319 protein-coding genes, 8 tRNA genes and 4 pseudogenes are annotated in these 340,303 nt (G+C 71.7%); 207 read left to right on the forward strand and 124 right to left on the reverse strand.

Annotation, left to right across the window (positions count from 1 at the left end):
• Window positions 1-444 precede the first annotated feature (444 nt).
• From ACFY8U_RS27965 to ACFY8U_RS28010, 10 genes are all read left to right on the forward strand, one after another.
• The gene (locus ACFY8U_RS27965) at window positions 445-1,488 is read left to right on the forward strand and encodes a ParA family protein (RefSeq protein WP_229818740.1); all 1,044 of its coding nucleotides are present in this window, start codon (window positions 445-447) and stop codon (window positions 1,486-1,488) included.
• The gene (locus tag ACFY8U_RS27970) at window positions 1,485-1,970 is read left to right on the forward strand and encodes a hypothetical protein (RefSeq protein ID WP_389575404.1); all 486 of its coding nucleotides are present in this window, start codon (window positions 1,485-1,487) and stop codon (window positions 1,968-1,970) included. The genes ACFY8U_RS27965 and ACFY8U_RS27970 overlap by 4 nt, the downstream gene beginning before the upstream one ends.
• 47 nt (window positions 1,971-2,017) lie before the next feature.
• Window positions 2,018-3,334 carry a segregation/condensation protein A gene (locus tag ACFY8U_RS27975; RefSeq protein WP_389575053.1) on the forward strand — a complete coding sequence of 439 codons (1,317 nt, stop codon included), beginning with the start codon at window positions 2,018-2,020 and terminating at the stop codon, window positions 3,332-3,334.
• Window positions 3,331-3,939, forward strand: coding sequence for an SMC-Scp complex subunit ScpB (gene scpB, locus ACFY8U_RS27980; RefSeq protein WP_389575055.1), 609 nt, complete (start codon window positions 3,331-3,333; stop codon window positions 3,937-3,939). Before ACFY8U_RS27975 ends, scpB begins: the two co-directional genes overlap by 4 nt.
• The gene (locus ACFY8U_RS27985; protein WP_361608319.1) at window positions 3,939-5,054 is read left to right on the forward strand and encodes a pseudouridine synthase; all 1,116 of its coding nucleotides are present in this window, start codon (window positions 3,939-3,941) and stop codon (window positions 5,052-5,054) included. The genes scpB and ACFY8U_RS27985 overlap by 1 nt, the downstream gene beginning before the upstream one ends.
• A gap of 134 nt (window positions 5,055-5,188) precedes the next feature.
• On the forward strand, window positions 5,189-5,842 hold the full coding sequence (gene pnuC, locus ACFY8U_RS27990) for a nicotinamide riboside transporter PnuC (protein ID WP_361608317.1): 654 nt from the start codon (window positions 5,189-5,191) through the stop codon (window positions 5,840-5,842).
• Window positions 5,839-6,918, forward strand: a complete 1,080-nt coding sequence (locus tag ACFY8U_RS27995) for an AAA family ATPase (protein ID WP_389575058.1) — start codon at window positions 5,839-5,841, stop codon at window positions 6,916-6,918. The genes pnuC and ACFY8U_RS27995 overlap by 4 nt, the downstream gene beginning before the upstream one ends.
• Window positions 6,915-7,664, forward strand: a complete 750-nt coding sequence (locus ACFY8U_RS28000) for an NUDIX domain-containing protein (protein WP_389575061.1) — start codon at window positions 6,915-6,917, stop codon at window positions 7,662-7,664. Before ACFY8U_RS27995 ends, ACFY8U_RS28000 begins: the two co-directional genes overlap by 4 nt.
• On the forward strand, window positions 7,661-8,695 hold the full coding sequence (locus ACFY8U_RS28005; RefSeq protein WP_389575064.1) for an ADP-ribosylglycohydrolase family protein: 1,035 nt from the start codon (window positions 7,661-7,663) through the stop codon (window positions 8,693-8,695). The genes ACFY8U_RS28000 and ACFY8U_RS28005 overlap by 4 nt, the downstream gene beginning before the upstream one ends.
• A 23-nt stretch (window positions 8,696-8,718) precedes the next feature.
• Window positions 8,719-9,489, forward strand: a complete 771-nt coding sequence (locus tag ACFY8U_RS28010; RefSeq protein WP_389575065.1) for a DNA polymerase beta superfamily protein — start codon at window positions 8,719-8,721, stop codon at window positions 9,487-9,489.
• Here ACFY8U_RS28010 and ACFY8U_RS28015 read toward each other — a convergent pair.
• Genes ACFY8U_RS28015 through ACFY8U_RS28025 form a run of 3 tightly spaced genes read right to left on the reverse strand, consistent with a single transcriptional unit; the run spans window position 9,469 to window position 11,032 of the window.
• Complete coding sequence (locus tag ACFY8U_RS28015; RefSeq protein WP_389575068.1) at window positions 9,469-10,158, reverse strand: DNA polymerase beta superfamily protein; 690 nt, start codon at window positions 10,156-10,158, stop codon at window positions 9,469-9,471. The two genes, ACFY8U_RS28010 and ACFY8U_RS28015, sit on opposite strands and share 21 nt — an antisense overlap.
• A gap of 10 nt (window positions 10,159-10,168) precedes the next feature.
• Window positions 10,169-10,651: a Rieske 2Fe-2S domain-containing protein gene (locus tag ACFY8U_RS28020; protein ID WP_389575071.1), complete on the reverse strand. Its 483-nt coding sequence runs from the start codon at window positions 10,649-10,651 to the stop codon at window positions 10,169-10,171.
• 45 nt (window positions 10,652-10,696) lie between these two features.
• Entirely contained in the window at window positions 10,697-11,032 is a 336-nt protein-coding gene (locus ACFY8U_RS28025; protein ID WP_389575074.1) for a DUF952 domain-containing protein, read from the reverse strand.
• A 382-nt stretch (window positions 11,033-11,414) separates the two neighbouring features.
• Here ACFY8U_RS28025 and aroH point away from each other — a divergent pair, with 382 nt between their 5' ends.
• The 5 genes from aroH to der all read left to right on the forward strand — a co-directional run bounded on the left by aroH (window position 11,415) and on the right by der (window position 15,917).
• Entirely contained in the window at window positions 11,415-11,777 is a 363-nt protein-coding gene (aroH, locus tag ACFY8U_RS28030; RefSeq protein ID WP_361439259.1) for a chorismate mutase, read from the forward strand.
• A complete protein-coding gene (locus ACFY8U_RS28035) occupies window positions 11,774-12,862 on the forward strand; it encodes a prephenate dehydrogenase (protein WP_389575079.1) in 1,089 nt (362 codons plus the stop codon). The genes aroH and ACFY8U_RS28035 overlap by 4 nt, the downstream gene beginning before the upstream one ends.
• 208 nt (window positions 12,863-13,070) lie before the next feature.
• The gene (gene cmk, locus ACFY8U_RS28040; RefSeq protein ID WP_361439255.1) at window positions 13,071-13,757 is read left to right on the forward strand and encodes a (d)CMP kinase; all 687 of its coding nucleotides are present in this window, start codon (window positions 13,071-13,073) and stop codon (window positions 13,755-13,757) included.
• A gap of 53 nt (window positions 13,758-13,810) precedes the next feature.
• Window positions 13,811-14,398 (forward strand): lysophospholipid acyltransferase family protein, encoded by a 588-nt coding sequence (locus ACFY8U_RS28045; protein WP_389575405.1) that lies wholly within the window; start codon window positions 13,811-13,813, stop codon window positions 14,396-14,398.
• A gap of 70 nt (window positions 14,399-14,468) precedes the next feature.
• Window positions 14,469-15,917 (forward strand): ribosome biogenesis GTPase Der, encoded by a 1,449-nt coding sequence (gene der, locus ACFY8U_RS28050; RefSeq protein WP_361439253.1) that lies wholly within the window; start codon window positions 14,469-14,471, stop codon window positions 15,915-15,917.
• Between the two features lie 82 nt (window positions 15,918-15,999).
• On the opposite strand, the gene ACFY8U_RS28055 is transcribed toward der, so the two are convergent.
• Window positions 16,000-16,317 (reverse strand): hypothetical protein, encoded by a 318-nt coding sequence (locus tag ACFY8U_RS28055; protein ID WP_389575083.1) that lies wholly within the window; start codon window positions 16,315-16,317, stop codon window positions 16,000-16,002.
• A 128-nt stretch (window positions 16,318-16,445) separates the two neighbouring features.
• On the reverse strand, window positions 16,446-17,228 hold the full coding sequence (locus tag ACFY8U_RS28060) for a hypothetical protein (RefSeq protein ID WP_361439249.1): 783 nt from the start codon (window positions 17,226-17,228) through the stop codon (window positions 16,446-16,448).
• A gap of 194 nt (window positions 17,229-17,422) precedes the next feature.
• On the opposite strand from ACFY8U_RS28060, the gene ACFY8U_RS28065 reads away from it, so the two are divergent.
• Window positions 17,423-17,992 (forward strand): transglycosylase family protein, encoded by a 570-nt coding sequence (locus ACFY8U_RS28065; RefSeq protein ID WP_389575086.1) that lies wholly within the window; start codon window positions 17,423-17,425, stop codon window positions 17,990-17,992.
• Here the strand turns inward: ACFY8U_RS28065 and ACFY8U_RS28070 are convergent.
• From ACFY8U_RS28070 to ACFY8U_RS28080, 3 genes are read right to left on the reverse strand one after another with little or no spacing between them, the layout of a single operon-like run.
• The gene (locus tag ACFY8U_RS28070) at window positions 17,976-18,635 is read right to left on the reverse strand and encodes an ATP-binding cassette domain-containing protein (RefSeq protein WP_389575089.1); all 660 of its coding nucleotides are present in this window, start codon (window positions 18,633-18,635) and stop codon (window positions 17,976-17,978) included. The genes ACFY8U_RS28065 and ACFY8U_RS28070 overlap by 17 nt on opposite strands.
• Window positions 18,632-21,193, reverse strand: coding sequence for an ATP-binding cassette domain-containing protein (locus ACFY8U_RS28075; protein ID WP_389575092.1), 2,562 nt, complete (start codon window positions 21,191-21,193; stop codon window positions 18,632-18,634). The genes ACFY8U_RS28070 and ACFY8U_RS28075 overlap by 4 nt, the downstream gene beginning before the upstream one ends.
• Window positions 21,181-21,579, reverse strand: coding sequence for a hypothetical protein (locus ACFY8U_RS28080; RefSeq protein WP_389575095.1), 399 nt, complete (start codon window positions 21,577-21,579; stop codon window positions 21,181-21,183). Before ACFY8U_RS28080 ends, ACFY8U_RS28075 begins: the two co-directional genes overlap by 13 nt.
• 145 nt (window positions 21,580-21,724) lie before the next feature.
• Here ACFY8U_RS28080 and ACFY8U_RS28085 point away from each other — a divergent pair, with 145 nt between their 5' ends.
• The 4 genes from ACFY8U_RS28085 (at window position 21,725) to ACFY8U_RS28100 (ending at window position 25,935) form a co-directional block, all read left to right on the forward strand.
• On the forward strand, window positions 21,725-22,246 hold the full coding sequence (locus ACFY8U_RS28085; RefSeq protein ID WP_389575098.1) for a hypothetical protein: 522 nt from the start codon (window positions 21,725-21,727) through the stop codon (window positions 22,244-22,246).
• Window positions 22,224-23,513 carry an ABC transporter substrate-binding protein gene (locus tag ACFY8U_RS28090; RefSeq protein ID WP_389575101.1) on the forward strand — a complete coding sequence of 430 codons (1,290 nt, stop codon included), beginning with the start codon at window positions 22,224-22,226 and terminating at the stop codon, window positions 23,511-23,513. Before ACFY8U_RS28085 ends, ACFY8U_RS28090 begins: the two co-directional genes overlap by 23 nt.
• A gap of 132 nt (window positions 23,514-23,645) precedes the next feature.
• A complete protein-coding gene (locus ACFY8U_RS28095; protein ID WP_389575104.1) occupies window positions 23,646-24,923 on the forward strand; it encodes a glycosyltransferase in 1,278 nt (425 codons plus the stop codon).
• Between the two features lie 49 nt (window positions 24,924-24,972).
• A complete protein-coding gene (locus ACFY8U_RS28100; RefSeq protein WP_389575106.1) occupies window positions 24,973-25,935 on the forward strand; it encodes a helix-turn-helix transcriptional regulator in 963 nt (320 codons plus the stop codon).
• On the opposite strand, the gene ctaD is transcribed toward ACFY8U_RS28100, so the two are convergent.
• Entirely contained in the window at window positions 25,889-27,592 is a 1,704-nt protein-coding gene (gene ctaD, locus ACFY8U_RS28105; RefSeq protein ID WP_389575108.1) for a cytochrome c oxidase subunit I, read from the reverse strand. The genes ACFY8U_RS28100 and ctaD overlap by 47 nt on opposite strands.
• Before the next feature lie 329 nt (window positions 27,593-27,921).
• Here ctaD and ACFY8U_RS28110 point away from each other — a divergent pair, with 329 nt between their 5' ends.
• Window positions 27,922-28,125: an I78 family peptidase inhibitor gene (locus ACFY8U_RS28110; RefSeq protein ID WP_361439229.1), complete on the forward strand. Its 204-nt coding sequence runs from the start codon at window positions 27,922-27,924 to the stop codon at window positions 28,123-28,125.
• 89 nt (window positions 28,126-28,214) lie between these two features.
• Here ACFY8U_RS28110 and ACFY8U_RS28115 read toward each other — a convergent pair whose 3' ends face one another.
• Window positions 28,215-29,261: a phosphatase PAP2 family protein gene (locus tag ACFY8U_RS28115; protein WP_389575110.1), complete on the reverse strand. Its 1,047-nt coding sequence runs from the start codon at window positions 29,259-29,261 to the stop codon at window positions 28,215-28,217.
• A 406-nt stretch (window positions 29,262-29,667) separates the two neighbouring features.
• On the opposite strand from ACFY8U_RS28115, the gene ACFY8U_RS28120 reads away from it, so the two are divergent.
• Window positions 29,668-31,446 (forward strand): MFS transporter, encoded by a 1,779-nt coding sequence (locus ACFY8U_RS28120; protein ID WP_389575112.1) that lies wholly within the window; start codon window positions 29,668-29,670, stop codon window positions 31,444-31,446.
• 90 nt (window positions 31,447-31,536) lie between these two features.
• On the opposite strand, the gene ACFY8U_RS28125 is transcribed toward ACFY8U_RS28120, so the two are convergent.
• A complete protein-coding gene (locus ACFY8U_RS28125; protein WP_361439223.1) occupies window positions 31,537-31,971 on the reverse strand; it encodes a cell division protein SepF in 435 nt (144 codons plus the stop codon).
• A gap of 333 nt (window positions 31,972-32,304) precedes the next feature.
• On the opposite strand from ACFY8U_RS28125, the gene ACFY8U_RS28130 reads away from it, so the two are divergent.
• The 5 genes and pseudogenes from ACFY8U_RS28130 (at window position 32,305) to ACFY8U_RS28150 (ending at window position 38,388) form a co-directional block, all read left to right on the forward strand.
• Complete coding sequence (locus ACFY8U_RS28130) at window positions 32,305-33,588, forward strand: DUF5685 family protein (protein WP_389575114.1); 1,284 nt, start codon at window positions 32,305-32,307, stop codon at window positions 33,586-33,588.
• A 121-nt stretch (window positions 33,589-33,709) separates the two neighbouring features.
• Window positions 33,710-35,494 (forward strand): annotated as a pseudogene (locus ACFY8U_RS28135) (FAD/NAD(P)-binding protein).
• A 123-nt stretch (window positions 35,495-35,617) separates the two neighbouring features.
• Complete coding sequence (locus tag ACFY8U_RS28140) at window positions 35,618-36,406, forward strand: DUF1684 domain-containing protein (protein WP_361608267.1); 789 nt, start codon at window positions 35,618-35,620, stop codon at window positions 36,404-36,406.
• Window positions 36,407-36,675: 269 nt separating this feature from the next.
• The gene (locus tag ACFY8U_RS28145; RefSeq protein WP_389575116.1) at window positions 36,676-37,566 is read left to right on the forward strand and encodes a S1 family peptidase; all 891 of its coding nucleotides are present in this window, start codon (window positions 36,676-36,678) and stop codon (window positions 37,564-37,566) included.
• A gap of 117 nt (window positions 37,567-37,683) precedes the next feature.
• The gene (locus ACFY8U_RS28150) at window positions 37,684-38,388 is read left to right on the forward strand and encodes a hypothetical protein (protein ID WP_389575118.1); all 705 of its coding nucleotides are present in this window, start codon (window positions 37,684-37,686) and stop codon (window positions 38,386-38,388) included.
• On the opposite strand, the gene ACFY8U_RS28155 is transcribed toward ACFY8U_RS28150, so the two are convergent.
• The 3 genes from ACFY8U_RS28155 to ACFY8U_RS28165 form a co-directional block, all read right to left on the reverse strand.
• Complete coding sequence (locus ACFY8U_RS28155) at window positions 38,367-39,257, reverse strand: alpha/beta fold hydrolase (protein WP_389575120.1); 891 nt, start codon at window positions 39,255-39,257, stop codon at window positions 38,367-38,369. The genes ACFY8U_RS28150 and ACFY8U_RS28155 overlap by 22 nt on opposite strands.
• 43 nt (window positions 39,258-39,300) lie before the next feature.
• A complete protein-coding gene (locus ACFY8U_RS28160) occupies window positions 39,301-40,251 on the reverse strand; it encodes a GNAT family N-acetyltransferase (protein ID WP_389575122.1) in 951 nt (316 codons plus the stop codon).
• 113 nt (window positions 40,252-40,364) lie between these two features.
• A complete protein-coding gene (locus ACFY8U_RS28165; RefSeq protein ID WP_389575124.1) occupies window positions 40,365-41,411 on the reverse strand; it encodes a DUF3533 domain-containing protein in 1,047 nt (348 codons plus the stop codon).
• 151 nt (window positions 41,412-41,562) lie between these two features.
• Between ACFY8U_RS28165 and dnaE the strand changes: the two genes are divergently transcribed.
• From dnaE to ACFY8U_RS28180, 3 genes are all read left to right on the forward strand, one after another.
• On the forward strand, window positions 41,563-45,795 hold the full coding sequence (gene dnaE / locus ACFY8U_RS28170) for a DNA polymerase III subunit alpha (RefSeq protein ID WP_389575126.1): 4,233 nt from the start codon (window positions 41,563-41,565) through the stop codon (window positions 45,793-45,795).
• On the forward strand, window positions 45,792-46,751 hold the full coding sequence (locus ACFY8U_RS28175; RefSeq protein WP_389575128.1) for a hypothetical protein: 960 nt from the start codon (window positions 45,792-45,794) through the stop codon (window positions 46,749-46,751). The genes dnaE and ACFY8U_RS28175 overlap by 4 nt, the downstream gene beginning before the upstream one ends.
• Window positions 46,752-46,934: 183 nt before the next feature.
• Entirely contained in the window at window positions 46,935-47,828 is an 894-nt protein-coding gene (locus ACFY8U_RS28180) for an esterase/lipase family protein (protein WP_389575130.1), read from the forward strand.
• Here the strand turns inward: ACFY8U_RS28180 and ACFY8U_RS28185 are convergent.
• A complete protein-coding gene (locus ACFY8U_RS28185) occupies window positions 47,825-48,826 on the reverse strand; it encodes a lytic polysaccharide monooxygenase (protein ID WP_389575132.1) in 1,002 nt (333 codons plus the stop codon). The two genes, ACFY8U_RS28180 and ACFY8U_RS28185, sit on opposite strands and share 4 nt — an antisense overlap.
• A gap of 174 nt (window positions 48,827-49,000) precedes the next feature.
• Here ACFY8U_RS28185 and ACFY8U_RS28190 point away from each other — a divergent pair, with 174 nt between their 5' ends.
• Complete coding sequence (locus ACFY8U_RS28190) at window positions 49,001-49,807, forward strand: DUF72 domain-containing protein (RefSeq protein ID WP_389575134.1); 807 nt, start codon at window positions 49,001-49,003, stop codon at window positions 49,805-49,807.
• Here ACFY8U_RS28190 and ACFY8U_RS28195 read toward each other — a convergent pair.
• Window positions 49,789-50,457, reverse strand: a complete 669-nt coding sequence (locus ACFY8U_RS28195) for a response regulator (RefSeq protein WP_389575136.1) — start codon at window positions 50,455-50,457, stop codon at window positions 49,789-49,791. The genes ACFY8U_RS28190 and ACFY8U_RS28195 overlap by 19 nt on opposite strands.
• A gap of 121 nt (window positions 50,458-50,578) precedes the next feature.
• On the opposite strand from ACFY8U_RS28195, the gene ACFY8U_RS28200 reads away from it, so the two are divergent.
• The 5 genes and pseudogenes from ACFY8U_RS28200 (at window position 50,579) to ACFY8U_RS28220 (ending at window position 54,540) form a co-directional block, all read left to right on the forward strand.
• On the forward strand, window positions 50,579-51,562 hold the full coding sequence (locus tag ACFY8U_RS28200; protein ID WP_389575138.1) for a Bug family tripartite tricarboxylate transporter substrate binding protein: 984 nt from the start codon (window positions 50,579-50,581) through the stop codon (window positions 51,560-51,562).
• Window positions 51,559-52,095 (forward strand): tripartite tricarboxylate transporter TctB family protein, encoded by a 537-nt coding sequence (locus ACFY8U_RS28205; RefSeq protein ID WP_389575140.1) that lies wholly within the window; start codon window positions 51,559-51,561, stop codon window positions 52,093-52,095. Before ACFY8U_RS28200 ends, ACFY8U_RS28205 begins: the two co-directional genes overlap by 4 nt.
• Before the next feature lie 2 nt (window positions 52,096-52,097).
• The gene (locus ACFY8U_RS28210; RefSeq protein ID WP_361601327.1) at window positions 52,098-53,594 is read left to right on the forward strand and encodes a tripartite tricarboxylate transporter permease; all 1,497 of its coding nucleotides are present in this window, start codon (window positions 52,098-52,100) and stop codon (window positions 53,592-53,594) included.
• Window positions 53,591-54,053 (forward strand): annotated as a pseudogene (locus ACFY8U_RS28215) (GNAT family N-acetyltransferase). The gene ACFY8U_RS28210 and the pseudogene ACFY8U_RS28215 overlap by 4 nt, the downstream one beginning before the upstream one ends.
• 73 nt (window positions 54,054-54,126) lie before the next feature.
• Entirely contained in the window at window positions 54,127-54,540 is a 414-nt protein-coding gene (locus tag ACFY8U_RS28220; RefSeq protein WP_389575142.1) for a DUF6299 family protein, read from the forward strand.
• Here the strand turns inward: ACFY8U_RS28220 and ACFY8U_RS28225 are convergent.
• The gene (locus ACFY8U_RS28225; RefSeq protein WP_389575144.1) at window positions 54,527-55,027 is read right to left on the reverse strand and encodes a DUF402 domain-containing protein; all 501 of its coding nucleotides are present in this window, start codon (window positions 55,025-55,027) and stop codon (window positions 54,527-54,529) included. The genes ACFY8U_RS28220 and ACFY8U_RS28225 overlap by 14 nt on opposite strands.
• Window positions 55,008-55,928, reverse strand: a complete 921-nt coding sequence (locus tag ACFY8U_RS28230) for a GNAT family N-acetyltransferase (protein ID WP_389575146.1) — start codon at window positions 55,926-55,928, stop codon at window positions 55,008-55,010. The genes ACFY8U_RS28225 and ACFY8U_RS28230 overlap by 20 nt, the downstream gene beginning before the upstream one ends.
• Window positions 55,929-56,001: 73 nt before the next feature.
• Here ACFY8U_RS28230 and ACFY8U_RS28235 point away from each other — a divergent pair, with 73 nt between their 5' ends.
• The gene (locus tag ACFY8U_RS28235; protein WP_389575148.1) at window positions 56,002-56,376 is read left to right on the forward strand and encodes a GntR family transcriptional regulator; all 375 of its coding nucleotides are present in this window, start codon (window positions 56,002-56,004) and stop codon (window positions 56,374-56,376) included.
• A gap of 78 nt (window positions 56,377-56,454) precedes the next feature.
• Here the strand turns inward: ACFY8U_RS28235 and ACFY8U_RS28240 are convergent, their stop codons facing one another.
• The 4 genes from ACFY8U_RS28240 to ACFY8U_RS28255 all read right to left on the reverse strand — a co-directional run bounded on the left by ACFY8U_RS28240 (window position 56,455) and on the right by ACFY8U_RS28255 (window position 60,404).
• Window positions 56,455-57,687, reverse strand: a complete 1,233-nt coding sequence (locus ACFY8U_RS28240; protein ID WP_389575150.1) for a DUF5925 domain-containing protein — start codon at window positions 57,685-57,687, stop codon at window positions 56,455-56,457.
• A gap of 82 nt (window positions 57,688-57,769) precedes the next feature.
• Window positions 57,770-58,543 (reverse strand): polysaccharide deacetylase family protein, encoded by a 774-nt coding sequence (locus ACFY8U_RS28245; protein ID WP_389575406.1) that lies wholly within the window; start codon window positions 58,541-58,543, stop codon window positions 57,770-57,772.
• A gap of 20 nt (window positions 58,544-58,563) precedes the next feature.
• Window positions 58,564-59,580 carry a glycosyltransferase family 2 protein gene (locus tag ACFY8U_RS28250; protein ID WP_389575152.1) on the reverse strand — a complete coding sequence of 339 codons (1,017 nt, stop codon included), beginning with the start codon at window positions 59,578-59,580 and terminating at the stop codon, window positions 58,564-58,566.
• On the reverse strand, window positions 59,577-60,404 hold the full coding sequence (locus ACFY8U_RS28255; RefSeq protein WP_389575154.1) for a glycosyltransferase family 2 protein: 828 nt from the start codon (window positions 60,402-60,404) through the stop codon (window positions 59,577-59,579). The genes ACFY8U_RS28250 and ACFY8U_RS28255 overlap by 4 nt, the downstream gene beginning before the upstream one ends.
• A gap of 610 nt (window positions 60,405-61,014) precedes the next feature.
• Between ACFY8U_RS28255 and ACFY8U_RS28260 the strand changes: the two genes are divergently transcribed.
• Entirely contained in the window at window positions 61,015-61,821 is an 807-nt protein-coding gene (locus tag ACFY8U_RS28260; protein WP_389575156.1) for an SGNH/GDSL hydrolase family protein, read from the forward strand.
• Here ACFY8U_RS28260 and ACFY8U_RS28265 read toward each other — a convergent pair.
• Window positions 61,805-63,403, reverse strand: a complete 1,599-nt coding sequence (locus tag ACFY8U_RS28265; protein WP_389575158.1) for a serine/threonine-protein kinase — start codon at window positions 63,401-63,403, stop codon at window positions 61,805-61,807. The two genes, ACFY8U_RS28260 and ACFY8U_RS28265, sit on opposite strands and share 17 nt — an antisense overlap.
• A 336-nt stretch (window positions 63,404-63,739) precedes the next feature.
• Here ACFY8U_RS28265 and ACFY8U_RS28270 point away from each other — a divergent pair, with 336 nt between their 5' ends.
• Window positions 63,740-64,003, forward strand: a complete 264-nt coding sequence (locus ACFY8U_RS28270; protein ID WP_361439168.1) for a hypothetical protein — start codon at window positions 63,740-63,742, stop codon at window positions 64,001-64,003.
• Between the two features lie 152 nt (window positions 64,004-64,155).
• Here ACFY8U_RS28270 and ACFY8U_RS28275 read toward each other — a convergent pair whose 3' ends face one another.
• The 3 genes from ACFY8U_RS28275 to ACFY8U_RS28285 form a co-directional block, all read right to left on the reverse strand.
• Window positions 64,156-65,352, reverse strand: coding sequence for a CaiB/BaiF CoA transferase family protein (locus ACFY8U_RS28275; RefSeq protein ID WP_389575160.1), 1,197 nt, complete (start codon window positions 65,350-65,352; stop codon window positions 64,156-64,158).
• A 63-nt stretch (window positions 65,353-65,415) separates the two neighbouring features.
• Complete coding sequence (locus ACFY8U_RS28280; protein WP_389575162.1) at window positions 65,416-66,192, reverse strand: ABC transporter permease; 777 nt, start codon at window positions 66,190-66,192, stop codon at window positions 65,416-65,418.
• Window positions 66,189-67,127: an ATP-binding cassette domain-containing protein gene (locus tag ACFY8U_RS28285; RefSeq protein ID WP_389575164.1), complete on the reverse strand. Its 939-nt coding sequence runs from the start codon at window positions 67,125-67,127 to the stop codon at window positions 66,189-66,191. The genes ACFY8U_RS28280 and ACFY8U_RS28285 overlap by 4 nt, the downstream gene beginning before the upstream one ends.
• 62 nt (window positions 67,128-67,189) lie before the next feature.
• Between ACFY8U_RS28285 and ACFY8U_RS28290 the strand changes: the two genes are divergently transcribed.
• Window positions 67,190-67,906 (forward strand): TetR/AcrR family transcriptional regulator C-terminal domain-containing protein, encoded by a 717-nt coding sequence (locus tag ACFY8U_RS28290; RefSeq protein ID WP_389575166.1) that lies wholly within the window; start codon window positions 67,190-67,192, stop codon window positions 67,904-67,906.
• A gap of 30 nt (window positions 67,907-67,936) precedes the next feature.
• Here ACFY8U_RS28290 and ACFY8U_RS28295 read toward each other — a convergent pair whose 3' ends face one another.
• The 3 genes from ACFY8U_RS28295 to hmgA form a co-directional block, all read right to left on the reverse strand.
• On the reverse strand, window positions 67,937-69,151 hold the full coding sequence (locus ACFY8U_RS28295) for a type ISP restriction/modification enzyme (protein WP_389575407.1): 1,215 nt from the start codon (window positions 69,149-69,151) through the stop codon (window positions 67,937-67,939).
• 50 nt (window positions 69,152-69,201) lie between these two features.
• Window positions 69,202-69,951, reverse strand: coding sequence for a GntR family transcriptional regulator (locus tag ACFY8U_RS28300; RefSeq protein ID WP_389575168.1), 750 nt, complete (start codon window positions 69,949-69,951; stop codon window positions 69,202-69,204).
• Window positions 69,952-70,075: 124 nt separating this feature from the next.
• Window positions 70,076-71,398 carry a homogentisate 1,2-dioxygenase gene (hmgA, locus tag ACFY8U_RS28305; protein WP_389575170.1) on the reverse strand — a complete coding sequence of 441 codons (1,323 nt, stop codon included), beginning with the start codon at window positions 71,396-71,398 and terminating at the stop codon, window positions 70,076-70,078.
• Between the two features lie 161 nt (window positions 71,399-71,559).
• Here hmgA and ACFY8U_RS28310 point away from each other — a divergent pair, with 161 nt between their 5' ends.
• The 11 genes from ACFY8U_RS28310 to ACFY8U_RS28360 all read left to right on the forward strand — a co-directional run bounded on the left by ACFY8U_RS28310 (window position 71,560) and on the right by ACFY8U_RS28360 (window position 86,122).
• Window positions 71,560-73,683 carry a right-handed parallel beta-helix repeat-containing protein gene (locus ACFY8U_RS28310; RefSeq protein ID WP_389575172.1) on the forward strand — a complete coding sequence of 708 codons (2,124 nt, stop codon included), beginning with the start codon at window positions 71,560-71,562 and terminating at the stop codon, window positions 73,681-73,683.
• Entirely contained in the window at window positions 73,680-74,702 is a 1,023-nt protein-coding gene (locus tag ACFY8U_RS28315) for a hypothetical protein (protein ID WP_389575174.1), read from the forward strand. Before ACFY8U_RS28310 ends, ACFY8U_RS28315 begins: the two co-directional genes overlap by 4 nt.
• The gene (locus ACFY8U_RS28320; protein ID WP_389575176.1) at window positions 74,699-75,976 is read left to right on the forward strand and encodes a hypothetical protein; all 1,278 of its coding nucleotides are present in this window, start codon (window positions 74,699-74,701) and stop codon (window positions 75,974-75,976) included. Before ACFY8U_RS28315 ends, ACFY8U_RS28320 begins: the two co-directional genes overlap by 4 nt.
• Before the next feature lie 24 nt (window positions 75,977-76,000).
• Window positions 76,001-76,852 (forward strand): TetR family transcriptional regulator, encoded by an 852-nt coding sequence (locus ACFY8U_RS28325; RefSeq protein WP_389575178.1) that lies wholly within the window; start codon window positions 76,001-76,003, stop codon window positions 76,850-76,852.
• A gap of 130 nt (window positions 76,853-76,982) precedes the next feature.
• Window positions 76,983-79,181: a molybdopterin oxidoreductase family protein gene (locus tag ACFY8U_RS28330; protein ID WP_389575180.1), complete on the forward strand. Its 2,199-nt coding sequence runs from the start codon at window positions 76,983-76,985 to the stop codon at window positions 79,179-79,181.
• Between the two features lie 157 nt (window positions 79,182-79,338).
• Window positions 79,339-80,802 (forward strand): CitMHS family transporter, encoded by a 1,464-nt coding sequence (locus ACFY8U_RS28335; protein WP_389575408.1) that lies wholly within the window; start codon window positions 79,339-79,341, stop codon window positions 80,800-80,802.
• A gap of 146 nt (window positions 80,803-80,948) precedes the next feature.
• Window positions 80,949-81,926: a hypothetical protein gene (locus ACFY8U_RS28340; protein WP_389575182.1), complete on the forward strand. Its 978-nt coding sequence runs from the start codon at window positions 80,949-80,951 to the stop codon at window positions 81,924-81,926.
• On the forward strand, window positions 81,913-82,710 hold the full coding sequence (locus tag ACFY8U_RS28345; RefSeq protein ID WP_389575184.1) for a class F sortase: 798 nt from the start codon (window positions 81,913-81,915) through the stop codon (window positions 82,708-82,710). The genes ACFY8U_RS28340 and ACFY8U_RS28345 overlap by 14 nt, the downstream gene beginning before the upstream one ends.
• Before the next feature lie 199 nt (window positions 82,711-82,909).
• Window positions 82,910-83,407: a DUF3574 domain-containing protein gene (locus ACFY8U_RS28350; protein ID WP_389575186.1), complete on the forward strand. Its 498-nt coding sequence runs from the start codon at window positions 82,910-82,912 to the stop codon at window positions 83,405-83,407.
• A 156-nt stretch (window positions 83,408-83,563) separates the two neighbouring features.
• Entirely contained in the window at window positions 83,564-84,955 is a 1,392-nt protein-coding gene (locus ACFY8U_RS28355; protein WP_361601395.1) for an aldehyde dehydrogenase family protein, read from the forward strand.
• An 87-nt stretch (window positions 84,956-85,042) separates the two neighbouring features.
• Window positions 85,043-86,122 (forward strand): Zn-dependent alcohol dehydrogenase, encoded by a 1,080-nt coding sequence (locus tag ACFY8U_RS28360; protein ID WP_389575409.1) that lies wholly within the window; start codon window positions 85,043-85,045, stop codon window positions 86,120-86,122.
• Here the strand turns inward: ACFY8U_RS28360 and ACFY8U_RS28365 are convergent.
• From ACFY8U_RS28365 to ACFY8U_RS28380, 4 genes are read right to left on the reverse strand one after another with little or no spacing between them, the layout of a single operon-like run.
• Window positions 86,119-87,045: a DMT family transporter gene (locus tag ACFY8U_RS28365; RefSeq protein WP_389575188.1), complete on the reverse strand. Its 927-nt coding sequence runs from the start codon at window positions 87,043-87,045 to the stop codon at window positions 86,119-86,121. The genes ACFY8U_RS28360 and ACFY8U_RS28365 overlap by 4 nt on opposite strands.
• Window positions 87,046-87,077: 32 nt before the next feature.
• Entirely contained in the window at window positions 87,078-87,773 is a 696-nt protein-coding gene (locus tag ACFY8U_RS28370) for an ArsR/SmtB family transcription factor (protein ID WP_389575190.1), read from the reverse strand.
• A gap of 18 nt (window positions 87,774-87,791) precedes the next feature.
• Window positions 87,792-87,983: a hypothetical protein gene (locus tag ACFY8U_RS28375; protein ID WP_389575192.1), complete on the reverse strand. Its 192-nt coding sequence runs from the start codon at window positions 87,981-87,983 to the stop codon at window positions 87,792-87,794.
• The gene (locus tag ACFY8U_RS28380; RefSeq protein ID WP_361646578.1) at window positions 87,950-88,627 is read right to left on the reverse strand and encodes a TetR/AcrR family transcriptional regulator; all 678 of its coding nucleotides are present in this window, start codon (window positions 88,625-88,627) and stop codon (window positions 87,950-87,952) included. Before ACFY8U_RS28380 ends, ACFY8U_RS28375 begins: the two co-directional genes overlap by 34 nt.
• Window positions 88,628-88,700: 73 nt before the next feature.
• On the opposite strand from ACFY8U_RS28380, the gene ACFY8U_RS28385 reads away from it, so the two are divergent.
• From ACFY8U_RS28385 to ACFY8U_RS28395, 3 genes are all read left to right on the forward strand, one after another.
• A complete protein-coding gene (locus ACFY8U_RS28385; protein WP_389575194.1) occupies window positions 88,701-89,852 on the forward strand; it encodes an acyl-CoA dehydrogenase family protein in 1,152 nt (383 codons plus the stop codon).
• A gap of 70 nt (window positions 89,853-89,922) precedes the next feature.
• The gene (locus ACFY8U_RS28390; RefSeq protein WP_389575196.1) at window positions 89,923-90,210 is read left to right on the forward strand and encodes a YiaA/YiaB family inner membrane protein; all 288 of its coding nucleotides are present in this window, start codon (window positions 89,923-89,925) and stop codon (window positions 90,208-90,210) included.
• Window positions 90,211-90,274: 64 nt separating this feature from the next.
• Window positions 90,275-90,901, forward strand: coding sequence for a TetR/AcrR family transcriptional regulator (locus tag ACFY8U_RS28395; protein ID WP_361439126.1), 627 nt, complete (start codon window positions 90,275-90,277; stop codon window positions 90,899-90,901).
• Here ACFY8U_RS28395 and ACFY8U_RS28400 read toward each other — a convergent pair.
• A complete protein-coding gene (locus ACFY8U_RS28400; RefSeq protein WP_361601413.1) occupies window positions 90,892-91,353 on the reverse strand; it encodes a MaoC family dehydratase in 462 nt (153 codons plus the stop codon). The genes ACFY8U_RS28395 and ACFY8U_RS28400 overlap by 10 nt on opposite strands.
• Window positions 91,354-91,454: 101 nt before the next feature.
• Between ACFY8U_RS28400 and soxR the strand changes: the two genes are divergently transcribed.
• Window positions 91,455-91,919, forward strand: coding sequence for a redox-sensitive transcriptional activator SoxR (soxR, locus tag ACFY8U_RS28405; RefSeq protein WP_361439122.1), 465 nt, complete (start codon window positions 91,455-91,457; stop codon window positions 91,917-91,919).
• A 199-nt stretch (window positions 91,920-92,118) separates the two neighbouring features.
• Here the strand turns inward: soxR and ACFY8U_RS28410 are convergent, their stop codons facing one another.
• From ACFY8U_RS28410 to ACFY8U_RS28420, 3 genes are all read right to left on the reverse strand, one after another.
• A complete protein-coding gene (locus tag ACFY8U_RS28410) occupies window positions 92,119-93,189 on the reverse strand; it encodes an RNA ligase (ATP) (protein ID WP_389575199.1) in 1,071 nt (356 codons plus the stop codon).
• Between the two features lie 145 nt (window positions 93,190-93,334).
• On the reverse strand, window positions 93,335-94,069 hold the full coding sequence (locus ACFY8U_RS28415; protein ID WP_389575200.1) for a 3-keto-5-aminohexanoate cleavage protein: 735 nt from the start codon (window positions 94,067-94,069) through the stop codon (window positions 93,335-93,337).
• Window positions 94,070-94,119: 50 nt separating this feature from the next.
• Entirely contained in the window at window positions 94,120-94,731 is a 612-nt protein-coding gene (locus ACFY8U_RS28420; RefSeq protein WP_361760707.1) for a hypothetical protein, read from the reverse strand.
• A 123-nt stretch (window positions 94,732-94,854) separates the two neighbouring features.
• Here ACFY8U_RS28420 and ACFY8U_RS28425 point away from each other — a divergent pair, with 123 nt between their 5' ends.
• Entirely contained in the window at window positions 94,855-96,267 is a 1,413-nt protein-coding gene (locus ACFY8U_RS28425) for a hypothetical protein (protein ID WP_389575201.1), read from the forward strand.
• A 1-nt stretch (window position 96,268) separates the two neighbouring features.
• Here ACFY8U_RS28425 and ACFY8U_RS28430 read toward each other — a convergent pair whose 3' ends face one another.
• The 3 genes from ACFY8U_RS28430 to ACFY8U_RS28440 all read right to left on the reverse strand — a co-directional run bounded on the left by ACFY8U_RS28430 (window position 96,269) and on the right by ACFY8U_RS28440 (window position 100,349).
• The gene (locus ACFY8U_RS28430; protein WP_389575202.1) at window positions 96,269-97,480 is read right to left on the reverse strand and encodes an alpha/beta hydrolase; all 1,212 of its coding nucleotides are present in this window, start codon (window positions 97,478-97,480) and stop codon (window positions 96,269-96,271) included.
• A gap of 111 nt (window positions 97,481-97,591) precedes the next feature.
• Entirely contained in the window at window positions 97,592-98,920 is a 1,329-nt protein-coding gene (locus tag ACFY8U_RS28435) for an erythromycin esterase family protein (protein ID WP_389575203.1), read from the reverse strand.
• A gap of 169 nt (window positions 98,921-99,089) precedes the next feature.
• Complete coding sequence (locus ACFY8U_RS28440; RefSeq protein WP_389575204.1) at window positions 99,090-100,349, reverse strand: exo-beta-N-acetylmuramidase NamZ domain-containing protein; 1,260 nt, start codon at window positions 100,347-100,349, stop codon at window positions 99,090-99,092.
• 151 nt (window positions 100,350-100,500) lie between these two features.
• Here ACFY8U_RS28440 and ACFY8U_RS28445 point away from each other — a divergent pair, with 151 nt between their 5' ends.
• From ACFY8U_RS28445 to ACFY8U_RS28455, 3 genes are read left to right on the forward strand one after another with little or no spacing between them, the layout of a single operon-like run.
• Complete coding sequence (locus ACFY8U_RS28445) at window positions 100,501-101,265, forward strand: SDR family oxidoreductase (protein ID WP_389575205.1); 765 nt, start codon at window positions 100,501-100,503, stop codon at window positions 101,263-101,265.
• The gene (locus ACFY8U_RS28450) at window positions 101,262-102,911 is read left to right on the forward strand and encodes an AMP-binding protein (protein ID WP_389575206.1); all 1,650 of its coding nucleotides are present in this window, start codon (window positions 101,262-101,264) and stop codon (window positions 102,909-102,911) included. Before ACFY8U_RS28445 ends, ACFY8U_RS28450 begins: the two co-directional genes overlap by 4 nt.
• Before the next feature lie 42 nt (window positions 102,912-102,953).
• On the forward strand, window positions 102,954-103,547 hold the full coding sequence (locus ACFY8U_RS28455) for a TetR/AcrR family transcriptional regulator (protein ID WP_361601442.1): 594 nt from the start codon (window positions 102,954-102,956) through the stop codon (window positions 103,545-103,547).
• A 5-nt stretch (window positions 103,548-103,552) separates the two neighbouring features.
• Here the strand turns inward: ACFY8U_RS28455 and ACFY8U_RS28460 are convergent, their stop codons facing one another.
• Complete coding sequence (locus ACFY8U_RS28460; protein ID WP_389575207.1) at window positions 103,553-104,767, reverse strand: acyl-CoA dehydrogenase family protein; 1,215 nt, start codon at window positions 104,765-104,767, stop codon at window positions 103,553-103,555.
• A 6-nt stretch (window positions 104,768-104,773) separates the two neighbouring features.
• Window positions 104,774-105,796 carry a phosphotransferase family protein gene (locus ACFY8U_RS28465; RefSeq protein ID WP_361601448.1) on the reverse strand — a complete coding sequence of 341 codons (1,023 nt, stop codon included), beginning with the start codon at window positions 105,794-105,796 and terminating at the stop codon, window positions 104,774-104,776.
• A gap of 139 nt (window positions 105,797-105,935) precedes the next feature.
• Here ACFY8U_RS28465 and ACFY8U_RS28470 point away from each other — a divergent pair, with 139 nt between their 5' ends.
• A complete protein-coding gene (locus ACFY8U_RS28470) occupies window positions 105,936-107,186 on the forward strand; it encodes a glucarate dehydratase family protein (protein ID WP_389575208.1) in 1,251 nt (416 codons plus the stop codon).
• 6 nt (window positions 107,187-107,192) lie between these two features.
• On the opposite strand, the gene ACFY8U_RS28475 is transcribed toward ACFY8U_RS28470, so the two are convergent.
• The 3 genes from ACFY8U_RS28475 to ACFY8U_RS28485 form a co-directional block, all read right to left on the reverse strand.
• Window positions 107,193-108,668: a DUF4157 domain-containing protein gene (locus ACFY8U_RS28475; protein WP_389575209.1), complete on the reverse strand. Its 1,476-nt coding sequence runs from the start codon at window positions 108,666-108,668 to the stop codon at window positions 107,193-107,195.
• 159 nt (window positions 108,669-108,827) lie between these two features.
• On the reverse strand, window positions 108,828-109,739 hold the full coding sequence (locus tag ACFY8U_RS28480; RefSeq protein WP_389575210.1) for an MBL fold metallo-hydrolase: 912 nt from the start codon (window positions 109,737-109,739) through the stop codon (window positions 108,828-108,830).
• 85 nt (window positions 109,740-109,824) lie between these two features.
• Complete coding sequence (locus ACFY8U_RS28485) at window positions 109,825-110,121, reverse strand: hypothetical protein (RefSeq protein WP_389575211.1); 297 nt, start codon at window positions 110,119-110,121, stop codon at window positions 109,825-109,827.
• Window positions 110,122-110,249: 128 nt separating this feature from the next.
• Between ACFY8U_RS28485 and ACFY8U_RS28490 the strand changes: the two genes are divergently transcribed.
• Window positions 110,250-111,215 carry an NADP-dependent oxidoreductase gene (locus ACFY8U_RS28490; RefSeq protein WP_389575212.1) on the forward strand — a complete coding sequence of 322 codons (966 nt, stop codon included), beginning with the start codon at window positions 110,250-110,252 and terminating at the stop codon, window positions 111,213-111,215.
• Here ACFY8U_RS28490 and ACFY8U_RS28495 read toward each other — a convergent pair whose 3' ends face one another.
• Genes ACFY8U_RS28495 through ACFY8U_RS28515 form a run of 5 tightly spaced genes read right to left on the reverse strand, consistent with a single transcriptional unit; the run spans window position 111,216 to window position 113,883 of the window.
• On the reverse strand, window positions 111,216-111,536 hold the full coding sequence (locus ACFY8U_RS28495) for a DUF202 domain-containing protein (RefSeq protein WP_361760672.1): 321 nt from the start codon (window positions 111,534-111,536) through the stop codon (window positions 111,216-111,218). It abuts the gene before it with no gap.
• On the reverse strand, window positions 111,533-111,928 hold the full coding sequence (locus tag ACFY8U_RS28500; RefSeq protein WP_361439087.1) for a DUF202 domain-containing protein: 396 nt from the start codon (window positions 111,926-111,928) through the stop codon (window positions 111,533-111,535). The genes ACFY8U_RS28495 and ACFY8U_RS28500 overlap by 4 nt, the downstream gene beginning before the upstream one ends.
• A 9-nt stretch (window positions 111,929-111,937) precedes the next feature.
• Complete coding sequence (locus ACFY8U_RS28505) at window positions 111,938-112,453, reverse strand: NUDIX domain-containing protein (protein WP_361601469.1); 516 nt, start codon at window positions 112,451-112,453, stop codon at window positions 111,938-111,940.
• Window positions 112,454-112,465: 12 nt separating this feature from the next.
• Complete coding sequence (locus tag ACFY8U_RS28510) at window positions 112,466-113,248, reverse strand: glucose 1-dehydrogenase (RefSeq protein WP_389575213.1); 783 nt, start codon at window positions 113,246-113,248, stop codon at window positions 112,466-112,468.
• Window positions 113,245-113,883, reverse strand: coding sequence for a TetR family transcriptional regulator (locus ACFY8U_RS28515; RefSeq protein WP_389575214.1), 639 nt, complete (start codon window positions 113,881-113,883; stop codon window positions 113,245-113,247). Before ACFY8U_RS28515 ends, ACFY8U_RS28510 begins: the two co-directional genes overlap by 4 nt.
• A 94-nt stretch (window positions 113,884-113,977) precedes the next feature.
• On the opposite strand from ACFY8U_RS28515, the gene ACFY8U_RS28520 reads away from it, so the two are divergent.
• Complete coding sequence (locus ACFY8U_RS28520; protein WP_389575215.1) at window positions 113,978-115,633, forward strand: FAD-binding dehydrogenase; 1,656 nt, start codon at window positions 113,978-113,980, stop codon at window positions 115,631-115,633.
• Window positions 115,634-115,749: 116 nt separating this feature from the next.
• Here the strand turns inward: ACFY8U_RS28520 and ACFY8U_RS28525 are convergent, their stop codons facing one another.
• The 3 genes from ACFY8U_RS28525 to ACFY8U_RS28535 all read right to left on the reverse strand — a co-directional run bounded on the left by ACFY8U_RS28525 (window position 115,750) and on the right by ACFY8U_RS28535 (window position 118,383).
• Entirely contained in the window at window positions 115,750-116,175 is a 426-nt protein-coding gene (locus ACFY8U_RS28525) for an ASCH domain-containing protein (protein ID WP_389575410.1), read from the reverse strand.
• Between the two features lie 126 nt (window positions 116,176-116,301).
• Window positions 116,302-117,699, reverse strand: coding sequence for a GntP family permease (locus tag ACFY8U_RS28530; protein WP_389575216.1), 1,398 nt, complete (start codon window positions 117,697-117,699; stop codon window positions 116,302-116,304).
• Between the two features lie 159 nt (window positions 117,700-117,858).
• Window positions 117,859-118,383 (reverse strand): gluconokinase, encoded by a 525-nt coding sequence (locus tag ACFY8U_RS28535; RefSeq protein WP_389575217.1) that lies wholly within the window; start codon window positions 118,381-118,383, stop codon window positions 117,859-117,861.
• Between the two features lie 140 nt (window positions 118,384-118,523).
• On the opposite strand from ACFY8U_RS28535, the gene ACFY8U_RS28540 reads away from it, so the two are divergent.
• A complete protein-coding gene (locus ACFY8U_RS28540) occupies window positions 118,524-119,225 on the forward strand; it encodes a FadR/GntR family transcriptional regulator (protein WP_389575218.1) in 702 nt (233 codons plus the stop codon).
• Between the two features lie 193 nt (window positions 119,226-119,418).
• A complete protein-coding gene (locus tag ACFY8U_RS28545) occupies window positions 119,419-120,888 on the forward strand; it encodes an amino acid permease (protein ID WP_389575219.1) in 1,470 nt (489 codons plus the stop codon).
• Window positions 120,889-120,987: 99 nt separating this feature from the next.
• Here the strand turns inward: ACFY8U_RS28545 and ACFY8U_RS28550 are convergent, their stop codons facing one another.
• Window positions 120,988-121,932 (reverse strand): RluA family pseudouridine synthase, encoded by a 945-nt coding sequence (locus tag ACFY8U_RS28550; protein ID WP_389575220.1) that lies wholly within the window; start codon window positions 121,930-121,932, stop codon window positions 120,988-120,990.
• 87 nt (window positions 121,933-122,019) lie between these two features.
• Window positions 122,020-122,107: transfer RNA gene (locus tag ACFY8U_RS28555), tRNA-Leu, on the reverse strand.
• 208 nt (window positions 122,108-122,315) lie between these two features.
• On the opposite strand from ACFY8U_RS28555, the gene ACFY8U_RS28560 reads away from it, so the two are divergent.
• From ACFY8U_RS28560 to ACFY8U_RS28570, 3 genes are all read left to right on the forward strand, one after another.
• On the forward strand, window positions 122,316-123,641 hold the full coding sequence (locus ACFY8U_RS28560; RefSeq protein ID WP_361601502.1) for a M20/M25/M40 family metallo-hydrolase: 1,326 nt from the start codon (window positions 122,316-122,318) through the stop codon (window positions 123,639-123,641).
• Window positions 123,642-123,784: 143 nt separating this feature from the next.
• Window positions 123,785-124,018, forward strand: coding sequence for a chaplin ChpH (gene chpH / locus ACFY8U_RS28565; RefSeq protein ID WP_329122503.1), 234 nt, complete (start codon window positions 123,785-123,787; stop codon window positions 124,016-124,018).
• Window positions 124,019-124,172: 154 nt separating this feature from the next.
• Window positions 124,173-124,958: a chaplin gene (locus tag ACFY8U_RS28570; RefSeq protein WP_389575221.1), complete on the forward strand. Its 786-nt coding sequence runs from the start codon at window positions 124,173-124,175 to the stop codon at window positions 124,956-124,958.
• Between the two features lie 59 nt (window positions 124,959-125,017).
• On the opposite strand, the gene ACFY8U_RS28575 is transcribed toward ACFY8U_RS28570, so the two are convergent.
• Window positions 125,018-125,206 (reverse strand): DUF5703 family protein, encoded by a 189-nt coding sequence (locus ACFY8U_RS28575; protein ID WP_100106356.1) that lies wholly within the window; start codon window positions 125,204-125,206, stop codon window positions 125,018-125,020.
• Between the two features lie 47 nt (window positions 125,207-125,253).
• Here ACFY8U_RS28575 and ACFY8U_RS28580 point away from each other — a divergent pair, with 47 nt between their 5' ends.
• Window positions 125,254-125,901, forward strand: coding sequence for a hypothetical protein (locus ACFY8U_RS28580; protein WP_389575222.1), 648 nt, complete (start codon window positions 125,254-125,256; stop codon window positions 125,899-125,901).
• Window positions 125,902-125,988: 87 nt separating this feature from the next.
• Here ACFY8U_RS28580 and ACFY8U_RS28585 read toward each other — a convergent pair whose 3' ends face one another.
• Window positions 125,989-128,217, reverse strand: a complete 2,229-nt coding sequence (locus ACFY8U_RS28585) for a helix-hairpin-helix domain-containing protein (RefSeq protein WP_389575223.1) — start codon at window positions 128,215-128,217, stop codon at window positions 125,989-125,991.
• The gene (locus ACFY8U_RS28590; RefSeq protein WP_389575224.1) at window positions 128,214-129,200 is read right to left on the reverse strand and encodes an aldo/keto reductase; all 987 of its coding nucleotides are present in this window, start codon (window positions 129,198-129,200) and stop codon (window positions 128,214-128,216) included. Before ACFY8U_RS28590 ends, ACFY8U_RS28585 begins: the two co-directional genes overlap by 4 nt.
• Before the next feature lie 130 nt (window positions 129,201-129,330).
• Between ACFY8U_RS28590 and ACFY8U_RS28595 the strand changes: the two genes are divergently transcribed.
• Together ACFY8U_RS28595 and ACFY8U_RS28600 are read left to right on the forward strand one after the other, a co-directional pair.
• Complete coding sequence (locus ACFY8U_RS28595; protein ID WP_361439054.1) at window positions 129,331-130,380, forward strand: LLM class F420-dependent oxidoreductase; 1,050 nt, start codon at window positions 129,331-129,333, stop codon at window positions 130,378-130,380.
• A gap of 227 nt (window positions 130,381-130,607) precedes the next feature.
• A complete protein-coding gene (locus ACFY8U_RS28600) occupies window positions 130,608-131,393 on the forward strand; it encodes a ferritin-like domain-containing protein (RefSeq protein ID WP_389575225.1) in 786 nt (261 codons plus the stop codon).
• Between the two features lie 48 nt (window positions 131,394-131,441).
• Here ACFY8U_RS28600 and corA read toward each other — a convergent pair whose 3' ends face one another.
• Window positions 131,442-132,434, reverse strand: coding sequence for a magnesium/cobalt transporter CorA (gene corA, locus ACFY8U_RS28605; RefSeq protein WP_389575411.1), 993 nt, complete (start codon window positions 132,432-132,434; stop codon window positions 131,442-131,444).
• A gap of 71 nt (window positions 132,435-132,505) precedes the next feature.
• Here corA and ACFY8U_RS28610 point away from each other — a divergent pair, with 71 nt between their 5' ends.
• From ACFY8U_RS28610 to ACFY8U_RS28630, 5 genes are all read left to right on the forward strand, one after another.
• Window positions 132,506-133,195, forward strand: coding sequence for a histidine phosphatase family protein (locus ACFY8U_RS28610; RefSeq protein WP_361760631.1), 690 nt, complete (start codon window positions 132,506-132,508; stop codon window positions 133,193-133,195).
• A 77-nt stretch (window positions 133,196-133,272) separates the two neighbouring features.
• Window positions 133,273-133,863: a DUF3090 domain-containing protein gene (locus ACFY8U_RS28615; protein WP_361601523.1), complete on the forward strand. Its 591-nt coding sequence runs from the start codon at window positions 133,273-133,275 to the stop codon at window positions 133,861-133,863.
• On the forward strand, window positions 133,827-134,663 hold the full coding sequence (locus ACFY8U_RS28620; RefSeq protein WP_389575226.1) for an SCO1664 family protein: 837 nt from the start codon (window positions 133,827-133,829) through the stop codon (window positions 134,661-134,663). Before ACFY8U_RS28615 ends, ACFY8U_RS28620 begins: the two co-directional genes overlap by 37 nt.
• A 144-nt stretch (window positions 134,664-134,807) precedes the next feature.
• Window positions 134,808-136,037 (forward strand): cysteine--1-D-myo-inosityl 2-amino-2-deoxy-alpha-D-glucopyranoside ligase, encoded by a 1,230-nt coding sequence (gene mshC, locus ACFY8U_RS28625; RefSeq protein WP_389575227.1) that lies wholly within the window; start codon window positions 134,808-134,810, stop codon window positions 136,035-136,037.
• Window positions 136,038-136,170: 133 nt separating this feature from the next.
• Window positions 136,171-139,209: an NPCBM/NEW2 domain-containing protein gene (locus ACFY8U_RS28630; protein WP_389575228.1), complete on the forward strand. Its 3,039-nt coding sequence runs from the start codon at window positions 136,171-136,173 to the stop codon at window positions 139,207-139,209.
• Between the two features lie 81 nt (window positions 139,210-139,290).
• Here ACFY8U_RS28630 and ACFY8U_RS28635 read toward each other — a convergent pair whose 3' ends face one another.
• The 5 genes from ACFY8U_RS28635 to ACFY8U_RS28655 all read right to left on the reverse strand — a co-directional run bounded on the left by ACFY8U_RS28635 (window position 139,291) and on the right by ACFY8U_RS28655 (window position 145,572).
• Entirely contained in the window at window positions 139,291-140,325 is a 1,035-nt protein-coding gene (locus ACFY8U_RS28635; protein WP_389575229.1) for a PAC2 family protein, read from the reverse strand.
• Window positions 140,326-140,506: 181 nt separating this feature from the next.
• Complete coding sequence (locus ACFY8U_RS28640; RefSeq protein WP_389575230.1) at window positions 140,507-142,111, reverse strand: FAD-dependent oxidoreductase; 1,605 nt, start codon at window positions 142,109-142,111, stop codon at window positions 140,507-140,509.
• Between the two features lie 6 nt (window positions 142,112-142,117).
• Complete coding sequence (gene glpK / locus ACFY8U_RS28645) at window positions 142,118-143,674, reverse strand: glycerol kinase GlpK (RefSeq protein WP_389575231.1); 1,557 nt, start codon at window positions 143,672-143,674, stop codon at window positions 142,118-142,120.
• A gap of 35 nt (window positions 143,675-143,709) precedes the next feature.
• Entirely contained in the window at window positions 143,710-144,495 is a 786-nt protein-coding gene (locus tag ACFY8U_RS28650; RefSeq protein ID WP_389575232.1) for an MIP/aquaporin family protein, read from the reverse strand.
• A 312-nt stretch (window positions 144,496-144,807) separates the two neighbouring features.
• Window positions 144,808-145,572: an IclR family transcriptional regulator gene (locus tag ACFY8U_RS28655; protein WP_389575412.1), complete on the reverse strand. Its 765-nt coding sequence runs from the start codon at window positions 145,570-145,572 to the stop codon at window positions 144,808-144,810.
• A 301-nt stretch (window positions 145,573-145,873) separates the two neighbouring features.
• Here ACFY8U_RS28655 and metH point away from each other — a divergent pair, with 301 nt between their 5' ends.
• The 4 genes from metH (at window position 145,874) to ACFY8U_RS28675 (ending at window position 153,959) form a co-directional block, all read left to right on the forward strand.
• Window positions 145,874-149,383 (forward strand): methionine synthase, encoded by a 3,510-nt coding sequence (metH, locus tag ACFY8U_RS28660; RefSeq protein ID WP_389575233.1) that lies wholly within the window; start codon window positions 145,874-145,876, stop codon window positions 149,381-149,383.
• A 134-nt stretch (window positions 149,384-149,517) separates the two neighbouring features.
• On the forward strand, window positions 149,518-150,216 hold the full coding sequence (locus ACFY8U_RS28665; RefSeq protein WP_389575234.1) for an HAD family hydrolase: 699 nt from the start codon (window positions 149,518-149,520) through the stop codon (window positions 150,214-150,216).
• Window positions 150,217-150,716: 500 nt separating this feature from the next.
• Complete coding sequence (locus tag ACFY8U_RS28670; protein WP_389575235.1) at window positions 150,717-152,306, forward strand: ABC transporter substrate-binding protein; 1,590 nt, start codon at window positions 150,717-150,719, stop codon at window positions 152,304-152,306.
• 78 nt (window positions 152,307-152,384) lie between these two features.
• Entirely contained in the window at window positions 152,385-153,959 is a 1,575-nt protein-coding gene (locus ACFY8U_RS28675; RefSeq protein WP_389575236.1) for an ABC transporter substrate-binding protein, read from the forward strand.
• Between the two features lie 111 nt (window positions 153,960-154,070).
• Here the strand turns inward: ACFY8U_RS28675 and ACFY8U_RS28680 are convergent, their stop codons facing one another.
• Window positions 154,071-154,742, reverse strand: a complete 672-nt coding sequence (locus ACFY8U_RS28680; RefSeq protein WP_361439024.1) for a response regulator transcription factor — start codon at window positions 154,740-154,742, stop codon at window positions 154,071-154,073.
• 242 nt (window positions 154,743-154,984) lie between these two features.
• Window positions 154,985-155,848, reverse strand: a pseudogene (locus tag ACFY8U_RS28685) (RecB family exonuclease); the annotation flags it as partial.
• Between the two features lie 241 nt (window positions 155,849-156,089).
• Here ACFY8U_RS28685 and ACFY8U_RS28690 point away from each other — a divergent pair.
• The 3 genes from ACFY8U_RS28690 to ACFY8U_RS28700 all read left to right on the forward strand — a co-directional run bounded on the left by ACFY8U_RS28690 (window position 156,090) and on the right by ACFY8U_RS28700 (window position 158,902).
• A complete protein-coding gene (locus ACFY8U_RS28690) occupies window positions 156,090-157,223 on the forward strand; it encodes a site-2 protease family protein (protein WP_389575413.1) in 1,134 nt (377 codons plus the stop codon).
• 18 nt (window positions 157,224-157,241) lie between these two features.
• Window positions 157,242-158,129, forward strand: coding sequence for a tRNA (adenine-N1)-methyltransferase (locus tag ACFY8U_RS28695; RefSeq protein WP_019884997.1), 888 nt, complete (start codon window positions 157,242-157,244; stop codon window positions 158,127-158,129).
• A gap of 197 nt (window positions 158,130-158,326) precedes the next feature.
• Window positions 158,327-158,902: a hypothetical protein gene (locus tag ACFY8U_RS28700; protein ID WP_389575237.1), complete on the forward strand. Its 576-nt coding sequence runs from the start codon at window positions 158,327-158,329 to the stop codon at window positions 158,900-158,902.
• Between the two features lie 4 nt (window positions 158,903-158,906).
• On the opposite strand, the gene ACFY8U_RS28705 is transcribed toward ACFY8U_RS28700, so the two are convergent.
• Complete coding sequence (locus ACFY8U_RS28705) at window positions 158,907-159,218, reverse strand: ferredoxin (protein ID WP_361439018.1); 312 nt, start codon at window positions 159,216-159,218, stop codon at window positions 158,907-158,909.
• Window positions 159,219-159,475: 257 nt separating this feature from the next.
• Between ACFY8U_RS28705 and arc the strand changes: the two genes are divergently transcribed.
• The 6 genes from arc (at window position 159,476) to prcA (ending at window position 165,202) form a co-directional block, all read left to right on the forward strand.
• Complete coding sequence (arc, locus tag ACFY8U_RS28710) at window positions 159,476-161,242, forward strand: proteasome ATPase (protein WP_361601562.1); 1,767 nt, start codon at window positions 159,476-159,478, stop codon at window positions 161,240-161,242.
• 167 nt (window positions 161,243-161,409) lie between these two features.
• Window positions 161,410-162,921 (forward strand): depupylase/deamidase Dop, encoded by a 1,512-nt coding sequence (gene dop / locus ACFY8U_RS28715; protein WP_361439014.1) that lies wholly within the window; start codon window positions 161,410-161,412, stop codon window positions 162,919-162,921.
• Window positions 162,922-163,079: 158 nt separating this feature from the next.
• Window positions 163,080-163,292, forward strand: a complete 213-nt coding sequence (locus tag ACFY8U_RS28720; RefSeq protein WP_175439096.1) for a ubiquitin-like protein Pup — start codon at window positions 163,080-163,082, stop codon at window positions 163,290-163,292.
• A 33-nt stretch (window positions 163,293-163,325) separates the two neighbouring features.
• Entirely contained in the window at window positions 163,326-163,604 is a 279-nt protein-coding gene (locus ACFY8U_RS28725) for an endonuclease domain-containing protein (protein ID WP_389575238.1), read from the forward strand.
• On the forward strand, window positions 163,556-164,395 hold the full coding sequence (gene prcB / locus ACFY8U_RS28730) for a proteasome subunit beta (protein WP_361439010.1): 840 nt from the start codon (window positions 163,556-163,558) through the stop codon (window positions 164,393-164,395). The genes ACFY8U_RS28725 and prcB overlap by 49 nt, the downstream gene beginning before the upstream one ends.
• 45 nt (window positions 164,396-164,440) lie before the next feature.
• Complete coding sequence (prcA, locus tag ACFY8U_RS28735; protein WP_361439008.1) at window positions 164,441-165,202, forward strand: proteasome subunit alpha; 762 nt, start codon at window positions 164,441-164,443, stop codon at window positions 165,200-165,202.
• A 146-nt stretch (window positions 165,203-165,348) separates the two neighbouring features.
• On the opposite strand, the gene ACFY8U_RS28740 is transcribed toward prcA, so the two are convergent.
• The gene (locus tag ACFY8U_RS28740) at window positions 165,349-166,365 is read right to left on the reverse strand and encodes a LacI family DNA-binding transcriptional regulator (protein ID WP_389575239.1); all 1,017 of its coding nucleotides are present in this window, start codon (window positions 166,363-166,365) and stop codon (window positions 165,349-165,351) included.
• Window positions 166,366-166,490: 125 nt separating this feature from the next.
• Here ACFY8U_RS28740 and ACFY8U_RS28745 point away from each other — a divergent pair, with 125 nt between their 5' ends.
• The 14 genes from ACFY8U_RS28745 to ACFY8U_RS28810 all read left to right on the forward strand — a co-directional run bounded on the left by ACFY8U_RS28745 (window position 166,491) and on the right by ACFY8U_RS28810 (window position 181,605).
• Window positions 166,491-167,813, forward strand: a complete 1,323-nt coding sequence (locus tag ACFY8U_RS28745; RefSeq protein ID WP_389575240.1) for an MFS transporter — start codon at window positions 166,491-166,493, stop codon at window positions 167,811-167,813.
• A gap of 9 nt (window positions 167,814-167,822) precedes the next feature.
• A complete protein-coding gene (pafA, locus tag ACFY8U_RS28750) occupies window positions 167,823-169,184 on the forward strand; it encodes a Pup--protein ligase (RefSeq protein WP_389575241.1) in 1,362 nt (453 codons plus the stop codon).
• Between the two features lie 118 nt (window positions 169,185-169,302).
• Window positions 169,303-170,241 carry an FKBP-type peptidyl-prolyl cis-trans isomerase gene (locus ACFY8U_RS28755; protein ID WP_389575242.1) on the forward strand — a complete coding sequence of 313 codons (939 nt, stop codon included), beginning with the start codon at window positions 169,303-169,305 and terminating at the stop codon, window positions 170,239-170,241.
• 60 nt (window positions 170,242-170,301) lie between these two features.
• A complete protein-coding gene (locus ACFY8U_RS28760; RefSeq protein WP_361439000.1) occupies window positions 170,302-170,682 on the forward strand; it encodes an FKBP-type peptidyl-prolyl cis-trans isomerase in 381 nt (126 codons plus the stop codon).
• Window positions 170,683-170,808: 126 nt separating this feature from the next.
• Window positions 170,809-171,765: a WYL domain-containing protein gene (locus ACFY8U_RS28765; RefSeq protein WP_361601580.1), complete on the forward strand. Its 957-nt coding sequence runs from the start codon at window positions 170,809-170,811 to the stop codon at window positions 171,763-171,765.
• Window positions 171,766-171,782: 17 nt separating this feature from the next.
• On the forward strand, window positions 171,783-172,739 hold the full coding sequence (locus ACFY8U_RS28770) for a WYL domain-containing protein (protein WP_361438996.1): 957 nt from the start codon (window positions 171,783-171,785) through the stop codon (window positions 172,737-172,739).
• Between the two features lie 123 nt (window positions 172,740-172,862).
• Entirely contained in the window at window positions 172,863-173,120 is a 258-nt protein-coding gene (locus ACFY8U_RS28775; RefSeq protein ID WP_361438994.1) for a hypothetical protein, read from the forward strand.
• Between the two features lie 109 nt (window positions 173,121-173,229).
• Window positions 173,230-173,427, forward strand: a complete 198-nt coding sequence (locus ACFY8U_RS28780) for a hypothetical protein (RefSeq protein WP_361438992.1) — start codon at window positions 173,230-173,232, stop codon at window positions 173,425-173,427.
• 252 nt (window positions 173,428-173,679) lie between these two features.
• Entirely contained in the window at window positions 173,680-173,961 is a 282-nt protein-coding gene (gene tatA / locus ACFY8U_RS28785) for a Sec-independent protein translocase subunit TatA (RefSeq protein ID WP_352186430.1), read from the forward strand.
• Between the two features lie 107 nt (window positions 173,962-174,068).
• Window positions 174,069-174,980: a twin-arginine translocase subunit TatC gene (tatC, locus tag ACFY8U_RS28790; protein WP_389575414.1), complete on the forward strand. Its 912-nt coding sequence runs from the start codon at window positions 174,069-174,071 to the stop codon at window positions 174,978-174,980.
• Between the two features lie 42 nt (window positions 174,981-175,022).
• Window positions 175,023-175,937: a diacylglycerol kinase gene (locus ACFY8U_RS28795; protein ID WP_389575243.1), complete on the forward strand. Its 915-nt coding sequence runs from the start codon at window positions 175,023-175,025 to the stop codon at window positions 175,935-175,937.
• Window positions 175,938-175,981: 44 nt separating this feature from the next.
• Entirely contained in the window at window positions 175,982-178,810 is a 2,829-nt protein-coding gene (locus ACFY8U_RS28800; RefSeq protein WP_389575244.1) for a DEAD/DEAH box helicase, read from the forward strand.
• Between the two features lie 247 nt (window positions 178,811-179,057).
• The gene (locus tag ACFY8U_RS28805; protein WP_389575245.1) at window positions 179,058-180,443 is read left to right on the forward strand and encodes a cytochrome P450; all 1,386 of its coding nucleotides are present in this window, start codon (window positions 179,058-179,060) and stop codon (window positions 180,441-180,443) included.
• A 19-nt stretch (window positions 180,444-180,462) separates the two neighbouring features.
• Window positions 180,463-181,605, forward strand: a complete 1,143-nt coding sequence (locus ACFY8U_RS28810; RefSeq protein WP_389575246.1) for a winged helix DNA-binding domain-containing protein — start codon at window positions 180,463-180,465, stop codon at window positions 181,603-181,605.
• Between the two features lie 20 nt (window positions 181,606-181,625).
• Here the strand turns inward: ACFY8U_RS28810 and ACFY8U_RS28815 are convergent, their stop codons facing one another.
• The 3 genes from ACFY8U_RS28815 to ACFY8U_RS28825 all read right to left on the reverse strand — a co-directional run bounded on the left by ACFY8U_RS28815 (window position 181,626) and on the right by ACFY8U_RS28825 (window position 184,130).
• Window positions 181,626-182,624, reverse strand: coding sequence for an ADP-ribosylglycohydrolase family protein (locus tag ACFY8U_RS28815; RefSeq protein WP_389575247.1), 999 nt, complete (start codon window positions 182,622-182,624; stop codon window positions 181,626-181,628).
• 157 nt (window positions 182,625-182,781) lie between these two features.
• Window positions 182,782-183,231, reverse strand: coding sequence for an ABA4-like family protein (locus ACFY8U_RS28820; RefSeq protein WP_389575248.1), 450 nt, complete (start codon window positions 183,229-183,231; stop codon window positions 182,782-182,784).
• Window positions 183,228-184,130 carry a hypothetical protein gene (locus tag ACFY8U_RS28825; RefSeq protein WP_389575415.1) on the reverse strand — a complete coding sequence of 301 codons (903 nt, stop codon included), beginning with the start codon at window positions 184,128-184,130 and terminating at the stop codon, window positions 183,228-183,230. Before ACFY8U_RS28825 ends, ACFY8U_RS28820 begins: the two co-directional genes overlap by 4 nt.
• A gap of 177 nt (window positions 184,131-184,307) precedes the next feature.
• Here ACFY8U_RS28825 and ACFY8U_RS28830 point away from each other — a divergent pair, with 177 nt between their 5' ends.
• Window positions 184,308-184,940 (forward strand): MerR family transcriptional regulator, encoded by a 633-nt coding sequence (locus tag ACFY8U_RS28830; RefSeq protein ID WP_361760562.1) that lies wholly within the window; start codon window positions 184,308-184,310, stop codon window positions 184,938-184,940.
• A 169-nt stretch (window positions 184,941-185,109) separates the two neighbouring features.
• Here ACFY8U_RS28830 and ACFY8U_RS28835 read toward each other — a convergent pair whose 3' ends face one another.
• Together ACFY8U_RS28835 and ACFY8U_RS28840 are read right to left on the reverse strand one after the other, a co-directional pair.
• Window positions 185,110-185,946, reverse strand: coding sequence for a siderophore-interacting protein (locus ACFY8U_RS28835; protein ID WP_389575249.1), 837 nt, complete (start codon window positions 185,944-185,946; stop codon window positions 185,110-185,112).
• Window positions 185,947-186,020: 74 nt separating this feature from the next.
• Window positions 186,021-186,926: a 5'-3' exonuclease H3TH domain-containing protein gene (locus ACFY8U_RS28840; protein WP_389575416.1), complete on the reverse strand. Its 906-nt coding sequence runs from the start codon at window positions 186,924-186,926 to the stop codon at window positions 186,021-186,023.
• A 376-nt stretch (window positions 186,927-187,302) separates the two neighbouring features.
• On the opposite strand from ACFY8U_RS28840, the gene ACFY8U_RS28845 reads away from it, so the two are divergent.
• From ACFY8U_RS28845 to ACFY8U_RS28860, 4 genes are all read left to right on the forward strand, one after another.
• Window positions 187,303-188,376: a glycine betaine/L-proline ABC transporter ATP-binding protein gene (locus tag ACFY8U_RS28845; RefSeq protein WP_389575250.1), complete on the forward strand. Its 1,074-nt coding sequence runs from the start codon at window positions 187,303-187,305 to the stop codon at window positions 188,374-188,376.
• The gene (locus ACFY8U_RS28850) at window positions 188,369-190,174 is read left to right on the forward strand and encodes an ABC transporter permease/substrate binding protein (RefSeq protein ID WP_389575251.1); all 1,806 of its coding nucleotides are present in this window, start codon (window positions 188,369-188,371) and stop codon (window positions 190,172-190,174) included. The genes ACFY8U_RS28845 and ACFY8U_RS28850 overlap by 8 nt, the downstream gene beginning before the upstream one ends.
• Window positions 190,175-190,380: 206 nt before the next feature.
• Window positions 190,381-190,932 (forward strand): XRE family transcriptional regulator, encoded by a 552-nt coding sequence (locus ACFY8U_RS28855; protein ID WP_361438968.1) that lies wholly within the window; start codon window positions 190,381-190,383, stop codon window positions 190,930-190,932.
• Window positions 190,929-191,660 carry a helical backbone metal receptor gene (locus ACFY8U_RS28860; RefSeq protein WP_389575252.1) on the forward strand — a complete coding sequence of 244 codons (732 nt, stop codon included), beginning with the start codon at window positions 190,929-190,931 and terminating at the stop codon, window positions 191,658-191,660. Before ACFY8U_RS28855 ends, ACFY8U_RS28860 begins: the two co-directional genes overlap by 4 nt.
• On the opposite strand, the gene ACFY8U_RS28865 is transcribed toward ACFY8U_RS28860, so the two are convergent.
• A complete protein-coding gene (locus ACFY8U_RS28865; RefSeq protein WP_389575253.1) occupies window positions 191,587-192,741 on the reverse strand; it encodes a TDT family transporter in 1,155 nt (384 codons plus the stop codon). The two genes, ACFY8U_RS28860 and ACFY8U_RS28865, sit on opposite strands and share 74 nt — an antisense overlap.
• 70 nt (window positions 192,742-192,811) lie before the next feature.
• On the opposite strand from ACFY8U_RS28865, the gene ACFY8U_RS28870 reads away from it, so the two are divergent.
• Window positions 192,812-193,747, forward strand: coding sequence for a LysR family transcriptional regulator (locus tag ACFY8U_RS28870; protein WP_361760544.1), 936 nt, complete (start codon window positions 192,812-192,814; stop codon window positions 193,745-193,747).
• 91 nt (window positions 193,748-193,838) lie between these two features.
• Here ACFY8U_RS28870 and ACFY8U_RS28875 read toward each other — a convergent pair whose 3' ends face one another.
• From ACFY8U_RS28875 to ACFY8U_RS28885, 3 genes are all read right to left on the reverse strand, one after another.
• Window positions 193,839-194,516, reverse strand: a complete 678-nt coding sequence (locus ACFY8U_RS28875; RefSeq protein WP_389575254.1) for a gamma-glutamyl-gamma-aminobutyrate hydrolase family protein — start codon at window positions 194,514-194,516, stop codon at window positions 193,839-193,841.
• 29 nt (window positions 194,517-194,545) lie between these two features.
• Window positions 194,546-196,006, reverse strand: coding sequence for an ethanolamine permease (eat, locus tag ACFY8U_RS28880; RefSeq protein WP_389575255.1), 1,461 nt, complete (start codon window positions 196,004-196,006; stop codon window positions 194,546-194,548).
• A gap of 156 nt (window positions 196,007-196,162) precedes the next feature.
• A complete protein-coding gene (locus ACFY8U_RS28885; RefSeq protein WP_361438956.1) occupies window positions 196,163-196,891 on the reverse strand; it encodes an FCD domain-containing protein in 729 nt (242 codons plus the stop codon).
• Between the two features lie 79 nt (window positions 196,892-196,970).
• Here ACFY8U_RS28885 and ACFY8U_RS28890 point away from each other — a divergent pair, with 79 nt between their 5' ends.
• Genes ACFY8U_RS28890 through ACFY8U_RS28905 form a run of 4 tightly spaced genes read left to right on the forward strand, consistent with a single transcriptional unit; the run spans window position 196,971 to window position 201,451 of the window.
• Entirely contained in the window at window positions 196,971-198,335 is a 1,365-nt protein-coding gene (locus ACFY8U_RS28890; RefSeq protein WP_361601631.1) for a glutamine synthetase family protein, read from the forward strand.
• An 8-nt stretch (window positions 198,336-198,343) separates the two neighbouring features.
• Window positions 198,344-199,717 carry an aldehyde dehydrogenase family protein gene (locus ACFY8U_RS28895; RefSeq protein ID WP_389575256.1) on the forward strand — a complete coding sequence of 458 codons (1,374 nt, stop codon included), beginning with the start codon at window positions 198,344-198,346 and terminating at the stop codon, window positions 199,715-199,717.
• Window positions 199,714-200,496, forward strand: coding sequence for a 3-oxoacyl-ACP reductase (locus tag ACFY8U_RS28900; protein WP_389575257.1), 783 nt, complete (start codon window positions 199,714-199,716; stop codon window positions 200,494-200,496). Before ACFY8U_RS28895 ends, ACFY8U_RS28900 begins: the two co-directional genes overlap by 4 nt.
• A 43-nt stretch (window positions 200,497-200,539) precedes the next feature.
• Window positions 200,540-201,451, forward strand: coding sequence for a DUF2510 domain-containing protein (locus ACFY8U_RS28905; RefSeq protein ID WP_389575258.1), 912 nt, complete (start codon window positions 200,540-200,542; stop codon window positions 201,449-201,451).
• Between the two features lie 9 nt (window positions 201,452-201,460).
• Here the strand turns inward: ACFY8U_RS28905 and ACFY8U_RS28910 are convergent, their stop codons facing one another.
• Window positions 201,461-202,663, reverse strand: a complete 1,203-nt coding sequence (locus tag ACFY8U_RS28910) for an amino acid deaminase/aldolase (RefSeq protein ID WP_389575259.1) — start codon at window positions 202,661-202,663, stop codon at window positions 201,461-201,463.
• Window positions 202,664-202,788: 125 nt separating this feature from the next.
• Here ACFY8U_RS28910 and ACFY8U_RS28915 point away from each other — a divergent pair, with 125 nt between their 5' ends.
• Window positions 202,789-204,351, forward strand: a complete 1,563-nt coding sequence (locus tag ACFY8U_RS28915) for a hypothetical protein (RefSeq protein ID WP_389575260.1) — start codon at window positions 202,789-202,791, stop codon at window positions 204,349-204,351.
• A complete protein-coding gene (gene mycP / locus ACFY8U_RS28920; protein WP_389575261.1) occupies window positions 204,348-205,529 on the forward strand; it encodes a type VII secretion-associated serine protease mycosin in 1,182 nt (393 codons plus the stop codon). The genes ACFY8U_RS28915 and mycP overlap by 4 nt, the downstream gene beginning before the upstream one ends.
• On the opposite strand, the gene ACFY8U_RS28925 is transcribed toward mycP, so the two are convergent.
• Complete coding sequence (locus ACFY8U_RS28925) at window positions 205,504-206,232, reverse strand: serine hydrolase (RefSeq protein ID WP_389575262.1); 729 nt, start codon at window positions 206,230-206,232, stop codon at window positions 205,504-205,506. The two genes, mycP and ACFY8U_RS28925, sit on opposite strands and share 26 nt — an antisense overlap.
• A 218-nt stretch (window positions 206,233-206,450) precedes the next feature.
• Between ACFY8U_RS28925 and ACFY8U_RS28930 the strand changes: the two genes are divergently transcribed.
• Window positions 206,451-207,185: an SseB family protein gene (locus ACFY8U_RS28930; protein WP_389575263.1), complete on the forward strand. Its 735-nt coding sequence runs from the start codon at window positions 206,451-206,453 to the stop codon at window positions 207,183-207,185.
• A 36-nt stretch (window positions 207,186-207,221) separates the two neighbouring features.
• Here ACFY8U_RS28930 and ACFY8U_RS28935 read toward each other — a convergent pair whose 3' ends face one another.
• Window positions 207,222-207,581, reverse strand: coding sequence for a DUF1844 domain-containing protein (locus ACFY8U_RS28935; protein WP_361438936.1), 360 nt, complete (start codon window positions 207,579-207,581; stop codon window positions 207,222-207,224).
• 390 nt (window positions 207,582-207,971) lie between these two features.
• On the opposite strand from ACFY8U_RS28935, the gene infC reads away from it, so the two are divergent.
• The 10 genes from infC (at window position 207,972) to ACFY8U_RS28985 (ending at window position 219,100) form a co-directional block, all read left to right on the forward strand.
• On the forward strand, window positions 207,972-208,628 hold the full coding sequence (infC, locus tag ACFY8U_RS28940) for a translation initiation factor IF-3 (RefSeq protein WP_260230413.1): 657 nt from the start codon (window positions 207,972-207,974) through the stop codon (window positions 208,626-208,628).
• A gap of 122 nt (window positions 208,629-208,750) precedes the next feature.
• A complete protein-coding gene (gene rpmI, locus ACFY8U_RS28945; RefSeq protein WP_019884943.1) occupies window positions 208,751-208,945 on the forward strand; it encodes a 50S ribosomal protein L35 in 195 nt (64 codons plus the stop codon).
• Between the two features lie 107 nt (window positions 208,946-209,052).
• A complete protein-coding gene (rplT, locus tag ACFY8U_RS28950; protein WP_017241732.1) occupies window positions 209,053-209,439 on the forward strand; it encodes a 50S ribosomal protein L20 in 387 nt (128 codons plus the stop codon).
• A gap of 145 nt (window positions 209,440-209,584) precedes the next feature.
• Complete coding sequence (locus ACFY8U_RS28955; RefSeq protein ID WP_389575264.1) at window positions 209,585-210,424, forward strand: TrmH family RNA methyltransferase; 840 nt, start codon at window positions 209,585-209,587, stop codon at window positions 210,422-210,424.
• Between the two features lie 82 nt (window positions 210,425-210,506).
• The gene (locus ACFY8U_RS28960) at window positions 210,507-211,655 is read left to right on the forward strand and encodes an ATP-binding protein (protein ID WP_389575265.1); all 1,149 of its coding nucleotides are present in this window, start codon (window positions 210,507-210,509) and stop codon (window positions 211,653-211,655) included.
• Between the two features lie 138 nt (window positions 211,656-211,793).
• A complete protein-coding gene (gene pheS, locus ACFY8U_RS28965) occupies window positions 211,794-212,921 on the forward strand; it encodes a phenylalanine--tRNA ligase subunit alpha (RefSeq protein WP_361438928.1) in 1,128 nt (375 codons plus the stop codon).
• Complete coding sequence (gene pheT / locus ACFY8U_RS28970) at window positions 212,921-215,449, forward strand: phenylalanine--tRNA ligase subunit beta (protein WP_389575266.1); 2,529 nt, start codon at window positions 212,921-212,923, stop codon at window positions 215,447-215,449. Before pheS ends, pheT begins: the two co-directional genes overlap by 1 nt.
• Window positions 215,450-215,830: 381 nt before the next feature.
• The gene (locus tag ACFY8U_RS28975; RefSeq protein WP_389575267.1) at window positions 215,831-216,910 is read left to right on the forward strand and encodes a PP2C family protein-serine/threonine phosphatase; all 1,080 of its coding nucleotides are present in this window, start codon (window positions 215,831-215,833) and stop codon (window positions 216,908-216,910) included.
• A gap of 267 nt (window positions 216,911-217,177) precedes the next feature.
• Window positions 217,178-218,518: a transcriptional regulator gene (locus tag ACFY8U_RS28980; protein WP_361767722.1), complete on the forward strand. Its 1,341-nt coding sequence runs from the start codon at window positions 217,178-217,180 to the stop codon at window positions 218,516-218,518.
• A gap of 51 nt (window positions 218,519-218,569) precedes the next feature.
• Complete coding sequence (locus ACFY8U_RS28985; protein WP_361438914.1) at window positions 218,570-219,100, forward strand: NUDIX domain-containing protein; 531 nt, start codon at window positions 218,570-218,572, stop codon at window positions 219,098-219,100.
• Between the two features lie 81 nt (window positions 219,101-219,181).
• Here ACFY8U_RS28985 and ACFY8U_RS28990 read toward each other — a convergent pair whose 3' ends face one another.
• Complete coding sequence (locus tag ACFY8U_RS28990; protein ID WP_389575268.1) at window positions 219,182-220,042, reverse strand: 3-hydroxybutyryl-CoA dehydrogenase; 861 nt, start codon at window positions 220,040-220,042, stop codon at window positions 219,182-219,184.
• A gap of 170 nt (window positions 220,043-220,212) precedes the next feature.
• Between ACFY8U_RS28990 and ACFY8U_RS28995 the strand changes: the two genes are divergently transcribed.
• Window positions 220,213-221,487, forward strand: coding sequence for a glycoside hydrolase family 10 protein (locus tag ACFY8U_RS28995; protein WP_389575269.1), 1,275 nt, complete (start codon window positions 220,213-220,215; stop codon window positions 221,485-221,487).
• 10 nt (window positions 221,488-221,497) lie between these two features.
• Here ACFY8U_RS28995 and ACFY8U_RS29000 read toward each other — a convergent pair whose 3' ends face one another.
• Window positions 221,498-221,692, reverse strand: a complete 195-nt coding sequence (locus ACFY8U_RS29000) for a DUF1918 domain-containing protein (protein ID WP_352186468.1) — start codon at window positions 221,690-221,692, stop codon at window positions 221,498-221,500.
• Between the two features lie 149 nt (window positions 221,693-221,841).
• Window positions 221,842-222,765, reverse strand: a complete 924-nt coding sequence (locus ACFY8U_RS29005; RefSeq protein WP_389575270.1) for a DMT family transporter — start codon at window positions 222,763-222,765, stop codon at window positions 221,842-221,844.
• On the opposite strand from ACFY8U_RS29005, the gene ACFY8U_RS29010 reads away from it, so the two are divergent.
• The 3 genes from ACFY8U_RS29010 to ACFY8U_RS29020 all read left to right on the forward strand — a co-directional run bounded on the left by ACFY8U_RS29010 (window position 222,764) and on the right by ACFY8U_RS29020 (window position 226,239).
• Window positions 222,764-224,200: a PLP-dependent aminotransferase family protein gene (locus ACFY8U_RS29010; protein ID WP_389575271.1), complete on the forward strand. Its 1,437-nt coding sequence runs from the start codon at window positions 222,764-222,766 to the stop codon at window positions 224,198-224,200. The genes ACFY8U_RS29005 and ACFY8U_RS29010 overlap by 2 nt on opposite strands.
• A gap of 221 nt (window positions 224,201-224,421) precedes the next feature.
• Window positions 224,422-224,997, forward strand: coding sequence for a histidine phosphatase family protein (locus ACFY8U_RS29015; RefSeq protein ID WP_389575272.1), 576 nt, complete (start codon window positions 224,422-224,424; stop codon window positions 224,995-224,997).
• A gap of 42 nt (window positions 224,998-225,039) precedes the next feature.
• The gene (locus tag ACFY8U_RS29020; RefSeq protein WP_389575273.1) at window positions 225,040-226,239 is read left to right on the forward strand and encodes a methyltransferase; all 1,200 of its coding nucleotides are present in this window, start codon (window positions 225,040-225,042) and stop codon (window positions 226,237-226,239) included.
• Here the strand turns inward: ACFY8U_RS29020 and ACFY8U_RS29025 are convergent.
• The 4 genes from ACFY8U_RS29025 to ACFY8U_RS29040 form a co-directional block, all read right to left on the reverse strand.
• Window positions 226,184-226,927, reverse strand: a complete 744-nt coding sequence (locus ACFY8U_RS29025) for a DUF2071 domain-containing protein (RefSeq protein ID WP_389575274.1) — start codon at window positions 226,925-226,927, stop codon at window positions 226,184-226,186. The two genes, ACFY8U_RS29020 and ACFY8U_RS29025, sit on opposite strands and share 56 nt — an antisense overlap.
• A gap of 111 nt (window positions 226,928-227,038) precedes the next feature.
• Complete coding sequence (locus tag ACFY8U_RS29030; RefSeq protein ID WP_389575275.1) at window positions 227,039-228,640, reverse strand: ABC-F family ATP-binding cassette domain-containing protein; 1,602 nt, start codon at window positions 228,638-228,640, stop codon at window positions 227,039-227,041.
• A 269-nt stretch (window positions 228,641-228,909) separates the two neighbouring features.
• Window positions 228,910-229,794 carry an RNA polymerase subunit sigma-70 gene (locus ACFY8U_RS29035; RefSeq protein ID WP_389575276.1) on the reverse strand — a complete coding sequence of 295 codons (885 nt, stop codon included), beginning with the start codon at window positions 229,792-229,794 and terminating at the stop codon, window positions 228,910-228,912.
• A gap of 7 nt (window positions 229,795-229,801) precedes the next feature.
• Window positions 229,802-230,629: a YqjF family protein gene (locus ACFY8U_RS29040; RefSeq protein WP_389575417.1), complete on the reverse strand. Its 828-nt coding sequence runs from the start codon at window positions 230,627-230,629 to the stop codon at window positions 229,802-229,804.
• Between the two features lie 49 nt (window positions 230,630-230,678).
• On the opposite strand from ACFY8U_RS29040, the gene ACFY8U_RS29045 reads away from it, so the two are divergent.
• Together ACFY8U_RS29045 and rox are read left to right on the forward strand one after the other, a co-directional pair.
• Entirely contained in the window at window positions 230,679-231,119 is a 441-nt protein-coding gene (locus ACFY8U_RS29045; protein ID WP_389575277.1) for a helix-turn-helix transcriptional regulator, read from the forward strand.
• Window positions 231,120-231,447: 328 nt separating this feature from the next.
• The gene (rox, locus tag ACFY8U_RS29050; RefSeq protein WP_389575278.1) at window positions 231,448-232,875 is read left to right on the forward strand and encodes a rifampin monooxygenase; all 1,428 of its coding nucleotides are present in this window, start codon (window positions 231,448-231,450) and stop codon (window positions 232,873-232,875) included.
• 49 nt (window positions 232,876-232,924) lie between these two features.
• Here rox and ACFY8U_RS29055 read toward each other — a convergent pair whose 3' ends face one another.
• Entirely contained in the window at window positions 232,925-233,203 is a 279-nt protein-coding gene (locus ACFY8U_RS29055; RefSeq protein WP_389575279.1) for a dihydrofolate reductase family protein, read from the reverse strand.
• Complete coding sequence (locus ACFY8U_RS29060) at window positions 233,200-233,514, reverse strand: hypothetical protein (RefSeq protein ID WP_389575280.1); 315 nt, start codon at window positions 233,512-233,514, stop codon at window positions 233,200-233,202. The genes ACFY8U_RS29055 and ACFY8U_RS29060 overlap by 4 nt, the downstream gene beginning before the upstream one ends.
• 125 nt (window positions 233,515-233,639) lie before the next feature.
• On the opposite strand from ACFY8U_RS29060, the gene ACFY8U_RS29065 reads away from it, so the two are divergent.
• Window positions 233,640-234,413: a VOC family protein gene (locus ACFY8U_RS29065; protein WP_389575281.1), complete on the forward strand. Its 774-nt coding sequence runs from the start codon at window positions 233,640-233,642 to the stop codon at window positions 234,411-234,413.
• 160 nt (window positions 234,414-234,573) lie between these two features.
• On the opposite strand, the gene ACFY8U_RS29070 is transcribed toward ACFY8U_RS29065, so the two are convergent.
• The 5 genes from ACFY8U_RS29070 to ACFY8U_RS29090 are packed head-to-tail and all read right to left on the reverse strand — an operon-like array spanning window position 234,574 to window position 238,283.
• Window positions 234,574-235,542 (reverse strand): S-4TM family putative pore-forming effector, encoded by a 969-nt coding sequence (locus tag ACFY8U_RS29070; RefSeq protein WP_389575282.1) that lies wholly within the window; start codon window positions 235,540-235,542, stop codon window positions 234,574-234,576.
• Window positions 235,539-236,405 carry a CBASS oligonucleotide cyclase gene (locus tag ACFY8U_RS29075; protein ID WP_389575283.1) on the reverse strand — a complete coding sequence of 289 codons (867 nt, stop codon included), beginning with the start codon at window positions 236,403-236,405 and terminating at the stop codon, window positions 235,539-235,541. The genes ACFY8U_RS29070 and ACFY8U_RS29075 overlap by 4 nt, the downstream gene beginning before the upstream one ends.
• Window positions 236,406-236,429: 24 nt before the next feature.
• Complete coding sequence (locus ACFY8U_RS29080; protein WP_389575284.1) at window positions 236,430-236,933, reverse strand: hypothetical protein; 504 nt, start codon at window positions 236,931-236,933, stop codon at window positions 236,430-236,432.
• Window positions 236,930-237,349, reverse strand: coding sequence for a hypothetical protein (locus ACFY8U_RS29085; RefSeq protein WP_386394031.1), 420 nt, complete (start codon window positions 237,347-237,349; stop codon window positions 236,930-236,932). The genes ACFY8U_RS29080 and ACFY8U_RS29085 overlap by 4 nt, the downstream gene beginning before the upstream one ends.
• A 46-nt stretch (window positions 237,350-237,395) precedes the next feature.
• The gene (locus ACFY8U_RS29090; protein ID WP_389575285.1) at window positions 237,396-238,283 is read right to left on the reverse strand and encodes an AAA family ATPase; all 888 of its coding nucleotides are present in this window, start codon (window positions 238,281-238,283) and stop codon (window positions 237,396-237,398) included.
• Window positions 238,284-238,544: 261 nt separating this feature from the next.
• On the opposite strand from ACFY8U_RS29090, the gene ACFY8U_RS29095 reads away from it, so the two are divergent.
• Window positions 238,545-239,660, forward strand: a complete 1,116-nt coding sequence (locus ACFY8U_RS29095) for a helix-turn-helix domain-containing protein (RefSeq protein WP_389575286.1) — start codon at window positions 238,545-238,547, stop codon at window positions 239,658-239,660.
• 6 nt (window positions 239,661-239,666) lie between these two features.
• On the opposite strand, the gene ACFY8U_RS29100 is transcribed toward ACFY8U_RS29095, so the two are convergent.
• The 7 genes from ACFY8U_RS29100 to ACFY8U_RS29130 form a co-directional block, all read right to left on the reverse strand.
• Window positions 239,667-240,104 (reverse strand): hypothetical protein, encoded by a 438-nt coding sequence (locus tag ACFY8U_RS29100; RefSeq protein ID WP_389575287.1) that lies wholly within the window; start codon window positions 240,102-240,104, stop codon window positions 239,667-239,669.
• A 99-nt stretch (window positions 240,105-240,203) separates the two neighbouring features.
• Window positions 240,204-240,599 carry a hypothetical protein gene (locus tag ACFY8U_RS29105; RefSeq protein WP_389575288.1) on the reverse strand — a complete coding sequence of 132 codons (396 nt, stop codon included), beginning with the start codon at window positions 240,597-240,599 and terminating at the stop codon, window positions 240,204-240,206.
• A 309-nt stretch (window positions 240,600-240,908) separates the two neighbouring features.
• The gene (locus ACFY8U_RS29110) at window positions 240,909-242,744 is read right to left on the reverse strand and encodes a TniQ family protein (protein ID WP_389575418.1); all 1,836 of its coding nucleotides are present in this window, start codon (window positions 242,742-242,744) and stop codon (window positions 240,909-240,911) included.
• Window positions 242,745-242,758: 14 nt separating this feature from the next.
• Window positions 242,759-243,979: a TniB family NTP-binding protein gene (locus tag ACFY8U_RS29115; RefSeq protein WP_389575289.1), complete on the reverse strand. Its 1,221-nt coding sequence runs from the start codon at window positions 243,977-243,979 to the stop codon at window positions 242,759-242,761.
• A 62-nt stretch (window positions 243,980-244,041) separates the two neighbouring features.
• Window positions 244,042-244,626 carry a hypothetical protein gene (locus ACFY8U_RS29120; protein WP_389575290.1) on the reverse strand — a complete coding sequence of 195 codons (585 nt, stop codon included), beginning with the start codon at window positions 244,624-244,626 and terminating at the stop codon, window positions 244,042-244,044.
• Between the two features lie 75 nt (window positions 244,627-244,701).
• A complete protein-coding gene (locus ACFY8U_RS29125) occupies window positions 244,702-246,330 on the reverse strand; it encodes a transposase (protein WP_389575291.1) in 1,629 nt (542 codons plus the stop codon).
• Window positions 246,330-247,151 carry a hypothetical protein gene (locus tag ACFY8U_RS29130; protein WP_389575292.1) on the reverse strand — a complete coding sequence of 274 codons (822 nt, stop codon included), beginning with the start codon at window positions 247,149-247,151 and terminating at the stop codon, window positions 246,330-246,332. The genes ACFY8U_RS29125 and ACFY8U_RS29130 overlap by 1 nt, the downstream gene beginning before the upstream one ends.
• A 210-nt stretch (window positions 247,152-247,361) precedes the next feature.
• On the opposite strand from ACFY8U_RS29130, the gene argC reads away from it, so the two are divergent.
• From argC to ACFY8U_RS29155, 5 genes are read left to right on the forward strand one after another with little or no spacing between them, the layout of a single operon-like run.
• A complete protein-coding gene (gene argC / locus ACFY8U_RS29135) occupies window positions 247,362-248,390 on the forward strand; it encodes an N-acetyl-gamma-glutamyl-phosphate reductase (RefSeq protein WP_389575293.1) in 1,029 nt (342 codons plus the stop codon).
• Window positions 248,387-249,553: a bifunctional glutamate N-acetyltransferase/amino-acid acetyltransferase ArgJ gene (gene argJ, locus ACFY8U_RS29140; RefSeq protein ID WP_389575294.1), complete on the forward strand. Its 1,167-nt coding sequence runs from the start codon at window positions 248,387-248,389 to the stop codon at window positions 249,551-249,553. The genes argC and argJ overlap by 4 nt, the downstream gene beginning before the upstream one ends.
• On the forward strand, window positions 249,550-250,458 hold the full coding sequence (gene argB / locus ACFY8U_RS29145) for an acetylglutamate kinase (protein WP_389575295.1): 909 nt from the start codon (window positions 249,550-249,552) through the stop codon (window positions 250,456-250,458). Before argJ ends, argB begins: the two co-directional genes overlap by 4 nt.
• Window positions 250,455-251,714: an acetylornithine transaminase gene (locus tag ACFY8U_RS29150; protein ID WP_389575296.1), complete on the forward strand. Its 1,260-nt coding sequence runs from the start codon at window positions 250,455-250,457 to the stop codon at window positions 251,712-251,714. Before argB ends, ACFY8U_RS29150 begins: the two co-directional genes overlap by 4 nt.
• A gap of 7 nt (window positions 251,715-251,721) precedes the next feature.
• Window positions 251,722-252,258, forward strand: coding sequence for an arginine repressor (locus ACFY8U_RS29155; protein ID WP_361438879.1), 537 nt, complete (start codon window positions 251,722-251,724; stop codon window positions 252,256-252,258).
• Here ACFY8U_RS29155 and ACFY8U_RS29160 read toward each other — a convergent pair.
• Window positions 252,255-252,905: a pyridoxamine 5'-phosphate oxidase family protein gene (locus ACFY8U_RS29160; RefSeq protein ID WP_389575297.1), complete on the reverse strand. Its 651-nt coding sequence runs from the start codon at window positions 252,903-252,905 to the stop codon at window positions 252,255-252,257. The two genes, ACFY8U_RS29155 and ACFY8U_RS29160, sit on opposite strands and share 4 nt — an antisense overlap.
• Window positions 252,906-252,910: 5 nt before the next feature.
• The gene (locus tag ACFY8U_RS29165) at window positions 252,911-254,224 is read right to left on the reverse strand and encodes a hypothetical protein (RefSeq protein WP_389575298.1); all 1,314 of its coding nucleotides are present in this window, start codon (window positions 254,222-254,224) and stop codon (window positions 252,911-252,913) included.
• A gap of 116 nt (window positions 254,225-254,340) precedes the next feature.
• Between ACFY8U_RS29165 and ACFY8U_RS29170 the strand changes: the two genes are divergently transcribed.
• Together ACFY8U_RS29170 and argH are read left to right on the forward strand one after the other, a co-directional pair.
• Window positions 254,341-255,534, forward strand: coding sequence for an argininosuccinate synthase (locus ACFY8U_RS29170; RefSeq protein ID WP_389575299.1), 1,194 nt, complete (start codon window positions 254,341-254,343; stop codon window positions 255,532-255,534).
• A gap of 82 nt (window positions 255,535-255,616) precedes the next feature.
• Window positions 255,617-257,044 (forward strand): argininosuccinate lyase, encoded by a 1,428-nt coding sequence (argH, locus tag ACFY8U_RS29175; protein WP_361670880.1) that lies wholly within the window; start codon window positions 255,617-255,619, stop codon window positions 257,042-257,044.
• 11 nt (window positions 257,045-257,055) lie between these two features.
• On the opposite strand, the gene ACFY8U_RS29180 is transcribed toward argH, so the two are convergent.
• Window positions 257,056-257,565: an HAD domain-containing protein gene (locus ACFY8U_RS29180; protein WP_389575300.1), complete on the reverse strand. Its 510-nt coding sequence runs from the start codon at window positions 257,563-257,565 to the stop codon at window positions 257,056-257,058.
• Between the two features lie 85 nt (window positions 257,566-257,650).
• Between ACFY8U_RS29180 and ACFY8U_RS29185 the strand changes: the two genes are divergently transcribed.
• Together ACFY8U_RS29185 and ACFY8U_RS29190 are read left to right on the forward strand one after the other, a co-directional pair.
• Window positions 257,651-258,202, forward strand: a complete 552-nt coding sequence (locus ACFY8U_RS29185; protein ID WP_361438867.1) for a helix-turn-helix domain-containing protein — start codon at window positions 257,651-257,653, stop codon at window positions 258,200-258,202.
• On the forward strand, window positions 258,199-259,743 hold the full coding sequence (locus ACFY8U_RS29190) for an MFS transporter (protein ID WP_389575301.1): 1,545 nt from the start codon (window positions 258,199-258,201) through the stop codon (window positions 259,741-259,743). The genes ACFY8U_RS29185 and ACFY8U_RS29190 overlap by 4 nt, the downstream gene beginning before the upstream one ends.
• A 103-nt stretch (window positions 259,744-259,846) precedes the next feature.
• Here ACFY8U_RS29190 and ACFY8U_RS29195 read toward each other — a convergent pair whose 3' ends face one another.
• Window positions 259,847-260,518 carry a lysophospholipid acyltransferase family protein gene (locus ACFY8U_RS29195; protein WP_361438863.1) on the reverse strand — a complete coding sequence of 224 codons (672 nt, stop codon included), beginning with the start codon at window positions 260,516-260,518 and terminating at the stop codon, window positions 259,847-259,849.
• Window positions 260,519-260,743: 225 nt separating this feature from the next.
• Between ACFY8U_RS29195 and ACFY8U_RS29200 the strand changes: the two genes are divergently transcribed.
• The 3 genes from ACFY8U_RS29200 (at window position 260,744) to ACFY8U_RS29210 (ending at window position 263,129) form a co-directional block, all read left to right on the forward strand.
• Window positions 260,744-261,919, forward strand: a complete 1,176-nt coding sequence (locus tag ACFY8U_RS29200; RefSeq protein ID WP_389575302.1) for a glycerophosphodiester phosphodiesterase — start codon at window positions 260,744-260,746, stop codon at window positions 261,917-261,919.
• 164 nt (window positions 261,920-262,083) lie between these two features.
• Window positions 262,084-262,629 carry a sigma-70 family RNA polymerase sigma factor gene (locus tag ACFY8U_RS29205; RefSeq protein WP_389575303.1) on the forward strand — a complete coding sequence of 182 codons (546 nt, stop codon included), beginning with the start codon at window positions 262,084-262,086 and terminating at the stop codon, window positions 262,627-262,629.
• Window positions 262,630-262,646: 17 nt separating this feature from the next.
• A complete protein-coding gene (locus ACFY8U_RS29210; protein ID WP_361767792.1) occupies window positions 262,647-263,129 on the forward strand; it encodes a GNAT family N-acetyltransferase in 483 nt (160 codons plus the stop codon).
• Between the two features lie 15 nt (window positions 263,130-263,144).
• On the opposite strand, the gene ACFY8U_RS29215 is transcribed toward ACFY8U_RS29210, so the two are convergent.
• Both ACFY8U_RS29215 and ACFY8U_RS29220 read right to left on the reverse strand, forming a co-directional pair.
• Entirely contained in the window at window positions 263,145-263,555 is a 411-nt protein-coding gene (locus tag ACFY8U_RS29215; RefSeq protein ID WP_389575304.1) for a hypothetical protein, read from the reverse strand.
• The gene (locus tag ACFY8U_RS29220) at window positions 263,555-263,917 is read right to left on the reverse strand and encodes a hypothetical protein (RefSeq protein ID WP_361438853.1); all 363 of its coding nucleotides are present in this window, start codon (window positions 263,915-263,917) and stop codon (window positions 263,555-263,557) included. Before ACFY8U_RS29220 ends, ACFY8U_RS29215 begins: the two co-directional genes overlap by 1 nt.
• Before the next feature lie 71 nt (window positions 263,918-263,988).
• On the opposite strand from ACFY8U_RS29220, the pseudogene ACFY8U_RS29225 reads away from it, so the two are divergent.
• The 9 genes and pseudogenes from ACFY8U_RS29225 to ACFY8U_RS29265 all read left to right on the forward strand — a co-directional run bounded on the left by ACFY8U_RS29225 (window position 263,989) and on the right by ACFY8U_RS29265 (window position 276,245).
• Window positions 263,989-264,681 (forward strand): annotated as a pseudogene (locus ACFY8U_RS29225) (HAD-IA family hydrolase).
• Between the two features lie 346 nt (window positions 264,682-265,027).
• Entirely contained in the window at window positions 265,028-266,128 is a 1,101-nt protein-coding gene (locus ACFY8U_RS29230) for an ATP-binding cassette domain-containing protein (RefSeq protein ID WP_361601759.1), read from the forward strand.
• The gene (locus ACFY8U_RS29235; protein WP_389575305.1) at window positions 266,125-266,793 is read left to right on the forward strand and encodes a methionine ABC transporter permease; all 669 of its coding nucleotides are present in this window, start codon (window positions 266,125-266,127) and stop codon (window positions 266,791-266,793) included. The genes ACFY8U_RS29230 and ACFY8U_RS29235 overlap by 4 nt, the downstream gene beginning before the upstream one ends.
• A 91-nt stretch (window positions 266,794-266,884) precedes the next feature.
• Window positions 266,885-267,742, forward strand: a complete 858-nt coding sequence (locus ACFY8U_RS29240) for a MetQ/NlpA family ABC transporter substrate-binding protein (RefSeq protein WP_361767801.1) — start codon at window positions 266,885-266,887, stop codon at window positions 267,740-267,742.
• Between the two features lie 214 nt (window positions 267,743-267,956).
• Window positions 267,957-268,592 carry a GNAT family N-acetyltransferase gene (locus tag ACFY8U_RS29245; RefSeq protein WP_361438845.1) on the forward strand — a complete coding sequence of 212 codons (636 nt, stop codon included), beginning with the start codon at window positions 267,957-267,959 and terminating at the stop codon, window positions 268,590-268,592.
• Window positions 268,593-268,662: 70 nt separating this feature from the next.
• Complete coding sequence (cbiE, locus tag ACFY8U_RS29250) at window positions 268,663-269,868, forward strand: precorrin-6y C5,15-methyltransferase (decarboxylating) subunit CbiE (protein WP_361438843.1); 1,206 nt, start codon at window positions 268,663-268,665, stop codon at window positions 269,866-269,868.
• Between the two features lie 331 nt (window positions 269,869-270,199).
• Window positions 270,200-273,835, forward strand: a complete 3,636-nt coding sequence (gene cobT / locus ACFY8U_RS29255; protein WP_389575306.1) for a nicotinate-nucleotide--dimethylbenzimidazole phosphoribosyltransferase — start codon at window positions 270,200-270,202, stop codon at window positions 273,833-273,835.
• A 276-nt stretch (window positions 273,836-274,111) separates the two neighbouring features.
• Complete coding sequence (cobA, locus tag ACFY8U_RS29260) at window positions 274,112-275,353, forward strand: uroporphyrinogen-III C-methyltransferase (RefSeq protein ID WP_389575307.1); 1,242 nt, start codon at window positions 274,112-274,114, stop codon at window positions 275,351-275,353.
• A gap of 73 nt (window positions 275,354-275,426) precedes the next feature.
• Window positions 275,427-276,245 (forward strand): RNA methyltransferase, encoded by an 819-nt coding sequence (locus ACFY8U_RS29265; RefSeq protein WP_260230355.1) that lies wholly within the window; start codon window positions 275,427-275,429, stop codon window positions 276,243-276,245.
• Window positions 276,246-276,285: 40 nt separating this feature from the next.
• On the opposite strand, the gene ACFY8U_RS29270 is transcribed toward ACFY8U_RS29265, so the two are convergent.
• Window positions 276,286-277,446 carry a serine/threonine-protein kinase gene (locus tag ACFY8U_RS29270; protein WP_389575308.1) on the reverse strand — a complete coding sequence of 387 codons (1,161 nt, stop codon included), beginning with the start codon at window positions 277,444-277,446 and terminating at the stop codon, window positions 276,286-276,288.
• A 195-nt stretch (window positions 277,447-277,641) separates the two neighbouring features.
• On the opposite strand from ACFY8U_RS29270, the gene ACFY8U_RS29275 reads away from it, so the two are divergent.
• From ACFY8U_RS29275 to ACFY8U_RS29290, 4 genes are all read left to right on the forward strand, one after another.
• Complete coding sequence (locus ACFY8U_RS29275) at window positions 277,642-277,875, forward strand: hypothetical protein (RefSeq protein WP_361438833.1); 234 nt, start codon at window positions 277,642-277,644, stop codon at window positions 277,873-277,875.
• 185 nt (window positions 277,876-278,060) lie between these two features.
• Window positions 278,061-278,228 (forward strand): hypothetical protein, encoded by a 168-nt coding sequence (locus ACFY8U_RS29280; RefSeq protein ID WP_361438831.1) that lies wholly within the window; start codon window positions 278,061-278,063, stop codon window positions 278,226-278,228.
• 194 nt (window positions 278,229-278,422) lie between these two features.
• Window positions 278,423-279,373 (forward strand): phosphotransferase family protein, encoded by a 951-nt coding sequence (locus ACFY8U_RS29285; RefSeq protein ID WP_389575309.1) that lies wholly within the window; start codon window positions 278,423-278,425, stop codon window positions 279,371-279,373.
• Window positions 279,374-279,413: 40 nt separating this feature from the next.
• A complete protein-coding gene (locus ACFY8U_RS29290) occupies window positions 279,414-279,701 on the forward strand; it encodes a zf-TFIIB domain-containing protein (RefSeq protein WP_361438827.1) in 288 nt (95 codons plus the stop codon).
• A 61-nt stretch (window positions 279,702-279,762) separates the two neighbouring features.
• On the opposite strand, the gene ACFY8U_RS29295 is transcribed toward ACFY8U_RS29290, so the two are convergent.
• The 5 genes from ACFY8U_RS29295 to ACFY8U_RS29315 form a co-directional block, all read right to left on the reverse strand.
• Window positions 279,763-279,834 (reverse strand) — tRNA-Val (locus tag ACFY8U_RS29295).
• A 46-nt stretch (window positions 279,835-279,880) separates the two neighbouring features.
• Window positions 279,881-279,952: transfer RNA gene (locus ACFY8U_RS29300), tRNA-Val, on the reverse strand.
• A 39-nt stretch (window positions 279,953-279,991) separates the two neighbouring features.
• A tRNA-Val gene (locus tag ACFY8U_RS29305) sits at window positions 279,992-280,063 on the reverse strand.
• 1 nt (window position 280,064) lies between these two features.
• Window positions 280,065-280,138: transfer RNA gene (locus ACFY8U_RS29310), tRNA-Cys, on the reverse strand.
• A 39-nt stretch (window positions 280,139-280,177) separates the two neighbouring features.
• Window positions 280,178-280,250: transfer RNA gene (locus ACFY8U_RS29315), tRNA-Gly, on the reverse strand.
• A 233-nt stretch (window positions 280,251-280,483) separates the two neighbouring features.
• On the opposite strand from ACFY8U_RS29315, the gene ACFY8U_RS29320 reads away from it, so the two are divergent.
• Genes ACFY8U_RS29320 through ACFY8U_RS29330 form a run of 3 tightly spaced genes read left to right on the forward strand, consistent with a single transcriptional unit; the run spans window position 280,484 to window position 283,245 of the window.
• Window positions 280,484-281,536 carry a chorismate-binding protein gene (locus ACFY8U_RS29320; RefSeq protein ID WP_389575310.1) on the forward strand — a complete coding sequence of 351 codons (1,053 nt, stop codon included), beginning with the start codon at window positions 280,484-280,486 and terminating at the stop codon, window positions 281,534-281,536.
• A complete protein-coding gene (locus tag ACFY8U_RS29325; protein ID WP_389575311.1) occupies window positions 281,533-282,363 on the forward strand; it encodes an aminotransferase class IV in 831 nt (276 codons plus the stop codon). Before ACFY8U_RS29320 ends, ACFY8U_RS29325 begins: the two co-directional genes overlap by 4 nt.
• A 42-nt stretch (window positions 282,364-282,405) precedes the next feature.
• On the forward strand, window positions 282,406-283,245 hold the full coding sequence (locus ACFY8U_RS29330) for a GNAT family N-acetyltransferase (protein WP_389575312.1): 840 nt from the start codon (window positions 282,406-282,408) through the stop codon (window positions 283,243-283,245).
• Window positions 283,246-283,264: 19 nt separating this feature from the next.
• Here the strand turns inward: ACFY8U_RS29330 and ACFY8U_RS29335 are convergent, their stop codons facing one another.
• On the reverse strand, window positions 283,265-283,780 hold the full coding sequence (locus ACFY8U_RS29335; protein WP_389575313.1) for a DsbA family protein: 516 nt from the start codon (window positions 283,778-283,780) through the stop codon (window positions 283,265-283,267).
• Window positions 283,781-283,947: 167 nt separating this feature from the next.
• Here ACFY8U_RS29335 and ACFY8U_RS29340 point away from each other — a divergent pair, with 167 nt between their 5' ends.
• Both ACFY8U_RS29340 and ACFY8U_RS29345 read left to right on the forward strand, forming a co-directional pair.
• Complete coding sequence (locus ACFY8U_RS29340; protein ID WP_389575314.1) at window positions 283,948-284,382, forward strand: hypothetical protein; 435 nt, start codon at window positions 283,948-283,950, stop codon at window positions 284,380-284,382.
• A 79-nt stretch (window positions 284,383-284,461) separates the two neighbouring features.
• On the forward strand, window positions 284,462-284,629 hold the full coding sequence (locus tag ACFY8U_RS29345; protein WP_389575422.1) for a hypothetical protein: 168 nt from the start codon (window positions 284,462-284,464) through the stop codon (window positions 284,627-284,629).
• Between the two features lie 16 nt (window positions 284,630-284,645).
• Here the strand turns inward: ACFY8U_RS29345 and ACFY8U_RS29350 are convergent, their stop codons facing one another.
• Both ACFY8U_RS29350 and ACFY8U_RS29355 read right to left on the reverse strand, forming a co-directional pair.
• Window positions 284,646-285,203 (reverse strand): CGNR zinc finger domain-containing protein, encoded by a 558-nt coding sequence (locus ACFY8U_RS29350; protein ID WP_361438813.1) that lies wholly within the window; start codon window positions 285,201-285,203, stop codon window positions 284,646-284,648.
• A gap of 287 nt (window positions 285,204-285,490) precedes the next feature.
• Window positions 285,491-285,904, reverse strand: coding sequence for an SsgA family sporulation/cell division regulator (locus ACFY8U_RS29355; RefSeq protein WP_015032345.1), 414 nt, complete (start codon window positions 285,902-285,904; stop codon window positions 285,491-285,493).
• Window positions 285,905-286,114: 210 nt separating this feature from the next.
• Between ACFY8U_RS29355 and ACFY8U_RS29360 the strand changes: the two genes are divergently transcribed.
• A complete protein-coding gene (locus ACFY8U_RS29360) occupies window positions 286,115-286,540 on the forward strand; it encodes a TIGR02611 family protein (protein ID WP_389575315.1) in 426 nt (141 codons plus the stop codon).
• 54 nt (window positions 286,541-286,594) lie between these two features.
• Window positions 286,595-286,669: transfer RNA gene (locus ACFY8U_RS29365), tRNA-Val, on the forward strand.
• Between the two features lie 68 nt (window positions 286,670-286,737).
• Here ACFY8U_RS29365 and ACFY8U_RS29370 read toward each other — a convergent pair.
• A complete protein-coding gene (locus tag ACFY8U_RS29370) occupies window positions 286,738-289,236 on the reverse strand; it encodes an SCO7613 C-terminal domain-containing membrane protein (protein ID WP_389575316.1) in 2,499 nt (832 codons plus the stop codon).
• Window positions 289,237-289,319: 83 nt separating this feature from the next.
• Between ACFY8U_RS29370 and ACFY8U_RS29375 the strand changes: the two genes are divergently transcribed.
• Both ACFY8U_RS29375 and ACFY8U_RS29380 read left to right on the forward strand, forming a co-directional pair.
• The gene (locus ACFY8U_RS29375) at window positions 289,320-289,769 is read left to right on the forward strand and encodes an SRPBCC family protein (RefSeq protein WP_389575317.1); all 450 of its coding nucleotides are present in this window, start codon (window positions 289,320-289,322) and stop codon (window positions 289,767-289,769) included.
• 39 nt (window positions 289,770-289,808) lie between these two features.
• Window positions 289,809-289,880: transfer RNA gene (locus ACFY8U_RS29380), tRNA-Val, on the forward strand.
• 63 nt (window positions 289,881-289,943) lie between these two features.
• Here ACFY8U_RS29380 and ACFY8U_RS29385 read toward each other — a convergent pair.
• On the reverse strand, window positions 289,944-290,669 hold the full coding sequence (locus ACFY8U_RS29385; RefSeq protein ID WP_361438805.1) for a 3'-5' exonuclease: 726 nt from the start codon (window positions 290,667-290,669) through the stop codon (window positions 289,944-289,946).
• Window positions 290,670-290,788: 119 nt separating this feature from the next.
• Between ACFY8U_RS29385 and ACFY8U_RS29390 the strand changes: the two genes are divergently transcribed.
• From ACFY8U_RS29390 to thrS, 3 genes are all read left to right on the forward strand, one after another.
• The gene (locus ACFY8U_RS29390) at window positions 290,789-291,355 is read left to right on the forward strand and encodes a DUF4365 domain-containing protein (protein ID WP_352186515.1); all 567 of its coding nucleotides are present in this window, start codon (window positions 290,789-290,791) and stop codon (window positions 291,353-291,355) included.
• Complete coding sequence (locus ACFY8U_RS29395) at window positions 291,355-292,626, forward strand: hypothetical protein (protein WP_389575318.1); 1,272 nt, start codon at window positions 291,355-291,357, stop codon at window positions 292,624-292,626. Before ACFY8U_RS29390 ends, ACFY8U_RS29395 begins: the two co-directional genes overlap by 1 nt.
• Before the next feature lie 233 nt (window positions 292,627-292,859).
• Window positions 292,860-294,836: a threonine--tRNA ligase gene (thrS, locus tag ACFY8U_RS29400; protein WP_389575319.1), complete on the forward strand. Its 1,977-nt coding sequence runs from the start codon at window positions 292,860-292,862 to the stop codon at window positions 294,834-294,836.
• 42 nt (window positions 294,837-294,878) lie between these two features.
• On the opposite strand, the gene ACFY8U_RS29405 is transcribed toward thrS, so the two are convergent.
• Window positions 294,879-295,556, reverse strand: coding sequence for a potassium channel family protein (locus tag ACFY8U_RS29405; RefSeq protein WP_389575320.1), 678 nt, complete (start codon window positions 295,554-295,556; stop codon window positions 294,879-294,881).
• 66 nt (window positions 295,557-295,622) lie between these two features.
• Between ACFY8U_RS29405 and ACFY8U_RS29410 the strand changes: the two genes are divergently transcribed.
• Complete coding sequence (locus ACFY8U_RS29410) at window positions 295,623-296,195, forward strand: HIT domain-containing protein (RefSeq protein ID WP_361601824.1); 573 nt, start codon at window positions 295,623-295,625, stop codon at window positions 296,193-296,195.
• Between the two features lie 72 nt (window positions 296,196-296,267).
• On the opposite strand, the gene ACFY8U_RS29415 is transcribed toward ACFY8U_RS29410, so the two are convergent.
• Window positions 296,268-297,926, reverse strand: a complete 1,659-nt coding sequence (locus ACFY8U_RS29415; protein ID WP_361601827.1) for a hypothetical protein — start codon at window positions 297,924-297,926, stop codon at window positions 296,268-296,270.
• A 182-nt stretch (window positions 297,927-298,108) separates the two neighbouring features.
• Window positions 298,109-300,316, reverse strand: coding sequence for an elongation factor G-like protein EF-G2 (locus ACFY8U_RS29420; RefSeq protein WP_389575321.1), 2,208 nt, complete (start codon window positions 300,314-300,316; stop codon window positions 298,109-298,111).
• 252 nt (window positions 300,317-300,568) lie between these two features.
• On the opposite strand from ACFY8U_RS29420, the gene pgsA reads away from it, so the two are divergent.
• From pgsA to ACFY8U_RS29500, 16 genes are all read left to right on the forward strand, one after another.
• On the forward strand, window positions 300,569-301,243 hold the full coding sequence (pgsA, locus tag ACFY8U_RS29425; RefSeq protein ID WP_389575322.1) for a phosphatidylinositol phosphate synthase: 675 nt from the start codon (window positions 300,569-300,571) through the stop codon (window positions 301,241-301,243).
• Window positions 301,240-302,166, forward strand: a complete 927-nt coding sequence (locus ACFY8U_RS29430) for a phosphatidylinositol mannoside acyltransferase (protein WP_389575323.1) — start codon at window positions 301,240-301,242, stop codon at window positions 302,164-302,166. The genes pgsA and ACFY8U_RS29430 overlap by 4 nt, the downstream gene beginning before the upstream one ends.
• Window positions 302,163-303,326: a glycosyltransferase family 4 protein gene (locus tag ACFY8U_RS29435; protein WP_389575324.1), complete on the forward strand. Its 1,164-nt coding sequence runs from the start codon at window positions 302,163-302,165 to the stop codon at window positions 303,324-303,326. Before ACFY8U_RS29430 ends, ACFY8U_RS29435 begins: the two co-directional genes overlap by 4 nt.
• A gap of 90 nt (window positions 303,327-303,416) precedes the next feature.
• Window positions 303,417-304,058, forward strand: a complete 642-nt coding sequence (locus ACFY8U_RS29440) for an MBL fold metallo-hydrolase (RefSeq protein ID WP_389575325.1) — start codon at window positions 303,417-303,419, stop codon at window positions 304,056-304,058.
• An 11-nt stretch (window positions 304,059-304,069) separates the two neighbouring features.
• Window positions 304,070-304,612, forward strand: coding sequence for a hypothetical protein (locus ACFY8U_RS29445; RefSeq protein WP_361438783.1), 543 nt, complete (start codon window positions 304,070-304,072; stop codon window positions 304,610-304,612).
• Between the two features lie 188 nt (window positions 304,613-304,800).
• Window positions 304,801-305,649, forward strand: a complete 849-nt coding sequence (pdxS, locus tag ACFY8U_RS29450; RefSeq protein ID WP_389575419.1) for a pyridoxal 5'-phosphate synthase lyase subunit PdxS — start codon at window positions 304,801-304,803, stop codon at window positions 305,647-305,649.
• Between the two features lie 6 nt (window positions 305,650-305,655).
• A complete protein-coding gene (gene pdxT / locus ACFY8U_RS29455; protein ID WP_361438779.1) occupies window positions 305,656-306,246 on the forward strand; it encodes a pyridoxal 5'-phosphate synthase glutaminase subunit PdxT in 591 nt (196 codons plus the stop codon).
• A gap of 62 nt (window positions 306,247-306,308) precedes the next feature.
• A complete protein-coding gene (locus ACFY8U_RS29460) occupies window positions 306,309-307,061 on the forward strand; it encodes a YebC/PmpR family DNA-binding transcriptional regulator (protein WP_158985482.1) in 753 nt (250 codons plus the stop codon).
• Between the two features lie 131 nt (window positions 307,062-307,192).
• Window positions 307,193-307,735 (forward strand): crossover junction endodeoxyribonuclease RuvC, encoded by a 543-nt coding sequence (gene ruvC / locus ACFY8U_RS29465; protein ID WP_389575326.1) that lies wholly within the window; start codon window positions 307,193-307,195, stop codon window positions 307,733-307,735.
• A complete protein-coding gene (gene ruvA / locus ACFY8U_RS29470; RefSeq protein ID WP_389575327.1) occupies window positions 307,732-308,364 on the forward strand; it encodes a Holliday junction branch migration protein RuvA in 633 nt (210 codons plus the stop codon). Before ruvC ends, ruvA begins: the two co-directional genes overlap by 4 nt.
• A 262-nt stretch (window positions 308,365-308,626) precedes the next feature.
• Entirely contained in the window at window positions 308,627-309,706 is a 1,080-nt protein-coding gene (ruvB, locus tag ACFY8U_RS29475) for a Holliday junction branch migration DNA helicase RuvB (protein WP_389575328.1), read from the forward strand.
• A gap of 176 nt (window positions 309,707-309,882) precedes the next feature.
• On the forward strand, window positions 309,883-310,350 hold the full coding sequence (gene yajC / locus ACFY8U_RS29480) for a preprotein translocase subunit YajC (RefSeq protein ID WP_361438771.1): 468 nt from the start codon (window positions 309,883-309,885) through the stop codon (window positions 310,348-310,350).
• A 145-nt stretch (window positions 310,351-310,495) separates the two neighbouring features.
• Window positions 310,496-312,286, forward strand: coding sequence for a protein translocase subunit SecD (gene secD, locus ACFY8U_RS29485; protein WP_389575329.1), 1,791 nt, complete (start codon window positions 310,496-310,498; stop codon window positions 312,284-312,286).
• A gap of 1 nt (window position 312,287) precedes the next feature.
• Entirely contained in the window at window positions 312,288-313,379 is a 1,092-nt protein-coding gene (gene secF / locus ACFY8U_RS29490; protein ID WP_361609294.1) for a protein translocase subunit SecF, read from the forward strand.
• Window positions 313,376-313,927 (forward strand): adenine phosphoribosyltransferase, encoded by a 552-nt coding sequence (locus ACFY8U_RS29495; protein WP_389575330.1) that lies wholly within the window; start codon window positions 313,376-313,378, stop codon window positions 313,925-313,927. The genes secF and ACFY8U_RS29495 overlap by 4 nt, the downstream gene beginning before the upstream one ends.
• A 227-nt stretch (window positions 313,928-314,154) precedes the next feature.
• Window positions 314,155-316,632, forward strand: coding sequence for a RelA/SpoT family protein (locus ACFY8U_RS29500; protein ID WP_389575331.1), 2,478 nt, complete (start codon window positions 314,155-314,157; stop codon window positions 316,630-316,632).
• Window positions 316,633-316,703: 71 nt separating this feature from the next.
• Here ACFY8U_RS29500 and ACFY8U_RS29505 read toward each other — a convergent pair whose 3' ends face one another.
• Complete coding sequence (locus ACFY8U_RS29505) at window positions 316,704-317,933, reverse strand: DUF349 domain-containing protein (protein WP_361438761.1); 1,230 nt, start codon at window positions 317,931-317,933, stop codon at window positions 316,704-316,706.
• A gap of 187 nt (window positions 317,934-318,120) precedes the next feature.
• Window positions 318,121-318,918 carry a peptidylprolyl isomerase gene (locus ACFY8U_RS29510; protein WP_389575332.1) on the reverse strand — a complete coding sequence of 266 codons (798 nt, stop codon included), beginning with the start codon at window positions 318,916-318,918 and terminating at the stop codon, window positions 318,121-318,123.
• Window positions 318,919-319,070: 152 nt separating this feature from the next.
• Here ACFY8U_RS29510 and ACFY8U_RS29515 point away from each other — a divergent pair, with 152 nt between their 5' ends.
• From ACFY8U_RS29515 to rpsD, 5 genes are all read left to right on the forward strand, one after another.
• Window positions 319,071-319,778: an MBL fold metallo-hydrolase gene (locus ACFY8U_RS29515; RefSeq protein WP_361609286.1), complete on the forward strand. Its 708-nt coding sequence runs from the start codon at window positions 319,071-319,073 to the stop codon at window positions 319,776-319,778.
• 10 nt (window positions 319,779-319,788) lie between these two features.
• Window positions 319,789-321,051: a histidine--tRNA ligase gene (gene hisS, locus ACFY8U_RS29520; protein ID WP_361438755.1), complete on the forward strand. Its 1,263-nt coding sequence runs from the start codon at window positions 319,789-319,791 to the stop codon at window positions 321,049-321,051.
• A gap of 151 nt (window positions 321,052-321,202) precedes the next feature.
• On the forward strand, window positions 321,203-321,814 hold the full coding sequence (locus ACFY8U_RS29525) for a vitamin K epoxide reductase family protein (RefSeq protein ID WP_389575333.1): 612 nt from the start codon (window positions 321,203-321,205) through the stop codon (window positions 321,812-321,814).
• Window positions 321,815-321,888: 74 nt separating this feature from the next.
• Window positions 321,889-323,241, forward strand: coding sequence for a replication-associated recombination protein A (locus ACFY8U_RS29530; protein ID WP_361609282.1), 1,353 nt, complete (start codon window positions 321,889-321,891; stop codon window positions 323,239-323,241).
• A gap of 355 nt (window positions 323,242-323,596) precedes the next feature.
• On the forward strand, window positions 323,597-324,211 hold the full coding sequence (rpsD, locus tag ACFY8U_RS29535; RefSeq protein WP_158985446.1) for a 30S ribosomal protein S4: 615 nt from the start codon (window positions 323,597-323,599) through the stop codon (window positions 324,209-324,211).
• A 53-nt stretch (window positions 324,212-324,264) separates the two neighbouring features.
• Here rpsD and ACFY8U_RS29540 read toward each other — a convergent pair whose 3' ends face one another.
• A complete protein-coding gene (locus ACFY8U_RS29540; protein ID WP_389575334.1) occupies window positions 324,265-326,445 on the reverse strand; it encodes an ATP-binding protein in 2,181 nt (726 codons plus the stop codon).
• 170 nt (window positions 326,446-326,615) lie between these two features.
• Between ACFY8U_RS29540 and ACFY8U_RS29545 the strand changes: the two genes are divergently transcribed.
• The 15 genes from ACFY8U_RS29545 to nusB all read left to right on the forward strand — a co-directional run bounded on the left by ACFY8U_RS29545 (window position 326,616) and on the right by nusB (window position 340,148).
• A complete protein-coding gene (locus ACFY8U_RS29545; protein WP_352186545.1) occupies window positions 326,616-327,044 on the forward strand; it encodes a DUF948 domain-containing protein in 429 nt (142 codons plus the stop codon).
• 6 nt (window positions 327,045-327,050) lie between these two features.
• Complete coding sequence (locus ACFY8U_RS29550; RefSeq protein WP_389575335.1) at window positions 327,051-327,404, forward strand: DUF6167 family protein; 354 nt, start codon at window positions 327,051-327,053, stop codon at window positions 327,402-327,404.
• A complete protein-coding gene (gene alaS, locus ACFY8U_RS29555) occupies window positions 327,404-330,073 on the forward strand; it encodes an alanine--tRNA ligase (protein WP_361438743.1) in 2,670 nt (889 codons plus the stop codon). Before ACFY8U_RS29550 ends, alaS begins: the two co-directional genes overlap by 1 nt.
• 2 nt (window positions 330,074-330,075) lie before the next feature.
• Window positions 330,076-330,540 carry a Holliday junction resolvase RuvX gene (gene ruvX / locus ACFY8U_RS29560; protein WP_361439319.1) on the forward strand — a complete coding sequence of 155 codons (465 nt, stop codon included), beginning with the start codon at window positions 330,076-330,078 and terminating at the stop codon, window positions 330,538-330,540.
• A 100-nt stretch (window positions 330,541-330,640) separates the two neighbouring features.
• Window positions 330,641-332,332, forward strand: a complete 1,692-nt coding sequence (gene mltG, locus ACFY8U_RS29565) for an endolytic transglycosylase MltG (RefSeq protein WP_389575336.1) — start codon at window positions 330,641-330,643, stop codon at window positions 332,330-332,332.
• Window positions 332,332-333,159 carry a shikimate dehydrogenase gene (locus tag ACFY8U_RS29570; protein ID WP_389575337.1) on the forward strand — a complete coding sequence of 276 codons (828 nt, stop codon included), beginning with the start codon at window positions 332,332-332,334 and terminating at the stop codon, window positions 333,157-333,159. The genes mltG and ACFY8U_RS29570 overlap by 1 nt, the downstream gene beginning before the upstream one ends.
• Window positions 333,156-333,332: a hypothetical protein gene (locus ACFY8U_RS29575; RefSeq protein WP_389575338.1), complete on the forward strand. Its 177-nt coding sequence runs from the start codon at window positions 333,156-333,158 to the stop codon at window positions 333,330-333,332. Before ACFY8U_RS29570 ends, ACFY8U_RS29575 begins: the two co-directional genes overlap by 4 nt.
• 154 nt (window positions 333,333-333,486) lie before the next feature.
• On the forward strand, window positions 333,487-334,671 hold the full coding sequence (aroC, locus tag ACFY8U_RS29580) for a chorismate synthase (RefSeq protein WP_389571480.1): 1,185 nt from the start codon (window positions 333,487-333,489) through the stop codon (window positions 334,669-334,671).
• Window positions 334,668-335,186 carry a shikimate kinase gene (locus ACFY8U_RS29585; protein ID WP_389575339.1) on the forward strand — a complete coding sequence of 173 codons (519 nt, stop codon included), beginning with the start codon at window positions 334,668-334,670 and terminating at the stop codon, window positions 335,184-335,186. The genes aroC and ACFY8U_RS29585 overlap by 4 nt, the downstream gene beginning before the upstream one ends.
• Window positions 335,183-336,277, forward strand: a complete 1,095-nt coding sequence (aroB, locus tag ACFY8U_RS29590; protein WP_361649534.1) for a 3-dehydroquinate synthase — start codon at window positions 335,183-335,185, stop codon at window positions 336,275-336,277. Before ACFY8U_RS29585 ends, aroB begins: the two co-directional genes overlap by 4 nt.
• Window positions 336,274-336,720: a type II 3-dehydroquinate dehydratase gene (aroQ, locus tag ACFY8U_RS29595; RefSeq protein WP_361609744.1), complete on the forward strand. Its 447-nt coding sequence runs from the start codon at window positions 336,274-336,276 to the stop codon at window positions 336,718-336,720. Before aroB ends, aroQ begins: the two co-directional genes overlap by 4 nt.
• A gap of 122 nt (window positions 336,721-336,842) precedes the next feature.
• Window positions 336,843-337,913, forward strand: a complete 1,071-nt coding sequence (locus ACFY8U_RS29600) for an AAA family ATPase (protein ID WP_389575340.1) — start codon at window positions 336,843-336,845, stop codon at window positions 337,911-337,913.
• 78 nt (window positions 337,914-337,991) lie between these two features.
• Complete coding sequence (locus tag ACFY8U_RS29605) at window positions 337,992-339,098, forward strand: M24 family metallopeptidase (protein WP_389575341.1); 1,107 nt, start codon at window positions 337,992-337,994, stop codon at window positions 339,096-339,098.
• A 49-nt stretch (window positions 339,099-339,147) separates the two neighbouring features.
• Window positions 339,148-339,714, forward strand: coding sequence for an elongation factor P (efp, locus tag ACFY8U_RS29610; protein WP_361445999.1), 567 nt, complete (start codon window positions 339,148-339,150; stop codon window positions 339,712-339,714).
• 2 nt (window positions 339,715-339,716) lie between these two features.
• Window positions 339,717-340,148 (forward strand): transcription antitermination factor NusB, encoded by a 432-nt coding sequence (gene nusB / locus ACFY8U_RS29615; protein WP_352186558.1) that lies wholly within the window; start codon window positions 339,717-339,719, stop codon window positions 340,146-340,148.
• Window positions 340,149-340,303: the final 155 nt, after the last annotated feature.

Genomic DNA, 340,303 nt, shown 5'->3' on the forward strand with positions numbered 1-340,303 from the left:
GCGCACGGCCTCGAGCACGTCGAGCTGGCGAGCCTCCTGGGCTGACCTTCTTGGACGTCGCGTCAACTCGCGCCGTCAACCTCACGCATCCGGCCACTTCCGGGGCGCCGAGCAACTCGCCTCGAACGTAACCCTTTAACCGTTTCGCACACCCCCGAAACGTGCGGATGCATGCCTGCGCACCCTTGACAGAGAGGTGTTCGGTTGCCGACACATCGGGCCGGGTCCGGCGGATTGTGTTGCTGCGGAGCGGTGACACGCCATAGAGTCGCCAACCGTCGGCATGGTGCCACGCTGACCTATCGATAAATGTTCCTGGTCACATCCAAGGAGGTAAGACGACTTGTGAATGAGTCGACATTTACTCCCGGGGGCGGACAGCCAGGAATCCCTGTCGGCTCCGTCGCTGTCCGCACCTTCGCGACCAACGCGACGCATCAGCCCATGACGACAGCCCACACGATGAAGATGATGGACGGCCTACACGTGAACGCCACGGCCGGCAACGAGAGTGGCCGAGAGTCCACCCACTTCGCCGCCTACGACGAGGTGCCCGAGGGGCACTTCTACGACCCTGACGCCGAGTACGAGCCCGACCCGGAGTACGCGGCCACCCTCGCACCCGACGCTGCCCGCCAGCGCCGCGAGCGGATCGGCCCGACCGGACGGCCCCTGCCGTACTTCCCGATCCCGGGTCCGCTGACCGATCACGGACCCGCGAAGATCATCGCGATGTGCAACCAGAAGGGCGGCGTCGGCAAGACCACGTCGACCATCAACCTGGGTGCGGCGCTCGCGGAGTACGGACGGCGGGTGCTGCTCGTCGACTTCGACCCGCAGGGAGCCCTGTCGGTCGGTCTCGGTGTGAACCCGATGGAGCTCGACCTCACCGTCTACAACCTGCTCATGGAGCGGGGCATGTCGGCGGACGAGGTGCTGCTCAAGACCGCCGTGCCCAACATGGACCTGCTGCCGAGCAACATCGACCTCTCGGCGGCCGAGGTGCAGTTGGTCAGCGAGGTGGCGCGCGAGTCTACGCTCCAGCGTGCCCTGAAGCCGCTGATGAACGACTACGACTACATCGTGATCGACTGTCAGCCCTCGCTCGGCCTGCTGACCGTGAACGCCCTGACGGCGGCTCACAAGGTCATCGTGCCGCTGGAATGCGAGTTCTTCGCGCTGCGCGGTGTGGCCCTGCTGACCGAGACGATCGAGAAGGTCCAGGAGCGGCTCAACCCGGAACTGGAGCTCGACGGCATCCTCGCCACGATGTACGACTCCCGTACGGTGCACAGCCGCGAGGTGCTGGCGCGTGTGGTCGAGGCGTTCGACGACCACGTCTACCACACGGTCATCGGCCGTACCGTGCGCTTCCCGGAGACCACGGTCGCCGGTGAACCGATCACGACGTACGCGTCGAACTCGGTGGGTGCCGCCGCCTATCGTCAGCTCGCCAGGGAGGTGCTCGCCCGGTGTCACGCCGAGTGAGTCTGCCCGGCGCCGACGAACTGTTCCGTACGACCGGGGGGATGGCGCTGCAGTCCTCCTCGCCCCGTGGCCGGGTGCCGGCTCCCGCGGGCGAGAGCGACACGGAGGCGGCGGAGGGCTCGGGCTCCGGCTCGGGTTCCGCCGAGCACTCGGCGGCGCAGCCCGCGGAGCAGGCGGAGCCGCGGGCCCGCGCGACGGAGCCCGCACCGGCGTCGGCCGCGGCTCCCGCCCCGGCGCGTCGGCGCGGCCGGTCGCCGAACCGGCGGCCCAGCGGGCGTGAGCGGCACGACGAGAAGATCACGGTCTATGTCTCCGCGGAGGAGCTGATGGACCTGGAGCACGCCCGCCTGGTGCTCCGGGGGGAGCACGGCCTGGCCGTGGACCGGGGGCGGATCGTCCGCGAGGCGGTCGCGGTGGTCCTGGCGGACCTGGAGTCCCGGGGCGACGCGAGCATCCTCGTGCGCCGCCTGCGCGGCCGCTGAGGGTAGCCTGCGGGCTGCCACGCCCCCTTGCTCCTCCCTGGACCCCGATGCCCCCACCCCCTGCCGAAACGTCCCGCCCGCCGCAGCGCCGTGCCCTGGGCCGGGGCCCAGGCGCGAACCCGGCCCCGGGCCGCCAGGTGCCGGAGGAGCCCACGGAAGCGGCGGGCGCCGACGGCGAGCCGAAGCCCCTGGGGGACCCGCCGGCCGCGGAACCCCCTTCATCCGCCGCGCCCACGGCCTCCGGCCCCGTCGCGAACGCCCCCGGACCGCCCGCCGAACCTGACCTGGCGCCCGCCCCCCGCGAACCTGCCGCCGAACCCGACGCGCCTGCCGTCTCGGGCGCCGCCGCCGGACCCGACGCGCCTGCAGACGCGGGCGCGGACGCCTCCGGACGGGGCGTCGGCCCCAGCGAGGTGTCCGGCCGTGAACCGGCCGCGGGCCCCGACGCGCCCGCCGAACCCGGCACGCCCGCCGACGCGGCCGCCGCCCCCGGACCCGGCATGCCCGCCGACGCGGGCGCCGCCGCCGGACCCGGCGCGCCCGCCCGCCCCCGTACCCCCGCCGAGGCCGGTGACGACGGGCGGTTCACCGTGCGGCTGGCCAACTTCGAGGGGCCGTTCGACCTGCTCCTTCAGCTCATCTCCAAGCACAAGCTCGACGTCACCGAAGTCGCCCTCTCCAAGGTCACCGACGAGTTCATGGCGCACATCCGTGCCATGGGACCCGACTGGGATCTCGACCAGACCACCGAGTTCCTCGTCGTCGCCGCCACGCTGCTCGATCTCAAGGCCGCCCGGCTGCTGCCCGCCGCCGAGGTGGAGGACGAGGCCGATCTCGCGCTCCTGGAGGCGCGGGACCTGCTCTTCGCGCGGCTCCTCCAGTACCGCGCGTACAAGCAGATCGCCAAGATCTTCAGCGAGCGGTGGGAGTCCGAGGGCCGCCGGCACCCCCGGACCGTCGGTCTCGAGGCCCACCACGCCGAGCTGCTCCCCGAGGTCGTCATCTCCATCGGCGCCGAGGGCTTCGCCAAGCTTGCCGTGAAGGCCATGCAGCCCAAGGCCAAGCCGCAGGTGTACGTCGACCACATCCACGCCCCCCTCGTCAGCGTCCGCGAACAGGCCGGCATCGTCGTCGCCCTCCTGCGCGAGCGCGGGAGCGTCAGCTTCCGCGAGCTCGCCGACGGCGCCGACGACACCCTCACCGTCGTCGCCCGCTTCCTCGCCCTCCTGGAGCTCTACCGGGAGAAGGCCGTCGCCCTCGACCAGGACGACGCCCTCGGCGAGCTGACCGTCACCTGGACGGGCGGCGACCAGGAGACCCAGGTCACCGACGAGTTCGATCAAACCGTGGAGGAGAAGGCATGAGCGACCTCAAGCCCGCCCTCGAAGCCGTCCTGATGGTCGTCGACGAGCCGGCCACCGAGGCCCATCTCGCCAAGATCCTGGAACGGCCCCCCCGCGAGGTCGCCGACGCCCTGCGTGAGCTCGCCGACGAGTACACCGTCCAGGGCCGAGGCTTCGAGCTGCGGCTCGTCGCCGGCGGCTGGCGCTTCTACTCCCGCCCCGAGCACGCCGCCGCCGTCGAGGCCTTCGTCCTCGACGGGCAGCAGGCCCGCCTCACCCAGGCGGCCCTGGAGACCCTGGCCGTCGTCGCGTACCGCCAGCCGGTCAGCCGCTCCCGCGTCTCCGCGGTCCGCGGAGTGAACTGCGACGGCGTCATGCGCACCCTCCTCCAGCGCGGTCTCGTGGAGGAGGCGGGCGCGGAACCCGAAACAGGTGCGATCCTGTACAGGACGACGAACTACTTCCTGGAGCGGATGGGCCTGCGCGGCCTGGACGAGCTCCCGGAGCTCGCGCCCTTCCTCCCCGAGGCGGACGCGATCGAGGCGGAGACGCTGGAAGGGGTTCCGTCGTTCGATCCGGACCTTCCGGATCGCGAAGACGCAGACGACAAGACGACGGACATTTGATGCGAAGCAGCAGCGGCAGGAACAGCGGAAACAACGGCGGGAGCCGTGGTGGCAACAGCGGTGGCCGCGGCAATTACCGGGGCGCCGGCAACAGCCGTGACGACCGGCAGGGCGGCGGCAGCGGCAGCGGCCGGCCCCGCAACCCCCGCCCCGAGGAGCGCAAGTACGACGTGGGCGGCTCCGGCGGCCCCTCCGACGGACCCAAGCGGGGCCGTGGCGCCGCGGCCCGTGGTGGCGCCAAGGGCGGACCGAAGCAGTCGCCGCAGCGCGGTGGCGGCCGTACGGCCCCGGCGCGCTCGCGGGAGTACGACGCCCGTACCGAGGAGCGCAACCGGGAGCGGTACGCGAACAAGCCGGAGGTCAAGACCCCCAAGACCTTCCCCGGCGCCGAGCAGGAGGGCGAGCGGCTGCAGAAGGTGCTCGCCCGCGCCGGCATGGGCTCGCGCCGCGCGTGCGAGGAGCTGATCGAGCAGGCCAGGGTCGAGGTCAACGGCGAGATCGTGCTCGAGCAGGGCATGCGCGTGGACCCGGAGAAGGACGAGATCAAGGTCGACGGCCTGACCGTCGCGACCCAGTCGTACCTCTTCTTCGCGCTGAACAAGCCGGCCGGTGTCGTCTCCACGATGGAGGACCCCGACGGCCGTCAGTGCCTGGGCGACTACGTCACCAACCGCGAGACCCGGCTCTTCCACGTCGGCCGGCTCGACACGGAGACCGAGGGCATCATCCTCCTCACCAACCACGGTGAGCTGGCCCACCGCCTCACGCACCCGAAGTACGGCGTGAAGAAGACCTACCTGGCCGCCATCACCGGCCCGCTGCCCCGCGAGGTCGGCAAGATGCTCAAGGAGGGCATCCAGCTGGAGGACGGCTACGCCCGCGCCGACCACTTCCGGGTCGTCGAGCAGACCGGCAAGAACTACCTGGTCGAGGTCACGCTGCACGAGGGCCGCAAGCACATCGTGCGCCGCATGCTGGCCGAGGCCGGCTTCCCGGTCGAGAAGCTGGTCCGCACCGCCTTCGGCCCGATCGGTCTCGGCGACCAGAAGTCCGGCTGGCTCCGCCGCCTGACCAACACCGAGGTCGGCATGCTGATGAAGGAAGTCGGCATGTAACCCTCTCGCCGTACGCGACGAAGAAGCCCGTGACCGCCCGCCCCGGCGGTCGCGGGCTTCGTCGTGTGCGCGTCCGTACTTGTGGAGCCGACCCCCCGCCCTTTATAGTCAACATGACTCTTAAGGAGGCGGGCGTGAGCCTCGCAGACGTTCTGGAACCCTTGCAGCGACCTCTCTTCACCCTTCTGGACACCCCGGTCAGCTGGACCGAGGTCCTCGGCTTCGGCAGCGGTGCGCTCTGCGTCTGGCTGGTCGCCCGCCAGCACCTCGCCAACTGGCCCGTCGGCATCGCCAACAACCTCTTCTTCATCCTGCTCTTCACGCAGGCGGGGCTGTACGCCGACGCGGGCCTCCAGATCGTCTTCATCACCCTCGCCGTGTACGGCTGGTGGACCTGGACCCACGGGGGTGGACCAGGTTCCGACACGCTCCCGGTGCGCCGCACCACGCGCACCGAGTGGACATGGCTGCTCACGGCGGGGGTGGTGGGGACCCTCGCGCTCACCCTGCTGCTCGACCGCGCCACCGACTCGACCGTCCCCTTCTGGGACGCCGTGACGACCGCGCTCTCCCTCATGGCGACCTACGGGCAGTGCCGGAAGCGGCTGGAGTCCTGGTGGCTCTGGATCGCCGCCGACGTCGTGTACATCCCCCTGTACGCGTACAAGGAGCTGTACCTCACCTCCCTGCTGTACGCCGGCTTCCTGACGCTCTGCCTCCTCGGCCTGCGCAACTGGAACCGCGACCTCACCGCACGGCGCGCGCTCCCCGTGGAGGCGACGGCATGAAGGACTACGGACACGGCCTGGTCCTGGGCAAGTTCTATCCGCCGCACGCCGGCCACCACCATCTCGTGCGCACCGCCCGCGATCGCTGCGAGCGCCTCACCGTGCTCGTCTGTGCCTCCTCCGTGGAGAGCCTGGCCCTGGAGGACCGCGTCGCCTGGATGCGGGAGATCCACCCGGACGTCCTGGTCGTGGGTGCCGTCGACGACATTCCCGTCGACCTCCACGATCCCGATGTGTGGGCGGCCCACATGGCCGTCTTCCGGGCCGCGGTGCCCGAACCGGTCGACGCCGTCTTCACCTCGGAGTCGTACGGCGAGGAGCTCGCACGCCGTTTCGGCGCCGCGTCCGTCTGCGTCGACCCGGACCGTAGGCTCTTCCCCGTCTCCGGAACCGCCGTCCGCAAGGACCCCGTCGGCTGCTGGGACCTCCTGGAACCGCCCGTGCGCGCCGCGCTCACCCGGCGCGTGGTCGTCCTCGGCGCCGAGTCCACCGGCACCACCACCATGGCCCGGGCCCTGACCGACCACTACCGGTCCAGGGGCGGAGTCTGGGCCCGCACCCGCTGCGTTCCGGAGTACGGCCGCGAGTTCAGCGAACTCAAGCTCGCCGAACTCCGCGTTCTGCGTCCCGACGCCACCTGGGAGGACGTCACCTTCCACTCCGAGGACTTCCCGCTCATCGCCCTGCGCCAGGCCGAGCTGGAGGAGGCAGCCGCGCGGACCGGCTCGCCGGTGCTCTTCTGCGACACCGACGCCTTCGCCACCACCATCTGGCACGAGCGGTACATGGGCACCGCCAGCCCCGCCGTCGGCGAGATCGCGGCGCATGGCCGGCAGCACCTGTGGCTGCTGACGGACCACGAGGGCGTGGCGTTCGAGGACGACGGGCTGCGGGACGGGGAGCACCTGCGGCCCTGGATGACGGCACGCTTCCACACCCAGCTCGCCCACACAGGCCGCCGTACGGCCGCGCTCACGGGGCCGCACGAGGAGCGGCTCGCGGCGGCGATCACCGCCGTGGACGCCCTGCTCGCCGAGGGCTGGGACCTCGCCGACCCCCTTCCGGAGCGCCGATGACCCCGCCCAAGGCCCCCGAGGGCTACGACCCGCACGCCTTCGAGCCGTTCGCCGTCACCGTCGACCTCGCCGTCTTCACCCTCCGCGAGGACCGGCTCCACGTCCTGCTCGTCGAGCGCGGCCAGGAGCCGTACGCCGGGGCATGGGCGCTGCCCGGCGGCTTCGTCCGGCCCCGCGAGTCCGCCGAGGCCGCGGCGCGCCGCGAACTGGCCGAGGAGACCGGCCTGTCCGTGGACACCGTCGCCGGACTCCACCTCGAACAACTGCGGACGTACAGCGAGCCGGACCGCGACCCGAGGATGCGTGTCGTCTCGGTCGCCTTCGCCGCACTCGTCCCGGACGCACCCGAACCGCGCGGCGGCGGCGACGCGGCGCGGGCGCGGTGGAGGCCGTACGGGACGGGACGCACGGACGGAGCGCTCGCCTTCGACCACGACCGGATCCTCGCCGACGCGCACGAACGGGTCGGCGCCAAGCTCGAGTACACCTGCCTCGCCACCGCCTTCTGCCCGCCGGAGTTCACCCTCGGCGAGCTGCGGCAGGTGTACGAGACGGTCTGGGGCGTCGAGCTGGACCGCCCCAATTTCCGGCGCAAGGTCCTCGCCACGCCCGGCTTCGTCCAGGCCGTGGAAGGACCGCCGCGCCTCACCGGCGGACGGGGGAAACCGGCCGCTCTCTACCGGGCGGGCGAGGCCACGGCCCTCCACCCGCCGCTCCTGCGACCGGAAGGACGATCCACCCCATGACGATCCACCGCACGACGATCACCAAGCAGGCCGCCACCGGCTCCCTGATCGGACTCGCGCTCGGGGACGCGCTCGGCTTCCCGACCGAGTTCAACGACGTGCCGTCCATCCTGGCGAAGTGCGGCCCCTGGCGGCAGATGGAGCTGCCGGTGAGAGGCGGCACGGCGTACATCACGGACGACACGCAGATGACGCTCGCTTTCGCCCGCGGCATCCGCACGGCGATGGACCGGGGCGTGCTCGCCCCGCTGCGCCTCGCCCGGCCGGTCCGAGAGGAGTTCGTAGACTGGTACCACTCGCCGGAGAACAATCGCGCGCCGGGACGGACCTGCATGGTGGCCTGCCGGCTCCTCGACAGCGACCGGCCCTGGCAGGACGCCAGCCAGGTCCACTCCAAGGGCTGCGGCGCCAACATGCGGGTCGCGCCCATCGGTCTCGTGCCCGGCCTGAGCGAGGAGCAGCGGGCCGGCGCCGCCCAGCTCCAGTCGGCGCTCACCCACGGCCACCCCACCGCCCTCGCCGCCTCCGACCTGACGGCCCGTGCGGTGTACCTGCTGACCCAGGGCGTCGACCCGACCGGACTCGTCGGCCACCTGCGCTCGTACGCGTACGAGAACCGCTCCGTGTACCGCGAGAGCTGGCTGGGTGACCTGTGGACCCGCTCCCAGGACCCCTCCGCCCGGCACTTCATCGAGCGCGGCTGGGACGAGTGCCTGGCGGTCCTGGAGAAGCTGGACGCCGTGCAGCGTACGGCCGACCCGGAGCTCGACCCCTGCACGTACACGGGCGACGGCTGGATCGCCGAAGAGGCACTCGCCACCGGCCTCCTCTGCTTCCTGCTCTTCCCCGAGGACCCCGTCACGGCCCTCCGCCGCGCCGCCTGCACCCGTGGCGACTCGGACTCGATCGCCTGCCTGGCGGGCGCCTTCGCGGGTGCCCACCTCGGCGCGAGCGCGTGGCCGAAGGAGTGGGAGGAGCGGATCGAGCACCGCAGTGAACTCCTGACCCTGGGCGCCCTCTGGGACGCGTGAGCGCGCCCTGAGAAGCTGGGGCCATGACCGTCACTCTCGTACCCGAAGTCGACCTCTCCACCGTGGTCGCCGAGCAGCCCGACCCCCTGGTCTTCGCCACCGTCTCAGGAGCCCACCTCTACGGGTTCCCCTCCCGGGACTCGGACGTGGACCTGCGCGGCGCCCATCTCCTGCCGGCGGAGAGCCTGATCGGGCTGCGTGAGCCCGAGGAGACGCGCAGCCGCATAGGGGACCGGGCCGGCGTCGAGATGGACCTCGTCACGCACGATGTGCGGAAGTTCGTCCGGCTGATGCTGCGCCGCAACGGTTACGTGCTGGAGCAGCTGCTCTCCCCGTTGGTCGTCCACACCTCCGACGCCCACGCCGAGCTGGTCTCCCTGGCGCCGCGTGTGCTCACCAGCCACCACGCGCACCACTACCGTGGCTTCGCGGGGACACAGTGGCGGCTGTTCGAGAAGACCGAGGAGCTGAAGCCCCTGCTCTACACCGTCCGGGCGCTGCTCACCGGCATCCATCTGATGCGCTCGGGCGAGGTCCAGGCCCATCTGCCCACGCTCCTCGGGGAGGTCGCCGAGGCGCCCGGGTACGTGGGGGAGCTGATCGAGGCGAAGGCGGCCGCCGAGCACGGTCCTGCGGAGGTCGACCCGGCGCGTGTCCGGGACGACGTGGAGGCGCTGCACGGCGTCCTGGACGCCGCACAGGCGGCGACGGCGCTCGGCGGGGAGGCCGCGGGGGCGCTGGACGCCCTGCACGACTTCGTCGTGCGCCTCCGGCTACAGGGCGCGCAGGGCTGACGCGCGGCGGGCGCGGATCAGGAAGTCCTCCACGCGCGCGTGGTCCGGAACGGCCGGGAGCGGGGAGCGGCCGGCCGCCGCGTCCGCCTCCTCGGTGAGGCGGGCCATCCAGGACTCGACCTCCGTCCACGGGACCTCCCCGCGCTTGACCGCCAGCAGGCGGTCGCGGTCGGTGCCGACGTGGATGGTCAGTTCGCCGGTGCGCAGCAGATCGCGGCAGCTCATCAGGAGCCGCAGCAGATGCATCGCGTGCTTCCAGCGCGGGTGGCCGTACTGGCGGACGTCCGCGTCGAGCTTCCTGCGCTGGCCGCCCGCGTACCGGACGAAGGTCTGGTGCGCCTGACGGGAGAGGAACGCCTCGCGCAGCGCGACCAGTTCGCGGCCGGTCTCGTCGATGTGCTCGACGACGGGGGAGTGCAGACACTCCAGGACGTTCGGGTTCGCGCGCAGGGCCAGCTCGCAGAACCGTTCCAGCTCCCAGCTGAACTGCTCCTCCGCGGGCCCCTCCACCTGCGCCGGCGGCTTGTCGAAGCGCCAGAAGAGCGGGGTCGGCGCGAGGAAGACGCCCCGGCGATCGGTGTCACTGTCCTCGGTCTCCAGACCGAAGGCGCGCGACCCCATGACGCAGGAGTAGATCGTGTGGTCGCGCACCAGGTCTGCCGAAGTCATGCGGGCCAGGCTACGCGAGGCTGATGGAGTCCCCCGACACCGTGATCTCCTCGGCCGGGAGCGGGCGGGTGGCGGGTCCGTTGACCACCGAGCCGTCCGTGATACGGAACTTGGAGCCGTGGCACGCGCAGTCGATCGTGCCGTTCTCGACCTTGGCGACGATGCAGCCCTGGTGGGTGCAGATCGCCGAGAACGCCTTGAAGTCGTCGGCCGTCGGCTGGGTGACGACGACCTTCTCCTCCTTGAAGATCGTGCCACCGCCGACCGGGACGCCGGACTTCTGGGTGAGCGCGTCCGCGGCCGGCGCCGACGGGGACTCGGAGGGCTCCTCCGCCGATGTCGGCGGCTCGGCGGTGTCCGTGTCCGGTGCCGTCGGGCTGGCGGTCGTATCACCGTCCGAGTCGCCGTCGGAGCCGCACCCGGTGGCCAGGGCGGCGACGGAGCCCGCACCGGCCATCAGCACGGTACGGCGGGGCGTGGTGTCAGGAGTCATGCCCTACAGCTTGGTCACGCGGCCCGCCCTCGGTCCGCAACACGCCTAGATCCAGGGCGTCAGCTCCCTCGCACGGCCGTCGGGGTCACGGCGCACCTCCCAGACCGCCGTGACGGCCGCCCGCTCGATCGCCCCGTAGACGTGGGGGAAGAGCACGTCCTCCGAACCCTCCCAGCGCACCTCGGAACTCAGCCGGGTCTCGTCGATGACCAGGACGAGGAGCGGACCTGGCACACCCAGGTAGTGGGCGTCCGCGACGGTCAGGGCCGCCGTCTCGTCCGGCGAGCAGTGGACGAAGCCCTCCGAGGCCAGCGAGGGCGGGGCGTAGGGGCGATCGGGATCGGCGGACCATTCGTCCAGCGGTACGACGTGCAGCAGCATGCCGACAGTTGTATCGCGCCCGCCCGCACCCCTGACCACCCCGAGTGGCGGCATGGTCGGGTCCGGGTGACATTGGCCGTGTTCGTCACCGCACGAAAGGCAGGACGAGGCCCTGGGCCGGCACCGGTCGGAACCAGCCCGTCAGCGGTGATCGGATAGCCCAGGTCCTGCCGCAGGCCGTGGACAAGCTGACCCCCGCCGGACAGGTGCCCACGGAATCCCTGGAGGACATCATCCGCCGGCAGCGGTTGTGACGACCCGACCCACCCGGCGGCGGCCCCCTTCGTCTCGGAGGGCGGTCGCCGCGGCGCTGTGTCCGCGGGGCTGACTAGGCTGATCGGAGCACTCTCGCAGGGTTCGCAGGTCAGGTAAGGAGCACGACGTGGCGGTACGAGCGGTCCGAGGCGCCGTCCAGCTGGAACGGGACGAGGCCGGACACATGAGCGAGCGGGTCGAGGAGCTGCTCACCACCGTCCTGGAGCGCAACGGGCTGGAGCCCGACGACCTGATCAGCGTCTGGTTCACCGCCACGCCCGATCTGCACAGCGACTTCCCGGCCGCCGCCGCACGCCGGATCGGCATCGTCGACGTACCGCTGATCTGCGCGCAGGAGCTGGACATCGAGGGTGCCATGCCGAGGGTCGTACGCCTCCTCGCCCACGTCGAGTCGGAGCTGCCCAAGTCCGCGATCGCGCATGTGTACCTCGGTGCCGCGGCCGCCCTGCGCAAGGACATCGCCCAGTGAGAACCGCGCTCGTCATCGGAACCGGCCTGATCGGCACCTCGGCCGCGCTCGCGCTCGCCGGGCGCGGCATCGCCGTCCACCTCCGCGACCACGACCCGGCACGCGCGCGTACGGCGGCGGCGCTCGGCGCCGGCACGGACGAGGCGCCCGAGGGCCCCGTCGACCTCGCGATCATCGCCGTTCCCCCGGCGCACGTGGCCACCACGCTGGCCGCGGCGATGCGGGAGAGGGCCGCGCGCGGCTACCTGGACGTGGCGAGCGTCAAGGGCGGCCCGAAGCGGGAGCTGGAGGAGCTGGGCCTCGACCTCACCGCGTACATCGGGACCCACCCGATGTCCGGCAAGGAGCGCTCCGGCCCGCTCGCGGGGAGCGCGGACCTCTTCGAGGGACGGCCCTGGGTCCTCACGCCGACCCGCGACACCGACACCGAGGTCCTGAACCTGGCCCTGGAGCTGGTCGCGCTCTGCCGCGCCGTCCCGGTCGTCATGGACGCGGACGCCCACGACCGGGCGGTCGCGCTCGTCTCGCACACCCCGCAGCTCGTCTCCTCGATGGTCGCCGCGCGCCTGGAGGAGGCGGACGAGACGGCGGTACGGCTGTGTGGGCAGGGCATCCGTGACGTGACCCGGATCGCGGCGTCCGACCCGCGCATGTGGGTCGACATCCTGTCGGCGAACCCCGGTCCGGTCGCGGACGTCCTCTCCGGGGTCGCGGCGGACCTGGACGAGACGGTCCGGGCGCTCCGCTCGCTCCAGTCCACGGACGAGGAGAAGCGCCGCGAGGGCACGAGCGGTGTCGAGGACGTCCTGCGCCGCGGCAACGCGGGGCGCGCACGGGTCCCGGGCAAGCACGGAGCGGCTCCGACGCAGTACGAGACCGTCGCCGTCCTCATCAGCGACCAGCCCGGCGAGCTGGCCCGCATCTTCGCGGACGCCGGCCGGGCGGGCGTCAACATCGAGGACGTCCGCATCGAGCACGCGACGGGCCAGCAGGCGGGCCACGTCCAGCTGATGGTCGAGCCCGCGGCCGCCCCGACGCTCGGCGCGGCACTGAGGGAACGGGGCTGGGCGCTCAGGACGGGGTGACGAACGAGCGGGACGGGGTGACGAACGAGCGAGGCCGCCTCGCCCCGCAGGCCCGCCCCGGGCCCGCCCCGTGGGTCGGCCCCTGATCGCTCCCCGGGCACCCGCCCGCGGGGCGTCCGCGACCGCTCGGCCGAATGGGTTCCCGGGACTCGGTAACCTTGTGTAGGCCGCGCATGTCCGCGAGGCCGCACCCGCTGACCCCAGGAAGGTGTTCCCCACCGTGGAAACCGTGATCGTCGCCATCGACGGGCCCTCCGGCACGGGCAAGTCGAGCACCTCGAAGGCGGTTGCCGCCAAGCTGGGGCTGAGCTATCTGGACACCGGTGCGCAGTACCGGGCGATCACCTGGTGGATGATCAGCAACGGCGTCGACATCGACGACGCCGAGGCCGTGGCCAACGCCGCCGCCAAGCCCTTCATCGTCTCCGGCACCGACCCGGCCCGGCCGACGATCACCGTCGACGGCGCCGACGCCGCCGGGCCGATCCGTACCGAAGAGGTCACCTCCAAGGTCAGCGCCGTCAGCGCCGTCCCCGAGGTACGGGCCCGGATCACCGAGCTGCAGCGGTCCATCGCCAAGGAGGCCAAGGGCGGCATCGTCGTCGAGGGCCGCGACATCGGCACCACGGTCCTCCCGGACGCCGACCTCAAGATCTTCCTCACCGCGTCCCCCGAGGCCCGTGCCGCCCGCCGTTCCGGCGAGCTCAAGGGCGTCGACGTGGCCGCCACCCGGCAGGCCCTGATCAAGCGGGACGCGGCCGACTCCAGCCGCAAGACCTCGCCGCTCGCCAAGGCGGACGACGCGGTCGAGGTCGACACGACCGAGCTCACGCTGGACCAGGTCATCGAGTGCGTCGTGACGCTCGTGGAGGAGAAGAGGGCGGCCGCGCAGTGACAGAGCCCTCTCCCAAGGGCGCCGCGGTCGGGCGTGGCATCGGCATCGGGCTGATGTACGGCCTGTGGAAGCCGCGCGTCCTCGGCGCCTGGCGGGTGCCGGCCGCCGGACCCGTCATCTTCGCCGTCAACCACGCGCACAACATCGACGGCCCCATGCTCATGGGCACGGCCCCCCGCCCGGTGCACTTCCTGATCAAGAAGGAAGCGTTCGTCGGACCCCTGGGACCGTTCCTCGAAGGCATCGGGCAGGTCAAGGTCGACCGGGACAGCACCGACCGTACGGCGATAGCCAACGCGCTCGCGGTCCTGGAGCAGGGCGGCGTCCTCGGGATCTTCCCCGAGGGCACCCGGGGCGAGGGCGACTTCGCCTCCCTGCGCGCCGGGCTCGCCTACTTCGCCCTCCGCAGCGGGGCGCCCATCGTTCCGGTGGCCGTCCTGGGAAGTTCCGAGCGCCGCGGACGGTTGGTCAAGGCACTGCCTCCGCTGCGCAGCCGCGTCGACGTCGTCTTCGGTGAGGCCTTCGAGGCCGGCGACGGCAGCGGCCGGCGCACCCGCAGTGCGCTGGACGACGCCACCGTACGTATTCAGGAGCGGCTGACCGCCCACCTGAAGAACGCCAGGCGCCTCACCGGGCGCTGAGCGAGACTCTGAGTAGTGGGCCCCGGGGCTCGGGGACCCACCGACCACGAATGATCAAGGAACGGACTTCATGAACGACCAGCACGACCACGGGGCACTTGGCGACGCCGAGTACGCGGAGTTCATGGAGCTCGCCGCGGAAGAGGGCTTCGACATCGAGGAGGTCGAAGGTGCGATCGAGGAGGCAGGGCACGGCCCGCTCCCCGTTCTCGCCGTCGTCGGCCGCCCCAATGTCGGCAAGTCGACCCTGGTGAACCGGATCATCGGCCGCCGTGAGGCCGTCGTCGAGGACAAGCCCGGCGTCACCCGCGACCGCGTGACCTACGAGGCCGAGTGGGCCGGCCGCCGCTTCAAGGTCGTCGACACCGGCGGCTGGGAGCAGGACGTCCTCGGCATCGACGCCTCCGTCGCCGCCCAGGCCGAGTACGCCATCGAGGCCGCCGACGCCTGTGTCTTCGTCGTGGACGCCACCGTCGGCGCCACCGACACCGACGAGGCCGTCGTCAAGCTGCTGCGCCGCGCCGGCAAGCCCGTCGTCCTCTGCGCCAACAAGGTCGACGGCCCCTCCGGCGAGGCCGACGCCACCGCCCTGTGGTCCCTGGGCCTCGGCGAGCCGTACCCGGTCTCCTCGCTGCACGGCCGCGGTACGGGCGACATGCTCGACGCCGTCCTGGAGGCCCTGCCCGAGGCCCCCGCGCAGACCTTCGGCAACGCCGTCGGCGGCCCCCGCCGTATCGCGCTCATCGGCCGCCCGAACGTCGGCAAGTCCTCGCTCCTGAACAAGGTCGCCAACGAGGACCGCGTGGTCGTCAACGAGCTGGCGGGCACCACCCGCGACCCGGTCGACGAGCTGATCGAGCTCGGCGGCAAGACCTGGAAGTTCGTGGACACCGCCGGTATCCGCAAGAAGGTCCACCTCCAGGAGGGCGCGGACTACTACGCCTCCCTGCGTACCGCCGCCGCGGTCGAGAAGGCCGAGGTCGCCGTCGTCCTGATCGACACCACCGACAACATCTCGGTCCAGGACCAGCGCATCATCACGATGGCGGTCGAGTCGGGCCGCGCGCTCGTCATCGCCTACAACAAGTGGGACGAGCTCGACGAGGAGCGGCGCTACTACCTGGAGCGCGAGATCGAGACCGAGATGCAGCAGGTCGCCTGGGCGCCCCGGGTCAACGTCTCCGCCAAGACCGGCCGGCACATGGACAAGCTCGTCCCGGCCATCGAGACCGCGCTCGCCGGCTGGGAGACCCGTGTCCCCACCGGCCGGCTGAACGCCTTCCTCGGCGAGCTGGTCGCCGCCCACCCGCACCCGATCCGTGGCGGCAAGCAGCCCCGCATCCTCTTCGGTACGCAGGCGGGCACCAAGCCGCCCCGGTTCGTGCTCTTCGCCTCCGGCTTCCTGGAGGCGGGCTACCGCCGCTTCGTCGAGCGCCGCCTGCGCGAGGAGTTCGGCTTCGAGGGCACGCCGATCCACATCTCGGTGCGGGTCCGCGAGAAGCGCGGCCGCAAGAAGTAGTCGGTTCGGCGAGTACGACAACGGCTGAGGGCCGGGGCGATGTGCCCCGGCCCTCAGCCGTTCCTGTGTCCCCTCCAGACGCCTACAGGCCCCTGCGGGGTCCCGGCGGGAGCGCCGCCGGAACGTGGTGCTGCGCCGACCACGCCACCGGGTGCGCGGTGTGCCGGTGTCCGTAGCTCCCGTAGAGCCCGCTGCTCACCGGCGTCCCGAAGGCCCGGAAGCCGAGATCCTCCTCGCCGCTGCGGTCACCCGGCAGCGTGCGGAAGGACCGGCGGTACTCCGAGTACAGAGCGTCGTAGATCGGCGTGGCCGACTGGCCTGCCGTGACGTCCTGCGCCGGGCGCATGGACGGGATCTGACTCGGATGGGGCTGGCGGGGGGGTGGGTCGTAAGTGTGCACGTATCTGCCAACGACCCCGCCCTCCGTCGGATGCGGGCGGCTCTCCGAAAGAGAAGGCCGCCGGGGCCTGGGCACGGTCGGACCTCCCGGAACGTACGCCGGTCCTATGCCCGTACGCCCGTGACCCGTCACGTGCCGGCCAGCGGCATCGCGGCGGCGACCAGACGGCCGTTGGCGGCGGCCTTCTCCAGGGCGTCCCGCAGCAGGTCCTCGCGCGGCTGCTGGCCGATCGACCCGACAGGGGCGGCGAAGACCAGGACCGTGTGCGACTTGTTGGCCGCCGCGCGCCAGCCCTCGGTGACCTGGAGCGGCTGGTGCGCCTGCCACCAGGCGGCCTGACCGGTGCCGCCCGTGCCCGGCTGGAGCACGGAGTGCAGCTGGCCCATGGCGACGAGCACGGACCAGCCGGGGAGGGTGCCCGGCTTCTGGTTCACGTCGGCGATCGGCTGGAAGCCCTGCTCGATCAGGAGCGGCAGGAACTCGTCGCTCAGGCCGTCCGTGCCCGGGCGGGCGACCGGCGCGGTCGGTTCGACGACCAGGGCCGGGTGCAGTTCGCCCTCGATCAGGACGAGGCCGCTGGTGACGCCCAGGACCGCCTGCTCGGGGTGGGCGGCGCTCAGCTCGTCCGCCGCGTCGGTGGCCGCGATGGAGCGGACGGCGCCCTGGAGCTGTTCCTCGGCGACCTTGACCACCTGGGACGGGATGCAGCTGGCGTGGGCGAACGCCAGGACGGCGGTCTCCTCGCCGACGAACAGCACCGTGCTCGTGCGCTCCTGCTCGGAGTCGCCCGGCGTGCGGCAGGAGGTGCAGTCGTAGCTGCCCGGGGCGTTGTCGCCGGCCAGCAGCCGGTCGGCTTCTTCGTCGCCGATCTCGGCGCGTACGTCCTCGCTGACGTCGAGCATGCGCGGCACGGGGGACTCCCTGGACTCGGTGCGTGCGACGCCGGGCGGTTCCCGGCTCGTCTCATGCCGAGTTCAACGGGGAAGGCTCGGCCGGGGTCACGCGTCCGGGTGCGGCAACTTGTGTGACTCCGACCGGGTGGGTGATGCGCGTCCTCCCGCGCGGCACGGGTCCGGCGGGGCCGTCCACTGCCTAGCCTGCCGCGATGTCGAAGATCAGATTGTGGGCGGCCGGTGCCTCCGCCGCGGCGCTGATGGCCCTCGTCCCCGCGCCGGCCCAGGCACAGGCCCCGCACGTGTCCGCCGCCCGCGCCCACACCCCCGGCCAGGTCCCCGCGTACGCCTGCGCCAAGGACCAGTGGCCGTGGGGCTGCGTCGCCGAGTGCGAGAGCGGCGGCCGCTGGCACATCAACACCGGCAACGGCTACTACGGCGGTCTCCAGTTCTGGCAGCCGACCTGGGAGGAGCACGGGGGCCTGCGGTACGCGAAACGGGCCGACCTGGCGACCCGGCAGCAGCAGATCACCGTCGCGGAGCAGGTCCTGCGCACCCAGGGGTGGGCGGCCTGGCCGGTCTGCTCCAAGCGGTACGGGCTGAGCGGGCGGGCGCACGTGGTCCAGCCGGGCGACACCCTCAGCTCGATCGCCCGGCGGTTCAAGATCGCGGGCGGCTGGCAGGCGCTGTACAAGGCGAACCGGAGCCTCATCGGGGCCGACCCGAACCGGCTCCTCGTCGGAACGATGCTGCGGATCGCCCCGCTCACCGCCGCGCGGTGAACCCGGCGGCTTCCCCGCTGAAGGCGAGGGAGCCACGGCGCAGTTCGTGCAGCAGCGTGCCGGGCGGCAGCCCGGGCGGGGGCCGCTGTTCGGCGAGCACGACGGCGGCGCCGCCCGGCCGGGCGAGGGCGGCCAGAAGCTGGTACGTACGCGTGGCCACCGCGGGCGACATGCCGAGGGAGGGCTCGTCGACCAGGACCACGCGGGCGGGGGTCACCAGGGCCCGGGAGAGCGCGAGCATCCGGCGCTCGCCGCCGGAGAGGGTGCCGGCGGGGCGCGCGAGCAGGGGGAGGAGCTCGGGGTACGCCGCGAGCGCCTTCTCCCGGTCCCCGGGGGCCAGGTCCAGGTTCTCGGCGACGGTGAGCGTGGCGTACACCGCCCGCAGATCCGGTACGAAGCACAGTCCGCGCCGCGCACGGGCGTGGGCGTGGAGGCGGGTCACGTCGTCGCCGCGCCACAGGACCCGGCCGGAGGCCAGGGGCACGGTGCCGGCGAGTGCGCGCAGGGCGGTCGTACGGCCGGAGCCGTTACGGCCGACGAGGACGGTGATCGTCGCGGTCGGGACGGGCAGGTCGAGGCCGTGCAGGGCTTCCAGGGGGCCGTAGCGGACGCGGGCGGCGCGCAGCGCGATCTCGACGCTCATGACACGATCCGGCCTCCCTCCATGGTGTGCACGGTGTGGGCGATGCCGGCGACGAGGTCCGTGTCGTGCTCGACGAGGAGGACGGTGAGGCCGTCGGCGGCGAGGGCGGCGAGGATCCGGGCGAGCGCGGTGGTCTCCTCGGTGTCCAGACCGGCGGAGGGCTCGTCCAGCAGCAGGGTGTGCGGGCCGCCGGCGAGGGCGCGGGCCAGCTCGACCCGGCGGAGGGTGCCGGTGGGGAGGTCGGCCGCGGGGTGATGGCGGACGGAGCCGGAGAGGCCGAGGAGACGGAGGGCCTGTTCGGTGTGGGCGGGGGACCGGTGACGGCCCTGCTCGGCGCCGAGACGGACGTTGTCCTCGACGGTGAGGGACGGGAAGACCGCGAGCTGCTGGAAGGAACGGGCGACGCCGAGCCGGGTGCGGGCGTGGGCGGGTCGGGAGGTGATGTCGGCGCCGTCGAGCGTGACGCGTCCCCCGGTGGGGCGGAGGGTGCCGGCGAGGCAGTCGAAGAGGGTGCTCTTGCCGGCGCCGTTGGGGCCGACGAGGGCGGTGACGTGGCCGGGGGTGAGGGCGAGGGTGACGTCCGTGAGGGCGGTGAGGCCGCCGGGGTAGGTGAGGGTGAGGCGGTGGGCGGCGAGGCGGGCGGGCCTCGCGGGGGCCGGTGGGGGTGCCGTGCGGTGGGCCGGGGACGGCCAGTGGGGGTGCGCCCGTCCTTCGTCCGGCCTGGGGCTCCCACCCGCACCACCAGAAGGGGACCCGCCTGCGGGTGGTGGACCGCCGTCGGCGGCCGCAGATGTCCGTCCTCGTGTGGGGAGCCAGGACGTCAGCGGGGGTACCCGGCCCACCAGGGCCGCCAGGACGCCTACTGCCGCCGCTGCCACGCCGCCCCTCGTGCCCGCGTCCAGGCCTACCAGGAGGGCCGCGGCCGCCAGGGGGGAGAGGAGGCTGTCGGCGCCCAGGACGACGATTGCGGCGAACCAGAGCAGGCCGCGGACCGGGTCGTACGCCTCCGGGTCGAACGCGCGCAGGCCCATGCCCAGGAGGCCGCCGCCCAGGGCCGCCAGGGCCGCGCCCAGGACGAAGGCCAGGACCTTGAGCAGGCCCACCCGCACCCCGGACGCCTCCGCGCCCCCCTCGTGGTCGCGCAGGGCGGCGAGCGCCCGGCCCGTGCGGCCCCGGCGCAGGGCCGCGACGAGGACGAGGCAGCCGGCCAGGACCACGAGCTCCAGCGCGTAGTAGCGGCGGTCGTCGGCGAAGCCCGCCGGGCGCCCCAGCTCCAGGCCGGCCGTCGCGTACGGCTGCGCGAAGACGAACCGGCTCACCGCCACCCCGACGGCCAGCGTCACGAGCGCCAGGGCCAGGCCGTGCCGCCGGATCGCCGGCCACCCCGTCAGCAGGCCCAGCGGGGCCACGATCAGCACGGCCAGCGCGAGCGCGAGCAGTTCCGGCAGACCGCCCGCCGCGAGCAGCGCCGTGAAGAGCGCGCCCAGACCCGCGTACGCCGCCTGGCCGAGCGCGATCTGCCCGCCCCGGCCCGTCACCACCACCAGCGAGAGAAGCACGATCGCCAGCGCGGGGACCTGGACCGCCGTATGCAGATCCGTACCCGCGAAGCCCAGAGGAAGCAGGAAGAGCACACCGACCGTGAACCACACGCCCGGCGGCGTGCGGGGAGCGACGCTCGGCGGCGGCAGAGCGTCCTGGCCACGCCCGCCGACGCCCGGCATGACCAGCGCGGCCACAAGGAGGGCCAGCACGAAGAGGTTCGCCCCCACCGCCTGTACCAGCGGCCCCGCCCAGCCCTCCGGGTGAAGTCGGGTCAGCTGCGCCTGCGCCACACCCAGCGCGAGAGCCGTCACGATCGCGACCGGCAGGCTCCGCATCCGGGCCACCACCGCGACCGCGATCACCTCGACGACGAGGAGGGGCATCCCGTACGGGTCGAGCCGTACGTACGGGGCGAGCAGCACCCCCGTCAGGCCCGCCGTGAAGGCGCCGAACGCCCACCCCGCCGCCGACACCCGGTCCGCGTCGATCCCGCCCAGCATCGCCAGCGGCCGGTTGTCCACCACGGCCCGCAGCTCCCGCCCGAACCGGGTCCAACGGGTCACCGCCCCCACCGCCACGGCCAGCAGGACCACCGCCGCGAGTTGCGCCCACGGGTCGTCACCGAGCAGCACCGGCGCGTCCGCCCGCGCCCCGGTGCCCCACACCAGCGCCGCCCCGCCCACCAGCAGCACGAAGACACCGATGGAAGCCACCAGCGTCTGCGCCGGGTTGGAGCCGAGGAGCGCCAGCGGCCGGAACACCGCCCGGTCGAGGGCGAGGCCGATCCCGGGCGCGACCACGAGGAGCGTCACCGGCGCGGCCAGGGAGAGCGGCCAGTCCCACTCGACCACCAGTTGCCGCAGCACGTACGCGCAGACCATGGCGATCGCCCCGTGTGCCAGGTTGAGCACGCCGGTCGCGCGGTACGTGACGATCAGTCCGATGCCGGTGAGCGCGGCGGCGCTGCCGACCGCGAGCCCGGCGAGCGTGAGGTCGTACGTCAGAGAGGCCACGGCTCACACACCGGACACGGGTCGAGCTCCGCGTCCCCGGCCGGTTCGGCGTCCGCCCGGCCCGCCACGAGCGGGCAGTCGGGCCGGTGGGCGAGCGTCCCGCCCGGCACCCGGACCGGTGGCTCGTCCGACGAGGGCGGGCGCGTGTCCTCCGCGGCCTCGGCGGGCGGGGCGGTCCTGCGCACCGGAACCCGGCCGGCCGCCGCGACCAGCACCGCCCCGGCCACGATCAGCGCCGCCCCCGGCACCGTGCACGAGGCGAGGAAGGGCAGTTGCCGCTCGGCGAAACGCTCGCCGGAGATCCCGTACCACCCCAGGACGCAGAGCACCGCGCCGCCGGCGGCCGCCGCGAGGCCGGCCCACATCAGTACCCGGGATGTCGGCACGGGACCTCCTCGCCTCTGCCCCCGAACTCGCCCGACCCTCGAGCGACTCGCCCTTGATGTCACCTTCCTTGCACTATGCCCGTAATCGGCCCACCCTGGAATCATCAGGGCGCCCGGCCCCGACGGACACCCGGTGGTGAGCCAGATGGTTCTCAAGCGACGCGGTGGACGCCCGCGCTCTCGTATCGCGGCCCTGGCGGCCGCCTCGGTCCTCGTGCTCGGACCGGCCCTCGTGGCCTGCGGCGACGACGGCGGCGACGCGGACTCGGCCGCCACCGAGTCGGCCGCCACCGAGACGGCTGCGGCCGAACCGGCCGACCCTGCCGCCGCACGGGCGGAGATCACCAAGAACTGGACCGCGTTCTTCGACCCCAAGACACCGGTGGCCGAGCGCGCGGAGCTGCTGGAGAACGGCGAGCAGATGCGGCCGGCCCTGGAGGCGCTCCTGGGCAACGAGGCAGCCGCAGCGGCCACGGCGAAGGTCAAGACGATCGAGTTCACCTCGCCGAACGACGCGAACGTCACCTACGACCTGCTGGTCTCCGGATCCCCGGCCGTGGCCGACTCCAAGGGCACGTCCGTCTTCCAGGAGGACACGTGGAAGGTGTCCACGAAGACCCTCTGCGGCCTGGCGCAGCTCAGCGGTGCGACCGTTCCGGGTTGCTGAGACAGCAGGCACGCTGCTCCTCGCGGGGCTGCTCGCCCTGACCGCCGCATGCGGCAGCCGGCTCCCGGAGCGCGCCTTCGAGACGCGGCCCACCGCCACTGTCCCCTCCGGCGGTGAGCCGCTCCGGATCGGCATCATCACCAGCGCCACCAGCCCCGTCGGGGGCGACGCGTTCTCCGGCCCGCGCGACGGCGCCCGCGCCTGGTTCGACGCCCTCAACGCCCGGGGCGGGATCAACGGGCGCCGGGTCGAGGTCGTCACCTGCGACGACGGCGGCAGCGGAGTCGGCAACAACGAGTGCGTGCACCGGCTGATCGACGAACGGAAGGTGTTCGCGCTCGTCGCCACCACGGCGCTCGACTACGCGGGTGCCCCGCTCGTCGCGAAGGCCGGTGTCCCCGACATCGGAGGCCAGCCGCTCACCCCGGCGTACGAGACCTATCCGCATCTGTACGGGATCTACGGCAGCCTCGCCCCGCGCACCGGCACATCGCCCGGCTGGGACGGAGTCCTGTACGGCGGGACAGAGGTCTACCGCTGGTTCAAGCGCGAGCACGGCGCCCGTACCGCCGCCGTCGTCGCCTACAACCAGGCCGCGTCGACCGCGTACGCCCGGCTGATCTCCGACGGGCTGCGGGCCGAGGGGTACCGGGTGGTCGAGGAGCAGGTCGACTTCGCCCTGCCCAACTTCCGCGCCGTCGCGGCCGATCTGCGGGCCCAGGGCGCCGACCTGGTCTTCGACGCCATGGACACCCATGGCAACGTCCGGCTCTGCGAGGCGATGGAGGCGCTGGGCGTCGAGGTCACCGCCAAGGTGACCAATGTGCAGAACTGGTCCTCGACCGTGCCGCGCGACTACGCCGAGTCGCCCGGCTGCCGCGCCTCGCTCTTCGTCACCGGCTCCAGCCGCAACTACGAGGAGACCGGGCACGCGGCGGTACGGGACTTCCGGAAGGCGATGGGCGACCGGCCGCTCTCCCAATGGCAGTTGGAGGGCTGGGCGGCCGCCATGTGGTTCACGGACGCGGCGCTCTCCTGCGGGGACCGGCTCACCCGTGCCTGCGTCGAGGAGTTCATGAACCGGCCGGAGCCGTACACCGCCCGCGGCCTGCTCCTGCCCGTCCGGTTCGAGAAGCTCGCCGAGCCGCCGAAGACCCGCGACACCTGTCTCTCCGTGGCCCGTTGGCAGGACGGGAAGGGCTGGGTCTCCCAGGGCGACATGAACACGGACTGTGCCTCCGTTCCCCAACTCGGCTACCGACCGTGAGCCCGGTGCGGCGAGGGCAGTACAGTCGCACTGACCGACCATCACCATGCGACCGACCATGCGACCGACCATGGGACCGCCCATGCGACCGACCAATTGACCGACCATTCGACCGGGGGAACCGGCAGTCCGATGCGTATCTCGTTCCTGCTTCACAACGCCTATCACATCGGCGGAACCATCCGGACGACGTTCACCCTGGCCCAGGCGCTCGCCGAGCGGCACGAGGTGGAGATCGTCTCCGTCTTCCGGCACCGGAACGAGCCGATCCTGAGCATCCCCGCCGGGGTGACCCTGCGTCATCTCGTGGACCTGCGCAAGGACAGCCCCGACTACGACGGCGAACACCCCGACATCGCCCGCCCCGCCCGGGTCTTTCCGCGCGGCGACGGCCGGTGGAAGCAGTACAGCGCGCTCACCGACGCCCGGATCGGCGCGCATCTGGCGTCCGTCGAGGCCGACGTGGTGGTCTCGACCCGCCCCGGCCTCAACGTGCACCTCGCGCGGCAGACCCGGCGCGGCCCGGTCCTCGTCGGCCAGGAGCACCTGATCCTGGACGGTCACACCTACCGGCTGCGCCGTGAGATCGCGCATCGGTACGCGGTCCTCGACGCCGTCACCACGGTCACCGAGGCCGACGCCCGTTCGTACCGCACCAGGCTGCGGCTGCCCGGCGTACGGATCGACGCCGTGCCCAACAGCGTGCCCGCGCCGAGCGTCCCGCCGGCCGACCCGGCCTCGAAGACCGTCGTCGCGGCCGGGCGGCTCACCCCGGTCAAGCGGTACGACGTGCTGGTCGCCGCCTTCGCCGAGGTGGCCGCGGCCCACCCGGACTGGAAGCTGCGGATCTACGGCACGGGCGACCACTTCGGCAATGTGAAGCAGTCGCTGGCCCGCCAGATCGAGAAGCTCGGCCTGGGCGAGAACGTCTTCCTCATGGGCACGGCCAACCCGATGGAGCCGGAGTGGGCCAAGGGCTCGATCGCCGCGGTCACCTCGCGGCGCGAGTCCTTCGGCATGACCATCGTCGAGGCGATGCGGTGCGGTCTGCCGGTCGTCTCCACCGACTGCCCCCACGGTCCCCGCGAGATCATCGAGGACGGTGTCGACGGCCGTCTCGTGCCCGTCGACGACGTCTCCGCGGTGGCCGGGGCGCTGCTCGAACTCGTCGAGGACGACGAACTGCGCGCCAAGACCGCCACGGCCGCGCTCACCGCCTCCGAGCGCTTCGACCCGGTCCGGATCGCGGCCCGCCACGAGGAGATCTGGGCCGAGCTCGTCGCCCGGGGCGCGAGCGGCCGCACGCACGGCGCGTTCCGGGAAGCCCGCCACCGCGCGGTCGGCACCGTGGTCGACGCCGTGTACGGGCTCAAGCGCCGGGCCGGAGTCCTCGTACGCCGCTTCCGGTGAACCTCGTCGAGGACAGTAACTGTCCTCGACGGCTGGCAGACTCGGACCCATGTTGGAGACCTCCGCACGCCTGCTCCGCCTGCTCTCGCTGCTGCAGGCCCACCGTGAGTGGTCCGGCGCCGACCTCGCGGAGCGGCTCGGGGTCACCACCCGGACCGTACGGCGGGACGTCGACCGGCTGCGCGAGCTCGGCTACCCGGTCGACGCAAGCCCCGGCACGGGCGGCGGGTACCAGCTCGGCGCGGGAGCCGAACTGCCGCCGCTGCTGCTCGACGACGACGAGGCCGTCGCCGTCGCGGTCGGACTGCGCACCGCCGCCGGGCAGGGCGTCGAGGGCATCGGTGAGGCCTCCGTACGCGCCCTGGCCAAGCTGGAACAGGTCCTGCCCGGCCGGCTGCGGCGCCGGGTGAGCACCCTCAACGCCTTCACCGTGCCGATGCTCCGCACCCCGGCCACGCGGGTCGACCCGGCGGTCCTGACCGAGCTCGCGAACGCCTGCCGGGACAGCGAACGGCTCCGCTTCGAGTACCGCGACCACGGCGGCACCGCGACGCGCCGCACGGTCGAACCGCACCGGCTGGTCTGCACGGAACGGCGCTGGTACCTGGTCGCCTGGGACGTGGACCGTGCCGACTGGCGGACGTTCCGGGTCGACCGGATCGACCCGAAGCCGCCCCACGGTCCCCGCTTCCCGCCCCGCGAGCCGCCCGCCGCCGATCTCGCCGCCTATGTCGCGAAGGGCGTCTCGGGAGCGGCCTACGCGGCCGAGGCGACGGTCCGGCTGCATGTGCCGCTCGCCGAGGCCGCCACGGTCGTCGGCCCGATGGACGGCGTCCTGGAGCCGGACGGCGACGACGCCTGTCTGCTGCGCGCGGGGGCGGGCAGCCTGCAGGGAATGGTCGTCCACGTCCTGATGCTGGGGCTCGAGTTCGAGGTCGTCGCCCCGCGGGAACTCGACGACCGGGTCAGGGCTCTGAGGGATCGGCTTTCTCGCGCCGTGGATCGCTCGTAGCGGTGAGCCGCATCCGCTCGTAGGCCACGAAGTCCGGATGGTGCAGATCGAAGGCCGGGGCCTCGGAACGGATCCTCGGGACGGCGTCGAAGTTGTGGCGGGGCGGCGGGCAGGACGTGGCCCACTCCAGGGAGCGGCCGTACCCCCACGGGTCGTCCACCTCGACCTTCGGCGCGTATCTGGCGGTGTCCCAGACGTTGTACAGGAACGGCAGCGTGGAGGCGCCGAGCAGGAACGCGCCGATGGTCGAGACCGTGTTGAGCGCGGTGAACCCGTCGGCGTCCAGATAGTCGGCGTACCGCCGTGGCATGCCTTCCGCGCCGAGCCAGTGCTGCACCAGGAACGTCAGGTGGAAACCGACGAAGAGGGTCCAGAAGTGGATCTTTCCCAGACGTTCGTCGAGCAGCCTTCCGGTGAACTTGGGCCACCAGAAGTAGAAGCCGGCGAACATCGCGAAGACCACCGTGCCGAAGACCGTGTAGTGGAAATGCGCGACGACGAAGTACGAGTCGGTGACCGCGAAGTCCATCGGCGGTGAGGCGAGGACGACGCCGGTCAGCCCGCCGAAGAGGAAGGACACCAGGAAGCCGACCGACCAGAGCATCGGCGTCTCGAAGGAGAGCGAGCCCTTGAGCATCGTGCCGGTCCAGTTGAAGAACTTCACCCCCGTCGGCACGGCGATGAGGAACGACAGCAGGGAGAAGAAGGGCAGCAGGACCGCCCCGGTGGCGAACATGTGGTGCGCCCACACGACCACCGAGAGCCCGGTGATCGTCATCGTGGCGGCGATCAGGGTCGCGTAGCCGAAGATCGGCTTGCGGGCGAAGACCGGGATGATCTCGCTGATGATGCCGAAGAACGGCAGCGCGATGATGTAGACCTCGGGATGGCCGAAGAACCAGAACAGGTGCTGCCACAGCAGCGCCCCGCCGTTCTCCGGCTGGAAGACCAGCGAGCCGAAGCGCCGGTCCGACTCCAGCACGAGGAGCGCCGCCGCCAGGACCGGGAAGGCCATCAGGACCAGGATCGCGGTGAAGAGGACGTTCCAGGTGAAGATCGGCATCCGGAACATCGTCATGCCGGGCGCCCGCATCCCGACGATCGTCGCCAGGAAGTTCACCGAGGTGAGGATCGTGCCGAAGCCGGAGAGCGCGAGCCCCATGATCCACAGGTCGGCGCCGATGCCGGGCATGCGCTCCAGGCTGTTGAGCGGGGCGTAGGCGGTCCAGCCGAAGGCGGCCGGGCCGCTCGGCACGACGAGGGAGGCGATCACCATCAGGCCGCCGAAGAGGAACAGCCAGTACGAGAACATGTTCAGCCGCGGGAACGCGACGTCGGGGGCGCCGATCTGGAGCGGCACCAGCTCGTTGGCGAAGCCGGCGAAGGTCGGCGTCGCGAAGAGCAGCAGCATGATCGTGCCGTGCAGGGTGAACGCCTGGTTGAACTGCTGGTTGTCGATCAGCTGCTGCCCGGGGCGGGCCAGCTCGGCGCGCATCAGCATCGCCATCACCCCGGCGGCCAGGAAGAAGAGGAACGAGGTGACCAGGTAGAGGTGGCCGATCTTCTTGTGGTCGGTCGTGGTGAGCCAGTCGATCAGGACCCGCCCATGCCGTTCCCGAGGTGATTCGACGGCCGCGTGCGCGGTGTCGATGCCCATCGATGCCTCCGGTTCCGAATCGTCCGGACATGATGCGCGCCCATGGGGCGAGGACACGGGAGGCCGCCGGGAGCGCTGCTCCGGTCGGCCGAACGTGTGCGCGTCATGCGGGGAAATCGTGAATGCCGTGAGGTCGTCGCTCGACCCTGAATTCCCCTGACCAGGGCGTGGGGCGGAATTCCGGAACCCTTCGGAAGAGCCGTCCGAACAGGCCCGGAATTACCGGGGAATCGGCTGGAAACTGCTCTTTCGAGTGACGCAGCTCGTGTCAAACATATGTCGAGAAGCTGTGACACAAGCGTGACCGGTAAGGGACTAACGTGAGGCACATGACACCGAAGCCGACGTTCCCCGTACCGCCCGAAGACTATGTGGGGCTCGACCAGGAGCAGGCCGAACGGCTCGCCCGTGATCACGGCTGGAGCGTGGTCCGTTCCCTGCCTCCGGGCTCGATCATCACGATGGAGTACCTGGAGGGCCGGATCAACTTCGAGGTGACGGACGGTTCCGTCACCCGTTGTTGGCTCGGATAGGCGCCGGCTCGCGCGGCACCACGAGGAGGCGCGCGCCACGAGGAAGGGCCCCGGCTTCGGCCGGGGCCCTTCCTCGTACGGTCGTGCGCTCAGCCGCCTGTCAGCGGCCGCGAGTGCGGCGGGCGGCGGCTGCCGGCCGGGGTGACCGGCGTCCGCTCCGAGCGCGGGGTGTGTCCCGCGTGTCCGGCGTGCCCTCCGTGTCCGGCGTGCGCCGCGTGCGGCCGCGGGGCCGTGAGCGGCGGGGTGAGCCGGCCGTCGCCGCGCGTGGCGGCGGCCCGCCCGCTGCGGGCACCGACGATCTCCCGGACCGGCTCCTCGGCCGCCGCCGGACGCTGCGGGTACATCGCCGGCCGCGGCCCACCGGTCGCGACGGGCAGCGACGGGACCAGCCTGCGGCGGGCCCGCAGCTGCTCGCGCAGCCGGTCGCGCGCGCTGAGGACCATGGCCTCCACGCGGCTGATCAGCGGCTCGCACCAGGGCAGCGCCAGCAGGATGAGCAGCCCCGCCGCCCAGCCGAGCAGCACATCGCTCAGCCAGTGCGTACCGATGTAGACGGTGGTCAGGCCGACGCCGAGGGCGACCACGGCGGAGAGGGCCGACAGATAGCGCCGGGCCCGCGGAGTGGTCGCCAGATAGGCCAGGATGCCCCAGGTCACGACCGCGTTGGCGGTGTGGCCGGACGGAAATATATCGCCGCCCGCGAAGAGCTCGGCCGAGCCGATCTGCGTCGCGTAGTGGGGACCGAGGCGGCCGAGTCCGAGCTTGACCGCGCCGACCGTGACATTGAGCAGAAGAAGCGCGGCGCCGAGGGTGAGCAGCGGGCGCAGGGTGTGCTGGCGCCAGGAGCGCCAGCCCAGCCAGGCCGCCACCATCACGGCGGTGGGACCGCGCTGGCCGAGGACGACGTAGTAGTCGAGGAAGGCGTGCAGGTCCGGCCACTGCTGATAGGGCCGGAAGAGCATGATCTTCCAGTCGAGGGTCACCAGCCACGTCGAGAGCAGCACGGCCACGACGATGGCGAGATAGAACGCCAGCGTCCCGCCGAAGAGGGCGAGACGCGTGCGGGTCATCCGCGGGACCTCTATCTTCGGCGGTTCCGGCTCCCGGTCCAGCCGGGCAAAGATGTCGGTACGCACCCAATCGACGTTACAGGGAGTGAGTGTCGACCTTGGTCGATCCGGTGTCTTCGTGATGACGATGTGATGTGGAGTAGGTCTCAGCCGGGGGGTTATTCCTGGCGTCTGTCGGAGAATCCGATGACCTTCCGCCCTATTGCCGGAGGGTGACTTTCCGGAAGCCTGTTTGTGCGCCGGGGAAATGCGTCAAACGGTTGTGCGGGCGGAATTCGAGGAGGCGCGCGGGGCGGACGGAGTGGCGTACGCCACACACGGCGGCCCGCCGGGGTGAGAGGTGCGCCACGCGCTCGGGCCTTGAACTCGCGTACGCTGACGGCTCACTCGCCCGTCGATGCCGGGCCGCCCCGAGGCCCCGAACCCCGGCCGGCGCCCGCCGAGCGCGAGAGCTTCACTGGGAGGTACGTACATGCAGCGGACGATCACGGCCGGAGCACGACTCCGTGCCGCCGCCGGCGGTGCCAACCGCTGGGTCGTCCTCGTCGTTCTCTGTGTCAGCCTGCTGCTGGTCGCGCTGGACGCCACCGTGCTCCATGTCGCCGTCCCCTCCCTCACGGAGGACCTGCGCCCCAGCTCCACCGAGCTGCTGTGGATCGTCGACGCCTACCCGCTGATCTGCGCCTCGCTGCTGATCCTCTTCGGCACGCTGGGCGACCGGGTCGGCCGCCGCAGAGTGCTGCTCCTCGGTTACGCGCTGTTCGGTGTCGCCTCCGCGGTCGCCGCCCTCTCCACCGCCCCCGGAGTCCTGATCGGCGCCCGCGCCCTCCTGGGCGTCGGCGGCGCGATGATCATGCCCGCCACCCTCTCGATCCTCCGGGCGGTCTTCCCCGACCGCCGCGAGCGGGCCACCGCGATCGGCATCTGGACGGCGGTCGCCGCGATCGGCGCCGCCACCGGGCCGGTGCTCGGCGGCTTCCTGGTCGAGCACTACTGGTGGGGCTCGGTCTTCCTGATCAACATCCCGCTCATGGCGCTGATCCTGCCGCTCGGCCGCTGGCTGCTTCCCGAGTCCAAGGGGCGCGGCGACGGCCCCTGGGACGTCCTCGGCGCGCTGATGGCCGCGGCCGGTGTCCTCGGCATGGTCCTCGGGGTGAAGCGGATCGGCGCGGGCGAGAACCTGCTCGAACCCGCCACCAGCGCACCGCTGCTCCTCGGCGCGGCGCTGCTGATCCTCTTCGTACGACGGCAGAGGCGCCGGGCGCATCCGCTGATCGACATGCGGCTGTTCTCCCGGGCCGCCTTCACCACCTCCGTCGGCTGCATCGTGCTCGCCATGCTGGCCCTGGTCGGCCTTGAGCTGATCGCCGTCCAGTACCTCCAGCTCGTCCTCGGGCTCAGCCCGCTGGAGACCGGGCTGCGGCTCCTGCCGCTCACCTTCGCCGCCATGGCGGCCGGCGCCACCGGCTCGTACACCCTGCGCCGGATCGGTCCGCGCCGGATGGTCGGCTGGGGCTTCGTGCTGACCGCCGCGGCCGTGCTGCTGCTCGTCCTGATGGGCCAGCAGGACCGGCCGCTGCTGCTCACCTGTGGCTTCGTCCTGCTCGGCTTCGGGCTCCAGACCACCCTCTTCTCGGCGTACGAGTCGATGCTGAGCGAGGCCCCGCCGGAGAGCGCGGGCGGCGCGGCGGCCATCGGCGAGACCTCGTACCAGCTCGGAGCGGGCATGGGCATCGCGCTCCTCGGCAGCGTGATGAACGCGGCGTACGCGCCCGGTCTGGCCGCCGTCCCCGGTGTCCCGGCCGCCGCGAGCGAGGCCGCCGCGAACTCGCTCGGCGAGGCCTACCAGGTCGCCGACCGGCTCGGCGGCACGGCAGGACCGGCGCTGTACCACGCGGCGCGGCACGCCTTCGTGGACGGTCTGCACGTCACGCTCTTCGTCAGCGCGGCGCTGCTGCTGCTCGGCGCGGTCATGGCCCTGCGGCTGCCGCGCGTGATGGAGTGCATGGTCGATCCGGAGGACCTGGTGTCCGCGGCCCCCGCGGAGGCACGGGTGCCGGCCACCCGCGAGCCCGTCGAACCGGGCGCCGGCGAGCACGTGGACCGGTCCGGCCGCGAGCCCGTCGAACCGGGCGCCGGCGAGCACGTGGACCGGTCCGGCCGCGAGTCCGTCGACCGTGACACCCGCGAGTCCGTCGAACCGGTCTGTTCGACCTCGGGGCATGCCGGGCAGGGCGCCCGCCGGTCGTGACCCCGTCCGGTGGAACCGGCCGGTGAGCTCCCCCGGCGTTGCAGCCGGGAGGTGCCCCGCCCGGCGCGGCGGCCGGGAGGCGCCACCGGCTCAGCTCTGGTTGAAGAAACCGTCCTGCGCACGCCCCGCCGGGTCCCCGTTGATGATCTGCGTGTCGGCGGGGGTCAGCAGGAAGACCCGCGTCGCCACCCGCTCGATCGAGCCGCGCAGCCCGAAGGCGAGACCGGCGGCGAAGTCGACCACGCGCTTGGCGTCGGAGGGCTCCATGGCCGTGAGGTTGACGATCACCGGGACGCCGTCCCGGAAGAGCTCGCCGATGCCCCGGGCGTCCCGGAACCCGTCCGGGGAGACGGTCGCGATCCGGCGGCCCTGCTCCTGCGCCGTGTCGGACGCCACCCGGACCCGAGGGTCCGTCACCCAGGCGTCGCCGCTCTCGGCAGTCTCGGCGTACTCGTCGTCGTAGTAACGCTCGTCGTTGTCCTCGACGAGGCCCAGCCATGCACTCGCCTTGCGCACCGATCCCATGGTCGCCTCCTTTCAGCGCGGTCACTTGTGGTTCCGCATGTCCCTATCGTCGTCCATGATGCGGATCGCGCGCCAAGTGGATAGTCGGCGCGCGCGTGTTTCGTGACGGTACTGGTGCAGAACGTGAGGGCCGTTTTCTGGCGAATCGTCAGGAATCTTGCGGTATACGGGGCCTGACGGAGGTTCCGGAGGGGTCGTGGAACTAAAATATGAAAGTCGGGCCAGAAGGGTGACGCTCGGAGCGTCCGGGTGAACGGGCCGGCTCGATACGATGCCGCCACACCACTGCAGACCGCTGCAGCAGCATGTGCGCGCGACTCACGGGGGAGTCTCTTGTTCGGAATCGTCAGGCCTTGCACTCATCGGCTCACCGAGGGCCTCAAGGTCGAGTGGATGGCCCATCTCTGCGGCCTCTGCCTGGCACTTCGGGCCGACCACGGGCAGTTCGCCCGGGTGGTCACCAACTACGACGGCCTGATCGTCTCGGTTCTGACGGAGGCTCAGACCGGGCTCGTCGACGGCGGGCGCCGTACCGCCGGTCCCTGCCCGCTGCGCCAGATGAGGACCGCGCCCGTCGCCCAGGGCGAGGGCGCGCGTCTCGCGGCGGCCGTGTCGCTGGTCCTCGCCTCGGCGAAGGTACGGGACCACGTCGCCGACCGGGACGGGCTGTTGGCGCGCCGGCCGGTCGCCGCGGCGGCCCGCCGGGTCGCCAGGTCCTGGGACCGGGCGGGCGCGCGGACCGGGCAGGCGATCGGATTCGACACCGCCGTCCTGGTGGACGCCGTGGACCGGCAGGCCGGGATCGAGACGCTCGCCGGACCCGGCACCCCGCTTCTCACGGTGACCGAACCGACCGAGACGGCGACGGCCGCGGCCTTCGCGCACACCGCCGTGCTCGCGGGCCGGCCCGAGAACGTCGAGCCGCTCGCCGAGGCCGGCCGGCTCTTCGGGCGGCTCGCCCATCTGCTGGACGCCGTGGAGGACCGGGAGGCGGACGCCGCTTCCGGCGCGTGGAACCCGCTCGCCGCGACGGGCACCTCGCTCACCGAGGCGCGCCGGCTCGCTGACGACGCGCTCCACGGGATACGCCTCGCGCTACGGGACGCCACGTTCGTGGACGGGCGGCTGGTGCACGCGCTGCTCGCCCACGAGCTGCGGGTCTCGGTGGACCGCGCGTTCGGCACGGCGAGGTGTGCGCACGGGGTGGGGGCTCCCGGGGCGGGTGCCCCCGGGGGAGCGCACCAGCCGGGGCCGTACCAGCCGGGGCCGTACCAGCCCGGGCCGTACGCTCCCGGGCCCGTGCCGGGCAATCCGTACGCCCCGGGGCCGGGCGGCCCCGGCGGTCCGGGTGGCCCGCTGCCGCCCGAGCCGCCGAACCGGCGCCGCGGCCTGATAGCCGGTTGCGCGGTCTGGATGGGCCTGGCGTGCACGTGCCAGCTGTGCTGCGGCACGTACGAGGACCCGTGGAGCAGGGAGCGCCGCGAGGGCTCGTGCAGCAACTGCGACTGCAGTGGCTGCGGCGACTGCTGCAGCTGCTGCAACTGCGGGGGTGAGGACGGGGGAGGCGACGGGGGCTGCTGCGACGGCTGTGACTGCGGGTGCGACTGCGGCTGCTGATCCCATGGTGCCTGCTCCCGCCGCCGCTCCCGTACCTTCGCCGGTGCCGGTGCCGGTGCCGGTGCCGGTGCCGGTGCCGGTGCCGGTGCCGGTGCCGGTGCCGGAGGCGGAGGCGGAGGCGGTGCCGGAGGCCGAACCGCCCCGCCTGCCCCCGGACCCTCCGGCGCGACGCTCGCTCGTGATCGTCGGCGCCGGGCCGCGCGGCACCGGGGTGTTGGAACGCGTCGCCGCCAACGCGCCTGAGCTGTACGGCGGTTATGGCCTCGACATCCATCTCGTCGACCCGTACCCGCCGGGCGGCGGCCGTCTCTGGCGCCATGACCAGTCGCCGCTGCTCTGGAGAACTCGCAGGCGCAGTACGTGACGATGCTCACCGACGACACCGTGGAGATGGCGGGCCCGGTCGTCCCCGGGCCCACCGTGCACGAGTGGGCCGGCGGTGACGGGTCGGCCTTCGTCAGCCGCAGCGCCCACAGCGGCTATCTGCGCTGGGTGTACGAGAAGGCCGTCGCCGCCCTGCCGCCCGGCGCCGTCGTCCATCACCACCGGCGCAGGGCGCTGCGCGTCGCCGGTGCGCCCGCCGAACGCCAGACGGTGTGGCTGGAAGGCGTCGCCGCGCCGCTCACCGCCGATGTCGTCGTCCTCGCACAGGGCCATCTGGACGCCGAACCGGACGACGAACAGATCCGGTTGGCGGCCCACGCCGAACACCATGGTCTGGTGCACCTGCCGCCCGACTTCACCGCCGACAGCGACCTGTCGTGACTCGCGCCCGGCGCGCCCGTGATCGTGCGCGGCCTCGGCCTCGCCTTCGCCGACCTCATGGTCCTGCTCACCGAGGGTCGCGGCGGCCGGTACGAGAACGGGGTGTACCTGCCGTCCGGGCGGGAGCCGGTCCTGTACGTCGGATCGCGGCGCGGAGTCCCGTACCGCGCGAAGATCACGTACCCGCTGGAGGGCGAACGGCCCCCGCTGCCCCGCCACCTGGGACCGGGACGGATCGACGAACTCCTCGCCCGGCCCGGAGGGTTCGACTTCCGGCGGGACGTCCGGCCGCTGATCGCGAAGGAGCTCGGCTTCGCCCACTACCACCGCCTCTTCACCGCGCATCCCGAACGCACCCGACTCCCGTGGGCGGAGTTCGACCGCGCCCATGCCGCCTGCGCGCCCGGAAGCCCCGAGCTCGACACCCTCGTCGCGCCCGCCGTGCCCGACCCCGCCGACCGGCTCGACCTCGCCGCGCTCGACCGCCCCCTCGCGGGTGTACGCCACACCTCCCGGGCCGCCCTCCAGGACCACGTCCGTCGTCATGTCGCCGACGATGTGGCGCGCCGCGGCGACCCGGGGCACAGCCCCGACCTCGCCCTCTTCCACGGCCTGAACTCGGTCTACGGGCAGCTGGCGCGGCTCGGCGACATCGGGACCTGGTGGCACGGTTTCTTCAGCTCCCTGGCCTCGGGGCCGCCGGGGCCACGGCTGCGGGACCTGCTCGCGCTCTCCCGCGCGGGTGTCGTGCGCTTCCTCGGCGCCGACCTCCAGGTGGCCGCCGAGGACAGGGTGTTCCGCGCCCGGAGCTCCACGCTCCCCGGGTACGTCACCGAGGCCCGCGCTCTCGTCGAGGCGCGGCTTCCGGAGCCCACGGTCGTGGCCACCCGGGACCCGCTGCTGCCCGCACTGTACGCCGACGGCGCGGCCGCGACCCCGGCCGGACTCCTCGCCGTCGATCCCGCCGACGGCCGCGTCCTGGACCGGGCCGGGCGTACCGCACCCCCGCCGCTTCGCACCCGGCCCGCACACCGACGCCCGCGGCGCCGGTGGCTTCGCCCGGCCCGGCACCAACGGCCTCTCCCTCCGGCAGAACGACGCGACCGCGCGGACCACGCTGGCCTTCCTGCGCGACCTGTGAGCGCGCGCCCGACCCCGTACGCCTGAACCTCCTTGTCCGCCCCCGTTCCCGCCCCCGCGGCCGCGCTCCTCCATGAGCGTCGTGTCCGGGGCTTCCCGAGCCCGTATGGAAGGGTTGAACACCATGAGCACGGATCCCCAGCAGGACTGGCAGCACTGGCACGAGCAGCGCACGGCGGCGGTCTCCTCGTCGTACGGGCCGCTCTCCCTCACCGGCACGTACTGGCTCTCCGACTACCCGGAGGGTCGAATTCCGGCCGTTCCCGGGCGGTGGCTGGACGACGGCGACGAGGTGGTTCTCACGGCGGACGCCGAGGACGCCGTCACCGTCGACGGCAAGCCTCTGATCGGCAGCGTCCGGCTGGCCGCCGACCACGCCCCGATCCACGAGTCCCGTGCCGAGTCGGCCGGCCGACGGCTCGTCGTCCTGCGCCGCGAAGGGCTGTGGGCGGTACGGGACTTCGACCCGGAGTCCGCGGCGCGCCGCGCCTTCCGGGGCATCGAGGCCACGCCGTACGACGAGCGCTGGGTGGTGCCCGGCACCTTCCGGGCATACGAGGAGTCCCGCAACGTCCGGGTCGAGAACGCCGACGGGAAGGAGCGGGGGCTCGGCCTGACCGGTGAGCTCTCCTTCGAGCTCCGCGGCGTCGAGCACACGCTCCAGGTCGCGGTGGAGGACGACGGCACGCTGTGGGCGGTCTTCGCCGATGCCACCAGTGGCCGCGACAGCTACCGGTTCCGCTTCCTGCGCCCGGCCGCGCCCGCCGCGGACGGCTCGGTGACGGTCGACTTCAACCGCGCGCTGCTGCCGCCGTGCGCCTTCGCCGACCACTTCATCTGCCCGTTCCCGCCGCCGGGGAACACCCTCGACACCGGTGTGCCGGCCGGGGAGCGGCGGCTCGTCGAGGCCTGAACCGGGCCCTGCGGCGGGTGGCGCACCAGGGCGTCGGCGGTACTGTCCGCCGGCGCCCTTCGCATGTGGTCGGCCATGTGCCGCGTCGCGGCGGATCGTCAGTAAACCCCTTATGACACACGATAGTTGAGTATCGTACGGCCGAAAGGCGCCCTTGCGGCGCCCGGCCGGGCGGCCCGAGACTCCCCCACAGCGCCGGCCCCTGGCCGCGCCTCACGGGTCCGGCCCCCCCACGGCGGACCCCCGATTCCCCTCTGGAGGAACGAGAAGTGAGGACCAAGCGCACCACCCCCACGAGATCCGTCCGTCTGCTCGCCGTCGCCACCGGCCTCGCCGCCGCGGCGGCCGTCGCCATCCCCACCGCGAGCGCCGACACCGCCCGGACCTTCAGCGCGTCGCAGCTCTCCGCCGCCGGCGACGCCGTCCTGAGCGCCGACGTGGCCGGTACCGCCTGGCACGTCGACCCGGCCACCAACACCCTCGTCGTCACCGCCGACTCCACCGTGTCGAAGGCGGAGATAGCCGAGATCAAGCGCCAGGCCGGCGCCAACGCCGGGGCGATCCGCATCGAGCGGACCCCCGGCAAGTTCAACAAGCTGATCTCCGGCGGCGACGCGATCTACGCCTCCAGCTGGCGCTGCTCGCTGGGGTTCAACGTCCGTGACAGCGCGGGCAACTACTACTTCCTGACCGCCGGGCACTGCACCGACGGCGCGGGCACCTGGTACTCCAACTCCGGCCGCACGACCGTCCTCGGCTCCACGTCGGGATCGAGCTTCCCGACCAACGACTACGGCATCGTCCGGTACACCAACAGCAGCGTCACCAAGTCCGGCACGGTCGGCAGCGTGGACATCACCAGCGCCGCCAACGCCACGGTCGGCATGTCCGTGACCCGTCGCGGCTCCACCACCGGCACCCACAGCGGCTCCGTGACCGGCCTCAACGCCACCGTCAACTACGGCGGCGGGGACATCGTCTACGGCATGATCCGCACCAACGTGTGCGCCGAGCCCGGCGACTCCGGCGGCCCGCTCTACTCCGGCAGCCGCGCCATCGGCCTCACCTCCGGCGGCAGCGGCAACTGCTCCTCCGGCGGTACGACCTTCTTCCAGCCGGTCACCGAGGCGCTGAACGCGTACGGCGTCAGCGTGTTCTAGGCCGGCACGGCCTAGGCGGAGGCCAGGCCTCCGTAGCACCATGATCCGAACGGGCGTCGGCCCCCGGCCGTGACACGGCCGGGGGCCGACGCAGGGACTCGTGGTGGGGGAGAGCGTGTGACCGTCCAGCGCGGTGGGCCGATACCCGGCGACGCCCAGCGCAGGGTCCGGCGCAGCCCCCTGCTCTACACGGCCCCGATCGTGCTGCTCTGCCTGCTCACCGCCGTCCTGGGCTGGGAGATCGTCCGCGCCAACATGACCGAGGAGGCCAGGACCGACTGGCCGTGGCGGCTGCAGCTCCTGGACATGGAGCCGCTGGGCAGCCTCCTCGCGGTCGCGGCGGCCGCCGTCCTCGCGCGGGCGCAGTACGCCCGTACCGTACGGCCCTATCTGGGCTGGCGGAGCGACTGGACGACGGGCGATCTGCGGGGGAACGCCGTCGGGTGGCGGACCGGCGTCTACAACGGCGGCCAGTACTCGGCGGTGATCGAGAAGTACGAGTGCAGAGTCGTGCTCGCGGGGGAGAACGACCCGGCCTCGACCCCGTGGACGGACGTCCCGGGGGCGGTGGCGATTCTGACGGCGGCCGGTCTCGTCCCCGGCGAGGACTTCCAGCTCCCCACCTTCGGCACGTTCCCCCTGGTGGGCACGGGAACGTACGAGACCGTCCTGATGGGCGCGTTCTCCCGCCGCTTCGTGGACGAGGTCGACGCGCTCCATATGCGCGTACGTGTCGTGGACACGGTCGGCGACAGCCATGAGCGGATCATGAACTGCCTCAAGGGCGCCCGCTCCACCGGCTATCTCCCGCCGCCCTCCTGAGCGGCCTGGTCCCGCAGCCACGCCAGGACGGTCGGCAGGGCGTACTGGGCGGCGAAGTGTCCGGCGTCCGGTTTGAGGACGAGGGTGGCGCCGGGGATCCGGTCGGCAAGCCAGCGGGTGTGGGCGGGTGGTGAGAAGGCGTCGTCGAGGCCGTGCCAGAGAAGGACGGGGGCGGCGACGGCGGAGACGTCGAAGCCCCACGGGTGGGTGAAGGCGAGGGTGTCGTCGGTCCAGCCGTGGTGCGAGGTGCCGAGCGCCTCGCGGTAGGTGCGCAGGAGCGTGGCGCGTACGGCGGGGTCGGAGACGATCGGAAGGTCGTGGTCGGAGAGTTCGGCCCGCAGGTCCTCGACGAGGCGTTCGGGGTCCCGCCGGATGGCCGCGGCCCGGGCGGCCAGGTCCGCGTCGAGCAGCTCGGGCGACTCGGCCGCCAGGCCGAACTCGCGGACGTTGAACGGGGTCATGCCCGCGAACCAGTCGAGCCCCGCCGCGTCCCGGGGCGCGATGCTCACCAGCGCCGCGGCTGCTCGGACCCGGTCGGGGAGCAGCGCCGCGCAGGCGAGCGCGTGCGGCGCCCCGCCGGACCGTCCGACCACGGCGAAGTGCTCCACCCCCAGCGCGTCGGCGACGGCCGCCGCGTCCCGGGCCGCGTCGGCGACCCGTCGTCCGGGGAGCCGGTCCGAACCTCCGTACCCGGGACGGTCGTAGGCGAAGAACCGCATGTCGGGATGGTGGTCGGCGAGATCGGGCAGCGCGGTGCCGAGCCGGCTGCCGGGTGTGCCGTGCAGGAGCAGTACGGGGGTCCCCGAGGGGTTTCCCCATTCCTCGGCCAGCAGCAGGCGGCCGTCGTCGGAGCGCACATGCCTTCCCATGGCGGGGAAGACTATCGGCCCGAGGGACGCGGCATGGATACGGTCAGAGGGCGCGGGCGAACTCCAGTCGGTCGGCGAAGTTCACGTACCCGGCCCGCTCGAAGGCCTTGGCCATGGCCACGTTCGCGCGGTCGCAGTCCCCGCGGATCTCCTTGGCACCTGCGGCGGTCAGGACACGCGTGCCCCGGACCACGACCGAGGTGGCGTACCCCTTGCCGCGGTGGGCGGGGGCGACGCCGACGAAGCCGATCACCGGAACGCTGGGGTTCTCGGCCGGCAGGCTGATCACGGCGACGGTGCCGTCGGCGTCGTGACCGAGCTCCCACCACTCGGGCTCGTGCTTCAGCTCGGCCGTCTCCTCGAAGAGCAGCTCGGCCGCGCGCCGTACGCCGTGCCGCCGCACGTCGGCGGCGAGCCGGGCGTCCGCGGTGTCCGCGAGCAGCTCGGCGAGAACGGCGACGAAGGGATCGGGGCCGAGCTCGGCGAGCGAGCGGAAGGTCAGGCGGGGATCGTCGGCGGGCAGCACACCGGTCCCGTCGGAGACGGCAGGGGTCCGGAGGCTGAACCGCCGTCCGTCGCGGACCACTTCGAAGCCGGCGGCGCGCAGCAACTCGCCCCGGCGCTCCGGGTTCCGCTGGAACTGCGGAGCCTGGGCAGGGGAGTCGACGACATGCTCCAGCTCCGTCGCGCCGAGCTCCCCGGCCTTCGCGGCCGCCGCGTCGAGCAGCGCGGACCCGGTCTCCGGGGAGTCCTCCGGAGCCTCGAACAGCACGACGGCGAGCGGGACGTCGTGCCCCGGCAGGGTCCACAGCACCACGCTGCCGGTGAGCCGTCCGTCGCCGTCTTCGGCGACGAGGCACCACTCGGGCCGGGTGCACGCGCCGTCGAGGAGCTGGGTGAGGTACGCGCGGGTGGCGGCGTTGCGCTCCGGGTCGGCGGGGTGCTCGACCAGGGCCGGGAGTTCGTCGGGGTGGGCGGGGCGAACGAATGTCACGGAGAGCCTTGTCGGTTCGGGGGCCGGTCGGTGGTGCCCCGCGAACGTAATGGTCCGCCGGTCGGTGGGCCAGGGCTTTTCGGCCAGGGCAGCGGCGGGTTCAGGCGGCGGGTTCAGGCGGCGGCGCCGCCCGCGGCGCCGAGTCCCTCGGGGGTCGGCTCGGTCCCGGGCCTGCGCTTCAGCGACGACATCACCAGCGTGATCGCGCTGCCGACGACCGCCCAGGCGGAGAGCACCAGGAGCGAGACGGTGACGTCGTTGCCCTTGAAGTACGCGATCGAGCGCGCGACCCAGGTGCCGGCGCCCGGAGGCAGGGCGGGGCCGATCGCCTTCCAGAACGGTGGCAGCATCGGCAGCGGGAAGGCGCCCCCGGCGCTCGGGTTGCCCGCGACCACGATCAGCAGGATCGCGAGACCGATGCCGACGATGCCGAAGAGGGACTGCAGGGCGAGGGTGGCGGCGCCGACGGCGAAGACGACGAGGGCGCCCAGACCCCACAGGGCCGCGACGCTGCCCGGCAGGGCTCCCAGGATCGGGCCGACGATGACCGCGCCGCCGAGGCCGCCGAGGATCGCGTAGAGCGCGAGGACCCCGAGCCGGATGATCGCGCGTTCGGGGTTCGCGGGCCGCGCGCCCGAGCTGATCGCGAGGACCGCGGCGCAGATGTAGCCGCCGACGCACCAGCCGACGACCAGGTAGAAGGCGGAGAGGCCGTCGAAGTCCTGCGGGGAGGCGGGGGCGACGTCGACGGTTCGGACAGTGCGCTGCTGGGCGCCCTCGAGCCGGGTGAAGAGCGACTCCATGGCGGAGGCGAGCACGGTGCCGCCGCCGGAGGCGACGAGCAGGGTGTCGGTGGTCCTGGCCGGGTTCACCAGCAGGGCGCCGTCGATCTCCCGGTTCAGGATCTGCTGCCTGGCCTCGGCCTCGTCCGTGACGGTCCGGGGGTCGAGCGGTTCGCCGGGGAGCTTCTCCAGCTGTCCGACGAGCTGGGCGGAGACCTGTGGGGGCGCGACCACGCCGAAGGGGACGTCCTTCGGCTTCGGGTCGTGGAGCGCCCCCACGTACGAGGCGATGAACAGCAGCTGGAGGGCGAAGACGCCGACGACGAGCAGGGCGGCTCGGGGGGTGACGGCGCTCTTCAGTTCATCGACGAGGCTCATGCCCCCACGCTCGGCGGAGAGGGGTGTTTGCGCAGGTGGGATGGGGCCGAACGGATGAGGTGCGCGGCGTATCGTACGGACGTTCGAAATAGTCTATGGTGAAGAAAGAGGGGGGTGGGAACATACGTGCGAATCGATGCGGGAGGTGTGCATGCCGGGGTTCACGCATCTGCACACCGCATCGGGCTTCTCCCTGCGGTACGGCGCCTCGCACCCTGAACGGCTGGCGGAGCGCGCGGCGGAGCGGGGTATGGACGCGCTCGCCCTCACGGACCGCGACACGGTCGCGGGCGTGATCCGCTTCGCGAAGGCCTGCGAGGCGGCGGGCGTGCGTCCGCTGTTCGGCGTGGACCTGGCGGTCGCCCCGCCGACCGCCGGAACGGCCGACCGCGCCGACGTGCGCGTATACGCCGTGAACGGCTTCGGCCGGGGGGCGTCGGGCGGCGGTACGGGTACGGGTACGGGTACGGAGATGGGTACGGGTACGGGCAGGGGCGGCGCGGGTCGTAGGGGCGGTGCGGGTGCGCCCGGAGGTGTGGCCGAGACCGGTGTGGAGCGGGGTGCGCCCGGTGGCTCCGGACCGTCCGGCGCGGGGGCGGTGGACCCGGCGGCTTCCGCCGGCTCCGGTGCTGTCGCGGAGGCCGAGGGCATTCCGGAGGGTCCCGGTGGGCCGTGGTCCGGGTCCTTCGGCTCAGGGGTCGTGCCGGCAGGGGCGTCGTCCCTGCCGGGTGCCGAGCCGGGCTCCACCCCGGCCGCGTCCGCTCCCTCCCGCGGGCCGTCCGCCTCGGACACCCGTGGTGTCGGCCCGTCCGGCGCGGACGCCGTGGCCCCGGACGGTTCCGGTGCCGGGGCTGCCCCGGCCGGTCCGGGCGCCGGGGGCGTGGGTCGGGCCCGTACAGGGGCCGTGGCCCGGGGCGGGTCCGGGCTGGTCGTGCCGTCGGCCGGTTCCGGTGGTCTCGGTGGCCCCCGCGGGGCCCAGGGCGGGTCCGGGTCGGCCGGTTCCGGTGGTCTTGGCGTCCGTGGGGCCGCGGGTGGGTCCGGGCTGGTCGTGCCGACGGGCGGTTCCGGTGGTCTTGGCGTCCGCGGGGCCCTGGTCGTGCCGTCGGCCGGTTCCGGTGGTCTCGGTGGCCCCCGTGGGGCCCTGGACGGGTCCGGGTCGGCCGTGGCCCGGTGGCCTGGGCGGGGTGGGGTTTCCGCGCGGCGCGTGCCCGTGCGCGGCGGGGCCTTCGTCGACGAGTCCGCCTCCCGGGCCGTCCTCCTCGCCCGGTCCCGCGCTGGCTGGGCCGAGATCTGCCGGATGGTCAGCGCCGCCCATGCCCGCGAGACGGGCGGGCCTCTGCTGGCCTGGGACGACAACCATGGCGACGACCTCGTCGTCCTGCTCGGCCCCGCCTCCGACGTCGGGCAGGCGCTCGCCGCCGGGCGCCCCGACCGGGCCGCCCGGCTCCTCGCGCCCTGGCGCGAGCGGTACGGCGACGCCCTCCGCCTCGAGGCCGTCCACCACGGCCGCTCCGGCGCCGGGCCCGGCTCGCTGCGGCTCGCCGCCCGTACCGTCGGCTTCGCCGCCGAGCACGGCATCCGTCCCGTCCTCAGCAACGCCGTCCGCTACGCCGACCCCGGCCAGGGCCCCGTCGCCGACGTCCTCGACTCCGCCCGCCGCCTCGTCCCCGTCGACCCCCGCAAGGAGCTCGACAGCGGCGAGGCCTGGCTCAAGGGCGGCGGCGACATGCTGGCCACCGCCGAGCGGATCGTCGAGGCCGCGGGCTTCCGCCGGGACGCCGCGTACCGGCTGCTCGACCAGACACAGGCGGTCGCCGCCGACTGTCTGGTCGACCCCCAGGACGACCTCGGCATGGGCTCCGCCCACTTCCCCGAGCCGTCCCTCGTCGGCGCCGAGCACCGCACCGCCGAGCGCGTGCTGGCCTCCCGGGCCGCCGCCGGCATGGTGCTGCGCGGATACGAACGGCGCCGCGACTACTGGGACCGGATGCACCGCGAGCTCGACATCATCGCCCACCACGGCTTCGCCACCTACTTCCTGACGGTCGCCCAGGTCGTCGACGACGTGAAGAGGATGGGGATCCGGGTCGCCGCCCGCGGCTCCGGCGCCGGCTCCCTCGTCAACCACCTCCTCGGCATCGCCCACGCCGACCCCGTCGAGCACGGCCTGCTCATGGAGCGCTTCCTGTCCAAGAACCGCACCGCCCTCCCCGACATCGACATCGACGTGGAGTCCGCCCGGCGCCTGGAGGTCTACCGCGCGATCATCGACCGCTTCGGCACCGAGCGGGTCGCCACCGTCTCCATGCCCGAGACCTACCGGGTCCGCCATGCCGTACGGGACGTGGGCGCGGCCCTGTCCATGGACCCGGCCGAGATCGACCGGATCGCCAAGGCGTTCCCGCACATCCGCGCCCGGGACGCCCGCGCCGCCCTCGACGAACTGCCCGAACTGCGCGAACTGGCGAAGGAGAAGGAGAGGTTCGGCAGGCTCTGGGAGCTGGTCGAGGCCCTCGACGGCCTCCCTCGCGGGATCGCCATGCACCCGTGCGGGGTCCTGCTCTCGGACGCCTCGCTGCTCACCCGTACCCCCGTCGTGCCCACCAGCGGCGAGGGATTCCCCATGTCCCAGTTCGACAAGGAGGACGTGGAGGACCTCGGGCTGCTCAAGCTCGACGTCCTCGGTGTGCGGATGCAGTCCGCCATGGCGCACGCCGTCGCCGAGGTGGAGCGGGCCACGGGCGCCCGGCCGGACATCGACGCGCTCCCGCCCGCCGACCCCGCGACGTACCGGCTCATCCAGTCCACCGAGACGCTCGGCTGCTTCCAGATCGAGTCGCCCGGCCAGCGGGATCTGGTCGGCCGGCTTCAGCCCAGCACCTTCCACGACCTCGTCGTCGACATCTCGCTCTTCCGGCCGGGACCGGTCGCCGCCGACATGGTCCGTCCGTTCATCGAGGCCCGCCACGGCCGGGCGCCCGTCCGCTACCCGCACCCGGACCTGGAGGGCGCGCTGAAGGAGACGTACGGCGTCGTCGTCTTCCACGAGCAGATCATCGAGATCGTACGGATCATGACCGGCTGCGGCCGGGGCGAGGCCGACCAGGCGCGGCGCGGGCTCTCGCACCCCGAGTCGCAGGGCCGGATCAAGGTCTGGTTCGCGCAGCGGGCGGAGGAGCGCGGATACGACCCCGAGGTGGTCGCCCGCACCTGGGAGATCGTCGAGGCCTTCGGCTCGTACGGCTTCTGCAAGGCGCACGCGGTCGCCTTCGCCGTACCCACGTACCAGTCGGCCTGGCTCAAGGCGCACCACCCGGCGGCCTTCTACGCCGGGCTGCTCACCCACGACCCGGGGATGTATCCGAAGCGGCTGCTGCTGGCGGACGCCCGGCGGCGCGGGGTGCCGGTGCTGCCGCTGGACGTGAACCGGTCCGCGGCCGCTCATCGAATCGAACTGGTGTCCGGTATGCCGGAGCGGTGGGGGCTGCGGCTCGCCCTCGCCGACGTCCACGGCATCAGCGAGGCCGAGAGCGCGCGGATCGAGGCCGGACAGCCCTACGCCTCGCTGCTCGACTTCTGGGAGCGGGCCCGGCCCCGTAAACCGGTGGCCGAACGGCTCGCGCAGGTCGGCGCGTTGGACGCCTTCGGCGCCAACCGCCGTGATCTGCTGCTGCACGTGACCGAGCTCCACCGCACCCAGCGCGGAGCCGCCTCCTACGGAGGCCAACTCCCGCTCGCCCAGGGCCGGAAGACCGCCCCCGTCGGTCTGCCCGACCTCGACGAGTCGGAGCGGCTCAGCGCCGAGCTCGGGGTCCTCGGCATGGACGCCTCGCGCCACCTCATGGCCGACCACCACGCCTTCCTGCGCGAACTCGGCGTGGTCTCCGCCAAACGGCTGCGCGAGGCCCGGCACGGAGAGACCGTCCTGGTCGCGGGCGCCAAGGCGGCCACCCAGACCCCGCCGATCCGCTCCGGCAAGCGGGTCATCTTCTCCACGCTCGACGACGGCACGGGCCTGGTCGACCTCGCCTTCTTCGACGACTCCCACGAGGCATGCGCGCACACCGTCTTCCACTCCTGGCTGCTGCTCGTCCGCGGCGTGGTGCAGCGGCGCGGCCCGCGCAGCCTCAGCGTGGTCGGTTCCGCGGCCTGGAACCTCGCCGAGCTGGTGGAGGTGCGCGCCTCCGGCGGTCTGGAGGCGGTGGCGGCGCGCCTGGCCGAACAGCCCGAACAGTCCGGACGCACGGGTGAGGCCGACAACGGGCGCCGGATCACGATGGAGACCGGATACGAGATGAACCCCTGGGCGGACCTGAAACCGGCCGGTGAAGGGGTTCCCAGTGGAAGGAAGCTGTGGCATCAGAGTCCGGGGAGCGCGGGATGATCCTCTGTGTACGGTTCCGGCTCGACGCCCAGGGGGAGGCGATGCTTCCCCGGCTGGTCGGGCTGCTCGGCGAGTTCACCCCGGTCGTCGAGGCCTGCCCGCCCGACACCCTGCTCGCCGACGTCCGCGGCGCGCTGCGGTACTTCGGCTGGACCCCGACGGAACTCGCCTCGGTGGTACGGGTCAGGGCGCTCGCCCTGTACGGCGTCGACTGCGTCATCGGGGTCGGGCCGAATCCGATGCTGGCCCGGATGGCGGCCCGGGAGGCGCGCCCCGGTGTCACCCAGGTCGTCGAGGATCCGGCCGCCTTCCTGCGGGACCGCCCGGTCGTCGCGCTCGACGGGGTCGGCCGCACCACCGCCCGTACCCTCTGCTCGTACGGACTCGACTCCATCGGGCGGGTCGCGGACGCGCCGCTCGCCGTGCTCCAGCGGCTCGTCGGTGCGAAGGCCGGACGCGAACTCGCCGAGCGGGCCCGGGGGATCGACAGGACCACGGTCGTGCCGAACGCGGCCTCCCGGTCGCTCGCGGCCGAACGCTCCTTCCCGCACGACGAGTTGGACCCGACGGCCCAGCGCAGGGCGCTGCTCTCGCTCACCGAGGAGCTGGGCGCCCGGATGCGCTCGGAGCGGCAGGTGTGCCGCTCCCTGACGGTGACCGTGCGGTACGCGGACCGGTCCACCACCATCCGTACCAGGGCGCTGCCCGAGCCGACCGCCCACTCGGCGGCGCTGGCCGCCCTCGTGTACACGATCCACGGCTCCTTCGGGCTCCAGCGGGCCCGGGTGCGGGGCATCGCGCTGCGCGCGGAGGGGCTCGCGCCGGCGGAGGGGGCCGCGCATCAGCTGACCTTCGACCCGGCGGACGAGAAGGCCCGGCGGCTCGAGGCGGTGGCGGACCGGGCGCGGGCGAAGTTCGGTCCCCGGGCGATCGTGCCGGGCTCGCTGGCTGCCTGACATTACGCCTTACCGGCGACCTTGCTGACGAGAAGTCACTTTTTACCGACGTGTAACTTCCCAGTCGAGGCTACCCGTGCGTAGCTTGGCTTGAAGCAGAGCATCCCCACTTGTGGTCCGGGCCGCAGGGCTTACTGCCGTCGTTCGTTCCTGATTTCCCTTGAGCCGCAAGGAGATCGCACGATGCTGCCCTGGAAAGACCACGCGCTCAGAACGCTCTCGGTCCTGCTGCTGACCGCCGCCGCCACCCTCGCCCCCACCGCCGCCTCGGCCCAGGCGGCCGCCACCGACACCACGGCCGCCACGGCCGTTGCTTCCAGCCGCGGTTGGAACGACTTCTCCTGCAAGCCCTCGACCGCCCACCCGCGCCCGGTCGTGCTGGTCCACGGCACGTTCGGGAACTCCATCGACAACTGGCTGGCCCTCGCGCCGTACCTCGTCAACCGTGGGTACTGCGTCTTCTCGCTCGACTACGGCCAGCTGCCGAACGTGCCCTTCTTCCACGGTCTCGGCCCCGTCGACAAGTCCGCCGCACAGCTCGACGCCTACGTCGACAGGGTCCTCGCGGCCACCGGCGCCGCCGAGGCCGACCTCGTCGGCCACTCGCAGGGCGGCATGATGCCGCGGTACTACCTGAAGTTCCTCGGCGGGGCCGAGAAGGTCAACGCGCTGGTCGGGATCGCCCCCGACAACCACGGCACGACCCTCCTCGGCCTCACCAAGCTCCTGCCGCACTTCCCCGGCGTCGAGGACTTCGTCACCGAGAACACCCCGGGCCTCGCCGACCAGATCGCCGGCTCCCCGTTCATCACCCGGCTCAACGCGGGCGGGGACACGGTCCCGGGCGTCACCTACACGGTCATCACGACCAAGTACGACGAGGTCGTCACCCCGTACCGCTCGGGATTCCTCGACGGTCCGAACGTCACCAACATCGTCATCCAGGACAAGTGCGCGCTCGACCTCTCGGAGCACGTGGCGATCGGGACGGTGGACCGGGTCACGTTCCATGAGGTCACCAACGCCCTCGACCCGGCCCACGCGACCCCGACGACCTGCCTGTCGGTGATCGGCTAGCGGCGGCCAGGGCGGCGGCGGCTCGCACCGAAGAGCACCGCCGCGCCGAGCGCCAGAACGGCGGCGCCACCCATCGCGAGGTACGAGGTGGTGGCGTCGCCCCCGGTCTCGGCGAGCCGCTCGCCCGATCCGGCGGCGGCGGGCTCGTTGGGCGCGGCCGAAGCGGCGGGCTCCGAGGGCGCGGGCTCCGTCGTCGCCGTGGGCTCCGAGCTCTCCGAAGCCGCAGGCGCGGCGGCCGTCTCCTGGGCCCCGGTCTCGGCGTTGTCGTCACCGTGGCCGCCGTGCTCGACGGAGGACTCGTCCTTCCCGGCCTCGAGCTCCTCGTCGGTCGGCGCGGTCGCCGTCGGCGCGGTCGCACCGCCGTTGTCCTTCCCGAACACGACGTCCGAGCAGGTGTAGAACGCCTCGGGGGAGTCGGAGCGCTGCCAGATCGAGTAGATCATGTGGCGGCCGGACTTGTTCGGGATCGTGCCGTCGAAGACGTAGTCGCCGCTCTCCATCCGCGGGTCGGTCACCGTCGCGAACGGCTTCTCCTCCAGGTCGGACCACTTCAGCGGCTTCGAGGGGTCGTAGCCGTCCTTCGTCACGTACAGCTCGAAGGAACCCCGGTGCGGGGCGGTCCCCTTGTAGCGGAAGGTGTGCTTCCCAGAGGCGAGCGTGCTGGCGGGCCAGTCGGCGCGGGCCAGGTCGAGACCCCGGTACTTGTCGTTGCCGGCGCTGCACAGCTTGCCGTCCGGGATCAGGTCGCGGTGCTTCCCGGCGGCGTTGGCGATGTTCACCGCGTTCCAGTCGTAGAACGCCTGCGCCCCGCTCGCCGCGACGGCCGCCTTGCACGCCGCCGACTTCGGGCTCTCCGGCCCCTCCGCGTAGCAGGCGGACACCCGGCTCACCGGATCGGTCATGGACCCGTGCGCGAAGGCGGGCGCGGCGACGAGCCCCGACAGGGCCACCACGGCGGTGGCGGTGACGGCGGAGACGGCGGTACGACGAGCGGTCATGAGGGGCAACTCCTTCGAGGGGGAACACGTGGGGGTTGCCCAGCAAGCTAGCCGCCGAGAACCGTGAAACCGGCTGTACGGACGGGGCGACGGCGATCCTTATGGTCGCTTTAAGGAGCCACTAAGCGGCACAATAGAAAGGTCGGCGGGTCTCCCCGAGAAGGTGGACCTGACATGCCCGTACTCGTCGGAACGTCAGGGTGGCAGTACCGGGACTGGCGCGGGGGGCTCTACCCGCCCGCGACCCCCCAGCGTCTGTGGCTGGAGGAGTACGCCCGGGCCTTCGCCACCGTCGAGAACAACAACGCCTTCTACCGGCTTCCCACCACCGAGATGTTCCGGTCCTGGGCGGAACGGACACCTGACGGCTTCGTCATGGCGGTCAAGGCCAGCCGCTACCTGACGCATATGAAGCAGCTGCACGATCCCGAGGAGCCGGTGCGGCGTCTGCTGGATCGCGTGGCAGGGCTCGGCGAGCGGTTGGGCCCGGTGCTGCTTCAGCTGCCGGCCCGGTTCCGGGAGAACGTCGAGGCACTGGACGCCTGCCTGCGCTGCTTTCCCAGCGACTTCGACGTGGCCGTGGAACTCCGGCACCCGTCGTGGTGGGAGGCGGAACGCGCTCTCCGGTCCGTGCTCGAGCGGCACGGCAGCGCGCTCTGCTGGGCGGACCGCGGGTCGCGCCCGGTGACTCCGCTGTGGCGGACCGCGTCCTGGGGGTACGTACGGTTCCACGCCGGGCTCGCCCAGCCACCGCCCCGCTACGGCCGCCAGGCGCTGGCCTCCTGGGCCCGGCGCCTCGCCGACGCCTGGCCGGAGGAGGCCCCGGTGTACGCCTACTTCAACAACGACACTGGTGGCGCGGCGATTGAGGACGCCCCCCACTTCGCCCGTGCGGTGGCCGCACTGGGGCGCAGCGCGAGCCGCACACCCGGTACGGGCCCCGGAACAGATACCGGTACCCGTCAGCCGAGGCGGCGGTAGCGCCGTTCCGGGCGGCCCGTGCCGCCGTACCGCAGGGTGATCTCCACGCGGCCCGTTTCGGCGAAGTACTCCAGGTAGCGGCGGGCGCTGACGCGGGACAGGGAGCCCGCCTCCGCGCATTCCGTTGCCGACAGGCCGTCGGGGTGGGCCCGCAGGATGCCGTCCACCAGGTCCGCCGTGTGCGCGGCCAGACCCTTGGGGAGTTCGCGCGAGCCCGGCGGGCGGGTGCCGAAGATCTGGTCCACGTCCTCCTGGCGCGCCTCGTCCAGCTCGTCCAGCCTGCTCCGCAGCGAGGCCACGTGCCGCAGCTGCTCCTGGAGCGCCGACTGGTTGAACGGCTTGATCAGATAGTGCAGCGCCCCCGCCCGCAGCGCCGAGCGGATCATGCCCGCGTCCCGCGCCGCCGTGATGAACAGCGCGTCCACCGCGAGACCCGCCCCGCGCAGCTCGCGCAGGACCGAGACGCCGTCCATGTCGGGCAGGTAGATGTCGAGCAGGACGAGATCCGGGCGCAGCCGGTCGGCGAGGCGCAGCGCCTCACCGCCGCTGTGCGCGACCCCGACGACGGAGAAACCGTCCACAGTCGACACATATCGGCTGTGCAGCTTCGCGACCATGAAGTCGTCGTCGACCACCAGCACCTTTGTCACGCCGACACGCTAGGTCGCGACCACAAGGACCACAACGTCCGTTGATTGCGGAAGAGAGACAGGTTCTTAACGCGCGGGCAACATGTGGGCCACTTCACACATCTACCGAGAGGCGGCACACGTGCGTCTGCGCACCCCACTCGCCCTGCTCGGGGCCGCGCTGCTGGTGTTGGTGGGGCCGCCCCTGCTCGCCACCGGCAGCGGCTCCGACACGGGCACCCGGATCCCCGGTCTGCGCTTCATGGTCCCCAACACACCCGGCGGCGGATACGACATCACCGCCCGTACCGCGGCCAAGAACGCCGAGGACGCCGGTCTCACCACCGGCATCGAGGTCTTCAACCTGCCCGGCGCCGGCGGCACCGTCGGCCTCACCCGGCTCGTCGGCGAGCACGGCAACGGAAGGCTCGCCATGTCCATGGGCCTCGGCGTCGTCGGCGCCGTCCACACCAACAGGACCCCGAAGACCCTCGCCGACACCACCCCGATCGCCCGGCTCACCATGGAGCAGGACATCGTCGTGGTCGGCAAGGACTCCCCGTACAAGACCATCCAGGACCTGGTCACGGCCTGGAAGAAGGACCCGGGCAAGCTGCCCGTCGGCGGTGGCTCCGCGCCCGGCGGGCCCGACCACCTCGCCCCGATGCTGATGGCCAGGGCCGCCGGCATCGCACCGAAGAGCGTCAACTACATCCCCTTCGACGGCGGCGGCGAACTCCTCGCCTCCATCCTCGGCAACAAGGTCGCCTTCGGGGTCTCGGGCGTCGGCGAGTACCTCGACCAGATCGAGTCCGGCGAGCTGCGGCTCCTCGCCGTCACCGGCGCGGAGCGGGTCCCCGGCCTCGACGCCCCGACCCTGCGCGAGGCCGGGCTCGACACCGAGTTCATCAACTGGCGCGGGATCGTCGCCCCGCCCGGCCTCTCCGACGCCGAGCGCGACAAGCTCGTCGGCCTGGTCAAGGAGCTGCACGACTCCCCGCAGTGGCGCGAGTCGCTGAGGAAGAACGGGTGGAACGACGCCTTCCTGCCCGGCGAGCAGTTCGGCACCTTCCTCACCGAGCAGGACAAGCAGGTCGCGTCGGTACTGAAGGAGCTGGGACTGTGACGACCACCGAGACCACCTCGCCCCCCACCGCACCGGCGAAGAGGTCCTGGCTGCGCGAGCACTCCGAACTCGGCGTCGGCGCCCTCCTCTTCCTCATCGGCGTCCTCGTCCTCACCGACGCGCTCACCATGACCGTCGACATCGCCCAGCGCGGCCCCGTCGGCCCCAGGACCGTCCCCGTCGTCGTCGGCGCCGGCCTTCTCGTCGTCGCGGTCCTCCTCGCGATCGACGTCCTGCGCGGCGGCCGCGGCGAGTCCGAGGGCGGCGAGGACGTCGACCTCTCCGAGCCGAGCGACTGGCGCACGGTCCTGCTCCTCGCCGGGGTCTTCCTCGCGTTCGCCGTCCTGATCGGACCGGTCGGCTTCCCCGTCTCCGGCGCCCTGCTCTTCTGGGGCGCGGCCTACGCCCTCGGCAGCCGCCACCTCCACCGCGACCCGCTGATCGCGGCCGGACTCTCCCTCCTCACCTACGTTCTCTTCAACAACCTGCTCGGCGTTCCGCTGCCCGGCGGCCCGCTGATGGGAGTGCTCTGACCATGGACTCACTGAACTCCCTGATCGACGGATTCGGTACGGCCCTCACCCCGATGAACCTGCTGTGGGCCGCGCTCGGCGTGCTCCTCGGCACCGCCATCGGCGTCCTGCCCGGCATCGGACCCGCCATGGCCGTGGCCCTGCTGCTCCCGGTGACTTACGGACTCGAACCGACCGGCGCCTTCATCATGTTCGCCGGCATCTACTACGGAGCGATGTTCGGCGGCTCCACGACCTCGATCCTCCTCAACACCCCCGGTGAGAGCGCGGCCGTCGTCGCCGCCATGGAGGGCAACCCCATGGCCAAGGCGGGCCGCGGCGCCCAGGCGCTCGCGGCCGCCGCCATCGGACACTTCGCCGGCGGCATGATCGGCACGCTCCTGCTCGTCGCCCTCGCCCCGACCGTCGCCGCGCTCGCCGTCGACATCGGCGCGCCCGACTACTTCGCCATCATGGTCCTCGCGTTCATCGCCGTGACATCCGTCCTCGGCTCCTCCCGGATCCGCGGCCTCGCCTCGCTCCTCATCGGCCTCACCCTCGGCCTGGTCGGCCTCGACCAGATGACCGGGCAGCAGCGCCTCACGTTCGGCTCGCTCCAGCTCGCCGACGGCATCGACGTGGTGATCGTCGCGGTCGGGCTCTTCGCGATCGGCGAGGCGCTGTGGGTCGCCGCGCATCTGCGCCGTACGGCCGGCGAGGCCATCCCGGTCGGCCGGCCGTGGCTCGGCAAGGACGACGTACGACGCACCTGGAAGTCCTGGCTGCGCGGGCCCGTCATCGGCTTCCCGTTCGGCGCGATCCCCGCGGGCGGCGCCGAGATCCCGACCTTCCTCTCGTACGTCACCGAGAAGCGGTTCTCGAAGCACAAGGACCAGTTCGGCAAGGGCGCCATCGAGGGGGTCGCGGGACCCGAGTCCGCCGCCTCCGCCTCCGCCGCGGGGACGCTCGTCTCCATGCTGACCCTGGGCCTGCCGACGACCGCCGTCGCCGCCGTCATGCTCGCCGCCTTCCAGCAGTACGGCATCCAGCCCGGACCGCTGCTCTTCGAACGCGAACCCGACCTGGTCTGGGGCCTGATCGCCTCGCTCTTCGTCGGCATGGTCCTGCTGCTCGCGCTCAACCTGCCGCTCGCGCCCGTCTGGGCCAAGCTGCTGCGCATCCCGCGCCCGTACCTCTACGCCGGCATCCTCTTCTTCGCCGCCGTGGGCGCGTACGCGGTCGGCGGCGAAGCACTCGACCTCGTCATCCTGCTGATCATCGGCCTGATCGGCTTCGGCATGCGGCGTTACGGACTTCCCGTACTGCCCGCGGTCATCGGCGTCATCCTCGGCCCGGCCGCCGAACAGCAGCTGCGCCGTGCGCTCCAGATCAGCGACGGCTCGCTCACGGGCCTGGTGAACACGCCCTTCTCCGTGACCGTCTACGCCGTCGTCGCGATCCTCCTCGCCTGGCCCCTGCTGAAGAAGGTGATCGTCCGCCGCCGTAACGTGTCGGCATGACACAGGACATCCGGCTCGCGACGAGCACCGACGTCCCCCGGGTGAAGGCCGTGACCGACGCGGCCTATCACCACTACATCGAGCGGATCGGCCTCGTGCCGGCCCCGATGGAGGCGGATCACGCGGCGGACGTCGCCGCCGGGAGAGTGTTCGTCGCCCGGCGACCCGGTGGTCGGCCTCGTGGTCCTCAGGACCGAGGCCGACCATCTGTATCTCGACAACATCGCCGTCCACCCGGACGCGCAGGGCACCGGCCTCGGCCGCCGCCTGCTCGCCTTCGTGGAGTCCCGCGCCGACGCCCTCGGGCTGCCCGAGGTCCGGCTGCTCACCAACGCGATGATGTGGGAGAACCAGAAGATGTACGAGCGGTACGGCTACGAGGTCGTCGAGCGCCGGGCGGACGGACCGTACGACCGTATTCATTACCGCAAGCGCCTCAACTCGCCCCCGATAGGGTGAGTTTCGGACACCTCGGGGCTTGATCCGATATCCCTGGCGGGCGACACACCCCCCACCCCGAAGGGACATCCCCATGCGCTTCCGTCTCGCCCTCTCGCTCGGCTCGCTGCTGGTCGCCACCGCGGCCGGTGCCGCCCACGCGGGCTCCGCCGACGACCTCTCCGTCGACGCGTACGGCACGGTCGCCGCCGACGGCACGGTCACCGTCTCCGGCACGTACCGCTGCCTCGACGACAGTGCGGGACCGGTCTTCGTCAGCAGCACGCTCGTCCAGGAGGACCGTTCCGCCGGCATCGGCGGCACCCGGGCCGTCTGCGACGGCCAGGTGCGCGACTGGTCCAACACGGCCGTCGTGAAGGAACCCGGCTACCGGCCCGGCGCGGCCCGGGTGAAGGCGACGCTGATGCAGCTCACACCGTCGGGACCGCTCGGCGTGCCCATGCCCGGCTTCCTGGCCGCGCAGGACTCGGACGTCATCCTCGGCTGAGGCCGAGACCCGACGTCAGCCGGACGAGCCCCTCGCGGCCCAGCAGTTCGAGCTCGTCGAGGGCGTCGACGGCGCGGGCCGCCGCCTCCGGGTCGGACGCGGCCAGGCCGCTCGCCTGGAACTCGTCCTCGTCGAGCCGCAGCACCTCGCTGCCGTCCGCCGACACCCACAGGTCGAGGTCCAGGTCCTCGACCACGACCTCCGCGCCCGCGACCTCGGCCGGCCGGGTGACGTCGCAGTACCAGCCCTTGAGCGTGCCGTCCGAGGAGCGGACCTCCTTGACCGCGTACCAGCGGTCGCGCCAGTAGTGCTCGACGAACACATCGCCCGGCTCGAACCGTACGAAGCCGAAGTCCCGCACCCCCTCGGCCGCCCAGGGAGCGCGGACCGCGAGCCGGGTGCCGTCGTCGGCGAGGACCTCGGCGGGATAGCGGATCTTCGTGCGGCCCGCCTTCACGAGCACGACCTCAACCGAGCATGCGGGCATGACGCACCTCCGTCGCGCAGATCTCGTATCCGAACCACTTGTTGATCGCCAGCATGGGCCCGTTGCCCGCGTCGTTCCCGGTGAACGCCTCCGTGCAGCCGGCGGCCCGGGCCCGGTGCAGGGAGTGGTTCTTGGCCAGCTTGGCGAGGCCGCGCCCGCGGAACTCCGGGCCGGTGCCGGTCATCCCGGAGTTGTACCGGCCCTCGCCGTCGGTCTGGGCGGCGCTGAACGCGGCGGGGCGGCCGTCCACCACCGCGACCGTGGTCAGCTCGGGGTCGAACAGCGGATGGTTCCAGGTGGTCGCCAGCCAGTGCTCGTAGTCCGTCAGCTCGGCGCCGACGTCACCGGGCTCGTCGGCCGTGGTCAGCGCGTCGAGGACGAACAGCGGCCGGGGATCGGCGGCGAAACTGGCGGCACTCCGCAGCTCGACACCCGCCGGTGGCTCCACGAGCGGCGGCAGCCCGGCGGAGGCGAGGTCGAGGCGGAGGAAGTGCGCGGAACGGCGGGCGGAGTACCCGCGTCGCTCGGCGAAGCCGCGGAACTCCGGATCGTCGAGGACCCAGCTGTAGAGCGTGCTCGCCCCGCGTCGCGCGAGGTGCTCCTCTGCGGCGTGCATCAGCAGCGTGCCCGCGCCGAGCCTGCGCTTCTCCGGGTGGACGTAGATGTCGACCGAGCCGACACCGGGCTCCGGCGCGTCGTGCACGACGCCGAGCCGGGCCGTGCCGACGATCTCGCCGTCGACCTCGGCGACCAGCGGCCGGTCGTGCGCGTCGGGATGGGCATGGGCCCAGTCGAAGGCCACCTGGGCGGCGTTCGTCAGCATGAACGGGAGCGCTGCCCGCCGGACGCGCGCGAAGTCCTCGGCGTCCTCCGGTCGTACATCACGGACGATCACAGTCATGGTGCCGCACGCTACGCGGCGGGGTGGCGCGGCCGCCTCCCATTTTCCCCCGGGGCGGGGGGAGAATCGGGCCGTGACATTGCGAATCACCGTGGACACGGACTCGTCGACCGCCCCGTACGAACAACTGCGCGCCCAGATCGCGGAGCGTGCCCGTTCCGGCGCCGTGCCGGTCGGCTACAAACTGCCGACGGTACGCGGCCTGGCGGAGGAACTGGGCCTCGCGGCGAACACGGTCGCCAAGGCGTACAAGTCGCTGGAGGCGGACGGCGTCATCGAGACCCGGGGCCGCCACGGCACGTTCGTCGCCGCGGCGGGCGACGCGGCGGCACGCCTGGCGGCGAGCGCGGCGGCGACGTACGCGGGGGAGGCGAGGCGCCTGGGCCTGACCCACGAGGCGGCGTCGGCGGCGGTGACGGAAGCGCTCCGGGCGGCGTACGGAAGCTGATCCCGCACCTGGGGCGGCGCCCTGCTCCGGGGACTCCGCGCCGGGTGGGGCCCCGTCCTGGGCCCTCACGGGCCCGTCCTACAGGTACATTCCCGCGTCCGGGGTCCTGGGCTCCGGGAGCCCGGGGGCCGATGTGCCGCGCCGCAGGGCGTACAGCTCCGCCAGCGTCGCGCCCTCGCGGCCGACGCCCTCCTCGCGGCCCAGCCACCCCACCGCCTCGCTCCGGGTGAGCCCGCCGACCTCGATCCGCGCCAGGCACCGGCCGGGGCGGACCACGGCCGGGTGCAGCCGCTCCAGGTCCTCGTTGGTCGTGACGCCCACGAGGACGTTCCGGCCCTGGCCGAGCAGCCCGTCCGTCAGGTTCAGCAGCCGGGACAGCGCCTGTCCCGCCGTGTGCTTCGCCTCGCCGCGGATCAGCTCGTCGCAGTCCTCCAGGAGCAGCAGCCGCCACCGCCCCTTCGCCGTGCCCTCGTCCTCGCCGATCGCGATGTCCATCAGATAGCCGACGTCGTTGAAGAGCCGCTCCGGGTCCAGGACACAGTCCACCTGGCACCAGTCCCGCCAGGAGCGGGCGAGGGTGCGCAGCGCCGAGGTCTTCCCGGTGCCCGGCGGCCCGTGGAGCAGCAGCAGCCGGCCCGCGATGTCGTCCGGGGTGACCTTCATCAGCCGGTCCATCGCGTCGGCCACGGGCGCCGTGTAGTTCGGCCGGATCTCCTCCCAGGTGCCCGCGCTGATCTGCCGGGTCGTCCGGTACGGGCCGCGCCGCGGCGACACGTACCAGAAGCCCATCGTCACGTTCTCGGGCTGCGGTTCGGGCTCGTCCCTCGCCCCGTCCGTCGCCTCCTCGAGGATCTTCTCCGCCAGCTCGGGCGCGGTCGCGGTGACCGTGACGTCCGCACCCCTGTTCCAGCGGGAGATCAGCAGCGTCCAGCCGTCGCCCTCGGCGAGCATGGCGGCGCGGTCGTCGTCCTTGGCCGCGCGCACCACCGTCGCCCCGGCGGGCAGGAGCGTCGCGGTGGACTTCACCCGGTCCAGGGACGTGCTGTGCGAGTGGGGCTGCTCGCCGGTGGCGAACCGGCCGAGGAAGAGCGCGTCGATGACGTCGGACGGCGAGTCGCTGTCGTCGACGTTGAGCCGGATGGGCAGTGCCCGATGCGGCTCGGACGGCGCGGGCCCGACGGACGGCGCGGACCCAGCGGCCGGCGCGGGCCCCTCGGACGGCGCGGACCCGGACGGCGCGGACCCGGACGGCGCGGACCCGGACGGCGCGGACCCGGATGGCGCGGAACCCTCGGATGGCGTGGCAGACATGGCGGCCATGATCCGGCAACCGGGCATTCCGTGCACGGTGTTTTGAACGGGACGATCCGGGGCCCGCCACGGCCCCGGATCCTCAGAGCCCGTACCGCCCCGCCGAGCGGACCGCGGCCCGGGTACGGCGCACCAGTGCGTAGCCCTTGGTCAGCGCTCGGTCCGCGGCGAAGGTGCGGGTGACCGCCCGGCCCTCCACGAGGCGTTCGAACTCCTCGATCCCGGTGGACCGCCGTACGGTCAGCCGCTCCAGCGCGTACGGTCCTTGCCGGCGCCGCGCCGTCGCGTTCCCGACCGCGAGCGCCTGGGCGTAGCCCGCCGCCCGGACCGTGCGCCGGACCCGGCGGTCGGAGTAGCCGTACGGGTAGGCGAACGACATCGGCGCGCGGCCGAGTTCCTCGCGGACGAGCTCCCTGCAGCGCAGGGTCTCGTACCAGAGGCGTCGCTCGTCGACCTGGTCGAGTTGCGGATGGGTGTGGGTGTGACCGCCGATCTCCGTACCGGCGGCGGCCAGTTCGCGCACCTGTTCCCAGTCGAGCATGGTGTCCGGGGCGCCGCCCTCGTCGTGCGCCCCCCGCAGCCAGCCCGTGGAGACGAACAGCGTCGACGCGAAGCCGTGCTTGGCGAGCACGGGCAGCGCGTGCCGGTGGACCCCCTCGTAACCGTCGTCGAAGGTGATCAGGACCGGGCGCGCGGGCAGGCTCCCGCCCGTGCGCCAGGCCTCGGCCAGTTCGGCCGTGGTGAGCGCGGTGAACCCGCGGTCGGCTACGACCGCCATCTGCGCGGCGAACGCCTCGGGGGAGACGGACAGCCGGCGGGTGGCCGGGGCGGGTTCGTGGTCCACCGCGTGGTACATCAGGATCGGTACGGGTTCGTTCACGCGGCCACCTCCGGGGCGTCGTGCCGCCGCGGGATCGGCCCGGACGAGAACGTCGCCCCGCCCGCGCGGGCCCGCAGCGCCCCTCGTACGTAGCCGCCGGCCGCCATCGCCACTCCCGCCACGATCGCGCCCGCCCGGCCCGCGCCGCCGGGGCGACCGAGCAGCGCGTCGCGCAGGCCGCGCGCGACGCCGGCCGGCAACACCCGGGTGGTGTACCGCCGTTCCGCCTCCAGGCCCTTGCCCGCGCCCACACTGCGGGAGACGAGCGCCTTGGAGAGGCCTTCGGCGTACGTCCGGGTACGGAAGTAGCCGAAGCGCTCGCGCGCGGCCGGGACCTTGTGGTGGATGACGGACCGGTCGTCGATCAGCAGGACGGCGTCCGGAAGGGCCTGGGAGAGCCGGATGCAGAGCTCGGTCTCCTCACAGCCGAGCGGCCGCCGGTCCCCGTCCCGCCCGATGCCCGTGGCGAAGCCGCCCGCGGCGTCGAAGGCCGTACGCCGGAAGGAGGCGTTGCCGCCCAGCACGTTGCGTACCCGGACCCGCCCCGGAGGCAGGCCGCGGTACGTGCAGCCGACGACCCAGTCGAACTCCTCGGGAAACCAGTCCGGCCGGCGGCCCGACGCCCAGGCGGGCACGGTCCGTCCGCCCACCGCCATGACCCGCGGGTCGTCGTACGCCTCGGCGAAGTGCCGCAGCCAGTCCCGCTCGGCCACGGCGTCGTCGTCGAGGAAGGCCACGAACTCGCCCTGAGCGGTGGCGATTCCGGTGTTGCGTCCGGAGGAGAGGCCGCGGGGGCCCGCGTTGGCGAGCACCCGCACCTCCTCCTCGTGACCGGCCCGGTCCGTGAACCGCTCGGACAGCCGGGCGAGCAGCCGCTCGTTGTGGTCGACCACGAGCAGGATCTCCCGGGCCGGATGCGACTGGTTCCGCACGGAGTCGACCGCCGCGAGGATGTCCTCCCAGCGGTCCTCCGTGTAGACGCAGATCACGACGGAGAACAGACGGTCGGTCAAGACGCCTCTCCCCGGGGAACGTTGACCGAGAAGGCGTTCGGCTTGCGGCGCGCCGCGCGTCTGACGCCCTTCTCCCGGAGGATCACCTTCAGCACCCGGATGCCGTCGCGTACGGCGTTGAGGTTGCTGACGCCGTGGATGCGCAGGTACTCGTGGCTCGGTACCTCCTGGACCTTCAGGCCGGCCTTGACGACCCGGATGTTGATCAGGGTCTCGATCTCGAAGCCGGTGCAGTCCAGGGTGACCCTGTCGAGGCAGTGGCGCCAGAAGGCGTTGTAGCCGTAGCAGAGGTCGGTGTAGCGGGCGCCGAACTTGCGGTTGACCAGGGCGCAGAGCGCCCAGTTGCCCAGCCGGCGGACGGGTGTCATGTCGTCCGTGCCGCCGCCGTTGGCGAAGCGGGAGCCCTTGGCGAAGTCGGCGCCGCCGACCAGGGCGGAGACGTAGGAGACGATCTCCTGGCCGTCGGCGGAGCCGTCCGCGTCGACCATCACGATGATGTCGCCGGTGCAGGCGGCGAAGCCGCTGATGAGCGCGTCGCCCTTGCCCTTGCCGACCTGCTTGACGACCTTGACGTCGGGCCGGAGTTCACGCGCCACCCGGACGGTGTCGTCGGTGGAGTTTCCGTCGACGAGAACCACTTCGTGGATCCAGTCGGGCAGCGACTTGAAGACGTACGGGAGATTTTCCGCTTCGTTCATCGCGGGGATGACGACACTCACCGGCGGAGTGATCGCCAAATGCGAGGTGATCGCCTTGTATTGGGCTGCTATTCGGCTCTGGTCCACCACTTCGTGGTCGACGGCCGGGCGCAGGAATGAACTCATGAGTGGTGTTTCCCTCTCGTCCGGTGGACCGCCCACCCCCGGGCTGTCCGGTGGTCTGTCCGGTTACGAAAGGGGGGTACTCACCCCGTCCGCACAGCGAACAATCGCTGTACGGCATGGGTGAGTTGGCATCTCAGACCGCGCGGCAACGCGACCCGGCGCACGTATGCGTACGCCGAGCACTGCCCCCCCTACCGCGCCCCGCTCCGGAACCCTCGCGACGCTGAAGCCCTCCCCTGAGCTGTTGAGCGCGACGGTCCGATGCGGGTGAGATGTACGACGGTATTGATGAATAGGACTGTATGGCAAGTCCTGGATCGGCGACTCCCCTTTCTGCTAATTGGCGACCCTTCGGCGGTCAGATACGGAACCGTCCCGATCGGTTTTTCGCAATCCGTTTGTCTGGTGATGCCATTGGGGTCGAATGAAACTCGTGCGCATTGTTGTGCGAATTCATTTCGATGCAAGATCCATCAGATGGCTTGATCTCGACGGTCCCTGACGGGGCGTCGGCGGCTACTCGCCAAATCTTCTTGGCATGGACACTTCCAGCGGACTCGGCTCGCTGCTACTACCTAGTAGCGCAGAGATCCTGCTAAAGGGAGGTTCCATGAAAAGGTCCCGATTCGTGGCATTCTCGTCCTCGCTCCTGCTCGGTGCCGTCCTCGCCCTCACCGGGGCGGGAACCGCGCAGGCCGCCGAAGCCGCAGCTCTCGACTACGTGGCGCTCGGTGACTCGTACTCCTCCGGCGTCGGCGCCGGGAGCTACGACAGCGCCAGCGGCGACTGCAAGCGCTCCACCAAGGCCTTCCCCGTCCTCTGGAAGAACGCGAACTCACCCTCGTCGTTCGCGTTCACCGCCTGCTCGGGCGCCCGAACGGGTGATGTCACGAGCGGACAGCTCGGACCCCTCTCCACCGCCACCGACCTGGTCTCCATCACGATCGGGGGAAATGACGCCGGCTTCGCCGATGTCATGACCACCTGTGTCCTCCAGTCGGAAGCCTCCTGCATCAACCGTGTGAATCAAGCCAAGGCCTACGTCGACAGCACTCTCCCCGGAAAGCTCGACTCCGTGTACTCGGCCATCAGAGCCAAGGCCCCGAACGCCCGGGTCGTCGTTCTCGGCTACCCGCGCTTCTACAAGATCGGCGGCGGCTGCGTCGCCGGCCTGAGCGAGAACGAGCGTCGCGCCATCAACGACGGGTCCGACATCCTCAACGCGGCCACCGCCAAGCGCGCGGCCGACCACGGCTACACCTTCGCGAGTGTCGTCCCCGCCTTCACCGGACACGAGATCTGCTCCGGCTCGGCGTGGCTGCACAGCGTCAACTGGCTCAACATCGGCGAGTCGTACCACCCCACCGCCTCCGGCCAGTCCGGCGGCTACCTGCCCAGCTTCAGGGCTGTGGCGTAGCGGTGCCACTCGGGGAGGTGGCCCCGCCCGTCGGGGTCACCTGCTCGCAGGTCACCGAGAACGCCACCCAGTTCGAACTCTTCTCGACCGGGGCGCGCACCGCCATCCGGATCCGGTCCCGGCGGGTGCCGCCCTCCCGGTGTGTCAGCTCCGTGTGCTCCACCTGCCGCTCCGCCGGCTCGCCGGCCGGGAACTCCAGCTTCTGCCAGCCGTCCTCCGCCGAGCTCTCACCGCTCTCCGTGACCCAGCGGTACTCCACCGAGGCGGGCGTACGGCTCACCGTGAGCGTGGCGGCGAACGCGGGCGCCCGGTCCTCGGGCGGCGGGCAGGCGCCGCTGTAGTCGTCGCGCACGGCCCGTACGTGCACCAGGACCGTCGGCACCGGCGGCGCGGTGGTCGTCGGGTCGGCCGTCGTGCGGGTCGGGGTCGGCGTCGTGGTCGAGGGAGTCTCCGTCGGCGGTGCACTCGTCCCCGGAGCGCTGCTCGTGGCTCCTCCGCCCGGCCCCTGACCGCCGCCCCTGTTCTGCAGCAGCGCGTACGTCAGTCCGCCCACGGCCAGCAGCAGAAGGACGATCCCGACCGCGAGGACGGCCACCGCACGCCTGGAGCGGTCCTGATCCGTCGCGTCCTGGGGGAGCGGCCGCGAGGAGGCGGGCGGGGGGACGGGCAGGGGCAGCGGCGGGGTGTGCTCGCCGCTCGTGGCCCGGCGGTCCGGCCCGTACGGCTCCGACGGCACCGGCCGCGACGGCCCCGGCCCCGTCGCAGCCCCCGGGGTGCCGCCCGCGCCCACGACCCGCAACTGCCTCTCGGCGGCCGCTGCCTGGATCCGCTCCTGCGGGTCCTTGCGCAACAGACCCTCGATCACCGGCGCGAGCGCCCCGGCCCGGCGCGGCGGCGGAAGCTCCTCGTCCACCACGGCTCGCAACGTGCTCAGCGGAGTGTCCTGACGGAAGGGAGAGTGGCCCTCCACGGCCGCGTAGAGCAGCACGCCGAGCGACCACAGGTCCGAGGCCGGTCCCGGGGTGCGGCCCAACGCACGCTCGGGAGCCAGGAATTCGGGTGACCCGATCAGCTCGCCCGTCATCGTGAGGGGAGACGTCCCCTGCACCGCGGCGATGCCGAAGTCGGTCAGCACGACCCGGCCGTCGTTGCCGAGCAGGACGTTGCCCGGCTTCACGTCCCGGTGCAGGACTCCCGCCTCGTGCGCGGCGCCCAGGGCCGCCAGCACCTCGGCGCCGATGAGCGCGGCGCGCCGCGGGGGCATGGGGCCCTCCGCGTCGAGGACGTCGGACAGGGCGAGCCCCGGGATCAGCTCCATCACGATCCAGGGCCGGCCGTCCTCGGTGGCCACGTCGTAGACCGTCACCACGCTGCGGTGGGAGATCCGGGCGGCAGCCCACGCCTCCCGCTCCAGGCGCGCGTACAGCCGGCGTTCGTCGTCACCGGCGAGGCCGGCCGGGGCCCGGACCTCCTTCACGGCCACGTCACGCCCCAGGACCTCGTCCCTGGCGCGCCAGACGGTGCCCATGCCGCCCTGCCCCAGCACGTCCAGGAGCCGGTACCGCCCCGCGATCACGGTCATGGCGTGTCTCCATCCGTCGACGGCCACGGTGGAGCATTTCTGCCCCTCGGCCGGGTACTTCGAACACCACCGGGAGAGTGTGAGGTGATCTTGGTGGCAGAGATCACACACCGTCAGATGAGTGCAGGTGGTGCCCGTGCGTGCAGGATGGTTCGTGGCGGTTCGGAAGGTGTTCGAGCGCTGTCCAACTCACCCTGGAATCAGATGGATTCGGACAGTAGTCGTCAATCCCCGTACGAGTGCGGTGAATCCTGCCGTCGGGATACACGGGTGTCACAGCGGGGCGATAGGGTTAACCTGCCCGGGCCGGGTGCCCTCGTCAGGGTGGGGAGTGACATGGAACAGATAGCAATGCGCAGCAGGCCGCGAGTGCCTGCCATCACATGCGGGAGCAGCGCGACCAGTTCGCGGCTCGACCGCCATCTCGCGGTGCTCGGCGGCCCCGTCGTGCCCCAGCGTGAGGCGGCCGAGGCGACGCTGCTGATGCGTGAGCTGACATCGCGTGACGTCGCGCAGAGCCACCACAGCAAGAGCGCGCGCGTCTCGCTGTTCGCGCCCCTGCGCCGGCTGCGCCGCAGCCTTTTCGGCAGCCGCGGCTAGCCGGCCTTCCTTCGGGGTCGTGGGCATCTGGTCCGCAGAGCTGGGGTCACCCAGGGACACCTCCCGGGCGAAGGACTGGGGGAACAGCTCTGCGGGACGGTGAGCACACCCCGACGACGGCTGCTGCCCACCCCTCCCACCCCGCGGCCCCCTTACGTCACAACGCCGTCCTCCCGTAGCGCCGCCAGCTCCGCCGGACCCACCCCGAGTTCACCGAGCACCGCATCCGTGTCCTCCCCCAAAGCCGGGATGCGGCCCATCCGGGCCTCGGGGCCGTCCGGGAACGTGACGGGCGGCAGCAGGGCCCGCAGGGGCCCGGCCGCCGAGTCGACCGACCGCCAGCGTTCCCGCGCCGCCAGCTGCGGATGCTCCGCCAGGTCCGCCACCGTGTTCAGCCGCGCGCACGCGACCCCGGCCGCGTCCAGCCGCGCCAGGGCCTCCGCCGCCGTCAGCGGCGCCAGCGCCCCCGCCACCACCGCGTCCGTCCGTGCCCGGCCCGCCACCCGGGCCGTGTTCGTCGCGAACGCCGGATCGTCCGCCAGATCCGGCCGTTCCAGGACCTGTTCGGCCAGTCGGCGCCACTCGCGGTCGTTCTGGACCGACAGCAGCACCAGGCTCCCGTCGGCCGTCGGATAGGCGTCGTACGGCGCGATGACGGCGTGCGCCAGACCGGTGCGCGCCGGTGCCGTGCCTCCATGCATCCCATGGTGCAACGGATGCCCCATCCACTCGGCCAGCGAGTCGAGCAGCGACACCTCCACAGGCCCGCCCCGCCCCGTCGTCCCACGCCGCACCAGCGCGGCGAGGACACCCGCGTACGCGTACATCCCCGCCGCGATGTCGGCCGCCGGGATCCCCGACTTCACCGGCTGCTCCTCGGTCCCGGTCACCGACACCAGACCCGCCTCGCACTGCACGAGCATGTCGTAGGCCCGTTTGTGCGCGTACGGCCCGCCCGGCCCGTACCCCGAGACGTCCACCGCGATCAGCCGGGGGTGCGCGGCACAGAGCGTGGCCGCGTCCAGACCGAGCCGCGCCGCCGCCCCCTGTGCCAGGTTCTGTACGAAGACGTCGGCACCGGCGACCAGCCGGCGGACCAGGCTGAGACCCCGCCCGTCCTTGAGGTCGACGGCCACCGACTCCTTGCCGCGGTTGCACCACACGAAGTGCGAGGCGAGCCCCCGCGCCGCCGTGTCGTACCCGCGCGCGAAGTCACCGCCGTCCGGGCGCTCGATCTTGATGACCCGGGCGCCCAGATCGGCGAGCTGGCGGGTGGCGAAGGGAGCGGCGACGGCCTGCTCGACCGCGACGACCGTGATCCCCTCCAGGGGGAGTGGCTGCATGCTCATCAGCCCTCCCTACCCTCTGGTCACCTCCGTTGTCACCGTCACCCTCGTCACCCGCGGGCCGTGTCACCCCCGGGAGTACCGGCGCACGGCGAGCGGCGCGAAGACGGCGATCAGCGCCACCGACCAGAGCAGTGAGCCGGCCACCGGGTGTGCCACCGGCCAGGCGGCGTCCGCCGGGACGGCCGCGTTGCCGAAGAGGTCCCGCACCGCTGTCGTGACGGCGGAGATCGGGTTCCACTCGGCGATCGTCCGCAGCCAGCCCGCCATGTTCTCGGTCGGGATGTACGCGTTCGAGAGCAGCGGCAGCATGAACGTGGCGCTGCCCAGCTGCCCCGCCGCCTCCTCGCTCCGCGAGGCGAGGCCCAGCAGGATGCCCACCCAGGTCGCCGCGAAGCGGAAGAGCAGCAGCAGCCCGAAGGCGCCCAGCGCCTCCAGGGCGGAGCCCTCGATCCGCCAGCCCATGGCGAGCCCGACCAGGATCATCGGGACCATGCCGACCGCGCTGGTCACCAGATCGGCGAGCGCCTGCCCGAGCGGTACGGCGGCCCGGCTGACCGGCATCGTGCGGAAGCGGTCCATGACGCCCCGGTGGGAGTCCTGGGCGGCCTGGAACATCCCCGTCATGACGCCGCCCGCCGCCGTCGCCACAAGCAGACCGGGCACCAGATACGCGCGGTACTCGGCGCCCGGCATGGCGAGCGCGCTGCCGAAGACGTACCCGAAGAAGAGCAGGAAGACGACCGGCATGGTCTGCGTCATGACGACGATCGCCGGGGCGCGGCGGACCTTCTGGAGATGGCGGCCCAGTACAGCGGTTCCATCGTGGACCAGCGCGCTCATGCGACGAGTTCCTTCCGGTCGGTGAGGCGCAGGAACACCTCGTCGAGGGTGGGCGGACGCAGGGACGCGTCGACGATGTGGACCCCGGCCGCGTCGATCTCGCGGACGATCCGGGGGAGCGTGAGCGTGGTGTCCGTGGTCACCGCGCCGACCGTGCGGCGCTCCGCGTCGATGAGCGGCGCGGAGCCGGTGAGCTGGTCGAGCACCGCCGCCGCCGCGTCGAGCAGTGCGGGGTCGGCGACCACCACCTCCGCCCGACTGCCGATCAGCGCCTTGAGTTCGGCGGGGGTGCCGCGGTGCGCGGCCCGGCCGTCGTCGATCAGCACGATGTCGTCGGCGAGCTGATCGGCCTCCTCCAGGTACTGCGTGGTCAGCAGCACCGTCGTGCCCTGGGACGCCAACCCCCGTACGGCGTCCCAGATCCCGTTCCGGCTGTGCGGGTCGAGCCCCGTCGTGGGCTCGTCGAGGAAGAGGACCCGAGGCGGTACCAGCAGGCTCGCCGCGAGGTCGAGCCGGCGCCGCATCCCGCCCGAGTAGGTGCGGGCGGGCCGACCGGCGGCCTCCGTGAGGCCGAACTGCTCCAGGAGCTCGTCGGCCCGGGCGCGCGGGGCGCGCAGCAGCTTCGCGAAGAGCCGCAGGTTCTCGGCGCCGGAGAGATCACCGTCGACCGAGGCGTACTGGCCGGTGACCGCGATGCGCTTCCGCACCCCCGCCGGGTCCCGCACCACGTCGTGGCCCGCGACCCGCGCGCTGCCCGCGTCCGGGGCGACCAGCGTGGTCAGCACGCGGACGGCGGTCGTCTTGCCCGCGCCGTTGGGGCCGAGGATGCCGCAGACCGTGCCCTCGGGGACGGCGAGATCGAGCCCGCGCAGCGCGTGGACCTCGCCGTATCGCTTCGCCAGCCCTTCACTAAGTACAGCGTACGTAGTAGTCATGCCGAGACCGTACCCCACTACGTACGCTGTACATAACTAGGATGGTGGCGAGGTGATGATCAATGGCGGGCCGAGCGGCCGAACCGGAAGTGATCTGGGCGCGCCCCGAACGCGCGGGCCGAGGCCCGAAACCGGCGTACACCAGGGCCGACATCGTGGCCGCCGCGATCCGCATCGCCGATGCGGACGGCATCGACGCGCTCTCCATGCGGCGGATCGCGGCCGACATCGGCTGCGGCACGATGTCGCTCTACAACTACGTGCCGCGCAAGGAGGATCTGTACGAGCTGATGGTCGACGCCGTCAGTGGTGAGTACGACCTCCCCGAACCTCCCAGCGGCGACTGGCGCGCGGACATGCTCCAGGTGGCCCGCGAGGCCCGGGGCATCCTGCGCCGCCACCCCTGGGTGATCCGGCTGATGACGACCGGGTACGCATTCGGCCCCAACGCGCTGCGCTTCCTCGAAGCGTGCCTGGCCTGCCTGGACGGCCTGGATCTGCCCGGCGGCACCAAGATGGAGCTGATCGCGACGGTCAACGGCACCGTGATGACGATCGTCGCCAACGAACTCGCGATCGCCGAGCGCGCCCGCGGACTGCCCTGGTCCGAGGAGCAGGAGCAGGCGGTGCGCGGCGCCTATCTCCTGGAGCGGCTCGCGGGCGGCGCTTACCCCAGACTGGCCGCGGTCTTCGGTGCCGCCGGGGTCGAACGCCTCGACCCCGAGGAGATCTTCGAGCGGACGCTGGGACGGGTCCTCGACTCCTTCGCCCCGGGGTAGACCCGGCACGGGGGCTTCCGGCGGACACGCCTAGAGCAGCGCGAACTGGCCTTCCGGGCCCTCCTCCTGATGGTCCAGTACGGAGGCGGGGCGGCGGGCCGTGTCCGGTACGGGCAGGACCCCCGCCTCGCGCAGCGCGGCCCGGGGCATCCACGGCCCCTCGGCGGCGAGCGCGGCTCGCTCCCCGTCCCGCTCGGCGAGCAGCGCGAGGACCGTGATGAGCTCCAGGAGCTCCGACGTCCATTCCTGCGGCCATGCCGCCGGGCCGATGGCCTCCAGACCGCCGGGTTCGGCGGGCGCGGTCCGGTGCGCGAACCACTGCTCCAGCATCCGTACGCCTCCGACGTGGAACTCCCACGCCTCCGCCGGCACGGGCGAGATCCTGCCCTCGTCGAGAGCCAGGGTCTCCTCCCCGCGCTCGTACGCGAGCGTGGTCGGCCGCGCCGGGATGGGGGCGCGCACATAGGGGCGCCGGCCGCCGGGCAGACGGGGCCGCTCGCCGCCGTGGGCGCCCCGCAGCTGGATGTCCGTGAGCCTCCGGCCGAGTTCCACGCCCGTGGACCAGACGTCCGGGCGGGCCGGGAGGGGAACCCGACAGCCGGCGGCGGACGGACGGGCGGCCGCCACGGCCCAGGCCAGGACGTCGTGGGCGGTGACCTGACCCCCGTACCGCTCGCTCAGCAGGGGCAGCAGACCGGGCACGACGTTCGGCTCCTCGCCCCCGGGGCGGCGGAACAGCGGACGGATCCGGCCAGGGCGCCCGGCCGGGGAGCGGCCGTCGGGCAGCGCCGCCGTCACCAGCAGCGCGGGACCGGCCGCACCCGGCACGTACCCCTGCTCGACAACGAAGTGCTGCCGCGCGTCGGCGACCCGCCACAGCTCCGGGCGCGCGGTGTCGATGAGGCGGTGGTCGGGGAGCAGCCACTGCTCGTCGAAGGGGCCGTGGGCCAGCCGTACCGGTTCCGGGCACGGCCCGGACTCCCGGGCGAACCGGACCGTGCCGGTCCGCTGCCCGGGCAGCGCGGCCACGGAACTCGACGGCGTCCGCGCCCGGCTGGGCCGGAACAGCTCCTCGCGCTCGGCCCCCTCGGCCCCGACCAGGCGTTCCCAGCGCGCCCGCAGCGTACGGACGTCGGGCGCCACGATCCAGGACCGGCCGAGCCGCAACGGCGCGACGGACCACGGCATCAGCTCGTCCAGGAGGGGCGCGTCGTCCAGCGGTACGTCATCGGTCACGCCCCGGATGCTAGCGAGCGGGCTCGGTGCGCCTCCACCGCTCGTGGGGCCCCGGTCCTTCAGTGCGCCTCCACCGTCACCGTGAAGGAGAACCGGTCGCCCCGGTACCGGATCCGGGCCACGTCCACGACCCGGCCGTCCTCGTCGTAGGTGACGCCGGTGTAGTGCAGGATCGGCGAGAGCAGGGGCACCTGGAGCAGCGCCGCGGTCTCCGGGTCCGCGAGCCGGGCCTCGACGGTGTCCGTGATCCGGCTGATCCGTACCCCCATCACGTCCCGCAGCACCTTCGTCATCGGCCAGCGCTCCAGGTCGACCGGGTCGAGACCGGCCGCGACCTCGGGCCGTACCGCGTTCTCCGCCCAGTTGGTGGGCTCGCCGCTCTCCCCGTCGCGCCGCAGCCGCTTGTAGGCGACCACCTCCGTGACATCGGGGAAGTACTCGGCGAGCTCACCGGGCACCGGCTCGGCGCCGTGCCCGAGGACGGTGGTCCGCTCGCCGGACTGCTGGGCCACGATCGCGTCGATCGAGCCGAGCAGCCGGCGCGGGGTGGAGCGCCGGGCGCCGGGCTCGATGAACGTGCCGCGCCGCCGGTGCCTGCTGATCAGGCCCTCCTCCTCCAGCTCCTTGAGGGCCTGCCGCATCGTCAGCACGCTCACGCCGTAGTGGGCGGCGAGCTGCTCCTCGGTGGGCAGCCGCAGCGAGGCGTCGGGCGTGCGGCCCAGTATGGAGGCGCGCAGCGACTGCGAGACCTGATACCAGAGCGGCAGCTTGCGGTTCAGGACCAGCGAATCGGGAGCGAAGGCGGTCACGGCGTTCTCCGTACGACGACAACGAGACTCGACGACGACGAGGCTCGGGGACAACGAGGCCCGGGACGTCGAGCCTCGACGGCCACGGGCCTCCGGGGCCGTGAGGCTCGACGGCTACGAGACTCTACGGCCGGAAGTGGCGCTCAAGACCCTGCCATACGTCGTCGTAGCCCTTCTGCAGATGGTCGGCGGACGCGGCCTGCCCGGTGGCCGTGACCGGCCAGCGGGTCTCGAACATGAAGGCGAGCCCGTCGTCGATCTTCTGCGGCTTCAGCTCGGCGGCGCTGGCCTTGTCGAACGTCTCCCGGTCCGGTCCGTGCGCGGACATCATGTTGTGCAGCGAGCCGCCGCCCGGGACGAAGCCCTCGGCCTTCGCGTCGTAGGCGCCCTCGATCAGCCCCATGTACTCGCTCATCACGTTGCGGTGGAAGTACGGCGGCCTGAAGGTGTCCTCGCCGACCAGCCAGCGGGGGGCGAAGACCACGAAGTCGACGCCCGCGAGTCCCGGGGTGTCGGTCGGGGAGGTGAGGACCGTGAAGATCGACGGGTCCGGGTGGTCGTACGAGATCGTCCCGATGACGTTGAAGCGCCGCAGGTCGTAGACGTACGGGGTGTGGTTGCCGTGCCAGGCGACGACATCGAGCGGGGAGTGGCCGTACGTCGCGGACCAGAGGTTGCCGCAGTACTTGTTCACGACCTCGACCGGGCCCTCGACGTCCTCGTAGGCGGCGACGGGGGCGCGGAAGTCGCGGGCGTTGGCGAGGCCGTTGGCGCCGATCGGGCCGAGGTCGGGGAGCTGGAACGGCGCCCCGTAGTTCTCGCAGACGTAACCGCGAGCGCTGTCGTCGAGGAGCTCGACGCGGAAGCGGACACCGCGGGGGATCAGCGCGACCTCGCCCGGGTGGGCGGCGAGCAGGCCGAGTTCGGTACGCAGGAGCAGGCCACCGCGCTCGGGGACGATCAGCAGCTCGCCGTCGGCGTCGCTGAAGACCCGCTCCATGGAGGCGTTCGCGTGGTAGAGGTGCACGGCCATGCCGATGCGCTGGGCCGCGTCGCCGTTGCCGCCGAGCGTCCAGAGGCCGGCCAGCCAGTCCGTGCCCGGAGCCGGGTCGGGGAGCGGGTTCCAGCGCAGCCGGTTGGGGTCGGGGACGGTCTCGGTGAACGGCGCGGAGCGGACGGCGCCGTTGTCGATCCGGATGAACGGGGGGTGCGCGGCCGAGGGGCGGACGCGGTAGAGCCACGAGCGGCGGTTGTGGGCACGCGGCTCGGTGAACGCGCTGCCGCTCAGCTGCTCCGCGTAGAGGCCGAGCGGTGCCCGCTGCGGCGAGTTGCGGCCGTGCGGCAGTGCTCCCGGTACGGCTTCCGAGCTGTGCTCGTTGCCGAAGCCGGTGGAGTACGTGAGTCCGTCGGCCGTCTTTCTCGCCCGCTCAGTGTTCTCCGTGGTCATCGCACGCTCCTGTCCTGAAGCCCAAAACAATCCTATGCATGACCGTAGGATTCCGCGCCCGCTCGCGTCAACGGGGTCTCCGGCGTCCGCCGAGGTCTCGGTTCGACGTGATGCGTGCACAAGGGGTTCCAAAAGATGAACATTGCTCTACTCTCACGCCCATGTCGTGGACCCGCAGGCTCCTTGTCGCGCTCTCGGTCGTTCTCGCGGCGCTCGCCGCCGCCCTCGTCACCGCCCCCGGGGCCCAGGCCCACGAAGAGCGGCCCGTCACCTTCCCCGACGGCTCCGGCAGCGTGCCGAAGCTGCGCACCGGGGAACCCGATCTCCTGGTCTGCAAGACCGACCGGGCCGACTTCAGCCGCCGCGTCTCCGGCTTCCCGGCGGAGCTGAAGGCCCGCAACCTCGCCCTCTTCGAGCGGTGCGCGCGGAGCGGGTTCCGCCATCTCCAGCAGGCCGTCGACGCCGTCGACCGGCCCGGCATGACCATCGCCGTCCTGCCCGGCCTCTACGAGGAGGAACCCTCACAGCCCGCGCCCACCGGCGCCTGCGCCGCGCTGAAGGCCCCCGAGTCGGCGCTCGGCTACCAGATCCTGTCGTACGAGCAGCAGAAGCAGTGCCCGCACAACCAGAACCTCGTGGCCATCCTCGGCAAGAAGGACCTCCAGATCGAGGGCACCGGCGCCTCCCGCCTGGACGTCGTCATCGACGCCAGGTACACGAAGCTCAACGCCCTGCGCGCGGACGGGTCCGACGGCGTCTACTTCCGCAACTTCACCGCCCAGCGAACCACCTTCAACTCGCTGTACGTGCTGGCGGCCGACGGCTTCGTCATCGACAACGTGCTCACCCGGTGGAACGACGAGTACGGCTTCCTCACCTTCGCCTCCGACCACGGCCTCTACAAGAACTGCGAGTCGTACGGCAACGGGGACTCCGGCATCTACCCCGGCTCGGCCTCCGACATCAACGACGGCCGCGGCTACGACGTCCCGCGCTACTCCATCGAGATCACCGGCTGCCGCAGCCACCACAACATGGTCGGCTACAGCGGCACGGCCGGCGACTCCGTCTACGTCCACGACAACGAGTTCGACCACAACATGGGCGGCGCCTCCATGGACTCCGCCTTCCCCGGCCATCCCGGGCTCCCGCAGAACCACGCCCGCTTCGAACGGAACCTGATCCACGACAACAACCAGAACTACTACCGTTACGTCGCCGACGGCACCTGCGCCAAGCCGCCCGTCGAGCGCGGCTACGAGCAGGGCGTCGTCTGCCCGCAGATCTCGATGCCGCCGGGCACCGGCATCATCACGGCGGGCGGCAACTGGAACCTGTACGAGAACAACTGGGTGTACGGACACCAGCGCGCCGCCTTCTTCCTGAGCGCCGTCCCCGCCTTCATCCGGGGCGAGTCCGCCTGGGGCAAGCAGACCGACACCTCCCACCACAACCGGTACGCCGGCAACCACCTGGGCGTGGACAGGTCGGGGGCCTCCCGGCCCAACCGCACGGACGTGTGGTGGGACGGCCAGGGCGACGGCAACTGCTGGCGGTCCGAGGGCAAGGCGTCCGGTGCGTCGACCCCCGGCTCCCTGCCCGAGTGCGGGAAGCGCCGGGGCGAGGTCTCAGGGAACACCGGCCGGCTCGTCGGCGAACCGGCAAAGCTCGCCCACCTCCTGGTGTGCGCCGACTACAACGTCCAGGCGCGGCGGCTGCCCGCGGGCTGCGACTGGTACGGCGCGCGGGGGATCCAGCGTGTCGAGACCCAGCTCGCCCTGGGGATCGCGGTCGTCCTCGCCCTCGTGGGCGGAGCGCTGTGGTGGCGCCGGCTCCGCGGCAGCCGGGCGGCGGGCGTGGCGACCCTCCTGGGCCTCGCGGGCCTGGTCCTGGACGTGGCCGCCTCCACGCTCGGCCTCGCCTCCGGCCCCCTTCCCGCCGTGGCGCTGCTGCTGACCGGCGTCTGGTGGACGGTGGTCGGCCTCGCGCTGCGCCCGACGCGTCCCGCCTTCGCCTGGACCACCCTCGCCCTGGGCGCTTTGACCCTCCTCGACGCCTTCGACAAGGCCGTCCTGATGATCCCCTGGATCCCTCTCAGCCCCGCCTGGCTGCGCGGACTCCTCGCGGTGGTGTGGGTGCTGTGGGCGGTGGTGGTCGCGGGCCGGCGCGCTCCCGGGGGAGCGGGCGTCCAGGAACCCGCCCCGGACTCCGGCCCGCCGCCTGCCGTCGAGGCCGCGCGTGGGGAGCGCCATGGGCACGAGGCGCGGGACGGGAGCGCGTCGTGAGGCGCCCGCCCGCCACGGCGGCCGCCACGGGCGGCCAGTCCGCCGCCCCGCGCGGACGGGAGCGCGTCGCGGGGCGCCCGCCCGCCACGGGCGGCCAGTCCGCCGCCACGCGCCGGCGGGAGCGCGTCGCGGGGCGCCCACCCGCCACGGCGGCCGCCACGGGCGGCCAGTCCGCCGCCGCGCGCCGCCGGTCCGCCGCCCTCGCCGGTGTCGTCCTCGCCGTCGCGCTGGCCGCCGCCGGGTGCGGCGGGCGGGCCACCACCCATCACAAGCCCGGCACCAGCCACCAGGAGGCGACCGCGGGCAGCGGCACGCTGCTCGCGGCGAAGGACGAGGGCGGGCACCGGCTCCGGGAGGTGCCGGCCGGGGGCGCGCCCGCCGTCCGCGTCGAGACACGGCCCGACAGCGAGGGCGGCTGGAACATCCACCTCGCCGTGGAGAGGTTCCGCTTCACCCCGGAGAGCGTCGGGGGCGCGGCCATCCCGGGCCGCGGATACGCCCGGCTCCTCGTCGACGGCAAGGAGTCCGGCCGGGTCTACGGCCCCTGGCACCACGTCCCGCCCGGCGCCCGCACCCTGACCGTCCGCCTCCACGCGGACGACCACACCGCCTGGGCGGTCGCGGGCAGGCCGGTCGAGGCCACCGTCGCCCTGTCGTCCGTCCCGTCTTCCTCCGCCCCGTCCTCGACCACCCCCACGGCGACCGCGCCCTCAGGGACCGCCGCCCCCACGGCGACCGCGCCGACGTCCGCCGCGCCCGGCCGGACCGTCGAGATCACCGTCGACGGGTCGTCCGTCCAACCACCCCCCTCCCGCATCGAGTTGAAGAAGGGTGAACGGCTCACCCTCCGTGTCACCAGCGACCGCGCCGACACCCTCCACGTCCACGGCTACGACCGGGAACTGCCCCTCGCCCCCGGCACACCCGGCTCCCTCACCCTCACCGTCGACCGCACCGGTCTCTTCGAGGTCGAGACCCATGACTCGGGGCTCCTCCTGACCCAACTCGTCGTCCGATGACCCCTCCCACCGGCCTCCTCGCCCACGGCATCGGCTCCCAGCACGACCTCCCGCTCGCGCCCTTCTACGCCTACGCGGGAGCCTTCGCCGCGCTCTTCGTCTCCTTCCTCGCCCTCGGTCTGCTCTGGCCCGCCTCCCGATTCCGCGGCGACCGGGCGGGCCGCCCGCTGCCCGCAGCCGTCCAGCGCCTCGCCGACGCCCCGGCCACCCGCACCGCCCTGCGTGTGGCCGGAGCGGCGGCCGCCCTGACCGTCCTGCTCCACCTCCTCCTCGGCCCCGACGACCCCGACCGCAACCCCGCACCCGGCGCCGTCTACGTCCTCCTCTGGGTGGGGCTGGTCCCCGCCTCCCTCCTCCTCGGCCCCGTCTGGCGCCTCCTCAACCCCCTGCGCGCCCTCCACGCCCTGCTCCCGACCCCCCGCGACCCCCGTCCCCTGCCTCCCGGACTCGGGATCCGGCCCGCCGCCGCCGGACTGCTCCTCTTCGCCTGGCTCGAACTCGTCGCCCCCGCCCCCGCCTCCTCCACCACCCTCCTGGTCCTCCTCGCCGCCCTCACCGCTCTCGGCCTCCTCGGCGCCGCCCGCCACGGCCCCGACTGGTTCGCCCACGCCGACCCCTTCGAGGTCTACTCCTCCCTCCTCGCCCGGCTCTCCCCCCTCGGCCGCCGCGCCGACGGCCGGCTCGTCCTGCGCTCACCCTTCAACAGCCTCGACTCCACCCCGCAGACCCCCGGGCTCGTCGCCACCGTCTGCGTCCTGCTCGGCTCCACCGCCTACGACGGCTTCTCGGACAACCCCCGCTGGATCACCGGCCTCCAGACCTCCCCCCTCGGCCCGACCGTCACCGCCACCCTCGGCCTCCTCGCCGCCGTCGCCCTCGTCGCCGCCCTCTACGGCCTCTGCGCAGGCACCCTGCGCCTGATGTCCCGCGAACTCGCCACGCCTCTCACCTCTTTCGCCCACTCCCTCCTCCCCATCGCCCTCGGCTATCTCGTCGCCCACTACTTCACACTCTTCGTGACGGAAGGACCGCGTACCGTCATGATGGCAGTGGGCACTGACAACGCCCCCGCGCCCGCTCCGCCACTGGCCCCGGGCGGCCTCGCCACCCTCCAGGTCACCGCGATCGTCACCGGCCACGTCCTCGGAGTCGTCGCCGCGCACGACCGCTCCGTGCGCCTCTTCCCGCCCGACCGCGCCGTGGCCGGCCAACTGCCCCTGTTCGCGCTGATGATCGCGTACACCCTCGGAGGCATCGGACTGCTCATCGCCTGACCCGACCAGGAACGGAGCGGCATCATGGACCCCGTGCCCCAGCCTTCACTCCGCCGCACCCCCGTCCAGCAGCGCAGCGCCGAGCGCCTCGCCCGGATCCTCGACGCCTGTGCCGAACTCCTCGACGAGACCGGCTACGAGCAGCTGAGCACCCGTGCCGTCGCCGCTCGCGCGGGCGTCCCCATCGGCTCCGTCTACCGCTTCTTCGGCAACAAGCGCGCCATGGCCGACGCCCTCGCCCACCGCAACCTCGACCGCTACGCCGAGCGGATCGGTGCCCGCCTCGCCGCGGCCGGCCGGGCCGACGCGTACAGCGCGATCGACAGCGTCCTGGACGAGTACATCGCGATGAAGCGCACCGTCCCCGGCTTCGCGCTCGTCGACTTCGGCGTCCCCGCCCCCGCCGGCCCCGCCCCCGCCGGCCCCGCCCACGCCCCGGCCGGCCAGGCGTCCGTCGGCCAGGCGTCCGTCGGCCAGGCGTCTACCGGCCAGGCATCCACCGACCCGGCCTCCCCGGCGGCCGGGGATCGCCCCGCGGGAGCCTCGGGCGGCGAGGTCACCGAAGGCGAGGCCACCGAAGGCGACGCCGCCGAGGGCGAAGCGACCGGAATCGAAGCCACCCACAGCGAGGCCACCCCCGCCGCGGTTCCGCCCGAGGACGCCAATCACCTCGTCGCCGACCGCCTCTGCGGCCTCCTCGCCACCCACCTCGACCGCACGGCCGACGACGCCCTGCGCCGCAAGGTCCTGGTCGGTGTCGAGGCCGCGGACGCGCTGCTCCAGCTCGCGTTCCGTACCGCCCCGTCCGGAGACCCCGCGCTCATCGCCGAGACCCGGGCCCTCCTCTACGCCTATCTCGCGCCCTCGCTGAGCTGACCCGCCCCCGGCGGTGCACCGAGGCGGCAAGCACCTCTCCACCGTGGGTGACGCCGACCCCTCCCCACCGTGCGTACCGGTCGGTATGCTCGCTGATGCCCGTGCGTCATCGCCGCCCCAGGGAGTCGTCATGTCCACCGCCCTGCGCATCTGCCCGCTCTGCGAAGCCACCTGCGGGCTGACCCTGACCATCGACGGCACCCGGATCACCGGCGCCCGCGGAGACCGCGACGACGTCTTCAGTCAGGGCTTCATCTGCCCGAAGGGCGCCGCCTTCGGCGAGGTCGACGCCGACCCCGACCGGCTCACGGGGCCCCTCGTCCGCAAGGACGGCACCCTCCAGGAGGCCACCTGGGAGGAGGCGTTCGACACGATCGCCGCCCGGATCCGGCCGCTGATCGAGACGTACGGGCCGAACGCGGTGGGTCTCGTGCTCGGCAACCCGAACGTGCACACCATGGCCGGGGGCCTCTACCCGCCCCTGCTGATCGGCGCCCTGCGGAGCCGGAACCTCTTCACCGCCTCCACGCTCGACCAGATGCCCAAGCACGTCTCCAGCGGACTGCTCTTCGGCGATCCCTTCGCGATCCCCGTCCCGGACCTGGACCGCACCGACCATCTGCTGATGCTCGGCGCCAACCCCCTGGACTCCAACGGCAGCCTCTGCACCGCCCCCGACTTCCCCGGGAAGCTCAAGGCGCTGCGCAAGCGCGGCGGCACCCTCACCGTCGTCGATCCGCGCCGCACCCGTACCGCCCGGCTCGCCGACCGCCACGTCGCCATCCGCCCCGGCACCGACGCCCTCTTCCTCGCCGCGCTCGTCCACACCCTCTTCGCGGAGGATCTCGCCGACCCCGGCCTCCCGCTCGCCGACCGGATCCAGGGTGTGGACGACGTGCGGGAGGCGGTACGGGAGTTCACGCCCGAGGCCGTCGCCGCCGCCTGCGACCTGGACGCGGCCACCATCCGTACCGTCGCCCGGGAACTCGCCGCCGCGCCCGCCGCCGCCGTGTACGGCCGGATGGGCAGCTCCACCGTCGCGTACGGCACCCTCGCCAACTGGCTCGTCGACGTCCTCAACGTCCTCACCGGCAACCTCGACCGCCCCGGCGGCGCGCTCTTCCCGCTCGCCGCGACCGCCCCCGCACCCCGGCCGGCGGGCCCCGGCAAGGGCTTCGCGCTCGGCCGCTGGAGCAGCAGGGTCTCCGGCCACCCCGAGGCCAAGGGCGAGCTCCCGACGGCCGCGCTCGCCGAGGAGATCGAGACGGAGGGGGAGGAACGTATCCGCGCGGTGATCACCGTCGCCGCCAACCCCGTCCTGTCGGCACCCGACGGGCTGCGCCTCGACCGGGCGCTCGGCTCCCTCGACCTCATGGTGGCCGTCGACCCGTACCTCAACGAGACCACCCGCCATGCCGATGTCGTCCTGCCCCCGCCGCCGCCCTCGCGGAGCGCCCACTTCGACTTCTCGTTCAACGGCCTCGCCGTCCGCAACCAGGTCCGCTTCACCCCGGCCGTGGTCCCTCTGGAAGAGGGAGGCATGGACGAGTGTGAGATCCACGCGCGGCTGATCCTCGCCGTGAGCGGGATGCACGGCGCCCCGCCCTCGGCCGTCGACGACCTCGCCATCGACACGACCCTCGCCAAGGCCGTCACCCAGGAGCACTCACCCGTGCACGGCGCCGACCCGAAGGCGGTCGCCGCCCGGCTGACGGGCGCCACCGGGCCCGAGCGGCGCCTCGACCTGATGCTCCGCCTCGGTCCGTACGACCTCACCCTCGACGACCTGCTCCAGGCGCCGCACGGCATCGACCTCGGCCCCCTCGAGCCCCGCCTCCCCGGGCTGCTCAAGACCCGCAGCGGACGCGTCGAGCTGCTGCCCGAGCCCATCGCCGCCGACCTGCCCCGGCTGCGCGCCGCCCTCGCCACCGCGCCCAGTGGCCTCGTCCTCGTCGGCCGCCGTCATCTGCGGTCGAACAACAGCTGGCTGCACAACGCGCCGTCGCTCAACAGCGGTTCGAACCGGTGCACCCTCCAGGTCCACCCGGCCGACGCCGACCGGCTGGGGCTCGCCGACGGCAAGCCCGCCCGGATCGCGGCCGAGGGCGGTGCGCTCGAGGTCGAGGTGGAGATCACCGACGCCGTACGGAGCGGAGTGGTGAGCCTGCCGCACGGCTGGGGCCACGACCGCCCCGGCACCCGGCTCGCCGTCGCCGAAGCCCGCCCCGGGGTCAATGTGAACCAGCTCCTCGACGGCTCGCGCCTCGACCCGCTCTCGGGTACGGCGGTACTCAACGGCTTCCCGGTGGAGCTGACGCCTCTGCCGTGACCCGACTGAGACCCCCGCCGTGACCTGGGGTTTTGCTCGTATTGCTCACGCGTCAACGTCTTGTTAACGGCAGAAGGGGGCACCTAACGTCATCCGAACGCCGCACCGGTGGGAGCCGCCCCGGTGGGAGTTCAAAGGTGAACGTGAGGTGTCCTCCATGCTGACCGTCCTCGGCTTCGCCATGATCGCGACCTTCCTGGTCCTGATCATGATGAAGAAGATGTCGCCGATCGCGGCGCTCGTGCTGATCCCCGCGCTGTTCTGCGTCGCCGTCGGACAGGGCGCGCAACTCGGCGACTACGTCATTGACGGTGTGGAGAAGCTCGCCCCCACCGCCGCGATGCTGATGTTCGCCATCGTCTACTTCGGCGTGATGATCGACGTCGGCCTCTTCGACCCGATCGTCCGGGGCATCCTGCGCTTCTGCAAGGCCGACCCGGTGCGGGTGGTGGTCGGTACGGCGGTACTGGCGGCGATCGTCTCGCTCGACGGCGACGGCTCGACCACCTTCATGATCACTGTCTCGGCGATGTACCCGCTCTACAAGCGGCTCGGGATGAGCCTGGTCGTGATGACGGGTGTCGCCGCCACCGCCAACGGCGTCATGAACACCCTGCCCTGGGGCGGCCCCACGGCCCGTGCGGCGACCGCGCTCAAGGTGGACGCGGCCGACATATTCGTCCCGATGATCCCGGCGCTCGCCATGGGCCTGCTCTTCGTCTTCGCCCTCGCGTACGTCCTCGGCCGCCGCGAGCGCCGGCGCATCGGCTACCTCACCCTGGACGAGGCCCTGGAGCCGCAGACCGAGACCGTCCTGGTCGCCGCCGGCGGCGGCACGAAGGGCGCCACGACCGGCTCGGGCTCGACGACCGGCTCGGGCGCCACCGGGGCCGGCCACCCGGCCACCGCCACCACCGGCTCTGGTTCCGGCTCCGGCTCCGGCGACGCGCCCGGCCTGCCCGAGGGAGCCGACGAGGGCTTCCGAGGCCTCGACCCGAACCGCCCGACGCTGCGGCCCAGGCTGTACTGGTTCAACGCCGGGCTCACCGTCGCGCTGCTCACCTCGATGATCCTCGAACTGCTGCCGATCCCGGTGCTCTTCCTGCTCGGCGCCGCCCTCGCGCTCACCGTCAACTACCCGAAGATGGCCGATCAGAAGGCCCGGATCGCCGCCCACGCCGACAACGTCCTGAACGTGACCGGCATGGTCTTCGCCGCCGCCGTCTTCACCGGCGTCCTCACCGGTACGGGCATGGTCAAGCACATGGCGGACTGGCTCGTGGGTGCGATCCCCGAGGGCATGGGCCCGCACATGGCGCTGGTCACCGGCCTCCTCAGCCTGCCCCTCACGTACTTCATGTCGAACGACGGCTTCTACTTCGGCGTCCTGCCGGTCCTCGCGGAGGCGGGCGCGGCCCACGGCGTCTCGCCGCTGGAGATCGCCCGTGCCTCGATCGCCGGCCAGGCGCTGCACATGTCGAGCCCGCTGGTCCCGGCCGTGTACGTCCTCGTCGGCATGGCGAAGGTCGAGTTCGGCGACCACACCCGCTTCACCGTGAAGTGGGCGGCGCTCACGTCGCTGGTGGTCCTTGCGGCGGGGATCCTGTTCGGGATCATCTAGCGCCGGACCGGCGGCCGGGATCGTCGGCCGGGGGAGTGAATACGGAGGGTGTCACTGCTGCGGTGGCACCCTCCGTACTCATGTCATGACAGATAGTCACATTATCGGCCGATCGTCCGACGTCTTCATGACTGGAGGAACCCCGCATGACCGCTCTGGCAGTCCGTCCCCTGCTGTCCATCGCCGCCGCGTCGCTCGCCCTCGGCAGCGTCAGTCTGGCAGGTGCGCCCGCCGCCTTCGCCGCGCCCGGCGACAACGGCGACATCAAGATCCACCACGCCGGTGGCCGCGGCGAACCGCGCCGTACGCCCGCGAACGACGAAACCACCCAGCCCAGGGTCTGCACGTTCTATCTCGCCGCGTTCGACTTCGAGGGGGTGCAGCAACTCAGCTGGACGGTCTCCCCGCAGCGACCGGTGGACAGCGTGACCACGAACGGCACGATCACCATCGACTCCACGGGCCGCGGGATCACCCCGGACCTGACGCTCGTCGACGGTGCGTACAGGGTCGAGTGGACCTGGGAAGGCCAGACCAGCGCCAGGAAGAGCAGGGACTTCCGGGTCGACTGCGACGACCTCACCAACGCGTCGGCGAACGGCAACAGCGGCAGTAACGGCAGCAGCGCCAACGGAAGCGGCGCCAACCCGAACAGCGCCAACGCCGGCAGCGCCAGCGCCACCAACGGCAACGGAAACGGCGGCAGCGGAAACACCGGCACCGGCAACGGCAACAGCTGGAGCGGCAGCAGCACCAGCAATGGAAGCGGCAGCAGCGCCGGCAACGGGAGCGGCAGCAGCAGCGACGGAAGCGGCGGCACCGCCAACAGCTGGAGCGGCAGCGGGGGCAGTGGAGGCAGCGGCGGCAGTGGGGGGAGCGGCGCCAGCGGAGGCGGTGGCGGTAGCAGCGCGAGCGCCGACAGTGGATGGAACGCGAGCAGCGGCAGGCCCCCGCAGGGTCCCGTCGGCGCCGGTGGCGGCGGCAGTGCGACCACCACGACCACCGAGTCCTCCGACGACGGCTCCGTCTTCGGGGTCGCGTCCGCCCTCGCCGCCGGTCTCGCGGGCACGGCGGGTCTGATCCTCGTCCGCCGGGCGCGCCGCCGCACGCATGGCGCGTCGTAGGTTCCGCTCCACGCGCAGGCAGCGGCGCCTCCTCCGGCTCACCCGGACGGTGGTGGTGACCCTGTCCCTGGTCGGCGGTGGCATCTGGTGGGCCCAGGACGACGAACCGTCCGGGCCGCCGGCGGCCGCCGCCGACCGGGCGGCGTCCGAAGACGCCGCCGCGCACGGGGCACCCGGACAGTCCACCGCCCGCCCCACCCCCGGGCGGCAGCCCGACGAGAAGCCGAAGGCGCAGTCCCCTCCCAAGCCCGCGCCCAAGCCCGGGCCGAAAGTCGCGCCCAAGCCCGCACGGCCGCTCGTGGCGTCCCCACCGCCCTTGACCCGGTCGCGCGCCACCAGCATCGCCGTCCCGTCGATCACCATCGAGGCCCCGGTGATCGACCTGGGACTCGACCGGTCGGGAAAGCTCGCCACGCCGCCGATCGAGAACCCGCGGATCGTCGGCTGGTACGCGGGGGGTCCCGCCCCCGGCGAGCGCGGCACGGCGATCGTCGTCGGCCATCGCGACACCCGTACCGGGCCGGCCATCTTCCTCAACCTCGACTCGCTCGACCGCGGCAACACCGTCCGTATCGCCCGGGCCGACGGCAAGGTCGCCGTCTTCACGGTCGACAAGGTCCGCACCTACACCAAGAAGGAGTTCCCCGACCGCGAGGTGTACGGCTCCACGGACCGCCCCGAACTGCGGCTGCTCACCTGCGGTGGTTCCTTCGACCCCAAGAAGGGTTACGAGTCGAACGTCGTCGTCTTCGCCCATCTCACGGACGTCGCCAAGGAGTTCTGATGCCCGGGCCGCCCGCCGTCCCACGGGCCGCCCGCGCCTCCTCGGTGCGCCCCTGTGCTTCCGGTCATTCCTCGAGGCACGCGCGGCGGTGGCGGAGCGGGCCTGGTCCGGACGCTAGAACTGGTCCGTCACCGGGGGAGTCGAGCCGCGCAGACCGGGCTCGGCACCCGCCCCGCCACCGAACCGCGAGGACGTTCCCATGACGATCCGCCCGCTGCGCCGCCCCCCGACCCGCCCGATGGCCACCCGTACCCGTGTCGCCGTCGCCACCGCCGGACTGCTCGTCGCGGTCGGCGCCCCCGCCGCGTACGCCACCCTCGGCGAGAGCACGCCCGCGCGGACCGCCGTCACGGCGCAGGCCAGGGGCAAGGCGTACGTCGAGACACGGCTCTTCTTCGGGACCGAGCGGCCCGACGGCGGCCCGGCCGTCACCGACGAGCAATTCATGGCCTTCGTCGACCAGAAGGTGACGCCCGGCTTCCCGGCGGGCCTGACTGTCCAGAACGGGCGTGGACAGTGGCGCGACGGCAGCGGCACCATCGAGCGGGAGCGTTCGTACGAGCTGATCCTGCTCTACCCGGCGTCGGAGGCGCGGCTCCACGATCCCCGGATCGAGGAGATCAGGGAGGCGTACCGGAAGGCCTACGGGCAGGAGTCCGTGGCCCGGCTCGACGAGCCGACCCTGGCCGACTTCTGAATCCGGCCATCGGTGCGGGCGGGGCGGCCCCGGCACCGGCCGACGGCTCTGGCGCCAGAAAACTATCAGCGCTAGTTTGGGTGTCTGGTGCACCGGCCGGTGACGAAGGCCGACGGACCGCAGGCACGCAGGCACGAAGGACCGAGGGAGTAGCGGATGAAGAGCCACGACGCGATGTACATCGGCGGGGAGTGGCGTCCCGCCGCCTCCACGGACACGATCCCGGTGGTCAACCCGGCGGACGAGCAGGTCATCGGTCATGTCCCGGCCGGTACGGCCGAGGACGTCGACGCCGCCGTCCGGGCCGCACGCACCGCCTTCCCCGGTTGGGCCGCCACGCCGCCCGCGGAGCGGGCCAAGCTGATCGGGGCGCTCCGCGACGGTCTCGCCGCCCGCGCCGAGGAGATCGCCGCCACGGTCACCGCCGAGCTCGGCGCTCCACCGCAGTTCGCCGCCGCCGTCCACGCCGGGCTGCCCATCGCCGTCGCCGGTACGTACGCCGAGCTCGCCGCCACGCACTCCTTCGAGGAGAAGGTCGGCAACTCCACGGTCTACTCCGAGCCGGTCGGTGTGGTCGGCGCGATCACCCCGTGGAACTACCCGCTCCACCAGATCGTCGCCAAGGTCGCCCCCGCGCTCGCGGCAGGCTGCACCGTCGTCCTCAAGCCCGCCGAGGACACCCCGCTGACCGCGCAGCTCTTCGCCGAGGCGGTCGACGCGGCCGGCATCCCGGCCGGCGTCTTCAACCTCGTCACCGGCCTCGGACCGGTCGCCGGGCAGGCGCTCGCCGAGCACGAGGACGTCGACCTCGTGTCCTTCACCGGCTCGACGGCCGTCGGCAAGCGGATCGGCGCCCTCGCGGGCGGCGCGGTCAAGCGGGTCGCCCTGGAACTCGGCGGCAAGTCCGCCAACGTCATCCTGCCGAGCGCCGACCTCGGCAAGGCCGTCGCCGTCGGCATCGCCAACGTCATGTCCAACTCCGGCCAGACCTGCAGCGCGTGGACCCGGATGCTCGTCCCCGCCGACCGGTACGAGGAGGCCGTGGCGCTGGCCGCCGAGGCCGTCGCCAAGTACGTCCCCGGCGAGCGGGTCGGTCCGCTCGTCAACGCCAAGCAGCAGCAGCGCGTGCGCGGCTACATCGAGAAGGGCGTCGAGGAGGGTGCCCGGATCGTCGCCGGCGGCCCCGAGGCCCCGAGGGAGACCGGTTACTACGTCTCCCCGACCGTCTTCGCCGACGTCACCCCGGAGATGACCATCGCGCAGGAGGAGATCTTCGGCCCGGTCGTCTCGCTCCTGCGGTACGAGGACGAGGACGAGGCCCTCGCCATCGCCAACGGGACCGTGTACGGGCTCGCCGGCGCCGTCTGGGGAGAGCCGGAGGCGGCCGTCGCCTTCGCCCGCCGGATGGAGACGGGCCAGGTCGACATCAACGGTGGCCGCTTCAACCCGCTGGCGCCGTTCGGCGGTTACAAGCAGTCGGGCGTGGGGCGGGAACTGGGTGCGCACGGCCTCGCCGAGTACCTCCAGACCAAGTCCCTCCAGTTCTGAGCCTCCTGAGTCGTCCGAGCCCTTCCGATCCCTTCTGAGCCCCTTCCGGGCCTTTTCGATTCACGAGGAGCAAGACGCGTCATGAGCGTGGTCCGCGCCGCCTTCCTGCCCGCCGTCGGCTCTCCGCTGGAGATAACCGGCATCCGACTGCCCGAACCCGGCCCCGGCCAGGTCCGGGTCCGCCTCGCCGCCGCGGGAGTCTGCCACTCCGACCTGTCCCTCGCCAACGGCACCATGCGGGTGCCCGTCCCGGCCGTCCTCGGTCACGAGGGCGCCGGCACGGTCGTCTCCGTCGGCGAGGGCGTCACCCATGTCGCCCCCGGCGACGGGGTCGTCCTCAACTGGGCGCCGTCCTGCGGCGCCTGCCACGCCTGCTCGCTCGGCGAGGTCTGGCTCTGCGCGAACGCGCTGACCGGCGCCGGAAGCGTGTACGCCGCCACCGCGGACGGGACGGACCTCCACCCCGGTCTCAACGTGGCGGCGTTCGCCGAGGAGACCGTGGTCGCGGCGAACTGCGTCCTGCCCGTCCCGGACGGGGTCCCGCTGACCGACGCGGCCCTCCTCGGCTGCGCCGTCCTCACCGGCTGGGGCGCGGTCCACCACTCGGCGCGGGTACGGCAGGGCGAGTCCGTCGTCGTGTACGGCGTCGGGGGCGTGGGCCTCGCCACCCTCCAGGCCGCCCGGATCGCGGGCGCCTCGCCGATCATCGCGGTCGACGTGTCGCCGGAGAAGGAGGCCCTGGCGCGGGCCGCGGGAGCGACCGAGTACGTCGTCGCCTCCGAGACGACCGCCAGGGAGGTCCGGAAGCTGACCGGCGGCCAGGGCGCCGACGTGGCCGTCGAGTGCGTGGGCCGCGCCACCACGATCCGTACCGCCTGGGACTCCACCCGGCGCGGGGGCCGTACGACGGTCGTCGGCATCGGAGGCAAGGACCAGCAGGTCACCTTCAACGCCCTGGAACTCTTCCACTGGGGCCGGACCCTGTCCGGCTGTGTGTACGGGAACTGCGACCCGGCCGTGGACCTGCCCGTCCTCGCCGGCCACATCCGGGCCGGCCGTCTCGACCTGAGCGCACTGGTCACCGAACGGATCACCCTGGACGGCATCCCGGGGGCCTTCGAGAACATGATCGCGGGCAAGGGCGGCCGGGCGCTCGTCGTCTTCTAGCGAGCCTCGGTGGTCCCGACGCTGTCGGCCGGAGTCCTCGACGGGGGCTTCGGCCGGGAGCGCGAGACCGCCACGCCCGCCAGGCACAGCGCCCCGCCCGCGAGCGTGAGCAGGCCGGGCAGCTCGCCGAGGAACACCCAGGCCATGACGACGACCAGCGCGGGCACGGCGTACGTCGTCGCGCCCATCCGGCCGGCGGTCGTACGGGCGAGGGCGTACGCCCAGGTCGTGAAGGCGAGGGCGGTCGGGAACACGCCGAGGTAGACCATGTTCAGGGTCGCCGGGAGCGGAGCGCTCGCCGCCTCGTCGACCAACTGCCAGGCGAAGGGCATACACGCCAACGCGCCGACCAGACACCCGAAGGTCGTGATCTGAAGGGCACTTCCGTGCGCGAGGGCGGGCTTCTGCGCGACGACACCACCCGCGTACGCGACCGCCGCGAGGAGGCAGAGCCCGACGCCGAGCACCGAGGCGTGGCCCTCGCCGGACATCGAGAGCCCCACGGCCACCGCGCCGGCGAAGGACACCGCCATGCCCGCGAGGAGCCGCGGCGGCAGCTTCTCACCGAGGAACCGGGCGCCGAGCAGCGCGATGAGGACGGGCCCGATGTTCACGACCATCGCGGCCGTGCCCGCGTCGACCTCCTGCTCGCCCCAGTTGAGGGCCACCATGTAGGCGCCGAACCAGAGGAGTCCGGACACCATGATCCCCGGCCAGGCCGCCCGGGGCGGCAGCCCTTCGCGGCGGATCAACAGGACGGCTCCGAGGACGAGCGCACCGGAGAGCAGCCGCCCGAGGGCGAGCGCGCCGGGGGAGTAGGCCTCCCCGGCGCTGCGGATCGAGACGAAGGCGGAGGCCCACAGGACGACGGTGACGCCGGCGGCGGCGAGCGCCAGGCGTGAGGTGGCGGGGGAGTCGGTCATGGGGCGACCGTAGGCCCTGGACACTTCGGCGTTCACCGCAATATCGCGGGCTCGATGCCCAGGGCACGCCGGAGGGCCTGCTCGCCCTCGGGGGTCACCTTCACGGCCCGCTCGGACCCGATCCGTACGCACCAGCCGGCGTCGAGCGCGTGCCGGCAGAGCGCGGCGCCCGCCACCCCGGCCAGGTGCGGCTTGCGCTCGGTCCAGTCGAGACAGCCGCGGGCGACGGGCCGCCGCCCCGTCGGGGCCAGGGAGATGTCCTGCTCCCCGAACCAGGCCACACCGCGGTCGGTGAGGGCGAACCCGGTGTCCTGGCGCAGCAGCCCGCGCACGGTCATCGCCTCGGTGATCGCGATACCGAGCCGCCCCGCGAGATGGTCGTAACAGGTGCGCCCGCGCGCCATCGCGTGCCCCGCGCTCGCCGCCCGCAGCGAGTGCGGCGGGTCCTTCCGTGCGGGCTCGGAGCGGGCGGCGAGGTCCTCGACCAGATGCGCGATCCCGGCGTCGGCGAGCCGCACGTACCGGTGCCGCCCCTGCCGCTCCTCGGCGAGCACCCCGCCCGCAACGAGCTTCCCCAGATGCTCGCTGGCGGTGGACGCCGCCACGCCCGCGAGCCGGGCGAGTTCCCCGGCGGTCCAGGCCCGCCCGTCGAGCAGGGCGAGGACGAACGCGGCGCGGGTCTCGTCGGCGAGGAGCGCCGCGAGGGCGGCGAGGTCTTTGGCAGCCATGCCGCCAGGGTCCCGCACTCACGGTTCGGCCGCGGCCGAACCGTCCTCCAGGCGCCACCGGTGGCGGAGCAGCTCCGTCGGCCGATGATCGTGCTCGAACTCCGGCCCCACCAAGGGGACGCCGCCCGCCGCCGGCAGGGCGCGGACCGCGTCCGGGTACCCGGCCCGTACCGCCGCTACGAGCCGCTCTTCGTCTCCTGCTTGGCCCACGCCCCCCGTACCCCCGTCTCGTACTGCATCGCCAACCCGTCCAGCAGCGCTCTCAGGCCCGTCTCGAAGGCTCCCTCGTCGACCTTCTGGCGGTGTTCCGCGAGGAGGTGCGCCTGGCCGAGGTGGGGGTAGTCCGCCGGGTCGTAGGCCGCCTCGTCGTCGACGAAGCCGCGGGCGAAGGAGCCGAGGGCCGAACCGGTGACGAAGTAGCGCATCAGCGCGCCGATGTACGTCGCCTGGGCCGGGGGCCAGCCCGCGCGGACCATCGCGCCGAAGACCGCGTCGGCGACCTTCAGGCCCGCCGGGCGGCGGCCCGGGCCCTGGGCCAGGACCGGGACGATGTGGGGGTGGTCGGCCAGGGCGGCGCGGTATGAGGCCGCCCAGTCGTGCAGCGCCGTACGCCAGTCACGGCCGTCGTCCTCCTCGAACATCGACAGATCGACTTTCGCGCTGACGGCGTCGGCGACCGCGTCGAGGATCTCGTCCTTGGTGCGGAAGTGGTTGTAGAGCGACGGCCCGCTCACACCCAGTTCGGCCGCGAGCCGCCGCGTCGAGACGGCGGCGAGGCCTTCCGCGTCCACGAGCGCGCTCGCCGTCTCGACGATGCGTTCTCTGCTCAGAAGGGGCTTGCGCGGTCGGGCCATGGCGCACATAGTAGGCCTGCGAAGCGGAAACTAGCAGTGCTAATTAAAGTCTTCCCCGAAGGTCGGTGGCGTAGTGAACCTGGAGCTCAGCGAGGAGCAGGAAGCCGTACGGCGGCTCGCCGAGGAGTTCGTCGCGCGCGAGGTCGCCCCGCACGTCGTCGCGTGGGACCGGAGCGAGAACGTCGACCGGTCGATCGTGAAGAAGCTCGGGGCCGTCGGCTTCCTCGGCCTGACGGTCCCCGAGGAGTACGGCGGCTCGGGCGGCGACCACCTCTCCTACTGCCTCGTCACCGAGGAGCTCGGCCGCGGCGACTCCTCCGTCCGCGGAATCGTCTCCGTCTCGCTGGGCCTCGTCGCCAAGACCATCGCCTCCTGGGGGACCGAGGAGCAGAAGCGCGCCTGGCTGCCCCGGCTCACCTCGGGCGACGCCCTCGGCTGCTTCGGGCTGACCGAGCCGGGCACCGGTTCGGACGCGGGCAACCTCTCGACCAAGGCCGTCCGTGACGGGGGCACGTACGTCGTCAACGGCTCGAAGATGTTCATCACCAATGGCACCTGGGCCGACGTGGTCCTCCTCTTCGCCCGTACCGGAGACACCCCCGGCCACAGGGGTGTCTCCGCCTTCCTCGTCCCCACCGACACCCCCGGCCTCACCCGCCGCACCATCCACGGCAAGCTCGGCCTGCGCGGCCAGGCCACCGCCGAGCTGGTCCTGGAGGACGTCCGCGTCCCCGCCGCCGCGATGCTGGGCCCCGAGGGCAAGGGCTTCTCGGTCGCCATGTCCGCCCTCGCCAAGGGGCGGATGTCGGTCGCGGCCGGCTGTGTCGGCATCGCGCAGGCGGCCCTCGACGCGGCCGTGCGCTACGCGGGGGAGCGCGAGCAGTTCGGCAAGCCCATCGCCGCGTACCAGCTGGTCCAGGAGCTGATCAGCGACATCGCCGTCGACGTGGACGCGGCCCGCCTGCTGACCTGGCGCGTCGCCGATCTCGTCGACCGCGGCCAGGAGTTCGCCACCGCCGCCTCCAAGGCCAAGCTGTACGCCTCCGAAGCGGCCGTCCGCGCGGCGAACAACGCCCTCCAGGTCTTCGGCGGTTACGGCTACATCGACGAGTACCCGGTCGGCAAACTGCTGCGCGACGCACGCGTGATGACGCTCTACGAGGGCACGAGCCAGATCCAGAAGCTGATCATCGGCCGCGCACTCACGGGTGTGTCGGCGTTCTGAGTACTCCGCGGGACGCGGCTGAGTATCCGGGCGGATGTGGCGGGTGCCACATCCGCCCGATGCTGTCGTCATGAGCGACACACCGGTCAAGCAGCAGAACACGGGCGCCTACCACCTGCAGGCCGTCATCTCCTTCGGCCTCGCCCTCGCCGCCGTGGCGATCGGCGTCTACCAGCTGGAGGCCGACGCCTGGGTCCGCGCCTTCCTCGCCATCGCCGTCCTCTACCTCACGACCTCCGCCTTCACCCTCGCCAAGGTCGTCCGCGACCGGCAGGAGGCGGGGCAGATCGTCAGCCGGGTCGACCAGGCCCGGCTGGAGAAGCTCCTCGCCGAGCACGACCCCTTCCAGAAGCTCTGAGCCTAAGCGCTTGCTCAGCTTCGTTGTATGGTGTTCGTCCTGACGGCTGGAGAAGGGGCGAACGATGAGCGTCGCTGAGGAGACGCCCGGCGGCGCGGACGCGTCGTGGGGCGAGGTCACGCCCGAGGCGGCCAGGCGGCTGCTCGTCGCGGCCGTCGAGGCGTTCGCCGAACGCGGCTACCACGCCACCACGACCCGGGACATCGCCGGCCGTGCCGGCATGAGCCCGGCCGCGCTCTACATCCACTACAAGACCAAGGAAGAGCTGCTCCACCGGATCAGCCGCATCGGTCACGACAAGGCCCTGGAGATCCTCCGGGCCGCGGCCGACGGCGAGGGGACGGCGGGCGAGCGGCTCGCCGACGCCGTGCGGTCCTTCGTGCGCTGGCACGCCGAGCGGCACACCACCGCCCGGGTCGTCCAGTACGAGCTCGACGCCCTCGGGCCCGAGCACCGCACCGAGATCGTGGCGCTGCGCCGCGAGTCCGACGCGACCGTGCGCAGGATCATCGACGAGGGCGTGGCGGCGGGCGAGTTCGACGTACCGGACGTGCCGGGCACGACCGTCGCGGTGCTCTCGCTCTGCATCGACGTGTCGCGCTGGTTCAACGTCCAGGGCCGCCGGACGCCGGACGAGGTCGGCGCGCTCTACGCCGACCTCGTGCTGCGGATGGTCGGCGCTCAGAAGTAGTAGCGGGAGACCGACTCGGCGACGCAGACCGGCTTGTCGCCGCCCTCGCGCTCCACCGTCACGGTCGCCGTCACCTGCACCCCGCCGCCCGCCTCCGTCACCTCGGTCAGGACGGCGCCCGCGCGCAGCCGCGAGCCGACCGGGACGGGGGAGGGGAAGCGGACCTTGTTGGTGCCGTAGTTGAGGCCCATCTTCATGCCCTCGACGCGCATGATCTGCGGCACCAGGGTCGGCAGCAGCGACAGCGTCAGATAGCCGTGCGCGATGGTCTTCCCGAACGGCCCGGAGGCCGCCTGCTCCGGGTCCACGTGGATCCACTGGTGGTCACCGGTGGCGTCGGCGAAGAGATCGATCCGCTTCTGCTCGATCTCCAGCCAGTCGCTGTGCCCCAGCGGCTCGCCGACCGCGGCGCGCAGCTCCTCGGCAGAGGTGAAGATCCTCGGCTCAGCCATGTTTCGCTCGTCCCTTCGTGAACCTGTGACTCCTGTTTCTAAGCGCTTGCTCAGCATGTGGGGTGGTGGGCCCGCTGTCAACGGACAGTAGGGTTCGAGGGGTGCCGCAGATTCCAGAGAAGATCCATGAACTCACCGTCGGCCAGCTGTCCGCGCGGAGCGGCGCCGCGGTGTCGGCCCTGCACTTCTACGAGTCCAAGGGCCTGATCAGCAGTCGCCGTACCAGTGGCAACCAGCGCCGCTACGGCCGTGACACGCTCCGCCGGGTCGCCTTCATCCGGGCCGCGCAGCGCGTCGGCATCCCCCTGGCGACCATCCGCGTCGCCCTCTCCGAACTCCCCGAGGAGCGCACGCCCACCAACGAGGACTGGGCGCGGCTCTCGGCGGCGTGGCGTACGGAGCTGGACGAGCGGATCAAGCAGCTCGGACGGCTGAGGGACCATCTGACCGACTGCATCGGCTGCGGGTGCCTGTCGCTGCAGAACTGCGTCCTGTCCAACCCGGACGACCAGATCGGTGAACTCATCACCGGTTCGCGGCTCATGGGGGAACGCCGGGAGAAGTAGATCCCGAGGGCGCCGGGCGGCTCGGGGCGGCTCACGCCCGGGCCCGGCAGCTCGTGGCCCGTCCCGGCCGCCCGGCCCGTCCTGGCCGCTCCGCCCTCCCGCCCTCCCGCCCGTCCCGGCCGCCCCGCCCGTCCCCGTGGCGCGATACGAAGAGGGGCCCGCCACCCCCGTGGACGGGCCCCTCGGTCCTTCGTGGCGGTCACTCGTACTCGGTGCCGCCCTTGCGGGTCAGATACGCCGGGCTGACCGCCTTGGCGATCGCCCGGCCGCCGACGACCGGGCTGTACCGCTCCGTCGCCGGGCGGATCACGACCCCCTCCCGCAGATGCAGCTCGCGCCCGGACACGGTCTCCCGGCCGCTCGCCAGCCCGACGACGACGTCCAGGTCGTACGGCCCCGCGTACAGCCGCGGTACGAGCGTCAGCTCGCCGGGCTCCAGGACCTCCGCCGGGTCCAGCCACCGGACCTGGCCGTCGATCTCGGCCGACACGTCGAAGACCGCGTAACCGACCTGCTCGCCACGGGCATTGGCGCCGTAGCCGAGGTCCTGCACACCGGCCCCGTACACCTCGGCGAACAGGCCGACCCGGCGCGCCCCGAGGCGTGCGGCGAGCCGCGCCGCGACGGCCGGTACGCCATGCCCGTGGACCGCCCGCCAGTACAGGTTCCGCGGGTCCTCCTGGAGCGCAAGCCCCTTGGCACCGAAGCCCTTCGACGAGACCTGGACGCGGCCGTCCTCGGCGGAGTACGTGACGAGGCAGGCCGTACCGTGCAGCTTCTCGGTCAGGACCACCGGCTCACCGGGCTCGAAGATGTCCGGATACCGCTGGAGGTTCTCGATGTCGACCCACGGCAGCAGGTCGGGAGCCACCTCCACGTCCCCGCTCATCGTCGGCGGGATCGGCGGCACCCACTTCGTGATCCCGAGCAGGTCGGCGAAGTCGGTCCCCTCGGCCGCCGCCGCTGCCAGGTCGACATCGGCCAGCGCCTTCGGCCGGCACACGATCCCCTGCGACAACTCACCGCGCAGACGCACGGCCTTGACCCGGTCCGACGCCTTCCCGGCGAGCCGCCCGGTCAGCCCCAGCTCGTCGACGAGCGCGGTGGGCAGCACGGCCTGCTCCGGAATGTAGACGGCGACGTCACCGCTGCGGTACGCGCCCTTCGCGACGACGGCCCGGTACAGGCCCACCTGGGCCAGCTCGAGCGCGTCGGCGTTGGGATGGGCATGGACGGCCAGGGTTTCGGCGGTGACGCGCAGCGTCGACATGTCAGTTCTCCGGTGACTCGGGTGTCGTTCTCACGACGGACACTCTGCGGGACGGGAATTCGGGTGGGCCACCGGATTTCCGCTCTGGTAGCGTCGCGCCCTTCGCCGGACGCCCGTCCCTCCCCGTCTCCGTACGCGTCTACGCCTACGTCCAGGGCGAGTTGGTCTCGCCGTCGGTCATCGCGAGCGCGATCGCCACCAGTTGGGCGTTGGACCGCGCGCGGGAGCCGTCCGGCAGGACGAGGGTGTCCTCCAGTCCGATGCGGGTGGCCAGGCCGAGGCGGCGGGCCAGGCGCAGGACCGGCCATGTGCCGCCGTCCTCACCGTGGAGGAGGACCGGCCGGCCGTGGGCCGTGCCGAGGTCCGCGAGGAGGGAACGGGCCGTGGACCCGGCGGTCGTGGGGTCCGGGTCGGTGACCTCCGCGAGGACCCGCAGCACCCGGGGTGCCAGGGGTGACCGGAGGAACCGCGCCGGTCCGTCCGTACCCGACCAGAGCCCCGCCTCCACGCCCACCCCGCGCTCCAGGAGCGCGGCCGCGAGCTCCTCCGCACCCGGCTCGTGCCAGTTCACCGACGCGTGGTCGGGCAGGACCGTCCAGGCCCGGACGCGCTCCACCCGCCGTACGGGATCGGGCTCGGCCCACGCGCCCGTCGTCACTCCCACCGGGACGCCGACCGCTCCCCGTACCGCCGCCAGCGTCACCGCGAGGACCCGGGGCGACAGCGTGTCGCCGCCGCACGGCGTCCTGGGGTGCACATGGACATCCCGTGCCCCCGCCGCGACGGCCCGCGCCGCCGACTCCGCCATGGCGCCCGGCGACATCGGCACCGCCGCGGAGTCCCCCGGCCCCCGGGTTCCGTTCAGACACACCTGCATCAACGCAGGCCCCCGTTGCCCCCGTTGCCCCCGCGTCTCGTCTTCCACCGCTACTAGGCCACCGACGCCAGAGTGAGCTGAGCCTCTCCTCGTGCTCGCGCCAGCGCACCCGCTGTCAGTACCGCCCGCGGCACGACCACGCCGCAGTTTCCGCACACCGGGCCGAACCACGGCTCGTCCGCCAGGTCCGGCCGCCATTCGATCCGGCCTCCCGCGCACACCGGGCAGTGCTCCCCGGGCGCGGACTGCAGCGCGGCGATCAACCGCCGCAACACCTCGGCCAGCGGCTCCGTCGGGTGCACGGCCGGATCGTCACACCGCGCCACTCCGTTGCCGCCCCACGTCCGCCGGTGCCAGTCGTCCAGCGCGCCCGGCCGGCGCAGGCCCTCGTGCTTCTCGCGCCGCCGACGCGCCGCGAACTCCTTCTCGTACGCGAGCCACACCGCCCGCGCCTCCTCCAGCTCCTCCAGCGCGGCCACCAGCCGCCCCGGATCGAGCTCCCTGTCCTCGGGCCCGAACCCGTGCCTGCGGCACAGATGGTCCCAGGTGGCGCGGTGCCCGTAGGGGGCGAACCGCTCCAGGCACTTGCGCAGCGAATACCTCCGCAGCGCCATGTCACTCCCGGGATCGCGCACCTGTCTCGCAAGACTCCGGAAACCCGCCATCGCTCCGCACCTCCATCGGTGGTACATCGGCGTCAAGGACGTTATGGAATGGACGAACGAGTACCCCTTCGTGTTCCATCGAAAATTCGATGGGCTCCATCAGAGGCGCGCGGGGGAGATCTGTTGCAGGACGTACTGGAGGGCCTCGCGGACAATCCGGCACTGCCGGAGCGGCTGCTCGAACGGCTGGCGCAGGCCGGTGACGAGGACATCCACCACCTCCTGGCGCGCCGTGACGACCTGACCGAGGCCCAGGCACGCTCCCTCCTCGCCCACGACGACGCGGACGTCTGGACCCTCGTCGCCCGTGGCAGGATCGCCTGGGCCGAGGTGCCCCGTGACGTTCCTCACCTTCTGGTGGCCGCGGCCCAGGCCGGCATCGCACCGGAGGCGGCGGTACGGGAGCTCGCCGCGCACCCCGACCCGGAGGTCCGTGGCCAGGCGGCTTATTACGTCACGGGTCTGCCTCCGGACGTCCTCACCGCCCTCGCGCGCGACCCGGACACGCACGTGGCCGAGTGCGCCGCGCAATCCTCCGAGCTCTCCGCCGAACTGGCCGAGGAACTCGCCCGCCACCCCCACGTGGCCGTACGGGCGGAGTTCGCCGGGAACGCGCACGCGCCGCCCGCTCTGCTCGCCGCCCTCCTCGCGGACGGCGGCCGGCCGGCGCCCAGCCGCTGCGGCGCATGTCACCGGCGCGCCGAGCGCTGCCCCGACCATGCGCCCGGCGTCCGGCGGATACGGCTCGCGGCCGCGGCCAACCCCGCGACGCCCCCGGCCGGTCTCGAGGAGTTCCTCGACCCCGGAGAGCCGTGGGCCGCGGGTGAATTCGCGGAGCGGACCGATCTGCCGGCCGACTTCCACCCCCGGCTGGCCACTCATCCCACGCCGTACGTCCGGAGGACCGTGGCGCGGAACCCCCGCTTGGACGAGCCCCTGCTCCGGCAGCTCGCCGATGACCCGGATCCCGAGGTCCGCCGGGCCGTCGCGGAGAACCCGGCCGTACCCCTCGCCCTGCTCACCGCGCTCGCGGGACGCCAGAAGCTGCCGCGCGAGCCGCTGCCCCGGATCCTCGCGGCCACCGAAGCGGAGCTGTACGAGCCGGCCGTGAGCCGCGTGGCCCAGGTGCGTGCCCTCGTCGCCGCCCGCCCCGACCTCCCCGCCGCGCTCGTGGACCTGCTCGCCGCCGACCCCGACATCGGGGTGGCCCGGCGGATCGCACTCCACCCGGGGCTGGGCGAGGACCGGCTCACCGAGCTCGTCGAGCGCCACGGGCCACCGGTGTACGGCGCCGTCGCGAGGAACCCCGGCTGCCCGGCCGCGCTGCTCCGCCGGATGGCGCGGGACGCGGACTCCGGCCGCAGGACGCTCCGCGTGATCGCCGCGCACCCCGCGCTCCCGCCGGACGTCGTCGAGCGCCTGGTCGCGGATCCGGACCCGAGGGTCGCCGCCGCGGCCGCCGCCCACCCCGCGCTGCCGGGGGAGACCATGGAACGGCTCATCGAGCAGGCGTGCGCGGGACGTCCGTCGGCCTGACCTACCGCCGCCCGAACCGGCCCGCCGACGCCACCAGCCGTGCCAGCTCCTCGTGGCAGATGTCGCTGTGCTCGCCGACCACCTGCGCGCCGTCGACGCTCACGCAGCCGGACGCCGGGACTCCGTCGCGCAGCGCCGCCGCCAGGGTCAGCGAGGGCGTGCCCGGGACCGCCTGCACGCCGTCGTGGCCGATCGCCCCCCAGCGCTTGTCGCTCGCGAGCAGCGAGTCGGCGTCCCTGGCCAGGCGGGAGGCCAGGGGATAGATCACGCGCAGCGCGGTGTCGTGCCGCGAGTAGCAGGCGACCACGGGCCCGTCGACCCGCCGTTGCAGATCGCGCAGCGCGCCGCCCCGGCCCGGCTCGTGCGGCAGCCGGGCGGCGAACGCGTAGTGCGAGAAGGCCCCTTGGAGCAGCGTCACCGAGGCCACGTTCCGAGCCCCGGCGGGCAGACCGCGCAGGGCGTACGAGACGAGCCGGGCGCCCATGCTGTGCCCGACGAGGTGGATCCTCAGCCCGGGGGAGGAGCGGGCGAGTTCGCCGAGCAGGGGGCCGAGTCCCCGCTCGCCGACGGTGCCGGAACGGCGCTTCATCGTGTAGTACGTGGCCTGGCGCAGGGCCTCCTTGGCCCCCTTCCAGAACCGCGTCAGTCTGCCGCCGAACGCCTCGCGCGGGGTCGGCACGCTCCCCGGCCCCTCGGCCTCCTCCAGCGCGTCGGCGAACATCGCGCAGACGGCGACCGGGTCCGCGAGCAGGAAGTCCGGGACCTCGGGGCCGCCCTCCGTGAGGCCGCGCGATCCGTCGGTGTCCGTCAACTTCCGTAGCAGCTCGCCGAATTCCACGAAGGAGGCCTCGTCGTCCGGCTGTTCCCGGAGCAGCGTGGCGAGCCGGTCCACCACCGCCTCCTTGCCGGGGTGCAGGGCCGCCACGGACTCGAAGTCGGGGATCGGCTCGTCCGAGAACATCATCGACGGCCAGACCACCCCCACGTACCCCAGGTGCGCGCCCCGCTCCACGGTGCGGGGGAACGGGGCGAAGAACGCCGCGTACAGGCGGTTGGCCACGGACCGGGTGTTGTTCCACCCGTGGGCGAACATCACCAGATCCGTGACCCCTTGGGCGGCCAGCGCCGCGAGCGCCTCGTGCTGCCGGGCCGCCCCGTCGCCGTCCTTGTCGAAGGTGATCTCCCGGTACGGCTCCACACTCATTCCGGCCATGCTCTGCCCGTCCCTCCGCGTCGAGGAAGTGCTGAGGAAGTTCCTGAGGAAGCTGCTGAGGATGTTCTTCCCGCGCCAGCATCCTGCGCGCACGGAGGGACGGCCAGGTTTTCAGCGCAGACGCGCCGCGGAGACCTCGGGGAAGTGGACGAGCAGGTCGTACGCCGTGGCCAGCCGGACCGGTGCCCGGTTGCCCTCCCACGGGAACGCCGTGCCGATCAGCCACGCCGGGCGGTGCACGCTGAGCCAGCCCTGCGCGGCGGGCGTCGTCGCACGCAGGTCCAGGTAGAAGGGGCGCGGCGACACCCGGTCCAGGGTCTCTGCGCTGCTGTCCGGCCCTGGCAGGCCGACCGTGAACGCCCGGACCGGCTCGCCCGGCGCCTCGGTGTCATGGGCGTTGAACGAGCCCCGCCCGAAGGACGCCCCCATACTCACGTAGTCCCGGCCGAGCGCGTCGCGCAGGAACGCCCCCTGGAGGCGTGGGTACTGCGCCGGCTTCGCCGTCTCGTAGCCGACGTGGTTGTTGTGCGCGGACAGCACGATCCGGTCGCCGGTCGCCCGCTGCCACCACACGGTGTTCTCGGCCATGATCCGGTCGCGGTAGAGCATCGCGTCGGCGACGCCCCCGGCGCTCTCCACGTCGTGTGCCATCTCGGTGCCGACCTGGGCGATCGCCCGGGCGTGCTGGACCGTCCAGGTGTGCGCCTGACGGTCCTGGCCGGGCTTCTGCCCCTCCAGGAGCGCAAGGGCGCGGTTCACGTCCACGGCCATCCGCCGACGCTCCTCCAGCGGCTTGGCGAGGTACCCGTTCATCCAGCTGTCGACGTCACCGGCCGGCCGCGAGGCCCGGTAGAGCTCCTGGAAGCGCGGCAGCAGCCGCGGGTGGGTGCGGGCGACATGGTCCGTGACCTCGTCGAAGAGGTTCGGCCCCGCGTAGCCCAGGTCGTTGCCCATGAACCGCACCTGGTGGCCGGGGTGGCGGAGATTGTGCTGCCGCATCCAGGTGATCAGGTCGAGGTACTCCTCGGTGTTCCAGAAGCGGTAGGCGTGTCGGAACTCGTCCTCCAGGATCTGGCGCGGGTCGCCCTTGCCGAAGCGGACGTAGTCGTCGATCAGCAGCCCGGTCGACCAGTTGGCCTCCAGGGCGAAGGTGGTGAAGCCCTTCCGCTCCACCAGATGCTCGAAGATCCGGTGCTTGGTCTCGAAGAACTCGGCCGAGCTGTGGGTCGCCTCGCCGATCCCGAGGACCTTGGCCGAGCCGATCATCCGGTCCAGCGGCCGCAGGTCGTCCAAGGGCTGTGCGGTGCGGGCGAGTTCACGCGCCGGATCTGGGGTGGGACGGGCGTCCGCGGTCGCGTTCGCGGTGGGAGCGAGGGCGGCGAGGCAGAGTGCCACGACCGCCCCCACCAGCGGTAACCGATGTCGTGTCAGCGTCTTCATGGATCAAGCCTGGCGCCGAAGGACCCGCCCCGGCCAACCTGCCCGCACCCGTGATCATCCGGGGGATGGCCCCACCGCCGCCGCCCGCCACCGGCCGGCCTGACACCCCGCCACCGGCCGGCCTGACACCCCGCCACCGGCCGGCCTGACACCCCGCCACCGGCCCACGTCACCGGTAGAGCAGATACTCCTTCCGCACCGCACGGAACGCGGCCAGGTCCGCGCCCCACGCCCCCACCACCTCGTCCGTGTCCGCCCCCGCGTCGATCAGGGTCCGCACGCGCGTCGAGCCCGTCAGCTTGTCGATCCAGTTGTCCGACCGCCAGGCGAAGCCGCTCCACGAGCGCTTTGCGCTGACGAGCAGCCCGATCCCGGTCCGTACGGGGTCGAAGGCCTCCCGGTCGTGCACCTGCACCTGCACCCCGCCGACCGTCTTCCCCTGGAACTTCGAGAAGGTCGGGGCGAAGTACGCCTCCCGGAACCGCACCCCGGGCAGTTCCAGCGCGTTAGCCGCCTCCGCCCACCGCCGGTCCACGCCCTCCGCGCCGAGCAGCTCGAACGGGCGGGTGGTGCCGCGCCCCTCGGAGAGGTTGGTGCCCTCGAAGAGGCAGGTGCCGGAGTAGACGAGCGCGGTGTCGGGCGTCGGCATGTTGGGGCTCGGCGGCACCCACGGCAGTCCGGTCGTGTCGAAGAAGTCGCGCCGCTTCCAGCCCGACATCTGTACGGTCTCCAGCTCCACCGGCTTCGCCAGGAACTCCCCGTTGAACAGCCGGGCAAGCTCCGACACCGTCATCCCGTGCGCCTGCGCGATCGGTTCGCGCCCCACGAAGGTGGCGAAGGCGCGGTCGAGTACCGGGCCGAGCGCCGCCCGTCCGGTGACCGGATTCGGCCGGTCGAGGACGACGAACCGTTTCCCCGCGAGCGCCGCCGCCACCATGCAGTCGTAGAGCGTCCAGATGTACGTGTAGAAGCGCGCACCCGCGTCCTGGATGTCGAAGACAACGGTGTCCACGCCCGAGGCGGTGAAGACGTCCGCGAGCGGCTGCCCGCTCTTCAGGTACGTGTCGTAGACGGGAAGTCCGGTCGCGGGGTCGTCGTAGCGGCCCTCGGAGCCGCCGGCCTGCGCCGTGCCCCGGAAGCCGTGCTCGGGCCCGAAGACCGCCACCAGGTCCACCCGGTCGTCGGCGTGCATCACGTCGACGATGTGGCGCACCTCGGACGTGATCCCGGTCGGGTTGGTGACGACGCCGACCCGCTGCCCGGCGAGCGGCGCGTAGCCGGCGGCGGCCAGCCGCTCGAATCCGGTGCGCACCCGCCGGCCGCCCCCGTGCGCCTCCGCCGCCGGGGCGGCCATCGCGCCCAGCCCCAGTGCGCCGCCGGCGGCCAGCAGGCGGCGTCTGGAAGGGCTGGACAGGCTCGACAGGTTCATGCGGAAACCTCCTTGATCGCCTTCCCTGACATGGCCACGCACGCTAGCGCTCCTGACGCCCCCAGGGAACGAGGCGTGCGCACGGGACTTTCGCCACGACATACCGACTGGTTAGTCTGCCGGTACTGTCGTAACGGAGAGGCGGGTCTCGATGAGTACGGTGCAGGGTTCCGGAGTGGTCGTCACGGGCGCGGGCGGGGGTATCGGGGCCGCGCTGGCCCGCCGGTTCGCCGCCGAGGGCGCCCGGGTCGTCGTCAACGACCTCGACCCCGACCGCACCAAGGCCGTCGCCGAGGAGATCGGCGCCATAGCCGTCCCGGGCGACGCCTCGGAGATCGTCGAGGAGGCCCGGGAGGCCCTCGGCGGCACCGTCGACGTATGGTGCGCCAATGCCGGACTCGCCTCGCCGGGTGACGCCTTCGCCGACGAGGCCGTGTGGGCCGCGGCCTGGGACGTCAACGTGATGGCCCATGTCCGCGCGGCCCGGGCGCTGCTCCCCGGCTGGCTGGAGCGCGGCAGCGGCCGCTTCGTCTCCACCGTCTCCGCCGCCGGCCTGCTGACCATGGTGGGCGCCGCCCCGTACAGCGTCTCCAAGCACGGCGCATACGCCTTCGCCGAATGGCTCTCCCTCACGTACCGCCACCGCGGCGTCAAGGTCCACGCGATCTGCCCGCAGGGCGTCCGTACGGACATGCTCACCGCCGCCGGATCGGCAGGCGAACTCGTCCTCGCCCCCACCGCCATCGAGCCCGAGGACGTCGCCGACTCCCTCTTCGACGCCATCGAGGCCGACCGCTTCCTGGTTCTCCCGCACGCCGAGGTCGCCGACTACTACCGCGCCCGGGCGACCGATCCCGAGCGATGGCTGGGCAACATGAACCACATCCAGCGGAAGTGGGAGGGGGAGGCCCGATGACGGAGTCGCCCTACGCGGCCAGGCCCTGGCTCGCCCAGCTCACCGAGGTCCAGCGCGCCCCCATAGCCCCGCCGCCCACGGTGCTGCACGCCTTCCGGGCCTCCGCCGTCCGCGCCCCCGAGCACCCGGCCCTCGCCTACTTCGACGGCCGTCTGACGTACCGCGAGACCGACACGCTCTCCGACTCGGTCGCCGGACACCTCGCCGCCCGCGGCCTGGAGCGCGGCGACCGGGTCGCGATCATGCTCCAGAACAGCCCCCACTTCGTCCTCGCCCTGCTCGGCGCCTGGAAGGCGGGCGCGACCGTCGTCCCGCTCAACCCGATGTACAAGTCGGCCGAGGCGGGGCACGCCCTGCGGGACTCCGGGGCCGTCGCCCTGATCTGCTCCGACCGCGCCTGGGAGGGGTATCTGCGCGAGACCGCCGCGGACTCTCCCGTACGGATCGCGCTCACCGCCTGCGAACGCGACCTCCAGACCCGCGACGACCCGCGCGTCCTCGCCTTCGACCCGGTGGCCACCGAGGCCGACGACCTCCTCGCCGTCGCCCGCGCCGGACACCCCGCCCCGGACGGCCGCGAGGTGACCGGTGAGGACGTGGCCCTCATCAGCTACACCTCCGGCACCAGCGGCACCCCCAAGGGCGCCCTCAACCTCCACCGGGGCATCGCCTACAACGCCGAACGCCAGCGCACCGGACACCCCGTCCCCGAAGGAGCCGGCTACTTCGCGCTCGCCCCGCTCTTCCACATCACCGGACTGGTCTGCGAACTCGCCGCCTGCTTCGGCAACGCCGGCACCCTCGTCCTCGCCTACCGCTTCGACGCCGGCGTCGTCCTCGACGCCTTCCTGGAGCACCGCCCGGCCTATACCGTCGGCCCCTCGACCGCCTTCATGGCCCTTGCCGCGCACCCCGGGGCCACCCCCGACCACTTCGCCTCCTTCCGGGTCATCTCCTCGGGCGGCGCCCCCGTCCCGCCCGCGCTCGTGGAGAAGTTCCGCGCCGGATTCGGCCCGTACATCCGCAACGGCTACGGACTCACCGAGTGCACCGCCCCCTGTGCCGCCGTACCGCCCGAGAAGGAGGCCCCGGTCGACCCCGCCTCCGGCACCCTGTCCGTCGGCGTCCCCGGGCCCGACACGGTCGTCCGGATCCTCGACGAGACCGGCGCCGAGGTGCCGTTCGGCGAGCAGGGCGAGATCGCCGTGAGCGGCCCGCAGGTCGTCCCCGGCTACTGGCGGCTCCCCGAGGCCACCGCCGCCACCTTCCCCGACGGGGAGCTGCGGACCGGGGACATCGGCTTCATGGACGCCGACGGCTGGCTCTACGTCGTCGACCGCAAGAAGGACATGATCAACGCCTCCGGGTTCAAGGTCTGGCCCCGGGAGGTGGAGGACGTCCTCTACACCCACCCGGCCGTCCGCGAGGCCGCCGTCGTCGGCGTCCCCGACGCCTACCGGGGCGAGACGGTCAAGGCGTACGTGAGTCTGCGCCCGGGCAGCGCCGTCGAGCCCGCCGAGCTGTCCGCATACTGCGAGCAGCGGCTCGCCGCGTACAAGTACCCGCGCGAGGTCGAGATCCTGGCGGAGCTGCCGAAGACGACAAGTGGGAAGATCCTCCGAAGGGAACTGCGTTCCCTCACGTAGCACGGCCCCACACGGATGATCACGAGAGAAAGGCGGCGGCGCATGGCCAGGACGACGGACGGGAGCGGTACCCCCGTCCCCCAGAGGCTGCTGGCCGCCGCCACCCGGCTCTTCGCGGAGCAGGGCTACGACCGCACCTCCGTCCAGGAGATCGTGGAGGCGGCGGGCGTCACCAAGGGCGCGCTCTACCACTACTTCGGCTCCAAGGAGGACCTCCTCCAGGAGGTCTACTCCCGGGTCCTGCGGCTCCAGCAGGAGCGGCTCGACGCCTTCGCGGACGCCGACGCCCCGGTCGAGCAGCGCCTGCGCGACGCCGCCGCCGACGTCGTGGTCACCACGATCGACAACCTCGACGACGCCTCGATCTTCTTCCGCTCCATGCACCACCTCAGCCCGGAGAAGAACAAGCAGGTACGGGCCGAGCGGCGGCGCTACCACGAGCGGTTCCGCGCGCTGATCGAGGAGGGCCAGCAGGCCGGGGTCTTCTCGTCCGCGACCCCGGCCGACCTGGTGGTGGACTACCACTTCGGCTCCGTCCACCACCTGTCCACCTGGTACCGCCCGGACGGCCCGCTGACGCCGCAGCAGGTCGCCGATCAACTCGCCGACCTGCTGCTGCGCGCGCTCCGCCCCTAGGGCGGCTAGAGGTACTGCTTCAGCTCCCGCCGCGCCAGCGACCGCTGGTGCACCTCGTCCGGACCGTCCGCCAGCTTCAGCGTGCGGGCGGCGGCCCAGAGCTCGGCCAGCGGGAAGTCCTGCGAGACCCCGCCCGCGCCATGCACCTGGACGGCCTTGTCGAGGATGTCGACCACCGCGCGCGGGGTCGCGATCTTGATGGCCTGGATCTCCGTGTGGGCACCCCGGTTGCCGACGGTGTCCATGAGCCAGGCCGTCTTCAGGACGAGCAGCCGCAGCTGCTCGACCGTCACGCGGGCGTCCGCGATCCAGTTCTGGACCACGCCCTGCTGGGCGATCGCCTTGCCGAAGGCGGTACGGGAGACGGCGCGACGGCACATCAGCTCGATCGCCCGCTCGGCCATGCCGATCAGCCGCATGCAGTGGTGGATCCGGCCGGGGCCGAGCCGGGCCTGGGCGATGGCGAAGCCGCCGCCCTCCTCACCGATGAGGTTCGACGCGGGGACGCGGACGCCGTGGAAGACGACCTCGGCGTGACCGCCGTGGGAGTGGTCCTCGTAGCCGTACACCTGCATCGCCCGGCGCACCTCGAGGCCGGGGGTGTCGCGGGGTACGAGGATCATCGACTGCTGGCGGCGGATGTCGGCGCCGTCCGGGTCGGTCTTGCCCATCACGATGAAGATCTTGCAGTCGGGGTTCATCGCGCCGGAGATGTACCACTTGCGGCCGTTGATCACGTACTCGTCGCCCTCGCGGATGATCCGCGTCTCGATGTTCGTCGCGTCCGAGGAGGCCACCTCGGGCTCCGTCATCGCGAACGCCGAGCGGATCTCCCCGGCGAGCAGCGGTTCGAGCCACTGCTTCTTCTGCGCGTCGTCGCCGAACTGGGCGAGTACCTCCATGTTGCCGGTGTCCGGCGCCGCGCAGTTGAGGGCGGTGGGGGCCAGGTGCGGGCTGCGGCCGGTGATCTCGGCGAGCGGCGCGTACTGGAGGTTGGTCAGCCCCGCCCCGTGCTCGGCGTCGGGAAGGAAGAGGTTCCACAGGCCCTGGCGGCGGGCCTCGGCCTTCAGGTCCTCGACGATCTGCGGGGTGTCCCACGGCGAGGCGAGCAGCGCCCGCTGCTCGTCGGCGACCGCCTCGGCGGGGTAGACGTGCTCGTCCATGAAGGCGAGCAGCTTCGCCCGCAGCTCCTCGGTGCGCGCGTCGAATGCGAAGTCCATGGCGGATCAGCCTTCCTGGAGGGTGGTGAGGCCGTGCTCGATGAAGACGGGGACGAGTTCGCCGATGCGGTCGAAGCCGGCGCCGACGGTCTGACCGAGGGTGTAGCGGTAGTGGATGCCCTCCAGGATCACGGCGAGCTTGAACCAGGCGAAGGCCGTGTACCAGGAGATGGCGGAGGTGTCGCGGCCCGAGCGGGCGGCGTACCGCTCGATCAGCTCGGCGGGCGTGGGGTGCCCGGCGGCCGTGGCGGTCGTGCTGACGGGGGAGTGGGGGACGTCGAGCGGCGCGCTGTACATCGCGAGCAGACCGAGGTCGGTCAGCGGGTCGCCGAGCGTGGACATCTCCCAGTCGAGAACCGCCTTGATCCGGTCGTCCTCGCCGATCAGGACGTTGTCCAGGCGGTAGTCGCCGTGGACGACCGTCGGGGTGGGGGAGGCCGGGAGCGCGCGGCCGAGGGCGGCGTGCAGCTCGTCGATGCCCGCCAGTTCGCGGTTGCGTGAGGCGTCGAGCTGCTTGCCCCAGCGGCGCAGCTGCCGGTCGAGGAATCCGTCGGGGCGGCCGAAGTCGCCGAGGCCCACCTCCGCCGGGTCGACGGCGTGCAGGTCGACGAGCGTGTCGACCAGTCCGAGGACGGCCTCGCGGGTGCGCTCGGGGCCCAGCGGGGCGAGCTGCCCGGCCGAGCGGTACGGAGTGCCGGCGACGAACTCCATGACGTAGAACGGCGCCCCGAGGACGGTGTCGTCCTCGCAGAGGAGGACGGTCTCCGGGACGGGCACGGCCGTCGTGTGCAGGGCGCTGATCACCCGGTGCTCGCGCTTCATGTCGTGCGCGGTGGCGAGGACATGGCCCAGCGGAGGCCGCCGTACCACCCACCGGCCGGTGCCGTCGGTGACGACGTACGTCAGGTTGGACCGGCCGCCCTCGATCAGCCGGGCGTCGAGCGGGCCGCGCACGAGTCCCGGCCGTTCCCGGTCGAGAAATCCGCGCAACCGCTCGGGATCGAGACCTGGCGGCGGGGCTGAGCTCATCGTGCGTACCTCCGGGGACGGGGGGCTGGGTGGGTCGGCGTTCATGATGACCGACCAGTCGGTATGTCGTCCAGGGTTCGTGAGGGAAAGTGGCGTGGGCGGTCTGGTGAGGGATCTGATCCATGAATAGGGTTCACATATGAATTCAGAGCTGCTCGTCGAGGAAGTCCGGCTGACCCCGATCCTGATCGCCGACCCGCCCCTGCTCAACACTCAGGGCGTCCACCAGCCCTTCACGCCCCGCCTGGTGGTGGAAGTGGTGACGCGGGGCGGGGTCACCGGCCTGGGGGAGACGTACGGCGACGGGAAGTATCTGGATCTCGCGCGGCCGCTGGCCGAGGCGCTCCCGGGCCACGCGGTCACGGACGTGAACGGCCTGTTCACGCGTGCCGCGCAGGTGTGCGGCGACTCACGGGCCGTCGACGAGCGCGTCGACGCGGGCGGGCTGCGCGGGGTCCAGACCGCCGCCAAGCTCCGCCTCTCCGTGGTCTCGGCCTTCGAGGTCGCCTACCTGGACGCGCTCGGCAAGAGCCTCGGCCTCCCCGTCCACGCCCTCCTCGGCGGCAAGGTCCGCGACGCCGTCGAGTACAGCGCGTACCTCTTCTACAAGTTCGACGGGACCGACGACTGGGGCCCCGCCCTCGACCCGGCGGGCATCGTCGAACAGGCCCGCCGCTTCGACCGGACGTACGGCTTCCGCTCCTTCAAGCTCAAGGGCGGTGTCTTCCCGCCCGAGCAGGAGATCGCCGCGATCCGCGCCCTGGCCGGGGAGTTCCCCGGGCGGCCGCTCCGCCTCGACCCGAACGGCGCGTGGTCCGTGGAGACCGCGCTGGGGGTGGCGCGCGAGCTGAAGGACGTCCTGGAGTACCTGGAGGACCCGACGACCGGCACGGACACCATGGCCGAGGTCGCGTCCCTCACGGACGTGCCGCTCGCGACCAACATGTGCGTGACGACCTTCGAGGAGGTACCCGATGCCTTCGCCAGGGACGCGGTACGGATCGTGCTCTGCGACCATCACTACTGGGGCGGCCTGCACCGTACGCGCGAACTGGCCGCGCTCTGCCGTACGTACGGCGTCGGGCTCTCCATGCACTCCAACACCCACCTCGGCATCAGCCTCGCGGCCATGACCCAGGTCGCCGCCACCCTGCCCGACCTGGACCACGCCTGCGACACCCACTACCCCTGGCAGACCGAGGACGTCGTCACCACCCGCCCCGTCTTCCACGACGGCCGCCTCACGGTCTCCGACGCCCCCGGGCTCGGCGTCGAGCTGGACCGCGAGGCTCTTGCCGCCCTGCACCGCCGCTGGCTGGACGACGACGGCTCCCTGCGCGACCGCGACGACGCGGCGGCGATGCGCAGGCTGCGCGCCTCGGGTACGTGACACTGGTCAGGGGAGTGTGAGCGGCTGCGTCTTGTCCCCGGGCGCCGGAGCCGGCCGGTCCGGGTGGACCGCGACCAGCCGCGCGTTGCCCTGGGCGTAGGCGCTCTCCCGGCCGAAGAACTGGTAGCCGGATTCGATGAGTTGAAGGATCTCGTGCCCCAGCATCGCCTGGGGGCCGCCTTCGTCCGCCGACTTGTTGCTGTCCCAGAGCGCGCCGTCGCCCAGGTTCTCGATCTCCTGCCAGAAGTTGCCCGCGTGCAGCTGTCCGCCGATCAGCATGCCTTCGATCTGCGGACCGAGACTCGTAAGGATCTTGAACACGGCCCGTTCCTCGATGCCGCCGTCCATGAAGGCGTAGTTGACGGGGACGGACCACTTCGTGGTGTTGAGCCGCCGGCCCATCCGCGCGTCCTCGGGGAGCCGGTCACCGCCCGGCGCCTTCCCCTGCTGGTACGTGGCCCACGGGCCGGTGTCGCCGGTGCGGCCGAGGACGAGCTTGCGCTTCGCGGCGAGCGCGGCCGCCCGGGTCGTCGACACCGTGTCCGAGGCGGTGGAGGCCAGGTCGGCGCGGATGGTCGCCTCCAGCGCGGCCTTCAGGTCCGCCCTGCTCCGCCCCGCGGGCGGGCCCACCAGGTTCTCCAGGTACTCGATGTTGTCGTTGAGGTCCGAGTGGTTCATGACCCACTTCATGTTTCCCCGCTTGGTCAGCCAGTCGTCGTACTCGGCGAGGTACTCGTCGAGGCCGGGCTCCGCCTGGGCGACCAGCCTCGACACCTCTCCGTCGATCTTGCCCGGGTGGTGCATGCGCTGGACGTCGCCGCCCCCGGCGGAGGCCGGCGCGGTCTGCCTGGTCTGTCCGGCCTGCGTGGACGCCTCGCCGGAAGCGGTGGCGGTCGCCGGCCGGCTCATCACCTGGCGGGCCGTGGCCTCCGCCTCGCGTTCGAACCGGTCCGACGGGTCGCTGACGCGGAGCCCGTCACCCCGGTCCGTGCCGGCCACAGGCCCCGAACGCTGTTGGAGGACATGGGTCAGCTCGTGGGCGAGGGTGTGTTGGTCGATGCCGGAGGGCCCGGCCACGATGTGGCTGCCGGAGGTGTAGGCCGCGGCGCCGAGTTCGGCGGCGGAGGCCCGGGCGGCGGAGTCGGTGTGGATGCGGACGTCGGAGAAGTCGGCGCCGAAGCGCGCCTCCATGTCGGCGCGGCTCCCCTCGTCGAGCGGCCGGCCGCCGCTGCGCAGGACGTTGTGCACGGCGGACCGCTGCACCGCCGGCCGCGCCTCCTCCTCATGGCCGCACCCCGCGCCGTGCCGGTGCTCGTCCTGGGCGGCGCCGGCCCGGCGGAGCATCTGGACGACGGCGGCGTTCCCGGCCGACCGCTGGAGGGCGAGCAGGGCCTCGGCGGGCGCGGCCGGCCGGGCCGAGGACGTACGCTCCGCCGGGGCGTCCCCCTTCTTCGTCGCTCGGCTGCTCGCTCGGTCGTACATGGAGGTCCCTTCGGGCGCCGGTCGTCTGCCTTCCCGGTATACCCGGGCGGGTCGACGCACCGCCAGGTACGGCAGGGCAGACTTCCCGGCCCCCGGGGCCGTGCGCCACCGCCCGAACGCCCCCTCGCGACGGACGTCCGGACACCGCGCGCCCCCGGCTCACGCGTGGCAGGCCACCGGAACACCGCCGTTCATGGCGGCCATGTCCCCGAAGACCGTCACCGGATCCAGCGGCGAGCCCTCCGGGAGGCCGTCCAACTCCGCGTACGCACGGTGCAGGTTGGCCACGAGCCGTTCGCTCTCCCGCCAGGCCGCGAACTCTCCGAGGTCCGCCGAGCGCGCCGTCTCCAGCGGGGTCGTCCCCTTGGCGTACCCCTCGCGGGCCAGTTCGGCCACCCAGCGCAGATACCGCTCCGTCGCGTCGTACGCCGACGGGTCCGTCACACGCCCGTGCCCCGGCACCACCGTCGGCGCGTCCAGCGAGCGGAGCAGATCGAGCGCGCGCAACGAACCCGCGAGCGAGCCCATCGGAAGGAAGGGCGTCCCCCCGTGGAAGACCAGGTCCCCCGTGAACACCACGCCCTGCTCCGGGAGATGGACGATCGAGTCGCCGGTCGTGTGCGCGGGCCCGGGGTGCAGCACGCGCACCTCCAGCTCACCCACGTACACCGTCAGCCGCTCGCCGTACGTGAGCGAGGGCGGCGCCACCTCGATCTCGCCGAAGTCGGTCTGTGGCCAGAGGAGGTGGAGCTGACGTCCGGCCGCGAGCTGCTCCGCGCGGCAGGAGTCGTGCCCGACGATCCGCGCCTCCGGCAGGAACACCCCGTTGCCGTACGTGTGGTCGCCGTGGTGGTGCGTGGAGACGATCGTGCGGGGAAGGGCCAGCCCCTCCGCGAGGACCGCCTCGCGGAGCAGGCGTGCCCGCCGTTCGGTCGCGGCGGTGTCCACGAGCAGCGACTCGCGGCCGTCCCCGACGAACCCGGCGTTGTTCAGACACCAGCCGCCGTCGGGCTGGACGAAGGCGTGCACGCGCGGTGCGAGCGCGACGACGTACGGATCAGTGACGGTCAAGGAATCCCCCGAGTGTGAAGAACGGCCCGACCGGCGAACACTGCCCCTCGGGAGGGGCTGCCAGTCGGGCCCGTTCCGCAGAGGCTCAGTGGTCGTCCCAGTGGTTGCCGTGCGCCGCGTGCCGGTGCCCGTCGTGCTCGTAGTCGACGTGGTCGCCGTGCTCGACGGCCGTGTGCCCGCAGTCCGGCCCGTGCGTGTGGTCGGGGTGGGTGTGCGGGACGTGTGACGAGGGCTCGCACTCGTCCCAGTGCCCGGAGTGCTCACGGTGCAGGTGCCCGTCGTGGGCGTAGTCCACATGGTCGTGGTGGGTCACGGCGGTGTGCCCGCACGACGGCCCGTGGGTGTGTGCGTGCGTGGGGTGCTCTTGGTGGAGAAGGGTCATGATCTCAGGCTAGTCCGAAATGCCATCTTCGTCCCTGTATCGCCCTGCGGCCTGGCCGAGCGCGTCGCCGCACTCCGCCGGGGGTACCCGGCTTGCGGGGGCCTGGGGCCGCCGTGATCGTTCGGGGTATGAAGGCGATCAGCTACAGCCGCTACGGAGGGCCCGAGGTGCTCGAGTACGGGGAGCGGCCCGACCCCAAGGTCGGCCCCGACGACGTCCTCGTGAAGGTACGCGCCGCCGCGGTGAACCCGGTCGACTGGAAGGCCCAGGCGGGCTACCTCGACGGGATGATCGACGCCGTCTTCCCCGTCGTGCCCGGCTGGGACGTCTCGGGGGTGGTCGTCCAGCCCGGTGTCTCCGTCACAGAGTTCACCGTCGGCGACGAGGTCATGGGGTACGTCCGCGAGGACTTCCTCAGTCGCGGCACCTTCGCCGAGTACGTCGCCGCCCCGGTCCGCACCCTGGCCCGCAAGCCGCGCACCCTGGGGTTCGAGGAGTCCGCCGCGCTTCCGCTGGTCGGACTCACGGCCTATCAGGTGCTCCACCAGGCGCTCGCCGTCCGTTCCGGCGACACTGTCCTGGTGCACGCGGCGGCAGGCGGCGTCGGCTCCATGGCCGTACAGATCGCCCGCCACCTCGGCTGCCGGGTCATCGGCGCGGCGCGCGAGCCGGGCCGGGAGCGGATCAGGGAGCTGGGCGCCGAACCGGTCCTGTACGACGAGGACACCTTCGTCGCCCAGGTCCGCGAACTGGCGCCTGACGGTGTGGACGCGGTCTTCGACACGATCGGCGGCCCGTTCCTCAAGCTCACCCCGCGGGTCCTCGCCCCCGAGGGCCGCCTCGCCTCGATCGCGGACGGCGAGGTCATCGGCCTGGGCGGCCGCTACTTCTGGGTCCGGCCCGACCCCCAGGACCTCGCCGCCCTCGCCGACCTGGCCGACGAGGGCGTGCTCTCCGTACGAGTGGCCCGCTCCTTCCCCCTGGACCAGGCCGCCGAAGCCCAGCGCGCCAGCCAGGAGGGCGGCCTGAACGGCAAGGTCGTGGTCACGGTGGAGTGGCCCGACCAGGCCGCGTCAGGCCGGCAGGGGGCGTGACTACAGGACCACGGCCACCGCGAACGCCGCCAGGGCGACCGTGCACGCCGTCGCCAGCAGCGCGCCCCGGAGGGAGAGCGGCAGGGGGCGGGCCGCGTCCAGGGCGTGGATGCGGCGGTGGGCGACGGCCAGGAAACCGATCCAGACCAGCGCGCTGAGCGCCGCTCCCGCCACCCCCGCCCCCGTGATGTCGTCACTGATCGCCGCCTTCACGGCGAGCACCGCCACGACCGTGCAGGTCAGCGTCGTACGCCGCCAGGCCAGCCGGGTCCGCTCCGGCTGCAGCCCCGGATCCCGGGCGGGCTTCGCCGCCTCGGTCACCGCCCGGCCCAGCCGAAGAGGATGACCACCACCATCGCGAGCGCGACCACGGCCACCGCGAGGCTCAGCAGCGTCGGGAAGCGTGACACCGGAAGGTCCTCGCCGCGCCGCATCGCCCGCTCGCACCGCACCCAGTGGTTCACCGCCCGCAGCGCGCACAGCACACCCGCGGCGAGCAGCGCGAGGGCGAGCCCGACCCGTACACCCCACCGCAGATCCGGCAGGAACTGGTCGACGGCGAAACCGCCGCCGACGAGTGCGAGCGCGGTCCGGATCCAGGCGAGGAAGGTGCGCTCGTTGGCGAGCGAGAACCGGTAGTCCGGAGTCTCGCCCTCGTCTCGGATCCGCTGCGGCGCGAACCACAGCCGCAGGCTCTGTACGAAGTCGCTCACCCGGGCACCTTAACCGTGGCGCGCACGCAGACGTTCGTAGGCCGCCAGCCCGTCCGGGACCCACTCCCACTCCCCGAGCCGTGCGACGACCTCCGCCTCCGGAAGGAAGGCGTGCCAGGCGACCTCCTCCACCTGAGGGTTCACCGGCAGCTCGCATCGCACCTGGTAGACCGCGGACCACCACTTCCCGGCGACGCCCCCGGAGTCGTGCAGGAACCGGAACAGCGGCTCGGGGCGCGGCAGTCCGGAGACACCCAGCTCCTCCTCCGCCTCGCGCAGCGCCGCGTCGTCGTACGACTCGCCCGCGCCGACGACCCCGCCGACGAACATGTCGTACATCGACGGGTAGACCAGCTTCACCGGCGTGCGCCGGTGCACGAAGATCCGGTCCTCGGCGTCCCGCACCAGGATGAACGTGCAGCGATGGATCAGGCCCCGCGCGTACACCTCCGCGCGCGGGGCCTGTCCGATCACCTCGTCGTGCTCGTCGACGACGTCGAGGATCTCTTCGGCGGGGTTCGTCATCCCGCCATGAAATCACTGCCCCATGACGTACTTGACGATCGGCCCGGCGGTCCAGCCGCCGTCCACGGCCAGTTCCGCTCCCGTCACGTACGAGGCCGCGTCCGAGAGCAGGAACACCACCGCGCCCGCGATCTCGGGCGCCTCGCCGACCCGCCCCATCGGGGTGTTGGGGTACTTGCCCTCGCCGCGCTCGATGCCGACGATCGCGGTCATCGGGGTGTACGTCATGCCCGGGTGGACCGAGTTGACGCGGATCCCCGCCGTGCCCAGCTCCACCGCCCCGATCTTCGTCAGCCCGCGTACGCCCCACTTCGAGGCGCCGTAGCCGGCGGTCAGCGCGAGGCCCATCAGCCCCGCGGCCGAGGAGATGTTGACGATCGAGCCGCCACCGGCCTCCTTCATCGCCGGGATCGCGGCCTTCATGCCGATGAAGACACCGGTCAGATTGACGTCGAGCACCCTGCGGAAGCTCTCGACGGACTCGCTCTCCAGGAACGAGCCGCTGGCCGTCCCCGCGTTGTTCACCAGACCGTGGAGACCGCCGAACTCGGCGACCGCGTACGCGACGGCCGCCGCCCACTCCTCCTCGGACGTGACGTCGTGGTGGAGGAAGCGCGCCCGCTCGCCCAGTTCGGCCGCGGTCGCCTTCCCCTCCTCGTCGAGCACGTCCGTGACGACGACGTTCGCACCGGCGGCCACGGCCTGCCGCGCGGCCTCGGCGCCGAGGCCGCGGGCGCCCCCGGTGATCAGGACGGTCCGGCCGGTGAGGTCGTGGAGGCGGGGGTTCTCGGTCATGAGAAGTCCTTTCGGAGCGAGGGCGGCGGGGCCTGCAGCAGGGCCGTCGTGGTCTGGACGAGGTCGGCGAGGAAGAGCGGCTCCCGTGTCAGCGGCTCGGTGCCGGCGAGGTACTGCCCGGCCCGGTCGGCCATGGCCGCGCCGACGACGGTGAGCGCCAGATCGAGCCGTTCCAGCCGCAGGGGCTCGGGCAGCAGGCCGGTCAGACAGGCCTCGATCCGCTCGATCAGCCGCCAGTAGACGGTGCCGTCGAGCGTGGGATGGGGGGTGCGGGTGCGGACCCCGCTCTCATGGCTGAGCTGGGCGGAGATACGCAGGCAGCGGCGGCCGCTCTCGGTGCCCAGCTCGCTCGCCTCGGCGGTGACGAGGGCCCGGATCAGCGCGTGCGGTGTGTCGGGAGCCTCGGCGAGGAGCGGTTCGAGGACCCGCTCCGTACGTCTCTGGCGGCCCGCCATCACCGCGTCGAGGAGGCCGGCGCGCGAGCCGAAGTGGTACTGCACGGCCGAAGGGTTGCTCTGACCCGCCAGGGCCACGATGTCCCGCAGCTGGGCGCCGTCGACGCCCTGCGCCGCGAAGACCTCCTCCGCCGCGCGGATCAGTTTCTCCCGGGTCTCGGGCCCCGACGTCCTCGCCATGCGCCCACATTAATGCTGGACATTAGAAAACGGGAGGGGTGCGAAGAGGTCCGGACTGTTGACTCGATACATCCGTGTATCCAAGATTCGGTCCATGTCGTACGACGCTGATGTGATCGTGATCGGAGCCGGCCTCGCCGGCCTGGTGGCCACCGCCGAACTCGTGGACGCCGGGCGGAGCGTCATCCTGCTCGACCAGGAGCCGGAACAGTCCATGGGCGGCCAGGCCCACTGGTCCTTCGGCGGACTCTTCCTCGTCGATTCGCCCGAGCAGCGCCGGATGCGGATCAAGGACAGCCATGAGCTCGCCCTCCAGGACTGGCTCGGTACGGCGGGCTTCGACCGCCCCGAGGACAACTGGCCGCGGAAGTGGGCCGAGGCGTACGTCGACTTCGCGGCGGGCGAGAAGCGTTCCTGGCTGCACGCGCGCGGGGTGCGCTTCTTCCCCGTGGTCGGCTGGGCCGAGCGCGGAGGCTACGACGCGAACGGGCACGGCAACTCGGTGCCCCGCTTCCACATCACCTGGGGGACGGGCCCCGGCCTCGTCGCCCCCTTCGAGCGCAGGGTCCGCGAAGGCGTCGCCACCGGCCGGGTCCAGCTCCGCTTCCGGCACCGGGTGACCGCCCTCGGCCGCACCGCCGGAGCCGTGGACACCGTCAGCGGCGAGATCCTGGAGCCCTCCACCGCCGAGCGCGGCACCGCGAGCAGCCGGGAGGTCACCGACACCTTCTCCCTGCGCGCCCAGGCGGTGATCGTCACCTCGGGTGGCATCGGCGGCAACCACGACCTCGTACGCAAGCAGTGGCCCGACCGGCTGGGCACCCCGCCCGCGAAGCTGCTCTCCGGCGTCCCCGCCCATGTCGACGGGCTGATGCTCGGGATCACCGAGGAGGCCGGCGCCCACCACATCAACCGCGACCGGATGTGGCACTACACCGAGGGCATCGAGAACTGGAACCCGATCTGGGCCCGGCACGGCATCCGCATCCTCCCCGGCCCGTCCTCGCTCTGGCTCGACGCGACCGGCCGCCGGCTGCCGGTCCCGCTCTTCCCGGGCTTCGACACCCTCGGCACGCTCGAACACATCATGCGGACCGGGTACGACCACACCTGGTTCGTCCTCGACCAGCGCATCATCGGCAAGGAGTTCGCCCTCTCGGGCTCCGAGCAGAACCCCGACCTCACCGGCAAGTCGATCCGGGACGTCATCGGCCGGGCCCGCGCGGACGTACCGGGCCCGGTGAAGGCGTTCATGGACCACGGCGTCGACTTCGTCGTCGAGAAGGACCTCTCCGCGCTGGTCCGGGGGATGAACGCCCTCACGGATGAGCCGCTGATCGACGAGGCGGAACTGCGCCGCGAGATCACCGCGCGGGACCGCGAGATCGCCAACCCCTTCACCAAGGACCTCCAGGTCACGGCGATCCGGGGCGCCCGCAAGTACCTGGGCGACAAGCTGATCCGTACGGCGTCCCCGCACCGGATCCTGGACCCCAAGGCCGGCCCGCTGATCGCCGTCCGCCTGAACATCCTGACCCGCAAGTCGCTGGGCGGCCTGGAGACGGACCTGTCGTCTCGGGTGCTCACCGAGAGCGGAGAGGTACTGGAAGGGGTGTACGCGGCGGGCGAGGCGGCCGGGTTCGGCGGCGGAGGCGTCCACGGCTACCGCTCCCTGGAGGGCACGTTCCTCGGCGGCTGCATCTTCTCGGGCCGAGCGGCGGGCAGGGCGGCGGCGCAGGCGGTGGGCTAACGGCCGGTCAGGGGGATGGCCTGTGGGCCGGTCAGAGGGATGCTCTGTGGGCCGGTCAGAGGAAGGGGCTGTGGCGGAACAGCGACGCACGCGCCGCCACAGCCGCCCTCCGGGGCTCAGCCCAGGCGCCGTACGACCTTGAACCGCTCCGCGACCGCCACCGTCGCGTCGGTCACCGTGAACTCCGGGTCGCCGAGGAACTCCCGCATCTCGGCGCCCTGCCAGAACCTCTCGTGGGAGGCCCGCCACTCGGCGACCGTCGTGTACCCCTCCCCCTCCTCGATCGCGAACGGAAGGTCGATCTCCCCGACGGGCAGCACCCGTACCTCCGTGGTCTCCACCACCGCGACGGGCCGCTCCTGCGAGTCGATCAGCGCCCAGCGCTCGCCCACGCGCGGCAGCTCGTCGCCCTCCACCTCGTGCTCCACCATCAGACCCGTCGTCGAGGTCTTCTCGCCGGAGAGCACCGCCGCCACCAGCTGGTCGCGCAGCGGGCCGGGGAAGGCCAGCTCCAACGGCTTGAGGGACTCGGGGTTCTCCAACTGCTCGGTGATCTCGCTCTGGTCCATGCGGCGCAGTCTGGCACGCGGCACGGACGGAACCGGGCCCGGCCGCCCGGGAGGCGTCCGGACCCGGTCCGTGTGCGAGGGAGTCGGGGTGCGCGGTGGCTACAGCACCAGCGACAGCAGCAGGACGAAGACGATGCCGACGACCGAGATGATCGTCTCCATCACCGACCAGGTCTTGACCGTCTGACCGACGGTCATCCCGAAGTACTCCTTGACCAGCCAGAACCCGGCGTCGTTCACATGGCTGAAGAAGAGCGAACCGGCACCGATCGCGAGGACGAGCAGCGCCGTCTCACTCGTGCCCATGCCCTCGGCGAGCGGGGCCACGAGCCCGGCCGCCGAGATCGTCGCCACCGTGGCCGAGCCGGTCGCGAGGCGGATGGCCACCGCGATCAGCCAGGCGAGGAGCAGCGCCGGAATCGACCAGTTCCTGGAGAAGTCCAGGATCATCTGGCCCACGCCGACGTCGATCAGGGTCTGCTTGAAGCCGCCGCCCGCGCCGACGATCATCAGCACGCCCGCGATCGGGGCGAGGGACTTCTCGACGGTCGAGGAGAGCCGCTCCTTGGTGAAGCCGGCCGCGCGACCCAGCGTGAACAGGCCCACGAGCACGGCCGCGAGCAGCGCGATCAGCGGCGAGCCGATGACGTCGGTGACCTTCTGCACGGGGTTGTCGGGGTTGCCGACGACGATGTCGACCAGCGCCTTGACCAGCATGAGGACGACGGGCAGCAGGACGGTCGCGACGGTGGCACCGAAGCCGGGGCGCTTCTCCAGGTCCTCCGACGGACGTGCGGGGATCATGTTGTCGGGGGCCGGGATGTCGACCCAGCGGGCCGCGTACCGGGAGAAGACCGGACCGGCGATGATCACGGTCGGGATAGCGACCAGGACACCGAGGGCGAGCGTGACCCCGAGGTTGGCGCCGAGCGCGTCGATGGCGACCAGCGGGCCGGGGTGCGGCGGGATCAGCCCGTGCATCACCGAAAGACCGGCGAGCGCCGGGATGCCGATCCGCATGAGCGAGTAGTTGCCGCGCTTGGCGACGAGCAGGACCACCGGGATCAGCAGGACGATGCCGACCTCGAAGAAGAGCGGCAGCCCGATGACGGATGCGATCAGCACCATCGCCCAGGGCATGGACCGGCCGCTCGCCTTGGCGAGGATCGTGTCGACGATCTGGTCCGCGCCGCCGGAGTCGGCAAGCAGCTTGCCGAGGATCGCGCCGAGCGCGATCAGGACGCCCACTCCCGCGACGGTCTTGCCGAGGCCGGAGGTGAAGGCGTCGATGGTCGCCGCGAGCGGCGCCCCGGCGAAGGCGCCGAGGGCCAGCGACCCGATGGTCAGGGCGAGGAAGGCGTGCAGCTTGAACTTGGTGATGAGCAGGACGATGACGGCTATGCCCGCGAGTACGGCGATGCCGAGCTGGGCGTTGCCTGCCGAGGTGATCGGCTCGACGGCGTCCGCTGCCAGCACCTCGACGCTGAGACTGGTCACGGTTGTTCCTTAAGGGACGGGGCAGGAGGGGGGCCTTCCGGCGCTCCGAGCGGGCCGGAGGACGGAGGGTACGGCGGGGGTACGGCGTGATGCCGCGGGGATACGGCGGGTGCGGCGGGGCACCGCGGCGGGGACAGGGCTACGGCCGGCGTACGGAGATCAGCCGACGAGCTCGCGCAGCGCGGCGACCGCCCGTGCGGCGATCTCCTCGGGGGAGCCGGAGACGTCGACGGCCACCCCGGCCTCGTCGTCCCCCAGCGGCTGCAGCGTGGCGAACTGCGAATCGAGCAGAGCCGTCGGCATGAAGTGCCCCTTGCGCTCCCTCATCCGCCGCTCGATCAGCTCGCGGTCGCCGGTCAGATGGAGGAAGACCACACCCGGGGCGGCAGCCCGCAGCCGGTCCCGGTAGATCCGCTTCAGCGCGGAGCTGCTCACCACCCCGCCCAGCCCTTCCCGGCCGTGCGCCCACTGCCCGATCGCGTCGAGCCAGGGGCCGCGGTCCGCGTCGTCCAGCGGGGTGCCGGCCGACATCTTGGCGACGTTCGCCGCCGGGTGGAAGTCGTCGCCCTCGGCATAGGGGACTCCGAGCGCGTCCGCGACCAGCGGACCGATGGTCGTCTTGCCGGTGCCGGCGACGCCCATCACGACGACGACCGGGGGGACCGTCGGGGAGGTGGTGCTCATGGGGGTGGTGCCTCGCTGTCCACGTCGACATCGATTCCGTCGCGCTCATGAAACCCATTGGGTACGACGTATTCAAGAGTCTGTGACATTAAAGTCATACTTTTAGTTTCCGATCTTGGTCCCCGCGTAGGCTGACCCCCATGACGACACCGGCCCAGGGGCTCCACCCGCACGTCCTCGCCACCCTGGGTCTCGCGATCACCGCGGGGGAGTACCCGCCCGGCAGCATCCTGCGCACCGACGAACTCGCCCAGCGCTTCGACGTCTCCCGCACCGTCGTCCGCGAGGTCGTCCGTGTCCTGGAGTCCATGCACCTGGTCGCGTCCCGCCGCCGCGTCGGCGTGATCGTCCTGCCGACCGCCCAGTGGAACGTGTACGACCCCCAGGTCATCCGCTGGCGTCTGGCCGGCGCCGACCGCCCCCGCCAGCTGCGCTCGCTCACCGTGCTCCGCTCCGCCGTCGAACCCGTGGCCGCCGGACTCGCCGCCGTGCACGCCACGCCCGAGCAGTGCCGCGAGCTGACCGAGCAGGCGCTCGGCATGGTCGCCACCTCGCGCGGCCGCAGGCTCGAGGCGTACCTCGTCCATGACATCGCCTTCCACCGGATCGTCCTGAACGCCTCCGGCAACGAGATGTTCGCCCGGCTCGGCGATGTCGTCGCCGAGGTGCTCGCCGGCCGCACGCGCCACCAGGTGATGTTCGAGGACCCCGACCCGGCCGCCGTCACCCTCCATGTCCAGGTCGCCGAGGCGGTACGGGAGAATGACGCGGTCCGCGCCGAGGAGCTGACCCGGCAGATCGCGGTCGGCGCACTCAAGGAACTGGACGTTCTCGCGCCGTAAAACCTGCCGATCCCAGGCATTCGCCTTGGAGGAACCTCAGAATTAGCTCAAATAAGGGCGTTCAGTGACATTGGCCACTGCTGAAAACCCGCCTTGACGTGACGATGTGCGCTGGCCGTGAGAGCCGTGGACGACCTCCACGCGCGCGGCCGGGTACCGCACAGACCCTCCCCTCACGAAGGCGAACAACTCCATGAGTGACCGCACCCTCCCTGCGGCCGACACGCTGTCCGCCACGCCACCGGCGACGGCATCCGGGACGTCCCCCCACGTAGACGCCGGCGACGCCGGATACCGCAAGGACCTCAAGTCCCGGCACATCAACATGATCGCCATCGGCGGCGCGATCGGCACCGGCCTCTTCCTCGGCGCCGGTGGCCGCATGGCCAACGCCGGACCGTCCCTCTTCATCGCGTACGCGGTCTGCGGCGTCTTCGCCTTCTTCGTGGTGCGGGCCCTCGGCGAGCTGGTCCTCTACCGCCCCTCCTCCGGCGCGTTCGTCTCCTACGCCCGTGAGTTCATGGGCGAGAAGGGCGCCTACACGGCCGGCTGGCTCTACTTCCTCAACTGGTCGACCACCGCCATCGCCGACATCACGGCGGCCGCGACCTACGCCCACTTCTGGGCCATGTTCAGCGACGTCCCGCAGTGGATCCTCGCCCTGATCGCCCTCGCGGTCGTCCTCGCCGCCAACCTCATCTCCGTGAAGTACTTCGGCGAGATGGAGTTCTGGTTCGCGATCATCAAGGTCGGCGCGCTCGTCGCCTTCATGCTGATCGGCATCTTCCTGATCGTGACGTCGCACGACGTCGGCGGCCACACCCCGGGCTTCTCCACCATCACCGACAACGGCGGCATCTTCCCCAGCGGTGTCATGCCGATGCTGCTGCTGATCCAGGGTGTCGTCTTCGCGTACGCCTCCGTCGAGCTGTGCGGCGTCGCCGCCGGCGAGACCGAGAACCCCGAGAAGATCATGCCGAAGGCGATCAACTCGATCATGTGGCGCGTGGGCCTGTTCTACGTCGGCTCCGTCGTCCTCCTCGCGCTGCTCCTGCCGTACACCGCGTACTCTGGCGACCAGAGCCCGTTCGTCACGGTCTTCGACAAGCTGGGCGTCCCCGGCGCCGCCGGCGTGATGAACCTGGTCGTCCTCACCGCCGCGCTCTCCAGCCTGAACTCGGGTCTCTACTCGACCGGCCGGATCCTGCGCTCCATGTCGCTGTCCGGCTCCGCGCCCAAGTTCACCGGCGTCATGAACAAGGGCGGCGTGCCCTACGGCGGCATCCTGCTGACCGCGGCCTTCGGTGTCCTCGGCGTCGGCCTGAACTACCTCATGCCGGGCGAGGCCTTCGAGCTCGTGCTGAACTTCGCCTCCATCGGCATCATCGGCACCTGGGCCATGATCATGGTCTGCTCGCTGCTGTTCGTGAACCGCTCCAAGGAAGGCCGGGTCACCCGCCCCGGCTACCGACTGCCCTGGGCCCCGTACACCCAGATCGTCACGCTGGTCTTCCTCGGCTCCGTCCTCGTCCTGATGTGGATGGACGGCGGCATCAGCCGCACCACCGTGAACTGCCTCCCGCTGATCGGGCTCCTGCTCGTCGGCGGCTGGTTCCTGGTCCGGGGGCGCGTCCGCGCGACCGCCGCGGTGAACCAGGACTGACGGCCCCCCACGGGTGCCGAGACCCCCGCAGGCTGCCGCCTGCGGGGGTCTCGTGCTCTCTCCGGGCGCATCCCGGTGCGTCAGCCGTCCGGGAACGCCTCAGTCCAGCTCGTCGGCCGCGTCGAGCCCGTGGAGCCGAAGGCCGCTCTCGAACCGCATCGGGACGCCGGTGAGCGGATCGGTGAACTCCAGCGTCCGCGCGAGCAGCTGGAGCGGGCGCCCGTAGTCCTCCGGCCCGTCCTCGCGGACCACGGGATAGACCGGATCGTGCAGGATCGGCAGCCCCAGGCTGTTCATGTGCACCCGCAGCTGATGGGTCCGCCCGGTCGCCGGCAGCAGCCGGTACCGCCCGAGCCCGCCGCGCCGCTCGACCAGCTCGATCCGGCTCTCGCTGTTCGGCTCGCCGGGCTCCTCGCGGGCGGCGATCACCCCGCGCTCCTTCACGATCCGGCTCCGCACGGTCACCGGCAGCGCGATCCCGGGCTCGTACGCCGCCACCGCCTCGTACTCCTTGCCGACCAGCCGGTCCCGGAACAGCGTCTGGTACGCGCCCCGGTCGCCCGGCCGCACGACGAAGAGCACCAGGCCGGCCGTGAGGCGGTCGAGCCGGTGCGCGGGCTGGAGCCCCGGCATCCCCAGCTCCCGGCGGAGCCGGGCGAGGGCCGTCTCGGTCACATGGCGTCCGCGCGGCATCGTCGCCAGGAAGTGCGGCTTGTCCACGACCACGATCCGCTCGTCCCGGTGCACGATCCCCAGCTCGAAGGGGACCCGCTCCTCGGCGGGGAAGTCCCGGTGGAACCACAGCCGCAGCCCGGCGGCGTACGGCTCGTCCTCGGCGACCGCCCCGGCCACCCCGACGAACCGCCCGTCCCGCAGCATCTCCTCGACGCGCCCGTCCCCGACGGCACCCGCGTACCGTGCCCGCAGATAGTCCCCGACGGTCGCCCACGCGGCATCCGGATCCTCGGGCAGCCGCACCCGCACCGGATCGATCCCGTCCCGCTGCGGAAGCGGCGCGGCAGGCGTCCTCGATCGTCGTCTCACCGGCCTCAACCTCCGTCGCACCGTCGCCCGTGAGGTCGCGACATCGCCGTAAACAAGAAGGACCCCACGTGACGTGGGGTCCTTCGTTGGTGTCCGAGGGGGGACTTGAACCCCCACGCCCGATAAAGGGCACTAGCACCTCAAGCTAGCGCGTCTGCCATTCCGCCACCCGGACAAGGTGTCTGTCTTTCCGGCCGCTCGGCCGTTCCGACGTGGAAAACCATAGCAAACATTGGAGGTGGCCGATCACCACCCCTGGTCCGGGCGGAACCGTGTGACAGACGTATGTCGGCCGACGGGCGCCCTTGGGTCCCGGGGCCGGGCGCGCGAGGATGGGGGCGACCACCAGCAAGCACGTGGGGCACGTAGTGGGAGGAAGCAGCGTGAGCGAGTCGAACACGGCCCGGAGCGTCACCGGCGAGGACGAGGTCGTCGACCTCTGTCGTGACCTCATCCGCATCGACACCAGCAACTACGGCGACCACTCCGGCCCGGGCGAGCGGGCGGCGGCGGAGTACGTCGCCGAGAAGCTCGCCGAAGTCGGTCTCGAGCCGAAGATCATCGAGTCGCACAAGGGGCGGGCCTCCACCGTCGCCCGTATCGAGGGCGAGGACCCCTCCCGGCCGGCCCTGCTCATCCACGGCCACACCGACGTGGTGCCGGCCAACGCCGAGGACTGGACCCACCACCCCTTCTCCGGCGAGGTCGCCGACGGCTGTGTCTGGGGCCGGGGCGCGGTCGACATGAAGGACATGGACGCGATGACCCTCGCGGTCGTACGGGACCGGATGCGCAGCGGCCGCAAGCCCCCGCGCGACATCGTCCTGGCGTTCCTCGCCGACGAGGAGGCGGGCGGCACCTACGGCGCCCGGCACCTGGTCGACCACCACCGCGACCTGTTCGACGGGGTGACGGAGGCGATCGGCGAGGTGGGCGGCTTCTCGTTCACCGTCAACGAGAACCTGCGGCTCTACCTGGTCGAGACGGCCCAGAAGGGCATGCACTGGATGCGGCTGACCGTCGAGGGCACCGCCGGGCACGGCTCGATGACCAACAACGACAACGCCATCACCGAGCTCTGCGAGGCCGTCGGCCGGCTCGGCCGCCACCAGTGGCCGGTGAGGGTCACCAAAACCGTACGGTCCTTCCTTGACGAGCTCTCGGACGCGCTGGGCACTCCGCTGGACCCCGAGGACATGGAGGCGACGCTCGCCAAGCTGGGCGGAATCGCCAAGATGGTCGGCGCGACCCTGCGCAACTCCGCCGCCCCGACCATGCTCGGCGCGGGCTACAAGGTCAACGTCATCCCCGGACAGGCCACGGCGCACGTCGACGGACGGTTCCTGCCCGGTTACGAGGACGAGTTCCTGGCCGACCTCGACCGGATCCTCGGCCCGCGGGTCAAGCGCGAGGACGTGCACGGGGACAAGGCCCTGGAGACCAGCTTCGACGGCGCCCTGGTCGACGCGATGCAGCTCGCCCTGCGCGCCGAGGACCCCATCGCCCGGGCCGTGCCGTACATGCTCTCCGGCGGCACCGACGCCAAGTCCTTCGACGACCTCGGCATCCGCTGCTTCGGCTTCGCGCCGCTCCAGCTGCCGCCCGAGCTGGACTTCGCCGGGATGTTCCACGGCGTGGACGAGCGGGTGCCGGTGGACGGGCTGAAGTTCGGCGTCCGCGTTCTCGACCGCTTCATCGACGCCTCCTGAGCGGGCTTCCGGATATTCGGCCGCACGTACGCATGTGACCGGAACGAGTGAATGCACTCATACGCTCGTAGCCCCAATACCTCCCCCTCGTTACAGGTGATGCGGTCCGCGGCTGGGATCGCATTTGCCAACAAGGAGGAATAATGATCAAGAAGGTCGTCGCTGCTGCGGCTGCCACCGGCGGTCTCGTTCTCGCGGGTGCGGGCATGGCCGTTGCCGACTCGGGTGCCCAGGGTGCCGCCATCGGTTCCCCCGGCGTGCTCTCGGGCAACGTCGTCCAGGTGCCGGTTCACGTCCCCGTGAACGTGTGCGGCAACACGGTCTCCGTGATCGGGCTGCTGAACCCCACCTTCGGCAACACCTGCATCAACGCCTGACGTTGTGCCTCGACCCGTGAGGGTCTGAGCCAGTCCGGCCCCGGAGTGCGTGCCATGCACTCCGGGGCCGGTGGGCATTTCCGCCCCGGGCGTCGTGCCCGGTGGCCCTCTTCTGAAGCCAGAAGGCAGAAGCCGAGAAGGCAGGGAACAAGCTATGCGACAGGTCACGCGCAAGGGCCTGATCACCGTTGCGGCCGCGGGCGGCGTACTCGCCCTCGGTGGTGGTTATGCGAATGCCGATTCGGGCGCGAACGGCACCGCTTCGAATTCCCCGGGCGTCGCGTCCGGCAATTCCGTCCAGGTCCCGGTGCACGCGCCGGTGAACGTCTGCGGAAACACCGTCAACGTGGTCGGGTTGCTCAATCCGGCGTTCGGCAACAAGTGCGCCAACGTCTCCAAGCCGGGCAGGCACCGCGGCTCGTCGGCCGAGGGCGGCACCAGCAACTCCCCGGGCGTCGCGTCCGGCAACACCGTCCAGGTGCCGGTGCACGTCCCCGTGAACGCCTGCGGGAACAGCGTCTCGGTCATCGGCGCCATCAACCCGGCGTTCGGCAACGAGTGCGCCAACGGCATCGAGCCGACGCACCCCGGCAACCCGGGGAACCCCGGCAACCCTGGCAACCCCGGGAACCCCGGGAACCCGGGTAACCCGGGTAACCCCGGGAATCCGGGTAACCCTGGCAACCCGGGTAACCCGGGTAACCCGGGTAACCCGGGTACGCCCGGCACCCCGGGCAACCCCGGTGACTCCGGCGAGTCCGAGGGACCGGGGACGCCCGCCGGGCCGAACACGCCTGGTACGCACACGATCACGCAGCCCGGTGCGACCGAGGAGCTGGCGCAGACCGGTTCCGGTCCGCTCGGTGTGATCGTTCCGGCCGGTGCCGGTCTGCTGCTCGCCGGCGCGGTGCTCTACCGCCGCACCCGCCAGTCCGCCTAGATCGGCCGGATCGGTCGCGAGACGCGCAGGGGCCCCGCATCGCGGGGCCCCATGTCATGTCACCAGGTGGCGCGGACCTGACGGATGATGCGCCGGCGCAGCCGCACCCTGCGGCTGCCGTCCCGGTGCAGGGTCAGGCGGTCCAACTCCCAGTGCCCGTACTCGGCATGGTCGGTCAGAAGCCGCGTGGCCTCCTTGCGGGAGACGCCGCGCGGCACGTACACGTCGACAAATTCGTATTCCGGCATCGCATCTATTGTGCGGGCACCGGCCCGCTACGGATAGCGTGCGTCCCATGTCTGATGCTGCGCAGCCCACCGCTGCCGAGGTACGTGCCGCCGCCGAGGCGGTCAAAGCCGCACTGGACCGTCACCTGGAGGCGGTCGAACGTCGTTCGGGGGACGACGACCCGGCCGTCTACGAAGCCTTCAACGCCCTCGCCGCGGCGGCCGAGGCCTACGACGAGCGGCTCTACGACCGGTACGACGAGGTCACCCCCTTCGAGATTCCGGCCGCCGACGACTCGCTGCCGCCCTACGCCGGGCCCGAGGAGCCGCACGCCCTCAGCGTGCTGATCCGCCGCGACTACGCCGTGGCGGAGCCCAAGCGGCTGCTCGCCCAGGCCCAGCGCATCGCCGATCTGGAGAGCGACGAGGAGGGTCCGGACGGGGTTCCCGCCGTCGGTGTCAGTACGCACGCGGCGCTCGGCGTGCTCTTCGGCGAGTACGAACCGGACGAAATCGCCTCACGGCACAAGGAGTTCGGCCTGGAGGAGGGCGACTCCACGCTCTGGGTCTCGGCCGCGGAGGAGCTGCCGGAGCCGGGGGAGTGGCTGAGCGCCCCCTTCGAGCAGGCCGATCCGGAGCGGATCGTCTGCCGCTTCGACGTCAGCGCGGTCTTCGACGACGAGCTGGACGACGACCTGGAGGAGCAGGACGCCTGACCCGTACGGCGAAGAGCCGGTACGGCGGAGGGCGGGGCGCCACTCGGTGCTCCGCCCTCCGCCGTACCCGGCCCCTGTGGGGGCCGCTCAGTCCTCCGCGGCCGCCAGAAGGGCCTCCAGAAGCGGCCCCAGCCGGGTCGTACGGTCCTGGGGCATCCCCTCGGAGACCGCGCGGGGCAGCGCCTGGTCCACGCCGTGGACGACCGACAGATGGCGCTCACCACGGCCGAAGGCCGTGTACACCCAGGCCCGGCTCAGCCCCTGGGCCGCGTCGCCCGGCAGCACCACGACCGCCGCCGGCCAGCGCATCCCGGCCGCCTGGTGCGCCGAGAGCGCCCAGCCGTGCCGCACTGCGGACTCCACCCGTTCCTTCGGTACGACGAGCTTCTCGCCCTCGGACTCCAGGCGCAGGCCCTCGGCGTCGGCCGAGACGACCGTCCCGGTCACCGTCCGCCCGGGGGCCGGCACGTACGCCACCCGGTCGCCCGGGTCGAAGCCGCCGAAGCGGCCGGGGCCGGGGTTCAGCCGCTGCTTGAGCGCCGCGTTCAGCGCGCGGGTGCCCGCCGAGCCGCCATGGCCGACCGTGATCACCTGGGTCTGCTCGGTGGGCACACCGATCGCGCGGGGAATCGAGTCGGCGACGAGCTGGACCGTCCGGTGGACGGCCTCGCCCGCGTCCCGGACCGGGACGATCACGACCTCCTTGCCGGGTGCCTCCACCTGGTTCAGCTCGCCGATGCCGATGCCCGAGACCAGCTCGCCGATCGGGCCGGGGTCGGGGACCCGGGAGGCGATCTGCGGGCACACCCGGGCCGCGAGGACATCGCCGAACACCCGGCCCGCGCCCGCGGAGCCGAGGACGCCGGGGTCGCCGCCGAGCACCAGACGGCAGCCGTCGGGCAGGGACTCCACGAGCATCGCGGCGCTCTCGACGTCCAGCTGCGGGGCGTCCAGGACGATCAGCAGGTCCAGGGCGAAGGCGCCCTCCGTGTCCCGGCCGGGCCCGGCGGCGCCGGACAGCAGCGCGGCGACCGTCAGCGCCTCCGCACCGAGCCGGCGGACCCCGTTCTCACTGTGCACGGCCACGGCGACCCGCAGGCCCCGCTCACGGGCGGCTTCGGCCAGCGCGACCGGCTCGCTGCGGGCCGCCTCGCCGCCGGTGTGCAGGACCAGGCCGTGCGCGCCGACGGCGCGGACCAGCTCGGGCCCCTCCCAGACCTCCGCGGACACCGTCTTGACCAGCCGGGCCAGGCCGTCGGCCAGGCTCTCCTCGGCGAGGGCGTACCGGTCGAGCCCCAGCAGGACCGGCACCTCGGCGGCCTCGGGCTCCGCGCCGGCCTCGGCGGCAATCTCGTCGGCCTCGTCCTCGCCCTCGGCCTCCTCCGGCGCGGGCTCCTCGTCCTGGAACACCAGCACCGCGCCCTCGGAGACCGCCTGACGGAGGGCCTCGTCCGGGTCGGGCACGGACAGCTTGGCGAGCCCGGCCCGGACGGCGCTGTCCTCCAGGGCCGTGTGCCCCTTGAGCGCGGCCCGCTCGAGCAGCCAGGCCACCAGGGCGACCGCCCGACGGGGGTCGTCGGGGCCGCACTCCGCGCCCAGCAGGGCCCGCGCGAAGCCGTCGGCGTGCTCGGGCTGCACCCCGGGCACCGAGAGGAGGAGCCAGGGGTCCTCGCGCAGCGCCTCGGCGGCGCCCTCGCCCAGGGCGGCGGCGACCTGGCCGGTCAGCGACTCCGGTGCCCCACCGCGGGCGAGGACCTCCCGCACGGCCTCGAGCGTCTCGGGTGCCGCCGTCTGCTCCCGGGCCACCGGGCGCGCCGCGGCGGCCGGTGCGGGTGCGGGCGTCGGCGTCGGCGTGGGCGCGAGAGGTCGGGGCGCGGGCTCGGGCGCCTCGAAGAACGCGGTGCCCGGCTTCGTACCGCTCTCCACCGCCCGTACCGCCGCGAGCAGATCGGCCGCCGTGCCGCTGAGCTTCCCGCCCGCGTCGACCGGCGCCTCCTTCTCGGCCTTGCGCTGCTCGATCCGGGCCCGCAACTCCCGCTGCGCGGCCAGCTCGGCCTGCGCCTCGGAAACCTCTGCGGCCTTCGTCTCCCCGTCGGCCTTCGGCTCGGATTCGTCGGCAGCACTCGTCCCGTCGGCAGGACCCGCGTCGGTCACAGGGCTCGTGCCGCCGGCCTCACCCGCCTCGCCGCCCGCCTCCGGGGCCTCCCCGGGGCGCTCCGCCACGCCCTCCGGGGTGCGCTCGGTCGCGGCCTCGTCGGCCTCGCCCGGCACGGGCTCGGGGGCCTCGGGAGGGGTCTCCCGCGAAGGCTCGGTCACAAGGTGCTCCAGTCCTGATCCGGATAGCGGTGCACGGGCGCCGACACATCGTCGAGAGCCCGGCAGATCTCGTCAGGAAGACTAAGGGTCTCCACTGACAACGCGGCCGTGAGCTGCTGCGCGTTGCGCGCGCCGATGATCGGGGCGCTCACCCCGGGCCGGTCGCGGACCCAGGCGAGCGCCACCTGGAGCGTCGTCGTCGCCAGGCCGTCCGCCGCCGTGGTGACCGCGTCCACGATCCGGCTCGCCGCCTCGTCCAGATACGGCTCCACGAAGGGCGCCATGGTCTCCGAGCCGCCCCGGGAGTCGCTGGGCGTGCCGTCCCGGTACTTGCCCGTCAGCACCCCGCGCCCCAGCGGGGAGGACGGCAGCAGACCCATCCCCAGGTCCAGGGCCGCGGGCAGCACCTCCCGCTCGACACCCCGCTGCAACAGCGAGTACTCCATCTGCGTCGCCGCCAGACGGGTCCGCCCCGCTCCCGTGGCCCCGAGCTGCCAGGTCCCCGCCTTCGCCAGCTGCCACCCGCAGAAGTTCGACACCCCCACGTACCGCGCGCGGCCGCTGCTCACGGCGATGTCCAGCGCCTGGAGGGACTCCTCCAGCGGGGTGTACGGATCGAAGGCGTGCAGCTGCCACAGATCCACGTGGTCCGTGCCCAGCCGCGCCAGGGAGGCGTCGAGCGCCGCCAGCAGATGGCCGCGGGAGCCGTCCATCCGCCGGTCGGGGTCGGGCACGCTGCCCGCCTTCGTGGAGATGACCAGATCCCGCCGCGGCACCAGCCGTTCCATGAGCTGGCCGAGCATGTACTCGGCCTCGCCCCCGCCGTACACGTCCGCGGTGTCGACGAGTGTGCCGCCCGCGTCCCAGAACGCCTTCAACTGGTCGGCGGCGTCGTGCTCGTCGGTGTCGCGGCCCCAGGTGAGGGTGCCGAGTCCGAGCCGGGACACGCGCAGGCCCGTACGTCCGAGATGCCTCTGCTCCATGGGACGCGAGATTACTGGCCAAGACCCCACGCGGAGAGAGCCTGTGGACAACCTCCCCCTGACGGATCCCTCCCCCTCGCGCTAGAGTCCGGCGCAAGGGACGTTACTGATCGGTAAAGAGGGTGTGGTCATGAGGCTCGGCATCAACCTCGGCTACTGGGGCGCCGGAATGGACGGCGACAACCTCGCCGTCGCCCAGGAGGCGGACCGCCTCGGATACGACGTCTGCTGGGCCGCCGAGGCCTACGGCTCCGACGCGCCCACCGTGCTCTCCTGGGTGGCCGCCAAGACCGAGCGGATCGACATCGGCTCCGCGATCATGCAGATCCCGGCCCGTCAGCCCGCGATGACGGCGATGACCGCCGCCACCCTCGACTCGCTCTCCGGCGGCCGCTTCCGCCTCGGCCTCGGCGTCTCGGGCCCGCAGGTCTCCGAGGGCTGGTACGGCGTCAAGTTCGACAAGCCCCTCGCCCGCACCCGTGAGTACGTCGAGATCGTCCGCAGGGCCATGTCCCGCGAGCGGCTCACGTACGAGGGCGAGCACTGGACGCTCCCCCTGCCGGACGGCCCGGGCAAGCCCATCAAGCTCACCGTCCACCCGGAGCGCGAGCACATCCCGCTCTACATCGCGGCGATCGGCCCGAAGAACCTGGAGCAGACCGGCGAGATCGCCGACGGCGCGCTGCTGATCTTCCCCTCCGCCGAGCACCTGGAGGAGACCGCGCTCCGCCCGCTCCGCGCGGGCCGCGAGAAGGCCGGGCTGACCATGGAGGGGTTCGACGTCCACCCCACCCTGCCCCTCGCCCTCGGCGACGACATCGACGCCCTCGCCGACATCTTCCGCCCGTACACCGCGCTGTACGTCGGCGGCATGGGCAGCCGCAAGCAGAACTTCTACAACCAGCTCGCCCAGCGCATGGGCTACGAGAAGCAGGCTGCCGAGATCCAGGACAAGTACCTGTCCGGGGACAAGGCCGGCGCCGCCGCCGCCGTACCGCGGCAGCTGATCGACCAGACCACGCTGCTCGGCTCCGTCGAGCGGATCGCCGACCGGATGAAGGCCTACGCCGAGGCCGGTGTCACGACCCTGACCATCGCCCCCGCCGGCTTCACCCTCGACGAGCGGGTGGCGGCGCTGCGGGCGGGCACCGAGGCCCTGGAGCGGGCGGGCCTGGCCTAGGCCGCGTCTTCCGGATCCTGAAAGTCTGCGGCCGTGGTGGGGGCTCGGGGGTCTTCCCCGCCACGGCCGTCATGCTGCTCAACGCGTCACACGGCGCGCGGTTACGAGCGGAACGCTCCATCTTTCAGCCGAACGGCCCGCCGCTCCTGTTGCTGGGAGGCCCGTACCGCATTTGACTCGTTCTCTGCGGACGTACGGCGTGCGGACGCCCGCACGGAGGTGGAGCCATGCTCACGGCCAAGGGCCTGTTCCAGGAAATCATCGACAACGACGAGTCCTTCCAGCTCTTCTGTTCCATCGCCGCCAGCGGCGAGGCCCAGGGCGGCTGGGAGAACGCCCGGATCGCGGCCCTCGTCCCGCCGTCGATGCGGGATCTCGCGCCCAAGATCACCCGGCACGGTGCCGACGAGGACAAGCACGGCCGGATCTTCAACGCGCTCCTGAAGAAGCGCGGACTCGATCCCGTGCCGGTGCCGCCCGACACCGACTACACGATGCTCCTCGAGAAGCGCGGGATCGGGCTCGCCCACGACAAGCTCCGCCGGGACGAGCCGCTGAGCGAGGGGGACATCATCGTCTACCTCTCGCACAGCCGGGTCACCGAGCAACGCGCCGCGGACCAGATGGACATGCTGGTCACCTACTTCGGGGACCACCCCGAGCTGGGCAAGGCCATCCACATGATCGACAACGACGAGGCGAACCACCTGGCGTACTGCCACGAGGAACTCCTCGGCCTCGCGTACGCCGGACACGGCCGGCTCATCCAGCGCACCCTGCGCGAGTCCGCGCTCTCCGAGATCCAGGTCTACCGCGACGTCAGCCTCGCCGTGATGAGCCACATGGGACGCATCCTCGGCTGGCCCAAGGCCAAGTCGGCCGCCCTGGCCGGCGGGATCCACGCCATGTACGCGTGGGAACGGGCCGCCGGCTGGCACAAGATGGTCGGCCTGGCGATGCCCGAGCGGCGCGACGCGCTGGGCGGCCCCATGACGCCCGCCCCCGCGTTCTGAACCACCGGCGGCACCGTCGCTCGGGCCACCGGGCCCGCGGCGCCGCGGCTACATCCAGCCGCGGCGCTTGAACAGCCGGTACAGACCGACCTCGATGCCGGCCATCAGCAGGATCACGGCCGGATACGCCCACGTCCACGAGAGTTCCGGCATGTGCTCGAAGTTCATGCCGTAGATCCCCGCCACCATCGTGGGGACCGCGGCCATGGCTGCCCACGCCGAGATCTTCCGTACGTCGTCGTTCTGCCGCACCCCCATCTGCGCCAGATGCGCCGACAGCACGTCCGAGAGCAGCCGGTCCAGGCCCTCCACCTGCTCGTTGGCGCGGATCAGATGGTCGGCGACGTCCCGGAAGAACGGCCGCGCGTGCTCGTGCACGAACGGCACTTCGCCGGCCGCCAGCCGGGTCATCGGTCCCGAGAGCGGAACGCTGGCCCGCCGGAACTCCAGCACCTGCCGCTTGGCCGTGTAGATCCGCGCCGCCGTGTTCGCCCCATGGCGGCCCACCGGCGCGAACACGTCCGCCTCCAGCTCCTCCAGGTCGATCTGCAGCTCACCGGCCACGTCGATGTAGTGGTCCACGACCGCGTCGCTGACGGCGTACAGCACGGCCGTCGGGCCGTGCTTCAGAACCTCGGGCTCGGCCTCCAGACGGCGGCGCACCGCCGCCAGCGGCGCCCCTTCCCCGTGCCGGACCGTCACCACGAACGAATCGCCCACGAACAGCATGAGCTCGTCCGTGGAGACCCGGTCGCTCTTCGGCTCGTACACCACGGGTTTGAGGACCACGAGCAGGGAGTCGTCGTAGATCTCCAGCTTGGGCCGCTGATGGGCCTTCAGCGCGTCCTCGACGGCCAGCGGATGCAGCGCGAACTCGTCCGAGACGTGGTCGAACTCCGCCTCCGTGGGCTCGTAGAGACCGACCCAGAGAAACGCGTCCCCGGTCGCCCGCGCCTCCGCCAGGGCATCGGACAGGTCCGCGGGCCCGGCGGTGCGGCGCCCGTCCCGGTAGATGGCAGAGTCCACGATCACGCGCCGTATTCTCCCCGCTGCGCGCCTTTCCACACCCGCGGACGCCCCGCCCGCGTGTGCGGCCGCCTACTCTTGCCGCCATGGCCACGCTGATTCTCGTCCGGCACGGACGCTCCACCGCCAACACCTCGGGTGTCCTCGCCGGGCGGATGCCCGGGGTCGCCCTCGACGAGCGCGGGACGGCGCAGGCCGCCGCGCTGCCCGGCCGACTGGCCGGGGTGCCGCTCGCCGCCGTCGTCACCAGCCCCCTGCAGCGCTGCCGCGAGACCCTGCGGCCGCTCCTCGACGCACGGCCCGGGCTGTCGCTGCACACCGAGGAGCGGATCAGCGAGTGCGACTACGGGGACTGGTCCGGCCGCAAGCTCGCCGAACTGGCCGACGAGCCCCTCATGGAGGTCGTCCAGGCCCACGCGTCCGCCGCGGCCTTCCCCGGCGGCGAGTCGATGCGCGCCATGCAGGCGCGGGCCGTCGACGCGGTACGGGACTGGAACGCGCGCGTGGAGGCCGAGCACGGCGAGGACGCCGTCTACGCGATGTGCTCGCACGGCGACATCATCAAGTCGATCGTCGCCGACGCCCTCGGGCTCCACCTCGACCTCTTCCAGCGCATCCACGTCGACCCCTGCTCCGTCACCGTCATCCGTTACACGCGGCTGCGCCCCTTCCTCGTACGGCTCGGCGACACCGGCGACTTCGCCGGCCTCGCCCCCCGGGAGAGCGGCGACCAGGGCGGGGCCGCCGAGGTCGGGGGCGGCGCGGGCGCACCGTGATCCATCCGCGCAGTAGGGTGGACGGGCCGCCGTAGCGCGGGCCTTCATCACCGCCGAGACGCAAGGGAGTCAGGGACGTGTCCCGTCAGGTGTTCCTCTACGACCCACCGGAGCGTTTCGTGGCCGGTACGGTCGGGCTGCCTGGCCGCCGTACGTTCTTCCTGCAGGCGTCCGCGGCCGGCCGGGTCACCAGCGTGGCCCTGGAGAAGACCCAGGTCGCCGCGCTCGCCGAACGCATCGACGAACTCCTCGACGAGGTCGTGCGCCGCACCGGCGGCAACGCTCCCGTCCCGGCCATGGCCCCGGCCGACATCGCCGACACCGCCCCCCTCGACGTCCCCGTCGAGGAGGAGTTCCGGGTCGGCACCATGGCGCTCGCCTGGGACGGCGAGGAGCAGCGCATGATCGTCGAGGCGCAGGCCCTCGTCGAACTCGACGCCGAGTCCGAGGAGGACCTGGCGGCCGCCGAGGAACGGCTGCTCCAGGACGAGGAGAACGGGCCGCCGATGCTGCGCGTCCGGCTCACCGGCGCGCAGGCCCGGGCCTTCGCCAAGCGCGCCCTCGACGTGGTCAACGCCGGCCGCCCGCCGTGCCCGCTGTGCAGCCTGCCGCTCGACCCCGAGGGGCATGTGTGCCCGCGCCAGAACGGATACCGGCGCGGAGCATGAGCGGTCCCGACAACCGGGCGGTCGTCGACCTGCTCACCAAGGGCGAGCTGACCGTGCGCGGCCAGGTCCGCGAGGCGTCCAACGCCGTGCTCGTCTGCTCCGTCACCCACGACGGCGTCGACGCCGACTGCGTCTACAAGCCCGTCGCGGGGGAGCAGCCGCTCTGGGACTTCCCCGACGGCACCCTCGCCCAGCGCGAGGTCGCCGCCTACGAGCTCTCCGAGGCCACCGGCTGGGGGCTCGTACCGCCCACGGTGCTCCGGGACGGTCCGTACGGCGAGGGCATGGTCCAGCTGTGGATCGAGGCGGACCCCGGGGCGAGCCTGCTCGCCCTCACCGAGGACGATGAGGCCGGCGAAGGCTGGAAGGCCGTCGGGCCCGCCCAGGTGGGCGAGGACCGCACCGCGCTCCTCGTCCACGCCGACAGCCCCGAGCTGCGCCGGCTCGCCGTCCTGGACGCCGTCATCAACAACGGCGACCGCAAGGGCGGGCACCTGCTGCCCGCGCCGGACGGCCGCCTCTACGGCATCGACCACGGAGTGACCTTCCACGTGGACGACAAGCTGCGCACCCTGCTGTGGGGCTGGGCGGGCGAGGAGCTGCCCGCCGAGGCCGCCGCCGTCCTGGCTCGGCTCGACGGGTCCCTGGCCCCCGGGGCGCCGCTCGCCACCCGACTGGCCGAACTGCTCACGGCGGCCGAGGTCGACGCCCTGCGCCGCCGGGTCACCACGCTGCGTACCACCGGTCGCCACCCGGAGCCCTCCGGGCAGTGGCCGGCGATCCCCTGGCCCCCCGTCTGACCGATCGGATCCGGCCAACCAGGATTCGGGGGTGCGGACCCCCAGGGGGTATGCATGAACGGCCGCGAGCTGCAAGAGCGCCTTGTCGGCCAAGATCCCGGATCCGGTTCGTATCCGGAACAGGTGTCCGGTTACGCTCAGGTCATGCATGCCTGGCCCGCTTCTGAGGTCCCCGCCCTTCCCGGCAAGGGCCGCGACCTCCGGATCCACGACACCGCGACCGGCGGACGAGTGACCCTCGCCCCCGGCCCCGTCGCCCGTATCTACGTCTGCGGCATCACGCCGTACGACGCGACCCACATGGGTCACGCGGCGACCTACAACGCGTTCGACCTCGTTCAGCGCGTGTGGCTCGACACCAAGCGGCAGGTCCACTACGTCCAGAACGTGACCGACGTCGACGACCCCCTCCTGGAGCGGGCGATCCGGGACGGCGTCGACTGGGTCGGGCTCGCCGAGCGTGAGACGGCCCTCTTCCGCGAGGACATGACCGCCCTGCGGATGCTGCCGCCACAGCACTACATCGGCGCGGTCGAGGCCATACCGGGCATCGTGCCGCTCGTCGAGCGGCTGCGTGACTCCGGCGCCGCCTACGAGCTCGAAGGCGACATCTATTTCTCCGTCGAGGCGGACCCGCACTTCGGCCAGGTGTCGAACTACGACACCGAGCTGATGCGTCATCTCTCCGCCGAGCGCGGCGGCGACCCGGACCGCGCGGGTAAGAAGAACCCGCTCGACCCGATGCTCTGGATGGCCGCCCGCGAGGGCGAGCCGAGCTGGGACGGTGGCAGCCTCGGCCCCGGCCGCCCCGGCTGGCACATCGAGTGTGTCGCCATCGCCCTCGACCACCTCGGCATGGGCTTCGACGTCCAGGGCGGCGGCTCCGACCTGATCTTCCCGCACCACGAGATGGGCGCCTCCCACGCCCAGGCGCTGACCGGCGAGTTCCCCATGGCCACGGCGTACGTGCACGCCGGCATGGTCGCCCTGCACGGCGAGAAGATGTCCAAGTCGAAGGGGAACCTGGTCTTCGTCTCCGCGCTGCGCCGCCAGGGCGTCGACCCGGCCGCCATCCGCCTCTCGCTCCTCTCGCACCACTACCGCGCCGACTGGGAGTGGACCGACCAGGTCCTCCAGGACGCCGTGGCGCGTCTGGACCGCTGGCGCGCGGCCGTCTCCCGCCCCGACGGGCCGTCCGCCGACGCGCTGGTCGAGGAGATCCGCGAGGCGCTCGCCGACGACCTGGACACCCCGACCGCGCTCGCCGCGGTCGACCGGTGGGCCGAGCGGCAGAACGCCGAGGGCGGTACGGACGAGTCCGCGCCCGGCCTCGCCTCCCGTGCCGTCGACGCGCTCCTCGGTGTGGCCCTGTAGCCAGGCCTCCGCATCACTCGCTTTCGGCCGACCGCCCTCGGACTTCTTCGTGAAGTCCGAGGGCGGTTCCGTTTTGTCCTGGCCTCCATGCTCGTTTCTGCGCTAAATACCGTCCATGCAATCAACATTGCGCATGAAGGCTGCATTCGCCGGCGCTGTGCTCGGGCTTCTCGCGGTGTTCGCGGGACCCGGAAGCGCCCAGTCCGCCGAGCCCTCACCCACCACCGTCGGCGACCTCACCGGCTTCGAGGCCGACGGCGCCGTCTACCGGCTGACCGCCGGCCCGGCCAAGGCCCGCGTCAGCTTCGTCACCGACGAGACCTTCCGCATCGAACTGGCCCCCGACGGAACGTTCACCGACCCCACCGGGCAGGACATCGTCCGTCCCCAGGGCTCCCCGCCCAGGACCCGCTGGTACGACCGTGGCGACCGCTACGAGCTCACCACGTCGAAGGTGACCCTGCGCGCATACAAGGCGCCCCTCCGCTTCGCCGCCGTCCGCGCCGACGGCACCCCGCTCTGGTCCGAGACCCAGGGCCTCACCTGGAGCCCGGAACGCACCACCCAGACCCTGGCCCGCGGCGCCGAGGAGCAGTTCTACGGCGCCGGCATGCAGAACGGACGCGGCAACACCTCGCACCGCGGCAAGACCGTCGAGGTCGGCGTCGACTACAACTGGAACGACGGGGGGCACCCCAACTCCGTGCCGTTCTACCTCTCCTCGGCCGGCTACGGCGTCTACCGCAACACCTACGCGCCGAACACCTACGTCTTCGGCGAGCCCGTCACCACCAGCGCCCGCGAACAGCGCTTCGACGCCTACTACTTCGCCGGGTCCGGGTCCGACGCGCTCAAGGACGTCATCGGCCAGTACGCGAACCTCACCGGGAAACCGTTCCTGCCGCCCGTCTACGGACTGGAGATCGGCGACGCCGACTGCTACCTCCACAACGCCAACCGCGGCGAGCGCCACACCCTCGACGCCCTGAAGGTCGCCGACGGCTACGTCGAGCACGACATGCCCAACGGCTGGATGCTCGTCAACGACGGCTACGGCTGCGGCTACGAGAACCTCGCCGAGACCGCGACCGGCCTGAAGCAGCGCGGCATGGAACTCGGCCTGTGGACCGAGGACGGCATCGACAAGCTGGAGGAGCAGGTCAAGGCCGGCCAGCGGGTCGCCAAGCTCGACGTCGCCTGGGTCGGCGAGGGCTACAAGTTCGCGCTCGACGGCTGCAAGGACGCCTACGCCGGCATCGAGGCCCACAGCGACGCCCGTGGCTTCACCTGGGCCCCCGAGAGCTGGTCCGGTGCGCAGGCCTGCGGCGTCCAGTGGTCCGGCGACCAGTCCGGCACCTGGGAGTACATCCGCTGGCAGATCCCCACCTACGCGGGCGCTTCCATGTCCGGGCTCGCGTACACCACCGGCGACGTCGACGGCATCTTCGGCGGCAGCGCCAAGACGTACACCCGTGACCTCCAGTGGAAGATGTTCCTGCCCGTCACCATGACGATGGACGGCTGGGCCGCCAACGACAAGCAGCCCTTCCGCTACGGCGAGCCGTACACCTCCGTCAACCGCGACTACCTGAAGCTCCACGAGGCGCTCCTGCCCTACATCTACTCGCACGCCCACCAGGCCACCAAGACCGGCGTCGGCCTCGCCCGCCCGCTCGTCCTGGAGTACCCGGACGACCCCAAGGCCGCCTCCGACGCGGCGAAGTACGAGTTCCTGAGCGGCGAGGACTTCCTCGTCGCCCCCGTCTACCAGGACGCCGTCGAGCGCGACGGCATCTACCTCCCCAAGGGCACCTGGATCGACTACTGGAGCGGCCGCACCTACCAGGGCCCGATCACCGTCGACGACTACAGTGCCCCGCTCGACACCCTGCCCCTGTTCGTCCGGGCCGGCGCCACCGTCCCGATGTGGCCCGGCGGCATCCGCTCGTACACCGACCGCACCCCGGACTCCCCGCTGGCCTGGGACATCTACCCGCAGGGCGACTCCTCGTTCGAGCTGTACGAGGACGACGGCGTCACCCGCGCCCACCGCACCGGCCAGTACGCCACCCAGACCGCCGAGGTCCGCGCGCCCCAGCGCGGCGCGGGTGACGTGACGGTACGGATCGGCGCGAGCAAGGGCTCCTTCGCGGGCAAGTCCCCTTCCCGGCCCTACCAGTTCACCGTCCACACCGGTGACGCGCCGAGCGAGGTCGAACTCGGCGGGCGCGAGCTGCCCCGCCTCACCTCCGAGGCCGCCTACGAGGCCGCCCGCCAGGGCTGGTGGTACGACCGCGACGACCGCGGGGGAGTGGTGAAGGTCAAGACCGCCTCCCAGCGCACCGACCGGGCCTTCACCCTCGAACTGGAGGACACCAGCGCGGTCGGCGGTGCCGTGCCGGGCGCTGCCGTGACGGCCGCCGTCCCGGCCGGTCAGGAGCTCGGCGCGGGCGTGCCCGGCACCGTCGCCGTCGACGTCACCGCGGGCACGAAGGACGCCACCGGTGTCGAGGTGTCGCTCTCGGCCCCGGCCGGCTGGCAGGTCACTCCGGCCGCACCGGTCGCCCGTATCCCGGCCGGCACCACGCGGCGGGTCGAGGTCGCGGTCACCCCGGCGAAGGACGCGAAGCCCGGGGAGGTCACGCTCGGCGCGACCGTACGCCACCGCGCGGCGGGCCAGGACCGCACGGCCGTCCAGCGGTTCGCCGTCGGGGTGATGCCCGAGCCGCCGAGCGCCGACGCCTGGGCGAGCGATCTGACGTGGCTGAAGGCGACCAACGGCTGGGGCCCGCCCGAACGCGACCGCTCCAACGGCGAGTCGGGCGCGAGCGACGGCCGCCCGCTGACGCTGGCCGGAAAGACGTACGAGAAGGGCATCGGCGCCCACGCCGACTCCGACATCGAGGTCTACCTCGGCGGCCGCTGCACCGCCTTCACCGCCGACGTCGGCATCGACGACGAGATCAACGGCTACGGGGAGGTCGCGTTCTCGGTCGAGGCCGACGGCAGGGTGCTGTGGACCTCACCCGAGGTGACCGGCGCCTCGGCGACCGTCCCGGTCGACGTCGACGTCACCGGCGCCCGCCATGTCCGCCTCCGGATCACCGACACCAACGGCTCCAAGAGCGGTGACCACGGAGACTGGGCGGCCGCCCGCTTCGACTGCGCCTGAGCGACGGAAGGGGCCGCACCGATACCGGTGCGGCCCCTTCAGCTCACGTCTCTTCCCGTACGGCTCACGTCTCCGTACGGCTCACTCGTCGCCGTCGCCGTCCTCGGAGCCCTCGTCCTCCTGGGGCGGCTCCGGCGCCGACTCCGCCGCCGACTCGGGTCCGGGACGCTCCGGCTTCGGCGGCCGCGTCCGGCCGCTGCCGGGGTCCCGCAGATACGACGTGTCGCCGCCGTCCGTCGCGAGACCGGGGCCGGGCCCCGGCCCCTGCCCGGGACCGCCGTCGCGCCGCCGCAGATACCGCTCGAACTCCCGGGCGATGGCCTCGCCGGAGGCCTCCGGCAGCTCCGCCGTGTCCCGCGCCTCCTCCAGCGTCTGGACGTACTCCGCCACCTCGCTGTCCTCGGAGGCGAGTTGGTCCACGCCCAGCTGCCAGGCCCGGGCGTCCTCGGGGAGTTCGCCCAGCGGGATGCGCATGTCGATCAGATCCTCGAGGCGGTTGAGCAGCGCCAGGGTCGCCTTGGGGTTGGGCGGCTGCGACACGTAGTGCGGCACGGCGGCCCACAGGCTGACCGCGGGCACCCCCGCGTGCGTGCAGGCCTCCTGGAGGATGCCGACGATGCCCGTGGGCCCTTCGTAGCGGGTCTCCTCCAGATCCATCGTCCGCGCCAGATCCGGGTCGGAGGTGACCCCGCTGACCGGGACGGGCCGGGTGTGCGGGGTGTCGCCGAGCAGCGCGCCCAGGATCACCACCATCTCCACGCCCAGCTCATGGGCGAAGCCCAGGATCTCGTTGCAGAACGAGCGCCAGCGCATCGACGGCTCGATCCCGCGCACCAGCACCAGGTCGCGCGGCTTGTCCCCGCCGACCCGGACCACGGAGAGCCTCGTCGTCGGCCAGGTGATCTTCCGGACACCGTTGTCCAGCCACACCGTGGGCCGGTTGACCTGGAAGTCGTAGTAGTCCTCGGCGTCGAGCGCCGCGAACACCTCGCCCTTCCACTCCCGGTCCAGATGGGCGACCGCGGTGGAGGCTGCGTCGCCGGCGTCGTTCCAGCCCTCGAACGCGGCCACCATGACCGGGTCGATCAGCTCGGGAACCCCCTCGAGCTCGATCACCCAGTGCCTCCTTTTCGAAGTTCCTGTCGTACGGACCAACCTTACGGCTTTCCGACGGTCCGTCCGCAGCCCTCGTGCACCACCGTGAGCCTTCGCGGCCTTGATCGACTACCCAGGAACCGGCCTCGGCACACGAACGCGTAAGGGGCGGCCTCCCTTGGAGACCGCCCCTTACAAGGCGCTACTCGCCGAGCATGTCCTCGACCTTGCCGCGGATCTCGTCCGTCGCCAGACCGCGGATCGTCAGCGTCGTACGGCGGCGCAGCACGTCGTCCGCCGTCTCGGCCCACTCGTGGTCACGGGCGTAGGCGACCTGCGCCCAGATCTCCGGCGCGTCCGGGTGGATGCGCTGTGCGAGCTCGGGGTTCTCGTTAGCCATCCGCGCGATGTCGAAGGAGAGCGAACCGTAGTGCGTCGCCAGGTGCTTGGCGGTGTCGGCGGCCATCCGCGGACCGGGGGCCGGACCGTCGACGAGCAGCCGGTGCGCGACCGCGTTCGGGTTGGCGATACCGGGGAGCGGGAGCCGCTTCGGCAGCGTCGAGACGGACTCGTAGTCCTCGCCCAGCGGGTGGCCCGGCAGGGACTCCAGCTTCTTCATCACCGTACGGCCGATGTGGCGGAAGGTCGTCCACTTGCCGCCGGCCACCGACAGCATGCCGCCGCGGCCCTCGGTGACGACCGTCTCGCGCTTGGCCTTGGAGGTGTCGCCGGGACCGCCCGGCAGCACCCGCAGACCCGCGAAGGCGTAGGTGATCAGATCGCGCGACAGCTGCTGGTCACGTATGGAGAACGCGGCCTCGTCCAGGATCTGCGCGGTGTCCTTCTCGGTCACCTCGACCTTGCCGGGGTCGCCCTCGTACTCCTCGTCGGTCGTGCCGAGCAGCAGCATGTCCTCCCAGGGGAGGGCGAAGGTGATGCGGTACTTGTCGATCGGGGTCGCCAGCGCGGCCTTCCACGGCGAGGTCCGCTTCAGGACCAGGTGCGCGCCCTTGGAGAGGCGGATGGAGGGGGCCGCGTTCGGGTCCTCCATCTTCCGCAGGTGGTCGACCCACGGTCCGGTCGCGTTCAGCACCAGACGGGCGGTGACGCCGAACTCGTCGCCGCTCGTACGGTCCTTCAGCTCCGCGCCCGTGACCCGGCCCCGGGTGAAGCGCAGCCCGGTGACCTCGGCGTGGTTGAGGACGACGGCGCCGGCGTCGACGGCGGCGCGGACCGTCATCAGCGCCATGCGGGCGTCGTTCATCTGGTCGTCGCCGTACACGGCCACGGCCTTCAGGTTGTCCGTACGCAGCTCCGGCACGTCCTGCGCGGCCTTCGCCGGGCTGAGCAGGTGGCCGACGCCGTCACCGAACGCGGAGAGCGCGGAGTACGCGAAGACACCGGCGCCGAGCTTGGCGGCGCCGTGCGGCCCGCCCTTGTAGACGGGCAGATAGAAGGTCAGGGGGTTGGCGAGGTGCGGTGCCACCTGACGGGAGACCGCACGCCGCTCGAAGTGGTTCTCCGCCACCAGCTTCACCGCGCCGGTCTGCAGGTAGCGCAGACCGCCGTGGAGAAGCTTGGAGGAGGCGGAGGAGGTGGCGCCGGCGAAGTCGCCGGCGTCCACCAGGGCCACCCGCAGGCCCGACTGCGCGGCGTGCCAGGCGGTGGAGATGCCCAGGATGCCGCCGCCGATCACCAGGAGGTCGTACGTCGCCTTGGAGAGCTGCTCCCGAGTCTCGGCGCGGCTCGGCAGGGAACCGGCGGCCGGTCGCGTCCCCAGGGCGGGGACGCTCTGCAGGGTGGTCATGTCGAATTACTCCTCGTCAGATCCGTCTTCGAGCCAGCCCATGGAGCGTTCAACGGCCTTCAGCCAGCTCTTGTACTCGCGGTCACGCTTGTCGGCGTCCATGCGAGGGGTCCATTCCGCCGCGCGGCGCCAGTTGGCGCGCAGGGCGTCGGTGTCCGGCCAGAAGCCGACGGCCAGGCCGGCGGCGTAGGCGGCACCGAGGCAGGTGGTCTCGGCGACCATCGGGCGCACGACCGGCGCGTCGAGGAAGTCCGAGAGGGTCTGCATCAGCAGGTTGTTGGAGGTCATGCCGCCGTCGACCTTGAGCGCGGTCAGCTCGACGCCGGAGTCCTTCGTCATGGCGTCGGTGATCTCGCGGGTCTGCCAGGCGGTGGCCTCCAGGACGGCGCGCGCGATGTGCGCCTTGGTGACGTACCGGGTGAGGCCGGCGATCACACCGCGGGCGTCGGAGCGCCAGTACGGGGCGAAGAGGCCGGAGAAGGCCGGCACGAAGTAGGCGCCGCCGTTGTCCTCGACCGAGGACGCGAGGGTCTCGATCTCCGCGGCGGACTTGATCAGGCCCATCTGGTCGCGCATCCACTGCACCAGCGAACCGGTGACGGCGATCGAGCCCTCCAGGGCGTAGACCGGCTTCTCGTCGCCGATCTGGTAGCCGACGGTGGTCAGCAGGCCGCTGTAGGAGTTGATGATCTTGTCACCGGTGTTCATCAGCATGAAGGTGCCGGTGCCGTACGTGGACTTGGCCTCGCCCTCGGCGAAACACGTCTGGCCGAACAGGGCGGCCTGCTGGTCGCCCAGCGCGGAGGCGACCGGGACGCCGTCCAGGACGCCGCCCTTGACGGTGCCGTACACCTCGGCGGAGGAACGGATCTCCGGCAGCACGGCGGCCGGGACCTCCATGGACTGCAGGATCTTGTCGTCCCAGCCCATGGTGTGGAGGTTCATCAGCATGGTGCGCGAGGCGTTGGTGACGTCGGTGACGTGGTGACCGCCGTCGACACCGCCCGTGAGGTTCCAGATGACCCAGGAGTCCATGGTGCCGAAGAGGATGTCGCCGCGCTCGGCGCGCTCGCGCAGGCCCTCGACGTTGTCGAGCAGCCAGCGGACCTTGGGGCCGGAGAAGTACGAGGCGAGGGGCAGACCGGTCTCGCGGCGGAAGCGGTCCTGGCCGACGTTGCGGCCGAGCTCCTTGCAGAGGGTGTCGGTGCGGGTGTCCTGCCAGACGAGGGCGTTGTGGACGGGCTCACCGGTGTGCTTGTCCCAGAGCAGCGTGGTCTCGCGCTGGTTGGTGATGCCGATGGCCTTGACGTCGGCGGAGGTGATGCCCGCCTTGTCGATGGCACCCGCCACGACTTCCTGGACGTTGGCCCAGATCTCGGCGGCGTCGTGCTCGACCCAGCCCGGCTTCGGGAAGATCTGCTCGTGCTCCTTCTGGTCGACCGAGACGATCCGGCCGTCCTTGTCGAAGACGATGCAGCGGGAGGAGGTGGTGCCCTGGTCGATGGCGGCGATGAACGGGCCGCTGCCGTGGGAGGAAGAGCCGGCGGTGTGTGCGTCGGTCACGGTGTGCTCCAAGGAAGTCTGGGTGGAAGGACGGCTCAGGCGAACGCGATGTTGTAGATACCCGCGGCGATGGCGCCGCCCACCAGGGGGCCGACGACCGGGATCCAGGCGTACCCCCAGTCGGAGCCACCCTTGTTCGGCAGAGGCAGCAGGGCGTGCACGATGCGCGGGCCGAGGTCACGGGCCGGGTTGATGGCGTAGCCGGTCGGGCCGCCGAGCGAGAGGCCGATGGAGACCACGACGAACGCGGTGATCAGGGCGCCGATGACGCCGAGGCCCTTGCCGCTGTCGTTGAGGCCCTGCGTCAGCACCGCGAGGACCAGCACGACGGTGCCGATGATCTCGGTGGCCAGGTTCTGCCAGACGTTCCGGATCTCGGGTCCGGTGGAGAAGACGCCGAGCACCGGGCCGGCCTTCGGGGCGGACTTCTGGTCGACCATGCCCTCCTCGTGCGGCGAGGAGATGATCTCCTGGTCCGTGAGGTGCGCGTGGAACTGTCCGTAGTACGCGACCCACACCAGGGCCGCGCCGAGCATGGCGCCGAGCATCTGACCCGCGAAGTAGACCGGAACGTTGCTCCAGTCGCCGTCCTTGAGGGCGATGCCGACCGTGACGGCGGGGTTCAGGTGGGCGCCCGAGAGGGTACCCGTCATGTACACGGCGGTCATGACCGCGAAGCCCCACCCGAAGGTGATGGCGAGCCACCCGGCGTTCTGAGCCTTCGAGCGCTTGAGTACCACGGCGGCGACGACACCGCCGCCGAGCAGAATGAGTACGGCGGTACCAATGATCTCGCCGATGAAGATGTCGGAGCTGGACACCCGCGACTCCTTTGTCCTTCGTCCAGGGGAAGGCGAACCCCGGGTCCCTCCGGTGGTCCGCGCCCTCTGATGAGGGCGTTGCCGGCCCTTGGCACTGCCACACTCTAGCGCGTATTGCCGGTAGGTGTTCGGCAATGCCGACCGATGAACGGAAGTTTTGCCCTCCGGTTAACAGCGCGTCAAGGGTTGCGGTAACGAAAAACCCGCCGATAACGGGATCGTTACCGACGGGTTCACCATGCCCTCCCGCGCGGGCGCGCGCCTGCTCGGAGGGGGTGGGAGCGCGGGATCGGACGCGTGGCGCGGACGCCGTCAGAAGCGCCCCGCGCCCAGGTCGCGGGAGACGGCGCGGGCGCAGTCCCGTACCGCCGCGACGAGCTCGGAGCGCAGCTCGCCGGCGTCGCAGACCCGCTCCACCGCGCCCGTGATCGCCACCGCGCCCACCGGCATCCGGCGCCGGTCGTGGATCGGGGCCGCCACCGAGGCCACGCCCTCCCAGGTCTCCTCCACGTCCGCGGCCCAGCCCCGGGCCCGGGTCATGTCGAGCAGCGTCTCGAACTCCGTGAGCTCGGTGACCGTACGGGGCGTGAAGCCCTCGCGGGGCACCTCCAGGACCTCGCTGTGCGCCACCGGGTCGTACGCCGACAGGACCTTGCCCAGGGCCGTGGAGTGCAGCGGCTGCATCGCCCCCACCTCCAGGACCTGCCGGCTGTCGTCCGGCCGGAAGACGTGGTGCACGATCAGCACGCCCTGCTGGTGCAGTACGCCGAGGTGGACGCTCTCGCCGCTGGACCGCGCCAGGTCGTCCGTCCAGACCAGCGCCCGCGCCCGCAGCTCGTGCACGTCCAGATAGCTGTTGCCCAGGCGCAGCAGCTCGGCGCCCAGCTGATAGCGGCCCGAGGCCGCCTCCTGCTCCACGAAGCCCTCGGCCTGCAGCGTGCGCAGGATGCCGTGAGCCGTCCCCTTGGCCAGGCCCAGGGACGAGGCGATGTCGGAGAGACCGAGTCGGCGCTCGCCGCCCGCGAGCAGTCGCAGCATCGCCGCCGCCCGTTCAAGCGACTGGATGTTCTTCGCCATCGCCCGGCCCTTCTCCCTGTCCATTGATGTCCCGATCCCCGGTCTCCGGTGGATCCTCGGGGAACAGGATCGCTTGGATCATGCTGTTCGACAATGCTGAACACTATCGGTCGATGCCGACCGATCTTTACCTACACAGTGTCGGGCATGAACGGCCGCGACCGGGAGCCCCGGGACACAGGATGCCGTCCGCCCACTGGAACGCGATGTCCACCCCGGCATCCACGCGGTTAGTCTGGCTCCGTGCACCCTCCACCGAGCGTGCAAAGCCGACAGCCGTCGCATCCCAGGGAGCTCATCCATGGCCTCGTCGCCGACCCCTTCCGCTGACAGCCGGACCCGCGCCGCAGCCCTCCGCGAGGCACTCGCGAACCGGGTGGTCGTGGCCGACGGAGCCATGGGCACCATGCTCCAGGCGCAGGACCCCACTCTCGAGGACTTCCAGAACCTCGAGGGCTGCAACGAGATCCTGAACGTGACCCGGCCCGACATCGTCCGCTCGGTGCACGAGGAGTACTTCGCCGCCGGTGTCGACTGCGTGGAGACCAACACGTTCGGCGCAAACTTCGCCGCCCTGGGGGAGTACGACATCCCCGAGCGGGTGTACGAGCTGTCGGAATCCGGCGCCCGTATCGCCCGCGAGGTCGCCGACGAGTTCACCGCCTCCACCGGACAGCAGCGCTGGGTGCTCGGCTCCATGGGGCCCGGTACCAAGCTGCCGACCCTGGGCCACGCCCCGTACACCCTGCTGCGCGACGCCTACCAGCAGAACGCCGAGGGCATGCTCGCCGGCGGCGCCGACGCGCTGCTCGTGGAGACCACCCAGGACCTGCTGCAGACCAAGGCGTCCGTCATCGGCGCCCGCCGCGCCCTGGACGCGCTCGGTGCCGACGTACCGCTGATCGTGTCGGTCACGGTCGAGACCACGGGCACCATGCTGCTCGGCTCGGAGATCGGCGCCGCGCTGACCGCGCTCGAGCCTCTCGGCATCGACATGATCGGCCTGAACTGCGCCACCGGCCCGGCCGAGATGAGCGAGCACCTGCGCTACCTCGCCCGCCACTCCCGTATCCCGCTCTCCTGCATGCCCAACGCCGGCCTGCCCGTCCTCGGCAAGAACGGCGCGCACTACCCGCTGACCCCGGTCGAGCTCGCCGACGCCCAGGAGACCTTCGTCCGCGAGTACGGACTGTCCCTGATCGGCGGCTGCTGCGGTACGACCCCGGAGCACCTGCGCCAGGTCGTCGAGCGGGTCCGTGACCTCACCCCCGGCGTCCGTGACCCGCGCCCCGAGCCCGGCGCGGCCTCGCTCTACCAGACGGTCCCGTTCCGCCAGGACACCTCCTACATGGCGATCGGCGAGCGCACCAACGCCAACGGCTCCAAGAAGTTCCGCGAAGCCATGCTCGACGCCCGCTGGGACGACTGCGTCGAGATGGCGCGCGACCAGATCCGCGAGGGCGCGCACATGCTCGACCTCTGCGTCGACTACGTCGGCCGGGACGGCGTCGCCGACATGGAGGAGCTGGCCGGCCGCTTCGCCACCGCCTCGACCCTGCCGATCGTCCTCGACTCCACCGAGGTCGACGTCATCAAGGCCGGTCTGGAGAAGCTCGGCGGGCGCGCCGTCATCAACTCCGTCAACTACGAGGACGGCGACGGACCGGAGTCCCGCTTCGCCAAGGTCACCCGTCTGGCCCAGGAGCACGGCGCCGCGCTCATCGCGCTCACCATCGACGAGGAGGGCCAGGCCCGCACCGTCGAGAACAAGGTCGCCATCGCCGAGCGGCTCATCGACGACCTGACCGGCAACTGGGGCATCCATGAGTCGGACATCCTCATCGACACCCTCACCTTCACCATCTGCACCGGACAGGAGGAGTCCCGCAAGGACGGCATCGCCACCATCGAGGCGATCAGGGAGCTCAAGCGGCGCCACCCGGACGTCCAGACCACGCTGGGTCTCTCCAACATCTCCTTCGGTCTCAACCCGGCCGCCCGCATCCTGCTCAACTCCGTCTTCCTCGACGAGTGCGTCAAGGCCGGCCTCGACTCGGCGATCGTGCACGCCTCGAAGATCCTGCCGATCGCCCGGTTCGACGAGGAGCAGGTCAGCACCGCGCTCGACCTGATCTACGACCGGCGTGCCGAGGGCTACGACCCGCTGCAGAAGCTGATGGCCCTCTTCGAGGGCGCGACCACCAAGTCCATGAAGGCCGGCAAGACCGAGGAGCTCCTCGCCCTGCCGCTGGAGGAGCGCCTCAAGCGCCGCATCATCGACGGCGAGAAGAACGGCCTGGAGGCCGACCTCGCCGAGGCCCTGCAGGAGCGCCCCGCCCTCGACATCGTCAACGAGACGCTGCTCGACGGTATGAAGGTCGTCGGCGAGCTGTTCGGCTCCGGTCAGATGCAGCTGCCGTTCGTGCTCCAGTCCGCCGAGGTCATGAAGACGGCCGTCGCCTACCTCGAACCGCACATGGAGAAGACGGACGCCGACGGCAAGGGCACCATCGTGCTCGCGACCGTCCGCGGCGATGTCCACGACATCGGCAAGAACCTCGTCGACATCATCCTGTCCAACAACGGCTACAACGTGGTCAACCTCGGCATCAAGCAGCCGGTCTCGGCGATCCTGGAGGCCGCGGAGGAGCACCGCGCCGACGTCATCGGCATGTCCGGTCTGCTGGTGAAGTCGACCGTGATCATGAAGGAGAACCTGGAGGAGCTCAACCAGCGTGAGCTGGCCGCCAAGTACCCCGTGATCCTCGGTGGCGCCGCCCTGACGCGCGCCTACGTCGAGCAGGACCTCCACGAGATCTACCAGGGCGAGGTCCGCTACGCCCGTGACGCCTTCGAGGGCCTGCGGTTGATGGACGCGCTCATCGCCGTCAAGCGCGGCGTCCCCGGGGCCGTACTGCCCGAGCTCAAGCAGCGCCGCGTCGCCAAGCGGGACACCCCGGCCCTCCCGGTGGAGGAGTCGGAGCCGGCGGGCCGTTCCGACGTCGCCGTCGACAACCCGGTGCCCACCCCGCCGTTCTGGGGCACCCGCGTCAGCAAGGGCATCCCGCTGAAGGACTACGCGTCCTGGCTGGACGAGGGCGCCCTGTTCAAGGGCCAGTGGGGGCTCAAGCAGGCCCGTGCGGGCGGTCCGACGTACGAGGAGCTGGTCGAGACCGAGGGCCGGCCCCGGCTGCGCGGCCTGCTGGACAAGCTGCACACGGAGAACCTCCTGGAGGCGGCCGTCGTCCACGGCTACTTCCCCTGTGTCTCCAAGGGCGACGACCTGATCATCCTCGACGAGGCAGGCAACGAGCGGACCCGCTTCACCTTCCCGCGCCAGCGCCGCGGCCGCCGCCTGTGCCTCGCGGACTTCTTCCGACCCGAGGAGTCCGGCGAGACCGATGTCGTCGGCCTCCAGGTCGTCACCGTCGGCTCGAAGATCGGCGAGGCCACCGCCAAGCTCTTCGAGTCCGACTCCTACCGCGACTACCTGGAGCTGCACGGACTCTCCGTGCAGCTGGCAGAGGCCCTCGCCGAGTACTGGCACGCCCGCGTCCGCGCCGAGCTCGGCTTCGCGGGGGAGGACCCGGCCGACGTCGAGGACATGTTCGCGCTCAAGTACCGCGGCGCCCGCTTCTCGCTCGGTTACGGGGCCTGCCCCGACCTGGAGGACCGGGCGAAGATCGCGGATCTGCTGGGCCCCGAGCGGATCGGCGTCCAGCTGTCGGAGGAGTACCAGCTCCACCCCGAGCAGTCCACCGACGCGATCGTGATCCACCACCCCGAGGCGAAGTACTTCAACGCGCGGTAACACCCGCACCGGGAGCAAATCAGGGCACCTTCGGTGATCCGGACGTACACTGGTCGGTCCAGTGCAGGCCGGTCGCCCTACCCCGTACCGGGGAGGGAGACCGGCCTTCTCGTCCCTCCATGGAGGTGTGCCGGATGACCAGTACGGTCCCCGCGTCCTTGTTCCGCGCCAATGGAAGCTCCGCCCTGCAGGCGGTCTTCCTCGACATGGACGGCACCCTCGTCGACACCGAGGGGTTCTGGTGGGACGCGGAGGTCGAGGCATTCGCCGACCTCGGACACCGGCTGGACGAGGCCTGGCGCGACATCGTGGTGGGCGGCCCCATGACCCGCAGCGCGGGCTACCTCATCGAGGCCACCGGCGCCGACATCACGCTCCCCGAGCTCACGGTCCTGCTCAACGAGAAGTTCGAGCAGCGCATCGCCCGGGGCGTGCCGCTGATGCCGGGCGCAGAGCGGCTCCTCGCCGAGCTGGCGCACCACAACATCCCGACCGCACTGGTCTCCGCCTCGCACCGCCGGATCATCGACCGGGTCCTCGCCTCGCTCGGCCGTGACCGCTTCACCCTCACGGTGGCCGGCGACGAGGTGCTGCGTACCAAGCCCCACCCCGAGCCGTATCTGGCCGCGGCGAGCGGGGTCGGCGCCGATCCGGCGCTGTGCGCCGTCATCGAGGACACCGCGACGGGCGTGGCGGCCGCCGAGGCCGCCGGCTGCCGGGTGGTGGCCGTCCCCTCGGTCGCCCCGATCGCGCCCTCGGCCGGCCGGGTCGTGGTCCGCTCCCTGGAGGACGTGGACGTGCCCTTCCTGCGGACGCTGATCACCGGTCCGTGATCCGGGCGGTGGTCCCGTGCCGGTGCGCCGCCGGCCCTGCCCCTGACCTGTCCGTCCCTCTGTGACCGGCCATCCATGGAACAGGACCGGCCATCCGCGGAACGGCCGCACGCGTGACCTTCGTCACCCAGCGTGCCGGGTCGCGGGTGGCCGCTCCGCGCCCCATGTCCGTAACGCCAGGGTTTGACCGTCGGCCTCTGTCCCGATTCGCACGGTCCCTGCTGAATCGTTCCCGCGCATGACTATCGGGCTCACCGTATTCATGATCACTATCCGCATCCGGACGCGCCCGCCCGCGGTCGGGCGTCTCGGCGTCTCCCACTAATCTTTCGCGAGTACTTCGCCGCACCATCCGCGTGCACCGGCGCCGCATCCAAGTCGCCGTGAACACAGGACCGATCGCTCACCATCCCGGCCCGATCGCCCGCCCGGAACGGGCGGAAGCGGCGGAGTGTCCGTACTGCGCTGTATCCCAGTGCCGGATGAGGAGAACTCCCCGGATGAACCGCAAGACCTTGGCCCTGCCGGCCGTCGCCGGTCTGCTCGCCCCGCTGCTCGTCGCCTGCGGCGGCTCGGACGAGTCCAGAGCCATCGTCGTCGGCACCACGGACCAGTTCGTCGCCACCAGCGAAGCTCCCGCGCCCTTCGACCCGGCCTTCGCCTACGACACCGGTGCCTGGAACATCCTCCGGCAGACCGTCCAGACCCTGATGCACGTGCCCCGCGGCGGCGGCGAGCCCGTCCCCGAGGCCGCCGAGAGCTGCGGCTTCAGCGACCGGGCCAGCGAGAGCTACCGCTGCAAGCTCCGCGAAGGACTCACCTTCGCCGACGGCACGCCCCTCACCGCCGAGGACGTGAAGTTCTCCGTCGAGCGGGTCCTCGCCATCAAGTCCGACAACGGCACCGCGGCCCTCCTCGCCAACGTGGACACCATCGAGACGAACGGCGAGCGCGAGGTCGTCTTCCACCTCAAGACCCCCGACGCGACCTTCCCGTACAAGCTCTCCACCCCGGTCGCCGGCATCCTCAGCAAGACCAAGTACAGCGCCAAGAAGCTCCGCGAGGGCTTCGAGGTCGACGGCTCCGGCCCGTACGTCATGAAGACCGAGCGTGACGGCGAGCGCATCCTCAAGGCCGTCTTCACGAAGAACCCGCACTACAAGGGCGACATCGCCCTGAGCAACGACAAGGTCGAGCTGCGCTCCTTCCCCGACGCGGACGTCATGGGCAAGGCCCTGGAGAGCCGCGAGATCGACATGATGACCCGCTCCATGTCGCTCGACCAGGTCAAGTCGCTCACCGAGAAGCCCAAGGACGGCATCGAGCTCACCGAGGTCCCCGGCCTGGAGATCCGCTACCTCGCCTTCGACACCGACGCCCCGTCCGTCAAGGACAAGGCCGTCCGGCAGGCCATGGCGGCCGTCATCGACCGCGGGGCCATCGTCAACACGGTCTACGGCGCGACCGCCCAGCCGCTCTACTCGCTGATCCCCTCCAGCGTCACCGGCCACTCCACCGCCTTCTTCGACGCCTACGGCGAGCCCAGCAAGAGCCGGGCCGCCGGCATCCTGCGCAAGGCCGACATCACCGCCCCGGTCGCGCTCACCCTGCACTACACCACCGACCACTACGGCTCCGGCACCAAGACGGAGTTCGAGGCGCTGCGCGACCAGCTCAACGCCACCGGGCTCTTCGACGTGACCGTCAAGGGCAGCGAGTGGTCGACCTTCCGGCCCGCCCAGAAGCGCGGCGACTACCCCGTCTACGGCCTCGGCTGGTTCCCCGACTTCCCGGACCCGGACAACTACGTCGCCCCCTTCCTCGACGCCGACAACTTCCTGAACACCCCTTACGTCAACGCGTCCGTACGCGACCAGTTGATCCCCCGCTCCCGCCGCTCGGCCGACCGCAGCGCCGCGAGCCCCGTCTTCGGACAGATCCAGAAGATCGTCGCCCAGGACGTGCCGGTCCTGCCGCTCTGGCAGGGCAAGCAGTACGTCGCCGCCCGCGACGACCTGACCGGCGTCGAATGGGCGCTGAACACCTCCTCGGACCTGCTCCTCTGGGAGCTCGGCCGCGGCAGCGCCTAACCTTCCTCAACCCGTTCGGCTACACCGGTCGCGCACCCGCGCGCGACCGGCCTGGCAAGAGATCAAGAGGCACGTTCTGTGAAGCACAACAAGTGGCTGACGGCCCCCCTCGCCGCGGGCCTGTCCGCCGCCCTGCTCAGCGGCTGCGGCACGGAGCAGGGCGGAGGCGCCGCCGGCTCCGGGGACAACGTCCGCGTCGGCATGTCCGACGAGGTGCTGGCCACCGACCCGGCCGCCGGCTACGACCCCGGTTCCTGGCTGCTCTTCAACAACGTCTTCCAGTCCCTGCTCAGCTTCCCCAAGGGCACCACCGAGCCCCAGCCGGAAGCGGCTGAGAACTGCGCCTTCGCAGGGGGCAGCAAGGTCTACACGTGCACCCTGCGCGAGGGCCTGAAGTTCTCCAACGGCAACCCGCTGACCTCGAAGGACGTCAAGTTCTCCTTCGACCGCGCGCTGAAGATCGCCGACCCGGCCGGCCCGGCGCCGCTGCTCTCCTCGATCGCCTCCATCGAGACCCCCGACGACCTGACCGTCGTCTTCCGTCTGAAGACCCCCGACGCCACCTTCCCGAGCAAGATCGCCTCTGGCGCGGGCTCGATCGTGGACCACCGCGAGTACGACGGGAACGGGCTGCGCACCGACGGCAAGGCGGTCGGCTCCGGCCCGTACAAGCTCGACTCCATCAGCGACACCGAGGCCGTCTTCTCGGTCAACGCCGACTACCGGGGCAGCGCCAAGCCGCAGAACGGCGGTGTCACCCTCAAGCTCTACAACGGTGACCGCGCCGCTCTCTCCAAGGCCCTCGCCGCCGACGACGTCGACGTCGCCTACCGAGGCCTCAACGCCGACGACATCGCCGCTCTCGAAGCCACCGCGGACGACAAGGGCATCGAGGTCGTCCAGGGCACCAGCGCCGAGGTCCAGCACCTCGTCTTCAACGTCAAGGACCCCGTCGTCGGCAAGCTCGGCGTCCGCCAGGCGATCGCCCACCTCGTCGACCGCGAGGCTCTCGTCCAGGACGTCTACAAGTCGACCGCCACGCCGCTCTACTCGATCGTCCCGGCGGGCATCGCCGGCCACAACACCGCCTTCTTCGACACCTACGGCAGCCCCGACGCCGCCAAGGCCAAGAAGGCGCTGCGCAAGGCCGGCATCACCGACAAGGTGAAGCTCACCCTCTGGTCCACGCCGAGCCGTTACGGCCCCTCCACCGACCAGGAACTCAAGGCGATAGCCGGACAGCTCAACCGCAGCGGCCTGTTCGAGGCCGATGTGAAGTCCGTCGAGTACGAGCAGTACGAGAAGGACATCGAGGCCGGCAAGTACGGCGTGTACGTCAAGGGCTGGGTGCCCGACTACCCGGACGCCGACAACTTCACCGCGCCGTTCTTCGGCGAGGGCAACGTCCTCGGCAACAACTACACCAACGCCACCATCAGCGGCAGCCTGCTCCCGAAGACCGCCGCGGCCGCCGACCGCGCCGGCACCGGCCAGGACTTCGGCAGGCTCCAGGACCTGGTCGCCGAGGAGCTGCCCCTCCTGCCGCTCTGGCAGGGCAAGCAGTACGCCGTCGCCCGGGAGGGCGTCACGGGTCTCGACTGGACCCTGGACGCCTCGACCGTCTTCCGCTTCTGGGAGATCAAGAAGGGCTGACGGGGCCACCCGGAGGCGCGCGGCGCCACGGTGCACCGTCCCGCGGCGCCGCGCGAAGGGGCCCGGCACGCATCACGCGTGCCGGGCCCCTTTCTGTCGTGTCGTCAGCCGCTACTGCGCGCCGGGGCGGACCAGACCGCTCTCGTACGCGTACACCGCCGCCTGGACCCGGTCGCGCAGGCCCAGCTTCGTCAGTACATGGCCCACGTGCGTCTTCACGGTCGTCTCGCTGACGAACAGATCCGCCGCGATCTCCGCGTTCGACAGCCCACGTGCCACCAGTTTCAGGACCTCGACCTCACGGTCGGTCAGGGTGTTGAGCGTGTCCGGGACCTGCTCGTCGCCCGAGGGCAGGTGCGCGGAGTACTTGTCGAGCAGCCGGCGCGTGATCGACGGCGCCAGCATCGCCTCGCCGGCCGCCACCACCCGGATCGCCTGCACCAGTTCGTTGGCCGGCGCATCCTTCAGGAGGAAGCCGCTGGCGCCCGCCCGCAGCGCCTCCACCACGTACTCGTCCAGGTCGAACGTGGTCAGGACCAGCACCTTCGCCGGACCGTCCCGCCCCGGGCCCGTGATCTGGCGCGTCGCCTCGACCCCGTCCATCCGCGGCATCCTGATGTCCATCAGCACCACGTCGGGCTGGAGCGCCCGCACCTGGTCGAGGGCCTGCAGACCGTCCCCGGCCTCACCGACGACCGCGATGTCCTGCTCGGCCTCCAGGATCATCCGGAAACCGGTGCGCAGCAGCGGCTGGTCGTCGACCAGTAGGACGCGGATAGCCACGGACAACTCCTTCACGGCGCGGGCTGGACCGGGTCCATTCTGCCCTGCCCCGAATCGCCCGACTCCGGCGGGCGCGCGGAAACGATCTCGCCCCGGATCTCCTCCTGGATCTCCTCCCGGGTCTTCTCCCCGATCTCCTCCAGGGTCTTGTCCCCGACCTCCTCCAGGGTCTTGTCCCGGACCTCCTCACGGGCCACCTCGCGGGCCGCCTCCGGGACCGCCGCACGGGCCGCCTCCGGGGCCCCTTCCCGTGATGCCTCCGGGATCGCTCCTCGGATCTCCAGTGGGTACACCGGGGGAGTCCCGCCGAACTCCGGGCAGACCGCCTGGTGGTCGCACCAGCCGCACAGCTTCGTCGGACGCGGCCGCCACTCGCCCGTCTCCGTCGCGAGCCGGATCGCCTCCCACAGCGCCAGCAGCTTCCGCTCCACCCGCAGCAGGTCCGCCTCCACCGGGTCGTACGTCAGCACGTCACCGCTGCCCAGGTACACCAGCTGCAGACGGCGCGGGATCACCTGCTTCAGCCGCCAGATCACCAGCGCGTAGAACTTCATCTGGAAGAGCGCGCCCTCGCTGTACTCCGGGCGCGGGGCCTTCCCCGTCTTGTAGTCGACGATCCGCACCTCGCCGGTCGGCGCCACGTCGATCCGGTCGATCACCCCGCGCAGCCGCAGCCCCGAATCGAGCTCCGTCTCGACGAACAGCTCACGCTCCGCCGGCTCCAGGCGCGTCGGGTCCTCCAGCGTGAACCACCGCTCCACCAGCCGCTCGGCCTCGACCAGCCAGCGCGACAGCCGCTCACCCTCAGCGTCCTCCGCGAACAGCTCACCCAGCTCGGGCCGCGACTCCAGAAGCCGGTCCCACTGCCCCGGGATCAGCGCCTTCGCCCGCGGCGCCGTCCGCTCCACCGCGGGAGCGTCGAAGAGCCGCTCCAGGACCGCGTGCACCAGCGTGCCCCGCGTCGCCGCCTCGCTCGGCTTCTCCGGCAGCCTGTCGATCACCCGGAACCGGTACAGCAGGGGACACTGCATGAAGTCGCTCGCCCGCGAGGGCGACAGCGACATGGGTGCCCTGGCCCCCACGGGCGGCTGCTCGCTCGTACTCATGACACAGACCCTACGACCCGCCACCGACAGCGAGCCGAATACCATCGACGCCGGACCCCGTCACGCTGCATGATCGAAGAGTGACGCACGACAGCGGTCGGGCGGAAGGCTACGAGAGGAACCCGTGAACCAGGACGACGAGCGCGGCGAGAAGAAGCGGCCGCGGTCCGGCGACCCGGAACCGCCGGCCAACGCCGACGCCCGCACCCGGCGGAGCGAGGAACCCGGCGGAGGGATCCTCATGGGCCGCCCCTTCGGCGTGCCCGTCTACGTCGCGCCCAGCTGGTTCCTCGTCGCCGCCCTCATCACCTGGGTCTTCGGCGACCAGATCCAGCGCGTCCTGCCCGACCTCGGCGCCGCCCGCTACCTGGTCTCCCTCTTCTTCGCGATCGCCTTCTACGCCTCCGTGCTCGTCCACGAACTGGCCCACACCATCGCCGCGCTCCGCTTCAAACTCCCGGTGCGCCGCATCCAGCTCCAGTTCTTCGGCGGAGTCTCCGAGATCGAGAAGGAGACGGAGACCCCCGGCCGCGAGTTCGTCCTCGCCTTCGTGGGCCCCCTGCTCTCCCTGGTCCTCGCGGGCGTCTTCTACCTCAGCATGTACGCCGTCGAACCCGGCACGGTCCCCGGCGTCCTGCTCGCCGGCCTGATGATCTCCAACCTGATCGTCGCGATCTTCAACCTGCTGCCAGGGCTCCCGCTCGACGGCGGCCGCATGCTGCGCGCCGTCGTCTGGAAGATCACCGGCAAGCCCATGACCGGCACCGTCGCCGCCGCCTGGGTCGGCCGCGCCCTCGCCGTCGCCGTCCTCATCGGCCTTCCCCTCCTCACCCGCACCGGCCTCCTCGGCAACTCGACCGACGAGATCAGCGGTATGGACACCGTCACCGACGCCCTGCTCGCCGCGATCCTGGCCGCCATCATCTGGACCGGCGCCGGCAACAGCCTCCGCATGGCCCGGCTCCGCGAACACCTCCCCGAGCTCCGCGCCCGCACCCTCACCCGGCGCGCCATCCCCGTCGAGCCCGCCACCCCGCTCTCCGAGGCGCTCCGCCGCGCCAACGAGGCCGGGGCCCGCGCTCTCGTCGTCGTCGACGGCCAGGGCAGCCCCACCGGCCTCGTCCGGGAGACCGCCATCGCCGGCGTCCCCCAGCACCGCCGCCCCTGGGTCGCCGTCAGCACGCTCGCCCAGGATCTCACCGACGGCATGAGGGTCCCCGCCGAACTCACCGGCCAGCCCCTCCTCGACCACCTCCGCGCCAGCCCGGCCTCCGAGTACCTCGTCGTCGAGGAGAGCGACGAGATCTACGGAGTCCTCTCCGCCGCCGACGTGGAGCGCGCCTTCGTCAAGGCCATGGCACGACCCTCCGCATAACCCCGGTACTCTGGTCACATGTCCGAACCGACCGGTGCCGCCCGCCGTCGCGGGCCCTTCAAGGTCGGGGACCAGGTCCAGCTCACCGACCCCAAGGGACGCCACTACACGTTCACGCTCGAGGCCGGGAAGAACTTCCACACCCACAAGGGTTCCTTCCCCCACGACGAGCTGATCGGTGCTCCCGAGGGCAGTGTTGTCCGTACCACGGGAAACGTCGCCTACCTCGCGCTGCGCCCCCTGCTCCCCGACTACGTCCTGTCCATGCCCCGCGGCGCCGCCGTGGTCTACCCCAAGGACGCGGGGCAGATCCTGGCCTTCGCCGACATCTTCCCCGGCGCCCGCGTCGTGGAAGCGGGTGTGGGATCGGGGTCTCTCAGCAGCTTCCTCCTGCGGGCCATCGGAGACAGCGGCATGCTGCACTCCTACGAGCGCCGCGAGGACTTCGCCGAGATCGCCAAGGGCAACGTCGAGCGCTACTTCGGCGGTCCGCACCCCGCCTGGCAGCTGACCGTCGGCGACCTCCAGGACAACCTGTCCGACACGGACGTCGACCGCGTCATCCTGGACATGCTCGCCCCCTGGGAGTGCCTGGAGGCCGTCTCCAAGGCCCTCGTCCCCGGCGGCATCCTCTGCTGCTACGTGGCGACCACCACCCAGCTCGCGCGCACCGTGGAGTCCATCCGCGAGTTCGGCTGCTACGCCGAACCGCAGCCGTGGGAGTCCATGATCCGCAACTGGCACGTGGAGGGCCTGGCGGTCCGCCCCGACCACCGCATGATCGGGCACACCGGCTTCCTCGTCACCGCCCGGCGCCTCGCCGACGGCGTCGAGCCCCCCATGCGCCGCCGTCGCCCCGCCAAGGGCGCGTACGGCGAGGATTACGAAGGCCCCAACAAGGGCTGACGGCCCTCAGGGCTGACGCCCCGACAACGAACGCGTGCCGCCGTCGAGTTCCGCCCCCAGGGCAGGGAACTCGACGGCGGCACCTTCACGTTCGGCATCTTTGCGCAGAGCCCGCACCCCGCCTGTTCCGCCCGCCTGTGACGTGTGGCACGATGCCCGCAACTCCTTCCGCACCGCCCTCACAGGAGACATCCCGCGTGCAGCCCCCCGCCGTCCCGGACCTCGCGCACACCCACGCCCGGCCGGTGCACTGGCTGGCCACCGCGACCGCGATGGCCGCCGTCGTGGCCGCCGCCGGACTGCTGCAGCCCGGCCCCGCCACCGCCACCACCGCCGCCGCCTCGGGCGGCGGCCCGGCCGCCGTACGGCCCGCGCCCGACGCCGCGACGGCCGACTATCCGCTGGAGTGCGGGGGAGCCCCCGTCAAGATCGCGCAGCGCGCCTCCGGGGACCTCGACGGCGACGGAAACCCCGAAACCGTCGCAGTCGTACACTGCGAAGCCGGTTCGGGCACGCCGCCCCACGCCCTCTACGTCCTGACCCACGCCAAGGCCGGCCCGGGCGCGCGCGTGGTCGCGACCCTCGTCGAGTCCACCCAGCAGAAGAACGTCACCGATCTCGCCGTACGCGACGGAGCGGTGACCGCCACTCTGCTCGGCTACTCGTCCCCGGACGTACCGAGTTGCTGCCCCGACGAGCAGGAACGCGTCAGCTGGCGATGGAAGGGCGGAACCTTCGTCCGGGCCGCCCAGTCCGACGCGCGCAGCGTGTGATCCGTCACTCCGCGTCAGGGCCGTAGACCTCGACCCTGTCCGAAACCCGGCGTACGTGGATGCAGTCGCCCGGGCACTCCTTCGCGGAGTCCACGACGTCCTGGAGCAGCGGCAGCGGCACCGGCGTCGTCGCCCCGGCGTCCTGCAGCAGCTCGTCGTCCGCGCTCTTCACGTACGCGAGGCCGTCGATGTCCAGCTCGAAGACCTCCGGAGCGTACTGCGCGCAGATCCCGTCCCCGGTGCAGAGATCCTGGTCGATCCAGACCTCCAGCGCCTCGCCGGCGCCCTGCGTCGGGGCCTCGTGCTGCACGGTCATGTCTCCTGCCGTTCCTGAGCGTCGAAAAAAGAGATCGTTCTTCTAAGTCCGGCCAAGCCTGACGGGTGTTGACCACTGACGACGATACAACCGGCTGCTTTCCGATGTTGATGGGTGGGTATTCACCTGGCGTGAGGGGAAGCGCAAGGGTGAAGATCGGACACACCCCGACAGTCTTTGTGATCTAGGGGTTTCAATCACCACCCACGCAGGTAGGGTCAGGAAGCGTCCAGCTCCCCTTGGAGGAGGTGAGGACCGTGGCAGCCCACGACGACGACATCAACCGCGGCATCCGGCCGGGGCGGGGGTCTGAAGACCCCGCCGGCCAGGTTGCCTATCTCGAGCAGGAAATCGCCGTCCTGCGCCGCAAGCTCGCCGACTCTCCGCGTCATACGAGGATTCTCGAAGAGCGGATCGTCGAGCTGCAGACAAACCTGGCCGGCGTGTCCGCGCAGAACGAGCGGCTCGCGAACACACTCCGTGAGGCCCGCGACCAGATCGTGGCCCTCAAGGAGGAGGTCGACCGGCTCGCGCAGCCGCCGGCCGGCTTCGGTGTCTTCCTGCACGCCAACGAGGACGGCACATGCGACATCTTCACCGGGGGCCGCAAGCTCCGGGTGAACGTCAGCCCAAGCGTCGAGCTCGACGAGCTCCGGCGCGGCCAGGAAGTCATGCTCAACGAAGCGCTCAACGTGGTCGAGGCCATGGAGTTCGAGCGGGCCGGGGACATCGTCACCCTCAAGGAGATCCTCGAGGACGGCGAGCGCGCCCTGGTGGTCGGGCACACCGACGAGGAACGGGTGGTCAGGCTCGCCGAGCCGCTGCTGGACATCACCATCCGCCCCGGCGACGCCCTGCTGCTCGAACCCCGCTCCGGCTACGTCTACGAGGTCGTGCCGAAGAGCGAGGTCGAGGAACTGGTCCTCGAAGAGGTCCCGGACGTCGACTACAACAAGATCGGCGGCCTCGGCGGCCAGATCGAGATGATCCGGGACGCGGTCGAGCTTCCGTACCTCTACCCGGACCTCTTCAAGGAGCACGAGCTCCGGCCGCCGAAGGGCATCCTGCTCTACGGTCCGCCCGGCTGCGGCAAGACGCTGATCGCGAAGGCCGTCGCCAACTCCCTTGCCAAGAAGGTCGCCGAGGTGACCGGGCAGCCCGCCGGGAAGTCCTACTTCCTGAACATCAAGGGACCCGAGCTCCTCAACAAGTACGTCGGTGAGACCGAGCGGCACATCCGCCTCGTCTTCCAACGTGCCCGGGAGAAGGCGAGCGAGGGCACCCCCGTCATCGTCTTCTTCGACGAGATGGAATCCCTCTTCCGCACCCGTGGATCCGGAGTCAGCTCGGACGTCGAGAACACGATCGTCCCGCAGCTGCTCGCCGAGATCGACGGCGTGGAAGGCCTGGAGAACGTCATCGTCATCGGCGCCTCCAACCGCGAGGACATGATCGACCCCGCGATCCTGCGGCCCGGCCGGCTCGACGTCAAGATCAAGATCGAGCGCCCGGACGCCGAGGCCGCGAAGGACATCTTCGCGAAGTACCTCACGGCCTCGCTGCCGCTGCACTCCGACGACCTCTCGGAGCACCACGGCTCCAAGGAGGCCGCGGCCCACGGAATGATCCAGTCCGTGGTCGAGCAGATGTACGCGGAAACCGAGGAGAACCGCTTCCTCGAGGTCACGTACGCCAACGGCGACAAGGAAGTCCTGTACTTCAAGGACTTCAACTCCGGAGCGATGATCCAGAACATCGTCGACCGGGCCAAGAAGATGGCCATCAAGGCCTTCCTCGACCACAACCAGAAGGGCATCCGCGTCTCCCATCTCCTCCAGGCCTGCGTGGACGAGTTCAAGGAGAACGAGGACCTGCCCAACACCACCAACCCGGACGACTGGGCCCGGATCTCCGGAAAGAAGGGCGAGCGGATCGTATTCATCCGCACCCTCGTCACCGGAAAGCAGGGCGCGGACACCGGACGCTCCATCGACACGGTGGCCAACACCGGTCAGTACCTCTAGATCGCACACCGGCTGCGGAGGTCCGGACCCACGGACCTCCGCAGCCGGACGCTTTTCCCCGCAGGAATGACGTAATCGATCTCCCCACCGGCGCGGAGTCGCTCTAGGCTCGTCGGTACTTGTAGCGCCGCACCCGATGGGGAGCGCCGCCGGGCAAGGAGGGCCGCATGACCGTACGGCGAGTAATGGGCATCGAGACGGAGTACGGGATCTCCGTTCCGGGCCACCCGAACGCCAATGCCATGCTCACCTCGTCCCAGATCGTCAACGCCTACGCGGCGGCGATGCACAGGGCGCGCCGCGCCCGCTGGGATTTCGAGGAGGAGAATCCGCTGCGGGACGCCCGTGGCTTCGACCTCGCCCGCGAGGCCGCCGACTCCAGCCAGCTCACCGACGAGGACATCGGCCTGGCCAACGTGATCCTCACCAACGGCGCCAGGCTCTACGTCGACCACGCCCATCCCGAATACAGCGCCCCCGAGGTCACCAACCCCCGTGACGCCGTCCTCTGGGACAAGGCCGGCGAACGGATCATGGCGGAGGCCGCCGAGCGGGCCGCCCAGCTCCCCGGTGCCCAGCCCATCCACCTGTACAAGAACAACACCGACAACAAGGGCGCCTCCTACGGCACCCACGAGAACTACCTGATGAAGCGGGAGACGCCCTTCTCGGACATCGTCCGCCACCTCACCCCCTTCTTCGTCTCCCGCCAGGTCGTCACCGGCGCGGGACGGGTCGGCATCGGGCAGGACGGCCGCGAGCACGGCTTCCAGATCAGCCAGCGCGCCGACTACTTCGAGGTCGAGGTCGGCCTGGAGACGACTCTGAAGCGGCCCATCATCAACACCCGCGACGAGCCGCACGCGGACGCCGAGAAGTACCGCCGGCTCCATGTGATCATCGGCGACGCGAACCTCTCGGAGATCTCCACCTACCTCAAGCTGGGCACGACGGCCCTGGTCCTCTCCATGATCGAGGACTCGTTCATCAACGTGGACCTCGCCGTCGACCAGCCCGTCCGCACCCTCCACCAGGTCTCCCACGACCCCGGCCTCCAGTACCTGATCACGCTGCGCAGCGGTCGGACACTCACCGCCGTCCAGCTCCAGATGGAGTACTTCGAGCTGGCCAGGAAGTACGTGGAGGAGCGCTACGGCGCGGACGCCGACGAGCAGACCAAGGACGTCCTGGTCCGCTGGGAGGACACCCTCAACCGGCTCGAGAACGATCCGATGAGCCTCGCCGGCGAGCTGGACTGGATCGCCAAGCGGGAGGTCATGGAGGGCTACCGGCGGCGCGACGGCCTCGACTGGGACGCGGCCCGGCTGCACCTCGTGGACCTCCAGTACGCCGACGTACGCCCCGAGAAGGGCCTGTACAACCGTCTGGCGGCCCGGGGGCGCATGAAGCGGCTCCTGGACGAGACCGAGGTCGAGAGGGCGGAGACGAAGCCTCCGGAGGACACCAGGGCCTATTTCCGTGGCCGCTGTCTGGAGCAGTACGCGGACGATGTGGCGGCCGCTTCCTGGGACTCCGTGATCTTCGATCTGCCCGGCCGTGACTCCCTCCAGCGGGTGCCGACCCTGGAGCCCCTGCGGGGCACCAGGAACCACGTGAAGGAGCTCCTCGACCGGTGCAGGACGGCCGAGGAACTGGTGCGTGTGCTGTCCGGCAATTGATCGACGGCCGCTGCGCGGCTGAAATGGCCGGCCACTGGGAATCATGGGACTAGTGCCCGGACGTTGTAGCAAACTGCGGGGCCGATGTCAGACCTGGCTTGTAGGGTCTGATCTTGAGAGACCCAACCGAGCGGGCCGATTCGAGCGGGGTGAGGGATATGGCGACCAAGGACACCGGCGGCGGACAGCAGAAGGCGACGCGTTCCACGGAGGAGGTCGAGGAGACGACCGCGGAGGCGAGCTCCGACCTCAAGGAACGCCAGGAGAAGCTGAGCGACGACGTGGACTCCGTCCTGGACGAGATCGACGACGTCCTGGAAGAGAACGCTGAGGATTTCGTGAGGTCCTTCGTGCAAAAGGGCGGACAGTAGGCCATCTGACCTTCGAATCGAAGGCGGGGGTGGGTGACTCATCGGGTCACCGGACGGTGCGGGCCACGGCGCCCGCACCGTCCCGTCACAGCGAGGTACCGAGCGTGCGCGCGGGCCGAAAGCTCCCCCGAAGCCGATGTGGATCACCGTCACGAGCCGGGTAGGGTCCGTGACGTACCGTGCTTCAACTGCAACGCGGCCAACGGCATGCCGGGAGACGAACCCGGTCCGCGTCGGGCCATCTCATCCTTGGAGGGACACGCGTGGAAGCCAACACTCGTAGCACCGGGCGTCTACCAGCTGCCTTCCTGACGCCGGGCTCGTCTTCATTCATGGACTTCCTCTCCGCCCACTCGCCGGAGATGCTCCCGGGCAACCGGAAGCTGCCGGAGGGTGTCGTCGAGGCGCCGCACGGCACCACGATCGTCGCCGTGACCTTCCCCGGTGGTGTCGTGCTCGCCGGTGACCGGCGGGCGACCATGGGCAACATGATCGCGCAGCGCGACATCGAGAAGGTGTTCCCGGCCGACGAGTACTCGGCCGTGGGCATCGCCGGCACCGCCGGCCTGGCCGTCGAGATGGTCAAGCTGTTCCAGCTGGAACTGGAGCACTTCGAGAAGGTGGAGGGCGCGACGCTCTCCCTGGAGGGCAAGGCGAACCGCCTGTCCACCATGATCCGTGGCAACCTCGGCATGGCCATGCAGGGTCTGGCCGTGGTGCCGCTCTTCGCCGGCTGGGACGAGGGCAAGGAGAAGGGCCGGATCTTCTCCTACGACGTGACCGGAGGCCGCTCCGAGGAGCACGGCTTCGCCGCCACGGGCTCCGGTTCGGTCTTCGCCCGCGGATCCATGAAGAAGCTGTACCGCCCCGACCTCACGGAGGAGCAGGCCACCACGCTGGTCGTCCAGGCGCTGTACGACGCCGCCGACGACGACTCGGCGACCGGCGGCCCGGACCTGTACCGCCGCATCTTCCCGATCGTCACCGTCATCACCGACGAGGGCTTCCGCAGGCTCACCGAGGAGGAGTCCTCCTCGCTCGCCCGCTCGGTCACCGACCGGCGCCTGGAGCAGCCGGACGGCCCGCGCGCGGCCCTGCTCTGACCACTCGTCGTCTGTAGATTCCCAGAAGAAAGGGACGGGTAGCCGGTGTCGACTCCGTTCTATGTCTCACCCCAGCAGGCCATGGCCGACCGGGCGGAGTACGCCCGCAAGGGCATCGCCCGTGGCCGCAGTCTGGTCGTCCTGCAGTACACCGACGGCATCGTGTTCGTCGGCGAGAACCCGTCGCGCGCGCTGCACAAGTTCAGCGAGATCTACGACCGGATCGGGTTCGCCGCCGCGGGCAAGTACAACGAGTACGAGAACCTCCGCATCGGCGGCGTTCGCTACGCCGACCTGCGGGGCTACACCTACGACCGGGACGACGTGACGGCCCGGGGCCTGGCGAACGTCTACGCCCAGACGCTGGGCACGATCTTCTCCAGCGCCGGCGAGAAGCCGTACGAGGTGGAGCTGGTCGTCGCCGAGGTCGGTGAGGACCCCGAGGGCGACCAGATCTACCGGCTGCCGCACGACGGCTCGATCGTGGACGAGCACGGCTCGGTCGCGGTCGGCGGCAACGCGGAGCAGATCAGCAGCTTCCTCGACCAGCGGCACCGCGACGGGATGTCGCTCGCGGAGGCGCTGAAGCTGGCCGTGCAGGCCCTCTCGAGGGACACCAACGGCAGCGAGCGGGAGATCCCCGCGGAGCGCCTGGAGGTGGCCGTCCTCGACCGCAAGCGTCCGCAGCAGCGCAAGTTCAAGCGGATCGTCGGGCGTCAGCTCGTGCGCCTCCTGGAGGCGGACAACGCGGCGATCGCGAAGACGGACGACCCGTCCGACGAGATCGTGGAGGACTCGGAGGAGTAGAACTCCGGGAGAACATGACGAAGGCCAAGGCCCCGGTCCACAGACGTGGACCGGGGCCTTCGACGTGGCCGCTCGCTCGGCGCCGTGCCTGCTCTGCTCGGCGCCGACCGTGCGGCCGGCCCGTCCGCTCGGGCCGGGCTGTCCGCTCAGGCCGGTGCCGGGCCCGAGGACCCGCGTGCCCTGAGCGTGACCGGGAGGCCGCCGGGCTCGGGGCTCTCGCCCGCCAGGACGGCCAGCAGCGCGGCCATGCCGCGCTCGCCGATGTGCTCGGCGGGCAGCCGGACCGTCGTGAGCTCCGGCTCCACCGCGGTCGCGAGCGCCAGGTCGTCGAAGCCCGTGACCGAGATGTCCTCGGGGACGCGCAGGCCGAGGCGGCGCGCCGCCTTGCAGGCGCCGGCGGCGAGGACGTCGTCGTCGCAGATCAGGGCCGTGGGGCGCGGCCCGGGGCCGGTGAGGGCGCGTTCGGCCGCCGCGCGGGCGCCGTCCACGTCGAGGGGCGCGCGGACGGTCCGTACGTCGGCGTCGCGCAGCGCGTCGGCGAGGGCCGCCGCGCGGACGTCGAAGGTCCAGGAGGGCACCGCCGAGGCCAGATGGACGAAGCGGCGGTGGCCCAGGCCCCGGAGGTGGGCGGTGACCTGCCGCATCCCGTCGGCGATGTCGAGGTTGACGTGGGCGGCGGCCCCGGTGTCGGAGGGGTCGCTGTCGAGCATGACCAGCGGCAGGTCGGTGCCGTGGAAGGCCTTCAGGGCGTCGGCGGCCATGGACGAGGCGATGATGCCGTCGAGCGCGGCCCGTGCGGAGGCGAAGGGGTCCTTGGCGGGGCCCACGCCGTCGGGGGAGGGGTAGAGCACGACGCCGAAGCCGTGACGGGCGGCGACCGTGGCGGCGCCGGTGTAGACCCGGGCGAAGAACTCGTTGGTGAGGGCCGGGACGACGAGCAGCGCCGTCCGCGTGCGTCCGAGGCGCAGATTGCGAGCGGCGAGATTCGGCCGGTACCCGAGCGTGCGGGCGGCCTCCCGTACGGCGTCGGCGGTGCGTTCCGAGACCCGGCCGCGCCACTTGTCGCCGAGGACCAGGGAGACGGTGGCCTGCGACACCCCGGCGGCCCTGGCGACGTCCCGACTGGTGGGCCGTGCCGAGCCGGGGGACTCTGGGGTCTGCACTCGTGCCTCCGCGAGAGGTGGTCGCTGCCCGCGAGGTGGACCCGTGGGATCCCGCCATGGTACGTATGACCCGAGACGTTATACGTAAAACCTCGGGGGCGGGCACCGGGGGAGAGGAGACGGACATGGCCAGCGAGGCCAAGGAGAGCCGCGGCTACCGCGACATACTCAGGGCGCCGCACGCGCTGCGCCTGCTCACCGGCACGCTCGTCGGCCGGCTCCCCAACGGCACCGGGCCCATCGCCATCGTGCTCTTCGTCCGCTCCGAGGGAGGCAGCTACAGCCTGGCGGGCGGGCTCACCGCCGCGTACGGCATCGCCACCGCCGTCGGACAGCCGCTCCTCGGCCGCGCCGTCGACCTCAAGGGCCAGCCGCGCGTCCAGCTCCCCGCCGCGCTCGTCTCCGCCCTCGGCATGATCGTCCTGGCCGTGGCCGGAATCAGCCCCCTCGTGCTCGCCTACGCGGCGGTCGTGGTCGCCGGACTCTTCACCCCGCCCCTCGAAGGCGGACTGCGCGCCCTGTGGCCGAGCGTCCTCGGCCGCGAGGACCGGGTCCACCGGGCCTACGCCCTGGACGCCGTGGCCCAGGAGGTCATGTTCACCGTCGGCCCCTTGCTGGTGACCCTCCTGGTCGCCCTCTGGTCGCCCGCCGCCGCCCTGCTCGTCATCAACGTCCTCGGCGTCCTCGGGGCGCTCTCCGTGGTCCTCTCCGAGCCCTCGCGCGCGTGGCGCTCGGAGCCCCGCGAGGCGCACTGGCTCGGCGCCCTGCGCTCGCCCGGCCTCCTGGCCCTGCTCGGCTCCTTCTTCTTCGTCGGACTGGCCCTCGGCTCCATCACCGTCGCAGGCCTCGCCTACGCCGACGACCAGGGCAACGAGTCGGCGTACGGCTGGCTGATGGCCGCTCTCGGCCTCGGCGCGCTCATGGGCGGCGTCCTCTACGGCGCCCGCCGCTGGGCCGGAAGCCCCGAGCGGAGGCTGACGGTCATCATCGGCCTGCTCGCCCTCGGCTACCTGCCGCTCATGCTCACCCCCGGTGTCCTGCCGATGACCGCCCTCGCCGCGCTCTCCGGCGTCTTCCTCGCCCCCGCCCTCGCCTGCGGCTTCATCGTCGTCGACCGGCACGCCCCCAGCGGCACCGTCACCGAGGCCTTCTCCTGGCTCGTGACCACCTTCGGTGTGGGCGCGGCACTGGGCTCCGCCGTCGCCGGACCGGCCGTCGAACTCGCCGGAACCACGGCGGGCTTCGCCGTCGCCGGAGCCGGTGGCACGGTGGCCCTCCTGGTCCTCCTGGCCACCGGCCGGGTGCTCGCCGTGCCCGGCCGCGGCGTGCGACACGCCGTCAGCGCGACCACGGGCGGGGCGGGCCGCACCGAAAAGAACACGCACTCATCGGAAAATGATCGAAACGGGGCTGTCGAACCCGGTTTCAGCTCAGGCCATCAGGCGTAATGTTCAGACATGGACCGCCGCATTTTCGGGCTGGAGAACGAGTACGGCGTCACGTGCACGTTCAGGGGACAGCGCCGACTGTCTCCTGACGAAGTGGCGCGCTACCTCTTCCGCCGTGTCGTGTCATGGGGCCGCAGCAGCAATGTCTTCCTGCGGAACGGCGCCCGCCTGTACCTGGACGTGGGTTCGCATCCGGAATACGCAACGCCGGAATGCGACAACGTGACCGAACTGGTCACGCACGACAAGGCCGGCGAACGCATTCTCGAAGGCCTGCTCGTCGACGCCGAACGCCGCCTGCACGAGGAGGGAATCGCGGGCGACGTCTATCTCTTCAAGAACAACACCGACTCGGCGGGAAACTCCTACGGCTGCCACGAGAACTATCTCGTCGCCCGCCACGGAGAGTTCTCCCGGCTGGCGGACATCCTCATTCCCTTCCTCGTCACCCGACAGCTCATCTGCGGCGCCGGAAAGGTGCTGCAGACCCCGCGCGGCGCGGTCTACTGCGTCTCCCAGCGGGCCGAGCACATCTGGGAGGGCGTCAGCTCCGCGACGACCCGCTCCCGGCCCATCATCAACACCCGTGACGAGCCGCACGCGGACGCCGAGCGCTACCGCCGGCTGCACGTCATCGTCGGCGACTCGAACATGTCCGAGACGACCATGCTGCTCAAGGTCGGCGCCACCGACCTCGTGCTGCGCATGATCGAGGCGGGCACCGTCATGCGCGACCTGACGCTGGAGAACCCGATCCGGGCCATCCGCGAGGTCAGCCACGACATCACCGGCCAGCGCAAGGTCCGCCTCGCCAGCGGCCGCGAGGCCTCCGCCCTGGAGGTCCAGCGCGAGTACTACGAGAAGGCGGCCGACTTCGTCGACCGCAGGGGCATCCGTACGGGCACGGTCGCCCAGGTCCTGGAGCTCTGGGGCCGTACGCTCGACGCCATCGAGGCCGAGGACCTGGACCGGATCGGCACCGAGGTCGACTGGGTCATGAAGTACAAGCTCATCGAGCGGTACCGGGCGAAGAACAACATGACCATGTCGCACCCCCGGGTCGCGCAGATAGACCTCGCCTACCACGACATCCACCGCCGCCGCGGGCTCTACTACCTGCTGGAGCGCAAGGGGCAGGCGGCCCGGATCTGCAACGACCTGAAGATCTTCGAGGGCAAGTCCGTGCCCCCGCAGACCACCAGGGCGCGACTGCGCGGCGACTTCATCCGCCGCGCGCAGGAGCAGCGACGGGACTTCACCGTCGACTGGGTCCACCTCAAGCTCAACGACCAGGCGCAGCGCACGGTGTTGTGCAAGGACCCCTTCCGGTCCGTCGACGACCGGGTGGAAAAGCTGATCGCCGGAATGTAGGACATCGGCGTACGAAGTGCCGGGGCCCCGCGCGATTGACGTGCGGGGCCCTTGGCCTGTCCGGACGGTCCCCTAGAGTGTCGAGCAACTAATGTGCCGTCTGAGATCTGAGGAACACGTGCGCCGACTTGCCGGCCTACTGGTCGTCCCACTGCTGCTGCTCTCGACCGCGGCCTGCGGCAGCGACGACGGAGGCTCTGATTCCGCCTCGATGAAGAACGGGCTGCCCGCCATCACCGCGGGTGAGAAGTTCGGAGAGAAGCCCACCCTTGCGAAGGGCGAGGGCGACCCGCCCAAGGAACTCAAGGTCAACGTGATCAGCGAGGGCGACGGCGCGGTCACGAAGAAGGGCGACGCGCTCCAGGTGAACTACCTGGGCCAGGCCTGGGACTCGACCACCCCCTTCGACAACAGCTTCGACCGCGGGACGCCGTTCGACCTGACCCTCGGTGCCGGACAGGTCATCAAGGGCTGGGACCAGGGCCTGGAGGGCCAGAAGGTCGGCAGCCGGGTCGAGATCGGCATCCCGCCGGAGCTCGGCTACGGGGAGCAGGGCCAGGGTGACATCAAGCCCAACGCCACCCTCGTCTTCGTCGTGGACATCCTGAAGTCCACCACCATCCCGAAGTCCGCCGAGGGCACCGAGGTCGCCCAGGACAACAAGGACCTGCCCAAGGTCGGTACGAACACCGACGGCAAGGCCCCCTCGCTGACCGTGCCGAAGGTCGACCCGCCGACCAAGCTCGTCTCCAACTACATCCTGGAGTCCAAGGGCGAGGTCGTGAAGGGCACCGACACGGTCGTCGTGAACTACGTCGCGGCGCTGTGGAAGGACGGCAAGGTCTTCGACTCGACGTACCAGACGGGCAAGACCGCGAACTTCCCGCTCGCCCAGCTGACGTTGAAGGGCCTCAAGAACGGCATCACCGGCAAGAAGGTCGGCAGCCGCATCCTGATCGTCGCCCCGCCGGCCGAGGCCTTCGGCGACCAGGAGCAGCAGGGTATTCCGAAGAACTCCACGCTGGTGTTCGCCGTCGACATCCTGGCGAAGATGTAAGACTGTCCCGGTCGCGCAGTTCACCGTTGCGCGGTTCATCAGTTTGAGGAGCACACTGCAGTGAGCATCGAGAAGCCCGAGGTCGACTTCCCGGGCGGCGAGCCGCCGAAGGACCTTCAGATCAAGGACATCTGGGAGGGTGACGGCGAGGTGGCCGGCAAGGGCGACTTCGTCAAGGTCCACTACGTGGGTGTGGCCTTCTCCACCGGCGAGGAGTTCGACGCCTCCTGGAACCGTGGCAGCGCGCTGGACTTCCAGCTCGGTGTCGGCCAGGTCATCGCGGGCTGGGACCAGGGCGTGCAGGGCATGAAGGTCGGCGGCCGCCGCCAGCTGGTCATCCCCGCGCACCTCGCCTACGGCGACCGCGGCGCCGGCAGCGCGATCGCGCCCGGCGAGACGCTGATCTTCGTCTGCGACCTGGTCGGCGTCACCAAGCGCTGACCGGATCCACTCGAACGAGGGCCCATGCCGCTTCAGGCATGGGCCCTCGGCTTTTGCCACGACACCCCGGGGCGGTACGGTCGGATGTCCCCGAAGTCAATCCGGCAGAAGAGGTGCAGGGCGTCGATGGCGATTGCCAAGGCCGAGCGGCTGATGAATCTGGCCCTCTGCCTGCTCGGGACCCGCAGACCGCTCAGCAAGCGTGAGCTGCGCGGCTCCATCGAGGCCTACATGGAAGCCGGAACCGACGACTCCTTCAACCGGATGTTCGAGCGCGACAAGGACGATCTGCGCGAGCTCGGCCTGGTCATCGAGACCGTCGAGAACCTGGAGGGCGAGACCGGCTACCTGGCCCGCCGCGACTCCAACCGCCTCCCCCCGATCACGCTCGACGCCGAAGAGGCCGCGGCGCTCGGCCTGGCCGCCAAGGTCTGGCAGCAGGCCCGCCTCGCCGGCGCCGCCAGCGGCGCCCTGCAGAAGCTCCGCGCGGCCGGCATGCCCGAGGCAGAGGACTCGTACGACGCCCAGCACAGCGCCCTCGAACCGCGCATCCCGGTCCACGAGGCCGCCTTCGAGCCCCTGATGCTGGCCTGCCGCGACCGGCGCCCCGTCGTCTTCGACTACCGCAAGGCGACGGCGGCCCGCCCGGAGACCCGCCAGGTCGAGCCGTGGACGCTGGAGTGCTGGCGAGGCCACTGGTACCTGGCCGGCTGGGACCGCGACCGTGGTGCCGAGCGCGTCTTCCGCCTCTCCCGTATCACCGGCAAGGTCCGCTCCCGGGCCGGTGCCTTCACCGCTCCCGTGCCCGACGTGGTCACCGTCCGCGAGACCGTGGAGAGCTGGGCCGGCGAGACCGCCACCCGCTCCGCCCGGATCCGGCTGCGCACCGGCTGCGGCTACCCGCTGCGGGCCCGCGCCCAGTCCGTACGGGAGGGCGCGGACGGCTGGGACGAGCTGGAGATCCCTTACGGGCACGGCCTGGACGCCTGGCTCGTGGAGTTCGGTCCCGATGTCGTCGTACTCGAGCCCGCGGATCTGCGGGCCGACGTGGTGGACCGGCTGCGCGCCGTGGCCAAGGGCTGAAGGGGGAGACGTACATCATGGCTGCGAACGCGATCGACCAGACGAGGCGGATGCTCTCCCTCGTCACCTACCTACGGGAACGCCCCGGCGCGCATGTCGCCGACGTGGCCCGTGCCTTCGGGATCACCGAGGACGAACTGATCTCGGACCTCGACGTGCTGCCGATGTGCGGCACGAGCTTCCGTGGCGGCGACCTGCTCGACATCGACACCGACGGCGACCGGATCTGGTGGCACAACCCGGACGATGTGGCCGAGCCGCTGCGCCTCGCCGCCGACGAGGCGACGGCCCTGCTGGTCGCAGCGCGCGCCGTGGCGACGCTGCCCGGACTGCGCGAGAGCGACCGCGAGGCCCTGCTGCGAGCCACCGCCAAGCTGGAGACCGCCGCCGGTGAGGCGGCCGGGGCGAGCGCCCGGCTCTCGGTCACCTTCGAGTCCGAGGGAGGCGTCTTCGCCGACGTGGACAGGGCGATCTCGGAGCGCCGGCGGCTGTGGGTGCGGTACTACTCGCCGGCCCGCGACGAGCTGACCGAGCGCGAGGTGGACCCGATCCGGCTCTTCGCCGTCGGCCACACCTACATGGAGGCGTGGTGCCGGCTCTCCGAGGCGCGCCGCACCTTCCGGCTCGACCGGGTCGCCGAGATCCGGATCCTGGACGAGCATGCCGCGCCGCCGGAGATCGAGCTCCGGGATCTGTCGGAAGGGCTCGTCCAGCCCTCCGCCGAGGACCCCGAGGTCGTCGTCGAGGTGGGCCCCGGTGGCCGCTGGGTGGCGGAGTACTACCCGCACGACCGGGCCGACGAGCTGCCCGACGGCGGGCTGCGCATCACGCTGCGTACGCCGGCCCCCGCATCGCTGCGGCGCCTCGCGCTGCGGCTCGGCAGCGACGGGCGGATCGTCTCCCCGCAGGACCTCGCCGACAGCGCGAGGGAAGCGGCCTCCGCGGCGCTCGCCGCCTACGAGGGCCACGCGTAGGACGCGGGGAATGTGACATTCCCCGCCGACTGGACGCAGTTGCCTGGGGGAGGGTGACGGATGGCCGAAAGTGGCGGGGGTACGTGGGCAGCCGAGAGCGCGGGAACGAGAGGGACGAGAGAAATGTCCGTGATGCACGGAATGACGGCTTCGATCGCACCGGTCTTCTTCAAGGCCGCCTGCCCGGACTGCCGTGCCCGCTTCGAACTCTCCGCGGGCGCCCTGCGCCTCGCCATCGGCGCCAGCCGCCGTACGACCTTCTACTCCTTCACCTGCCCCGAGTGCGGCAGTTCCGTCCGCAAGCCCGCGGGCGAGCGGATCGTCGAACTCCTCACCGGCGGCGGCGTCCGCACCCTGCGCCTGCACTCCTCCACCGTCTGACGCCCTGTCCGAGGGCCGGCCGGGGTCTCGCCGGACGCATCGGCATCCGCGCCGGTCGTCCGGAGCACGCCGGGCACACCGGCCTCCGGGCAGCGTCTAGGCTCGGCACATGTTCTGGCCCATGCTCGCCATCGCTCTCGGCTTCCTCGGCATCGCCGTCCTCGGCATCCTCGCCATCAAGGTCTTCCTCGAGGCCCAGCGGCTCGGCCGCCAGGTGGCCCGTACCACCGAGCGCATCAACCGCGCCGCCGAAGACCTCGAACGCGCCGCCACGGACCTGAGCCAGACCGGTGGAGCCCTGCGCTAGCACGGGATTCGTGGCTCCGCGGCAGCGCTTCCCGGGCGCGGGTGGTGGTCTCCTCGGCTGCGGCGACGCGGGGTACGCTGCTGAGCGCGGCCCAGATCAAGAGGTACGGGTCGCAAACGGGTGTACGCACGGGGATTGCCCTGCGTTTACTCGTGCGCGTTACGATCGCTGACGGTCGGGTTCGGACAACAGTCCGGGCGGCGGCCGGCAGACCAGCACCACGCCGCCTCGATGAGAAGGTAGACCACGCTTATGTTCCGTCAGATCGGTCCTCTCGAGATCAGCCTGATCCTCCTTGTCATCGTGCTGCTCTTCGGAGCCAAGAAGCTGCCCGAGATGGCCCGTTCCCTCGGCAAGTCGGCGCGCATCCTGAAGAGCGAGGCCAAGGCGATGAAGTCGGAGGGCCAGCAGCCCGCCCCCGCCGACCCGCCGGCCGAGCAGCCCCCGGCTGCGCAGCGCACGATCAAGGCCGCCCCCGGCGACGTCACCTCCGCCCGGCCCGTCACCGAGCCGTCGGACACCACCCAGCGCTGACCCCGCTCGACCCCCAAGGCCGCTTCACGACGGCCTGCCGCACGAGATGAGGACGTGGGTTGCTCAAGCCTGCCCGCACAAAGAAGGAGAAGGACCCCGAGGGGCGGATGCCGCTCGTGGAGCACCTGCGCGAACTCCGCAACCGCCTGACCAAGGCGATGCTCGCGGTGATCGTGACCTCGGTCGTGGCTGCGTTCTTCAGCCAGCAGCTGATGGACTTCCTCTCCTCACCCGTCCCGAAGTGTTCGCCCGGCACCTCGATCGCCGACAACACCGGCGGGCGCTGCGTCGTCATCGCGTACCAGACCGTGCTGTCACCCTTCACCTCGACCGTCAAGGTGATCATGCTCGCGGGTGTGCTCGCCGCCTCCCCGGTCTGGCTGTACCAGCTGTGGGCGTTCGTCGCGCCCGGCCTGCACAAGAGTGAGAAGCGGTACACGTACTACTTCGCGGCCGTCGCCGTGCCGCTCTTCGCCGCCGGCGCCTACGTCGCGTACCTGATCATGCCGATCAGTGTGAAGGTCCTGATCAGCATCACTCCCGAAGTCGCCTCCAACTTCGTCTCGCTCGACGACATCCTGGACTTCACCACGCGCATGGTGCTCGTCTTCGGGCTCGCCTTCGAGCTGCCCCTGCTGCTGATCATGCTCAACTTCGCCGGTGTCGTCACCGGTAGGCGCATGGCCGGCTGGTGGCGCGGCGTGATCATGGGCATCTTCGTCTTCGGTGCGGTCGCCACGCCGTCCACCGACCCCTTCGGCATGATCGCCCTCTCCGGGCCGATCATCGTGCTGTACTTCATCGCCGTCGGCATCGCGATCCTGAACGACCGGCGCCGCGCCAGGAACAACCCGGACGCCGAGCTCGACGACGACGAGGCCTCCAGCCTCGACCTCACCCCCGAGGCCGTCGGCGCCGTGGAACCGGTCAGCGCCGCCCGCGCCCTGCCCGAGCAGTCGTCCGGTGAGGCCGACGGCCGAAGGGCGCTCCGCCCCGGCGGTTACGACGACATCACCTGATCTTGTAGGGTCCTCCCCCCAGCTCCGTCCGGGGGGACGCCCATGACCCGCGAGATCACCCTCTTCGTCAACCCCACCGCGGGACGCGGCCGGGGAGCGCACGCCGCGCAGCCGGCCGCCCAGGCGTTCAGGGACGCCGGATTCACCGTCCGTACCCTCGTCGGCGCCGACGCCGACGACGCCCTGCGGCGCGCCCGTGAGGCCGTCGCGGGCGGGACCGGTGCGCTCGTCGCCGTCGGCGGGGACGGCATGATCTCCCTCGCCCTGCAGGCCGTGGCCGGCACCCGCACCCCGCTCGGCGTGGTGGCGGTCGGCACCGGAAACGACTTCGCCCGCGCCCTCGGCCTGCCGCTGCGCGACCCGTCCGCCGCGGGCCGGCTCGCCGCGGACCTGCTCAAGGGCGGCGGCGGGCGCGCCATCGATCTCGGCAGGGTCGGCGACCGCTGGTTCGGCACCGTCCTCGCCTCCGGCTTCGACTCCCGGGTCAACGACCGCGGCAACCGTATGCGGCTGCCCGTCGGCCGCTTCCGGTACGACCTCGCGATGATCGCCGAACTCGCCGCCTTCCGGCCCGTCCCGTACCGCCTCACCTTCGACGACGGCACCGAGCGGCAGGTCGCGGCCACGCTCGTGGCCGTCGGCAACGGCACCTCGTACGGCGGCGGCATGCGGATCTGCGCCGGGGCGCGCATGGACGACGGCCTCTTCGACGTCACCGTCGTCGGCGACTGCAGCCGTACGACACTGATCAAGGTCTTCCCACGGGTCTACCGCGGCACCCACCTCGACCACCCCGCCGTCACCGTCCACCGCGTCCGCTCCCTCACCCTGGACGCGCCGGGTATCACCGGCTACGCCGACGGCGAGCCGCTCGGACCGCTCCCGCTGACCGCCGCATGCGTGCCCGGAGCACTGCGCGTCCTGGCGCCGCCGGCCGGGTCCTCGGTCCGTCATTAAAGATCGCGTCACTGTCAGAGGTGGCGGGTAGGCTCGACAGCAAGATGACAGAGGACCTCACACCAGCCGAAGCGTACGCAGCCGCCCGGGCCCGCAATGCCGAGCAGGCCACGGCGCTGGCCCCCTTCCGCGAGATGTACGAGTTCGGTCTGGACCCCTTCCAGATCGAGGCCTGCCAGGCCCTCGAAGCGGGCAAAGGCGTGCTCGTCGCCGCGCCCACGGGCTCCGGCAAGACCATCGTCGGCGAGTTCGCCGTCCACCTCGCCCTGCTCCAAGGGCGCAAGTGCTTCTACACGACACCGATCAAGGCGCTGTCGAACCAGAAGTACGCCGACCTCGTGAAGCGGTACGGACCGGGCAAGGTCGGCCTCCTCACCGGCGACAACAGCGTCAACGGGGACGCCCCGATCATCGTCATGACCACCGAGGTCCTCCGCAACATGCTGTACGCCGGGTCCCAGGCGCTCAGCGGCCTCGGCTATGTGGTCATGGACGAGGTGCACTACCTCTCGGACCGTTTCCGCGGTGCCGTCTGGGAGGAAGTGATCATCCATCTTCCCGAATCGGTGACGCTCGTCTCACTCTCCGCGACCGTCTCCAACGCCGAGGAGTTCGGCGACTGGCTCGACACCGTCCGGGGCGACACCGAGGTCGTCGTCTCCGAGAGCCGCCCCGTGCCGCTCTGGCAGCACGTCCTCGCCGGCCGCCGGATGTACGACCTGTTCGAGGAGGAGACCGACCACGGCGGCCGTGGCGCGGCCCGCCGTGAGGTCAACCCCGACCTGCTGCGGCTGGCCCGCACCGAGAACTCCCGTACGTACAACCCGCGTGAGCGGCGCCGCGGCAAGATGGTCCGCGAGGCCGACCGGGAGCGGGAGCGCCGTCAGCGCTCCCGTATCTGGACACCCGGACGGCCCGAGGTCATCGACCGCCTCGACGCCGAAGGGCTTCTGCCCGCCATCACCTTCATCTTCAGCCGGGCCGGCTGCGAGGCCGCCGTCCAGCAGTGCCTGTACGCGGGACTGCGGCTCAACAACGACGAGGCGCGGCAGCGCGTCCGCGAGATCGTCGAGGAGCGCACGGCCGCCATCCCGTCCGAGGACCTCCACGTCCTCGGGTACTACGAATGGCTGGAGGGCCTGGAGCGCGGCATCGCCGCCCACCACGCCGGCATGCTGCCCACCTTCAAGGAGGTCGTGGAGGAGCTCTTCGTCCGCGGCCTCGTCAAGGCGGTCTTCGCGACCGAGACCCTCGCGCTGGGCATCAACATGCCCGCCCGGTCCGTGGTCCTGGAGAAGCTCGTCAAGTGGAACGGCGAACAGCACGCCGACATCACGCCCGGCGAGTACACCCAGCTCACCGGACGTGCCGGACGGCGCGGCATCGACGTCGAGGGCCACGCCGTCGTCCTCTGGCAGCGCGGTCTGGACCCCGGTCACCTCGCCGGACTCGCGGGCACGCGCACGTACCCGCTGCGTTCCAGCTTCAAGCCGTCGTACAACATGGCCGTCAACCTCGTCGACCAGTTCGGCGCCCACCGCTCGCGCGAGCTCCTGGAGACCTCGTTCGCGCAGTTCCAGGCGGACCGGTCCGTCGTCGGCATCTCCCGGCAGGTCCAGAAGAACGAAGAGGGCCTGGAGGGCTACCGGGAGGGCATGACCTGCCACCTCGGAGACTTCGAGGAGTACGCGCGGCTGCGCCGCGACCTCAAGGACCGTGAGACCGAACTGGCCAAGCAGGGCGTCGCACAGCGCCGCGCGGCGGCCGCCGCCTCCTTGGAGAAGCTGAAGCCGGGCGACGTCATCCACGTGCCCACGGGCAAGTTCGCCGGACTCGCCCTCGTCCTCGACCCGGGGATCCCCGCCGGGCGGACCAACGGGCACCGCGGCTTCGAGTCCCACGACGGGCCCCGCCCGCTCGTGCTCACGGCCGAACGGCAGGTCAAGCGGCTCGCCTCGATCGACTTCCCGGTCCCGGTCGAGGCCATGGAGCGGATGCGGATCCCCAAGTCCTTCAACCCGCGCTCCCCGCAGTCCCGGCGGGACCTCGCCTCGGCCCTGCGCACCAAGGCCGGGCACCTCAACCCCGAGCGGCACCACAGACAGCGTGCGGCCGCCGCCGACGACCGCGAGATCAACCGGCTCCGTACGGAGCTGCGCGCGCACCCCTGCCACGGCTGCGACGAGCGCGAGGACCACGCCCGTTGGGCCGAGCGCTACCACCGGCTGCAGCGTGACACCCGGCAGCTGGAACGGCGCATCGAAGGCCGGACGAACACCATCGCCCGCACCTTCGACCGGATCGTCGCGCTCCTCACCGAGCTCGACTATCTGCGCGGCGACGAGGTCACCGCCAACGGCAAGCGGCTCGCCCGGCTCTACGGCGAGCTCGACCTGCTGGCCAGCGAGTGCCTGCGCGACGGAGTGTGGGAGGGCCTGACCCCGCCCGAACTGGCGGCGTGCGTGTCGGCGTTGGTGTACGAGGCGCGTCAGTCCGACGACGCCGTGGCGCCGAAGGTCCCCGCGGGCAAGGCCAAGGCCGCACTCGGCGAGATGGTGCGGATCTGGGGGCGGCTCGACGCCCTGGAGGAAGAGTTCAAGATCAATCAGGCGGAGGGGGTCGGACAGCGCGAGCCCGACCTCGGGTTCGCCTGGGCCGCCTACCAGTGGGCCTCCGACAAGGGGCTCGACGAGGTCCTGCGGGAGGCGGAGATGCCCGCCGGTGACTTCGTGCGCTGGTGCAAGCAGGTCATCGACGTCCTGGGGCAGATCGCCGCCGCGGCGCCGAAGGAGAACAGCACCGTCGCCAAGAACGCGCGCAAGGCGGTGGAGTCGCTGCTGAGGGGAGTCGTGGCGTACAGCTCGGTGAGCTGATGCGCTTCTGAACTCGTCTGCAGGGGCCCGTGGTTGATGCCGCGGGCCTTTGGCGTACGCGGATTTCTTCCTCGGTGTCGCAGACGTTTCCTCCTTCGTGTCGAAGGCTTCTTCCTCGGTGGCGCGGTATTCGTCCGGGAGGGGCGGGGTTGTCCACAGGGGCGTTGTCCACAGGGGTGGCGGAGTGTCAGGCCTCTCCGATTCCATGGACGTACACACCGGGGAACACCGCTGGGAGGGGACGCACGTGACCACGCAAGCCGGTTCGGCCGCCGTCGAGGAGACGGCCGACGGACACACGATCGTGCCGGGGCCACGGGGCGTACCACTGCTCGGAAACCTTCCGGAGTTCGGCAAGGACCCGCTCGCCTTCTTCGAGCGGCTGCGCGAGCGCGGTGACGTCGTCAGCTGGCGCTTCGGACGCGGCCCGGCACTCTTCGTCGCGCACCCCGACACCATCGGTGAACTCCTCACCCAGGTCGAGAGCACCTTCGACCAGCCCGACCTGGGCATCGCCTTCCGTACGCTGCTCGGCAACGGAGTCGTCGTCGCCAAGGGCGCCGACTGGCGCCGCAAGCGCTCCCTCGTCCAGCCCTCCGTCCGGCCCAAGCAGGTGCGTTCCTACGCCGCCACGATGGCCGAGTGCGCCATCGCCCTGGCCGACCGGTGGAGCGACGGACTGCACATCGACATCAAGAAGGAGATGACCGCCCTCACCCAACTGATCGCCGTCCGCACCATCTTCGGCGTCGACACCGCCGCCGACGCGGAAGCCATCGGCCGTGCCATGGATGTCGCGCAGAAGGAGATCGGTGCCGAATTCAGCGGTATCGGAGCCCTGTTGCCCGACTGGGTGCCCACACCGGGACGGGCACGCATCAAGCGCGCCACCGCGGTCATCGACGCCGAGGTCGCCCGGGTCGTCGCCCGTCACCGCGACGGCGAGACCGAGCGGCCCGACCTGCTCAGCCGGCTCCTCGCCGCCCAGGACGAGACCGGCGCCCACCTCTCCGACCGGGAGATCCGCGACGAGACCGTCACCCTCTACATCGGCGGACACGAGACCACCAGCTCCACCCTCGTCTGGGCCTGGCACCTCCTCTCCCGCAACCCCCGCGTGCGGGACGCCCTCGGCGAGGAGCTGGACCGGGTCCTCGGCGACCACGAGCCCGGCTTCGACGACTACGCCCGGCTGACGTACACCCAGGCCGTCGTGAAGGAGACGCTCCGGCTCTACCCGACCATCTGGCTCCTGACCGGGGTCGCCCGGGAAGGCGCGACGCTCGGCGGGATGCCGGTGGCCCCCGGGACGCGGGTGTGGAGCAGCCAGTGGGCCACGCACCGGGACGGGCGCTGGTTCGGAGGCCCGGAGGAGTTCCGCCCGGAGCGCTGGGGCACCGTGGAGGGCGAGGCCGGAGACGACATACCGGAGTACGCCTGGTTCCCGTTCGGTGGCGGGCCCCGGGTGTGCCTCGGGACGCGGTTCGCGATGGTCGAGGCCGTCCTGATCCTCGCGGTTCTCGCCCGGCGGTTCCGGCTCGACCTCGGCCCCGGTGAGATACGCCCCGTGCCGAGCCTGACCCTCCAGCCCGACCGGGAGGTCCTCGCCACGGTCCGGACCCGCCGCACATGAGGTGCGGGATGATTTCCGTATGAAGATCAGCGCTCGGGGGCTCAACAGGTCCACTCTCGCCCGGCAGTTGCTGCTCGGTCGCGAGAGTGTCGGCGCCGCGGACGCGGTACGGAGGGTGGTCGCGCTGCAGGCCCAGCAGCCGGCCTCGCCGTACCTCGCCCTGTGGAACAGGATCGCCGGGTTCGACCCGTCCGAACTCGACGACGCCTTCGCCCACGGGACGGTCGTCAAGGCGACCCTCATGCGGATCACCCTGCACGCCGTCCACGCCGACGACTACCGGGCGTTCCGCGCGGCTCTGCACCCGGTGCTGCGGGCCGGGCGGCTGGGTGACCGGTTCACGGTGTCGGGTCTGACCCCGGCGGACGCCGACACGCTCGTCCCGGAGCTGCTGGCGTTCGCCGACCGGCCCCGGACGAACGCGGAGTACGAGGCGTGGCTGGAACAACGCGCCGGGACCGCGCCGAAGTCGGGAGCCTGGTGGGGGCTGCGGCACTACACACCGCTGCTGCACGCGCCCACCGCGCCCCCCTGGTCGTTCGGGGATCGGCCTTCGTACGTGGCACCCCCGGACCCGCCGGTGCCGCCGACGCCGGAGGTGTCCGACGCCGCGCTGGGGACGCTGGCCCTGCGCTTTCTCGCAGGGTTCGGGCCCGCGTCCGCGGCGGACGTGGCGCAGTTCGCGATGGTCCAGCGGGCCAGGGTCAGAAGGGTGCTGACGGCGCTGGGCGACGAGCTGGTACGGGTGGAGGGGCCGGACGGCGAAGGGCTGTTCGACGTGCCGGGCGCGCCGTACCCGGACGAGGACACGCCCGCTCCGCCCCGGCTGATGGCCATGTGGGACAGCACGCTGCTGGCCTACGCCGACCGCAGCCGCGTCATCCCGCCCGACTACCGGACGGCGGTCATCCGCAGGAACGGAGACGTGCTGCCGACCCTGCTGGTCGACGGCCATGTCGCCGGCGTGTGGCGTCCGGCGGAGGGAGGGATCGAGGCGACCGCGTTCCACGGTCTTGCCGACGAGGCCTGGGAGCAGCTCGCCGAGGAGGCGCGCTCGTTGACGGCGTTCCTCGCCGACCGCGAGCCGCGGGTCTACCGCCGCTACGACCACTGGTGGAGCAAGCTGCCGGACGGCGAGACCCGGCTGCTGCCCGGTACGTGAGGCGCCGCCCCGGTCCCGGCTCAGACCGTGGGCGGCCCGCTGCCTTCGTCGGGGGTCGGGGCGGGAGCGGTGGCCGGGACCGAGGGCCTGGGCGGGGCGGTGGCGAGGGCCGTGGCCAGGGCTCGGAGATCATCGGCGTGGAGGACTCGGTCGCCGAAGCCGGGGAGGGGGACATGGAGGGGGTCCGTCCAGCGGGACGGGATGGAGGCAGGGCCGTGGACCGCGCCCGCCAGGATGCCGGTGACCGCCGCGACGGTGTCCGTGTCGCCGCCGAGGTCGATCGCCGCCGAGAGCGCCTCCTCGAAGGTGCCCGTCGTGCGCAAGGCCCAGACGGCCGAGCCCAGGCACGGCCAGACCGCACCGTTGAACTCGGTCGCGTCGTCCGGGTGCCAGTCGGGCGCGAGCACGATGGCCCAGCGCTCCCGATGCGCCGGGGCGACGGCTTCGAGGGCGGCGGGGAGGGCGGAGAGCGGGTCCTCGCCGAGGAGCGCGACGCGGACGAGCTCGTGGAGGACGGCCGTGCCCTCCCAGGCGGCCGCATCGCCATGGGTGAGCGCGGCGATACGGCGGGCGGCGGCCATGGTGGCCTCGCGTCCCGCGGCGGCGAAGTGGACGGCCGAGGTCGAGGCCCGCACCAGCGAACCGTTGCCGGCCGCACGCCCGTTGACCTGGAAATGGAGGGCGGCCGCCAGGTCCCAGGGCTCGCCGCTCCTGAGGACGTCATCGGTCTGGAGCCCGATGTCCTTGGGATCGGCCGCTGCCCAGGCCACGAACCGCCGGAAGACATCCGGCAGATCGAGGCCATCCCGTTCGAGCAGCGACTCCCCGACCAGGACGGCCATCTGCGTGTCGTCGGTGGCCTCGCCCGGATCCCAGCCGCCACCCCCGCACATCTCACCCCGGCCCGAGGGAAACCGCTCCCGGTACACCCCCGGCAGCCCGAACTCGAAGGGAGCGCCGAGCGCGTCCCCGACGGCGGAGCCGAGCACGGCCCCGACGGCCCGGTCGACGGTTCGCATCCGGCCAGCCTAAGGGCCGTCCCGTACATGACCTGTCAGTCCGCCGGCCGACTACGGCCTCCGGTTCGCAACTGGCCCGTGGAGAGGAGTCCGAGCAGCACCCGGTCGCCGGAGGCCGAGCATCCTGACACCTGGCCCAGCGCGGTCGATCCCGCCCTCAGGCGGCGTGCGGGGCCGCCACAGGGGGAGCGGGCTTCTTCTTCGCCGCTCGCAGTCCGAGGAACACGAGCAGTCCGAAGGGGGACAGCAGGATCGTCAGCACCAGCAACGGACCCATCACCAGAGGCGAGATGCCCCGCCTGCGGGCCTCCTGATACATCCACTGACCGACCAGCAGATCCCAGGCGATGACCTGGGCCCAGATCGCCCCGGCTCCGTCCGCCGTGGCCGTGAGCTCCCGGAAGGCGTCGAGGTCAGGGCTGCTCACCGCCGCCCACAGCTCGGGGAAGACCGGGAGTGCCAGGGCGACATAGACCGCCAGGATCGGCAGGACCGTCAGCGGCGAGGCCGCCATCCGCTCGGTCACGCGCCACCGTGGCGCGAAGATCATGAGCAGCCAGACGGGTGCGGCGAGGTAGAAGCTGAGCTCGAAGAGGAACTCGGTCATGAGGCGAACTCCTTCGCTACGGGGGTGGTTTCGGTGCGGTTCGGGGTGCGCAGGGCCGCCCAGGCCGACCCCGCGCCGAGGAGGGCGATCGCGGCGGCCGCGGTGAGGGTGGCGCCGTCGGGGTCCAGCAGCGCCTGACCGCGGAACGCCTGCCAGGTGACGAGGGCGAAGAGCGCCGCGTACGTCCCCGAGGCCACGAGCGTCAGCCGCAGACGTACCCGTTCGTCGCGCAGCCGGATGAACCTCGGGGCGAGCGTGACGAGCAGGAGCACCACGAGCGGGATCACCTGGAGGGCGTGCATGCCGAAGAAGTGGGCGATGCGCAGATCGCCGCCGGTCGTGGACCAGCCGGTCACGGGCATCGTGGGGCCGCCGTCGGGGACGCCGACGCTGTGCGCGCCGACGATCCCCGCGTCGTCCCCGACCGCGCGCTGTTCGGGCGTGGGCCGCGTCATCACGAACCCGATCGCGGTCCCGGCGAGGGCGATCAGGGACGCGAGGCGTACGGACCAGGCGGTGGCGCGGTCCAGGATCCGGGCGCGCAGCAGCAGGACCGCGATGATCAGCGCGGCCAGCCACAGGACGGCGATGGTGAGGCCCATCACCCGGAAGACGGCGGAGTCGAAGGCCGTCTCGTGGTTGAAGTGGCTCCGCCGGCCGCGGACCACCTGCATCGTGATCAGCACCATCTCGATGCCGCTGGTCACGGTCACCACCGTTCCGGCCCACCAGCCGACCCGCCGGCCGCGGGGGAGCAGGGTGAGCATCCAGGCGAGCGTCATGCAGTACGCGACGAACGACACCGCGAACTTGAACGGCTTCGCCCAGATCGGCGCGCCGACCAGGACCCGGTCGTCGAAGAGCAGGCCGCCGAACGAGACCAGGGCGAGTAACGCCATGGACGCGGAGAACCAGACCAGGGGCCGGTGGAACTCGTGGACCCGCGGAAAGGATGAGGTCATGTGGGTACCCCCGTAGAGCATGGATAGCGTGACTTGCCGCTATCTGATAGCGCCACTATCTAGGATGGGGAGGTCGCTCGGCAAGTCCGGAGCGAGACGGAAAGGTGAACGCGGGTGCGCATCGGAGAATTGAGTCGCCGTACCGGGGTGTCGGTACCGACGATCAAGTACTACCTACGGGAAGGGCTGTTGCCGGCCGGGGAGCTGTCGAGCCCGAACCAGGCTTCGTACGACGAGACGCACGAGCGGCGGCTTCGCCTGATTCGCGCGCTCCTGGATGTCGGCGGACTGTCGATCGCCGGGATCCGCGAGGTGCTCGCGGCGATCGAGGACCGCGAGCGTCCCGTGCACAAGATGCTGGGTGCGGCGGCGGACCGGGTGGTGCCGCGCTACACGGAGGAGCCGGGGGAGGGCGTCGTCGCGGCCCGGAAGACGGTCGCCGAACTGATCGCCCGGCGCGGCTGGACCACGTCCGCGGAGAGCCCCGCGGCGGAGGCGCTCGCGGTCGCCCTGGCGGCGCTGAAGGAGGTCGGCCACGGGGGGTTCGCCCAGGTGCTCGACACGTACGCCGGGGCGGCGGAGCAGGTGGCCGGGGCGGACCTGGAGTACGTCGCGGGCAACGTGGAGCGGGAGGAGCTCGTGGAGAGCGTGGTGGTGGGGACGGTGCTGGGGGACGCGATGTTCGCCGCGCTGCGGAGGCTGGCGCATGTGGATGCGTCGGGGAGGGTGTTCGGCACGGGCGGGTGACCGCACGGCGTGCGCTTTCCAGCGCGGCGCGGGCACTTCGGGGCCTCGGCCCCGGGGTGCCCGGCCCTCGCGGGTGCGGGCGCCCCGGGGTCGGGTCATGTGCTGAACGGGCTGCCCTGTTGGGCGGTCGGCCGCAGGGGCCCGGGGCGGGAGGCTCCGGGCCCGGGTGCTAGTTCTCCTGCTCGCGTTCCACCTGGTCGTTCCAGTCGCGCTTGATCGCGCGCCAGGCCTCGTCCGTCTTGCCCACGCGCCAGTAGCCCGAGATCGACAGGCGCTCGCGCGGCACCTGGCGGTCCAGGCGAAGGTGGCGGCGGAGTTCCTTCACGAAGCCGGCCTCGCCGTGGACGAAGGCGTGGACGTCGCCCGCCGGGAACTCCAGCGCGCGGACCGCCTCCAGGAGGGCCTCGCCCGTCGGGCGGTCGCCCCGGTGCAGCCAGGTCACCTCGACCCCCGCCGCCGTCGCGAACTTCTGCTCCTCCGACGCGTCCGTGACCTCCAGGAACGCGCGGACCGCCGAGCCCTCCGGCAGCCGCTCCAGAGCCACCGCGATCGCCGGCAGCGCGCTCTCGTCGCCCACCAGCAGGTGCCAGTCCGCCTCGGTGTCCGGCGCGTAACCGCCGCCAGGCCCGAGGAAGCGGATCGTCTCGCCCGCAACGGCGCGCGCGGCCCACGGCCCCGCCAGGCCCTCGTCGCCGTGGACCACGAAGTCGACGGTCAACTCGCGGTGGAGCGGGTCCCAGCTCCGTACCGTGTACGTGCGCGTCGTGGGCCACTGCTCGCGCGGGAGCTCCGCGCGGATCCGCTCCATGTCGAACGGCTCCGGGTAGCTCACGCCCTCCGGCGCGAAGAGCAGCTTCACGTAGTGGTCGGTGTACTCGCCCACGGTGAAGTCGTCCAGGCCCTCCCCGCCCAGCACGACCCGCACCATGTGCGGCGTGATCCGCTCCGTGCGCACCACCTTCGCCTCGTGGGCCTGCGGTGCCTTGCGCGCGGGCTGCTCTGCCACGACGGTCTCCCCTGACTCTGCGAACTTAGGTTTACCTAAGCTAGCATCCCGGGTCGCCGTGGGCCCACAACCGCTCAGCGCGCCAGTACGGGAAGCAGCCGCCCCACGGCCCCGCCGAGCCCCCACCGCGTCACCAGCTCCGCCAGCGCCTCCGGGTCGCGCGGCCCGGCCGGCAGGGCCGGGTCGAACTCCGGCAGCGGGACGTCCCCCGCCACCCGGACGACCGTCGGGGCCACGTCCAGGTACGCCGCCGCCTCCACGATCCCGCGCCGCTTGGCCGGGGTCAGCTTCGACGTACGGTCCACGGCTGCCGTACGCACGCCCGCCAGATCGCCGTACTCCGTGATCAGCTGCGCGGCCGTCTTCTCGCCGATGCCCTTCACCCCGGGCAGTCCGTCGCTGGCGTCGCCGCGCAGGGCCGCGAAGTCGGCGTACTGGCCCGCCCGCACCCCGTACTTCGTACGGATCATGTCGCCGTCGACCAGGTCGCAGTCTCCGACGCCCTTGCGCGGGTACAGCACGCGCACGCCGCGCTCGTCGTCCACCAGCTGGAAGAGGTCCCGGTCGCCCGTGACGATGTCCACCGGCCCCTTGGCCTGCCCGGCCAGCGTCCCGATGACGTCGTCCGCCTCGTAGCCCGCGACCCCCACCCGGGCGATCCCGAGAGCGTCGAGCACGGCCTCGATCACCGGCACCTGCGGAGAGAGCGTGTCCGGGATCTCCTCCTCGTCCGGCCCCGTCTCCGTCACCACGGCCACCCGGTGCGCCTTGTACGAGGGGATCAGGTCCACCCGCCACTGCGGTCGCCAGTCCGCGTCCATGCAGGCGACGAGGTCGTCGGGGTGGTGGTCCTGGACGAGCCGGGTGATGAAGTCGAGGAGGCCGCGCACGGCGTTGACGGGCGTGCCGTCCGGGGCCCGGACCGAGTCCGGCACACCGAAGTACGCGCGGAAGTACAGAGAGGCGGTGTCGAGGAGCATCAGGCGTCGCGTCACACCCCGATCATGCCGCACCCCACTGACAGCGGCCCCACGCGACAAGCAGCTCCTGGAAAGCCCTCCGCGTCCCCGCAAGCCCCTCCCCTTCCTCGGAACCCCCCTTCCCCGGAAGCCCCTCCCCGGAGCCCGTTCCCCGGAAAGCCGTCCCAGTGACCCCCGTCACCTTTGCGTTTGCCGCCGGAAGCCCCGGGCAGGCGCGGGCCCGGAGCGGACCCGGTACGGGATTCAACAACGAATCGCCGTACATCACGGGAGGCGCGGGCCGAAACCGCCCCGCTCCACGGCCCGGATGCGGGGTGGTCCCTCAGGACGCGGTCCTGAGGGGAGGGCCGTTCTCGTTTCAACGCGTGAGGTATATGTGTCCAGGCTCCAGGCCGATCACCTGTACAAGGTGTTCGGCAGACGACCCGACGAGGCCGTGAAGAAACTCGTGAACGGCGCGGACCGCGACGAGCTGCGCGCGGACGGCACGACCGCCGCGGTCATCGACGCGTCCTTCACCGTCGAGCCCGGGCAGATCTTCGTGGTGATGGGTCTGTCCGGATCCGGCAAGTCCACCCTCCTGCGCATGCTCAACGGCCTGCTCGAGCCCACCGCGGGCCGCGTGCTGTTCGACGGCAGGGACCTCACCGCGCTCAGCCCCCGCGATCTGCGCACCGTGCGGTCCACGAAGATCAGCATGGTCTTCCAGCACTTCGCCCTCTTCCCGCACCGCAGCGTCCTCGAGAACGCCGCGTACGGCCTGGAGGTCCAGGGCGTCCCGCGCGCCGAGCGCGAGACCCGGGCCGCGGAGGCCCTGGAGCTGTGCGGCCTCGCCGGCTGGGAGAAGTCCTGGCCCGACGAGCTGTCGGGCGGCATGCAGCAGCGCGTGGGCCTCGCCCGCGCGCTCGCGACCGACGCCGACCTGCTCCTCATGGACGAGTCGTTCAGCGCGCTCGACCCGCTGATCCGCCGCGACATGCAGGACCAGCTCCTCGAACTGCAGAAGCGGCTGAAGAAGACCATCGTCTTCATCACCCACGACCTCAACGAGGCCATGCGCCTCGGCGACCGCATCGCGGTGATGCGCGACGGCCGGATCGTCCAGCTCGGCAGCGCCGAGGACATCCTGATCCGTCCCTCCAACGACTACGTCGCCTCCTTCATCCAGGACGTCGACCGCTCGCGCGTCCTCACGGCCGCCGCCGTGATGACCGAGCCGGACCACCCGCGACCCGACGGCTGCGACTGCGAGACCGTCGGCCCCGACACCCTCGTCGCCGACCTGTGCGCCGTCAGCGCCCGCGTCCCGCACGCGGTGGCCGTCAAGGACACCGACGGCACCGTCCTCGGAGTCGTACCGCAGTCCCGGCTGATCGGCTTCATCGGGGACGAGCAGCGCCCGCCCGTTGCCTGCACCACCGGCGAGAAGGAGGTGGCCGCGCATGCCTAGGCTTCCTCTCGGCCAGTGGGTCGACAGCTCCGTCGACTGGCTCCAGGCCCAGCTCTCCTGGCTCTTCGACGCCATCACCACCGTCGTCACCGGTCTCTACGACGGGATCGACGCGGTCCTCTCGGCGCCCGAGCCCCTGCTCTTCGCCGGCATCCTCGCCGTCGTCGCCTGGTGGCTGCGCGGGCTGACCGCCGGTGTGCTGGCCTTCGCGGGCTTCGCGCTCGTCGACTCCATCGAGCTCTGGGAAGACGCCATGTCGACCCTCTCGCTGGTACTCGTCGCCACCCTCGTCACCCTGGTGATCGCCGTACCGCTCGGCATCTGGGCGGCCCGTTCCAAGACCGTCAGCGCCGTGCTGCGCCCGGTCCTGGACTTCATGCAGACCATGCCCGCCATGGTCTACCTGATTCCCGGCATCATCTTCTTCGGCGTCGGCGTGGTCCCCGGCATCATCGCCACCATCGTCTTCGCCCTGCCGCCGGGCGTCCGGATGACCGAGCTCGGCATCCGCCAGGTCGACGGCGAACTCGTCGAGGCCGCCGAGGCGTTCGGTACGACCCCGCGCAACACGCTGCTGCGCGTGCAGCTGCCGCTCGCCCTGCCCACGATCATGGCCGGTATCAACCAGGTCATCATGCTGGGCCTGTCCATGGTCGTCATCGCCGGCATGGTCGGCGGCGGCGGGCTCGGCGGCGCGGTCTACCGCGCCATCGGCAACGTCGACATCGGCCTCGGCTTCGAGGCCGGCATCTCCATCGTCATCCTCGCCATGTACCTCGACCGGATGACCGGTGCGCTGGGCCGTCAGGTATCGCCGCTCGGCCGCCGGGCGCTCGCCAAGGCGCGGGCGGCGAGCGCCGCGCGCGCCGGCGCGAAGATCTGGAGCCACCGCCCGCAGCCGGTCACCGCGCTCGTGGGCGTGGTCGTCCTCGCGCTCGTCGCCGGTGGCATGGGCTTCCTCGGCGGCGGTGCGGCGTCCACCACGGCCGGCGGCGAGGACATCGGCCACGGCAAGAAGATCACCATGGGCTACATCCCCTGGGACGAGGGCATCGCCTCCACCTTCCTCTGGAAGGAACTGCTCGAACGGCGCGGCTACGAGGTCGACGCCAAGCAGCTGGAGGCCGGCGCGCTGTACACCGGCATGGCGGGCGGTCAGATCGACTTCGAGACCGACTCCTGGCTCCCGGTCACGCACGCCCAGTACTGGGAGAAGTACCAGAACAAGCTGGAGGACCTCGGCTCCTGGTACGGCCCCACGTCCCTGGAGCTGTCCGTGCCGTCCTACATGAAGGGCATCGACTCGCTCGACGACCTCAAGGGCAGGAGCGGTGAGTTCAAGGGCCGGATCATCGGCATCGAGCCGAGCGCCGGAATGATGGGCATCCTCAAGGACAAGGTCCTGAACGAGTACGGCCTCAAGGGTGAGTACAAGGTCGTCGACGGCTCGACGCCCGGCATGCTCGCCGAGCTGAAGCGCGCGTACGACAAGAAGGAGCCGGTCGTCGTCACGCTCTGGTCGCCGCACTGGGCCTACTCGACGTACGACCTGAAGAAGCTCAAGGACCCCAAGGGCACCTGGGGCAAGGGCGACGGCGTCCACACCCTCGCCCGTAAGGGTTTCACCGCCGACAACCCCGAGGTCGGCGCCTGGCTGAAGAACTTCGAGCTGACCGAGAAGCAGCTCACGGATCTCGAAGCCGCCATCCAGAAGACCGGCAAGGGCAAGGAGCAGGAGGCCGTCCGCGGCTGGCTGGAGAAGAACCCCGGCCTCGCGGAGAAGCTGGCTCCGCAGTAGCGCCGGCGGGGGAATCCCCCCGAGGGCCGGCGGGGAAATCCCGACGGCCGTGGAGGGAATCCCGGCTCCCGACCGCACAGGGGTGGTCGCCGAACGTGTTCGGCGGCCACCCCTTTTCGCCACGACGCGAAACCCCGCGCCAAAGCTGCGTAAGGTTCAGGTAACCGACCAGTACGCGGCACCGAGGCACGAGGGAGGGAGCCGACATGGACGACAAGGATTCCCCACGCGTGGGCGCGGCCGTCAAGAGGCGCCGCAGGACCCTCCAGCTGACCCTGGCCGTCGTGGCCTCGCGCAGCGGCCTGTCCGTGCCCTTCCTCAGTCAGATCGAGAACGAGCGGGCCCGCCCCAGCGAGCGCTCCCTCTCCCTCGTCGCCGGCGCCCTGGAGACCACGGCCGCCGAACTGCTCGCGGCGGCCGAGGCGGCCCGCACCGTCGACGTCGTACGGGCCGAGGAGCACCCCCACGCGATGCCGCCCGGGGTACGGTCCCTGGTCCGCGGCCGGCACCAGCTGCACGCGCTGGAGTTCACCGGCGAGCGGGACGCGGGCCGCGAGTTCCAGCACCGCAACGACGAGTTGCTGTTCGTCGCCGACGGCGCCGCCGAGGTCGAGGCCGAGGGCCGGGCGTACCGGCTCGAGCGCGGCGACACGCTCTACCTCTCCGGAGGCGTACGGCACCGCTGGCGCGCCACCGAGCCCGGCACACGTCTCCTCGTCGTCGCCGTCGCCGAACACATCGAGGCCGACGACACGTGAGCCCGGCGCCCCGCGTCGTCTCCCTCGTCCCCTCGCTGACCGAGGCCGTCGCCGTCACCGCACCCGGCCTGCTCGTCGGCGCCACCGACTGGTGCAGCCACCCCGTCGGCCTCGACGTCATACGGATCGGGGGCACCAAGAACCCCGACGTCACGGCCGTCACCGCGCTCCGCCCCGATCTGGTGATCGCCAACGAGGAGGAGAACCGGGCCCCCGACCTCGCCGCCCTGCGCGCTGCCGGGACCGAGGTCCTGGTCACCGAGGTCCGCACACTCGACCAGGCCTTCGGCGAGCTGGACCGTGTCCTGCGGGCCTGCGGCCTCCCGGGCCGGCCGCGCTGGCTGGACGAGGCGGAGGAGGCGTGGGCGGCCTTCGAGGCGCCGGGCCCGCCGCTCACCGCCGTCGTGCCGATCTGGCGCCGGCCCTGGATGGTCCTCGGCCGTGACACCTTCGCCGGAGACCTGCTCGGCCGCCTCGGCGTACGGCATGTGTACGCCACGCACGCCGAGCGGTACCCGAGAATCCCCCTCGACGAACTCCGGGCGGCCGGTGCCGACCTGGTGGTCCTGCCGGACGAGCCGTACCGCTTCACGCGCGACGACGGCCCCGAGGCGTTCCCCGGGACCGCCGCCGCACTCGTCAGCGGGCGTCATCTCACCTGGTACGGGCCGTCACTGGCCGAGGCGCCGCGGGTCCTCGCCCGGGAGCTGCGAGCAGCGCACCGCTGAACAGCCCGCGCAGGGTGTGGAATCCGGCCACCAGCCAGGCCCCGACGAGGAACACGTACAGCACGATCGCGAGCCAGCGGTAGGCGGCGAGGCCCGTGTGCTGGGCGAGCCCCTCGGCCCCCGTCACGCAGGTGCCGACCGGGAAGGTGAAGGCCCACCAGGTCATCGCGAAGTCCATTCCCCGGCGGCGGGCCCGCAGCACCATCGCCCCGGCCAGAGCCAGCCACAGCAGGGCGAAGCCCATGACGGGGACGCCGTAGAGGACGGCGAAGGCGGCGAATCCGTGCGCGTACGGGGTGGGCAGCACGCCCGGCGCGACGTCGGCGAACTTGTTCGCGGCGGTGGTCGACTGGCCCAGGGGGCCGAGGACCAGGAAGAGCGCCGGGGTGAGTGCGAGCGGCAGCGGACCGGCGGTGACCAGCCGGCCGAAGACCAGCGGCAGCATGACGAGGGTCGCGAGCAGGCTGATGCCGAACATGGCGTAGCAGGCGATCAGAAGGGTCTGCTGGGGCTGCCCGGCGGGCAGGCGGGGCAGGAGCAGCGGGCCGACGGCGGCGGAGACCATGGGCGCGACGACGGGCAGCAGCCACACGGGGGAGGCGCCGTCGGTCTTGTGGTGCACCACCATCAGGTACGGGATCGCCACGGCGGCCGCCAGGCCGATCGCGGTACCGGCCGTGAACAGGACCGTGTCGACGGCGACGGCCGCGGGCTCGCCGATCCAGTCCCGGCCGACGATCAGTGCGCCGGCGCCGACCGCGAGCAGAGCCATCGACAGACAGCCGTAGAACGGGGCCACGGCCGGGTCCATGAGGTGCTCCCTGGCCCGGTCGCGGTGGTGGATCCAGTGCGCGGCACGGGCGGTGAGCAGGGTGAGGAGCATCGCGGCGGAGAGGACCCAGACGGCCGTGCAGACGGTGCGCAGGCCGGGGACGTGCACGGGGAGGGTCGCTCCCGCGTTGGCGACGATGGCGGTGCCCATCACCGAGGCGTACCAGTTGGGGCCGAGGTGACGGACCGCGGCCGCCCGTACGCCGGGGGTGGTGGCGAGGGCCGGGAGGGAAGGTGCGAGTGTTGCCATGGCCTCACCCTCGCGCGGCCGCGCGGGCCCGACCAGGGATCTTGGCGCTATGACGTCATAAGCTGACTTTATGAGCAGCGAGCCCAGTCAGTCCGCACCCCTGTCCCACCGGGTCCCCGACCTCGGCGCGCTCGAACTGCTCCTGGCCGTCGCCCGCCACGGGAGCCTGGGGCGGGCCGCCCGCGAGGTGGGCATCACCCAGCCCGCGGCCAGCAGCCGGATCCGGTCGATGGAGCGGCAGCTCGGAGTCGCCCTGGTGGACCGCTCGCCGCGCGGCTCACGGCTGACGGACGCGGGGGCGCTGGTCACGGACTGGGCGCGGCGGATCGTCGAGGCGGCGGAGGCCTTCGACGCGGGGGCGCAGGCGCTGCGGGGGCGGCGGGACTCGCGGCTGCGGGTGGCCGCGTCGATGACGATCGCCGAGTATCTGCTGCCGGGGTGGCTGATCGCGCTGCGCGGGGACCGGCCGGACACGGCGGTGTCGTTGATGGCGGGGAACTCGGCGGCGGTCGCGGAGCGGCTGCTCGCGGACGAGGCGGACCTGGGGTTCGTGGAGGGGCTCGCCGTGCCCGAGGGCCTGGACGGTGCGGTCGTGGCTCGCGACCGGCTGGTCGTGGTCGCCGCGCCGTCCCATGTGTGGGCCCGCCGTCGCAGGCCGCTGGACCCGGGGGAGCTGGCCGCGACCCCGCTGATCCTGCGCGAGCGGGGGTCGGGGACCCGTCAGGTCCTCGACTCCGCACTCTCCGCGCACGGGGGGCTCGCGCAGCCGCTGCTCGAACTCGCCTCCACGACGGCCGTGAAGGCGGCGGCGGTCAGCGGGGCGGGGCCGGCGGTGCTGAGCGAGCTGGCGATCGCGGAGGAGCTGGCGTCGCGCCGCCTGGTCGAGGTCCCGGTGGACGGCGTCCTGCTCCGCCGTGACCTTCGCGCGGTCTGGCCCACGGGCCACCGGCCCACGGGGCCGGCGCGGGACCTGCTGTCCTTGACGCGGGCGACGCCGACGGGGTGAGGGGCGGGGGCGTTTCGGCCGGTGGGTGGCTGCGGGTCCGTCGTGGCTGGTCGCGCCGTTCCTCGCGCCCCTGGGGGGGCGGGCCCCCGGCTCAGGTCGATGCCGCGACCAGGCCGCGCATCACCCTCAGGTCCTCGCCCATCTCCGGGTGCCATTGGACGCCCAGGGCCCAGGCCGGGGCCGGGAGTTCGATCGCCTCGATCGTGCCGTCCTCCGCGTACGCCGAGGGGGACAGGCCCTCGCCGAGGCGGTCCACCGCCTGGTGGTGGTAGGTCGGTACCGAGGCGAGCTCCGGCACCAGCGAGGCGTACCGCGTCAGCGGGACCGGCTTCACCGTGTGACGGCCGATCACGCCCGTCGCCTCCACATGGCCGTCCAGGTGCTGGACCAGCGTGCCGCCGAGCGCCACGTTCAGCAGCTGCATGCCCCGGCAGATGCCCAGCACCGGCGTGCCGGAGGCGAGCGCCGCCTCGATCAGGGCCAGTTCCCACGCGTCCCTGGCCCGGGCCGGCGGGCCGGTACGGGGGTCGGGCTCGGCCCCGTACCGTACCGGCTCGACATCCGCACCGCCCGCGACCACCAGACCGTCCAGCCGCGCCACCACCGACGCCGCCGCGGACGGGTCGTCCGGCGGGAGCATCGTGGCGAGGCCACCGCTCGCCTGCACCAGACGCGGGTACTGCGCGGGCAGCAGCGCCGCGGGCATGTCCCACACGCCCCAACGGGCCTGGTCCAGATAGGTCGTCACGCCGATGAGCGGCTTGGACACGGAATCTCCTCCAGAAGAACCGACGACGGTCAGTCGCGTTCGAGCTCGGCCTCGGCCGCCGCCAGCGCCGCGAACTCCTCCTCCGGCGCCTTCGCGACCAGGTGCTTCCGACTGTAGAACGCGAAGTAGGCGAGGGCGATCGCGTACACCCCGACCGCGATGAACGCCGCGTCCTTGTCCACCAGGAACGTCGCCACCAGCGCCGACAGGGCCAGGACGAACGCCACGGACGAGGTCAGGACGCCGCCCGGCGTGCGGTACGGCCGCGGCAGATGCGGCTCGCGCCGCCGCAGCACGATGTGCGAGAGCGCCATCAGGGCGTACGAGATGGTCGCGCCGAACACCGCGATGTTGAGCATCCGCGCGCCGTTCCCGGTCCCCGCGGCCAGCGCGAAGCCGATCGCGCCCGGGATGAGCAGCCCCAGGTACGGCGACTTGCGGCGGCTGGTCAGCGAGAGGAAGCGGGGCAGGTAGCCGGCCCGGGAGAGCGCGAAGAGCTGGCGCGAGCCGGCGTAGATGAGCGAGAAGAACGAGGCCACGAGCCCCGCGAGGCCCGCGTAGTTCACGAACCGGCTGAGCGCCGTCGGGTCCCCGTCGCCCTGCAGTGCCACCACCAGCGGGTTGCCCGCCTCCTGGATGGCGGCCGAGCCGCGCGCGCCGGTCGAGGCGATGAAGGTCATCACGGCGAGCAGCACGAGGATGCCCATCGAGATCGCGAGCGCCTTCGGCATCGAACGGACCGGGTCCTTCGCCTCCTCCGCGGCGAGCGGAACACCCTCGACGCCGAGGAAGAACCACATGCCGAAGGGGAACGCGGCCCAGATCCCGAGGAGACCGTACGGCAGCCAGGAGGTGGAGCCGAGCGCGTCGGTGTCGACCGGGATGTCGTTCAGTCCGTCGACATGGAAGTCGCTGAGCGCGCCCAGCGCGAAGATGACCAGGGCCGCAACGGCGATGGCCGTGACGATCAGGCTGAAGCGCAGCGCCTCGCCCACGCCCCACAGATGGATTCCGATGAAGATCACGAAGCAGGCGAGGTAGACCGGCCAGCCGGACTCCAGGCCGAAGAGGCCGAGCGATTCGACGTAGTCGCCGATGAAGATGGAGATCGCGGCGGGGGCGAGGATGTACTCGATGAGGATCGCGGTGCCGGTGAGGAAGCCGCCCCAGGTGCCGAGCGCCCGGCGCGCGAAGCCGTAGCCGCCGCCCGCGGTGGGCAGGATGGCGGAGAGTTCGGCGAGCGCGAAGACGAGACAGGCGTACATCGCGCCCATCAGGACGGTCGCGATCGCCAGTCCGCCGAAGCCGCCCTTGGAGAGGCCGATGTTCCAGCCGGAGAAGTCGCCGGAGACGACGTAGGCGACGCCGAGGCCCGTGAGCAGCAGCCAGCCGGCGCTGCCGCGGCGCAGCGCCCGGCGTTCCAGGTAGTCGTCAGGTGCCGCCCCGTCCCGTGGTGCCGCTTTGTCCCCGGTGGTGTCTTCGAGCGTCATGGCAGCGTCAGCTCCCGCGTCGGGCCCAATGGATTGGTGCCATACCTTTGCGCCGCACCGGCTGGAACGCAACCCCCGTGCGTTACTTTCGGGTTACGCGAGCGGCCCTTCCCGGCGCCCGGGTCGCGTCCGCCCGCTCGCCCTGTGCCCGAGCCCTCACGTCAGGAAGCCGCGCAGCAGCGCCGCCGTGCCCCCGCAGTGTTCGCGCATGACCTCGCGGGCCCCGTCCGCGTCGCCGTCCAGGACCGCCTCCACCAGGGCCGTGTGCTGGTGCTGGGAGTGCTCCAGGTTCCGTACGAGCAGCGGGATGCAGTCCAGGAGGTCGTTCACCGTCGCCCGTACGGCGGCGTACTGCGCCGTGAGCGTGGGGGAGCCGGAGAGCTCGGCCAGGGTGAGGTGGAGCAGGGTGTCCTGGCGCCGGTAGTCGTCGAGCGTGGCGTCGTGTGTGGCCGCGAGGGCCGTACGGAGCCGCTCCGCGCCCGCGTCGTCCAGGCCGTGCGCGGCGCACAGCCCCGCCGCGCCGACCTCGAGGACCTCGCGGAACCGCAGCGTGTCCTCCATGTCGACGGAGGCGATCCGGCGTCGCAGCTCGTCCTCGTCCGCCGTCCGCGGCCGCTGCAGCACGAACGTTCCGCCGTACCGCCCGCGCCGGCTCTCCACGAGCCCCTGCTCCTGGAGGACCTTCAGTACCTCGCGCAGGGTGACGCGGCTGATCCCCATCCGGTCGGCCAGCTCCCGCTCGGCGGGCAGTCGGCCGCCGCCGGGGACGAGCCCGAGCCGTACCACCTGGAGGATCTGCTCCAGCGCCTCCTCGAAGCCGTTGCCCGCCCGGACCGGCCGCAGCACGGGCGTCAGCCGGTCCGCCGATTCACTCGTACTGGACACGTTCCCGTTTCCCCTTCCCAAGCAATGGTCTTCCGCAATACCTTATGGCTTCCGGCTGACCCAAGGAGGAGTAAATCCCGTGGCAGACCGCAAAGCCCCGCTCTCCGTCGAGGAGCTGCGCTCCCTCGTCGCCAGCGGTGAGATCGACACGGTCGTCCTCGCCTTCCCCGACATGCAGGGACGGCTCCAGGGCAAGCGGTTCGCCGCACCGTTCTTCCTCGACGACGTCCTCGACCACGGCACCGAGGGCTGCAACTATCTCCTGGCCGTCGACGCCGAGATGAACACGGTCGACGGATACGCGATGTCCTCCTGGGACCGCGGCTACGGCGACTTCGCCATGCGCCCCGACCTCTCCACGCTCCGCCGCGTGCCCTGGAACGAGGGCACGGCGATGCTCATCGCCGACCTGGCCTGGAACGACGACTCGCCCGTCGTCGCCGCGCCCCGCCAGATCCTCCGCCGCCAGCTGGAACGGCTCGCCGAACACGGCTACACCGCGCACGTCGGCACGGAGCTCGAGTTCATCGTCTTCAAGGACACCTACGAGCAGGCCTGGGACGCGAACTACCGGGGCCTGACCCCGGTCAACCAGTACAACATCGACTACTCGGTCCTCGGCACCGGCCGAATCGAGCCCCTTCTGCGCCGGATCCGCAACGAGATGGCCGGCGCCGGCCTGACCGTCGAGTCCGCCAAGGGCGAGTGCAACCCGGGCCAGCACGAGATCGCCTTCAAGTACGACGAGGCGCTGGTCACCTGCGACCAGCACGCCGTCTACAAGACCGGCGCCAAGGAGATCGCCGCCCAGGAGGGCGTCTCGCTCACCTTCATGGCGAAGTACAACGAGCGCGAGGGCAACTCCTGCCACATCCACCTCTCCCTCCAGGACGCCGACGGCCGGAACGTGATGGCCGGCGACGGTCCTGCCGGAATGTCGGACATCATGCGGCACTTCCTGGCCGGCCAGCTCGCCGCCCTGCGCGACTTCTCCCTCCTCTACGCACCCAACATCAACTCCTACAAGCGCTTCCAGCCCGGCTCCTTCGCCCCCACCGCCGTCGCCTGGGGCGTCGACAACCGCACCTGCTCCCTGCGGGTCGTCGGCCACGGCCGCTCCATGCGCTTCGAGAACCGCCTCCCCGGCGGAGACGTCAACCCCCACCTCGCCGTCGCCGGCCTGGTCGCGGCCGGTCTGTACGGCATCGAGCAGGGGCTCGAACTGCCCGCCGCCTGCGACGGGAACGCCTACACCGCCGACTACGCCCACGTCCCCACCACCCTGCGCGAGGCCGCCGAGCTCTGGGAGACCAGCCCCATCGCCAAGGCCGCCTTCGGCGACGAGGTCGTCGCGCACTACCGCAACATGGCCCGCGTCGAACTGGACGCGTACGACGCCGCGGTGACCGACTGGGAGCTGCGCCGCTCCTTCGAACGCATGTGAGGAACGAGTTGCCGCACGAACTGCTTGTCCTGAACCCGGCGACCGAGGAGCTCGTCGCCACCGTCCCCGCCGCCACACCCCAGGACGTCGACGCCGCCGTCGTACGGGCGGCCGAAGCCCAGCGGGGCTGGGCCGCCGCCGCCCCCGCCGACCGGGCCCGGCTGCTGCGCCGCTTCGCCGCCGTCGTCGACGCCCACACCGAGGAACTGGCCCTCCTCGAAGTCCGCGAGGCCGGCCACACCCTGGGCAACGCCCGCTGGGAGGCGGGCAACGTCCGCGATCTGCTCGACTACGCGGCCGGGGGAGTGGAGCGGCTGAACGGGCGGCAGATCCCCGTCGCCGGCGGCCTCGACATCACGATCCTCGAACCCCTCGGCGTCGTCGGAGTGATCGCGCCCTGGAACTTCCCCATGCCGATCGCCGCCTGGGCCACCGCCCCCGCCCTCGCCGCCGGCAACGCGGTCATCCTCAAGCCCGCGGAGACCACCCCGCTCACCGCGCTCCGGCTCGCCGAACTCGCGCTTGAGGCCGGGCTCCCCGAGGGCCTCTTCCAGGTCCTCCCCGGCGAGGGAGCCGTCGCGGGCAGCGCGCTCGTCGAACACCCCGGCATCGCCAAGATCGTCTTCACCGGCTCGACGCGGGTCGGCAAGAGCATCATGGCCAAGTGCGCCGACCAGGTGAAGCGGGTGACGCTCGAACTCGGCGGCAAGAGCCCGAACATCGTCTTCGCCGACGCGGACATCGAGGCAGCGGCGGCGGCGGCACCGATGTCCTTCCTCGACAACAGCGGCCAGGACTGCTGCGCCCGCACCCGCATCCTGGTCCAGCGCAGCGTGTACGACCGCTTCCTGGAGCTCCTCACCCCCGCCGTCGAGGAGATCGTCGTCGGCGACCCGGCCGACGAGAAGACCCAGATGGGCCCGCTGATCTCCAAGGCCCAGCTGGAGCGGGTGAGGGCATACGTCCCCGACTCCCTCCCCGGCATCCGCGGCAAGGCCCCCGAGGGCCCCGGCTTCTGGTTCCCGCCGACCGTCCTCACCGGCATCGCAGAGGACGCGCCCTGCGCCGTCGAGGAGGTCTTCGGGCCGGTCGCCGTCGTCCTGCCCTTCGAGGACGAGGCGGACGCCGTACGGCTCGCCAACGCCACCGAGTACGGCCTCTCCGGCTCCATCTGGACCCGTGACGTCGGCCGCGCCCTGCGCGTCTCGCGCGCCGTCCGGGCCGGCAACCTCTCCGTCAACTCCCACTCCAGCGTCCGCTACTGGACCCCCTTCGGCGGCTACCAGCAGTCCGGCCTCGGCCGGGAGCTCGGCCCCGACGCACTGACCGCCTTCACCGAAACCAAGAACGTCTTCATCAGCACGGAGGGCCCCGCACTGTGAGCAACGAGACCATCTGCCGCCGCCTCGTCGGCCGCACCGCCGTCATCACCGGCGCAGGCAGCGGCATCGGCCTGGCCACCGCCCGCCGCCTCGCCTCCGAGGGCGCCAACGTCGTCTGCGGAGACATCGACGAGACCGCCGGCAAGGCCGCCGCCGAAGAGGTCGGCGGTACCTTCGTACGGGTCGACGTCACCGACCCCGAGGAGGTCGAGGCGCTCTTCAAGACCGCGTTCGACACCTACGGCTCCGTCGACATCGCCTTCAACAACGCGGGCATCTCGCCGCCCGACGACGACTCCATCCTCACCACCGGTCTCGAAGCCTGGAAGCGCGTCCAGGACGTCAACCTCACCTCCGTCTACCTGTGCTGCAAGGCCGCCCTGCCCTACATGCAGCGACAGGGCCGCGGCTCCATCATCAACACCGCCTCGTTCGTGGCGATCATGGGTGCGGCCACCAGCCAGATCTCGTACACCGCCTCCAAGGGCGGCGTGCTCGCCATGTCCCGTGAACTGGGCGTGCAGTTCGCCCGCGAGGGCATCCGCGTCAACGCGCTCTGCCCGGGGCCGGTCAACACCCCGCTCCTCCAGGAGCTGTTCGCCAAGGACCCGGAGCGCGCCGCGCGTCGGCTCGTGCACATCCCTGTCGGCCGGTTCGCCGAGGCCGACGAGATCGCCGCCGCCGTGGCCTTCCTCGCCAGCGACGACTCGTCCTTCGTCAACGCCACCGACTTCCTTGTCGACGGGGGCATTTCGGGCGCGTACGTGACTCCGCTGTAGGCCCCCGCCGCAGGGCCTGTCGCGCGGGCCCTAGGCTTGTGGGATGAGCATGACGACCCCTCCCGGCTGGTATCCGGACCCGGCCGTGCCCACCGTCGAACGATGGTGGGACGGTACGAACTGGACCGCGCACACCCGGCAGGCCCCGGCCGCGTCCACGGTCGTCTCGCCGGCTCCGCCCGTACGTGATGGGCGGAGCCGGGCGGTCGTCCTCGGCGCCGTCGCGGTCGCCGTGGTCGCGGCGGTCGTCGCGGGCGTCGTCGTGTTCGCCGGTGACGACCAGGGCGATCCGCCCACGGCGGGCCCGACGGCGGCCACGAGCACCCCCACGGCTCCGTCCTCCTCGGCCACCACCGACGCGCCCGTCGAGGAGGAGGACGAGAACCCCACGCAGGTCGTCGACCAGATCAACGGCATCACCCTCCCCGTCGTCCAGGGCTGGGAGAAGCCGGAGTACTACTCCGGCCCGGCACCGACGGTCACCACCGTCGGCACCTATGCGTGCTACGCGGCCGCCACCAAGCAGTGCCGCCACGGCACGGTCTCCTCCCACGCGGTCTCGGGCACCACCGCCTCGACGCCCGAGGCGATCGCCAAGGAGGACATCGCCCTGGCCGCCAAGGAGACCTACGAGGAGGACGTCCTCGGCAGCCTCCCCTACGGGAGGATGGTCTCCCACAAGGTCGTCGCCGCCCGCCCCGCCGCCGTCGCCGGCCGCACGGGCTACCTGGTCCGCTGGCAGGTCACCACCGACAAGGGCCCCGGCGGCTACGTCCAGTCGCTGGCCTTCCCCTCCCCGGCGGGGAGCGAGTCCCCCGTCGTCGTCCGCTTCACGTTCGACGCCGGTCCGGACGGCCCGTCCCTCGCGACGATGGACGAGATCACGCGCGGGATCCGGCCCATCGGCAGCGACACCAACGGGGGAGTGGGCAGCTCGATCACCCCGGGCGGGTGAGCGCGCCCGCTACAGGAAGGTGCGGCCCTCGCCCCGGTACGTCGGCACCGCCGCCGTGATCCGGTCGCCCTCGATCAGCTGGAGGCTGTCGAACCGCTCGCACAGCTCCCCGGCCTTCGCGTGCCGGAACCACACCTTGTCCCCGATGAGGAGATCGTCGGCCGCCGACCCGATCAGCGGCGTCTGCACCTCGCCCGGGCCCTCCTGCGGGTCGTAGCGCAGCCCTTCCGGCAGATACGGGACGGGCAGCCGGTCCACGCCCGCCGCGCCGGACGCCGGGTAGCCGCCGCCGAGGACGGTCACCACGCCGACGCCCGGACGGCGCACGACGGGCTGGGCGAAGAGGGCGGCCGGACGGCCGGTGAAGGACGTGTAGTTGTCGAACAGCCGCGGCACGTAGAGCCCCGAACCGGCGGCGATCTCGGTCACCGCGTCCTCGGCCGCCGTGTGCTGGACACTGCCTGTACCACCGCCGTTGACGAACTCCAGGTCCGGCGCCACCGCCCGGACGGCACGGACGACGGCCGCGCGCCGGGTCTCCAGCTCCTTGCGGGCGGCCGACTGCATCAGCCGGATCGCCCGGGACCGCAGCGGCCGCCCGGCGACCGCGTCCCCCACCCCGGCGACATGCCCTTCGTACGCCATGATCCCGACCAGCCGGAAGCCGGGCCTGCGGGCGATCGAGCGCGCCAGCTCGGCGAGCTGGGCGGGCTCTCGCAGCGGGGAGCGGAGCGCTCCTATCCGCACCCGGCCGCCGAGCAGCCGGAACGAGGTGTCCAGCTCCAGGCAGATCCTGATCTCCTCGGCACCACCCGCGCGTGCCGTGTCGATCAGGTCCAGCTGCGCAGGGTCGTCGACCATCACGGTCACGGCGGCGGCGAGCTTGGGATCGTTCGCCAGCTCGCCGAACGCGGTCCGGTCGGCGGACGGGTAGGCGAGCAGCACGTCCTCGAACCCGGCGCGCGCCAGCCACAGCGACTCGTCGAGCGTGAACGACATGATTCCCGCGAAGCCCTCGCGCGCCAGGACCCGCTCCAGCAGCGCACGGCACCGCACGGACTTGCTCGCCACCCGGATCGGCTTGCCGCCGGCCCGCCGTACGAGATCCTCGGCGTTGGCGTCGAAGGCATCCAGGTCGACGATGGCGACGGGCGCGTCGAGGTGGGCGGTGGCCCGGTCGTACCGGGCACGGTCGGCGGCGCGGGGAGTCATGGCCCGAGCTTGCCAGACGGGTTTACGGGTGGGTAGCCCCTGAGTTCCCGTGCTGAGGGGAACAGCCCGTAGAGTGGCGGGCATTGCGAGGGCAGGCATCACGACGGAACGACCAGGGGGCGGGGATGAGCACCGACGCGCACCGCCCCGCCTCCCGCATCAGCGAGGCCCTGTTCCCACCCCCGAAGCCGGCGCCCGACACCGCGCCGCCGGGTGTCCCCGGCCCCGCCGCACCGGACCGTCCTCCGGCACGCCCGGGGGAGGCCGCCGCACCGGCCGCGAAGACCGTCGCGGGCCCGCACGGCATTCCGCCGCGCCCGACGGAAGCCCCCGCGCGCCCCGCCGTGCCCTCCGTCCGGCCCCTCGCCGGGCCCGCAACCCCGGCGCCCGCGCCCGCGCGCCCCGCCTCGCCCCCCACGTCCGCCGGGCCCGCGCGCCCACCCGCTCCCGCGCGCCCCGCCGCCGGGTCCGCAACCCCGGGGCCCGCGTCCGCCGTGCCCGCGCGCCCCGCCGTGCCCGCGCGCCCCGCCTCGCCCGCGCGCCCCGCCGCGCCCGCGCGCCCCGCCGCGCCCGCGCGCCCCGCCTCGCCCCCCGTCCCCGCCCCCGCCGCGCCCGCAACCCCCGCGCCCGCGCCCGCGTCCGAGTCCGAGTCCGGTGGTGCCACCGGCTCCGCCCGCCCCGCGGTGCCCGCTCCCGGCGCCGACGTACCGGCCGTCGAGACGACCACGCGGCTGCGGCCGATCGGCGACACCGGTACCCGCCCGATACCGCCGCGCCCTGCGACCCCGCCCCAGGCGCGGTCCGCCCCGGCGCGCCCCGCCCCGCCCGCCCCTCGGACGCCGGCGCAGCCCTACGGCACGTACGGCGCCTACCGGCCCTACACCGCGCCGCCCGAGACCCTCGTCGAGACCACCACCCGCCTCCGGCCCGTCCGCGAGCGCCGCGTCGGCCGGGTCGTCGCGGCCGGAACCTGCCTCGTGCTCGGCGTCGGCCTCGTCGGCGGCGCCGTCGCCGGAGCCGTCCTCGCCGCCACGGACGCCGGCGCCCCCGAGGAGCCCCCGGGCTACGCCGAGGCCAGGACCCTGTGGCACAACGTCCCCGTCGACACCCTCTTCCCGCGCACCCTCGCGGGCCCCAAGGAGGGCCCCGGCGCCGCCGACCGCACCTGGACGCGGGTCGTCGTCGCCCCCGACGCCCCCTGTACCGCGGCCGTCCTGCCCAAGAGCGTGATCACCACCCTGCGACCCGTCGGCTGCGAGCGCGTCCTGCGCGCCACGTACACCGACGCCACCGCCTCCAGCGTCATCACAGTCGGCCTCGTCTTCACCCAGGCCGATCCCACCACCACGCGCTCCCTCGCGGCGGAGTCCTCCGCACGCCTCGGCGCCGACGTGCCCCCGGCGCTCTCCGCCCCGGGCACCGTGGCCGCCCGCTTCGGCGCCGCGCAGCGCGCCGGCTGGTGGACCCGCGCCCTGACCGATCTCCCCGTCGTCGTCACCGCCGTCTCCGGCTTCGCCGACGGCCGGCCCGTCGCCTCCCCCCAACCCGCCGACCGGGCCATGGCCGACGGACAGACCAGCCCCGTCGCCCAGGCAGGCCTCGGCCACGAGGCCAAGGGCGTCGCCGACCGGATCGAAGGCGCCCTGCGCGCCACGGTCACCACGGCAGCGAAGGACGACGACCGGTGACCCGCCCCCGCGCCCTCGCCGCCCTGCTCGCCGCCGCCTTCGCGGTCCTCCCCGCCACCACCACCCCGGCGTACGCCGACACCATCCGCGCCCGCCAGTGGGGCCTCGAGGCCATGCACACCACCCAGGCCTGGCGCACCACCAAGGGCGAGGGCATCACCGTCGCCGTCCTCGACACCGGCGTCGACGCCGGCCACCCCGACCTCGTCGGCTCCGTCCTCACCGGCAAGGACCTCGTCGGCTTCGGCGCCGAACGCGGCGACCGCGCCTGGGCCCGCCACGGCACCGCCATGGCCGGCATCATCGCCGGGCACGGACACGGCCCCGGCCGTCAGGACGGCGTCCTCGGCATCGCCCCGAAGGTCGAGATCCTGCCCGTCCGGGTCATCCTCGAAGGCACCGACAAGGCCCGCGACAAGGCCCGCAAGACCCGCGGCACCGCCCTCGCCGAAGGCATCCGCTGGGCCACCGACCACGGCGCCGACGTCATCAACCTCTCCCTCGGCGACGACTCCAAGTCCGCCCACCCCGACGCGGGCGAGGACGCCGCCGTCCAGTACGCCCTCGCCAAGGGCGTCTCCGTCGTCGCCTCGGCCGGCAACGGCGGCGAGAAGGGCGACCACATCTCGTACCCGGCCGCCTACCCCGGCGTGGTCGCGGTGACCGCCGTCGACCGGTACGGCACGCACGCCTCCTTCTCCACCAGCCGCTGGTACTCCACCGTCAGCGCCCCCGGCGTGGACATCGTCATCGCCGACCCGGACCGCCGTTACTACGAGGGCTGGGGCACCAGCGCCGCCGCCGCGTTCGTCTCCGGCGCCGTCGCGCTCGTCCGGTCCGCCCACCCCGACCTGACACCCGCACAGGTCAAGCGGCTCCTCATCGACACCGCCCGCAACCGGCCGAAGAACGGCCGCAGCGACGACAAGGGGTACGGCACCGTCGACCCGGCAGCCGCCATCGAGGCAGGCGCCCGGCTCAAGGGCGCCGACCCCAAGAACGCCTCCGCCGGCTACCGGGGCCGGTTCTTCGGCGCCGGACCTCAGGCCGCCCCCGACGACGACAAGCCGGTCGGCCTGCTCGCCCCCGCCGCCGGTGGCGTCGGCGCGCTCCTGCTCGTCGCCGCGGTCGTCCTCTGGCGCGGCAGCCGCGCTACAGGGCCGCGCCCACCGCGCTGACCGCCGCCCGCGCCGCCCTCTCCACGTACGCGACGCCCGTGTCCTTCGTGACGTGACCGTCGGACAGCACCGCGACGAGGCAGACCCGCCCGCCGGCCGTCACCCGCCCCACGCTGTTGACGTCCCAGAGGCCGGTCGCGTCCCGGGGGAGCCAGCCGTTCTTCACCGCCGGATCGCCGCCCGCCGCCGACACCCCCCAGCCCTGATCGGCGACCACGCCCTCCATCAGTCCGGTGATGTACGTACGGGAGTCCTCGGCGAGCGGGGAGTCCGTGCCGAACACAGCGTCGAGGAGCACCAACCGATCAGCGGCCGTCGTCTGCGTCAGCCCCCACGCCGTGGCGCCGGTCGTCCCCGAGAGTCCGAGCCGCGCGCTGGCCGCGTCCAGCCCCCGCGCGCCGCCGATCACCTGCCACAGTGCGGTCGTCGACGTGTTGTCGCTGTGCCGGATCATCGCGGCGGCCGCCGTCCGCTCCGCCGGGGACAGCCCCCGGCCCTCGTCCTGGGCCCGCAGCAGCAGGGCCACGAGGACGTCGAGCTTGACGACGCTCGCGGTGTCGTACGTCCGTCCCTCGCCGCCGTACGAGGCCGAGCGCCCGGTCTCCAGGTCGAGCACCGCGACCGACAGGGACGCCCCGCTCCCGGCGAGTACGGGCGCGACCGCCGCCGCGAGCACGGCGTCGAGATCCGCTTCCACGGTCACGGTGACGGTCTCCTCCAGGGCGAGTCGTACGGCGGGCGGGACCGGACCGGCCGGCCGCACGGGGGTGGCACAGGGCGGCCGCCGCGAGCACGACGGACGGCAGGGCAAGTCTGGGGCGTGGCACGGGCGGACGCCAGGGACGGCGCCGGGGAGCGGCCTGTGGCCGCGCCGGCCACCCGCTGGGAAGACGGCCCCCCGAGGCCGGATAGGCTCGGTGCGTGGCGCTCAAGAACATCCCTGACCCCGGTTTCTCCGACGACGACGGAAACGCCGACCCGCGGCTCGCCGAGGCCCTCACGGCCTGGGCGGCGGACAGAACCGCGCACGGACCGGTCCTGGAGGCGCTGAAGGACGCGCGTCTGCTGGTGCCCGTCGTCGCGGTCCTCGGCGAGGTCGAGGAGGACCCGGAGACGGGGCTGCGCCGCGAGAAGACCAGCGACATGGCCGTGCCCACGCTCACGGCGGGCGACCGGCGGGCGCTGCCGGCCTTCACCTCGATCGCCTCGCTCGCCCTCTGGGACCCGGAGGCCCGGCCGGTGGCCGTCCCCCTGCACCAGGCGCTCCAGGCCGCCGCGCACGAGAAGGCGGACACCGTCGTCCTCGACCTCGCGGGCCCGGTTCCGTACCAGCTGACCGGCCCGGCGCTGCTCGCCCTCGCGGAGGGCCGCACCAGCGCGGACCCGCTGGACGACCCGGCGGTACGGGCGGCGGTACGGAAGGCGGTCGCGGCCGAGCCCGCGGTCCTGCGCGCCCACCTCGGCCCCGGCAGCGCCGACGGCACGCTGGCCCTCGTCCTCTCCGAGGACGCGGCCCCCGCGGAGGCCGCCCAGCGCGTGGCGCGCGGCCTCGCCGCCGACGAAACACTGAGGGCCCGCCTGGTGCGGGGCCTCGACCTGGCACTGCTGCCGGCCTCGGCCACGCCTCCGGGCGAGCCCTTCTACGTCAAGCGGTGATCCTGCGGGGGGCGACCCCCGCACCCCCGGCGGGCGTCAGCCGTAGACGGGGCCCGTGTACTTCTCGCCCGGGCCCTGGCCCGGCTCGTCCGGGACGATGGAGGCCTCGCGGAAGGCAAGCTGCAGGGACTTCAGGCCGTCGCGCAGCGGCGCCGCGTGGAAGGAGCTGATCTCCGTCGCACCGGCGTCGAGGAGGCCGGCCAGCGCGTGGACCAGCTTGCGCGCCTCGTCGAGGTCCTTGTGCTGCTCGCCGTCCTCGGTGAGCCCGAGCTTCACCGCGGCGGCGCTCATCAGGTTCACCGCGACGGTCACGATGACCTCGACGGCCGGCACCTCCGCGATGTCACGGGTCATGTCGTCGAAGTCGGGGGACTCGGTGTGGGGCGTCTCGCTCATGCCCACACGATAAGCCGGGCGGGCCGCCCGGCGTCCCGCGGTCTCCTCCCGCGGCCTCGGTTAGCGAACCAGGACGGTCGGTGCTAACCTTGTGTAACGACCGGCCGGACACCTATGTGCCCGGCCCACAAGTGGAGGCTCCGATCTCCCACCTGGCCGCTCTCCGGAGCGGCGGGTCACCGGTCAGGTGGCGCCCATCGTTCCGTACGGACGATGGAGCCGCCCGATGTGCGCCCCGCGGTTCACCGCGGCGGTGCTCCGGTATTTCCGTGGAGCCCCGCCTGTGTCCCGTCCGGGGCATTTTTCATATCCCGGCGCGGTTGGTCTCACTAAAACAGACAGTACGCGTCCGTCCGCCAGGCGGTCGCGTGGTGCTACCGAGGAGGATCCATCAGCGCCGAGCCCCGCATCAACGACCGGATTCGCGTTCCCGAGGTGCGACTTGTCGGTCCCAGCGGCGAGCAGGTCGGGATTGTTCCGCTTGCCAAGGCCCTGGAGCTCGCACAGGAGTACGACCTCGACCTGGTCGAGGTCGCGGCGAACGCCCGTCCGCCCGTGTGCAAGCTCATGGACTACGGGAAGTTCAAGTACGAGTCGGCCATGAAGGCCCGTGAGGCGCGCAAGAACCAGGCGCACACGGTCATCAAGGAGATGAAGCTCCGGCCGAAGATCGACCCGCACGACTACGACACCAAGAAGGGTCACGTCGTCCGGTTCCTCAAGCAGGGTGACAAGGTCAAGATCACGATCATGTTCCGTGGTCGTGAGCAGTCCCGTCCCGAGCTTGGCTTCCGGCTGCTGCAGCGGCTGGCCTCGGACGTCGAGGAGCTTGGCTTCATCGAGTCCAACCCGAAGCAGGACGGCCGGAACATGATCATGGTTCTCGGCCCGCACAAGAAGAAGACCGAGGCCATGGCCGAGGCGCGTGAGGCTCAGGCCGCACGCAAGGCGGAGCGTCAGGGCGTCTCGTCCGACGAGACCGCCGAGGCTCCGGCCGAGGAGGCTTCGGCCGAGGCTCCCGCCGAGGCCGAGAACCCCGAGGCGTGACGCGAGGGGCTGCCACCCAGGCAGCCCCGGGCCACGCCCGGAACCACCACACGAGAACTGACGCTCCTGGATGTCCGGTGTCCGCACCGGGGGAGCGCCACTGACGAGGAGATAACGGCGCGATGCCGAAGAACAAGACGCACTCCGGTGCCAAGAAGCGCTTCAAGATCACCGGCTCCGGCAAGGTGCTGCGCGAGCGCGCCGGCAAGCGCCACCTGCTCGAGCACAAGTCGTCCAAGCTGACGCGTCGCCTCACCGGCAACGCCGAGATGGCCCCGGGCGACGCGGCCAAGATCAAGAAGATGCTGGGCATCTGATCTTGATCTCCCGCCCTCGGCGACGAGGGCATCCGGCCAAGACCGGGACCCATCCGTTTTCCGGGTCGTGTGAGTACCCCCACGGCCCCGCTACAAGGAGTTAAGAAGTGGCACGCGTCAAGCGGGCAGTCAACGCCCACAAGAAGCGCCGGGCGATCCTCGAGGCGGCCTCCGGCTACCGCGGTCAGCGTTCGCGCCTGTACCGCAAGGCCAAGGAGCAGGTCACCCACTCCCTGGTCTACAACTACAACGACCGCAAGAAGCGCAAGGGCGACTTCCGTCAGCTGTGGATCCAGCGCATCAACGCCGCTGCCCGCCAGAACGGCATGACGTACAACCGCCTCATCCAGGGTCTGAAGGCCGCCAACATCGAGGTGGACCGCAAGATCCTCGCCGAGCTGGCCGTCAACGACATCAACGCGTTCGCCGCGCTGGTCGAGGTCGCGCAGAAGGCCCTCCCGGCCGACGTCAACGCGCCGAAGGCCGCTGCCTGATCCCCAGGCCGCAGATCTTCCGCACCGGACCCGCAGGCCTTCGGGCCTGCGGGTCCGGTCGTGTTCGGAGCACGCCAGGGGGTGTCCGCCGGACACCCCCAGCCCCCGTCACCCGCCCGGACCCCCGAAAAGAGCCACCGACCCCATGGGTACCCCCGAGCTGATCTCCCCGCGTTCGCCCCGTGTCGTCGCCGCCAGGCGGCTCGCCAAGCGCAACTTCCGGGGCAAGGACCGCCTCTTCATCGCCGAGGGCCCGCAGGCCGTCCGCGAGGCCGTCGAGCACCGCAGCGGCTCCGGTGAGCCCACCCTCGTCGAGCTCTTCACCACCGTCGAGGCCGCCGAGCGGTACACGGAGATCGTCGACGCCGCCCGCGCGGCCGGGGCCCGGGTCCACTTCGCCCCCGACGCCGTCCTCGCCGAGGTCTCCCAGACCGTCACCCCGCAGGGCCTCGTCGGAGTCTGCCGCTTCCTCGACTCGCCGTTCGAGGAGGTCCTCGCGGCCAGGCCCAGGCTCGTCGCCGTCCTCGCCCACGTACGCGACCCCGGGAACGCCGGCACCGTGCTGCGCTGCGCCGACGCGGCCGGCGCCGACGCCGTCGTCCTCACCGACGCCTCCGTCGATCTGTACAACCCCAAGTCCGTGCGCGCCTCCGTCGGCTCCCTCTTCCATCTCCCGGTCGTCGTCGGCGTCCCGGTCGAGCAGGCCGTCGCCGGTCTGAAGAGCGCGGGCGTACGGATTCTCGCCGCCGACGGCGCCGGACAGAACGACCTCGACGACGAACTGGACGCCGGCACCATGGGCGGACCCACCGCCTGGGTCTTCGGCAACGAGGCCTGGGGGCTCCCGGAGGAGACCCGCGCGCTCGCCGACGCGGTGGTACGCGTACCGATCCACGGCAAGGCCGAAAGCCTCAACCTCGCGACGGCCGCCGCCGTGTGCCTCTACGCCTCCGCGCGTGCCCAGCGCTCCCGAACCTCCCGCTGAGGGGCTCCAAAGCGTCACCCGCACCTAGTAGGGTGACCAACTCGGGGGCCCACTGCGCTACACGGAGGGGTGGGGAACGGGGATGACGGTCGGAACGGACAGTCCCGCACAGGCACGGAGTACCGCGCCGGATGCCCCGGAGGACCCGGAAGGGTCCTCCCGACCGGCACCGGACATCCCCGGCGTCGACCCCGACGAGCTGCCCGACGGCCTCGTCGTCGCCGACGCCACCGGACACGTCGTCTGCTTCAACGCCGCCGCCGCCCGCATCACCTCCGTACCCCCGGACCAGGCCCTCGGTCTCCCGCTCGACCAGGCGCTGCCCCTGGAGGACCTCAAGGGGCGCCGCTGGTGGACCCTCACCGACCCGTACGGCGGGCTCGCCACCCGCCGCGGCCAGCCGGAGCGCAATCTGCTCCTGCCCGGCGGCCGCGAGGTCCTCGTCTCCGCCCGCTACGTCCGCGAGCACCCCACCGGCCCGGTCCGCCGCGTCGTCGTCTCGCTGCGTGGCACCGAGGCCCGGCGCCGGACCGAGCGCAGCCACGCCGAGCTCATCGCCACCGTCGCCCACGAACTGCGCTCCCCGCTGACCTCCGTCAAGGGCTTCACGGCGACCCTGCTCGCCAAGTGGGAGCGGTTCACCGACGACCAGAAGCGGCTGATGCTGGAGACCGTCGACGCCGACGCCAACCGCGTCACCCGGCTCATCGCCGAACTCCTCGACATCTCCCGGATCGACTCCGGCCGATTGGAGGTGCGCCGCCAGCCCGTCGACATCGCCGCCGCCGTCGGCCGCCACATCCAGGCACACACCACCGGCGGACAGTCCCCCGACCGCTTCTTCGTCCGCGTCCGGCCCGAGCTCCCCGACCTGTGGGCCGACCCCGACAAGGTCGACCAGGTCCTCGGGAACCTGCTGGAAAATGCGGTGCGCCACGGCGAGGGAACCGTCACCATCGAGGTGGCACCCACCTGCGCCACCACCGACGGAGAGAAGGGAACGGCGGTCACCGTGAGCGACGAAGGCCCCGGCATCCCCGAGGAGTCGATGGGCCGTGTCTTCACCCGCTTCTGGCGGGGGAGCAAGCGCGGTGGCACCGGACTCGGCCTCTACATCGTCAAGGGCATCGTCGAGGCCCACGGCGGCACCATCACCGTCGGCCGCGGCCCCCGGGGCGGCGCCGAGTTCCGATTTATCCTGCCCGTCGGCGCCCCGGCCTATCTCGCCTGACGAGATCACCAGCCGTCCGGCCCGCCCACGGGCTCATTCGCGTCCCCGCGCCCCGTTAGACTCGACCTTTGGCACGTTTGCGCCCTTGACGTCGAGCGGGGCCGCGCCCAAGCCAGCCAAACGGAAGCACGGGAAGAGATGTCCGCACCCAATAAGTCGTACGACCCGGTTGAGGTCGAGGCCTTGAAACCGGAAGAGATCGAGCGCATGCGGGACGAGGCGCTCGCCGCCTTCGCCGCCGCGGGTGACCTCGACGCGCTCGCGCACGCGAAGGTCGCGCACACGGGCGGCACCTCGCCGCTCGCGCTGGCCAACCGCGAGATCGGCGCGCTGCCGCCGCAGGCCAAGGCCGCGGCCGGCAAGCTCGTGGGCCAGGCCCGCGGCGCGGTCTCCAAGGCCCTCGCCGCCCGCCAGGCCGAGCTCGAGGCCGAGCGTGACGCCCGCGTCCTGGTCGAGGAGGCGGTGGACGTCACCCTGCCGTACGACCGGGTCCCGGCCGGCGCCCGCCACCCGCTGACCACGCTCATGGAGCGGGTCGCCGACGTCTTCGTCTCCATGGGATACGAGGTCGCCGAGGGTCCCGAGGTCGAGGCGGAGTGGTTCAACTTCGACGCCCTCAACTTCGTGCCGGACCACCCGGCGCGCCAGATGCAGGACACCTTCTTCGTCCAGGGCCCGGAGGGGACGACCGGCGACGAGTCCGGTGTCGTGCTGCGGACGCACACCTCCCCGGTACAGGCCCGCACGCTCATCGACCGGGAGCCCCCGGTCTACGTCGTGTGCCCCGGCCGCGTCTACCGCACCGACGAGCTCGACGCCACGCACACCCCGGTCTTCCACCAGATCGAGCTGCTCGCCGTCGACGAGGGCCTGACCATGGCCGACCTCAAGGGCACCCTCGACCACATGGTCCAGGCGCTCTTCGGGCCCGACATGAAGACCCGGCTCCGCCCGAACTTCTTCCCGTTCACCGAGCCGTCCGCCGAGATGGACATGCTCTGCTACGTCTGCCGCGGCGAGTCCGTCGGCAACCCGGACCGGCCCTGCCGCACCTGCGGCAGCGAGGGCTGGATCGAGCTGGGCGGCTGCGGCATGGTCAACCCCAAGGTGCTCGTCGCCTGCGGTGTCGACCCGGAGAAGTACAGCGGATTCGCCTTCGGGTTCGGCATCGAGCGGATGCTGATGTTCCGCCACAACGTCGAAGACATGCGAGACATGGTCGAGGGTGACGTCCGGTTCACCCGGCCGTTCGGGATGGAGATCTGATGCGGGTCCCGCTTTCTTGGCTGCGGGAGTACGTCGACCTGCCGGCGACGGAGACCGGACGTGACGTCCAGGCCAAGCTCATTTCGGCAGGACTCGAGGTCGAGACCGTCGAGCAGCTCGGCGCCGGCCTGACCGGCCCGCTGGTGGTCGGCAAGGTCCTCACCATCGAGGAGCTGACGGAGTTCAAGAAGCCCATCCGCTTCTGCACCGTCGACGTCGGCCAGGCCAACGGCACCGGCGAGCCCCAGGAGATCATCTGCGGCGCCCGGAACTTCGCCGAGGGCGACAAGGTCGTCGTGGCGCTGCCCGGCGCCGTGCTCCCCGGTGACTTCCGGATCGCCGAGCGGAAGACGTACGGCCGGGTCTCCCGCGGCATGATCTGCTCCGGCGACGAGCTGGGCATGGGCGACGACGGTTCGCACGGCATCATCGTGCTGCCGCCCGAGCTCGAGATCGGCATCGACGCCACGAAGCTCCTGGAGCTGTACGACGAGGTCCTCGACATCGCCGTCACGCCCGACCGCGGCTACTGCCTCTCGATGCGCGGTGTCGCCCGCGAGACCGCCATCGCGTACGGCCTGCCGCTGCGCGACCCGGCGCTGCTCGACGTGCCCGCGCCGAACTCGTACGGCTACCCGGTCCAGGTCGCCGACCCGGTCGGCTGCGACCGCTTCACCGCGCGCACGGTCGTCGGTGTCACGCCCGAGGCGCGCACCCCGATCTGGATGCAGCGCCGCCTGCAGAAGGCGGGCATGCGCACGGTCTCGCTCGCTGTCGACATCACCAACTACGTGATGCTGGAGCTCGGCCAGCCGCTGCACGCCTACGACCGGACCCGGCTCGACGGCCCCATCGGCGTCCGCCGCGCCGCCGCCGGAGAGACGATCACCACGCTCGACGGCGTGAAGCGCGTCCTCGACTCCGGGGACCTGCTGATCACCGACAACAGCGGCCCCATCGGTCTGGCCGGCGTGATGGGCGGCGCCCACACGGAGATCGCCGACCCGGTGACCGACCCCGAGACGGGCATCGTCACGGGCACCACCGAGGTGGTCATCGAGGCCGCGCACTTCGACGCGATCTCGATCGCCCGGACGGCCCGACGGCACAAGCTGGCCTCCGAGGCGTCCCGGCGCTTCGAGCGCGGGGTCGACCCGCAGGCCGCGGCCGCCGCCGCGCAGCGCTGCGTCGACCTGCTCGTGCTGCTCGCGGGCGGCACGGCCGAGGCCGGGGTCACCGAGATCGTCGCGCCGTCCGCGCCGCGCACGGTCACCATGCCGGCGAACCACCCGGACAAGGTCGCGGGTGTCGCCTACGGCCGCGAGACCGTCGTCCGCCGTCTCCAGGAGATCGGCTGCGACGTCTACGGGCAGGACGAGCTCGTCGTCACCGTCCCGTCGTGGCGCCCCGACCTCTACGTGCCGAACGACCTGGCCGAAGAGGTCATCCGCCTGGAGGGCTACGAGAACCTGCCCTCCACGCTGCCCAAGCCGCCCGCCGGGCGTGGCCTCACCGAGCGCCAGCGCACCCACCGCCGGGTCGGCCGCGCGCTGGCCGGCGCCGGGTACGTGGAGGCACTGAACTACCCGTTCATCGGCGCGCAGGTCTTCGACCAGCTCGGCCTGGACGCGGACGACGCCCGCCGCCGTGTGGTCACCCTCGTCAACCCGCTCTCCGACGAGGAGCCTGCGCTCCGTACGACGCTGCTGCCGGGCCTGCTCGGCGCGCTGCGCCGGAACGACGGGCGCGGCAGCCACGACCTGGCGCTCTTCGAGACCGGTCTGGTCTTCCGGCCGGGCGAGCAGCCGGGCGTCGCCGTGCGGCTGCCCGTCGACCGCCGTCCCACCGACGAGGAGATCGAAGGCGTCAACGCCGCGCTGCCCGCGCAGCCGCGGCGCGTCGCCGTCGTCCTCGCCGGGGCCCGTGAGCAGGCCGGCTGGTGGGGCAAGGGACGTCCGTCCGACTGGGCCGACGCGATCCAGGCGGCGCGCACCGTCGCCGCGGAGGCCGGTGTCGAGCTGATCATCAGCGCCGACCAGCACGCCCCGTGGCACCCGGGCCGCTGCGCCGCGTTCCACGCGGTCGTGGACGGCGAGAAGGTCCTCGTCGGCCATGGCGGCGAGCTGCACCCGCGCGTCGTGAAGGCGTTCGGTCTGCCGGACCGCACCTGCGCGATGGAGCTGGACCTGGACCTGGTGGAGCAGGCGAACGAGGGCCCGCTGAAGGCCCCCGGCATCTCCTCCTTCCCGGTCGCCACGCAGGACGTCGCCCTGGTCGTCGACGCGTCGGTCCCGGCCTCCACGGTCGAGGCCGCGCTGCGCGACGGCGCCGGTGAACTCCTCGAGGCCATCCGGCTGTTCGACGTGTACACCGGCGACCAGCTCGGCGAGGGCAAGAAGTCCCTGGCGTACGCGCTGAAGTTCCGCGCCACGGACCGCACCCTCACGGTCGACGAGGCCAGCGCCGCGCGCGACGCGGCCGTCGCCCTGGCGTCCGAGCGCACGGGCGCGGTACTGCGCGGCGCCTGAGCGCGGTGACCCAGGAGGGGGCCGGACCGGTGACCACCGGCCGGCCCCCTCCGGCGTTCTCCCTCGATGCCGCCTCCTGCGTTCCCCCGGGATTCCTCGGCCCGACAACCCCGCGATGCGGATGTCACCGGGTGGTTCGACATCAGGCGCCGCACGACGACCTGAGGCCCAGGGGGCGCACCCGTGCGGGACTGCGCCTCCTGTGCGGGTGGCGGACGGGTGGCGCGCCGCGGCGCGCGGGGGGCGCTCACTCCTTCGGGTGAGATGTCCGGACCGTGTTCCCCCGGGCCCGGTGGGGTCGGGAGAATCGACGCGGCCACAGGGGCGGGCCTGTGCGCCGCAGGGCCTCCGGGCGCTGCAGGGCCTCAGGAAGGGCCGTGGATGATCCGTACAAGGACGTTGCTCTCCTATGACTCCCGGCTGCGCCGGCTGGGACCACTCGCCCTTCCCACCCTCTGGGGTGCCGTGGCCGTGACGTGGAAGCTCGGCTGTCCCCTGGCGCAACAACCCGGACTCCCCATGCGCATCGCGACCAGCGTGCTCTTCTTCACCGTCGGCACCGGGCTCATCCTCGGCATCCGCCGCGGCCTCTCGCGCGAGCTGGAGCGGATGAGGGCCATCGCGGACGCCACCCAGCGCGTGCTGCTGCGCCCGCCCGCGCCCCGGCTCGACGGCCTCTCCGTCGCCGCCGGCCAGCTCTCCGCCTCCCGGGGCGCGTCCGTCGGCGGGGATCTGTACGAGGCGCTGGCCACGCCGTACGGCGTGCGGGTCGTCATCGGCGACGTCCGGGGCCATGGCCTCGCGGCCCTCGGCGCGGTGGTCGCCGTGCTCGGCAGCTTCCGCGAGGCCGCCCACGACGAGCCCGAACTCGGCGGCGTGCTGCGCCGGCTCGACCGTGCGCTCGCCCGCCACCTGCGGGAGCGGGCCCGCGACGAGCACCCGGCGGTCTGTGCCGGGCGGGAGCCGGAGCACCCCGCGGCCGAGGAGTTCGTCACCGTGCTGCTTCTGGAGATCCGCGCGGACGGGGAGGTGTACGCCCTCAACTGCGGGCACCCGGGCCCGTACCGGATCGCCCACCGGGTGGAGCCCGTCGCCGTCGGCGACCCGCTTCCGCCGCTCGGCGCCTTCCCGCTGCCGGCCGAACTCCTCGCGTACCCCTGCACGCGGCTCCTTCCGGGCGAGGCGCTCTTCCTGCACACCGACGGCGCGGAGGACGCCCGCGACAGGGCGGGCCGCTTCTTCGCCCTCGAACGGGTCCTGGCCGAAGCCGCGCGTGACGCGCCCGTCTCCCCGGCCGCACTGGTCCGCCGCGTGCACGGAGCCCTGCTGCGGCACACCGGCGGCCGACTCGCCGACGACGTGGCGCTGTTGGTCGTCCGCAACGACCGCGTGCGGGTTCCGGCGCAGCCCGCCGAACCCGGGCTGCGCCGTACCCGACCTGCACCCTCCCCTCACTGTTGAGCGACGGGACATGAGGCCGGCGCCGCCCGGACCGCCTCGGAGTGTCGGGCAGGTCGGCGGGCGGGCGGCGCGGGGCGGGCCGCCGCACTGTACGAGGGGGGAGCCCGGCGGCCCGGGTCGCCTTGCGGCGAGGCGCTCAGTCAACCGTCAGCGGGGCGGCGGCGGCAGAGCGCTCGGACCGGAAGAACGGGCACTTCATTCACACCCCGTGCGAAACCGCCCTCCACTACGGTGGTCGGGCGCGGACCGAGTCATCGGAGGGGCCCCATGCAGCCCAACACCCTGCTCGACGCCCTGCTGGACGAGGCGGGTATCTCGCGGGCCGGCCTCGCCGCCCATGTGAACCGCGCCGGCCGCGCCCGGGGGCTTGCGCTGCGGTACGAACACACCGCCGTGGCCCGGTGGTTGAAGGGTCAGCGGCCGCGCGGCCAGGTGCCCGACCTGATCTGCGAGGTGCTCGGGACGCGGCTGCACCGGGCGGTCTCCCTCGACGACATCGGGCTCGGCGTCGGGGGCGGTGACGCCGTCGCGTCCAGCTCCCCGCTCTCCGGCTTCGTCGAGCGGGCCACCGCCCTGTGGCGCTCCGACGAGCAGCAACGGCCGCACATACTCGGCGCGCAGGCGGTCACCGGTACGCCCGCCGTGATGCCGGTCTGGGAGTGGGAGAACCCGCCGGAGGACTCCGACGTCTCCCGCGACGGCCGGACGCGGGTCTCCATGGCCGACATCGCCATGCTCGGCGCCGCCCGGACGCACTACGAGCAGATGTACCGCAAGGCCGGCGGCGTCGCGACGCGCGTGCGGATCGTCGGCTTCCTCAACTCCGAGACCGCGCCGCTGCTGCGCGGTTCGTACAGCGACAGCGTCGGCCGGCAGCTGCACCGCGCCACCGGCGGTCTGGTGGCGGTGGCGGGCATCTGCGCGTACGACTCCGACGCCCATGGGCTCGCGCAGCGCTACTTCCACCAGGCGCTGCGGCTCGCGAAGGCGAGCGGGGACCGAGGCCTCGGCGCCTATGTGGTCGCGCTCCTCGTCAACCAGTCGCTGTTCATGGGGGAGTACCGCCAGGGGGTGGCCTTCGCCGAGGCGGCGCTGCGGTCGGCCGGACGGCAGATCACCCCGGCGCTCGCGGCGGACCTCTCCGCGATGCAGGCGAAGGCCTACGCCCATCTCGGCGACGGCGCCTCGGCGCTGGTCTGCATCCGGCGCGCGGAGGCGGAGGCGGAGCGGATCCGGCCGGGCCATGAGCCGGCCGAGACCGGCTATGTCCAGCCGGGGCTGGTCAACGTGCAGGTCGCCGAGGCGCTGCTCAGTCTGGGTGACCTGCCCGCGGCCCGGGAGCACGCGCGGGAGGCCGTGGAGACACCGGCGCACGACCGGGGCCGGGTGCACCGGCTGGCCATGCTCTGCCAGATCGAGCTGCGGCAGGGGGAGGCCGACGCGGCGGCGCGGACGGCCGTGGAGATGACGGAGCGGGCGCGCGGGATGGAGTCGCAGCGGCTGCGCGACCGGCTGAGGCTGGTGCGGGAGTACCTGCTGGCCACCGACTGCGCGGACGCGAGGCAGGCTGCCGAACTCATCGACGGGGCGCTACGCGTTCCCCTGTGAGCCCCGGGCTGCTGCCATATTGCCACCGACCAATCGGAAGGTGGCAGAAACGTGCAGTGGACGAAACTGAGCGAACAACCTGTCTATGAGAACCGCTGGTTCCGGGTGAACCTCGCGGACGTCGAGCTCCCGGACGGCCGCCACCTCGACCACTATCTGATCCGGCTCCGCCCGGTCGCCGTGGCGACCGCCGTCAACGAGGCCAACGAAGTCCTCATGCTCTGGCGGCACCGCTTCATCACCGACAGCTGGGGCTGGGAGCTGGCCGCCGGCGTCGTCGAGGACGGCGAGGATCTCGCGGCCGCCGCCGCCCGCGAGATGGAGGAGGAGACGGGCTGGCGCCCCGGACCCCTGCGCCATCTCCTCACCGTCGAGCCCTCCAACGGCCTCACCGACGCCCGGCACCATCTCTACTGGGCCGAGGAGGCCACGTACATCGGCCCGCCCGAGGACGACTTCGAGTCCTCACGGCGTGAGTGGATACCGCTCAAGCTGATCCCGGACATGATCGCCCGGGGCGAGATACCGGCCGCCAACATGGCTGCCGGACTGCTCCTGCTCCACCACCTGCGCCTCGGCTGACCGGCCGAGGCCGCACCCGTGGCGGAACGCCGAACGGCCCGTACCTGTGCGGGTGTACGGGCCGAACGGTGGTCGTGGGGCTCAGGGGTACGGGTAGAAGCCCGAGCCCGTCTTGCGACCGAGCCGGCCCGCGTCCACCATGCGCTGGAGCAGCGGGGGAGCGGCGTACAGCGGCTCCTTGTACTCGGTGTACATGGAGTCGGCGATCGAGGCGATCGTGTCCAGGCCGATCAGGTCGGCGAGCTTCAGCGGGCCCATCGGATGGGCGCAGCCGAACTCCATGCCGTTGTCGATGTCCTCACGGCTCGCGATGCCGGACTCGAACATCCGGATCGCGGAGAGCAGGTACGGGACCAGCAGCGCGTTCACCACGAAGCCGGAGCGGTCCTGCGCGCGGATCGCGTGCTTGCCGAGCACCTTCTCGGCGAAGACCTGGGCGCGGCTGATCGTGCCCTCGGAGGTGGTGAGGGCCGGGATCAGCTCCACCAGCTTCTGCACCGGTGCCGGGTTGAAGAAGTGGATGCCGATGACCTGGTCCGGGCGGGAGGTCGCCACGGCCAGCTTCACCAGCGGGATGGAGGAGGTGTTCGAGGCCAGGATCGCGTCGGGCCGCGTCATCACCTGGTCGAGCACCTTGAAGATCTCGGTCTTGATCTGCTCGTTCTCCACCACGGCCTCGATGACGAGGTCGCGGTCGGCGAACTCGCCGAGGTCGGTGGTGAAGCTGAGGCGCGCCAGCGTCGCGTCGCGCTCCTCCTCGCTGATCTTGCCGCGTTCGGCGGCCTTGGCGAGCGAGTTGTACAGCCGCGTACGGCCGATCTCCAGGGCCTCGCCGGTCGTCTCGGCGACCTTCACCTCGAGGCCGCTGCGGGCACACACCTCCGCGATGCCCGCGCCCATCTGGCCGCAGCCCACCACTCCGACGCGCTCAATGTCGGCCATGGAGTCCGTCACCTCGTGCCTTTCGCTCTTCACTGGCGGCGGGCCCCGTGTGATTCCGGTGCGTCCGCCTCGACCCCACGACGTTACCGCTCATTAACCGATGATCGATCGCTCGGGGCGGGCATGCTCTGCCTGTGGGTGTGACGTATCCGACAGAAGAGGACAGGTAGATGGGACGTATCGGGAGAAGAGGGTTCGTGGCGGGCGCGGCGCTGGCGGCATTCGGTGTGACCGGTTCGGGCACCGCGGAGGCGGACTCAGGCACCGCGGGCGCTCTGTCCGGCACCGCGGGCGCGGTCCGGAAGAAGCCGAGGGCCGGCGGCGAGTTCCGCGGCATGTGGATGGCGACGGTCTTCAACGTCGACTGGCCCTCGAGCCCCGGTCTCACACCCGGGCGTCAGCGGGCCGAACTCCTCGCCCATCTGGACATGGCCGTCGAGCGGAGGCTGAACGCGGTGATCCTCCAGGTGCGGCCGAGTGCCGACGCGCTGTGGCCCTCGCCGCACGAGCCGTGGGCGGAGTGCCTCACCGGCGTGCAGGGCCGCGACCCCGGCTGGGACCCGCTGGGCACGGCTGTCGAGGAGGCCCACAGGCGGGGGCTCGGGCTGCACGCCTGGTTCAACCCGTACCGCGTGGCGAATCACACGGATCTCACCCGGCTGACCCTGACCCACCCGGCCCGGCGCAACCCGGAGTGGATCGTCCCGTACGGCGGAAAGCTCTACTACAACCCCGGGCTGCCCGAGGTCCGCCGCTTCGTCCAGGACGCGATGCTCGACGCCGTCCGGCGTTACGACATCGACGCCGTGCACTGGGACGACTACTTCTACCCGTACCCGGTCGAGGGTGAGGTCTTCGACGACGACGACGCCTACGCGCGGTACGGCGGGGACTTCACGAGCCGGGCGTCCTGGCGGCGGAACAACATCGACCTCCTGGTCTCCGAGATGTCCGCGCGGATCAAGGAGGTCGACTCCCCGCCGGCCTTCGGGATCAGCCCCTTCGGGATCTGGCGCAACGCCGCCACCGACCCCGCGGGCTCGGACACCCCGCAGGGGCTGCAGAGCTACGACGACCTCTTCGCCGACACCAGGAAATGGATCAGGGAGGGCTGGATCGACCACGTGGTGCCGCAGCTCTACTGGCACATCGGCTTCGCCGAGGCCGACTACGCCACGCTCGTGCCCTGGTGGGAGGCGGTGGTGCGGAACACCGGCGTCCGTCTGTACATCGGCGAGGCGCTCTTCAAGTGCGGTGACCCCGACCAGCCGGCCGCGTGGCAGGACCCCGACGAACTCTCCCGCCATTTGACACTGGCCGGCCGCCATCCGGGGGTGGCCGGGCACTGCTTCTTCTCGGCGACGCAGGTCACGGCAGACCGGATCGGGGCGATGGCCGCCGTCGTGGCCGACCACTACCCGACCGCGGTCCCCCCGGCGCGCTAGACGGCTCGCGTCACATCTTCTCGTGGTGGCGTACGACGGTGTCGGGGCCCGGAGCCATCAGCGCCTCGTGGCCGTCGTCGTCGAACTTGACGCGGTACGGGGGGTTGCCGTTCTCGCCCAGTACCTGAAGGACCTCGGCCGTACGGTCGTGCTGACCGACGGTCCGGCCGTGCACCAGCAGTTTGTCGCCCACGCTCGCTTGCATCGGGGTGACCTCCTCGCGGCCGCGCTCGTCCTGTTCGGGTGCCTATGTTCGCCATTGTGGCCCGCATCACCCCGGGCCGCGCGCCCAGTCCGGCCTCCGGCCCCGCGCGGTGTCCTGGCCCCGCGCGGGGCCGGCTCCCTGCGGGTGTCTCAGCTCTTGGCGCGCTGGGTCACCGCGATGCAGACCAGGACCGCCACGGCCGCGAGCGGCGCGGCGAGGGGCAGGGACTCACCGAGCAGGGAGACCGACCAGACGAGCGTGAGGAGCGGCTGGGCGAGCTGGAGCTGGCTCGCCTTCGGGATGCCGATCGCCGCCATGCCCCCGTACCAGACGTACATGCCGACGAAGGTGGAGCCGGCCGCGACCCAGACCAGCCCGATGACTCCGTGGGCGCCCAGCCGGACGGGTTCGAGGGTGAGCGCGACGGCGGAGCCGACGACCATCAGCGGCAGGCAGAGGATCAGCGCCCAGCCGATGACCTGCCAGCCCGGCATGAGCCGGGCGAGCCTGCCGCCCTCGGTGTATCCGGCCGCGCAGACCAGGAGCGCGCCGAAGAGGTACAGGTCGCCCGTGGACAGGGCGCCGCCGCTCTGCTGGACCGTGAAGGCGATGACGACCGCCGCACCGGCGAGCGCCGCGATCCAGAACGTACGCGACGGGCGGCGGCAAGTGCGGATCGCGGCGAAGGTCGCCGTGGTGAGCGGCAGCAGGCCCACGACCACGGCGGCGTGCGAGGTGGTGGAGGTCTGCAGGGCGAGGGTCGTCAGGAGCGGGAAGCCCACCACCACACCACCGGCCACGACGGTGAGCCCCGCCCAGTGGCGGCGCTCGGGCAGCGGGACCCTCATCGCGAGCAGGAAGGCGCCCGCGATGAGCGCGGCGAGCGTCGAGCGCAGGGCGACGAGCGACCAGGGGCCGAAGCTCTCCAGACCCCAGGCGGTGGAGGGGAAGGTGAGCGAGAACGCGACCACGCCGAGACCGGCGAGGAGCGTGCCGCGGGCCTGGGGGGAGGCCCAAGGGGTGCCGCCGACCGCTATCGTGGAGGTGTGAGTAGCGCTATCCTGTGCTGTCATGCACGAGCGTAGCAGTGTGGGTGAACTGGCCAACTCCCTGAGGGCGGAATTGAACCGCTACTCACCCGGAGGAAAGCTGCCGTCGAGTCGGGCCCTCGTCGAGCGGTACCGCGTCTCCCCCGTGACGGTGACCCGGGCGCTCGCCCAGCTCGCTGCCGAGGGCCTCGTCGTGACCCGGCCGGGAGCCGGGGCGTACCGCGCGGAGCCGCGCGGCCGGACGCCCGTGGCGGGCGACACCTCCTGGCAGGAGGTCACGCTGAGCGCCGACACGGCGACCGAACTGGTCCCGCGCAGCGTCGACGCCTCCGGCGTCCTCGTGACGCTCTCGGCGCCGCCGCCGGGCGTCGTCGAGTTCAACGGCGGCTATCTGCACCCCTCGCTCCAGCCCGAGCGCGCCATGGCGGCCGCCCTGGCCCGGGCAGGCCGCCGCCCCGGCGCCTGGGGGAGGCCGCCCACCGACGGCCTGCCCGAACTGCGCGAGTGGTTCGCCCGCGAGATCGGCGGCACCGTCACCGCCGCCGACGTCCTCATCACCGCGGGCGGGCAGCCCGCGATCACGACCGCCCTGCGCGCCCTCGCCCCGCCTGGTACCCCCGTCCTCGTCGAGTCGCCGACCTACCCGGGCATGCTCGCCGTCGCCCGCGCCGCCGGCCTGCGTCCCGTACCCGTACCGGTCGACGCCGACGGGGTACGTCCCGAGCTCCTCGAAGCCGCCTTCCGGGCCACCGGCGCACGGGTCTTCGTCTGCCAGCCGCTCTTCCAGAACCCGACCGGAGCCGTGCTCAGCGCCGAGCGGCGGCGCGAGGTGGTCCGGATCGCCAGGGCCGCCGGAGCCTTCGTCGTCGAGGACGACTTCGCCCGCCGGCTCGTCCACGAGGACGCCGGGCCGCTCCCCGCGCCCCTGGCCGCCGAGGACCCGGACGGCGTCGTCGTCCACGTCTGCTCCCTCACCAAGCCGACCTCGCCCAGCCTGCGCGTCGGCGCCCTCGCCGCCCGTGGCCCCGTGCTCGAACGGCTGCGCGCCATCCATGTCGTCGACAGCTTCTTCGTCCCGCGCCCCCTCCAGGAGACCGCCCTGGAGCTCGTCGGCTCGCCCGCCTGGAGCCGCCATCTGCGCGCCGTCTCCCAGGAGCTGAAGAACCGCCGCGACGCCATGACCGGCGCCCTCGGCCTCCACCTCCCCGAACTGGCCCTGCCCCACGTCCCCTCCGGCGGCTACCAGCTCTGGCTCCGGCTCCCCGACGGCCTCCCGGAGGCCGCGCTCCTCGCGGGCGCCCTGCGGGCCGGCGTCGCCGTCGCACCCGGCCGCCCCTACTTCAGCGCCGAACCGCCCGCAGGACACATCCGCCTCAGCTTCGCCGGCGTGGCGGGGCCGACGGAGATCGCCGAGGGGGTACGCAGGCTGCGGTCGGCCGTCGACGAACTGACGGCCTGACCGGCCTGACCGGCCTCCGGCGAGGGCGCACCGTTCCGCCTCCTTCCCGCCATCACGGCTGCGCGCCGTATGTACGGGAACGTCGGTTTCGCGCCCAGGCGGAACCCGGACAAGAGGCGGATTCTCGGACGGACCGGCCCTCAGGCGCCCCCACGACCTCGGCCGGAGCCCGCGCATATGCCCTCTTGACCTGCCAGGCATCCGGCCTCACGATCGCGGCCATGGGTCTTCGGGTCACGCTCGTCGCAGCGGCGCGCAGCTCCTCCCTGCTCGCCGAGCGCTTCGACGACGACCGGCCGCTCGACGAGGCCGGCTGGTACGAGGTGCAGCTCGCCGCGCACTCGCTGGTCCCGCTCGGCGCGGCCGAGCTGCGCTACTGCTCCCCGACGCCCCGCAGCCGCGCCACCGGCACCGCACTCGGCTACGCACCGCTCGCCCAGCCCGCCCTCCGCGACTGCGACATGGGCCGCTGGCGCGGACTGACCCTCTCCGAGGTCGCGGCGCTCGAACCCGCCGCCGTCGACGCCTGGCTCTCCGACCCGCGCATCGCCCCGCACGGCGGCGAGAGCCTCCTCGCCTTCATCTCGCGGATAGGGGGCTGGCTAGACACCCGCCCCGCCGACGACGGCTCCATCGTCGCCGTCGCCGAACCCGCCGTCGTCCGCGCCGCCCTGGTGTACGCGCTGAAGGCCCCGCCCTCCACGTTCTGGAACGTCGACGTCCGCCCGCTCTCCACGGTCACGCTCACCGGCCGCCCCGGCCTCTGGCACCTCCACCTCCAGGCGGCCGTCGGCTGAACGGACAGGGCGGGGACGGCGACCGGCTAGCCTGAGACCACGATGAACCGTTTGACCACGTCATGGGGCGAGTTCCCGCTCACCCGCTTCCCCGAGGACCCTCGCGACCCGCTCCGCGCCTGGGACGCGTCCGACGAGTACCTGCTGCGCCACCTCGCCGAGACGGACACCGACCTGTCAGGCACGGTCGCCGTCGTCGGCGACCGCTGGGGCGCCCTGGCCACCGCCCTCGCCGCCCGCCGCCCGGGCGCGCTCGCCCAGATCACGGACTCCTACCTCGGCCGCCGCGCGACGGAGGAGAACCTGGCCCGCTCCGGGGCCGCCCCGGACGCGGTCCGGCTCCTCACCACCCAGGACGCGCCGCCCGAGCGGATCGACGTGCTCCTCGTCCGCATCCCCAAGAGCCTCGCGCTCCTGGAGGACCAGCTGCACCGGCTCGCGCCCGCCCTGCACGAGGGCACCGTGGTCGTCGGGACCGGCATGGTCAAGGACATCCACACCTCCACGCTCCAGCTCTTCGAGACGATCCTCGGCCCCACCCGGACCTCGCTCGCCACGAAGAAGGCCCGGCTGATCCTCTGCACCCCGGACCCCGGACTGCATCGGGCCCCCAACCCCTGGCCGTACCGGTACGCACTCCCCGCCGACACCGGGACCGTCGCCGGCCGGACCGTCGTCAACCAGGCCGGGATCTTCTGTGCCGACCGCCTCGACATCGGCACCCGCTTCTTCCTGAAGCACCTGCCGACGGGCCTCGACCGCGCCCGCGTCGTCGACCTGGGCTGCGGCAACGGCGTCGTCGGCCTGGCCGTCGCACTCGCCGAGCCCGGAGCGGAGCTGGTCTTCACCGACGAGTCGTACCAGGCCGTCGCCTCCGCCGAGGAGAACTTCCGTACCCACGCCGCCGCCGGCCGCACCGCCGAGTTCTTCGTCGGGGACGGGACGGCCGAACTCGCGGCGGAGTCGGTGGACCTCGTCCTGAACAACCCGCCCTTCCACAGCCACCAGGCCACCACCGACCGCACCGCCCGCCGGATGTTCACGGACGCGCGACGCGTCCTCCGGCCGGGCGGCGAACTGTGGGTCGTCGGCAACCGGCACCTCGGCTACCACGTGACGCTGCGCCGGATCTTCGGCTCCTGCGAACTGGTCGCGAGCGACCCGAAGTTCGTGGTCCTGCGGGCCGTCAAGCGGACAGGCGGGCCGGCCCGGCGGCCCGACCGGGCAGCGGCAGCCACCTGACCGGCACCTGACGCATGACGAGGACCGAGTCCAGCTCGGCCGTGCCGGGCGGGAAGCGGTCCGGGTCCTCGAAGAAGCTGGAGCGGGCGGACGTGATCCGGCCGGGCTCGATGTGCCAGGCGTCCGTGTCCAGCTCCATCCCGTCGAGGCGGAGGCCGGTGCGGGTCGCCGACCAGCCCTTGGCGCCGCCGCGGAAGAACGCCGAGGCCTCGTCGAGGTCGGCGAAGAGCCCGCTGTCCTCCAGGCTGTCGGCGATCTCCGCGGCGACGTCCACGCGCGTCTCCCCGTCGCGGGTCGCGAAGGCCACCCGTACGGCGTTCGCGCTCTCGCTCACCTCGAAGTCCGCGTGCCCGTGTTCGCCCGGGAAGAGCCGGCCGCCCGCCCAGCGGTTGACCAGCGAGGCGGTGTCCCGGCGCGGGATGTACACCCCCGTCTCGACGCCCTCCGGACCGTCCCACTCGACGGCGATCCGGTGCGCGGCGTTCTCGCTGCGCAGGCCCACCGCGGCGGGCGCCCAGACGGGCCGGACGGAGCCGAGCCGCAGCAGACAGATCCCCGCGACGGCATGCCCGCGGACCAGCTGCGGGCGCAGCCCCTCCGGCAGGAGGCGGGCGGCCGCCTCCGGCTCGACGCGGTAGTTGACGAGCAGCCGGCGCTCGATGACGCTCGCCAGCGTGAGGTGGTTCATGGGGCCGGACTCCGCTCGTACGGGAAGGGCAGGCGCCCCCTGGCAGTGGCACGGGTGGGGTGAGGCCGCCCCGGAGGGCAGCGACCTTGGGGGGAGCGTAGCCCCGCGCCCTCAGGCGAGGGCGACGAGGTCCCGGTACTCCTCGCTCCAGAGGTCCTCGTCCCCGTCCGGGAGCAGCAGTACCCGGTCCGGCCGGAGCGCGTCGATCGCCCCTTCGTCGTGCGTGACCATAACGATCGCGCCCGGGTACGTCCCCACGGCCGCCAGGACCTCGCCCCGGGAGGCCGGGTCCAGGTTGTTCGTGGGCTCGTCGAGGAGCAGGACGTTGGCGCCCGAGTGGACGAGCCCGGCCAGCGCCAGCCGGGTCTTCTCGCCGCCCGACAGCACCCCGGCCGGCTTGTCGGCGTCGTCGCCCCGGAACAGGAACGCCCCGAGTACCCGCCGTACCTCACCGTCCGTCAGATGCGGCGCCGCGGCGGCGAGGTTGGCGCGGACCGTGCGGCCCGCGTCGAGCGTCTCGTGCTCCTGGGCGAAGTAGCCGATCCGCAGCCCGTGCCCGCGCACCACGCGCCCGGAGTCGGGCTCCTCCTCGCCCGCGAGCAGCCGCAGCAGCGTGCTCTTGCCGGCGCCGTTGAGGCCCAGCACCACGAGGCGGCTGCCCCGGTCCACGGCGAGGTCGATCCCGTCGAGGACCGGGCGCCCACCCCCGTACGTCTTGACCAGGGAGACCGCGCCCAGCGGCATCCGCCCGCACGGTGCGGGCTCGGGGAGCCGGATCCGGGCCACGCGCTCGGACTGGCGTACGGGATCGAGCCCGTCGAGCAGCCGGTCGGCGCGCCGCGCCATGCTCCGGGCCGTCGTCGCGGTCGCGACACGGGACTTCATCTTCTCCGCCTGCGCGTGCAGCGCGGCGGCCTTGCGCTCGGCGTTGGCGCGCTCGCGCGTCCGGCGTCGCTCGTCGGCGTCCCGCTGGGCGAGGTATCCGGCCCAGCCGGTGTTGTGGACATCGATCGCGGCGCGCTGCGGATCGAGATGGAAGACCCGGTTGACCGTCTCGGCGAGGAGCGAGATGTCGTGGCTGATCAGGACGAGTCCGCCCTGGTAGGCGGCGAGGAAGCCGCGCAGCCAGCCGATCGAGTCGGCGTCGAGGTGGTTGGTGGGCTCGTCCAGCAGCAGCGTGCCGTCGCTGCCGTGCCCGGCGAACAGGATCCTGGCGAGCTCCACCCGGCGCTTCTGTCCACCGGAAAGCGTGCCGACGGCCCGCCCCATGACCTCGGTGGGCAGGCCGATGCCGGCGGCGACCCGAGCGGCCTCGGCCTCGGCGGCGTACCCGCCGCGGGCCTCGAACTCCGCCTCGGCGCGGGCGTACGCGGCCATGCGTCGCTCGTCGGGCGTCTCGCCGAGCGCGAGGGCGGCCGCGTGCAGCTCGCGCGCGGCACGGTCGAGCCCGCGCGCGGACAGGATCCGGTCGGTGACGGAAACGCCGGGGTCGGCGGCGCGGGAGTCCTGGGCGAGATGCCCGACGGCGCCGGTACGGGTGACGGTCCCGGCGGCCGGCGGGCGCAGCCCGGCCAGGGTGTCGAGCAGGGTCGTCTTGCCGGCGCCGTTGCGGCCGACGAGGCCGATCCGGTCGCCGGGGGCGATGTGGAAGGAGAGGCCGGCCAGCAGAAGCCGGGCGCCGACGCGCACGTCGGCACCACGAACGGTGATCATGAGGTAACGCTCCGAAACAGCAGTAGGACACACGGGTGGCGTGGGTGTGGGTCCTTGAGCTAGGAGATTCGGGGCGTAGACATGGGTCGAGGCTAACGCGGCCGGGGGCGGAGACGCATCGGATTAATCGCGGGACCCCGATCGCGGGGAATCGGACCGGGGCGGTGGACGGGGGTGTGGTCGGCCGGGGCGGTGCGGCGGGCGCCGCGTGGGGGCCGGCCGCCCCGGCGCAGGCGCCCGGCGCAGGCGCCCGGCGCAGGCGCCTGGCGTCACCAGTCCGGGAATACCAGGTCCAGGTCCCGTACCCGCTCCGGACCCGTCGTGATGTCGAGCGTGACGATCCGGTCCTGGCGGAACGTGAGCGCCACCGCCGAGACCGGCCGCCCGTCGGCGAAGGCCACGAGACCGATCGACCCGTCGACCAGCGCGGGCCGCGTCCCCGCCCCGGTCCGCGCGAACGCCGCCACGCCCTCGGCCACCGCGGGCGCCCCACGGACCGGTCCGCGCTCGGAGTACGCCACGACGTCCGGGTCAAGGGCGGCGGACAGGCCCCGGGCGTCCCCCGCGCGGGCGGCGCCGAGGAACCGCTCCACGACGGCGCGGTGCCGAGCCGGAACCGCGCCGGCCTCCTCCGTACCGCAGCCCCCGCCGCTGCCGCCCTCGACACCCCGTACATGCCGCCGGGCGCCGCGGGCGAGCCGTGCCGCTTCCGAGGTCGTACGGCCGGTGAGGCGGGCGACGTCGGGCAGCGGCAGGGCGAACAGATCGTGCAGCACGAAGACGAGCCGCTCGTCCGGGGCGAGGGATTCCAGGACCACGAACAACGCGAGCCCCGCCCCGTCCGCGAGCCTCGCCCCGTCCGCGAGCCCGGCCCCGTCCGCGAACCCGGCCCCCTGCGCGAACGCCACCCGCTCCGGCCGCGCGACGTCCGCGGCCCGCCCGTACCCGTCCCGCCGTGCCCGCAGCCGCTCCACGCACACCTGAGCGACGACCGTCGTCAGCCAGTCGTCGATGCCGCCGAGCCCAGCTGCCCTGGCCTCGCGCAGCGCCTCCTCGGCCTCGCGCCGCGACCCCAGCATCCGCAGGGCGACAGCCCCCAGCCGCTCCCGGTGCAGGTCGAACCGCCTGGCCAGAAACGCGTCGCCGTCGTCCATGGGCGCATCACTCCTCTTCGTCCGCGTACGAAGCCATGACGCGTCCGGCGGAGGCGATGTGACAGCGCTGGAGAGGCCTACGAGGGTGGGGAAGGGTGGGGACGGAGCGGGACGGCCGGCCGAGCCGCACCGGTACCCCGGGCGAGTACAGCACGCTGACCGGGGCCTCACGGGGCGTGGGCAGGCCCGCCGAGGCGAGCAGGTTCTCGTCGCACGCGAGAAGCTCGGCACGGTACAGAGGCCAGCGCGGATGATCGTTGGCCAGGTACGCCGCCCCGCCGAAGAACGCGTTGTGCATGCCCCACCGGGCGGTGAGGAAGTGCTCCAGCTCGGTGGGCTCCTCGATCCGCTCGCCCCTGGCGACGGCGATACGGCTGTGCGCGCCGCGCGGGCCGGGCCAGCGGCGGGAGCTGGCGTAGTCCACCGTGTCGCCGTCGGTGCGGACGCTCATCCGGGACCACAGGTACGGCAGCCGGAAGCCCAGCCGCCCCATCACGACGGGGATCAGCCGTGACGCGTCCATCGACCGGAACACGACACCGCGCCGCCCGTGCGCGTCGACCGAGTACAGGCGCACGTTGGTCTCGGGGAAGGAGCCGAAGTACGGCACTCCCGGCAGCCGGAGCCAGCCGACCCGGTGCATCCGGAAGGCGACGAGTCCGACGTACGTGACGCTCTCGTGCGTGTCGGGGACGGTGCCGCTCGGCAGGAGCGGGGCCACCACGGCGGGGTCGACGGCCCAGTGGACGAAGGACAGATCGAGCCACTCCTGTGTGAGGAGCGGGGCGCGTACGGCGGCCGGGGCGTCGGGCGTGATGGAGGATGGCGGCTGCACCACTCAAGAATCGCAGACCGGCCGCATCCGGTCTGCCATGCTGGGAGACGTGACGCTCGAAGACCTGGTGCGCCTCCGCCGCGCGCGCGACACGATGGACCGCGACTACGCGAAGCCGCTGGACGTCCAGGCGCTGGCGGACGTCGCCCTCATGTCGGCCGGCCACTTCTCCCGCAGCTTCCGAACGGCCTTCGGGGAGACGCCGTACAGCTATCTGATGACGCGCCGCGTCGAGCGGGCGAAGGCGCTGCTTCGGCGCGGGGACCTGAGCGTGACCGAGGTCTGTTTCGAGGTCGGATGTACCTCGCTCGGCTCCTTCAGCTCACGCTTCACCGAACTGGTGGGCGAGAGTCCCAGTGCCTACCGCGCCCGCTCCCACGAGGCGGGCGCCGCGGTCCCGGCCTGCGTGGCGAAGATCCACACGCGCCCTGTCAGGAACGGCGCCGCCGCCGGAAGGGACCGGCCGGTCGGGATCGGGGAAGCGGAGTAGGACGCCGATCTCTCGCGTCGGCCTCTCGCGTCCACCTCTCGGCGTCCACCTCTGGGCGTCGACCTCGTGCGTCGAACGTCATGGCCTCACGCTCGCCCCGGGCTTCATCGCGCCATGGACGGCAAAAAACGAAAGGCAAGGAGGTCACACGCTCCTTGCCACTCTCAACTTATAGCGCACAGGGGGCCTTGCGGCAAGGCCCCCGTCGTGGCGCAGAATGGCCGACCTGAGCCAGGGACCTGCGCAAACGAGAGATTTGTGCGGACTTCGCGGGACCGTGCGGAGCAGTGGCTGGCCAGAGAGACGAATGGGCAAGTGGGGGTTTCCGATGATGGACGTGATCGTTGCCGGCGGTGGGCCGACCGGCTTGATGCTGGCCGCGGAGCTGCGGCTGCACGGTGTACGGGTGGTCGTGCTGGAGAAGGAGGCGGAGCCGACCCTGCAGTCCCGTGCGCAGGGACTGCATGTGCGCAGCATCGAGGTGATGGAGCAGCGCGGCCTGCTGGAGCGCTTCCTCCCGCTCGGCAAGCAGGTCACCGCCGGCGGCTTCTTCGCCGGTCTCGGTGAGGCATGGCCCGAACGGCTGGACACGGCGCACTCGTACGTCCTCGGCATCCCGCAGCAGATCACCGAGCGCCTTTTGGGCGAGCGCGCCACCGAACTCGGCACCGAGATCCGGCGCGGGTCCGAACTGGTCGGGCTGAGCCAGGACGAGGACGGAGTGACCGTCGAACTGGCCGACGGCACACGGCTCCGCTCGCGCTACCTCGTCGGCTGCGACGGCGGTCGCAGCACGGTGCGCAAGCTGCTCGGGATCGACTTCCCGGGCGACCCGTCGACGGTCGAGACGCTGCTGGGCGAGATGGAACTGACCGTGTCGCCTGAGGAGCTGGCCGCCGTGATGGCCGAGGTCCGCAAGACGCAGCTGCGGTTCGGCGCCATGCGCCAGGCCGACGGAACGTACCGCGTCGTGGTGCCGGCCGAGGGGGTGGCCGAGGACCGTACGACGGCGCCGACCCTGGAGGAGTTCCGGCAGCAGCTCCGGGCTTACGGGGGAACCGACTTCGGCGCGCACTCCCCGCGCTGGCTCTCCCGCTTCGGCAACGCGACGCGGCTCGCCGAGCGTTACCGGAGCGGCCGCGTGCTGCTGGCCGGCGACGCGGCGCACATCCACCCTCCGACGGGCGGACAAGGGCTCAACCTCGGCATCCAGGACGCGTTCAACCTCGGCTGGAAACTGGCCGCCGAGGTCGCCGGCTGGGCTCCGGAAGGCCTCCTCGACAGCTACCAGACCGAGCGGCACCCGGTGGCGGCCGACGTGCTGGACAACACGCGCGCGCAGATGGAGCTGATGTCCACCGAGCCGGGTGCCCGGGCGGTGCGCCGGCTGATGTCGGAGCTGATCGGCTTCGAGGAGGTCAACCGGTACCTGATCGAGAAGATCACCGGGATCGGTATCCGCTACGACTTCGGCGAGGGCCACGACCTGCTCGGCCGACGGCTGCGGGACGTGAGGCTGAAGCGCGGCAGCCTCTACGAGCTGACGCACGAAGGCCGCGGCCTGCTCCTCGACCAGACCGGCCGCCTCTCGGTGGACGGCTGGGCGGACCGGGTCGACCACGTCGTCGACGTCGGCGAGGAACTGGACGCCCCGGCGGTACTGCTCCGCCCGGACGGCCACGTGGCATGGGTGGGCGAGGACCAGCAGGACCTCCTGAGCCACCTGCCCACGTGGTTCGGCGCTCCGTCGAGCTGATCACCACACCGCGGTACCGCTCAGCCCCGGCGGCCGGACGCCGCAGAGGTCACCCGGCCGCGAGCGGGCGGTACCGCACGTCCACCTCGGCCGCGGGGTCGGCGCCGATGAGCAGCTCCAGCCGTACGGGGGAGCCGCCGGGGCTGTCGTACAGCCGGATCCCGTCGCCGAGCAGCACGGGCGCGATGTGCAGGTCGATCTCGTCGATCAGCCCGCGTTCGAGGAGCTGCCGGCCGATGGTGGGTGAGAAGACCTCGAGGTTCTTGCCCCCTGCGGCCTCCAGCCCGATCCGGACGGCTTCGGCCACGTCGCAGTCGAGGAACGTCACGCCCTCGGCGGGCTCCGCGTCGTCGGGATGGTGCGTGAGGACGAAGAGCGGTCCCTGCCAGTCGCCGCCGTAGACGGCGCCGGGGTGGGGATAGGCGTCCCAGCCGTCCGGCCCCCCAGGACGGCGCCGGTGGTCTCGACGTACTGCTCGGTGAAGCCGGGCCGGGGCGAGACTCCCGTCAGCCAGTCCATGGAATGGTCCGGCCCGGCCACGAACCCGTCCAGCGACATGCTGAAGTGCCAGAGCACCTTGCCACCGGCGGTCTGCCGTCCCATGTTCGTCACGGGTGGGGTGGGGGTGTTGTCGGACATGATCGATCCTCTCGGCGCGGGACGAAAGCGGTCGCTGTATGGATGGACCGCGCGCGCCTCACCAACTCATCGCGCCGGGCGGCATCGCGGGTGCCGCCGCCGAGCGGGTGCATAGGATCACCGGCATGGCACTGCGACCTGTCCAGGTGAACATCAAGGCCCTTGACGGCTCGGCGGTCGGCCGGTTCTGGGCGGAGGCCCTCGGCTGGAGTGCTTACAGCCCCGGCGTGACCACCTACGTCGGCCCTGTCGGCGGACTCGTGTGGCCGGACCCGGTCGGCGTCGGTATCGACGTGGTGCCCGTCCCGGAGCCCAGGACGGCGACCAAGAACCGCATGCACCTCGATCTCGCCACCACCTCCGCGACCCATCAGGCGGAGCTGGTCGCGCGTCTGCGGGCTCTCGGCGCGACGCCCGCCGACGTGGGTCAGGGCGACGTGCCGTGGACGGTCCTCGCCGACCCGGAGGGCAACGAGTTCTGCGTGCTGGAGCCCCGGGAGATCTACCGGGACACCGGGCCGATCGCCGCGATCGTGATCGACTGCGCGGATCCGCGGGTCATGGCCCGGTTCTGGGGCGAGGCGCTCGACTGGACCCTGCACGAGGTGACGGACGACCAGGCGACGTTGCGCTCCGCCCGGGGCGTCGGCCCGTATCTGGAGTTCCTCCGCACACCCGACGCGAAGACCGTGCCGGACCGCATCCACCTCGACCTCCTGCCCTGTCCCGGTGACGACGCAGCGGCGGAGGTGGCCAGGCTGCGCGCCCTCGGCGCCACCGACCTCGACCTCGGCCAGGGCGACGTCCCGTGGACGTGCCTGGCCGACCCGGAAGGCCACGAGTTCTGCGTCCTCGCCCTGCCTGTGACCGAGATCTTTAGTTGGCGGATCGTGTTCTGAGATGCAGAGGTCAGGAGCGCGTGGAGAATTCTGTTTGGCGGATCTTGAGAGGCCTAGTTGGCGGACCTTGAGATTTCGGCGTTCACTGTGCGTGAGCGTGTGCGCCGCTCTTAGTCGCGGTGGGTCGGTTGGGCGGGCTGGGAGTATCCCGCCCTACGAACTACGCGGGTGGGGGTGTGCTTTGGGCGAGCCGGACGCGGTGGCCTTCTGCAGTGTCGCCGAAGTCGCGTTCGTCGTCGTCGCGGAAACGCTTGTAGAACCACTCGGGTACTCGGGTGGTGTCCAGGCGGGTGCGGAGTACGCCGTCCTGCACGTCCCGTGCAACGCTTCGAAGGCGGCGCCATTCGTCGTCAGGGACGGGGCCTGGGCGTCCGCTGTGTAGCTCGGTGTTGACGACCTTGGTGAGTCGGTCGCGTTCGTCAGCCACTTTGCGTTGGCCGGACCAGATTTCGTAAGCGATCTGGTAGACCGCCAGGGATGGGACGAAGAAGCTGAGGAGAGTGTCGCCCAGAGTGGCGTCCGCGACCACCAAGCCGGCGAGGAAACCGATGGCGGCCCACAGCAACGCAACGGCAGCGATGACGTAGCTATAGCGACGGCGAAGACGAGCGTCCCAGGCGAGGTTCTGTTCCTGAGCAATGAACACGTCGTAGGGGTGGTGGACGTCGTGGGTGGGGTCGTACCAGCCGTCAGTGATGCGCTTGTCCTTCGGGCCGCCTCGGGGGAGCTTGCGCGCGAGACGGCGGACGTCGGGTTCGGGGATGGGATCGCCTGCAACGGTGGCGCGCCACGGCAAGTGGAACAGGGCGACGTCGAACATCTCTTGGAGCAGGGCGCCCTGGCGGGCGGTGCTCCCGGCGAGGCCCTTAAGCAGGAACGCGGAGATGACGAACCAGAAGAACCCGACGATCGAGACGACTGTCCGGCCGTGGCCGGACAGTGTGATCAGGACACCGGCGGCGGCGAGCAGAACGGCGGCGGTGACGCGCACAGCTTCGAGGAGCTGGCCGCGTTGGTGGCTTGCCGACGCGGCGCGCTGGAGAAGCAACATGTCGTCGTCGAGCTGCCGCTCGTGGATAGCCCGAGGCGGTATCCCGTGAACGCCGCCGGGGTCTGTGGAGAGGTTCATGGCCTGGTCATCCTGTTCCCGAACAGCTTCTTCCACTCGTCGTAGGCGGCGCGCTCCTGGCCCTCGTCCTCCAGGTCGACCGCCCGCTCTGCGATGGCGCGGGCCTGGGTGAGTGCGTTGGCCGCGGCGAGCTTCTGAATCGCGTTCATGACGGCGTTGACGTCACCGCCCAGGCCAGCGGGGTCAGGCCACTCGTCGCCGATGCGTTCGGCGGCGGTGGCCAAGAACAGTACGATCTCGTCCTGGTAGCGCCCTATCGGCGGTTTCACCAGCGACTGGGCCATGACCTCCAGCAGGAAGGAGGGCGACACGGGCTCACCGAGTTCGCGGTTGATGCCCTTGACCATCTTGACGAAGGGCACGTACTTGCCGTCGCAGTCGGCGTTCTTGGCGATGCTCAGCTCGTGGTGGCGCTTGGGGTTGGTCGCGATCCAGTCGCCTGCCGAGGGATTGGGGATGTAGTAGCCGCCCTCGCCTCGCTTGAAGGCGGGGACCACGTCGATCGACATGACCTCGTCGTCGGGGCCGTAGGGGATGACGACGGCCATGCCGTCGCGGGCGGCAGCGCTCCACTTCTGACGGAGCAGGGTCTCCAGGGCGTTGATCACTTGGATGGGCGCCTGATCGCGGAAGTCGGCCTGGGAGCCGTTGGCGTCGAGGACCACGAAGATATCGATGTCCTTGAGCTTCTTTGTCTTGGTGTCGCGCCGGTAGCTGCCGGTGAGGAAATCGTCGGCGAGGTCCCAGTGCGACCGGACGAAATCGCGGATGGCCTCGTGCCGTGCCTTCGCCAGGTTCTGCTCGGTCTGGGTGATCTCCAGGTTGTGCTTGAGCTTGGTGAAGGCGTCGTCGATGTATCCCATAGCGGTGTCTTCCTGCTCGTGGCCTCAGGTGTGGTAGTACCGCATGCCGGTCGAGGCGTGTGGGGCGGAGCCGAGGGTGCCGAAGGTGATGCCGCGCAGGCCGTCGGTGCTCGACCGCTGGCCGGGGCCCCAACCCGGTTGCGGGGTGCGGGGCCCGTTGAAGGTGCAGAACAGCCGGTAGGTGGTGCCCGCGGGCACCTGGTCGAACTTGGCCCGGAACCGGGCGGCTCGGGCACGAGAAGCGGTGAACTCGGCGTTGCCGTCGCCGGCGGTGGTGTAGGAGACCGGGAACTCGATCACCGGCGCCACGGCGCCCGAGGACTGGTGGCACTCGAGGACGACCGTGTCGAGTGAGCCCTCCTCGATCCACGCCTTGATCGCGTTCTCGTTCAGCACCCAGTCGCGATGCAGCCGGTCCATGTTGATCCCCAGGTCGGCGAGGATGTCGGTGATGGTGCCGAGGATGACGTCGGTCAGGTGCGTGGCGGTGTGGGTCCGGGTGTAGCTGTAGGTATAGGTGGAGGTCATCGCTGGGTCACCGCCCGACGCAGAGCCTCACGGTCGATCAGCGGACCGGAGCTGGCCGCCTTCGTCTCCGGAGCGGGCGGGACAGCGTCGGACAACCGGGCGTGACCATCGACGGCTGCCTTCACCTGCTCCTGGAGCGGGGTCGGGGACGGCAGGTGGATCGTGAAATCGTCGGCGCCCGCCGCGCCGGGGACCGGGTTGAGGTTCTCCTCCAACGTCAGCGCCGCCGTGCCGGACACCGTCGTGATCTCGCAGTGCACCTTGCCGGCCACCAGGGTGATCGGGTGCTGCTGCAGGTGCCCTGCCGCGATCAGCATCCGCCCGATTGCCTCGGCGGCCGACATCGCCTGCACCGCCTCGTCGCGGGACAGCGCGGAGGACTGCGCCACGGTATCCGCCACGAGGTCCGAGATCACCGCCCAGGTTCCGCTGGCGCTGCGCGTGGGGGAGGCCGCCACCTGCCTAGCGCGCCGCACGGGACACCTCCGGCTGGCCCGTTTCGGCGACGGCGTTGTGCACCGCGGCGGCCAGGTCGTCTTCGGTCAGGCTGCCGGGGTCCAGCACCGTGTCCAGCCGCTGAGCCAGGGCTTCGAAGACGACCTTGCGCGTACGGCGGCCGTCCAGTCCGTGAGCCGCCTCGGCGATGCGTTCCACCACCGAGGAGCGCGCAAGCTCGCCCAAGGCGGGGTACTTGTCGGCCAGCATCAGCAGCGTGGAGGCCAGGATCTTCCGCAGCGCCTCCGGCTCGGGAAGCGGGACGAGGATGGCGGCGTCGGAGCGGGAGAGGAACGCCTCGTCCAGAGCGGTGGTGAAGTTGCTGGTCGCGACGAAGAACAGGTGCGGGTGCTCGGCGGCGTTGAGATCCAAGGCAGTGAGCACCGCGTCCGTGGCGCGGTGGACGTCGGCCGGGTTGGCGGCCAGCGACGCCGCCGAGCGGGCCACCGCCATCGACTCGACCTCGTCGAGAATCACCACGGTCGGCACGCCATCCGACGCGAGGCCCGGAACGTACTCGCCGAGCAACTCGCTGACCCGCTGCTGCGACTGCCCGTGCTCGGCGCTCATGAGCCCGTGCGGGTTGATCTCGATCCGTCGGACCGCGCCTCCACCGACGTAGCGGGCGACCTGCGCCGGCAGACCCCGCGCCAGGGTCGTCTTGCCGGTACCAGGAGGACCGTAGAGCGTGCACAGGCCGTGCAGCGCCGTCACCGCAAACGGCAGGTCAGGCCGCACAAGCAGCGACAACACGGTTTGGTTGCGCAACCGCTCCTTGATCCCCTCTGGCACCACGATGGCGTCCCACAAGGCGGTCTCCGCCGAGTCGGCGGAGATCACCTCGTTGGACAGCACGCACTCCTGAACTCTCAGCACCTCAGCTCCGTCCCCCCACCGCTGGCGGGTCACCTCAGATTTGAACATCATCTTCCGTGCGATAGGTAGAGTACATGACGGGGTGGAGATGCAACTCGACACACTTCACTCAGGCGCGTCCGGCCGGAGCTGAGCGATTTGACCGATCGGTAACCAAGGTGTGCCTAAGATGCGAGCAGCATTCAAGATCGAGAAGCGTCCGCTGATCAGCGGACGTCGACTGGCCGGGAGGCGAGCGACGTGAACGACCTACAACTGGACGCCGGCGACATCGCAGCCCTGTTCGATCGCGCCCGGCTGCGAATGGCACGCGAACTGCGGGGGCTCACCCAGGTGCAACTGGCCAGGGAAGTGGGCTCCGTCACCGCAGCCTCGATCAGCCAGTTCGAGAACGGACACACCAAGCCCGCCACATCGACGCTTCGCCGGCTCGCGGTCGCGTTGCGGGTTCCGACGTCGTTCTTCGCCGCTCCGGCCCGTCCCCCCGCCCAAGGGCAGGTCAACGGCTTCTTCCGCAGTCTTCGATCCACCTCTCCGCGAGACCGCCAACAAGCTCTCGCCTACGTACACCTCGCGCGGGAATTCACGCTTGAGCTCGAAAAACACGTTGCGTTGCCCGAACTTAATCTGCCGCGCGTGCCAATCGAAGAAGGGCAGCCTCTCCGGTCCGCTGATATCGAACAAGCGGCAGCCCAGATCCGTGGCCACTGGAAAGTCCCACGCGGTCCGGTCCAAGACGTTGTGCGACTGCTGGAAATGAACGGAATTATTGTTGTCCGCTTCCGCGTTGGCCTCGAAAAAGTCGATGCATTCTGCGTCGACTTCTCCGACAGGCCCGTGGTTGCTCTTGGGGCCGACAAGGGACTGCGCGACCGTTCCCGTTTCGACGCGGCCCACGAGCTAGGCCATCTGGTCTTGCATGGTGTCACTGGAAAAATTGGCGACAAGGCTACTGAGAGTCAAGCTCACGAGTTCGCCGCCGCGTTCCTCATGCCTGCCAGCGACATCAAATCAGAACTTCCGGAACGGCTCGACTGGCCCGCACTTCTTCGCTTGAAGGCGAAATGGCACGTCTCGCTAGCTGCTCTCCTCGTCCGAGCAAAAACACTCGGCGTCATGAGCGAAAACACCTACGCGCAAGGATGGAAAGCGTTGTCCGTCCGAGGGTGGAGGAAAGTAGAGCCAGGTTCTCTAGGTAATCCAGAAGCTCCGGTCCTCTTGCGTCGTGCACTGGAGCTCACGGAAACAACTGGTGTCTCCTTCGGCGATTTCATCAATCGTTCCGGCCTTCCAGAATCCGACATTCGAACCCTGCTTGGCCGGGATATTGTCGAACGGCCTCGCGTGGAGTTCTGACCTACCTCACTCAGTCGCTGGGTCTGAAGGGAACCTCCCCCTAATAGAATTCGGGGAATCTCCATTCAGAAACTCTTCCATGGCTCGTTGTGCTTCATCTGGGCTCAATCCCTCATAGGGAAGGGCGATGGCCTGCTGAGTTTCCACGTAGTCGCGGAGGAACGTCGCGAGGGCTTCCTCCGAGAGAAAACCGGACGGGAACGTACACGACTCGGGGGATGGCCATGCCCGCTGCACATTAGGGGACTCTGTCAGGCTCTGAAGGAGTATGCTTCGGAACTCTTCCAGTTCAGGCGGGCAGCGGAACATGAGCAATGCGACGTTTTTCACGGCGAAGTAGAAGAGGCCGCCATTGTCCGCATCTGAAGCCGTAGGTGGCGCTGTTCCGTAGTAGGAAGAGAATATTCCAATAGCTACCTGGGTGATGGGCTCGGCCGAATGCATCAGCAGAATAATATCGCTGTGCGGTGGCCTGTGTTCTGAGGCTAGGCTGTGATACTCGGCCTCAGTGAAGGGGTTATTCAGTGGCGAGCGCGTCAAGGCTTACGCCATCCATGTCTTAGTCACCCATGCTGAAAGAAGTGTCAAATCTTCGGCATCGAGATCCAAATTTTCCTGCCCCTCCAGTATGAGAGGGCTGAGGATCCTCTTCGCTTCTTCCTCCAGGGTGCCCATCCACCCTTCATTGCAAGTCTTGCAGACGCGGACCTGTACTTGCGGAAGATACTTATTGACGCTCCGAGATTGTGAAGTCTCTATTTGGTATTTTCCGTTTTCGTCTACCGTGATCTCGGCATGACCGACGGAAATCCGCTCTCCAAATATCCCCGCGAGGAGATCTTTCGCCGCTGGAGTGGCGTGCATCCATTGAGCCCAGACGTGTTCTTTACTCGACTTGCCCTGCAATCCGCAAAATGGGCACGAGAACGGCTTTTGCATGGGGTCTTCCAACCGCTGATGGCACGCAGGCGCCGTTCCATGTTACGCCTGCGAGGCCAAGCTGGCGCTTTCTTAGGCCCGGCTCACTATGGGCGACCGTTGAGCCTGGCGGCTGCGTCGGCTCGATGCCACAGGGGCCGGTAACCCGATACGTCGAGGTCCGGCTCTGCTCCGGCAAGTTGTCGTTTCCGGCCATAGAGATGCGGCTGAGAGTATTTGTTGGCAATTTTGATCTGCGCTGTGCAGGTCAGATGGTGATGGAGAATTCTTGATGGCCAACCTTGAGATGGTTGAATCAGGGTCGGGCGCTCACTGTGTGTGACTTTCGGGGTGCCTGGTCTGCTCAACGCCTGAGTCGATGTCCCGGGTAAGCTGTTGGGCATATTCGGCAAGAATTCGACGCATTTCAGCATAGTGACTCATCGGATCGGGACGAGTGAGCTGGAACCAAGTTGTGTTCCGACGTCGAGCCCATTGCTGGCGGACTTCGGGAGGTTGTGCGGCTTCGAGTGGCCGCGGAGCGAAGAGGTGCTCGCCCCGTGTGATGAGCGCCCATACGTAGACGGATGCCGCTTGACGTTTTCGATCGCCGAGGCCGATCTGCGTGGCATGGAGGGGCCGATGAAGGCCCTGGAGCAGTGCATTCCAAGCATCCGGGCTGATTACCCACTCGTGAAGAGCATGCCGCCTGCGCCGGTAGTCAATCAGCGGTTGGCGTGGTGAGTGCAGTTCTGAGGCGAGAGCACGGAGAGCTTTGTCGAACTCAACAGGGTTGCAGCCACTCCTCAGCGGCCACCGAGCATCACGTCCTGAGAAACTGCTTGTCTGGATGAGTGGGATCCCTAGGAACTTTGCGGCGTCGTCGAGAGATCCGCCCATAGCCCACTGGACGAGACGGACGGCGGCGGTCCTCCGTACGATCTTGGATGCCGAGCCTGCGGCACTGGCCAGGTGACGCTGATACCATCCCGGCTCTAGGAATGCCGGGATGTGCTCGGGCTGGTAGCCGCTTCGGAGGGGTGCTCGAGTGGGCACCCGGCGGAATAGGCGTGTCACAGGATTGGCCGCCTGGCGGAGTCGCTCAGAGCAGTTGTTCTCGTGCCGGTCGTAGACAACGACCCATGGTGTTCGGCTTCGAGGCTGGTTGGAGGTGGCGAAGGCGGCGTGTGTGAGATCTGAAAGCAGTTCAGGGAAATCATGCCTCGAAAGCAGCCGATCTGCGGCCATCAGCAGGACTCCGCAGGCGACGGGATCACGCGGTGGCGTGTCGCGGACCCATTGGTGGTAGTTCCTTCCACTCCTGTCGCCGTGCAGGTTCCGCGAATAGGAGCCGATTTGCTCAGAGGTGTCAGCGTCGAAGAGGTTGCAGCCATGCGGCCAGGTTGTACTGATCAGCGCGACGGCTAGCCGGAGATCAGTGAAGTACTCGGATGCATCCTTGGCTGGAGTCAACGGCGCCAGGCGGAAAAGGAGGGACTGCTGGAAACCGAGAATTTCGGCAGTCGGTTGTGGCCGACCAACGTCGGCAAAAGCAGCTCGATCGTCGAGTCGGCCGGCACAGGCGTAGGACTTCCTCTTCGGCATCCGGGCGTCGCTCGTCCACCGGCATTGTGCTGGATGGAGAGTGTGGTCGTTGGCCCGCTGAATCAGATGTCCTGGTCTGTCGTGTGGCCGGCCGCAGTGCGGGCAGTCAGTTTCCAGGTAAGTCTGATGCTCGACGCAGGCGAAGACGACCGGTAGGTGCCAGAGTTTGTCCCAGGGCCCACCATGCAGTTGCTGGGTCGGGGTGCCGTCGCCCGCCAGACAGGAGGGGCAGAAGCGCGGTGAGCCAAAGTAGAGCCATGTGTCTGGTCTCAACCGTCCCGGGCTGGTCATAGGACGGGCGATTGGCGGATATCGATCTCGCCACTGCGTCAGTGTGAGGGCCGAGACCTCCTCTGCCGTCTGCTTCGTCAGCCGGGCGAACGCTTGGGCCTGTGGCCTGGAGAGGTCCAGCAGCACACTGCCGGGGACGTCGTGGTTGCTCCAGCCCGCTGCACGTACCAGGTGCAGAGGCGAAAGGTCGAGGCGGTGCCCGAGCCGAAGCAGGTAGCTGATCACGGATTCTCCCGCCACGGGTTCGAGGCTCCGGGGTAGCGGATGCATCACGGCTTCATCCCTCACGAGCCCGGGTGTGCGGCAGCCGGGCCGCGGTCATCGAAGACGGTATTCCGGGGCCGCTTCGATCGCGTGGTCTTTTTGCCAGCGGTCTGTGGGTCTGCAGGGATCGCAGGCTCGTCTGGCGCCTGCTCGGGCTCGTCTCGCCGGAGCAGGATCTCGTCCAGGAGGCTCTCGTCGATCATTTCCTTCCCGGACTCCATAGCCTCCTGGGCGCCGTCCTCGAGTAGGCGTCCCAGCAGGCCGACGACGCCACCGGTGCGACGCATCAAGTACTCCGGCATCACACCGCCGGTGAGCATGCCCGCCTTTGCGTTCAGCAGCCGCAGGTGCTGCTCGATTCCCTCCAGGTGGTCGACAAAGGCCTGGATCTGCTTCGGGGTGGTGTAGCGGAAGCGGTCGAGTTCGATGAGCTCGAAGCGATGCTCGGTCTGGGTGATCTCCAGGCCGTGGATGCGGGTCGACTCCAGCGGTGGCATCTCCCACTGCCGGGTCTTCTTGTTCCATTTGGCCTCGCGCAGCAGCCCGATGCCGGAGATGTTGACGCCGGTCAGGATCAGGGTGACATCCAGGCTCATGAAGGCCCGCATCAGGTCGAGGACGTCCTGGTCGTCGGCTCGGTGCATCCGCAGTCGGTTGATGTCGTCCAGGATCAGCGCCTTGACGCCATGGTCGTGGAGGGAGTCGGCGACCTGCCGTACCAGTTCCGGCAGCGTGGCCGACCTGCGGGTCGGGGCCTGGAAGAAGCCCAGGATCGACGCGCAAAGGCCCTTCGGGGTCGCTGTCACCGGCGTCGAGACATAGACGACCGGCGCGTGAAGATCACGCGTGCCCGGCAGGGACCCGGGGTTGAGATAGCTGTGCAGCTCCAGCCACTGGTCTTCGAACACGGCCCCGGCGGAGCAGACGGACGCCGTCTTGCCGTAGTTGCCCCACCCGCTGACCATGACGCCGGCCCGCGTCGGATCGTCCTGCTTCATCGTGTTGCCGCGCAACCGGCGCCGGATCAGCTTGCCGACCTTGTCGTGCATCGGCGTGTCCTGCAGCGGAAGGTTCGCGTTCGTCAACTGCCGGTAGAGGTCGTAGTCGGCCCTGCGGCTCTCGGGGATCAACGGCCACTGCCGCGGCGAGATCACGGGAGCGGGGACGAGCAGGCCGCAGTGGGTGCGGTAATGCTGCCAGCCGACGTAGGTGTCGCGGGGCGGGCGACCGCCGAGGATCAACTCGGCGATCCTGGCCCGCTGAGGCAGCCCGTCCAGTGGATCGCCGTGGGACAGGGATCTGGTCACGCCTCTTCCTCCCCGGCAGCCGTGTTGGCTTCCGAGCCGTCGCGTGGCGGAATCAGGAACATGGGGCGCCGCCTCAAGGCCTCATGGAGCGTCGGCGGGGCGACGGGTCTGGTTCCGGCAAGTGCTTCTTCACGCCGCCGGCGTCGGTCGGTGTCGACCGCGCGGTCGATCGTGCGGGCGTGCTCGGCCCAGGCCACGGGCATCTCGACCGGAGCCGGCTCGGGCGCGGGGGTCGGTGCGGCGGGGCGGTCGGCGGCCGCGGCCTGCGCGCGGGTGATCTCGCGGGCCTGGGCGACGCGCTGCTTCTTCCCGGCCTTCTTCTTGGCCTGGCTGGGCCATTGGTCGACGGGGGTGACCGAGCCGAGGATCCCCAGTAGATGCTCCAGGAGCTCGCTCTCGGAGTGGATCCTGATGTTGTTCGCCTTCACCCGTGCCAGAAGGGCGTCGGCCGTCTTGTCCGAGAAGGCGGGAACCTCGCCCTCGGGCGGCAGTCCTCGCCAGCGCAGGATGTGCCAGGTCTCGTGGTCGGCAGGGTCCTGGAAGAAGACCTGCCGGCGGTCCCTTCGGTCACTGCGGACCACCCACTGGCCCGCGTGCTTGCCGCCCCGAGCGGAGGGCTGTAGAAAGCGCGGCTCGTCGAGGACCGGGTGGTGATACTAAAGTCCGAGGATCTTCACTCCGCGTCGCGGATGGATCTTCACGTGGTGCTTGCGCAGGACCTTGTAGTAGAAGCTCGGTTCGGGGAAGTCCAGGTCGAAGCCGCCCTGTTCCATCGCCGCCGCGAAGATCGTGTTGGGGCTATGGTCCTCACCCGGCGCCCAGCTCGGGGCGTATTCACCTAGTTTGTGGTTCTGCCAGATCTGGACGATCCAGGTCGCGATGAGGTGCTCGGCCTGCGCGAGCGTGAGGCTCGCATCGCGTTCGGGGTCGACGCCGCGGTCCGCGACGTCGCCGCCGGTGAAGCCCAGCAGGTGCTCGAAGAGCATGGTCTGGATGGTGAGAAACTGGCGCTCGACCGCGAACTTGTCGGTCTGCCGCAGGACACGGGCTGGCAGGATCCGGCAGCCGATCTCCCGCTCGGCCTCCACCAGGTCGTGGTTCTTGTAGGGGCCGCCGTGGTCGGTGGTGACCGTCTCAGGTGCGAAGAACGGAAGAGCGGCCACCCGGTGCCCGGTGAACTCGGCGATCACGTCGGCCGGGACCCCGGCGTAGGGCCATTCCATGTCCTCGTCCCAGCCCTCCCGCATCGGAAGCGGCAGCATCACGTCCCGCAGCAGCATCGCGACGTCGACCGACGTGTCGGACTGCAGCGTGAGCCGGAAAGCCGGCAGCCCGTGTGTGTAGAGATCGAGCGCGAGGGTCAGCGTCGCGGTGACCGCGTCTCCGAACACGGTCTCGCGCAGCTTCACCGGCATCGGAGTTGAGTCCAGCACGAGAACCTGGCCCGGCCGGTGGACCACCATCCGGCCCGAGACGCCCGCCTCCGCGGCGGCCTCGGCCGTCCGCCCGTAGCGTGGCCGGGCTCCGCCGGGCCCGAACCACTCCTCCCAGACTGCCGCAAACGTCCAGCGGGAAGGGATCTTCTCGGTTGGGAACGTCGGGAACCGCTCGCGGATGTACTGGTGCATCAACCGGTGTCTGGCGGCCAGGCTCAGACGGGCGCGTTCGCCGCATTCGGCCTTGACGGCGAAGATCGCCTCCCGGACCTCCTCGGTGATGCTGCGGTGCCCACTGCGTCGCCGTGTCCAGCGCCCATCCGCGCAGGCCAGCAGGAGACTGTCGCCAGACAGGCCCGACAGACGCTCCAGGGTCCGGTAGCTGAGGTGCTGCAGGCCGAGCCGTACCGCTTCTGGACGGGGCATCGCCTTCGTCTCCGCCGCCTTCGCGTGGCGGCGTTGGGTCAGAGTCGTGCGGTCCGGATCGTAGGCAGGCCGGGGTTCACCCGGCAGGGCCCGAGCCGGGTGGCCCTCCCGGAACCCCGTCTCGGCTTCCAGCACGTGCGCAGCCCGTAGCCGGGCCCGCTCCAGTTGGTCCCCGGTCAGGTCGGCCAATGTCCTCGGCTGCCGGGAGACCGCCGGCGGGCGCCTCGATGCTTCGACCGTCGGCAGGAGCCGCAGGTCAGCGTGGTTGATGAGCCAGCGGAACGAACGGGTCTCCGCGAGGCCGTCGCCATCCACGAGGACGAGCCGGCCTCGCTGGCCCTGGACGTCTTCGACCGTCCATTCGACGCCGTTGAGCGCGACCCGCCTGCCGCGCGCGATCTCCAGGAACCCCCTCGCCGCCATCACGCCGCCCAGATCAGCGAGCTGTCGCGCAAGGGGCTGCCCAGGTCAACGCCGAGTTCGCGTTGCCAGAGCAGCCGGACGATGTTCGCCCGGCCGACGGAAGGCACGCTGGTCGAGTCCGCCAGCTCGGAGAACGTCATCACCCGACCCTGCTGCCCGCTGATAGCGGTGAGCAGCTGGTCGCGCATGCCCAGCAGATCCCTCGCTGGCCGACGCCGCGAGGACAAGTGATCAAGGACGCTCCAGACATGCGGGCGCCAGCCCGCGACCACCGAGTACCGCCAGCCGCATGCCGCCGCCACCTCCCTGGCCGCCGCGAACTTCAGCGCGTCATCGTCCTTGATCAGCTCCATAGGGCGCACGTCCATCAGCCACATCCCGCCGCCGATCACGCCCAGGAAGTCCGGGATGTGCCAGGCTTGCCCGCCCACGTACTCGAAGTCCAGCCGGAACGGCTGCGACAGCACCTCCGACGCCCTCAGGAAGTCCAGCGCGACCAGCAGCCGCACCTCCTCCATCGACTCGAAGCCGTGCTTCCGGCCCGTCGACACCATCACCTCCAGCCCGGGCCGATGCCGCTGCTTCGCCCGCCATGTGAACCCCCGCATCGGCCGGGACAACAGCACCGGTACGTGGGCCATATCCCGGACGGGCCAGCAGACCTCCCCGGCACCCACCTGCCACGTCGAACTCCAACGACGCGTCCAGTCGTCCCCGAGCCGCAGCCGATCCCGCAGCCGGGCATCCTCGTCGTACGCGGTGACAAGCTGATCCAGACAACTCGAATCCGACGGGATCTTCGCGCTCGCTGCCTTGCTCATCCACCCACAGCAGCACCCAACGGCTGGAGACGGGGGCCGTTCTTCGCATCTGATCGCAACGCAGCGTTATGAGACCAAGATCCGCCAAGTAGCGCGCTCATCCGCCAACTAAAACTCTCGGTCACACTGCCCTGACCCCGGCCCCGGGAACGCTTTGCATAAAACTGCGGGTGCCCGTATAGTCATGCCATCGATGGAGGAGGATTTCCGATGACGGTACGAGCAGCAGTGGCGGGCGCGAGTGGGTACGCGGGCGGCGAGCTTCTGCGTCTGCTTCTCGCGCACCCCCACGTCGAGATCGGGACCCTGACCGGGCACTCCAACGCCGGTCAGCGGCTCGGTGGGCTTCAGCCGCATCTGCTGCCGCTCGCCGACCGCGTCCTCGCGCCGACCACCCCCGAGGCGCTCGCCGGGCACGACGTCGTCTTCCTCGCGCTCCCGCACGGGCAGTCCGCCGCCGTCGCCGAGCAGCTCGGTCCCGATGTCCTCGTCGTCGACATGGGCGCCGACTTCCGGCTCCAGGACTCCGCCGACTGGGAGACCTTCTACGGGTCCCCGCACGCCGGCACCTGGCCCTACGGCCTCCCGGAATTGCCGGGTGCCCGCGCCGCGCTGGAGGGGTCCAAGCGCATCGCGGTGCCCGGCTGCTACCCCACCGCCGTCTCCCTCGCGCTCTTCCCCGCGTACGAGAGCGGCCTCGCCGAGCCCGAAGCGGTGATCGTCGCCGCCACCGGTACCTCCGGTGCGGGCAAGGCGCTCAAGCCGCATCTGCTCGGCAGCGAGGTCATGGGCTCCATGTCCCCGTACGGCGTCGGCGGCGGCCACCGGCACACCCCCGAGATGATCCAGAACCTCAGCGCCGTGGCCGGCGAGCAGGTGGCGGTCTCCTTCACGCCGACCCTCGCCCCCATGTCCCGGGGCATCCTCGCCACCTGTTCCGCCAAGGCGAAGCCCGGCGCCACCGCCGAGACCGTGCGCGCCGCCTACGAGAAGGCCTACGCGGACGAGCCGTTCGTCCATCTGCTTCCCGAGGGGCAGTGGCCCGCCACGGCGTCCGTATACGGTTCCAACGCCGTTCAGATCCAGGTCGCCCACGACCCGGCGACCCACCGGATCATCGCGATCAGCGCCATCGACAACCTGGCCAAGGGCACCGCCGGCGGCGCGGTGCAGAGCATGAACATCGCCCTCGGGCTTCCTGAGGACACCGGACTTTCCACGATTGGAGTCGCTCCATGAGCGTCACCGCAGCGAAGGGATTCACGGCAGCGGGCATCGCCGCCGGGATCAAGGAGAACGGCAACCCGGACCTGGCCCTCGTGGTCAACGACGGGCCCCGCCGCGCCGCCGCGGGCGTCTTCACCTCCAACCGCGTCAAGGCCGCACCCGTCCTGTGGTCGCAGCAGGTCCTGGCCGACGGCGAGCTGGCCGCCGTCGTCCTCAACTCCGGTGGCGCCAACGCCTGTACGGGCCCGCAGGGCTTCCAGGACACCCACGCTACCGCCGAGAAGGTCGCCGAGGTGCTCGCCGCGAAGGGCAAGGACATCGGCGCCGGCGAGGTCGCCGTCGCCTCCACCGGCCTCATCGGCCTGCTGCTCCCCATGGACAAGGTCCTGGCCGGTGTCGAGAAGGCCGCGGGCGAACTCTCCGAGTACGGCGGCGAGAAGGCCGCCATCGCCATCAAGACCACCGACACCGTCCACAAGACCGCCGTCGTCACCAAGGACGGCTGGACGGTCGGCGGCATGGCCAAGGGCGCGGGCATGCTCGCCCCCGGCCTCGCCACCATGCTCGTCGTCCTCACCACCGACGCCGACGTGGAGAGCAAGGACCTCGACGCCGCGCTGCGCCGGTCCACCAAGGTCACCTTCGACCGGGTCGACTCCGACGGCTGCATGTCCACCAACGACACCGTCCTCCTGCTCGCCTCCGGCGCCTCCGGCATCACGCCCGCCCAGGAGGAGTTCGCCGAGGCCGTGACGGCCGTCTGTGACGACCTCGCCCGCCAGCTCATCGGCGATGCCGAGGGCGCCAGCAAGGACATCCGTATCGAGGTGATCAACGCCGCGACCGAGGACGACGCCGTCGAGGTGGGCCGCTCCATCGCCCGCAACAACCTCCTCAAGTGCGCCGTCCACGGCGAGGACCCCAACTGGGGCCGGGTGCTGTCCGCCATCGGCACGACCGCTGCCGCCTTCGACCCCGACCAGCTGAACGTCGCCATCAACGGCGTCTGGGTCTGCAAGAACGGCTCGGTCGGCGAGGACCGCGACCTCGTGGACATGCGCTTCCGGGAGGTCACCATCACCGCCGACCTCGCCGCCGGCTCCGAGACCGCCGTCATCTGGGCCAACGACCTCACCGCCGACTACGTCCACGAGAACAGCGCCTACTCGTCATGACCGGAACCCGTAAGCACACCGCGCTCCCCAAGGCCGAGATCCTCATCGAGGCCCTGCCGTGGCTGACCCGCCACAACGGCAAGACGGTCGTCATCAAGTTCGGCGGCAACGCCATGATCGACGACGAGCTCAAGGCGGCCTTCGCCCAGGACGTCGTCTTCCTGCGCCACGCCGGCCTCAAGCCGGTCGTCGTGCACGGCGGCGGCCCGCAGATCAGCGCCGCGCTGGACCGGCACGGCATCGTCAGCGAGTTCAAGGCCGGCCTGCGCGTCACCACCGAGGACGCCATGGACGTCGTACGGATGGTCCTGGCGGGCCAGGTCCAGCGCGAGCTCGTCGGGCTGCTCAACCAGCACGGCCCGTTCGCCGTCGGAATGACCGGCGAGGACGCGCACACCATCAGCGCCACCAGGCACCAGCCGGTCATCGAGGGCGAACAGATCGACATCGGCCGGGTCGGTGAGATCACCGCCATCGAGACCGGCGCCATCGAGGCGCTCCTGGAGGACGGCCGGATCCCGGTCATCTCCTCCATCGCCCGCTCCGAGGACGACGGACATGTCTACAACGTCAATGCTGATACGGCGGCTGCGGCTCTCGCTGCGGCGCTGGGCGCCGAGACCCTGATGGTCCTGACCGACGTCGAGGGCCTCTACGAGGACTGGCCGAACAGCGACGAGGTCATCAGCCGGCTCACCGCGAGCCAGCTGGAGAAGCTGCTGCCCGAGCTCTCCAGCGGGATGGTCCCCAAGATGGAGGGCTGTCTGCACGCGGTACGGAACGGGGTCACCACGGCCCGTGTGATCGACGGGCGCGTCCAGCACTCGATCCTGCTGGAGATCTTCACCGACTCGGGCATCGGCACGATGGTCGTGCCCGACGAGACGACGGGGGACGGGAAATGAGCACGACGGACCCGAGCACCACGGCACCGGGCGACGCGGAGCCGGGCGGCACGGCCCCGGGCAACGCGGACCTGGCCCGGCGGTGGCAGGGCTCGCTGATGGACAACTACGGCACCCCCAAGCTGTCGCTCGTCCGCGGCGAGGGCACCAAGGTCTGGGACGCCGACGGCAACGAGTACCTCGACCTCGTCGGCGGCATCGCCGTCAACGCGCTCGGCCACGCCCACCCGGCGATCGTCGAGGCCGTGTCGCGGCAGATCGCGACCCTCGGCCATGTCTCCAACCTCTTCGTCGCCGAGCCGCCCGTCGCGCTCGCCGAGCGGCTGCTCCAGCTCTTCGGCCGGCCGGGCAGGGTCTTCTTCTGCAACTCCGGCGCCGAGGCCAACGAAGGCGCCTTCAAGATCGGCCGGCTGACCGGCCGGCCCCACATGGTCGCCACCCAGGGCGGATTCCACGGCCGGACCATGGGCTCGCTCGCCCTCACCGGCCAGCCCGGGAAGCGGGCCCCGTTTCTCCCGCTCCCCGGCGACGTCACGCACGTCCCGTACGGAGACGTCGAGGCGCTGCGCGCCGCGGTCACCGAGGAGACCGCGCTGGTGATCATCGAGCCGATCCAGGGCGAGAACGGCGTCGTCGTACCGCCCGTCGGCTATCTCCAGGCCGCGCGCGAGATCACCCGCGCCACCGGCACCCTGCTCGTCCTCGACGAGGTCCAGACGGGCATCGGACGGACCGGCCACTGGTTCGAGTACCAGGGCCACGAGGGCGTCGAGCCCGACATCGTGACCCTGGCCAAGGGCCTCGGCGGCGGTCTGCCGCTCGGCGCGACGGTCGCCTTCGGCGAGGCGGCCGAGCTCTTCCAGCCCGGTCACCACGGCACGACCTTCGGCGGGAACCCGGTCGCCTGCGCCGCCGGACTGGCCGTCGTCGACACCCTCGCGGCCCACGGAACCCTCGACGACGTGAAGCGGCTCGGCGAGAAGCTGCGCAGCGGAATCGAGGGTCTGAACCACCCGCTGGTCTCCTATGTCCGTGGTGCGGGCCTCCTGCTGGGTATCGTGCTCACCGAGTCCCTCGCGCCCCAGGTGCAGCAGGCGGCTCAGGACGCCGGTCTCCTGGTGAACGCGCCCGCCCCCGATGTCGTACGGATCATGCCGGCACTGATCATCGGAGACGCTGAGGTGGACGCGTTCCTCGCGGCCCTTCCCGGTGTCCTCGACGAAGCGGTGAACGGGGAAGGACGAACCGGAGAATGAGACGACGATGACCGACGCGCAGGAAACCGAGCACGGCGGGCCGTCCGTTCCGCAGACCCGTACCGCACGCCACCGCAGGATCGTCGACATCCTCAACCGGCAGCCGGTTCGCTCCCAGAGCCAGCTCGCCAAGCTCCTCGCGGACGACGGGCTGAGCGTCACCCAGGCGACGCTCTCCCGCGACCTCGACGAGCTCGGCGCGGTGAAGATCCGCAACACGGGCGGTGAGCTGATCTACGCGGTCCCCAGCGAGGGCGGCTTCCGCACCCCGCAGGCGCCGCTCGGCGAGTCCGCCAAGGAGGAGCGCATGCGGCGCCTCTCCGGCGAACTGCTGATCTCCGCCGAGGCCTCCGCGAACCTGGTGGTCCTGAGGACCCCGCCGGGTGCGGCCCAGTTCCTCGCGTCGGCCATCGACCAGGCCGAACTCCACGCGATCCTCGGCACGATCGCGGGAGACGACACGCTGCTCCTGATCTCCCGCGACCCCCTGGGCGGTCAGGCGCTCGCCGACCACCTGCTGCGTCTGGCGCAGAACGACCGCTAGGCGGTCGGGGCCGGCGGCGCGGCCCGTACGGCCCCGCCGCCCGGCCCGGCCTGGTGCCCCGGCCGGGGGAGCGGCGGCAGCGGCAGCGGAAGCCCAGGCAGCCCGTCCATGCTGACGCCGATGTGGTCCTTCTTCTCGAAGTACGCGCTCAGCGAGTCGTCGTCCTCGCGCGCGAACCGCCTCCCGTGCAGATCGCGATCCTGGTCGTACGTCATGAACGGCACGGCGTACCCGCAGGAGTCCCGAATCACCTCGGCCGTGACGACGATGATCGCGCGCAGCCCGTGCTGGGTCACATCGATCGAGGGGAAGTGCGCCATGAGCCCTTCCCATCGCGGATCGTCCCGGAACACGGGCTCGCCTCGCCCGTGCACCCGCACGATGCTCGGCGGCCCCTGAAACGCGCACCACATGAGCGTGATGCGCCCGTTCTCGCGCAGATGCGCGACGGTCTCGGCGGTGGACCCGGCGAAGTCCAGGTAGGCGACGGTCAGTTCGTCGATGACGGCGAAGGATCCCGTCAGCCCCTTGGGCGAGAGGTTGACGGTGCCGTCGGCGTCGAGCGGGGCGGTGGCGTGGAAGAAGATCGGCTGGGCCTCGATGAAGGTCCGAAGCCGACCGTCGATGCGTTCATATGTCTTTCCCATGTGGCTCATTCTGCTCGCCGGCGTCCAGCCGGAGTCGCCCGCCCCGCGACCGCCCGCGCCCGGGCCCGCAGTTTCGGCTCCGCGTCGTCGACCAGCATGCGGACGCCCTCCCCGTACGCCGGACCACCCCGAGCCGCGAGCAGGCGGAACGCTCCGACCCGGATGTGCCGGGGCAGGTCAGGGGCCAGACGGAGCGTCAGTTCCTCGTCCCGCAGCAGGTGCGCCCACGGTACGAGCGCGGCCACCGCCTCCCGTACGACTCCGGGCGCGGGGTCGTCGAGCAGCGGAGCCAGCCGCTGGAGGCCCTGGGCCCCCAGCACGCGCAACCCGGCCACCGCCTGCGCACGCACGACCGCGAGCGGGTGACCGGTGAGCGGCCAGAGCAGCGCCGCGTCCGCCCGTGACCCGGACTCGGCGAGACCGATGGGAGCGCCCGCCGGTACGTCACCGTCCCCGCACCGCGCCCGGTAGAGCTCCAGCGGGTCCCGCCCGTCCTGCCGCATCACCCACCGGGCGCAGGCGCGCACCATGGACGACCGGTCGTACAGGAACGGTTCCGCCCGCGCGTGGAGCCCGGTCCGGTGCAGCGCCGTCACCCCGGCCGACCGGACCCGCGACTGCCGCGACCGCAGCAGCGGCAGCAGCACCTCGTCGCCCGTTCCGGTGCCGGAGCCCGCCAGCGCGGCCCCGGAGCACACGTCCTGGATCACGACGTCCCCTTCGCGGGCCGCGATCTCCGCCAGCCGCGCCGGGGAGAAGTGGCCGCGCTCGACCGCCACCCGGTGGGCGAGCCGGCGGCCGGCCCGGTCCCCGCTCGCGAGCACGGCGTCGAGCGTGACCGCGTCGCACCGGCCAAGGGCCGCCTCCAGCAGCTCCCGCGCGACACCCCCGCGCAGCCGTACCCCGGCCCGCAGGATCACGGCGGCCAGCGCCGGCATGGCCGCGGCGCCCGCACCGGGAAGCGCCGCCCGGAGCAGGTCACGGGCCCCGTCCCGTACGGGAGCGACCCAGTCCGCGCAGCGGATCGCGATCAGCGGCAGCAGCGAGGGCTCGGCCCCGGCGGGCGCGAGCGCTGCCTCCCTGACGCGCCCGTCGGGGTCGCACAGTGCGAGCGCCACGGCTGACGGGTCGGGTTCCGCGACGCCGGAGAACGTGGGTGCGCGCCAGGTGTGGCCGGCCGCAGCCCGCCTCCACTGGAGCTCCGTCCGTACGTGCTCGTCCAGCGCGATCCATGCCGTCGCGGACGACACGTCCAGGGCCTCCGCGAGCGGCGTACCGTCCGCGAGCCGCCGTGCGGCCGCCTCCATCTCGTCCCTCATGGGCGCAGCCTAGGCAGGTGTACCCCCTCCGACCAGCCCTTTTCGAGCGCATTGACAAAACATACGGAGGACTGCATAGTTATACCTATCAGTGCTTGCAAGGTAAGGAGAAGCCCGTGACCGAGCGTGTCGTACTCGCCTACTCCGGCGGCCTGGACACCTCCGTCGCCATCGGCTGGATCGCCGAGGAGACCGGCGCCGAGGTCGTCGCCGTCGCCGTCGACGTCGGCCAGGGTGGCGAGGACCTGGACGTCATCCGCAAGCGCGCCCTCGCCTGCGGCGCGGTCGAGGCCGAGGTCGCCGACGCCAGGGACGAGTTCGCCGACGAGTACTGCCTCCCGGCGATCAAGGCCAACGCCCTCTACATGGACCGCTACCCGCTGGTCTCCGCCCTCTCCCGGCCGGCCATCGTCAAGCACCTCGTCGCCGCCGCCAGGAAGCACGGCGCCGGCATCGTCGCCCACGGCTGCACCGGCAAGGGCAACGACCAGGTCCGCTTCGAGGCGGGGATCCAGGCCCTCGGGCCCGACCTGAAGTGCATCGCCCCGGTCCGTGACTACGCCATGACCCGCGACAAGGCCATCGCCTTCGCGGAGAAGGCGCAGCTCCCGATCGCGACCACCAAGAAGTCCCCGTACTCCATCGACCAGAACGTCTTCGGCCGCGCCGTCGAGACCGGATTCCTCGAGGACATCTGGAACGCGCCGATCGAGGACATCTACGAGTACACCGCGAACCCGGCCACCCCGCGCGAGGCCGACGAGGTCGTCATCTCCTTCAAGGAAGGCGTCCCGGTCGCGCTCGACGGCAGGCCCGTCACCGTCCTCCAGGCGATCCAGCAGCTCAACGAGCGCGCCGGCGCCCAGGGCGTCGGCCGGATCGACATGGTCGAGGACCGGCTCGTCGGGATCAAGTCCCGTGAGGTCTACGAGGCTCCCGGCGCGATCGCCCTGATCACCGCCCACCAGGAGCTCGAGAACGTCACCGTCGAGCGCGAACTGGCCCGCTACAAGCGGCAGGTCGAGCAGCGCTGGGGCGAGCTCGTCTACGACGGCCTGTGGTTCTCCCCGCTCAAGCGCGCCCTGGACGGCTTCATCCACGAGGCGAACCAGCACGTCACCGGAGACATCCGGATGACCCTGCACGGCGGCCGCGCCGTCGTCACCGGCCGGAAGTCCGAGGAGTCGCTGTACGACTTCAACCTCGCGACCTACGACTCGGGCGACACGTTCGACCAGTCCAAGGCGCAGGGCTTCATCGACATCTTCGCCCTCTCCGCGAAGATCGCCGCACGGCGTGACCTCGCGTAACCGCGATTCGTTCCCCAGCCGCCTCCCCACCGCAGGGACCGGGGAGGCGGCCTGTTATCCACCCTCCTGAGGAGCAGTAGCTGTGAGCAGCAACAACGGTGACGTCCGGCTCTGGGGCGGCCGCTTCGCCGACGGGCCGGCCGAGGCCCTCGCGAAGCTGTCCGCGTCGGTCCACTTCGACTGGCGGCTGGCGCCGTACGACATCGCCGGTTCCCGCGCCCACGCGCGCGTGCTCCACAAGGCCGGGCTGCTCACCGAGGACGAGCTGACGCGCATGCTCGCCGGCCTCGACCAGCTGGAGGCGGACGTCGCCGACGGCTCCTTCGTCGGCACCATCGCCGACGAGGACGTCCACACCGCCCTGGAGCGTGGCCTCCTGGAGCGCCTCGGCGCGGACCTCGGCGGCAAGCTGCGCGCCGGCCGGTCCCGCAACGACCAGGTCGCCACCCTCTTCCGGATGTACCTGCGCGACCACGCCCGGATCATCGGCGGCCTGATCGCCGAGCTCCAGGACGCCCTGGTGGGCCTCGCCGAGGCGCACCCGGATGTCGCCATGCCGGGCCGGACGCACCTCCAGCACGCCCAGCCGGTGCTCTTCGCCCACCATGTCCTCGCCCACGTCCAGTCCCTCTCCCGGGACGCCGAGCGGCTGCGGCAGTGGGACACCCGTACGGCGGTCTCCCCGTACGGCTCCGGCGCCCTGGCCGGCTCCTCCCTCGGGCTCGACCCGGAGGCGGTCGCCAAGGACCTCGGCTTCGAGCGGGGCTCGGCCGGCAACTCCATCGACGGCACGGCCTCGCGCGACTTCGTGGCCGAGTTCGCCTTCATCACCGCGATGATCGGGATCAACCTCTCCCGGATCGCGGAGGAGATCATCATCTGGAACACGAAGGAGTTCTCCTTCGTGACCCTCCACGACGCCTTCTCCACCGGCTCGTCGATCATGCCGCAGAAGAAGAACCCGGACATCGCCGAGCTGGCCCGGGGCAAGTCCGGCCGTCTCATCGGCAACCTCAGCGGTCTGATGGCCACGCTCAAGGCCCTGCCGCTCGCCTACAACCGTGACCTCCAGGAGGACAAGGAGCCCGTCTTCGACTCCTGCGACCAGCTGGAGGTCCTGCTCCCCGCCTTCACCGGCATGATGGCCACGCTCACCGTCAACCGGGAGCGCATGGAGGAGCTGGCCCCGGCCGGCTTCTCGCTCGCCACCGACATCGCCGAGTGGCTGGTCAAGCAGGGCGTGCCGTTCCGGGTGGCGCACGAGGTGGCCGGCGAGTGCGTGAAGGTCGCCGAGGCGGAGGGCAAGGAGCTCGACGAGCTCACGGACGACCAGTTCGCCAAGATCTCCGAGCACCTCACCCCCGAGGTCCGCACCGTCCTCAACGTGCCGGGCGCGCTGGCCTCGCGTGACGGCCGGGGCGGTACGGCTCCGTCGGCGGTCGCCGCCCAGCTGGTCGAGGTCAAGGCCGACCTGGTGATCCAGCACGCGTGGGCCACCGCGAAGAAGTAGCCCTCAGAGCGTCACAGCGCCGCCGCCCAGTCCGCGAGCGCGTCGAAGTCCGGCCGGAGCAGTCCGATCCGCTCGTCGACGTGCAGCAACAGGGCGGCGGCGAGGTGGTTCTGCTCCACGTAGTCGTGGTCGTACGACGTGATGTCGTCGTCCACCCAGGCGAACGGCCGCCCCGCCGCGTACTCCAGGATGTACTGCGTCTTCCAGAAGGTCCCGCGAGGGGCCCTTCCGTGCATCTGGGGCCAGTCGACGAACGGCAGCTCCGGCAGCCCGAGACGGGGCCCGATCCAGGCGTTCGCCTCGCCCTTCCACGTCGTCGCCCACACCAGCTCGTACGCCTCCGCCAGCGCGAGCAGCTCGCCCCCGTGCGCCGGATTCAGCCACACCCGCAGCGGCTTCGGACCGGTCCACCCGCTCGGCCGCATGCGGTGCGTGGTGTACCCCTCCGGACGGCGTTCGCGCTGCGCCGCGTACGGATTCAGCGGCCCGTCCACATCGATCAGCAGCAGCGGCTTCGTCATGCCCACAGCATTCCTTCCCGCCTCCTGATGAGGCGTCGAATTATCGAATGAGACATCGGCGTCTCATTCGGTGTATGGTTGTCTCATGTCAGTCGACCGCACCCAGGTGCTCCGCTCCGCTGCCGCCCTGCTCTCCCGGAAATCGACCGCCACCATGGACGAGGTCGCCCGGGCCGCGGGGATCGGCCGCGCCACCCTGCACCGGCACTTCGCCGGGCGGGACGCGCTGGTCAGGGCGCTGGAGGCGATGGGGCTCGAGGAGTTCGAGGCCGCGTGCGACGCCGCCCGCCTCGACGACGGCCCGGCCGACGAGGCGCTACGGCGGCTCGTCGCCGAAACCGAGCCCAACGCCCCGCTGCTGGCCTTCCTCGTCACCGAGAACCAGCTCTTCGAGGGCGACGACGTCGACGAGGGCTGGTCCCGGCTCGACGCCAGGGTCAGCGCCCTCTTCCGGCGCGGTCAGGAGGAAGGCACCTTCCGGATCGACCTGAGCCCCGCCTGGCTCACCGAGGCCCTCTACGGCCTCGTCTCGGCCTGTGCCTGGTCCGTGATGGACGGCAGGGTCGCCGGCAACGACTTTCAGTACATGATCACCGAGCTGCTGCTCGGTGGCGCACGACGGAGCGTGGAGAAATGAGCAGGACCCAGCAGTTGAGCCCGACGACGGGGGCGGAGGTGAAGAGCCCCGGCCGCTGGCTCGCGCTCTCGGTACTCGTCCTGGCCGTCCTGCTGGTCGCGGTGGACGCCACCGTACTCGGTCTCGCGACGCCCTCGCTCAGCGAGGACCTCAAGCCGTCCGGTACGCAGCTGCTCTGGATCGGCGACATCTACTCGTTCGTGATCGCCGGTCTGCTCGTCTCCATGGGCTCCCTCGGTGACCGGATCGGCCGCAAGAAGCTGCTCCTGATCGGTGCGACCGCGTTCGGTGCCGTCTCGGTGCTCAACGCGTACGCCACCAGCCCCGAGATGATGATCGTCGCCCGCGCGCTCCTCGGTGTCGCCGGCGCGACGCTGATGCCGTCGACCCTGGCGCTGATCCGGAACATCTTCCACGACCCCAAGGAGCGCAGCCTCGCCATCGGCATCTGGGGCGCCACCGCCTCGGCCGGTGCGGCCGTCGGTCCAGTCGTCGGCGGAGCGCTGCTCCAGCACTTCTGGTGGGGCTCGGTCTTCCTCATCAACCTCCCCGTGATGATCGCCCTGGTCCTTGTCGGCATCAAGCTGCTGCCCGAGTCCAAGAACCCGGTCTCCGGTCCCTGGGACCTCGTCAGCGTCGGGCTCTCGCTCGTCGGTGTCATCGGCGTCGTCTACGCCATCAAGGAAGTCGCCTCGCACGGCCTGACGTGGGAGGTCGGCGCGGCCGCCGTCATCGGCGCCGCGGCCCTGTACGCCTTCGTCCGGCGGCAGCACACGCTGACCGCGCCCCTGCTCGACATGCGGCTCTTCAAGCACCGCGGCTTCTCGGGCGCGGTCCTGGCGGATCTGCTCACCGTCTTCGGACTGTCCGGACTGGTCTTCTTCCTCTCCCAGTTCCTGCAGCTCGTCCAGGGGCGTGACCCGCTGGAGGCCGGACTCGCCGAACTGCCCGCCGCCGTCGGCGCGGTGGCCACCGGTCTGCTCGCCGGCCGGTACGCCCGCCGGTTCTCCGTACGGGCCATCGTCACCGGCGGTCTGGGCGCGATCGGACTGGCGCTCGCCGCGATCACCCTGGTCCACAAGGAGACCGGCTACCCGCTGCTCGGCGCGGCCCTGCTCGTCGTCGGCCTCGGCGCCGGATTCTCGTTCACCGTCACCGCCGACGTGATCCTCTCCAGCGTGCCCAAGGAGCAGGCGGGTTCGGCCTCCGCCGTCTCCGAGACGGCGTACGAGCTGGGCGCGGCGCTCGGCATCGCGCTCCTCGGCTCGATCGTCACCGGCGTCTACCAGGGCTTCACGGCTCCGGCGGGCGTCCCGGCCGACGCCGCCGCGGCGGCCCACGACTCGCTCGGAGGCGCGGTCGAGGCCTCCGCGAGTCTCGACCCCGCCACGGCCACCGGCCTGGTCTCCACCGCCCAGGAGGCCTTCGTCGACGGTCTGAACATCGCGGCGGGTGTCGGCGCGGCGGTCCTCCTCGCGACGGCGGTCGCCGCCTGGTTCCTCCTGAAGGGCCAGAAGCTGGAGGACGGCATCGAGCACTGACGCACACCGTGGGCGTCACGAACGACGAGGAACCCCGGGCGTCACACGCGAAGGGCCCCGCACGGCGACTGCCGTGCGGGGCCCTTCGTCCATGTCGTGCCGGCTACGCGGCCTTCGCCTTCGTGGCGTACATGTCCACGTACTCCTGGCCGGACAGCCGCATCACCTCGGACATCACCGAGTCCGTCACGGCCCGCAGCACATAGCGGTCCCGGTCCATCCCCTCGTACCGCGAGAACTCCATCGGCTCGCCGAAGCGGACCGTCACCCGGCCCGGCCGGGGCAGCCCCGCCCCGCCCGGCTGGATCTTGTCGGTACCGATCATCGCGAACGGCACCACCGGCGCGCCGGTCATCAGCGTCAGCCGCGCGATGCCGGTACGGCCCCGGTAGAGCCGGCCGTCGGGGGAGCGGGTGCCCTCCGGGTAGATGGAGAAGATCCTGCCCTCCTCCAGGACGCGGCGGCCGGTCATCAGCGCCGCGACACCGCCCCGGCCGCCGTCGCGGTCCACCGGGATCATGCCGACGCTGGTGAAGAACCAGGCCATCAGCCGGCCCTTGAAGCCCTTGCCCGTGACGTACTCGTCCTTGCCGATGAAGAAGACCGGGCGGTCCGTGCAGATCGGCATGATCATCGAGTCGATGAAGGTGAGGTGGTTGCCCGCCAGGATCACCGGACCCGTCCCGGGGATGTTCTCGGCACCTTCCACACGTGGGCGGAACATCAGACGCAGGATCGGTCCGAGCACTGCCTTGATGAGTGCGAGACGGGACAACGGTTCCTCCGGTGTCGGGGGCGGGGCGGCGTCGAACGGGGGCCGTGCAGGTGAGGACGATACTCGCGGGTCATGGTCGTGCGCACATCGGGTTCACCGAGTGGATACACAGTGTTGACGTGTGTTTCCGCCATGTTCGACCAGGGTCTGCCGCAGGTAAGGGGTGACTGCCTACGGTCGGAGCGTCGTTTGACAGGTGCGGGACATCACATCGAAGGAGCCTTCATGACACAGGGTGCGCACGGCAGCCCGGCTCGGCGGACGGTCCTCGGAGCGGCGGGCGCGGCGGTGACGGGCGTGGCGGGAGCCGCCGTCCTCGGCGCCTCCTCGGTCCTCGCCGCGGGCAACGCCCAGGCCGCGGAATCGAACGGCGCGGGCCGCGGGCACGGCCACCGCTCCCTCCCCGTCCCCACCGTCATCGCCCACCGCGGCGCGAGCGGCTACCGCCCCGAGCACACCCTCGGCTCCTACCAGCTCGCCCTCGACCTCGGCGCGCACGTGATCGAGCAGGACCTCGTCCCCACCAAGGACGGACACCTGGTCTGCCGCCACGAGAACGACATCACCGGGACGACCGATGTCGCCGACCACCCCGAGTTCGCCTCGCGCAGGACCACCAAGTCCGTCGACGGCGTCTCGTACACCGGCTGGTTCACCGAGGACTTCACGCTCGCCGAGCTCAAGACCCTCCGTGCCAAGGAGCGCATCCCGGGCACCCGCCAGGAGAACACGCTGTACGACGGCCGCTGGCAGATCCCGACCTTCGAGGAGGTGCTGCGCTGGGCCGAACGGGAGGGCCGCCGTCGCGGCCGCGACGTCTGGCTGCATGTCGAGACCAAGCACCCCACCTACTTCCGCTCCCTCGGCCTCGGCCTGGAGGAGCGCCTCGCCACGCTGCTGCGCCGGTACGGGCGTCACCGCGCCGACTCCCCGGTCTTCCTCCAGTCCTTCGAGCCCAGCAGCATCCAGCGCCTGGCGAAGCTGGTGAACTCCCCGCGGGTCGTGCTGCTCTCGGCCGCCGGCAGCCGGCCCTGGGACTTCGTCCAGGCGGGCGACCCGCGCACGGTCGCCGACCTGGTCACGCCCGAGGGCCTGCGCTGGATCGCCTCGTTCGCACAGGGCATCGGACCCACCCTCGACCTGGTCATCCCGCGTGACGCGAGCGGCCGCCTCGGCACCCCGACCACGCTGGTGCGCGACGCGCACGCGAAGGGCCTGATCCTCCACCCGTACACCCAGCGCAACGAGAACAGCTTCCTGCCGGCCGAGTTCCGCCGTGGCACGGACCCGAACGCCTACGGAGACGTCTTCGGCGCCCTGAAGACCTACCTGGCGACGGGCATCGACGGCATCTTCTCCGACAACCCGGACACGGCCCTCCTGGCGGTGTCCGACCTCTGATCCGTCGTGTGACCGTCATGTGATCCGTCGCGGGAGTGCGTCGCCCGTTGCCGTGCTCCGCACACGCCCAGGACCCTGGGCCAGGACCACGGCAACGGCACCCGCCCGAGTGGTTTGACCCCAGGACCGCAACCACCCCCGGCAGCTCCCGCATCGTGCCGTGCATGACCCCCACCGACCGCCACCTCCTCCGCACCCTCGCCCCGCTGCTCGCCGCCGAGTCCAGTGCGGAGGCCTCCGCCGCCGGCGTCGAGGCGAGCGACCTCGAACAGGCCGTCTGGCTCAAGCTCCTCGAACGGCTCCAGGACGACGCGGCACCGAGCCACCCCGCCGACTGGCTCCGCCGAGCCGTCCGCGCCGAAGCCCGCCGCGCCCGGCGCGCCGCCCTGCGGGAACGCCCGTACCGCGGCGAGGAGGCCACCGAGCCGCACGACTCTCCCGAGAGCTCCGCGCTGACGACCGAACGCCGTCGCGCCGTGCGCGCCGCCGTCCGCCGGACCCCCGGCCACTGCCCGCGTCTGCTCACCGCGATGCTCGACCCGGCCGACCCCACCTACCGGGAAATCGCAGGGGAGTTGGGTATCTCACAGGGCAGTCTGGGGCCGATGCGTTCCCGATGCCTGGGATGCCTGCGCAGAATGCTGGCCTCAGAGGTTCCCGCGGCGACCCCGAGGGGAAGGGTGCGGGAGACCGACCGATGGACCAGGTGAGCGGGAGGCATGCGCACATGGGCATGAGCGTGACCATCTCAGCCGCGGACGCACAGGACGCGGAGCACATACTCAAGCTGCAGTACCTCTGTTACCAGAGCGAGGCCGAGCTCTACGGCGACTACTCGATCGAGCCCCTCACCCAGACCCTGGACGCCCTGCGGGCCGAACTGGCCCAGGGCCACGCGCTCGTGGCGCGCCTCGGCGACGAGATCGTCGCCTCCGTACGCGGGCGGGTCGACGAGGCCGGAACCGTACGGATCGCCAAGCTCATCGTCCACCCGCGCATGCAGCGCCACGGGCTCGGCGGCCGGCTGCTCGACGCCATCGAGGGCCACTTCGCCGCCGACCCGGCGCCCACCGCCAAGCGCTTCCAGCTCTTCACCGGCCACCGCAGCGAGCGGAACCTGAGGCTCTACCGCAGCAAGGGGTACGAACAGGTCGCCGCGCGCGAGATCGGCCCCCGGCTCACGCTCGTGACCCTGGAGAAGGCCGCCTAGGCCCGGCGCCCATGCCTAGGCGGTCGCCCGCGACCGCCGCAGCCACCAGATCCCGGTCACCGGCAGGAGCACCGGGATGAAGATGTAGCCGTAGCCGTAGTCCGACCAGACCGTGGCGTCGGGGAACGCGGACGGGTCGGCCAGCGTCCAGGTCCCCACGGTCAGCACGCCCACCAGCTCGGCGGCGCAGCACACCAGCGCCGCCCTGCGGGCCGTCTCCCCGCCCCTGACCAGCGTGTACGTGATGAAGGCGTACACCACGGCGGCCACCGCCGACAGCGCGTACGCGAGCGGCGCCCGGTCGAACTCGGTCGCGATCTGGTAGATCGAGCGCGAGACCGCGCCCACCGACATCACGCCGTACAGCCACACCAGCAGCATGCCGGGGCCCTTGACCAGGCGGCCGGCTCCCTCGGTCGCGCTCATCAGCCCACCGTCCAGATGTCGAAGAGGCGGACCTCGAGGACCGCGAGCACGACACCGCTCGCCGCCACCGTCGCCGAGCCCCAGCGGCTCCGCTCGCTGAGCGACATGAAGGCGGCCGCGGGCACCGCGCACAGCGAGCCCAGGAGATAGGCGACGAAGATCGTCGTGCCCTCCTCGGCCTTCTCGCCGCGCGACAGCTGCACGATGCCGACGATCAGCTGCACCAGTGCGAGGAACGTCACCACGGCCATGCCGATGAAGTGCCAGTCCTTGGTCGGCTGGTCGCGGGAGAAGGCGAAGCCGCACCAGGCGGCGAGGGCGAGCGCGGCCACCGAGACCGCGACCGTCAGGGCGTCAAGCATGGGCCCGAGGGTATTACGGGCCAAAAGACCCGATGCGCTCGCCCCCCACCCGCCCCGCAGGGTCGAGACCCATGAAGATGCGCGCCGAAGCCCTCCTGTTCGACAACAACGGAACCCTCGTCTCGTCCATGGCGTCCGTGGACCGCTGCTGGACGCGGTAGGCCGGGGGTACGGGATGTCGGCCGAGGACTTCGCCCGCGTCGAGCGCACGGGCGGCCCGCCGCCGAGGTCATCGCCGAGCTGCTGCTCGCGGCCAGGGTGCCCGACGCCCTGCGCCGGATCGAGGAGCTGGAGGTCGAGGACGGCCCCGGCGGGGTCGAGCTGCTGCCCGGCACCAAGGAACTGCTCTCCTCGCCGCCCGCTGCCCGCCGCTTGCCGCCCGCCGGCCGCTGGGCCGTCGTCACCTCCGTGACCCTCCCCCCCCAGAGCTGACGCCTAGGGACCCCCAGCTCGGCGGGGCGCGGCTGCGTGAGGCCGGGGTCGACTTCCCCGTCATGGTGGCCGCCGACGACATCACCCGCGGCAAGCCCGACCCCGAGCCCTTCCCGTTCGCCGCCGCGAAGCTGGCGTCGACCCGGTCGCCTGCGTGGTCTTCGAGGACGCTCCCGCGGCCTCGTCGCCTGCGCGCCGCAAGCATGCGGACCGTGGCCTTGGCCACAACCCACGACCGTTCCTGGCTCGACGCCGATGTCGTCGTGACCGACCTGTCGGAGGTATTCGCGCAGGCCACCGACGGGGGAGTGGAGGCCACCGCCGGGGTGTGACGGCAGGTCGGGGGTGTCCGCATGATGTCTCAACGATGTCCGCTATACGGACACCCCCGATTCGGCCGAAGGGGTGCGTGCTTTACTTGCAGACATGACCACGACGAGCAGCCGCACCCTTGCGACCGAGGCGATCACGACGCCCGGTGCTCGTTGTCTGTGTCGAATGTGCGCCATCTGAGGGCCCCCGCCGAGCCTCGCGCCCCGAAGCGAGACCCCGACGGCCGAGCCGATCCGCCCGCCGAAACCGGCGCCGGACCGTGCCCGCCCCGCGCACGCGCTGCCTTCCGGTTCACCCACCGGAGCCGGCCCATCTGCGCCTGACTGTCCGAACGACGAATGCCCCGTGCCCGGCGGACCCCGCGCCGCGCACTCGACAGTGACGGAAACCCCTGTGATCACCACTTCGGGCCTGACAAAGGTCTATGAGTCGCGAGGCCGCCAGGTCACCGCTCTGGACGGTGTCGACCTCCATGTCCGCGAGGGCGAGGTGTTCGGCGTGATCGGCCAGAGCGGCGCCGGAAAGTCCTCGCTCATCCGCTGTGTCAACCTCCTGGAGCGCCCCACCTCCGGCACCGTGACGGTGGACGGCGTCGACCTCACCGCACTCGCCGCCACGGGCCGCCGCGCCGGCAAGGACCTGCGCCGCGCCCGCAGCAGCATCGGCATGGTCTTCCAGCACTTCAACCTGCTGTCCTCCCGCACGGTCAAGGACAACATCGAACTCCCCCTGGAGATCCTCGGCGTCTCCGGCGCCGAGCGCACCCGCCGTGCGCTGGAGCTCCTCGACCTCGTCGGCCTCGCCGACAAGGCGAAGGCCTACCCCGGTCAGCTCTCCGGCGGCCAGAAGCAGCGCGTCGGCATAGCCCGCGCCCTGGCCGGCAACCCCAAGGTCCTGCTCTCCGACGAGGCCACCAGCGCGCTCGACCCGGAGACCACCCGCTCCATCCTCCAGCTGCTGCGCGACCTCAACCGGCAGCTCGGCCTCACCGTCCTGCTCATCACGCACGAGATGGACGTCGTCAAGACGATCTGCGACTCGGCCGCGCTGATGCAGAAGGGCCGGATCGTCGAGTCCGGCACCGTGAGCGAACTGCTCGCCACCCCCGGCTCCGAGCTGGCCGCCGAGCTCTTCCCGGTCAGCGGCGCCCCCACCGGGCCCGACCGCACGGTCGTCGACGTGACCTTCCACGGCGAGGCCGCCACCCAGCCGGTGATCTCCCAGCTCTCCCGTACGTACAACATCGACATCTCGATCCTCGGCGCCGCCATGGACACCGTGGGCGGCAAGCAGATCGGCCGGATGCGGATCGAACTGCCCGGCCGGTACGAGGAGAACGTCGTCCCCGTCGGCTTCCTGCGCGAGCAGGGCCTCCAGGTCGACGTCGTCGAAGAGGAGACCGCGCCGGAGGCGGCGCCCGTGCTCGTCAAGGAAGGTGCCAAGTGACCTGGTCGGAGATGCAGCCCCTCCTCGAACAGGGCACGGTCGACACCCTCTACATGGTCCTGTGGGCCACGGTCGTCACGATCGCCGGCGGACTGCCGCTCGGCATCCTCCTTGTCCTCACGGACAAGGGCGGCCTGCTGCAGAACACCGTCGTCAACAAGGTCGTCGGCGTGATCGTGAACATCGGCCGCTCGCTGCCGTTCATCATCCTGCTGATCGCCCTGATCCCCTTCACGACCTTCGTGGTCGGCACCTTCATCGGCCCCACCGCGATGATCGTGCCGCTCGCCATCGGCGCCATCCCGTTCTTCGCGCGCCTCGTCGAGACCGCGATCCGTGAGGTCGACCACGGCCTGGTCGAGGCCGTCCAGTCCATGGGCGGCTCCGTGACCACGATCGTGCGCAAGGTGCTGCTGCCGCAGGCCCTGCCCTCGCTGGTCTCCGCCGTCACCACCACCGTCATCGTGCTCATCGGCTACTCCGCGATGGCCGGCGCGGTCGGCGGCGAGGGCCTCGGCTCGAAGGCCATCACCTACGGATACCAGCGCTTCGACACCCAGTTCATGCTGGTCACCGTCGTCGTCCTGATCGCGATCGTCACCGTGGTCCAGCTCATCGGCGACCTCGCCGTCCGCCTCCTCGCCCGCCGAGGCCGCACCGCCTGACCCACGGCGCCACCCCAGACTTCGTCCTTCGAAGAAGAGCCCGGACTTGTTGTCCAGGCGTCCACCGCACCACCGGAAAGAGGCACTCTTCGTGCGTAAGAACATCAAGCTCACCGCCGGTATCGCCGCCACCGCCGCGCTCGCCCTGGGCCTCACCGCCTGCGGCACCGCGTCGGACCCGTCCTCCGCGAAGGACGGCGCCGGCTCCGCCGACAAGCCGCTCGTCGTCGCCGCGTCCCCGACGCCGCACGCCGACATCCTGAACTACGTCAAGGACAACCTCGCCGCGAAGGAGGGCCTGAAGCTGGAGGTGAAGGAGTTCACGGACTACGTCCTGCCGAACACCGCCACCGAGTCCGGCCAGGTCGACGCCAACTTCTTCCAGCACAAGCCGTACCTCGACGACTTCAACAAGAAGAACAACACCCACATCGTCCCGGTGGTCAACGTCCACCTGGAGCCGCTCGGCCTCTACTCCAAGAAGGTCAAGGCCCTCTCGGACATCAAGGCCGGCCAGACCATCGCCGTCCCCAACGACACCACCAACGGCGGCCGCGCGCTCCAGCTGCTCGCCGAGAACGGTCTCATCAGCCTGAAGGACGGCGTCGGCACCAACGCCAAGCTCTCCGACATCACGGACAAGAAGGGCCTGGAGTTCAAGGAGCTGGAGGCCGCCACCGTGCCCCGCGCCCTGAACGACGTGGACGCCGCCGTCATCAACGGCAACTACGCCATCGAGGCCAAGCTCTCGCCCGCCAAGGACGCCATCGCCCTGGAGAAGGCGGACGGCAACCCGTACGCCAACTTCCTCGCCGTCAAGGAGGGCAACGAGAAGGACGCGCGCGTGCAGAAGCTCGTCAAGCTCCTCAACTCGCCCGAGGTGAAGAAGTACATCGAGGACACGTACACCGGCTCGGTCGTCCCGGCCTTCGGCGCCGTCGCCAAGTAAGGCCCGTCGCACCGTCCTTGCGACGGGAGTCCGCAGTACAGTTCCTTACGACGAAGGCCCCCGCACCCCGTCCGGTGCGCGGGGCCTTCGCCGTGTCCCGCCGTGTCACGCCGTATCTGACGCCACATCGGACCCGGCCATGCACACCGGCGACTGCATGCTGCATGCTGTGCGTTCACGGTCGATTCGGACGGTCCACGGCATGGAGCTGCGCATGACTACCACCTTTCCGGACATCTCCATCAACACGGACCGGTTGGTGCTGCGCGCGCTCGAAGAGGCGGACGCGCCCGCCCTCACCGAGATGATGAACGACGAGATGGTCGCGGCCTGGACGGCCGTCCCCCAGCCCTTCACCGAGGACGGCGCGCTCCGCTGGATCACCGAGTACGCCCCCGCCGAACGCGAAGCCGGCCGGGGCCTCGACCTCGCCGTCACCGAGTTCCTCACCCAGCGCCTCGTCGGCATCATCCAGCTGGGCAGGACCAATTGGCATGTCCGGTCCACCGAGATGTCGTACATCGTCGCGCCCTGGGCCCGCGGCGAGGGATACGCCTCCGAAGCCGCCCTCGCCACCGCCCAGTGGCTCTTCGGCGACCAGGGGTTCGAACGTATCGAGCTGCGCACCGCGGCCGACAACACCGCCTCCCAGCAGGTCGCCCAGAAGATCGGCTGCATCAGCGAGGGTGTCCTGCGCGGCGCCTGCATAGCCCGCACCCGCACCGAGGACGGCACCTGGGCCGACCTCCGCACCGACTTCATCGTCTGGGGACTGCTCCCCGAGGACCTCGAAGGCGTCGCCGACCAGATGGCGGAGGCCGGCTACTCCTCCTTCACCGACTGGAGCTGAGCCCGCAACCGAAGCCGGGTACCCTCGACACGCCCCCGACCTGCGACAAGACCTCAGGAGACAGACGACGATGGCCGACCGGGTCACGGTGATCGGCTGGGACGGCTCGCCCCTCACCCCAGCGGCCCGGTCCGCGCTCTCCGCCGCCACGCTCGTGGCCGGCGCCGCGCACCACCTCACCCTGCCCGAGGTCCCGCCGGGAGCCGAGCGCATCCGTCTCGGCAGCGTCGACCTCGCCGCCCGCCGCATCGCGGGCCACCGCGGTACCGCCGTCGTCCTCGCCGACGGCGACCCCGGCTTCTTCGGCGTCGTCCGCACCCTGCGCGCCCCCGAGCACGGCCTGGAGGTCGAGGTCGTCCCGGCCGTCTCCCCGGTCGCCGCCGCCTTCGCCCGCGCCGGCATGCCCTGGGACGACGCCCGGATCGTCGTCGCCCACCAGCGCACCCTGCGCCGCGCCGTCAACGTCTGCCGCGCCCACCCCAAGGTCGCCGTCCTCACCTCGCCCGGTGCCGGACCCGCCGAACTCGCCCTCCTGCTCGACGGCGTCCACCGCACCTTCGTCATCTGTGAGGAGCTCGGCACCGACCGCGAGCAGGTCACCGTCCTCACCTCCGACAAGGCCGCCGACCACGCCTGGCGCGACCCCAACGTCGTCATCGTGATCGGCGGCACGGCCGGCGCCCCGCCCGGAGGCTGGCTCATGGGCCAGGAGACCCCCGCCGTACGCGGCTGGGCCCTGCCGCCGGACGACCCTGCCGCCGCGCGCGGAGGCAGCGGCGAGGACCCCACCCTGCGCGCCGCCCAGCTCGCCCGCCTCGGCCCCCGCGTCGGCGACCTCGTCTGGGACATCGGCTGCGGCGGCGGCGCGCTCTCCGTCGAGGCCGCCCGCTTCGGCGCCGCCGTCATCGCCGTGGACGCCGACCCGGACGCCTGCGCCCGCACGGAGGCCGCCGCCCGCCGTCACGGCGTCCAGCTCCAGGCCGTACGGGGCCGCGCCCCGCACGTCCTCGAACGGCTCCCCGAACCCGATGTCGTACGGATCGGCGGCGGCGGCGTGCCCGTCGTCACCGCCTGCACCGACCGCCGGCCCGAGCGGATCGTCGCCCACGCCTCCACCCGCGACGAGGCCGAGGCCATCGGCGCCGCCCTCACCGAGGGCGGCTACACCGTCGAATGCGCGCTGCTGCAGAGCGTCGGACTCGACCCCGGCGACTGGTCGGAACGCGACCGCTCCGTCGTCTTCCTGCTCTCCGGACGCCGGTCGACCTCCCCTTAGCCGCGCCGGGGGGACCCCCACCCGTGATCGACCCGCCCACCCGGCCAGGTAGGCTGGCCGATCGTCGTACCGCACCCGGACCTTCGGCCATTTGTTCGCCAATGTCCGGAAGTAGTGACCGCTTTGGGTCGCTGATGTGGTACGGAGCGACCGGGGGACGCGCGACGTGGCGCAGTCCACAGCAAACCGTGGCGGATCCGCCTGTCATGACGGCCGATGGCCGCGACAATGCTGGGGTGTCCGCGCGTCATTCGTGCCGCACGGCGCGCACGCTCGTTCTTGTTGACGGGCGAAGGTCTGAAGGAGCACAACCGATGGGCGAGGGGTACGCATGACGGACACCGGCCAGGTCCCCGGCGAGGGGCTGCCGGAGAACGCAGGCATGGTCGAGCAGCCGGGCATCCCCGCTCCGGGCGCGTACACCTTCCTGGACCCCTCCGAGAGCGCAGCCGACGACGACGATCTGCTTCTGATGCCCGGCGCGCAGGGCGCGTGGAGCGAGCACCAGCCCGGCTCCGTACCCGCGCCGCCGGTCGCCGTCCCCGCCCAGGTTCCCGCGCAGGGCATGATGCCGGGCCAGCTGCCGCCGTCCGGTGACCCGCTCACCGACCCGCTGGCCGGACCGATCGCCGACGCCCTGGCCGCCCAGACCCCGATGGCCGCCCCGGCCGCCCCCGTCGCCCACGAGGCCGTCTCCACCCCCGCGCACGGTGTCCCGATGGCCCCGGAGGCCGCGCACGGCATGCCCGTGGCGCCCGAGAACGTCCACCACGGCATCTCGACCCCCGCGCACGGCGTGCCGGTGCCCGTCGAGTCCGGTCAGATCCTCTCCACCCCCGCCCACGGCGTACCCGTGGCGCCCCAGGAGCCGTACGGGGCCGAGGTCGTGACCGACCACGGCTACGAGCCCGGGATCCTCGACACCGGCGCCCACGAGGCCGCCGGCCGCGACTCCGGTTCGGTGGACCTCGGTGGCGTGCGCGTGCCGCCGCCGGCCTCCGTCCCGGCCGCGCCGCCCGCCCGCCGCCCCCTGCACATGGGCCCGCCGGTGCCGGAGAACAACGGGGGAGTCGTACGGTCCCTCGCCGACCGCGGCCCCGCCTCCGCCGTCCAGGCACCCGCGCCCATGGCCGCGCCCGCGCCTTCCCCCGTCGCCGCGACGGCGCCCATCCCCGTCCCCAGCCGGGTCGCGGGTCCGCCGACGACCGGCCCCGAGTACCTCGACGTCCCCCAGGAGCAGCCGGCCGGCCCGGTCGCGCCCCAGCTCGGCGAGATGCAGCCGCAGGGCGGCGTTCCCTGGGACCCGCAGCCCCAGATGCACGGGCAGCAGCCGACGCCCGCAGAAACGGTCGGTCAGTTCGTCCAGGTCGAGGGCACCGTCCCGACGACCCCGCACCTGGCGCCGACACCGGCCGCCGAACAGCCGCCGGCCGAGGCCCCCGTTGCCGAGGAGCCCGCCGCCGAAGAGCCCGCCGAGGCTCCGGTGGAGGTCCCCGCTCCCGTGGAGGTGCCCGCTCCGGCCGAGGCGCTCGTGGAGGAGCCCCCTGTGGTCGTCCCGGCGCCGCGCGACGGCGGACCGGCCGCCGCCGTACCCGTACCGCCGGCCGAGGAAGCCGCCGCCGAGGCGGCGCAGGAGCCCGAGGCCGCGGCCGAGGCCCCCGTCGAAGCCGAGGCCCCCCTCGAAGCCGAGGTCGTGGCCCAGGCCGTCGCCGAGCCGGTGGCGGAGGAGCCGGTCACCCAGGAGCAGGTCACCCAGGAGCCGGTGGCCGAGGAGCCGGTGGCCGAGGAGCCCGCGGCGGCGGAACCGGTCGCCGAGCAGGCGGAGCCGGCCGAACCGGTCGAGCACGTCGAGCCGGTCGAAGCGGCCCCCGCGGAGGAGCCCGTGGCGGAGGCGCCGACCGACGAAGCGGTCGAGGTCGCCGAGCCCGCCGTCGAGGCGGCCCCGGTCGCCGAGGAGACCGCCGCCGAGGAGACCGCCGTCCAGGAGCCGGCTGTCGACGAGCCCGTCGCCGAAGAGCCCGCGGTCGAGCAGCCGGGCCCGGACGAGGCCCTCGCCGACGAGACCGTCGCCGAGGCAGCCGACTCCGAGGCCGCGGACGCCGAAGCAGCCGACCCGGAGGCCGGGGACGCCGAGGCGGCCGATGTCGAGGCAGCGGACATCGAGGCAGCGGACATCGAGGCAGCGGACATCGAGGCGGAGGACATCGAGGTGTCCGGCGGCGACGAGCCCGTCGGCGCCCCGGCGCCCGGGTACGACGACGCCGAGCGCGAGGCCGTGCTCCGCGTCATGCGTGAACGCCGCGACATCCGCAACGGCTTCCGCTCCGACCCGATCCCGCACGAGGTGCTGCTCCGCGTCCTGGAGGCCGCCCACACGGCCCCCAGCGTCGGCCACTCCCAGCCCTGGGACTTCGTCGTCATCCGCTCCGCCGAGACCCGCCGGAGCATGCACGAACTCGCCCAGCGCCAGCGCGAGGCCTACGCCAAGTCGCTGCCGAAGGCCCGGGCGAAGCAGTTCAAGGAACTGAAGATCGAGGCCATCCTCGACACCCCGGTCAACATCGTCGTGACCGCCGACCCCACGCGGGGCGGCCGGCACACCCTCGGCCGCTACACGCAGCCGCAGATGGCCCCGTACTCCTCGGCCCTCGCCGTCGAGAACCTCTGGCTCGCCGCCCGCGCCGAGGGCCTCGGCGTCGGCTGGGTCAGCTTCTTCGACGAGCGCGAGATGGTGCGCTCCCTCGGCCTGCCCGAGCACCTCGAAGTCGTCGCGTACCTGTGTGTGGGTTACGTCGACGAGTTCCCCGAGGAGCCCGAGCTGATGCAGGCGGGCTGGTCCAAGCGCCGCCCGCTGTCCTGGGTCGTCCACGAGGAGACGTACGGCCGCAGGGCGCTGCCCGGCGAGGAGCCGCACGACCTGCTCCAGGAGACCGTCGCCAACATCCGCCCCCTGGACGCCAAGGCGCTCGGCGAGGCGTGGGAGCGGCAGAAGCGCATGACGAAGCCCGCCGGGGCCCTCGGCATGCTGGAGATCATCGCCGCGCAGCTCTCCGGGCTCTCCCGGATGTGCCCGCCGCCGATCCCCGAGCCCGCGGCCGTCGCGATCTTCGCCGGCGACCACGGCGTGCACGCCCAGGGCGTCACCGCATGGCCCCAGGAGGTGACCGGCCAGATGGTCGCGAACTTCCTCGGCGGGGGAGCGGTCTGCAACGCCTTCGCGAACCAGGTGGGCGCCGAGGTCTGTGTCGTCGACGTGGGTGTCGCCTCGGACCTGCCCGCCACGCCCGGTCTGCTGCCCCGCAAGGTCCGCGCCGGTACGGGTGACTTCACGACCGGTCTCGCGATGACCCGCGAGGAGGTGCTCGCCGCGATCGAGGTGGGCATCGAGACCGCCCGGGACCTCGTGGCGGCGGGCAACAAGGCCCTGCTGACCGGCGAGATGGGCATCGCGAACACCACCGCGTCCGCGGCGCTGATCTCCGTGTACACGGGGGTCGACCCGGTCGAGGTGACCGGTCGCGGCACCGGCATCAACGACGAGATGCACGCCCGCAAGGTGGACGTGGTCCGCCGCGCCCTCGACCTCCACAAGCCGGACCCGGCGGACCCGGTCGGCGTCCTCTCGGCGGTCGGCGGCCTGGAGCACGCGGCGCTCGTCGGCCTGATCCTGGGCGCGGCCTCGCTGCGTACCCCGGTCGTCCTGGACGGCGTCTCGACGGGCGCGGCGGCGCTCGTGGCCCGTGCGATCGCGCCCGAGTCCCTGGCGGCCTGCATCGCGGGCCACCGCAGCGCCGAGCCGGGCCATGTGGCGGCGCTCAACAAGCTGGGCCTGCGCCCCCTGGTCGACCTCGACCTCCGCCTCGGCGAGGGCACCGGTGCCCTGCTGGCCCTCCCGATCGTCCAGAGCGCGGCCCGCGCGATGCACGAGGTCGCGACGTTCGACTCGGCAGGCGTGACGGAGAAGTAGCCGGCGGCCCGGGCCCTCGGCGGCCCGGGCTCCGCCGCCCCCCCGCTGTCGTGGGCAGTCGCTCCGCCGGGGGAGGTCGAGGGACCGGAGCGGCGCCGCTCCGGTCCGTCCACCACGGGTCGGGGCCTCTCGGCAGGGACATCCGTCACAGGCCGCCCACCCCCGGTGACCGATATCGTGGGCACCGATCACCGCACTGATCACCGCACCGCGCCCCACCAGCCGCTTCACCGCCGCAGCGGCCCCTACCCCGCCCCTCCGAGGAGCCGCACACCCATGGCCGACCCCGTCGAGACCGCCGCGTACCCCGCCTACCCCGTCGGACTCCGCCTCTCCGGCCGGCGCGTCGTCGTCCTCGGCGGCGGCCAGGTCGCCCAGCGCCGGCTCCCGGCCCTGATCGCGGCAGGCGCCGACGTCACCCTGATCTCCCCGTCCGCGACCCCGTCCGTAGAGGCGATGGCCGAGGCCGGCGAGATCGCCTGGGTCAAGCGCCGTTACGAGGGCGGGGACATGGCCGACGCCTGGTACGCCCTCGTGGCCACCAGCGACCCCGTCGCCAACGCCGCCGCGTCCGACGAGGCCGAGCGGACCAGGACCTGGTGCGTGCGCTCCGACGACGCCGATGCGGCGACCGCCTGGACCCCGGCCACGGGCCGCAGCGAGGGTGTGACCGTCGCGGTGCTCACCGGCCACGACCCGCGCCGCTCCGCGGCCGTGCGGGACGCGATCGTCGAGGGCCTGCGGGACGGTTCCCTCGCGGCCCCGCCGCACCGTTCCCGTACCCCCTTCGTGGCGCTGGTGGGCGGCGGCCCCGGCGACCCCGACCTGATCACGGTCCGCGGCCGCCGGCTGCTCGCCGAGGCGGACGTGGTCATCGCCGACCGTCTCGGCCCCCGGGACCTCCTCGACGAGCTGCCCCCGCACGTCGAGGTGATCGACGCGGCGAAGATCCCGTACGGCCGGTTCATGGCGCAGGAGGCCATCAACAACGCGCTGATCGAGCACGCCAAGGCGGGTAGGTCGGTGGTACGGCTCAAGGGCGGCGACCCGTTCGTCTTCGGCCGTGGCATGGAGGAGGCCCAGGCGCTGGCGGCGGAAGGTATCGCCTGCACCGTCGTCCCCGGCATCTCCAGCTCGATCTCCGTCCCCGGCGCGGCCGGCATCCCGGTCACGCACCGCGGAGTGGCCCACGAGTTCACCGTCGTCAGCGGCCATGTGGCGCCCGACGACCCGCGCTCCCTCGTCGACTGGGCGTCGCTCGCCAAGCTCACCGGCACGCTGGTGATCCTGATGGGCGTCGACAAGATCGGGAAGATCGCCGAGGCGCTCGTCGCGCACGGCAAGTCCCCCGAGACACCGCTCGCCCTCGTCCAGGAGGGCACCACGGCCACCCAGCGCCGCGTGGACGCCACGCTGGCCACGGTCGCGGAGACCGTGAAGGCCCATGAGGTCCGCCCGCCGGCCGTGATCGTCATCGGCGACGTGGTCGCCGAGGGCCCTGACAAGCTTGTGAAGTAACCCGCGACCAGGGGCGTTCGAACCCCCCGTCGCACACATTGGCACCGCACCCCGGACAAGGCAGTATCACCTCGTGGCCGAACTCATCACGATCGACGATCCCGACGACCCGCGCCTGCGCGACTACACCGGCCTGACCGATGTGGAGCTGCGCCGCAGGCGCGAGCCCGCCGAGGGTCTGTTCATCGCCGAGGGCGAGAAGGTCATCCGCCGGGCCAGGCAGGCCGGGTACGAGATGCGGTCGATGCTGCTCTCCGCCAAGTGGGTCGACGTCATGCGCGATGTCATCGACGAGGTTCCGGCGCCCGTGTACGCGGTGCAGCCGGAGCTCGCCGAGCGCGTCACCGGATACCACGTGCACCGCGGGGCCCTCGCCTCCATGCAGCGCAAGCCGCTGCCGAGCGCCGAGGACCTGCTCCGTACGACTCGCCGGGTCGCCGTGATGGAGTCGGTCAACGACCACACCAACATCGGCGCCATCTTCCGCAGCGCGGCGGCCCTCGGCATGGACGCGGTGCTGCTGTCGCCGGACTGCGCGGACCCGCTGTACCGCCGGTCCGTGAAGGTCTCCATGGGCGCGGTCTTCTCCGTCCCGTACGCCCGTCTGGACACCTGGCCGCGCGGCCTGGAGGCGGTACGGGAGGCGGGCTTCAAGCTGCTCGCCCTCACGCCGGACGAGAAGGCCTCCCCGATCGACGTGGCCGCCCCGCACAAGCTCGAACGGGCGGCGCTGATGCTCGGCGCCGAGGGCGACGGCCTGTCCACGCAGGCGCTGCGCGCGGCGGACGAGTGGGTGCGCATCCCGATGGCGCACGGCGTCGACTCGCTCAACGTGGGCGCGGCGGCGGCCGTGGCCTTCTACGCGGTGGCGAGCGGCCGCCCGCAGGACTGACCGCCCCCCCCCGGCACCCAGGCCGGAACGGACTCGCGGTCTAGCCCTGGAGGGCCTGCGCGGCGGCGATCCCCAGGGCGACGACCAGCGTCACCACGACGAAGACGAAGAGCCGCTGCCGCAGCAGCCGCGGATTGGCCGGCCGGCGCCCGGTCGAGGTCGTGCGCGCGCCGCCGGGCCGCGAGGGGACGGGACGCCCGTTCGGCCGGGACTGCGACGCACGCGCGGATCCCCCGCCCGTACGGGGCCCGGACGGCCGGGAGGCAGCGCCCTGGTCCCGCCCCTGCGTCGTGCGCTCGGTGTACCGCTCCGTCGGCCGGCTGCCGGTCGACTGCTCCGTACGCTCCCGCTGTACTGGCGGACGCCCCGCGGGCAGCCCCTGCGCCTCGCGGGCGGCGATCTCCTTGAGCCGCATCGACAGCTGGAGCGTGCTGGGCCGGTCCTCGGGATCCTTGGCCAGACACGCCCTGACGAGCGGGGCCAGCGCGTCCGGTACGCCGCTGAGCTGCGGCTCCTCGTGGACCACCCGGTAGAGCATGACCTCCGAACTGCCGTGCCCGAACGGCGAGTCCGCCATCGCCGCGTACGCCAGCGTGGCGCCGAGCGAGAAGACGTCCGTGGCCGGGGTGACGGCCGCGCCGCGCACCTGCTCCGGCGCGAGGAAGCCGGGGGAGCCGACGGCCGTTCCCACGTGGGTGAGGGTGCTGGCGCCGGTGGCCCAGGCGATGCCGAAGTCGATGATCCGCGGGCCCTTGGGCGACAGCAGGATGTTCGAGGGCTTGAGGTCCCGGTGGACGACCCCGGCCTCGTGGACGGCGACCAGGCCCTCCGAGAGCGCCGCCCCGATCGCGGCCACGTCGGCGGCCCGCAACGGACCCTCCTCGGCGACCCGGTCGTGCAGCGACGGGCCGGGCACGTACTGGGTGGCGAACCACGGGCGGTCGGCCTCCAGGTCGGCGGCGACCAGCCGGGCCGTGCAGCCGCCCCGGATCCGGCGGGCCGCGGAGACCTCGCGCGCGAAACGCGACCGGAACTCCTGGTCCTCGGCCAGATCAGGCCGGATCACCTTCAGCGCCACCCGCTGCCCGCGCCGGTCCGACCCCAGATACACGACCCCCATCCCGCCGGCCCCGAGCCGGCGGTGGAGCCGGAACGACCCGACGATCCGCGGATCCTCGCGCCGGAGCCGCATCATCGCCATGTCCGTCCCCTCGTCCGTTCGACGTGGCACAGCTTACGTATCGACGACCCGGTGTGCTCATAGGCCGCGCCCTCGCGCGGGGATCGATTGTCAGTGCTGGGGAGGACACTTGAGGGGTGGTCAGGACGGCGGCGCGGCCGCCCGTCCGGGCCGCGGGATTCTCCAACATCCAATCGCAGAAGGGGGATTCGGCCGATGAAGGGTGATCGCGTGGAGATAGTCGTGGACGCGGGGGACACGACACGGACGTACGAAGTGGTGGCAAGCCGGGCGGGCCGGAGGGTGGAGACGGCCGTACGGCGAGGGGTCGTGGAAGTGAGCGAAGTCACGCGCACGGGGGTGGTCGTCCGGACGGCCCGATTCATGGCGAGCCGGGTCCTCGCACTGGTCGAACAGCCGGTCCCTCTCAGGGAAGACCCTCAGAACTAGCCCGGACCCTCCACCCTGGGGAGTACGCCGAACGGTGTTCGTCATCCTCCGGGAGGCCCGGAGATCGGTACGCGGGCATGACGTCCGGCCGCCGTCCGCTCCCTAATGTTGAAGTCAAGCGGCGGGTGAGCACTCGTCCCCCGAGGTCAACACCCGCCGCTGCCAGACACGACAGGAGAGGGCCCATGGCGTACTCGGCACCGCGGATCAGCACCCGACCTTCGGGCCGCCGTCACCCCCTGGTGGCGACCGCCATGGTCCTCCCTCTCGCGACCCTGCTGGTCGTCGCCTTCGGCGGCTGGGACGCAGTGGTCACACAGGCGTCGTCCGTGGGCGTGATGCTGGGGCGCTGAGCGGCGCCCCGGACCCGGGAGAGCGGCCCGGGTCGGGGACATCCCGGCCAACAACCCCGTGGGGACGGGGGTGCGGCGGACGGCAGCGTGTGGCCGGTCAGCTGGGGAGCTGACCGGCCCTCGCGCTTTCCCTGGGGCGCTGGTCGCGGCCCCCGAACCCGCCGGGCCGTCGCGGCAGCGCGTACGCTCCCCGCGTGGAGCACGCCGAACTCGAACAGCTGAGCGCGCTCGCGCGCGACGCCGCGCACCGGGCGGACGCCGCCTGCCCGTGCGCCTCGCACACCCGGACCGTCCTCGCCGACCGGGACGACGGCACCGTCGTCCGCCACGGGGCGGTCGTCGTCAAGGCCCACGCCCCCGGCACCGACCCCGAAGAGCACGCGGCCCGCATCGCCGTCGCCGCCCTCGGAGCGCTGGACGGCATCCTGCTCCCGCCCCACACCCCCTCCCCGGGCCACGGCCACCCCATGGGCACCCTCGACGCCCGCCCGCTCACCACCTGGCCCTACGGTGCCCCCGTCGACCCGGACGATCCCGACGCCGCGCCCTGGGAGGACGCCGCCCGGCTCCTCGCCCGGCTGCACCGCACCCCGCCGCCCCCCGGCCTCCCGCCCATGCGCGCCCCGGCCAAGGCGGCCCTCGCCGTCGAACGGATGCGCCGCTCCGGCGCGCCCCGCGCCGCCGTCGAGACCGTGCTGCGCGCCTGGCGCACCCTCCCCGAGGGGCCGGTGGACAGCCGCCTCCTCTGCCATGGCGACTTCCACCTGGGCCAGCTCGTGCGCGACCCCCGCGCCCCCGAACGCCCCTGGGTCCTCATCGACGTGGACGACCTCGGCCTCGGCGACCCCGCCTGGGACCTGGCACGGCCCGCCGCCTGGTTCGCCGCCGGCCTCCTGCCCCCGGACGTCTGGTCCCGCTTCCTCGACGCGTATGTGCAGGCCGGAGGCCCTGCCGTCGCCGCCGAAGATCCCTGGGTCCAACTCGACGTCCCCGCCCGCGCCCTGACCGTCCAGACGGCGGCGCTCGCCCTCGCCAAGTCCACCGCCGAGCAGCGCCCCCTCGACGAGGTCGAGCACGTGATGATCGACACGTGTGCCCGAATCGGCTCGCTCCGAACCGAGTTGGCCCGGCCTGCGTCCCCCTAAGCTGAAAGCACCAACCGAACGGCAGGGAGTTGAGCCGACCATGCAGTGTCCCAAGTGCCATGCAGCGATGCACACGTACAACCGCAACGGCGTCCAGATCGAGCAGTGCAGCGGATGCCGGGGGATATTCCTGGACTACGGCGAGCTCGAGGCCCTGACCCGGCTCGAGTCCCAGTGGGTGCAGCAGGCCCCGCCCGCGCCCGCCCCGCCGGCCTACCCGGCGCACGGTGCCCCCGCCGCCCCCGCCTGGGGCGCCCCGCACCACGGCGGCCACCACGGCGGCCACCACCACCAGCGCGGCTTCGGTCGGATGCTCTTCTCCTCCTGAGAAGCGGCGGACACGACGGAGCCCCCGGTCGCAAGAGGCGACCGGGGGCTCCGTCGTACAGTGCGCGATACTGGGATTGAACCAGTGACCTCTTCCGTGTCAGGGAAGCGCTCTCCCGCTGAGCTAATCGCGCGGGACGGTCCCAAACCATACAGGACCAGGGGTTACTGCGTGCTGCGTGCGCGATACTGGGATTGAACCAGTGACCTCTTCCGTGTCAGGGAAGCGCTCTCCCGCTGAGCTAATCGCGCGGGACGGTCCATGCGGACCGGATCTTCGGTTGTTCTGCGTGCGCGATACTGGGATTGAACCAGTGACCTCTTCCGTGTCAGGGAAGCGCTCTCCCGCTGAGCTAATCGCGCTTGGAGGTGGAGACGGGATTTGAACCCGTGTAGACGGCTTTGCAGGCCGTTGCCTCGCCTCTCGGCCACTCCACCAGGAGTGAATACGGGGGGTCGGGAAGATCCCCCACATCGAGCGGACGACGAGATTCGAACTCGCGACCCTCACCTTGGCAAGGTGATGCTCTACCAACTGAGCCACGTCCGCTTGTCGTTTCCGTTCCGCTTGCGCGTCCCGGCGACGTGTTGAACTCTAGCGGATTCCTGGGCCAGCACAAAAACGCGTTTCCGCAGCGTGCTGAGCTGCGCACTGAGCCGGGTGGCCGAGAGCGTTCGCGCGACGTTCACTCCCCGTGTCCCCGAGGTGGCGCGCAGCCGCCCTCGGAGGAGCCTCCGCACCGGACGCCCCGCCGCCCCCTCCCGCCCGCCTAGACTCGATCTGTGCACGACCTTGCTCCTCTGGCCCGCTTCGGCGGCCTCGTCGCGACCGACCTGCGGGACGTCACCAGCGACCCCGCGGCCCTGGACTCCGCCGGCTTCTGGGCCGTCTCCGCGGACTTCGAGGGCCGTCTGACCTGCGCCCGCTTCGGTGACGTACGGGTCGACCCCGTCCCCGCTCCCGTCCCGGGCGCCTGGCGCGGCCCCGCCGCCGACGACTGGACGTCGTCCCTCGACCACGCCGCGTACACCGCGGGCGTCCGCCGCATCCGCGAGCACATCGCGCGCGGCGAGGTCTACCAGGCGAACCTCTGCCGTGTGATGTCCGCGCCGCTGCCCGACACCGACACGGCCGACGTGGACGCCCTCACCGCGCTGCTGGCGCGCGGCAACCCCGCTCCCTACGCCGGAACGATTCGGCTGCCCGCCCACGGGGTGGAGATCGCCACCGCGTCCCCCGAGCTCTATCTGCGCCGCACGGGCACCACCGTCGAGTCCGGCCCCATCAAGGGCACCGGGCGCACCGCCGAGGACCTGCTCGAGAAGGACCACGCCGAGAACGTGATGATCGTGGACCTCGTACGGAACGACCTCGGCCGGGTCTGCGCCACTGGTTCGGTCACCGTCCCCGAGCTCTGCGCCGTCGAACCGCACCCGGGCCTGGTCCATCTCGTCTCCACCGTTCGCGGCGAGCTCGACGAGAAGGCGGGCTGGCCGGAGCTGCTCGCCGCCACCTTCCCGCCCGGCTCCGTCACGGGCGCCCCGAAGTCGAGCGCCCTGCGGATCATCGAGGCCCTGGAGACCATGCCCCGTGGCCCGTACTGCGGTGGCATCGGCTGGGTCGACGCCGACCGCCGCACCGCCGAGCTCGCGGTCGGCATACGGACCTTCTGGATCGACCGTCCCGAGGGTGTGCTCCGCTTCGGCACCGGCGCCGGCATCACCTGGGGCTCCGACCCCGAGCGGGAGTGGGCGGAGACCGAATTGAAGGCGTCCCGTCTGCTGGCGGTAGCGTCGGGCGCGTACGAGGCGAGCGGAAAGGCCATATCTCGATGAAACTCTGGGTCAACGGCGGACTGCGCGACGCGGAGGAAGCCCAGGTGTCCGTCCTGGACCACGGGCTGACGGTCGGCGACGGCGTCTTCGAAACGATCAAGGCCGTACGCGGCGAGACCTTCGCCCTCACCCTCCACCTGGAGCGCCTCACCCGCTCGGCGCGCGGCCTGGGCCTGCCCGACCCCGACCTCGACGAGGTCCGCCGCGCCTGCGCCGCGGTCCTGGAGGCCAACCCCATGGAGCTCGGCCGGCTCCGCATCACGTACACCGGCGGCCTCTCCCCCCTCGGTTCCGAGCGCGGAGACGCCGGTGCCAGCCTCGTCGTGGCCCTCGGCGAGTCCGGCCGGCGCCCCGACTCCACCGCCGTGATCACGGTCCCCTGGACCCGTAACGAGCGCGGCGCGCTCACCGGCCTGAAGACCACCTCGTACGCCGAGAACGTCGTCGCCCTCGCCAGGGCACGTGAACAGGGCGCCTCCGAGGCGCTGTTCGCCAACACGGTCGGGCAGCTCTGCGAGGGCACCGGCTCCAACGTCTTCGTCGTGCTCGACGGCCGCATCCACACCCCGCCCGTCTCCTCCGGCTGCCTCGCCGGCATCACGCGCGCCCTCGCGGTCGAGTGGACCGGCGCGATCGAGACCGACCTGCCGCTGGACGTCCTGGAGAGCGCCCAGGAGATCTTCCTGACCTCGACCCTCCGTGACATCCAGGCCGTGCACCGGGTCGACGACCGCGAACTGACCCCCGCCCCGGGGCCGGTCACGGCCAAGGCGATGCGGATCTTCGACGAGCACGCGGCGGCCGACAGGGACCCGCACGCGCGATAAAGGGATGACGGACGGCCGCCGGGGTGGGGTAGAACACCGGTGATGACCACCACCCTGCGGCCGGCCGAGCCGCTTCAGCAGACCCCCGACGGCGGACGCGCTCGTGTCTACGACGTCTGTGTGAACAGCCGCCGCGTCGGCTCCGTACGCCTCTCCACCGCAGCCGGCTTCGGAACCGGCGCCGGTGTGATCGAGAGCCTCGGCATCGACGAGAAGGACCGCCGTCGCGGCCGGGCCACGGTCGCCGCGCTCGCCGCCGAGGAGGTGCTGCGCGGCTGGGGGTGCGGCGAGGTCCAGATCTCCGTACCGGTGCGGGCGGAGGCGGCGCTGCGGATGGCGGAGGCCCTCGGCTACACCGAGCGCAGCCGGAACATGGTCAAGGAGCTCCCGGCGGAGCCGCCCGCGCTGCCGCCCGGTCTTGAGGTCCGCCCCATGACGGAGGCGGAGTTCGGGCCGTGGGAGGCGGACGCCCGGGAGGGCTTCGCGCGGAGCTGGATCGAGCGGGGCGTGCCCGAGGACCAGGCCCGCGCCAAGTCCGACTCCAGCCACCGCGAGCTGCTGCCGCAGGGCCTGCGCTCCCCGGGGGCGGCGATCAGCGTGGCGGTACGGGACGGAGAGACCGTCGGTCTTGTCTGGACGGGTGCCCGCGAGCTGGAGCCGGGGATCCAGGGGCGGTACGTCTACAACATCGAGGTCGTCGAGGGGCACCGGGGCCGAGGCTACGGCCGCGCCCTGATGCTGCTCGCCGAGCGGGACTCGCTCGGCGCCGGAGAGCGCCTGCTCGGACTCCATGTCTTCACCGGCAACACCCCGGCGATCCGGCTCTACGAGTCGCTCGGCTACCGGACGACCCACGTCAACAGCTACAAGGCGCTGCTCTAGCCGTCCTGGCGGAGGGCTGTCAGCCGGCGAGCAGCCGGTCGGCGATCTCCTCGATGCGCGCGCGCAGACCGTCCTGGCTCTGGCCGCCGTCCAGGCGCTCGCCGCCGACGACATAGGTCGGCGTACCGGTGACCTTGATCGCCTTGCCCTCCGCCTGGTCGGCGTCGACGGTCAGCAGATGCCGTCCGTCGATCAGGGCGGTGTCGAACTCCTCGGCGTCCAGGCCCAGTTCGCGCGCGATGTCCAGGAGGACCGGCTCGCCGCGCTCGCCCAGCTCCTCGGTCCTGGCCAGCAGCGCCTCCACGTACGGCCAGCCCTTGCCCTGGTCGATCGCCTCCTCCGCGGCCTGCGCGGCGGCGTAGGCGTGCTTGTGCTTCTCCAGCGGGAAGTGCCGCAGCTGTACGTCGATCCGGTCGCCGTACGTGTCGCGCAGCGCGCGCACGTCGTCGAGCGCACGGAAGCAGTCGGGGCACTGGAGGTCGAACCAGGCCTCCACGGTGACGGTGGAGGCGGACGGGGTGGTGGAGTCGCTCATGGGAGCAGTCTTCCAGCCTCCGCCGGCACGGCCCAACCGGGACCTGGGGAGGAGATCCGTCCGGGGCGACCCGGAGATCTCCCTGAGGTCCGCCCCGCGGCATGGCCGTGGGCCGCCTCGGCGGTGCAGGATGGAAGGGACGTATCGCCCTGGCGCAGGAGGATCGCATGCTCGCCGAGACCATCTTTTCCGCGGTGTCCGTGGCGGGCCTGGGCATCGCCGCGATCACGGCGTACCGCAAGCGGTTCCTCGCCGCGGCGCGGATCGCCGCCTACTCCCTCGTGCCGATCGGCCTGGTGATGACCGGGGCGGTGGAGTGGGCCTTCGACACGGCCTTCAGCCCGACCGCCTGGGCCGGTTTCGGCGTGCTCGGCGTGGCCTGGCTGCTCTTCATGTCCACCCGCGCCGTCGAGCGGCGCAGGTCGGGGCGCCAGGAGGCCGTGCAGGCCGAGAAGGGGGAGCGGCCCGGCGCCGTCGCCCCGTCCGCCTCCGCACCCTCGCTCGGCCAGGGCCGGCGCGGTGCGGCCGCGAAGCCGCAGGGCTCGACGGCGGGGGACGACTTCAGCGACATCGAGGCGATTCTGAAGAAGCACGGGATCTGAGCTCCGCCGCATCCACGGGATGTGATGAACTCCCCCTTCCGAGGGGCGTGTTGCGGACCGTCCCACGGGGTGCTGCGCCATGATCGCCCCCGAGATGCTCGAAACCTCCCGGGATCACGCCCCCGCCCCCACCGAAGAGCCGCGCGGTTGTCTGTTCGCGCTCTCCCAGCCACCGCTGATGATCTTCCTTGCGGTGATCGGCTGTCTGCTCCTCATGGCCGCCGTGCACGACCTCTTCCTGCTGTGAGGCGGCTCGCGGCCGCTCAGCCGGCCGCTTCCTTGCGGCGCGCACGGTACGCGGCGACATGGAGCCGGTTACCGCACGTGCGGCTGTCGCAGTAGCGGCGCGACCGGTTACGGGAGAGGTCGACGAAGGCCCGGCCGCAGTCGGGGGCCTCGCACCGCCGCAGCCGCTCCTGCTCGCCCGCGACGACGATGAACGCGAGCGCCATCCCGCAGTCCGCGCCGAGGTGGTCGGCGACCGAGGCGCCCGGCGCGAAGTAGTGCACATGCCAGTCGTAGCCGTCGTGGTCGGTGAGCTGCGGCGTCGTGCCCGCGGCGGCGACCAGCTGGTTGATCAGCGTGGCCGCTATCCGGGCGTCCGGCGCCGCGAAGACCGCCGCGAACCTGGCCCGTACCCCCTGGACGGCTTTCAGGTCGTCCTCGTCGAGCTCGCGCACGTCACTGATGTCGTGGGCCCGCACGAAGGTGCGCAGCGCCGGGACGTCCGCGAGTTCGTCCTCGCGGTCGCCCTGAGGGGCGGTGTTCATCAGATCGACGACGGTGTCGAGGGCGATCCGGGTGTCGTGGGGAATCAGCACGATTCGCTCCCTGGGCGGCTGCGGGCGGGCGCCCGCGGAATTGCGCTGACTCTAGCGGCTTCGCCGCGCCCCGCCGGGAGAGGTCCGAAAGCGGGCCGGTGCGGGGCCGAAACCCTGCCCCGACCGCGTGCCCCTGACCGCGGCCCCGGGCCGACGGTCCGGGAACGGGCAGCGGCGCCCTCCTCCGCGCCGGCTGCGCGGTGAGGACGCCGTTGTCTGCCGTATGCGGTTGTCCGCGCGGCGCCGTCGCCCCGAGTCGGACGGCGCCGTGCGGCTCTCGGCCTGGCTCAGCTGTCGGCCAGGATGTGGGAGAGCTCCGTGTCGAGATCGAAGTGCCGGTGCTCGGTGCCGGGCGGCACCGCGGCGTCGGTCCGCTTCAGGAACGACTCCAGGGCCCTCGCCGGGGCCTCGAGCAGGGCTTCGCCCTCGGGGGAGCTCAACGCGATGCAGACGACGCCCTGACCGTGACTGCGGGACGGCCAGACTCTGACGTCGCCGGTGCCGGTGGGCCGGTGCAGCCCCTCGGCGAGAAGGTCGCGGGCGAAGACCCACTCGACCGTCTCTTCGGCTCCGGTGTGGAAGGTGGCGTGCACGGCATACGGATCGGCCGTGTCATACCGCAGGCCCGCGGGTACAGGCAGTGAGGACTCGCTCGACACAACGAGGCGCAGGTGCAGCTCGCAGCTGACCGTGGTGTTCATAAGCGCCAGGGCCTTTCGCTCAGTGTGCGCTCGGGGATTCGCACGTCGGCGAAATCGACATGCCACCTACGGTGCCGTTGTAAACCCCTCTGTCTGTTTTGTGATCGTTCAGGTAGCTCGTATGGGGGCGTGTGACTTGAGGTAATACCGCCATACGAGTGAGGCTGCTCTGTCCGGTGGCGAGGGTGCGCTGTCCGGTAAGTTGGGAGCATGAATGCGGAGAGTGACGAGCGCACCGGGGAGTCCGCGGCCGGCGACGGGGAGTCCGAGCTGGGATCCCGGGCCCCCGAGTTCATCAAGGCCCGCCGGACCCTGCACCTGAGCTGGCAGGTCGGCGTCTTCATCGTGGGACTGGCGGTGGTGGGCGCGGGCGTGGTCATGCTGCCCCTGCCCGGCCCCGGCTGGCTGGTGATCTTCGGCGGCATGGCGATCTGGGCCACCGAGTTCGTCTGGGCGCAGCTCGTGCTCCGCTGGACGAAGCGGAAGGTCACCGAGGCGGCGCAGCGCGCGCTCGACCCGAAGGTCCGGAGGCGCAACATCATCCTGACCACGATCGGTCTGGTGATCATCGGAGCACTGCTCGGTTTCTACCTCTGGAAGTACGGCTTCGTCATGCCGTGGAAGATCAACGACTGACCCGGGGGACGGTCGGGGCACCGGCTGACATGCGGTAATGTTTGCGGTGCGCCCGGGCGATTAGCTCAGTGGGAGAGCGCTTCGTTCACACCGAAGAGGTCACTGGTTCGAACCCAGTATCGCCCACCACCCGGACCGAAGGCCCGGAGACTGGATCCAGTCTCCGGGCCTTCGGCGTTCCCCGTCCCTCGCCGGGGTCACCGCATGCGGCCGAGCCGCTCCCGGAGTCGGCGGGCGTCCCGGAGCCGCTGCTCGTACGTCGCCCCGACGGCCAGGAGCAGCAGACCGGCGAGGGCCGGCGGCAGCCAGCGGGGGAGGGCACCTACGGCCTGGACGACGTACGGAGCCAGCTCGTGCAGCCCGTCGAGGGCGAGGACCGTGCCGCCGAGCACCAGCAGGGCCTGGAGCCGGAACCGTGCGCCCAGCAGGGTCACCACGAGCGCGGCGACCCCGAGGAGCAGCGGGCGCTGCCAGTCCGGGTCCACCCAGGCGGCGAAGAGGCTCGGCACGAGCGTGGCCGCGAGACCGGGGCCGTACGCGACCCAGGACGAGGCCTCCGGGTCGCGGCGCCGCCGGAGCACTCCGATCACGAGGGCGGGCACGGTGACGGGCAGTGTGTACGCCTCCGGCGTCGTCACGTCCCAGACGGCCAGGCGCACCCAGGTCGCCAGGAGGAACAGCGCCCCCGCGGTCCACGAGGCGAACGGCCGGCGCTCGGGCCTGACGGCCGTGGCGGCGGCGATCACGCCGGAGAGGGCGAGGACGAGCGCCAGGACGGCAGGCCGGGAGGCCGTTGCCGCCGTGCTGATCGCGAGCAGCGCCACGGCGGCGCCGGTGAGCTCCACCGGCAGCGCCACCGGATGGCGCCGGAGGCGTGCGCCGAGCAGGGCCGTGGCGGCGGGGACGAGGAGCAGGGCCAGGGCGGTGTGCCCGCCGTGGAGCTCGGCCGTGGCAGCCGCGGCGGACACCAGACCGGCCGCCACGACGACCGCCGCACAGGCGGCGACGGCCCGCCGGGCCCCCTCGGAGAAGAACGCACCCGCGACGAAGAGCGCCAGCAGCACGCCGAGTACCGCGAAGGTCGCACCCCGGGTGTCCAGGGCCACCGCGACCGCGCCCACCGCGGACACGAGCCCGCACCCGAGCGCGCTCCACCCGAGTACCTCCCGAGGCGGCACGGCCCCGGAGGCGCCGACCGGCGCGGCGACGGCGCCCCACCCGGCCCACCGCGGCGCGTCGCCGTCCGCGGCGACCGCCGCCTGCTCGGCGGCCTCCCCGTCGGAGGCGCCAGGTGCCGGGAGGCCACGCACGAGACGTCCCGGGCGGGACGCCAGGGCGAGGGCCGTCGCGGTCGTCAGGAGCTGGAGGGCCAGGGTCGGTACGTAGGGGAGTTCCAGGGAGAGCGGGAGCGCCGTCAGGGTCGCCCACGTCAGGAAGAGCGCCGTGCAGCGGGACCACAGCCGGGGCAGGACCGCGAAGGCCGCAGCCGCGACGAGCAGGACCACCGGGGCCGTCGACGGGTACCAGGCGAGGACCCGGTCCGCGTGCGCGCCCGACCAGACCGGGGTCGTCCGCGCGAGCGGGCCGAGCAGCGCCGCAGGGACCGGCGGGAGCGCCCACAGCACACCCAGGGCCAGCACCCCCGTGCCCGCGCCCGCCAGGCCCGTCCGCACCGCACGCGGCGCCGCCGTGCCCGTACGCGGAGCCGCCGCGAGGAGCACCGCGCACAGCACGTACCCGGGGACCTCCCAGTCGCCCGGCAGCGCCAGGCGCAGCACAGCGCCCGCCGCCGCGACCACCGCGAGCCCCGCCACCACCGACGCGGCCACCGCGGCCCGGGCCACCCTCCCCCAGATACCGCCGCGAGGTGCCCGCACCGCCACGAAGAGCGCCACCGCTGCGCAGGCGAGCAGCAGCGCGCCCGCCGGTACGGGAGAGGAGAGCGAAAGGCCGCCGCCCGCGAGCAGGGCCCAGCCGCCCAGGACACCGGTCCCCACGGCCGCCGTACCGCGCACCGCCGCCGACTTCGCCCGGAGCAGTACGGCCAGATCCACGACCGCCGTCGCCAGCGCCGCCCAGCCCAGCGCCGGCGGGCCGCCGTCCGCGGCCAGGACGGCCAGGGGCAGGGGGAGTTGGGCCGTCACCACCGCCGCCGGCAGCGGCGTCCGCAGCCGCCCGAGCGCCGTCCCGTACGCCGTCCACGCGCCCACGAGCACCGCCGAGGCCACGGCCGCGAAGGCCGGACCGTCCGTGTCCGGGAGTGCCACCCGGTGCAGGGCGTACGCGTCCAGGACCATCAGGACCAGACCCAGGACCGCGACCACCTCCGCCGTCGAGCCGAGCCCACGGCGCAGCAGCACCACCGGCACCGCCAGCGCCGCGGACGTCACCACGGCAAGGACCGCCGCCCGGCCGCCGATCCCCATCGACCCCCAGCTGACCAGCGTGAAGGCGAGCGCGGCGATCGTCAGCAGCACCCCGCCCAGCGTGAGCAGCACGTTCTGGGCGCTGCGCGGCGTCGAGTCCCCGACCGGCCCGGTCGTGGCCCGCGCCGGCGCCGGGAACGCCGCCGGAACGTGAAGTACGTGCAACAGCCAGGCCCGGCGGGCCAGCAACTGGGACCGGCGAGCGTCGAGCCGGGCCAGCTCGCGGTCGACGAGCACGAGTTCGTCGGCGGGCGGGAGAGCATTGTTCATGCCCGGAGTGTGCTCCGGACCACAGTCCGGAACCATGCGCGCGGGTACTCATCTCCGGGCCTGAGTACGTACACACTGGGGTCATGGACTGGTGTCGCTACCGCTTCCGCAGCGTCTGGCAGCTCGCCGCCCCGCCCGACGCCGTCTTCGCCGTGCTCGAACGCGCCGAGGATTACCCCAGCTGGTGGCCCCAGGTCCGTGAGGTCGTCGCCGTCGACGACACCACCGGCACCGCCAGGTTCCGTTCCTTCCTCCCGTACGACCTCGTCGTCACCGTCGAGGCCCGGCGCCGGGATCCCGCCGCCCACGTCCTGGAGATCGCGCTCCACGGCGACCTGAAGGGCTGGGCGCGCTGGACGCTCGCCGCGATCGAGGGCTCCCGTACCCGCGCGGTCTACGAGCAGGAGGTCGAGGTGACCAGCCCCCTGATGCGCCGGCTCGCCGTCCCCGGGCGGCCCGTCTTCCGTGCCAACCACGCCCTGATGATGCGCGCGGGACAACGCGGACTGGCGGCCCACCTGCGCGCGGTTTGAAGGAAGCCCGCGGAAACCTGTATGGTTCAACCCGTTCCCGGGCGATTAGCTCAGCGGGAGAGCACTTCGTTCACACCGAAGGGGTCACTGGTTCGATCCCAGTATCGCCCACCGGGAGAGGCCGGTCCGTCGAAAGACGGACCGGCCTTCCGCATTCCCGGCCCTGTTCCGGCCTCACGCCGCCGTCCGCAGCTCCGGGCGGAGCGGCCACGCCGGATCCACCGTCTCCGGCGTCCCGTTGCGCGTGAACCACGCCTGCAGCCCGCGCGCCTGCGCCGCGTGCCAGACCGCCTGCAAGGTGTGCAGCTCCGCCGGCGACAACCGCTCGAGCCGTGCCGCGAAACGCCGCGCCACCGCCCGTACGACATCCAGCGACGCCGTCGCGTCGGCCGCGGCGTCGTGCGCGCCGTCCAGCTCCACGCCGTAGTGCGCGCAGAGGTCCGTCAGCGTCCGGCGGCCCTTGCGGTACCGGTCCAGATGCTTGTCCAGGACCCGCGGATCCAGCACGCACAGCGGCGTGTTCTCCAGATAGCGGCCCAGCGAGGAGGCGCGGTGGCGGCGCAGCTCGCGGTCCAGGATCGTCAGATCGAAGGGGGCGTTCATCACCACCAGCGGCCGGCCGGCGGCGCACTGCTCGGCCAGCGCCCGCCCCAACTCCTCCATGACGGGCGCTGGCCAGCGCCCGTTCCGCTGGAGGTGATCGTCCGTCAGTCCATGGACCTCCGTGGCCGCAGGGGGCACCGGAATCCCGGGGTTGACCAGCCAGCGCGTGACCCGCGGACGCCCGCCGGCCGTGTCCTGGACGACGAGCGCGGCCGAGACTATTCGGTCCTGCTCGACGTCAACTCCCGTGGTTTCCGTGTCGAATGCGGCCAGGGGCCCCTCATACCAGTGCGTCATCCCCGAACTCCTCGCACATATGCGGCAGATGGCGATCCCCCTGCCGAAACGGTGATACCCGGGCTGTTTGCCCCGTACGCGGACCGGTGACAACACAGATGACGGGGAAGGGAATTGACATGGCGCTCGCCCAGCCCGAATCGGGAGGGCTGCCGCCTCAGCGGGCAGCACCGCTGCGCGGCTCACTCGCCACCACCGCCTGCATGGAGACGCTTCAGGTGGGATACCTCCATGCGGTCGCGGCGGCGGCGGGCTGCTCGCTGTCGCAGCCGTTTCCGGACAACGGCATCGACTGGCACGTGAGCCACAGCGCTCCCGGCCACACCGTCGACGACGAAGTGACCATCAAGGTGCAGCTCAAGTGCACCTACCAGCTGCCGCCGCGGCCGCCCGGCCCCGCGTTCTCCTTCACCCTGGACAACGACCATCTGGTGAAGCTGGCGCGGACCCCGGTCTCGGTGCACAAGATCCTGGTCGTGATGATCGTGCCGCGCGATCAGGAGGACTGGCTGCGGGCCGGGCACGACCGACTGGACCTGCGGCACTGCTGCTACTGGATCAACCTGGCCGGCCACCCGGTGACGGGGCGGCGGCGGACGACCGTGCGCATACCGACGGCGCGGATCTTCGACGACCGGGCTCTGTGCGAGATCATGACCCGGGTCGGCGTGGGAGGGAGACCTTGATGCACCGGCCGATCGGCGAACAGGAGAACGGGGCCGGCTACGGCCCCGTTCTGCCACCGTTCCGCCCCCACCCCCCGCACGGCGAGATCCCCGGCGGCCCCTGGGCCGACGCCGGGGGCTCGCCCGACCCCGGACGCGTCGACCCGCTGGTCCTCGGCGCGCTGCTCGCCCGGCACGGCTGGCAGCGGCGCGGCGGGGCCGCGGGCCGCTACAGCCGCTGGACACCGCCGGGCTCCGGCGGCATCTCGGGCACCAGCCTGCTCGTGCCCGAGAGCCGCGCCTTTCCCGACTGCGAGGACCTCCTCGGCGAGGCGCTCACCGCCCTCCAGCACAGCGCGGCACCGTCGGCCCGGGAGGTCCTGGTCGGGCTGACCGTGCCCAGCGACGAGATCCGCTGGTGGCGTGACGTGCCGCCGGGCCCCGCGGGCACGGTTCCGTGGACCGTCCAGGAACAGCTGAGGTCGGCCGCCCGTCAGCTGCTGCTCGCCGGCGCGCTGGCCGTCCGCGGGCGCGCCGGATACTACGGCGCCCGGCACCGGCGACAGGCGCAGGCCTCCCTGGAGGCGGTGGTCGTGGGCGCGGCGCCGGGCGGCCGCGGCCTGACCGCGTTCGTCCCCGTCGACTCCGGCCGGGCCATCGCCGTACGGCTGTACCACGCGCTGTACGCGGCGCGTGAGGCCGCCGACTACCAGCGCGCCACGGGCGGGATGGAGGCGTTCGACGCGGCGGTCGAGGCGGGCGTGAGCCGGGAGCTGACCGAGGCGCTCGTCGCGCTGGTGCGCGGCACGGAGGGGGCCAGGATCGCGCTGGAGTGGGCGCCCGCCGCCGGAACGCCCGCGGGGTGCGCCGCCCGGCCGGAGCCGGTCGAGTTCTCGGCGGGCGACCTGCCGGCGCTCCGGGAGGCGAGCGCGCGCTACATGACGGACGAGCCGTCCGTGCCGGTACGGATCACGGGCGCCGTCGTCCGCATGCGCCGCTCCGGTCCGCGCGGCGAGGGAACCGTACGGCTGCGGGTCCTCGGCGGCGCGGAGGTGCCGCACGTCCGGGTGACCCTGGACGAGGAGTCGTACCGCACCGCCGGCCACGCGCATCTGGTCGGGCTGCCGATCCGGGTGGTGGGCCGCCTGGAGAGCCGGGGCGGCTTCCGCCGACTGACGGACGCCACGGGTGTCGTACCGGTCCAGGTGGACGAGGCGGAACGGGACCGCCTGATGAAGTCGCTCCACGAGAACCTCGACTTCTTCGAGGAGGCATGCGGCCCGGGGGAGTGAGCCGAAGGGTGCGCCGGGGGAACAGTCCCGAGCGCGCGCAGTCCCCGGGGAACGAGGGGGCAAGCACACGGTCGGGGCTGTGAGTCCGGCTCTTAGCGCCCGGTGGTGGTCCCCCGTCGAAGGCAGGGGGAGAACCGAGCCCGTAGGATTTAGGCGCGCGGCACCTCGTCTCTGCCGCGCGCCGTCGACGCCGGCACATCGTGTCTGCCTGCGCCCTTATGGAAAGAGCATCCGTGTCTGATGTCCGTGTGACCGTCCAGTCCGCCTCAGGAGCCGAGGATCGGGCGGTGAGCGCGGGCACGACCGCCGGCGCGCTGTTCGCCGACGACCGGTCCGTGATCGCCGCCCGCGTCGGCGGTGAGCTGAAGGACCTCACCTACGTCGTCGCCGAAGGCGATGTCGTCGAGCCCGTCGAGATCTCCTCCCCGGACGGCCTCGACATCCTGCGCCACTCCACCGCACACGTCATGGCCCAGGCCGTGCAGGAGCTCTTCCCCGAGGCCAAGCTCGGCATCGGCCCGCCGGTCCGGGACGGCTTCTACTACGACTTCGACGTCGAGAAGCCGTTCACGCCCGAGGATCTCAAGGCCATCGAGAAGAAGATGCAGGAGATCCAGAAGCGCGGCCAGCGCTTCTCCCGTCGCGTGGTGACCGACGAGGCCGCCCGCGAGGAGCTCGCGGACGAGCCGTACAAGCTGGAGCTCATCGGCATCAAGGGCTCCGCGTCGACCGACGACGGCGCCAACGTCGAGGTCGGCGGCGGCGAGCTGACGATCTACGACAACCTGGACGCCAAGACCGGCGACCTGTGCTGGAAGGACCTCTGCCGAGGCCCCCACCTGCCCACCACCCGGAACATCCCGGCGTTCAAGCTGATGCGCAACGCCGCCGCCTACTGGCGCGGCAGCGAGAAGAACCCGATGCTCCAGCGCATCTACGGCACCGCCTGGCCGTCGAAGGACGAGCTGAAGGCCCACCTCGACTTCCTCGCCGAGGCCGAGAAGCGCGACCACCGCAAGCTCGGCAACGAGCTCGACCTCTTCTCCGTCCCGGACGAGATCGGGTCCGGCCTCGCGGTCTTCCACCCCAAGGGCGGCATCATCCGCCGGGTCATGGAGGACTACTCGCGCAAGCGCCACGAGGAGGAGGGCTACGAGTTCGTCTACTCGCCGCACGCCACCAAGGGCAAGCTGTTCGAGAAGTCGGGCCACCTCGACTGGTACGCCGAGGGCATGTACCCCCCCATGCAGCTCGACGAGGGCGTGGACTACTACCTCAAGCCCATGAACTGCCCGATGCACAACCTGATCTTCGACGCGCGCGGGCGTTCCTATCGTGAACTGCCGCTGCGCCTCTTCGAGTTCGGCACCGTGTACCGGTACGAGAAGTCGGGCGTCGTGCACGGCCTGACCCGTGCCCGGGGCTTCACCCAGGACGACGCGCACATCTACTGCACCCGCGAGCAGATGGCGGAGGAGCTCGACAAGACGCTCACCTTCGTTCTCAACCTGCTGCGCGACTACGGTCTGACCGACTTCTACCTGGAGCTGTCCACCAAGGACCCGGAGAAGTTCGTCGGCTCGGACGAGGCGTGGGAGGAGGCCACCGCGGTCCTCCAGCAGGTCGCCGAGAAGCAGGGCCTCCCGCTCACCCCCGACCCGGGCGGCGCCGCGTTCTACGGCCCGAAGATCTCCGTGCAGGCGCGTGACGCCATCGGCCGTACCTGGCAGATGTCGACCGTGCAGCTGGACTTCAACCTGCCGGAGCGCTTCGACCTGGAGTACACCGGCCCCGACGGCACCAAGCAGCGCCCGGTCATGATCCACCGCGCGCTGTTCGGTTCCATCGAGCGCTTCTTCGCCGTGCTCCTGGAGCACTACGCGGGCGCCATGCCGCCGTGGCTGGCCCCCGTCCAGGCGACCGGCATCCCGATCGGCGACGCCCACATTCCGTACCTCCAGGAGTTCGCCGCCAAGGCGAACAAGCAGGGTCTGCGGGTCGAGGTCGACGCCTCCTCGGACCGGATGCAGAAGAAGATCCGCAACGCGCAGAAGCAGAAGGTCCCGTTCATGATCATCGCTGGCGACGAGGACATGGCCAACGGCGCCGTCTCCTTCCGCTACCGCGACGGCTCGCAGGAGAACGGCATCCCCGTCGACGAGGCCATCGCCAAGATCGCCACGGTCGTCGAGGAGCGCGTCCAGGTCTGACCCGCGGCGAGCGTCCAGGTCTGACCTGAGCCGCGCCGAGACTCAAGGGGCCCCCGGGAAGTTCCCCGGGGGCCTCTTCTCGTCCTCCCGCGCGAACGTCTGGATCAGCCAGGACGAGAACGAACCCGTCACGGCTCCGATCAGCGCGACGCCGCACGCCATCATCCCCACCGCGATGGCCCGGCCGACCGGGGTCACCGGCGTCACGTCCCCGTACCCCACCGTCGTCAGCGTCTCGCAGGCCCACCACACCGAGTCGCCGAAGGTGCGGATCGTGGCGCCCGGTGCCCCGCGCTCGTGCTGGTAGACGGCGAGCGCGCCCGCGAAACCGAGCAGGGTGACCGAGAGGCTGGAGTACGCCATGACCCGGGCGTAGAGGGTGAGACGCGGCTTGGCGCGGCGGCGCTGGACCTGCTCGTAGATCTTCACCATCTGCAGCGGCCGCAACAGGGGCAGGATCAGCACGACCGTGGCGAGGAGGTGCGCGCGGACGAAGCGCAGCGGGCCGAGGCCGCTGAGCCGGAACCGGACCGCGTAGTCGACGAGGAAGACGGCCCAGGTCACGAGCGTGACCGCCAGGCAGACGTCCAGCCAGACCCGGGGGAGGTCATGGGCCAGGACCCGTACCGCGTACGAGCCGAGGAAGAGCCCGGAAGCCACCGCGAGCGGTGTCTCCATGCGGTGGTCCCAGCGCTCCTGCTTCTCCGGCGTCGCGTCCATCGGATCAGCATCTCCGGGAGCGAGGGACGAGCGCCCCGGCGACACGTTCCGAACGGGCGAAGCAATATGCTGCACAGCATGACGATTGAGCCGGAGCAGCAGATCGGAGTCGGGACGCAGGACGCGTTCCAGCGCCTGTGGACGCCTCACCGGATGGCGTACATCCAGGGCGAGAACAAGCCGACCGGGCCGGGGGCCGAGGACGGCTGTCCGTTCTGCGTGATCCCGTCGAAGTCGGACGAGGACGGCCTTGTGATAGCGCGGGGCGAGCACGTCTACGCCGTACTCAATCTCTACCCGTACAACGGCGGGCATCTGATGGTGGTCCCGTACCGCCATGTCGCCGACTACACGGATCTGGACGCACCGGAGACCGCCGAGCTCGGCGAGTTCACCAAGCGGGCCATGATCGCCCTGCGGACCGCGTCCGGCGCGCACGGCTTCAACATCGGCATGAACCAGGGCACGGTCGCGGGCGCCGGCATCGCCGCCCATCTGCACCAGCACGTCGTGCCCCGCTGGGGCGGCGACACCAACTTCATGCCGGTCGTCGGCCACACCAAGGTGCTGCCTCAGCTCCTCGCCGACACCCGCGCGATGCTCGCCGCCGCCTGGCCGGCCACGTCGGAACTCGCCTGACGCCCAGGCGTCGTACGCCCGGCCCCAGGCGTCGTACGCCTGACCGCGGCCGGGGCGTCGTACGCCTGGCCCCTAGGCGTCGTAGACGTCCGCCTTCTTCGGGCCCGGGTCCTGGATGGCTCCGCTCAGGATCAGCGAGCGGTTGGTGAAGCGCTCCGTGTCCACGCCGTGATCATTGAGCACCTCGATGGTCGCCGCGTGGACCGCGCGCATCACCGGCGTCGCGGCGCGGATCGCGTCGTCGGCCATGAAGCGGTGGCGCCACGGCTGTGCGGCCCACGCGTGGCGCAGCCCGAAGGGCTCCGGCAGGACGAGCTTGCCGCCGAGGAAGTCCAGGATCGGCGGGAACCAGGTCAGCGGGGCGCGGACCGCCTTGCGGACGATCTCGTCGGTCTCCAGGAGCGGCAGCTGGACCTCCCTGGTCTCCCAGAAGCGCACCGTCTTGGAGACCTCCTTCGTCTTCGCCTTGGGCTTGGTGGTGAAGAGCGAGTGGACCGGGCCGAGCGCGTGTCCGGTGACCTCCACGCGCAGCGTGTGAAGGAGCGAGGTCACCGTGATCATCATCGTCAGGACGAGCTGCCCGTCCCAGAGCGTGAACTGCACACCCAGGTAGTGCCGGTTGCCGCTGCCGAACTGCTGGTCGTTGCAGATGCGCTGTATCTCGTGCGGCTTGACCTGGAAGTGGACGATGTTGTCGCCCTCCGGCCTGGCGACCTCGTCGGCCCCCTCGCCGACCGGGGAGACGATCCAGTGCTTGACGGTCGGCTTGGGGAAGCCGGTCTTCAGGGAGCCGCGCTCCAGCATCTTGAGCTGGTCGTGGATCTTCCGTACGACATCCCAGGCACGGAAGTCATGGATCTCGCGCCCGTCCTTCGGGATCAGCTCCTCGGCGAGCGTCCAGCTGCCCCAGCGCGTGCCCATGCCCAGTATTCCCTTGGGGCCCGCGTAGAAGACGATGTTCGACTGCTGCTCGGCGGAGAGCTTCTCGAGGTTCTGGCGGAGCTCCTCGGCGGACTTCTCGGCAGGGTCTCCGGGGACCGCCTCGGGGATCTTGGCGCCGATGCCGCCGCCGCTCAGCAGGGCGGTCCAGCGGTCCCGCAGGTCCCTGGCCGTGGACTCGCAGATCCGCTTGGCGAGGAACCAGCCGAGGACCGGGGCGACGATCATGGCCCGCAGATAGATCCCCAGGAAGCCGCCGAACGGCAGCTTGATCATGAAACCCACCGCGATCAGGGCCGCCACCAGCAGGATCGCCGTGCCCACCGCGCTGGTGCGCCTGTTCTCCGAGCCGGCGACCATGCGGCGCATCTGGATCACGCCGAGCCACAGCAGCAGCCCGGGCAGGAACAGGACACCGAAGACGAAGGTCACCAGGGTCAGCCTGACGTCACGCCTCTTGCGGATGCCGGTGGCGGCCAGGCAGTGCTCGACCACGGGCTGCGGGTCGGTGCCGAAGGACTGGATGAGCGCCTTGCGGGCACCACCGAGCATCCGCACCTGGACCGCGCGTGAGAAGGCCTCGCCGAGGTCGGGGCGGAAGAGCCGGGCCCATCTGCCGTCGGTGACCTTGGACTGGTGCCAGTCGTTGTTGGCGTCCAGGATCGCTTCCACCGGGCTGTCGCGGTACGCGGCGGAGGCCAGGGCATGCGTCGCCGCCGTCTGTCCGTCCGAGCCCTGCAGTGGAACCTGCGCCCCGGGTCCGAAACTGCCGATCGTCACTGATGCCCCCATCGCCGCGTGCCCGCGTGGTTCACCGCGTATCCCTCTGCGGCCTGTTCCCGACTCCCGCGCCCCGCACACCTGCTGAGCTGGGCACCACAGCGTAACCGGGTACCGGTGGATGCGTCACGGGTCGGCCGAATGCCGTCCGCCGGAGGGGAGTTGGACGGACGGCATTCGGCCTGGGCGGGCGGCTAGGAACCCTTCTCCGCCTGCGCGCGGACCTTCTCCGCGAGTTGAGGCGGCATCGGCTCATGGCGGGCGTACGAACGGTCGAATCGGCCCGTTCCGTGCGAGATGGAGCGGAGGTCGACGGCGTACCGCCCGATCTCGATCTCGGGGACCTCGGCACGCACCAACGTCCGCCCGGAGCCCGCCTGTTCGGTGCCGACGACCCGGCCACGGCGCCCGGAGAGATCGCTCATCACGGGGCCCACGTACTCGTCGGGGACGAGTACCTGGACCTCGGCGACCGGCTCCAGGAGCCGGATGCTCGCCTCGGCCGCCGCCTCGCGCAGGGCCAGGGCGCCGGCGGTCTGGAACGCGGCGTCGGAGGAGTCGACCGAGTGGGCCTTGCCGTCGCGCAGGGTGATCCGCACGTCGACCAGCGGATGTCCGGCGGCTACCCCGCGCGCGGCCTGGGCCCGCACGCCCTTCTCGACGGAGGGGATGAACTGGCGCGGAACCGCCCCGCCCACCACCTTGTCGACGAACTCGATCCCGCTCCCCGGCGGCAGGGGCTCGACGTCGATCTCGCAGATCGCGTACTGACCGTGGCCACCGGACTGCTTGACGTGCCGGCCCCGCCCGGCCGACGGGCCGCCGAACGTCTCGCGGAGCGCCACCTTGTGCGGGACGGCGTCGACCTGCACCCCGTACCGGTGGCGCAGCCGCTCGAGCGCCACGTCCATGTGCGCCTCGCCCAGACACCACAACACGACCTGGTGGGTGTCCTGGTTCTGCTCCAGACGCATGGTCGGGTCCTCGGCGACCAGCCGGGCCAGTCCCTGCGAGAGCCGGTCCTCGTCGGCCTTGCTGTGGGCCTCGATCGCCAGCGGGAGCAGCGGGTCGGGCATCGTCCAGGGCTCCATCAGGAGCGGATCGTCCTTGCTGGAGAGGGTGTCCCCGGTCTCCGCCCGGGCCAGCTTGGCCACGCACGCCAGGTCGCCCGCGACGCACTGGTTCAGCTGGCGCTGCTGCTTGCCGAAGGGGGAGGTCAGCGCGCCGACCCGTTCGTCGACGTCGTGGTCCTCATGCCCGCGGTCGGTCAGCCCGTGCCCGGAGACATGGATCGTCTCGTCGGGGCGCAGGGTGCCGGAGAAGACCCGGACCAGCGAGATCCGGCCGACGTAGGGGTCCGAGGCCGTCTTGACGACCTCGGCGACTAGCGGCCCCTCGGGGTCGCAGGTGACCGGGGGCCGGGGTTCACCGTCGGGCGTCGTCACCGCGGGCGCCTCGCGCTCGAGCGGGGTCGGGAAGCCGCGGGTGATCAGTTCCAGCAGCTCGACGGTGCCGAGTCCCTGCTTGCCGCCGTCCGAGGCGGGCGCGGCGGCGAGCACCGGATGGAAGGTGCCCCGGGCGACGGCCTTCTCCAGATCGTCGATCAGCGACTTGATGTCGATGTCCTCACCGCCGAGATAGCGGTCCATGAGGGTCTCGTCCTCGCTCTCGGCGATGATCCCCTCGATCAGCCGGTTGCGGGCCTCTGCCAGCAGCGGCCGCTGGCTCTCGTCCGGCGGGTTCTCCTGCCGCTGGCCCGTGGAGTAGTCGAAGATCCGCTCCGAGAGCAGTCCCACCAGACCCGTGGTCGGCGCGTGCCCGTCGGGTGCCTCCGCGCCGGACAGCGGCAGGTAGAGGGGGAGTACGGCGTCGGGGTCGTCGCCGCCGAAGATGGCCGAGCAGACCGAGGTCAGCTCGTCGAAGCCGGTACGGGCGGTGTCCAGATGGGTCACGACGATGGCGCGGGGCATACCGACGGCCGCGCACTCCTCCCACACCATGCGGGTCGACCCGGCGATCGCGTCGGCCTCCTGGGCGGCCGAGACGACGAAGAGGGCCGCGTCCGCCGCGCGCAGACCGGCCCTCAGCTCCCCGACGAAGTCGGCGTATCCGGGGGTGTCGAGGAGATTGATCTTCACCCCGTCCCATTCGAGGGGGACGAGGGAGAGCTGTACGGAACGTTGCTGGCGGTGCTCGATCTCGTCGTGGTCCGAGAGCGTTCCGCCGTCCTCGACCCGTCCGGCCCGGTTGACCGCCCCCGCGGTCAGCGCGAGCGCCTCGACGAGCGTCGTCTTTCCCGATCCGCTGTGGCCGACCAGCACCACGTTCCGTACGGCCGAGGGCCGGTCGGCCGTTGGAGCCCTGCCGGCGGCTCCGGAGTGTGCGTTCGCCTTGTCGCCCATGATGGGTCCTCCCGATCGCTTGCACCGCTCGCTCGCACGGTGAGGCGGGACGCGGGCGCAGGGGGAGACGCTGGGCAGCTCCGGCGGTGCCCGCGGTTGTCCTTCGAGCTTTGCACCGACGTCATGGTGCGTCCATACGTCGTACGTGACGCGGCGGGCGGGTGCCCCGCGGTTCGGCGGCAGCCTCGCTGGCTACGATGGGCGGGCCGGTGGTCGTAGGGGCCGCGCGGCCCACCGAACCTCGGGAAGGCCATGCTGAACAAGTACGCGCGTGCATTTTTTACGCGTGTCCTCACACCGTTCGCCGCGTTTCTGCTTCGGCGGGGCGTCAGCCCTGACGCGGTCACGCTCATCGGCACGGCCGGAGTGATGGCGGGAGCCCTGGTCTTCTTCCCCAGGGGAGAATTCTTCTGGGGCACGATCGTCATCACCCTCTTCGTCTTCTCCGACCTCGTCGACGGGAACATGGCCCGGCAGGCAGGGATCTCCAGCCGCTGGGGCGCGTTCCTCGACTCGACCCTCGACCGGGTCGCCGACGGCGCCATCTTCGGTGGCTTCGCGCTCTGGTACGCGGGTAGCGGCAACGACAACGTGATGTGCGCGGTCTCGATCTTCTGCCTGGCCAGCGGCCAGGTCGTCTCTTACACCAAGGCGCGAGGAGAATCGATCGGCCTGCCGGTCGCGGTCAACGGTCTGGTGGAGCGGGCCGAGCGGCTCGTGATCTCGCTGGTCGCCGCGGGCCTCGCCGGACTGCACGGCTTCGGCGTGCCGGGCATCGACGTCCTGCTGCCGATCGCGCTGTGGATCGTGGCGGTGGGCAGCGCGGTGACCCTCGGTCAGCGCGTGGTCACGGTACGACGGGAATCGGCGGAGGCCGACGCGGCCGCGGAAGCGTCCGGCGCGCGGGGGAACGAGGCGACGTCATGAGCGGGATGAAGGACCGGCTGACCGACACCCTGTACGGGCTCGGCTGGGCGACCGTGAAGCGGCTGCCGGAGCCGGTGGCGGCCGGGCTCGGACGGCGGATCGCCGACACCGCCTGGAAGCGGCGCGGCAAGAGCGTGCTGCGGCTCGAGTCCAACCTCGCGCGCGTGGCGCCCGATGCGGGCCCCGAGCGGCTCGCCGAGCTGTCGAAGGCCGGCATGCGCTCGTACATGCGGTACTGGATGGAGTCCTTCCGGCTGCCGACCTGGACCCGGGAGCGCGTCGGAGCCGGCGTCGACATCAAGGACGTCCACCTTCTGAAGGACGGTCTCGCCTCCGGCCGCGGAGTGATCCTCGCGCTGCCGCACCTGGCCAACTGGGACCTCGCGGGCGTGTGGGTGACCCGCTCGCTCGGTGTCCCGTTCACCACGGTCGCGGAGCGGCTCAAGCCGGAGACGCTGTACGACCGGTTCGTCTCCTACCGCGAGTCGCTGGGCATGGAGGTCCTCCCGCACTCCGGCGGCTCCGCCTTCGGGACGCTCGCCCGCCGGCTGCGCGACGGTGGCCTGATCTGTCTGGTCGCCGACCGTGATCTGTCCGCCTCCGGCACCGAGGTCACCTTCTTCGGGGAGACGGCGCGGATGCCGGCCGGGCCCGCGCTGCTCGCCCAGCAGACGGGCGCACTGCTGCTGCCGGTGACCCTCTGGTACGACGAGACCCCGGTCATGAAGGGGCGCGTGCATCCGCCCGTCGACGTACCCGAGTCAGGTACACGGGCCGAGAAGACGTCCGTGATGACACAGGCGCTGGCCGATGCCTTCGCCACCGGAATCGCGGACCACCCGGAGGACTGGCACATGCTGCAGCGACTGTGGCTGAAGGACCTGGAGGAGCGCGCGCCGCTCGGCGAGGAGCGACAGCCGTGAAGATCGGCATCGTCTGCCCCTACTCCTGGGACGTCCCCGGCGGCGTCCAGTTCCACATCCGCGACCTCGCCGATCACCTCATCAGGCTCGGGCACGAGGTCTCGGTGCTCGCCCCCGCCGACGACGAGACGCCGCTGCCCCCGTACGTCGTCTCGGCCGGCCGTGCCGTGCCGGTTCCGTACAACGGCTCGGTGGCCCGGCTGAACTTCGGCTTCCTGTCGGCGGCGCGCGTACGGCGCTGGCTGCACGACGGCACCTTCGACGTCATCCACATCCACGAGCCGGCCTCGCCCTCGCTGGGCCTGCTGAGCTGCTGGGCCGCGCAGGGGCCGATCGTCGCCACCTTCCACACGTCCAACCCGCGCTCGCGGGCGATGATCGCCGCCTACCCGATCCTGCAGCCCGCGCTGGAGAAGATCAGCGCGCGGATCGCGGTGAGCGAGTACGCGCGGCGGACCCTGGTCGAGCACCTCGGCGGCGACGCCGTCGTCATTCCCAACGGCGTCGACGTGGACTTCTTCGCGCGGGCCGAACCCAGGAAGGAGTGGCAGGGGCAGACCCTCGGCTTCATCGGACGCATCGACGAGCCGCGCAAGGGCCTGCCGGTCCTGATGAAGGCGCTGCCGAAGATCCTCGCGGAACGGCCCGAGACACGGCTCCTCGTGGCAGGGCGCGGCGACGAGGAGGAGGCGGTGGCCTCGCTGCCGCGCGAGATGCGGGAGCGCGTCGAGTTCCTCGGGATGGTCAGCGACGAGGACAAGGCGCGGCTGCTGCGCAGCGTCGATGTCTACGTGGCACCGAACACGGGCGGCGAGAGCTTCGGCATCATCCTGGTCGAGGCGCTGTCGGCGGGCGCGCCGGTCCTCGCCTCCGACCTGGACGCCTTCGCCCAGGTCCTGGACCAGGGCGCCGCGGGCGAACTCTTCGCCAACGAGGACGCGGACGCGCTGGCGGACGCGGCGATCCGGCTCCTCGGGGACGAGGTGCGGCGCAAGGAGCTGAGCAGGCGCGGCAGCGCGCATGTGCGGCGCTTCGACTGGTCGACGGTGGGCGCGGACATCCTCGCGGTCTACGAGACGGTGACGGACGGCGCGGCATCGGTGGCGACGGACGAACGCGTGGGCCTGCGGGCGCGGTTCGGCCTGGCGTCGCGGGACTGAGCCCCTGCCGTGGTGCACATCTGTTCCGCCACTGGCGGAACAGATGTGCACCACCCGCGGGGACGGCCCCCTTTCGGGCACGCTGGGCGCATGACCTCAACGACCGTTCAGATCCTGGACCTTGGTCACTTCGTCCGCCCCGCCGCCGAGTGGGGCGGCCCCCACGACCGCGTGGAGCCCGCACTCGCCTACCTCGTACGCCATGAGCACGGCACCCTCCTCTTCGACACCGGCATGGGGGAGGGCTCCCCGGAGGTGGATGCGCACTACCGGCCCACGCGGCATCCCCTCCCCGCCGCCGCGCGGGACGTCGACCTCGTCGTGAACTGCCACCTCCACTTCGACCACATCGGCGGCAACCCGCTCTTCCCCGACACCCCGATCCTGGTCCAGCGCAAGGAACTGGCCACCGCACGGGCCGGCGACTACACCCTCGACCGGCTGCTCGACGGCGTCCTGTACCAGGAGATCGACGGCGAGTACGAGATCGCTCCCGGGATCACGGTCGTACCCACACCGGGGCACACCGAGGGCCACCAGTCCCTGGTGCTCGACCACGGCGACCACATCACCGTCCTCGCGGGCCAGGCGTACGACGTCGCGGCCGAGTTCGGCGTCCCTCACCGCCCGTGGCTCGACCGGCTCGCCGAACTCGGCGACGGGCGGACGGCAAAGGTCCGTTTCGCCCACGACCGTGACCTGTGGGAAGGGGGCCTGCCGACGCGACGGTAGCCTTTGCGCCCGTGACCCAAACCCTGATCTGGACCGTCGTCGCACTGATCGCGATCGGCCTGTACCTCAGCTGGACCGCCGGCCGGCTCGACCGGCTGCACTCGCGGATCGACGCGGCTCGCGCCGCCCTCGACGCCCAGCTGTTGCGCCGCGCCTCGGTCGCCCAGGAGCTGGCCACGTCCGGAGTGCTCGACCCGGCCGCCTCGATCGTGCTCTACGAGGCGGCGCACGCCGCCCGGCAGGCCGAGGAGGACCAGCGCGAGGTCGCCGAGAGCGAGCTGAGCCAGGCGCTGCGAGCCGTGTTCGGCGAGCCGGAGCAGGTCGAGGCGGTACGGGAGGCCCCCGGCGGCGAGGAGGCCGCGGGCGAGCTCGCGGCGGCCGTCCGTCGCGTACCGATGGCACGGAGGTTCCACAACGACGCCGTACGCGCCGCACGGGCGCTGCGGCGCCACCGCACGGTGCGCTGGTTCCGGCTCGCAGGCCACGCACCGTTTCCGCTGGCCTTCGAAATGGACGACGAACCGCCCGTCGCCCTTGCCGATCGCCCGGCCTGACCCTTCCAGCCTGCGAAATCGACCAAAACGATCCACCGGCTGTGCATTGGCCCTTGCTGTGGACTGGTGGTGGCCTGTTTCCTCACTCTTGTCTCAACACCGCTTTCCCGAGTGAGGTCCCCGTGTCCACCACGCTTCCCAACAGCACCCAGTCTCCCGAGACCGGCACCGCGCGCGTCAAGCGCGGCATGGCCGAGCAGCTCAAGGGCGGCGTGATCATGGACGTGGTCAACGCCGAGCAGGCGAAGATCGCCGAGGACGCCGGCGCCGTGGCCGTCATGGCCCTGGAGCGGGTCCCCGCCGACATCCGCAAGGACGGCGGCGTCGCCCGTATGTCCGACCCGAACATGATCGAAGAGATCATCGGCGCGGTCTCCATCCCGGTCATGGCCAAGTCCCGGATCGGCCACTTCGTCGAGGCGCAGGTCCTGCAGTCCCTCGGTGTCGACTACATCGACGAGTCCGAGGTCCTGACCCCGGCCGACGAGATCAACCACTCCGACAAGTGGGCCTTCACCACCCCCTTCGTCTGTGGCGCCACCAACCTGGGCGAGGCCCTGCGCCGTATCGCCGAGGGCGCGGCCATGATCCGCTCCAAGGGCGAGGCCGGCACGGGCAATGTCGTCGAGGCCGTCCGCCACCTGCGCCAGATCAAGAACGAGATCGCCAAGCTGCGCGGTTACGACAACAACGAGCTGTTCGCCGCCGCCAAGGACCTGCGCGCCCCGTACGAGCTCGTCAAGGAGGTCGCCGAGCTCGGCAAGCTGCCGGTCGTGCTGTTCTCCGCCGGTGGTGTCGCCACCCCCGCCGACGCCGCGCTGATGCGCCAGCTCGGCGCCGAGGGCGTCTTCGTCGGCTCCGGCATCTTCAAGTCGGGCGACCCGGCCAAGCGTGCCGCCGCGATCGTGAAGGCCACCACCTTCTACGACGACCCGAAGATCATCGCGGACGCCTCCCGCAACCTGGGCGAGGCCATGGTCGGCATCAACTGCGACACCCTTCCCGAGTCCGAGCGCTACGCCAACCGCGGCTGGTAATCACCCATGAGCACACCCGTGATCGGTGTCCTGGCCCTCCAGGGCGACGTACGGGAGCACCTGATCGCCCTGGCCGCGGCTGACGCCGTGGCCAGGCCGGTCCGGCGCCCCGAGGAGCTCGCCGAGGTCGACGGCCTCGTCATACCCGGCGGCGAGTCCACCACCATCTCCAAGCTGGCCGAACTGTTCGGCCTGATGGAGCCGCTGCGCGAGCGCATCGCGGCCGGCCTGCCGGTCTACGGCACCTGCGCCGGCCTGATCATGCTGGCCGACAAGATCCTCGACCCGCGCTCGGGCCAGGAGACCTTCGGCGGCATCGACATGATCGTCCGCCGCAACGCGTTCGGACGCCAGAACGAGTCCTTCGAGGCGGGCGTCACCGTCACCGGGATCGAGGACGGACCGGTCGAGGGCGTCTTCATCCGCGCCCCGTGGGTCGAGTCCGTCGGCGCGGAGGTCGAGGTCCTCGCCGAGCACGAGGGCCACATCGTGGCCGTACGACAGGGCCGGGCCCTGGCGACCTCGTTCCACCCCGAACTCACCGGTGATCACCGCATCCACGCCCTGTTCGTCGACATGGTGCGCGACGCGCGGTGACGACGTCCCGGTAGGATCTCTGGGGTTCGTTCAGAAATGGGTTACGCGAAGGAGACAGGCAGATGTCCGGCCACTCTAAATGGGCTACGACGAAGCACAAGAAGGCCGTGATCGACGCCAAGCGCGGCAAGCTCTTCGCGAAGCTGATCAAGAACATCGAGGTCGCCGCCCGGACCGGCGGCGCCGACCTGGACGGTAACCCGACGCTGTTCGACGCCGTGCAGAAGGCGAAGAAGAGCTCGGTCCCGAACAAGAACATCGACTCGGCGATCAAGCGCGGCGGCGGCCTCGAGGCCGGCGGCGTCGACTACGAGACGATCATGTACGAGGGCTACGGCCCGAACGGTGTCGCCGTGCTCATCGAGTGCCTCACCGACAACCGCAACCGTGCCGCCTCCGACGTCCGCGTCGCCATGACCCGCAACGGCGGCTCGATGGCCGACCCCGGCTCGGTCTCGTACCTGTTCAACCGCAAGGGCGTCATCGTGCTGCCCAAGGGCGAGCTGACCGAGGACGACGTCCTCGGCGCCGTCCTCGACGCGGGTGCCGAAGAGGTCAACGACCTCGGCGAGAGCTTCGAGGTCATCAGCGAGGCCACCGACATGGTCGCCGTCCGTACCGCCCTCCAGGAGGCCGGTATCGACTACGACTCCGCCGACTCCAACTTCGTCCCGACCATGCAGGTCGAGCTGGACGAGGAGGGCGCGCGCAAGATCTTCAAGCTGATCGACGCGCTGGAGGACAGCGACGACGTGCAGAACGTCTTCGCCAACTTCGACGTCAGCGACGAGGTCATGGAGAAGGTCGACGCCTGATCCCGGTCTTTTCACGGCGGGCCGACGGGGACACACCCCCGTCGGCCCGCCGCCGTCTGTGCGGCGTTGTCAGTGGCAGCGGATAGCCTGCACAAACAGATTTACGAAGACGGTCCAGGGAGGGGCTTGAGGTGCGCGTGCTCGGGGTGGACCCGGGGCTGACCCGGTGCGGCGTCGGCGTCGTCGAAGGCGTCGCCGGGCGACCCCTGACCATGCTCGGCGTGGGCGTCGTGCGGACCGCCGCCGACGACGACATCGGCATACGGCTGGTCGGCATCGAGCGCGGCATCGAGGAGTGGCTCGACCGCTTCTCACCCGAACTGGTCGCCGTGGAGCGGGTGTTCAGCCAGCACAACGTGCGTACGGTCATGGGAACCGCCCAGGCCAGCGCCGTCGCCATGCTCTGCGCGTCCCGCCGCGGCATCCCCGTCGCCCTGCACACCCCCAGCGAGGTCAAGGCCGCCGTCACCGGCAGCGGACGCGCCGACAAGGCCCAGGTCGGAGCCATGGTGACCCGGCTGCTCCGGCTCTCCGCCCCGCCCAAGCCGGCAGACGCGGCGGACGCCCTCGCCCTGGCCATCTGTCACATCTGGCGGGCCCCGGCCCAGAACCGCCTCCAGCAGGCCGTGGCCGCCCATCACGCAACTCACGCCTCGAAAGGCCGACCCGCATGATCGCCTTCGTCAGCGGCCCGGTCGCCGCGCTCGCCCCCACCACCGCGGTCATCGAGGTCGGCGGGGTGGGCATGGCCGTCCAGTGCACGCCGAACACCATCGCCGAGCTGAGGATCGGTCAGGAAGCCCGGCTGGCAACGTCGTTGGTGGTCCGCGAGGACTCCCTGACGCTGTACGGCTTCGCCGACGACGACGAGCGCCAGGTCTTCGAGCTGCTCCAGACCGCGAGCGGTGTCGGCCCCCGCCTCGCCCAGGCCATGCTCGGCGTGCACAGCCCGGACGCGCTGCGCCTCGCGGTCTCCACCGGGGACGAGAAGGCGCTGACCGCGGTGCCCGGCATCGGCAAGAAGGGCGCACAGAAGCTCCTCCTCGAACTGAAGGACAAACTGGGCGCCCCGCTGGGCAGCAGCGGCCTGGTGGGCGCCCAGCGCGCGGCGGCGTCCGGCCCGGCGCCGTGGACGGAGCAGCTCTCCGCCGCCCTCATCGGCCTCGGCTACGCGTCGCGCGAGGCGGAGGAAGCGGTCTCCGCGGTGACCCCGCAGGCCGAGGCGGCGATCGCCGCGGGCGGCACGGCCCCGGTCCCGCAGCTGTTGCGCGCCGCCCTCCAGACCCTGAACCGAGCCAGATAGCCCTGCGGGGCTCGGCCTCCACCCCGCCCCTTCCCGAAACCGGGGGCAAGCCCCCGGCCCCGTACGGCCTTCGGCCGTGTCCTCAAGCGCCGGACGGCTGAAGTTCCGCCCTCTGGGCGGAGAATTCAGCCCCGCCGGCGTTTGAGGCGCGGGGTCTGGGGCGGAGCCCCGGTTCGGGAAGGGGCGGGGTGGGGAAAGAGCCCCGCGCAGCGGCCCCCGCCCCGCAGACACGTACCGCACCACCACCACGAAGGCAGAGACCGTGAACTGGGACGACGAGACCACCGGAGACGACGACACCCGCATCGTCACCGCCTCCGCCGAAGGTGACGACCAGGCCGTCGAGGCGGCGCTGCGTCCCAAGGACCTCAGTGAGTTCGTCGGCCAGGAGAAGGTCCGCCAGCAGCTCGACCTGGTCCTCAAGGCCGCCCGCCAGCGCGGCGCCACCGCCGACCACGTCCTGCTCTCCGGCGCCCCCGGCCTCGGCAAGACCACCCTCTCGATGATCATCGCGGCCGAGATGAACGCCCCGATCCGGATCACCTCCGGCCCCGCCATCCAGCACGCCGGCGACCTGGCCGCGATCCTCTCCTCCCTCCAGGAGGGAGAGATCCTCTTCCTCGACGAGATCCACCGCATGTCCCGCCCCGCCGAGGAGATGCTCTACATGGCGATGGAGGACTTCCGCGTCGACGTGATCGTCGGCAAGGGGCCCGGCGCCACCGCCATCCCCCTGGAGCTGCCGCCCTTCACCCTCGTCGGCGCCACCACCCGGGCCGGGCTCCTGCCGCCCCCGCTCCGGGACCGCTTCGGCTTCACCGGCCACATGGAGTTCTACGACCCCGCCGAGCTGGAGCGCGTCATCCACCGCTCCGCCGGACTCCTCGACGTCGAGATCGACACCGCCGGAGCCGCCGAGATCGCCGGCCGCTCCCGCGGCACCCCCCGCATCGCCAACCGCCTGCTCCGCCGCGTCCGCGACTACGCCCAGGTCAGGGCCGACGGCGTGATCAACCGCGAGATCGCCGCCGCCGCGCTCGGCGTCTACGAAGTGGACAGCCGCGGCCTCGACCGGCTCGACCGGGCCGTCCTGGAGGCCCTGCTCAAGCTCTTCGGCGGCGGACCGGTCGGTCTGTCGACCCTCGCGGTGGCCGTGGGGGAGGAGCGGGAGACCGTCGAGGAGGTCGCCGAACCCTTCCTCGTACGAGAAGGACTCCTGGCGCGCACACCCCGTGGTCGCGTCGCCACTCCGGCGGCATGGACACACCTCGGACTCGTTCCGCCGCAGGCAGCGGCCCCGGGCGCGCCAGGAAGCGGACAACAGGGGCTCTTCGGGGCGTGACGGCGCGGTGACGGCGCGGAGACTCGTCGGACGAGGAACGAGGGTGCGATGCTGGACGTTGTTCCAACGATGCGGACTCGCCTAGACTCCGCCGATGCCGACCTTTCTGGCCGGCACGCCCACCCCCGAAGATCAGGCCGCGGGTTCTCCGCGTCCGTGCGAAGGAAACCCGTCCCGTGAGTATCGTGACCCTCCTCCCCTTCATCGTCCTCATCGGGGCCATGTTCCTGATGACCCGCTCTGCGAAGAAGAAGCAGCAGGCGGCCGCGCAGATGCGCGACGAGATGCAGCCCGGCACCGGCGTACGCACGATCGGGGGGATGTACGCCACCGTCAAGGAAATCGGCGACGAGACCGTCCTCCTCGAGGTCGCTCCCGGCGTGCACGCCGTCTACGCGAAGAACGCCATCGGCGCGGTTCTCGCGGACGACGAGTACAACCGCATCGTCCACGGTGACGAGCCGGACGCCGAGACCGTCGTCCCGGACGACGCCTCCTCCCTGACCGAGACGGCCGACGCCGTCGCGGCGGACGAGGTCGTCGAGGACACCAAGCCCGACCTGACCAAGAAGGCCGAGGCCGTCGAGGCCGACGCCGAGGTCAAGAAGGACGGCAAGGGCGACAGCGGGGCCGAGGCGAAGTAGTCGCGACCGGGGACCGCGGGGACGCCCACAGGCGCCCGCGGTCCCCGGCACGGTTCCACGTCTGCGGGGGCAGGTCCCCACACACACTTCGTGGCCGCACCGCGCACACCCGGCGCGGGACGGTTGGACAGGGAGAAACGACAAGGTGGCAGCACCGAAGAAGGGCCGAAGGCCGGCGGGGGGCCCGGGGGGCCAGAGCAGGCCGGGGCGTGCCCTGGCTCTGATCCTGATCGCGATGGTCGCGCTGACGGGCGGAATGTTCTGGTCGGGTCACACCACGCCGCGGCTTGGCATCGACCTCGCCGGTGGTACGTCGATCACGCTGAAGGCGAAGGCCGAGCCCGGCCAGGAAGACGCCGTCAACGAGACCAACATGAACACCGCGGTCGGCATCATCGAGCGCCGTGTCAACGGTCTGGGTGTTTCCGAGGCCGAGGTCCAGACGCAGGGCCGCGAGAACATCATCGTCAACATCCCCCGGGGTGTGAACGAGAAGCAGGCCCGTGAGCAGGTCGGCACCACCGCCCAGCTCTACTTCCGGCCCGTCCTGACCTACGCGCCCTCCGAGCAGCCGGCGCCCAGCGCCAGCTCCTCCACGTCGCCGAAGCCCTCGGCGTCCGGTGCGAGCGCGGACAAGGGCAAGGACGAGCCGACCGCCACCCCGTCGTCGAGCGCCTCCACCCAGGGCCGCGCGGTCTCCGAGGCCCTGAAGGCCCCGACGCCGACGCCCACCGGCTCGGCCACGCCGAAGGGCTCCGAGACCCCGAAGGGCTCCGAGACCCCGAAGCCCTCCGGCACCCCGAGCGCGGACCCCGCGGCCTCGGCGCTCGAGCAGAAGTTCGCCGCCCTGAACTGCCTCGACCCCAAGCAGCGCGCTGCCGCCGGTCAGGGCGTCAAGGCGTCCGACTCCACCGTCGCCTGCGGCAAGAACGCCGTCGGCCAGTGGGAGAAGTACCTCCTCGGCCCGGCCGCGGTGGACGGCCAGGACGTCGACGACGCCAAGGGCGAGTTCGACCAGACGCGTGGCATGTGGATCGTGAACATGGAGTTCACGAGTGCCGGTGCCAAGAAGTTCTCGCAGATCACCAGCCAGCTCTCGCAGCAGCAGGCGCCGCAGAACCAGTTCGCGATCGTCCTGGACGGCGAGGTCGTCTCGGCCCCGTCCGTGCGGACGACGCTGAGCGCCAACGCGGAGATCTCCGGCAGCTTCAACCAGCAGTCCGCCCAGGACCTCGGCAACATCCTGTCCTACGGCGCCCTGCCGCTCACCTTCGACACCCAGAGCGTCGACACCGTCACCGCCGCCCTCGGCGGCGAGCAGCTGGAGGCCGGTCTGATCGCCGGCGCCATCGGCCTCGCTCTCGTCGTGCTCTACCTGGTGATCTACTACCGCGGCCTGTCGCTGATCGCGCTGCTCAGCCTGGGGGCCTCGGCCCTCCTGACGTACGTGATCATGGCCCTGCTCGGCCCGGCCATCGGCTTCGCGCTGAACCTGCCGGCCGTCTGCGGTGCCATCGTCGCCATCGGTATCACCGCGGACTCGTTCATCGTCTACTTCGAACGCATCCGCGACGAGGTCCGCGAGGGCCGGACGCTGCGTCCGGCCGTCGAGCGCGCCTGGCCGCGTGCCCGGCGCACGATCCTCGTCTCCGACTTCGTGTCGTTCCTCGCCGCCGCGGTGCTCTTCGTCGTCACCGTCGGCAAGGTCCAGGGCTTCGCGTTCACCCTCGGTCTGACCACCCTGCTCGACGTGGTCGTGGTGTTCCTCTTCACCAAGCCGCTGATGACGCTTCTCGCGCGTACCAAGTTCTTCGGCGAGGGCCACGCCTGGTCCGGCCTCGACCCGAAGCGCCTGGGCGCCAAGCCGCCGCTGCGCCGCTCCCGTCGTGTCACCGCCTCTGCCGCTGGCCCTGTCGATTCCCCGAAGGAGGCGTGAGATGGCGAAGAAGCGCGACAGTCTCGGCGCCCGGCTCAACCGCGGTGAGGTCGCCTACGACTTCATCGGGAACCGCAAGATCTGGTACGGCCTGTCCATCCTGATCACCATCACGGCGATCGTGGCCCTGGCCGTGCGTGGCCTGAACATGGGCATCGAGTTCCAGGGCGGTGCCGTCTTCACCACCCCGAAGTCCGAGGTCTCGGTCTCCCAGGCGCAGGAGTACGCCGAAGAGGCCTCCGGTCACGACGCGGTCGTCCAGAAGCTCGGCAGCGGCGCGCTGCGCATCCAGGTCGGCGGCCTCGACACCGAGAAGTCCGACCAGGTCCGCGCCGAGCTGGCCAAGGACCTCGGCATCGCCGAGAACAAGATCGCGGCGGAGCTGGTCGGTCCGAGCTGGGGTGAGCAGATCGCCACCAAGGCATGGACCGGTCTCGCGGTCTTCATGATCCTCGTGGTGATCTATCTGGCCATCGCCTTCGAATGGAGAATGGCGGTAGCGGCGCTCATCGCCCTGATCCACGACCTGACCATCACCGTCGGCATCTACTCGCTCGTCGGCTTCGAGGTCACGGTCGGTACGGTCATCGGTCTGCTGACGATCCTCGGCTATTCGCTGTACGACACCGTGGTCGTCTTCGACTCCCTCAAGGAGGGAACGAAGGACATCACCAAGCAGACCCGGTTCACGTACAGCGACATGGCCAACCGGTCGATCAACGGCACCCTGGTCCGATCGATCAACACCACCGTCGTGGCCCTGCTGCCGGTGGCCGGTCTGCTCTTCATCGGCGGCGGTGTCCTCGGCGCGGGCATGCTGAACGACATCTCGCTGTCGCTGTTCGTCGGCCTCGCCGCCGGTGCGTACTCCTCGATCTTCATCGCCACCCCGCTCGTCGCCGACCTCAAGGAGCGCGAGCCGGCGATCAAGGCGCTCAAGAAGAGGGTGCTCGCCAAGCGCGCGTCCGCGGCCGCCAAGGGCGAGTCCCTGGACGGTCAGGACGAGGACGCGGACGACTTCCACGACGAGGCGGAGACCACCGTCGTCGGCCAGCGCGGCCGTCGCGGCCGCCCGTCGGAGAACCGCGGATGACCGCCGAGGCACAGGACACCACGGCCCTGCTCCTCAGCCGGATCCGGGACGTCCCCGACTACCCGAAGCCGGGCGTGCTGTTCAAGGACATCACCCCGCTGCTCGCGGACCCGGAGGCGTTCACGGCGCTGACCGACACCCTCGCCGCGCTGTGCGTCACGCACGGCGCGACGAAGATCGTCGGCCTCGAGGCGCGCGGCTTCATCCTCGCCGCACCGGTCGCCGTCCGCGCGGGCCTGGGCTTCGTCCCGGTCCGCAAGGCCGGCAAGCTGCCCGGCGCGACGCTGAAGCAGGCGTACGAGCTGGAGTACGGCACCGCCGAGATCGAGGTGCACGCCGAGGACCTGGCCGCGGGCGACCGCGTCATGGTCATCGACGACGTCCTCGCCACCGGCGGCACCGCCGAGGCCTCCATCGAGCTCATCCGGCGAGCCGGCGCAGAGGTCGCGGGCGTCGCGGTCCTCATGGAGCTCGGCTTCCTGCCCGGGCGTGCCCGCCTGGAGCCCGCCCTGCGCGGCGCCCCGCTGGAGGCGCTGATCACGGTCTGACACCGCACGCGCGCGTGAGGTGAGGGGCGCCCCGGGAATCCCCGGGGCGCCCCTGCCGTTCTCCCGGTATGCCCCGGAACATGCGCCGCCCGCGCGTGGCGCCCGTCTCACCACCCGCACGCGTGAGCACAGCGGCTCCGGGGTCGATACCATGGCCTTTCCGGGCCTGACCGGGGGACCCGGTACCTCCCCCAGACTCCGTCCGGGGGGACGCCCAAGGAGCGCTCTTGCCAGACGAGGCCCAGCCACTCTCCGCCGCGCAGCCTGACCCGCAGGCCGACAAGGCCCTTGCGGCGGAGCCCGCGACGCCCCAGAACAAGCCCGCGGAGAGCAAGCCCACGCCCGTGGCCCCCTCACCGGCCCCGGCGGCCTCGACGCCCAAGCCCGCGCCCGCCCCCGCGTCCCGTTCCGGCGGCTCGTCCAACCGCGTGCGCGCCCGGCTCGCCCGTCTCGGCGTCCAGCGCTCCTCCCCGTACAACCCGGTCCTCGAGCCGCTGCTGCGGATCGTCCGCTCCAACGACCCGAAGATCGAGACGGCGACGCTCCGCCAGGTCGAGCGCGCCTACCAGGTCGCCGAGCGCTGGCACCGCGGCCAGAAGCGCAAGAGCGGCGACCCGTACATCACGCACCCGCTCGCCGTGACCACGATCCTCGCCGAGCTCGGCATGGACCCGGCCACGCTCATGGCCGGTCTGCTGCACGACACGGTCGAGGACACCGAGTACGGCCTGGACACCCTGCGCCGCGACTTCGGCGACCAGGTCGCCCTCCTCGTCGACGGCGTCACCAAGCTCGACAAGGTCAAGTTCGGCGAGGCCGCGCAGGCCGAGACCGTCCGCAAGATGGTCGTCGCCATGGCCAAGGACCCGCGCGTCCTGGTCATCAAGCTCGCCGACCGCCTGCACAACATGCGCACCATGCGCTATCTCAAGCGGGAGAAGCAGGAGAAGAAGGCCCGCGAGACCCTGGAGATCTACGCGCCGCTCGCCCACCGCCTGGGCATGAACACCATCAAGTGGGAGCTGGAGGACCTCGCCTTCGCGATCCTCTACCCCAAGATGTACGACGAGATCGTCCGGCTCGTCGCCGAGCGTGCCCCCAAGCGCGACGAGTACCTCGCCATAGTGACCGACGAGGTCCAGTCCGACCTGCGCGCCGCCCGTATCAAGGCAACCGTCACCGGCCGGCCGAAGCACTACTACAGCGTCTACCAGAAGATGATCGTCCGCGGCCGTGACTTCGCGGAGATCTACGACCTGGTCGGCATCCGCGTCCTCGTGGACACCGTCCGCGACTGCTACGCGGCCCTCGGCACCGTCCACGCGCGATGGAACCCGGTCCCCGGCCGGTTCAAGGACTACATCGCGATGCCGAAGTTCAACATGTACCAGTCGCTGCACACCACGGTCATCGGCCCCAACGGCAAGCCCGTCGAGCTCCAGATCCGTACGTTCGACATGCACCGCCGCGCCGAGTACGGCATCGCCGCGCACTGGAAGTACAAGCAGGAGGCCGTCGCCGGAGCCTCCAAGGTGCGCACCGACGTACCGAAGAGCGTCGGCAAGGACGACCACCTCAACGACATGGCGTGGCTGCGCCAGCTGCTCGACTGGCAGAAGGAGACCGAGGACCCCGGAGAGTTCCTGGAGTCCCTGCGCTTCGACCTCTCGCGCAACGAGGTCTTCGTCTTCACCCCCAAGGGCGACGTCATAGCGCTGCCCGCCGGGGCCACCCCCGTCGACTTCTCGTACGCCGTGCACACCGAGGTCGGTCACCGCACCATAGGGGCGCGGGTCAACGGGCGGCTCGTGCCGCTGGAGTCGACCCTCGACAACGGCGACCTGGTCGAGGTCTTCACCTCCAAGGCCGCAGGCGCCGGCCCGTCCCGCGACTGGCTGGGCTTCGTCAAGTCCCCGCGCGCCCGCAACAAGATCCGGGCCTGGTTCTCCAAGGAGCGCCGCGACGAGGCGATCGAGCAGGGCAAGGACGCCATCGCGCGGGCCATGCGCAAGCAGAACCTGCCGATCCAGCGGATCCTGACCGGCGACTCGCTCGTCACGCTCGCCCACGAGATGCGCTACAGCGACATCTCCTCGCTGTACGCGGCGATCGGCGAGGGTCATGTCACGGCCCAGTCCATCGTCCAGAAGCTCGTCCAGGCGCTCGGCGGCGAGGAGGCCGCCAACGAGGACATCGCCGAGACGGCCCCGCCCACGCGCGGCCGCTCCAAGCGCCGCTCCAGCGCCGACCCCGGTGTCGTCGTCAAGGGCGTCGAGGACGTCTGGGTCAAGCTGGCCCGCTGCTGCACCCCCGTGCCCGGCGACCCGATCATCGGCTTCGTCACCCGCGGCAGCGGCGTCTCCGTGCACCGCAGCGACTGCGTCAACGTCGACTCGCTCTCGCGCGAGCCGGAGCGCATCCTCGAGGTCGAATGGGCGCCCACCCAGTCCTCGGTCTTCCTGGTCGCCATCCAGGTCGAAGCCCTCGACCGCTCCCGACTGCTCTCGGACGTCACCCGCGTCCTGTCGGACCAGCACGTCAACATCCTGTCGGCGGCCGTCCAGACCTCCCGCGACCGGGTGGCCACCTCGCGCTTCACCTTCGAGATGGGCGACCCTAAGCACCTCGGCCACGTCCTGAAGGCCGTCCGCGGTGTGGAGGGCGTCTACGACGTCTACCGGGTCACCTCGGCACGGCGGCCGTAACCGCCCGTACGTACGAGAAGGGCCCCGGTACCTCGCACAGGTACCGGGGCCCTTCTCGTACGTACGCGGGATCAGCCGCCGAACTCCTGCAGGCCCTTCAGCGCCTGGTCGAGGAGAGCCTGGCGGCCCTCCAGCTCACGCGCCAGCTTGTCGGCCTTGGCGTCGTTGCCCGCCGCGCGGGCCGCGTCGATCTGCTTCTGGAGCTTGTCGACGGCGTCCTGCAGCTGGCCCGTCAGACCCGCGGCACGCGCGCGTGCCTCCGGGTTCGTCCGGCGCCACTCCGACTCCTCGGACTCCTGGAGCGCACGCTCGACCGCGTGCATCCGGCCCTCGACCTTCGGCCGGGCGTCGCGCGGCACATGGCCGATGGCCTCCCAGCGCTCGTTGATGGAGCGGAAGGCCGCGCGCGCCGCCTTCAGATCCGTCACCGGCACCAGCTTCTCGGCCTCGGTCGCGAGCTCCTCCTTCAGCTTGAGGTTCTCGGTCTGCTCCGCGTCCCGCTCGGCGAAGACCTCACCGCGCGCCGCGAAGAAGACGTCCTGGGCGCCGCGGAAGCGGTTCCACAGGTCGTCCTCGTGCTCGCGCTGCGCCCGGCCCACGGCCTTCCACTCCGCCATCAGGTCGCGGTAGCGGGCGGCCGTGCCACCCCAGTCCGTGGAGTTCGACAGCGACTCGGCCTCGGCGACCAGCTTCTCCTTGGCCTTGCGGGCCTCCTCGCGCTGCGCGTCCAGCGAGGCGAAGTGCGCCTTGCGGCGCTTGGAGAACGCCGAGCGGGCGTGCGAGAAGCGGTGCCACAGCTCGTCGTCGGACTTCCGGTCGAGCCGCGGCAGGCCCTTCCAGGTGTCCACGAGCGCGCGCAGCCGCTCGCCGGCCGCCCGCCACTGCTCGCTCTGCGCCAGCTCCTCGGCCTCCTTGACCAGCGCCTCCTTGGCGCCGCGCGCCTCGTCGGCCTGCTTGGCCTTCTGGACCTTGCGCTCCTCGCGGCGCGACTCGACCGTCTCGACCAGCTTGTCGAGGCGAGCGGTCAGCGCGGCGAGGTCACCCACGGCGTGATGCTCGTCGACCTGGTGCCGGATGTGGTCGATCGCGGCCGTGGCGTCCTTCGCCGAGAGGTCGGTGGTCTTCACCCTCTTCTCGAGGAGGCCGATCTCGACAACCAAGCCCTCGTACTTGCGCTCGAAGTAGGCCAGTGCCTCCTCGGGAGTGCCGGCCTGCCACGATCCGACGACCTTCTCGCCCTCGGCTGTACGCACGTACACGGTGCCCGTCTCGTCGACGCGGCCCCACGGGTCGCTGCTCACAGCGCCTCCTCCACATGATGCCGACGAGGGGGTTGTGCCCCCTGGGCATCGTCCACAGGTTCCCGGCGGGCCTCGCCCGCCCTCAACAACGCGGATACAGGACCGCGCTGCACAACGCCAATCTAGGCGACCGGCCGCCCGGCTGTCCGCTCTCCGCGCGACCGAAGTTCAACGGTCACACGGTGTGTCACTTCTTGGCGACCGTGGCCTTCTCGATCGTCACGGCCGTCTTGGGCGCACCGTCCTTGGCGCCGCCCTCGACCCCGCCCTTCGCGACCTCCTCGACGACCTTCAGGCCGGCCGCGTCGATCTTCCCGAAGGGGGTGAACTGCGGAGGCAGCTTGGTGTCCTTGTAGACGAGGAAGAACTGGCTGCCGCCCGTGTTCGGCTGCATCGTGTTGGCCATCGCGACCGTCCCCGCGGGGAAGGTCACCGAGCCGTCCGCGCCGGCCTTGCCCAGCGCGTCCAGGTTCTCGTCCGGGATCGTGTAGCCGGGGCCGCCCGTACCGTCGCCCTTCGGGTCACCGCACTGGAGGACGAAGATGCCCTCGGTGGTGAGCCGGTGGCACTTCGTCCCGTCGAAGTACTTCTTGTCCGCGAGGTGCTTGAAGGAGTTCACCGTGTGCGGGGTCTTCGCCGCCTCCATGGTGATGCCGATGTCGCCCTCGTTCGTCTTCAGGGACATCGTGTACGTGGCCTTCTTGTCGATGGCCATCGTCGGCTCCGGCGCCTTCGGCTCGCTCGCCGAGGGCGTCGGCGTCGGGGCGTCGCTCGGCGTCGCGTTGTCGGCCGCTGCGGTGCTGCCGTCGTCGGTCAGCGCGACCGACGCGTACACCGCTCCGCCCGCGGCCAGCACGACGGCGAGCGAGGCCGCGATCACGGTGTTCCGGCGCCTGGCCTTCTGCTGCGCCTCCTGCCGCCGCTGCTGCTGACGCTCGTACTTCTCCCTGGCGAGCTGCCGCCGCCGCTGATCGCTGCTGACCACCGGGTCTGCTCCTTGTCGCTCGACTGTTCCTGCCCTGGCCTGGTGTGCCCGTACCGTATACGGGTTGGCTGTGGAATACGCAGCGCCGGTAGGCTCTGATCTGCCGCTTCCGCTCCGTCGCACCCCGTGCCGGACGACATTTAAGGACGATCGTGCTGATTGCCGGGTTCCCCGCCGGGGCCTGGGGGACCAACTGCTATCTGGTCGCCCCCGCCGCAGGCGAGGAGTGCGTGATCATCGACCCGGGCCACCAGGCCGCCCAGGGAGTCGAGGAGACGCTTCTGAAGCATCGGCTCAAGCCCGTCGCCGTGGTCCTCACCCATGGCCACATCGACCACGTCGCCTCCGTCGTCCCGGTCTGCGGCGCCCATGACGTACCCGCGTGGATCCACCCCGCCGACCGGTACATGATGAGCGACCCGGAGAAGGCCCTCGGCCGCTCCATCGGGATGCCGCTCATGGGCGAACTGACCGTGGGCGAGCCGGACGACGTGCACGAGCTCACCGACGGCGCGAAGCTGGACCTCGCCGGGATGGAGTTCTCCGTCGCCCATGCGCCCGGTCATACCAAGGGGTCGGTGACCTTCCAGATGCCGCAGACCACGGAGATCCCCTCCGTGTTCTTCTCGGGCGATCTGCTCTTCGCCGGCTCCATCGGACGCACCGACCTGCCCGGCGGTGACATGGACGAGATGCTCGAATCGCTGGCCCGCGTGTGCCTGCCGCTCGACAACTCGACCGTGGTGCTGTCGGGACACGGTCCCCAGACGACCATCGGCCAGGAGCGCGCCACCAACCCGTACCTCCGGGATGTGGCCGCCGGCCTCGGGAGCGCGAAGGCTCCCCGACGAGGAATGTGACGAGACTACGTTGAGCACCTTCAAGGCCCCCAAGGGCACGTACGACCTGATTCCGCCGTACTCCGCGAAGTACCTGGCGGTGCGGGACGCCATCTCCGGACCGCTGCGCAAGTCCGGCTACGGCTATATCGAGACGCCCGGCTTCGAGGACGTCAACCTCTTCGCGCGCGGTGTCGGCGAGTCCACCGACATCGTCACCAAGGAGATGTACACCCTCACGACCAAGGGCGGCTCCGAGCTGGCGCTGCGCCCCGAAGGCACCGCATCCGTGCTGCGCGCGGCCCTCGAGGCCAGCCTGCACAAGCAGGGCAACCTGCCGGTGAAGCTCTGGTACTCCGGCTCGTACTACCGCTACGAGCGCCCGCAGAAGGGCCGCTACAGGCACTTCTCCCAGGTCGGCGCCGAGGCGATCGGCGCCGAGGACCCGGCCCTCGACGCCGAGCTGATCATCCTGGCCGACGACGCGTACCGCTCGCTCGGCCTGCGGAACTTCCGCATCCTGCTGAACTCGCTCGGCGACAAGGAGTGCCGTCCCGTCTACCGGGAGGCGCTGCAGACGTTCCTGCGCGGGCTCGACCTCGACGAGGAGACGCTCCGCCGGGCCGAGATCAACCCGCTGCGGGTCCTCGACGACAAGCGCGAGTCCGTGCAGAAGCAGCTCGTCGGCGCACCGCTGCTGCGCGACTACCTGTGCGACGCGTGCAAGGCGTACCACGAGGAGGTGCGCGCGCTGATCACCGCGGCGGGCGTGGCCTTCGAGGACGACGCCAAGCTGGTGCGCGGTCTGGACTACTACACGCGGACGACCTTCGAGTTCGTCCACGACGGTCTGGGCTCGCAGTCCGCGGTCGGCGGCGGCGGTCGCTACGACGGCCTCTCGGAGATGATCGGCGGCCCCGTGCTTCCGTCGGTCGGCTGGGCGCTCGGCGTGGACCGTACGGTGCTGGCCCTGGAGGCCGAGGGCGTCGAGCTGGACATCCCGGCGGCGACCAGCGTCTTCGCCGTCGCGCTCGGCGACGAGGCGCGTCGTCTCCTGTTCGCGAAGGTCACCGAGCTCCGCAAGGCGGGCGTCGCGGCCGACTTCGCGTTCGGCGGCAAGGGCCTCAAGGGTGCGATGAAGGACGCCAACCGCTCGGGCGCCCGGTTCGCCGTCGTCGCGGGCGAGCGCGACCTGGCCGAGGGCGTCGTCCAGCTCAAGGACATGGAGTCCGGTGAGCAGGAGCCGGTGGCCCTGGACGCACTGGTCGACACCGTCCGGGCGAAGCTGGCCTGACCGGCACGAGGAAGACCTGGGGCCCGGACCGCTTCTCGCGGTCCGGGCCCGTCTCGTCCCTGCTCGTCCTTATGTCCACCGAACGGTGGGACGGGGCCCTCGTGCGGCAGAATGACCGTGGCCACAAGCCCGCGAGTGATGGATCGGGGATATGACAGACGCAGCGGTTGACGACTCGGCGCGCGGCACGATCGGTGCGAGCCGTGCCTTGGCCTGGCTGCTGGTGATCACCGGTGCCGCCGGTCTGCTCGCCGCGTGGGTCATCACGATCGACAAGTTCAAGCTCCTCGAGGACCCGAACTTCACCCCGGGCTGCAGCCTCAACCCGATCGTCTCCTGCGGCAACATCATGAAGAGCGACCAGGCCTCGGTCTTCGGCTTCCCGAACCCGATGCTCGGCCTCGTCACGTACGCGATGGTCATCGCGATCGGTGTGGGCCTCCTCGCGGGCGCCCGCTACCGCCGCTGGTACTGGCTCGGCCTCAACGCGGGCACGCTCTTCGGCGTCGGGTTCTGCACCTGGCTCATGCAGCAGTCGCTGTACGAGATCAACGCGCTCTGCCTGTGGTGCTGCCTGGCCTGGGTCGCCACGATCATCATGTTCTGGTACGTGACCTCGCACAACGTCCGCAACGGCGTCATCCCCGCCCCCCGGGGCCTGCGGACCTTCTTCGACGAGTTCACCTGGGTCCTGCCCGTCCTGCACATCGGGATCATCGGCATGCTGATCCTGACGCGCTGGTGGGACTTCTGGACCAGCTGACGGGCTGACGAGCCACGGAGCCGCCGAACGGCGCGCGGACCGGGCTGTCAGTGCACTGACTTAGGCTTCATGACGTGGAGCCCGACCTCTTTACCGCAGCCGCCGAAGAACGCCAGGAGAAGGACCCGTCCAGCAGCCCCCTGGCTGTACGGATGCGTCCGCGCACCCTGGACGAGGTGCTCGGCCAGCAGCACCTGCTCAAGCCGGGCTCGCCGCTGCGGCGGCTCGTCGGCGAGGGCGACGGAGGGCCTGCGGGCGCCTCGTCCGTGATCCTCTGGGGCCCGCCGGGCATCGGAAAGACGACCCTGGCGTACGTGGTCTCGAAGGCGACGAACAAGCGCTTCGTGGAGCTCTCCGCCATCACCGCGGGCGTCAAGGAGGTCCGGGCCGTCATCGAGGGCGCCCGGCGCGCGGCCGGCGGCTTCGGCAAGGAGACCGTGCTCTTCCTGGACGAGATCCACCGCTTCTCCAAGGCCCAGCAGGACTCGCTGCTCCCGGCGGTGGAGAACCGCTGGGTGACGCTCATCGCGGCGACGACCGAGAACCCGTACTTCTCGATCATCTCGCCCTTGCTCTCCCGCTCCCTGCTGCTCACGCTCGAACCGCTCACCGACGATGATCTGCGCGATCTGCTGAAGCGGGCCCTCACCGAGGACCGCGGACTCGGCGGCGCGGTCACCCTGCCCGAGGACGCCGAGGCGCATCTGCTGCGCATCGCCGGCGGCGACGCGCGGCGCGCGCTGACCGCCCTGGAGGCCGCCGCGGGCTCGGCCCTCGCCAAGGGGGAGCCGGAGATCACGCTCCAGACGGTCGAGGAGACCGTCGACCGGGCGGCGGTGACGTACGACCGGGACGGCGACCAGCACTACGACGTGGCCAGCGCGCTCATCAAGTCGATCCGCGGCTCCGACGTGGACGCGGCGCTGCACTATCTGGCGCGGATGATCGAGGCGGGGGAGGACCCCCGGTTCATCGCCCGCCGGCTGATGATCTCGGCCAGCGAGGACATCGGTCTGGCCGATCCGACCGCCCTGCCGTTGGCCGTCGCGGCCGCTCAGGCCGTCGCCATGATCGGTTTCCCCGAGGCTGCGCTGACCCTGAGCCATGCGACGATCGCTCTGGCCCTTGCCCCCAAGTCGAACGCGGCGACCACCGCGATCTTCGCGGCCCAGGCGGACGTGCGGAACGGCCTCGCGGGCCCGGTCCCGCCGCATCTGCGCGACGGCCACTACAAGGGCGCGGCCAAGCTGGGCCACGCCCAGGGGTACGTGTACCCGCACGACGTCCCGGGCGGCATCGCGGCCCAGCAGTACGCGCCGGACGAGGTCCGCGGAAAGCGCTACTACGAGCCGACGCGCTACGGCGCGGAGGCGCGGTACGCGGACGTGGTGGAGAAGGTACGGGAGCGGCTGCGCGGCGACGGCTGACGGCAGGACCCGGGTGTGTGCACGGGCCCTCCGGTCACCCGGTACACTCGTGCGGAGTGCTGCGTCCCGTGTCCGGCTTCGGCCGGCGCCACCAGAACGGGACAGGCAGCCGGAGCCCCGCCTCAGGCGGGATCTCCAGGAGTGTCGCGCACCTTCGAAGGTGTCGCGGGCAACCCATCACCTCCCCCGGTCCCGGGGAACAGGCGATGGGCCGTTCGCGTGCTGCACGTACGTGCCCAGACCAGGGAGCGGCTGCCCGACCGGTTCTCACGGACCGGATGGGTTTCCCCGGCTGCGGATGCGACCTCCTCTAACCCTGGTGAAGCCGTATTCGTACAGATAGAGAGGTTGGTTCATGCCGAACCAGTCCCGTCCCAAGGTCAAGAAGTCGCGTGCCCTCGGCATCGCGCTGACCCCGAAGGCCGTCAAGTACTTCGAGGCCCGCCCCTACCCGCCGGGCGAGCACGGCCGTGGCCGCAAGCAGAACTCGGACTACAAGGTCCGTCTGCTCGAGAAGCAGCGTCTGCGCGCCCAGTACGACATCTCCGAGCGTCAGATGGCCCGCGCGTACGACCGCGCCAAGAAGGCCGAGGGCAAGACGGGCGAGGCGCTGGTCGTCGAGCTCGAGCGTCGCCTCGACGCCCTGGTCCTGCGTTCGGGTATCGCCCGCACCATCTACCAGGCCCGCCAGATGGTCGTGCACGGTCACATCCAGGTCAACGGTGGCAAGGTCGACAAGCCGTCGTTCCGCGTCCGTCCCGACGACGTCGTGATGGTCCGCGAGCGCTCCCGCGAGAAGCCCCTGTTCCAGGTGGCCCGCGAGGGTGGCTTCGCCGCCGACGGTGAGACCCCGCGCTACCTGCAGGTCAACCTGAAGGCCCTGGCCTTCCGCCTCGACCGCGACCCGAACCGCAAGGAAATCCCGGTCATCTGCGACGAGCAGCTGGTCGTCGAGTACTACGCCCGCTGATCAAGCCGTCGTAGTACCACCCTCGCGGTGTTCAGCCCGCCGCTTCCCCGCTCTTACCAGTGGGGGAGCCGGCGGGCTTCCGCGTTCTCAGGGAACGCCGTACGGAACGGGCGCGGCGCCCGCGGGCCGGCGCCCCGCGTGGCCGGCCGGCGCACGCTCAGCGCCCGGTCCACCGCCGCGTCCAGCGAGAGCCCCTGGCCCTCCCGCACCGACGCCCCGTAACGCTCCGCGCCCAGGACCTCGCCCGCCTGACGCGCGCAGAGCGCCCGCGCCCCGTTGAAATGGCCCGAGCCGAAGAGCTGCAGACCCACCGAGTCCCACACCGGGAGCGCGGCACCCTGCAGCACGGCCGCCTCCGTGGGATCGCCCTCGCTCGCCGTCACCAGCGCGAGCAGCTCGATCGCAAGGACCAGCCCCACCAGATCGTGGAACATGTGGTTGATGCCGACGCACTCCGTCAGCAGCGTCCGCGCCTCCCGGTGATCGCCCCCGGTCCACGCCGCGTACGCCAGCACGTAGAGCGCGTACGCCTTGGTCCAGCGCTCGCCGCGCTCCTCGCAGATCTCCCGTACCTCCACGCAGAGCGCGACCGCCCCCTCCAGATCACCCTGGAAGACCCGGGCCAGTGCCAGCTCGACCTGGCCCATCAGCACATTGCTGTTCAGCTCGCCCAGCTCCCGGTAGGCGGCCAGGGCCCGGCCGATCAGCTCCTCCGCCCGCGGCATGTCGTCCGAGAGCAGCGCCAGACAGCCCATCCGATGCGTGGCGTATGCCTCCGCCAGGGGGTTGCCGACCGAGCGCGCCCGCTCCCCGCACTCGTGCAGCGCCGCCACCGCCGCCGTCGCGTCGCCCTGCAGGATCGCCACGTAGCCGAGCACCCACAGCGCCTTCAGCCGGGCGTCCTCGTGCTCCGAGTCGAGCGCCAGCGCCCGGTCCAGCCAGTGCCGGCCCTCGGCCAGACGCCCGCACCCCACCCACGCGAACCAGAGCGTCCCCGCCAGATGCTGCGCCAGATGCGCCTCGTCCGGCTGCTCCAGGCAGAGTTCGAGGGCCGCCCGCAGATTGGGGAGCGCCGCGTCCAGGCAGGCCGCGACCTCGGCCTGACGCGGACTGAACCACTCCAGCTCGCACCAGGTGGCCAGGCCCATGTACCAGTCGCGGTGCCGACGGCGCATGCGCTCGGTGTCGCCGAGCGCCGCCAGCCACTCCGCGCCGTAATCGGAGACCGTATCCAATATCCGATACCGCGGACCGGCGGCCGTGTCCTCCCGTACGACGAGCGACTGCGCGAGCAGACCGCCGAGCACATCCATCACCCGCTCCGGCGGAAGCTCCGGGCCGGCGCAGACGTACTCCACCGCCTCCAGGTCGAACGGCCCGGCGAAGACCGAGAGGCGCGCCCACAGCAACCGCTCCTCCGGGGTGCACAGCTCGTGGCTCCAGCCGATCGCCGTACGCAGCGTCTGATGCCGGGGGAGCGCGCCCCGCGCCCCGTCCGTGAGCAGCCGGAACCGGTCGCCGAGCCGCCGCAGCATCTGCTCCACGGTGAGGAGCGGCATCCGGGCGGCCGCCAGCTCCAGGGCCAGCGGAATCCCGTCGAGCCGCCGGCACAGCTCGCGTACCGCGCTCTCGTCGGCGGACGCCCCGCCGGCGTCGACGGCGGTACGGGCCGTTCCGGCCGTCCTGGCCGACGCGGCCGGGGCAGGCCCGCCCGAGGCCGCCGCCCGCTCCAGGAAGAGCGCCTCCGCGTCGTGCTCGTCCATCGGAGCGAGCGTGAACACGGCCTCCCCGTCGACGCGCAGCGGACGGCGGCCCACCGCGAGAACGGTGAGACCCGGGGCCTGCTCGAGCATCTGCCGTACCAAGGGGGCGCATTCTTCGACGAGGTGCTCGAATCCGTCCATCACCAGCAGCAGCCGGCGCTCCGCGAGATGGTCGGTCAGCGTCTCGACGGGGGTGCGCAGCGTGTGATCGGTCAGCCCCAGCGCCTCGGCCAGAGCGAAAGCCACCAGCTCCGGGTCGGGCAGCACCGAGAGGTCGGCGAGCCACACGCCGTCGGCGTAGCGTTTCTCCACCGCCCTGGCGGCCCTCAGGGCGAGCCGGGACTTGCCCACGCCCCCGACCCCGACGACGGTGACCAGGCGCGATTCGCCCAGGAGCCGGGTCAGTCGGTCCTGTTCTGCGGCCCGTCCGACGAAGATGTTCAGCTCCGTCGGGAGGTTGGTCCTTCGCATGGGACACGGAGCGTACTCATCCACACGCACTCCGTACAATCGGGTCGGTCGACTCCCCTCCTCGGAGCGCCCGTACCGCCCGTAATGAGGTACGGGGAAAGACCCCGGGCGCGATAGGGTCGGAGGACGACTTTTCGCAAGGGCCCAACGACAGCAGAGAGCGGTGCGGAGTGACCGGTGGAGAGGTTGCCGGGATTCTGGTGGCCGTGTTCTGGGCGATTCTCGTCTCCTTCCTCGCCGTGGTTCTGGTGAGGCTGGCGCAGACGCTCAAGGCGACCACCAAACTGGTGGCGGACGTGACCGAACAGGCCGTCCCGCTGCTCAGCGACGCCTCCGCGACCGTGCGGTCGGCGCAGACCCAGCTCGACCGCGTGGACGCGATCGCCTCGGACGTCCAGGAGGTCACCTCCAACGCCTCGGCGCTCTCCACCACCGTCGCCTCCACCTTCGGCGGCCCGCTCGTCAAGGTCGCGGCCTTCGGCTACGGAGTGCGCAGGGCCCTCGGCCGCGGCCGGGACCAGGCACCGCCCGCGCCCGCCCCCCGTACCGTCGTCGGTCGCACCGTGCCGTCCGCGCGGCGCAGGAAGCAGAAGGGCTGAGCCTCGATGTTCCGCCGTACGTTCTGGTTCACCGCAGGCGCAGCAGCCGGCGTGTGGGCCACCACCAAGGTCAACCGCAAGCTCAAGCAGCTGACCCCCGAGAGCCTCGCCGCGCAGGCGGCGAACAAGGCGATCGAGACCGGCCACCGGCTCAAGGACTTCGCCCTCGACGTCAGGTCGGGCATGGTCCAGCGCGAAGCCGAACTGGGCGAGGCGCTCGGCCTGGAGGCCTCCCCGGACGCACCGGCCGAGCGCGAACTGCCCGCGCCGCGCCGCAGGGCACCGCTCGACGCCACCCCGAACACCACCACCACGTATTCGTACCGAACGATGTCGTACAACCGGAATGAGGACCACTGATGGAGTCGGCTGAAATCCGCCGCCGCTGGCTGAGCTTCTTCGAGGAGCGCGGGCACACCGTCGTGCCTTCGGCGTCGCTCATCGCGGACGACCCGACTCTGCTTCTGGTCCCCGCCGGCATGGTTCCCTTCAAGCCGTACTTCCTCGGCGAGGTCAAGCCGCCGTTCTCGCGCGCCTCCAGCGTGCAGAAGTGCGTGCGTACGCCCGACATCGAAGAGGTCGGCAAGACCACCCGCCACGGCACGTTCTTCCAGATGTGCGGCAACTTCTCCTTCGGCGACTACTTCAAGGAAGGCGCCATCAAGCTCGCCTGGGAGCTGCTGACCACCTCGGTGGAGCACGGCGGCTACGGGCTGGAGCCGGAGAAGCTCTGGATCACCGTCTACCAGGAGGACGACGAGGCCGAGCAGATCTGGCGCGACGTCGTCGGCGTCCCCGCCGAGCGCATCCAGCGCCTCGGCAAGAAGGACAACTACTGGTCGATGGGCGTCCCCGGCCCCTGCGGCCCGTGCTCCGAGATCAACTACGACCGCGGCCCCGAGTTCGGCGTCGAGGGCGGCCCGGCCGTCAACGACGAGCGGTACGTGGAGATCTGGAACCTGGTCTTCATGCAGTACGAGCGCGGCGAGGGCTCCGGCAAGGAGGACTTCCCGATCCTCGGCGAGCTGCCGTCCAAGAACATCGACACCGGCCTCGGCCTCGAGCGCCTCGCGATGATCCTGCAGGGCGTACAGAACATGTACGAGACCGACACCCTCCAGGTCGTCATCGACAAGGCCACCGAACTCACCGGCGTGGCCTACGGCAAGGCCCACGACAGCGACGTCTCGCTGCGCGTGGTCGCCGACCACATGCGTACGTCCGTGATGCTCATCGGCGACGGTGTCACCCCGGGCAACGAAGGCCGCGGTTACGTGCTGCGCCGCATCATGCGCCGCGCCATCCGCAACATGCGCCTGCTCGGTGCCACGGGCGTCGTCGTCCAGGATCTCGTCGACGTGGTCATCGACACGATGGGCGAGCAGTACCCGGAGCTGATCAGCGACCGCAAGCGGATCGAGACCGTCGCCCTCGCCGAGGAGGCCCGCTTCCTCAAGACGCTCAACGCCGGCTCGAACGTGCTCGACGGCGCCGTCACCGAGACCAAGGCCTCCGGCGGCACCGTCCTCTCCGGCGACAAGGCCTTCCTGCTCCACGACACCTGGGGCTTCCCGATCGACCTCACCCTGGAGATCGCCGCCGAGCAGGGGCTCTCCGTGGACGAGGCCGGCTTCCGCCGCCTCATGCAGGAGCAGCGGGACAAGGCCAAGGCCGACGCCAAGGCCAAGAAGACCGGCCACGCCGACGTCGCCGCCTACCGCGAGATCGCCGACGGCAACGGCGCCACCGAGTTCACCGGCTACACCAACACCGAGGGCGAGTCCACGGTCGTCGGTCTGCTGGTCAACGGCGTCCCGTCGCCGGCCGCCTCCGAGGGCGACGAGGTCGAGGTCGTCCTCGACCGCACCCCGTTCTACGCCGAGGGCGGCGGCCAGCTCGCCGACCAGGGCCGGATCAAGCTGCACAGCGGCGCCGTCATCGAGATCCGTGACGTCCAGCAGCCGGTCCCCGGCGTCTCCGTGCACAAGGGCTCCGTCCAGGTCGGCGAGGTGACGGTCGGCTCCACCGCCTACGCCGCCATCGACGTCCGCCGCCGCCGGGCCATCGCCCGCGCCCACTCCGCCACGCACCTGACGCACCAGGCCCTGCGTGACGCCCTCGGCCCGACGGCCGCCCAGGCCGGTTCCGAGAACTCGCCCGGCCGCTTCCGCTTCGACTTCGGCTCGCCGAACGCCGTTCCCGGCACGGTCCTCATGGACGTCGAGCAGAAGATCAACGAGGTCCTCGCCCGCGAACTCGACGTGCACGCCGAGGTCATGGGGATCGACGAGGCCAAGCGCCAGGGCGCCATCGCCGAGTTCGGCGAGAAGTACGGCGAGAAGGTGCGCGTCGTCACCATCGGCGACTTCTCCAAGGAGCTGTGCGGCGGTACGCACGTCAAGAACACCGCCGCCCTCGGCCTGGTCAAGCTGCTCGGCGAGTCGTCGATCGGCAGTGGCGTGCGGCGTGTCGAGGCCCTCGTCGGTGTCGACGCGTACAACTTCCTCGCCCGTGAGCACACGGTCGTCGCCCAGCTCCAGGAGCTGGTCAAGGGCCGCCCCGAGGAGCTCCCGGAGAAGATCTCCTCCATGCTCGGCAAGCTGAAGGACGCCGAGAAGGAGATCGAGAAGTTCCGCGCCGAGAAGGTGCTCCAGGCCGCCGCCGGTCTGGTGGAGAGCGCCAAGGACGTGCGCGGTGTCGCGCTCGTCACCGGCCAGGTCCAGGACGGCACCTCCGCCGACGACCTGCGCAAGCTGGTCCTCGACGTCCGCGGCCGCATCCCGTCGGACCGCCCGGCCGTCGTGGCCCTGTTCACCACGGCCAACGGCCGCCCGCTGACCGTCATCGCCACCAACGAGGCCGCCCGCGAGCGCGGTCTCAAGGCCGGTGAGCTGGTCCGTACCGCCGCCAAGACCCTCGGTGGCGGCGGTGGCGGCAAGCCGGACGTCGCCCAGGGCGGCGGCCAGAACCCGGAGGCCGTCGGCGAGGCCATCGACGCCGTCGAGCGTCTCGTCGTGGAGACGGCGTGACGATGCGCCGCGGTCGTCGTCTCGCGATCGACGTCGGGGACGCCCGGATCGGGGTCGCCTCGTGCGACCCCGACGGGGTCCTCGCCACGCCGGTGGAGACCGTGCCGGGACGTGACGTCCCGGCCGCCCACCGGCGGCTGAGGCAGATCGTCGAGGAGTACGAACCGATCGAGGTCGTGGTCGGCCTCCCTCGCTCCCTCTCCGGGGGCGAGGGCCCGGCCGCGGCCAAGGTCCGGCGCTTCGCCGGAGAGCTGGCCAAGGGCATCGCCCCGTTGCCGGTCCGCCTGGTCGACGAGCGGATGACGACCGTGACGGCGACCCAGGGGCTGCGGGCGTCGGGCGTGAAGTCGAAGAAGGGGCGGTCCGTCATCGATCAGGCCGCCGCTGTGATCATCCTTCAGAACGCTCTTGAGTCCGAACGGGTATCAGGTAATCCGCCCGGCGAGGGCGTCGAAGTGGTCATCTGATCGCGATACGGTAACGTTCCGCGCGATGCGGCGTGTTCGAACACCTGCCGCACTACGTAGAGGCGGACCGTCCGGAAGCCTCGCGGCTGTTTGGGGATCGATGACTGAGTATGGCCGGGGCCCTGGCTCCGAACCGTGGCATCCCGAGGACCCGTTGTTCGGGGACCAGGGATGGGGAGGCCAGCCGCAGTACCCGCAGCAGGCGCAGCAGTACGGGCACCAGGACCCGTACGGTCAGGGTCAGGGGCAGGGCTACGACCCGCACTACCAGCAGCCGCACCAGCACCAGGGGCAGTACCAGCAGCAGGTGCAGCACCACCCGCAGCAGTACGTGGACCCCGCGGCGTACGGCGGATACGAGGGCCAGTCCGCGCAGGGCTACGACACGTCCGGATACCCCGCACAGCAGTACGACCCCACCTGGGAGACGGGCCAGGCGGCCATGCCGTACGGCGTGACTCCCGCCGATCCGTACGGCGGTCAGAACCCGGACCTCTACGGCACGCCCGAGGCGTACCCTCCGCCGCAGCCCCCGGGCCGGCGGCAGGCCCCGCCGGAGCCGGTCACGGACTGGGAGGCGGAGGCCGAGGCCGAGGAAGAGGAGCGGCACCCCTTCTTCACCGGTGAGGACGGCACCGACGACGACGGCTACGACGACGAGCCGGCCGAGAAGCGGTCGTCGCGGGGCGGGCGCGACCGCCGTGGCGGCAAGGGCAAGAAGAGCAAGAACGGTGTCGCGTGCCTGGTCGTCGCGCTCGTCCTCGTGGGCGGCGTCGGCGGCATCGGCTACTTCGGCTACCAGTTCTGGCAGGGCCAGTTCGGCGCCGCACCCGACTTCGCGGGTGAGGGCAGCGGCGAGGTCCAGGTGGAGATCCCCAAGTCCGCCGGCGGATACGAGATCGGCAACATCCTCAAGAAGGCCGGGGTCGTCAAGAGCGTCGACGCCTTCGTGTCGGCGCAGGGCAAGAACCCCAAGGGTCTTTCGATCCAGGCAGGCGTCTACACGCTGAGGAAGGAGATGTCGGCGGAGAGCGCCGTCACCCTGATGCTCAGCCCGGCGAGCCAGGCGAACTTCGTCATCCCCGAGGGCAAGCGGAACGTCTGGGTCTACGAGCAGATCGACAAGAAGCTCGATCTCAAGGCGGGTACGACCCAGGGCGTCGCCAAGGCGAAGGCCGGCGACCTCGGCCTGCCCGAGTGGGCGACCAACCACAAGGAGCTCAAGGACCCGCTCGAAGGCTTCCTGTTCCCAGCGAGCTACCCCGTGGCCAAGGGCAACAAGCCCGAGGACGTCCTGCGCAAGATGGTCGCCCGCTCCAACGAGGAGTACGCCAAGTACGACCTGGAGGCCAAGGCGAAGCAGCTCGGGGTCGACAGCCCGTGGCAGCTCATCACCATCGCGAGCCTCGTCCAGGCCGAGGGCACCTCGCACGACGACTTCCGCAAGATGGCCGAGGTCGTCTACAACCGGCTCAAGCCGAGCAACCCGCAGACCTACGGCAAGCTCGAGTTCGACTCGACGTACAACTACATCAAGAACCAGAGCAAGATCGACCTCACCCTTGAAGAGCTGCGAAAGTACGACAACGTCTACAACACGTACTTCTACAAGGGCCTGCCGCCCGGTCCGATCGGAAACCCGGGCAACGAGGCGCTGAAGGGCGTGGTGAACCCGACGAGCGAGGGCTGGTACTACTTCATCTCGCTCGACGGCAAGACGTCCCGGTTCACCAAGACGAACGCCGACCACCAGAAGCTCGTCGAAGAATTCAACAAGTCAAGGAAGAACTGATGCCGTCAACGCGGCGTGCGGCCGTCCTGGGCTCGCCGATCGCGCACTCGCTCTCCCCGGTGCTGCACCGGGCGGCCTACGCCGCGCTCGGCCTCGACACCTGGACGTACGACCGGTTCGAGGTCGACGAGGCCGGGCTTCCCGGCTTCGTCGAGGGGCTGGACGAGTCCTGGGCCGGGCTCTCCCTCACCATGCCGCTGAAGCGGGCGATCATCCCGCTGCTCGACGCGATCAGTGACACGGCCGCCTCGGTCGAGGCTGTGAACACGGTCGTCCTCACCGAGGACGGCCGCCGTGTCGGCGACAACACCGACATCCCCGGCCTGGTCGCGGCCCTGCGCGAGCGGGGCGTCGAGAAGGTCGACTCCGCGGCGATCCTCGGGGCCGGCGCCACCGCCTCCTCCGCCCTCGCCGCCCTGTCGCGGATCTGTGCGGGTCCGGTCACCGCGTACGTACGGAGCGAGGCGCGGGCCGAGGAGATGCGCGGCTGGGGCGAACGGCTCGGCGTGGACGTGCGTACCGCCGACTGGGCGCACGCGGACCGGGCGTTCGCCGCCCCGCTCGTCATCGCCACCACCCCGGCCGGCGCCACCGACGCGCTCGCGGCCGAGGTCCCGGACGCCCCCGGCACGCTCTTCGACGTGCTGTACCACCCGTGGCCGACACCGCTCGCCGCCGCCTGGTCGGAGCGCGGGGGCGCGGTCCTCGGCGGCCTCGACCTCCTCGTCCACCAGGCCGTTCTCCAGGTCGAGCAGATGACAGGCGTCGCCGAGGCACCGCTGGCCGCGATGCGCGCAGCCGGTGAGAGGGCTCTGGCAGCCACGTGAACGGTACGGAGACGCTCGCCGCGGACTGGGCGAGCTCGCTCTTCAAGCTGGTCGTGAACCTGCTGCCCGAATGGGCGGAGGACACTGTCGTCACCCTCGGGCTGACCTTCCTCGTGGTGGAGGGCGGGCGCCGGCTGTGGCGCGCCGTCCGCGCCCCTGGCCCCTCGGCCTGACGCCGTGACCCCCGCGATCTGACGTTCTTCGCGTCCGACAGCTGGACCGACGGCCAGGTTCGACCCCCGGACGTGGGAGGATCGGGGGTGGCGGGCCAGGGCCGCGCACCCGGTCGCGCCACAGCAGTTCCAGGCGCGAGCATGAGGAGCATCGTTGAGCAGGTTGCGCTGGCTGACAGCCGGAGAGTCGCACGGTCCCGCGCTGGTCGCGACGCTGGAGGGTCTTCCCGCCGGTGTCCCGGTCACGACGGAGCTGGTGGCGGACCACCTCGCGCGGCGGCGTCTCGGCTATGGGCGCGGTGCGCGGATGAAGTTCGAGCAGGACGAGATCACGTTCCTCGGTGGGGTCCGGCACGGTCTTTCGCTGGGCTCTCCGATCGCCGTCATGGTGGGCAACACGGAGTGGCCGAAGTGGGAGAAGGTCATGTCGGCCGACCCCGTCGACCCCGCCGAGCTGAAGGAGACCGGCCGCAACGCGCCGCTGACCCGGCCGCGCCCGGGTCACGCCGACCTCGCCGGCATGCAGAAGTACGGGTTCGACGAGGCCCGGCCGATCCTGGAGCGCGCCAGCGCCCGTGAGACCGCCGCCCGAGTCGCCCTCGGCGCCGTCGCCCGCTCCTTCCTCAAGGAGGCCGCGGGCATCGAGATCGTCTCGCACGTGGTGGAGCTGGCCGCGGCCAAGGCTCCGTACGGCGTGTACCCGACCCCCGCCGACGTCGAGAAGCTCGACGCCGACCCGGTCCGCTGCCTGGACGCGGACGCGTCGAAGGCGATGGTCGCGGAGATCGACCAGGCCCACAAGGACGGCGACACCCTGGGCGGCGTGGTCGAGGTCCTCGCCTACGGCGTCCCGGTCGGGCTCGGTTCGCACGTGCACTGGGACCGACGGCTGGATGCCCGGCTCGCTGCCGCGCTCATGGGCATCCAGGCGATCAAGGGCGTCGAGGTCGGTGACGGCTTCGAGCTCGCCCGCGTACCGGGCTCGCAGGCCCACGACGAGATCGTGCGCACCGAGGACGGCATCAAGCGCACTTCCGGCCGCTCCGGCGGTACGGAAGGCGGCCTGACCACCGGTGAGCTGCTGCGCGTCCGCGCCGCGATGAAGCCGATCGCGACCGTCCCGCGCGCGCTCGCCACGATCGACGTGGCGACGGGCGAGGCCGCTCAGGCCCACCACCAGCGCTCCGACGTCTGCGCCGTCCCGGCTGCCGGGATCGTCGCCGAGGCGATGGTCGCGCTCGTCCTCGCGGACGCGGTGGTCGAGAAGTTCGGCGGCGACAGCGTTCCGGAGACCCGCCGGAACGTCCAGTCGTACCTCGACAACCTCCAGATCCGGTGACCGCACCCCTGATCGTCCTGGTCGGGCCCATGGGCTCCGGCAAGTCCACGGTGGGCGCGCTGCTCGCCGAGAGGCTCGATGTGCCCTACCGGGACACCGACGCGGACATCGTCGCCGCCCAGGGCCGTGAGATCGCGGACATCTTCATCGAAGACGGCGAGGAGCACTTCCGCGCCCTGGAGCGGGAAGCCGTGAGCACCGCCGTCGCCGAGCACGAGGGTGTCCTCGCGCTCGGCGGCGGCGCCGTCCTCGACGCCGGCACCCGCGAACTCCTCAGCGGACTGCCCGTCGTCTATCTCTCGATGGACGTCGAGGAGGCCGTACGACGCGTCGGCCTCAACACCGCGCGGCCGCTGCTCGCCGTCAACCCGCGCCGCCAGTGGCGCGAGCTGATGGAGGCGCGCCGCCACCTCTACACCGAAGTCGCCCGGGTCGTCGTCGCCACCGACGACCGCACACCCGACGAGGTCGCGGACGCGGTCCTCGACGCTCTGGAGCTGAAGAAGGACGTATGACGGACCAGGAAGTGACCCGTATCCAGGTCGGGGGTTCGGCGGGTACGGATCCGTACGAGGTGCTGGTCGGGCGGCAGCTGCTCGCCGAGCTGCCCACGCTGATCGGGCGGAAGGCCAAGCGCGTCGCGGTGATCCACCCCGAGGCGCTGGCCGAGACGGGTGAGGCCCTGCGTGCCGACCTCGCCGACCAGGGCTTCGAGGCCGTGGCCATCCAGGTGCCGAACGCGGAGGAGGCCAAGACCGCCGAGGTCGCCGCCTACTGCTGGAAGGCGCTGGGGCAGACCGGCTTCACCCGTACCGACGTGATCGTGGGTGTGGGCGGAGGGGCGACGACCGATCTGGCCGGCTTCGTGGCCGCGACCTGGCTGCGCGGGGTCCGCTGGATCGCCGTGCCGACCACGGTGCTGGCGATGGTGGACGCTGCCGTCGGCGGGAAGACCGGTATCAACACCGCCGAGGGCAAGAACCTCGTCGGCGCCTTCCATCCGCCGGCGGGTGTGCTGTGTGATCTGGCGGCGCTGGAGTCGCTGCCCGTCCACGACTACGTCAGCGGTATGGCGGAGATCATCAAGGCCGGTTTCATCGCCGATCCGGTGATCCTCGACCTGGTCGAGGCCGACCCGCAGGGGGCCAGGTCGCCGGGCGGGCCGCACACGGCCGAGCTGATCGTCCGCTCGATCCGGGTCAAGGCCGAGGTGGTCTCCGGTGACCTGAAGGAGTCGGGCCGCCGGGAGATCCTCAACTACGGCCACACCCTGGCCCACGCGATCGAGAAGAACGAGCGCTACAAGTGGCGTCATGGCGCGGCCGTCTCGGTGGGAATGGTGTTCGCGGCGGAGCTGGGCCGGCTGGCCGGGCGTCTGGACGACGCGACCGCCGACCGGCACCGCACGGTCCTGGAGTCGGTCGGTCTGCCGCTGACCTACCGCGGTGACCAGTGGCCCAAGCTGCTCGAGGCGATGAAGGTCGACAAGAAGTCCCGGGGCGACCTGCTCCGGTTCATCGTCCTGGACGGCCTGGGCAAGCCCACCGTCCTCGAAGGCCCCGACCCCGCCGTCCTCGTCGCCGCCTACGGCGAGGTGTCCGCGTGAGCGAACGCCGGCACGTCCTCGTCCTGAACGGCCCGAACCTGGGCCGGCTGGGCTCCCGCGAGCCCGACATCTACGGCGCCACGTCGTACAAGGGCCTGGTGGAGTCCTGCAAGACCCTCGGAGAGCAGCTCGGCTTCGACGTGGAGGTCCGGGAGACCAACGACGAGGGCGAGATGATCCGCTGGCTCCACGACGCCGCGGACCGTTCGATTCCGGTCGTTCTCAACCCGGGCGCGTTCACGCACTACTCGTACGGGATGCGCGACGCGGCCGCCCAGCGGACCGCGCCGCTGATCGAGGTGCACATCTCGAACCCGTACACCCGTGAGGAGTTCCGGCACACGTCGGTCGTCGCCGCGGTGGCGACCGGGACCGTCGCCGGGTTCGGCATCGGCTCCTACCGGCTGGCCCTGCGGGCGCTGGCCGAGGAGTTGGCCGGCTGACGAACCCGCCGGCCGACGTGGCAGGCAGGGCACCCTTGACCGCCCCCGGCCGTTCCCCCTGTGGGGGCCGGGGGCGGTAACGTACCCGGAAGTATCGGCCGTACGAGACGGAGTGGCACCGGATGCAGCACGCAGTGGGGGCTCCGTTGCCGCCCGACCCCTCGGGGTGGACGCCCGGCGCCGGCCGGCCCTCCATACCGCCCGTGCCCCCCGCACCGCAGGGCGGCCACCCGGCACCGCAGGGCGGCCACCCGGCACCGCAGGGCGGCCACCCGGCACCGCAGGGCGGCCACCCCGCACCGCAGGGCGGCCACCCCGCACCGCAGGGCGGCCACCCGGCACCGCAGCCGCACACGCACCCGCAGTCCCACACGCACCCTCAGCCCCCCGGACAGCCGCACGCCGCGCCGCCGGGGCCGCCCGGACCCCCGGCCGGACCTCCCGCACCGCCCCCGGTCCCGCAGGCCCCCGGCGCAGCCGCCCCGTACTCCGCGCCGCAGGCCCCGGGCTGGGGCTCCGGGGGCGGTCCTGCGCACCCCGTACAGCCCGGTGCCGCGCCGCGCGACGTCACCGGACACGTACCGCTGCCGCCCGTCGCGTTGCCCGCGGCGCCGCCCGCCGAGCCCGGCACCGGCACCGCGACCCTCGCCGTGCTGCTGATCGGCCCCGCGGGCGCCGGCAAGACGACCGTCGCCCGTCACTGGGCGCAGAGCCGACGCGTGCCCACCGCCCACATCAGCCTCGACGACGTCCGCGAATGGGTCTGCTCCGGTTTCGCCGACCCGCAGTCGGGCTGGAACGAGCACTCCGAGGCCCAGTACCGCCTGGCCCGCCGCACCTGTGGCTTCGCGGCCCGCAACTTCCTGGCCAACGGGATCTCCTGCATCCTCGACGACGCCGTCTTCCCCGACCGTCCCGTCGTCGGCCTCGGCGGCTGGAAGCGGCACGTCGGCCCGGGGCTGCTTCCGGTCGTTCTGCTGCCCGGTCTGGAGATCGTCCTGGAGCGGAACGCCGAGCGCAGCGGCAACCGGCGCCTGTCGGACGAGGAGGTCGCGTCGATACACGGCCGGATGGCCGGCTGGTACGGATCCGGCCTGCCGATCATCGACAACTCCACCTACGACGTCGAGACCACCGCCCGGGTCCTCGACGAGGTCCTGGCGCGTTCGATCGCGAGCCCGCCCGCCTGGTGACGGCCCGAAGCGGCCGCCGGTGGCCCGGTCGGCCGCGCTGAGCGGGCCGGGACGCCCGCCTCCTCGTAGGCTCGGAGCATGTCAGAGGTGTATGCGGACCGCCGTGCGCGGCTGCGCGACCGGTGCGCGGCAGCCGGCAGCCCGGCGGCCCTGGTCTCCCGTCCCGCAAACGTCCGCTATCTCGCGGGCGGTTCGCCCCCCGGCGCCGTACTCCTGCTCGGCCCGGACAAGGACGTGCTGCTCTGCCCCACCGCGCCGGGCGCCGATCCGGCCGACGGGCGGCTCGACGAGCTGCTCCTCCAGACGGTGCTGCCCGCAGCCGGCGGGGATCCGGCGGTCGCCGCCGTCGGCATCGCCGCCAAGGCCCACGCTGAGGCCCTCGCCGTCGAGGAGCACCATCTGACCGTGGCCCGTCACCGTGCGATGGGTTCGGTCGCGCCCCAGCTCCGGCTCGCCGATCTCGGCGGAGCCGTCGAGCAGCTGAGGATCGTGAAGGACGAGGACGAGATCGCCTGCCTGCGGATCGCCGCCGAGATCGCCGACCAGGCGCTGGGGGAGCTCCTCGAATCCATCCTCGTGGGGCGGACCGAGCGCCATCTCGCCCTGGAGCTGGAGCGCCGGCTCGTCGATCACGGCGCGGACGGCGCCGCCTTCCCGACCTCCGTGGGCACCGGCCCGAACTCCGGGCGCGGCGGCCACAAACCCTCCGACCGCCGGGTCGAGGAGGGAGATTTCCTCTCTGTCTGCCTCGGCGCCAACTACCGCGGCTACCGTTGCGAGATCGGCCGTACGTTCGTCATCGGCACGACGCCCGCGGACTGGCAGATCGAGCTGTACGACCTCGTCTTCGCCGCTCAGCGGGCCGGACGGGAGTCTCTCGCCCCCGGCACCGAGTTCCGCGACGTGGACCGCGCGGCCCGCCAGATCCTGGACGCGGCGGGGCACGGCGAGGCGGTTCCGCCGGTCACCGGGCACGGTGTCGGTCTCGAAATCGACGAGGACCCGCAGCTCGCACCCGCGGCCATGGGTAAACTGGACGCTTGTGTGCCGGTCACCGTCGAACCGGGGGTCCACCTCCCGGGCCGGGGCGGGGTCCGGATCGATGACACGCTCGTCGTGCGCCAGGAGGCGGACGGCGGACCCGAGCTACTCACCATTACGACCAAGGAGCTGCTCGCGCTGTAGGGCGCGTACGCCTCCCTGGTCCCACGTCAGTCCAGGAGATTCCGCAACCGTGGCTTCCACGAACGACCTCAAGAACGGCATGGTGCTCAAGCTCGACGGGGACCAGCTCTGGTCCGTCGTCGAGTTCCAGCACGTCAAGCCCGGCAAGGGCCCGGCCTTCGTGCGCACCAAGCTCAAGAACGTGCTCTCCGGCAAGGTGGTCGACAAGACCTTCAACGCCGGTGTGAAGGTCGAGACGGCCACCATCGACCGCCGCGACATGCAGTTCTCGTACATGGACGGCGACTACTTCGTCTTCATGGACATGCAGACCTTCGACCAGCTGCACGTCGACCGCAAGGCCGTCGGCGACGCCGCCAACTTCCTGATCGAGGGCTTCACCGCCTCGGTCGCGCAGCACGAGGGCGCGGTGCTCTACGTCGAGCTCCCCGCCGCCGTCGAGCTGACGATCGAGCACACCGACCCGGGCGTCCAGGGCGACCGCTCCACCGGCGGCACCAAGCCGGCCAAGCTGGAGACCGGTCACGAGATCCAGGTGCCCCTCTTCATCACCACCGGTGAGAAGATCAAGGTCGACACCCGCACGAGCGACTACCTCGGCCGGGTGAACAGCTAACCGTGGCTGCCCGCAGCAAGGCCCGTAAGCGCGCCTTCCAGATCCTCTTCGAGGCCGACCAGCGCGGTGCGTCCGTGCAGCAGGTCCTCGCGGACTGGGTCCGGCACGCACGGTCCGACGACCGTCAGCCGCCGGTCAACGAGTTCACGATGGTGCTGGTCGAGGGGTACGCGGACCACGCGAACCGGATCGACGAGCTCATCGCCACCTACGCGGTGGACTGGGACCTGGACCGGATGCCGGTCGCCGACCGGAACATCGTGCGCCTCGGTGCGTACGAGCTGATCTGGCTGGACGAGACCCCGGACGCCGTGGCGATCGACGAGGCGGTGCAGCTCGCCAAGGAGTTCTCCACGGACGAGTCGCCGACCTTCGTCAACGGCCTTCTGGCCCGCTTCAAGGACCTGAAGCCGCGCCTGCGCCGGGACGCCTGAGAAAGGCCTCCGGCAGTCGAAGGGGCCCGCAGCACACCGTGCTGCGGGCCCCTTCGGCGTATCCCGGGCCTCCGGAGCGTCGGAACCGACGTTCCGGGGCCTCCGGAGACAGAGAAACCGCCGGGGTGCGGAAGGCCCTCTCAGGCCTTCGATCG

This window comes from Streptomyces sp. NPDC012508 (genome assembly GCF_042902595.1).
In the GTDB taxonomy this organism is placed as follows: Bacteria; Actinomycetota; Actinomycetes; order Streptomycetales; family Streptomycetaceae; genus Streptomyces.

Coding starts and splice junctions, on each gene's coding strand:
- ACFY8U_RS28580 (WP_389575222.1), top strand. CDS start 125,254: ATGTCTGATGCTGCGCAGCCCACCGCTGCCGAGGTACGTGCCGCCGCC.
- ACFY8U_RS29110 (WP_389575418.1), bottom strand. CDS start 242,744: ATGCATCCGCTACCCCGGAGCCTCGAACCCGTGGCGGGAGAATCCGTG.
- chpH (WP_329122503.1), top strand. CDS start 123,785: ATGATCAAGAAGGTCGTCGCTGCTGCGGCTGCCACCGGCGGTCTCGTT.
- pgsA (WP_389575322.1), top strand. CDS start 300,569: ATGCTGAACAAGTACGCGCGTGCATTTTTTACGCGTGTCCTCACACCG.
- ACFY8U_RS28510 (WP_389575213.1), bottom strand. CDS start 113,248: ATGACCGAGAACCCCCGCCTCCACGACCTCACCGGCCGGACCGTCCTG.
- ACFY8U_RS28095 (WP_389575104.1), top strand. CDS start 23,646: ATGCGTATCTCGTTCCTGCTTCACAACGCCTATCACATCGGCGGAACC.
- ACFY8U_RS29125 (WP_389575291.1), bottom strand. CDS start 246,330: ATGGCGGCGAGGGGGTTCCTGGAGATCGCGCGCGGCAGGCGGGTCGCG.
- ACFY8U_RS28825 (WP_389575415.1), bottom strand. CDS start 184,130: ATGGCGTTACTCGCCCTGGTCTCGTTCGGCGGCCTGCTCTTCGACGAC.
- ACFY8U_RS28190 (WP_389575134.1), top strand. CDS start 49,001: ATGCCCGTACTCGTCGGAACGTCAGGGTGGCAGTACCGGGACTGGCGC.
- ACFY8U_RS28870 (WP_361760544.1), top strand. CDS start 192,812: ATGAGCAGCGAGCCCAGTCAGTCCGCACCCCTGTCCCACCGGGTCCCC.
- ACFY8U_RS28335 (WP_389575408.1), top strand. CDS start 79,339: ATGCTGACCGTCCTCGGCTTCGCCATGATCGCGACCTTCCTGGTCCTG.
- ACFY8U_RS28490 (WP_389575212.1), top strand. CDS start 110,250: ATGAAGGCGATCAGCTACAGCCGCTACGGAGGGCCCGAGGTGCTCGAG.
- ACFY8U_RS28505 (WP_361601469.1), bottom strand. CDS start 112,453: ATGACGAACCCCGCCGAAGAGATCCTCGACGTCGTCGACGAGCACGAC.
- ACFY8U_RS29220 (WP_361438853.1), bottom strand. CDS start 263,917: ATGCTTGACGCCCTGACGGTCGCGGTCTCGGTGGCCGCGCTCGCCCTC.
- ACFY8U_RS28110 (WP_361439229.1), top strand. CDS start 27,922: ATGACACCGAAGCCGACGTTCCCCGTACCGCCCGAAGACTATGTGGGG.
- ACFY8U_RS29155 (WP_361438879.1), top strand. CDS start 251,722: ATGACCGACGCGCAGGAAACCGAGCACGGCGGGCCGTCCGTTCCGCAG.
- ACFY8U_RS29130 (WP_389575292.1), bottom strand. CDS start 247,151: ATGAGCAAGGCAGCGAGCGCGAAGATCCCGTCGGATTCGAGTTGTCTG.
- ACFY8U_RS27975 (WP_389575053.1), top strand. CDS start 2,018: ATGCCCCCACCCCCTGCCGAAACGTCCCGCCCGCCGCAGCGCCGTGCC.
- ACFY8U_RS29015 (WP_389575272.1), top strand. CDS start 224,422: ATGGGTCTTCGGGTCACGCTCGTCGCAGCGGCGCGCAGCTCCTCCCTG.
- ACFY8U_RS29150 (WP_389575296.1), top strand. CDS start 250,455: ATGAGCACGACGGACCCGAGCACCACGGCACCGGGCGACGCGGAGCCG.
- ACFY8U_RS28045 (WP_389575405.1), top strand. CDS start 13,811: ATGTACGGCCTGTGGAAGCCGCGCGTCCTCGGCGCCTGGCGGGTGCCG.
- ACFY8U_RS29430 (WP_389575323.1), top strand. CDS start 301,240: ATGAGCGGGATGAAGGACCGGCTGACCGACACCCTGTACGGGCTCGGC.
- ACFY8U_RS29600 (WP_389575340.1), top strand. CDS start 336,843: ATGCAGCACGCAGTGGGGGCTCCGTTGCCGCCCGACCCCTCGGGGTGG.
- ACFY8U_RS28185 (WP_389575132.1), bottom strand. CDS start 48,826: ATGACCGCTCGTCGTACCGCCGTCTCCGCCGTCACCGCCACCGCCGTG.
- ACFY8U_RS28460 (WP_389575207.1), bottom strand. CDS start 104,767: ATGGACTTCGCATTCGACGCGCGCACCGAGGAGCTGCGGGCGAAGCTG.
- ACFY8U_RS29200 (WP_389575302.1), top strand. CDS start 260,744: ATGACACAGGGTGCGCACGGCAGCCCGGCTCGGCGGACGGTCCTCGGA.
- ACFY8U_RS28085 (WP_389575098.1), top strand. CDS start 21,725: ATGGTTCTCAAGCGACGCGGTGGACGCCCGCGCTCTCGTATCGCGGCC.
- secF (WP_361609294.1), top strand. CDS start 312,288: ATGGCGAAGAAGCGCGACAGTCTCGGCGCCCGGCTCAACCGCGGTGAG.
- ACFY8U_RS28310 (WP_389575172.1), top strand. CDS start 71,560: ATGTCGTGGACCCGCAGGCTCCTTGTCGCGCTCTCGGTCGTTCTCGCG.
- ACFY8U_RS29070 (WP_389575282.1), bottom strand. CDS start 235,542: ATGAACCTCTCCACAGACCCCGGCGGCGTTCACGGGATACCGCCTCGG.
- ACFY8U_RS28370 (WP_389575190.1), bottom strand. CDS start 87,773: ATGGCTGCCAAAGACCTCGCCGCCCTCGCGGCGCTCCTCGCCGACGAG.
- ACFY8U_RS28855 (WP_361438968.1), top strand. CDS start 190,381: ATGGACGACAAGGATTCCCCACGCGTGGGCGCGGCCGTCAAGAGGCGC.
- ACFY8U_RS28280 (WP_389575162.1), bottom strand. CDS start 66,192: ATGAGCGCGCTGGTCCACGATGGAACCGCTGTACTGGGCCGCCATCTC.
- ACFY8U_RS28475 (WP_389575209.1), bottom strand. CDS start 108,668: ATGTACGACCGAGCGAGCAGCCGAGCGACGAAGAAGGGGGACGCCCCG.
- ACFY8U_RS28995 (WP_389575269.1), top strand. CDS start 220,213: ATGGGACGTATCGGGAGAAGAGGGTTCGTGGCGGGCGCGGCGCTGGCG.
- ACFY8U_RS28960 (WP_389575265.1), top strand. CDS start 210,507: ATGACGGTCGGAACGGACAGTCCCGCACAGGCACGGAGTACCGCGCCG.
- ACFY8U_RS29105 (WP_389575288.1), bottom strand. CDS start 240,599: ATGCAAAAGCCGTTCTCGTGCCCATTTTGCGGATTGCAGGGCAAGTCG.
- ruvA (WP_389575327.1), top strand. CDS start 307,732: ATGATCGCCTTCGTCAGCGGCCCGGTCGCCGCGCTCGCCCCCACCACC.
- ACFY8U_RS29375 (WP_389575317.1), top strand. CDS start 289,320: ATGGACTGGTGTCGCTACCGCTTCCGCAGCGTCTGGCAGCTCGCCGCC.
- ACFY8U_RS28955 (WP_389575264.1), top strand. CDS start 209,585: ATGGGTACCCCCGAGCTGATCTCCCCGCGTTCGCCCCGTGTCGTCGCC.
- ACFY8U_RS28015 (WP_389575068.1), bottom strand. CDS start 10,158: ATGACTTCGGCAGACCTGGTGCGCGACCACACGATCTACTCCTGCGTC.
- pdxT (WP_361438779.1), top strand. CDS start 305,656: ATGAGCACACCCGTGATCGGTGTCCTGGCCCTCCAGGGCGACGTACGG.
- ACFY8U_RS28485 (WP_389575211.1), bottom strand. CDS start 110,121: ATGACCCTTCTCCACCAAGAGCACCCCACGCACGCACACACCCACGGG.
- ACFY8U_RS28430 (WP_389575202.1), bottom strand. CDS start 97,480: ATGGCCGGAATGAGTGTGGAGCCGTACCGGGAGATCACCTTCGACAAG.
- ACFY8U_RS29385 (WP_361438805.1), bottom strand. CDS start 290,669: ATGACGCACTGGTATGAGGGGCCCCTGGCCGCATTCGACACGGAAACC.
- ACFY8U_RS29010 (WP_389575271.1), top strand. CDS start 222,764: ATGCACGAGCGTAGCAGTGTGGGTGAACTGGCCAACTCCCTGAGGGCG.
- aroB (WP_361649534.1), top strand. CDS start 335,183: ATGACGGACCAGGAAGTGACCCGTATCCAGGTCGGGGGTTCGGCGGGT.
- argC (WP_389575293.1), top strand. CDS start 247,362: ATGACGGTACGAGCAGCAGTGGCGGGCGCGAGTGGGTACGCGGGCGGC.
- mltG (WP_389575336.1), top strand. CDS start 330,641: ATGACTGAGTATGGCCGGGGCCCTGGCTCCGAACCGTGGCATCCCGAG.
- argB (WP_389575295.1), top strand. CDS start 249,550: ATGACCGGAACCCGTAAGCACACCGCGCTCCCCAAGGCCGAGATCCTC.
- ACFY8U_RS29360 (WP_389575315.1), top strand. CDS start 286,115: ATGAATGCGGAGAGTGACGAGCGCACCGGGGAGTCCGCGGCCGGCGAC.
- ACFY8U_RS28380 (WP_361646578.1), bottom strand. CDS start 88,627: ATGGCCCGACCGCGCAAGCCCCTTCTGAGCAGAGAACGCATCGTCGAG.
- ACFY8U_RS29540 (WP_389575334.1), bottom strand. CDS start 326,445: ATGCGAAGGACCAACCTCCCGACGGAGCTGAACATCTTCGTCGGACGG.
- ACFY8U_RS29185 (WP_361438867.1), top strand. CDS start 257,651: ATGTCAGTCGACCGCACCCAGGTGCTCCGCTCCGCTGCCGCCCTGCTC.
- ACFY8U_RS28655 (WP_389575412.1), bottom strand. CDS start 145,572: ATGGCGAAGAACATCCAGTCGCTTGAACGGGCGGCGGCGATGCTGCGA.
- pafA (WP_389575241.1), top strand. CDS start 167,823: ATGGACCGCCGCATTTTCGGGCTGGAGAACGAGTACGGCGTCACGTGC.
- ACFY8U_RS28540 (WP_389575218.1), top strand. CDS start 118,524: ATGACGACACCGGCCCAGGGGCTCCACCCGCACGTCCTCGCCACCCTG.
- ACFY8U_RS29165 (WP_389575298.1), bottom strand. CDS start 254,224: ATGAGGGACGAGATGGAGGCGGCCGCACGGCGGCTCGCGGACGGTACG.
- ACFY8U_RS28745 (WP_389575240.1), top strand. CDS start 166,491: ATGGCCAGCGAGGCCAAGGAGAGCCGCGGCTACCGCGACATACTCAGG.
- ACFY8U_RS29415 (WP_361601827.1), bottom strand. CDS start 297,926: ATGGGGGCATCAGTGACGATCGGCAGTTTCGGACCCGGGGCGCAGGTT.
- ACFY8U_RS28285 (WP_389575164.1), bottom strand. CDS start 67,127: ATGACTACTACGTACGCTGTACTTAGTGAAGGGCTGGCGAAGCGATAC.
- ACFY8U_RS27965 (WP_229818740.1), top strand. CDS start 445: ATGACGACAGCCCACACGATGAAGATGATGGACGGCCTACACGTGAAC.
- ACFY8U_RS29270 (WP_389575308.1), bottom strand. CDS start 277,446: ATGGCGATGATGCGGCTCCGGCGCGAGGATCCGCGGATCGTCGGGTCG.
- ACFY8U_RS29495 (WP_389575330.1), top strand. CDS start 313,376: ATGACCGCCGAGGCACAGGACACCACGGCCCTGCTCCTCAGCCGGATC.
- ACFY8U_RS29210 (WP_361767792.1), top strand. CDS start 262,647: ATGGGCATGAGCGTGACCATCTCAGCCGCGGACGCACAGGACGCGGAG.
- ACFY8U_RS29075 (WP_389575283.1), bottom strand. CDS start 236,405: ATGGGATACATCGACGACGCCTTCACCAAGCTCAAGCACAACCTGGAG.
- ACFY8U_RS28120 (WP_389575112.1), top strand. CDS start 29,668: ATGCAGCGGACGATCACGGCCGGAGCACGACTCCGTGCCGCCGCCGGC.
- ACFY8U_RS28705 (WP_361439018.1), bottom strand. CDS start 159,218: ATGACCGTGCAGCACGAGGCCCCGACGCAGGGCGCCGGCGAGGCGCTG.
- alaS (WP_361438743.1), top strand. CDS start 327,404: ATGGAGTCGGCTGAAATCCGCCGCCGCTGGCTGAGCTTCTTCGAGGAG.
- ACFY8U_RS28465 (WP_361601448.1), bottom strand. CDS start 105,796: ATGAGCTCAGCCCCGCCGCCAGGTCTCGATCCCGAGCGGTTGCGCGGA.
- ACFY8U_RS28025 (WP_389575074.1), bottom strand. CDS start 11,032: ATGCTGCTGCACGTCGTACCGCTGGACGAATGGTCCGCCGATCCCGAT.
- ACFY8U_RS29340 (WP_389575314.1), top strand. CDS start 283,948: ATGCTCGCCGAGACCATCTTTTCCGCGGTGTCCGTGGCGGGCCTGGGC.
- ACFY8U_RS28765 (WP_361601580.1), top strand. CDS start 170,809: ATGGCGATTGCCAAGGCCGAGCGGCTGATGAATCTGGCCCTCTGCCTG.
- mshC (WP_389575227.1), top strand. CDS start 134,808: ATGCATGCCTGGCCCGCTTCTGAGGTCCCCGCCCTTCCCGGCAAGGGC.
- ACFY8U_RS28210 (WP_361601327.1), top strand. CDS start 52,098: ATGGACTCACTGAACTCCCTGATCGACGGATTCGGTACGGCCCTCACC.
- ACFY8U_RS29000 (WP_352186468.1), bottom strand. CDS start 221,692: ATGCAAGCGAGCGTGGGCGACAAACTGCTGGTGCACGGCCGGACCGTC.
- ACFY8U_RS28020 (WP_389575071.1), bottom strand. CDS start 10,651: ATGACTCCTGACACCACGCCCCGCCGTACCGTGCTGATGGCCGGTGCG.
- ACFY8U_RS29190 (WP_389575301.1), top strand. CDS start 258,199: ATGAGCAGGACCCAGCAGTTGAGCCCGACGACGGGGGCGGAGGTGAAG.
- ACFY8U_RS29460 (WP_158985482.1), top strand. CDS start 306,309: ATGTCCGGCCACTCTAAATGGGCTACGACGAAGCACAAGAAGGCCGTG.
- ACFY8U_RS28350 (WP_389575186.1), top strand. CDS start 82,910: ATGACGATCCGCCCGCTGCGCCGCCCCCCGACCCGCCCGATGGCCACC.
- ACFY8U_RS29405 (WP_389575320.1), bottom strand. CDS start 295,556: ATGGACGCGACGCCGGAGAAGCAGGAGCGCTGGGACCACCGCATGGAG.
- ACFY8U_RS28590 (WP_389575224.1), bottom strand. CDS start 129,200: ATGGAGCAGAGGCATCTCGGACGTACGGGCCTGCGCGTGTCCCGGCTC.
- ACFY8U_RS29025 (WP_389575274.1), bottom strand. CDS start 226,927: ATGAACCACCTCACGCTGGCGAGCGTCATCGAGCGCCGGCTGCTCGTC.
- ACFY8U_RS29030 (WP_389575275.1), bottom strand. CDS start 228,640: ATGATCACCGTTCGTGGTGCCGACGTGCGCGTCGGCGCCCGGCTTCTG.
- ACFY8U_RS29345 (WP_389575422.1), top strand. CDS start 284,462: ATGATCGCCCCCGAGATGCTCGAAACCTCCCGGGATCACGCCCCCGCC.
- ACFY8U_RS28935 (WP_361438936.1), bottom strand. CDS start 207,581: ATGAGCGAGACGCCCCACACCGAGTCCCCCGACTTCGACGACATGACC.
- ACFY8U_RS28445 (WP_389575205.1), top strand. CDS start 100,501: ATGAGTACGGTGCAGGGTTCCGGAGTGGTCGTCACGGGCGCGGGCGGG.
- ACFY8U_RS29330 (WP_389575312.1), top strand. CDS start 282,406: ATGACCACCACCCTGCGGCCGGCCGAGCCGCTTCAGCAGACCCCCGAC.
- metH (WP_389575233.1), top strand. CDS start 145,874: ATGGCCTCGTCGCCGACCCCTTCCGCTGACAGCCGGACCCGCGCCGCA.
- ACFY8U_RS28390 (WP_389575196.1), top strand. CDS start 89,923: ATGAGCGACACACCGGTCAAGCAGCAGAACACGGGCGCCTACCACCTG.
- ACFY8U_RS29420 (WP_389575321.1), bottom strand. CDS start 300,316: ATGGGCGACAAGGCGAACGCACACTCCGGAGCCGCCGGCAGGGCTCCA.
- ACFY8U_RS28155 (WP_389575120.1), bottom strand. CDS start 39,257: ATGGGAAGGCATGTGCGCTCCGACGACGGCCGCCTGCTGCTGGCCGAG.
- ACFY8U_RS28325 (WP_389575178.1), top strand. CDS start 76,001: ATGGACCCCGTGCCCCAGCCTTCACTCCGCCGCACCCCCGTCCAGCAG.
- ACFY8U_RS28910 (WP_389575259.1), bottom strand. CDS start 202,663: ATGACTCCCCGCGCCGCCGACCGTGCCCGGTACGACCGGGCCACCGCC.
- ACFY8U_RS28450 (WP_389575206.1), top strand. CDS start 101,262: ATGACGGAGTCGCCCTACGCGGCCAGGCCCTGGCTCGCCCAGCTCACC.
- ACFY8U_RS28455 (WP_361601442.1), top strand. CDS start 102,954: ATGGCCAGGACGACGGACGGGAGCGGTACCCCCGTCCCCCAGAGGCTG.
- ACFY8U_RS29440 (WP_389575325.1), top strand. CDS start 303,417: ATGACCTCAACGACCGTTCAGATCCTGGACCTTGGTCACTTCGTCCGC.
- ACFY8U_RS28800 (WP_389575244.1), top strand. CDS start 175,982: ATGACAGAGGACCTCACACCAGCCGAAGCGTACGCAGCCGCCCGGGCC.
- ACFY8U_RS28815 (WP_389575247.1), bottom strand. CDS start 182,624: ATGCGAACCGTCGACCGGGCCGTCGGGGCCGTGCTCGGCTCCGCCGTC.
- ACFY8U_RS28695 (WP_019884997.1), top strand. CDS start 157,242: ATGTCCGAACCGACCGGTGCCGCCCGCCGTCGCGGGCCCTTCAAGGTC.
- rox (WP_389575278.1), top strand. CDS start 231,448: ATGATGGACGTGATCGTTGCCGGCGGTGGGCCGACCGGCTTGATGCTG.
- ACFY8U_RS27995 (WP_389575058.1), top strand. CDS start 5,839: ATGAAGGACTACGGACACGGCCTGGTCCTGGGCAAGTTCTATCCGCCG.
- ACFY8U_RS28395 (WP_361439126.1), top strand. CDS start 90,275: ATGAGCGTCGCTGAGGAGACGCCCGGCGGCGCGGACGCGTCGTGGGGC.
- scpB (WP_389575055.1), top strand. CDS start 3,331: ATGAGCGACCTCAAGCCCGCCCTCGAAGCCGTCCTGATGGTCGTCGAC.
- ACFY8U_RS28140 (WP_361608267.1), top strand. CDS start 35,618: ATGAGCACGGATCCCCAGCAGGACTGGCAGCACTGGCACGAGCAGCGC.
- ACFY8U_RS28245 (WP_389575406.1), bottom strand. CDS start 58,543: ATGTACCACGCGGTGGACCACGAACCCGCCCCGGCCACCCGCCGGCTG.
- ACFY8U_RS29060 (WP_389575280.1), bottom strand. CDS start 233,514: ATGTCCGACAACACCCCCACCCCACCCGTGACGAACATGGGACGGCAG.
- hmgA (WP_389575170.1), bottom strand. CDS start 71,398: ATGACCACGGAGAACACTGAGCGGGCGAGAAAGACGGCCGACGGACTC.
- ACFY8U_RS29100 (WP_389575287.1), bottom strand. CDS start 240,104: ATGCATTCGGCCGAGCCCATCACCCAGGTAGCTATTGGAATATTCTCT.
- ACFY8U_RS28975 (WP_389575267.1), top strand. CDS start 215,831: ATGATCCGTACAAGGACGTTGCTCTCCTATGACTCCCGGCTGCGCCGG.
- cbiE (WP_361438843.1), top strand. CDS start 268,663: ATGGCCGACCGGGTCACGGTGATCGGCTGGGACGGCTCGCCCCTCACC.
- ACFY8U_RS29390 (WP_352186515.1), top strand. CDS start 290,789: ATGGCGCTCGCCCAGCCCGAATCGGGAGGGCTGCCGCCTCAGCGGGCA.
- ACFY8U_RS28275 (WP_389575160.1), bottom strand. CDS start 65,352: ATGAGCATGCAGCCACTCCCCCTGGAGGGGATCACGGTCGTCGCGGTC.
- ACFY8U_RS29035 (WP_389575276.1), bottom strand. CDS start 229,794: ATGGACGACGGCGACGCGTTTCTGGCCAGGCGGTTCGACCTGCACCGG.
- ACFY8U_RS28400 (WP_361601413.1), bottom strand. CDS start 91,353: ATGGCTGAGCCGAGGATCTTCACCTCTGCCGAGGAGCTGCGCGCCGCG.
- ACFY8U_RS28670 (WP_389575235.1), top strand. CDS start 150,717: ATGAACCGCAAGACCTTGGCCCTGCCGGCCGTCGCCGGTCTGCTCGCC.
- ACFY8U_RS28515 (WP_389575214.1), bottom strand. CDS start 113,883: ATGGCGAGGACGTCGGGGCCCGAGACCCGGGAGAAACTGATCCGCGCG.
- ACFY8U_RS28980 (WP_361767722.1), top strand. CDS start 217,178: ATGCAGCCCAACACCCTGCTCGACGCCCTGCTGGACGAGGCGGGTATC.
- ACFY8U_RS28795 (WP_389575243.1), top strand. CDS start 175,023: ATGACCCGCGAGATCACCCTCTTCGTCAACCCCACCGCGGGACGCGGC.
- ACFY8U_RS29065 (WP_389575281.1), top strand. CDS start 233,640: ATGGCACTGCGACCTGTCCAGGTGAACATCAAGGCCCTTGACGGCTCG.
- ACFY8U_RS28005 (WP_389575064.1), top strand. CDS start 7,661: ATGACGATCCACCGCACGACGATCACCAAGCAGGCCGCCACCGGCTCC.
- ACFY8U_RS28125 (WP_361439223.1), bottom strand. CDS start 31,971: ATGGGATCGGTGCGCAAGGCGAGTGCATGGCTGGGCCTCGTCGAGGAC.
- tatA (WP_352186430.1), top strand. CDS start 173,680: ATGTTCCGTCAGATCGGTCCTCTCGAGATCAGCCTGATCCTCCTTGTC.
- ctaD (WP_389575108.1), bottom strand. CDS start 27,592: ATGGGCATCGACACCGCGCACGCGGCCGTCGAATCACCTCGGGAACGG.
- ACFY8U_RS28365 (WP_389575188.1), bottom strand. CDS start 87,045: ATGACCGACTCCCCCGCCACCTCACGCCTGGCGCTCGCCGCCGCCGGC.
- ACFY8U_RS28780 (WP_361438992.1), top strand. CDS start 173,230: ATGTTCTGGCCCATGCTCGCCATCGCTCTCGGCTTCCTCGGCATCGCC.
- ACFY8U_RS28355 (WP_361601395.1), top strand. CDS start 83,564: ATGAAGAGCCACGACGCGATGTACATCGGCGGGGAGTGGCGTCCCGCC.
- ACFY8U_RS29290 (WP_361438827.1), top strand. CDS start 279,414: ATGCAGTGTCCCAAGTGCCATGCAGCGATGCACACGTACAACCGCAAC.
- ACFY8U_RS28410 (WP_389575199.1), bottom strand. CDS start 93,189: ATGTCGACGCTGCGCGTCACCGCCGAAACCCTGGCCGTCCATGCCCAT.
- ACFY8U_RS29180 (WP_389575300.1), bottom strand. CDS start 257,565: ATGACGAAGCCGCTGCTGCTGATCGATGTGGACGGGCCGCTGAATCCG.
- ACFY8U_RS29395 (WP_389575318.1), top strand. CDS start 291,355: ATGCACCGGCCGATCGGCGAACAGGAGAACGGGGCCGGCTACGGCCCC.
- argJ (WP_389575294.1), top strand. CDS start 248,387: ATGAGCGTCACCGCAGCGAAGGGATTCACGGCAGCGGGCATCGCCGCC.
- ACFY8U_RS28065 (WP_389575086.1), top strand. CDS start 17,423: ATGTCGAAGATCAGATTGTGGGCGGCCGGTGCCTCCGCCGCGGCGCTG.
- der (WP_361439253.1), top strand. CDS start 14,469: ATGAACGACCAGCACGACCACGGGGCACTTGGCGACGCCGAGTACGCG.
- ACFY8U_RS29355 (WP_015032345.1), bottom strand. CDS start 285,904: ATGAACACCACGGTCAGCTGCGAGCTGCACCTGCGCCTCGTTGTGTCG.
- ACFY8U_RS28010 (WP_389575065.1), top strand. CDS start 8,719: ATGACCGTCACTCTCGTACCCGAAGTCGACCTCTCCACCGTGGTCGCC.
- ruvX (WP_361439319.1), top strand. CDS start 330,076: ATGCGCCGCGGTCGTCGTCTCGCGATCGACGTCGGGGACGCCCGGATC.
- pdxS (WP_389575419.1), top strand. CDS start 304,801: ATGGCCGAGCAGCTCAAGGGCGGCGTGATCATGGACGTGGTCAACGCC.
- ACFY8U_RS28435 (WP_389575203.1), bottom strand. CDS start 98,920: ATGAAGACGCTGACACGACATCGGTTACCGCTGGTGGGGGCGGTCGTG.
- ACFY8U_RS29325 (WP_389575311.1), top strand. CDS start 281,533: ATGAAACTCTGGGTCAACGGCGGACTGCGCGACGCGGAGGAAGCCCAG.
- ACFY8U_RS28230 (WP_389575146.1), bottom strand. CDS start 55,928: ATGACTGTGATCGTCCGTGATGTACGACCGGAGGACGCCGAGGACTTC.
- ACFY8U_RS29005 (WP_389575270.1), bottom strand. CDS start 222,765: ATGACAGCACAGGATAGCGCTACTCACACCTCCACGATAGCGGTCGGC.
- ACFY8U_RS28100 (WP_389575106.1), top strand. CDS start 24,973: ATGTTGGAGACCTCCGCACGCCTGCTCCGCCTGCTCTCGCTGCTGCAG.
- ACFY8U_RS28865 (WP_389575253.1), bottom strand. CDS start 192,741: ATGGCAACACTCGCACCTTCCCTCCCGGCCCTCGCCACCACCCCCGGC.
- ACFY8U_RS28270 (WP_361439168.1), top strand. CDS start 63,740: ATGGAACAGATAGCAATGCGCAGCAGGCCGCGAGTGCCTGCCATCACA.
- ACFY8U_RS28520 (WP_389575215.1), top strand. CDS start 113,978: ATGTCGTACGACGCTGATGTGATCGTGATCGGAGCCGGCCTCGCCGGC.
- ACFY8U_RS28240 (WP_389575150.1), bottom strand. CDS start 57,687: ATGTCTGCCACGCCATCCGAGGGTTCCGCGCCATCCGGGTCCGCGCCG.
- ACFY8U_RS29215 (WP_389575304.1), bottom strand. CDS start 263,555: ATGAGCGCGACCGAGGGAGCCGGCCGCCTGGTCAAGGGCCCCGGCATG.
- ACFY8U_RS28640 (WP_389575230.1), bottom strand. CDS start 142,111: ATGACCACCCTGCAGAGCGTCCCCGCCCTGGGGACGCGACCGGCCGCC.
- ACFY8U_RS28850 (WP_389575251.1), top strand. CDS start 188,369: ATGCCTAGGCTTCCTCTCGGCCAGTGGGTCGACAGCTCCGTCGACTGG.
- eat (WP_389575255.1), bottom strand. CDS start 196,006: ATGACGCTCGAAGACACCACCGGGGACAAAGCGGCACCACGGGACGGG.
- cobT (WP_389575306.1), top strand. CDS start 270,200: ATGACGGACACCGGCCAGGTCCCCGGCGAGGGGCTGCCGGAGAACGCA.
- tatC (WP_389575414.1), top strand. CDS start 174,069: ATGCCGCTCGTGGAGCACCTGCGCGAACTCCGCAACCGCCTGACCAAG.
- ACFY8U_RS28345 (WP_389575184.1), top strand. CDS start 81,913: ATGGCGCGTCGTAGGTTCCGCTCCACGCGCAGGCAGCGGCGCCTCCTC.
- ACFY8U_RS27985 (WP_361608319.1), top strand. CDS start 3,939: ATGCGAAGCAGCAGCGGCAGGAACAGCGGAAACAACGGCGGGAGCCGT.
- ACFY8U_RS29245 (WP_361438845.1), top strand. CDS start 267,957: ATGACTACCACCTTTCCGGACATCTCCATCAACACGGACCGGTTGGTG.
- ACFY8U_RS28575 (WP_100106356.1), bottom strand. CDS start 125,206: ATGCCGGAATACGAATTTGTCGACGTGTACGTGCCGCGCGGCGTCTCC.
- ACFY8U_RS29280 (WP_361438831.1), top strand. CDS start 278,061: ATGGCGTACTCGGCACCGCGGATCAGCACCCGACCTTCGGGCCGCCGT.
- ACFY8U_RS28600 (WP_389575225.1), top strand. CDS start 130,608: ATGCTCACGGCCAAGGGCCTGTTCCAGGAAATCATCGACAACGACGAG.
- ACFY8U_RS28720 (WP_175439096.1), top strand. CDS start 163,080: ATGGCGACCAAGGACACCGGCGGCGGACAGCAGAAGGCGACGCGTTCC.
- ACFY8U_RS28440 (WP_389575204.1), bottom strand. CDS start 100,349: ATGAACCTGTCGAGCCTGTCCAGCCCTTCCAGACGCCGCCTGCTGGCC.
- ACFY8U_RS29370 (WP_389575316.1), bottom strand. CDS start 289,236: ATGAACAATGCTCTCCCGCCCGCCGACGAACTCGTGCTCGTCGACCGC.
- ACFY8U_RS28665 (WP_389575234.1), top strand. CDS start 149,518: ATGACCAGTACGGTCCCCGCGTCCTTGTTCCGCGCCAATGGAAGCTCC.
- ACFY8U_RS29525 (WP_389575333.1), top strand. CDS start 321,203: ATGACAGACGCAGCGGTTGACGACTCGGCGCGCGGCACGATCGGTGCG.
- ACFY8U_RS28165 (WP_389575124.1), bottom strand. CDS start 41,411: ATGAGCCTCGTCGATGAACTGAAGAGCGCCGTCACCCCCCGAGCCGCC.
- ACFY8U_RS28820 (WP_389575248.1), bottom strand. CDS start 183,231: ATGACCGAGTTCCTCTTCGAGCTCAGCTTCTACCTCGCCGCACCCGTC.
- ACFY8U_RS28990 (WP_389575268.1), bottom strand. CDS start 220,042: ATGGCCGACATTGAGCGCGTCGGAGTGGTGGGCTGCGGCCAGATGGGC.
- ACFY8U_RS28255 (WP_389575154.1), bottom strand. CDS start 60,404: ATGAGTTCATTCCTGCGCCCGGCCGTCGACCACGAAGTGGTGGACCAG.
- ACFY8U_RS28320 (WP_389575176.1), top strand. CDS start 74,699: ATGACCCCTCCCACCGGCCTCCTCGCCCACGGCATCGGCTCCCAGCAC.
- cobA (WP_389575307.1), top strand. CDS start 274,112: ATGGCCGACCCCGTCGAGACCGCCGCGTACCCCGCCTACCCCGTCGGA.
- ACFY8U_RS28290 (WP_389575166.1), top strand. CDS start 67,190: ATGGCGGGCCGAGCGGCCGAACCGGAAGTGATCTGGGCGCGCCCCGAA.
- ACFY8U_RS28840 (WP_389575416.1), bottom strand. CDS start 186,926: ATGCTCCTCGACACCGCCTCTCTGTACTTCCGCGCGTACTTCGGTGTG.
- ACFY8U_RS29205 (WP_389575303.1), top strand. CDS start 262,084: ATGACCCCCACCGACCGCCACCTCCTCCGCACCCTCGCCCCGCTGCTC.
- ACFY8U_RS28000 (WP_389575061.1), top strand. CDS start 6,915: ATGACCCCGCCCAAGGCCCCCGAGGGCTACGACCCGCACGCCTTCGAG.
- ACFY8U_RS28775 (WP_361438994.1), top strand. CDS start 172,863: ATGTCCGTGATGCACGGAATGACGGCTTCGATCGCACCGGTCTTCTTC.
- pheT (WP_389575266.1), top strand. CDS start 212,921: ATGCGGGTCCCGCTTTCTTGGCTGCGGGAGTACGTCGACCTGCCGGCG.
- ACFY8U_RS28610 (WP_361760631.1), top strand. CDS start 132,506: ATGGCCACGCTGATTCTCGTCCGGCACGGACGCTCCACCGCCAACACC.
- ACFY8U_RS28220 (WP_389575142.1), top strand. CDS start 54,127: ATGCGCTTCCGTCTCGCCCTCTCGCTCGGCTCGCTGCTGGTCGCCACC.
- ACFY8U_RS29335 (WP_389575313.1), bottom strand. CDS start 283,780: ATGAGCGACTCCACCACCCCGTCCGCCTCCACCGTCACCGTGGAGGCC.
- ACFY8U_RS28690 (WP_389575413.1), top strand. CDS start 156,090: ATGGGCCGCCCCTTCGGCGTGCCCGTCTACGTCGCGCCCAGCTGGTTC.
- ACFY8U_RS28470 (WP_389575208.1), top strand. CDS start 105,936: ATGAATTCAGAGCTGCTCGTCGAGGAAGTCCGGCTGACCCCGATCCTG.
- ACFY8U_RS29275 (WP_361438833.1), top strand. CDS start 277,642: ATGAAGGGTGATCGCGTGGAGATAGTCGTGGACGCGGGGGACACGACA.
- ACFY8U_RS28330 (WP_389575180.1), top strand. CDS start 76,983: ATGTCCACCGCCCTGCGCATCTGCCCGCTCTGCGAAGCCACCTGCGGG.
- ACFY8U_RS28340 (WP_389575182.1), top strand. CDS start 80,949: ATGACCGCTCTGGCAGTCCGTCCCCTGCTGTCCATCGCCGCCGCGTCG.
- ACFY8U_RS28915 (WP_389575260.1), top strand. CDS start 202,789: ATGAGCACCGACGCGCACCGCCCCGCCTCCCGCATCAGCGAGGCCCTG.
- ACFY8U_RS28570 (WP_389575221.1), top strand. CDS start 124,173: ATGCGACAGGTCACGCGCAAGGGCCTGATCACCGTTGCGGCCGCGGGC.
- ACFY8U_RS29410 (WP_361601824.1), top strand. CDS start 295,623: ATGCTGCACAGCATGACGATTGAGCCGGAGCAGCAGATCGGAGTCGGG.
- ACFY8U_RS28545 (WP_389575219.1), top strand. CDS start 119,419: ATGAGTGACCGCACCCTCCCTGCGGCCGACACGCTGTCCGCCACGCCA.
- ACFY8U_RS28265 (WP_389575158.1), bottom strand. CDS start 63,403: ATGACCGTGATCGCGGGGCGGTACCGGCTCCTGGACGTGCTGGGGCAG.
- ACFY8U_RS28630 (WP_389575228.1), top strand. CDS start 136,171: ATGAAGGCTGCATTCGCCGGCGCTGTGCTCGGGCTTCTCGCGGTGTTC.
- ACFY8U_RS28225 (WP_389575144.1), bottom strand. CDS start 55,027: ATGCCCGCATGCTCGGTTGAGGTCGTGCTCGTGAAGGCGGGCCGCACG.
- ACFY8U_RS28260 (WP_389575156.1), top strand. CDS start 61,015: ATGAAAAGGTCCCGATTCGTGGCATTCTCGTCCTCGCTCCTGCTCGGT.
- ACFY8U_RS29020 (WP_389575273.1), top strand. CDS start 225,040: ATGAACCGTTTGACCACGTCATGGGGCGAGTTCCCGCTCACCCGCTTC.
- dop (WP_361439014.1), top strand. CDS start 161,410: ATGACCGTACGGCGAGTAATGGGCATCGAGACGGAGTACGGGATCTCC.
- rpsD (WP_158985446.1), top strand. CDS start 323,597: ATGCCGAACCAGTCCCGTCCCAAGGTCAAGAAGTCGCGTGCCCTCGGC.
- pheS (WP_361438928.1), top strand. CDS start 211,794: ATGTCCGCACCCAATAAGTCGTACGACCCGGTTGAGGTCGAGGCCTTG.
- ACFY8U_RS28535 (WP_389575217.1), bottom strand. CDS start 118,383: ATGAGCACCACCTCCCCGACGGTCCCCCCGGTCGTCGTCGTGATGGGC.
- ACFY8U_RS28420 (WP_361760707.1), bottom strand. CDS start 94,731: ATGGCGGGTTTCCGGAGTCTTGCGAGACAGGTGCGCGATCCCGGGAGT.
- dnaE (WP_389575126.1), top strand. CDS start 41,563: ATGCCGGGGTTCACGCATCTGCACACCGCATCGGGCTTCTCCCTGCGG.
- ACFY8U_RS28810 (WP_389575246.1), top strand. CDS start 180,463: ATGAAGATCAGCGCTCGGGGGCTCAACAGGTCCACTCTCGCCCGGCAG.
- ACFY8U_RS29605 (WP_389575341.1), top strand. CDS start 337,992: ATGTCAGAGGTGTATGCGGACCGCCGTGCGCGGCTGCGCGACCGGTGC.
- ACFY8U_RS28175 (WP_389575128.1), top strand. CDS start 45,792: ATGATCCTCTGTGTACGGTTCCGGCTCGACGCCCAGGGGGAGGCGATG.
- ACFY8U_RS29080 (WP_389575284.1), bottom strand. CDS start 236,933: ATGACCTCCACCTATACCTACAGCTACACCCGGACCCACACCGCCACG.
- ACFY8U_RS28770 (WP_361438996.1), top strand. CDS start 171,783: ATGGCTGCGAACGCGATCGACCAGACGAGGCGGATGCTCTCCCTCGTC.
- ACFY8U_RS28595 (WP_361439054.1), top strand. CDS start 129,331: ATGAGGCTCGGCATCAACCTCGGCTACTGGGGCGCCGGAATGGACGGC.
- ACFY8U_RS29160 (WP_389575297.1), bottom strand. CDS start 252,905: ATGGGAAAGACATATGAACGCATCGACGGTCGGCTTCGGACCTTCATC.
- ACFY8U_RS28180 (WP_389575130.1), top strand. CDS start 46,935: ATGCTGCCCTGGAAAGACCACGCGCTCAGAACGCTCTCGGTCCTGCTG.
- ACFY8U_RS28905 (WP_389575258.1), top strand. CDS start 200,540: ATGAGCATGACGACCCCTCCCGGCTGGTATCCGGACCCGGCCGTGCCC.
- ACFY8U_RS29570 (WP_389575337.1), top strand. CDS start 332,332: ATGCCGTCAACGCGGCGTGCGGCCGTCCTGGGCTCGCCGATCGCGCAC.
- ACFY8U_RS29550 (WP_389575335.1), top strand. CDS start 327,051: ATGTTCCGCCGTACGTTCTGGTTCACCGCAGGCGCAGCAGCCGGCGTG.
- ACFY8U_RS28070 (WP_389575089.1), bottom strand. CDS start 18,635: ATGAGCGTCGAGATCGCGCTGCGCGCCGCCCGCGTCCGCTACGGCCCC.
- rpmI (WP_019884943.1), top strand. CDS start 208,751: ATGCCGAAGAACAAGACGCACTCCGGTGCCAAGAAGCGCTTCAAGATC.